General features: G+C 49.9%; 421 protein-coding genes, 4 tRNA genes, 2 other RNA genes, 9 pseudogenes and 2 other annotated features (2 of these 438 running past the window's edge). Of the genes and pseudogenes, 191 read left to right on the forward strand and 245 right to left on the reverse strand.

The window, feature by feature from the left end; translation table 11 throughout:
- Together B3Z23_RS07720 and B3Z23_RS07725 are read left to right on the forward strand one after the other, a co-directional pair.
- Positions 1-193, forward strand: partial view of a fumarylacetoacetate hydrolase family protein gene (locus tag B3Z23_RS07720; RefSeq protein ID WP_294906390.1) — the 3' portion only. It extends 467 nt beyond the left edge of the window; the window shows 193 of its 660 coding nt (coding positions 468-660); its start codon lies beyond the left edge, outside the window; its stop codon occupies positions 191-193.
- A 66-nt stretch (positions 194-259) separates the two neighbouring features.
- Positions 260-709: a YcgN family cysteine cluster protein gene (locus B3Z23_RS07725; RefSeq protein ID WP_294907667.1), complete on the forward strand. Its 450-nt coding sequence runs from the start codon at positions 260-262 to the stop codon at positions 707-709.
- Positions 710-739: 30 nt separating this feature from the next.
- On the opposite strand, the gene dsbB is transcribed toward B3Z23_RS07725, so the two are convergent.
- The gene (dsbB, locus tag B3Z23_RS07730) at positions 740-1,258 is read right to left on the reverse strand and encodes a disulfide bond formation protein DsbB (RefSeq protein WP_294906393.1); all 519 of its coding nucleotides are present in this window, start codon (positions 1,256-1,258) and stop codon (positions 740-742) included.
- A gap of 262 nt (positions 1,259-1,520) precedes the next feature.
- On the opposite strand from dsbB, the gene fadR reads away from it, so the two are divergent.
- Positions 1,521-2,219, forward strand: coding sequence for a fatty acid metabolism transcriptional regulator FadR (fadR, locus tag B3Z23_RS07735; protein ID WP_294906396.1), 699 nt, complete (start codon positions 1,521-1,523; stop codon positions 2,217-2,219).
- Between the two features lie 36 nt (positions 2,220-2,255).
- Here fadR and B3Z23_RS07740 read toward each other — a convergent pair whose 3' ends face one another.
- The gene (locus tag B3Z23_RS07740) at positions 2,256-3,788 is read right to left on the reverse strand and encodes a SpoVR family protein (protein WP_294906399.1); all 1,533 of its coding nucleotides are present in this window, start codon (positions 3,786-3,788) and stop codon (positions 2,256-2,258) included.
- Between the two features lie 484 nt (positions 3,789-4,272).
- Here B3Z23_RS07740 and B3Z23_RS07745 point away from each other — a divergent pair, with 484 nt between their 5' ends.
- Positions 4,273-5,571: a D-amino acid dehydrogenase gene (locus B3Z23_RS07745; protein ID WP_294906402.1), complete on the forward strand. Its 1,299-nt coding sequence runs from the start codon at positions 4,273-4,275 to the stop codon at positions 5,569-5,571.
- A gap of 18 nt (positions 5,572-5,589) precedes the next feature.
- Positions 5,590-6,669, forward strand: a complete 1,080-nt coding sequence (gene dadX / locus B3Z23_RS07750; protein WP_294906405.1) for a catabolic alanine racemase DadX — start codon at positions 5,590-5,592, stop codon at positions 6,667-6,669.
- A 48-nt stretch (positions 6,670-6,717) separates the two neighbouring features.
- Here dadX and B3Z23_RS07755 read toward each other — a convergent pair whose 3' ends face one another.
- From B3Z23_RS07755 to B3Z23_RS07775, 5 genes are all read right to left on the reverse strand, one after another.
- On the reverse strand, positions 6,718-7,908 hold the full coding sequence (locus tag B3Z23_RS07755; protein ID WP_294906408.1) for a multidrug effflux MFS transporter: 1,191 nt from the start codon (positions 7,906-7,908) through the stop codon (positions 6,718-6,720).
- A gap of 120 nt (positions 7,909-8,028) precedes the next feature.
- Complete coding sequence (locus tag B3Z23_RS07760; RefSeq protein ID WP_414716471.1) at positions 8,029-9,744, reverse strand: potassium/proton antiporter; 1,716 nt, start codon at positions 9,742-9,744, stop codon at positions 8,029-8,031.
- A gap of 261 nt (positions 9,745-10,005) precedes the next feature.
- Positions 10,006-10,104, reverse strand: a complete 99-nt coding sequence (locus tag B3Z23_RS07765; protein ID WP_156994551.1) for a YoaK family small membrane protein — start codon at positions 10,102-10,104, stop codon at positions 10,006-10,008.
- A 451-nt stretch (positions 10,105-10,555) separates the two neighbouring features.
- Positions 10,556-11,830 (reverse strand): YeaH/YhbH family protein, encoded by a 1,275-nt coding sequence (locus B3Z23_RS07770; protein WP_294906417.1) that lies wholly within the window; start codon positions 11,828-11,830, stop codon positions 10,556-10,558.
- A gap of 88 nt (positions 11,831-11,918) precedes the next feature.
- The gene (locus B3Z23_RS07775) at positions 11,919-13,853 is read right to left on the reverse strand and encodes a PrkA family serine protein kinase (RefSeq protein ID WP_038020827.1); all 1,935 of its coding nucleotides are present in this window, start codon (positions 13,851-13,853) and stop codon (positions 11,919-11,921) included.
- Positions 13,854-14,256: 403 nt separating this feature from the next.
- Between B3Z23_RS07775 and B3Z23_RS07780 the strand changes: the two genes are divergently transcribed.
- A complete protein-coding gene (locus B3Z23_RS07780; RefSeq protein ID WP_294906422.1) occupies positions 14,257-15,006 on the forward strand; it encodes a MipA/OmpV family protein in 750 nt (249 codons plus the stop codon).
- Between the two features lie 81 nt (positions 15,007-15,087).
- Here B3Z23_RS07780 and B3Z23_RS07785 read toward each other — a convergent pair whose 3' ends face one another.
- Entirely contained in the window at positions 15,088-15,963 is an 876-nt protein-coding gene (locus B3Z23_RS07785; RefSeq protein ID WP_294906424.1) for a D-hexose-6-phosphate mutarotase, read from the reverse strand.
- An 86-nt stretch (positions 15,964-16,049) separates the two neighbouring features.
- Positions 16,050-17,048, reverse strand: coding sequence for a glyceraldehyde-3-phosphate dehydrogenase (gene gapA / locus B3Z23_RS07790; protein ID WP_038020825.1), 999 nt, complete (start codon positions 17,046-17,048; stop codon positions 16,050-16,052).
- A gap of 319 nt (positions 17,049-17,367) precedes the next feature.
- On the opposite strand from gapA, the gene msrB reads away from it, so the two are divergent.
- Positions 17,368-17,781: a peptide-methionine (R)-S-oxide reductase MsrB gene (msrB, locus tag B3Z23_RS07795; protein WP_294906429.1), complete on the forward strand. Its 414-nt coding sequence runs from the start codon at positions 17,368-17,370 to the stop codon at positions 17,779-17,781.
- Between the two features lie 3 nt (positions 17,782-17,784).
- Positions 17,785-18,066 (forward strand): YeaC family protein, encoded by a 282-nt coding sequence (locus tag B3Z23_RS07800; protein ID WP_294906432.1) that lies wholly within the window; start codon positions 17,785-17,787, stop codon positions 18,064-18,066.
- Between the two features lie 49 nt (positions 18,067-18,115).
- Here B3Z23_RS07800 and ansA read toward each other — a convergent pair whose 3' ends face one another.
- A complete protein-coding gene (gene ansA, locus B3Z23_RS07805) occupies positions 18,116-19,129 on the reverse strand; it encodes an asparaginase (RefSeq protein WP_294906435.1) in 1,014 nt (337 codons plus the stop codon).
- Between the two features lie 100 nt (positions 19,130-19,229).
- The gene (gene sppA, locus B3Z23_RS07810; RefSeq protein ID WP_294906438.1) at positions 19,230-21,095 is read right to left on the reverse strand and encodes a signal peptide peptidase SppA; all 1,866 of its coding nucleotides are present in this window, start codon (positions 21,093-21,095) and stop codon (positions 19,230-19,232) included.
- Between the two features lie 171 nt (positions 21,096-21,266).
- Between sppA and B3Z23_RS07815 the strand changes: the two genes are divergently transcribed.
- The 3 genes from B3Z23_RS07815 to B3Z23_RS07825 all read left to right on the forward strand — a co-directional run bounded on the left by B3Z23_RS07815 (position 21,267) and on the right by B3Z23_RS07825 (position 24,169).
- Entirely contained in the window at positions 21,267-21,815 is a 549-nt protein-coding gene (locus B3Z23_RS07815; RefSeq protein WP_294906440.1) for an NAD(P)H nitroreductase, read from the forward strand.
- Positions 21,816-21,962: 147 nt separating this feature from the next.
- Positions 21,963-23,876, forward strand: a complete 1,914-nt coding sequence (locus tag B3Z23_RS07820; RefSeq protein WP_294906443.1) for a DNA topoisomerase III — start codon at positions 21,963-21,965, stop codon at positions 23,874-23,876.
- A gap of 2 nt (positions 23,877-23,878) precedes the next feature.
- Positions 23,879-24,169 carry a DUF1496 domain-containing protein gene (locus tag B3Z23_RS07825; protein WP_294906445.1) on the forward strand — a complete coding sequence of 97 codons (291 nt, stop codon included), beginning with the start codon at positions 23,879-23,881 and terminating at the stop codon, positions 24,167-24,169.
- 26 nt (positions 24,170-24,195) lie between these two features.
- Here the strand turns inward: B3Z23_RS07825 and xthA are convergent, their stop codons facing one another.
- The 6 genes from xthA to B3Z23_RS07855 all read right to left on the reverse strand — a co-directional run bounded on the left by xthA (position 24,196) and on the right by B3Z23_RS07855 (position 27,131).
- Positions 24,196-25,002, reverse strand: a complete 807-nt coding sequence (gene xthA, locus B3Z23_RS07830; protein ID WP_294906447.1) for an exodeoxyribonuclease III — start codon at positions 25,000-25,002, stop codon at positions 24,196-24,198.
- Positions 25,003-25,205: 203 nt separating this feature from the next.
- Positions 25,206-25,331, reverse strand: a non-coding RNA gene (locus tag B3Z23_RS07835) — RtT sRNA.
- Positions 25,332-25,371: 40 nt separating this feature from the next.
- Positions 25,372-25,497: non-coding RNA, RtT sRNA (locus B3Z23_RS07840), on the reverse strand.
- A 40-nt stretch (positions 25,498-25,537) separates the two neighbouring features.
- Positions 25,538-25,622: transfer RNA gene (locus tag B3Z23_RS07845), tRNA-Tyr, on the reverse strand.
- A gap of 144 nt (positions 25,623-25,766) precedes the next feature.
- Positions 25,767-26,615 carry a formyltetrahydrofolate deformylase gene (gene purU / locus B3Z23_RS07850; protein WP_294907669.1) on the reverse strand — a complete coding sequence of 283 codons (849 nt, stop codon included), beginning with the start codon at positions 26,613-26,615 and terminating at the stop codon, positions 25,767-25,769.
- A 54-nt stretch (positions 26,616-26,669) separates the two neighbouring features.
- Positions 26,670-27,131: a YchJ family protein gene (locus B3Z23_RS07855; RefSeq protein WP_294906450.1), complete on the reverse strand. Its 462-nt coding sequence runs from the start codon at positions 27,129-27,131 to the stop codon at positions 26,670-26,672.
- Between the two features lie 225 nt (positions 27,132-27,356).
- On the opposite strand from B3Z23_RS07855, the gene rssB reads away from it, so the two are divergent.
- From rssB to B3Z23_RS07870, 3 genes are all read left to right on the forward strand, one after another.
- Complete coding sequence (rssB, locus tag B3Z23_RS07860; protein WP_294906453.1) at positions 27,357-28,382, forward strand: two-component system response regulator RssB; 1,026 nt, start codon at positions 27,357-27,359, stop codon at positions 28,380-28,382.
- Between the two features lie 173 nt (positions 28,383-28,555).
- Entirely contained in the window at positions 28,556-29,455 is a 900-nt protein-coding gene (gene galU, locus B3Z23_RS07865) for a UTP--glucose-1-phosphate uridylyltransferase GalU (protein ID WP_294906456.1), read from the forward strand.
- Between the two features lie 238 nt (positions 29,456-29,693).
- Positions 29,694-30,701: an NAD-dependent epimerase gene (locus B3Z23_RS07870; protein WP_294906459.1), complete on the forward strand. Its 1,008-nt coding sequence runs from the start codon at positions 29,694-29,696 to the stop codon at positions 30,699-30,701.
- Positions 30,702-30,791: 90 nt separating this feature from the next.
- Here the strand turns inward: B3Z23_RS07870 and hns are convergent, their stop codons facing one another.
- Positions 30,792-31,199, reverse strand: coding sequence for a histone-like nucleoid-structuring protein H-NS (gene hns, locus B3Z23_RS07875; protein ID WP_294906462.1), 408 nt, complete (start codon positions 31,197-31,199; stop codon positions 30,792-30,794).
- Positions 31,200-31,474: 275 nt separating this feature from the next.
- Here hns and B3Z23_RS07880 point away from each other — a divergent pair, with 275 nt between their 5' ends.
- On the forward strand, positions 31,475-32,092 hold the full coding sequence (locus B3Z23_RS07880) for a thymidine kinase (RefSeq protein ID WP_294906465.1): 618 nt from the start codon (positions 31,475-31,477) through the stop codon (positions 32,090-32,092).
- 51 nt (positions 32,093-32,143) lie between these two features.
- On the opposite strand, the gene adhE is transcribed toward B3Z23_RS07880, so the two are convergent.
- The 3 genes from adhE to cls all read right to left on the reverse strand — a co-directional run bounded on the left by adhE (position 32,144) and on the right by cls (position 37,104).
- Complete coding sequence (adhE, locus tag B3Z23_RS07885; RefSeq protein WP_294906468.1) at positions 32,144-34,819, reverse strand: bifunctional acetaldehyde-CoA/alcohol dehydrogenase; 2,676 nt, start codon at positions 34,817-34,819, stop codon at positions 32,144-32,146.
- Between the two features lie 461 nt (positions 34,820-35,280).
- Entirely contained in the window at positions 35,281-35,604 is a 324-nt protein-coding gene (locus B3Z23_RS07890; protein ID WP_038020805.1) for an HI1450 family dsDNA-mimic protein, read from the reverse strand.
- A gap of 39 nt (positions 35,605-35,643) precedes the next feature.
- Positions 35,644-37,104 (reverse strand): cardiolipin synthase, encoded by a 1,461-nt coding sequence (gene cls, locus B3Z23_RS07895; RefSeq protein WP_294906471.1) that lies wholly within the window; start codon positions 37,102-37,104, stop codon positions 35,644-35,646.
- A 138-nt stretch (positions 37,105-37,242) separates the two neighbouring features.
- On the opposite strand from cls, the gene B3Z23_RS07900 reads away from it, so the two are divergent.
- Positions 37,243-37,440, forward strand: a complete 198-nt coding sequence (locus tag B3Z23_RS07900; RefSeq protein WP_294906473.1) for a YciY family protein — start codon at positions 37,243-37,245, stop codon at positions 37,438-37,440.
- A gap of 726 nt (positions 37,441-38,166) precedes the next feature.
- On the opposite strand, the gene B3Z23_RS07905 is transcribed toward B3Z23_RS07900, so the two are convergent.
- Positions 38,167-38,463 carry a YciI family protein gene (locus B3Z23_RS07905; protein ID WP_294906476.1) on the reverse strand — a complete coding sequence of 99 codons (297 nt, stop codon included), beginning with the start codon at positions 38,461-38,463 and terminating at the stop codon, positions 38,167-38,169.
- A 155-nt stretch (positions 38,464-38,618) separates the two neighbouring features.
- Here B3Z23_RS07905 and B3Z23_RS07910 point away from each other — a divergent pair, with 155 nt between their 5' ends.
- The gene (locus B3Z23_RS07910) at positions 38,619-39,413 is read left to right on the forward strand and encodes an energy transducer TonB (protein WP_294906479.1); all 795 of its coding nucleotides are present in this window, start codon (positions 38,619-38,621) and stop codon (positions 39,411-39,413) included.
- A gap of 12 nt (positions 39,414-39,425) precedes the next feature.
- On the opposite strand, the pseudogene B3Z23_RS07915 reads toward B3Z23_RS07910, so the two are convergent.
- The 4 genes and pseudogenes from B3Z23_RS07915 to B3Z23_RS07930 form a co-directional block, all read right to left on the reverse strand.
- Positions 39,426-40,682 (reverse strand): annotated as a pseudogene (locus B3Z23_RS07915) (IS3 family transposase).
- A 107-nt stretch (positions 40,683-40,789) separates the two neighbouring features.
- Positions 40,790-41,209 carry an acyl-CoA thioester hydrolase YciA gene (gene yciA, locus B3Z23_RS07920; RefSeq protein WP_294906482.1) on the reverse strand — a complete coding sequence of 140 codons (420 nt, stop codon included), beginning with the start codon at positions 41,207-41,209 and terminating at the stop codon, positions 40,790-40,792.
- A gap of 49 nt (positions 41,210-41,258) precedes the next feature.
- Positions 41,259-41,795, reverse strand: coding sequence for a septation protein A (locus tag B3Z23_RS07925; protein WP_294906485.1), 537 nt, complete (start codon positions 41,793-41,795; stop codon positions 41,259-41,261).
- A 52-nt stretch (positions 41,796-41,847) separates the two neighbouring features.
- Positions 41,848-42,582 carry a YciC family protein gene (locus B3Z23_RS07930; protein WP_294906487.1) on the reverse strand — a complete coding sequence of 245 codons (735 nt, stop codon included), beginning with the start codon at positions 42,580-42,582 and terminating at the stop codon, positions 41,848-41,850.
- A 381-nt stretch (positions 42,583-42,963) separates the two neighbouring features.
- Between B3Z23_RS07930 and ompW the strand changes: the two genes are divergently transcribed.
- Positions 42,964-43,596, forward strand: coding sequence for an outer membrane protein OmpW (ompW, locus tag B3Z23_RS07935; protein WP_294906490.1), 633 nt, complete (start codon positions 42,964-42,966; stop codon positions 43,594-43,596).
- Positions 43,597-43,658: 62 nt separating this feature from the next.
- Here ompW and B3Z23_RS07940 read toward each other — a convergent pair whose 3' ends face one another.
- The 6 genes and pseudogenes from B3Z23_RS07940 to B3Z23_RS07965 form a co-directional block, all read right to left on the reverse strand.
- A complete protein-coding gene (locus B3Z23_RS07940) occupies positions 43,659-43,973 on the reverse strand; it encodes a BON domain-containing protein (RefSeq protein ID WP_294906493.1) in 315 nt (104 codons plus the stop codon).
- A gap of 130 nt (positions 43,974-44,103) precedes the next feature.
- Complete coding sequence (gene trpA / locus B3Z23_RS07945) at positions 44,104-44,907, reverse strand: tryptophan synthase subunit alpha (protein ID WP_294906497.1); 804 nt, start codon at positions 44,905-44,907, stop codon at positions 44,104-44,106.
- Positions 44,907-46,097 (reverse strand): tryptophan synthase subunit beta, encoded by a 1,191-nt coding sequence (gene trpB / locus B3Z23_RS07950; RefSeq protein WP_294906500.1) that lies wholly within the window; start codon positions 46,095-46,097, stop codon positions 44,907-44,909. The genes trpA and trpB overlap by 1 nt, the downstream gene beginning before the upstream one ends.
- Before the next feature lie 38 nt (positions 46,098-46,135).
- Positions 46,136-47,497, reverse strand: a complete 1,362-nt coding sequence (gene trpCF, locus B3Z23_RS07955) for a bifunctional indole-3-glycerol-phosphate synthase TrpC/phosphoribosylanthranilate isomerase TrpF (RefSeq protein WP_294906503.1) — start codon at positions 47,495-47,497, stop codon at positions 46,136-46,138.
- 2 nt (positions 47,498-47,499) lie between these two features.
- A pseudogene (gene trpD / locus B3Z23_RS07960) lies at positions 47,500-49,090 on the reverse strand (bifunctional anthranilate synthase glutamate amidotransferase component TrpG/anthranilate phosphoribosyltransferase TrpD).
- On the reverse strand, positions 49,090-50,652 hold the full coding sequence (locus B3Z23_RS07965; RefSeq protein ID WP_294906506.1) for an anthranilate synthase component 1: 1,563 nt from the start codon (positions 50,650-50,652) through the stop codon (positions 49,090-49,092). Before B3Z23_RS07965 ends, trpD begins: the two are co-directional and overlap by 1 nt.
- Positions 50,653-50,675: 23 nt before the next feature.
- Positions 50,676-50,780 (reverse strand) — a sequence feature (Trp leader region).
- A gap of 146 nt (positions 50,781-50,926) precedes the next feature.
- Between B3Z23_RS07965 and rnm the strand changes: the two genes are divergently transcribed.
- From rnm to rluB, 3 genes are all read left to right on the forward strand, one after another.
- Positions 50,927-51,826 carry an RNase RNM gene (rnm, locus tag B3Z23_RS07970; RefSeq protein ID WP_414716472.1) on the forward strand — a complete coding sequence of 300 codons (900 nt, stop codon included), beginning with the start codon at positions 50,927-50,929 and terminating at the stop codon, positions 51,824-51,826.
- Positions 51,823-52,443: an L-threonylcarbamoyladenylate synthase gene (locus tag B3Z23_RS07975; protein ID WP_294906509.1), complete on the forward strand. Its 621-nt coding sequence runs from the start codon at positions 51,823-51,825 to the stop codon at positions 52,441-52,443. Before rnm ends, B3Z23_RS07975 begins: the two co-directional genes overlap by 4 nt.
- Positions 52,444-52,607: 164 nt before the next feature.
- Positions 52,608-53,531: a 23S rRNA pseudouridine(2605) synthase RluB gene (gene rluB / locus B3Z23_RS07980; protein WP_294906512.1), complete on the forward strand. Its 924-nt coding sequence runs from the start codon at positions 52,608-52,610 to the stop codon at positions 53,529-53,531.
- Between the two features lie 55 nt (positions 53,532-53,586).
- Here the strand turns inward: rluB and B3Z23_RS07985 are convergent, their stop codons facing one another.
- Entirely contained in the window at positions 53,587-54,348 is a 762-nt protein-coding gene (locus B3Z23_RS07985; protein ID WP_294906515.1) for a YciK family oxidoreductase, read from the reverse strand.
- A 171-nt stretch (positions 54,349-54,519) separates the two neighbouring features.
- Between B3Z23_RS07985 and sohB the strand changes: the two genes are divergently transcribed.
- Complete coding sequence (sohB, locus tag B3Z23_RS07990) at positions 54,520-55,566, forward strand: protease SohB (RefSeq protein WP_294906518.1); 1,047 nt, start codon at positions 54,520-54,522, stop codon at positions 55,564-55,566.
- 51 nt (positions 55,567-55,617) lie between these two features.
- On the opposite strand, the gene B3Z23_RS07995 is transcribed toward sohB, so the two are convergent.
- Positions 55,618-55,869, reverse strand: coding sequence for a DUF2498 family protein (locus B3Z23_RS07995; RefSeq protein ID WP_294906522.1), 252 nt, complete (start codon positions 55,867-55,869; stop codon positions 55,618-55,620).
- 361 nt (positions 55,870-56,230) lie between these two features.
- On the opposite strand from B3Z23_RS07995, the gene topA reads away from it, so the two are divergent.
- The 3 genes from topA to acnA all read left to right on the forward strand — a co-directional run bounded on the left by topA (position 56,231) and on the right by acnA (position 63,095).
- A complete protein-coding gene (topA, locus tag B3Z23_RS08000; protein ID WP_294906525.1) occupies positions 56,231-58,837 on the forward strand; it encodes a type I DNA topoisomerase in 2,607 nt (868 codons plus the stop codon).
- A 201-nt stretch (positions 58,838-59,038) separates the two neighbouring features.
- Entirely contained in the window at positions 59,039-60,013 is a 975-nt protein-coding gene (gene cysB, locus B3Z23_RS08005; RefSeq protein WP_038020935.1) for an HTH-type transcriptional regulator CysB, read from the forward strand.
- A 424-nt stretch (positions 60,014-60,437) separates the two neighbouring features.
- Positions 60,438-63,095, forward strand: coding sequence for an aconitate hydratase AcnA (acnA, locus tag B3Z23_RS08010; protein ID WP_294906530.1), 2,658 nt, complete (start codon positions 60,438-60,440; stop codon positions 63,093-63,095).
- 42 nt (positions 63,096-63,137) lie between these two features.
- Here the strand turns inward: acnA and ribA are convergent, their stop codons facing one another.
- Positions 63,138-63,737, reverse strand: coding sequence for a GTP cyclohydrolase II (gene ribA / locus B3Z23_RS08015; RefSeq protein ID WP_294906532.1), 600 nt, complete (start codon positions 63,735-63,737; stop codon positions 63,138-63,140).
- Positions 63,738-63,947: 210 nt separating this feature from the next.
- Between ribA and B3Z23_RS08020 the strand changes: the two genes are divergently transcribed.
- The 5 genes from B3Z23_RS08020 to yciH all read left to right on the forward strand — a co-directional run bounded on the left by B3Z23_RS08020 (position 63,948) and on the right by yciH (position 67,532).
- On the forward strand, positions 63,948-64,670 hold the full coding sequence (locus tag B3Z23_RS08020; protein WP_294906535.1) for a phosphatase PAP2 family protein: 723 nt from the start codon (positions 63,948-63,950) through the stop codon (positions 64,668-64,670).
- A gap of 152 nt (positions 64,671-64,822) precedes the next feature.
- Positions 64,823-65,134: a LapA family protein gene (locus tag B3Z23_RS08025; RefSeq protein WP_294906538.1), complete on the forward strand. Its 312-nt coding sequence runs from the start codon at positions 64,823-64,825 to the stop codon at positions 65,132-65,134.
- Between the two features lie 6 nt (positions 65,135-65,140).
- Positions 65,141-66,310 (forward strand): lipopolysaccharide assembly protein LapB, encoded by a 1,170-nt coding sequence (gene lapB, locus B3Z23_RS08030; protein ID WP_294906541.1) that lies wholly within the window; start codon positions 65,141-65,143, stop codon positions 66,308-66,310.
- A gap of 179 nt (positions 66,311-66,489) precedes the next feature.
- Positions 66,490-67,212 carry an orotidine-5'-phosphate decarboxylase gene (gene pyrF / locus B3Z23_RS08035; RefSeq protein ID WP_294906544.1) on the forward strand — a complete coding sequence of 241 codons (723 nt, stop codon included), beginning with the start codon at positions 66,490-66,492 and terminating at the stop codon, positions 67,210-67,212.
- Complete coding sequence (yciH, locus tag B3Z23_RS08040) at positions 67,212-67,532, forward strand: stress response translation initiation inhibitor YciH (protein WP_414716473.1); 321 nt, start codon at positions 67,212-67,214, stop codon at positions 67,530-67,532. The genes pyrF and yciH overlap by 1 nt, the downstream gene beginning before the upstream one ends.
- Before the next feature lie 49 nt (positions 67,533-67,581).
- Here the strand turns inward: yciH and osmB are convergent, their stop codons facing one another.
- The 3 genes from osmB to B3Z23_RS08055 form a co-directional block, all read right to left on the reverse strand.
- Entirely contained in the window at positions 67,582-67,797 is a 216-nt protein-coding gene (gene osmB / locus B3Z23_RS08045) for an osmotically-inducible lipoprotein OsmB (protein WP_038020765.1), read from the reverse strand.
- 338 nt (positions 67,798-68,135) lie between these two features.
- Complete coding sequence (locus tag B3Z23_RS08050; protein WP_294906551.1) at positions 68,136-70,070, reverse strand: exoribonuclease II; 1,935 nt, start codon at positions 70,068-70,070, stop codon at positions 68,136-68,138.
- Positions 70,071-70,194: 124 nt separating this feature from the next.
- Positions 70,195-72,504, reverse strand: a complete 2,310-nt coding sequence (locus B3Z23_RS08055) for an FdhF/YdeP family oxidoreductase (protein ID WP_294906554.1) — start codon at positions 72,502-72,504, stop codon at positions 70,195-70,197.
- A 245-nt stretch (positions 72,505-72,749) separates the two neighbouring features.
- On the opposite strand from B3Z23_RS08055, the gene B3Z23_RS08060 reads away from it, so the two are divergent.
- Complete coding sequence (locus tag B3Z23_RS08060) at positions 72,750-73,658, forward strand: LysR family transcriptional regulator (RefSeq protein ID WP_294907675.1); 909 nt, start codon at positions 72,750-72,752, stop codon at positions 73,656-73,658.
- Here the strand turns inward: B3Z23_RS08060 and B3Z23_RS08065 are convergent.
- The 8 genes from B3Z23_RS08065 to pspF form a co-directional block, all read right to left on the reverse strand.
- Positions 73,655-74,710, reverse strand: a complete 1,056-nt coding sequence (locus tag B3Z23_RS08065) for a hypothetical protein (protein ID WP_294906557.1) — start codon at positions 74,708-74,710, stop codon at positions 73,655-73,657. The genes B3Z23_RS08060 and B3Z23_RS08065 overlap by 4 nt on opposite strands.
- A 212-nt stretch (positions 74,711-74,922) precedes the next feature.
- On the reverse strand, positions 74,923-75,711 hold the full coding sequence (gene fabI, locus B3Z23_RS08070) for an enoyl-ACP reductase FabI (protein ID WP_038020759.1): 789 nt from the start codon (positions 75,709-75,711) through the stop codon (positions 74,923-74,925).
- A gap of 141 nt (positions 75,712-75,852) precedes the next feature.
- Positions 75,853-76,662: a putrescine export ABC transporter ATP-binding protein SapF gene (gene sapF / locus B3Z23_RS08075; RefSeq protein WP_294907678.1), complete on the reverse strand. Its 810-nt coding sequence runs from the start codon at positions 76,660-76,662 to the stop codon at positions 75,853-75,855.
- Positions 76,662-77,657 (reverse strand): putrescine export ABC transporter ATP-binding protein SapD, encoded by a 996-nt coding sequence (sapD, locus tag B3Z23_RS08080; protein WP_294906560.1) that lies wholly within the window; start codon positions 77,655-77,657, stop codon positions 76,662-76,664. The genes sapF and sapD overlap by 1 nt, the downstream gene beginning before the upstream one ends.
- Complete coding sequence (gene sapC / locus B3Z23_RS08085; RefSeq protein ID WP_294906563.1) at positions 77,657-78,547, reverse strand: putrescine export ABC transporter permease SapC; 891 nt, start codon at positions 78,545-78,547, stop codon at positions 77,657-77,659. Before sapC ends, sapD begins: the two co-directional genes overlap by 1 nt.
- Positions 78,548-78,741: 194 nt before the next feature.
- Positions 78,742-79,707 (reverse strand): putrescine export ABC transporter permease SapB, encoded by a 966-nt coding sequence (gene sapB / locus B3Z23_RS08090; RefSeq protein ID WP_294906566.1) that lies wholly within the window; start codon positions 79,705-79,707, stop codon positions 78,742-78,744.
- Positions 79,704-81,350, reverse strand: coding sequence for an ABC transporter substrate-binding protein SapA (sapA, locus tag B3Z23_RS08095; RefSeq protein ID WP_294906568.1), 1,647 nt, complete (start codon positions 81,348-81,350; stop codon positions 79,704-79,706). Before sapA ends, sapB begins: the two co-directional genes overlap by 4 nt.
- A gap of 147 nt (positions 81,351-81,497) precedes the next feature.
- The gene (pspF, locus tag B3Z23_RS08100) at positions 81,498-82,508 is read right to left on the reverse strand and encodes a phage shock protein operon transcriptional activator (RefSeq protein WP_294906571.1); all 1,011 of its coding nucleotides are present in this window, start codon (positions 82,506-82,508) and stop codon (positions 81,498-81,500) included.
- A gap of 177 nt (positions 82,509-82,685) precedes the next feature.
- Here pspF and pspA point away from each other — a divergent pair, with 177 nt between their 5' ends.
- The 7 genes from pspA to tyrR all read left to right on the forward strand — a co-directional run bounded on the left by pspA (position 82,686) and on the right by tyrR (position 88,469).
- A complete protein-coding gene (gene pspA / locus B3Z23_RS08105) occupies positions 82,686-83,357 on the forward strand; it encodes a phage shock protein PspA (RefSeq protein ID WP_294906574.1) in 672 nt (223 codons plus the stop codon).
- A gap of 48 nt (positions 83,358-83,405) precedes the next feature.
- A complete protein-coding gene (gene pspB / locus B3Z23_RS08110) occupies positions 83,406-83,639 on the forward strand; it encodes an envelope stress response membrane protein PspB (protein WP_294906577.1) in 234 nt (77 codons plus the stop codon).
- Complete coding sequence (gene pspC / locus B3Z23_RS08115) at positions 83,636-83,998, forward strand: envelope stress response membrane protein PspC (RefSeq protein ID WP_294906580.1); 363 nt, start codon at positions 83,636-83,638, stop codon at positions 83,996-83,998. The genes pspB and pspC overlap by 4 nt, the downstream gene beginning before the upstream one ends.
- A 33-nt stretch (positions 83,999-84,031) precedes the next feature.
- Positions 84,032-84,280, forward strand: a complete 249-nt coding sequence (locus B3Z23_RS08120; protein ID WP_294906583.1) for a phage shock protein PspD — start codon at positions 84,032-84,034, stop codon at positions 84,278-84,280.
- Positions 84,261-85,658 (forward strand): YcjX family protein, encoded by a 1,398-nt coding sequence (locus tag B3Z23_RS08125; protein ID WP_294906586.1) that lies wholly within the window; start codon positions 84,261-84,263, stop codon positions 85,656-85,658. Before B3Z23_RS08120 ends, B3Z23_RS08125 begins: the two co-directional genes overlap by 20 nt.
- Complete coding sequence (locus B3Z23_RS08130) at positions 85,655-86,737, forward strand: YcjF family protein (RefSeq protein ID WP_294906589.1); 1,083 nt, start codon at positions 85,655-85,657, stop codon at positions 86,735-86,737. The genes B3Z23_RS08125 and B3Z23_RS08130 overlap by 4 nt, the downstream gene beginning before the upstream one ends.
- A gap of 151 nt (positions 86,738-86,888) precedes the next feature.
- Positions 86,889-88,469, forward strand: a complete 1,581-nt coding sequence (gene tyrR, locus B3Z23_RS08135) for a transcriptional regulator TyrR (protein ID WP_294906592.1) — start codon at positions 86,889-86,891, stop codon at positions 88,467-88,469.
- Between the two features lie 46 nt (positions 88,470-88,515).
- Here tyrR and tpx read toward each other — a convergent pair whose 3' ends face one another.
- Complete coding sequence (tpx, locus tag B3Z23_RS08140) at positions 88,516-89,019, reverse strand: thiol peroxidase (protein ID WP_294906595.1); 504 nt, start codon at positions 89,017-89,019, stop codon at positions 88,516-88,518.
- Between the two features lie 296 nt (positions 89,020-89,315).
- Between tpx and B3Z23_RS08145 the strand changes: the two genes are divergently transcribed.
- From B3Z23_RS08145 to B3Z23_RS08180, 8 genes are all read left to right on the forward strand, one after another.
- Positions 89,316-90,917, forward strand: a complete 1,602-nt coding sequence (locus B3Z23_RS08145) for a peptide ABC transporter substrate-binding protein (RefSeq protein ID WP_294906597.1) — start codon at positions 89,316-89,318, stop codon at positions 90,915-90,917.
- 162 nt (positions 90,918-91,079) lie between these two features.
- Positions 91,080-92,063 carry a zinc transporter ZntB gene (gene zntB, locus B3Z23_RS08150; protein WP_294906602.1) on the forward strand — a complete coding sequence of 328 codons (984 nt, stop codon included), beginning with the start codon at positions 91,080-91,082 and terminating at the stop codon, positions 92,061-92,063.
- A gap of 388 nt (positions 92,064-92,451) precedes the next feature.
- Complete coding sequence (gene ttcA / locus B3Z23_RS08155; RefSeq protein WP_294906604.1) at positions 92,452-93,345, forward strand: tRNA 2-thiocytidine(32) synthetase TtcA; 894 nt, start codon at positions 92,452-92,454, stop codon at positions 93,343-93,345.
- A gap of 485 nt (positions 93,346-93,830) precedes the next feature.
- On the forward strand, positions 93,831-94,826 hold the full coding sequence (locus B3Z23_RS08160) for a LacI family DNA-binding transcriptional regulator (RefSeq protein ID WP_294906608.1): 996 nt from the start codon (positions 93,831-93,833) through the stop codon (positions 94,824-94,826).
- Between the two features lie 15 nt (positions 94,827-94,841).
- Positions 94,842-95,765, forward strand: coding sequence for a ribokinase (locus B3Z23_RS08165; RefSeq protein ID WP_294906610.1), 924 nt, complete (start codon positions 94,842-94,844; stop codon positions 95,763-95,765).
- Between the two features lie 120 nt (positions 95,766-95,885).
- Positions 95,886-97,232: a PTS transporter subunit IIC gene (locus B3Z23_RS08170; RefSeq protein ID WP_294907680.1), complete on the forward strand. Its 1,347-nt coding sequence runs from the start codon at positions 95,886-95,888 to the stop codon at positions 97,230-97,232.
- A gap of 9 nt (positions 97,233-97,241) precedes the next feature.
- A complete protein-coding gene (gene rpe / locus B3Z23_RS08175; RefSeq protein WP_294906613.1) occupies positions 97,242-97,907 on the forward strand; it encodes a ribulose-phosphate 3-epimerase in 666 nt (221 codons plus the stop codon).
- A 225-nt stretch (positions 97,908-98,132) separates the two neighbouring features.
- A complete protein-coding gene (locus B3Z23_RS08180; RefSeq protein ID WP_294906617.1) occupies positions 98,133-98,405 on the forward strand; it encodes a DUF333 domain-containing protein in 273 nt (90 codons plus the stop codon).
- A gap of 39 nt (positions 98,406-98,444) precedes the next feature.
- On the opposite strand, the gene B3Z23_RS08185 is transcribed toward B3Z23_RS08180, so the two are convergent.
- Positions 98,445-99,443, reverse strand: coding sequence for a 2-hydroxyacid dehydrogenase (locus B3Z23_RS08185; protein ID WP_294906620.1), 999 nt, complete (start codon positions 99,441-99,443; stop codon positions 98,445-98,447).
- 1,226 nt (positions 99,444-100,669) lie between these two features.
- Here B3Z23_RS08185 and B3Z23_RS08190 point away from each other — a divergent pair.
- The 4 genes and pseudogenes from B3Z23_RS08190 to B3Z23_RS08205 form a co-directional block, all read left to right on the forward strand.
- Positions 100,670-101,914 carry a hypothetical protein gene (locus B3Z23_RS08190; RefSeq protein ID WP_294906623.1) on the forward strand — a complete coding sequence of 415 codons (1,245 nt, stop codon included), beginning with the start codon at positions 100,670-100,672 and terminating at the stop codon, positions 101,912-101,914.
- Positions 101,915-102,629: 715 nt separating this feature from the next.
- On the forward strand, positions 102,630-107,240 hold the full coding sequence (locus B3Z23_RS08195) for an RHS repeat domain-containing protein (protein ID WP_294906626.1): 4,611 nt from the start codon (positions 102,630-102,632) through the stop codon (positions 107,238-107,240).
- Positions 107,241-107,678: 438 nt separating this feature from the next.
- Positions 107,679-110,297: a YdbH family protein gene (locus B3Z23_RS08200; protein WP_294906630.1), complete on the forward strand. Its 2,619-nt coding sequence runs from the start codon at positions 107,679-107,681 to the stop codon at positions 110,295-110,297.
- Positions 110,298-110,311: 14 nt separating this feature from the next.
- A pseudogene (locus B3Z23_RS08205) lies at positions 110,312-110,464 on the forward strand (YnbE family lipoprotein); the annotation flags it as partial.
- Between the two features lie 103 nt (positions 110,465-110,567).
- On the opposite strand, the gene B3Z23_RS08210 reads toward B3Z23_RS08205, so the two are convergent.
- Positions 110,568-111,167 carry an FMN-dependent NADH-azoreductase gene (locus B3Z23_RS08210; protein WP_294906633.1) on the reverse strand — a complete coding sequence of 200 codons (600 nt, stop codon included), beginning with the start codon at positions 111,165-111,167 and terminating at the stop codon, positions 110,568-110,570.
- Positions 111,168-111,433: 266 nt separating this feature from the next.
- Here B3Z23_RS08210 and hrpA point away from each other — a divergent pair, with 266 nt between their 5' ends.
- Complete coding sequence (gene hrpA / locus B3Z23_RS08215; protein ID WP_294906636.1) at positions 111,434-115,336, forward strand: ATP-dependent RNA helicase HrpA; 3,903 nt, start codon at positions 111,434-111,436, stop codon at positions 115,334-115,336.
- A 43-nt stretch (positions 115,337-115,379) separates the two neighbouring features.
- Here hrpA and B3Z23_RS08220 read toward each other — a convergent pair whose 3' ends face one another.
- From B3Z23_RS08220 to rstA, 6 genes are all read right to left on the reverse strand, one after another.
- Positions 115,380-116,189, reverse strand: a complete 810-nt coding sequence (locus tag B3Z23_RS08220) for a trypsin-like serine peptidase (RefSeq protein WP_294906639.1) — start codon at positions 116,187-116,189, stop codon at positions 115,380-115,382.
- Positions 116,190-116,299: 110 nt separating this feature from the next.
- Positions 116,300-116,431, reverse strand: a complete 132-nt coding sequence (locus tag B3Z23_RS08225; protein ID WP_294906642.1) for a hypothetical protein — start codon at positions 116,429-116,431, stop codon at positions 116,300-116,302.
- Positions 116,432-116,470: 39 nt separating this feature from the next.
- A complete protein-coding gene (gene asr, locus B3Z23_RS08230) occupies positions 116,471-116,902 on the reverse strand; it encodes an acid resistance repetitive basic protein Asr (RefSeq protein ID WP_294906645.1) in 432 nt (143 codons plus the stop codon).
- 181 nt (positions 116,903-117,083) lie between these two features.
- The gene (locus B3Z23_RS08235) at positions 117,084-118,568 is read right to left on the reverse strand and encodes a carboxypeptidase M32 (RefSeq protein ID WP_294906648.1); all 1,485 of its coding nucleotides are present in this window, start codon (positions 118,566-118,568) and stop codon (positions 117,084-117,086) included.
- Position 118,569: 1 nt separating this feature from the next.
- Positions 118,570-119,889, reverse strand: a complete 1,320-nt coding sequence (gene rstB / locus B3Z23_RS08240; protein ID WP_294906651.1) for a two-component system sensor histidine kinase RstB — start codon at positions 119,887-119,889, stop codon at positions 118,570-118,572.
- Positions 119,886-120,617 (reverse strand): two-component system response regulator RstA, encoded by a 732-nt coding sequence (gene rstA, locus B3Z23_RS08245; protein WP_294906654.1) that lies wholly within the window; start codon positions 120,615-120,617, stop codon positions 119,886-119,888. The genes rstB and rstA overlap by 4 nt, the downstream gene beginning before the upstream one ends.
- Positions 120,618-120,785: 168 nt before the next feature.
- Between rstA and B3Z23_RS08250 the strand changes: the two genes are divergently transcribed.
- Complete coding sequence (locus B3Z23_RS08250) at positions 120,786-121,193, forward strand: hypothetical protein (protein ID WP_294906657.1); 408 nt, start codon at positions 120,786-120,788, stop codon at positions 121,191-121,193.
- A 23-nt stretch (positions 121,194-121,216) separates the two neighbouring features.
- Here the strand turns inward: B3Z23_RS08250 and B3Z23_RS08255 are convergent, their stop codons facing one another.
- The 4 genes from B3Z23_RS08255 to B3Z23_RS08270 form a co-directional block, all read right to left on the reverse strand.
- The gene (locus B3Z23_RS08255; protein ID WP_294906660.1) at positions 121,217-122,611 is read right to left on the reverse strand and encodes a basic amino acid/polyamine antiporter; all 1,395 of its coding nucleotides are present in this window, start codon (positions 122,609-122,611) and stop codon (positions 121,217-121,219) included.
- Between the two features lie 217 nt (positions 122,612-122,828).
- Positions 122,829-123,782: a DUF1471 family protein YdgH gene (ydgH, locus tag B3Z23_RS08260; protein WP_294906663.1), complete on the reverse strand. Its 954-nt coding sequence runs from the start codon at positions 123,780-123,782 to the stop codon at positions 122,829-122,831.
- Positions 123,783-124,061: 279 nt separating this feature from the next.
- Positions 124,062-125,018: a universal stress protein UspE gene (gene uspE, locus B3Z23_RS08265; RefSeq protein WP_294906666.1), complete on the reverse strand. Its 957-nt coding sequence runs from the start codon at positions 125,016-125,018 to the stop codon at positions 124,062-124,064.
- 125 nt (positions 125,019-125,143) lie between these two features.
- Positions 125,144-125,899 carry an FNR family transcription factor gene (locus tag B3Z23_RS08270; RefSeq protein WP_038020718.1) on the reverse strand — a complete coding sequence of 252 codons (756 nt, stop codon included), beginning with the start codon at positions 125,897-125,899 and terminating at the stop codon, positions 125,144-125,146.
- 510 nt (positions 125,900-126,409) lie between these two features.
- Here B3Z23_RS08270 and B3Z23_RS08275 point away from each other — a divergent pair.
- The 3 genes from B3Z23_RS08275 to B3Z23_RS08285 all read left to right on the forward strand — a co-directional run bounded on the left by B3Z23_RS08275 (position 126,410) and on the right by B3Z23_RS08285 (position 128,287).
- Positions 126,410-126,799, forward strand: a complete 390-nt coding sequence (locus tag B3Z23_RS08275) for a Smr/MutS family protein (protein ID WP_294907683.1) — start codon at positions 126,410-126,412, stop codon at positions 126,797-126,799.
- A 163-nt stretch (positions 126,800-126,962) separates the two neighbouring features.
- Complete coding sequence (locus tag B3Z23_RS08280; protein WP_294906671.1) at positions 126,963-127,862, forward strand: LysR substrate-binding domain-containing protein; 900 nt, start codon at positions 126,963-126,965, stop codon at positions 127,860-127,862.
- Between the two features lie 86 nt (positions 127,863-127,948).
- Positions 127,949-128,287 carry a YegP family protein gene (locus tag B3Z23_RS08285; RefSeq protein ID WP_294906673.1) on the forward strand — a complete coding sequence of 113 codons (339 nt, stop codon included), beginning with the start codon at positions 127,949-127,951 and terminating at the stop codon, positions 128,285-128,287.
- Between the two features lie 37 nt (positions 128,288-128,324).
- Here B3Z23_RS08285 and B3Z23_RS08290 read toward each other — a convergent pair whose 3' ends face one another.
- The 3 genes from B3Z23_RS08290 to B3Z23_RS08300 all read right to left on the reverse strand — a co-directional run bounded on the left by B3Z23_RS08290 (position 128,325) and on the right by B3Z23_RS08300 (position 131,662).
- A complete protein-coding gene (locus tag B3Z23_RS08290; protein WP_294906676.1) occupies positions 128,325-129,545 on the reverse strand; it encodes a sugar transporter in 1,221 nt (406 codons plus the stop codon).
- Positions 129,546-129,659: 114 nt separating this feature from the next.
- Positions 129,660-130,217, reverse strand: coding sequence for a cytochrome b561 (cybB, locus tag B3Z23_RS08295; protein WP_294906679.1), 558 nt, complete (start codon positions 130,215-130,217; stop codon positions 129,660-129,662).
- A gap of 182 nt (positions 130,218-130,399) precedes the next feature.
- Positions 130,400-131,662 (reverse strand): MFS transporter, encoded by a 1,263-nt coding sequence (locus B3Z23_RS08300; RefSeq protein WP_294906682.1) that lies wholly within the window; start codon positions 131,660-131,662, stop codon positions 130,400-130,402.
- 92 nt (positions 131,663-131,754) lie between these two features.
- Here B3Z23_RS08300 and B3Z23_RS08305 point away from each other — a divergent pair, with 92 nt between their 5' ends.
- The 3 genes from B3Z23_RS08305 to bioD all read left to right on the forward strand — a co-directional run bounded on the left by B3Z23_RS08305 (position 131,755) and on the right by bioD (position 134,766).
- Positions 131,755-132,645 (forward strand): LysR family transcriptional regulator, encoded by an 891-nt coding sequence (locus B3Z23_RS08305; protein ID WP_294906685.1) that lies wholly within the window; start codon positions 131,755-131,757, stop codon positions 132,643-132,645.
- A gap of 117 nt (positions 132,646-132,762) precedes the next feature.
- The gene (gene mlc, locus B3Z23_RS08310; protein ID WP_294906688.1) at positions 132,763-133,986 is read left to right on the forward strand and encodes a sugar metabolism global transcriptional regulator Mlc; all 1,224 of its coding nucleotides are present in this window, start codon (positions 132,763-132,765) and stop codon (positions 133,984-133,986) included.
- A gap of 99 nt (positions 133,987-134,085) precedes the next feature.
- The gene (bioD, locus tag B3Z23_RS08315) at positions 134,086-134,766 is read left to right on the forward strand and encodes a dethiobiotin synthase (protein WP_294906690.1); all 681 of its coding nucleotides are present in this window, start codon (positions 134,086-134,088) and stop codon (positions 134,764-134,766) included.
- 51 nt (positions 134,767-134,817) lie between these two features.
- On the opposite strand, the gene B3Z23_RS08320 is transcribed toward bioD, so the two are convergent.
- The 3 genes from B3Z23_RS08320 to ydfG form a co-directional block, all read right to left on the reverse strand.
- Positions 134,818-135,078 carry a DUF1161 domain-containing protein gene (locus B3Z23_RS08320; RefSeq protein WP_294906693.1) on the reverse strand — a complete coding sequence of 87 codons (261 nt, stop codon included), beginning with the start codon at positions 135,076-135,078 and terminating at the stop codon, positions 134,818-134,820.
- Between the two features lie 44 nt (positions 135,079-135,122).
- Positions 135,123-135,467, reverse strand: coding sequence for a DUF1283 family protein (locus B3Z23_RS08325; protein ID WP_038020705.1), 345 nt, complete (start codon positions 135,465-135,467; stop codon positions 135,123-135,125).
- 135 nt (positions 135,468-135,602) lie between these two features.
- Positions 135,603-136,349, reverse strand: coding sequence for a bifunctional NADP-dependent 3-hydroxy acid dehydrogenase/3-hydroxypropionate dehydrogenase YdfG (ydfG, locus tag B3Z23_RS08330; protein WP_294906698.1), 747 nt, complete (start codon positions 136,347-136,349; stop codon positions 135,603-135,605).
- Between the two features lie 509 nt (positions 136,350-136,858).
- Between ydfG and guaD the strand changes: the two genes are divergently transcribed.
- Positions 136,859-138,181, forward strand: a complete 1,323-nt coding sequence (gene guaD / locus B3Z23_RS08335; protein ID WP_294906701.1) for a guanine deaminase — start codon at positions 136,859-136,861, stop codon at positions 138,179-138,181.
- Between the two features lie 90 nt (positions 138,182-138,271).
- Here guaD and hpxO read toward each other — a convergent pair whose 3' ends face one another.
- Positions 138,272-139,429 carry an FAD-dependent urate hydroxylase HpxO gene (hpxO, locus tag B3Z23_RS08340; RefSeq protein ID WP_294906704.1) on the reverse strand — a complete coding sequence of 386 codons (1,158 nt, stop codon included), beginning with the start codon at positions 139,427-139,429 and terminating at the stop codon, positions 138,272-138,274.
- A gap of 451 nt (positions 139,430-139,880) precedes the next feature.
- Between hpxO and B3Z23_RS08345 the strand changes: the two genes are divergently transcribed.
- Positions 139,881-140,213, forward strand: coding sequence for a hypothetical protein (locus tag B3Z23_RS08345; protein ID WP_294906706.1), 333 nt, complete (start codon positions 139,881-139,883; stop codon positions 140,211-140,213).
- A 337-nt stretch (positions 140,214-140,550) separates the two neighbouring features.
- Here B3Z23_RS08345 and B3Z23_RS08350 read toward each other — a convergent pair whose 3' ends face one another.
- From B3Z23_RS08350 to B3Z23_RS18690, 9 genes and pseudogenes are all read right to left on the reverse strand, one after another.
- Positions 140,551-141,768, reverse strand: coding sequence for a lactonase family protein (locus B3Z23_RS08350; RefSeq protein ID WP_294906708.1), 1,218 nt, complete (start codon positions 141,766-141,768; stop codon positions 140,551-140,553).
- 408 nt (positions 141,769-142,176) lie between these two features.
- A complete protein-coding gene (locus B3Z23_RS08355; RefSeq protein WP_294906711.1) occupies positions 142,177-142,470 on the reverse strand; it encodes a hypothetical protein in 294 nt (97 codons plus the stop codon).
- Between the two features lie 764 nt (positions 142,471-143,234).
- Complete coding sequence (locus B3Z23_RS08360) at positions 143,235-143,726, reverse strand: M48 family metallopeptidase (protein WP_294906714.1); 492 nt, start codon at positions 143,724-143,726, stop codon at positions 143,235-143,237.
- Between the two features lie 439 nt (positions 143,727-144,165).
- A complete protein-coding gene (locus tag B3Z23_RS08365) occupies positions 144,166-144,432 on the reverse strand; it encodes a DksA/TraR family C4-type zinc finger protein (RefSeq protein WP_294906716.1) in 267 nt (88 codons plus the stop codon).
- An 843-nt stretch (positions 144,433-145,275) separates the two neighbouring features.
- Positions 145,276-145,551 (reverse strand): annotated as a pseudogene (locus tag B3Z23_RS18680) (hypothetical protein); the annotation flags it as partial.
- 252 nt (positions 145,552-145,803) lie between these two features.
- Positions 145,804-146,097, reverse strand: coding sequence for a DUF1493 family protein (locus B3Z23_RS08370; protein ID WP_294906719.1), 294 nt, complete (start codon positions 146,095-146,097; stop codon positions 145,804-145,806).
- Positions 146,091-146,231: pseudogene (locus B3Z23_RS18685) on the reverse strand (STM2901 family protein); the annotation flags it as partial. The gene B3Z23_RS08370 and the pseudogene B3Z23_RS18685, both read right to left, overlap by 7 nt.
- Positions 146,232-146,458: 227 nt before the next feature.
- A complete protein-coding gene (locus B3Z23_RS08375; protein WP_294906723.1) occupies positions 146,459-146,761 on the reverse strand; it encodes a DUF1493 family protein in 303 nt (100 codons plus the stop codon).
- Positions 146,755-146,862 (reverse strand): annotated as a pseudogene (locus tag B3Z23_RS18690) (STM2901 family protein); the annotation flags it as partial. The gene B3Z23_RS08375 and the pseudogene B3Z23_RS18690, both read right to left, overlap by 7 nt.
- 515 nt (positions 146,863-147,377) lie before the next feature.
- Here B3Z23_RS18690 and B3Z23_RS08380 point away from each other — a divergent pair.
- The 3 genes from B3Z23_RS08380 (at position 147,378) to B3Z23_RS08390 (ending at position 150,315) form a co-directional block, all read left to right on the forward strand.
- Positions 147,378-147,587 carry a CsbD family protein gene (locus tag B3Z23_RS08380; protein ID WP_294906726.1) on the forward strand — a complete coding sequence of 70 codons (210 nt, stop codon included), beginning with the start codon at positions 147,378-147,380 and terminating at the stop codon, positions 147,585-147,587.
- Between the two features lie 457 nt (positions 147,588-148,044).
- A complete protein-coding gene (locus B3Z23_RS08385; RefSeq protein ID WP_294906729.1) occupies positions 148,045-148,821 on the forward strand; it encodes an SDR family NAD(P)-dependent oxidoreductase in 777 nt (258 codons plus the stop codon).
- A 36-nt stretch (positions 148,822-148,857) separates the two neighbouring features.
- Positions 148,858-150,315, forward strand: coding sequence for an amino acid permease (locus B3Z23_RS08390; protein ID WP_294906732.1), 1,458 nt, complete (start codon positions 148,858-148,860; stop codon positions 150,313-150,315).
- A gap of 130 nt (positions 150,316-150,445) precedes the next feature.
- Here the strand turns inward: B3Z23_RS08390 and B3Z23_RS08395 are convergent, their stop codons facing one another.
- The gene (locus tag B3Z23_RS08395) at positions 150,446-151,549 is read right to left on the reverse strand and encodes a mandelate racemase/muconate lactonizing enzyme family protein (protein ID WP_294906735.1); all 1,104 of its coding nucleotides are present in this window, start codon (positions 151,547-151,549) and stop codon (positions 150,446-150,448) included.
- A 378-nt stretch (positions 151,550-151,927) separates the two neighbouring features.
- On the opposite strand from B3Z23_RS08395, the gene B3Z23_RS08400 reads away from it, so the two are divergent.
- The 5 genes from B3Z23_RS08400 (at position 151,928) to B3Z23_RS08420 (ending at position 159,833) form a co-directional block, all read left to right on the forward strand.
- Positions 151,928-153,040, forward strand: a complete 1,113-nt coding sequence (locus B3Z23_RS08400; RefSeq protein WP_414716474.1) for an ABC transporter substrate-binding protein — start codon at positions 151,928-151,930, stop codon at positions 153,038-153,040.
- A gap of 292 nt (positions 153,041-153,332) precedes the next feature.
- The gene (locus B3Z23_RS08405) at positions 153,333-154,481 is read left to right on the forward strand and encodes an efflux RND transporter periplasmic adaptor subunit (RefSeq protein WP_294906738.1); all 1,149 of its coding nucleotides are present in this window, start codon (positions 153,333-153,335) and stop codon (positions 154,479-154,481) included.
- 2 nt (positions 154,482-154,483) lie between these two features.
- Positions 154,484-157,642, forward strand: a complete 3,159-nt coding sequence (locus B3Z23_RS08410; RefSeq protein ID WP_294906741.1) for an efflux RND transporter permease subunit — start codon at positions 154,484-154,486, stop codon at positions 157,640-157,642.
- Position 157,643: 1 nt separating this feature from the next.
- Complete coding sequence (locus tag B3Z23_RS08415) at positions 157,644-159,071, forward strand: efflux transporter outer membrane subunit (protein WP_294906744.1); 1,428 nt, start codon at positions 157,644-157,646, stop codon at positions 159,069-159,071.
- A 159-nt stretch (positions 159,072-159,230) separates the two neighbouring features.
- Entirely contained in the window at positions 159,231-159,833 is a 603-nt protein-coding gene (locus B3Z23_RS08420) for a TetR/AcrR family transcriptional regulator (protein WP_294906747.1), read from the forward strand.
- On the opposite strand, the gene B3Z23_RS08425 is transcribed toward B3Z23_RS08420, so the two are convergent.
- Positions 159,787-160,377, reverse strand: coding sequence for a TetR/AcrR family transcriptional regulator (locus tag B3Z23_RS08425; protein WP_294906750.1), 591 nt, complete (start codon positions 160,375-160,377; stop codon positions 159,787-159,789). The two genes, B3Z23_RS08420 and B3Z23_RS08425, sit on opposite strands and share 47 nt — an antisense overlap.
- A 203-nt stretch (positions 160,378-160,580) precedes the next feature.
- Complete coding sequence (locus tag B3Z23_RS08430) at positions 160,581-160,889, reverse strand: hypothetical protein (protein WP_294906753.1); 309 nt, start codon at positions 160,887-160,889, stop codon at positions 160,581-160,583.
- A gap of 442 nt (positions 160,890-161,331) precedes the next feature.
- On the opposite strand from B3Z23_RS08430, the gene B3Z23_RS08435 reads away from it, so the two are divergent.
- Complete coding sequence (locus B3Z23_RS08435) at positions 161,332-162,819, forward strand: PhoPQ-activated pathogenicity-related family protein (protein WP_294906756.1); 1,488 nt, start codon at positions 161,332-161,334, stop codon at positions 162,817-162,819.
- Positions 162,820-162,972: 153 nt separating this feature from the next.
- Here B3Z23_RS08435 and B3Z23_RS08440 read toward each other — a convergent pair whose 3' ends face one another.
- The 3 genes from B3Z23_RS08440 to hutC all read right to left on the reverse strand — a co-directional run bounded on the left by B3Z23_RS08440 (position 162,973) and on the right by hutC (position 167,172).
- Entirely contained in the window at positions 162,973-164,439 is a 1,467-nt protein-coding gene (locus tag B3Z23_RS08440) for a pyridoxal phosphate-dependent decarboxylase family protein (RefSeq protein ID WP_294906759.1), read from the reverse strand.
- Positions 164,440-164,452: 13 nt separating this feature from the next.
- The gene (locus B3Z23_RS08445) at positions 164,453-165,838 is read right to left on the reverse strand and encodes a diaminobutyrate--2-oxoglutarate transaminase (RefSeq protein WP_294906762.1); all 1,386 of its coding nucleotides are present in this window, start codon (positions 165,836-165,838) and stop codon (positions 164,453-164,455) included.
- Positions 165,839-166,413: 575 nt separating this feature from the next.
- Positions 166,414-167,172: a histidine utilization repressor gene (gene hutC / locus B3Z23_RS08450; protein ID WP_294906765.1), complete on the reverse strand. Its 759-nt coding sequence runs from the start codon at positions 167,170-167,172 to the stop codon at positions 166,414-166,416.
- Positions 167,173-167,598: 426 nt separating this feature from the next.
- On the opposite strand from hutC, the gene B3Z23_RS08455 reads away from it, so the two are divergent.
- Complete coding sequence (locus tag B3Z23_RS08455; RefSeq protein WP_294906768.1) at positions 167,599-168,756, forward strand: alpha-hydroxy acid oxidase; 1,158 nt, start codon at positions 167,599-167,601, stop codon at positions 168,754-168,756.
- Here the strand turns inward: B3Z23_RS08455 and B3Z23_RS08460 are convergent.
- The 7 genes from B3Z23_RS08460 to B3Z23_RS08490 form a co-directional block, all read right to left on the reverse strand.
- On the reverse strand, positions 168,738-169,499 hold the full coding sequence (locus B3Z23_RS08460) for an SDR family NAD(P)-dependent oxidoreductase (RefSeq protein ID WP_294906770.1): 762 nt from the start codon (positions 169,497-169,499) through the stop codon (positions 168,738-168,740). The genes B3Z23_RS08455 and B3Z23_RS08460 overlap by 19 nt on opposite strands.
- Positions 169,486-170,793: a hypothetical protein gene (locus tag B3Z23_RS08465; RefSeq protein WP_294906773.1), complete on the reverse strand. Its 1,308-nt coding sequence runs from the start codon at positions 170,791-170,793 to the stop codon at positions 169,486-169,488. The genes B3Z23_RS08460 and B3Z23_RS08465 overlap by 14 nt, the downstream gene beginning before the upstream one ends.
- Entirely contained in the window at positions 170,786-172,114 is a 1,329-nt protein-coding gene (gene hisD, locus B3Z23_RS08470) for a histidinol dehydrogenase (RefSeq protein WP_294906775.1), read from the reverse strand. Before hisD ends, B3Z23_RS08465 begins: the two co-directional genes overlap by 8 nt.
- A 15-nt stretch (positions 172,115-172,129) precedes the next feature.
- Positions 172,130-172,891 (reverse strand): ABC transporter ATP-binding protein, encoded by a 762-nt coding sequence (locus B3Z23_RS08475; protein ID WP_294906778.1) that lies wholly within the window; start codon positions 172,889-172,891, stop codon positions 172,130-172,132.
- A complete protein-coding gene (locus B3Z23_RS08480) occupies positions 172,891-173,733 on the reverse strand; it encodes an ABC transporter permease (RefSeq protein ID WP_294906781.1) in 843 nt (280 codons plus the stop codon). Before B3Z23_RS08480 ends, B3Z23_RS08475 begins: the two co-directional genes overlap by 1 nt.
- Before the next feature lie 60 nt (positions 173,734-173,793).
- Complete coding sequence (locus tag B3Z23_RS08485) at positions 173,794-174,717, reverse strand: ABC transporter substrate-binding protein (RefSeq protein WP_294906784.1); 924 nt, start codon at positions 174,715-174,717, stop codon at positions 173,794-173,796.
- A gap of 341 nt (positions 174,718-175,058) precedes the next feature.
- Positions 175,059-175,763, reverse strand: a complete 705-nt coding sequence (locus tag B3Z23_RS08490; protein WP_294906786.1) for an alpha/beta fold hydrolase — start codon at positions 175,761-175,763, stop codon at positions 175,059-175,061.
- A gap of 141 nt (positions 175,764-175,904) precedes the next feature.
- Here B3Z23_RS08490 and B3Z23_RS08495 point away from each other — a divergent pair, with 141 nt between their 5' ends.
- Together B3Z23_RS08495 and B3Z23_RS08500 are read left to right on the forward strand one after the other, a co-directional pair.
- Positions 175,905-176,822 (forward strand): aliphatic sulfonate ABC transporter substrate-binding protein, encoded by a 918-nt coding sequence (locus tag B3Z23_RS08495; RefSeq protein WP_294906790.1) that lies wholly within the window; start codon positions 175,905-175,907, stop codon positions 176,820-176,822.
- On the forward strand, positions 176,819-178,141 hold the full coding sequence (locus B3Z23_RS08500; protein WP_294906793.1) for an NtaA/DmoA family FMN-dependent monooxygenase: 1,323 nt from the start codon (positions 176,819-176,821) through the stop codon (positions 178,139-178,141). Before B3Z23_RS08495 ends, B3Z23_RS08500 begins: the two co-directional genes overlap by 4 nt.
- A gap of 89 nt (positions 178,142-178,230) precedes the next feature.
- On the opposite strand, the gene B3Z23_RS08505 is transcribed toward B3Z23_RS08500, so the two are convergent.
- From B3Z23_RS08505 to B3Z23_RS08515, 3 genes are all read right to left on the reverse strand, one after another.
- Positions 178,231-178,728 carry a GNAT family N-acetyltransferase gene (locus tag B3Z23_RS08505; RefSeq protein ID WP_294907687.1) on the reverse strand — a complete coding sequence of 166 codons (498 nt, stop codon included), beginning with the start codon at positions 178,726-178,728 and terminating at the stop codon, positions 178,231-178,233.
- A gap of 7 nt (positions 178,729-178,735) precedes the next feature.
- A complete protein-coding gene (locus B3Z23_RS08510; protein ID WP_294906796.1) occupies positions 178,736-179,026 on the reverse strand; it encodes a DUF1778 domain-containing protein in 291 nt (96 codons plus the stop codon).
- A 329-nt stretch (positions 179,027-179,355) separates the two neighbouring features.
- Positions 179,356-180,612, reverse strand: coding sequence for an alpha/beta fold hydrolase (locus tag B3Z23_RS08515; RefSeq protein WP_294906798.1), 1,257 nt, complete (start codon positions 180,610-180,612; stop codon positions 179,356-179,358).
- 117 nt (positions 180,613-180,729) lie between these two features.
- On the opposite strand from B3Z23_RS08515, the gene B3Z23_RS08520 reads away from it, so the two are divergent.
- Positions 180,730-181,635, forward strand: coding sequence for a LysR family transcriptional regulator (locus B3Z23_RS08520; protein WP_294906801.1), 906 nt, complete (start codon positions 180,730-180,732; stop codon positions 181,633-181,635).
- Positions 181,636-181,692: 57 nt separating this feature from the next.
- On the opposite strand, the gene B3Z23_RS08525 is transcribed toward B3Z23_RS08520, so the two are convergent.
- From B3Z23_RS08525 to B3Z23_RS08540, 4 genes are all read right to left on the reverse strand, one after another.
- Entirely contained in the window at positions 181,693-182,472 is a 780-nt protein-coding gene (locus B3Z23_RS08525; RefSeq protein WP_294906804.1) for a hydroxypyruvate isomerase family protein, read from the reverse strand.
- A 413-nt stretch (positions 182,473-182,885) separates the two neighbouring features.
- Entirely contained in the window at positions 182,886-184,004 is a 1,119-nt protein-coding gene (locus B3Z23_RS08530; protein ID WP_294906807.1) for a thiolase family protein, read from the reverse strand.
- Positions 184,001-185,158, reverse strand: coding sequence for an AMP-binding protein (locus B3Z23_RS08535; RefSeq protein WP_294906811.1), 1,158 nt, complete (start codon positions 185,156-185,158; stop codon positions 184,001-184,003). Before B3Z23_RS08535 ends, B3Z23_RS08530 begins: the two co-directional genes overlap by 4 nt.
- Positions 185,155-185,856, reverse strand: a complete 702-nt coding sequence (locus tag B3Z23_RS08540) for a nitroreductase (protein ID WP_294906813.1) — start codon at positions 185,854-185,856, stop codon at positions 185,155-185,157. Before B3Z23_RS08540 ends, B3Z23_RS08535 begins: the two co-directional genes overlap by 4 nt.
- A gap of 121 nt (positions 185,857-185,977) precedes the next feature.
- Between B3Z23_RS08540 and B3Z23_RS08545 the strand changes: the two genes are divergently transcribed.
- The 4 genes from B3Z23_RS08545 to B3Z23_RS08560 all read left to right on the forward strand — a co-directional run bounded on the left by B3Z23_RS08545 (position 185,978) and on the right by B3Z23_RS08560 (position 190,923).
- Positions 185,978-186,865 carry an EamA family transporter gene (locus B3Z23_RS08545; RefSeq protein ID WP_294906816.1) on the forward strand — a complete coding sequence of 296 codons (888 nt, stop codon included), beginning with the start codon at positions 185,978-185,980 and terminating at the stop codon, positions 186,863-186,865.
- Positions 186,866-187,185: 320 nt separating this feature from the next.
- The gene (locus B3Z23_RS08550; protein WP_294906819.1) at positions 187,186-187,935 is read left to right on the forward strand and encodes a gluconate 2-dehydrogenase subunit 3 family protein; all 750 of its coding nucleotides are present in this window, start codon (positions 187,186-187,188) and stop codon (positions 187,933-187,935) included.
- A gap of 4 nt (positions 187,936-187,939) precedes the next feature.
- Positions 187,940-189,700 carry a GMC family oxidoreductase gene (locus B3Z23_RS08555; protein WP_294906822.1) on the forward strand — a complete coding sequence of 587 codons (1,761 nt, stop codon included), beginning with the start codon at positions 187,940-187,942 and terminating at the stop codon, positions 189,698-189,700.
- Positions 189,697-190,923, forward strand: coding sequence for a cytochrome c (locus tag B3Z23_RS08560; RefSeq protein ID WP_349677214.1), 1,227 nt, complete (start codon positions 189,697-189,699; stop codon positions 190,921-190,923). Before B3Z23_RS08555 ends, B3Z23_RS08560 begins: the two co-directional genes overlap by 4 nt.
- Before the next feature lie 64 nt (positions 190,924-190,987).
- Here B3Z23_RS08560 and B3Z23_RS08565 read toward each other — a convergent pair whose 3' ends face one another.
- The 3 genes from B3Z23_RS08565 to B3Z23_RS08575 all read right to left on the reverse strand — a co-directional run bounded on the left by B3Z23_RS08565 (position 190,988) and on the right by B3Z23_RS08575 (position 194,841).
- A complete protein-coding gene (locus B3Z23_RS08565; RefSeq protein WP_038020657.1) occupies positions 190,988-192,619 on the reverse strand; it encodes a GMC family oxidoreductase in 1,632 nt (543 codons plus the stop codon).
- A 41-nt stretch (positions 192,620-192,660) separates the two neighbouring features.
- Positions 192,661-194,046: a c-type cytochrome gene (locus B3Z23_RS08570; protein ID WP_414716478.1), complete on the reverse strand. Its 1,386-nt coding sequence runs from the start codon at positions 194,044-194,046 to the stop codon at positions 192,661-192,663.
- Between the two features lie 207 nt (positions 194,047-194,253).
- Positions 194,254-194,841 (reverse strand): sugar dehydrogenase complex small subunit, encoded by a 588-nt coding sequence (locus B3Z23_RS08575; RefSeq protein WP_294906830.1) that lies wholly within the window; start codon positions 194,839-194,841, stop codon positions 194,254-194,256.
- Between the two features lie 567 nt (positions 194,842-195,408).
- Between B3Z23_RS08575 and B3Z23_RS08580 the strand changes: the two genes are divergently transcribed.
- On the forward strand, positions 195,409-195,891 hold the full coding sequence (locus B3Z23_RS08580; RefSeq protein ID WP_294907692.1) for a DUF4865 family protein: 483 nt from the start codon (positions 195,409-195,411) through the stop codon (positions 195,889-195,891).
- 376 nt (positions 195,892-196,267) lie between these two features.
- Here the strand turns inward: B3Z23_RS08580 and B3Z23_RS08585 are convergent, their stop codons facing one another.
- On the reverse strand, positions 196,268-197,290 hold the full coding sequence (locus tag B3Z23_RS08585) for an LLM class flavin-dependent oxidoreductase (protein WP_294906833.1): 1,023 nt from the start codon (positions 197,288-197,290) through the stop codon (positions 196,268-196,270).
- Positions 197,291-197,838: 548 nt separating this feature from the next.
- Here B3Z23_RS08585 and B3Z23_RS08590 point away from each other — a divergent pair.
- On the forward strand, positions 197,839-198,282 hold the full coding sequence (locus B3Z23_RS08590; RefSeq protein WP_294906836.1) for an L-alanine exporter AlaE: 444 nt from the start codon (positions 197,839-197,841) through the stop codon (positions 198,280-198,282).
- 228 nt (positions 198,283-198,510) lie between these two features.
- Here the strand turns inward: B3Z23_RS08590 and B3Z23_RS08595 are convergent, their stop codons facing one another.
- The gene (locus tag B3Z23_RS08595) at positions 198,511-198,702 is read right to left on the reverse strand and encodes a nitroreductase family protein (protein ID WP_294906838.1); all 192 of its coding nucleotides are present in this window, start codon (positions 198,700-198,702) and stop codon (positions 198,511-198,513) included.
- Between the two features lie 111 nt (positions 198,703-198,813).
- Here B3Z23_RS08595 and B3Z23_RS08600 point away from each other — a divergent pair, with 111 nt between their 5' ends.
- Positions 198,814-198,924, forward strand: coding sequence for a MerR family DNA-binding transcriptional regulator (locus tag B3Z23_RS08600; protein ID WP_294906841.1), 111 nt, complete (start codon positions 198,814-198,816; stop codon positions 198,922-198,924).
- Positions 198,925-199,013: 89 nt separating this feature from the next.
- Positions 199,014-199,184, forward strand: a complete 171-nt coding sequence (locus tag B3Z23_RS08605) for a hypothetical protein (RefSeq protein ID WP_294906844.1) — start codon at positions 199,014-199,016, stop codon at positions 199,182-199,184.
- A 100-nt stretch (positions 199,185-199,284) separates the two neighbouring features.
- On the opposite strand, the gene B3Z23_RS08610 is transcribed toward B3Z23_RS08605, so the two are convergent.
- The 4 genes from B3Z23_RS08610 to B3Z23_RS08625 form a co-directional block, all read right to left on the reverse strand.
- Positions 199,285-200,115: a fumarylacetoacetate hydrolase family protein gene (locus B3Z23_RS08610; RefSeq protein WP_294906847.1), complete on the reverse strand. Its 831-nt coding sequence runs from the start codon at positions 200,113-200,115 to the stop codon at positions 199,285-199,287.
- Positions 200,116-200,438: 323 nt separating this feature from the next.
- Positions 200,439-201,224 (reverse strand): type I methionyl aminopeptidase, encoded by a 786-nt coding sequence (gene map, locus B3Z23_RS08615; RefSeq protein WP_294906849.1) that lies wholly within the window; start codon positions 201,222-201,224, stop codon positions 200,439-200,441.
- Complete coding sequence (locus tag B3Z23_RS08620; protein WP_294906852.1) at positions 201,224-201,475, reverse strand: ParD-like family protein; 252 nt, start codon at positions 201,473-201,475, stop codon at positions 201,224-201,226. Before B3Z23_RS08620 ends, map begins: the two co-directional genes overlap by 1 nt.
- Before the next feature lie 284 nt (positions 201,476-201,759).
- On the reverse strand, positions 201,760-202,677 hold the full coding sequence (locus tag B3Z23_RS08625; protein WP_294906855.1) for a LysR family transcriptional regulator: 918 nt from the start codon (positions 202,675-202,677) through the stop codon (positions 201,760-201,762).
- Positions 202,678-202,860: 183 nt separating this feature from the next.
- On the opposite strand from B3Z23_RS08625, the gene B3Z23_RS08630 reads away from it, so the two are divergent.
- The gene (locus tag B3Z23_RS08630; protein ID WP_294906858.1) at positions 202,861-204,270 is read left to right on the forward strand and encodes an MFS transporter; all 1,410 of its coding nucleotides are present in this window, start codon (positions 202,861-202,863) and stop codon (positions 204,268-204,270) included.
- Positions 204,271-204,306: 36 nt separating this feature from the next.
- On the opposite strand, the gene B3Z23_RS08635 is transcribed toward B3Z23_RS08630, so the two are convergent.
- Positions 204,307-205,053, reverse strand: coding sequence for a glutamine amidotransferase (locus tag B3Z23_RS08635; RefSeq protein ID WP_294906861.1), 747 nt, complete (start codon positions 205,051-205,053; stop codon positions 204,307-204,309).
- Between the two features lie 24 nt (positions 205,054-205,077).
- Complete coding sequence (locus tag B3Z23_RS08640; RefSeq protein ID WP_294906864.1) at positions 205,078-205,242, reverse strand: hypothetical protein; 165 nt, start codon at positions 205,240-205,242, stop codon at positions 205,078-205,080.
- An 87-nt stretch (positions 205,243-205,329) separates the two neighbouring features.
- Here B3Z23_RS08640 and B3Z23_RS08645 point away from each other — a divergent pair, with 87 nt between their 5' ends.
- Complete coding sequence (locus B3Z23_RS08645) at positions 205,330-205,965, forward strand: carbonic anhydrase (protein WP_038020636.1); 636 nt, start codon at positions 205,330-205,332, stop codon at positions 205,963-205,965.
- Positions 205,966-206,057: 92 nt separating this feature from the next.
- Here B3Z23_RS08645 and B3Z23_RS08650 read toward each other — a convergent pair whose 3' ends face one another.
- Both B3Z23_RS08650 and B3Z23_RS08655 read right to left on the reverse strand, forming a co-directional pair.
- Complete coding sequence (locus B3Z23_RS08650) at positions 206,058-206,216, reverse strand: hypothetical protein (protein WP_294906868.1); 159 nt, start codon at positions 206,214-206,216, stop codon at positions 206,058-206,060.
- Between the two features lie 377 nt (positions 206,217-206,593).
- Entirely contained in the window at positions 206,594-206,827 is a 234-nt protein-coding gene (locus B3Z23_RS08655) for a hypothetical protein (protein ID WP_294906870.1), read from the reverse strand.
- Positions 206,828-206,966: 139 nt separating this feature from the next.
- On the opposite strand from B3Z23_RS08655, the gene B3Z23_RS08660 reads away from it, so the two are divergent.
- Positions 206,967-207,557, forward strand: coding sequence for a malonic semialdehyde reductase (locus B3Z23_RS08660; protein WP_294906873.1), 591 nt, complete (start codon positions 206,967-206,969; stop codon positions 207,555-207,557).
- Positions 207,558-207,672: 115 nt separating this feature from the next.
- Here B3Z23_RS08660 and B3Z23_RS08665 read toward each other — a convergent pair whose 3' ends face one another.
- Both B3Z23_RS08665 and rutR read right to left on the reverse strand, forming a co-directional pair.
- Complete coding sequence (locus B3Z23_RS08665) at positions 207,673-207,846, reverse strand: hypothetical protein (RefSeq protein WP_294906875.1); 174 nt, start codon at positions 207,844-207,846, stop codon at positions 207,673-207,675.
- 104 nt (positions 207,847-207,950) lie between these two features.
- On the reverse strand, positions 207,951-208,586 hold the full coding sequence (gene rutR, locus B3Z23_RS08670; protein ID WP_294906878.1) for an HTH-type transcriptional regulator RutR: 636 nt from the start codon (positions 208,584-208,586) through the stop codon (positions 207,951-207,953).
- 318 nt (positions 208,587-208,904) lie between these two features.
- Between rutR and rutA the strand changes: the two genes are divergently transcribed.
- The 6 genes from rutA to rutG are packed head-to-tail and all read left to right on the forward strand — an operon-like array spanning position 208,905 to position 213,897.
- The gene (gene rutA / locus B3Z23_RS08675; RefSeq protein ID WP_294906881.1) at positions 208,905-209,996 is read left to right on the forward strand and encodes a pyrimidine utilization protein A; all 1,092 of its coding nucleotides are present in this window, start codon (positions 208,905-208,907) and stop codon (positions 209,994-209,996) included.
- Complete coding sequence (rutB, locus tag B3Z23_RS08680; RefSeq protein WP_294906884.1) at positions 209,996-210,733, forward strand: pyrimidine utilization protein B; 738 nt, start codon at positions 209,996-209,998, stop codon at positions 210,731-210,733. Before rutA ends, rutB begins: the two co-directional genes overlap by 1 nt.
- Positions 210,734-210,780: 47 nt before the next feature.
- Positions 210,781-211,173, forward strand: a complete 393-nt coding sequence (rutC, locus tag B3Z23_RS08685) for a pyrimidine utilization protein C (RefSeq protein WP_294906887.1) — start codon at positions 210,781-210,783, stop codon at positions 211,171-211,173.
- 2 nt (positions 211,174-211,175) lie between these two features.
- Positions 211,176-211,958, forward strand: coding sequence for a pyrimidine utilization protein D (gene rutD, locus B3Z23_RS08690; protein WP_294906890.1), 783 nt, complete (start codon positions 211,176-211,178; stop codon positions 211,956-211,958).
- Positions 211,959-211,986: 28 nt separating this feature from the next.
- Positions 211,987-212,508 carry an NADH-dependent FMN reductase RutF gene (rutF, locus tag B3Z23_RS08695; RefSeq protein ID WP_038020629.1) on the forward strand — a complete coding sequence of 174 codons (522 nt, stop codon included), beginning with the start codon at positions 211,987-211,989 and terminating at the stop codon, positions 212,506-212,508.
- A gap of 57 nt (positions 212,509-212,565) precedes the next feature.
- Positions 212,566-213,897, forward strand: a complete 1,332-nt coding sequence (gene rutG / locus B3Z23_RS08700; protein ID WP_294906896.1) for a pyrimidine utilization transport protein G — start codon at positions 212,566-212,568, stop codon at positions 213,895-213,897.
- A gap of 345 nt (positions 213,898-214,242) precedes the next feature.
- Here rutG and B3Z23_RS08705 read toward each other — a convergent pair whose 3' ends face one another.
- The 6 genes and pseudogenes from B3Z23_RS08705 to ulaA all read right to left on the reverse strand — a co-directional run bounded on the left by B3Z23_RS08705 (position 214,243) and on the right by ulaA (position 218,650).
- Positions 214,243-214,929 (reverse strand): L-ribulose-5-phosphate 4-epimerase, encoded by a 687-nt coding sequence (locus B3Z23_RS08705; protein ID WP_294906899.1) that lies wholly within the window; start codon positions 214,927-214,929, stop codon positions 214,243-214,245.
- A gap of 1 nt (position 214,930) precedes the next feature.
- Positions 214,931-215,782 (reverse strand): L-ribulose-5-phosphate 3-epimerase, encoded by an 852-nt coding sequence (locus tag B3Z23_RS08710; RefSeq protein ID WP_294906902.1) that lies wholly within the window; start codon positions 215,780-215,782, stop codon positions 214,931-214,933.
- A gap of 9 nt (positions 215,783-215,791) precedes the next feature.
- Positions 215,792-216,442, reverse strand: coding sequence for a 3-keto-L-gulonate-6-phosphate decarboxylase UlaD (locus tag B3Z23_RS08715; protein ID WP_294907694.1), 651 nt, complete (start codon positions 216,440-216,442; stop codon positions 215,792-215,794).
- Positions 216,443-216,463: 21 nt separating this feature from the next.
- Positions 216,464-216,922, reverse strand: a pseudogene (gene ulaC, locus B3Z23_RS08720) (PTS ascorbate transporter subunit IIA); the annotation flags it as partial.
- A 9-nt stretch (positions 216,923-216,931) separates the two neighbouring features.
- Positions 216,932-217,237 carry a PTS ascorbate transporter subunit IIB gene (ulaB, locus tag B3Z23_RS08725; RefSeq protein WP_294906905.1) on the reverse strand — a complete coding sequence of 102 codons (306 nt, stop codon included), beginning with the start codon at positions 217,235-217,237 and terminating at the stop codon, positions 216,932-216,934.
- Positions 217,238-217,249: 12 nt separating this feature from the next.
- The gene (gene ulaA, locus B3Z23_RS08730) at positions 217,250-218,650 is read right to left on the reverse strand and encodes a PTS ascorbate transporter subunit IIC (RefSeq protein WP_294907697.1); all 1,401 of its coding nucleotides are present in this window, start codon (positions 218,648-218,650) and stop codon (positions 217,250-217,252) included.
- A 353-nt stretch (positions 218,651-219,003) separates the two neighbouring features.
- Here ulaA and ulaG point away from each other — a divergent pair, with 353 nt between their 5' ends.
- From ulaG to B3Z23_RS08745, 3 genes are all read left to right on the forward strand, one after another.
- Positions 219,004-220,068 carry an L-ascorbate 6-phosphate lactonase gene (ulaG, locus tag B3Z23_RS08735; protein WP_294906908.1) on the forward strand — a complete coding sequence of 355 codons (1,065 nt, stop codon included), beginning with the start codon at positions 219,004-219,006 and terminating at the stop codon, positions 220,066-220,068.
- Between the two features lie 64 nt (positions 220,069-220,132).
- Complete coding sequence (gene ulaR / locus B3Z23_RS08740; protein WP_294906911.1) at positions 220,133-220,888, forward strand: HTH-type transcriptional regulator UlaR; 756 nt, start codon at positions 220,133-220,135, stop codon at positions 220,886-220,888.
- Positions 220,889-221,103: 215 nt separating this feature from the next.
- Positions 221,104-221,601 carry an RES family NAD+ phosphorylase gene (locus B3Z23_RS08745; RefSeq protein ID WP_294906914.1) on the forward strand — a complete coding sequence of 166 codons (498 nt, stop codon included), beginning with the start codon at positions 221,104-221,106 and terminating at the stop codon, positions 221,599-221,601.
- 70 nt (positions 221,602-221,671) lie between these two features.
- Here B3Z23_RS08745 and B3Z23_RS08750 read toward each other — a convergent pair whose 3' ends face one another.
- From B3Z23_RS08750 to B3Z23_RS08770, 5 genes are all read right to left on the reverse strand, one after another.
- Positions 221,672-222,274, reverse strand: a complete 603-nt coding sequence (locus B3Z23_RS08750) for an alpha/beta hydrolase (RefSeq protein WP_294906917.1) — start codon at positions 222,272-222,274, stop codon at positions 221,672-221,674.
- Between the two features lie 9 nt (positions 222,275-222,283).
- Positions 222,284-223,225: a glutathione S-transferase family protein gene (locus tag B3Z23_RS08755; protein WP_294906920.1), complete on the reverse strand. Its 942-nt coding sequence runs from the start codon at positions 223,223-223,225 to the stop codon at positions 222,284-222,286.
- A gap of 13 nt (positions 223,226-223,238) precedes the next feature.
- On the reverse strand, positions 223,239-223,643 hold the full coding sequence (locus B3Z23_RS08760; RefSeq protein ID WP_038020617.1) for a DoxX family protein: 405 nt from the start codon (positions 223,641-223,643) through the stop codon (positions 223,239-223,241).
- Between the two features lie 103 nt (positions 223,644-223,746).
- Positions 223,747-224,658: a LysR family transcriptional regulator gene (locus tag B3Z23_RS08765; protein WP_294906924.1), complete on the reverse strand. Its 912-nt coding sequence runs from the start codon at positions 224,656-224,658 to the stop codon at positions 223,747-223,749.
- A gap of 128 nt (positions 224,659-224,786) precedes the next feature.
- Positions 224,787-225,788: a zinc-binding alcohol dehydrogenase family protein gene (locus tag B3Z23_RS08770; RefSeq protein WP_294906927.1), complete on the reverse strand. Its 1,002-nt coding sequence runs from the start codon at positions 225,786-225,788 to the stop codon at positions 224,787-224,789.
- 187 nt (positions 225,789-225,975) lie between these two features.
- Here B3Z23_RS08770 and B3Z23_RS08775 point away from each other — a divergent pair, with 187 nt between their 5' ends.
- From B3Z23_RS08775 to B3Z23_RS08790, 4 genes are all read left to right on the forward strand, one after another.
- Positions 225,976-226,893 carry a LysR family transcriptional regulator gene (locus B3Z23_RS08775; RefSeq protein ID WP_294906930.1) on the forward strand — a complete coding sequence of 306 codons (918 nt, stop codon included), beginning with the start codon at positions 225,976-225,978 and terminating at the stop codon, positions 226,891-226,893.
- Positions 226,894-226,952: 59 nt separating this feature from the next.
- The gene (locus tag B3Z23_RS08780) at positions 226,953-227,567 is read left to right on the forward strand and encodes a TetR/AcrR family transcriptional regulator (protein ID WP_294906932.1); all 615 of its coding nucleotides are present in this window, start codon (positions 226,953-226,955) and stop codon (positions 227,565-227,567) included.
- A gap of 228 nt (positions 227,568-227,795) precedes the next feature.
- Positions 227,796-228,830 (forward strand): NADP-dependent oxidoreductase, encoded by a 1,035-nt coding sequence (locus B3Z23_RS08785; RefSeq protein ID WP_294906935.1) that lies wholly within the window; start codon positions 227,796-227,798, stop codon positions 228,828-228,830.
- A gap of 115 nt (positions 228,831-228,945) precedes the next feature.
- Positions 228,946-229,236, forward strand: a complete 291-nt coding sequence (locus B3Z23_RS08790) for a DUF1330 domain-containing protein (RefSeq protein WP_294906938.1) — start codon at positions 228,946-228,948, stop codon at positions 229,234-229,236.
- A 61-nt stretch (positions 229,237-229,297) separates the two neighbouring features.
- Here B3Z23_RS08790 and B3Z23_RS08795 read toward each other — a convergent pair whose 3' ends face one another.
- Together B3Z23_RS08795 and B3Z23_RS08800 are read right to left on the reverse strand one after the other, a co-directional pair.
- Entirely contained in the window at positions 229,298-230,227 is a 930-nt protein-coding gene (locus B3Z23_RS08795) for a 2-hydroxyacid dehydrogenase (protein ID WP_294906941.1), read from the reverse strand.
- Positions 230,227-231,072 carry a GNAT family N-acetyltransferase gene (locus B3Z23_RS08800; RefSeq protein WP_294906944.1) on the reverse strand — a complete coding sequence of 282 codons (846 nt, stop codon included), beginning with the start codon at positions 231,070-231,072 and terminating at the stop codon, positions 230,227-230,229. Before B3Z23_RS08800 ends, B3Z23_RS08795 begins: the two co-directional genes overlap by 1 nt.
- 298 nt (positions 231,073-231,370) lie before the next feature.
- On the opposite strand from B3Z23_RS08800, the gene B3Z23_RS08805 reads away from it, so the two are divergent.
- Positions 231,371-232,147, forward strand: coding sequence for a transporter substrate-binding domain-containing protein (locus B3Z23_RS08805; protein ID WP_294906947.1), 777 nt, complete (start codon positions 231,371-231,373; stop codon positions 232,145-232,147).
- Between the two features lie 65 nt (positions 232,148-232,212).
- Here B3Z23_RS08805 and B3Z23_RS08810 read toward each other — a convergent pair whose 3' ends face one another.
- Positions 232,213-233,388 carry a M20 aminoacylase family protein gene (locus tag B3Z23_RS08810; RefSeq protein ID WP_294906950.1) on the reverse strand — a complete coding sequence of 392 codons (1,176 nt, stop codon included), beginning with the start codon at positions 233,386-233,388 and terminating at the stop codon, positions 232,213-232,215.
- A 646-nt stretch (positions 233,389-234,034) separates the two neighbouring features.
- Between B3Z23_RS08810 and B3Z23_RS08815 the strand changes: the two genes are divergently transcribed.
- The 3 genes from B3Z23_RS08815 to B3Z23_RS08825 are packed head-to-tail and all read left to right on the forward strand — an operon-like array spanning position 234,035 to position 237,562.
- Positions 234,035-234,538, forward strand: coding sequence for a sugar dehydrogenase complex small subunit (locus B3Z23_RS08815; protein WP_294906953.1), 504 nt, complete (start codon positions 234,035-234,037; stop codon positions 234,536-234,538).
- Between the two features lie 52 nt (positions 234,539-234,590).
- Complete coding sequence (locus B3Z23_RS08820; RefSeq protein ID WP_294906956.1) at positions 234,591-236,195, forward strand: GMC family oxidoreductase; 1,605 nt, start codon at positions 234,591-234,593, stop codon at positions 236,193-236,195.
- Between the two features lie 11 nt (positions 236,196-236,206).
- Positions 236,207-237,562 (forward strand): cytochrome c, encoded by a 1,356-nt coding sequence (locus B3Z23_RS08825; RefSeq protein ID WP_294906960.1) that lies wholly within the window; start codon positions 236,207-236,209, stop codon positions 237,560-237,562.
- Between the two features lie 59 nt (positions 237,563-237,621).
- Here B3Z23_RS08825 and B3Z23_RS08830 read toward each other — a convergent pair whose 3' ends face one another.
- Together B3Z23_RS08830 and B3Z23_RS08835 are read right to left on the reverse strand one after the other, a co-directional pair.
- Entirely contained in the window at positions 237,622-239,274 is a 1,653-nt protein-coding gene (locus B3Z23_RS08830) for a multidrug ABC transporter permease/ATP-binding protein (RefSeq protein ID WP_294906962.1), read from the reverse strand.
- A gap of 63 nt (positions 239,275-239,337) precedes the next feature.
- Positions 239,338-241,533: a TonB-dependent receptor gene (locus tag B3Z23_RS08835; RefSeq protein WP_294906965.1), complete on the reverse strand. Its 2,196-nt coding sequence runs from the start codon at positions 241,531-241,533 to the stop codon at positions 239,338-239,340.
- Between the two features lie 168 nt (positions 241,534-241,701).
- On the opposite strand from B3Z23_RS08835, the gene fhuF reads away from it, so the two are divergent.
- Genes fhuF through B3Z23_RS08855 form a run of 4 tightly spaced genes read left to right on the forward strand, consistent with a single transcriptional unit; the run spans position 241,702 to position 246,063 of the window.
- Positions 241,702-242,373 carry a siderophore-iron reductase FhuF gene (gene fhuF, locus B3Z23_RS08840; protein ID WP_294906968.1) on the forward strand — a complete coding sequence of 224 codons (672 nt, stop codon included), beginning with the start codon at positions 241,702-241,704 and terminating at the stop codon, positions 242,371-242,373.
- A 16-nt stretch (positions 242,374-242,389) separates the two neighbouring features.
- The gene (locus tag B3Z23_RS08845) at positions 242,390-243,190 is read left to right on the forward strand and encodes an ATP-binding cassette domain-containing protein (protein WP_294906971.1); all 801 of its coding nucleotides are present in this window, start codon (positions 242,390-242,392) and stop codon (positions 243,188-243,190) included.
- Positions 243,180-244,109, forward strand: a complete 930-nt coding sequence (fhuD, locus tag B3Z23_RS08850) for a Fe(3+)-hydroxamate ABC transporter substrate-binding protein FhuD (protein ID WP_294906974.1) — start codon at positions 243,180-243,182, stop codon at positions 244,107-244,109. The genes B3Z23_RS08845 and fhuD overlap by 11 nt, the downstream gene beginning before the upstream one ends.
- Complete coding sequence (locus tag B3Z23_RS08855) at positions 244,102-246,063, forward strand: iron ABC transporter permease (RefSeq protein WP_294906977.1); 1,962 nt, start codon at positions 244,102-244,104, stop codon at positions 246,061-246,063. The genes fhuD and B3Z23_RS08855 overlap by 8 nt, the downstream gene beginning before the upstream one ends.
- Before the next feature lie 45 nt (positions 246,064-246,108).
- Here the strand turns inward: B3Z23_RS08855 and B3Z23_RS08860 are convergent, their stop codons facing one another.
- Positions 246,109-247,464 (reverse strand): carbohydrate porin, encoded by a 1,356-nt coding sequence (locus B3Z23_RS08860; protein WP_414716475.1) that lies wholly within the window; start codon positions 247,462-247,464, stop codon positions 246,109-246,111.
- A gap of 622 nt (positions 247,465-248,086) precedes the next feature.
- Between B3Z23_RS08860 and B3Z23_RS08865 the strand changes: the two genes are divergently transcribed.
- Positions 248,087-249,301: an MFS transporter gene (locus B3Z23_RS08865; protein ID WP_294906980.1), complete on the forward strand. Its 1,215-nt coding sequence runs from the start codon at positions 248,087-248,089 to the stop codon at positions 249,299-249,301.
- Positions 249,302-249,394: 93 nt separating this feature from the next.
- Here the strand turns inward: B3Z23_RS08865 and B3Z23_RS08870 are convergent, their stop codons facing one another.
- A complete protein-coding gene (locus tag B3Z23_RS08870) occupies positions 249,395-250,312 on the reverse strand; it encodes a bestrophin family protein (RefSeq protein ID WP_294906983.1) in 918 nt (305 codons plus the stop codon).
- A gap of 372 nt (positions 250,313-250,684) precedes the next feature.
- On the opposite strand from B3Z23_RS08870, the gene mqo reads away from it, so the two are divergent.
- On the forward strand, positions 250,685-252,331 hold the full coding sequence (gene mqo / locus B3Z23_RS08875; protein ID WP_294906986.1) for a malate dehydrogenase (quinone): 1,647 nt from the start codon (positions 250,685-250,687) through the stop codon (positions 252,329-252,331).
- Positions 252,332-252,492: 161 nt separating this feature from the next.
- Here the strand turns inward: mqo and B3Z23_RS08880 are convergent, their stop codons facing one another.
- From B3Z23_RS08880 to B3Z23_RS08890, 3 genes are all read right to left on the reverse strand, one after another.
- Positions 252,493-253,329, reverse strand: coding sequence for an aldo/keto reductase (locus B3Z23_RS08880; protein ID WP_294906989.1), 837 nt, complete (start codon positions 253,327-253,329; stop codon positions 252,493-252,495).
- Positions 253,330-253,470: 141 nt separating this feature from the next.
- Complete coding sequence (locus B3Z23_RS08885) at positions 253,471-254,094, reverse strand: flavin reductase family protein (RefSeq protein WP_294906992.1); 624 nt, start codon at positions 254,092-254,094, stop codon at positions 253,471-253,473.
- A gap of 96 nt (positions 254,095-254,190) precedes the next feature.
- Positions 254,191-255,423 (reverse strand): MFS transporter, encoded by a 1,233-nt coding sequence (locus B3Z23_RS08890; protein WP_294906995.1) that lies wholly within the window; start codon positions 255,421-255,423, stop codon positions 254,191-254,193.
- A gap of 234 nt (positions 255,424-255,657) precedes the next feature.
- On the opposite strand from B3Z23_RS08890, the gene B3Z23_RS08895 reads away from it, so the two are divergent.
- Positions 255,658-257,133 (forward strand): catalase, encoded by a 1,476-nt coding sequence (locus B3Z23_RS08895; protein ID WP_294906998.1) that lies wholly within the window; start codon positions 255,658-255,660, stop codon positions 257,131-257,133.
- Between the two features lie 22 nt (positions 257,134-257,155).
- Here B3Z23_RS08895 and B3Z23_RS08900 read toward each other — a convergent pair whose 3' ends face one another.
- A complete protein-coding gene (locus tag B3Z23_RS08900) occupies positions 257,156-257,653 on the reverse strand; it encodes a very short patch repair endonuclease (RefSeq protein ID WP_294907001.1) in 498 nt (165 codons plus the stop codon).
- Between the two features lie 310 nt (positions 257,654-257,963).
- Between B3Z23_RS08900 and pmrA the strand changes: the two genes are divergently transcribed.
- Together pmrA and pmrB are read left to right on the forward strand one after the other, a co-directional pair.
- The gene (gene pmrA / locus B3Z23_RS08905) at positions 257,964-258,620 is read left to right on the forward strand and encodes a two-component system response regulator PmrA (RefSeq protein ID WP_294907004.1); all 657 of its coding nucleotides are present in this window, start codon (positions 257,964-257,966) and stop codon (positions 258,618-258,620) included.
- 29 nt (positions 258,621-258,649) lie between these two features.
- Positions 258,650-259,753 (forward strand): two-component system sensor histidine kinase PmrB, encoded by a 1,104-nt coding sequence (pmrB, locus tag B3Z23_RS08910; RefSeq protein WP_294907006.1) that lies wholly within the window; start codon positions 258,650-258,652, stop codon positions 259,751-259,753.
- 189 nt (positions 259,754-259,942) lie between these two features.
- Here the strand turns inward: pmrB and phoC are convergent, their stop codons facing one another.
- The 9 genes from phoC to yddG form a co-directional block, all read right to left on the reverse strand.
- The gene (gene phoC / locus B3Z23_RS08915; RefSeq protein WP_294907008.1) at positions 259,943-260,689 is read right to left on the reverse strand and encodes an acid phosphatase PhoC; all 747 of its coding nucleotides are present in this window, start codon (positions 260,687-260,689) and stop codon (positions 259,943-259,945) included.
- Positions 260,690-260,834: 145 nt separating this feature from the next.
- The gene (locus B3Z23_RS08920; protein ID WP_294907011.1) at positions 260,835-261,749 is read right to left on the reverse strand and encodes a metallophosphoesterase; all 915 of its coding nucleotides are present in this window, start codon (positions 261,747-261,749) and stop codon (positions 260,835-260,837) included.
- Positions 261,750-261,761: 12 nt separating this feature from the next.
- A complete protein-coding gene (locus tag B3Z23_RS08925) occupies positions 261,762-262,604 on the reverse strand; it encodes a carbohydrate ABC transporter permease (protein WP_294907014.1) in 843 nt (280 codons plus the stop codon).
- Positions 262,592-263,515, reverse strand: a complete 924-nt coding sequence (locus B3Z23_RS08930; RefSeq protein ID WP_294907016.1) for a carbohydrate ABC transporter permease — start codon at positions 263,513-263,515, stop codon at positions 262,592-262,594. The genes B3Z23_RS08925 and B3Z23_RS08930 overlap by 13 nt, the downstream gene beginning before the upstream one ends.
- Positions 263,512-264,780: an ABC transporter substrate-binding protein gene (locus tag B3Z23_RS08935; protein ID WP_294907019.1), complete on the reverse strand. Its 1,269-nt coding sequence runs from the start codon at positions 264,778-264,780 to the stop codon at positions 263,512-263,514. The genes B3Z23_RS08930 and B3Z23_RS08935 overlap by 4 nt, the downstream gene beginning before the upstream one ends.
- A 42-nt stretch (positions 264,781-264,822) precedes the next feature.
- Positions 264,823-265,911: an ABC transporter ATP-binding protein gene (locus B3Z23_RS08940; protein ID WP_294907022.1), complete on the reverse strand. Its 1,089-nt coding sequence runs from the start codon at positions 265,909-265,911 to the stop codon at positions 264,823-264,825.
- A gap of 212 nt (positions 265,912-266,123) precedes the next feature.
- The gene (locus B3Z23_RS08945; RefSeq protein ID WP_294907026.1) at positions 266,124-267,023 is read right to left on the reverse strand and encodes a Kdo hydroxylase family protein; all 900 of its coding nucleotides are present in this window, start codon (positions 267,021-267,023) and stop codon (positions 266,124-266,126) included.
- Between the two features lie 198 nt (positions 267,024-267,221).
- A complete protein-coding gene (locus B3Z23_RS08950; protein ID WP_294907030.1) occupies positions 267,222-267,860 on the reverse strand; it encodes a glutathione S-transferase family protein in 639 nt (212 codons plus the stop codon).
- Between the two features lie 32 nt (positions 267,861-267,892).
- Positions 267,893-268,810, reverse strand: coding sequence for an aromatic amino acid DMT transporter YddG (yddG, locus tag B3Z23_RS08955; protein ID WP_294907033.1), 918 nt, complete (start codon positions 268,808-268,810; stop codon positions 267,893-267,895).
- Between the two features lie 346 nt (positions 268,811-269,156).
- Here yddG and B3Z23_RS08960 point away from each other — a divergent pair, with 346 nt between their 5' ends.
- Entirely contained in the window at positions 269,157-269,774 is a 618-nt protein-coding gene (locus tag B3Z23_RS08960) for a trimeric intracellular cation channel family protein (protein WP_038020585.1), read from the forward strand.
- Between the two features lie 331 nt (positions 269,775-270,105).
- On the opposite strand, the gene B3Z23_RS08965 is transcribed toward B3Z23_RS08960, so the two are convergent.
- A complete protein-coding gene (locus B3Z23_RS08965; protein WP_294907038.1) occupies positions 270,106-270,969 on the reverse strand; it encodes an SDR family NAD(P)-dependent oxidoreductase in 864 nt (287 codons plus the stop codon).
- 28 nt (positions 270,970-270,997) lie between these two features.
- Positions 270,998-271,534 carry a TetR/AcrR family transcriptional regulator gene (locus B3Z23_RS08970; RefSeq protein WP_294907041.1) on the reverse strand — a complete coding sequence of 179 codons (537 nt, stop codon included), beginning with the start codon at positions 271,532-271,534 and terminating at the stop codon, positions 270,998-271,000.
- A gap of 667 nt (positions 271,535-272,201) precedes the next feature.
- Here B3Z23_RS08970 and nfsB point away from each other — a divergent pair.
- Together nfsB and dld are read left to right on the forward strand one after the other, a co-directional pair.
- Positions 272,202-272,846, forward strand: a complete 645-nt coding sequence (gene nfsB / locus B3Z23_RS08975) for an oxygen-insensitive NAD(P)H nitroreductase (protein ID WP_294907044.1) — start codon at positions 272,202-272,204, stop codon at positions 272,844-272,846.
- A 327-nt stretch (positions 272,847-273,173) separates the two neighbouring features.
- Positions 273,174-274,871: a D-lactate dehydrogenase gene (gene dld, locus B3Z23_RS08980; RefSeq protein ID WP_294907047.1), complete on the forward strand. Its 1,698-nt coding sequence runs from the start codon at positions 273,174-273,176 to the stop codon at positions 274,869-274,871.
- A 27-nt stretch (positions 274,872-274,898) separates the two neighbouring features.
- Here the strand turns inward: dld and pqqF are convergent, their stop codons facing one another.
- From pqqF to B3Z23_RS09020, 8 genes are all read right to left on the reverse strand, one after another.
- Positions 274,899-277,250: a pyrroloquinoline quinone biosynthesis protein PqqF gene (gene pqqF / locus B3Z23_RS08985; RefSeq protein WP_294907050.1), complete on the reverse strand. Its 2,352-nt coding sequence runs from the start codon at positions 277,248-277,250 to the stop codon at positions 274,899-274,901.
- Between the two features lie 3 nt (positions 277,251-277,253).
- Complete coding sequence (gene pqqE / locus B3Z23_RS08990) at positions 277,254-278,393, reverse strand: pyrroloquinoline quinone biosynthesis protein PqqE (RefSeq protein ID WP_294907053.1); 1,140 nt, start codon at positions 278,391-278,393, stop codon at positions 277,254-277,256.
- Positions 278,380-278,658 carry a pyrroloquinoline quinone biosynthesis peptide chaperone PqqD gene (pqqD, locus tag B3Z23_RS08995; protein ID WP_294907056.1) on the reverse strand — a complete coding sequence of 93 codons (279 nt, stop codon included), beginning with the start codon at positions 278,656-278,658 and terminating at the stop codon, positions 278,380-278,382. The genes pqqE and pqqD overlap by 14 nt, the downstream gene beginning before the upstream one ends.
- A gap of 2 nt (positions 278,659-278,660) precedes the next feature.
- Complete coding sequence (gene pqqC / locus B3Z23_RS09000) at positions 278,661-279,416, reverse strand: pyrroloquinoline-quinone synthase PqqC (protein WP_294907058.1); 756 nt, start codon at positions 279,414-279,416, stop codon at positions 278,661-278,663.
- Between the two features lie 3 nt (positions 279,417-279,419).
- Positions 279,420-280,337, reverse strand: a complete 918-nt coding sequence (gene pqqB / locus B3Z23_RS09005; protein WP_294907061.1) for a pyrroloquinoline quinone biosynthesis protein PqqB — start codon at positions 280,335-280,337, stop codon at positions 279,420-279,422.
- 64 nt (positions 280,338-280,401) lie between these two features.
- Positions 280,402-280,473 carry a pyrroloquinoline quinone precursor peptide PqqA gene (gene pqqA, locus B3Z23_RS09010; protein ID WP_072055929.1) on the reverse strand — a complete coding sequence of 24 codons (72 nt, stop codon included), beginning with the start codon at positions 280,471-280,473 and terminating at the stop codon, positions 280,402-280,404.
- 153 nt (positions 280,474-280,626) lie between these two features.
- Positions 280,627-281,640, reverse strand: a complete 1,014-nt coding sequence (locus tag B3Z23_RS09015) for a dipeptidase (RefSeq protein ID WP_294907064.1) — start codon at positions 281,638-281,640, stop codon at positions 280,627-280,629.
- Between the two features lie 64 nt (positions 281,641-281,704).
- On the reverse strand, positions 281,705-282,577 hold the full coding sequence (locus B3Z23_RS09020) for an NAD(P)-dependent oxidoreductase (protein ID WP_294907067.1): 873 nt from the start codon (positions 282,575-282,577) through the stop codon (positions 281,705-281,707).
- 329 nt (positions 282,578-282,906) lie between these two features.
- Between B3Z23_RS09020 and pqqU the strand changes: the two genes are divergently transcribed.
- Positions 282,907-285,066, forward strand: a complete 2,160-nt coding sequence (pqqU, locus tag B3Z23_RS09025) for a TonB-dependent receptor PqqU (protein WP_294907070.1) — start codon at positions 282,907-282,909, stop codon at positions 285,064-285,066.
- Positions 285,067-285,106: 40 nt separating this feature from the next.
- Here the strand turns inward: pqqU and B3Z23_RS09030 are convergent, their stop codons facing one another.
- The 3 genes from B3Z23_RS09030 to B3Z23_RS09040 form a co-directional block, all read right to left on the reverse strand.
- A complete protein-coding gene (locus B3Z23_RS09030) occupies positions 285,107-286,162 on the reverse strand; it encodes an AbrB family transcriptional regulator (RefSeq protein ID WP_294907073.1) in 1,056 nt (351 codons plus the stop codon).
- 5 nt (positions 286,163-286,167) lie between these two features.
- Positions 286,168-286,719, reverse strand: coding sequence for an isochorismatase family protein (locus B3Z23_RS09035; RefSeq protein WP_294907076.1), 552 nt, complete (start codon positions 286,717-286,719; stop codon positions 286,168-286,170).
- A gap of 113 nt (positions 286,720-286,832) precedes the next feature.
- On the reverse strand, positions 286,833-287,387 hold the full coding sequence (locus tag B3Z23_RS09040) for a helix-turn-helix domain-containing protein (protein WP_294907079.1): 555 nt from the start codon (positions 287,385-287,387) through the stop codon (positions 286,833-286,835).
- Between the two features lie 93 nt (positions 287,388-287,480).
- Here B3Z23_RS09040 and B3Z23_RS09045 point away from each other — a divergent pair, with 93 nt between their 5' ends.
- The 4 genes from B3Z23_RS09045 (at position 287,481) to B3Z23_RS09060 (ending at position 294,245) form a co-directional block, all read left to right on the forward strand.
- Positions 287,481-288,656: a benzoate/H(+) symporter BenE family transporter gene (locus B3Z23_RS09045; RefSeq protein ID WP_294907082.1), complete on the forward strand. Its 1,176-nt coding sequence runs from the start codon at positions 287,481-287,483 to the stop codon at positions 288,654-288,656.
- A 213-nt stretch (positions 288,657-288,869) separates the two neighbouring features.
- Positions 288,870-289,787, forward strand: a complete 918-nt coding sequence (locus B3Z23_RS09050; RefSeq protein WP_294907085.1) for a DMT family transporter — start codon at positions 288,870-288,872, stop codon at positions 289,785-289,787.
- Positions 289,788-290,022: 235 nt separating this feature from the next.
- Positions 290,023-291,255: an SrfA family protein gene (locus B3Z23_RS09055; RefSeq protein WP_294907088.1), complete on the forward strand. Its 1,233-nt coding sequence runs from the start codon at positions 290,023-290,025 to the stop codon at positions 291,253-291,255.
- Positions 291,255-294,245, forward strand: a complete 2,991-nt coding sequence (locus tag B3Z23_RS09060) for a virulence factor SrfB (RefSeq protein ID WP_294907703.1) — start codon at positions 291,255-291,257, stop codon at positions 294,243-294,245. Before B3Z23_RS09055 ends, B3Z23_RS09060 begins: the two co-directional genes overlap by 1 nt.
- On the opposite strand, the gene B3Z23_RS09065 is transcribed toward B3Z23_RS09060, so the two are convergent.
- The 5 genes from B3Z23_RS09065 to B3Z23_RS09085 form a co-directional block, all read right to left on the reverse strand.
- Positions 294,151-294,498: a barstar family protein gene (locus tag B3Z23_RS09065; protein WP_294907091.1), complete on the reverse strand. Its 348-nt coding sequence runs from the start codon at positions 294,496-294,498 to the stop codon at positions 294,151-294,153. The two genes, B3Z23_RS09060 and B3Z23_RS09065, sit on opposite strands and share 95 nt — an antisense overlap.
- Position 294,499: 1 nt before the next feature.
- Positions 294,500-294,994, reverse strand: a complete 495-nt coding sequence (locus tag B3Z23_RS09070) for a ribonuclease domain-containing protein (protein ID WP_294907094.1) — start codon at positions 294,992-294,994, stop codon at positions 294,500-294,502.
- 199 nt (positions 294,995-295,193) lie between these two features.
- Positions 295,194-295,541 (reverse strand): helix-turn-helix domain-containing protein, encoded by a 348-nt coding sequence (locus B3Z23_RS09075; protein ID WP_038020568.1) that lies wholly within the window; start codon positions 295,539-295,541, stop codon positions 295,194-295,196.
- A gap of 219 nt (positions 295,542-295,760) precedes the next feature.
- Positions 295,761-296,264, reverse strand: a complete 504-nt coding sequence (locus B3Z23_RS09080) for an RrF2 family transcriptional regulator (RefSeq protein ID WP_294907098.1) — start codon at positions 296,262-296,264, stop codon at positions 295,761-295,763.
- A 214-nt stretch (positions 296,265-296,478) separates the two neighbouring features.
- Complete coding sequence (locus B3Z23_RS09085; protein ID WP_294907101.1) at positions 296,479-297,417, reverse strand: ROK family protein; 939 nt, start codon at positions 297,415-297,417, stop codon at positions 296,479-296,481.
- A gap of 220 nt (positions 297,418-297,637) precedes the next feature.
- Between B3Z23_RS09085 and tus the strand changes: the two genes are divergently transcribed.
- Positions 297,638-298,555: a DNA replication terminus site-binding protein gene (gene tus / locus B3Z23_RS09090; RefSeq protein ID WP_294907103.1), complete on the forward strand. Its 918-nt coding sequence runs from the start codon at positions 297,638-297,640 to the stop codon at positions 298,553-298,555.
- A 28-nt stretch (positions 298,556-298,583) separates the two neighbouring features.
- On the opposite strand, the gene fumC is transcribed toward tus, so the two are convergent.
- Positions 298,584-299,981, reverse strand: coding sequence for a class II fumarate hydratase (gene fumC, locus B3Z23_RS09095; RefSeq protein WP_294907106.1), 1,398 nt, complete (start codon positions 299,979-299,981; stop codon positions 298,584-298,586).
- A gap of 428 nt (positions 299,982-300,409) precedes the next feature.
- Between fumC and B3Z23_RS09100 the strand changes: the two genes are divergently transcribed.
- The gene (locus B3Z23_RS09100; RefSeq protein ID WP_294907108.1) at positions 300,410-301,903 is read left to right on the forward strand and encodes a YdgA family protein; all 1,494 of its coding nucleotides are present in this window, start codon (positions 300,410-300,412) and stop codon (positions 301,901-301,903) included.
- A 234-nt stretch (positions 301,904-302,137) separates the two neighbouring features.
- Here B3Z23_RS09100 and B3Z23_RS09105 read toward each other — a convergent pair whose 3' ends face one another.
- Positions 302,138-302,386 (reverse strand): hypothetical protein, encoded by a 249-nt coding sequence (locus tag B3Z23_RS09105; protein WP_038020565.1) that lies wholly within the window; start codon positions 302,384-302,386, stop codon positions 302,138-302,140.
- A 230-nt stretch (positions 302,387-302,616) separates the two neighbouring features.
- Here B3Z23_RS09105 and add point away from each other — a divergent pair, with 230 nt between their 5' ends.
- The 9 genes from add to dtpA all read left to right on the forward strand — a co-directional run bounded on the left by add (position 302,617) and on the right by dtpA (position 312,128).
- The gene (gene add, locus B3Z23_RS09110; protein WP_294907113.1) at positions 302,617-303,615 is read left to right on the forward strand and encodes an adenosine deaminase; all 999 of its coding nucleotides are present in this window, start codon (positions 302,617-302,619) and stop codon (positions 303,613-303,615) included.
- 186 nt (positions 303,616-303,801) lie between these two features.
- A complete protein-coding gene (gene rsxA / locus B3Z23_RS09115; protein WP_038020563.1) occupies positions 303,802-304,383 on the forward strand; it encodes an electron transport complex subunit RsxA in 582 nt (193 codons plus the stop codon).
- On the forward strand, positions 304,383-304,961 hold the full coding sequence (gene rsxB / locus B3Z23_RS09120; RefSeq protein WP_038020562.1) for an electron transport complex subunit RsxB: 579 nt from the start codon (positions 304,383-304,385) through the stop codon (positions 304,959-304,961). The genes rsxA and rsxB overlap by 1 nt, the downstream gene beginning before the upstream one ends.
- The gene (gene rsxC / locus B3Z23_RS09125) at positions 304,954-307,044 is read left to right on the forward strand and encodes an electron transport complex subunit RsxC (RefSeq protein WP_294907118.1); all 2,091 of its coding nucleotides are present in this window, start codon (positions 304,954-304,956) and stop codon (positions 307,042-307,044) included. The genes rsxB and rsxC overlap by 8 nt, the downstream gene beginning before the upstream one ends.
- Positions 307,045-308,103 carry an electron transport complex subunit RsxD gene (rsxD, locus tag B3Z23_RS09130; protein WP_294907121.1) on the forward strand — a complete coding sequence of 353 codons (1,059 nt, stop codon included), beginning with the start codon at positions 307,045-307,047 and terminating at the stop codon, positions 308,101-308,103.
- Between the two features lie 3 nt (positions 308,104-308,106).
- The gene (gene rsxG / locus B3Z23_RS09135) at positions 308,107-308,736 is read left to right on the forward strand and encodes an electron transport complex subunit RsxG (RefSeq protein WP_038020560.1); all 630 of its coding nucleotides are present in this window, start codon (positions 308,107-308,109) and stop codon (positions 308,734-308,736) included.
- A complete protein-coding gene (locus tag B3Z23_RS09140; RefSeq protein WP_294907125.1) occupies positions 308,733-309,470 on the forward strand; it encodes an electron transport complex subunit E in 738 nt (245 codons plus the stop codon). Before rsxG ends, B3Z23_RS09140 begins: the two co-directional genes overlap by 4 nt.
- Positions 309,467-310,099, forward strand: a complete 633-nt coding sequence (gene nth, locus B3Z23_RS09145) for an endonuclease III (RefSeq protein WP_038020558.1) — start codon at positions 309,467-309,469, stop codon at positions 310,097-310,099. Before B3Z23_RS09140 ends, nth begins: the two co-directional genes overlap by 4 nt.
- 565 nt (positions 310,100-310,664) lie before the next feature.
- Positions 310,665-312,128: a dipeptide/tripeptide permease DtpA gene (gene dtpA / locus B3Z23_RS09150; RefSeq protein ID WP_294907130.1), complete on the forward strand. Its 1,464-nt coding sequence runs from the start codon at positions 310,665-310,667 to the stop codon at positions 312,126-312,128.
- Between the two features lie 69 nt (positions 312,129-312,197).
- Here dtpA and B3Z23_RS09155 read toward each other — a convergent pair whose 3' ends face one another.
- Entirely contained in the window at positions 312,198-313,100 is a 903-nt protein-coding gene (locus B3Z23_RS09155; RefSeq protein ID WP_294907133.1) for a LysR family transcriptional regulator, read from the reverse strand.
- Between the two features lie 116 nt (positions 313,101-313,216).
- Here B3Z23_RS09155 and B3Z23_RS09160 point away from each other — a divergent pair, with 116 nt between their 5' ends.
- Positions 313,217-313,975: an SDR family NAD(P)-dependent oxidoreductase gene (locus B3Z23_RS09160; RefSeq protein ID WP_294907136.1), complete on the forward strand. Its 759-nt coding sequence runs from the start codon at positions 313,217-313,219 to the stop codon at positions 313,973-313,975.
- Positions 313,976-314,096: 121 nt separating this feature from the next.
- Here the strand turns inward: B3Z23_RS09160 and pdxY are convergent, their stop codons facing one another.
- The 4 genes from pdxY to anmK all read right to left on the reverse strand — a co-directional run bounded on the left by pdxY (position 314,097) and on the right by anmK (position 318,303).
- Positions 314,097-314,960, reverse strand: coding sequence for a pyridoxal kinase PdxY (gene pdxY, locus B3Z23_RS09165; protein WP_294907138.1), 864 nt, complete (start codon positions 314,958-314,960; stop codon positions 314,097-314,099).
- A gap of 69 nt (positions 314,961-315,029) precedes the next feature.
- Entirely contained in the window at positions 315,030-316,304 is a 1,275-nt protein-coding gene (tyrS, locus tag B3Z23_RS09170; RefSeq protein ID WP_294907141.1) for a tyrosine--tRNA ligase, read from the reverse strand.
- Positions 316,305-316,436: 132 nt separating this feature from the next.
- Positions 316,437-317,096, reverse strand: coding sequence for a pyridoxamine 5'-phosphate oxidase (gene pdxH / locus B3Z23_RS09175; RefSeq protein ID WP_294907146.1), 660 nt, complete (start codon positions 317,094-317,096; stop codon positions 316,437-316,439).
- A gap of 85 nt (positions 317,097-317,181) precedes the next feature.
- A complete protein-coding gene (gene anmK / locus B3Z23_RS09180) occupies positions 317,182-318,303 on the reverse strand; it encodes an anhydro-N-acetylmuramic acid kinase (protein WP_294907149.1) in 1,122 nt (373 codons plus the stop codon).
- A 254-nt stretch (positions 318,304-318,557) separates the two neighbouring features.
- On the opposite strand from anmK, the gene B3Z23_RS09185 reads away from it, so the two are divergent.
- Positions 318,558-319,025 (forward strand): glycine zipper 2TM domain-containing protein, encoded by a 468-nt coding sequence (locus B3Z23_RS09185; protein ID WP_294907153.1) that lies wholly within the window; start codon positions 318,558-318,560, stop codon positions 319,023-319,025.
- A gap of 98 nt (positions 319,026-319,123) precedes the next feature.
- Here B3Z23_RS09185 and slyA read toward each other — a convergent pair whose 3' ends face one another.
- Complete coding sequence (gene slyA / locus B3Z23_RS09190; protein WP_294907156.1) at positions 319,124-319,561, reverse strand: transcriptional regulator SlyA; 438 nt, start codon at positions 319,559-319,561, stop codon at positions 319,124-319,126.
- Between the two features lie 143 nt (positions 319,562-319,704).
- Here slyA and B3Z23_RS09195 point away from each other — a divergent pair, with 143 nt between their 5' ends.
- The 3 genes from B3Z23_RS09195 to B3Z23_RS09205 are packed head-to-tail and all read left to right on the forward strand — an operon-like array spanning position 319,705 to position 322,810.
- On the forward strand, positions 319,705-319,941 hold the full coding sequence (locus B3Z23_RS09195; protein WP_294907159.1) for a DUF1656 domain-containing protein: 237 nt from the start codon (positions 319,705-319,707) through the stop codon (positions 319,939-319,941).
- Positions 319,942-319,947: 6 nt separating this feature from the next.
- Positions 319,948-320,802, forward strand: a complete 855-nt coding sequence (locus B3Z23_RS09200; RefSeq protein WP_294907162.1) for an HlyD family secretion protein — start codon at positions 319,948-319,950, stop codon at positions 320,800-320,802.
- 7 nt (positions 320,803-320,809) lie between these two features.
- Entirely contained in the window at positions 320,810-322,810 is a 2,001-nt protein-coding gene (locus B3Z23_RS09205; protein ID WP_294907165.1) for an FUSC family protein, read from the forward strand.
- A 17-nt stretch (positions 322,811-322,827) separates the two neighbouring features.
- Here B3Z23_RS09205 and B3Z23_RS09210 read toward each other — a convergent pair whose 3' ends face one another.
- Positions 322,828-323,067: a DUF1289 domain-containing protein gene (locus tag B3Z23_RS09210; RefSeq protein ID WP_294907168.1), complete on the reverse strand. Its 240-nt coding sequence runs from the start codon at positions 323,065-323,067 to the stop codon at positions 322,828-322,830.
- 296 nt (positions 323,068-323,363) lie between these two features.
- On the opposite strand from B3Z23_RS09210, the gene B3Z23_RS09215 reads away from it, so the two are divergent.
- The 3 genes from B3Z23_RS09215 to rnt all read left to right on the forward strand — a co-directional run bounded on the left by B3Z23_RS09215 (position 323,364) and on the right by rnt (position 325,765).
- Positions 323,364-324,470, forward strand: a complete 1,107-nt coding sequence (locus tag B3Z23_RS09215) for an alkene reductase (protein ID WP_294907171.1) — start codon at positions 323,364-323,366, stop codon at positions 324,468-324,470.
- A gap of 96 nt (positions 324,471-324,566) precedes the next feature.
- Positions 324,567-324,974, forward strand: coding sequence for a lactoylglutathione lyase (gene gloA, locus B3Z23_RS09220; RefSeq protein WP_294907173.1), 408 nt, complete (start codon positions 324,567-324,569; stop codon positions 324,972-324,974).
- A gap of 116 nt (positions 324,975-325,090) precedes the next feature.
- On the forward strand, positions 325,091-325,765 hold the full coding sequence (gene rnt / locus B3Z23_RS09225) for a ribonuclease T (protein WP_294907177.1): 675 nt from the start codon (positions 325,091-325,093) through the stop codon (positions 325,763-325,765).
- Positions 325,766-325,821: 56 nt separating this feature from the next.
- Here the strand turns inward: rnt and B3Z23_RS09230 are convergent, their stop codons facing one another.
- Positions 325,822-326,154, reverse strand: coding sequence for a Grx4 family monothiol glutaredoxin (locus B3Z23_RS09230; RefSeq protein WP_025901934.1), 333 nt, complete (start codon positions 326,152-326,154; stop codon positions 325,822-325,824).
- Positions 326,155-326,515: 361 nt separating this feature from the next.
- Here B3Z23_RS09230 and B3Z23_RS09235 point away from each other — a divergent pair, with 361 nt between their 5' ends.
- Entirely contained in the window at positions 326,516-327,316 is an 801-nt protein-coding gene (locus B3Z23_RS09235) for a C40 family peptidase (RefSeq protein ID WP_294907182.1), read from the forward strand.
- A gap of 265 nt (positions 327,317-327,581) precedes the next feature.
- Here B3Z23_RS09235 and B3Z23_RS09240 read toward each other — a convergent pair whose 3' ends face one another.
- Positions 327,582-327,671: a YnhF family membrane protein gene (locus B3Z23_RS09240; protein ID WP_156994535.1), complete on the reverse strand. Its 90-nt coding sequence runs from the start codon at positions 327,669-327,671 to the stop codon at positions 327,582-327,584.
- A gap of 274 nt (positions 327,672-327,945) precedes the next feature.
- Between B3Z23_RS09240 and purR the strand changes: the two genes are divergently transcribed.
- A complete protein-coding gene (gene purR, locus B3Z23_RS09245) occupies positions 327,946-328,971 on the forward strand; it encodes an HTH-type transcriptional repressor PurR (protein ID WP_294907186.1) in 1,026 nt (341 codons plus the stop codon).
- Positions 328,972-328,980: 9 nt separating this feature from the next.
- On the opposite strand, the gene punR is transcribed toward purR, so the two are convergent.
- Entirely contained in the window at positions 328,981-329,883 is a 903-nt protein-coding gene (punR, locus tag B3Z23_RS09250; RefSeq protein WP_294907188.1) for a DNA-binding transcriptional activator PunR, read from the reverse strand.
- A 103-nt stretch (positions 329,884-329,986) separates the two neighbouring features.
- On the opposite strand from punR, the gene punC reads away from it, so the two are divergent.
- Together punC and cfa are read left to right on the forward strand one after the other, a co-directional pair.
- Positions 329,987-331,156 carry a purine nucleoside transporter PunC gene (gene punC / locus B3Z23_RS09255; protein ID WP_294907191.1) on the forward strand — a complete coding sequence of 390 codons (1,170 nt, stop codon included), beginning with the start codon at positions 329,987-329,989 and terminating at the stop codon, positions 331,154-331,156.
- Between the two features lie 305 nt (positions 331,157-331,461).
- Complete coding sequence (gene cfa, locus B3Z23_RS09260; RefSeq protein WP_294907194.1) at positions 331,462-332,610, forward strand: cyclopropane fatty acyl phospholipid synthase; 1,149 nt, start codon at positions 331,462-331,464, stop codon at positions 332,608-332,610.
- A 110-nt stretch (positions 332,611-332,720) separates the two neighbouring features.
- On the opposite strand, the gene B3Z23_RS09265 is transcribed toward cfa, so the two are convergent.
- Positions 332,721-333,356, reverse strand: a complete 636-nt coding sequence (locus tag B3Z23_RS09265) for a riboflavin synthase subunit alpha (RefSeq protein ID WP_294907197.1) — start codon at positions 333,354-333,356, stop codon at positions 332,721-332,723.
- A gap of 187 nt (positions 333,357-333,543) precedes the next feature.
- Here B3Z23_RS09265 and B3Z23_RS09270 point away from each other — a divergent pair, with 187 nt between their 5' ends.
- The 12 genes from B3Z23_RS09270 to B3Z23_RS09325 all read left to right on the forward strand — a co-directional run bounded on the left by B3Z23_RS09270 (position 333,544) and on the right by B3Z23_RS09325 (position 345,081).
- A complete protein-coding gene (locus B3Z23_RS09270; RefSeq protein ID WP_294907199.1) occupies positions 333,544-334,917 on the forward strand; it encodes an MATE family efflux transporter in 1,374 nt (457 codons plus the stop codon).
- Positions 334,918-335,076: 159 nt separating this feature from the next.
- Positions 335,077-335,153, forward strand: a tRNA-Val gene (locus B3Z23_RS09275).
- 2 nt (positions 335,154-335,155) lie between these two features.
- Positions 335,156-335,232, forward strand: a tRNA-Val gene (locus B3Z23_RS09280).
- A 9-nt stretch (positions 335,233-335,241) separates the two neighbouring features.
- A tRNA-Val gene (locus tag B3Z23_RS09285) sits at positions 335,242-335,318 on the forward strand.
- Positions 335,319-335,461: 143 nt separating this feature from the next.
- Positions 335,462-336,418 (forward strand): trehalose operon repressor TreR, encoded by a 957-nt coding sequence (gene treR / locus B3Z23_RS09290; protein ID WP_294907202.1) that lies wholly within the window; start codon positions 335,462-335,464, stop codon positions 336,416-336,418.
- Between the two features lie 145 nt (positions 336,419-336,563).
- The gene (gene treB, locus B3Z23_RS09295) at positions 336,564-338,006 is read left to right on the forward strand and encodes a PTS trehalose transporter subunit IIBC (protein WP_294907205.1); all 1,443 of its coding nucleotides are present in this window, start codon (positions 336,564-336,566) and stop codon (positions 338,004-338,006) included.
- A gap of 30 nt (positions 338,007-338,036) precedes the next feature.
- On the forward strand, positions 338,037-339,710 hold the full coding sequence (locus B3Z23_RS09300) for an alpha,alpha-phosphotrehalase (protein ID WP_294907207.1): 1,674 nt from the start codon (positions 338,037-338,039) through the stop codon (positions 339,708-339,710).
- A 483-nt stretch (positions 339,711-340,193) separates the two neighbouring features.
- The gene (pykF, locus tag B3Z23_RS09305; RefSeq protein ID WP_294907210.1) at positions 340,194-341,606 is read left to right on the forward strand and encodes a pyruvate kinase PykF; all 1,413 of its coding nucleotides are present in this window, start codon (positions 340,194-340,196) and stop codon (positions 341,604-341,606) included.
- Between the two features lie 291 nt (positions 341,607-341,897).
- The gene (locus tag B3Z23_RS09310) at positions 341,898-342,134 is read left to right on the forward strand and encodes a major outer membrane lipoprotein (RefSeq protein ID WP_025901922.1); all 237 of its coding nucleotides are present in this window, start codon (positions 341,898-341,900) and stop codon (positions 342,132-342,134) included.
- Positions 342,135-342,490: 356 nt separating this feature from the next.
- Positions 342,491-343,579 (forward strand): LLM class flavin-dependent oxidoreductase, encoded by a 1,089-nt coding sequence (locus tag B3Z23_RS09315; RefSeq protein WP_038020534.1) that lies wholly within the window; start codon positions 342,491-342,493, stop codon positions 343,577-343,579.
- Complete coding sequence (locus tag B3Z23_RS09320) at positions 343,579-344,523, forward strand: ABC transporter substrate-binding protein (protein ID WP_294907217.1); 945 nt, start codon at positions 343,579-343,581, stop codon at positions 344,521-344,523. Before B3Z23_RS09315 ends, B3Z23_RS09320 begins: the two co-directional genes overlap by 1 nt.
- 153 nt (positions 344,524-344,676) lie before the next feature.
- Positions 344,677-345,081 (forward strand): hypothetical protein, encoded by a 405-nt coding sequence (locus B3Z23_RS09325; RefSeq protein WP_157665914.1) that lies wholly within the window; start codon positions 344,677-344,679, stop codon positions 345,079-345,081.
- A gap of 41 nt (positions 345,082-345,122) precedes the next feature.
- On the opposite strand, the gene ydiJ is transcribed toward B3Z23_RS09325, so the two are convergent.
- The gene (gene ydiJ, locus B3Z23_RS09330; protein WP_294907705.1) at positions 345,123-348,179 is read right to left on the reverse strand and encodes a D-2-hydroxyglutarate dehydrogenase YdiJ; all 3,057 of its coding nucleotides are present in this window, start codon (positions 348,177-348,179) and stop codon (positions 345,123-345,125) included.
- Between the two features lie 187 nt (positions 348,180-348,366).
- Between ydiJ and ydiK the strand changes: the two genes are divergently transcribed.
- Together ydiK and B3Z23_RS09340 are read left to right on the forward strand one after the other, a co-directional pair.
- Positions 348,367-349,518 (forward strand): AI-2E family transporter YdiK, encoded by a 1,152-nt coding sequence (gene ydiK / locus B3Z23_RS09335; protein ID WP_294907222.1) that lies wholly within the window; start codon positions 348,367-348,369, stop codon positions 349,516-349,518.
- Positions 349,519-349,868: 350 nt separating this feature from the next.
- Complete coding sequence (locus tag B3Z23_RS09340; protein WP_294907225.1) at positions 349,869-350,915, forward strand: 3-deoxy-7-phosphoheptulonate synthase; 1,047 nt, start codon at positions 349,869-349,871, stop codon at positions 350,913-350,915.
- A 17-nt stretch (positions 350,916-350,932) separates the two neighbouring features.
- Here the strand turns inward: B3Z23_RS09340 and B3Z23_RS09345 are convergent, their stop codons facing one another.
- The 13 genes from B3Z23_RS09345 to B3Z23_RS09405 all read right to left on the reverse strand — a co-directional run bounded on the left by B3Z23_RS09345 (position 350,933) and on the right by B3Z23_RS09405 (position 363,012).
- On the reverse strand, positions 350,933-352,372 hold the full coding sequence (locus tag B3Z23_RS09345; RefSeq protein ID WP_294907227.1) for a protein adenylyltransferase SelO: 1,440 nt from the start codon (positions 352,370-352,372) through the stop codon (positions 350,933-350,935).
- Positions 352,373-352,519: 147 nt separating this feature from the next.
- Positions 352,520-352,981, reverse strand: a complete 462-nt coding sequence (locus B3Z23_RS09350; protein ID WP_294907230.1) for a C40 family peptidase — start codon at positions 352,979-352,981, stop codon at positions 352,520-352,522.
- Between the two features lie 262 nt (positions 352,982-353,243).
- Positions 353,244-353,543, reverse strand: coding sequence for an integration host factor subunit alpha (gene ihfA, locus B3Z23_RS09355; protein WP_038020529.1), 300 nt, complete (start codon positions 353,541-353,543; stop codon positions 353,244-353,246).
- A 4-nt stretch (positions 353,544-353,547) separates the two neighbouring features.
- On the reverse strand, positions 353,548-355,935 hold the full coding sequence (pheT, locus tag B3Z23_RS09360) for a phenylalanine--tRNA ligase subunit beta (RefSeq protein WP_294907235.1): 2,388 nt from the start codon (positions 355,933-355,935) through the stop codon (positions 353,548-353,550).
- A gap of 14 nt (positions 355,936-355,949) precedes the next feature.
- Positions 355,950-356,933: a phenylalanine--tRNA ligase subunit alpha gene (gene pheS / locus B3Z23_RS09365; RefSeq protein WP_294907238.1), complete on the reverse strand. Its 984-nt coding sequence runs from the start codon at positions 356,931-356,933 to the stop codon at positions 355,950-355,952.
- Positions 356,934-357,006: 73 nt separating this feature from the next.
- Positions 357,007-357,132, reverse strand: a sequence feature (Phe leader region).
- Positions 357,083-357,127 carry a pheST operon leader peptide PheM gene (pheM, locus tag B3Z23_RS09370; RefSeq protein WP_156994596.1) on the reverse strand — a complete coding sequence of 15 codons (45 nt, stop codon included), beginning with the start codon at positions 357,125-357,127 and terminating at the stop codon, positions 357,083-357,085. (Overlaps the previous feature by 45 nt.)
- Before the next feature lie 118 nt (positions 357,133-357,250).
- Positions 357,251-357,607, reverse strand: a complete 357-nt coding sequence (gene rplT / locus B3Z23_RS09375; protein WP_038020526.1) for a 50S ribosomal protein L20 — start codon at positions 357,605-357,607, stop codon at positions 357,251-357,253.
- A 42-nt stretch (positions 357,608-357,649) separates the two neighbouring features.
- Entirely contained in the window at positions 357,650-357,847 is a 198-nt protein-coding gene (rpmI, locus tag B3Z23_RS09380) for a 50S ribosomal protein L35 (protein ID WP_011146889.1), read from the reverse strand.
- A gap of 101 nt (positions 357,848-357,948) precedes the next feature.
- Positions 357,949-358,488 (reverse strand): translation initiation factor IF-3, encoded by a 540-nt coding sequence (gene infC, locus B3Z23_RS09385; RefSeq protein WP_294907708.1) that lies wholly within the window; start codon positions 358,486-358,488, stop codon positions 357,949-357,951.
- Positions 358,489-358,491: 3 nt separating this feature from the next.
- On the reverse strand, positions 358,492-360,420 hold the full coding sequence (gene thrS / locus B3Z23_RS09390) for a threonine--tRNA ligase (RefSeq protein WP_294907250.1): 1,929 nt from the start codon (positions 360,418-360,420) through the stop codon (positions 358,492-358,494).
- Positions 360,421-361,009: 589 nt separating this feature from the next.
- A complete protein-coding gene (locus tag B3Z23_RS09395; RefSeq protein ID WP_294907253.1) occupies positions 361,010-361,516 on the reverse strand; it encodes a hypothetical protein in 507 nt (168 codons plus the stop codon).
- 273 nt (positions 361,517-361,789) lie between these two features.
- Positions 361,790-361,978 carry a hypothetical protein gene (locus B3Z23_RS09400; RefSeq protein WP_294907256.1) on the reverse strand — a complete coding sequence of 63 codons (189 nt, stop codon included), beginning with the start codon at positions 361,976-361,978 and terminating at the stop codon, positions 361,790-361,792.
- A 347-nt stretch (positions 361,979-362,325) separates the two neighbouring features.
- On the reverse strand, positions 362,326-363,012 hold the full coding sequence (locus B3Z23_RS09405; RefSeq protein ID WP_294907259.1) for a GntR family transcriptional regulator: 687 nt from the start codon (positions 363,010-363,012) through the stop codon (positions 362,326-362,328).
- A 506-nt stretch (positions 363,013-363,518) separates the two neighbouring features.
- On the opposite strand from B3Z23_RS09405, the gene B3Z23_RS09410 reads away from it, so the two are divergent.
- On the forward strand, positions 363,519-363,758 hold the full coding sequence (locus B3Z23_RS09410) for a hypothetical protein (protein ID WP_294907262.1): 240 nt from the start codon (positions 363,519-363,521) through the stop codon (positions 363,756-363,758).
- Positions 363,759-364,057: 299 nt separating this feature from the next.
- On the opposite strand, the gene B3Z23_RS09415 is transcribed toward B3Z23_RS09410, so the two are convergent.
- Positions 364,058-364,819, reverse strand: a complete 762-nt coding sequence (locus B3Z23_RS09415; RefSeq protein ID WP_294907264.1) for a DUF481 domain-containing protein — start codon at positions 364,817-364,819, stop codon at positions 364,058-364,060.
- A gap of 441 nt (positions 364,820-365,260) precedes the next feature.
- Between B3Z23_RS09415 and B3Z23_RS09420 the strand changes: the two genes are divergently transcribed.
- Positions 365,261-366,130 carry a fructosamine kinase family protein gene (locus B3Z23_RS09420; RefSeq protein ID WP_294907266.1) on the forward strand — a complete coding sequence of 290 codons (870 nt, stop codon included), beginning with the start codon at positions 365,261-365,263 and terminating at the stop codon, positions 366,128-366,130.
- Between the two features lie 3 nt (positions 366,131-366,133).
- Here the strand turns inward: B3Z23_RS09420 and B3Z23_RS09425 are convergent, their stop codons facing one another.
- Positions 366,134-366,676, reverse strand: coding sequence for a YniB family protein (locus tag B3Z23_RS09425; protein WP_294907269.1), 543 nt, complete (start codon positions 366,674-366,676; stop codon positions 366,134-366,136).
- A 164-nt stretch (positions 366,677-366,840) separates the two neighbouring features.
- Here B3Z23_RS09425 and hxpB point away from each other — a divergent pair, with 164 nt between their 5' ends.
- From hxpB to B3Z23_RS09440, 3 genes are all read left to right on the forward strand, one after another.
- A complete protein-coding gene (hxpB, locus tag B3Z23_RS09430) occupies positions 366,841-367,521 on the forward strand; it encodes a hexitol phosphatase HxpB (protein WP_294907272.1) in 681 nt (226 codons plus the stop codon).
- Positions 367,522-367,664: 143 nt separating this feature from the next.
- Complete coding sequence (locus tag B3Z23_RS09435) at positions 367,665-368,249, forward strand: metal-dependent hydrolase (RefSeq protein ID WP_294907274.1); 585 nt, start codon at positions 367,665-367,667, stop codon at positions 368,247-368,249.
- 226 nt (positions 368,250-368,475) lie between these two features.
- Entirely contained in the window at positions 368,476-368,850 is a 375-nt protein-coding gene (locus B3Z23_RS09440) for a DUF6515 family protein (RefSeq protein ID WP_294907277.1), read from the forward strand.
- A gap of 55 nt (positions 368,851-368,905) precedes the next feature.
- On the opposite strand, the gene osmE is transcribed toward B3Z23_RS09440, so the two are convergent.
- On the reverse strand, positions 368,906-369,244 hold the full coding sequence (gene osmE, locus B3Z23_RS09445) for an osmotically-inducible lipoprotein OsmE (protein ID WP_294907280.1): 339 nt from the start codon (positions 369,242-369,244) through the stop codon (positions 368,906-368,908).
- Between the two features lie 249 nt (positions 369,245-369,493).
- On the opposite strand from osmE, the gene B3Z23_RS09450 reads away from it, so the two are divergent.
- Positions 369,494-370,690: a multidrug effflux MFS transporter gene (locus tag B3Z23_RS09450; protein ID WP_294907283.1), complete on the forward strand. Its 1,197-nt coding sequence runs from the start codon at positions 369,494-369,496 to the stop codon at positions 370,688-370,690.
- Positions 370,691-370,793: 103 nt separating this feature from the next.
- Positions 370,794-371,624, forward strand: a complete 831-nt coding sequence (gene nadE / locus B3Z23_RS09455) for an ammonia-dependent NAD(+) synthetase (protein ID WP_294907286.1) — start codon at positions 370,794-370,796, stop codon at positions 371,622-371,624.
- A 113-nt stretch (positions 371,625-371,737) separates the two neighbouring features.
- Here the strand turns inward: nadE and spy are convergent, their stop codons facing one another.
- The 8 genes from spy to B3Z23_RS09495 all read right to left on the reverse strand — a co-directional run bounded on the left by spy (position 371,738) and on the right by B3Z23_RS09495 (position 381,226).
- Positions 371,738-372,226 (reverse strand): ATP-independent periplasmic protein-refolding chaperone Spy, encoded by a 489-nt coding sequence (spy, locus tag B3Z23_RS09460; protein ID WP_294907289.1) that lies wholly within the window; start codon positions 372,224-372,226, stop codon positions 371,738-371,740.
- 258 nt (positions 372,227-372,484) lie between these two features.
- Positions 372,485-373,471, reverse strand: coding sequence for a succinylglutamate desuccinylase (astE, locus tag B3Z23_RS09465; protein WP_294907711.1), 987 nt, complete (start codon positions 373,469-373,471; stop codon positions 372,485-372,487).
- 27 nt (positions 373,472-373,498) lie between these two features.
- Positions 373,499-374,827 (reverse strand): N-succinylarginine dihydrolase, encoded by a 1,329-nt coding sequence (gene astB / locus B3Z23_RS09470; RefSeq protein ID WP_294907713.1) that lies wholly within the window; start codon positions 374,825-374,827, stop codon positions 373,499-373,501.
- Between the two features lie 23 nt (positions 374,828-374,850).
- The gene (astD, locus tag B3Z23_RS09475) at positions 374,851-376,311 is read right to left on the reverse strand and encodes a succinylglutamate-semialdehyde dehydrogenase (protein ID WP_294907292.1); all 1,461 of its coding nucleotides are present in this window, start codon (positions 376,309-376,311) and stop codon (positions 374,851-374,853) included.
- A complete protein-coding gene (gene astA, locus B3Z23_RS09480; protein WP_294907715.1) occupies positions 376,295-377,338 on the reverse strand; it encodes an arginine N-succinyltransferase in 1,044 nt (347 codons plus the stop codon). Before astA ends, astD begins: the two co-directional genes overlap by 17 nt.
- A complete protein-coding gene (locus B3Z23_RS09485; protein ID WP_294907295.1) occupies positions 377,338-378,555 on the reverse strand; it encodes an aspartate aminotransferase family protein in 1,218 nt (405 codons plus the stop codon). Before B3Z23_RS09485 ends, astA begins: the two co-directional genes overlap by 1 nt.
- 398 nt (positions 378,556-378,953) lie before the next feature.
- Positions 378,954-380,381, reverse strand: coding sequence for a YchO/YchP family invasin (locus B3Z23_RS09490; RefSeq protein ID WP_294907298.1), 1,428 nt, complete (start codon positions 380,379-380,381; stop codon positions 378,954-378,956).
- A 176-nt stretch (positions 380,382-380,557) separates the two neighbouring features.
- Positions 380,558-381,226, reverse strand: a complete 669-nt coding sequence (locus tag B3Z23_RS09495; protein WP_294907301.1) for a gamma-glutamylcyclotransferase — start codon at positions 381,224-381,226, stop codon at positions 380,558-380,560.
- A 484-nt stretch (positions 381,227-381,710) separates the two neighbouring features.
- Between B3Z23_RS09495 and chaA the strand changes: the two genes are divergently transcribed.
- The gene (gene chaA / locus B3Z23_RS09500; RefSeq protein ID WP_294907304.1) at positions 381,711-382,802 is read left to right on the forward strand and encodes a sodium-potassium/proton antiporter ChaA; all 1,092 of its coding nucleotides are present in this window, start codon (positions 381,711-381,713) and stop codon (positions 382,800-382,802) included.
- Positions 382,803-383,348: 546 nt separating this feature from the next.
- Here the strand turns inward: chaA and kdsA are convergent.
- From kdsA to hemA, 6 genes are read right to left on the reverse strand one after another with little or no spacing between them, the layout of a single operon-like run.
- Positions 383,349-384,203, reverse strand: a complete 855-nt coding sequence (gene kdsA / locus B3Z23_RS09505) for a 3-deoxy-8-phosphooctulonate synthase (protein WP_294907307.1) — start codon at positions 384,201-384,203, stop codon at positions 383,349-383,351.
- Between the two features lie 35 nt (positions 384,204-384,238).
- Complete coding sequence (gene sirB1 / locus B3Z23_RS09510; protein WP_294907310.1) at positions 384,239-385,048, reverse strand: invasion regulator SirB1; 810 nt, start codon at positions 385,046-385,048, stop codon at positions 384,239-384,241.
- A complete protein-coding gene (locus B3Z23_RS09515) occupies positions 385,045-385,443 on the reverse strand; it encodes a SirB2 family protein (protein ID WP_294907313.1) in 399 nt (132 codons plus the stop codon). The genes sirB1 and B3Z23_RS09515 overlap by 4 nt, the downstream gene beginning before the upstream one ends.
- Positions 385,444-386,292 (reverse strand): peptide chain release factor N(5)-glutamine methyltransferase, encoded by an 849-nt coding sequence (prmC, locus tag B3Z23_RS09520; protein ID WP_294907315.1) that lies wholly within the window; start codon positions 386,290-386,292, stop codon positions 385,444-385,446. It lies immediately after the preceding gene.
- Entirely contained in the window at positions 386,292-387,374 is a 1,083-nt protein-coding gene (gene prfA / locus B3Z23_RS09525) for a peptide chain release factor 1 (protein ID WP_294907318.1), read from the reverse strand. Before prfA ends, prmC begins: the two co-directional genes overlap by 1 nt.
- A gap of 42 nt (positions 387,375-387,416) precedes the next feature.
- Positions 387,417-388,673 (reverse strand): glutamyl-tRNA reductase, encoded by a 1,257-nt coding sequence (hemA, locus tag B3Z23_RS09530; protein WP_294907321.1) that lies wholly within the window; start codon positions 388,671-388,673, stop codon positions 387,417-387,419.
- Between the two features lie 211 nt (positions 388,674-388,884).
- Between hemA and lolB the strand changes: the two genes are divergently transcribed.
- The 4 genes from lolB to B3Z23_RS09550 all read left to right on the forward strand — a co-directional run bounded on the left by lolB (position 388,885) and on the right by B3Z23_RS09550 (position 392,822).
- The gene (gene lolB, locus B3Z23_RS09535; RefSeq protein WP_294907325.1) at positions 388,885-389,511 is read left to right on the forward strand and encodes a lipoprotein insertase outer membrane protein LolB; all 627 of its coding nucleotides are present in this window, start codon (positions 388,885-388,887) and stop codon (positions 389,509-389,511) included.
- On the forward strand, positions 389,508-390,377 hold the full coding sequence (gene ispE / locus B3Z23_RS09540; protein WP_294907328.1) for a 4-(cytidine 5'-diphospho)-2-C-methyl-D-erythritol kinase: 870 nt from the start codon (positions 389,508-389,510) through the stop codon (positions 390,375-390,377). Before lolB ends, ispE begins: the two co-directional genes overlap by 4 nt.
- A gap of 111 nt (positions 390,378-390,488) precedes the next feature.
- Positions 390,489-391,436 (forward strand): ribose-phosphate diphosphokinase, encoded by a 948-nt coding sequence (gene prs, locus B3Z23_RS09545; protein ID WP_025901877.1) that lies wholly within the window; start codon positions 390,489-390,491, stop codon positions 391,434-391,436.
- A gap of 234 nt (positions 391,437-391,670) precedes the next feature.
- Complete coding sequence (locus tag B3Z23_RS09550; RefSeq protein WP_294907334.1) at positions 391,671-392,822, forward strand: GGDEF domain-containing protein; 1,152 nt, start codon at positions 391,671-391,673, stop codon at positions 392,820-392,822.
- Here B3Z23_RS09550 and B3Z23_RS09555 read toward each other — a convergent pair.
- A complete protein-coding gene (locus B3Z23_RS09555; RefSeq protein WP_414716476.1) occupies positions 392,802-393,071 on the reverse strand; it encodes a DUF2583 family protein in 270 nt (89 codons plus the stop codon). The genes B3Z23_RS09550 and B3Z23_RS09555 overlap by 21 nt on opposite strands.
- A gap of 187 nt (positions 393,072-393,258) precedes the next feature.
- Here B3Z23_RS09555 and pth point away from each other — a divergent pair, with 187 nt between their 5' ends.
- The 6 genes and pseudogenes from pth to B3Z23_RS09585 all read left to right on the forward strand — a co-directional run bounded on the left by pth (position 393,259) and on the right by B3Z23_RS09585 (position 402,750).
- Positions 393,259-393,846: an aminoacyl-tRNA hydrolase gene (pth, locus tag B3Z23_RS09560; protein ID WP_294907338.1), complete on the forward strand. Its 588-nt coding sequence runs from the start codon at positions 393,259-393,261 to the stop codon at positions 393,844-393,846.
- A 115-nt stretch (positions 393,847-393,961) separates the two neighbouring features.
- Positions 393,962-395,053: a redox-regulated ATPase YchF gene (gene ychF, locus B3Z23_RS09565; RefSeq protein WP_038020494.1), complete on the forward strand. Its 1,092-nt coding sequence runs from the start codon at positions 393,962-393,964 to the stop codon at positions 395,051-395,053.
- Between the two features lie 207 nt (positions 395,054-395,260).
- Positions 395,261-396,390 (forward strand): annotated as a pseudogene (locus tag B3Z23_RS09570) (tyrosine-type recombinase/integrase).
- 711 nt (positions 396,391-397,101) lie between these two features.
- Positions 397,102-398,787: a dynamin family protein gene (locus B3Z23_RS09575; protein WP_294907344.1), complete on the forward strand. Its 1,686-nt coding sequence runs from the start codon at positions 397,102-397,104 to the stop codon at positions 398,785-398,787.
- Positions 398,788-398,800: 13 nt separating this feature from the next.
- A complete protein-coding gene (locus B3Z23_RS09580) occupies positions 398,801-401,035 on the forward strand; it encodes a dynamin family protein (RefSeq protein WP_294907347.1) in 2,235 nt (744 codons plus the stop codon).
- Positions 401,032-402,750: a hypothetical protein gene (locus tag B3Z23_RS09585; protein WP_294907350.1), complete on the forward strand. Its 1,719-nt coding sequence runs from the start codon at positions 401,032-401,034 to the stop codon at positions 402,748-402,750. The genes B3Z23_RS09580 and B3Z23_RS09585 overlap by 4 nt, the downstream gene beginning before the upstream one ends.
- Before the next feature lie 116 nt (positions 402,751-402,866).
- Here B3Z23_RS09585 and tnpA read toward each other — a convergent pair.
- From tnpA to B3Z23_RS09610, 5 genes and pseudogenes are all read right to left on the reverse strand, one after another.
- Positions 402,867-403,162, reverse strand: a pseudogene (gene tnpA / locus B3Z23_RS09590) (IS200/IS605 family transposase); the annotation flags it as partial.
- A gap of 337 nt (positions 403,163-403,499) precedes the next feature.
- On the reverse strand, positions 403,500-403,910 hold the full coding sequence (locus B3Z23_RS09595; protein ID WP_294907353.1) for a GNAT family N-acetyltransferase: 411 nt from the start codon (positions 403,908-403,910) through the stop codon (positions 403,500-403,502).
- A 132-nt stretch (positions 403,911-404,042) separates the two neighbouring features.
- Positions 404,043-404,609, reverse strand: a complete 567-nt coding sequence (locus tag B3Z23_RS09600) for a phosphoglycerate mutase family protein (RefSeq protein WP_294907356.1) — start codon at positions 404,607-404,609, stop codon at positions 404,043-404,045.
- 143 nt (positions 404,610-404,752) lie between these two features.
- Positions 404,753-405,547 (reverse strand): PhzF family phenazine biosynthesis protein, encoded by a 795-nt coding sequence (locus tag B3Z23_RS09605; protein WP_294907359.1) that lies wholly within the window; start codon positions 405,545-405,547, stop codon positions 404,753-404,755.
- 68 nt (positions 405,548-405,615) lie between these two features.
- Positions 405,616-407,049, reverse strand: coding sequence for a PLP-dependent aminotransferase family protein (locus B3Z23_RS09610; protein ID WP_294907362.1), 1,434 nt, complete (start codon positions 407,047-407,049; stop codon positions 405,616-405,618).
- Between the two features lie 97 nt (positions 407,050-407,146).
- On the opposite strand from B3Z23_RS09610, the gene B3Z23_RS09615 reads away from it, so the two are divergent.
- Positions 407,147-407,917 (forward strand): arylamine N-acetyltransferase family protein, encoded by a 771-nt coding sequence (locus B3Z23_RS09615; protein WP_294907365.1) that lies wholly within the window; start codon positions 407,147-407,149, stop codon positions 407,915-407,917.
- A gap of 241 nt (positions 407,918-408,158) precedes the next feature.
- A complete protein-coding gene (locus tag B3Z23_RS09620; RefSeq protein WP_294907368.1) occupies positions 408,159-408,887 on the forward strand; it encodes a MerR family transcriptional regulator in 729 nt (242 codons plus the stop codon).
- A gap of 59 nt (positions 408,888-408,946) precedes the next feature.
- On the opposite strand, the gene B3Z23_RS09625 is transcribed toward B3Z23_RS09620, so the two are convergent.
- On the reverse strand, positions 408,947-409,561 hold the full coding sequence (locus B3Z23_RS09625) for a TetR/AcrR family transcriptional regulator (protein WP_294907371.1): 615 nt from the start codon (positions 409,559-409,561) through the stop codon (positions 408,947-408,949).
- A gap of 166 nt (positions 409,562-409,727) precedes the next feature.
- Between B3Z23_RS09625 and B3Z23_RS09630 the strand changes: the two genes are divergently transcribed.
- Both B3Z23_RS09630 and B3Z23_RS09635 read left to right on the forward strand, forming a co-directional pair.
- Positions 409,728-411,218: an MFS transporter gene (locus B3Z23_RS09630; RefSeq protein WP_294907374.1), complete on the forward strand. Its 1,491-nt coding sequence runs from the start codon at positions 409,728-409,730 to the stop codon at positions 411,216-411,218.
- Between the two features lie 259 nt (positions 411,219-411,477).
- Positions 411,478-412,653: an MFS transporter gene (locus B3Z23_RS09635; RefSeq protein ID WP_294907376.1), complete on the forward strand. Its 1,176-nt coding sequence runs from the start codon at positions 411,478-411,480 to the stop codon at positions 412,651-412,653.
- A 62-nt stretch (positions 412,654-412,715) separates the two neighbouring features.
- On the opposite strand, the gene B3Z23_RS09640 is transcribed toward B3Z23_RS09635, so the two are convergent.
- From B3Z23_RS09640 to B3Z23_RS09700, 13 genes are all read right to left on the reverse strand, one after another.
- A complete protein-coding gene (locus B3Z23_RS09640; protein WP_294907379.1) occupies positions 412,716-412,934 on the reverse strand; it encodes a tautomerase family protein in 219 nt (72 codons plus the stop codon).
- The gene (locus B3Z23_RS09645) at positions 412,915-413,463 is read right to left on the reverse strand and encodes a YbhB/YbcL family Raf kinase inhibitor-like protein (protein ID WP_294907381.1); all 549 of its coding nucleotides are present in this window, start codon (positions 413,461-413,463) and stop codon (positions 412,915-412,917) included. The genes B3Z23_RS09640 and B3Z23_RS09645 overlap by 20 nt, the downstream gene beginning before the upstream one ends.
- Before the next feature lie 238 nt (positions 413,464-413,701).
- A complete protein-coding gene (locus B3Z23_RS09650) occupies positions 413,702-414,136 on the reverse strand; it encodes a cupin domain-containing protein (RefSeq protein ID WP_294907385.1) in 435 nt (144 codons plus the stop codon).
- 44 nt (positions 414,137-414,180) lie between these two features.
- Complete coding sequence (locus B3Z23_RS09655; RefSeq protein ID WP_294907389.1) at positions 414,181-414,369, reverse strand: aldo/keto reductase; 189 nt, start codon at positions 414,367-414,369, stop codon at positions 414,181-414,183.
- Between the two features lie 7 nt (positions 414,370-414,376).
- Complete coding sequence (locus B3Z23_RS09660) at positions 414,377-414,628, reverse strand: aldo/keto reductase (protein WP_294907391.1); 252 nt, start codon at positions 414,626-414,628, stop codon at positions 414,377-414,379.
- Positions 414,609-415,871, reverse strand: coding sequence for an NTP/NDP exchange transporter (locus tag B3Z23_RS09665; RefSeq protein WP_294907394.1), 1,263 nt, complete (start codon positions 415,869-415,871; stop codon positions 414,609-414,611). The genes B3Z23_RS09660 and B3Z23_RS09665 overlap by 20 nt, the downstream gene beginning before the upstream one ends.
- Before the next feature lie 514 nt (positions 415,872-416,385).
- Entirely contained in the window at positions 416,386-417,465 is a 1,080-nt protein-coding gene (gene lptG, locus B3Z23_RS09670; RefSeq protein ID WP_294907397.1) for an LPS export ABC transporter permease LptG, read from the reverse strand.
- The gene (gene lptF / locus B3Z23_RS09675) at positions 417,465-418,532 is read right to left on the reverse strand and encodes an LPS export ABC transporter permease LptF (protein ID WP_294907400.1); all 1,068 of its coding nucleotides are present in this window, start codon (positions 418,530-418,532) and stop codon (positions 417,465-417,467) included. The genes lptG and lptF overlap by 1 nt, the downstream gene beginning before the upstream one ends.
- 75 nt (positions 418,533-418,607) lie before the next feature.
- Positions 418,608-419,171 (reverse strand): YtfJ family protein, encoded by a 564-nt coding sequence (locus B3Z23_RS09680; RefSeq protein ID WP_294907403.1) that lies wholly within the window; start codon positions 419,169-419,171, stop codon positions 418,608-418,610.
- 25 nt (positions 419,172-419,196) lie between these two features.
- Positions 419,197-420,027, reverse strand: coding sequence for a hypothetical protein (locus B3Z23_RS09685; protein WP_294907406.1), 831 nt, complete (start codon positions 420,025-420,027; stop codon positions 419,197-419,199).
- Between the two features lies 1 nt (position 420,028).
- The gene (locus B3Z23_RS09690) at positions 420,029-421,363 is read right to left on the reverse strand and encodes a lipopolysaccharide biosynthesis protein (RefSeq protein ID WP_294907409.1); all 1,335 of its coding nucleotides are present in this window, start codon (positions 421,361-421,363) and stop codon (positions 420,029-420,031) included.
- A gap of 126 nt (positions 421,364-421,489) precedes the next feature.
- The gene (locus tag B3Z23_RS09695; protein WP_294907411.1) at positions 421,490-422,185 is read right to left on the reverse strand and encodes a hypothetical protein; all 696 of its coding nucleotides are present in this window, start codon (positions 422,183-422,185) and stop codon (positions 421,490-421,492) included.
- Positions 422,186-422,244: 59 nt separating this feature from the next.
- Complete coding sequence (locus B3Z23_RS09700; protein WP_294907414.1) at positions 422,245-422,970, reverse strand: hypothetical protein; 726 nt, start codon at positions 422,968-422,970, stop codon at positions 422,245-422,247.
- A gap of 274 nt (positions 422,971-423,244) precedes the next feature.
- Between B3Z23_RS09700 and B3Z23_RS09705 the strand changes: the two genes are divergently transcribed.
- Complete coding sequence (locus B3Z23_RS09705; protein ID WP_294907417.1) at positions 423,245-423,976, forward strand: thymidylate kinase; 732 nt, start codon at positions 423,245-423,247, stop codon at positions 423,974-423,976.
- Positions 423,977-424,029: 53 nt separating this feature from the next.
- Here B3Z23_RS09705 and spt read toward each other — a convergent pair whose 3' ends face one another.
- Genes spt through B3Z23_RS09725 form a run of 4 tightly spaced genes read right to left on the reverse strand, consistent with a single transcriptional unit; the run spans position 424,030 to position 428,127 of the window.
- On the reverse strand, positions 424,030-425,202 hold the full coding sequence (spt, locus tag B3Z23_RS09710) for a serine palmitoyltransferase (protein ID WP_294907420.1): 1,173 nt from the start codon (positions 425,200-425,202) through the stop codon (positions 424,030-424,032).
- The gene (locus B3Z23_RS09715) at positions 425,189-425,449 is read right to left on the reverse strand and encodes an acyl carrier protein (RefSeq protein WP_038020331.1); all 261 of its coding nucleotides are present in this window, start codon (positions 425,447-425,449) and stop codon (positions 425,189-425,191) included. The genes spt and B3Z23_RS09715 overlap by 14 nt, the downstream gene beginning before the upstream one ends.
- Before the next feature lie 30 nt (positions 425,450-425,479).
- Positions 425,480-426,394, reverse strand: coding sequence for an NAD-dependent epimerase/dehydratase family protein (locus B3Z23_RS09720; RefSeq protein ID WP_294907424.1), 915 nt, complete (start codon positions 426,392-426,394; stop codon positions 425,480-425,482).
- Positions 426,391-428,127 carry a fatty acyl-AMP ligase gene (locus tag B3Z23_RS09725; protein WP_294907428.1) on the reverse strand — a complete coding sequence of 579 codons (1,737 nt, stop codon included), beginning with the start codon at positions 428,125-428,127 and terminating at the stop codon, positions 426,391-426,393. The genes B3Z23_RS09720 and B3Z23_RS09725 overlap by 4 nt, the downstream gene beginning before the upstream one ends.
- A gap of 643 nt (positions 428,128-428,770) precedes the next feature.
- Between B3Z23_RS09725 and B3Z23_RS09730 the strand changes: the two genes are divergently transcribed.
- Together B3Z23_RS09730 and B3Z23_RS09735 are read left to right on the forward strand one after the other, a co-directional pair.
- Complete coding sequence (locus B3Z23_RS09730) at positions 428,771-429,895, forward strand: N-acetyltransferase (protein WP_294907431.1); 1,125 nt, start codon at positions 428,771-428,773, stop codon at positions 429,893-429,895.
- Positions 429,896-430,090: 195 nt separating this feature from the next.
- Entirely contained in the window at positions 430,091-430,456 is a 366-nt protein-coding gene (locus tag B3Z23_RS09735; protein WP_294907434.1) for a diacylglycerol kinase, read from the forward strand.
- A 113-nt stretch (positions 430,457-430,569) separates the two neighbouring features.
- On the opposite strand, the gene B3Z23_RS09740 is transcribed toward B3Z23_RS09735, so the two are convergent.
- Positions 430,570-430,953, reverse strand: a complete 384-nt coding sequence (locus tag B3Z23_RS09740) for an EthD domain-containing protein (RefSeq protein ID WP_294907437.1) — start codon at positions 430,951-430,953, stop codon at positions 430,570-430,572.
- Positions 430,954-431,025: 72 nt separating this feature from the next.
- Between B3Z23_RS09740 and B3Z23_RS09745 the strand changes: the two genes are divergently transcribed.
- A complete protein-coding gene (locus B3Z23_RS09745) occupies positions 431,026-431,397 on the forward strand; it encodes a MerR family transcriptional regulator (RefSeq protein ID WP_294907440.1) in 372 nt (123 codons plus the stop codon).
- A gap of 179 nt (positions 431,398-431,576) precedes the next feature.
- Here the strand turns inward: B3Z23_RS09745 and B3Z23_RS09750 are convergent, their stop codons facing one another.
- The 7 genes from B3Z23_RS09750 to B3Z23_RS09780 form a co-directional block, all read right to left on the reverse strand.
- Positions 431,577-432,809: a Zn-dependent hydrolase gene (locus tag B3Z23_RS09750; RefSeq protein WP_294907443.1), complete on the reverse strand. Its 1,233-nt coding sequence runs from the start codon at positions 432,807-432,809 to the stop codon at positions 431,577-431,579.
- Positions 432,806-433,297, reverse strand: a complete 492-nt coding sequence (locus B3Z23_RS09755; protein ID WP_294907445.1) for an L-2-amino-thiazoline-4-carboxylic acid hydrolase — start codon at positions 433,295-433,297, stop codon at positions 432,806-432,808. The genes B3Z23_RS09750 and B3Z23_RS09755 overlap by 4 nt, the downstream gene beginning before the upstream one ends.
- Before the next feature lie 22 nt (positions 433,298-433,319).
- Positions 433,320-434,477 (reverse strand): branched-chain amino acid ABC transporter substrate-binding protein, encoded by a 1,158-nt coding sequence (locus tag B3Z23_RS09760; protein ID WP_294907448.1) that lies wholly within the window; start codon positions 434,475-434,477, stop codon positions 433,320-433,322.
- On the reverse strand, positions 434,464-435,219 hold the full coding sequence (locus B3Z23_RS09765; protein WP_294907451.1) for an ABC transporter ATP-binding protein: 756 nt from the start codon (positions 435,217-435,219) through the stop codon (positions 434,464-434,466). Before B3Z23_RS09765 ends, B3Z23_RS09760 begins: the two co-directional genes overlap by 14 nt.
- Positions 435,212-435,979 carry an ABC transporter ATP-binding protein gene (locus B3Z23_RS09770; protein WP_294907455.1) on the reverse strand — a complete coding sequence of 256 codons (768 nt, stop codon included), beginning with the start codon at positions 435,977-435,979 and terminating at the stop codon, positions 435,212-435,214. Before B3Z23_RS09770 ends, B3Z23_RS09765 begins: the two co-directional genes overlap by 8 nt.
- On the reverse strand, positions 435,976-437,007 hold the full coding sequence (locus B3Z23_RS09775; RefSeq protein WP_414716479.1) for a branched-chain amino acid ABC transporter permease: 1,032 nt from the start codon (positions 437,005-437,007) through the stop codon (positions 435,976-435,978). The genes B3Z23_RS09770 and B3Z23_RS09775 overlap by 4 nt, the downstream gene beginning before the upstream one ends.
- Before the next feature lie 69 nt (positions 437,008-437,076).
- Positions 437,077-438,027: a branched-chain amino acid ABC transporter permease gene (locus tag B3Z23_RS09780; protein ID WP_294907462.1), complete on the reverse strand. Its 951-nt coding sequence runs from the start codon at positions 438,025-438,027 to the stop codon at positions 437,077-437,079.
- A 167-nt stretch (positions 438,028-438,194) separates the two neighbouring features.
- Between B3Z23_RS09780 and B3Z23_RS09785 the strand changes: the two genes are divergently transcribed.
- On the forward strand, positions 438,195-439,127 hold the full coding sequence (locus B3Z23_RS09785) for a LysR substrate-binding domain-containing protein (RefSeq protein WP_294907465.1): 933 nt from the start codon (positions 438,195-438,197) through the stop codon (positions 439,125-439,127).
- A gap of 80 nt (positions 439,128-439,207) precedes the next feature.
- On the opposite strand, the gene B3Z23_RS09790 is transcribed toward B3Z23_RS09785, so the two are convergent.
- Complete coding sequence (locus tag B3Z23_RS09790) at positions 439,208-440,110, reverse strand: LysR family transcriptional regulator (protein ID WP_294907468.1); 903 nt, start codon at positions 440,108-440,110, stop codon at positions 439,208-439,210.
- Positions 440,111-440,167: 57 nt separating this feature from the next.
- Positions 440,168-441,613: an MFS transporter gene (locus tag B3Z23_RS09795; RefSeq protein ID WP_294907471.1), complete on the reverse strand. Its 1,446-nt coding sequence runs from the start codon at positions 441,611-441,613 to the stop codon at positions 440,168-440,170.
- Positions 441,614-441,720: 107 nt separating this feature from the next.
- Here B3Z23_RS09795 and B3Z23_RS09800 point away from each other — a divergent pair, with 107 nt between their 5' ends.
- Entirely contained in the window at positions 441,721-442,608 is an 888-nt protein-coding gene (locus B3Z23_RS09800) for a helix-turn-helix transcriptional regulator (RefSeq protein WP_294907474.1), read from the forward strand.
- Between the two features lie 110 nt (positions 442,609-442,718).
- Here the strand turns inward: B3Z23_RS09800 and B3Z23_RS09805 are convergent, their stop codons facing one another.
- Genes B3Z23_RS09805 through cbpA form a run of 3 tightly spaced genes read right to left on the reverse strand, consistent with a single transcriptional unit; the run spans position 442,719 to position 444,922 of the window.
- Positions 442,719-443,618 carry a hypothetical protein gene (locus B3Z23_RS09805; protein ID WP_294907477.1) on the reverse strand — a complete coding sequence of 300 codons (900 nt, stop codon included), beginning with the start codon at positions 443,616-443,618 and terminating at the stop codon, positions 442,719-442,721.
- A gap of 60 nt (positions 443,619-443,678) precedes the next feature.
- Positions 443,679-443,990, reverse strand: a complete 312-nt coding sequence (gene cbpM / locus B3Z23_RS09810) for a chaperone modulator CbpM (protein ID WP_294907479.1) — start codon at positions 443,988-443,990, stop codon at positions 443,679-443,681.
- The gene (cbpA, locus tag B3Z23_RS09815; protein ID WP_294907482.1) at positions 443,990-444,922 is read right to left on the reverse strand and encodes a curved DNA-binding protein; all 933 of its coding nucleotides are present in this window, start codon (positions 444,920-444,922) and stop codon (positions 443,990-443,992) included. Before cbpA ends, cbpM begins: the two co-directional genes overlap by 1 nt.
- A gap of 584 nt (positions 444,923-445,506) precedes the next feature.
- Here cbpA and B3Z23_RS09820 point away from each other — a divergent pair.
- The 3 genes from B3Z23_RS09820 (at position 445,507) to gss (ending at position 450,307) form a co-directional block, all read left to right on the forward strand.
- A complete protein-coding gene (locus tag B3Z23_RS09820; protein WP_294907485.1) occupies positions 445,507-446,442 on the forward strand; it encodes an AEC family transporter in 936 nt (311 codons plus the stop codon).
- A gap of 48 nt (positions 446,443-446,490) precedes the next feature.
- Complete coding sequence (locus B3Z23_RS09825) at positions 446,491-448,155, forward strand: acetolactate synthase large subunit (protein ID WP_294907488.1); 1,665 nt, start codon at positions 446,491-446,493, stop codon at positions 448,153-448,155.
- 274 nt (positions 448,156-448,429) lie between these two features.
- On the forward strand, positions 448,430-450,307 hold the full coding sequence (gss, locus tag B3Z23_RS09830; RefSeq protein ID WP_294907490.1) for a bifunctional glutathionylspermidine amidase/synthase: 1,878 nt from the start codon (positions 448,430-448,432) through the stop codon (positions 450,305-450,307).
- Positions 450,308-450,355: 48 nt separating this feature from the next.
- Here gss and B3Z23_RS09835 read toward each other — a convergent pair whose 3' ends face one another.
- Positions 450,356-451,231 (reverse strand): LysR family transcriptional regulator, encoded by an 876-nt coding sequence (locus B3Z23_RS09835; protein ID WP_294907493.1) that lies wholly within the window; start codon positions 451,229-451,231, stop codon positions 450,356-450,358.
- A gap of 105 nt (positions 451,232-451,336) precedes the next feature.
- Between B3Z23_RS09835 and budA the strand changes: the two genes are divergently transcribed.
- The 3 genes from budA (at position 451,337) to B3Z23_RS09850 (ending at position 454,186) form a co-directional block, all read left to right on the forward strand.
- Complete coding sequence (budA, locus tag B3Z23_RS09840) at positions 451,337-452,119, forward strand: acetolactate decarboxylase (RefSeq protein ID WP_294907496.1); 783 nt, start codon at positions 451,337-451,339, stop codon at positions 452,117-452,119.
- Positions 452,120-452,151: 32 nt separating this feature from the next.
- Complete coding sequence (gene alsS / locus B3Z23_RS09845; protein WP_294907499.1) at positions 452,152-453,828, forward strand: acetolactate synthase AlsS; 1,677 nt, start codon at positions 452,152-452,154, stop codon at positions 453,826-453,828.
- A 187-nt stretch (positions 453,829-454,015) separates the two neighbouring features.
- Positions 454,016-454,186, forward strand: a complete 171-nt coding sequence (locus B3Z23_RS09850) for a hypothetical protein (protein WP_294907502.1) — start codon at positions 454,016-454,018, stop codon at positions 454,184-454,186.
- A gap of 2 nt (positions 454,187-454,188) precedes the next feature.
- On the opposite strand, the gene B3Z23_RS09855 is transcribed toward B3Z23_RS09850, so the two are convergent.
- Complete coding sequence (locus B3Z23_RS09855) at positions 454,189-455,970, reverse strand: SgrR family transcriptional regulator (protein ID WP_294907505.1); 1,782 nt, start codon at positions 455,968-455,970, stop codon at positions 454,189-454,191.
- A gap of 154 nt (positions 455,971-456,124) precedes the next feature.
- On the opposite strand from B3Z23_RS09855, the gene B3Z23_RS09860 reads away from it, so the two are divergent.
- Positions 456,125-456,943, forward strand: coding sequence for a shikimate 5-dehydrogenase (locus tag B3Z23_RS09860; RefSeq protein WP_294907508.1), 819 nt, complete (start codon positions 456,125-456,127; stop codon positions 456,941-456,943).
- 78 nt (positions 456,944-457,021) lie between these two features.
- Positions 457,022-458,401: a fructose-specific PTS transporter subunit EIIC gene (locus B3Z23_RS09865; RefSeq protein ID WP_294907511.1), complete on the forward strand. Its 1,380-nt coding sequence runs from the start codon at positions 457,022-457,024 to the stop codon at positions 458,399-458,401.
- 37 nt (positions 458,402-458,438) lie between these two features.
- Here B3Z23_RS09865 and eco read toward each other — a convergent pair whose 3' ends face one another.
- The 3 genes from eco to B3Z23_RS09880 all read right to left on the reverse strand — a co-directional run.
- Positions 458,439-458,930, reverse strand: a complete 492-nt coding sequence (gene eco / locus B3Z23_RS09870; RefSeq protein WP_294907512.1) for a serine protease inhibitor ecotin — start codon at positions 458,928-458,930, stop codon at positions 458,439-458,441.
- A 63-nt stretch (positions 458,931-458,993) separates the two neighbouring features.
- Entirely contained in the window at positions 458,994-461,303 is a 2,310-nt protein-coding gene (feoB, locus tag B3Z23_RS09875; RefSeq protein ID WP_294907514.1) for a Fe(2+) transporter permease subunit FeoB, read from the reverse strand.
- A protein-coding gene (locus B3Z23_RS09880) for a FeoA domain-containing protein (protein ID WP_294907517.1) crosses the window boundary here: on the reverse strand, positions 461,300-461,373 show its final stretch. Its footprint extends 175 nt past the window's final position; 74 of the gene's 249 nt are visible here — the last part of the coding sequence; its start codon lies off the right edge, out of view; its stop codon occupies positions 461,300-461,302. The genes feoB and B3Z23_RS09880 overlap by 4 nt, the downstream gene beginning before the upstream one ends.

The following is a 461,373-nucleotide window of genomic DNA, read 5'->3' on the forward strand; positions in this document are numbered from 1 at the left end:
GCGTCAGTCAGGAAATACCAGCGATATGATGTACAAGATTGTGCCCCTGATTGCTTATATGTCACGCTTCTTTACCCTGCGTCCCGGTGACATTATTCTGACCGGCACCCCCGAAGGTGTGGGTCCGTTAGCGACCGGTGATTCGTTAAAAGTGTCATTTGCTGACCACGGTGTGAGTACAAGAGTGTCGTAATACTTGCATATCCGGTGATGACTCTTTATAACGGGCGGCTGATTTATATAAAGAGACAAAATTATGATAACCAATCCTCCTTTCTGGAAAACCAAAAGTCTTGATCAAATGACAGATGAGGAGTGGGAATCTGTCTGTGATGGTTGCGGGCAGTGTTGTCTGAACAAATTGCAGGACGCGGAGACAGATGAAATTTACTTCACCAATGTGGCCTGCAATTTACTTAATATAAAAAGTTGTCGTTGTAAGCATTATGAAACGCGCTTTGAGTACGAACCGGATTGTATCAAACTCACACGAGCGAACCTGCCGACTTTCTCCTGGTTACCAAAGACCTGTGGTTACCGGCTACTGGCCGAAGGAAAGTCACTACCTGAGTGGCATCCGTTGCTGACGGGGTCAGCCAGGGAAATGCACGCTAAACGCATTTCAGTCAGATACATTGCGGTGCGTGAAAGTGAAGTTCGGAACTGGGAAGATCATATTATCGAAAGACCGGATCAGAATGGCTGCTAAGCAGCCATGGTTCTGGTTATGGCTGGCCGTTTATTTTCTGCGGCTGAATACACTCAACTGGGCAATCAGCACTAACACGGCAACCAGCAGGTAGACGACAAAAACCCCTAACAGCCATTCCGGCATACTCAGGTTAAACAGTGTCCAGCTACGGTCAAGACAGTTACCGCTGGCAACGAACATTCCCGGTACCCATTTGTCGAGGGGTAACCAGGACGGGAATCTTGCCATAAAGTCACAGGTGGCAAATAGTGGGGGATGAACCTGTAACATGGTATGTTCCCAGGATAAACGGACACCTTCACATGCACCAATCAACCAGATGATAATTCCGATAAAGCGGAATGGCGTCGCGGGAGCAAGAGCGCCTACCAGGCCGGCCAGCAGCACACCTAACAGGGCGCAACGCTCATAAATACACATTACACAAGGCTTCAACCCCATAACATGCTGAAACCAAAGAGCGGTAAGTTCTAACGCAAAGGCCGTTAGCGCAAGGAGTAACCATGCTGCGCGGCCTTTAGAACAACGGTTTAACATTCGTAACATGCTGTTTTCCTTGTCCAAATCAGATATCCTGCAGTGTAAACCAAAACGGCAGATAATCCACCAATATCCCATATCAACCCGTGTTGAAAATGTCACCCTTTGTTGCGCTGGTGGAAGTTTGAGAATTGTACGGGAAAACGGCATCGGATATAGAAATTTATTGATGTTGATCGTGTTTTAATACTCAGTGATGCTATATGGCTGATAATGGTTTTGTTATGATGAATCAATAAACGGACAGTTGGTAAAGAGATAATTTGCTATGGTCATTAAGGCGCAAAGCCCGGCAGGGTTCGCTGAAGAATTTATTATTGAAAGTATCTGGAATAGCCGTTTTCCGCCGGGATCTATTCTGCCTGCCGAGCGTGAGCTGTCTGAGCTGATTGGTGTCACCCGCACCACACTGCGCGAAGTTCTGCAACGGTTAGCCCGCGATGGCTGGCTAACGATTCAGCACGGTAAACCCACGCGGGTGAATGACTTCTGGGAAACTTCGGGTCTGAACATTCTCGAAACACTCGCCAGACTCGATCACGAAAGCGTTCCGCAGCTGATTGATAATCTGCTGTCAGTACGCACTAATATTGCGACCATCTTTATCAGCCGTGCACTGCGTCACTATCCTGAACAGTCGCGGGCAGTTCTGACTGATGCTCGTGAAGCTGAACTCCGCGGTGATGACTACTCGGATATTGATTACCGGGTTTTCCGTGGCCTGGCGTTTGCTTCCGGTAACCCGATCTACGGTCTTATTATCAATGGGCTTAAAGGTCTCTATACCCGGGTGGGTAAGCAGTACTTTGCCAATCCTCAGGCTAAGGAGAGGGCGCACGAATTTTACACCACACTGTATAAGCTGTGTGATCCAAAAACAGCCAACGATAAAATTACTGAACTGGTGCGGGATTACGGTCGTGACAGTGGTAAAATCTGGCACAGCATGCAAAAGCCCGCTGCTTAACCCGGGAAACTCCGGCCGTCTCCGGCCGGACAGAGACTATATTTGTTGGCGGGGAGGACAGCGTTCAAGAATATCGACACTGCCGTCATCATTTAACTGCTCCAGTTTTACATCAAATCCCCATAACCGGTGCACATGCTTCATCACTTCGGTGCGGCTATCAGCCAGTGAAGCGCGGTTTTGCGGTATATAACGTAGTGTCAGAGAACGATCGCCTCGTAAATCCACATCCCATACCTGAATGTTTGGTTCAATATTACTCAGGTTGTACTGAGCAGAGAGTTGCTGTCGTATCGTACGGTATCCTTCATCATCATGAATGGCCGATATTTCCAGGAAATTTTTCCGATCATCGTCAGCCACCGAGAACAGATGGAAATCACGGATCACTTTAGGTGACAGAAACTGGCTGATAAAACTTTCATCTTTAAATTCCCGCATCGCAAAATGTAAAGTTTCCAGCCAGTCGCTGCCTGCAATATCCGGGAACCAGACTCTGTCTTCCTCTGTCGGGAACTGACAGATTCGTTTAATGTCCTGAAACATCGCAAATCCCAGGGCATAAGGGTTAATTCCACTATACCACTGGCTGTTGTACGGTGGCTGGGCAACGACATTGGTGTGACTGTGCAGAAATTCCATCATAAACCGCTCAGTCACTTTTCCCTCATCATATAAATGATTGAGGATAGTGTAATGCCAGAAGGTGGCCCATCCCTCATTCATCACCTGAGTCTGTTTCTGGGGATAGAAATACTGGCTGATTTTGCGCACGATACGGAGAATCTCGCGTTGCCACGGCTCCAGCAATGGTGCGTTTTTCTCCATGAAATAAAGCAGGTTTTCCTGTGGCTCCGTTGGATAACGGGGCCGTTCGATCGCAGTTTCTTCTTTTTCTCTTCGTGGCAAAGTTCTCCACAAGGTATTTACCTGACTTTGCAGATAAGCCTCGCGGCTTTCTTGTCGTGTTTTTTCTTCCTGCAGAGATATTTTTTGAGGTCTTTTATAACGGTCTACCCCATAGTTCATCAGCGCATGACAGGAGTCCAGCAACCGTTCTACTGCTTCAATACCGTATTTCTCCTCACAATCAGAAATATAATTACGGGCAAATAGCAGATAATCAACGATAGAGCCCGCATCGGTCCAGCTACGGAACAGGTAGTTATTTTTAAAGAAGGAGTTATGACCATAGCAGGCATGGGCCATGACCAGCGCCTGCATGGTCATGGTATTTTCTTCCATCAGATAAGCTATACACGGATTGGAATTGATAACAATTTCATAAGCCAGCCCTTGTTGACCTTGCTTATAGAGCTGTTCGGTTTCAATAAATTTTTTACCGAATGACCAGTGGGCATAGTTGATAGGCATGCCAATGCTGGAATATGCATCCATCATTTGTTCTGACGTAATTACTTCTATCTGATGCGGATAGGTATCCAGCCGGTATGACTTAGCAACACGGTCAATTTCGGCCAGGTAAGTTTCAAGCAGTCCAAAGGTCCAGTCCGGACCATCGCTCAGACGTTCGGGTCGAAGCGAAGGGGCATCAAAAACAGTTGTCATAGCGCACCTCGTCTATCTACAGTGGTCTGTCTACAGTAAGTTATCGCCTGGTATCAGACTCATCATCCTGATGAGGAAAATTGTTTCGGGTGACTTTTTAAGGATAGCTGATTCTTTTAGGTTGCAATGACAGGCTAGCGCGAAAACGGATACAAAAGAAGGCTCAGATTACTGCCGTGCGAGTTTTTTGTGCCAAATACCATTAACTGACTCAAAAAACAGAACAATATACTGTATATAAGTAGATTGTATGGCAACATTTAAAAATTCTGACATGCATTAATAAAATCACATTCCGCATAATTAACTGCCGAGTTTTAATTTAAAACCAATTTAACTACTGAATATTCACCATGATGCTAATTTTTGTTATCAAAACAGCAAAAACAAGGTGAAATAGACTAAACGGTGGGGTTCTGGTCTGGATAGTTAATATCACCAGACTTTGGATCATAATTTAGGTTTTTATGCTGAAGGTGCTGCGATGAAAGTACTTATTCTTGGAAGTGGAGTTGTCGGTGTTGCCAGTGCCTGGTATCTGGCACAGGCGGGTCACGAGGTGACCGTCATTGATCGCACCAGTGGTCCTGCGGAGGAGACCAGTGCGGGTAATGCCGGGCAGATTTCTCCCGGTTATGCTTCACCATGGGCCGCGCCGGGCATTCCATTGAAAGCCGTAAAATGGATGTTCCAGCGCCACTCGCCGCTCTCAATTCGTCCTGATGGATCTGCTTTCCAGTTGCAGTGGATGTGGGAAATGCTAAAGAACTGTACTCTGCCGCATTATCACGAAAATAAGAGCCGCATGGTACGTATTGCAGAGTACAGCCGTGACTGCCTTAAGGAGTTACGTGCGACAACGGGAATAGAATACGAAGGGCGGCAGGGTGGAACTTTACAGCTGTTTCGCACTGAACAGCAGTACGCGAATGCGGCGAAAGATATTGAAGTGCTCAGAGAAGCCGGTGTCCCTTACCGACTGGTCGAATCTGCGGAATTACCTTCTATTGAACCCGCTTTATCGGCAACCCGACACAAACTTACCGGTGGTCTGCAACTGCCTAATGATGAGACAGGGGACTGTAAATTATTTACTCAGCGACTGGCTGCGATGGCAGAGCAGGCTGGGGTGACTTTTCGCTATAACGTGACGATCGACAGGCTGTTACGTGAAGGGAACAGCATCACTGGCATTCGTTGCGGCAGTGAAACGCTTACCGCAGACCGTTATATCGTCGCCTGTGGTTCATACTCTACGGCATTGTTAAAAGATATTGTGTCTGTTCCTGTCTATCCCTTGAAAGGCTATTCACTGACGATACCCATCAAAAATTATGATGCAGCCCCTGTTTCTACCGTCCTTGACGAAACTTATAAAATCGCCGTGACCCGGTTTGATGACCGTATCCGGGTCGGGGGAATGGCGGAGATTGTTGGATTTAACACCAAACTATTGCCTGCGCGCAGGGAAACGCTGGAGATGGTGGTCAGTGATCTTTATCCTGAAGGTGGCCAGATTGAACAGGCAACATTCTGGACAGGTTTACGACCGATGACACCGGATGGTACTCCGATCGTCGGACGCACTCCGTTAGCTAATCTGTATCTGAATACAGGCCATGGCACACTGGGCTGGACCATGGCCTGTGGGTCCGGAAAATTAATCGCTGATATTATTTCCGGGAAAACACCGGATATCGCAGTCGATGACTTATCGGTCATGCGCTACCTGCCGGGTTTTGATGTCAGTTCATCGCACCCCAAAGTCAGTATTGCCCGTTAAGGATACCAGGAGAATTGTATGTCACGACCGATTATCGCAACTGTAAGTCATCAGGCCCTGAAGCATAACCTCTCTGTCGTCAAACAGACGGCATCAGGAGCTAAGGTCTGGTCCGTTGTGAAATCTAATGCTTACGGGCATGGTATCGCCCGCTGTTTACCTGCATTATCTGCCACGGATGGTTTCGCATTACTGAATTATGAAGAAGCCATTTTGCTACGTGAACATGGCTGGGAGAAGCCGGTTTTACTACTGGAAGGCTTTTTCAAACCAGCCGACCTTTCTTTACTGGATAGGTACCGGCTGAGCACCAGTATTCACAGTGAATGGCAGATTGAGGCGTTGGCTAGTGCGCAACTGTCTGCACCGCTAAATATTTTTGTCAAAGTAAACACCGGGATGAACCGTCTGGGTTTCCGACCCGAACAGGTCGCTGCTGTCTGGAAACGACTGGCTGCATTGCCGAATGTGGGTGAAATGACATTAATGACCCATTTCGCCCGCGCAGAAGACAGCGATGGTGTCGATGAACCATTGGTAAAAATTGATCAAATTATCGCCGACTTATCTGAGGTTCCGCCACGATGCCTGGCGAATTCCGCTGCCACACTTTGGCACCCGCAAACTCATCATCAATGGGTCCGGCCGGGTATCATTCTGTACGGTGCATCACCTTCAGGACGCTCGCAGGATATCGCAAACACTGGTCTGAAACCGGCCATGCGCCTGAACAGCGAAATTATAGGGATTCAACAGCTACAGCCCGGGGAAGGAGTGGGGTATGGATACCGGTACCACTCAACGACATCGCAGCGTATTGGGGTGGTGGCCTGTGGCTATGCTGATGGGTATCCCCGGCATGCGCCTACCGGAACACCCGTGGCAGTTGATGGAGTGGTAACGCAGACACTCGGGGCTGTTTCAATGGATATGATTATGGTTGATCTGACACCCTGTCCGCAGGCAACTATCGGTTCGTCTGTGGAATTATGGGGGGAACAAGTACCGATAGATGACGTAGCACAGTCTTCCGGTACTGTCGGATATGAACTCATGTGTGCGGTAGCACCGCGCGTCCCATTCCGTATTGAGCTTTAAGCTCGGCGATTATAGTCACCCCAATAGAATTTTGGGGTGACTATTGAGTTACAGAGCTTTAAGGGTGCCCTTGACACGATGGCTGCACCGCCACGCTATTATTGCCAGTAGGGCGCCAGTAAGCATCATCAGAGTTAACGCGATTCGTGGATCCACAGGCAATGTCAGTATCGCCAGGCTTCCTCCGGCCCCTCCGGCCATCTGAATAAATCCCTGCAACGCAGAGGCCATACCAGCCTGCTGTTGATAAGGTTCCAGTGCATAGCTGGTTGCCGGGCCGATGATGAAAGCCAGTCCGGAGACTGCGACGGCGACCGGCAACATATAACACACCCAGAAATGTTGCAGGTCTGTGCTGAACCAAAGGATTTCGCCCGTCATCATGGCTGCAGCAACCAGCATCAGCAGGGCACCGGACAGCAGACAGAAAGGTCTGCCGGCTTTACGTATGACATAACTGACCAGTTGACTGACCAGCATAATCCACAACCCGTTAGCCCCAAATACCAGCGCGAAGGTAAAAGGGGACAAGCCACCTTGTTCCATCAGTACCCCGGGAGCCAGCGACACATAAGTGAGTACCATTCCCAAAGCCCCGGCATTTGCCAGGGAGAAACAGACAAAGCGCAGGCTGGTGAGTATGGTCAGGTACTGTTTTAATGGGAAATATGGGACCTTCAGTGTGTTCTCAGGACGGGTTTCAGGTAACCGAAAAATGATCAGTAATCCGATGATCAGACCGTACAACGCCAGAAAGCCAAAGGGGGCCCGCCAGCCAAACAGTCCGGCTAAAGTACCGCCGAGTAACGGCGCCAGTGCCGGTACGATATTTAACGCGCCGTTAAGAAAGCCGAAAGTTTTAGCCGCCTCATCACCGCTCAGGCGGTCACGCACACCGCTGAAAGCCACTACCGCCGTACAACACACCGCACAGCCCTGCACAATTCTTGCTGTCAAAAACCAGGGCCAGCTGACAGCGAAAACGGCAGCCAGGCTGCCGGCCACATATAGAACCAGTCCCGCGATAGCCACGGGCTTACGGCCGAGATTATCGACCAAAGGCCCGGTCACCAGTTGTCCCAACCCCATGACCAGCAGGAACAGTGGGATGGTTGACTGAATATTGTCTACCGGGGTGGAAAGTCCGACAGCAATCTGTGGCAATGTCGGCAGATACAGGTCAATACCCAGAGGTGCCAGCAGAACCAGCGAAAGTAGTAACAGAGTGTATTTATTCATGAAAAAAGCAGAGGTTCCGCAAAAAAAGGGGGACAAAATTACCGTTGTTATCCTGGCCGGTAGTCGAATGATAAAGTTTAACCTGCAGACCCGGAGTATGGCGGGTCGGCAGGAACAGGTTCAGGACTGGCCATCTGTCATCCTGACACCCACTTTTACGATGTTATTATCTTCTTTTTCTGCAATGGTCCAGATAACATTCAGCCATTCCAGTTGGTCACCTACGACCGGGGTACCCCCCAGTTGTTGAATGATCATTTTCGCCAGTGGCTGATGTGCCTGAATATCCTGGTCGAGATCCAGGCCATAGACCTGAGCAATATCATACAAATCAGTGCTGGCATCCAAAATAAAATCACCAAAAAAACGTTGTTCCAGCGCGACAGGGGGACTATCACTGAATATTTTCCCCAGTGCCGGTAAGTCTTTCTCCCGGCCAATGATGCACAAAATATCACCCTCTTTGAGCCTGGTAGAACCTGACGGGTGCATCAACTCGTTATCGCGGAACAGGGCAGCAATCCGGGTTTCAGCTGGCATTTCCAGTTCCCGTAACGCGGCACCAATACACCATTTATCGTCACTTAACTGATAGACAAACTCTTCCCACGGACTGCGTGGATCAATATCCAGACCAATACGCTGAATAGGCTCAGCCGCCGGAGGGACGATTACTCTGGCCAGTTTAGCCGCCCGGGTCAGTGAGGTGCCCTGCAGCATTAAAGAAACCAGCACTACAAAAAAGGCAATGTTGAAGTAGAGTTTAGCGTTATCCAGTCCGGCCATCATCGGGAAAACAGCCAGGATAATAGGGACTGCACCGCGCAGTCCGACCCAACTGATAAAAAAACGCTCACGAAGGGTGAAATTTCTAAACGGAAGCAATCCGGTAAATACTGATAAAGGTCTGGCGACAAAGATTAGCCACAACGAGAGCAGCATGGCCGGTACTGCGATTTGCCACAGATCACTGGGTACAACCAGCAGACCCAGCACGATAAACATGCCTATCTGACTTAACCAGGCCATCCCGTCAAAGGTTTGCAGAATGCCGTGCCGGTTACGCACCGGAGAATTCCCCAGCCAGCAACCACAGAGATAGACGGCCAGAATACCGCTGCCTTCCATCAGTGTAGTAAACGAAAATACCAGAATCCCGCCGCTGACGGCTAACAGTGGATATAATCCTGATGACAGCGTAATACGGTTAATTAGTTGTTGAATAGCAAAACCGCCGCCAATACCGAACACAATACCTAGCCCAAATTCCTGAACCAGATGGACCACAAACATCATATCCAGTTCGGTTTTACCTTTACTGATCATATCGATCAGTGTGATGGTCAGGAAAACAGCCATGGGGTCATTACTGCCGGATTCTATTTCAAGTGTTGAGCTGACCCTTTCATTTAAACCTTTCCCGCCCAGCAGTGAAAATACCGCCGCCGCATCGGTGGATCCAATTATTGCCCCAATCAGAAATCCCTGCATCAGATCGAGGTTAAATAGCCAGGCTGCTATCATACCCGTGAGGCCTGCCGTAATTAGCACACCGACAGTTGCCAGAGACAATGAGGGCCAGAGAGCCACTTTGAGTGATCCGGCTTTGGTGCGCATTCCACCATCCAGCAGGATAACCGCCAACGCCAGATTGGAAATTAAATAAGCGGCAGGGTAATTATCAAAGGCTATGCCGCCGATACCATCTTCCCCCGCCAGCATGCCGAGCGCGAGGAAGATCACCAGGATAGGAATACCCAGCCGGGACGAAAAGGCACTAAGGATAATACTTGATGCTACCAGCACTGAGCCAATAACAAAAAGACTATAAATCATGCTGGTTTCCAAATGACAGCTCCCTGAAGATAGATGATTTACTGAAAAGAGGAGGGAGTGGAGAGTGGTATTGCAGAACTCAGCCGCAAAATACACTGCCACCCTTAAATTTAAACTGAACTACGACGCAAGCCGCCGCACAAAGGCTAAAACACGTCTGATCAATAGCGAATTTGTACCGTAAACCAGAGATGAGTCGACTATTACATTACGCGATATTAAACAGAAGAAGGGAAAATGGTTATGCTGTCAGAGACAGAATTACTGACCTGGCATCCAGGCACCGCTGGCAATAAACCAGCCCAACAGTACTACCCCTGCGACAATAATAGCGACAGGAAACAGATAACCAATCTTCATGTTAAAGACCTTCTTAATGATATCTGGCCGAACCGGTGGGTCAGGTATTCCAGGGTAACCAGTGATGAGTCAGCAGAAACATCGTCAGTTCAAGAATAATGACCAGACTCAGGATAACGCCCAGTTTATGATTACAAATCCATGCAGTCATCGTTGTTAACTCCACAGTGACCCGGATGCTGATTATTATACCTTTTGCCGCGATTAAGTTGAATCTCAGCCAACAGTTTTTTTACATTCATTCGAGGGCTGGTGACTGGAGCTAAGGCTATCCGGGTCAGGGCGGTGTTCAGCCAGAAGGAGAATCACACAGGCAAGTTTTCTGTGCCGTGTTGAAATTGGTTATCACATCGGGGCCGGCATTACGAAATAAGTGAAGAGTCACAATGAAGCCGTCTGAGCAGACAGACTAAAATAACAGCCGGTTGTCTGCCGGCTGTTGCGGACAAGGTTAATTATCTGCGTTCTGTCGCTGGAACAGCTCACGGAAGACCGGATAGATATCTTCGGGTTCGCGGATATGTTGTATTGCAAAATTACCAAACTGATTCTGCAATTGTTCATATTCACGCCATAAGGTTTGATGGGCGCGTCGGGTTATTTCAATGTAACTGTAGTAACGGACCACGGGCAGTATCTGGCTGGCCAGAATCTGATGACACAACGGTGAGTCATCTGCCCAGTTATCACCATCGGATGCCTGCGCAGCATAAATATTCCACTGTAAAGGGTCATAGCGCTCTTTGATAACCTCATCCATTAGCTTAAGCGCACTCGATACAATGGTTCCTCCGGTTTCCTGTGAGTAAAAGAATTCCTGCTCATCCACTTCTTTGGCCTGGGTATGGTGACGAATATAGACCACATCCACGTTTTTATAGCTACGGCTAAGGAACAAATAGAGCAGGATATAAAAACGTTTAGCCATATCCTTGGTGGGCTGATCCATAGAACCAGAGACATCCATCAGACAGAACATAACAGCCTGGCTGGAGGGCTCCGGACGTTTTTCAAAGTTTTTATACCTCAGGTCGAAGGTATCGATAAAGGGAACCCTGGCAATGCTTGCCTTCAGTTCTGTAATTTCTGTTGATAAGCGTTCCTCCTCGAGTAACTGGATCGGCTCGCGGGATTGAATCGATTCCAAAGCCTGCTCCAGTTCACGCAACTGACGACGTTTCCCTGCCGTCATGGCAGTACGCCGTGCCAGTGAATTTTGCAGCGACCGTACCACACTGATATTGGAAGGTACGCCGTTAGCGGTATAACCAGCACGGTGAACTTTGAATTCTGTCACCTGGTTATGGTTATTTTTCTGCAAATTGGGTAAAGCCAGGTCTTCGAATAACAGATCCAGATATTCATCTTTTGAAATATTAAAACTAAACTCGTCCTGACCTTCTCCCTGCTGGCTGGCTTCTCCCTGACCACTGCCGCCTCCGCCACCCCCCGGGTTACGTTCAATGCGGTCACGGGTGACGAAGTGATCGTTACCCGGATGAACCCTGACCCGTTCGCCTCCGCCGCCCTGATGGAACATTGGTTCACGTATGTCATCGACAGGGATGGATACGGACTCTCCACTGCCGGTATCTGTCACTGAACGTTTGTTGATGGCTTCAGAGATCGACTTCTTAATCTGTGATTTGTAACGGCGTAAAAAGCGCTGCCGGTTAACAGCACTCTTATTTTTACCGTTCAGACGCCGATCGATAAAATAGGACATAGCACACTCCCGGACATCACTGTGATACGAACCGGCTCGTGCCGGTCCGGCGCCGGAAAGCGGGATGCTCTCCGGCGCAACTGACGGTTTATGAGGATTTACGTACGCGTAAATACCATTCACAAAGCAGTCTTACCTGTTTACGGGTATATCCTTTCTCCATCATCCGGTCGACAAAATCGTCGTGTTTTTTCTGTTCATCGGTTGAGGTTTTGGTATTGAACGAGATTACCGGTAGCAACTCTTCAGTGTTAGAGAACATTTTTTTCTCAATCACTGTCCGCAGTTTCTCGTAACTGGTCCAGTTCGGATTCCGGCCGCCATTCTGTGCCCGTGCACGCAACACGAAATTGACGATTTCATTACGGAAATCTTTAGGGTTGCTTATGCCGGCAGGTTTCTCAATTTTCTCCAGCTCAGCATTCAGCGACTCCCGGTCGAATAACTGACCGGTATCAGGATCACGATATTCCTGGTCCTGAATCCAGAAGTCTGCATAAGTCACATAACGGTCGAAAATGTTCTGACCATACTCGGAGTAGGATTCCAGATAGGCGGTCTGAATTTCCTTACCAATAAATTCGGCATACTTAGGAATCAGATAACCTTTCAGGAACTCCAGATATTTATCCGCCTGTTCCTGAGGGAACTGTTCACGTTCAATTTGTTGTTCCAGCACATAGAACAGGTGCACCGGGTTTGCCGCAACTTCGGTATGATCAAAGTTAAACACCCGGGACAAAATTTTGAACGCAAAACGGGTAGACAAGCCATTCATGCCTTCATCAACCCCGGCATAATCATGATATTCCTGCCAGGATTTCGCTTTTGGATCAGTATCCTTGAGGCTCTCACCGTCATAGACCCGCATTTTGGAATAAATGCTGGAGTTTTCCGGCGATTTCAGGCGTGACAAAATGATGAAGCGAGCCAGTGTTTCAAGTGTTCCAGGTGCACAGGGCACGCTGGTCAGCTCACTGTTATTTAACAGTTTCTCATAAATACGGATCTCCTCAGATACCCGCAGGCAGTAAGGCACCTTGACGATATACACACGGTCGAGAAATGCTTCATTATTTTTGTTGTTACGGAACTGCACCCATTCTGATTCGTTTGAGTGCGCCAGAATCATGCCGTTAAACGGCAGGGCGGAGATACCTTCAGTGCCGTTATAGTTACCTTCCTGTGTCGCGGTCAGCAACGGGTGAAGAACTTTGATGGGTGCCTTAAACATCTCGACAAATTCCATCACCCCCTGGTTTGCACGGCACAAGGCACCCGAATAGCTGTAAGCATCAGGATCGTTCTGGGCAAAGTGTTCCAGTTTGCGGATATCCACTTTACCGACCAGGGCGGATATATCCTGGTTATTTTCATCGCCAGGTTCAGTCTTGGCGATAGCCAGTTGTTCCAGAATCGATGGCCAGACTTTCACTACTTTAAAACGAGTGATATCGCCTCCGAATTCATGCAGCCGTTTGGCTGCCCATGGCGACATAATGGTACCCAGGTAGCGGCGGGGGATGGCATACTCTTTTTCAAGAATCGCGGCATCCTCCTGAGGATTGAACAGACATAACGGGTGGTCGTTGACCGGGCTACGTTCACCATTAGCCGTCAGGACATAAATAGGGACCCGCTGAATCAGGGCTTTAAGCCGTTCGGCCAGTGAAGATTTACCTCCACCCACCGGACCCAGCAGATAAAGAATCTGTTTCTTCTCTTCCAGTCCCTGGGCGGCATGTTTCAGATAAGAGACAATTTGTTCGATAGCGTCTTCCATGCCGTAGAACTCTTCAAACGCAGGGTACCGGGAGACCACACGGTTCGAAAAAATACGTGACAGTCGGGGATCCTGGGCTGTGTCTACCATTACCGGCTTGCCGATGGCGGTCAGCAGCCGTTCGGCAGCATTCGCATAGGCACTACGATCCTGTTTACAGATTGAAAGAAATTCCTGCAATGTGAACTCTTCGTCTTTGGCCGCTTCATAGCGCTGGCGATAGTGATCGAATATATTCATAACGATGCCCGTCCTTTCAGTTTTAGCACAGGTAAAGGAGCATGCCTCTGCAGGATCTGCTCCTGGAAATACGGCTCTGCTATCAGTACAGCAACCCTTATGCCAGGATATGATTTTATAAAAAGATAATGCCCGGAAAGGGGTGAAAAGTGGTTTTTAAATGAGCCGTATAATTTAACTGTAGTAACTATCTGACAGTTTTGCTGATGTTATTTGAATTATTTCGCGATATATCAATAACAAACTGTGCTATCAGGCTGGCACACTGAGCTCAAAGGGGTAAAAGAGGACAAAATGGGTGTTATCACCGGATATTTATGATCAATCTGTGCGCTGATCATTTTCGTCAGGGCATTGTAAGGATAGACTGCGTCAGTCAGAATAATTACAGGATTGTTACATTTTGAAAAGATCACTTTATTGCCTCAGCGCCCTCATATCAGCGTGCTTCTCAGGCCAGGTTCTGGCTGAAAATACTCCACTCACTGTCGGAGCTTCTGTTTTGTATATGCAGTCGCCTTACCACGGAGGACAGAACCGGTATTACCCGTTTCCTTTGGTGAACTATGAAGGGGATCACTTCTTTATCTCTGGTTGGCAGGCCGGCTACTATCTGTGGAAAGATAATAGTGATCAGTTGTCTCTGATTATCACCAGTTCAGGCCAGGAATATCGCCCTAAAAAGAATGATTTCAGTGGTATGCGGCGACTGGATAAACGCCATCTTACCATGATGGCAGGGGGAATGTGGCGGCATACTGCAGACTGGGGGGTAGTTAAAACCTCGCTGGTGGGTGATGTGCTGGGTGAAAGTAATGGCATGATCTGGACTACCGACTGGCACTATCCACTCACCCTGGGCGGCTTTACTGTGAATCCGGGGGTTGGACTGAGCTGGAATAGTGCACGTGAAACTGGCTATTACTACGGAGTTTCACAGGATGAATCTTCCCGCTCGGGTATTGCAGCCTATCATTCCGGTGACAGCTGGAATCCGTACGCCGAAGTAAGCGCGGTGTATCCATTGTCCAGCCGTTGGCAACTGGGAGTCGGAGGCCGTTACCAGTGGTTTGACAGCGCAGTGAAAGACAGCCCGATGGTTTCTAAATCCGGACAGGTGATGGTCTGGAGTGGGGTCAGTTATACATTCTGACAAGTTGCACTAAAAAGGGGTCTTAACCGCCCCTTTTTAGTCACAGGTGTTCAGTTTTGGTGCAACACCAGATAACTGGATTCAGAGGTGTTTCGAGACCCGCAGAGTTACACCTAACCGACCCGGGAGATCAGTTTTACTGACCAGAGGGGTGGTAATACGAGCCGTTTCGACACAGACCATCGTTTTATACCCGTCATTAGCCATATCCGACATGCTACATGAGAGTTCAGGGCCCGGATTCCAGGTGACAACGTCACTTTTATGGTGGTGATAAACCTCAAGCTGCCGCTTACCGTGGCGGTCAGTAATGACATTACAGTCATCTGCGGCAGTAAAAATCCGATCGACCCGGTCAGGATAAGTCTGTTCTGTGGTCTGCTGACCGGCGGCATTATCGGTTACTTTATCAATAAAGGGTTGTCCCAGCCCACTGACAGAAACCCCGGTAATATCATCAACCTGGAAGTAGCTGTGCAGGGCGGCGGTCGATTCAAATTCCCCGTGAGCTTCCAGTTCGATTTCACAATGGCTACTCAGCCTGAAACGGGCAATTAATGAAAATTCATGCGGCCACAATTTCAGGGTCTGAGGGGTATGCTTTAGTCCAAAGGTTAAAATGACACCTTGCTCGTTTTCATCGTGTGCCAGCAATGTCCATGGAAGAGTGCGGGCAAACCCATGCGCAGGTTGTCCGGCAGGACCAAACCAGGGCCAGCATACAGGAACGCCGCCGCGCAGCGCTTTTCCTTCCCGGAAAGCGGTTTCACTGCTCAGCCAGATGACTGGTTTCTCATCAGCGGGTTGCCAGGAGATAAGATGTGCCCCCTGCAGGGCAATCACAGCATGAACTTTGGGATGATTAATCACTATCAGCGGTAGCTGATCTTTCTGACGCTGAGAAATATAAGGGGTGATCTGACGGATTACCGGCAGTTTGTATAATGAGTCCTGCATCTTCTCACCTCAAAAATGGTTACCCTGACATTGAAAAGGGCGACCGAAGTCGCCCGTGGCTGTATCTGTAATCACAAATATCAGAATTATTTAGCGGCAACCAGCGCAATCAGATCCAGAACTTTATGTGAGTAGCCAGTTTCGTTGTCATACCAGGAAACCAGTTTCACAAATTTGTCGTTCAGAGCGATACCTGCTTTCGCATCAAAGACAGAAGTCAGTGACTCACCGTTAAAATCGGTGGAAACAACGTCGTCTTCGGTATAGCCAAGAACGCCTTTCATTGGACCCTGAGCCGCGGCTTTAATTGCATCTTTAATCTGCTCATAAGTGGCAGATTTTTCCAGGCGAACAGTCAGGTCAACCACAGAAACGTTAGGAGTAGGTACACGCAGTGACATACCTGTCAGTTTACCGTTCAGTTCTGGCAGAACTTTGCCGACAGCTTTAGCGGCACCAGTAGATGAAGGGATGATGTTCTGAGAAGCGCCACGACCACCACGCCAGTCTTTATGAGACGGACCATCAACGGTTTTCTGAGTGGCGGTGGTTGCGTGAACTGTAGTCATCAGACCTTCAACGATACCGAAGTTATCATTGATGACTTTAGCCAGTGGTGCCAGGCAGTTGGTGGTACAGGAAGCGTTAGAAACGATATCCTGGCCGGCATATTTGTCGAAGTTAGCACCACGAACAAACATTGGGGTATCATCTTTAGAAGGACCGGTCAGGACCACTTTTTTGGCACCAGCAGCGATATGCTTACGTGCTGTTTCGTCTGTCAGGAAGATCCCGGTCGCTTCTGCAACGACATCCACACCTACTTCGTCCCACTTCAGGTTCGCCGGGTCTCTTTCGCTGGTAACACGGATTTTTTTACCGTTAACAATCAGTGCACCGTCTTTTACTTCAACAGTACCGTCAAACCGGCCATGAGTGGAGTCATATTTCAGCATGTAAGCCATGTAATCCGCGTCGAGCAAGTCGTTGATTGCAACGATCTCGATATCTGAACGCTGTTGCGCAGCGCGAAAAACAACACGACCGATACGGCCAAAACCGTTAATACCTACTTTGATAGTCATATATTCCACCAGCTATTGGTTATTGAATAAAAGGTTGGCTGTAAAATTACAAAAACCGCTTTCGGCGTCAAGCTTAATCGTGTCAATTGTTGTGGCAGATCAATCCCCGAACCTGCTTTCACCTGTCGGAGAATGATAATTATGCTTAATCAAATGTGTAGCTGTTGCAGCCACCCAAACTGGAAAAAGTAGATTGCAGTCACAGTTTCAAATAACACTTATCGTATTTCTGCTGTCAGCACGAAATGCCAGCCCCGTTTTGTTGCCTGTTTGTTATAATACGCCTTATTTAGCTTTGTTAACAGTCAATGGATACAGCATGTCGTCAGAGAATAAAAACGGAAATTCTGCGGGATTTACCCTTACTGAAATGCAACAGTATGTGACTCAACAACGTGGAACTGAACCGCCATTTAGCGGGGCTCTGCTGCATAATAAACAGGCAGGGGTTTACCATTGTCTGGTATGTAATGCTCCGCTGTTTTATTCTGACAGTAAATATGACTCAGGATGTGGCTGGCCAAGCTTCTATGAGCCGGTGTCGGACAGTGCGATACACTATATTGAAGATAATTCTCATGGTATGCATCGCACGGAGATTCGTTGTGGCAACTGTGATTCTCACCTTGGGCATGTCTTCCCTGATGGTCCGCAACCGACCGGAGAGCGTTACTGTGTGAATTCTGCATCACTAAATTTTACCGATCCTCAGGGCAAAGTGATTCCGGGATAACCGATGAATAATACTCTTCAGACTTTACTGGCCGGTATGACTCCGGAAGTGTATCAGCGTCTTGCCACGGCAAGCGAAACAGGGAAATGGCCGGATGGTGTGGCGTTAACGCCTGAACAACGGGAGCATACCTTACAGTTGGTAATGCTGTGGCAGGCACAGCATAATGATGATCCGGACCATATGACCATCAGTAAAGACGGTGATATGGTGATTAAAACCAAACAACAGCTCAGGCAGGAGTTTGGTATTGATGATGACACAGTCCGGCTGAATCTTAACTGAGTGCACCACAAAAATGGCCGGCACGGTGGCCGGCTAACTCAGTTACTTCTTAATCTGGAGTTAATTCACCGCGTAAATTCTGCTGCATTAATGCCCGAATCTCTTGCGCGTTATAACCGGCAGTCAGCAGGTAGTGTAGTTTGGTTAACGTCGCTTCAACGGTCAGGTCATAACCACTGATCACTCCGGCATTTTCCAGCGCGTTTCCTGTAGCATAGCCTCCCATATTCACCTTGCCCGAAATGCATTGTGTCAGATTAACTACCACGATACCGCGTTGTGAAGCTTGTTGGAGTTCATTCAGAAACTCCGGATTTTGCGGTGCGTTACCGACACCGTATGAACGGAGAATCAGAGCTTTCACTGGCTGACGCAGGAAGTTACGTACCACTTCGGCCGAAATCCCCGGATAGAGCGTCACCACACCGACAGGCTGTGGTTCAATCTTATGCACTTTCAACGGACCCATTGCGGCAGGGGCCGGCGGTGTGTTTAGCCGACGAATATGGATGCCGGCTTCCAGTAACGGTGTGAGGTTAGGTGAGGCAAAGGCATTAAACCCATCAGCATGAGCTTTAGTGGTCCTGTTACCCCGGTACAGAGTGTTATTAAAGAATAACGACACTTCATTGACAGGATAGTTAGCCGCTACGAATAGTGCATTCAATAAGTTTTGTTGACCATCAGATCGTAGTTCAGCCAGGGGAATCTGTGACCCTGTCACAATAACTGGCTTACCGAGGTTTTCCAGCATGAACGACAAGGCTGAGGCGGTAAATGCCATGGTATCGGTGCCGTGCAGAATAACGAAGCCATCATAACGTTCATAATTTTGCCGGATATCATCAGCAATGACCTGCCAGTCCCCGGGCGTCATATCTGAAGAGTCCATTAATGGCTGATATTCATGGATAGTAAAATCCGGCATTTCAGAACGGTGGAATTCGGGCATGTTCAACACCTGCTGCTGCAGGTGCCCGGACACCGGCACATAGCCATGAGCTGAGCGTTGCATACCAATGGTTCCGCCTGTATAGGCGACATAAATATTTTTTTTCTGCATGGGCATCTGGTTCGGTAGTTTTAATCAGGAGACTGAATGGCGGCAGTATAAAAGCAATTGCAGGGAAAAGCAGCCTGAACAAGGTTCAGGCTGCATATTTTTAATTTAATACACCACAGTTCATGCAGTAAGCATAACGGTTCTGAGGATCGGCAGTGTTGCCTGTCAGGCCCGGTTGCTTCTGGATATCGCTCATCACTTCGACCAGTGGGGCCGGCAGCAAGGCTTTAACGCTCACCGGTAACACCGCACTGACTGAAGCGCTCATCTGGTCCAGCACCTGGTCAAAGAAAGATGGCTGTTCCTGATACCAGTCGAGAACTGGCGTCGTGACATGTGCCAGCTCTGCGGCTTTACTGACTGCATCGTCAAAGTCACCTAACTCATCCACCAGACCATTAGCTTTTGCATCAGTTCCGGTCCAGACATGTCCCTGCGCAATCTGGTCTATCTGTTGCGGAGTTTTATGTCTGGATTCGGCAACCAGATTCAGGAAGTTGCGGTAACCATTTTCGATGCTGATTTGCATCATTTGTTGCACCTGGTCAGGCAAGGCTTTGGTTGTTGAGACATCTGCAAGCGGCGATGTCGAAACACCATCGGTATGCACACCAATGGTGCTCAGTGAGTTTTCGATAGTGTTAATTACCCCGAAAATCCCGATAGAGCCAGTCAGTGTGGTTGGGCTGGCGATGATGTAACTGCCAGGCGTGGAAATCCAGTAGCCGCCGGAGGCTGCAAGGCCGCCCATCGATACCACGACTGGCTTGCCGGCAGTTTTGGCGGCCATGAGTTCCTCACGAATTGCCTCAGAAGCCGTAACACTTCCCCCCGGGCTATTTACCCGCAGGATAATCGCTTTAATATCTTTGTTCAGGCGTGCGGCACGAATCTGCGACACCGTGGTATCACTGCCGACATTTCCAGCGCTGGCCTCTCCATCGGTGATTGCTCCGTTAGCGACAATCACTGCGATATTACCTTGCTGGCCCGCATGGGGATCTTTAACCGGGTAATTATAGATACTGACATTCCGGTAATCTTTGGCCTGAGGGTCCCAGCCAAATTTCTTGATCAGGGTCTGGTCAACTGCTGCACGAGTCTGTAAACCATCGACCAGTTTGGTGTTCAGCGCATAGGTAGCAGTATTACCGTCGTCAGCCTTCAGGGCTGCAATCAGGTTATCAGCTCCCGGGAAAACCTGCTGCGGAGTAATATTGCGATTGGCGGCCACGGTAGACAGGTAACTATCCCATAACTGGTTAATCCAACGATTGTCAGCATCTTTCGCCGCAGGCGACATATCATCACGCAGGAAAGGCTCAACCGCAGATTTATAAGTCCCGACACGGAACACATGAGAAGAAACTTTCAGCGTATCGAGCAGGGTTTTAAAATACAGGCTATTAGTCGCCATCCCGTGAATATCTACCGCGCCTTGTGGCGATAAATAGATGGTATTGGCAAAACTGGCCAGATAGTACTGAGCCTGGCTAAAATTATCACCATAGGCATAGACAGGTTTACCTTTATCCCGAAATTCCTGCAATGCCTTGCCGATGTAACGTAATGAAGGTTGGTCACCTCCGGCAAAATTGCTCAGGTCAAGCACGATACCGGTAATTTTGTTGTCATCTTTCGCCTGGCGAATAGCATCAACAATATCGAATACAGAGTTTTGTTGCAGAGTTTCACTCCGGCTGCCAATGATTTCACGGCCAATTTTACTAAGACGGTTATTGGCGGAAGGCTGATCAACAATGGTCCCATCCAGATCAATTTTTAACGCGCCGCCTGTCAGGGTCTTCGCTGAGCCGGAGGAACCACCGCTGACCTGCAACCAGATACCTACACCGACCACAATCAGTAATAGAAGGAACAGGTTGAGAATGAATTCCCTGATAAAATTCAAGACCCGCCAGACAACTGAGAACAGCCTGACGATGAATCGCCCCAATGTGCGCATAATTTCTCCATTAATTTATCTGCAGGCTAATCTTTTGCCTGAGTTCTGATCATTCAGGCATCATCCTAAAGAGCACTGCTCTAAATGTCAGCAGGAAATCTCCGGCAGACTGTTACAAATGTCGTTGTTATGCCAGACTGAGCACTATTCATCGCGATATCAGGGGGATTTATGGACGCACTGGAATTGTTACTGCAACGCCGCTCTGCGGGAAGACTCACTGAACCTGCTCCACAGGGTGACGTATTGAAACATATTCTGCAGGCTGGGTTACGGGCTCCGGATCACGGTGCACTTAAGCCATGGCATTTTGTTATTGTTGAACAGGAAGGCCGCGAGCGTTTTAGTCAGTTGCTTTCTTCGGCTGCAATAAAAGAGGGCCAGGATGACAAAGCTATTGAAAAAGCCAGAAGTGCCCCTTTCAGGGCTCCGTTAATTATTACTGTCATTGCCCGCTGTGAAGAACATCCGAAGGTGCCAGAGTGGGAGCAGGTGGTGTCTGCCGGTTGTGCGGTGATGGCTATGCAGATGGCAGCGCAGGCTCAGGGTTATAATGGTATCTGGCGTAGTGGAGCCTGGACTGAAAGCGAGAGTGTGCGTGAAGCATTTGGTTGCAGGAGCCAGGACAAAATTGTTGGTTTTCTGTATCTGGGAACGCCACAATTAAAAGCACCGCCCGTAGCAGCAGAGGATACTGCTGCTTTTGTCAGTTATTTCTGACAGATAAACCTCGCGGAATCTGGCACTATTCCGGCAGTTTCGCTGCTGTGTCACCGGCACCCGGTCACCCCTGGTCCGGTGAACACTCAACTCCGGACCTGACAGATATGATGTACAGCCACCCGACTGAAAGGAATATCGCGGTTAATGCGTTTGTTTATTGCCGAAAAGCCTAGTCTCGCCCGGGCTATTGCTGATGTGTTACCTAAACCGCACCGACGCGGTCAGGGATTTATTGCCTGTGGAAATAATCAGGTGGTGACCTGGTGTGTTGGCCATCTGCTGGAGCAGGCGCAGCCTGAAAATTATGATCCGCGCTTTGCCCGCTGGTCACTTGCCGATTTACCGATAGTTCCGGAGAAATGGCTACTTAAGCCGCGCCCGGAAGTGGCTAAACAATTACGGGTGATAGAAGAACTCCTTCAGCAAGCGACGCAGGTGGTTCATGCGGGTGACCCGGACCGCGAAGGTCAGTTGCTTGTTGATGAAGTGCTGGATTACCTGAAGCTGAGTGGTGATAAAAAAGCAACGGTACAACGTTGTCTGATCAACGATCTTAATCCTCAGGCAGTAGAACGTGCCATAGAAAAATTACGCGAAAACCGTGATTTTATCCCGTTATGTGTTTCTGCTCTGGCCAGAGCCAGGGCTGACTGGCTCTATGGTATTAATATGACACGGGCTTATACCCTGTTTGGCCGCAATGCGGGGTACAACGGGGTATTGTCGGTTGGCAGAGTGCAGACACCGGTGCTTGGGCTGGTGGTGCGGCGTGATGAAGAGATTGCTAATTTCGTCGCCAAAGATTTTTTTGAAGTCAGGGCTCATATTCTGGCCGATAATGAGCAGCGCTTTACCGCATTATGGGTACCCAGTGATGCCTGTGAATCCTGGCAGGATGAAGAAGGCCGGTTGCTTAACCGCTCACTGGCAGACCATGTCTGTAAACGTATCGCGGGTCAACCAGCACTGGTCACCGGTTATCAGGATAAGCGCGAATCAGAGATTGCTCCGTTACCATTCTCTCTTTCCAGTCTGCAGATTGAAGCGGCACGACGCTTTGGACTGAGCGCGCAGAATGTACTGGATGTCTGCCAGAAACTCTATGAAACGCATAAACTTATCACTTATCCGCGTTCTGATTGTCGTTATTTACCTGAGGAGCACTTTGCCGGGCGTCATGCTGTCATGGAGGCAATTGGCACTCATTTACCTCAGCAGAGGTTACCTGAAGAACTTAATCCGGATTTACGTAACCGCTGTTGGGATAATAAAAAAGTGGATGCCCATCACGCGATTATTCCAACTGCACGTCGCAGTAATACCCGTCTGACGGAAAATGAACAGAATATTTATGGGCTGATTGCCCGCCAGTATCTGATGCAATTTTGTCCTGAAGCTATATACCGAAAATGTGTCATTGAACTGGAAATCGCCGGGGGAAAATTTGTCGCTAAAGCCCGTTTTCTTTCCGTTTCTGGCTGGCGGGTACTGTTGGGCGCTAAAGAACGAGATGAGGAAAATGACGGGACACCATTGCCTGAAGTAAAAAAAGGCCAGCAATTACTGAGTGAGAAGGGTGAAGTGGTGGAAAAGAAAACTCAGCCACCTCGCTACTTTACTGATGCTACGTTATTGTCGGCCATGACTGGTATTGCACGTTTTGTTCAGGATAAAGCGCTAAAGAAAGTACTGAGAGAGACCGATGGTTTAGGGACAGAGGCGACCCGGGCCGGAATCATCGAGCTTCTGTTCAAACGTGGCTTTCTTGAGAAGAAAGGACGTTATATTCATTCGACGGCTGTCGGAAAAGCGTTGATTCATGCGCTTCCTCAGCCTGCAGCGAGTCCGGATATGACTGCGCACTGGGAATCGATGCTCACCAGTATCAGTGAGAAAAACTTTCGTTACCAGGATTTTATGCATCCGCTGGTGGAGACATTGCACACTCTGATAGGTGAAGCAAGACGAGCACCACCAGTTCAAATTTTAAGGCAGCTGCCTGCAGCTCCACGCAAAGGGGCGGCTAAAAGGAAGAAAAAACCTGTCACGGAGGAATAACTATGCGTTTTCTACTGCTGATAACCGCCGGTTTCTGTTCTTTTTCAGCATTTTGTTCGCTGCATACCGGAAGTGGAGGCGCGGTCCGACTGGATGTCGATCCCGGTCAGGTTTTGACGGCGAGGAATTATAGCCGTACCGGCTGGCAGGATAGTAACCGCCTGTGTTGGTATAATAATCAGCGTTACTCTGAAGGAGCAGTGATTAACGCCGGTCCTGTGATAATGCAGTGTGGCCGCGACCGGAATATTACCGGAACGATGCCTTTGATCTGGAAACCGCTGAACCGTTAAGGCTCAGCGATATTACGGCAAATTGTTCAGAGTTTGAACTCAGCCCAGACAGGAGCATGGTCAGAAGGTTTTTCCATGCTGCGGATATCATAGTCAATTCCGGTAGCGATACATCTGGAGGCCAGAGGCTGGCTGGCCAGCAGTAGGTCGATTCGTAATCCGCGGTTATCGTCGAAACCTTTTGAACGGTAGTCAAACCAGGAGAAGCGATCTTCCACCAGTGGATTGGCCGCGCGCCATGTATCCGTGAGGCCCCAGCCTAACAGCTTATCCATCCATTCACGTTCTTCCGGAAGGAATGAGCATTTTCCGGTTCTTAACCAACGTTTACGGTTGTCTTCACCAATTCCAATGTCGCTATCAGTACAACTGATATTCATATCCCCCATAATCAACACCGGATTATCAGGGTTGAGTTGAGTTTCCAGATGATTTTGTAAATCCTGATAAAATTTATCTTTAGCCGGGAATTTCACCGGATGGTCACGGCTTTCACCCTGTGGGAAATATCCGTTAATTACTGTTATGTTACCGATGGGAGAAGGAATATCAGCCATGATAATCCGCCGTTGGGCATCTTCATCATCAGTCAGGAAACCGCGTTGTACGTTAACCGGTTCGGCTTTCGTCAGTAACGCAACACCGTAATGGCCTTTCTGACCATGGAAGAAAACGTGGTAACCAAGTTTCTGAACTTCTTCCAGAGGAAACATATCATCGTGGACTTTAGTTTCCTGTAATCCGATAACATCCGGCTGAAGGTTTTCGACCAGTGCAGCTAGCTGGTGTGGGCGAGCTCTGAGTCCATTGATATTGAAAGAAACAAATTTCATATTTTTACCAGTGTCATAGAAGTTAACCGCGATGGTAGCGATTTTTTTTATGAATGTCACCGCAGGCAAGGGCAGGGATATCGATTGGGCAATTCAGGAAAAAGAGTATTCCCGACCGGGGAGTATGTGGAAAATCTATAACAGATGAGGACGGGTGACCTGTACACTTATCTGAAATATCTGGCTGAGGTGCCATATTAAGAGGGTGGTGGGAGAAGGATGACTCGCCGTAACTGGCTCGCCCTGCGGGCCGTGCTGAAGCTCGTTGCCTCACGTTGTTCGGCTCAAACCTTGTCGAAGGTTCTCGTCCTTCTCTGTGAAGAGTCTGTAAGTTTATCTGGAATATCTGGCTGAAGTGCCACATTAAGATGGTGGTGGGAGAAGGATGACTCGCCGTAACCGGCTCGCCCTGCGGGCCGTGCTGAAGCACGTTGCCTCACGTTGTTCGGCTCAAACCTTATCGAAGGTTCTCGTCCTTCTCCATGGAGAATCTGCAAGCTTATCGGGAATGTCTGGCTGAAGTGCCATGTTAAGATGGTGGTGGGAGAAGGATTCGAACCTTCGAAGTCTGTGACGGCAGATTTACAGTCTGCTCCCTTTGGCCGCTCGGGAATCCCACCTTATTGTGATGCTCTGTAACCTGTCAGAGCGGGGTGCATATTAACAGAACTTCTGAGTGTGTAAACAGGCAAAACGGATATTTTTCATCGTTTGCCTGTTTTTTACACGGTAAATTAATGACATGCGTATTTTGCAGTCAGTTTTTACAGAATAATGGTTCGGTTTCCATAAACAAATACCCGTTGTGCCAGCACTTTATCCAGAGCGCGGCTAAGGGCATTCTTCTCTACATCTCGTCCTGCACGCATCATATCGTCAGCAGTGAAACTGTGATCAACATGAATAACGTCCTGCATAATGATTGGACCTTCATCCAGGTTATCATTTACATAGTGTGCAGTCGCACCAATGATCTTCACTCCGCGCTCGTAGGCCTGATGGTAGGGGCGGGCGCCGATAAAGGCAGGCAGAAAAGAGTGATGAATATTAATGATCTGGTTGGGAAACCGTTTGACAAATTCGGGGGTGAGAACACGCATGTATTTTGCAAGGACAACGTAGTCAGGCTGATAACGTTCAATCTCATCAGCCATACGCATATCGTGGTCTTCGCGGGTCAGTCCCTCATGGCTGAGCAGCACAAATGGGATATCAAACCTTTCTACCAGCGAACGCAGGGTTTCATGATTACCAATTACTGCGGCAATTTCCATATCCAGACCGCCAAAGGTACTTTTCATCAATAGATCGCCAAGACAATGAGCTTCTTTGGTCACCATTATGACGACACGGCGGCGTCCCGCAGGTTGCAGTTCACGTACCGATCCGCCAGGTAGTGCACTGTCTAAATCTGCCAGCAACGTCGTATCGTTAAAAATGCCTTCCAGCTCGGTACGCATAAAAAAACGGCCGGTACGATGGTCGACGAATTCATTATTCTGGACAATATTCAGTTCGTGCTTGTAACAAATATTGGTAATTTTAGCGATGAGTCCTTTAGCATCAGGACAGATGGTTCGTAAAACTTTTCTCTGTAACGTCTGGGCTTGCATTGTACGCATTATCCTGTCGAATCTAATTTCTGTCGTGCAAATGTGGCTAAATTGCTACTGACCACAACATTTTTTATATTTCCTGCCAGAACCGCAAGGGCAGGTATCGTTTCTGCCCGCCTGCAGATGAACGCCATCAATATAATACCAGTGTTGTTCTTCTCTGATAAAGCGGGACCGTTCGTAAATCGCAGAAGTTTGATTTTTTTCGCAATATCGGGCAAAAAAAGTAACAAATGCCTCCTGACTATTATTATTATAGTCGTGTGAGATAACGTTCAGTCCCAGCCAGTCTGTCCCGGACAGATGAGTGGAAATAAGCGCTTCAAGTTCGGGACTTCGCTGTGATTTATGCCAGGTTTCGACCAGCCACAAGACATCTCCGCGCTGATAAGCAGTGTAGCGGGAACGCATCAGTGATTCAGCGTCCGGTGCAATATGAGTTCCGCTGATATACTGGCCACAACAGTCGTTATAGCTCTGCTGGCTTCCGCAAGGACAGGGTTCGCTGGGCACTGTGTCTCCGTTAAATTCTAAAAATGGGTAACGCTTTTTTGCGGCCTGAATCGGTTAATTCAGGCTGACATGTGAAAGGCCGAGGATGAACTATACTATACAAAAGCCGCAGATTCTCTTACTGACAAAAGTTCATAAGGACAGGATTCAGTGCTTAAGACTGTTGGGTATCTATTCCTGCAGAGACGAACTTGATAACTCTGAGAAGAAGAACAGGTATTTTTAATGAGTAACCCATTGTCCGGTAAAAATATTTTAGTCGTTGAAGATGAAGTCGTCTTCTCTTCGTTGATTTGTGGTTTTGTTGAGAGTTTAGGCGGTAACACTTTGCCAGCCAGAGACGGTAAAGCTGCGCTTAATCTGATAGACCACTACCCGGTGGATCTGGTCATTTGCGATCTCAACATGCCAGTGATGCGAGGCGATGAATTTGTTCAGCAACTTCGTATCCGTGGCAATGCCCTCCCGGTCGTCATTATTACTGCCAGTGAAGATGTATCAGAAATTGCTGGCATGTTACGGCTGGGGGTACAGGATGTATTACTGAAACCACTTGACGACATGGAGCGGGTTAGGGATGTTATTCTGGAATGCCTCTATCCTTCTATGTTTGCCTCCAAGGTTAAAGAAGATGAACAACTCTTCGATAGTTGGGATGATCTTATACAGCAACCCGATAAAGCTGTCAGGCTGATTAAACAGCTACAGCCACCCATTCGCCAGTCTTTAGCGAACACACAGGTGAATTACCGTCAACTGACCTGCACAGGGGACCCCGGCTTAGTATTTGACATAGCTGCGCTTTCGGATTATCAGCTTGGTTTCTATATCCTTGATGTCACCCGCTCAGGTGATAATGGTATTATGGCGGCGCTATTGTTGCGGGTTATGTTTAATGAATTATTGCAGAAACAAATCGCTGATAACCATCAGCAGTTACCTGAGCTCAATACTGTGCTTCATGATATCAACAGATTACTTCAGGATGCAGGAATGACAGGGCAGTTTCCTCTACTGGTAGGTTATTATAACCAGGCCCAGCACCAGCTGTTACTTGTTCCGGCAGGTTTACACACTGTCATTTCAATTGATGGTATCAGGCTTGAATTGGATACGGGTATCCCGCTGGGAACTTTTGAACATATACATGCCACACAGCACAGTTTTTCTCTGAAAGCATGCGATTGTAGTATCAGCGGATCCGGAGGAAACCTGAAACTAATGCTCGGTGCAAATGATCAGTTTTCATAAACAATAATTATGTAAGTTTCTTACCTGGCAGAGTAAATTACGGGTTAGTATAATTCCTAAATTACCTGTGATTACGCTTTCAGGCGCAATCCGGGGGCGATCAACTGATATACTGTGGCTGTTAAAAACAAAAAATCCTATGGGCAATACTTGCCCACCAGTGAGGTAATTTGATGTCTGCTTATAAATCAAAAGTAAAAAAAGCGGTAATTCCGGTCGCGGGATTAGGAACCCGTATGTTGCCGGCAACCAAGGCCATTCCAAAAGAGATGCTGCCTCTGGTTGATAAGCCGTTGATCCAGTATGTGGTGAACGAATGTATTGCTGCCGGTATTCATGAAATTATTCTGGTCACACACTCTTCTAAAAACTCTATTGAAAACCACTTCGATACCAGCTTCGAATTAGAAGCTATGCTGGAAAAACGAGTTAAACGTCAGTTACTTGATGAAATTCAAAGCATCTGTCCTCCACACGTTACCATTATGCAGGTGCGTCAGGGCGTTGCAAAAGGGCTGGGACATGCAGTGATGTGTGCACATCCACTGGTAGGAGATGAACCTTTTGCGGTTATCCTGCCAGATGTGATCATCGATGAATATGAATCGAATCTGCAACAGGAGAATCTGGCAGAGATGATACACCGGTTTGATGAAACCGGTCGCAGCCAGATCATGGTTGAGCCGGTAGCTGATGTCACCGCCTACGGTGTGGTTGACTGTCAGGGAATCGAGCTGCAACCCGGCCAGAGTGCACCAATGGTCGGTGTGGTTGAAAAGCCAAAAGCCACTGAAGCACCTTCTAACCTTGCGGTTGTGGGTCGCTACGTACTTTCTGAGCATATCTGGCCGCTGCTGGCTAAAACGCCTCCGGGAGCCGGTGGCGAAGTACAGTTAACTGATTCCATTGCGATGTTGATGGAAAAAGAGACTGTAGAAGCGTATCACCTCAAGGGCCTCAGCCATGACTGTGGCAACAAGCTGGGTTACATGCAGGCATTTGTCGAATACGGTGTGCGCCACCCGGTGTTGGGCGAAGATTTTAAAAACTGGTTAAATAAAACGGTAAGCTGATATGCCGCCAGGTGCTCAGATCGCAGAGCCCCCCTGTAGTTAAATGACATCAGTTTAAGGTATTCAGGGTCATGCCATTGTGTATGACCTTTTTTTTAGTGGCAAAGACCTGAGTGGTATAAATGACAGATAGCTAAAATAATCGGTGATAATTGCGCCCTGACACCTGTATCATTCTGACAGAAGTAATGACGGGATTGATAACAGCCATATATATGTAAGCTGAAAAGAGGCAAAAATGAACTATCTGGTGACAGGCGCAGCAGGGTTTATTGGTTTTACTGTCTGCCGGCGTTTGCTGGAAGCAGGGTACCATGTTGTAGGCATCGATAATCTGAATGATTATTATGATGTCCGGCTAAAACAGGACCGGGCAGAATTACTCAAGGCTTTCCCCTGCTTTACTTTTGAGCAGGTTGATATAGTCGACAAAGCCGGGATGGAGTCATTATTCAGCCGTTATTCTTTTCAGCGAGTCATTCATCTGGCTGCGCAGGCTGGTGTTCGCTATTCACTGGAAAATCCGCATGCTTATGTGGATTCAAATGTTGTCGGGCATCTCAATGTCCTGGAAGGCTGTCGACTTTATAAAATTGAGCATCTGCTCTACGCCAGCTCAAGTTCAGTCTATGGTTTAAACCGTAAACTGCCATTTTCCACTGAAGACAGCGTGGATCATCCGGTCTCTTTATATGCAGCAACCAAAAAGGCTAATGAACTGATGAGCCATAGTTATTCTCATCTATATCAGCTACCCGTGACCGGCTTACGCTTTTTTACGGTGTATGGCCCCTGGGGGCGTCCTGACATGGCGTTGTTTACATTTACCCGCGCCATGCTGGCAGGTAAAGCTATTGATGTTTATAACTATGGGAAAATGCAACGTGATTTCACATATATTGATGATATCGTTGAAGCAATTTTTCATCTACAAGATAAAATTCCACAATCCGACCCATACTGGACGGTAGAAAACGGTTCTGCAGCGAAAAGTTCTGCACCCTACAGTATCTATAATATTGGTAACAGTCAGCCGGTTGCTCTGATGGATTACATCACTGCACTGGAAGAGGCATTAGGAATTACGGCCAAAAAGAATATGTTACCGTTGCAGGCTGGGGATGTTTTGGATACCAGCGCAGACACTGCCGGGTTATATAACCTGATCAATTTTAAGCCTCATACTTCGGTACGAGAAGGGGTCAGGAAGTTTGTTAGCTGGTACAGAGACTATTATAAGGTATGAAAAAAAAGGAGGGTATTCACCCTCCTGTAATGTTACCGGCTAACCGGTTTCAGTAAGAACTTACCGGAGAATGAAAACTAACCTGTCAGTTTAAAGAGCAAAGTCTTCCAGGTTTTTGCCGTCTGATTCAATGGCTTTTCTGATGACTGCCGGAGTACGCCCCTGACCAGTCCAGGTACGAATTTCTCCGGCCTCATCAGTATACTGATATTTGGCTGGGCGTGCGGCACGACGTGCTTTAACCGCAGGTTTAGCAGCAGCAACGGCCTGTAGGAGTTCATTAGGGTCAATACCGTCAGCAATCAGCATTTCACGATATTGTTCCAGTTTAAGTAAACGCTCTGAATTTTGTGCAGCAGCCTGAGATTCTTCTTCACGACGTTCATTAACGATAACTTCAAACTTCTCAAGCATCTCTTCCAGAGTTTCAATAGTATATTCTCTGGCCTGCGCACGAAGTGTACGAATATTATTCAACGATTTAATCGCATCGCTCATTGTCCGGATCTCACAATTAATTGGTTATTATGCAGAAGATTATAATCATAGTCTGAGGTAAAATTTACTGCAACTAATAACTATGGCATTATTGACAAATTAATTTAGCTGTTACTTTAGAACAAAACAGATAACTGCTGTCAAAATAACAGGCAAGTGTTAAATATTCGCAATGGAAATGCCTAAAATACAGATATATCTGACAATGCTCATTTTGTATGCATTGGATATGTCGGGATGACACTTATTACTTTGTACTTCAGAGAGCAATTGATATGGCACAGCTTTACTTTTATTACTCTGCAATGAATGCAGGGAAATCCACTTCATTACTGCAATCATCGTATAACTATCATGAACGCGGAATGAAAACGGTCATTTATACTGCCGAAATCGATAACCGGTTTGGAAAAGGTAAAGTCAGCTCCAGAATAGGATTATCTTCTGACGCCAGACTTTACAACCCACAAACGGATATTGGGGATGATATTCACAGGATACACGAAGACACCCGCCTGCATTGTGTTTTGGTTGATGAGAGCCAGTTTCTTACCCGCCAGCAGGTGAAAGCGCTCACATGGGTGACCGATTTTCTTGATATTCCTGTCCTGTGTTATGGATTACGTACGGATTTTCGTGGCGAGTTATTCGAAGGCAGCCAGTATCTTCTTTCCTGGGCAGACAAACTGGTGGAACTAAAAACCATTTGTCACTGTGGCAGAAAGGCCAGTATGGTACTGCGTCTTGATGCACAGGGAGTCCCGTTCAGACAAGGGGAACAGGTCGTTATTGGCGGAAATGAAAGTTATATCTCAGTGTGCCGCAAACACTACTGGCAAGCGATTGAAGAAAATGATCTCAGTGCGATACATGGCGCGGGGTATAATACTTAAGGCATTCAGGCTTAGGTAAACCCGCCAGAGATATGGCGGGTTTTGTAAGGATTATTTCACTTTCTTTTTAGCCCGGGGTGCGGCCGCAGGTTTTTCAGTTTCTGAAGGTTGTGAATCTCCTTCGTTAAATTCGCGCCCATAGAAACTGTCCAGCATGATCTGTTTTAATTCTGCAATTAAAGGATAACGCGGGTTAGCTCCGGTACACTGATCATCGAAGGCATCTTCAGCCAGCTTGTCAATTTTGGCCAGAAAATCACTTTCCTGAACGCCTGCTTCCCGAATAGATTTTGGAATCCCCAGATCAGTTTTAAGTTCATCCAGCCATCTCAACAGGGCTTTAATTTTAGCTGCAGTACGGTCCCCGGGCAGTCCTAAGCCGAGATGGTCTGCAATTTCAGCATACCTGCGCCGTGCCTGCGGGCGATCATACTGACTAAAAGCTGTCTGTTTGGTAGGGTTATCATTGGCGTTATAGCGAATAACATTCGAAATCAGCAGGGCATTGGCCAGACCATGTGGGATATGGAATTCAGAGCCAAGCTTATGTGCCATTGAATGACAAACCCCAAGGAAAGCATTGGCAAAAGCGATACCAGCAATTGTGGCTGCATTATGCACCCGCTCACGGGCGATTGGGTTTTTCGCGCCTTCATGGTAACTGGCAGGCAGGTTTTCTTTCAGTAATTTCAGAGCCTGCAGGGCCTGACCATCAGAATACTCATTAGCCAGTACAGAAACATAGGCTTCAAGTGCATGAGTGACTGCGTCCAGACCACCAAAAGCACACAGTGATTTTGGCATATCCATTACGAGGTTTGCATCGACAATCGCCATGTCCGGGGTCAGAGCATAATCTGCCAGTGGGTATTTTAGTCCGGTGGTATCATCTGTAACCACCGCAAAAGGTGTCACCTCAGATCCGGTACCAGATGTGGTAGTAATGGCTACGAGGCTGGCTTTGACACCCATTTTCGGGAACTTATAAATACGTTTGCGGATATCCATAAAACGCAGCGCCAGTTCTTCGAAGTGTGTCTCCGGATGTTCATACATCACCCACATAATTTTTGCTGCATCCATCGGAGAGCCACCACCTAAGGCGATAATGACATCCGGTTTAAAACTATGCATCTGAGCAGCACCCTTGCGCACGATACTCAGAGTTGGATCGGCTTCGACTTCAAAAAATATTTCAGTCTCCACGCCATGGGCTTTTAATACCCGGGTCACCTGGTCTGCGTAGCCGTTGTTAAACAGGAAACGGTCGGTGACAATAAATGCCCGTTTAGCGCCATCACCGGCAATCTCCTCCAGTGCAATCGGCAGTGAACCACGACGAAAATAGATGGATTTAGGAAGTTTATGCCACAACATATTTTCAGCCCGTTTAGCGACGGTTTTTTTATTGATCAGGTGTTTAGGCCCGACGTTTTCAGAAATTGAGTTCCCTCCCCACGAGCCACAGCCCAACGTCAGGGAAGGGGCCAGTTTGAAGTTATATAAATCGCCGATCCCCCCTTGTGACGCGGGGGTGTTAATCAGTATCCTGGCGGTTTTCATTTTTTCGCCAAACAATTTGACCCGTTCAGGTTGATTATCCTGATCGGTATACAGGCAGGAGGTATGGCCGATACCGCCCATTTCTACCAGTTTTTCTGCTTTCAGAAGTGCATCATTAAAGTCCTTTGCATGATACATGGCGAGAGTGGGCGACAATTTTTCATGAGCAAAGGGTTCTGACTCATCAATAACACTGACTTCACCAATCAATATTTTGGTATCTGCTGGCACGTTGATACCTGCCATTTCGGCAATTTTTGTTGCAGGCTGACCTACAATTGCCGCATTGAGTCCACCATTTTTCAGAATGATGTTCTGTACAGCCTTGAGTTCACTGCCCTGAAGCAGGTAGCCACCATGACTGGAAAAACGCTCACGTACGGCGTCGTAAACAGAATCATCGACAATCACTGATTGTTCAGATGCGCAAATGACCCCATTATCGAATGTTTTAGACATCAGGATAGAGGCAACCGCGCGTTTAATATCAGCGGTATCGTCGATAACCACCGGAGTGTTACCTGCACCTACTCCGATAGCTGGTTTTCCTGAACTGTAAGCCGCTTTCACCATTCCCGGGCCACCCGTAGCAAGTATCAGATTAATATCCGGGTGATGCATGAGTTGGTTGGATAACTCGACAGAAGGTTCATCTATCCATCCAATCAGGTCTTTAGGCGCACCGGCAGCAATGGCTGCTTGCAGAACGATATCTGCGGCTTTGTTAGTCGCATTTTTTGCCCGCGGGTGAGGGGAGAAGATAATACCGTTGCGGGTTTTCAAACTAATAAGCGCTTTGAAGATGGCAGTAGAGGTTGGGTTAGTGGTTGGGACAATACCGCAAATCAGACCGATGGGTTCAGCAATGGTGATGGTCCCAAAAGTGTCATCCGTTTCCAAGATACCGCAGGTTTTTTCGTCTTTGTAAGCGTTGTAGATGTATTCGGAGGCAAAATGATTTTTGATGACTTTATCTTCAATAATCCCCATTCCCGATTCCTCAACCGCCATTTTAGCCAACGGTATGCGGGCATCTGCGGCAGCCAGTGCGGCGGCCCGGAAGATTTTATCTACCTGCTCCTGAGTAAAATCTGCATACTGTTGTTGCGCATGTTTCACCCGGGCTACCAGCGCATTCAGTTCAACAACGTTTGTTACAGTCATGCTTATCTCCTGAAGGAAAATTAAACTTTTTTAGTAAACATACGTGTCAGATTTCTGCTGCTAACCGCCATTGCACGGTGCTTACTAAAAGAATCTCATATCAGCATGAAGTTATGAAGTCTGGTTGATAATAGATTACCGGGATGTTGCAAAGCGGGCACTGATGCAGATCAAATTATGCGCAAGCTGATACCATTCAGCTTTAGGGGAAGAGTGGTCCTATTTCATTATTGCTAAATAATGTTTATCTATGTGTTAATTTTCAGGAAAGATACAGACACAGAACAAGCAGATTGTTAAATCTGATTTATCGGGTTGAAAAATAGGAAGAGTCTAACAGTAACTCGTCGGAAGAGAACATTGATAAGCTCTCAGACTCTGGTATTGTTGAGTCTGATAGCAGTAAGGCGCAGCGGGACAGAGCAGGCAAAGAACTGGGGTGCCCAGGTGGGCACCCCTGTCTATTCACGCCACAGGATATGACAGAGTTTATGGTCCTTTTCACGACACAGCAGGACCCGCGCAAAGACATCGGTAATAGGTTCACCATCGGCTTCCCCTAAACCAATAACCACCTCGGCAAAAAAGTCGGGATTTAAATCGAAGTCGACATGTTCACTCCAGTCTTCTGACGGGTCGAATAATTCCGCACCACCACGCTCTTCGAACTGTAAATTAAACAGAATAATATCTGCCGGGTCGAGATTGTCTCCTGCCAGTTCGAGAAAAATGTCGTACGCCTGCTCCAGCGTTTCATCTTCAGTAAGACGATTATTAAGATCCATCATGAGCCTGTACTTTTGATAGTGTGTATGCGGCCTTTTTTACAGCAAAGGACTGAAGAAGTAAAACAGTCGTTCTACTATTCGGCGCCAATACGGCCGTTTTGCCCACTCTTTAGCGTCAAGCAATTCTGAGCGCTGAATATAGTCCTGTTGAACCAGTGAGACATCATTTCCAAAATCGATATCATCAATGACCAGTGTGACTTCAAAATTGAGCCACAGGCTTCTCATATCCAGGTTAACGGTACCCACCAGACTAAGTTCACCGTCGACCAGTACGCTTTTGGTATGCAGTAAACCGTCGGAGAACTGATAAATCTTAACCCCGGCGTCCAGAAGCTCGTTAAAGAAAGCGCGACTGGCCCAGCCAACCAACAGTGAATCATTTTTCTTTGGCACTATCAGACTGACATTAACCCCACGAAGTGCTGCAGTACAGATGGCGTGTAACAGGTCATCGCTGGGAACAAAGTAAGGTGTGGTCATCACCAGCTCTTCACGCGCTGAATAAATAGCTGTTAGCAGAGCCTGATGGATCATATCGTCGGGGAAGCCCGGGCCTGAAGCAATCACCTGAATAATATGCCCGCTGGCTTCTTCAAATGGCATCACAGCCTGATCAGGCTGCGGTGGCATGATGCGCTTACCGGTTTCAATCTCCCAGTCGCAGCAAAAGACAATTCCCAGAGTAATGGCGACAGGACCTTCCATTCGGGCCATCAGGTCAACCCACTGTCCCACGCCGGCATCTTGTTTGAAGAACCGCGGGTCAACCAGGTTCATACTTCCGGTGTAAGCAACCCGGTTATCAATCAGCACGATTTTACGATGCTGACGGAGATCCATTCGGCGCAGGAACACCCTGAACAGATTGACCTGTAAAGATTCAACCACCTCAATGCCGGCATCACGGAATTTCTTTGGCCACCCACTGCGGAAAAATGTCCTGCTACCGGCAGAGTCCAGCATTAGCCGGCAAAAAACTCCGCGCCTGGCGGCTTCAATAAAGGCCTGTGCCACTTCATCAGCCAGGCCGCCAGGCTGCCAGATATAAAACACCATCTCAATATTGTGCTGAGCGTTATTGACATCCCGAATCAGGGCATGCATGACGTCATCGGAACTGGTCAGTAATTCCAGTTGATTCCCTTTAACTCCGGGAATGCCGTGGCGGTGCTCACATAACCGGAAGATGGCGCTGGCAACATTGCTGGTACTGGTCGCGAAAATGTGTGAAGAGTTTTTTAATTCCACCATCCAGCGAGCGGTAGCAGGCCACATCGTTCTGGCGCGCTCCGCACGCCGTTTACCCAGATATAATTCACCAAAACTCAGGTAAGCAATAATTCCCACTAAGGGCAATATGTAGATGATAAGCAACCACACCATAGAAGAAGAAACAGTCCGGCGTTTCATCAGGATTCTGAGAGTGACGCTGGCGATTAATAGCCAGTAGCCAAACAATATCAACCCGTTAACCAGTGAATAAAAAATCGTCATTAAGTGGAAGTCCGGTTCACGCTTTCGTGATCTGAGTGTACGTTGAGTTGCGATATTGTAAAACCTTTTCTGAAACCGGCGTTGGATCCCGATATGAAGCGCGTATACTGGTTAGGTAATACTCAGGGGGAGAGAGTGATGAGAAGAAGCAGAAATGAAGTTGGACGCTGGAGAATGGCACGTCAGAGCAACCGGCGCAAAATCCGCTGGCTTGAAGCGCAATCCAGACGGTATACCCATATCAGGCTGATTAGGCATCAGTTGGCAAAACAACAGCGCAGATCATTATTATTTAAATTATCTGAAAGTAGTTGCCAGGCAAAACATTATTTCTGAAATCAAATCTCCGCTGCTGATACCTCAGTAGCGGAAATCTCAATGTTTTGCAAAAACTGCTCAGTACAGGGCCATAGAATCCGGCAATCCACATGACATACGCCAGCCAGATAATGACACCAGCACCCGGGAAGAATTTTGCGTTCATAATTCGGTCTCCGGAAGGCTTTTTTAATGTTAAACAGATTACGTAATTCAGTAAAAAATCCCGTAGACAGTGATATTAACCAGGAACAAACGTAGTTGTGAGTCACGAGAACTGATTGCCCGGGCGACGACTAGTGACTGAGTATTCCCTGGCCGACACAGGGAGGAACTGCAGTAACCATCAACAGTATCCAGGGAATGTTTTCAATCTTCCGCCAGCAGGGTAAAACAACCGCCAGATGTACCGGCATGTCGACAGCCTGAGAAGTATGGAATAAGGGAGATTTACAGAAAAAGGGCAGTGCCGGTGTACTCATGAGAGTACAGGCAGTGTACAAATAAAGGTTGAAAGGGCTAAATATCAGAATATTTACTTTGGCAAAGCGGTCATTGTCTCCTGTACGGCCGATGATTCACGATTGAATCCATTGCTGAAATCTCCGCATGAGGATTACATCCCCGGTATCGCAATATTAAAGCCCGAACAAAAAATATTTTGTACCTGATTGCATACCTTTCCTATTCATTGCCCGGGGGTTATTCATTCAACCAGTTATGTCTGAATAAATCTGTTTATTCTCAGAACACCCGTTTGAAGGGTTTTACAATGACGTTCTGATACACACCCGCAGCCACGTAAGGGTCATCATTGGCCCATGATTGTGCGACTTCAAGAGAAGGAAACTCTGCGATCACAGTAGAACCAGTAAATCCGGCGACACCTGGATCATTACTGTCGACTGCCGGCAGGGGGCCTGCAACGATCAGACGACCTTCATCCTGCAACAGTTGCAGGCGAGCCAGGTGAGCAGGGCGAACAGACAGACGTTTTTCGAGTGATTCCGGAAAATCTTCAGCGTAAATGACATATAACACGGTGATTCTCTCTTACGGCAAAAAGTTGAGAGCTCAAACTTATGCTAAGCGTGACATCAGTGCAAATAAAATGGCATAACTGAGTCAGGAATACGTATTGAAACTGATTGCTATTTGCATTTACAATGAGCTATCACTGAACTAACCAGACAGCTATGAGCACTTTGACTGAAGAATTTCCTAAACGTTTATCAATATCCATGCTGGTATCAGTCGCTTTACATGGTGCGGTAGTTGCCGGATTGTTGTATGCGTCATTTAATCAGGTCCTGAATGTGCCTACGCCTCAGGCTGCTATTAATGTTTCGATGGTCGCGCCGGAAGTTCAGACTCAGGCTGCAGTGAGTCAGCCACAGCCAGTGACTCAGCCTGTCACACCGCCACCGCAGGAGGTTCAGCCTCAGCCTGCTCCTGAGCCGGAACCTGCGCCGACGCCTGAGCTGGATAAACCGGTACCGATAGAAAAGCCTGAGCCCAAACCAAAACCTAAGCCTGAGGTTAAGAAACACCGCGAGGTGAAGAAAAAAGCGGTTAAGCCAAAACCTGTGGTGAAACATGAAGAAAAACCTACTGAGAACAGAGAAACGCTGACGGCTCAGCAGAAGGTCAATCCGGCAGACCAGACGAAAGCCCAGACGGCACCAGAAAAGTCTAAAACGGATCAGCAGAGCATTTCCCAGGGTAAACCACAGGCTGTCAGTATTACCAGTCCAAGCTATCCGGCACGAGCACTAGCCTTTCACCTTGAAGGACGGGTAAAGGTTCAGTTTGATGTGGATGCCAACGGTAATGTAGAGAATGCCCGGATCATCGAAGCCCAGCCCAAAAATATGTTCGATCGTGAGGTTAAGCAGGCAATGCGGCGCTGGCGTTATCAAAGCGGTAAGCCAGGTACGGGTCTGACAATGACGATTCTGTTTAAAATTGATGGCAGTTCATCCGTCGAATAACCGGCTGATTGACTAGTCCTGATATAGGTTGACAGTTTTCTGTCTGTAAAACGCCTGATGAACCTCATCAGGCGTTTTATATTTTAAGGGACTGATGTGGCCTCTCATGGTTATAGATAGCCACAGATTCTTCTACCATAGTCCGGGCCTGCGACAGGTCTGCCGGTCGACTCAGCAAAAATTCATTCTTAAGTATACCGTTTATCCGCTCAGCCGGCGCATTCTGATAGCAGTCATAACCGTCTGTCATTGAACAGGCTATCCCGTATCTCTTATGTACTGACTGATAAAGAGCTGAGCAGTATTGCAGACCCCGGTCGGAGTGATGTACCAGATGACCTGTTGTTTTTCTTTCTCTCAGAGCCTTTCTGAACGCTTTTACAACATTTTCAGTCTGCAGGTTTTCCCCCACATGGTAACCCATGATCTTTCTGGAACAGGCATCCGTAATCAGGCTCAGGTAGACCATTCCACTACGCAGCGGAAGATAAGTGATATCAGCTACCCACACCTGCTCCGGTTCAAGGGCTCTGACCTGGCCGGGACCCGGTTTCAACAGATTAGGGTGACGGTAGAAGTGATGACGGCTGTTGGTGGTTTTGTGATATGCCCGTTTCACAGGAACCAGAAGCCTGTGTTCACTCAGCAGGTCAAACAGACGGTCCCGACCGATACTCAGTGTTTTATCCGTCTGACTGTTCAGCAGATAGTGCAGTTTACGCGTGCCAATTCGTGGCTGACGGCACCGGATTCTGGCAACAAAATCAAGAATATGAACATTTCTGCTCTGTCTTTTTTGGCTTCTGGCATTGTCCTGGTACCATGACTGCCTGCTGTGCCTCAGAAACTGGCATGCACGTGTCACTGTTATTTTTGAGTCCTGGTTTTGCGTGAGGACCTGCCGGGCTGCTTTTTTACGATGCTCACTCCGTAATCATTTTTCAGCACATTGATAACTGATTCAAAAAACTCAGCTTTCTGATTCGCCAGCTTAAGCTGTTCTTCGAGTTCCATGATTCTTTGTTCGGGGGTCAGCGGTATATTTGTCAGGGCCACAGGCGTTTTCCTCTTAACCAGGTCAGGAAGTCCGGGACTCCAGTCAAGCCGGCCATACTTTCGCAGCCAGACAAGGACAGTGGAGCGCCCCTGGATACCATATCGCTGTTGAGCCTGTTTATAAGTCATTTGGCCTTTTTCGACCTGCTCAACAACAGCAATTTTAAAGGATAGAGGATAATCTCGTTGGGTGCGTTTGAACTCTGTCATTATCACGTTCTCCGGAATTAAATCAGAAACGTGTCAACGCTATTCAGGACGGGTCAGATGAGTAAAAAAAAGCGCAGTGATGCGCTTTTTTACTCCGACAACTCATCGAATCAGGGGTAAGTTTTATTTGCGACCTGTTCACTCAGCGCTCTTGATTTGCCGTGCTCATCGACCGCTACATAAATAAACACCGCTTCAGTAGTACAGTAACTCTGACCTATAGGCTCAGAAGATACTTTTTTTATCCAGACTTCAACATTGATGGTAATCGAACTGTTACCGGTACGGATACAGCGCGCATGGCAACTGACCACATCGCCTATCGCAACCGGTTTCAGAAATGTCATTCCATCAACACGAACAGTGACGACACGACCATTAGCGATTTCTTTTGCCAGTATTGCTCCACCCATGTCCATCTGGGACATTAACCAGCCACCAAAAATATCACCATTGGCGTTGGTATCTGCCGGCATAGCCAGTGTACGCAACACCATTTCACCTTGCGGTTGTCTCAGACTTTGAGTCATTTTTATTCTCTGTAATTTTCCCGGGGCCTGCGGGCAGGCCGTGATGGGATTATTTTTCTTCACGTGGCAGATGACGCCAGATATATAAACCACTGGCAGCGGTAAACAGCAGGGTCAATGCTGTCAGACCGAACACTTTAAAGTTAACCCATAATGATTCAGGCAACCAAAAAGCGACATAAATATTTACTAATCCGCAAATAAAGAAGAAAACTGCCCAGGCAGCGTTTAGTTTACGCCATACCGGGGCAGGTAATTCGAGCTCTTTGCCCAGCATTGACTGAATCAGTGGTTGTTCCATCCACCACTGACTAAACAGCAACGCTGCAGCAAATAAAGTATAGATAACGGTCACTTTCCATTTAATAAATTCATCATTGTGGAAAATAAGTGTCAGTGAGCCAAAGATAGTGACCAGCAGGAAAGTGATGATGGTCATTTTTTCCAGCTTACGATACAGCACCCAGCTGACAACTAATGCGATGGCTGTAGCAGCGATAAGCGCTCCGGAGGCGACAAAGATGTCATATAACTTATAAAACACGAAGAAGACGACAAGCGGCAGAAAGTCCAGTAATTGTTTCATAACAGGTCCGAATAATACGGCTTACCGAAATAAGCCGAAAAAATAGCGATGATTAACGAATCAGCATATACAGGCGGAACAGGTAGATGACCAGTACCGCTGACAGCAAATTACCCAGAGTAGTAGCAATCACTGCTGCTGCAGTAGCTGGCAGCAGTGTCTGTGAAGCAAAAATGAACATCAGCAACACTTTTCCTGCCAGCCAGCACACCACCGCAGGGGCCAGTGATTTAATATTTTTCCAGGCCATAGGGACACTGAGTTTCATCGTCCCGATAATTCCGCCACGTTTCTGGCTGAGTAACACGGGCGCCAGTGCAAACAGGATGGTCAGTAAAATACCCGGAACCATCAGGACCATAAAACCGATCTGAACAATTAACGTTACCAGAAAGGTCTGGATCAATAAGGCAGGCAAAAATCCCACTGAGGCACCAATGGCACTGAGAGCACTCATTTTCCTACCCGCAGACACCGATGGAATTAAGACCAACATCCCCCCAAGCAGTAAGGTATTACCTATCAGGGCAGACAGCGTTCCGACAGCAGAGGTATGCAACAAAATCTTCTGTTGATCCGGGGTCATATTTTGCAGAACGGTAATCAGTGACCCGGCATTGTCATCCCCTTGCATCAGCGCCGCAACCTGATCTGCGTCCGGAGAAAAAACGGTTCCCAGTATCACGGTAACCAGTGCGCTGGCCAGTGCGATCAGGGTAATCGCTGGCAGTTGGTGACGCAAAAAATTTGCAGTATCACGGTATAACGAGCTGGCCGTGAGAGACATGTACACTCCTTTGGGAAACAAATGAATTAACCGGAAGATTGTACATGTTAACCCAGCTGACGGGCACCCTGACTTACATAACTTTCCGTTTATATCGCTGGTCGCTGTTTCTTTAATCACTGCTGACGTGTTGTTTGCAAAATTCCGTAAGGGCACACGCCCGGGCATAACGCGCTAAGACAATTTTTTTAGTCAAAAAGCGCGATTGTACTGCGATGAAAATTGATCTAAATCAAGGCTTTGTTTTTTAACTATTTTTTATAAGGCGAAAGACATGATTTTCTGTCTGATTCGCGTTAAACATAGCAACAACCAATGACAATTTAACGATTGTCCACATTGAAAACTATAAAATGAAGACGTTTCAGGAGAAGAGTGGCTATGAAAATCGGAAAAATTGGGTTACTGATTGCAGCACTGCTGCCTACGGTAGCTTCTGCGCATCAGGCTGGTGATTTCTTTATCAGGGCAGGGAGCGCAACTGTACGTCCGACCGGTGGTTCAGATAATGTGTTGGGCCTGGGAGAGTTTAATGTCAGTAACAATACTCAACTGGGATTAACCTTCACTTATATGGCTACTGACCATATTGGTGTGGAATTACTGGCAGCGACACCGTTCCGTCATAAAGTAGGGCTTGGCCCAACGGGCACTCTGGCGACCGTGCATCAGTTGCCTCCCACATTAATGGCGCAGTATTACTTCCTGGACAATACCTCGAAATTCCAGCCTTATGCTGGTATCGGGCTTAATTACACCACTTTCTTTAATAATAAATTCAATGATACTGGTCGTGCAGCAGGCCTGAGCGATCTGCATGTGAAGGATTCGGTAGGTGTGGCCGGACAACTGGGTATGGATTATCAGATTAATCAGCACTGGATGCTGAATGCTTCAGTCTGGTATATGGATATTAATACTAAAGTTAAATTTAAAGCAGGCGATGACCAGCAAAGTATTAAAACGAATATCAACCCCTGGGTGTTCTTCTTTGGTGTCGGCTATAACTTCTGATATCACATGATATGCAATCATAAAAAAGGCCGGTTACCCGGCCATTTTTATAAACAGATTAACTACTTGATCTGGATGTTATTAACCACAGAAGTGACACCCTGAACTTTGCGGGTAACTTCTACTGCGCGACTGGCTGCCTGTGGCGTTGCCACAAAACCGCTCAACTGTACGCGTCCTTTAAATGTTTCAACATTAATTTCGGTCGATTTTAGTTCTTTAGTACCCAACAATTGTGCTTTTACTTTAGTAGTAATCACCGTGTCATCGATGTAACCGCCGGTTCCTTCTTTTTTCGGGCCCGGAGCACAACCAGCTAATGACAGTGCCACTACAGATGCCAGCACAGCACTGGCTAAAACTTTAATGAACTTCATTTAATGTCTCCCTGTTTTTTAAACATCATACCCCGGTGAGTTCCGGTACATTTGTAGTTTAACCATAAATCAGGATTCTACCAGTGTGATGATAAAAAGGCCTTCATGGTGAAAAGGAAGGCCTGAGTAATCATCGGGTAGCCGCTTTCAGTGAGGCAGCAAAATCAGTCAGTTTCTGCAGCATTACCGCAGGTTGTTGCAAATTTTGTTCAATAATTTTTACTACTGCAGAACCTGAAATTGCTCCTGCTGCACCGGCTACGATAGAGTCTTTGACCTGTGATGGCTCAGAAATACCAAATCCCTGAACCGGGGGGGCCGCATGATATTCATGCAGTTTACTGATGATATGATGCAGCGGCCGTGCAGCTTTATTTTCGGTCCCGGTAACACCTGCACGGGAGAGCAGATAAGTATATCCGCGTCCATGGGAGGCGATCTCACGTAACAAATCATCGCTGGCATTGGGTGGGCAGACAAAAATAGGCGCAATATTATGCCGAATCGCTGACTGCCGGAATGGCAGGGATTCTTCCATCGGGACATCCGCGACCAACACCGAGTCTACTCCGGCCTTCTGACAACGGGAATAGAAGCTGTCAATTCCCGGACTGAACACCAGATTGGCATAAATCAGCAGCCCGATAGGGAGTTCAGGGTATTTGCCACGAACCTGAGCGATGATTTCAAAGCTTTTTTCGGTATTCATTCCGGCACTGAAAGCCCGCAGGTTTGCCGCCTGAATGGTCGGGCCGTCAGCCAGTGGGTCGGAGAATGGAAAACCGAGCTCCAGAGCATCGGCTCCGCCTTCGACCAGCGCATCGATAATCTGTAAAGATAATTCAAAAGAAGGATCACCCAGCGTGACGAACGGGACAAACGCGCCTTCTTTACGTTCTGCCAGGCGGTTAAATAGTAATGAGTAACGTTCCATCAGATTTCTCCACGCTGCTTCAAAATATCGTGCACAGTAAAAATATCTTTGTCTCCACGTCCTGACAGACTGACAACTAACAGCTGCTCTTTATCAGGATTCTGACGAGCCATTTTAAGGGCATGAGCCAGTGCATGAGAGGATTCGAGTGCCGGAATGATCCCTTCATGACGAGACAGGTCCTTAAATGCTTCCAGCGCTTCATCGTCAGTTACCGACACGTATTCGGCGCGTCCGGTACTGTTGAGGTGAGCATGTTGTGGTCCCACTGACGGGAAATCCAGTCCGGCAGAAATAGAATAAGACTCTTCGATCTGCCCGTCTTCTGTCTGCATCATCGGTGACTTCATACCAAAATAGATGCCCACTTTGCCGTGTTTGAGTGGCGCACCATGTTCTCCTGTTTCAATTCCATGACCGGCAGGTTCAACACCGATTAACCCGACGGAGGTTTCATCAATAAAGTCAGCAAACATACCGATGGCGTTAGAACCGCCTCCCACACAAGCAATGACTGCATCTGGTAACCGGCCTTCATGTTCCAGAATCTGGGCACGGGTTTCTTCACCAATCATTCGCTGGAATTCACGAACAATCGTCGGGAAAGGGTGAGGACCAGCAGCGGTACCCAGCATATAGTGTGCCGTTTCGTAGCTGCCAGACCAGTCGCGAAGTGCTTCGTTACAGGCATCTTTTAGCGTTGCTGAACCACTGTGCACAGGAATAACCTCTGCGCCCATCAGACGCATACGGAAAACGTTGGGAGACTGACGTTCGACGTCTTTAGCACCCATATAAATCCGACATTTCATACCAAGCAGTGCGCAGGCAATTGCTGAAGCGACACCGTGTTGGCCGGCACCGGTTTCTGCGATAATTTCATTTTTGCCCATCCGTTTAGCCAGCAGTGCCTGGCCCAGGACCTGATTGGTTTTATGAGCACCACCGTGTAACAGATCTTCACGTTTCAGATACAGGCGGGTACGGGTTCCTGTGGTCAGATTACGGCATAATGTCAGTGCGGTAGGACGGCCGGCATAATCTTTCAATAGTTGAGTAAATTCGGCCTGAAATTCCGGGTCACGCTGGGCGCTGACAAAAGCTTCTTCCAGTTGAGTAAGGGCAGGCATCAGAATTTGCGGCACATACATGCCACCAAATTCGCCAAAATAGGGGTTCAGTAAAGTCATAACTCAGTTTCCTGTATCGTCAGATTGACGCGTCCTGATTAATACGCTCGTAATTGTTGGAAAACATCTGCCAGTTTATGTGGGTCTTTAATCCCAGGGGCGCTTTCAACTCCAGAGTTGAAGTCCAGCCCAATACAACCGACCAGCGCTGCTTCGGCACAATTTTCAGGTGAGAGACCTCCTGCCAGCATGACATTATGCAGATCCTGACCTTTCAGCAGTGACCAGTCGAATCGATGTCCGCTGCCACCCTGACCATTGTCGAAAAGATACCGGTCAACGTCGGGAATATCACGTGCTGGCAGATGGTCACTGATACTTAACGCTTTCCAGATAGCGATGCTATCAGGTAATTGCTGGCGTAGTTTGGCGATCCACTCTGCGGATTCATCGCCATGTAACTGTACAGCACTCAGGGAGAGGCGATCAGCGATACGGACCACTTCGTCCTGAGAGGCATTACGGAATACCCCGACAAATTTAAGCGGAGCCGCGGTGATCAATTTCTCCGCTTGTTCAATGCTTACCTGGCGTGGAGAGCCTTCGACAAAAATCAGCCCGCCATAGACGGCACCAGCCTGCCAGGCAGCACTAACATCTTCGCTACGGGTCAGGCCACATACCTTATTATCTCCAATAAGCACCCGGCGAACTGCAGCGGCGAGATTGTCTTCAGACATCAGCGAAGAACCTATCAGAAATCCATCCGCATCACTCCGGAGCTCGCAGATCTGGCTATAATCATAGATGCCCGATTCACTGATAATAATGGTATCGGCAGGCAGTTGCGGGGCAAGCTCTCGGGTCTTATCAAGGTGAACCGACAGATCGCGTAAATCACGATTATTGATTCCGGCAACCCGTGGTTTCAGTACCAGTGCACGTTCCAGTTCTTCCTGATTACTGATTTCGGTCAGTATGCCCATGTTTAATGAATGAGCGACTTCGGCCAGCGCCAGATATTGCTGATCATCCAGTACCGACAACATTAGTAAAATGGCATCAGCCTGATAATAGCGGGCAAGATAGATCTGATACGGGTCAATAATGAAATCTTTACACAATACCGGCTGCGTGATAGCGGCACTGACCAGTGGCAGAAACTCAAAATTACCCTGAAAATACTTTTCATCTGTCAGCACGGACACCGCTGATGCATAATCACGGTACACAGCAGCAATGGCTGCCGGGTTAAAATCCTGGCGGATTAATCCTTTGGAAGGAGATGCTTTTTTACATTCCAGGATAAACGCACTTTTGTTACGTTGTAACGCCTGGTAGAAATCACGTGTGGATGGCACAACCCGAGACTGAAAATTGGCCAAAGGTTGTTGCGTTTTACGAGCTTCAAGCCAGATGGCTTTGTCTGCGACGATCTTCTCTAAAACTGTACCCTTCATGATTATCCTCTTGCTGCCAGTGCAGTCACTAATTCGTAAGCCCGGCCACTGCGAATGACAGCGATTGCCCGTTCTGCGTTTTCACGCAAATCTTCATTGCCGAACAATTTCATCAGCATAGCGACATTAGCCGCAATTGCCTGCTCATGGGCTGGCTGACCATTACCCTGTAGCAACTGACGTAAAATATCACGATTTTCCTCAGGCGTACCGCCTGCCAGCGACTCTTTGTCATGAAAATCAAGCCCGAAGTCTGGAGGGCTGATTTCGTAGCGGGTGATTTCACCCTCCCGTAATTCGGCCACTATTGTCGGCGCGTGAATGGCGATTTCATCCATTCCACCGCCATGAACAACGGCTGCGCGTTGGTATCCAAGCACTTTAAGCGTTTCAGCGACCGGCTGGATTAACCCGGGGCTATATACACCAATTAACGCTAATGGCGGGCGTGCCGGGTTAATCAATGGACCAAGAACGTTGAATAATGTCCTGGTCTGTAACTGTTTACGCACCGGCATCGCATAACGAAATCCACTGTGGTATTGCGGAGCGAACAGGAAACAGACATTCTGCTCATCCAGGGCCTGGCGGGCAGATTCAGGTGTCATATCCAGATTAATACCAAAAGCGGCCAACAGGTCAGATGACCCCGACTTGCTGGAAACGCTACGGTTGCCGTGTTTCGCCACTTTAAGTCCACAGGCGGCTGCGACAAAGGCACTGGCAGTAGAGATATTAATACTGTTACTGCCGTCCCCTCCGGTTCCGACAATATCCGCAAACCTGTAGTCAGGGCGGGGAAATTCACGGGCATTGGCCAATAATGCGGTGGCAGCACCCGCTATTTCCGCTGGCGTTTCACCGCGAACTTTCATGGCAATTAATGCGGCTCCCAGTGACACCGGGTCCATTTCACCGGTCACAATGGCCGAGAAAAGTTGTTCGCTTTCTGTCTGGTTGATGATTTTTCCCTGGTATAACTGTTCCAGTATCTGCTGCATTTCTTCGTCCTTATTTATCAAGTGCCCAGGCCAAAGTTTGTTCAAGTAATTTTGCTCCCTGTGTGGTCAGAATCGACTCCGGATGAAACTGGAAGCCACAGACTTTATCCTCATCATCACGGATGGCCATCACCATACCGTTAAAGGTGGCATTCACCGTGATATCTGCGGGGATATTGCTGCCGACAAGGGAGTGGTAGCGGGCAACCGGCAGCGGGTTAGGCAAACCACTGAACATCGCCTGACCATCATGGCTGATGGCGGACGCTTTACCGTGTAAAATTTCTCCCGCCTGACCGACAATACCACCATAGCTTTCTACAATGGCCTGGTGGCCCAGACAGATACCGATAATTGGGACCTTGCCTCGCATAGCTTTAAGTAATCCGGGCATAGATCCGGCGTCTGCCGGTGCGCCAGGGCCAGGTGAGAGCATTAAAACCGGATTCTCCATATTACTCAGGCGTTCAGTCAGCGTTTCAACCGGCAGATTGTTGCGGTACACCACCACATGATGTCCAAAGGAACGTAACTGATCGACCAGGTTATAGGTAAAAGAATCAAAGTTATCCAGCAGTAGAATATCGGCCATCAGAAAATCTCCTTGCAGTGATGGGCTGTAGCGATGGCTCGTAACACGGCACGTGCCTTATTGCGGCTTTCATCGGCTTCTGCCTGAGGTATGGAATCGAGAACCACGCCACCGCCAGCTTGCACAGTGGCAATTCCGTCTTCAACATAAGCCGAACGGATAACAATACAGGTATCGAAATCACCTGTGCCGGTAAAATATCCAACCGCACCACCATAGGATCCGCGTCGTGTACCCTCAGATTCTGCAATGAGTTGCATCGCCCTGACTTTTGGGGCTCCGCTCAGCGTTCCCATATTCATCACCGCCCGGTAGGCGTGAAGTACGTCAAGGTCTTCGCGCAATGTTCCAATGACCCGCGAAACCAGATGCATCACAAAGGTATAGCGGTCAACTTTTGTCAGGTCAGCGACATGACGGGTACCAGGTACGCAAATACGGGCCAGATCATTACGGGCTAAATCAACCAGCATCAGGTGCTCAGCCAGTTCTTTATGGTCAGTGCGCATTTCAAGCTCAATACGACTGTCGAGATCACGGTCAAGATCTCCGGCAGCATTACGGCCACGAGGACGGGTCCCCGCAATCGGGTAAATCTCTATCTGACGTGATGAGGCGGAGTATTTCAGTGAACTTTCCGGCGATGCCCCGAACAGCGTGAAATCGTTGTCCTGCATGTAAAACATATAAGGACTTGGGTTGCTGGTTTTTAGCGTATCGTAGGCTGCCAGTGGTGACGGGCAGGGTAACGAGAAGCGCCGGGAGGGAACGACCTGAAAAATTTCACCAATACGAATGGCATGTTGTAAACGGCTGACGACCTCACAATAGACTTCATCACTTTGATTACAACTCAGCTCCATTTGCCCGACTTTCTGAGCGACCAGTGCCGGTGCTGGCTGCTGCATTTGTTGATGCAGTTGATGAATACGCTGTTGCAGTCGTTGGAATTCACTGGCAGACGGAGTAAATACACTTGCCTGTAATCGGGCTGTCTGTGACTGGTGGTCGATAACCAACAGTGTTTCAGCCAGATAAAAACAGTAATCAGGACAACGCTGATGATTATCGAGTTCCGGTAATGTTTCGAATCCGGCCACCAGGTCGTAAGCAAACAAGCCACCCAACATCACGGCTTCACGTTGATCACCACTGTGGTTAATTAATGTCGGGATTAATCGCAGAGCATCAAGCACCGAAACGGACTTCAGGCGGGAATCTTCATCCTGTAGGGGATCAATGACGGGAAAAAACAACTCACGTCCGTCTGGTCTGGCCTGAATTTCCACACTGTCTGGTAACGCAGCATCCAGCAATGGCAACAGGCTGGCGCCGTTTTCCGATAAAGCCTGAACTGAGACCTGGCGCCCTATGGCGCTGATACGCAACGCGCTGTCGGTAATCAACAGACTCTGGAGATTGTTTTTACTGTCGACATCTGCAGATTCCAGCAGCAGAGTGGCCGGACGTGCCCCGCAAAGCTGGTTGAAAACCGCTGCCGGATCATGCCGGTATGGGGCATCACCGGTAATAAGTTTTAATTTTGGTTTTGCTGTAGCCATGGTTATTTCTCTGAATTTTTTTCAAAAAAAAGCCCGCGATTCGCGGGCCCTGAAATCTGCACTGTGGTTATACTTACGGTGCACGACAACATCGCCCTTTAAGGGAGAGTCATGCGCCACCAACGGAAAGAATGAGTATAAACCAACATGAGAAGTATCCTTATCTGAACTTGTGTACTAGTTAACTGGTTCGTGAGTGGGTTGTCAATACATCTTTTTCACTTATTGCAAAAATGCCACAATACGTCAGAGCACACTAGCTATTGGAGTTAAATTGACCGAGCGAACGGCATTTCAGCTTTACGATTTACACAGCCACACACGGGCATCTGACGGGGTATTAAGTCCAGAAGAGCTTGTTATACGTGCACATGAACGCGGTGTTAATGTACTGGCGATTACCGATCATGACACCACCGCCGCGATTATTCCTGCACAACAGGCGATTACCAGACACCAGTTACCCCTGACACTGATAACTGGCGTAGAAGTATCTACGTTGTGGGAGAATCATGAAATTCACATTGTCGGGCTCGGCATGGATATCAGTCATCCTGCCATCTGTAGTCTGCTGCAAAACCAGCACCAGAAACGCCAGGCACGTGCAGCAGAAATCGCCCGCCGTCTGGAAAAAGCCGGTGTCCCGGGGGCGCTGGAAGGGGCCACAGTTCTGGCGGGGGCAGGGCAAATCACCCGCGGGCATTTTGCGCGCTATCTGGTGGAATGCGGTAAGGCAGCAACAATGGCCCAGGTGTTTAAACTATATCTGGCTAGGGGCAAAACCGGATATGTTCCGGCACAATGGTGTACAATAGAACAAGCCATTGAAGCCATACACCAGTCAGGGGGCAGAGCTGTAGTTGCTCACCCCGGTCGTTATGACCTGTCAGCAAAATGGTTAAAAAGATTACTTAAGTTTTTTGCAGAAGCTGGTGGTGATGCGATGGAGGTGGCGCAATGTCAGCAGCCTCCCGATGAACGTCAGCAACTGGCAAAATATTCTCAGGAATATGGACTGGCGGCTTCTCAGGGCTCGGACTTTCACCAGCCCTGTGCCTGGATAGAACTGGGCCGTAAGCTCTGGTTACCGGCAGATGCCGAAGCTGTCTGGTTACGTTTTCCTGAAATTCAAAGTGTGGCACCGGTAATTCCTGGTGCAGGGAGTGAAGTATGAGTCAGTTTTTTTATATCCATCCGGAAAATCCGCAACCCCGGCTGATCAGTCAGGCGGTCGATTATCTGAATAAAGGCGGAGTAATTGTATACCCGACGGATTCAGGATATGCCCTTGGCTGCCGTCTGGAAGACAAATCTGCGCTGGAAAGAATCTGTCGCCTGCGTCAGTTGAATGATCATCATAATTTTACCCTGATGTGCCGTGATTTATCAGAGCTGTCGACCTATGCTCAGGTGGATAACAGTGCTTTCCGGCTGATTAAAAATAACACCCCGGGCAGCTACACTTTTTTACTTAAAGCGACCAAAGAGGTGCCACGCCGCTTAATGAACGAAAAGCGCAAGACTATTGGTTTGCGTGTAACGTCTCATCCGGTGGCTCAGGCATTGCTTGAAGCTTTGAATGAACCGATGATGTCAACCACTCTGATGTTGCCCGGTAATGATTTTGCCGAATCCGACCCGGAAGAAATCCAGATGAGTATAGGTAAGCAAGTCGATCTTATCCTCAATGGGGGGACTATCGGTCAGCAACCGACAACTGTCGTCGACTTAACCGGGGATGCCCCGGAAGTCCTGCGCGAAGGTGCCGGCGACCCGGGACCTTTCCAGTAAACCTGACTGTGGTGGCAGACTCGCCGCGGTTGCTGGTAAAATAAAACAGTTACATTATGACTGTCATCCTGTATAATGGCAGTCAGTATTTACCTAAGTATTTGATTTTTATATTAAATGCACATTAAACCTGAGGCCTGGGAAGGCGACAGTGAGGCTGCTCCATGAGCGAAAAGTTACAAAAAGTTTTAGCGCGGGCCGGACATGGTTCCCGCCGTGAAATCGAAGCCATTATCTCTGCCGGACGGGTCAGCGTGGACGGGAAAATCGCCACTCTGGGTGACCGCGTAGAAACCGGAAGTTCTCTTAAAATCCGAATCGATGGTCATCTGGTGCGTGTCGCCGAGACGGCCAGTGAAGTCTGCCGTGTCCTGGCCTACTATAAGCCCGAAGGTGAGTTATGTACCCGTAATGATCCTGAAGGTCGTCCAACAGTTTTCGACCGCTTACCCCGTCTTAATGGTGCCCGCTGGATTGCAGTAGGGCGGCTCGATGTCAATACTTGTGGTTTAATGTTATTTACCACAGATGGTGAGCTGGCTAACCGCCTGATGCATCCAAGCCGGGAAGTAGAGCGCGAATATGCGGTAAGGGTGTTCGGGCAGATTGATGATGAGAAAATTCGTCAGCTAAGTCTGGGTGTTCAACTGGAGGATGGCCCGGCAGCGTTTAAAACGTTGAAGTTTGGCGGCGGTGAAGGCCTTAATCAGTGGTATAATGTCACGCTGACCGAAGGGCGGAACCGTGAGGTCCGTCGTTTATGGGAAGCTGTCGGAGTACAGGTCAGCAGGCTGATTCGTGTTCGTTACGGTGATATTGTACTGCCAAAAGGCTTACCCCGTGGCGGTTATATGGAGATGGACCTGACATCGGTTAACTACCTGCGTCAGCTGGTTGAAATGCCGGAAGAGACAGTGACTAAACTGGCAGTAGAGAAAGATCGTCGTCGTACTAAGGCTAATCAGATTCGTCGCGCGGTGAAAAAACACAGTCAGCTGAGCAGTAAAACGCCGGCTAACCGTCGTCCGTCATCAGGCCGAAATACTGCGGCCCGACCGGCGTCTAAAAGAAATAACGGTAACGGCTGAATCATAATTTCAGGTGTAATCAGAAAACCCCGGAAATCCGGGGTTTTTTATCGAACTAACTGGCTGGACCGGCTTTGCGTCCTGGCTGTGCATCAAAACTAATTCCTGTCTGACCGATACTGGCATCACTCATTACATGCAGGTAGACCGGCATAATATCGGCAGGTGTTTTCAGGAGACTGGCGTTTTCCTGTGGGAAAGCGCTGGCGCGCATGGTCGTGCGTGTGCCTCCCGGATTTATACAATTCACCCGCAATCCACTGTCTTTATATTCGTTGGCGAGCACCTGCATCATGCCTTCAGTCGCGAATTTGGATACTGAGTAGGTACCCCAGCCAGCACGCCCCTGACGACCGACGCTGGAGCTGGTGAATACCAGCGATGCCTGACTGGCATTAAGCAACAGTGGCAGCAAAGCCCGGGTGAGGAAGAAACTGGCATCAAGGTTTATTTTAAGTACCTGATGCCATTCCTCTGTGCTGATTTCTGCCATCGGCTGGAGGGTGCCGAGTATCCCGGCATTATGCAGTAATCCTTCGAGCGTGGGTGTGATACTGGCAACCTCACGGGCAAATTGCTGGTAATCTTCTGCAGTCGCTGTGGCAAGGTCCAGAACCAGTACACTGGCAGGTTGCTGTTGCAGGGAATCGATAGTCTGGCGTACCAGTTGCAGTTTTTGTGGATTACGCCCAGTGAGTATGACTCTGGCACCCTGTCTTGCATAGGTAATTGCAGCTTCACGGCCAATTCCATCTGAAGCTCCGGTGACTAAAATTGTGCGATTTTTCAGCAGGCTACTGCCCGGGATGTTGTTCACAGACGGTCCTTTGTTTTATTAGATTTCATACAGTTATGTCGTAAATTATCATATGATAGAATGTGATGACAGGCTGTTAATCTTCCGGTTTAGCAGGATGTGGTTGGGCGTTATCTCTTATTTTGGCCGGGAGTTCAGGCATTTCAACGGATTATGACTAAGGTGGACTGAGTGAGTTTTATTGCAGAATACGGGCTGTTTTTAGCCAAAATTGTCACGGTCGTTGTGGCGATTATTGCGTTGGTACTGGTGATTGTCGGTGTATCTTCTCGCAAAAAAGGTAGCCAGGGGCAATTAAATCTGGGACATCCCGGGGAAGACTATAAGGCACTTAAGCAGACGTTGTCTGTGGAGAAATTACCTGAATACGCACGAAAATCCTGGCTGAAAGAGCAGAAAAAGCAGCAAAAGGCCAACGCTAAGGCTGAAAAAACTCAGGCTAAGCAGGGTAATATCAGTCAGCCAGCTAAGACGCTATTTTTGCTGGATTTTAAAGGGAGTATGGATGCGGGTGAGGTTGCGTCGTTACGCAAGGAGATTTCAGCCGTGCTTTCTGTGGCCGTGCCGGGTGATGAGGTTCTGCTGAAACTGGAAAGTCCTGGTGGAGTAGTACACGGCTATGGTCTGGCGGCATCACAGTTACAGCGGTTGCGTGACCACGGAATTCCGTTAACAGCAGCAGTAGATAAAGTGGCCGCCAGCGGAGGTTACATGATGGCCTGTGTAGCCTCACATATCGTTGCTGCACCCTTTGCAATTATTGGTTCGATTGGTGTGGTTGCTCAGGTGCCCAACTTTAACCGATTACTGAAACGCAACGATATTGATATCGAGCTTCATACAGCGGGTCAGTATAAACGAACGCTGACTCTGCTTGGTGAGAATACCGATGCAGGCAGGGAAAAATTCCGTGAAGATTTGAACGAAACACATCAATTATTTAAATCATTTGTGCATCAGATGCGACCGTCACTGGATATTGATGCTGTCGCGACAGGTGAACACTGGTATGGAAGGCAGGCTCTTGAAAACGGTCTCATCGATGAAATAGCGACCAGTGATGACGTTATCATTAAGAAAATGGATGAATTTAATTTGCTGTCAGTCAGTTACAGTAAAAAGAAAAGTATTATTGAACGTTTTACCCAAAGTGGTGCCAGTGTCGCCGAACGCCTGCTACTCAAATGGTGGCAAAAGGGTGAAAAGCCGCTGTTATAAGTCACAACGAATAGCTATTCAGACAATTATCAACCCCGGCTTCTGCCGGGGTTATTCTTTCAGACAGTATTGTGACGACAGTTCAATGGTCAGGGACTTGAACATATTGAAGGCGAGCGTGCTCTGTCGGGTAGGCATTCCGTGATTGTCAGCAAACCACGGGCCACTGAAAATCAACAAGGCTCCTTGCTGGCGAACTGCTGAGATTTCCATACCAGGAAAGTAATCCTGGTGCTGTTTGAGTTTGTGATTCGCCAGAGTAATCAGTGAGGTAGCATCAAGCGCTTCAGGAGAGGTCGTCATTTTCTGCTCCGGTGGGTGAATGCCATTACAATAATAAGGGTTATTGTAAAAGAGTATCACCGCAGACACAAAATTATTGGTGCGATTAGTGGCGTGAAATCCACAAGGATGCTAATAAAGTTGCGTAACAGATTTTATCAGGTACAGTGTGGACGATTTCAGTATCAGGGAGTTCAGACCGAAAACAGGTCAGATGCCTGAGTAAAATATTATTTTAATCATGCTGTTATTATTCGGGCAATGTTCAGTGAACGATGATCTGGCGTGATAAGCAGGAGTTGGCGGCAGCTACGGTTGTTGCAAATCAGGGGGAGTGAACCTCTCCCGTTCTTCAGGACGTTTTTATTAGGTAAAGTTATCTATGGGTAAAGCACTCGTTATTGTTGAGTCACCTGCAAAGGCTAAAACTATTAATAAATACCTTGGCAGTGGCTACGTTGTTAAATCAAGTGTGGGTCATATCCGTGATCTGCCGACCAGTGGTTCTCTGGCGAAGAAAACAGCTGAGACCGGTAAGGCGAAAGCAACGAAAACAACGAAAACCGGTAAGAAAGACGAGAAAAGCGCACTGGTCAACCGTATGGGCGTCGATCCCTGGCATGGCTGGAAAGCTAACTACCAGATTTTACCGGGTAAAGAAAAAGTCGTTTCTGAGCTTCAGGCTCTTGCTGCTGATGCTGACCACATTTATCTCGCAACGGATTTGGACAGAGAAGGAGAAGCGATTGCCTGGCACCTGCGTGAAGTGATTGGTGGGGATGATAAACGCTTCAGCCGCGTGGTGTTTAACGAAATTACTAAAAATGCTATTCGTCAGGCATTCGAACAGCCTGGTGAACTGAATATTGATCGCGTCAATGCCCAGCAGGCACGGCGTTTTATGGACCGTGTTGTGGGTTATATGGTCTCGCCACTGTTATGGAAAAAAATCGCCCGTGGTTTATCTGCCGGACGTGTTCAGTCAGTGGCAGTCCGGCTGGTGGTAGAGCGTGAACGCGAAATTAAGGCCTTTGTTCCTGAAGAGTATTGGGAGGTTGATGTCCGCCTGAATACTCCCAAGGGGGATGAACTCAAGATGCGGGTGACTCACCAGGGTGAGACTGCATTTCGTCCGGAAAACAAAGCCGACACGCAGTCTGCTGTCGCGCTGCTGGAAAAAGCCAGCTATCAGGTGACTGAACGTGAAGACAGGCCAACCAGCAGTAAACCGGGTGCGCCGTTTATCACTTCCACTCTGCAGCAGGCCGCGAGTACGCGGCTCGGCTTCGGGGTGAAAAAAACCATGATGATGGCTCAGCGTCTGTATGAGGCAGGGCATATCACTTATATGCGTACAGACTCTACTAACCTGAGTCAGGACGCGATTGAAATGGCCCGTGGCTACATCGAAGGACACTTTGGTGATAATTATTTACCAAAAACCGCTACCGTGTATGCCAACAAAGATAACTCGCAGGAGGCGCATGAAGCCATTCGTCCTTCTGATGTGAATGTGGAAGCCGATCAGTTAAAAGATATGGAAGCTGACGCGCAGAAGCTTTATCAGCTGATCTGGCGCCAGTTTGTTGCCTGTCAGATGGTCTCGGCCAAATATGACTCCACCACGCTGACGGTCCAGGCGGGCGAGTATCGTCTGAAAGCCAAAGGTCGTACTTTACGCTTCGATGGCTGGACCCGGGTGATGCCGGCACTGCGTAAAAATGATGATGATTTAACGCTGCCTGCGGTTGATGTTGGTGAATTACCGTCATTGTTGGATGTTGTACCTGCGCAGCATTTTACCAAACCGCCGGCCCGTTTCAGTGAAGCATCTCTGGTGCGTGAGCTGGAAAAGCGGGGAATCGGTCGTCCTTCGACTTACGCCTCTATCATTTCGACGATCCAGGATCGTGGCTATGTCAGGACCGAAAGCCGCCGCTTTTATGCTGAGAAAATGGGTGAAATTGTCACTGACCGGTTGGAAGATAATTTTCGCGAATTAATGAATTACGATTTTACTGCCCGCATGGAAGATAATCTTGACCAGGTTGCCAATAATCAGGCCGAATGGCGTGCAGTGCTGGATCATTTTTTCACTGATTTTAGTCAGCAACTGGAACAGGCAGACAAAGACCCACAGGATGGTGGTATGCAGCCTAACCAGATGGTGGTGACCTCTATCGAGTGTCCGACCTGTCAGCGCCATATGGGAATTCGTACCGCTACCACCGGGGTGTTCCTCGGCTGCTCAGGTTATGCATTACCACCGAAAGAGCGCTGTAAACAAACAATCAATCTGATTCCTGAGAATGAAGTCCTTAATGTTCTGGAAGGCGATGATGCAGAAACCAATGCGTTACGTGCACGTCCTCGCTGTCGCAAATGTGGTACTGCGATGGACAGTTATCTGATTGATGAGAAGCGTAAGCTGCATGTTTGCGGTAATAACCCCTCCTGTGATGGTTATGAAATTGAAGAGGGTGAGTTCCGCATTAAGGGTTATGACGGCCCGATTGTGGAATGTGAAAAATGCGGCAGTGAAATGCACCTGAAAATGGGGCGTTTTGGTAAATATATGGCCTGTACCAATGAGGCGTGTAAAAATACCCGAAAAATTCTTCGGAATGGTGATGTAGCACCTCCGAAAGAAGATCCGGTACCGTTACCTGAACTTGCCTGTGAAAAATCGGATGCTTATTTCGTGTTGCGTGACGGTGCAGCCGGCATATTCCTGGCTGCTAACACCTTCCCGAAATCCCGCGAAACCCGCGCACCGCTGGTGGAAGAATTAAAACGCTTCAGTGATCGTTTGCCGGAAAAATTCAGCTACCTGACAGAAGCGCCAGTGACGGATCCGGAAGGTAACAAGGCTATGGTTCGCTTTAGTCGAAAAACCAAACAGCAATATATCTCTTCGGAAAAAGACGGTAAGGCAACAGGCTGGTCAATGTTCTATATTGACGGGAAATGGCAGGAAGCTAAAAAATAATTTTTTCTGTGAAAAAGGCCAGCTTTTGCTGGCTTTTTTACTTTTAACTTATATAGCTATTTGTTCTGTTGATAATATTTTAATGCTATAGTGGTTATAGAAAAAATGAATGTGCTGTCTGTTAAGGATTCGACAATTTTTACCAGATAACTCTTTGCAGGTATGCAGGCACTGAGTGCCCCTTGTTCTGAATGGTGGGCTATGAAATTACAGCAATTGCGCTATATCGTCGAAGTTGTAAACCATAATCTTAATGTTTCCTCGACGGCCGAAGGGTTATATACCTCCCAGCCGGGTATCAGTAAACAAGTCCGAATGCTGGAAGACGAGCTGGGTGTTCAGATCTTCTCCCGTAGTGGAAAGCACCTGACTCAGGTCACCCCGGCAGGCGATGAAATTATCCGAATTGCCCGCGAAGTCCTGTCTAAAGTTGATGCTATAAAATCAGTGGCTGGTGAGCATACCTGGCCTGACCAGGGTTCACTGTATGTCGCAACCACGCACACACAGGCCCGTTATGCACTTCCTCCGGTAATCAAAGGTTTTATTCAACGTTACCCTCGTGTTTCACTGCATATGCATCAGGGTTCACCGATGCAGATAGCCGAAGCTGTCTCCAAAGGGAATGCCGATTTTGCGATAGCCACCGAAGCGCTGCATCTGTATGACGATCTGGTCATGTTACCGTGTTACCACTGGAATCGCGCGATTGTCGTTCCTCCCGGACATCCACTTAGCGAAAAGTCTCATGTGACGATTCATGACTTAGCTGAGTATCCGCTGGTGACTTATACCTTTGGTTTTACCGGGCGTTCAGAGCTGGATTCGGCGTTTAATCACGCCGGACTAACCCCAAAGATAGTGTTCACCGCAACCGATGCAGATGTGATCAAAACCTATGTCCGTCTGGGTTTAGGCATTGGAGTGATTGCCAGTATGGCGATTGATCCGGTTTCAGACCCTGATCTGGTGAAAATTGAGGCATCAGATATTTTTACTTACAGCACCACTAAAATCGGATTCCGTAGCAGTAGCTTCCTTCGGACCTATATGTATGACTTCATTCAGCGTTTCGCGCCGCATCTTACCAGAGACGTGGTGGATACTGCGATTGCGTTGCGGTCTAATGAAGATATTGAAGCGATGTTCAAGGATATCCGCCTGCCGGTTAAATAAAATATTGCAAACCGCATCATTTCTTCTGCGGGGCATACGGTTTTCTCTTATGCTATCCATGCCTGTCAAGGATGACTCGCAAAGTAGTAACGCCCGGATTAGTTTCGGCTCGGGGCGTTATTCTTGTCTAACAGGGAGGTACTATGTTCTTTTCAGCTTTCATCCATTCAGTTCAGCGTTTTTTTCATCCTGATGAAATCATTTCCCTACATCTGTATCGACGCCGGATTTGGCTGACGGCTTTAATCGTCTGCACTCTGTTCTGGTTGTTCGCCGGGCTCATCATTATCCGGCTGTTTACCTGTTAGTTAACTGTTTAAAGTTTGTTATTTAGTGTTATCAGGAAAACAACTCCTTTTATTTGGTCTATTTTTAAATAAACCCTGTTAATTTGCGGGGTCTTTGCCACTGCAAAGGAGGAGCTATGTCGTTATCATTACGTGAGCGCAGCCAGAAGGTACTGGCGGTTAATGGCAGAAATTACAGCTATTACAGCCTTCCCGAACTGGAATCACTGACCCGTCCCTGTACTGCACTCCCGAAATCACTCAAAATATTACTGGAGAACCTCCTGCGCTGGCAGGACGATCAAACTGTCACGCAACAGGATATCCTTGCGGTTATTGACTGGCTGAAAGAGGCTAAAGCCGACCGGGAAATAGCCTACCGCCCGGCGCGCGTGCTGATGCAGGATTTTACCGGCGTACCTGCAGTCGTTGATCTTGCTGCCATGCGTGAAGCCGTTGCCAGGCTGGGCGGAGATGTCAGTAAAGTAAATCCACTTTCACCGGTCGATCTGGTGATTGATCACTCAGTTACCGTAGATTATGCCGGCCAGCAGAATGCCTTTGTGCAAAATGTTGGCCTGGAAATGCAGCGAAATCATGAGCGTTATATCTTTTTGCGCTGGGGGCAACAGGCTTTCCGTCAGTTCCGTGTTGTGCCACCCGGTACCGGTATCTGTCATCAGGTTAATCTTGAATACCTGGGACAGGCTGTCTGGCAACAGGAAACAGAAAACGGCACGCTGATTTATCCAGATACTTTGGTCGGCACTGATTCGCATACCACCATGATCAACGGACTCGGAGTGCTGGGCTGGGGCGTGGGGGGGATTGAAGCTGAGGCGGCAATGCTTGGTCAGCCTGTATCTATGTTGATCCCCGAAGTTGTTGGGTTCAGGCTAAGTGGAAAATTAGGCCCCGGTATTACAGCCACAGATCTGGTATTAACGGTGACCCAGATGCTCAGAAAACATGGGGTGGTCGGTAAGTTCGTCGAATTTTATGGTGACGGGCTGGCAGATCTGCCACTGGCAGACAGAGCGACCATCGCTAATATGGCTCCGGAGTATGGTGCCACTTGTGGTTTTTTCCCGATAGATCAGGTAACTCTGGACTATATGGCCCTCACCGGTCGTAGTGATGAACAGATTGCGCTGACTGAAGCTTATGCCAAAGCCCAGGGATTGTGGCGTGAAGCGGGTGATGAGCCGGTATTCACCAGTAGTCTGTCCCTGGATATGTCAGAAGTAGTCAGTAGTCTGGCCGGGCCGAAACGCCCTCAGGACAGGGTGGCGCTGAATAAAGTTCCGGAAGCTTTTGAGCTGGCGGCCCAAACCGGTCACACTGCGGCTGGCACGACATCTGAAGAGCCCGGGCTTCCCGTTGATGGCTCTGTGGTCATTGCAGCGATTACCTCCTGCACAAATACCTCAAATCCCGCCGTCATGATGACCGCTGGTTTACTGGCTAAAAAAGCTGTGGCTCGTGGGTTGAAACGTCAGCCGTGGGTAAAAGCTTCCCTGGCTCCGGGATCCAAAGTGGTGACAGATTATCTGGCCTCCGCAGGATTAACAGAATCTCTGAATCAGCTGGGATTCAACCTGGTGGGATACGGCTGTACAACCTGTATCGGTAATTCCGGGCCTTTATCTGACGAGGTTGAAAATGCAATTAAAACTGCCGACCTGACTGTCGGGGCAGTATTATCCGGAAACCGTAACTTTGAAGGGCGTATCCATCCGTTGGTCAAAACTAACTGGCTGGCCTCTCCGCCGTTGGTGGTTGCCTATGCGCTTGCCGGTAATCTGAACATCAATCTGGAAGAGTCACCGCTCGGTACAGGGAGTGATGGTCATCCTGTCTGGCTGAAAGATATCTGGCCGACGCCCGGGGAGACAGACCAGGCGGTCCAGAAAGTCAATAGTAGTATGTTTCATAAAGAGTATGCTGAGGTGTTTCAGGGAAGCGAAGAATGGCAGAAAATTTCGGTCAGTAACAGTGCGCTATACTCCTGGGATGCTACCTCTACGTATATTCGTAAGGCCCCGTTCTTTGATCTAATGGACAGTTCGGTACCGGAAGTGGCGGACATACAGTCAGCCCGGGTTTTGGCCATGCTGGGTGATTCCGTGACGACAGACCATATTTCCCCTGCCGGGAACATTAAAGCCGATAGTCCTGCTGGCCGCTATCTGGCAGAGCAGGGGGTTGCCCCGGAGGATTATAACTCTTATGGATCCCGACGAGGTAATCATGAAGTTATGATGCGAGGGACCTTTGCTAATATTCGTATACGCAATGAAATAGTCCCCGGCACCGAAGGTGGCTACACACGTTATTTTCCTCAGCAACAGCAGCTTTCAATCTATGATGCGGCGATGAAGTATCAGCAGGACGGTACGCCGCTGGCAATTATTGCCGGTAAAGAGTACGGTTCGGGCTCCAGTCGCGACTGGGCAGCGAAAGGACCAAGATTACAGGGAGTAAGGGTGGTGATTGCTGAGTCATTTGAGCGAATCCACCGCTCAAATCTTATTGGGATGGGGATTCTGCCGCTGGAATTCCCTGCGGGGGTTAGCCGTAAAACACTGCAACTGACCGGTGAGGAAATTATCGATATTCAGGGATTAGCGGGAATTACCCCGGGAGCAAGTGTCCCGGTGACTCTGACGGCAACCAATGGGCAAGTGCAGCAGGTGAATATGAATTGCCGGATAGATACTGCCACTGAGTTGTTGTATTACCGAAATGGCGGGATACTGCACTATGTCATCAGGAAGTTATTGCAGGAAGAATAACGGGGAGTTGATGTCGCCCCTGCGACAGGGGCGGCGCAATGACTAATCGTCGTTATGGTGAAGCAGGTGGCCCATCTTCAGCGCTTTGGTGTCCAGATAACCGGTGTTTTTAGGATTACGGCCAACCTCAAGCGGAACCCGTTCGGCAATATTTATACCAGCTTCGGTCAGGACTCTTACTTTTTTCGGATTGTTGGTCAGTAACCGTACTGCTGTGACTTCGAGCAGTTTAAACATATCAGCACACAGGGTGAAATCGCGTTCATCAGCCGCAAAACCTAACTTCAGGTTAGCCTCGACGGTGTCATATCCCTGGTCCTGAAGCGAGTAAGCACGTATTTTGTTCAGCAAACCGATATTACGACCTTCCTGACGATGATAGAGCAGAACCCCGCGCCCTTCGGTGGCAATGGCATTCAGTGCTGACTCCAACTGAAAACCACAATCACATCTCAGACTGAACAAGGCATCGCCCGTCAGGCATTCTGAATGAACCCTCGCCAGTACTGGCTCAGGGCCTGAAATATCACCAAAGACCAGTGCAACATGATCCTTGCCGGTACTGATTTCTTCAAAACCCACCATCTGGAAATCACCCCATGGTGTGGGCAGTGTGGCTTGAGCCACCCGCTTAAGTTTCATGCAAACTCCACTGTCTAAAACGTATTATTATCAGTACTCTGAATTCAGAGTTGAAGCGATTATTGTGCCACAATCATCAGTAGTCTGCGTCATACTCTGCGACACAGAAAAAAGATAAAGCACAATCCGACTAGTGGCGCAGATTAACGTATTTCTCAAAACTCAGAAAATGATAATTATCGATTTAGCTACGGAGAAAAAGTATATACGATGTTAAAACTGGTTAAACTTATCTGTAGCGGAATGCTAATTTTACTGCTTCTGCCGCTGTCATTCTGGCTGTCTGGCTGGCACTGGCTTCCCGCTCAGGCTGAAGACTGGCAGTTGATATTGTTTGCTTTTACTGAAACAGTAACTCGTCCGGCCGGGGTTGTGACCACGCTACTGTTCGGAGGTTGGTTGTTGTGGAAATTACGCCATGAGCAACGCACTTTCCGGCAACGGTTAGTGGTAATGCTGAGCGTCATTATTGTGGTGTGGGGAGGGCAGGGAATCAATTCGTTGATCAAATTGCAGGTCAGAGAGGCGAGACCCTACGTGGTCTGGTTACAGTCTGAAACGGCACAGCCCACAGAGAATTTTTACCAGATACCGGCAGTGGATCGAAGTGCGCGGATTCATCAGTTTACCCGGGATAATCCGCTGTTGCCTGGTTGGTTAACCAAACACTGGGCTGCGGAAACAGGTTACTCTTTTCCGTCAGGGCATAGCATGTTTGCAGCCTGTTGGGCGCTGCTTATGCTGTTCTGGTTATGGCCGCGGGGCCATGTTATCAGCGTTGTGGTGACGTTTATCTGGGCAATGCTGGTCATCTGGAGCCGGATGGCTCTGGGTATGCACTGGCCTCAGGATGCCAGTATGGCTGTCATTAATGCCGGATGGCTGGTGATACTTGTTGGTCTTGCAATAAATTCTCGTTATATCACCCGATAAAGCATGGAATGATGCGCTGAAACGTAAAGCTATATTGTAAATATGTTCTGCATCCCCATAATAGAAAGATGCAGGTTTACCGGAAATGTCACTCGTCAGCTACAGGAGCCTTTCGTCGGGAGCTTACGGGAAATACGATAACAGGATGCATTGTGAAATATTTAGTCATTTTTTTAGTAGTTTTGGTCATTTTTATTATCTCAATCACTCTTGGGGCGAAAAATGATCAAGTTGTGACCTTTAATTACCTGCTGGCTCAAGGCGATTTCCGCGTGTCTACGTTGCTTGCGAGCTTATTTGGCGCAGGATTTATTCTTGGCTGGGTTATATGTGGTTTATTCTGGTTACGGGTTCGCCTGTCTCTGTCACGTGCCCAGAGAAAAATTAAGCGTCTTGAAACGCAGTTTAATACTCCGACTGCTGCTGCCACCACGACCAACAGTAAAGTTGTGGTGAAGGAATAACCCTGTATGCTCGAACTGCTGTTTCTGTTATTGCCGGTTGCTGCAGCCTACGGGTGGTATATGGGCCGTCGAAGCGCGCAACAGGATAAACAACAGGAAGCGAATCGCCTGTCACGTGATTATGTCGCTGGTGTTAACTTTCTACTTTCAAATCAGCAGGACAAAGCAGTCGATCTGTTTCTTGATATGCTGAAAGAGGACAGTGGTGCCATTGAAGCTCACCTGACCCTGGGTAACCTGTTTCGATCCCGTGGTGAGGTGGACCGCGCAATCCGAATTCACCAGTCACTTATGGAAAGTGCGTCACTGGATTATGACCAGCGACTACTCGCGATTCAGCAACTGGGTAAAGATTACCTTGCCGCCGGACTGTACGACAGAGCTGAAGATATGTTCAGCCAACTGACGGATGAAACAGATTTCCGTGAAGGAGCTCTTCAGCAGTTATTACTGATTTACCAGCAAACCAGTGACTGGGCACAGGCGATTGAAACAGCGGAACGTCTGGTTAAGCTGGGTAAAAAGAAGCAGACCGCCGAAATTGCTCATTTTTACTGTGAGCTGGCTCTGCAGGCCATGAGTAGTGATGACCTTGACAGAGCGATGAGTTTGTTGCGTAAAGGCGAGTCAGCAGATAAACAGTGCGCCCGGGTATCGATTATGATGGGCCGTATCTACATTGAACAAGGTGAAGAGCAGAAGGCAGTACAGTCGCTACAGCGGGTTTTACAACAAGACCCTGAACTGGTCAGTGAAGTTTTATCATTACTGGAAGGTTGTTATCAACGGCTCAATTCTCCACAATTGTGGCTGGAGTTTTTGCAACAGTGTGTCGCACAGGAAACGGGGAATGCCGCAGAGCTTTACCTGGCTGATATCATTGATAACAACGAAGGTTCTGAGGCTGCTCAGCTATTCCTGATGAAGCAACTGGAGCAACATCCAACGACCCGGGGCTTTCACCGGCTAATAAATTACTACCTACAGGATGCTGAAGACGGCAGGGCTAAACAGAGCCTGGTGGTTCTGCGTGATATGGTGGGTGAACAGATTCGTATCAAACCGCGTTACCGGTGTCATAAATGCGGTTTTACCGCCCATGCCATTTACTGGCATTGCCCTTCCTGCCGAAGCTGGGCAACAGTTAAACCGATTCGCGGCCTCGATGGACAGTAAAATGACAGAACCTGAGGGTTCTGTTTTTTTAACACTCCGATTAGTTACAACATACTAATAGCGATCATTTAAAGGAAACATCGGCAAAGTGCAAAACAGGTGACATCGCAGGCCAGGCAGGTAGAATAAGCGCCGTTTGCCTATATCTTTCACCTGCCTGATTTAAAAGGAACTCTGCAATGACTGATTTATCGCCATCTTCTGTTACTTCACCGGTAGTAGTCGCTCTTGATTTTGACGATATTCATCGGGCGTTGTCGTTGGTTGACCAGATTGATCCGACCAGTTGTCGGCTTAAGGTCGGTAAAGAGATGTTCACCCGATTCGGGCCAGAATGGGTTAAGACCTTGCACGACCGTGGTTTTGAGGTGTTCCTGGATCTCAAATTTCATGATATTCCGAATACTGTGGCACATGCAGTTGCTGCTGCCGCAGATTTGGGCGTGTGGATGGTGAATGTGCATGCCAGCGGGGGGGCACGAATGATGAATGCTGCCCGTGAGGCTCTGCTGCCGATGGGAAAAAATTCACCGTTGCTGATTGCTGTTACGGTTCTCACCAGCATGGAAGCCAGTGATTTACAGGGACTGGGTATTGATCGGACACCGGCTGAGCAGGCCCTGTTACTGGCTAATCTGACCCGTGATTGCGGTCTGGATGGTGTGGTGTGTTCCGCCCGGGAAGCTGTTACTTTCAAACAGCAACTTGGTTCTGACTTTAGGCTGGTGACCCCGGGGATCCGTCCGGCCGGTACTGATGCACAAGACCAGCGCCGGATTATGACTCCTCCTCAGGCTAAAGCGGCAGGTGTTGATTATATGGTGATTGGCCGGCCGGTGACGCAGGCTACTGATCCTGCCGTTGCACTATCGTCAATCTTACATTCACTGCAGGTATCATGATGACTAAAGACCATCTGGTGTATTCCACAGAAACTGGCCGCATTACCCCGCAACAACAGCCTGTAGAACGTCCTAAAGGCGATGGTATTGTGCGTATTTCCCGTCAGACCTCCGGGAGAAAGGGAAAAGGCGTATGCATTATCAGTGGCCTGGACCTTGAAGATAGTGAGCTGTCTAAACTCGCCGCAGAACTAAAAAAGAAATGCGGTTGTGGCGGGGCAGTGAAAGAAGGTGATATTGAAATTCAGGGAGACAAGCGCGATCTACTGAAGACATTGCTGGAAGCAAAAGGTTTCAAGGTCAAACTCGCGGGTGGTTAGGTGAGGAATAGCCGGAAAAGGTTCATCCACACTTTTCCGGCCAGATCTATTAATGGACCTGATGACCGACAACACCACCGACCGCCGCACCGCCCACAGTTCCTAAGGTGCTGCCACCGGTCAGGATATTCCCTCCGATAGCACCAACTCCGGCACCTAATGCGGTATTTCTGTCACGCTTTGACCAGTTTGAACAGCCAGACAGGCTGCATAAAATGAGTGTTGCAATCAGGGCAGAGGTAATGCTTTTTTTTGTGATTATCACAGTCAACTCCTTAATTATTCACCGTGTTTCCGGCAGACAAGACGACTGAATTATATTGATATCCACCTGAACCCAGGTGCCATATGATTAAACCCGGATATGTCGCGGCAGCAACCCGTGGCGATATCCGACCCTATTTTATGCATTACCTGACCAGGGGAAATGGTGAATATTCCTAATCAGAGTTCAGCATTTTCTTAGTTTAGGCTGATTTTTAAAATTTGCAGCGGTGTATGCGGGTTTTGAGGTTCGCTGAGACCCGGGCTTAACGTCCATGCCGGAATCGCGACCAGGGAGAAATCAGCGCGCACCGGTAACCCGGTACGCGTCTGGTGATGTCAGGTGACAGGACGTGCAACAACATTACGGTTTTCCATCCGGACTTCCGCAATTGTGACTTCGATAATATCGGTGACCCGATAGCGTTCTTCACCTTTAATCTGTACGGTACCACTTTCCTGCGAACAGACTAATTCGTCACGGACACTATGGATAAATGGCGCTGGAATAAAGGCGACTGCACCGTTATCCGTTAACCGTACACGCATGCCGCCACGTGAGACATCGATAATCTCTGCGGTGAATTTTTGATCACTACCCGCGTAAGGCGCGAGGTAACGGGCATACAGCCAGTCACCGACGTCACGTTCTGCCATACGGTTCAGGCGGCGCCTTTCTCCCATGATAGCCGTCAGTTCTGTGGCAGGTGACTGAGGTTGCTGCCCGATAATAATGGCTTTCAGCAGACGATGATTCACCATATCGCCATATTTCCGGATAGGTGACGTCCAGGTGGCGTATGCATCAAGACCTAAACCAAAGTGAGGTCCGGGTTGGGTACTAATTTCGGCAAATGACTGGAAACGGCGAATTCTGCTATCCAGATATTGTGTAGGCTGGCTATCAAGCTCACGACGCATCACCCTGAAGCCTTCGAGGGTGGCAATTTCTTTCGGATCCACGGTGATCCCATGCCCCGCAAGGACACCGGCAACCTGTTCAGCATTCGCCTCATCTAAGCCTGCATGTACATTATAAATACCGAAGCCCAGCGAATCACTCAGTACTTTAGCGGCACAGATGTTTGCAGTAATCATCGCTTCCTCGATCATCCGGTTAGCAATCCTGCGTGGTTCTGCGATAATTTCCAGCACTTCACCTTTTTCACCCAACAGGAAACGATAATCGGGACGATCTTTAAACACCAGCGCATGGGCCTGACGCCATTCACTGCGGGCGAGGCAGAAACGGTGCAACAGGGTGATCTGTTGTGCGATGGTTTCGCTGGCCGGTTGCCATTCTCCGGTGTTTTCCAGCCAGTCAGAGACATCGTCGTAAGCCAGTTTAGCTTTAGATTCAATCCAGGCGGCAAAGAAACGTACGTCATTTTCCGGGGTACCGTCTGCTCCTATTGTGATGTGGCAGGCCAGTACCGGACGGCGTACACCCGGTCGTAGCGAACAGACATCATCAGATAACTGGCGTGGTAACATCGGAATATTGAAGCCAGGCAGATAATTGGTAAAGGCGCGGAGTGATGCCAGTTTATCCAGTTCACTGCCTTCTGCAACGTAGGCAGTAGGATCAGCAATTGCCACCGTCAGCCGCAGTTTGCCGCCAGGCAATTCCTCAGTAAATAGCGCGTCATCCATATCTTCCGTACTGGCGCTGTCAATGGTGATAAACTCCAGGGCGGACAGGTCTTCACGCTCCAGTTTTTCATCCATCATCTCTCCGAAGGCAATTTCCGGAGCAGACCGTTCCAGGTTATGCCGTGACAGTGTCACCCACCACGGAGCCAGATGATCATCTGCATAGGTAATGAACTCAGTGAGCTCTGCATAGAAACTACGATCACCTTTCAGCGGGTGGCGGCGCATCTCAGCCACTGCCCAGTCACCCGCCTGGAAATTATGTTCTACATTTCGGGCAGGGCGGCACTGAATGGCGTCTTTGAGCAGTGGGTGGTCAGGGATAATAGATAACCGGTCATCTTTTTTCTGAATTCGTCCGACAAACCGCGTGAGAAAAGGCTCAACCAGTGTTTCCGGTTCGGCGCTCTCTTTACCATTATTCGTCTGGATGACAGCGATGATACGATCGCCGTGCATCACTTTTTTCATTTGAGGAGGCGGGATAAAGTAACTTTTTTGGGCATCGACTTCCAGAAAGCCGAACCCTTTATCGGTACCTTTTACCACACCCTCAGCACGTGGAGTCTGGGCATGAAGCGTTTGTTTTAGCTGCGACAGCAGCGGATTATCCTGGAACATAGTTTTTAAGTTTCGTGGCCTAACAGCGGCAGACAGTTTTACGCGAATCATGGCGCCCGGGCAAGAGCCAAACGGCGAAAGATAAAAAAAGCCGGAGTCATCTCCGGCTTTTTCACTCAATAACTCAGGCAATTCTGAGAGATGGCTGTTCTGTGGTCAGTGACAGTTTCACCGGCACCGATTTCGAGGTTGGAGTACCACTGTCATCACCAAAGCTGGAGAGCGGTACCAGTGGGTTGGTTTCAGGGTAATAAGCGGCCAGATTTCCCCGGGGGATATTATAAGGCACCAAAACAAAACCCTGTACCTGGCGGGTTATGCCATCGTTCCACAGGGTTTCTATATCAACCTGCTGGCCTTCACTCAGTCCCCGGGCACTCATGTCTTCAGGATTAATGAACACCACCTTTCTCTGTCCATAAACCCCACGGTAACGATCGTCCAGGCCATAAATCGTCGTGTTGTACTGGTCATGTGAGCGTAATGTCTGCAACACAAATGGCGCACTTTCTCCCGCCAGTTGTGGAAACAGAGATACCGGCAACGCTGACGCATTAAATTCAGCTTTACGTGACGGGGTATTAAACTCCAGTCTTGCTGCCGCATTACCCAGATAGAAACCACCGGGTTGATCGCATTTTTGATTAAAATCGCTGAAGCCCGGGATGGTGGCCGCAATATGATTACGAATAATACCGTAATCATCGGCCATCTCCAGCCAGTTGAGTTTTTCTGAACCCAACACGGCGTTTGCAATTCCGGCAACTATTGCAGTTTCTGAGCGTTGGGTCTCTGCCAGCGGAATGCCCACCCCTTCAGAAGCATGAACCATGCTGAAAGAGTCTTCTACGGTAATAAACTGTGAACCAGTGGCGCGGATATCGCGTTCAGTACGGCCCAGTGTCGGCAGTATCAGACTATTTTGGAAACCTGGCACCAGATGGGTCCGGTTTAGTTTCGTGCTGATATGCACAGTCAGTGCGCATCGTTGTATAGCTTCTTCAGTGCGAGGTGAATCCGGAGCTGCCGCCGCCAGATTTCCCCCGAGGGTCACCAGTACTCTTATTTCATCACGTAGCATGGCCTCAATCGCTTCTACTGTGTTGTGGCCTGCTTCACGTGGTGGCTGGAAATCAAAATGGCTGGCCAATGCATTCAGGAACGGGGCATTGGGTTTTTCATCAATCCCCATAGTCCGGTTACCCTGAACGTTGCTGTGACCACGGACAGGGCATAATCCGGCGCCTTTTTTTCCTAACTGACCAAACAGCAGTTGTAGGTTAACAATTTCACGCACCGTATCCACTGAGTGTTTGTGTTGAGTGATCCCCATTGCCCAGGTACAAATAACCCGTTCAGCGCTCTGATAGATTGCCGCTGCCTGGCGAATCTCTTCTTCCGACAACCCGGACTGAAAGGTTATCTGCTCCCAGGAAGTTGCATCTACTGCGGCCAGGTAATCATCCACGCCGACAGTATGTGACTGGATAAACACGTCATCAAAAATCCCTGGCTGGCCTTCAGCAATATTGTCCCGGTGTTGTGCGAGTAGAGTTTTCACCATACCGCGGACTGCAGCCATATCACCCCCCAGTTTGGGCTGGTAGTAAGACGAGCTGATTTTCCCTGCCATCGGGGTGACGACTTCCAGTGGTTTTTGTGGATCAGCGAATCGTTCCAGACCACGCTCCCGAAGCGTATTGAAAGTCACGATCTTCGCTCCGTGATCTGCCGCATGGCGCAGGCTATGTAACATTCGCGGGTGGTTCGTTCCCGGATTCTGGCCAAAGACAAAAATGGCATCTGCGTGGTCAAAGTCATCCAGCCGGATGGTCCCTTTACCCACACCAATGCTACGTTTAAGGCCTGTACCACTGGCTTCGTGGCACATATTTGAACAGTCGGGAAAGTTATTGGTGCCGAGCATTCTGCCGAACAATTGATATAGCCATGAAGCTTCATTACTGGCACGGCCAGAAGTATAGAGTTCGATTTGATCCGGATTATTCATCTCTCCGATATGCTGCGCGATCAGGGTAAAAGCATCCTCCCAACTGATGGGCTCATAGTGGTCGGTTTCGGCATTGTATGAAAGCGGATGGGTCAGACGACCCTGATATTCCAGAAAATAATCACTTTCCAGATAGAGACGGCTGACCGAATGGGCTGCAAAAAAATCGTTATCGACTACCCGACGAGTCGCTTCCCAGGTGACCGCTTTAGCTCCATTTTCACAAAAGCTGAACGTGCTTTTGTTATCGTCGCCCCAGGCACATCCCGGGCAGTCAAAGCCACGGGCCTTATTCATGCGCAGCAGGTTGCGCATATTTTTCAGAACTGCCTTACTCTCAAAAACATAGCGGGTAGTAGCTTCCAGCGATCCCCAGCCACCGGCTGCAGCGCGATAAGGTTTAATCTGGCGTTTGAATTTCATATTAAGCTACTCATGTGATCTGATTGTTATTGTGGTGTGTTAATTATATAAACGAAATTGTGCTTTCGTGTTTGTGTAATGTCTAATTGATTACAATAAACGAGCAATAGATGATCCTTATCGCGGGCTTAACACTTGCGTATGAGATGAAACCGCGTGATCCTGATAACAGGTACACCGATACCACTCTGCCTGATGCCTGGCAGGGAATAATAAGTCGTATTGAGCAGAGGGGAGCGAAGGCAATGGATTTAAAACAACTGGTGTATTTGTGCAATCTGGAGCGCGAAAAACACTTCGGACGTGCCGCTGAAGCCAGTTTTGTCAGCCAGCCGACATTGTCTCTGCGCCTGAAAAATCTGGAAAAAGAGTTAGGTGTTTCGCTGATCAACCGGAGTAATAACTTTTCTGGTTTCACACCGGAAGGCGAAAGAGTGCTGAGTTGGGCTCGTGAAATTGTTTCTGTGTATCAGGGCCTTAAGCTCGAAGTGGATGCCATGAAACATGGTATGCAGGGAACACTTCGCATCGGGGTTGTGCCGCAGTGTAGTATCTCTTTGTCCGGAGTATTGCAGGCCGTTTCACGTCGTTATCCGGAGATAAACTATCGGATTGATGTGATGAGTGCAGATCAGTTACTGGAAGCCATTAACAGCCATACGGTTGACGTAGCATTTGGTTTCTTTGAAATGAGCACTCTACGTGAACTTCAGTTCCAGGATGCCCTGTTTCCCGATCAGGGCGTCGTAGCACTTTACTGCGGTAATGCCTTTGAGTTGCCAGACAATAAATCACCTGTTTCTCTGGAGAAGATTGCTCAATTTCCGTTATGTCTGGCCGCACAAACACGTTATTTCCGCCGTTATCTGGATAATAGTTTTCGACAGGCTGGCGTGCCTTTTCGGGTAATTATAGAAACCTCATCTGTATTGCAATTGCTGGAGTCGGCACACCAGGGTATCGGTATTATGCTGGCTCCTCATGGGAACGTCTTACCATCCATGCTTGGCGAATTGTCGCAGGTGATGGTGGACATCCCGAAGATGTCCAGACAGGGTGCCATGGTGATTGCCGGCAGCAGCAGGGCTACCCCGTTAACTCAGCATTTTTTTGATGAAGCCAGACTGTTGTTGCCATCATTAAATAGTTTTTAACTGAGAGGGGTCAGTGCCCGGTCCCAGCCTGAGGATGCCACAACAAACAGCAGTTGAAGTATTGCTTCTGATTTCCAGCCATTGCGGTTAAGTCGTTCAGTCTCTGTAAAACAGTCCCGCGCCGGCATCTGTAACAGTTGACGGATCAGATGACTGACAGATCCGGAAATGCTGTGATCACTGACTGTATTGGCGGGTAAGTCTACGGCTAACTCAAGTTCGCGGGATTGAGCTTCAGAAAGACTGCCAGGGCTGATACTGCGCAGGCAGAGCCAGGCCTGAGCAGGGGCCGGTGCATGAGCAATCACCAGCGGTACAAAATCAGGGTGACTTAACGTTTGTACTTCCCTGAGTATCTCCAGAGCAGGTTCGCGCAGCAGATTAAATTCTACGGGCGGCAACTTCTGTGGTGCAACTGTGTCTGACAGCAGGTCAGGAAATACCGGAGCACTGGTGAACATAAAAAAGGCCGGAAGCTTGATTCCTGACAGCGCCATTATCCCTGTCATCATTCGTGACTGCCAGCTGATAAAACCACAAATGTGGTGCAGTGTCAGGATATCTGAGGCGGTCAGGCCAACATTCTGTAACCGTGAAATTGCAGGAGCACAGGCAGTCTCCGGGAAGCATGCCAGCTGGCGCGCGTACTGAGTAATTTCGGTCAGGCGGTTATTATTTTCTTTAGTCCCGGAGGGGCCGGCAAGCGGTCTAAGATGATTGGCATAAAAATCACACAACATACTGATATCGCTTAACTGAGCCACCGTTAGTGCAACATTGAGGCGGTCATAAAGTGTCAGCGAACAATTATTTTCCGGACAGGGACTTTCCGGAAACAACCGGCTGTAGATAGCCGCACTCTGGCGGGTGACAGGTAAGAGTAATTGTCTGAGGGATACTGAAACAGCAGAGTGCTGTAACAGTCCGGCAAACAAATCGTCCGGGTGGCGAAGGGTGTTTCTGCCTGTTCCTGCAGGCAGATACAACTGACAAGGCCCGGAGTGTGATTCGCTCATCAGGGTGTAGCTGCTTTGACGCTGGCGTAATTCCATAGTGATTCCTTCTGATGTCAGGCAGATGAATTCGGGAAAAGGGTCACCTGCAAACGGCCATAAGCCTATAGTGTCTTAGGTAGAGTGGCGGCAGAAGGAATGTTAGAGACTAACTAATAACAAGCTGATATATGAATGAATTTGCGTGGGTTACGAGGCAGAGAGGCCGGGGAAAAGTCGCGGCAGGCGGATTCACCTCCTGCCGCAGAAACTTATTTCAGTTCCAGTTCGTTCATTGCTGCAATGCTGAAGCCGCCATCAACGTGGACAACTTCACCAGTGATACCCCCCGCAAGATCTGAACACAGGAACGCGGCAGAATTACCCACATCTTCGATAGTGACAGTACGGCGGATTGGCGTCACAGATTCGCAGTGTGAAAGCATTTTACGGAAATCTTTAATTCCTGAAGCTGCCAGGGTACGGATTGGACCGGCAGACACAGCATTAACACGCACCCCTTCAGGACCCATTGCGTTAGCCATATAACGGACATTGGCTTCCAGAGACGCTTTTGCCAGACCCATCACGTTATAGTTAGGGATAGCTCGCTCTGCACCCAGATAAGAGAGGGTTAATAATGCTGAATTTGGGTTCAGCATGGCGCGACACTCTTTTGCCATAGCAACAAAGCTATAGGCGCTGATGTCATGGGCAATTTTGAAGCCTTCGCGGGTAACAGCGTTCACATAGTCGCCATCCAGCTGGTCGCCTGGTGCAAAACCAATAGAGTGAACAAAACCGTCGAATTTTGGCCATACTTTAGCCAGGTCAGTGAACAGCGCTTTAATGCTGTCATCTTCAGCCACATCACATGGCAGAACGATATCTGAACCGAGATCTTTGGCAAACTCTTCAACGCGTGCTTTTAATTTTTCGTTTTGGTAAGTGAATGCCAGTTCAGCACCCTGCTTATGCATCGCCTGGGCAATACCCCATGCAATAGACAGTTTACTGGCAACGCCAGTGACCAGAATGCGCTTACCGGAAAGAAAACCCATAGCTGTAATCCTTAATATGGTTATTGTTGTCGGCGGAGGCTGGTTGCTTTTTATCCAGTCCGCAATGTTCAATCCGGGGATTCTAACACGACAATGGGTTATCAGGTAAAGTCACGTACGCTCAGGGCAAAATTCTGTGATTTATCGTTCATTTCGTCGCCAGGCTTCTGCGGTCAACGCCTCACCAAAGTGGCTGGTAATCAGTCGTTTAGTCAGATCATGCAGGGGGGAAGCCAGCACATCGGCGGTGCCGCCACGTTCAACGACTTCTCCCTGATGCATCACCATCACCAAATCACTGATATGTTTCATCATCCCGATATGCTGTGTCACGTAGATATAGGACAACCCGTCACGCTCCTGCAATTCCAGCATCAGATTCACCAGTTGTGAACGCATGGTCATATCGAGCGAAGCCAGCGCTTCATCAGCGACAATCACTTTGGGTTCCAATATCAGTGCTCGCGCCAACGCCAGACGTTGTTTCTGCCCCGGAGCCAGCATATGCGGATAATAACCGGCGTGATCGCGAAGCAGGCCGACCTTGCGCAACGTTTCGATAATCCGTTGTTCACGCGCTTCCGGCGCCAGTTCACTATTTAACCGTAATGGCAGATCAAGAATCTGGCTGACCCGCTGGCGTGGATTGAGGGAAGTACCCGGATCCTGGAAGATCATTCGTATCACCTGACTACGATAGCCGTAATCTCCAAATTCCAGCGCATGATTATTGATGATGATTTCTCCGGAAGTCGGGGCGATCATTCCACTCAGCATTTTTGCCAGTGTCGATTTTCCGGAACCATTTTCACCAATAATCGCCAGCGTTTGTTTTTCCCGTAAGGTGAAACTGACGTTTTTAACCGCATCCACCAGCTGTGGCCGGAATAAACCTGTCTTATAGCGGTAGGTTTTAGATAAATCACGGACTTCGAGTAAGGTTTCCATAATTACTGCGGCTCTTTATTCAGCGGGAAGTGGCAGGCATAAAGATGGGTCTTATTGCCTGTCAGACGTGGTGCGACAACACATTCGCGCTGTGCATAGGGACAGCGGGGGCCGAGGCGGCAACCTACCGGCAGATGTTCCAGCGACGGTATGGCACCCGACAGTGTATTGAGTCGGCTTTTATGGGGTAACGCTCGGCCAAAATCAGGCATTGAACGAATCAACGCCTGAGTATAAGGGTGATTTGGTGCATTTATCAGCTCTTCACTCTGGGCTGTTTCAACTGTCTGACCACAATACATCACGTTTATCCGGTTGGCCCACTGGCTCATGGTGCGCAGATCATGGCTGATCAACAGGATAGTCGTGTTATTGTTCTGGTTCAGCCGACTCAGCAGCCTGAAAATCTGGGCCTGGGTGGTGGGTTCCATGGCGTTAGTGGGTTCATCGGCAATCAGCAAGGTCGGCTTATTCGCCAGAGCTATCGCTATCATGACTTTCTGGCATTCGCCTTCTGTCAGTTCATAAGGAAAGCTTCGCATAATATCTTTGTGATCTTTAATACCGACCCGGTGTAACAACTCTATAGCCCGTTTTTTTCGCCAGAACCATAAACGGCGATACCAGTGTCCTTTCAGTGTCCATCCCGGAATAGCCTGTATCAACTGACGGCCAATACTTTCAGAAGGATCAAGGCACGACTGTGGTTCCTGAAATATCATCGAAATATTGCGGCCAATAATCTTACGACGCTCGCGTGGGGAAAGACGTAACAGATCGATATCATTGAAGCGCATCCGGTCAGCCGTCACCCGCCAGTTATCTGAGGTAACGCCACAGATGGCTTTCGCAATCAGGCTCTTTCCGGAGCCTGACTCGCCGACCAGTCCACGAATTTCACCTTCGCTCAGGATCAAATTGACCCGGTCTACGGCTTTCACCGGACCATCTGCGGTAGAGAATTCAATAGTGAGGTTACGTATATCCAGTAATGGCATTATTTCACCCCGGCCTCAATTGCACGACGTATTCCGTCGCCTAACAGATTAATAATCAGTACGCTTAACATCAGCAGGACACCCGGCAGCATAACAGTCCAGGGTGCGACGTAAATTAATTCCAATGAGTCTCCCAGCATTGCTCCCCATTCGGGAGAAGGTAACTGAGCTCCGAGCCCCAGGAATCCCAGAGCCGCAATATCCAGGATAGCCATCGACAACCCACGGGTGAACTCACTGATCAAAAGAGGTAATACATTCGGTAAGATTGTATCCTTCAGAAGAGTCACCTGACTGGCACCGTCCAGCCTGGCAGCGACGACATACTCTTTTTCCATTTGATCATGTATGGCGATATAGATAGCCCTGACCAGTCGTGGCATTAAGGCCAGCCAGACAGCAATCAACGCATGGAACAAACTCGGACCTGCAAAAGCAACGACAATGATGGCCAGCAACAAAGAAGGGATGGAAAGCAGTGTATCCAGAATATGGTTCATTACGGCTGAACGAAAACCATGAGTCACTCCGGCAAGGATACCTATGACCAAAGCACACACTGCAGATAACAGAGTGACAAGGATGGCCGATCCTACTGTGGGTGCGGCACCACTTAACAGACGACTCAGCAGGTCTCTGCCTAAATCATCCGTACCCAAAAAAAATGACACATCACCATAACGGGACCAGGAGGGCGGCAATAGCTGATATCCCATAAATTGCTGATCCACACCATAAGGTGCCAGCAGCCCGCCAAACAGGCAAAGCAGCAGCAGGGCTGCAAAACTGTACAGACCCACCATGGCCGCAGTATCGTGATAAAACTTTCTCCAGGATTGACGAAAGGTACCGGGCAATCGCTTTTCCTGATAGATATTATCAGCGGGCATAAATCACCGTTATACATCTGTTATTTATCATGTTTATCGCTTTTTATTGTGACTCCGGATATCCCGGCGTTATTGCACACTGGCTGAATACCAGCCCCTGCAACTACTGATTATAACGTTGTTTGGCCTGGTCCTGTGGACGGGGATGCCGTCACGGATTCTTCTGTTAATCTGCCAGCTCATATCAGTGGTGATTAGCGAAGTGCATACCATTCTTTGTGCTTCAGTGGATTTAGGGCAGCACCGATGATGTCAGACAGAACATTGACAATCACGACCATACTGCCAATCACCATCACACCCGCAGAAATGGCGGTGTAATCCTGCTGGCGAACTGCCCCTATAAGCCAGTGGCCGATACCGGGCCAGTTAAACACCACCTCGGTTATCATGGTCAGAGTTAACATGGTTGAAAACTGTAGCCCAAGATGAGGGATGACCGGAGGCAGGGCGTTATGCAAAACATGACGACGGATAACCGTAAACCTTGACAGGCCGCGGGTGATGGCCGCTTTGATATAGCTTTTATCAATCACATCCAGGGTACTGTTGCGGATTAACCGGATCACCTCAGTCATCGGGGCTACTGCCAGGGTAATCACCGGTAACAACAGATGCTGAAAAATACTGATCAGCATCTGATGGCGCCAGACCGAATGGGAAAGCAGGGTATCAATCAGCACAAACCCCGTGACATGAGGCAATGGATAGAGAAGATTCAGGCGGCCGGAAACGGGCAGCCAGCCGAGAGTGAGTGAAAAGAATAGTGTCAGCAGTAATGCCAGCCAGAACACGGGTAATGAAAAGCCAATCAGTGCTAACGCACTGATAAGTTTATCCTGCCATTTTTTGCGCATTACTGCCGCGATGATACCCAGTGGAATTCCCAACAGTAATGCCATGGCAAATGCCAGCACACACAGTTCCAGGGTGGCCGGAACGACTTCGGTCAGTTGTTGAAAAATAGGCTGTCCGTTGACATTCGACACACCAAAATCAAGCTGCAACATCCCTTTAAACCAGAACCACCAGGCATCAGATAGTGAAGCCCCTTCCAGTGGGGCGTGCGGGGTAAAATAACTCAGGCTGAAAGCCACCAGTGACAGCATGAACAGTGTAACCAGCAGCAGAACCAGACGGCGTAGAATAAAAATGATCATGGTGCGTTCTCTTCGGAATCATCACGATATACCCCGGCGAACGAAGTATTACCAAACGGACTTAACACCAGTCCTTTAATATCATAGCGATAGGCCTGCAATCTCAGAGACGAGGCCAGAGGTAACACCGGCAACTGGGCAGCCAGCATTTGCTGGGCCTGGTCATAGCTGTCAATCCGGTCAGCCAGTTGCTGAGAAATTAAGGCTGTATGTAGTATCTGGTCGAATTGTGGATTACACCAGTGTGCATAGTTAGTGGCAGAACCGATGGCCGCGCAACTTAGCAGCGGTCGGAAAAAACTGTCCGGGTCATTACTGTCGGTTGACCAGCCCGATAGCGTCATATCATGATTTAGCGCCATCAGTTGAGCCTCCTGGAATCGGCCCTCGACCGGAATAATATCCACGGTAACACCAATCCGTGCAAGGTCGGCCTGAATCAGTTCGGCCATTTTGAGCGGGCTGGGGTTCCAGGGCTGAGACTCAGTTGGCACCATGAGCCTGAGATGCAGATCCTGAATTTTCAGTTGCTCCAACTGTTCACGGGCTTTGGCAGGATCATAATCTGAAATACTGGCCTTATTATCATAAGCCCAGGAGGCTCGGGGCAGAATAGAGGCTGCTGTCTCGGCAGTCCCGTAATAAATAGACGACATCAGACGTTCGTTATTAATCGCCAGAGAGAGAGCTTTACGAACTTCCGGGTTATCCAGTGGAGGTTTTCGGGTATTAAATGCCAGATAGGCAATATTCATCCCGGGACGTAACGTCATCCGAAGCCTCGGGTCGTCACGCAAAATAGGTAGCTGACTGGCAGCGGGGTATGCTAGTACATCGCATTCCCCGGTCAGCAGTTTGGATAAACGCCCGGTTCCGCCAGCGCCGATATCAATCACAACCTGCTGCATCCGGGGGATGCCTTTCCAGTAATGAGGATTTCTGTTGAGACGGATGAACAGACCCGCACGGTAGACGCTGAGTTGATAAGGTCCTGTGCCTACCGGCAGACGATCCATCATTTCCTGATGGCCGCTCGCCGTCAGTTGATCTGCATACTCTTTAGACAGCACCGGTGCATAATGGGTGGCAATGTGCCACAGGAACGAGGCATCGGGATTGGCCAGCCGGAATTCGACCCTGTAGTTGTCCAGTTTTTTGATACTCACGACACTGTCAGCAAATTGCAGACTGTCAAAATAAGGGTAATTGCCGCCGCCGACTTCATGCCATGGACTATTCCGATCGAACATTCGCGAAAAGCTAAACACCACATCATCAGCATTCATGGTTCTGTGCGGGGTAAACCAGGAGGTGGTCTGGAAACTCACACCATGACGCAGGTGGAAAATGTAGGTGGCACCGTTATCTTTAACTTCCCAGTTGTCTGCCAGTTCCGGTATCAGCCGGTAGGTATAGGGGTCCACAGCCAGCAGGCGATCGTATAACTGTGCAGCTAAGGTATCTACCGTCAGGCCACCACTGGCAAGCTGCGGATTAAAGGTATTCAGCACACCGTTGACACAATAGACAAAGCCACTTTGCCGGATATCGTGGTTAACTGCGGCGAAAGCTGAACTGATACACAGAGTCAGTCCCAGGCACAGTGCAGATAACATTTTCGACGCAGATAATATTTTCGACATATTACTCAGGATGTTTTGTAGTTTACAGGCAGTGTATCTCAAACCCTGCGATGACCCCAAATTTGCTGAAACAACCCTGAAGTTTTTTCTGTAAGATGACAAAAAACTGTACAGATCAGGGGAGGCCGCCGCCACAACAGGCGTCAGTCACCGTTCGGTGGGGATCTGATGTTTTTTAATTAATGCTCTGAGCTGGTGATAGGTCAGCCCTAAAGCTTCGGCAGCTTTACGCTGATGGTAGTGGTGTTGTTGCAAACTTTTTTCGGTGATCAAATATTCCTGATGATTCTGCCATTCACGCAGGTCCAGTGGCAGTGCAGGCAAAACAGAACTGCCTTCAATACTGCTTTCCGGAACAGTGGTTGCAGGAGCATCAGGGGTAAAATCCGGACGGAAAGGATTAAAAATAATCTTGTCGAGCATCTCATCGCTATTGTTGTGCCGATAAACTGAACGTTCAATCACGTTTTTTAGCTCCCTGACATTGCCCGGCCAGTGCCATGCCAACAGTTGACGGCGTGCTTTCTCACTAAAGCCCGGGAACAGTGGTAATTCCAGCTCGCGACACATGTGGATGGCAAAATGTTCGCCCATCACCAGAATATCTGACTGGCGTTCACGTAACGGAGGAATATTCACCACATCGAACGCCAGACGGTCGAGTAAGTCGGCGCGAAACTTCCCCCGGGCCGCCAGACCAGGCAGATCCTCATTAGTCGCGCATACCAGGCGAACATTTACCTGCAGAGACTGGTTACCACCGACGCGTTCCAGTTGACCATACTCAATCACTCTCAGGAGTTTTTCCTGAACAATCATCGGTGCAGTCGCCAGTTCATCCAGGAACAAGGTGCCGCCGTCTGCCCGCTCAAACCGGCCCAGGTGGCGTTTTTGTGCGCCGGTAAATGCTCCGGCTTCGTGGCCAAATAACTCTGAATCCAGCAGGTTATCATTCAGAGCCGCACAATTCAGCGAGATAAATGGTCCCTGCCAGCGTGAAGAGAGATAATGCAGTCGGCTGGCAATCAACTCTTTACCCGTGCCTCGTTCACCGATCACCAGTACCGGCTTATCGAGTGGCGCCAGTGCCGAAACCTGCTCGAGCATCTCAAGAAAATTGTTTGATTCACCTAACAGGTTATCCTGACGTTCATTCATGATGAAATTAACCACTTAGTAATGAATATCACCATTCTACGCGAACAATTCTGTAGGGCAATGATATTAATTCTCTGAAAAACAATAAGATAAAAAACTGGCATGCTGATTGCTATTACCTGTGAGAGTGATTTTTTTATCCCGGCCAATATGCCGGCTGATTTCAGGAGATATAACATGGGTATTTTTTCTCGTTTTACTGACATCGTGAATGCCAACATTAATTCACTGCTGGAGCGGGCTGAAGATCCACAGAAACTGGTACGCCTGATGATTCAGGAAATGGAAGATACACTGGTCGAGGTCCGTACCACATCGGCCCGTGCGCTGGCGGAAAAAAAACAACTGACTCGTCGGGCAGAACAGTCAGCGGCTCAGGCGCTGGAGTGGCAGGAAAAAGCTGAACTGGCTATCCGTAAAGATAAAGAAGACCTTGCACGCGCGGCATTACTGGAAAAACAGAAACTGGATGGTTTAACCGCTTCATTGCATCAGGAAATTGCCCAGACTGACGATACTCTGGATCGTATGAAAGGGGAAATTACCGAACTGGAAAACAAACTGACAGAAACCCGCGCACGTCAGCAGGCGCTGACACTACGCCACCAGGCAGCCTCTGCGTCACGTGATGTTCGTCGTCAGTTGGATAATGGAAAAATCGACCAGGCGATGGCCCGTTTTGAGTCTTTTGAACGTCGTATTGACCATATGGAAGCGGAAGCAGAAAGCCAGCGTTTTGGTAAGCCTCAGACGCTTGACCAGCAGTTTGCCAGCCTGAAAGCCGACGATGATATTAGTCAGCAACTGGCCGCATTGAAAGAAAAAATGCAGCGTAATGACGGGCAGTAAGGTCTGTCATCCCTTCAGGCTGAACCGCGACTCAGGTAAGGAGAGTTCATGAGCGCAATGATACTTTTTATGATCCCGCTGACTATATTTGTACTGTTTGTGGTACCAATCTGGCTGTGGCTGCACTACAGCAACAAAAACAGTAACGGCAGCCAATTGTCGCCCCAGGAAATGCAGCGCCTGCAGCAACTGACAGTGGATGCACGGCGGATGCAGGAGCGAATCCGGTCCCTGGAAGCGATACTGGATGCAGAAAATTCACAGTGGAGGCAACAGCAATGAACCAGCAGCCTGTAACTTCCCGCCGGTTATGGCGTGATCCGCAGAACGGTAAACTGATGGGCGTATGCGCGGGGATGGCAGAATATCTCAATGTGCCCGTCAATCTGATCCGTATAATGGTGGTGATTTCGCTGTTTATCGGACTGTTTTTTATTACGGTGGTGGTTTATTTCGCTCTTGGTTTTTTTCTCGACAAAAAACCACTTACCGCAGAAAACGCAGAGGATAGTCCGACCGCCACAGAACTGCTGAATCAGCTGGAACAGCAGATGCAGCAGGGCGAGCAACAGGTCAGAGAGATTGAACGCTATGTCACCTCAGAAACTTTTTCGGTACGTAGCCGGTTCAGGCAGTTATAGGTAGCCATGGGTCATTCCCGTCGGAGGCGAGTTATGAAATATCAGCAGTCGCAGGGCAGATGGCAACGCCTGATGCCAGCGTTACTTTCGGTGGTCAAATTTATCATTCTTACAGTGATCAGCCGGACTCCGGCGGGGATTAGCGCCAGAGTACTGAACCGGGTTGCCCGGAAACCATTACGTCTCGCGCTGGCACTGGTGCTTGAACCGGCGTTGTCTGCAATAATGAAGAAATTGTCGTCGCGTCTGTTCAGGGAGAAACATGAAGAAGCTGCAAAATGAGATAGTTTCGCTGGTGAACCGCGGGGCGGATAAACATCTGCGGCTGGCGGTGACCGGGCTCAGCCGCAGTGGCAAAACAGCGTTTATCACCTCACTGGTTAATCAGTTACTTAATATCCATAATGGCGCCCGGTTGCCGTTGTTTTCAGTCGTCAGAGAAGAGCGGTTGCTGGGTGTTAAACGTATTCCGCAACGGGATATGGGGATTGCACGATTCAATTATGACAGCGGGCTGGCGCAGTTGTATCAGCAACCTCCGGAATGGCCCACACCAACCCGCGGCATCAGCGAAATGCGTCTGGCACTGAAGTTTCGTTCTCAGGACTCATTGCTGCGCTACTTTAAAGATACTTCGACTCTCTATCTGGAAATTATTGATTATCCGGGCGAATGGCTGCTGGATTTACCCATGCTGGGCCAGGATTACCTGAGCTGGTCGCAGCAAATGCTTGGCCTGTTGCAAGGCGAACGTGGAGTACGTGCTGCCCACTGGCGCAAACTGGCCGCAGGACTGGAGCCGGGAACTGTTGCTGATGAGCAGCAACTGGCCGACATTTCCGCCGCATGGACCGCTTATCTGCATGACTGCAAGGAGAGCGGTATGCATTTTATTCAGCCGGGCCGTTGCGTGATGCCTGGTGATATGGCCGGAGCCCCTGCATTACAATTTTTTCCGTGGCCATTCGTTGATGAAGCCTCCCTTGCCGGACTTAACAAAACGGATAAACACTCTGCCTTTGGCATGTTACAGGCCCGTTATGACTATTATTGCCAGCATGTCGTCAGACGATTCTATAAAGACTACTTTGTGAAATTCGACCGGCAAATTGTGCTCGTCGATTGTCTGCAACCACTGAACAGTGGGCCGCAATCATTTAATGATATGCGACTGGCATTAACTCAACTGATGCAAAGTTTCCATTACGGACAGCGAACACTGCTACGACGACTGTTTTCGCCGGTGATTGATAAATTATTATTTGCGGCCAGTAAAGCGGATCATATCACTCATGATCAGCATGTAAATCTGGTGTCTCTTTTACAGCAAATGGTTCAGGATGCCTGGCAGAATGCCGCCTTCGAAGGAATCAAAATAGACTGTCTGGGGCTGTCGGCCATTAAGGCAACAGAATCAGGCAACATCAGCCATCAGCAACAAGTGATACCTGCTTTACGGGGGCACCGGTTAGCGGATGGTCAGCCACTGACTTTTTATCCCGGAGAGGTTCCCTCCAGATTGCCTGCTCCGGGATTCTGGCAGACCCAGGGATTTCGTTTTGAAGCGTTTCGTCCGGCAGAGATGGACATCGATGCGCCGTTGCCGCATATCCGTATGGACAGTGCGCTGGAATTTTTACTGGGAGATAAATTACGATGAGCGAACCGGCACCTATCAAACCGCGCGTTGATTTTAATGACTCCACCGGGAAAAGCGCCGAAGCACTGCGGGCGGCTCAACATTTTGATAATGATGATTCTTTCACTGCCTTAGCTCCACTTACCGATTTACCCCCGGACGGGGGAGCAGACGAAGAACCTGTAGTGGCAGCCTTACGCCCACGCCGGACGCTGTGGCAAAAAATACTGCTGGTGGCGGTAGTTATATTTCTGGTCAGCGTCGCTGGTCAGACCGTCAACTGGCTGATCAGTGCCTGGCAAACCCGCCAGTGGGCTGAACTGGGTGCCGCTACGGCATTCGGTCTGGTCGTCGTTGCCGGACTCGGAAGCCTGGCGGTTGAGTGGCGACGGTTATTTGTGTTGCGTCACAGGGCTCAGGAGCGTGATGAGGCTCAGGAATTACTCAGTAGCCATGGTAATGGCAAGGCCAGAGCATTCTGTGAAAGGTTGGCAACGCGGGCGGGAATAGATGCCTCACATCCGGCATATCGGCGCTGGCAGGCGGAGTTGCAGGACTCCCATAATGATCGGGAAGTGATGGTGTTGTATGCCGCCAGAGTCCAGCCTGTGGCCGATAAACAGGCCAGGGCGAAAATCAGCCGTTATGCTGCCGAATCGACATTAATGATTGCCGTCAGTCCACTGGCAATGGTAGATATGGCGTTCATTGCCTGGCGTAATATCAGGATGATTAATCAGATTGCCCGTATATATGGAATTGAGTTGGGTTATTTCAGCCGTTTACGCCTGTTCCGTGGGGTGCTGTTTAATATTGCTTTTGCCGGAGCCAGCGAGTTAGTGCGTGAAGTTGGGCTGGACTGGATGTCTCAGGATATTATGGCCAGATTATCGGCCCGGGCTGCTCAGGGGATCGGAGCTGGGCTGCTTACCGCCCGGCTGGGTATTAAAGCGATGGAGCAATGTCGTCCGTTACCCTGGCTGAATGACGATAAACCCCGGCTGGCGGATTTTCGCAGTGAGCTACTGATACAGTTGCGTGAATCGATGAAAAAGAAAACCGCCACAGCTTCAAAAGCGGATAAACCTGTCGATTATTAACTGAGATATCACGTCAATTAAATGATACATTTCCGGCCAAGGCTGGCCGGAGGAACTGCATTGCTGTCAACTTTTCATGACAGGGTATCTTCTGCTGTGCTGGCTACCGGGTTATTATGACAAAATAATGTCATTGCCGGGAAAAAGACTGATGCGCCTCGAAATAGTATGTAAAGACAGGTTAGGGCTGGTACGCGAACTGCTCGATCTGCTGGTCACCAGAAAAATTGATTTGTACGGCATTGAGATCCTCGCGCTGGAGCGTCTGTATCTGCGATTTAGCCCAATTCCTTTCGATGAATTTAGTTCCCTTATGGCTGAAATACGCCGCACCCCCGGGGTAACGGATGTCAGGACAGTCACTGATATGCCTTCAGAGCGAGAAAACCGTGTACTTAATTCATTACTGGTGGCAATGCCGGAACCGGTACTTTCTGTCGATCTGAAAGGGCGCATTGAACTGGCAAACCCTGCTGCGTTAAGTCTGTTTGGCCAGGATGAGAAAAAAATCCGCCTCCATAATATCAGCCAGTTAATTGAGGACTTTCGATTCCCTCAGGCAAGTGAGGGTGACGTTGTCACGTCCTTGGCGCAGTGTGTGGTGATTCACGGGCGTGATTTCCTGATGGAACTGATACCGATCTATTTGCCGGATAATCAGGAGCGACAGGTTTCGCCGGTAGGTGCCATGATCATGCTGAAATCAACTGCCCGGATGGGATATCAGTTACAAAATCTCAATAGCTCTGACGATTCTGGTTTTGCGCATATCGTCGCCGTTAGTCCGGCCATGCGTCAACTGGTGAATCAGGCAAAAAAACTGGCGATGCATGATGCTCCACTGCTTATTATTGGTGAAACCGGTACCGGCAAAGACGTACTTGCCAGGGCCTGCCATATGCGGAGTAAGCGCAGTGCTAAGCCCTTCCTGGCTCTGAATTGTGCTTCACTGCCTGATGATGTGGCCGAAAGTGAATTGTTTGGTCATGCTGCGGGAGCTTACCCTAATGCATTAGAAAATAAGAAAGGATTTTTTGAACAGGCCAGCGGCGGGTCGGTTCTGTTGGATGAAATTGGTGAAATGTCTCCCAGAATGCAAACCAAACTGCTGCGGTTTCTCAATGACGGCACATTCCGTCGGGTCGGTGAAGAACACGAGGTTCATGTTGACGTGCGGGTGATTTGCGCCACACAGAAAAATTTGCAGGAACTGGTGACCCGCGGGGAGTTTCGTGAAGATTTGTTCTACCGACTGAATGTGCTGACACTGAATCTGCCTGCCTTACGGGAACATCCTCAGGATATCCTGCCGTTGACGGAAATGTTCGTTGCCCGTTTTTCCGATGAACAGGGTATTCGCTGTCCGGCAATTTCACCACAACTACCGGCCTTTCTGGGACGATATAATTGGCCGGGAAATGTCAGACAGTTAAAAAATATTCTGTACCGGGCAATGACCCAACTGGAAGGTGAAGAGCTGCAACCTAAAGATATTATGCTACCCGAACAGTACATTGCTGACCTGACCCGGGATGATAATCTTGAAGGCTCACTGGATGATATTACCAGCCGTTATGAACGTGCGGTACTGACCCGTTTATATGACCACTATCCGAGTACCCGGAAACTGGCGAAACGCCTTGGGGTGTCTCATACCGCGATTGCAAATAAGCTGCGGGAGTATGGGCTGAATAATAAGAAGGGAGCAACAGCAGAGGAAGAGCCATCCTGAACGACACCGTGACAGGTCCGGGGAATTTACCCGGACCTTAATCCGGTTACTTCAGTACTGCCAGTGCAGCATCGTAGTCAGGTTCGTGAGCAATTTCTGAAACCAGTTCAGCATGCAGTACGGTATTGTTTTCATCCAGTACCAGCACAGCACGCGCAGTCAGTGCTTTCAGCGGGCCTTGTTCAATTTCGACGCCATAATCCTGTTTGAAATTGCTGCCGCGCAGTGTTGACAGGGTAATCACATTGTCGAGGCCATCGGCACCACAAAAACGGCTTTGCGCAAACGGCAGGTCAGCAGAGATACATAACACCACCGTATCGGCCAGCTGTGAGGCCAGCTGGTTAAATTTGCGTACTGATGTTGCACAGGTACTGGTATCAATACTTGGGAAAATATTCAGGACCTTCCGTTTCCCGGCATAATCGCCAAGAGAAACTTCACTCAGATCTTTTGCCAGTAAGGTGAAGTCAGGGGCAGTTTTCCCGGTAGCCGGAAACTGGCCGGCGACTGCAACAGGCTGACCTTTAAAGTTAACTGTCTGAGACATTTGCTGTTCCTTTTAATCATAAGTAATTTACTGTTACGCTGTGAATTCTGATAACAGTGCAAGTGACCGATTAATTTATCCCATATTTTGCTCTGTTTTACGAGTCAGGCTCACAGAAAACCGGACAAAAGACAGTTCCCGGTCACCTCAGCTATCGTAAAACCACAGGCACAGAGATACACAGGAAATTTCTAATTCCCGGCCAATATCCGCTATATGGAACGCGGCGGTAGGTAAATGAGCGGGAGCAGACATTATCGTCAACGCTGTCTTCAGTCAGACGGAACAGGGAGGGTATGATGGTTAAATCGATAAGGTCGGTTTTACTGACAATGGCAGTGATCTTGTCAGGCCCGGTAAAAGCGGTAGATATTCCTGCGGGCGCGATGTTGTCCGACCGTCAGGTGATGGTACGACAGGTAACCTCTTTGCCATCGACATTTGATCCGCGGAAACAAACTCAACCGGAAGAGGCTCCGTGGTTGCAGGATTTGTTCGAAGGACTAACCAGGGTGGACTCCCGGGGAAATATCCTTCCCGGGGTTGCTGTCAGTTGGGGAAGTAACGATAACCGGAACTGGATATTCACGCTGAGAAAAAATGCCCGCTGGTCAGACGGCACCCCCGTCACCGCAGCTGATTTTGTTTACGGCTGGCAACGGTTGGCCGATGCGGACACCGCTTCCCGCTATAAAACTTATCTGCAGCAGAGCGGGGTAAAAAATGCACAGCAAGTGATTCGTGGTGAATTGCCACCCCGGGCATTGGGGATCACAGCTATAGATAATACTCATCTGAAAATCACCCTGGCACGGCCGCTGGCCTATTTTCCTGTAATGACCGCCCACCCGGCCTTTTATCCACAAAAACACCGTAACCAGATCGGTCATTGGCGGGACAACGAACAAACTCAACTATTTAATGGTGCCTGGATGTTGTCCGACTACAGCCAGCCACACTCCATCGACCTCACTCCTAACCCTTATTATTACAACGCCGCAGGGACAGTGCTCACCAAAGTGACCTATATTGAAATAAAGAGTGCTCCGGAACTATTCCGGCGTTACGCACTGGGAAATGTTCACATTTCTGCGCCACTGAAACTGCAGCAACCAGTGCAGGAACCCTTCAAACATCAGATAGTGAGTTTGCCGCGTCTGGCCAACTGGCTATTGGTATTTAATCAGGTTAATGGTCCGACGACGGATGTGCGGGTGAGAAAAGCGTTATCCTGGAGTATTGACAGGAAAGCGATTGTCGCCAGTGTTCTGCAAAACAGGGCGATAGCTGCCTGGCAAATGACGCCTGCGTCGACCGGAAATTTCACACCGCAATTATTATCTGCTGAACAGCATACGGTACAGGAAAGGATAACCCAGGCCAAATCACTAGTGCTGTCGGCGGGATATGGGCCTTCACGGCCGCTAAGCCTGACTTTCAGCTACCTTGATGCCGGCGATGAGCCGCAGGTTGTCCGTGCCATTGCTGCCATGTGGCAAAAGCAGCTTCATGCACACATCATTCTGAAACCACTTTCGCCAGGTCCGCAATCTGAGCCAGTCTCTGATGTTTCAGGCGCAACATTGCTGGCTGAGTTTAATCATCCTGCAGCATTTCTTAATCCACTGACTACCGGACACCCACAAAATATCAGTAAATTCAGTAATAAACAGTACGACTCTCTGATCCACAGAGCGGAACAGGAGTCCTCCGATCAATTCAGAAACCAGGACTATAATCAGGCAGAGCATCTCATTGCCGAACAGGTGCCAGTGGCACCGGTATTTCAGTATGCCACGCAGCGGCTGGTTGCTCCCGGGCTTCAGAGGTATCAGGAGAAAAACCCACAAGGGCTTTACTACAACCGTGAGTTATGGCCAGGGCAGCCGGTAGAGTAAAGTGTGGTGGCATTTTAAAATATCATGTTGATTTAAATGATTATTACCTTAATTCTGTACTAACCACTGAAATGCGCTTTTACGTTTTAAACATCTTAATTGTTAAGCAATCCACTACAATACAGTTTTATGAAATTGGTCAGAATGAAGTAAGGGGAAATTGTGAGCATTATTGACGGTAAGGAACTGCATATCCCGGATGCGATTATTTCCTGTCAGTTGGATGGACAGGGAGGCATGTTGCCTATCAGTGACAATGAGATGGTGAATTGCGAACGTCCGTGTTGGCTGCACTTAAATTATGTTCAGCAGGAAAGTGCGGAATGGTTGCAGGCTACCCCATTGATCCCGGATTCTGTCCGCGATGCCCTGGCGGGAGAAAGTATGCGCCCAAGGGTCAGTAAGCTGGCCGATGGCTTTATGATCACTCTGCGCAGTATTAATTTTAATCATGATTCAAGACCAGATGAACTGGTAGCAGTCAGAATCTTTATTAATGACCGGCTGATTGTCTCCACCAGGCAACGTAAGGTTGCCGCAGTCGAGGATGTCTGGTCAAATCTTAAAAACAGTGTAGGACCGGATAATGCCGGTGACTGGCTGGTTGAGTTTTGCGACTCTCTGACTGATCATATCAGTGAATTTATTGAAGATTTGCACGATAAAATTATCGATATGGAAGATGGGCTGCTGACAGGAAAGACCCCACAGCAAGGTCAGATGGCGCTATTGCGTAAGCAACTTATTGTTATGCGGCGGTATATGGCGCCACAACGGGATGTGCTGGCGCGAATCGCCAGTGAAAAATTCCAGTGGATGGATGATGCTCAGCGCCGGCTGATGCAGGATATCTCTGAAAGGTTGGGAAGAGGGCTGGAAGATTTGGATGCCAGTGTTGCCCGCACCGCAGTGCTTAATGATGAAATTGACTCACAACGTGCCGAAGCAATGAACCGTCGGACCTATATTATGTCATTACTGGCAATGGTCTTTCTACCAGCCACATTTCTGACCGGATTGTTTGGGGTAAACCTTGGAGGCATTCCCGGGGGACAGTGGCATTACGGATTTTCGGTATTCTGTGGAGTTCTGGTGGTAATCGCTGTGGGTATCACCTGGTGGCTGAAAGATCGTAAATGGCTGTAACGAATGATGTGGAAATAACCGGAAAAAATATGATCTTAATCAACTCATCACCGTGCCAGATAGCAGATACTTCTTTCCGCAGGTGAATGCAACGTCAAGCGATGGGCGTTGTGCTCCACATTGTCTTACTTTTGAATTACTGCATAGCACATTTAATTCTTATGACCCCGGCGTTTCTGACGCCGGTTTTTTTTCGCTGAATATACCGACACTCCTTATGCGTTCGGCCCTGACGGTCGTTTACAATTATCTTCTGCACAAATTCTTTCTGTCACTGCTTCTGATAAGTAGATTTCCCCGTTGAGGAAAAATCCGTATAATCCGCTGCTATGCAGGCATCTAACCAGGAAATAAACAGCCGGTTTCTCCGGCGATGTGAACAGAAGCTATGATTCAGACAGATACCAGAAAAGAAACGCTCGAATTCAATAAACTTCAGAAACGTCTTCGTCGCAATGTGGGTAGCGCGATTACTGATTATCAGATGATAGAAGACAATGATGTAGTGATGGCCTGCATGAGCGGCGGCAAAGATTCATTTGCAATGTTAGATATTCTGCTGAGTCTGCAGAAGGTTGCCCCGATCAAATTCGAGGTGATTGCCGTCAACCTCGATCAGAAACAACCGGGCTTTCCTGAACACATTTTACCGGACTACTTTGAACGGCTCGATATTCCATATTATATTGTCGATAAAGATACCTACTCGGTGGTTAAAGAGAAAATCCCTGAAGGTAAAACGACTTGCGGACTGTGTTCAAGACTGCGTCGCGGCACCCTGTACTCGTTTGCTGAAAAAATTGGCGCAACCAAAATTGCGCTGGGTCACCATATGGATGATATTGTCGAGACGCTGTTTCTGAACATGTTTCACGGTGCACGGATGAAAGCCATGCCGCCCAAATTACGTTCAGACGATGGCCGAAATGTGGTTATCCGGCCATTAACTTATTGCCGTGAAAAAGATCTGATCAGTTTTGCTGAGCAGAAAGATTTCCCGATTATTCCGTGTAATCTTTGCGGATCTCAGGAAAACCTGCAACGTCAGTCGATTAAATCGATGCTGACTGAGTGGGATAAAAAAGAACCTGGCCGTGTGGAAAGCGTGTTTAAGTCATTGCAAAATGTCAGTCCAAGCCAGTTAGCTGACCGTGAACTGTTCGACTTTGAAAATCTGCCGCTTGACCGGCAGGGCGAGCGTGAAGCTTACGCATTTACTGAAGCGACAGTTTCTTCTACTAATATTGATGAGTCGCTGTATATTAACATTACCAATATCTGATTCTGCTCCCGTCCTGATGCAGGCAATACCGCGATTGTCTGCATCATTATATCATCATACTTCATTCTGAATTATAGGAGGTGGAGCAACGTTTTCTCAGCCATCAGAAGGAAATAATTAGCAGACTTTACAATGAGTCACAAGCGTTCACACATCTGCTTTCCCTATCCGTTTGTAATATTAAATATCATTAATAATTAACGCCTGTTTTATTCCCATTAATACCAACTCTCTAATTTCATTAACTCTTCTTAATGTTTATTGTACCAGAGAATAATCACCCGCTAATAAACGGAATGGTTGCTGTTTATATCCTTTGATGTGACACAACTCATAAAAAAATAATATAAATCCAGGGGGTGTTTAAATATATATGATTTCATATCAGTGAGTTACATTCTATACTGCTCCGGATCATTGAAATGAGTCGTTTGACTTTAATTTAATTCAGGAGGTATTGTTTCGTAACCGGTTACGGAGAAAAAATGATTACCATTAAAGATATCGCGAAGAAAGCAGGCGTTTCAGTAGCTACCGTGTCGAGAGCAATGAACAACAAAAGTGACATCAGTAAAGATATGCGTAAATATATCCTGAAAATAATAGATGATATGGATTATGTCCCTAACTCCATGGCAAAAAACCTGTCTCATCGCCGTGCTGACTTAATCGCAGTGATGCTACCTACGCTAAACAATCCATTCTTTTCTGAATTACTGTCCGAAGCAGAAAGCGAAGCCAACAAAAATGGCTATAACACGATGTTTTTTAACAGCAGTGATGACAGATATAAAGTGAAATATTATCTCAACACGATGAAAAGCCACTTTGTTTGCGGTGCAATAATAAATTCATTGTCTGTCACGGGGAATGATCTCGAAAAGCTTGAGCGACAGGGTATAAAAACGATAACAATCGATCGCTCTGTTTCAGAACCCGGTTTTTCTTCGATAACTGTAGACCACTGCTCAGGAGGCCGGATTGCGGCACAGCATCTGCTTGACAACGGCTGCCATAATCTTGTGATGTTATCAGGGGCAGCTGGTGATGATATCGCAAACCAACGTATGGCTGGTTTCAGAGCTGTTATAACAGACAACACAGCCCGAAAAGATATTACAGTGATTCACAGCGATCTGACTGCCAGCGGAGGATATCGTGACTTTATTGAGTTCATAAAAACAGGCGTTCAGTTTGATGGACTCTTTTGTTCAAATGATGCTATGGCATTTGGGGCCATGCGGGCATGTGCTGATTCCGGAATCCGAATTCCCGAAGATGTACAGGTCATCGGATACGATAATTCGTTAATGGATGAAATATTTATTCCCCGTCTGACTTCAGTTGACCAGAAGATAAGCATGATCGGTCAGTTATCCATAAATACAATCATTCAGTTAATACATCATCAGACACAGGTGAAATGTTTAAGTATTATTCCGGAAATAGTCATCAGGGAATCTACTATAAAGAAAACGTGAAACTAAGGAGCGGATATGTACGATATCATTGTTATCGGAAGTATAAATATGGACGTAATTGTTACCTGCCATGAGTTTCCACACAGTGGTGATAACTCATTCTGTAAATCTATTCAAATGACTGCCGGAGGAAAAGGTAATAATCAGGCCGTCAGTGCTGCCCGGTTTGGTCGAAAAGTCTGTTTTATCGGCTGTATTGGTAATGATGATACCGGACGGCAGTTACGACAAAATCTGAAGAAAAGAAAAATTGACGATACCTACATGATAATCAAACAAGGGGCTGAAACCGGATCCTGTGTTGGGCTTCTTGAACCTGATGGTGACAATACTCTGCTGGTCAATACCGGAGCGAATTTTGCCTTTGGAGCTGAGGAGGTGAGCGACACGCTGGGTAAAGTTCAGGGAAAAATCCTGCTTATCCAGATGGAAACAAGTAAAGAGTCAGTGCTGGCAGCGATGCGTACCGGACGTGAAAAAGGGATGTTTATTATCCTTGATCCTGCACCTGTCGGGGGAATAGATACAGAGTGTTTTCCTTACGCAGACCTGATTGTTCCGAACAGCAGTGAGACAAAGCATATCACAGGCATTACTGTTAATGATGAATGCTCGGCGCTGAAGGCCGCGAAGATGATACATGCTATGGGGGTTAAAAGCGTGATAATCAAAATGGGAGGGGACGGATGTCTTTTATATCAGGGTGATATGTCGGTGTTTATTCCGGCACTCAGTGTTAAAGCTGTTGATACGCTGGGAGCCGGTGACTGTTTTGCCGGTGCATTGGCAAGTTACCTGATTGATGATACGAATAATATTGAGGGTGCCCTTCGTTTTGCTCAGATTGTTGCGGGGATTAAAGTTTCCCGGACCGGTGGTCATGATGCTATACCCGCAATGGAAGAGGTCAGCGCTGTATCAGAAAGAATGTCTGTCTGATATTTACCTCATATTGATAAATCCGGATTATCTATTCTTTGAACAGGAAGGAATGCCTGTATGTTTGCACAATTAAATGGTTATTTCTCAGCATTTATTTCGCTGGGTGCACCCGCAATGATGTTTTTCATCATAACGCTGCTCTCCTTGTTTTTCAGGGTTAAGATATCTAAAGCATTAGAAGGCGGTATTTTGATGGCAGTAGCACTCACGGGGATGGGTGCGGTTATTACCTTACTGACAGGTGCTTTCGCACCCGCATTAAATAAATTTGTTGAATCAACAGGTGTATCATTATCTGTAACAGATTTAGGCTGGGCGCCGTTGGCGGTAATTACCTGGGGGTCAATGTACACCCTGTATTTTGCAGCCCTGTGCATTGCCATTAATGTTATTATGTTATCCTTTAGAAAAGTAAAAACGCTCAATGTGGATTTATTTAATATATGGAATCTCTCAGTGATCGGCCTTCTCACCCTGTTTTATTCTGAAGATAATATTGTGTTAACCAGTTGCATCGTCGGAGGGATTTATATCCTGATGCTGTTAAATTCCGATGTGATGCAACCGCAAATAAAAAAACTGCTCAGATATGATGATAAAAGTATTACCACCACTGCGCATCCATCGCTGCTCATTTGCCCGCCAGTCCTGCTGATTAATGAACTTATCACCCGGTTATTTCCGTCGATTGATAAGTTTGATTTTGATGCGGAAAAACTTAATGAAAAAATTGGTTTCTGGGGATCCAAATTTGCTATCGGTGTCTATCTGGGTTTTTTTGTCGGAGTCCTGGGTAAGTTGCCGATGAGTGAATTGTTTATACTGGCATTCACTGCCGGGGTTTCACTTGAACTTTTCAGTGCTGTCGGCAGTTGGTTTGGTCCGGCGATAAAACCCTTATCTGACGGAATCGCCAGCATGATGGCGAATAAATTCCAGGGCCGTCAGATCTATGTAGCTATTGACTGGCCAATCCTCGCCTCCAGAGCAGAGTTATGGGCCGTAGCTAATATTCTCGCTCCTGTATTACTGGTCATTGCCATAATTCTTCCCGGCAATATTGTGTTGCCGTTGGGCGGAATTCTGTTAACCGTGCTGGCCCCTGCATTACTGATTATCACCCAGGGAAAGGTGATCAGAATGACTCTCATAGGGACTGTGCTTATTCCGTTATTTTTATGGGCAGCGACCTTAATCGCAGAGTTTGTCACGAAGACATCTATCGCGATGAATAGTTTTCCGAAAGGTTTATCAGATACGCAGATGTTTTCTTCTGTCGACTCTGACCCGATTGAAAAAATGCTTTCGTTACTGATTGCTAAGGCCAGCGTCTCTCTTAATTCACAGATGTTACTGATGTCTGGTGTTGCTGTTGTGATTTATATCGCTATGTTTATCTGGTACTTCAGAAAAATGCAGATGATTAACGCAACACGCTTCGTTATGAATTCAAATAAAATCTGAGGTGAATCAATGAAACTACTGGGTGCATCACTTATGTGTGCAGACTTACTACACCTGGGGCAGCAAATTAAAGAATTAGAAACAGCAAATATTGATTTTTATCACATTGATATTATGGATGGGCAATTTGTCGATAATTTTGCCCTGAGCATTGATTTTATAAAGCTGATTAAGCCACTGACAACGAGGCCAATAGATGTCCATCTGATGGTTGAAAACCCGGAGCGTTACATACAACCGCTGGCAGAGGCGGGGGCCGATATTATAAGCATTCATGCTGAAGCCGTCACTCATTTGCATGCCGCATTAACTAAAATCCGCAGCTATGGAATTAAAGCGGGTGTTGCCCTGAACCCCTCTACCCGGGTGGAAAAACTGGGGCATGTCATTGATCTTATCGATGTACTCCTGATTATGACAGTAAACCCGGGATTTGCCGGTCAAAAGTTCATTGAAAGGATGCATGAAAAAGTCGTTTTCTCAGCAAACTGGCTTAAAGAGCAGGACAGTCAGGCAATTATCGAAGTGGATGGCAATATCGGTCATCACACTCTTGGTTTGTGTCATACTGAAGGTGCCTCGATGTTCGTGCTGGGCACCAGTGCTCTGTTTCATCAGAGAGGTACATTGATTGAGAATTTGCAGGAAACCCGGCAAATTATTTCGGCCCGCTAAGTTATCCGGAAGAGGATACTCTGTGTATCCTCTCGTTTATTAACCGCCGGCGTAATGGTGAGAATGGCCGCCATATAAACCGTTTTTTATTTTTCCTGTCATTCGGTTTACGGGAGGTAATTATTTCTTTGCGGTAAATCGTAAAAACATGTAACAGCTCTCGACCTGTGGCCCTTGCTGACATATTCTGTGTTGCGAACTGACAAAATCCCCGGAGCCCGATCGATGAAAATAGCCACGATATTGCTGGTCACTGCCACTGTGTTCCTTTCTGCCTGCAGTAGTAATAACGATAATAATGAACCGCCACAGCAGGCAACGGCGGCGCATATTCAGCCAGTGGTGATGTCCTCTTTAGCCGAAAGCAACTGTGCGGGGGCAGGGGGTATTCTGGCATATTCCCGTCAACTGGATGGTAGCCGAATTGGTATGTGTCAGTTGGCAAACGGCAAACGTTGCAGCGAAAACGCATTGATCAGTGGTAACTGCGCCCGTTAAACGAGCGCAGTACCCGGCATTTAGCAGGCTATTGGGGAGTTAAGTGTCGGCCGACACCTGATTATTACAAACTTGCCCTTGTGCTAATTGCCGGAGATTGTTCAGAGTGACCTGAGCGATCGCGCTCAGGGCCTCAGTGGTCAGAAAAGCCTGATGCCCTGTAAATAATACGTTATGACAGGATGAAAGTCTGCGGAATATATCGTCCTGAATAACATCGTTGGATTTGTCCTCAAAAAACAGATCCCGTTCTTTTTCATAAACATCCATCCCCAGTGCACCGATTTTTTGTTGTTTCAGCGCTTCAATAGCGGCCTGAGAATCAATCAGACCACCGCGACTGGTGTTAATAATCATCACACCGTCTTTCATGCGGGAAAATGCCGCAGCATCCAGCAGATGGTGATTGGCAGAATTTAACGGGCAATGCAGGGAGATAATATCTGACTGCTCCAAGAGTGTCGGAATATCAGTATATTCCACCTGTAAATCCAGTGCCTGTTGTGACGGGTATGGATCACTGGCCAGCAATCGCATACCAAACCCCTTCAGGATTCTCAGGGTTGCCAGCCCAATTTTGCCGGTACCGATAATTCCAGCCGTCTTTCCATGCATCGTGAATCCGGTCAAACCTTCCAGAGAAAAGTTGGCATCACGCGTTCTCTGATATGCGCGATGTATCCGCCGGTTCAGCGTCATCATTAACCCGACGGCATGTTCCGCAACGGCTTCAGGGGAATACGCCGGCACCCTGACCACGCTGATCCCTGCAGCGGCAGCAGCCTGTAAATCAACATTATCAAAGCCGGCACAGCGTAGGGCGATGTAACGGACACCGACGCCGGCCAGTTCAAGGATAACCTGCGCATTACAGTCATCATTAACAAAAATACAGATTGCATCGAAACCTGCGGCATTTTTCGCAGTATGCCTGTTGAGTCTGAAATCATAGAAGGTCAATGAGCAACCAAATTGCTGATTAACGAGTTCCAGAGAATGATGATCATAATTCTTAGTGCTGTAGACGGCGATTTTCATTGCTTAACTCCGTGTTAACTTTGCAGGGAATGGCCCGTGATAATGTCGTTTCGTTACATTATTACCTAAAATAGAAATTTCACACCACTTATGTCGACAGGGATAATCTGTGCGGTTATTTTATGGATGCCGCGGCTGGCCGGAACCCGTCTTTTTACTGAGGGGAATATTCATTATGTGCACTGTATGCTGGTTCTGTCCTATATATCTCTGCGGACAGCTGGATGAGAAATCATCATATCCTCTGATGATGACAAGATAACTATATCGCCTAATAGTAATATTTTAAACGTATCAGTAGTTACTCAGGTACTGCACAAGGGGCTTGACGTTGATGCTATGATTTCAAAAGCGTTACTGCCTAAAGCGTAACTTCCTTACTGAGGGAACCAGTAAACCGCACGTTTCCATAGAACGGCATTTAATAATCACGTATTCGGGGACTTCTGACACGTGATTGTTGAATGGTTTTCCCTCTGGTCATTTCAGAAAATTATTCAGCGGGGTTTTGGCGATGGAGGCTTGCGCCTCGTGGGACGACACTGATGGCCATCTGAATGTGTACCGGCGAATCCCGGACAGGGCTCAGACATTTTTCTTTTCTATAGATTGATGGTATTCATCCAACATGATGAGTAAATAACGTTTATCCTTAGTGGGGTAAGAGGATTTATAAGATGAATGAGTTTTCGTGCTGAGTCTGGAAAAATGCCATGGGTTTTATCAAAGGAATAAAATATCTCTAATGTAACCGGCCATGAGCCTTAAAAGCCCTAAAAGATCTACTTATGTTATTTTTAACACGTTGGTTTGTTTTTATTCTTTACCTACAATGCTTTCCTTTTTTTACGTGATGCTATAAACTTTCCAGTTGCGAAAATCTTAACATTTTTAAGATTTTTACAAATAACTTCCTGGTATAATTTAAGGCTAAACTATTATCTGCAATGTGTTTTTTTCACGAAAACCAGAAAGTAAAAACAACATAAAATATTATTTTTTATGAGATGGTAGCGTATTCTTTTGCGAACCAATGGTTTCCCGCTCATGATTTATAATAATCGCCAGGGTTTTCGGTAAAATATAATTTTTGTTACACTTCTACATCTTTTTGTTTTTTCAGAATTTCATATAAACATAAGATACGTGAAACTAAAAAAAACGGGGGTTCACATATACGATAACGGATGTCAGATATTTCGTGACATCACAATGGAGTAATTAAAATGGCTGATTCATTAAATGATGCGACCAGTATTGAACTTAAAGTTTCTGCTGCGTCAGGTTCACTTACCCCTTCTATTTATGCCAACGGAAAAAACCAGCTGGCCATCGAGGTCATTGCTAATGCTTATAAAACGGTGGCTGGCGAAGATATCGCTATGGAAATATCAGAACGTGAATGGCAAAATGCTTTATCACTTTGCCATGCTGAAAGCGATAAAAAACTGGCTATTAATGGAAGCAGTGGTTGGTGTTATACCATAAATAAAAATGAATTTTGCAGGGAGATTGTCAATAAGTCTGCAAACAAAACATCGTCAAACAATAATCCTGGCGTTAGTTCTGATGCTGATGCAGTACAATCAGTAACGTTATTAATATTTTATCTATACACGACAGATGTTAACGTTAAACGTATTGCTGTGCGATGCGATACCGATAATGGACAACACTATACCACCGCAGATAATGCCCTGGGAGTGGAAAAATCGAGTGTTAAGGTTAATGCAATTTCCAGATTAAACTATAACTCATCCCAATACCTGAAGGTTTATCCCGAAGAATGGGTAACAAACGGCATCGATTATCATTATTATAACCAAATATGGGGGCTGAATTCCTTTAGTCATTACACATGTACTGTCCAGCACAAAAGAATAAAAATAATATTGAGTAATGGATATGAAATTAAATATAAAAAAGTGCTGAGCTCGGGTATCCCGGCTAGTTATCCGGTTAAAGCATGGTATGTAAATAATGAAGCCCCATATGCACTGGTGCTGGCGCACAGTTCACCTAACGATAGTGATGGGAACGGTTGCTATTTGAATAGCTGGTATATAGAGCCTGAAGATGGAAAGAAAATTGGGCACCCACCAGAATTGAACCCTAATTACACATGTATGGCAATGTATCAGGTTGGCTGGCCGTCTTTGTATTTTAGCGGCTCGGAGAGCGGGCGCTATGATGCATCCACCTGGGCATACTGGCCAAACTTCACCCGGAGCAACACTTCAGATAAAATACCAAACCATGCGGCCTCTGCATATGATAATGAAGTTACAGTTTATGCTTACCAGCTTCATATACCCAACAGCTCATCAATATATTGGGGTCTCTATTGTAAACCCTCCGGGTCACAATTAAAAAATACGGCCACCGTATCCATTACAGATAATTATGGGAACTCAGGTCAGTTTATTGTGAGCTTTAATTCCGATGTTAATGCTACTGTGACTCTTTCCTGATAGTCACGGACTATAAGAATACGCTAACCATCAGGAAGTAAGGTTACCCCTGATGGTTAGGTGTTGTGTTATCCCGTATTATCCCGGCAAGGATAAATTTCTCCCCGGGTATTATATATTATTATACACACACTTCAGTTTTCTCCTGAGCCTTTCTATGTCTGCGTGTTGCTCAGGAGGGAGTTTACTGTTTCTTTGTACTGGCTTAGCCACGGTAACAACGGCTGAACACATATATGGACAATACTACTCTCAAATAACTGAAGCACTTATCTTGCCGGTGAAGTGAACGATCATGAAGTAATGCTATAGGATATCTAATATGACTGTATCTAATTCTGATTTTTATTCACAATCATCAAACTTCATTAGCTCCGTCAGCGGTGGAGTTGATCCCCGGACCGGATTGTTTAACGTAACCTTTCCGCTGGTCAATCTTCACTCCGGTTCACTGGCCGGACCGATATTGTCCCTGTCACTTATATATAGCCCACTTTCGGATGTCAATCACGGATTTGGTTCCGGTTTCAGTCTTAATTTGTCCTCCTGCGACACGAATACCGGCAAACTACAACTCTCCTCAGGTGAAGAATATCGCGTTAATATTCAAACTCTGTCAGTCAAACAAAAAAAGCTTAAAAACTTCGTTTTAAATAAAACGGACAACACACATTGTCAGATTATTCATAAGTCCGGGCTGACCGAGGTTCTGTCCTTGTATAAGGATGTTTACGTTACCTCGCAAATCATTGCACCTGACGGGCGCACGCTGACGTTTACATGGGATTCGACGTACACCCCTGCACGCCTGTCCCGGGTCACAGATAGTGATGGTTCCGTACTGTTCTCGGTTACTTATCCTGATGGCTCACTAGCCACTACAAAATTCTCACTGTTGCCAGACGACATTGAGGCGGGCTACAGCATGATTTTCAGGTTCACGGATGAACATCTCATCAGCGTGACCAGCATGTCGGTTGAGCCGGCTTTAGTCTGGACGTTTGACTACAATGACGTGGGGCCACTGGACAGTTACCGGGCCCTCACTGGTCTGACTTTTCCAACCGGTAAGAAAGAAAAAGTAACCTATTACTCTGACTCCGGGATGGCCTTTCCGGAAAATGCTGGTTTACCCGAATTACCCTGTGTTCACCAGCACACTGTGATGCCAGGCAACGGACAGCCACAGATAGTCACTTCCTGGAGTTGGACACAGAATAATTACCTTGGCAAAAATGCGGGTCTGAATCAGTGGCAACCTGATACCGATCAGATGTTGAATATTCTGCTTATTGACTATCTTTACGGCTCCACGGCTAAGGTAGTGGATACTGACGGCATTACCGTGCCAGGTACGATAACCCGTCGCTATAATAGTTACCATTTACAGGTATCCGAAACCAGACTCCGGCAAGGTAAAATCTATTCAACAACGACGGAGTACCATGCCCGACCTGGGGTGATGTTTGAGGAGCAACCCGCACAATATGCCCTTCCGGCAAAACAGATCGAGTCCTGGAGCGATGAAAGTGGTGCCGCGTGCCGCACACGGGTCACACTCACGCAGTTTGATGAGTCGGGGAACCCGCTGCACCAGGAGACACCTGAGGGTACCGTCACAGAGTATGAATACTATCCGGCGGAGGGTGATGGTAACGCCTGTCCGGCAGATCCCTATGGTTTTGTCCGTTGGCAGAAGAGTAAAACAGTCACGCCGCCTCAGATTAAAGGAGATGAACCAGCCTCTGTTACAGTCACGACCTGGAAAAAGTTGAGCAAGTCAGATGGCAATGGTTACACACTGGTGTCTGATACAGAAGTGCTTAACATAGGCAGTGTACGGGAGGTGGTGGCACGGGACTATTATAACGACATCACTGACACGCTGACCTATGCACGAGAAAAATCGCAGAACACGACTCTTACCCCCGATATCACCCGTGCCGATTCATTTTCCCGCCAGCGGGACTTTACCTATCAGAGCACTGTGCAGGGTCTCATTCAGACCGAAACATTTACCGGCCATGACAAGATAACATTATCCCGGTCAATTCTCAGTCATAGATACACGGGCCTGGTTCTGTCAGAGACTGATGCACAAAATGTTACAGTAACCAATACTTACGACAAAATCGGTCGCCCGCTGACCCGGACGGTGGCTTCGGGTACACCTTATGAAAACGTCCACAGTTGGGCCTATGCCTTTGAAAAGAATGCCCCCGTCACTAAGGTGACCGATGAGAACGGTAATCAGCTAAAAATCTACCACGATGGGATGGGGCGAGAGATTAGCCTTCAGATCCTTGACAGAGATGGTACGCAGCAGTGGTTTGAGGTGGCGTCCCGAACTTACACGCCGCTGGGAGATGTGGGCAGCAGTATCAGCCATGACTGGCTCCCTGTCTCTTCAGAACAATTCAGTGTCGACGCGACAGCCTCATACGATGGATGGGGGAGCATCAGCCAGAGGGCCTTTTCCGATGGCACACAAGATCTGCAACAAACCGATCTGGTTGCACTTATCAATAGTACTTATTCTCAGGGTAGTGCAGGTAACGATTATCTGAGTTCAGGGAAAAACACCACAACATATGATGTGCAAAGTATGATGCCTCTGATGGAGGAGCGCACTGATACAAGCGGACAGTCTGTAGGTGCTCGCCACTATTCGTGGGATGGCCTCGGTCGGTTGCGGCTGGTAACGGATGAACGGAATAATGACACGGAGCGAACTTACGACGAATATGGCAGGGTACTGACGCTAACCCTGCCGGACGGGAGTATAGTTACGCGGTGCTATGCTCCTCACCTGACCAATGACAGTGTGGCCAGAATCAGCGTGAACGGACCGGATGCGTATGGGCAGACGCGGACCTGGCTGCTAGGGACACAGACCTTCGACAGTCTGGGCCGCCTGACAGAGCAAGTCTGCGGAGGGCGCACCACAACGTATACTTATGAGGGAGCCTCTCCGGTTCCTTCTCTGGTGACGCTGCCGTCAGATAATATACTGGAGTATAAGTATATTCCTGAACTCGGAAATGTGGTAAGCAGCCTGACAGTGAACGGTATCACGCAGACCTTCAGTTATGATCCCGTAACCGGCGACCAGTTAACAGCGAAGGAAGGCAGTACGGAAAACCATCAGTTGTGGAGCCCCTCCGGAAACCTGGCAGGCGAAACGTTCAGCCGGGACGGCGAAATGCGCCAGGCGGGATATATGTACAGCCTGGCAGGGGAACTGACAGGGTATACGGATATTTGTGCGGGGCAGACGACCAGTGACCGGGATAAGTATGGCAGGGTGATCACTCTCACTGACGACGCGCTGACCGTCGGCCTGAAATACGATGAACTGAGCCGCCTGTCGGTACAGACCGTAACGGACAACGCCACTCACGTCTCACTGACAACCGGACTGCATTATGATGATTTTAACCGTGAGGTTAGCCGTACTATCACTGACAGCAGTGGCGTCGCGCTGACGCTGAACCAGGCCTGGTTACCAAATGACCTGATCTCCTCACGAACCACACAACAGGAGGGTAGCGTAGTTAAAGATGAACGGTATGACTATGATGTTCGTAACCGCCTGACAGAGTATACAGTAACCGGTAACACTCTTCCGGAGGATGCGTATGGCCATAAGATGACAGCGCAAACCTATCAGTATGATGCACTGAATAACCTGACCTTAGTCACCACCACACTGGCGGACGGCCGTATTAATACTGCTACGTATCACTATGAAAACAGTAATGACCCGACACAACTGACTTCAGTAAATCATACCCATGCGGATTACCCTCAGACTATTACGCTTAAATATGATGCCGATGGGCGCATGACGCAGGATGAAGCAGGACGTTTACTGAATTATGATGCCATTGGCAGGCTGGTCAGTGTCAGCGGGGACAATATTAGAGGTGGCAGCTACAGTTATGATGCCCTGAACCGGCTGGTCAGCCAGAACGTCACTGACGGAGATACCCGGCAATTGTACTACCAGGCTAATGAGCTGGTTAACGAGGTTCTTGTAGAGAAAAAACAGACAATGCGGCTGATTAAAAATGGCCATAGCTGTCTGGGGGTGAGCGACGGCAGCACATTAACGCTAACCGCAGGTGACCAGAATAACAGTCTGCTGTGGTCACATGACGGCAATGGGCAGAAAGCACAACAGCACAGCTGGTCGCCTTACGGCAATGGTGATGCGACAGAACTGCTGCCAGGATTTAACGGTGAGCGCGCTGACCCGGTGAGCGGGAGTTATCATCTTGGGAACGGTTACCGGGCCTACAATCCGGTGTTAATGCGCTTTAACTGCCCGGACAGCCTGAGCCCGTTCGGGGTCGGGGGAATAAATCCGTATGCATACTGTTCAGGCGATCCGGTGAACTATACAGACCCGTCAGGACACATCAGTTGGCAGGGTATTTTTGGGATCATAACGGGTACGCTGGGTTTGGCATTCTCGGTTTTTACAGCGGGAGCCTCGATAGCGGCTGCAGGCGGAGTGATGGCGGCAATGGGAGCTGCCTCAGCGACTTCTCTTGTTGTCGGCGGTCTGAGCGTGGTCGCAGACGTGACGGGGATAGCCAGTGGTGTAGCGGAAGAGAGTAATCCGCAAGTGTCATCTATTTTGGGTTGGGTATCAATGGCTAACGGGCTGGCAGGGCTGGGTACAGGTGTCATGCAGGGCGTCAGATCAGCTGCCAGCCGACTTAAATTTGCGTCGGGGAACAGACAGTCCTGGAATATTACTGTGCTTGACGAGACCTTCAAACCCTACAGTGACTCTGTATATTCTCTTGGTTACACCGATAACTGGCGTGGACTGTCAGAAGAAGGGCTTATCTTACACGGGAGCAAAGAGCCTGCTTTTTCTATCGGAGGGAAAGCTGAATACAATTTTGATATCATGGAATATTTATCCGATGGGCCGTTATATTACGTCAGTGAAGCTAAGATTATTAATCCTGCTGAGCTCAATGGAATACTTAAGCAGTCATACGGCATAGACCTCAGCACAGGTAAAACGCCACTGCATTTAAACAGTTGTTATGCTAAGAGGGGGGCGGCTCAGATACTGGCCGATAATATCGGTCGCCCTGTGATAGGGTACTCAAAACACAGGACCTCTAACGTTAGTCTGGGTATTAATGCAGCAGAGGATGCCAGTTTTGAAGTGCATGCTCTTTACCGAAAGCATGATATCAGACGTCTGTTGACAGGGCGCCGGTCACATAAACCCTCGCCACGTATTTATTATCCGCAGAACTCGGCGCTGGCCTCACGAACCGGTGAACGGTGGAAAATCTCTTAGGGTGAATTCAGTAAAATCCTGTCATTAACTTCCATGTCGTCTGCTGTCATTACAGCAGACGCTGCACTTTAAAAACCGGCGGTGGTAACATATTTACCCGGCAGCAAACATGATGCCGGTATTGCTATAGATAAGTCCCCCGTTAATCCGGGGGCTGAAGCCTGATCGTACAAGAGCCCATTTTTCACGTTCTACGTGATGTCAGACTTTGTTGTCTAAAGGGATGTGTTTTTAAAAATTAATTTTCCTGTAATCCATATTTATTTTATAAATACAGTAACGTTTTTCGGGCAATGTGCACAGAGTCTCGCAATAGCATAAAACTTCTGCTATTACGACCTGTAGACCTGTAGACCTGTAGACCTGTAGTCGTCAGAAACAAACGCCACAGATTAACTATCCCCAAAAACCCAGATCCGGAGACAGGATGCACTATTTATGACAGGAAAAAGGCCAAAGTTCCTGATCATTTTGTTAAGCCTGCTGGTTGTTGTCATAACAGCAGTACTCTCAGTAAACCGTTGGGTGCCGCGGCTGGCAGGATTATGGTTACCGGAAGGAAGTCATTTGCAACTGAGAGGGCGGTTACATGTTACTGACCGAGCTCTGGTATTACCGGATATCACTCTGGCCAGCGCAGATTGTCAAGTTGCCTCTGTTACGGCGTTATCTCTGGGCTACCAACAGCAAATATGGCGGTTAACGGCTGCAGACGTTAGCATCGACTCTGCATGTCTGAGCCGGTTACCGTCAACATCTTCTGCTTCGGCAACCCCGGCGAAAACCATCGCTGACTGGCAGAATCTATTGCCGGATGCCCGTGTCTATGTAAAAAACCTCAAGGTGCTGCCCTGGCCAGATTATTCAGGTGAAATCACACTGATGAACAGGCACGGACGTCAGTCTCTGAACTTTACCGGCAGAACAGTACAACTTGAGGCTGAGCTTGATAAGCAACAGTTGCAGATTAAAAAAATACAATTGACTCAGATGGGATTACCCGGGACGGTGATGATCGACGGGAATATCAGCCTTTCACCGCTGATAACCGGGTGGCCTGAAACCGGGACAATCAACGGACAATTCGTTCTGGCTCAAACACCCTTAAATCTGACACTCCGCTGGCAGCAGCAAAGTGGTAAAATCTTACTGACCACGCCTCAGCAACCACGGTATCTATTATCACTCCCCTGGACTGTCACACCACAAGCCATAGAAATTAGTCAGGGAGAGTGGTTTTGGCCGTTTGGCCGCCAGCCTTTGCAGGGTGGTATTTCTCTCAAAGCAAGCAACTGGATGGCAGGGCCGGATCAAACAAAATTCAGCGGTCGTCTTAATATATTAACTGCAGGTCGCGGTGGTAAAGGGAACGCAGTACTTAACCTTGGTCCGGGGAAGCTTAGCCTGCAACAAAGCGATTTACCATTGCGCCTTACCGGGAATGCAAACAGTGCAGATTTACAGTTTTTTGCCAGTCTGCCCGCTCGGTTGACCGGTTCATTGCTGGTGCCTGAAGTGCATTTCCTGAGCGGTGCATTACTCCGGGCTCGTGGAAAAATTCTCGATACATTACAGGTCGATGAAGCACGCTGGCCACTGGCGGGCGTCCGTATGGCTCCACAGGGTGTTAGCGGGCCACTCCAGGTCATACTTAAACTACATGAACCTGCCTATGGGCGTTATCGTTTGCAATTATCTGGTAAGGCTGAACAGTTCTGGCCGGATAACGGACGCTGGATATGGCGTTACTGGGGAAATGGGTATCTGAGGCCACTCCATGCACAATGGGATATCAGTGGACAAGGGCAATGGGAAAACAAGCTCATTACCGTGCAGACTCTGTCAACCGGGCTGGACCGGATTAAATATGCGGATATTACTTCAGAATCTCCCCGGCTGGTACTTAGCCAGCCTCTCCAGTGGTCACGGGACGTCTTGGCGCCGACATTTGACGGAAAGTTTTTGCTAACCACCGGAATCTCACGCTTTGGCTATGGTGGCTCACTGGCGGCAGGACAGTTACCAGTGACTGTCCATGGTCTGAGTCCGGATAATTTTCAGTACCAGGCACAACTCACTGCCGGGGAGGTCGGTCCGCTGATTTCCCGGGGCCGATGGGATGGTCAACGATTACGTGGTCAAATCTGGTGGCCTTCTCAGCCATTGCGGGTATTCCAGTCACTGGCTAAGCCGACCCTGAAAATGAAACTGTCCGGCGGGTCGCTCCGTGGCCAGGCCGCATTCTCTGTTTCCGGGGATCAGGGTTTTCAGGCAGGCGGTCACTGGGTGATAAGTCAGGGGAGTTTGTGGACCCCTGACAACCAGATCAGTGGTGTCGATTTCTCACTGCCATTTCGTTATCACCGGCAGCGCTGGCAGTTTGGTTATCATCAGCCAGTTCATCTGACTATTGGCAGTGTAACTAATCAGATAGCCATCAGCCACATTACTGCCAGTTTGCAAGGTCATTATCCCTGGAGCGAGTCACAACCACTGACACTTAGCGATGTCAGCATGTCGTTGCTGGACGGGAAGATGAGTCTGAGTAACCTGCGGTTGCCACAACACCAGCCGGCGGTACTAAAAGCAGAAAATATCAGCCTCAGCCCGTTGATTACCGCGTTACATCCAAAACAAATCGCCATGTCCGGGCGTGTTGACGGGGAATTACCCCTGCTGGTTGATGACCCGAAGTATTTGATTCGTCAGGGCTGGATAAAAAATAGCGGACCACTGACGTTACGGGTAGATAAAGATCTGATTGATTCGATCACCAGTAATAATATGGCTGCCGGAGTCGCGGTTGACTGGTTACGGTATATGGAAATCAGTCGCGCAGAGGCAACACTGCAGCTTACCAGCCAGGGTGAACTGACCATGAAGTCGAGTGTGCAGGGCACCAGCCGTTTCAGTAATAAAGACCAGCGGGTGAATCTGAATTACACTCATCAGGAAAATGTATTCATGCTGTGGCGCAGCCTGAGTTTTGCTGACAACCTGCAATCGCAATTGTCACAACACCTTAAATTACCTGCACAAAAGGAACTTAATCAGTGAAAACCGTATACCTGATGGTCTGCCTGGGGCCGGCTTTCATCCTGAGTGGATGTATTCCGCGCATTGAAGTGGCCGCGCCGAAAGAACCTATCACTATTGATATGAACGTAAAAATAGAACATCAAATCACGGTAAAAGCAGATAAGGACGTGCAGACATTGCTGGATGATGATAAGGCTAAGACAAATCAACAACAGGGCGGACAACAGGCAAAAACTCGTACCAGCGCGCCCGAATAACGTCCGGGCACTTGGGCCCGGACAGCAGACATCAGGCTGCCAGAATTGACTCGATTGCGCTCTTAGCATCAGTAGTCGCTTTGGCCGCCACTTCCGGACCATAGCCATAACCTTCTGCAAACACGAAATTTACGTCCGTCATTCCCAGGAAGCCCAGGAACACTTTCAGGTAAGGGGTCAGCAGATCAGCCGGAGTATCTTTGTGAACACCACCGCGGCTGGAGATCACCACGACACGTTTGCCTTTAATCAGCCCTTCAGGGCCTGACTCGGTGTAACGGAAAGTAATGCCAGCGCGAGCAACCAGATCAAAATAGTTTTTTAGCTGGGTAGGGATGTTGAAGTTATACATTGGGGCGGTAATAACGATAACATCGTGAGCCTGCAATTCGTTGATCAGTTCATCGGATAATGCTGCAATATCTTTCTGACGTTGTGACAATGGCGCATCGGAAGGACGCAGACCGCCGACCAGCTCACCATCCAGAACAGGAATTGGTTGATCCGCCAAATCACGCACAGTGACAGTGTCACCTTTTGCTGTTGCCTGTTCAGCATAAAAATCGGCCAGCTGACCTGACTGAGAATAACCGGCAAGAATACTTGATTTAAGGATCAGAACTTTACTCATTTGATATTTTCCTGTCTGTAAGGCGGAACCACTCTCCGCTGAATGACAGACACTCTACGGGGCTTACGGCCCGGAGAAAAGCAGAAAATTTCGCGACCTATATTCGAAAAATCTGAACAACATCTTCCGGGCCTTCGATGTTCAGAGATAACGGCTAAACAGTGATTATGTTACAATCAGTAGTCATCACAGACTGCCGGGTAGAGCTTTCACTATTGCAGATCACCCGGTCATTTTGTTATATAAAATCAAGGTAACAGATTATTATGTCTTCTCAGGGTTTTTCACCATTATCCTCTCTTCGTCAGCGACTTGAACCGTTGATTCTGCGTGATCGTCAACAGCTAAAACGCAGACTCGCGGGTGCCGAAAAGGTGAAAAACCTGCGGGACCGTGCAGAAATAGCCAGTAAGATTGAACAGGACATTGCTGATGCCGAAACTCGTCTGTCATTGCGTATAGCTTCTGCCCCGCAACAGATAGAATTTCCGGACAATTTACCCGTCAGCCAGAAGCAGCAGGAAATTGCTGCCGCCATCCGCGATCATCAGGTGGTGATTATTGCCGGCGAGACCGGCTCTGGGAAAACCACACAAATCCCTAAAATATGCCTGGCTCTGGGACGTGGAAATCGCGGGCTCATTGGCCACACTCAACCAAGGCGTCTGGCAGCCAGAACGGTGGCGACACGTATCGCAGAAGAGATGAAATGCCCTCTGGGCGATTACGTGGGCTATAAGGTCAGGTTTAACGATCAGGTCAGCGACAACACTCGTGTCAAACTGATGACTGATGGTATTCTGCTGGCCGAAATCCAGCAGGACCGGTTGTTACTGCAATATGACACGTTGATTATCGATGAAGCGCATGAGCGCAGTCTGAATATTGATTTCCTGCTTGGCTATCTGCGTGAGTTGTTGCCGCGCCGGCCAGACCTGAAAGTGATTATTACTTCTGCGACTATCGATCCGCAGCGTTTTTCCCGTCATTTTAATAACGCACCTGTTATCGAAGTTTCAGGCCGGACCTATCCGGTTGAAGTCAGATATCGTCCGGTTTCTGAAGATTCCAGCGACGGTGACCGTGATCAGTTACAGGCTATCTTCGACGCTGTGGATGAACTGATGCGGGAAGCCCCCGGCGATATCCTCATTTTTATGAGTGGAGAGCGGGAAATTCGCGATACGGCGGATGCGCTTAATCGTCGGGAATTGCGGCATACTGAAATCCTGCCATTGTATGCCCGATTGTCAAACAGCGAGCAAAATCGTGTATTTCAGCCACACGCGGGGCGGAGAATTGTACTGGCGACGAACGTGGCAGAAACCTCACTGACCGTGCCAGGAATCAAGTACGTCATTGATCCGGGAACCGCCAGAATCAGTCGTTATAGCTACCGGACCAAAGTGCAGCGACTCCCCATAGAGCCGGTTTCTCAGGCTTCGGCGAATCAGCGTAAAGGACGGTGTGGCCGGGTTTCAGAAGGAATTTGTATTCGTCTCTACTCTGAACAGGATTTTGACAACCGACCAGAATTTACCGACCCGGAAATCCTTCGTACTAATCTGGCGTCAGTTATTCTACAAATGACGGCGCTGGGACTGGGAGAAATCGCCGCTTTTCCTTTCGTTGAAGCGCCGGATAAACGTCATATTCAGGATGGTGTACGTCTGCTCGAAGAACTGGGCGGGATTCTGCCGGCAGTCGATGGACATTACAAACTAACGCCCATGGGCCGGCAACTGGCACAACTGCCGGTGGATCCGCGCCTGGCGAGAATGGTACTCGCGGCACAGCAATTTGGTTGTGTGCGTGAAATGATGATCATCACTGCTGCGCTGTCAATTCAGGATCCCCGGGAGCGCCCGGCCGATCGTCAACAAGCTTCCGACGAGAAACATCGGCGCTTCGCGGATAAAGAGTCTGACTTCCAGGCCTGGGTAAATCTTTGGAACTATTTGCAGGAACAACAGCAACAGCTGTCCGGCAATCAGTTCCGTCGACAGTGTAAACTGGATTTTCTCAACTATCTGCGGGTTCGTGAGTGGCAGGATATCTATACCCAGTTACGTCAGGTCGTCAAAGAATTACGTTTGCCGATTAACAGTGAGCCAGCTCCTTATCGTGAAGTACATAGTGCATTGTTATGTGGTTTACTGTCGCATATTGGACAGAAAGATTTAGAAAAGCAGGAGTTTACCGGAGCTCGCAATGCGCGTTTTTCGATATTTCCAGGTTCGGGGCTGTTTAAAAAGCCGCCGAAATGGGTCGTGGTAGCCGAGCTGGTGGAAACCAGCAGGTTATGGGGTCGGATTGCGGCACGTATAGACCCGGAGTGGATCGAGCCGCTGGCTAAGCATCTGGTGAAATATCACTATAGCGAACCCCACTGGGAAAAAAGCCAGGGGGGCGTGATGGCGATTGAAAAAGTCACTCTCTATGGCTTGCCGTTAATTAGCGGCAGGAAAGTGAATTACAGCAAGATAGATCCCCCTTTATCGCGGGAACTTTTTATTCGACATGCGCTGGTGGAAGGCGACTGGCACAGCCGTCATGCTTTCCTGAAAAATAATCGTAAACTCCTGAATGAAATTGAGGATCTTGAGCATAAATCCCGCCGCAGGGATATTTTGGTCGATGACGACACGTTATTTGCTTTTTATGACCAGCGTATTGGTCATGAGGTAGTTTCAGCCCGGCATTTTGATCAATGGTGGAAACAGGTCAGTCAGCAACAACCGGAGCTGCTTAGTTTCGATAAACAGATGCTGATCAAAGACGGGGCGTCACAGGTCAGTCAGCTCGATTATCCGAACTTCTGGCACCAGGGTAATCTGAAGCTGCGTCTAAGTTATCAGTTTGAACCGGGTGCAGGGGCTGATGGTGTCACGGTACATATTCCGTTGCCATTACTTAATCAGGTTGATGACAGCGGATTTGAATGGCAAATCCCGGGTGTCCGACGAGAACTGATTATTGCGCTGATTAAGTCACTCCCTAAACCGTTACGACGGAATTTTGTCCCAGCGCCTAATTATGCAGAAGCTTTTTTACAACGGGTGAGCGATACCGACCAGCCGTTGGCCGATCGTCTTGAGCGTGAATTTCGGCGGATGACCGGGGTGACAGTCAGCCGTGAAGACTGGCAGTGGGATGCGATACCCGATCATCTGAAAATTACCTTCCGGATAGCGGATGAAAATAACCGGACGCTGGCCGAAGGAAAAAATCTGACAGCACTGAAGGAATCTCTTAAGGATAAAGTGCAGGCCACCTTGTCAGATGTCGCGGATGACGGTGTGGAACAGCAGGGATTGCATGTCTGGAGCTTTGGCGACTTACCGCAGAGTTATCAGCAAAAGCGGGGGAATTACCAGTTGCAGGCCTGGCCGGCACTGGTGGATGAAAAAGACAGTGTTGCTATTCGCCTGTTTGACAGCCCTGCGGAGCAGAGCAAGCATATGTGGCGCGGTCAGCGACGCCTGTTATGGCTCAATATTCCTTCGCCGGTAAAATATTTACATGAGAAATTACCGAATAAAGCCAAGCTGGGGCTCTATTTTAACCCTTACGGTAAAGTCACCGAACTGATTGATGACTGTATCTCCTGCGGGATAGATAAGCTGATGGCTGAGCATGGCGGTCCGGCCTGGACTGAACAAGACTTTAGCCGACTGAAAGAAATTATTCGTGCTGAGTTGAATGATACCGTGGTGGCGATTGCCATACAGACCGAACAAATTCTCACCACAGTCTTCCGGATTAATAAACGTCTGAAAGGTAAGGTAGATATGAGCCAGGCGCTGGCGTTATCGGATATTAAAGCACAGATGGCGGGGCTAATTTATCGTGGCTTTGTGACAGGCAATGGCTGGCAGCATCTGAGCGATACCCTGCGTTATTTACAGGCGATAGAGCGGAGGTTGGATAAGCTGCCGGTGGATCCACACAGTGACCGCAGCAGAATGCTGAAATTACAGGCAGTGGAGCAACAGTGGCAGCAATGGCGCAGTAAGCTGCCTCCGCAACAGCAGGATGATGAAGATGTCATTGCGATTCGCTGGATGCTGGAAGAGTTGCGGGTGAGTCTGTTTGCTCAGCAACTGGGAACACCGTATCCGGTATCTGAAAAAAGGATATTACAGGCGATGGAGCAAAAGACGTCGTAAACAAGAAGGGGGGCGCAGTAGCTTTGGCTACTGCGCTGGCGGGTTACTCACGTGCTAATTGTTGTAACCTGTTATAGAAAGATGTCACAGCAATGGCTCGATTATCAGCACGATAACGATCCTGAGCTCCCGGAGCCGAACTTTGTACCGCGATAATCTGCCAGCCATTATCGGCTTTCAGCATCAGCGGGGACCCGCTATCTCCCGGGAGGGTATCACAGCGATGAGATAACACCGATTTCTGTGCCCATCCGGTGATCGGACAATCCTGGTGTGCGTACAGATTATCCAGATGATCTGCCGGGTATCCCGCCTGAGTGACCAGATTATCTTTAGCTTTCAGTTCGGCAATCAGTTCGGCACGACTCCCTGAAAATACCGGCACCGGCTGAATCGCTGAAGGGGGATTATGAATAATCACCACCGCATAATCGTAAGGCGCAGCCGAAGGGGGGACTAACCAGCCATCTCCGTCTGCTTTGAGTTTACCCATCAGTAAGGGTTCGACCCTGGCATCAATATCATGGATTTCATAGCGCCAGCCTTTAGCCGTGGCCATAAAACGAATGGCGACCGGAGGATCAAATTTTCCCGGAGGGGTAAGCAGGCAATGTCCTGCTGTCAGGGCGATGTGTGGGGAAATAAGTGTTGCGGTACATAAATTACCGCTGTCAGTCTCCAGCTGGCCGATAGCATCCCAGGGCGCATTGTCGATGTCAGTAATGGCCTTACGATGATCTTTACCAAAAAACAGGGTTTTAATTTCGTCAGGAGTCGGTGTGTCATCGTCATCTGCATGAACCTGCACACTAAAACAGAACAAACTTAGAAAAAATACAGTAAGCAGGCGCATAATTCTCTCAACTGCGGGAAGTATGTAGGTTAATCTTCAGATTATTGAACGATTACTATAGTCCGTAAGGTGATAAAAAGGGAGAGATATTGCGTATTTACGGCCTGAAGTTAAATAAAAAAGCTGGCAGCAACCACACCACACATTATTACCACGACCAGAATGATTTCGAAACGATAGCGACGCACCATTTTAGTAACTCCGGGAAAGAAACACCCGGCATAACCGGGTGTTTTAATCACTATGACGCGGAATCAGGAGTGTTCCTGGCGGTCAGGCACTTATTTTTTTACTGATTTTTTAGCAGCTTTGTGGTGCTTTTTAGCAGCCTGAGCTTTTTGTGCAGGTGCTTTCTTAGCTACTGCTTTTTTGTGGTGCTTTTTAGCAGCCTGAGCTTTCTGAGCAGGTGCTTTTTTAGCTACTGCTTTCTTGTGGTGTTTTTTAGCAGCCTGAGCTTTCTGTGCAGCCGCTTTTTTCTTAGCTACTTTCTTGTGGTGTTTTTTAGCAGCCTGGGCTTTCTGTGCAGCTGCTTTTTTCTTGGTCGCTTTTTTATGATGGCTTTTCTTATGATGCTTGGTAGCAGTGTGCTTAACCGGTGCAGCAGTTGTTGCTGCAGCAGCAGTTGGTGCCGGAGCAGCAGTAGTTTCTGCAGCGAAAGCAACAGATGACAGACCCATAGCAGCGGCAACTACCAGTGCAAATAATTTTTTCATTGCAAATTCCTCGAATTCATTTCATTTAATAGCCCACTGCGGGGCCGGTGAAATGAATATATGAGAATATTTTCGGGACGTCCGTTGTGGAATGGTATCGCTGTGTAACCGATTGTACAAAGCGTAAATACCCGGATTTTTCTGAGTCCGCCCAGCCAAAAAAAGCTGGCCGGACAGCAGGTTAAGCCAGGTAACGTTGTTCCAGGTGACGACGGAAAAACTGGCTGTTTAATGGTTCTCCGGTGGCGTTTATCAGCAACTGTTCGACCGATATCAGACTGCCATATTGCCAGATATTTTCTTTTAGCCAGTTAAACAGTGGGGTCAGTTCGCCGCGTGAAATTTCATCGGTCACAGCAGGGTGTTGTTGGTGGAAAGCCGCGAACAGCTGGGCTGCGTACATAGCGCCCAAAGTGTAAGTCGGGAAGTAGCCAAATGCCCCGTCTGTCCAGTGAATATCCTGCATACACCCGTGCTGGTAATTACCCCGGGTATCAAGCCCCAGATAGTTATGCATCTTTTCGTCCCATAAGGACGGGATATCGTTAACCTCAATATCGCCTTCGATCAATGCTCGTTCTATTTCATAGCGTAACATCACATGTGCAGGGTAACTGACTTCATCAGCCTCCACACGAATCAGTCCCGGTTTTACCTGCTGAGCCAGACGGATAAAATTATCCATTTCCAGGGCCGGCTGCGCACCAAAAGCCTCCACGACCCTGGGCTGGATAAGTTGTAAAAATTGCGCACTGCGTGCCAGTTGCATTTCCAGCATCAGGCTTTGAGATTCATGGACGGCAGTGGAGCGGGCCAGTCCTGCTGGCAGACCGGTCAGACTGGCAGGCAGATTCTGCTCGTAGCGTGCGTGTCCGGTTTCATGAATGACACCCATGAGAGCGCTCATAAACAGTGTGTCATGGTAGCGGGTGGTGATTCGTACATCCTGCGGCACGCCACCACAGAATGGATGGGCACTGACATCCAGCCTGCCGTGGTCAAAATCGAAGCCAAGTAATGCCATGGCTTCAAGACCCAGTTTCTTTTGCGCCGCAACAGGGAACGTGCCGGTCGCTGGCTGGGGCAGGTGATGTGATTGTTTCTCTACAACCTGTTCCAGCAGGGATGGCAGCCACTGTTTAAGATCAGCAAAAATGGTGTCCAGTTGGGCGCTGGTCATTCCAGGTTCATACAGATCCAGTAATGCATCATAACGCGATGTGCCGTTGGCGTTAGCCCGGATATCCGCTTCCTGGCGGGTTAATTCAACCACCTCACGCAAATTGGCTGAGAAACCCGGCCAGTCATTAGCCGGACGCTGTTTCCGCCATGCGTGCTCACAACGTGAACCTGCAATGGCTTTAGCTTCTACCAGTGAAGCAGGTAATACCGACGACTGTTGCCACTGCCGGCTCATTTCATTCAGGTTAGCCCTCTCGGTATCGGTTAACGATTGTTGCTCCGCGGCTTTCAGCCATTCGCCGACTTGTTTGTCGGTTAACAATTCATGGCGCAGTAAACTGAGTTCAGCTAACGCTTCTCCGCGAGCTGCGCTGCCACCAGGCGGCATCATGGTTTGCATATCCCAGCCAGCAATTGCCGATAAATGCTCAAAGCGGGAAAGACGGCGGAATCGCTGACATAGCTGTTGGTAAGCGTTATTCATTTTAATCCCTCCGGGGACTGACTGAAGAAAGATAAGCTGAATCTGGCGGTGTAATTGGCCAGCAGAATCGTACACTGGCACCACCTAACGGGCTACTGTCGATAGATACCGTACCGCGAAATGCCTGTGCAATGGAGTGAACAATAGCTAAACCCAGGCCGCATCCGCCAGTGGCCCGGTCACGGCTTGGATCAAGCCTGACGAAAGGCTCAAGCACATGTTCACGCTCTTCCGGGGGAATCCCGGGGCCATCATCTTCAACCTGCAATAATCCGGTATTACCATCAAACCACAAACTGATGCGCATCCGTTGTGATGAATAACGTAATCCGTTATTCACCAGATTATCCAGCACCCGTTCCATCAGACGTAAATCAGTGAAGCCACGGTTTTCCTGCTGGGGAATATCCAGTTCGATCTGGTGATCAGGGTGCAAAGATCGGGCATCTTCAACCCGTTCAGCCAACCAGTGCGCCAGGTCAAATTGCTGTAATTTCATATCCACCTTGGGACGGTCAAGGCGGGCATAAGTGAGCAATTCCTCGATTAATCCTTCCAACTGACTGATATCACGGTTTAGGGCTGCCGCCTCACTTTCGCTCAGGTTATCACTCATCTCCAGCCGGTAACGAAGCCGAACCAGCGGGGTACGTAATTCATGGGCGATACCATCGATCAGCTGTTTTTTACTGGCAACCAGGACCTTAATATTCTCTGCCATCTGGTTAAATGCGATTCCCAACCGGTAGAGACTGGAAGTGTTATCAAAATTAGTTCGTGAGTCCAGATTTCCCTGGCCGAAACGTTGTGCGGCGCGTTCCAGTCTCTGCATCTCTTTCCAGTGAGGTCGCATCCAGATAAAGACCGGTAATGCCAGAGACATACCGATAAAGGCCAGTAAGGCAATATCCAGTAATCGCATCTGATGAAGATAAAACAGGTAAGGGATGGGGCCGACAGACAAGACATAATGGCTGCGTGGAATGTGTTGCAGGAAAGTGTACTGATCATCCAGCGCGACGATTTCACCGGCTCGCAGGCGGCGCATTTCATCCGGAGGCAGATCGAAGCGGGTCATAGGTTCAATATGTAACTTGAATGACAGATTCAAATCCAGATTATCGATAGTCTTGTTCCAGTCCCGCGGTGGGATCTCCCGCAGTTCACTGCGCATCAGATAGAGTGAGCTGGCCATCAGGTCATTCATAGACTGGCGGCCAGCACGTTCCGCCGTCATTTTATAGACCAGGCCAACCAGCAGTGTCATTACCAGGAAACAGGCAAACAGTAACAGATAGAACTGGATAAACAGTTTCTTCATTCGGAGTGGGTATCCCAGGCCTGTGGCGCAAACAGATAGCCTTTGTTACGGATGGTTTTAATCCGGAAAGGTTCTGTCGCATTATCATGAAGTTTCTTACGTAACCGGGAGATAGCCACATCAATACTGCGATCCAACCCGTCATAACTCACACCACGCAATGTTTTGAGTAGCGCATCGCGGTTGAGTATCTGACCAGCATGACTGGCCAGTTCCCAGAGCAGGTCAAAATCAGCGGTAGATAATGGGATTTGTTCATCAGCCAGCGTTACTTCCCGGTTAAGCATATCAATGGTCAGCGTTCCAAAGCGAATCAGCCGTGCGGGCGCAGAACCAGACGGCTGTTGATCCTCACTGGTATTGTTTTGCATAGCCTGACGCAAATGAAGCCGTAAACGGGCTAACAGTACCGCCGGTGGCGTTGTTTTTAAAATATAGTCATTGGCCCCCATTTCCAATGCCAGAATATGGTTCATATCACTGTCAAGGGAAGTCAACAGGACAATAGGTCCGGACCAACGGGATCGTAAGTCACGGCAGAGCGTCATCCCGTCTTTGCCGGGAAGCATAATATCCAGCATCACCAGATCAGGATTTTCTTCTACAATACGCTGCTCAGCACGATCTCCGCGGGTTTCTACCACCACGTCAAAATCATGTTTTCCGAGGTAAGCGGCGATCAATTCGCCAACTTCAGGTTCATCTTCTACGTAAACAATTTTATTCATAATTAACAATAATTATTAATATTTAACAACGAAATCACCTGGCCCTTTAACAACGGCTACGTTATCACGAAAAAGGCATCTGTTGCTGGTATATCCCCTACTAAATATGTCATTATAATTCCCGGAAATATGAGTTTCCCAGGGATCATACCAACAGGGGGAGTTTGAGTGTCGGATGATAAACTGACTTCAGGCGCGGACAACCAGCGCATTTGCTTCAATTACAGTGATTATCTTTCAGCTTCCTGTAAGAAGCACTGGAGTTTTGTCGATGCGATCTATGGTGTGCTGCCTATTTTCGGGATGGTAACACGCAAATCTGCGCGTAAGAGCAATGCAGAGACCGAGGCCGAACTATTCAAAGCAATGGCCTTGCAGATAATTTCTACGCAGGTCAGTGACGAAATTAATATTGCGCGCTTGATTTCTTTAGCCGAGCAACAAAAAATCGTGAGCTTTGAAATTCAGTTGCCATACCCTCTCTCCGAACTTCAGCTGGCCGGTATTCATGCCGAATACCGGAAGCCACTGACTCTCAGACAGTACGATGACTGTCTGAACATCGTACTTCCTTAAGCTTCCGGGTATTACTGCTGACCTCAGGTCAGCATCAGCCTGCTCCCCGTAGTAATCGCCGCCAGCAAAATAATCACGATCATCACTGATTCTTTTCGTGTCAGTGGCAACGGTTGTGGGGCTGTGGAGCGAGCAACCATAAACAGCAACAGTCCCGGTGCATACAACATCAGCGACATTATCAGATTTTCAGGTCCGGATGCGTATAACAGCCATAGCCCGTACAAGGACGCGCCAGCACCAGTCATCATCTCTTTTGAGAATTTTTGGTTAGCCGTTTTCATTAAAAACAAGCCCACCAGCAAATAAGGAACCAACACCATCTCAGAGGCAATGCTCAACAAATTGTCATAGCCGGCATGGGTGATGCCGATAATAAGCAGGCATAACTGGACACTGCCGTTGGTCAGCCACAGCGATGCCGCAGGAGCATCGTGACGGTTATGCCGACTGATAATCCGCGGAAATGCATCGGTTTTTGCGGCAAGGAAAGGGATTTCTGCGGCCATGATTGTCCAGCTCAGATAGGCTCCGGAGACCGACAATATCAGCCCCCCGACAATCACTACCGTTCCCCAGGGACCAATGATACCTGCCAGTAATCCCGCCATCGAAGGGTTATGCATGCCTGCCAGTTGTTCACGGGGCACAATACCTAACGATAAAAGCGTGACCAGCAGATAGACTACCAAGGCTGCCAGTACTGCGGTTAAGGTTGCCCGACCCACGTCACGGCGCTGCCGTGCTCTGGCGGAAATCACAATTGCGCCCTCTACACCGATAAATACCCACAAGGTAATTAGCATGGTTTGTTTGATTTGATACCAGAGCGGGTGGCCCAGAGTCAGGCCACGAAAATCATGACTGAAATTCGCGAACCGAAAGGCCAACAGAGCCACAACCATAAACAAACCTAATGGCAGCAGTTTACCGAGGGTTGCCAGAATATTAATAGTGGCAGCAGTTTGTACGCCACGCAGTACCAGGAAATGGACCAGCCATAGCAGTAACGAGGCACCGGCAATGGCAGGCCAGGTGTTTCCGGAACCAAACAAAATATGGCCCGGGGAATCGGTAAAAAAACTTAACGCTGAAAAAACAATCACCAGATAGGAAACGTTGGCAATGACCGCGCACAGCCAATATCCCCAGGCAGAGCAAAAACCTGTGACTTCTCCGAAACCTTCACGGGCATAGGTAAAAATTCCGCCATCGAGGTCAGGGCGCAAACGCGATAACAGCAGCATCGCGACTGCCAGGAAGAGTATTCCAACACCTGTAATTAGCCAGCCCGCTAACAATGCAGCAGGACCGGCAACAGCAGCCATATTCTGTGGCAGGCTGAATACTCCCGCACCGAGCATCGAACTGAGTACCAGAGCTGTCAGTGCCGGTAGGCCTAATTTCTTTTCAGACATGTCGTTCCTGAGTATTACGTCAGCGAGTTAGCGCTGACTGGTACGTAAAACCAGCAGAAATTGCTGAGATAATAAATTCAGATGGGATTATCCACCAGAACAGCAGGGCGGAGATTCTACGGAGAGGCAGGCAGGAACGCAACGCGTAAAATGCAGAGGCAGGGCTTACAATGAAGATCACGGATAACAGAATATTATCCGTGACCATCGCCGTGATTTATTTAAACAGTTCAGCCGTCACTGTCAGGTTACCACCACTCTGGTTTTGCCACTGACGGGTAATGTGGTAATACTTAGCACCTTTCGCTGCCGCCAGCCGTCCGATGGCTTCAGACATTTCGGTGGGTGTTCCGAAGTGATCGGTGATTGTCACGGTTCCAAACGGAGTCATCTGAGCTGCTGTGATATCACTCAGTTCCTGCACAGATTTTTCGCCAGGCAGCTGAACGGTATAGCGTTGACCCGTAGTATTTTGTGTTTCAAAGAAACGACCGACACTTCTGTCCGGGGCATCAGAGGAAGCCACGCCCGGAATTTCTACTTTAGCGGCTGCGGCGCCGCCGGCAGCCAGTGCTGCTTTACCGGCTTCTGAATCAGCAGGGATAGCGTCCGGACTCTGAACACGGCGTTCTTTCGCATCTGCTTTATAAACGTAAGCAGTGATAAACTGGTTGCCACCATTATTGGTATCAATCTGACGAACGATGAAGAAGGAGGCTGCACCTTTATTTTTCGCTGCCCGGGAAATAGCATCGACCACATCCGGCTGGCTTGGGAAATAACCGCTCACAGTGACGGTATCAAAGGGTTCTAACCGGTAAGCCACATTCTTTGGTAATTCATTCACACCATTGTAACTGCTGTAATGCACTTTTTTGACTGCTGCAGGTGCATCACTACGATACAGGTCGGCTGTTACGCGTGAGTTACCACTATTGCCGGTAGCATCGTTGACACCCTGAATATAAAAAGAGGCTGCCCCCAGTGCATCTGCACGTTTTGACACAGCGTCACTGACATCAATGAGGGAATTAAAACGTCCAGTGATATTAATACGTTTAAAAGGCTGTAACTCTGCTGCCTTTTGTGGTGACAGCTCCTGGGCTGCAAATGCATTAACAGCAGTAACAGAAAAAAGAGCTGCTGCCAAAAGGGTGTACTTTAGCTTCATAAAAATTATCCTTCGCCTTGCTCAAAAGAGTACGAAACCGTCCCGGACGTTGATGTGTAACCTGTTTGGCTTCGATTATTACATGTAATAATTGTGCTGTCTCAGTCAATTTATGCATTTATCCTGCTACAGATAAAAAAGAAGATTCAGAAGATTGCGGAAATATGATGACATTGTGATGAAGCCGGGGGGCGCTTACTGTGGCGGAATAAAAGAGAGGCCGAATGATAAGCTGGAGACTGCTGCGGCCATTCCGGCTGCAGCAGGGCAGAGTAAAAATCAGGCCGGAGGCGTTTCTTCTTCGTTGTCCAGTTCCGGAGCCACGAAGTCATCCGGTTTAAACACCAGCAGATCACAACGCAAATGATCAATAACCTGTTCCGCGGTATTTCCCAGAAAAGCGGCTGACAATCCGGTTCGGCCAACCGTGCCCAGTACCACAACCCCCGCATCCAGACTGCTAGCCAGCGAGGGGATCACTTCTTCAGGTTCACCTTTATCGACATGAGTAAATTCATCTGCAATAGAGAATTTTTGACGCAGGGCTTTCATAGCAATCAGATGCTGGCCACGGATAGCGTCATTGTAAGTTTGCGGGTCAAAGTCAGGAAGTTCGATAGCAATATTCACCGGAGTCAGCGGATAGGCTCCTACCAGATGAACTTCGGTATGATTAACCATATCGGCCAGTAGCTGGCTCTCTCTGACCAGTTTCTGGTTAAGGGCATCATGCTGCGGTTCTTCGCTGGCAAGATTCACCGCCACCAGTGCTTTACCTCCCTCTGGCCATGGCTGATCTTTGACCATCCAGACAGGGCTCGGACATTTACGTAATATATGCCAGTCGGTCGGAGTGAAAATCACTGACTCGAGTCGATCATACTGGTGAGCCATTTTCAGAACCAGATCATGCTTAAACTGCAAAACCTCCTGAATAATGGCTTCATGTGGCCGGTTATGCCAGACCACCTTAATTTCAATATCGACGCCGGACTCAATATAGGCTTTTGCCTGTTGACGGATCCATTCAGTGCGTTGATTGATCACACCCTGACGCATACTGGTCCGTTCGTCAGGAGACAGCAGGGTAGTCATCTCATACGAAAAGTCATAAATAGCGAGGAAGGCTTTTATCTTGCCGCCGATGCGTTGATTCAGATAAACCGCACGCCGCAGTGCTGGCTGGTCATCCTGTTCTGAGTCAATAGCTACCAGGACATTTTGATATCTGGACATTAATGACATCTCCTTGCAAAAGACTTAATTGACTTAAAGATAGCCTAAGTTTTGTTGCGGGAGAAGAGAAGATATTAAAAGCAGAGCAGCACGACGACTGCCGCACTGCTCTGCTTATCTGAGGGTCAGGAGTGGCAGGGAACTGTCTGTCCGGCCAACTCGGTGAGCATCGGATGATTTTCGATGGTGATATATTTTCCTTTCACGGCCAGCATGCCGCTTTTCTGGAAACGTCCCAGCAGACGACTGATGGTTTCAACGGTCAGCCCCAGATAGTTCCCGATATCACCCCGGGTCATGGTCAGACGGAATTCACGCTGTGAGAAACCACGCTGAGCGAAGCGGCGGGAAAGGTTCCAGATAAACGCAGCGAGACGCTCTTCTGCACTCTTTTTCGAGAGTAACAGAATCATGTCCTGATCACTTTTAATTTCCCCGCTCATCAACCGCATCATCTGCTGACGAAGTGCCGGCATTTTACCCGACAGGTCATCCAGCGTTTCAAAGGGGATTTCACAGACCATCGACGTTTCAAGTGCCTGAGCAAAGCTGGGGTGGTGGCTACTGATAATGGCATCAAATCCGACTAAATCACCGGCCAGATGGAATCCGGTAATTTGCTCATCGCCCTGTTCGGTAATGGTATAGCTTTTTAACGTACCGGAACGAATAGCATACAGGGATTTCAGCTCATCGCCGGCCTTGAACAAAGACTGGCCTTTCTGGATAGGTTTCTTACGTTCAATAATATTATCCAGCTGATCCAGTTCATGCTCGTTGAGTGTGAAAGGGATACATAACTGATTAATACTGCAATCCTGGCAGTGAATGGCACAACCGCCTGATTGAACGCGACGAATAATCCTTTTTTCTGGAATCATAATTCAGTTCCGGTAGTTATTAACTTGTACGAATTTTAACATTTTTCGCGAAGAAAAACAGGCTTACATTACACTGTTTATAAAATTTTTTTAGAATTTCAAATAATTTTGTAAACACTCTGTAAATTCATATTCTTAGCTGCTGAAGAGTATAAACTAATTTGTTACCACAAGATAAATGTGGTTATACAAATGATGACGATTGTTGCATGTCTGCTCACAGTATCCTGGTGGAAGCGCGGGTAATTCACCGATAAAGAGCGGTTCAGTGCTGAAAATCGGCGGAAGAAACGCTATTCTTAACCGGGCGTATCGTGTGACTTACCTTACAGGAGTGGTTATGACAAATCCTGATGATCACGCATTATTTAGCCAGGCGGTTAATGATGTAAATCCAATAAAAACAATCAGAAAATTCATTTTCCCCGTTCCCGAAACAAGGCAGATCCGCATCGTGAAGTGGTTAATACCAACTTCTTACTCGCCGACAGGATTACCCCTTTGTCACTGATGACTTCGCCATCCTTCAGAGCTGAAGGTTTGCAAACCGGTGTTATTGAAAAGTTGCGCCGTGGCTGCTATCCACTGGACGGCAGTCTTTTTCTGATCCGTCAGAGCGTCGGGCAGGCCCGGCAGTCAGTTTACGAGTTTATGACTGAAATTATCCGTCGGGGAGGCAGAAACGTACTAATCATTCATGGTAAATCTCGTGAGGAGACCAGCCACAGTAATATCATCCGCAGTTATCTGACCCACTGGTTACTTCAGTTTCCACAGGTTCAGGCATTCTGTGTCGCTCATCCGCGCCATGGGGGAACGGGTGCAATGTATGTCTCTCTGCGGAAACCGGAAGAGTTACGGCAACAAAATCGTGAGTTTCATGGCGGCCGGAGCAGATAAGGCCATCGAACAGTTTACTTCAGCCATGGCTGTGTTTCATCAGTCAGGCTGAACGGTTTTTTGTTAATAAACCCCAGTGACCGCTTCCGGCCAGCCACAGAGGTGACAGATGACCATTATCACGTGACTAAACCTACTTAATTTCCGGTGAAACAGGAGTTACATGCGTAAAAAAATCCCCGGCACTGCGTCTCTGCTGGCATTTGAGGCGGCCGCCAGACACGGCAATTTTGCACGGGCAGCCGCCGAACTCTCCCTGACCGAGGGGGCGATTAGCCGACAGATTGCGCGTCTGGAATCGTTACTGGAGTGCAGGTTGTTCGAGCGTACAGGAAACCGGGTCAGCCTGAACTCTGTCGGAGCCCGTTATGCGCTATCTGTCCGTGAAACCCTGCAACGTTTCGAGAAAGACAGCCAGTCAGTGAGTGGTAGTTTAGCCAGTCAGCGCCATCTGGAACTGGCGGTTTCGCCTACCTTTGCCAGTCGCTGGCTGATTCCCCGGCTAAAATATTTCAGACAACAATATCCCGACATCACCCTGAATATGACATCCAGGATCGACCCGTTTATCCTCAGTGGCAGCGGACTGGATGCGGCGATTCATTTCGACCACCCGGCCTGGGCTGGTATGCAGGTCCGGCATTTATTCCGTGAAAGACTGATCGCGGTTTGTCATCCGCAGCTGATGAACGGAGAAGACCCCGGGCTATTACTGAATAAACTCCCGCGGATTCATCGTCGCCAGAATCCTGAAGCCTGGGCACGTTTTTCAGCGGTAGCGGGTATCCCGCTGGACTATCCGGCGCAAGGTACTTTTGTGGATTTGCATGAAATGGCGATTGCTATGGCACTGGCCGGAGACGGGGTATCGCTGGTACCGGAGGTTTATGTTGAAAAGGAGCTTGCCAGAGGACAGTTGGTCTCACCCTGGAGCCAGTCGGCCTTACTCAGTAAAACATTCTGTCTGGTAATGCCTGTGGTTCGCGGGCAGGGTAATTCAGCGTTGCATGATTTTTCCGGCTGGCTAATTTCTCAGACCCGTGAGGTGGTGCTTCCAGAATGACCGGTGTTTTTTTGAACGGATAACATTGCATTATCTACCATTCGGGAAAACACTTATCGTGACACATCAACTTCGGAGATTCAGAGATGAGTGGAAAGTATGAAGTTTTTCTGGGTAAAGATCAGCAATACTACTTCCGGCTGAAAGCGGCTAACGGAGAAGTGATTCTGAGCAGCGAAGGCTATGTTAATAAAAGCGGCTGTCTGAATGGCATTGCCTCGGTCCAAAAAAATAGCCCCGAAGAGCATAATTATGAACGCCTGACAGCCAAAAATGATGCGCCTTATTTTACACTCAAAGCGGCAAATCATCAGGTGATTGGTCGGAGTGAGATTTACAGCTCTGTCGCTGCGCGTGATAAAGGTATTGAGTCGGTAAAAAAGAATGGCGCCAGTGTCACGATTAACGAATTACCGGCGCATTAGAGCTAACGACGTAATCCCCGGCGTGCCGGGGATTATTTTACAGGTTTGAACGTAACTGCGGATATTTCTTCAGACTGTACAGACACCATGCGAGACTAATCAACGCAAATGCAGACCCTACATAGCCCACCAGACTCATTCCAAGATGGCTGATGACCTGATTACCAATTAACGCGCCGGCACCAATACCGATATTATAAATCCCAGACATCAAAGACATTGACACATCCGTGGCATCCGGTGCCAGAGACAATACCCGAACCTGCATTGACAGGTTAATCAGCATCATGGCAATACCCCATACAATACACACAGTCATAACCGCCGGCGCATGAGTTGAGGTGACTAAGAACAGCCCCATACACAGGGTGATTGCCGCTATTGCTACGGACAGCAGTGCCGAAGGGAAGCGTTTTCCCAGAAAACTAAACAACAGGCTGCCAAAGATACCCGCAGCACCGAACAGCAGTAACAGCAGGGTAGTAAAATTGGCCCCCTGTTGTGCAAGCTGCTGCATAAAGGGTTCAATATAGCTGTAAGCAGTGTAGTGAGCGGTGACAACCAGTGTCACCAGCAGATACATGCTCATCAGAGCCGGGCGGCGAATCAGCATTGGCAGGCTTTTCAGCGACCCCGTGTGTTCACTCGGCAATTTGGGCAGTAGTCTGGCCAGCATGACCATTAACACCAGCGAAGATGCCGCAATGATCCCAAAGGTCGTACGCCAACCCATGGTCTGCCCAATAATCCGACCAAGCGGCACACCGAGCACCATAGCCAGCGCAGTGCCTGTAGCAATCATACTCAGGGCCTGGGTTTTTTTACCCGGAGGTGCGATTCGGATAGCCAGCGAGGCGTTTATTGACCAGAACACAGCATGGGTTACCGCAATCCCAATACGGGAAACCAGTAACGCATTGAAATCCCAGGCCACAGCAGAGAGTACATGGCTGGCAATAAAGATAGTGAACAGAATTACCAGCAAAATACGCCGCTCAATATTACGGGTGAGCAGCATTAATGGCAGCGATAAAAGGGCAACACACCAGGCATAAATTGTCAGCATAATCCCCACATCGGCAGTTTGCATACCGAAACTGGTTCCAATATCGGACAACAAACCGACGGGGACAAACTCCGTGGTATTAAAGATAAAGGCAGCGACAGCCATTAACAGAACCCGTAACCACGCTGTTTTGCGGGATACGGGAGTTGAATGTAAAGAGCTCTCAGCGACGGAGGGAGATTCGGCGGTCATAAGATAATGGATTTTCCTCAGCAAAAAGTGATCTGGCTCACATTGTGGTGCTATTGTGACGAAATTAACGCCAGGATTAAACCCTTAATTCATCATATCTCCGGCAAAAATGAGTTACTGACGCGGAGAATGACGTCGCGCAGGCACCATTCTTAACAGCGTGTCATCCCGGAACAGAAAATGGTGCGCGAGAGCGGCCAATGCATGAACACCGATCAGCCAGTAGCCAGCGTTAGCCAGTGTTTCATGCCAGTGGATGATCTGCCGGCTAAGAGTATAGTCCGGATGATCAGAGACCGGCATAGCAACACCAAACACTAACCATTGCTGTCCACGGACATAGCGGGAACAAACCCCCAACACCGGCAAAATCAGAAATAACAGATACAGGAGTTTGTGGGCCAGAGATGAAAGTAGCTGCTGCCAACGTTTTAGTGGCGGGGTGACCGGTGGTGCAGGGTAACGATAGCGGAGTAGCAGCCGGGCACACATCACCGCAAATACCAGTACACCGCAACTAAAATGAGTCATTATAATCGCTTTACCTTGCCACGAACCGCGGATTGCAAACCCTCGTAACTCAATAGTGCTGTAAACAATGATCAGTAATAGCAGAGTCAGCCAGTGCAGACGAATTTGCCAGAGTTGATATTTGTTCGGGAAAGCCGGCATAACGCGTTCTCCGTTTGCACTAAAGCAGCGCCAGTATGAATGTTATTGGCATGTTACAGTGAACGGGGCTGGGAAAGGTACAATCAGTAGAATAATTTTAATCAAAATTATTACGCGGTAAGGTTCCTGACAGGAACAGTTCTGCTGACGGTAGCCCGAAATTCACCGGCAGCAGAACATCATCAGTGGGCTGGCTGTACTCTGTGCATCAGTTTATAACCCACACACAGTGCCAGAATCAGCAGCACAGAAATAAATCCGCTGACACCCGCCCAGCCGAAATGACGCCAGAAGATCCCCCCGGAAGTTCCTGCAACGCTTGACCCCAGGTAGTAACTGAACAGATACATTGAAGATGCCTGTCCTTTAGCCCGCTTAGCACGAACTCCTATCCAACTGCTGGCAATAGAGTGAGCCGCGAAAAATCCCCCGGTAAACATCAACAAACCAGGCAGAATCATCCACACCGAAGAAAACAGAGTAATCAGTACGCCAGCCAACATCAGACCCGTCGAAAATAAGAATACCGGTCCTCGTCCAAACCTGACACTCATCGCGCCTGCTTTAGGAGAACTCCATGACCCGGCCAGATAGACCACTGAAATTAATCCGACGGTCGCCTGGCTCATAGAATAGGGCGCATTTAATAACCGGTAACCGATGTAATTAAACAAAGTGACAAACGCCCCCATCACCAGAAAGCCGATAAGAAACAGTAACGGTAAACCTTTATCACGGAAATGGAGTCTGAAGTTAATCAGCAATACTTTCGGCCGTAAGCGCACGGCTCTGAAATGCCTGGAATCAGGTAATATTTTCCAGAACATAAATGCTGCAGCCAGAGCACAACAACCAATACTGAGAATCGCTATCCGCCAGTTAAAAAAATCGGTCATTACACCGGTTAGCAGACGGCCGCTCATCCCACCGATAGAGTTTCCGCTGATATAGAGCCCCATGGTAAAAGCCAGCACGCCAGGGTGAATTTCTTCACTGAGATAGGTCATCGCCACTGCAGCCACCCCGCTGAGAGACAGACCAATCAGTGCCCGCATGATAAGTATGCCTGTCCAACTGGTCATCAGCCCTGACGCCAGAGTACAGCAGGCTGCTAACAGGAGTGCACTCACCATCATCGGTTTACGCCCAATCGCATCGGAAATGGTTCCGGTGATTAACAGGCCCAGAGCCATAAAAGCCGTTGAAACAGAGAGTGATACTGAGCTAAGTGCGGGAGAAATATCAAACTGATGGGAAAGCACCGGCAATATTGGCTGAACGCAATAGAGTTGGGCAAAAGTGGCAAGGCCGGCGGAAAAAAGTGCTACGGTAACCTGGATAAAAGACGAAGTGCCGCGGGTGATATAAGGGGATTTACCGCTGCGTTGGGCAGGACTCTCTTCTTCCGCAGACGGAAGCGTAGTCGCCCGGGTCGTGCTGTTCATGAACATTCCTCAGTGATTGATATCCTTTCACTCTAGGAAAAGCTAAATAAGTTGTCTAATATATTAATAATCTCAAATAATATTCTATAAATATGAATCTTGAACTGAGGCACTTACGTTACTTCATCGCCGTGGCAGAAGAGCTGCATTTCGGTCGGGCGGCCAGCCGGCTAAATATTTCACAACCACCGCTGAGTCAGCAAATACGCCAACTGGAAGAGAGCGTTGATGCACGATTATTTGCCCGTAATAATCGGAAAGTTGAACTGACATCGGCGGGTAAACAATTTCTGAATGATGCGCGTGCCATTCTGGCTCAGGTGAAACAGGCCAGCGAACGAGCCTCCCGGTTACATTATGGCGACAGCGGTGAGTTAAGGCTCGGCTTTACCTCATCAGCCCCTCTGATTAAGCGTATTTCCGAAGTGGTTTATCAATACCGGCTGGCCTATCCGGATGTACATCTTCATATGCAGGAGATGAACAGCCGTCAGCTACTGGTACCATTACAGGAAGGCAGACTGGATCTGGCAATCATGCGTAATACTGAACTCCCGGATGATATGCAGTATTGCCTGCTACAAAAGGAAGCCATGTATGCGGTAGTTCATTGTGACCACCCGCTGGCTGGCCTGCGTAAAATCTCAGTGACCGATTTGCGCGATGAACCTTTTGTATTCTTTGATCATCAGGGCGGCACAGCACTTTACGGAGAAATTCTCGGCTTATTGCTGCGTTACCAGATTACCCCAAATATCACTCTGGAAGTCGAAGATGCAATGGCCATACTTGGCCTGGTGGCAACCGGGCTTGGGGTTTCTATACTTCCGGCGTCATTTCGCCGGGCCAGGCTCAATGAAATTGTCTGGCTGGAATTGTCGGAACCGGATGCCCGTTCTGAGGTTTGGTTAGTTTGGTCAGCACAGCGGCAAATTTCAGCGCCTCTACGACATATGCTGGAACTCATGTCCTCTGTAAACTGACTGTCTCAATTCTTCTGTGAACCCAGTCACATTTACACTGCTCCCTGACGTATACGTTAGCAGAAAACCTCATACTCTTTTTATTTCGATCAGCGAATAAAAGCAGAGGGGCGGTGAGTGTTTGAAGAAAGCCAGCCTGGACATATTGATCATATTAAGCAGATTAATGCGGGCGTCGTATATCGCCTGATTGATCAGCACGGACCGGTATCACGAATTGAACTTTCGAAACTGTCCCAACTCGCTCCGGCAAGTATTACTAAGATTGTCCGTGAAATGATGGAAGCGCATCTGGTCCGTGAATGTGAAATGTCTGAACCGGGTAACCGGGGGCGTCCCGCGACAGGGCTGGAGCTGGACTGTGAAGGCTGGCATTTTCTGTCTATTCGCCTTCAAAACCGCAGTCTGTTAATGACTCTGCGTGATCTGAATGGCAAAACGGTGACCGGAGGGGTCTACGATTTCCCTGATGATCCTTCCACTCCTCTGACAGTGGTTATGATCAATGCAGTTGAACATTTTTTTAGCCGTCATTATTCCGTGCTTGAAAGACTGACCGCTATCACTATTACGCTTCCCGGGCTGATTAATGCCCGCAGTGGTGTGGTGCACCGGTTACCCGATTACCAGGAAGAAGAGATTCCTCTGGCACAGAGTCTGAGCCGCCATACCGGGCTGAAGGTCTACATCCAGCATGACATCTCTGCCAGAATGCTGGCGGAGCATTACTTCGGTGCCGTCCGGGGTGTCCGGGATGCTATCCTGCTGGTGCTGGACAAACAGGTTGGGGCCGCAGTGATCACTTCCGGGCAACTCCTGCATAAAAACAGTTCTGCGCTGGTAGAGATTGGTCATACACAAGTCGATATCCGTGGCTGGTCATGTTATTGCGGAAATCAGGGGTGTCTGGAAACAGTGGTGGGCACTGAAAGTTTGCTGCAACAGGCAGAGGAACGGTTGCTCTCGATGCCTGACAGCCTGTTAAACCAGCACTGCGAGGAAAGGGATATTCGCTGGCTTTGCCATGCAGCCCTGGACGGTGATCCTCTGGCCTGTGACATTATAACTAAGGCAGGGCAGCATGTTGGCCACAGTCTGGCAGTTATGGTCAACATCTTCAATCCACAATATATTCTTATCGGTTCTCCCCTGAATAGTGCAGCAGAAATTCTGTATCCGGCGATTACTGCCGCGATTAGGAGTAAAGCCTTGCCTGCTTACAGTCGACAGGTGAACCTGCGGCCTGCCGAATTCAACACTCCCGGCACCTTGCCGGGTACGGCACTGATCAAGGATGCCTTGTACAGTGGCGAATTATTGCTCAGGCTTTTGCAGGGATAGCTAGCCTAAACTTGCGTTAGCGCAATTCATGATGTTGTTCAGTAACCTAGAATACGTTCTGTATTTTTGAAAACGTACTGGTGAATCCTGGGAGCATACGTGAAAAGAGTGTTTATTACAGGCACGGATACCGCCGTGGGTAAAACCGTTGTATCACTGGCATTATTACAGGTGGCGACACAGCAAGGGATAAAATGTGTCGGTTACAAACCGGTCGCGAAAAATGCCAGAAGGACGGACGAAGGGATGCGTAACAATGATGCACTGTTGCTGCAACGGGCGTCTTCACTGGATTTGCCATACCAGAGTATTAACCCATTTGCGCTGGAAGGCGATGAAATCAGCACCAGTCCGGGCTGCCGTGTCGACTACAGTGTGCTAAGCCGGGGTCTGGCGGATATCAGCCGGCAGGCTGATCAGGTGATAATCGAAGGTACCGGTGGCTGGCATTGTCTGATGAATAATGAACAACCACTTTCTGACTGGGTGATAAGTCAGAATCTACCGGTGGTACTGGTGGTAGGCATCAAACTGGGTTGTATCAACCATGCTTTGTTGACGGCGGAATCGATAATTAGCGATGGATTATCATTATCTGGCTGGGTGGCTAACCGCATTAACCCGGGGCTGGCCGAATATGCCAGTATTATTGATGTATTAAAGAAACATCTTGGGGCACCACTGCTCGGAGAAATACCCTATCTGCCCAGGGCTGAGCAACGTGATTTAACTAAATATCTTGATTTGTCGCGACTTCACGAGCCGACGTATCATATTTAAAGGCAGGTCAGGGGTCAGCAGGAACACCGGCGATGTTCCTGCTGGCTGCTGTCAGGATGACGGCGTACCAGCGTCATCGGCCAGACGCTTGTAGACAATCTTCTGTGTATCATTCTGGCAATGCCCCACGACCTGACCATCCTGTTGATCGGCCTGATCACTCGGCACAATATCCAGGCTGAACCCAGATTCAGGAACTCCATTCGCAATAATCTTTTTACTGATATCCGCTTTCACTGATTCACAGGAAGCCTGTGCCAGCAACGGGAAAGCCATCAACAACGCAGTGGTTAACAGAACTGACTTTTTCATACTTAGCTCCTTTATGCTGATAAAAACTGCCCCCCAAAAAAGGATCAGGGAGTGACAGGACGCCCGGTACGACGATCAAGACATCGCAGGGTATTCGGTTCCCAGTAGGCGTTAAGATTCTCGCTTTGTTCACATTTATCACGGGTATCAAAAGCTTTATCTGCTTTATTAAATTCTTTTTCTGCCCGCTGGTTTATCTTATGGCGCAGTGCCTGTGTATCGTCCCACTGCTGTTGGCTTTGACGAGCTTCCTCTTTCGTCATCGCATTATTGCCGTTATCGATAACAATATGCTGTGTTGCCGCCAGGCTTTCCGTGACAGTGGCCAAAAACCCACCCCCCAGGACAGCACTGAGAATAACAGGCAACATTTTTGAGGTTATTTTCATATTGGTTTCCTTTTATCGTTTATCGGAAAGCTCATCATTGCTGTTCCGGCCGGCAAAAGTATAACACTTTTACCGGCGATACTATGATCAGGCATTTTACAATGGTTAAACACTGCACTGATTCACGGTCAGAGGTTACTGTTTTGCAACCTTCAGCCCACCATAGGTCTGACAGACGGGCATCATTTCCAGAGTATTAATATTTACATGGTCGGGCAGGGCAGAAACCCAGTACACCGCTTCAGTGACATCTTCCGGTGTCAGCGCCTTGGTACCATCATAGACAGCGCTGGCTTTACTGTCATCGCCTTTGAAGCGCACATTTGAAAACTCGGTACCGCCGACCAGGCCAGGTTCGATATTGGTCACACGAACCGCAGTGCCATGTAAATCAGTACGCAGGTTCAGGCTGAACTGACGCACAAAAGCTTTAGTCGCACCATAGACATTTCCTCCCTGGTACGGCCAGCTACCTGCCGTAGAGCCAATATTAATAATATGGCCTTTATTACGGGAGACCATGCCAGGTAATACCGCATGGGTAACCAGTACCACTCCTTTAGCATTGGTATCAATCATTGTTTCCCAGTCGTCCGGGTTGGCCTTCTGTGCAGGTTCCATGCCCAGTGCCAGACCTGCATTATTGACCAGAATGTCTATTGCCTGCCATTCTGCAGGTAGCTGGCTGATAGCTTGTTCGATGGCCTCACGGTCCCTGACGTCCAGCTGTAGTGCTAACACCTTGTCGCCATATTTATCTTTTAGTTTTTCCAAACGTTCCGTCCGGCGACCAGTCGCGATGACTTTATGGCCTGCGTCGATAAAACGGGCCGTAATCGTTTCTCCAAATCCTGCTGTTGCACCTGTGACAAGAATAATCATATCCACACCTATTGTTCAGTTACTCGTTAGCAGATTAAAACATAGCATTGATAGACCAACTATTCCTCTTAATCGTTATCTACTGGCGGTAGACGGATGTGGATGAATGCCCCATAAAGGTGCAGAAAAAAAAGCAATGGTGCGTAACTGGTAGGTTTTTTAGTTATTAAGGTAATGATTTTTAGCGATTACTGTAATTATTATTCACAAAATAACCACAACAACCTGGTACAAGGAGGCGCAATCGATTGCAACTGAATGAGATTGAGAAAAATTGATTTTCCGAAGAAGAAAATCATATCTTTATGAATCATAATGAATTTTAACAACAGTGCTGGCTGGCACAGTGATTGCAGTATTGACGACTGTAGTGAATATATTGGTGATAACAGATGAGGGGAAATCCGCTACTGTCAGGAGACACTCATCAGCATTTTCGCCGGTTAAACCGGCATTCATCGGGTTTTACCCATGCCACAGAGGTTACAGTGGAGTTAAAGAGGGAACATATGTCTCAACCAGGCTTACAGGCGATACGCAGTGCATTCGTAGATTTTGCAGATATAGCGGGCGAAAACAAGTCTATATCTGAACAGTTTCGTTATCTGCCAGACGGATTACTTGTGACTGACAACGGTAAAATATGTTCACTGACTGCCTGGAGTGATACCACTCAGATCCCTGTAAATGCGACATTCACCGATTTACAGGGCAAGCTTCTTATGCCCGGCTTTATTGATACTCATATTCATTATCCACAGACTGAAATGATTGCTGCTTATGGGGAACAACTGCTGGAATGGTTGCAGCAATACACTTTCCCCGTAGAGAGCCAGTATGGTGACCCGGAGCACGCTGAGGCGATGGCTGCATTCTTTATCCGCCAGCTGTTCAGCCATGGAACCACCACTGCTCTGGTATTTGCTTCCGTTCATCCCCAGTCTGTGGATGCGCTGTTCGTAGAGGCGGAGAAATATGCGATGCGGCTGATTGCAGGGAAAGTCATGATGGATCGTCATGCGCCGGAAAATTTACTGGAAACCCCCGAACAAAGTGCCGCACAAACACAGACCTTAATAGAACGCTGGCATGGTAAAGGCCGGCTGGGATATGCCATTACCCCTCGCTTTGCGCCTACCTCATCACCGGAATTATTAAGAAAGGCCGGAGAATTACGTAACAAATATCCGGGGATATGGATGCAAACCCATCTGAGTGAAAATCTCCGCGAGACGGAATGGGTCAGTGAACTTTTCCCGGAGCAGAGTAGTTATCTGGGGGTCTATCATCATCACCAACTGACAGGTAAGCGTTGTGTGTTTGCGCACTGTATTCATCTGCAGGACTCAGAGTGGGATTGCCTGCAGGAAACGGAATCATCCATCTCGTTCTGTCCTACCTCTAATCTGTTTCTGGGTAGTGGTCTGTTCAATCTTAAACGAGCCCGGCAACAGAGAATACCGGTAGGGATGGGGACAGATGTTGGTGCCGGGACCAGCTTTAGTCTGCTACGTACCCTGGGTGATGCCTATAAAGTTCAACAACTGCAAAATTACAAGTTTAATGCCTGTGAAGCCTTTTATCATGCCACCCTGGGAGGGGCGCATGCACTGGATTTGCACCAGCAGATTGGTAATTTCGGACAGGGTAAAGAAGCTGATTTTATCGTGATTGATTTACAGGCAACGCCTTTACAGGCAATGCGGAGCAGTAACAGTAAGGACATTTATGAACAGCTGTTTGTCCTGATGACACTCGGTGATGATCGCAACATTGTTCAGACATGGGTAAACGGTCAGTGTGTATGGCGGCAAGAAACGACAGAAAACTGACATTGGAGTCATCAAAAGAGTAATTGTGGACCGGCAGGAATAGGGGGACAGGGTCCTGCCGGAACGACCGGTATCACCGGCCGAAATTCATTAGCCCAGAGGGCCGCCTTCAATAGTTTCGCACATTCCGCCAAGCACCCGTTCACCGGTCTCTTCACGAAGTTCACTGTACCACCCGGCAGTCGCCTGTGGATCTTTACCATGAGTAATATCACATCGCTTACGCGCCTTCAGGATCAGATCTTTTACCCTGAGATTACGGCGGTTCTGGTAACGCAGCAGACTGTCTTCAATTCCCAGTGAGTGTGAAGCGAGAACCGACGCCAGAACAATCGCATCCTCCATAGCAGCACATCCTCCCTGACCGATATCCGGGGTCGTGCTGTGGGCGGCATCACCTAATAAAGCCACACGTCCTTTAACAAACTCCATAAAGGGTTCAATGTCGTGGATTTCCACACGGTTGGTGGTCTGCGGATCAATAAGCTTAATCAGTTTCTGAACAGGCTGAGCCCAGCCCCTGAAATAGCCACTCAGGTCATCTTTAAGTGTTTCACGGTCTTCAGCAAGACCTTTTTCCAGTGGCACATCAAAAAAGAAATAGAAGCGGTTTCCACTGACCGGCATCAGGGAGACTCGTTTACCCTCGCCGACAAAAGTAGTCCATTGATCGGCCGGAGCTATAGATTCATCGACAGTCACCAATCCATTCCAGTTAACGTAACCCGCATAGCGGCGTTCCGTCGGCTGTCCACGCACATATTCCCTGACTACCGAATGGGTGCCGTCAGCAGCGATCAGAAAATCGCCACGGGCCTCGCTGCCGTCATCAAACCATACCTGTACCCCATGACTATCCTGATCAACGCGGGTGACACGTTTACCAAAATTAACCCTCTCTGCGCCGTAACTGTTAATGAGCATTTGTTGTAACTCTGCTCTGGCAACGGGATAGGGGTACTCACCCACACGCTCAACCAATGGCGACAGACTGAATCTGGTCAGTTGGTTACCACTGGCATAATCGTTATATGCCATCCAGGCCATATTACCGCCAAGCGCCTTAAGTTCATCCCTCAACCCGAGGGCGTTCAGACATTTAACACCGTTTGGCCAGATGGAAATTGCGGCTCCAACAGGTTTCATCTGTTTTACTGCTTCAAAAACTTCGGTTTCATAACCGCAACGACTTAACGCCAGTGCCGAACTCATCCCGCCGATACCCGCGCCAATAATTATTGCTTTCATCTGAATCTCCTTTTTTAAGGCTAAGCAGGTTCTGCAACTTTTGTACCAGTTGGTGTTCGTGGCGGGATTTGTTTTATAATTGATAATTATCAATTAGTTATGATGATAACATTCTCTGTTTCCTCCGGGATGGCATGCACTTAAGTTGTGCATTCGGAATAACAGAGCGCTTTTATTGCACTTAAATGATCCTTCATGAATCAACTGTTTCATAAAATAGAGAACTTTTTAGATTCTCTGAACAGTGGCTGGTGGGATCGAAGCCTCAAATACGACATCTTAGGGGGTTGGGGGCCAATCGTGTAAAAACCACGCTGGTAAGATATCATGCTGTTTTATCTATCAAAAAATCACCATCTGATGGATGGAGTGATCCCTATTTTCCCGAAAGTTTTGTGTATACTTTGCTCCAGAGAAGTATCTACATTGTAAGGATGGAAGGTGAGATGCTATGAAAGTGAGTGAAGCAGCATTACTGAAGTCTGGTTTTAGCCATGCTGATCTACAAAAAATCAAAAACAATGTAGATAGTTATGGAGGAAGTTTGGGTGAATCCATTCATGATCTTGCTAATCGTTTTAGAATTGTGATGTGGGTATTTTTCGGCTGTATGGTGGTATTTATCTGGGTAATTCTTTCAGGTAACCAACTTTACATTATTTCTACGGGTATAGGCTTGTTAATTACAATGCTCATCGTAATTTTCGTGCAACCGCCAGTCCTGTCTTACAAGTCCTGGCGATACTGTAGAATGTACCGGGCTAACGATGCTCCTGGTCAGTAGATAATAAATCAAAGATCACTTTAGCTTTAACGCCATAGCCTACTATTTTCATAGTTAGTTTTGGCCTGCTCATAGTATCTACTTTTTCTGAATCGGAGCAGAGTAAAAAGAACTCAACTGTGAAATCTTTGCCATAGCGATTACCCATTGATGATTAAGGGATTGGGATATTGCTACAGCCGAAGGTTATTTAGGGTAGGGAAGAGTAGTATTTGCTGGCTAACGAGTTTTCCTTGCTTCGGGGCAAAACTCACAACGGCCTTTTCACCTTGCAATTTTAACGACATTAAGCCAGCGAGTAACAATAAAATAAAACCCGCCCGAAAGCGGGTTAATATTAATTAACGAACTTGATATCTGTCGGGGTGCCTATCTGTAAAGTCACGGCTGTGGGCGTTAAATCACCATTTTCGGTGTTTCTTCTCAATTCAACCACATTATTTGAGAAAACGTTAGCGACAATCATGTACTGTCCGGTTTTATCAAAAGCAAAAGCTCTGGGTTCAATACCCCCTGAGGAAAAACGCCTGGTCAGCGTTAATTTTCCGGTAACCGGATCAGCTTTAAACACTACGATTTGATTAACTTTGCGACGGTTACCTACATACAGGAATTTATGGTCCGGGCTGAAAAGAATTCCGGCTCCTCCCTTATCGTCAGGATTTTTGCTTTCTGTCAGGTCGACGACCTGAATTTCGGAAAGTTTATCGTGCTCTATACGATAAACATGCACTTTGGCCGACATTTCAGTACTAATGTAGGCGAATTTCCCGTCAGAAGAAAAGGTCATATGGCGGGGACCTTCTCCGGGTTTAAAATGTAAATCGAAATCCGGTTCTGGCGTCAGAGGTTGTGATTTTTCCGCATGATAGCTGAAGGCATGCACGGTATCTGCTCCAAGGTCGGCAACGAATAACATTTTTCCGTCAGGGGTCATATTCACCGAATGAGCATGACCAGCGTCCTGACGATCTTTAACTACATGCGACCCATCAATAAAGGGAATATGCTGAACTGCATCTTCTATTGCACCATCAGTCCGCAGAGGAAACAGGGTAATTCCCGCATGGCCGGGAGCTACAGAGTAATTAGCAGCGATTAAATATTTATCATCTAATGTGATTGTGGCGTGAGTTGGCTGTGAACCAAGACTGTCTGACTGATTAATGGTGCTTAGCTTACCTTGTTTTCCCACTCTTAATGCAGTAACAGAGCCTGCATCATTTTCATTGGTGGTGTAGGCAAATTTATTGTTGTGGCTAAATACAATCCATGAAGGGCTAGCCAGTTTTAACATATCCAAAGGGAGTAAAGAACCATCACTATTCAGACGGACACGGTAGATCCCCTGGCTCGGATAAATGGCTTTCTGAACCATATCGCCAGTTGCCTGCCCGGTCCATGAACCCACCAGAAAAGTCTGAGTCGGTAAATGTTGAGCTGGCTGAGCCAGCGGAGAACTGTTTTCGGCATAACTGATGCCGGTACTCAACAGCAGTGGGATTAAAGAAAGTTTTAGTCTGTTTGTAATCCGGTTATTTCTTGGGCTTTTCATTATTTATTAACATGAGTGATTTGAGTTAACAACTTATACATCATTAACCTGATACCTGGTAGTAATTTAACAACCACTAATTAACATAAAGTGTCAGTGTTTATTTTATCACCAATGATGAAGGATCTGTTTGGGGACGAACAACCAGGAGTTACAGAGTAATGCGTTATTTTCCAGGAAAAGGCATGCCGCACCTGTGGTCATATTATCAATATCCAATATTTCACAACGATAAAAAACAGATAAAGATCAGAGTAGATATTCATGATATCTCCTGTTCAGACAAGAGAATTGAATACTTAAAAATACCCTCGGCCGAGCGAAATCATAAAAATATGGCAGCAAAAAACATCCACAATCTACTGAGAATAATGCGACTAAACAAAGGGAATGGTGGGTTTATTGTCATTAGCGATAGGCTATCTCAAGAACCCCCAGGGAATGCTCCCGGTTGATCCATTTAACTTTACTGGTGCCTAATCCCATAGGAAGATAGCCGCTTCCTGAGGATAAAGATATTTTACTGATAACTTTATTTTTACCTTGTTGACAACTAAATCTCACAGAGTTTGAACTAATACTGTGCATGCAGGGTGGCTGATACAAATAACCGGTAAATATAATTCTACCGGTGTATGAAAAAGCAACTGATGGCAAAAAAAATAATATGAATACAAGTCCCATACCACTAAGTGATTTCATTTATGACTCCCTGAATCGTGTGTTACCCAATATTATTTCGGTTCACAAACAATATAATGAATCTTATTAAAAATCACATTGATCGTACGTATGAAAAACATCGACAGGTTAAAGAGCCAATTTAATATTACAGAAATAATAAATATCTCACCACATGGTGTCTTTTTAAAAAAGAAACCGCGAGCTAATGCGATTAAACAACTATTATGATATAAAACAGTACTGCGCCGGCATATTATGCCCGACAGATTATAATTCATGGGTGTATGCTTCGACTTATGGGTTTAAGTTAGCTCTGTTTATGTTTTTTGGCAATCACTGATTTAGAAATTTTTCATTTTTTTTTGCATTACACGCAAAATGCACTAATGACGGACACGAGAAGATACTACCTGATATTCAGGGGTAGTCATAATACCATGAAATTTATAGATTTATTTTTATCATCGCAGGGTCGTAACAAGCAAGTGTAATCATTACGATAAGCCGATATCAGAGAAGTAACTGAAGATTTTCTAAATCATAAGTTATGAATAATCCAGCATGACTGGACATTTCAGTCCCCGTCCATAATGCAGCTGGTGCGGCAAATAGCGTTACCTGCACGCGTCTAATGATTAACTATCAGTACTGGCGGTTTTTCCGCGGATGAGCCGTCCAGGGTTTAGCGTTTAACCCGCGGAATAATGATGAGCAGACATCAGAGCCATGTTTGAGGGGAGTGATAATAAGGTTTTCAGATGTCATCTTACTATTGATATTTGCTACTGTTGATCACGCCAGTTAAGCCACAGTCTGAGATCGAATTCCAGCTGGTGGTAGTCTGGCTCCATATGACAACAGAGCTGGTAAAAGGCTTTGTTATGCTCTTTTTCTTTCAGATGAGCCAGTTCGTGTACCACAATCATCCTGAGAAACTCTTCAGGTCCCTCGCGGAACAATGTTGCAATCCTGATCTCATTATTGGATTTTAGTTTGCTACCCTGTACCCGTGATACAAAGGTGTTAGTGCCCAGCGTGCCACTGACAGGATTTTGTTTGTTGTCATAGTAAACCTTAGATAAGGCGGGGGCATTTTTCAGGTATCGTTGCTTATATTCGGCAACGAATTGATACAGCGATTTATCACTCTGTATATCGTGGCGGGATGCATACTTTTTTTCGAGCCACCGGCCAAGCTTACCCTGATCAGCGAGGCTCTGAACCTGACTGATAATGGAAGCAGGATAACCGTGCAGATATTGCAGTTGTGTCATAAAAATCAAATTAAAAATTGATAAAAAACTAATATAGCATTATCAGACCCGGCCTGACAGTAGCATTGCCTTGCCACCAGTCTTTCTGACATTTCTCCAATAGCAGATTTTGAAGTGGTAAAGAACATAGTGCTGAACTGCTGATTGACCCTGAACGGATAGTATTGATGGGCGATAGTGGCGGTGGAGGGATAGTGGCCTCTGCAACAAGCCAGTGGATGGAGAGGCCTTTTTCTGCCCCCGATAATGCAACAGCATTTTCCTGACCTGGGGGGTTCTCACTGGTCCTGAGTCCTGCCAGCCCCATAAAATTTAGACAGGGTAGTCAGAGCACTGGTCAACAGGATATCGCCCTAAATTTTGGCAGTGATGAGGCCTGAGAGTTAAATGTCATAATGTGACACTGTCACGGTACGTGAATGCCTCTTACAGGCTTATACTATCTCAACTGGCTGTCTTTACTACCACGCCGGTTGTATCCGCTGTTGAATTCGTCCTTTTTATCCAATTTCTCCTGACAATTTACACAATACCTGACACCAGAAAGTGCATTTCGCCTGGCTTCCGGAATGCGGTCCCCGCACTCTTCACAAAATTCAACGCTTTCGCCGTGGCCAAGATGCTCACGGGCTCTGGCAACGGCATCTTCTACGGTAGCATCGATTTGTTTATTTACAGCCCCGTCATCAGACCATCCACCTGCCATTTTTTCGTCCTTACTTATTAGCCATGAAATAAGTATAGAAGAAAAGTATGCACTTCCTGAACCTGAGTTTGTCACCCTGTTACAACAGGTCTTAAATCAGGGATGGCATCCGGCGTCGCTACGTAAAATCTGAGTCATCTCCGGAGGGATAGTCACCGTTTTTTTGCATAGCGACACGACTTACACATGCTGTAAATGGCCATTTGGTGAGAACTTCACTCCTGTAATTTTAATTCATTGATTTAAAATGTTTTTATAGCTGATTATTGTCAGTCTTCGCCTGAAGGTTCAGTAGGTTTTCACAGGCTTAAGCCACAGATGCCACTGGTTAGTGATCAATCAATACGGTTGAGGCTCTGAATGACCTCGATTGGCAGGACTAAATCGCCACTGGCAAGATTTTTTCAGATGTTCAGGAGACGATATTCCCGGAATGCGTAATATGTTCGGGGATCGTTGCAGCAGCCAGGCCAGTGCGGACCTGTAAAGGGTGTCGCGTTCAAAGTCTCTGGATGCCATTCAGTTCCTTTGACTGCAAGGACGAAAAAATACTCAGCGGGAAGAAGGGCACATAAGCGATGCCATCAGCAAAGAGCAGGTTGATCATTACATCATCCTGTTAGCTTTTCATACTAAAAGTTACTGGAAGAGAAAGATATCTCACCAAATATATGATATTGAAAAAGAAAAAGATTTCCCTGACCGGTTCCCAGGCAATACCGATAGTATTGGAATTGAAACTGTTGGACTGGCTGTTCCTGTAAAAGGTAAGGCAGAACCTGTTTATGAAACAGTTAATGATAAACAAAATGATTCTCTTAGAGGGTTAATTGCTGAACTTAAAGAGCCGATGGTTAAAGTTGATGCACATGAATGCCCATTTTCCAGATGTTGAGAAAAGGCAGTCAATTCTTGAATCGCGACCAATGGATTATGTTCAGAGGAATTAAAACTGAAGCAAAAAGTCACGCCGTGTTTCTGGTACCAGAATTCATAGAAATACTTGATAGCTTGAAGTGATGCAGCTTGGGTAGCTGCAGTTCGCAGAGCCAGATGGTCAACGAGGTATTGTAGTGTGTAGTGGGTACAAAAGCGCAAGCTGGTATAACCGGCAAACATACCGTGTTGCAAGAAGAAGATGAAGTGTGGGGTAAGTGTATGATTGATTATGGCCAGCAGATTGTTATGAACTAAAGCTATAGCGAACTTAATTTAACATAATATACATTATGCGCACCGGTGTTGTAGAGGCAAAGTTGTAATCTGGATTTGAAAGTCCTTAACGGACATTTCAACTTTGCTCACAGGCGGACATCTGAACTTAGCCTTGACAAATGTAGCGGAGAGCCAAAATCAGCCCTCCGGTGTGTGTTAGTCATACAACCAGCGGCCAGCTTTAGCTGATTCGATAATCATGTTGATGGTTAACGGTTTTTCGTCTTTACGGTGTTTCGAGAAATAAGACTGGAAGCTTAAGTCTTCAAAGTTAAGATTGAATGTCTCAAATATTTCCAGCAACAGCTCCGCTGCTTCCATGGGATCCATATTCATCGAATGATTCAATGATGTTTCGCCGGTTAAAGGTTTTACCCTCAAGGCTGACCATGTAATGCCATTCCATGGCTCAATAAGCTCATAAATTCGCTTTTCAGTAGCATCTACCATATTTTGTCACTTCCCCTGGCAATACGGTTGTAATCTCTTACCGTTCTGTAAGAGATTTGTGAAACATCTGACGCCAGAATAACCCAGCCTATTACAGGAACAGCTCTCCCAGCGAAAGTGCCAATTCTGTTTGAGCACCTAATACCCAGAGTTGTTATAACATTTTGTTTGCTGCTCGCCTGTCAGGTTACTATGAACAAAGCAAAAGCTGGTTAGTGACCGTCCTGTACTGTTAAAGGAAACCACTAACGGGCTTATGGCTGCCAATATGGAAGCAATGAGCTGCCTTGCTGACAGGCGGACATTTGAACTTAGCTTTGATAATTGTGACGGAGAGCCAAAATCAGCCCTCCGGTGTGTGTCAGTCATACAACCAGCGGCCAGCGATGGCAGATTCAATGAGCATATTGATGGTTAGAGGTTTTGCATCTTTGCGGTTTTTCACAGGAAAATAGATACTGAAATTGAGATCGATATGCCTGAGCTTGAACTCAGTAAAAATCTCATCAAGCAAATCCTGAGCTTCTTCTTCGTCCATGTTCATTGTATGGTTCAGCGAGGTGTCACGATTTAAATGAGGCATTTTAAATGTCAGCCACGAACGGCCATTCCAGGGCTGGACTAATTCGTAAACTCGCTTTTCGACAGCATCTACATCTACCATATTTTATCGTTTCCTCTTGCTATACGGTTGTAATCCCTGACAGTACGATAAGCGATCTCCGAAATATCAGCAGCCAGAATAACCCAGCCTAATACAGGTATCAATACGTGTTATAAAGTTCCTCGACTGTATCCATACTGTCATCTCCTGATTAAAAATAGCTTTACGTCCTTTTTTATCACCTAATACCCAGAGTTGTTATAACACTTTATTTTAGTCATCAATAGGTACGTTTACGGTACCATCAAAGAGATTTATATCTTACCAGTGGTATGAGACAACATCTGCAATGATTTTCTCTGAAGCGAAAATAATACTGTAATTTTCTGAGTTAACTACAGTATTGTATCCGTTAGCAGGTTAATCATAGGAATAAAACACGCGCCATAGTTATCGTTACCCCTCCCCTTTAAATTTAAAGTTTCTTTTACTCCCTGATATATCAGGCGAAGCTATAAAAATCTGTTGAAGTTGCTTAGCCAGCCCTAACTGCAGGAAAAATCTTAAACTGAAAAACCAGGCAGGTAAATTTTCCGGGGTAATCCATACTTATAAATATATAGCTCTACATACGGACTGCCCTGTGGCACCCGTGAGTTAACCAAGGAGAAACGATATGAACGAAGATCGCATCAGTGGAAACTGGAAGCAGTTTAAAGGCAAGGTGAAGGAACAATGGGGTAAACTCACCGATGACGACATGGACGTGGCAGAAGGGAAACGTGACCAACTAGTCGGCCGTATCCAGGAGCGCTACGGTTACGGCAAGGAGCAGGCGGAAAAAGAGTTGAAGGACTGGGAAGACACGAATAAATTTAAGTGGTAATCAGCCTGAACTCAGGGCTAAACCGGCGCCCCGCCGGTTTAGTCTGGAATATCACAATGATACACGTCATATCTGCTTAACGGCCATGACACCCACCATCCTCTGCAGCGAAAATCCTGGTTAACTCATTAAAATATTGAATCATAGTCAGGGGTGAATATCGACAGGATATTTAAGTAGTATATTTTACCCGTAAAAAAACTCTCATCCCCTTAGATACTCGACCCTTTACCAAAGTTCGCCTTAGGAGATTAGGTCATATTTCACAGTATATTTTATTATTTGAGTTAGTATGTTTCTTATATCTCACTGGGGTTTTTATTTAAAATATTATGTAAGGTTAATTTTTTATTATATAGGAGTTTTGTATAGATTGTCATTTCCGGTTTTGGTTGGTTTTTTTCAATGGTAGGTTGGTCCTAAGATTTTTTCCTGGTTATTATTTTAGAGGTTGTCAATGTCAACAGGTAACAAACTTAAAGACCAAACTGTTTTGATTACTGGCGGTGCCGGTGGCATCGGACGTGCTGCGTCACTATTGTTTGCTGAACAAGGCGCGATTCTGGCGATTATAGATTACGATAAAAATTCTGGTATAGAACTCGTTGAAACTATAAATAAAAAAGGTGGGAAATCAGCTTTCTTTCACGCAGATGTCAGTGACGCGGTACTGCTTACCGAAGCGATATCTCAGGCTAAACAGTGGCTGGGAAGAATAGATAATCTGTTTAATCATGCAGGAACCATTATCGTAAAACCCTTACATGAAACCACGCTGGATGAATATGACCGCCTGATGGCAATAAATACCCGATCCGCATTTGTCACCTGTAAGACTGTTATTCCGGAGATGGTTGCTGCAGGGAAAGGAAATATCGTTATTACTTCTTCAATAAACGGAGAGAAAGGTTTTAGTTTAGAGAGTGTTTATTGCATGACGAAAGGAGCTGTATTGCAACTTGCTCGTTCTGTCAGTGCCGAGTATCGGCAATATGGTATTCGCTGCAATGCGATATGTCCGGGATTTGTTGAAACGGCTCATGGGTTGAGAGAGATAGGAAGTCTCGATATTCAAGGGCAAACGTGGGAAGCAGATGGGCTGGCTTCCACTCAGGTACGGATATGTAAAGCAGAAGAAGCGGCTGCCGCGGCACTATTTCTGCTGTCATCCGATGCCAGTTTTATTAACGGTACGGCCCTTTATGTCGATAATGGCTGGTCCTCTAAAGGATAAGTCGCCTTATTAAGTTCATTTTTCGGAACCAATCTCATGACAAATAAAAAAGAATCAAGCGATCAGGCTGAAGATGCGCGTTTATTATCCCTTGGTTATCGACCTGAGTTTAAACGGGTATTAGGCTTATTTGCCGACTTCTCTCTGGGTTACTCTTATATGAGTCCAATGGCAGGAGTATTTGCACTGTTTTCCACGGCACTGATTGCTGTTGGCCCCCCTTTCTTCTGGACAATGCTGGCAGTACTGGCCGGACAGGTATTTGTTTGTCTGGTGTTTGCCGAGGCCTCTTCCGCATTTCCAATTGCCGGGGGCATCTATCAATGGGCAAGGCGATTAGGCGGTGAACGCTGGGGTTTTCTTACTGCGTGGATTTATCTGTTTGCTCTTATAGGTACCGGGGCAGGTATTTCTGCCGGTGGAGCCCCCTTCCTGGCAGTACTTTTGGGAGTTAATCCAACGCCAGAATTTAATGCCATGTGTGGTATCTGCATCGCAGTGATTGCAATCGCCGCCAATTTCTCCGGGACTAAAATCCTGGCAAAAATGACGGAAATAGGTGTATGGACCGGTCTTATCGGCCTGGCAATTTGCGGTGGCTATATGCTTATCGCTGGTCGTATCCAACCATTCTCAATCTTAACTGAGAGTTTTGGTCAGGGTGAGCATCACTATACCTCCGCATTATTCTATGCCAGCCTGATTGGTGTCTGGATCTTCTATGGATTTGAGGCTTGTGGTGACCTGGCGGAAGAAGTCTCTGGCGCGTCCAAAGCAGTACCCCGGGCAATGCTGTTAACTATATTTTGTGGCGGAGGGACGGCTTTATTAATGGTTTTGGGACTGTTACTGGCAGTACCGGATATGGCAGCCGCAGTCAAAGGCACTATCAGCGACCCTGCCGGCGCTGCGGTTTTACAGGTTATGGGGCCGACAGGCAGTAAAATCACCATGATTTGCCTGCTGGCGGTAGTCGTCAGCGCAGTAAGTTCTGTGATCGCTTCAGCCAGCCGTCTGCTGTTTTCTCTGGGACGAGATAAGATGATTGTTGGTGCAGGTGCGCTTGGCAAACTCAGTGAAACTAAACGCCTGCCGGTAGCGGCACTTTGGGTCACAGCAGTGATCACCCTGGCCATCCTCAGCGTTGGATTTTTCTCAGCCAATGCCGCCACCCAGATTATCAGCTTTACCACGACCGGAGTATATATTGCCTTTCAGATGGTGGTTATTGCATCATTGATTTCCGGAGCGAAAGGCTGGAGAGCAAACGGTGATTTCAGGTTGGGCCGTATGGGGATACCGGTTAAAATCATAGCGATGATGTTTGGTATCGCATCTATTATCAATCTGATGTGGCCGCGGTCTCCTGAAGCAGGCTGGCTGGCAAACTGGAACATTTTAATCTCAGTCTCCGTCATCTTCCTGACTGGTGTTATTCAGATGCTGATGCTGAAAAACACCCGGTTTAATGCCGTACCGGATAAACAGTTCTGATATCAAAATTAGGCAACACAGGCCGGATAATGATTGCCGGCCTGTGCCATTATCAGTGGCTGGCGTCAAAGTTAATTAGCAATACGATCATCAAATTATCGCCGCTTATCCCTGAGCATTCGCGGAGATGCTAGCGAATAATCATCAACGGCTTACCCAGCAGGCTGACGTCGACTTCAATTCCCAATCCTGGTCCCTGAGGCGCAGCACCAAATCCATTCTGTGAACGTGGGCTATAACCGGCTAAATGCCCGTCGGTCCAGTCATTGAAAAAAGGTGTCATCAGTAATGAAGCCGGGCGGGTCGTGGCAGCAATATGACTGGTCGCTGCGGTAATAATATCCCCTCCCCACATGTCTTCTACTGAGACAGCCATATTGAGATCCTGCAAAAGATCACGAGCCCGGACAACATTAGTCAGCCCACCCAGCTTGCCAAATTTCAGATTGACTGATACCGCATTGGCTTCATATTTGGCACGAAAAACTTCATCGGCACTAATAATTGACTCATCAAGCACTAAAGGTAAATCTGAACCACGATGGGCCAGAATACAGTCAGCGGTTGTCCGACACGGCTGTTCAATATAGACCGGTAATCCGGCCATGCCCTGCACTGCCAGTTTGGCACTGGCCAGCGACCAGCCCCCGTTCGAGTCAGCCACAATCACCGTTTTTTCATCGCCGGCTTCTACCGAAGTACGGGTACGGGCGACATCTTCCAGAGGATTATTACCGACTTTCAGCTGAAACCGGTTAACACCGGTTTTACGACGTTCGGTGATATATTCGGCCATCGACTCCGGACTACCCAGAGGTACTGCTTCATACACAGGAAAACGTTCATTGATAACACCACCCAGCAGGCTGCTGATCGGTTTACCGACAGATTTCCCCAAAATATCCCAGCAGGCAATATCTATCGGGCTTTTAGCAAATTCCTGTCCCATCAGTGTGGCATTCATCGTCTGGTTAATCGCGAGAATATTGCGTGGATCCTTGCCAAGAATAGCCTGCCCTAAATCCCTGAGCGCTGTGCGAATACCTTCAGGGAACACCGGCAGGTAGGTTTTGCCGAGAGTTGTGATTTCGCCCCACCCGTCTATCCCTTCGCTGGTTCTTATTCTAATCACTGTCCCATCTTCAGTGCTGGCAACCCTGTCACCGGACATGATATAGGTCCCATGGGCATAACCGACCTGATAGCTGTATACCTCAATTTCTGTAATTTTCATTGTGTGCCTGCGCGAATTTGTGATCATAACGAGGTGGATGGCTGGCGTGTGAGTGAAGTCAGTATCCCAGGATAGGATATGTCTCTCCTTAGCCATATCGTATACCATATATTATTAATCCGGGCGTTTCAAAGATTTATCGGTAAGACGTTATACCAGCAGCTAAAGGCCAGAGACCGCACCTGGTTGTGTGTCCTGGAATTTAGTAACAGATGAACAAAAGAATTACAGGCCATCAGATAGTCAGGATATTGGCCAGAAGAAACAGAGTGTCTCCGGTTTCCTTGCGATAGAAAAACAGAGCCTGTCAGGTCTTATCTCTGTTGTTTTCATCCATATTATTACTGATACTGTTGCCCCGTTATTCCGGAACCCATTATGTTTACATCCGTTTTAAGAAAAAAACTGTTCGCCACCACGGTGTTATTGATGGTGCCATTTATCGCGCAGAGCAAGGTAGTCACCGATAGTCTGCAGCGTCAGGTGACTATCCCCGATAATCCGCAACGAATTGTGCTGGGTGAAAGCCGTATGCTCTATACCCTGGCACTGGTTGAGGAAGGAAATCCGGCTAAACGGGTGGTTGGCTGGCCACCTGACTTGCGTAAATTTGACCATCAGACCTGGCAGCGCTATGTGCAGGCCTGGCCGGTAATCGCAGATATTCCCCTGATAGGTAATTCTAATTTTTCACAGCTTAACAGTGAAAAGATCATTTCACTCAAACCTGATCTGGTCATTCTGCCCGTGTATGCACGAATGCCCCCGGACAGTTCATCGTTGTTAACACAGCTGGCTGCGGCACATATCCCTGTGATTTTTCTCGACTTCCGTGTTAAACCCTTGGCTAATACAGTCAGCAGCCTGCGAACCCTGGGAGAGGCACTGGATGACCAGCCAAAAGCAGAACGTTTTATTAAGTTTTATCAGCAGCATATGCAGTTGATTCATGACCGTCTGGCAGGCTGGCACGGCCATAAACCCCGGGTGTTTTTGCAAATGCATCTGGATCGTAACAGAGACTGTTGTACCACTGTGGCACAGGGTAACCTGGCGGATATGATGGCCTTTGCGGGGGGCGACAATATCGCCGCCGGCCATTTCCCGTCGGTCTTTGGAAAAATCAGCCCGGAAACTTTGCTGGTGGAAAAACCAGACATCTATATAGCGACAGGCTCGTCCGGACCGGATCATCCGGATCAGCTACAACTGGGGCCCGATGTGACGCCCGGACAGGCAAAAGCTTCCTTTCTCGCGGCGCTGAGTAAAAATACCACCCTCGCCTTGCTGCCGGCAGTTAAGAACCATCAGGCCCTGGCATTGTGGCAGAACTTCTATATGAGCCCCTGGCATTTGCTGGCCGTTGAACAGTTTGCCGTCACCTTTCATCCGTCATTGTTTCAGGATGTTTCTCCCTCCCACACCTTGCAGGAGATGAATCAGCAATTTTTAGCGCTACCCGAAAACGGTACCTACTGGACAACCAACTGATCATTATTACCATCACGTTTTCCCTGGTGGCGGCAGATCCCCCTCTGCCGCCTGCAAAAAAACCAATTAAAACCTATAGTTATCATTTAATTATTTTATTTCATAGCCAATCCCTGCACTGATGGCATAGTGTTTATTAGTCGGTCTGCAGGTACTTTCGGTACGATGGGTCACTCTGTTCTTTGCACTATTCGCTGATTTCTATGGGTTCTTTTTCATTTTCCTGACATACAGAGATGTGTTGATTTGTTAATCTGCACGGTGGGAATGAACGTTCACTACAGGATTAAACATGAAGTCAATTCAGCGCAGTGTTATTGCAGGGCTGGTATTATTGTGTGCCGGTTGCGACCAGAGTAGTACTACTCAGAAAACCGCTACGGTTACAGAAGTCGGCGTAACTACTTTGCACACGCAACCTGTGGATATTAACAGTGATGTTACCGGCCGGGTGACCGGCACCATGGTATCAGCTGTTATCCCTCAGGTTGGAGGGATAATCCAAAAACGGCTGTTTACTGAAGGTGATGATGTTAAAGCCGGTCAGGTGCTTTACCAGATTGACCCGGCAACCTATCAGGCTACTTATGATCAGGCCGTGGCCGAATTAAAATATGCACAGGCCGTAGTCAAAAGTAGCAAATTAAAAGCGCAACGCTATGCCGCACTGGTGAAAGAAAACGGTGTTTCGAAACAGGATGCTGATGACGCTGAGGCCACTTACCTGCAAAATGTGGCTTCCGTTGAGCAGTACCGGGCAGCGGTAGAAAGTGCCCGTATTAATCTGAACTATACCCGGGTTACCGCACCTATCAGCGGCCGGATTGGTATCTCTTCGGTGACACCGGGAGCTCTGGTGACTGCCAGCCAGTCTACTGCGTTGGCCACCATCCGTACCCTTGACCCGGTTTATGTCGACCTGACCCAGTCCAGCATGCAACTGCTGAAATTACGTCAACAGAAAAGCTCTCTTAAGCAGGAAACAGATACGGTTCCGGTCACCCTGAAGCTGGAAGATGGATCCACTTATAATCAGACCGGAAAGCTGGAACTGACCGAGATTGCGGTCGATGAATCCACCGGTAGTGTCACCATGCGGGCTATTTTCCCAAACCCTCAGCATATCCTGTTACCCGGTATGTATGTGCGAGCCAGTGTGACGAATGGCGTGAAAACAGACGCCATTCTGGCGCCACAGCAGGGTATCACCCGCGATGCCAAAGGTGATGCCACCGCGCTGGTCGTAGATTCAGACAATAAAGTCGAGAACCGTACTGTCTCAACCACTCAGGTCATTGGCAATAAGTGGCTGATTAACAGTGGACTTAAGAACGGGGATCGGCTGATCGTTCAGGGAACGGCAAAGGTTCAGGCAGGAATGACCGTAAAACCGGTTGAAGTGAATCCTGATGCCACCACAGCGACAAGCGGAGACAACTGATTATGCTGGCTCAGTTTTTTATTCGTCGCCCTGTTTTTGCGTGGGTCATCGCAGTCTGTATTATGATGTTCGGGGTACTGAGTATCAGCAAGCTGCCGATTGCCCAGTATCCGGATGTTGCTCCCCCGCAGATCAGAATTCAGGCAACTTACACCGGTGCCTCCGCTGCAACATTAGAAAGCAGTGTGACCCAGGTTATTGAACAACAGTTGACCGGGCTGGATGGATTGCTCTATTTCAGCTCCACCAGTACAGCCTCAACCGGGCAGGTTGAAATTCAGGTCACTTTCCAGCAGGGAACAGACCCGGATATCGCCCAGGTTCAGGTACAGAACAAAGTTCAACAAGCGGAAAGTCGCCTGCCTACTGCAGTAACTGACCAGGGGGTAACCGTTGAAAAAGCCCAGAGTGACTTCCTGTTAGTTCTGGCTCTGTACGATAAAACCGATAAAAGCACCTCTTCTGACATTTCGGATTATCTGGTCAGTAATATGGAAGATACACTGGCGCGTGTGCCTGGTGTGGGTACGGTACAGGTATTTGGTGGTGAATATGCCATGCGGATTTGGCTCGACCCGGTCAAACTGGCTTCATATTCTCTGATGCCCTCTGATGTGGCGACTGCGCTGGAAGCTCAGAATACTCAGGTCTCTTCCGGGCAGTTGGGTTCACTCCCTGCCAGTAAAGAACAACAATTAGTGGCTACCGTTCAGTCACGTTCCCGGTTACAAACACCTGACCAGTTCCGCAACATTGTACTTAAAAGTAAAACTGACGGGTCTCTGGTTCATCTGAGTGATGTGGCTCGCGTCGAAATGGGCGATGAAGATTACAGCGCTAATGTACTGGCTAACGGCCATCCGGCCTCAGGAATGGCGGTTCAGCTTGCGTCCGGAGCCAATGCCCTGACCACCGCAGAGAAAGTTAAAGCGGCCGTTGAAACCTTCCGCAGTAGCATGCCGGCCGGATATGAAGTCGCTTATCCGATGGACAGTACCGATTTCGTCAAAATCTCCATCGAAGAAGTGGTAAAGACCCTGGTTGAAGCGATTATTCTGGTAATTATCGTGATGTTTGTATTCCTGCAGAACATCCGCACCACCTTAATCCCTGCTATCGCGGTACCGGTCGTTCTGCTCGGGACGTTTGGCGTATTAGCCGTATTTGGTTATTCCATCAATACCCTGACGATGTTCGGGGTAGTGCTGGCCATCGGGCTGTTAGTGGATGACGCCATCGTGGTAGTCGAAAACGTTGAACGTGTGATGCGCGAAGAAGGACTGTCACCCCGGAAAGCTACCCAAAAATCGATGAAAGAAATCACTGGCGCATTGATAGGGATCGCGATGGTACTGTCGGCGGTATTCCTGCCAATGACCTTCTTCAGTGGTTCTACCGGAGTTATTTACCGCCAGTTCTCCATAACCATCGTCTCTTCAATGGTGTTGTCGGTCGTGGTGGCTCTGACCCTGACCCCGGCGCTGTGTGCCACTATTCTTAAACCTCATAACCATGAAAGCAGCTCGAAAGGCTTTTTTGGCTGGTTTAACCGGAGTTACGATAAAGTTCAGGCGCGCTATCAGAATGGTGTTGGTCGTGTCATTGCAGGTAAATGGCGTTATATGCTGGTCTATGGCGTACTGGTGATTGGATGTGCCGTCTTATATAACCGTCTGCCAACCAGCTTCCTGCCGACCGAAGATCAGGGTTATATTATGGTGCAGTACCAGCTGGCACCGGGAGCCACGGATAACCGTACCTCTGAAGTTCGTCGCCAGGTGCAGCAGTACTTCGCCACCAAAGAAAAAAATAATGTTAACGTCAGCATGCTGGTCAATGGTTTCAGCTTCGCAGGCAGTGGTCAGAATGCCGGTATCGGATTTATCGCTCTTAAAAACTGGAGCGACCGCCCGGGTGCTGCGAATACCGCAAATGCCATTGCGGCCAGGGCTATGGCAAACCTCTCTTCTATTCGTGATGCACAGATTTTCGTTCTGACACCGCCGTCTGTATCGGGCCTTGGTCAGTCTGACGGCTTTACTTTCGAACTCCAGGGACGTGGAGCAACCAACCGTGATCAGTTACTGGCCTGGCGTAATCAGCTGATTGCTGAAGCCAATAAAGATCCTGCAATGAGCGCGGTACGTGCTAACACCCTGCCCGACTTACCTCAGTTACAGGTTGATATAGATGACCAGAAAGCACAGGCACTGGGACTGACGATTAGTGATATCAATACCACGCTGGGAGATGCTATCGGTGGCGCTTATGTCAATGACTTCGTTGACCGAGGCCGTGTAAAGAAAGTCTATATGCAGGGCGATGAACAGTACCGGAGCAAACCTGAAGATATCGACAGCTGGTACGTTCGGGGTGAAGATAGTTCCGGCAATTCCACTATGGTGCCATTCTCAGCCTTCTCCAGTTCTCGCTGGACCTATGGTCCGGATGTTCTGTCTCGCTATAACGGCCTCTCCTCTTATGAAATTGACGGGTCTGCGGCTGCAGGTCAAAGTTCCGGAGAAGCAATGAATGCCATGGAAAAACTTGCGGCGAAACTGCCTTCCGGCGCGACTTTCTCATGGAGCGGACTGTCTTATCAGGAGAAACTTTCCGGTGGTCAGGCGATGTCATTGTATGCCATTTCACTGATTGTGGTGTTTCTGTGTCTGGCAGCACTGTATGAAAGCTGGGCTATTCCCTTCTCAGTCATGTTGGTTGTCCCGTTGGGAGTACTTGGCTCGTTACTGTCGGTAACCCTTCGTGGTCTGGAAAATGACGTTTACTTCCAGGTTGCGTTACTGACTATCATCGGACTGTCTGCCAAAAACGCCATTCTGATCGTCGAGTTTGCCGAAGAGAATTATCAGAAAGGCGAAGGACTGGTAAAAGCCGCTGTTCATGCCGCTGTGATGCGTCTGCGACCGATCATTATGACATCGCTGGCATTCACCGCCGGGGTATTCCCACTGGCGATTTCTTCCGGAGCTGGCGCTAACAGCCGTATCGAAATTGGTACCGGCATCATTGGCGGAACCATTACGGCAACATTACTGGCCATCTTTTTTGTGCCACTGTTTTTTGTTTTAGTGCGCCGCCGTTTTCCGGGCCTTCCGCATGATGACGAACCACAAGCCGCTGTTGATAAGGCAGGAGAATGACATGTCAGCAAAAGCCTTAATGCTATTTTTACCCTGCTTTCTGGTTGGGTGTGTTTCTCTGGATCCACACTATGATCGCCCTGCCGGAGCAGTCAGCAACAAAATGCCGGCCGGTGATGCGTATAAAACACTGCAGGATACCAGTACCAATAACTACCGCTCCCTGGCCTGGCGAGATTATATTCTGAATGATCAGTTGCGCCAGGTGGTTGCCATGTCTCTTAACAGCAGCCGTGACTTACGGGAAGCGGTCGCGAGTGTAAAAGCAGCTCATGCACAGTACGGTGAAGAACGTTCTTATCTGTTCCCGACAGTGACTGCCGGCCTAAGCGGCACAAGGTCACGGGCGTTAACCGGTGAAGGCAACCAGACTGCCCTCAGCAACAGCTATAGTGCTGAAGGAAGCATTAGTTCCTTTGAACTGGATCTGTTTGGTAAAAACCAGAGCCTGACCCGTGAGCAGTATGAGACGTATTTAAGTACCCTGGAAGGCGCCCGTAGTACACGACTGACGGTGTTATATAACACCGTCTACTACTGGCTGGTGCTGGCAGCCGATCGTAGTAATCTTGAGATTGCCAGACAAACTGCCGAAAGTGCCCGTCAGTCATGGGAGGTGACGAAAAAACAGCTGGAGCACGGTACCGCATCAATGGTGGATGTTTCTGCCGCAGAAACCACCTACCAGTCTGCAGCAGCCGATGTGGCCAGTTACACCACAGAGGTGGCTCAGGACAAAAATGCCCTGGATCTGGTGGTGGGGCAAAGTGTCCCGGAAACACTGTTGCCTAAGGATATTGAGTCGATAGGTCAGGCATTGCGGGAAGTACCTGGTGGTATTACCTCTGCGGTACTGGAGAATCGTCCGGATGTTCTGGAAGCAGAACATAACCTTAGATCCGCAAACGCCAGTATCGGCGCGGCCAGGGCGAACTTCTTCCCTTCCATCTCGCTGACAGCCAGTGGAGGTGTGGGTAGTTCTGAACTGAGTTCATTGTTTAAAAATGGCGCGGGGATCTGGTCATTTGCTCCCTCGATATCACTGCCCATTTTCAGTGGCGGGTATAATGTCTCTTACCTGAAATACACCAAGGCTGAAAAAGAGTTGTACGTAGCCACCTATGAGAAAACCATTCAGACTGCATTTTCAGAAGTGGCTGATGCTCTGGCCCGTCGCGGAACCATTGATGAACAGTTAGATCGTCAGCGGAAAAATGTGTCTGCCTCGCAGACCTATTTTCACCTTGCCGATTTACGTTATCGTAACGGGATTGATACTTACCTGGACGCGTTAACCGCACAGCGTACGCTGTATACGGCACGAACCAGTCTGGTCACCACTCAGGAAGCCTATTACGTTAACCTGATGACTTTATATAAAGTGATGGGTGGTGGTTCTGATCTTAAAGAATCTCAAATTAAGCAGTAAATGAAAGACAGCGGGATGAATAAATCTCATCCCGCTGTGACTTTTTCTCACAAAAAGAATAAGACATTCACCAGAAAATTAAGTATACCTGACGGGTAGTGTTTAACCCGGCAGATAAAAAGCATTAACATCGGAGTTCAACATAATGCAGGTAATCCCTTGAATAAACCTGATGACCAGTTAATCAAACGCCGCAGGGAACAGATAATCTTTTCCGCCAGTCAGTGTTTCAGCCGTACGGGGTTTCATGGTACCAGCATGGCAGATATTATTCAGCAGTCCGGACTCAGTGCCGGACAGATATACCGTCATTACTCCGGAAAATCGCTTATTATTAATGAATGTGTTCGCTATATCACTGAACGTTGGTGTGCGTTTTTATTAAAAAAACTTCCGGAAGAAACCAGAACAGATAACATAATTGATATTAACTCAGCATTCTGGAATGAATGGCCGGAGGAGCAACGCCGGTTATTAATTGAAACTTATTCAGAAGTTTCGCGTAACAGCAATATACGGCAGGTTGTGAACAGCGCAGAACAAAAACTAATATCCGACCTGGATGAAAAACTTTCAGTCATTTTCCCCGAAAGTTCACCACCATCACGCCGTCAGAAAATACTGTTGTTGTTGCTGCTAACGGATGGCGTTATCTGCCGGAGATTTGCAGATGACTCACTGAATAAAAAAGAAATGATCAGAATAAATAGCATATTTAGCCATCATATGAATAGCCATTTTCATGACAAGGTGTCTGATTAACTTCCCTGGCAATAGCATTGAAGAGATGCATGAACTCACCCGGAATACTGCTCTGCTTCATACAACGGCGGATGATTATTCCGTCGATGATCAATGACATCATATGAAGCCGGGTATTAATGATACTGGCGTCGACCCCGGGATAACGGCCCTGGGATTGTGCAATGAAATTTTGTTTAAGGTCAGTCCATGCTTCATCCATAATATGCTTTATCCGTTCATTTCTGGTTGACTCAGCCGACACCTCAATTAAAAGAATAATACTTTGTTCGACTTGTGGCGGCAGAAGATCATCTGCGGAAGAGATTTCCGGGAAAGCATGGGATATCTTTTCGAAGTCAGCATTTAATAACTGTTTCATTCGCTTTACGACATTCAGCACCAGCGCTTCAATGATGGCATCTTTATTTTTAAAATATTTATAAATCAGGCCGACACTGACATTAGCACTGGCAGCAACATTTTGAACCGAGGTCTGATGGAATCCTTTTTCACGCATGCAACGTTCCGCCGCTTGCAGAATTTTTTGTTCACTGTTCATCATTAACCTCATTCCAGGCGCGAGAATATAATTTCAATACCCACGGGTATAACATAAAAAACAGATAATAACCGGTTAGCAGTCGAAATAATACCTGGTCATAAATAAAATAAATCACTGTAAAATAAACAAAACAAGAAGTACCTTGCTTTAACGCAATCATTCAAAACTAAGGCCATGCAGCCATCTGCTGTCTGGCTCATTCTTTAGCGACGACGCCCTTTGGCCACTGAGGCAGACCAGTTAAAATCCGACACTTCGCTGGCTGACAAAGATTCCGGTTTTTTTCTGCGCACTGGTTTTTTGGCCTTATCTGCCAAAGCTTTTTGTTTGATGAGTTTCAGGCTCATCACTTGCTGCCTGGCATCGATCGTGAATTCTTTTTCCTTCTTACTATCTGGTTCTTTAGCGGTTCGCTGCCGGTATTTTTCGAGCAAAGAGTGATAAATCACGTCGATTTCCTCACGTTCCTGCGTAGTAAACTGGTCGATCGATATCATTTTTTTCTCGTTCATTACCTGCCCTACTCGCTGTCAGTTAATCCGGTGATGGTCAGCATAACATACAGCGACAAAAGAGTGACCAGAGTTATTCATCCACCCGGAGACTCTCCGGGCGGTTATACCGATCTCAGCGTCTGGCCAAAGCATGTGTTATCCAGCCAGTTCCCGGCGCCTTAATCGCAGGTTGCACCCTTAATTATACATTAATGTATGTTGTAACTAGATTGAATAGGGTGAAGTTATAAGACAGGACAACTGACTTTTTTGAGCAGGATCTGAGTAAAAAAAACTCAGGTGTGACATGGTTGCCCGCGCTATTACCCTACTGACAACTATCAATTGGCGGGACGGCAGGCTCAGCCTCACTGACAATATATTGGGCACAAACCGAATGTCAGACTCTCCGGCATAACTGATATGAATGTTTTATTCACTCATTAAAAGGAACTACCTGATGAAAACCAGAAGCTTATATCTGGCCTTGCTCTTTATTTCACCGGCATGTCTGGCGTTGTCTGCTGATGAAAACAATAACAATACCAGTCTGACACACGTCATTTCAGATTACCGGATTTCACTTGCATCACTCCCGTTGGATTACTCACAACTGGAAAAAGAACAGCGACCTGGCGTTCTCATACAGAGATATAAGCTGAATTCACAGGAGTGGTCTCCACAAGGCGTCGTTTCTCCGCAGCGCTGGCAGAATGGGGTGGATATCTATATCCCTGATTCCGCCAGAAAGAAAAATGCACTCGTGGTCATCAATGATGGTAGCAACAATAATGGTTCAGGGAGTCCTGTCATGCCGGACAACTTCAGTGAGGAAGAGCTTTCCCGAATTGCGGTAGCCACACGCACCATTGTGATATCTGTCAGTAACGTCCCTAATCAGGTGCTCACTTATCAGGGAGTCACGACACCTCTGGCTGAAGACGATAGCGTGGCGTATTCCTGGAAACTGTTTATGGGAGATGTTCAGAAATATCAGAATGCATCCCTGCACATCCCTATGGCGGCATCGGCATCACAAGCTTTCAGGCTGGCGAAGAACGAACTGACCTCCTATGGCATCACTAAATTTATGGTCACGGGCGCCTCCAAACGGGGCTGGGCCGCATGGCTGACAGCACTGTCAGACCCGGACGTTGATGCCGTGATTCCTTTTGTGATCGATCTGCTGGGGACTAAAAAGGCTCTTGAGCACATGTATCTGTCATATGGGAAAAACTGGCCTGTCGCCTTTTATCCGTATTATAAACAGGGCGTTGACCAGCAGATTGGTACGGATGAATTTGCAAGTCTGATGACTCTGGAAGACCCGCTCACTTATCTGAATACTGACCTGGAAGACCGACTGAATATTGATAAATATATTATTAATGCCAGCGGTGATGATTTCTATGTCCCTGACAACACTCAATTTTATTACGACCAGTTACCCGGTATAAAATCTTTGAGGGTTGTGCCCAACTCTACGCATAATGGAATTCTGTCCGTGACAGAGCAGTCACTTATCACCTTTGTTAATCGTTTTCAGGAAAAGCAAAAGATTCCTGAAATGACAGAAACAGTCCAGAACAGCGGGGATGGAAAAAAAACGCTGGCGGTCAGTTTCACGGAGCGACCGGCAAGCGTTTTGCAATGGACAGCCACCAACCCGGCTGCGAGAGATTTTCGTTATGCCTGCAATGTTAAATACAACTCAGTTCCCGTCAGGCTGACTGGCGGAGATGATACCGTCAATATTCCGCTGGTCACCCCCGACAGTGGATGGCAGGCGACTTTTATTGAAGCCACCTTCAGTGACGGATATGTCGCCACAACACAGGTGTATATTACGCCTGACGAAAAATATCCGGAAACTGCCCCACCTTCTGCTGGTGCGGCCTGTCAAACTCTTCCGGGACGGGGACTGACTCCGATACCCGTGACACAGTAATGACGCAATGACAGCCCTGATGTGGAAACCTGGTGGTATTAACTGCCAGGTATGTCGGATACCAATGTCGTATTTTGTATCATTGGTACACCTGCCCAGCCTGCAGCCAAAAAAAACCGGCAACGTCTGTCACCGGCTTGATTTACTCAGTGATTACTGATTTAGCAGTTGTGTTGCAGATTGCTGCACGCTATCCAGTAACTTCTTCACATCATCCAGCGTCACAATCGGGTTCAGCAACGTCATTTTCAGGCAGGTAATCCCGTCTGCTTCTGTTACCCCAACGTTAGCACTTCCTGATGCCAGCAATGTGTCACCAATCCGTTGATTCAGTAAGCCCAGAGCTGCGTCATCCACCTGTGTGGCAGGTACAAAACGGAACAATACACTGGCCAGTTGTGGCTTCATCACCAGTTGCAGAGACGGCTCAGTGCTGATGTATTCAGCAACCTGCTGTGCCAGAGTCACACCGCCATCGATAATTTCCGCATATTTCGTCTGCCCCAGCGCTTCCAGTCCCATCCAGAGTTTCAGTGCATCGAAACGACGGGTAGTCTGCAATGATTTAGAGACCAGGTTAGGCACGCCCTGCTCTTCATCAAAATCTGAGTTCAGATAGGCCGCCTGATAACGCATCAACTCATAGTGACGGGCATCTTTCAGCAGGAAAGCACCACAGCTGATAGTCTGGAAAAATTGCTTATGGAAATCCAGAGTGACTGAATCAGCCGCTTCCAGACCTTTCAGATAGTGACGATACTGTTCAGAGAGCAGTAATGCCCCACCCCATGCCGCATCTACATGAACCCAGATACCTTCACGGGCCGCCAGCGCCGTGATTTCAGGTAAAGGATCGATGGATCCGGCATCGGTGGTTCCGGCGGTCGCGACAATCGCCAGCACCTGCTCACCACGGCTTTTAGCTTCAGCCAGTTTCTCCTGCAGGTCATGAATATCCATGCGGGAAAAAGCATCGGTTTTTATCTGAGTAACCGAACGATAGCCCAGTCCCATCAGAGCCATATTTTTTTGCACCGAAAAATGGGCATGTTCTGAACAAAATACTTTGATTTTACTCAGGTCGCCGGGCAGCCCCTCCTGCTGAACAGAGTGCCCCTGGCGGGCAAAGTGAGCATCACGGGCCAGCATTAAGCCCATCAGATTACTCTGTGTCCCACCGCTGGTGAATACACCGGCATCTCCCGCCGGGTATCCCACACGCTCGCGCAGCCACTCAATCAGTTTGACTTCAATAATGGTGGCAGACGGGCTTTGATCCCAGGAGTCCATACTCTGGTTGGTTGCATTGATTAACACTTCGGCCGCCTGGCTAATCACCAGGCTGGGACAATGCAGATGCGCCACACATTGTGGGTTATGTACCGACAGACTGTCATGCAGAAATAAATCCACGGCACGCGCAATAGCAGACTCATTACCCAGCCCCTGAGGGGTGAACTGCAACTGAATGCGCTCGCGCAGTTCGGCTACGGTTTTCCCCTGATACATCTCTGGTTGTTGCAACCACTGTGCGACGGCCTTTGAACTTTGCTCAATGGCCGCCTGGTAGGCGGCAACACTTTCAGCCGATCCGCTAAGGATCGGGTTTAACTCTGACATACAGCGGCTCCGCTTAAGCAGGCTGAACACCGGCACTTAACAGCGCCTGCTCAAATTTATCCAGGAAAATGGCCAGCTCATCATTAGTGATCAGCAGTGATGGAAGAAGACGCAACACAGCGCCATGGCGGCCACCACGCTCCAGGATCAGTCCCTGTTCAAAGCATTTCTTCTGCAGTAATGCAGAAAGTTCGCCATCTGCAGGATAACTTCCCAGATGATCGGCGGCTTCATGCGGCTTAACGATTTCAATACCAATCATCAGGCCGGGTCCACGAACCTGACCAATCACCGGATAACGCTGCTGTAAAGATTTCAGTTTACCGGTCAGCCATTCGCCCTGCGCGGCAACTTTGTCGGCAATCTTCTCTTCTTTCAGGATCTTCAGCGTCGTCAGACCGGTCGCCATCGCCATCTGGTTTCCACGGAAAGTCCCGGTATGATGGCCCGGGGACCAGACATCGATCTCTTTTTTAATCCCAAGAACTGCCAGTGGCAGACTGCCACCGACGGCTTTGGACATCACAATAATGTCAGGTTCGATCCCGGCGTGTTCGAAAGCGAACAATTTACCGGTACGGGCAAATCCGGCCTGCACTTCATCCACAATCAGCACAATACCGTGTTCACGGGTCACTTTACGGATACGTTGCAGCCACTCTACCGGAGCAGGATTAACACCGCCCTCACCCTGAACGGCTTCAAGGATGACAGCCGCAGGTTTACGCACACCACTTTCAACATCGTTGATCAGGTTTTCGAAATAGTAGCTGAGCGCTTTAACACCGGCTTCACCACCAATGCCCAGCGGACAGCGGTACAGGCTTGGGTAAGGCATAAACTGAACTTCCGGCATCAGGCCATCAACCGCTTCTTTCGGTGACAGGTTACCAGTCACTGATAAGGCACCGTGAGTCATGCCGTGGTAACCGCCGGAGAAGCTGATCACACCGCTACGACCGGTGGCTTTTTTAGCCAGTTTAAGTGCCGCTTCTACGGCATCTGCACCGGAAGGTCCGGTGAACTGCAGGCAATAGTCTTTACCTTCGCCTGGTAACAGCGAAAGCAGATAGGCTGAAAACTCATCTTTTAACGGAGTCGTCAGATCGAGGGTATGTAACGGTAAGCCACTGGTAATGACACTTTGGATGGCCTGAAGCACTTCCGGATGATTATGGCCCAGAGCCAGCGTTCCGGCTCCGGCCAGACAGTCCAGGTACTGTTTATTATCTGCATCAGTAATCCACACACCCTGCGCCCTGGTAATGGCTAAAGGTAACTTACGTGGATAGCTTCTGACATTTGATTCGAAACCGGCTTGTCTGGACAGAAGGCTTTCATTGCTTTGCGGTAATGAATTAGCGCTCAAAGTATTAATACGGACTTTATCCGTCATCATATCTCTCCTACAACCCGGACCGCGTATTGGCCGGATTGGATAATAGGTTAAAAAAGTATGTGTATAAAACGCGGCTAATATAGTTTTTTTTACCCCCGGGCTCAATAGTTAATTTTCGTAGATAATCAAAACATATTTATATAAATCAATGACAAAAGCTTTAGTGGTCTAATATGAATATTTTGTTGCTTTGTAACTAATCGTGTTCAGGAGTGATTCAGTTGTACATTCCGTGCGAAACGGCATACAAAAACAGCGAAATACCCCGGGGTTTAAGTCGGTTAAATCCTCACTGATAAACTTTCCCCCCTTACCTGGCATGCGGGATACTACCATTCGCTAAACAATCGGTACTAATGACTGAACAGCCAGGATAAACAATTATTTTAGGCAGTTAGCTGAGGATGACCGGTGTTAAAGAAACTTACCGTAACTGTTACGATCAATAACTCATCATCCCTGGTCCCGACCGTTAAATTTACCCGGGAATATATAGCGTGTCGCGGGACTGAGAAATTTCGAATAAGTCACCACGGCAGACTAACTCCAGGTCTGACGACGAATCAGTCCAGTCATCACTGGCCCCGGCCGTTGAATTTACCCAGTAATTTATAGCGTGTCCCGGGATAGAGAAATTTCGAATAAGTCACCACCGTAGACTGACTCCAGGTCTGACGACGAATCAGTAAACAAGGTTCCCTGTCATCGATTTCCAGCAATTGCTGCTGTTCACTATCTGCCATGACTGCCTCAACGATATGTTCTCCCGCCGACAGCGGTGCCACATTCATCAGATAGGTGTAGGGCGTTTGCGTCTGGTAATCATGGTTGAGGTAGTCTGGTGCGCCCTGTGGATTCACCAGCCGGTCTTCCAGTTGCACTGGTACACCATTCTCATAATGGATAATCCGTGAGCTAAACACGTTTTGCCCTGCCCGAAGTCCCAGCAAAGCTGCCTGTTCAGCACTGGCCCTCACCTCCGCAAGCCAGATGGTCCGGCTGGTATGCTGATGGCCGCGCATTTTGATCTCATCGGCAATATTGTGCACTTCCAGCATCTCGGTATAGCCTTTGCTTTCGGCAACAAAGGTTCCGACCCCTTGCATTCTTATCAAAAAACCTTCGCTGGTCAGTTCACGCAGCGCACGATTGATGGTCATTCTGCTGACCCCCAGACTACTGACCAGCTCATTTTCGGACGGTATTTTAAGGTTAGGTTTCCAGATACCCTCAGCGATCTGACTGATAATAGCCTGTTTTACCCGCTGATAAATCGGTGCCGGCAGATCACTCATCGCATCAGTCAGCTGTGTAATAGCATTTTTCCCGGTCATAGTATTTTTTCCTGTATCGCGTTTTTATTGCTATTTCCTGTCTGCGGAAGTCAGGCCAATAATCTTTCCGGTATGTCAGCTTGTCCTGCCCCGCTTTGCCGCACACTGCACTGTCGTGGAGCGGCTTTCAGCCAAAGTGCCCCGCCCCTGAGATAAGTGTTGCCACACACTAGCAGGCCACACCTGAATCATCATGGCGCATCTCTTGCATAGCAGTGAGCTGGTTGTCTACACATGTTCAGACAATACCGGCCAATGAGTAACGCTGCGGATGTTTATGCAAAACGGATACCGATAGCGGAGGTATTCAGGGAATTCATTACGCATCTGCTGGTTATCAGCCACACATCACCACTTAATATCCTGACTCCTGACCCCCGTCGTCTTTCAGGAACACCCAACAGACAGAGGCTGAATATAATTACTATGATTCTTAATACTGACGATCTGCGTAACGAAGCAAAACGCGTACTGCCAGGATTTGTTTTTGATTACGTTGATGGCGGGGCCGGGGATGAGAAAACCCTGCAAATTAACCGTCGCACCTTTGACCAATGGCTGTTTGCACCGTCGGTGTTACGTGATGCCAGCCAGAGGGACCTTTCTGTCACTCTCGGCCGTAGTCGCTTATCAGCTCCATTGCTGGTTGCCCCCACGGGTTATAACGGGATGCTGCGCCATAATGCCGACCTGATGCTGGCTCAGGCTGCTGCACAGGCGGGTATCGGCTATATACAAAGTACCGTGTCCACGGCCCCGATAGAGTCCGTCGCGGAAGCTTCGTCAGGCGATCGTTGGTTTCAGTTATATGTTCTGAAAGACCGTCAGGTGACCCGGGATCTGATAGAACGTGCTACTCACGCCGGCTGCTCCGCACTGGTAGTCTCCGTGGATGCGGTTCATTTTGGCAACCGTGAAAGGGATAAACGCTATTACCGGCGGCCAATGAAGCTGTCGTACCGCGCTATGGCAGGGGTCGCCCTGAAACCCCGCTGGTTCTGTACAACGCTGCTCCCTGCCGGGATGCCCGGATTTGGTAATCTGCTGCCTTATCTGCCCCCGCAATACCGTAAAGGCGCTGGAGGAGCAGGATATTTTGCCAGTCAGATGGATACCAAGCTGGACTGGGAAACCCTGAAATGGATACGCTCACTGTGGCAGGGCGATTTATACATTAAAGGATTAATGACCCCGCAGGATGCCCTGCTGGCAAAAAGCATCGGTGCCAGCGGTATAGTTATTTCAAACCACGGCGGCCGCCAGCTCGATGGCACACTCAGCCCACTGACCGTGCTTCCTGAAATCCGACGCCAGACAGGTCCGGATTTCACCCTGCTTATCGACAGCGGCTTTCGCCGGGGTACCGATATCGTCAAGGCACTGGCGCTGGGCGCTGATGCGGTGTTACTCGGGCGGCCATTACTCTATGCACTTGCTGTTGGCGGCCGGGCGCAACTTGACCGGACCCTTAACGCACTGATTGACGAGACTTCCCTGACACTCGCGCAACTCGGCTGTACAACGCTGCGTGAACTGGGTCCTGAATTACTCTATACCCCTACGGGTCAGAGTGCCGCCAGATAACCGCCATCGACATAAAGTATCTGGCCTGTGATATAGCGTGCCGCCGCTGAACTTAAAAACACGGCGGCCCCCTGTAAATCATCAGTTTCACCAAATCGCTGCAACGGGATTTTCTGTTGCATGGTTTCACGCCACTGGCGGTCACGGTAGAACACTTCAGTGAGTTCAGTTTCGAAATAGCCGGGTCCAATGCCATTAACACGAATCCCTCGTCCGGCCCACTCGGTACTCAGTGCACGGGTCAATCCTGCCAGCCCGGATTTGGAACTGCCGTAGGCTGCTGCGCCGGCGACACCCACCTGGCTGGTCAGTGAACAGATATTGATAATGCTGCCACCACGCCCCGCTGCCAGCATCGACTTAGCAACAGCCTGAGCACAAAAAAAGGCGCCTTTCAGGTTGGTTCCGACTATAGTGTCCCACAGCTGTTCCGTGGCATTTTCAGAGGCACAAATCTGTTCTGTACCTGCATTATTTATCAAAATATCAATCGCCCCGGCAGCAGCAATCGCAGTTTCGATAGCCGGAGTATCCGTCACATCCAGTACGATGCCATCAGCGCGATATCCCTGACCGCGTAGCAGGTCTACGGCCTGATCGACACTCTCCTGGTGCCGGCCGCTAATCACTACCGTAGCACCTGCCTCTGCCAGGCCCGTGGCAATCGCCAGGCCAATACCTCGCGTCGCACCGGTAATCAATGCACGCTGACCATACAGCGAGAAAGGGTTAACGCTGTTCATGGTGAATCACCGTGTTGAGGTTGTTGAGCCATTCACTGAAATCATCCTCGCCTTCACTGCCCAACATGACAGCCACTGATAAACCGATCGCAGAGCTGACCGGATTGTGTTGTGCCGCCGCTCCGGCACGTAAATCCATCACCAGGGTAGGACAACAAAATAAAGCCAGCCGGATAATCCGTTGCCAGTCCTCCGGCAGCCAACCCTTAGCTTTAAGCGCCGCCAACAGCGGTTTCCAGTACAAATCGCCTTTGCTGGCCAGAAACGCTTCGCGCAAAGGGGTGAGTTGCCAGTTGTGAGTCACGTTAATCTGATTGTTCTGCAAAGAAACCGTGACAGTGTAACGTCTTGCCGCATCCTGTGGTTCGTACAGCCAGCATGGGTGGGCGAAAATATTATGAAACGTCGCTTTAATCTCAGCCAGCAGTGACGGAATCGCACTCCCGGCAAAGGCCGGATCAAAACTGACCAGACGGGGTGGATCCTCCTCCTCGTACCAGACATTGGCGTTATGAGCATCCCCATGAGCAACCACCACTCCCTGCCCGTTTAGGTAATCCGGATTCAGCCGCCGGCCGGATTCGAGAAACAGTGATTCCAGGCTATGGGGATATAACACGCCGTTAATACACCACTGCATATCTTTCAGTTGCTGCCACTCAATCTGCTGGTCACCCAACTGAAAAGTTTTGCCGGTGTAAAATTCCGCGACCCTGCCCCCCAGCCCCGGCGTGACTCCGTCAGAGATCAGCCGGTGATAAAATAACTGATGAATGGCTTCACCGCTGATTTCTTCTGCTGTGGCCTGTCGCAATGTCGGCAGAGTTTGCCTGAACAGATGTTCATCCGCTTCACGCTGTGCCAGCACTATCGGTGGTATCGCCTGCCAGTCATGCCGGGTTTCAATGTCGCGGCAGACATCGGCCAGTCGCCGGTCGTTGCGCAGGCTATACAACAGAATCTGACGGCCAGGCTCACCACAGGTAAACACCGGTACATCGACCGCAAACCCATGCTCCCTTAATAATTCCGCACGGTAATATTCCTCAACCGTGCTCTCCTCACCTTCTTCATGGTGATACTTAAAAAAGAAGGTCTGCTGATCGTCCAGAGTGACCCGACCGTTCAGCGAATTAAGGCTGTACTGATCACGGTTTATCGTCAGCGATAGCGCCTCACGACCGGTTACTTCGCTGATCAGTTGTTTCAGCTTTTCTGCGGCCACCTGCCACTCCCCTTGTCGGGTCAATAACCGGGCTTCGGCAGCCAGCGGCGGTCGTTGCTGCTCACTCATTATGACTGCCCTTCAGTAATCCCCGACGGATATCAGATACCGCCAGTGCATGTCCCGGGAATCCCTCATATTCAGCAAAACGTTTGGCATTCGGGGCCAGAGTCTGATAACCCGTCGGGGTCACCCAGGCCACAGATATCCGCTTCATATAATCAAACACCGACAGAGGCCCTGCCGTTTTCGCCGCGCCATTGGTCGGCAGTACCGCATTCGGGCCCAACATAAAGTTACCCAGGGTGATTGGCGTATGCGGGCCAAGTAAAATCTCACCGGCATTGCGGATACGCATCATCACTTCCATCGGTTCACTGGCCAGAATTTCCAGATGTTCCGGAGCGTAGTTATTGACAAACGCTATCGCCGTGGCGAAATCTTTAGTTAAAACCACTCCGCCGTGAGTACCGCCCAGCACTGCCTGCGAGAAACCAGCGCGCTTCTCGCCAATGGTCTGCCAGTAACCCGGCAGTGCTTCGATCGCTTCACGGGCAACCCTTGGACTGGACGTCACCAGATAAGCGGAAGAGTCCGGACCGTGTTCCGATTCAATCAGCAGATCCAGTGCTGCCAGCGCTCCGTTTACCGAATCATCGGCCAGGATAATACTTTCGCTCGGGCCAGCAGGAACGCCGGGATCGATAAGCCCTGACAACTGGCGTTTAGCTGCCACCACCCACGGGCTGCCGGGGCCCACAATTTTCAGGCATTTAGGTACGGTGTCTGTACCGTAAGCTACCGCCGCAACCCCCTGGGCACCGCCGCATTTGTAGATATCTTTAATCCCCACCAGCCGTGCGGCCACCAGCGTAGCATCATCAACCCGCCCATCCGGCCCCGGAGGGGTAATCACTACCGGCAGTGGAACCCCGGCGACTACCGCCGGAACGGCTGTCATGATCAGCACACTGGGAAACGAACCCTTACCCCGCGGAACATAACAGGCAACGGAATCGATCGGTACATGGCGGTCACCGGCAAATGCGCCGGGTAACATCTCTTTAAACCACATCTCTTCGGGTTTTTGCGCTTCATGAAAAGCGCGAACATTAGCCACCGACAGCCGCAGAGTTTCGACAACCTCAGGGTCCATGCGGGCGAATGCCTGTTCAAATTCTTCTTCGGTGGCTTTCAGAGAAAAACGTTCCGGGACCACACCATCAAATTCACGGCCATAGCGGATTAAAGCTTCATCCCCTTCGGTCCGAACCGCTTCGATAATCGGCTTAACCTTTTCGGTAAAAAACGACAAATCAGATTCAGTCCGGCGAAACAGGTGCGCCGGTAATTCATCGGCCAGTGAAAGATCGTGAAAAGAAACAGTCATAACCCATCCTTAATTTTAATAAACGGTAGAGTGCTGATGGATACGTTGCAGGACTTCGTGCTGCAGATCGGTAAATTCAGGGGTGCGGTTAATCCCTTCATGGCGAGGCCGCCGAAGCCCTACGTCAAAAGTGGTATCAATATGGCCCTGGCCCATAACCACTATCCGGTCAGACAGCCAGACCGCCTCTTCAATATCATGAGTGACAAACATCACGGTCAGGCGGTGCTTCTCCCAGATTTCGATCAGTAACTGCTGCATCTGATGACGGGTCATCGCATCCAGCGCACCGAAGGGTTCATCCATCAGCAGGATTTTCGGCCGGTAAGACAGCGCTCTGGCGATGGCAACGCGCTGTTTCATCCCGCCGGAAAGCTCACCCGGCCAACGGTCAGCGGCAGCGCCGAGTTTCACCAGTTCCAGATGCTGCTGAGCAATCTCACGACAGTCACGGGCCGGGGTACCGGCGGCTTTCAGGGCAAATTCGATATTGCCCCGGGCGGTCAGCCAGGGAAGTAGCGTATATGACTGGAAAACCACCCCGCGATCGAGCCCCGGTCCGGTAATCGATTGTCCGTCAACCCGCACGTCGCCGCTGTCAAACTCTTCCAGTCCTGCAGCAATCGATAACAAGGTACTTTTTCCGCAGCCGGAGGCGCCTACCACAGAGACAAACTCATTATCATTCAGCGTCAGATTGATTTCGTTCAGTACCCGACGACGGGTTTTACCCACAGGAAAGCTCTTTTCAAGCTGATGAAGTTCGAGGGTGGCCATTAAGAACGCCTCCGGTTGTAGCGAAACAGAATTCGCTCGGCACCACGCATCAACTGATCGGTAATCAGTCCCAGAATGCCAAGCAACAGGATGTAGCCGATAATGGTATCGGTCTGGAAATAACGCTGAGAGACCACAATCCGGTAACCCAGTCCTGAAGTGGAAGCCACCAGCTCAGCCAGTACCAGCCATGTCCATGCCCAGCCAAGACTGATACGTAACGCATCCCAGATAGCCGGGAGTGCAGAAGGAATCACTATCCGCAACAGGATCTTATGGTCTGGCATACCCAGTGTTCTGCCCAGACCGACAAAATCTCCCGGAACGCGTTTCACCGCATCCATCATCATCAGTACCTGCTGGAAAAAGGTACCAATCCAAATCACCAGAAATTTCTGGCTGTCGTCGGTCCCGGTCCAGAGGATGGTTAACGGGACAAAGGCCACCACCGGCATATAACGTATAAAATCGACCAGTGGCTCGAAAATCGCCTTAAATAATCCATAACAGCCTGCCAGTACCCCGATAACAATCGCCATTACCGAAGAAATAGCAAAGGCGATAATAATCCGGTACAGACTGCTGCCAATATCACTCAGTAAGGTACCATTCAGGGCCAGGGCAACCATTCTGTCCCAGACCCGGTCGATACCCGGCAGGAAAATCGGCTTAACATAACCCCCGGAAGTCGCCAGCCACCAGGCCAGCAACAGGAAAACGAACACTGCCACCGAAATTGATAAAAACTGTGTCCGGGAGGGTGTTTTTCCGATAGTCAGCAAATTGCCGCGTTTTTTACGCACTGGCTGACGCCGCGGTAACTGCGGTTTAGGGGTGTTCATAAAGACTCCACACAAAGGCAAAACTCTGCCGGTTTCCGACAGAGTTACAGACAAGAAGAACTAGGGTGCATCGACAAAGCTGGCATCGATACTTTGTGCCGGGGTCACCGGAGCACTGACAATACCGGCTTCGGTCGCCGCTTTCAGGATGTGCGGGAAGGTTGTGGTAGTGAAATCATGTGACAGTATTTTTTTATTATCCGCCAGTGAATAGTAATGGATTCCATCAAACGCCGTTTTCAGATCATCCGGAGAGGCGCCTACGGCTTTAGAAATCACCGCACGTCCTTCAGTGGTATGGGCATTATAGTAATCAAGCGCCTCTCCCCACGACTTTATCAGCGCCTTAATCTCTTGCGGATGAGCCTTAATATAGTCATCACGCACCACCAGCACGTCACTGATAAGCCCCGGATCCGATGCTCCACTATAGATCACTTTCAGGTCAGGGTTACCTTTGCGGGCCACCGTCAGATAAGGTTCATAGGTGACGGCGACCGGGACGCGTCCGGCAATAATAGAATCCCCGGCGGAAGCGGCTGGCATCGGCACCGGTTTAATATCTGAATATTTCAGGCCGGCGGCAGTCAGTGCGCTGCGTAACAGAATATCGCTGGTACTACCTTCTTCATAGGCCACCTGCTTACCTTTCAGGTCTTTGATTCCTGCCACACCTTTACCTGCCAGCATGGCATCTGCGGTATTGCTCTGATCGAGCATCATCACGATTTTTACCGGCAGTCCGGCAGAAATCATCCCCATTGCGGTATGGGTGGCAATATTGGCTACATCAATCTGCCCGCTGGCCAGGGCTGCGTTAATATCTTTATCTTCAGTAAAATTAATGATGTTGACCTTTTTCAGGCCTTGTTTCTCAAATATGTTCTGACCGGCAGCCACATACCACTGCCCGTAACCGAGCCAGGGTTCGATACCCATTTTAACTTCAGTGGTATCCGCTGCCTGCGCTGCCGTGGCCGACATCCCCATTGCCCCAGCCCAACACAGCACAGCCACTGTTTTTGTTAAATTACGCACTGAAAACATAAAGGTACCTTTCCATCAGAGTCAGCAGAAGACCGGGGTTATCCGGCCATGTATAGACAATCCCATGCAAGCAGAATGCCAAATCTTCACAGCCTGCCTGCGTAGGTAACCGGCCTGTATCAGGCAGAATCTGAGCGCAACAAATGCTCCTGTAAAGTGCATTGCACTATCAGGATCGGGCATCGGAGCCAGGTTAATCGTTCGGGAAGGAGGAGAATGGCAGAGTTGCCAGCAGTAAAGAGGCAACATCACGCAGCTGTTGCCAGAACCCGGGTTATTTACAGACGGTGTTTCTCCAGCCAGTGGTCGGTAATATCCGCCAGTTTTGCCGGTTGTTCCAGGGGGATCATATGCCCGCTATGTTCCACCCCCACCGATTCAGCCTGAGGAAACCTTTCAGCCAGCTCCGAAGCCTCCTCCGGCAGTCTCAGGTTATCCTGTCGGGCGCTAATCACCAGCACCGGACAACTAATATCGGCCTGTGGAACATCGGTCCGGTCAAGTAATGACTGCGTCCGGAAAACCTGTGCTCCCTGCGTTCTGCCCATAGCCCTGATGCGTTGTACCAGTTGCGGATCACTGGCATGATCCGGGTGCAGCGAAGTTCGAATCGCCGATGGACTTAATCCCTGAAAACTGCCACTCAGTGTCGCGGCAACAGCCTCCTGTTTCCTCTGTTTCTGTTGCGGTGTATCGTCACGCAGTGATGTCGCTATCAGTATCATTCCAGCCACCCGCTCCCCGTATTGCGCGGCCACAGTCCTGGCGACATACCCTCCCATCGAAAAACCGACAATCACAAAGCGTTCAGGCAATCGGTCTGCATATCCGACAGCAATATCCTGTAGTGTTTCTCCTGGCGACAGTGGAAGACGCAGATAACTGCGCCCCGTAGCGACGTTTTTCAGGTAATCATCCCACAGGGTTTCATCCAGCATAAAGCCGGGCAACAGCACGACAGGTAAAGGTTGAATAAAAGTCATTGTTCTCACTTCAGTCTTCAGTTTCAGTTTCAGTCATACGATACAGGGGTTTTGTCATCTGGCGGGAAAGCTTGTCAGATATCGTTATTTCGCCGCCGTGATGCCGCTGGTTAAGCTGTGAATTTAGCGAGAAAAGAGTCAATGAAATTATTAATCTGTGCGTTGTTGTTTTGCAGCGTAACGGTACAGGCGGCCCAACTGACCATTGGTGATCAGAAAGGCAACGCCAGGGCAGTGATGGAAGCTGCCGGTGAACTCAGTCATTTAGCTTATACCGTCAGGTGGGTGGAATTTCCGAATGCAGCCCCGCTGCTGGAATCTCTGAACTCCGGCCACCTTGATGCTGGTATGGTCGGTGACGGCCCGTTGGCTTTTGCCGTTGCTGCCGGAGCTTCCATTAAGGCTGTTCAGGCATCTCAATACCTGGGCAACGGAATAATCGTTAAACAGCATAGTCCGTTACATAATATCCATCAGCTACAGGGTAAAACGGTTGCTACGGTGAAAGGCTCTGCGGGGCAAAATCTGGTGCTTGCAGCACTGGCCAACGCTGGTATGCCAGCGGACAGTGTCCGCTTTGTCTTCCTTTCCCCGGCAGATGCCTCCCCGGCTTTGGATAATGGTTCGGTAGATGCCGTTGCCAGCTGGGAACCTTATGTGTCATTCGGTTTGTACCAGTCGGGTGACCGTCTGCTGGTAGACGGAAAGAATTTCCCCGTGTCCAATTACCTGGTGGCTACCGATAAGGCTATTGCCGGTAAACATGCTGAGTTACTGGATTTTAGCCAGCGGCTTTCACGGGCCAGAATATGGGGGTTACAACACCCTGAAGCCTATTCACTGACCATCAGCCGGATTCTGGGTATCCCGAAAAACGTGGCATTAAGTAAGGTCAAACGTGAGGATAACTCTCCGGTCAGCGATCTCAGTCTGTTGCTCACTCGTCAGCAGGCAGCAATCGATACCTTTACCCAAAGTGGACTGATTAAACCAGGCCTGAAGGCCGGGAGTTTACTTAGCCGTGAATTTTTCTCAGCACCTAAGGAGCCACAGCCATGATGAATCTTGCGTTATATCTCGATGCGGGCATTCATCAGGGCGGATGGCGTTATCCTCAGGCAGCCAGGGATAACGGCAGTCGCTGGCCGTTACTGCGTAGTATTGCGTTACGTGCAGAAGCGGCAAAGCTGGATATGGTGTTTATTGCCGATAAGCTGGCTATTGATGATATCTACGGTGGTGATCTGTCAGCTACTGTCAGAAGCCGTCCTCAGGGTTGGTCAGAACCGCTGACCTTGTTGGCGGCTCTGGCGGCAGTCACCACACACATCGGTCTGGGAGGCACAGTCTCTTCCTCCTACTCGCTCCCCTATACCGTGGCGCGACAGCTGGCAAATATCGACCATATCAGTGAAGGCCGTGCGGCCTGGAATGTAGTGACTTCGGTCAGTGATGCCGAGGCACGTAATTACGGACGTTCACAACACTATTCTCACAGCGAACGTTATCGCCGCGCCGCCGAATTTATCCCGTTGGTACGAGAACTGTGGGATAGCTTTGCCGGTGATGCCGTCGTCAACGACCAGCAAAATGCGCTGTTTGCACGCCCGGAGCGCTTCCGTTATCTGGATCATCACAGTGAGTGGTTTAGTGTTCGTGGACCTTTAAATATTCCACGGCCGCCACAGGGCTACCCGGTCACCCTTCAGGCCGGCGTCTCTGAGGAATTTATCGATCTAGCCGCACGCTATGCCGAAGTGATGTTTGTCGTGCAGCCAGATCAGCAACGCGCTGCCGCCTTCTGTCAGCGGATTAAGCAGAAAGTGGCGTTGGCCGGGAGACAGCCACAACATGCACGCATCTTACCCGGCATTGTCCCAGTGATTGCTGAAACACGCGCGGCGGCAGAGGAGAAAAAACGTCACCTTGATTCGCTGATTACGGTGGATTCTGCGTTAAGCTTTATGTCTGCCAGCATGAATCATGATTTAGGACGGTATCCGGTAGATGAGCCGGTGCCGGATATTCGTGAAGTTATCACCGGCAGCAAAGGTCGGTTTAATTTTGTGATTAGTCAGGCAATTGAACAGCAACTGACCTTAGGGCAGATGGCGTTGCGTTATGCAGAAAGCCTGTCATTTCCTTCTCCGGCCGGCACCGCCGATGATATCGCAGCAATGATGACCGAATGGTACAGGGGCGGAGCCTGTGACGGATTTGTGATACTGCCTGCCTATCTGGAAACTGACGGTAACCTGTTTCTGGATGAGGTGGTCCCCAGACTGCAACGAGCAGGCGTTTTCCGTAATGAATATCCGGGTAAAACCTTACGAGATACACTGGGACTGAGCGTGCCAGAAAATCCCTTTTTCCCGTGATATAAAACAATGCTGACCGGCCCCCTGAAGACTTAGGCAGTCAGAGCCCCCCCTGTGCGCCGGGTTAACTATAAGACAGGTTTCTGTCATTAAGGATAGAGGAGTTTTATCGACGAGGTTGAGATAAACAATGAATGTTCATTAGGCGATTGAAGTTCGGTAAAGCCCAGCTGGCGGTAAAATTTTCTGGCCCCCTCATTCAGGGCATCAACAAACATACCGTGTATCCCGACAGCATCAGAAGCTTTTGACACGACTTTCATTGCATGCGCCACAAGTATTGCACCATAGCCATTGCCCTGAAGCGAAGTGTCTATCGCAAGTCTGCCCAGAGTTATCGCCGGAGCATTAGAGTAAGGGATTTTCTTTTGCTGGCTTTTAGAAGGCAAAGACTCTCTCTCAAAACTACTACCTGAAAGCGTATAGTACCCGACAATCTTTGGCTTTGGGTCGTCGGTGATAAGGACATACCCGCGAAGAATGTTTCGTTGATGCTGTCTTAACAGGTGTTGTCTGATAAAGATATCGAGGCTTTGTTCGCCGCAGCTGAAGGCATTCAGGTCGTATTCAAAAGCCTCATTGATCATCTCTATTTTATAATTTACTGTCACCTTGCTGCTCCATAGATGCGAGGCGTTCAGAAGCTCGTTTCAGACGCTCATTAGGTGCTGTTGGGTGAGAAATGGCTTCCATGACCAGATTCCATGATTCTTCGCTCAGAATCAGTCTGCGATGTCTTTCCATAACCAGTTCGGCTCTTTCTGCGGCGCTTTCAACCATAAACTGAGTGATACTTTGGTTATTCATTGCCGCAGCTTCCTCGATCATACTTCTGGTCTCGGTGTTTAATCTTAAATCGATTCTTTCTTTTTTTACGGCGGTCATAAGCACTCCGGATGTTTACGCTGTTGAGGTTTGGCTGACATGACTTGCTATGCACATTTGTCATAGCATCACAACCCGCCCCAATAATGTACGGATAAACTCCGTACATGAATTGTAATGCGTTACAGCGTTGCTATCAATAACCGGTTTAAGCTGGCGCACTTTATGTCTCCGGGGTTAAGAGCGCCAGGGTAAGAGCGTTTTGGTTATAAACCTCTTATTTTGGTTATAAACCACTTAATAAGGCAGGGGATTTTCAACAATAAAATTTTCCATTTCTGATAAATACCACAGCCTCTGCTGGCCGTTTGAAAAGCCCCATTAACTGACTACCTGCTTTCAGGCTGAACGGGGATGCCTTCCAAAAACTGCCGGATAAGGCTCGTCACCTGTGCTGCGGATTCCAGCATCGGATGATGTCCGGTCTCAGGCAACAGTGCCAGCTCACCTGATTCCAGCAAATGAGCGATCTCCATACTGAGTTCAGGCGGTGTCGCAGGGTCATCCTCACCACAGATAACCAATACCGGCATGGTGATATCTGGTAACAGTGAACGTATATCTCCCCGGCTAAACACCGCCTCGGTGAGTGCCAGCGCCATAGCCTGTGGATCCTGGTGTAACATCCGTTGTCGCTCATCTGCTGCCTGTTGAGGAAACTGTTCCAGCCAGCGGGGACTGTTGAGCACCTGCTGTATCCGGTCAAACAGCTGACTGCGTTGCTGTTGTGTCCCGTTTTGCAGAATTTCGCGGCGTAACTGCCAGTCTGTCATTTTGAATTCAGGCTCTTCCCGGGCACTGGTACCTATCAGAACCATCCGTTCCACCAGTTCCGGAAAACGTGCCGCCAGCCGGATTCCCACCATTCCTCCCTGACTCTGACCAATAAAGGTGACAGGTCGGTGTAACACTTCCTGGATCATCAGCGCCAAATCTTCGGTCATAGTATCGAGCGTCCAGCCGGAAGGAGAATGGCTACTCTGTCCGTGGCCCGGCATATCCATCACTATGCAGCGGTAGCTCTGGCTCAGAGCTTGATACTGCGCGCGGAAAGCCTGGCCGTCCAGAAACAACCCGTGCGCAAACAACAGTATCGGCCCTTCCCCGATATCCAGATAACGGTAAACCGTACCGTTTAACCGAATCTGCTGATGGACCGGTTGTTGCTGCACAGTAAATGCCTGTTGCAGTAGCAGTGAATCTTCATAAATCTGATAACGGCAAATCTGATGGTCTCTGAGCGTAAAACGGATCACCATATCGCTTCCAACAGTCTGGCCGGTGGATAAAATAGTATGGCGGAAACGACCGATGGCCAGCACGTTTTCCTGATCACCATAATAATGGCTGATCACAAATTCCCTGGCGTGGAAGTTCTGTGGGAAACTCTTCAGCCAGGCGACAATCTTCTCCCTGCCCTGTAATAATCCGACAGTGCTCACCCCGGGGTCGCCATCCACATGCCACACAACATCATCGCTCAGCAATCCTGTCAGCCTGCTGATGTCCCCTGCGGCAAAAGCACTGAACCAGTTCTCAGCCACCTGCCGGCTGTCGGTAAATTTCCCGGTAATTGTTGCCTGCATACATAACTCCTTTCGTTATCGAATCTGCCATAAGTGGATGACGAAAAGTATATGTTTGCTATTTACGGAGAAAAACCACTACTATCGGCAAACCATTTTCCATAAAAGGAAAACTGTATGCCGGCTTTAGCTCCAGACTGGGATGACATCCGCTTTTTTATTAATGTGGCCCGCAGCCAGAGCCTGACCAAAAGCTCTGCCCAACTTCATGTCAGTCAATCAACGGTGTCCAGGCGAATCCAGTCGCTTGAACAGCGTTTACAGGTCAGTCTGTTTACCCGCCATCAGTCCGGCTATTACCTGACTGAGTCCGGCCGTGAACTGTTGCAGTATGCGGAGCAGACCGAAGAGAGTATTCTGCGGCTGGAGAATCATCTGACCGGCACTGACCGGCGCCCCGAAGGTAATGTCCGGCTGGCTACCACCGATTTACTGTCAAGCCAGCTGATTATTCCGGCATTACCCGAATTCAAACGCCAGTTTCCCCGAATCAGGCTGGAGATAATCACCGGGATTGCTGAGGTATCGATGTCCCGCCATGATGCTGATTTGGCATTACGGATGGTACGACCACAACAAAACACCCTGAAAGTACGACGTGCCGGAGAAATCTGCTGGTCGCTACTGGGTCATCAGGATTATCTGCATCGTCATCCGTCAGAAACACAGTGGCAATTTGTCTGCTGGGACAGCGCCTGGCAGCATCTGCCATCGGCCCGCTGGGTCAGTGAACATTTTCCACAAGCAGAATCTGCTCTGGTCACCACCAGCCTGAACCACCAGTTAGCCGCCGTAAATGCCGGACTGGGCGTGGCGGTACTCCCGGATTTTGTCACCCGCCACTACCCACAACTGCAGGCTGCTGGCGACAGACAGCAGATTTATCGTGAGACATTATGGATGGTGAGTTACGGCGAATTGCTGGAATCCGCACGGGTGCGGGCAGTAGCTGATTTTCTGCTGGAAGTGATGGCTTCAGACCCGCCGCAAGCCACCACCGGTAAACCGGGCTTTCCGCACTGACGTAAGCGCCCGGCGACCTCAGACTTCAGGTCAGCAGAACGGAATGAACTTTGGCGGTCAGCGTGCCAGTAATCCCATCTCCCTGAGACGGGAAAAACTCTGTCGTGTATCGCCCTGCGGATGATATTCCATACTGGCCCAGCCCTGATAGTTGAGCTGTTCCAGCAGTGAAAAGAGTTTTTCAAAATCCACATCTCCGGTGCCTGGCTGATGCCGGCCGGGCACATCGGCAATCTGGATATGATCAATCCTGTCGATAAACGCCGGTAGCACTTTAAACGGGTCTTCACCGGCGCGCAGAGAATGATAGAGATCATACTGAACCCACAGATTGTCAGTATTCAGGCTATCCAGAAAACGCACCGTCTGCTCGGTACCTGACAATAGTGCCGCGGGAACGTCATTATGATTTATCGGTTCCACCACCATGCGGATCCCTGCCGCTTTCAGGCTTTCTGCGGCATGTTCAAAGTTCTGTTTCAGGGTACTCCAGGATTCAGGGGTATCTTCTGCCGGGCCGGAAGGACAATTGATCCTTGGGGGGGTTAACTGACGTCCATAATCTGTCGCCAGACTGACCCCCTGCTGATATTCAGCGATCCGGCCCGCCTGCCCGGCGAAGCCACGATCACCGGCATCCCAGTCGCCCAGTGGCATATTAAATAACACCAGTTGCTGACCCTGCTTTTCCAGCGCCTGTCGGATTTTTTCAGCCGGCCAGGGATAGGGGAAAAAGAACTCCACCGCCTGAAAACCATCTTCGGCGGCTACAGCAAAGCGGTCAAAAAAATCATATTCGTTATACAGCATGGTCAGGTTTGCTGCGATGCGGATCATCTGGGCTTCCTTCTGTTTGCCGGTCACCGTCTCAGAACACTCAGCCGGGACCGCACCATTGATCGCTCATCTGAGAGGCAGTTTTTTCCGTTCCCGTGGTATCGACAGAGCATCATCCGCACAGGCATCCCGCTAAACCACCAAACCCAGATGAACATAAGTTTATCTGTTGCTCATATGAACGATAACGGTTGGAGGCACTATCGGTAAAACTCTGCGCACCTATTATGTGATTCCGCGCATAACTTTTAATTAACAACCACAAAGCAATCGCCCTGAACTAAAAAACCTTGGTCTGATCACAGAAAGTTGAATTTATCAGGGGGCCAGTGAAAAAGGCATCGAACCGATTAATGATTACGCCAACGCCTGACCCGGCCGAAGCTGCGTGGGGTAACCGGCAACAATACCGGCTAACCCACCGTTGTCAGCGGGGTAAGCAGCATAGCTGACCCCAGCCCCCCGGCGGCTGCAATAGCACATAAACCACCCTGTCCGTCACGCCGGCGAAGTTCATGAAACATTCTGCACACCAGAATGGCTCCTGAGGCACCTATCGGATGTCCCCGGGCCAGCGCCCCGCCCCCGACATTGACGTTATCCATCGATAAACCGGTGTGCGTAATACACACCATCGCCTGAGCCGCATAGGCTTCCATCATTTCAGTCAGACAATGTTGCGGCTGAAACTGTGGATAACGTTCAAACAACCGGCGAATAGCTTCCACCGGGGCATAGCCCGGTAACCGGGGATCTGCCCCCAGCGTCTGATAACCGGTGACCGACAACCCATACTGAGACCCCAGACTGGCAGCTGTACTGTCAGACACTACCAGACAAAATGCCGCCCCGTCGGCTTCCACCGCGGTGGAGGCCAGGCTGACCGTACCGGATAATGCAGGAGTGCGTTGTGCCAGACGCAGGCTGAGAGCACGGGGGTAGACATCACCCGTCACCCCGGCCAGTGGCACAATCTCTTTGGTTAAGCATTCTGCTGCAGCTAACGCTTTACGATGGCTGTTGACCGCATAGTCATCCTGATCAGGCCGGGTCAACTGATAACGTTGGGCCAGTTCAGAGGCAGCCACGGTCATATCCGGATCCTGGTCAGGATCCGGCGCGAACGGCGGCCGGGTATAGAATTCTGCGGGGCGCTGGTCGGCATAAGTTTTGGCCCGTAATGGGCGGCGTGAGTAACTCTCTGCGCCACCGGCAATCACAATATCTGCAGCCCCGCTGTCAACCAGTGCTGCCGCCAGCGCTATCGCGTCCAGCCCGCCGGCACACTGAGTATCAATGCTTAGCCCTGAAATCTGGTCCAGACCAGCAGCCAACGCAGCGACCCGTGCAGGATTTCCCCCGGCCCCCAGTGAATTAGCCATAATCAACTGCGATACGTCGTCCGGGGCAATCCCGGTCTGCTGCAACAGAGCCCGGATCACCGGTTCTGCCAGTTGATGGGGCATTAATTCGTTGAATGCCCCGCCGCGCGGAACCACTGCAGTTCGTAATGACGCGATAATGACGCTCATGGATTCAGCAGAGCCGTTAAACGTTGCAGGTCAGCTTTACCGCCATTCAGTAACGGAAACTCTGTCAGAAAATGAAAATGACGTGGCACCATCGCACTGCCAAGTTGTCGGGTGATATCACTGCGTAACTGCTTTTCCAGTTGCGGATCACTTGCTCCCTGGATAAAGGCGTGCAGCAGATGGCCACGTTGTGCATCCGGGCAGGCAATCACCGCGACAGCGCCCTGTTCCAGCCTCTGGCTGATTAGGGTTTCGACCGCTTCAGGAAACACATTCTGATCGGCAATAGTCACCATCCGGCTGCGGCGACCGGCCAGCCACAGATAGCCCTGTTCATCCAGTCTGCCCAGTTCACCGACCGTCATAAAGTCACCGTCACAGCGGGTTTCACTGCTGCCGCCCAAAGAATAACCACGAAACAGATACGGGCTGCTGACCCACACTTCACCAATACCCTGGTGGGCATAGCGGATTTCAATCGTCACCCCGGGATAAGCTTTGCCTACCGACCCTTCCGGTGTCTGCTGATCCGCCAGAGTAATGAAGCTGGTTTCAGAGGCTCCATAAAATTCATGTATTGCCGCCTCCGGGAAGCATTCTGTTGCCCGCTGGCGGGTTTTACTGTCCAGCTTTCCCCCGCCACACAGAATCAAACGGATCTTCGGCAGGACATCACCACTGCTGGTCAGCAGACGTAGCTGTGTCGGGGTAATATAGAGCACCGTGACTCCGGCTTCAGCCAGTAATCTGACCTGATTACGCGGCCGCATACCCGCCATCACCTCGACGGTGATTCCCAACCCCAGCGATTCACACACCCCGTACAGTGACAATGAGTGATTTAGCCCGCCAAACACAGCACTGCGATCCACCGGACTCAGATTAAAAAGTTGCCGGTTGATCTCAAAGGTACGTTGCCAGGAAAGGCGGTGACGACGAATGACTTTGGGCAATCCGCTGCTGCCACAGGTGGTACATTCAATATGTTGTTCGCCGTCACCTGCTTCAATCCAGGGGGCCTGGCTGATGGCACGGAAGGTGGTTCCCCGCTGCCAGGCTGCCAGCAAACGACGCAGAGCATCAGGTTGTTCCCCCTGACTCGCTGCCAACGGCTGACCATGGAAACTAATATTGTTCGGTGAATTAGCTGTCATTCTGCCTCCTGAGCGGAAAATCCATGCAGGGTACTAAATTCTTCTAATTCTGCCCGTCCGGTACGAAACTGATTCACCGGTGCTTCAGGATCTGCCCTACCCAGTGCAATCCCGCATACCACCAGTTGATCATCAGGCAACTGTAGCCACTGATGAATATGTCGACCGTAATTCGCCAGTGCGCCAATACCGCAACAGCCATAGCCGAGATGACCAGCAGTCAGGAACAAATTCATCAACGCCATACCAAGATCCATATAACAACCGGCCCCCATATCACGCTGAATAGTGACCACAATACCTACCGGTGCCTCAAAAAAGCGATAATTGGCGTCAAACTGACGACGACGTCCGGCAATATCGCGTTTTTCGATGCCAAGCGCCTGATAAAGCGCGTAACCCGCATCACGCTGTCTTTGTTTCAGTATTGCGGACATCGGTTGCGGAAAGTAGCTGTAGAGCTCTTCTTCTACCGGCGTTGTCTGTGCAATATGGGAGAGTTGCTGAGTCAGTGATGCCAGCGGCTGGCCGGTGTAGACATGAAACGCGCCAGGTTGTAGATTGGCACCGCTGGGGGCACTACGTGCCGCGTTCAGCATTATCTGCACATCAGACAGCTTCACAGGATCGGGTAAAAATGCACGGCAGGAAGAGCGGTTAGCCAGAAACGTCGGCAGTGAATTATCTGAGTTTTGCATCAAAGGACAGCCTGAACCAGGAACATAACAATATTCAGCAAAGAATACCGGACACTTGCACAGGAGTGAAGAGTCTCATTATAATCGTAAACTAAATTCATGATTATAGGTTTACAAGTCTGTGTGGTATCTTGCGATCGTTACCTTCCTCTGGGGATCTTCTTTCAGTCTGACCGGGCATTTCCTGGCGGGCCAGGTCGACAGTTATTTTGCCGTGTTTATCCGGACCCTGGCAGGCACCCTGATTTTCCTGCCATTTATGGTATGGCGCAATCTCCCGACACGACTGGTGGCAGGTCTGTGGATTGCAGGAGCACTCCAGTTTGGGGTGACCTATGCTCTGTCATACCAGAGTTATACCATGCTGACGGTACCAGAGATGTTACTGTTTACCACCCAGACCCCGCTGTATATCAGCCTGATAAATAATGCGCTGGAACGACGTTTTAACCCGTGGACACTGCTGGCGGCAATGTTTGCTGTTTCCGGAGGGATTGTCATCCACTATCACCCACTGACCGGTCATTTCTGGAAAGGATTCTGGTTATTACAGCTGGCTAATCTGACCTTTGCTGCCGGTCAGGTGTTGTGTCGTCGCCTGCTGCTGAAATATCAGCCGGAAGTCGCCCTGCCAAGGCTTTTTGGTCATTTTTTCCTCGGTGCCATCTGTATTACCGGACCGCTTTATTATTTCTTTGGTCAGCAAGGCCATCTGCCACACACCACCGTACAATGGTCAGTACTGATCTACCTGAGTGTGGTCGCTACCGCGTTGGGTAGCTACTGGCTGGCAAAAGGTAGTACCCTGGTATCGGTAGCCACTTTGTCGGTGTTTAATGAACTGCATGTGCCGGTTGGTCTGGTGATTAATATGCTGCTGTGGGGCAACGATGTGCCGCTGCTGCGACTGGTGGCCGGTTGTTGTTTGATAGCGATTGCCATTGGCATTAATTACCGCCATCCAACACGGCCACGCCCCAATCCTCCGGCGGTGCCCCAGCCGGACTGACCTGACAAGGCACAGCAGCAATTGCTGTGCCTGCTTTGTTCTGCATCCTTTTCCAGCAGCCTGAATTTCCCCGGGATTTCCCGACCCCCCTCTGTTTGCCTGTGTTAATCGCGGCCTGGCCTTTGATTTTATTACCGGTCCCCGGGATCTCATTGCCACGGCCTTCAACGGAATACAGGGTTATTTCGTCTATTTCGCACAAATAAATTACACAATTATATAAATATAAATTAACATTTACTTAAGATGGTTTACAAGCCACGTGCTATTTCGTTCCGGGATATTTCCGGATTTGTGCAATGTCGACACAGGAGTATCAAATGTCTGAGCCTTCATCGAAAGGGATTAGCCGGCGACGGCTGCTCTCTGGTTCTGCTGCCGGCCTGACCGTAGCCGCCGTCGGCGGTGCCAATGCCACGACGATCACCGGTATACCCCGCTGGATGCTGTTTGATCATAACAGCCCCATTACTCCTGCTACTCCGGGCCTTAAATTCCTCACTCAGGAAGAAGCCACCGAAGTGGATGCCATTGTCAGCCAACTGATCCCTGCCGATGAACTGTCGGTTAGTGGCAAAGATGCCGGCTGTACGGTATTTATTGACCGGCAACTGGCAGGCAGCTACGGCGATGCCAGCCGTAACTATATGCGTGGTCCTTTTCAGCAAGGAACTCCGGCTCAGGGCGATCAGTCTCCATTAGTGCCACGGGAACGTTACCGTCTCGGACTGGCCGGACTCACAGAATATTGTCAGAAAAAATACCAGAAATCGTTTAGCCAACTGGATAGCGCCACCCGGGATGAAGTGCTGACGGGTCTGGAACAGGGAAAAATCAATCTCACCGGCATTAGCGGCAAGATGTTTTTCGATCAGGTGCTGACCAACACCATGGAAGGTTTCTTTTCCGATCCGGTGTATGGCGGAAACCGCAATATGGTGAGCTGGAAAATGATTGGTTTCCCTGGCGCCCGTTATGACTACCGCGACTATCTGACCAAAACCGATCAGAAACTGGATTTAGTCCCGATTTCCATCATGGGCAGCGCCGCCTGGAACGCGAAGGTATAAGACAATGACAAAAAAATTACCTGCCACCGATGTGGTAATTGTTGGCCTCGGCTGGGCCGGTTCGATTTTAGCCAAAGAACTCTGTGATCAGGGCCTGAATGTCATCGGCCTGGAACGTGGCCCATGGCGGGATACCGCCAGAGATTTTAACGTCGCTACCGCGCCGGATGAACTGCGCTACAACGCCCGCGAAGAGCTGATGTTACGACCTGCACAAAACACCTGTACTATGCGTAATAATCCTTCTGAAACTGCACTACCGATGCGTTTCTGGGGATCATTCCACCCGGGCAACGGTACCGGCGGCGCCGGTAACCACTGGGCGGGCCTCACCTTCCGCTATCAGCCTGCTGATTTCCGTCTGGCCAGCCATCTGCGCGAACGCTATGGCAAAGAGGTCGATCCGGCGTTGACCCTGCAGGACTGGGGGCTTACCTGGGAAGAGATGGAACCCTTTTATGACGACTTTGAACAGGTGGCCGGTATTTCCGGTAAAGCCGGGAATATCCAGGGTAAGATTATAGAGGGAGGAAATCCCTTCGAAGGGCCACGCTCCCGTGATTATCCTAACCCGCCCAATATTCAAACTATCGCGCAGACTTTATTTGCCAAAACAGCCACTGAGATGGGCTATAAACCCTTTAATGTCCCTTCTGCCCTGGCCTCTCAGAGCTATACCAACCAGTATGGTGTGACCATGGGACCTTGTACCTACTGTGGCTTCTGTACTAACTATGGCTGTGCAAACTATTCGAAAGCGAGTGCTATCGTCAATGTGTTGCCGGCGGTGGTTAACATGCCAAATTTTGAAGCACGCACCAACTGTGAAGTGCTGGAGGTTCTGAAAGACAGTAGCGGTAAAAAAGCCACCGGGGTGGTGTATATCGACAGTAACGACGAACGTTATGAACAGCCAGCGTCGATTGTGATTGTGGCTGCCTTTACCTTTGAAAATGTGCGACTGATGCTGCTTTCAAATGTGGGTGTGCCTTACGATCCGGTCACCGGTAAAGGGACCACCGGCCGTAACTACTGCTACCAGACGGCGAATAACGTCCGTTTGTTCTTCAAAGATCAGATCTTCAACCCGTTTATCGGTGGCGGTGCCATCGGGATGGGTATCGACGAATTCAACAACGATAACTTCGATCACTCAGGGTTAGGCTTTGTCGGCGGCGGTTCGACCCGTGTGACGCCGATTGGTGCCGCACCTATTGCTTCACGTCCGGTTCCGCCGGGTACACCACGCTGGGGATCGGCATGGAAGAAAGCGACCGCGGAGCACTATCTTACCAATATGAGCATTGGCTGTGAGGCGAGCAGTTACCCGCAACGCACTAACTACCTGTCCCTCGACCCGAACTATACCGACCCACATGGCCGTCCGTTGTTGCGCATCACCTTCGACTTCCCGGACAACGATATGCGCATGGCGCAATACGTCACCAATAAGGTCGGTGAAATTGCCTTACGTATGAACCCGGTACAGATCCAGAAGCAACCGCGTACCGCTCCCTGGGCCAATAATGACTACCAGTCATCTCATGTGGTCGGTGGCTTTGTCATGGGAGCTGACCCCTCCACCAGTGCTGTCAATAAATTCTGTCAGGTCTGGGATATCCCCAACCTGTTTGTGGTAGGAGCTTCAGCGGTTCCTAACAACCCCGGGTATAACCCGACCGGGACAGTCGGCGCCCTTGCCTTCCGTACCGCTCACTATATCCGTACCCAGTACCTGAAACAGCCCGGGGAGATGATGGTATGATGAAAAAATTAATGCTGACTGCCGGCAGTTTACTGTTACTGACTGCGGGCTACGCCCAGGCTGAGAGTGGTGCTGATTCCTGGGATCTGGTGAGTAAAGGCCGTTATATTGCCCAACTGGGTGACTGTACCGCCTGTCATACAGAACCAGGGCATCCTTTATTCTCCGGCGGGGTCGCAATTGATACCCCCTTTGGTAAACTGCTAGGTGCCAATATTACCCCTGACCCGGAGACCGGCATTGGTAAATGGACCTTCGAAGATTTCCAGAATGCAATGCGTAAGGGGCACAGCCGCGACGGGCATTTACTCTATGGGGCGATGCCGTTCACAGCCTATACCAAAGTCACTACCGATGATAACCGCGCACTGTGGGCCTATCTGCAGACGGTTGAGCCTGTGAGCCGGGTGGTTAATACTAATCAGCTGCCATTCCCGTTCAATATCCGTACCTCGCTGCATGTCTGGAATATGCTGAATTTCACCGAAGGTGAATACCAGCCGGATCCGAAGCAATCGGCCGAATGGAACCGTGGCGCCTATCTGGTTCAGGGACTGGGGCATTGCAGCACCTGCCACACCCCTAAAAATATGCTGGGTGGCGATAAAGACAGTCTGTTCCTGCAAGGTGGCTCACTGGGTGTCTGGTTCGCGCCAGATATTACCGGTAATACTCATAGTGGTATTGGTCAGTGGACCCAACAGGAAATTGTCGAATACCTGAAAACCGGTGCCAACAAATACGATATAGCCTCCGGGCCAATGGCTGAAGCCGTAGAACATTCGACCCAGTACTGGAAAGATGATGATCTTAATGCCGCGGCGGTGTATCTGAAATCGCTGAAAAATGACATCACTAAACCCCAACCGCTGGCTGCGGATAATGGCCAGATGGTAAATGGTAAAGCGATTTATGCCGATCGTTGCAGTGCCTGTCATGTGTCACAGGGCCAGGGTGTTTCGCATCTGTTCCCGCAACTGGCGAATGCGCCACTGGTCAATGCCGCTGATCCCGCTTCACTGATTCATGTGGTACTGGCGGGCAGCCGTGCCGGGGGCACCGCTGCGGCGCCAACCGCTCCGGCCATGCCGGCATTTGGCTGGAACCTGACAGATCAGAATGTCGCCGACGTGCTGACCTATATCCGCAATAGTTGGGGGAATGCAGCGCCGTCTGTGACCGCCAGCGATGTGAAAAATATGCGCAGCACTTTAGAAAAGTAATTAGCCAGCCTATTTCCTACCTCCCCAAAGGCCCCGAAATGGGGCCTTTGTTATAGGTATTGTCTTAACCGTGTTGCAGGTCGCGTTTGATACTGTCAGTGGCCCGCAATGATAAGGCCACCATACTCAGGGTTGAGTTAACGGTTCCTGCCGCAGCCATCACGCCACCAGAGGCGATATACAGGTTCTGGTGATCATGGGTACGCATCCATTTATCCACCACCGAATCTTTCGGATCATGTCCGCCGATAGTCCCGCCCATAATATGGTTGTTTGGGTTGAAGTACGGAGTCATCTCGATTTCTGTCGCACCAAACAGTTTGGCGATGGTCATCAGATGCTCACGGGAAGAGACCGCCGCTTTACGTACATAATCCCCCACGTCATAAGTGACATGAGGATACGGAATGCCCAGCTTATCCTTGTGTACCGTGCTGAGGGTCAGGCGGTTGTCCGGATTTGCCAGCACATCATGGTTCACATAGATATCCATTCCGCAGGCGGCGCGACGACGAATCTCCTCATCGAGCTTTTTACCCACCAGCCCCATTTGCAGCGCTTTCACACCGGCTTTATGGTTCTGTGAAGTATTGTTCATCCCAATCTGGATTGCCGCATGTTCACGACGAAAATCACCGTCACGGTAGTTAGTAATGGAACTCATCTGTACTGAACCACCACCGGTCCAGATAGGTTCTGCCGACTGGAAACTCATCAGAATTCCCGGATGATCCATCATATTGCGCCCCACCATGCCTGAACTGTTTGCGATACCGTTCGGGTTACGGTCATTAGCCGCCAACAGCAACAATTTAGGAGTTTCGATTCCGTTACCTGCCAGCACAAAGGTCCGTGCCGTTACGCGGTGAGAATTTTTGTCCGGATCGTAGTAGTACAACGCCGTGATGTTGTTGTTTTCATCGGTATCAAACTTATACACAACCGCATTCGGCAGAACCTTAGCGCCCGCTTTTTCGGCTTTGATAATACTGTGAATACCATTGAACATCGCGCCGATCGGACAGATAGGCATACAGTTATTGTTACCACAGCATTGAGGACGTCCGTCATACGGTCGGCTGTTACGCCCCTGGGGTACGGGAGTATTCTCATAACCGGCGGTTGCCACCACTTCAGTGAACCTGCGGTCAGCAGGACCATAAGGCATTGGCTCCATCGGGAACGGTTTTTTGCGCGGTGCAACGTACTTTAGTGACGTATCGTTAGGACCATTAACGCCAATCAACACCTCTGCACGATAGTAATAATCTTCCAGTTCATCGTAATTCACTACCCAGTCACGGCCTACGCCATAGGTGGTGTGTAGCTGCATATCTGCTGGCAGGAAACGCCAGCATGAAGCGGCCCAGTGCCAGGTGGTACCTCCGACGCCTTTGACCATACCCTGACGAAATGCCGATGCATCCGGGCCAGAAACTTCCGGATAATTGTTATACGGATAAAGTTGCGGGTGAACAGCCCAGGGTTCCGCCGGATATGGCGTCGCGTAATCAGATTCAGATTTATTCACCGGCGGCAGATTTCGCCAGTTCTCTACCACTTCGCCCCTTTCCCAACGAGGGCCTGCATCCAGCACCAGTACGGATAACCCGGCTTCTGCCAGTTCTTTTGCAACCGTCCCACCACAAATGCCGCCACCAACGACTACCACATCTGCGCTATATTGTTCAGACATAACCACCTCTAAAGACTACAAATTCAAAAAAACCGGCAATTTCAGCGACGTTTGCGCGAAATGCGGACAATAATCAGCACAATAATCAGTAACAGGATCACTCCACCCACTGCCGATCCTGCGGCAGCGTATTTGGCGAGGAACGGCTGCGTACCACCTTCACGCAACGTTTTCACCTGATCAGCCGTCACCGATAACTGTGGATTGCCGAATTGTCTGAAGATGTAATTACTGAGTTTTGCAACCTGTTCGTCATTCAGTGACTGTACATCTGAGCCCGGACCAAAGGCCGGCATCAGCACCTGTTTACCATTCACTTCACGTTGCACACCAAACAGAATGGCGGAGACCAGATTATTTGGGGTATTCCCGCCGGTGGCCGTATTGTGGAACAGCGATGGATAGAAGTTATCCGCGGTACCTGCTCCTGAAGACTGATGGCAGCTGGCACAGGTTGTGTCATAAAGCGCTTTACCGGTCATGTCGTCCGGTAATGCAGACCCCAGGGGCTGAGTACCACGAACTTCTGAATCTGAGCTACTACCTGCCGCACTGCCAAAATCACCGGTGGCTTTTGCCTGGTCTGGCTCACTGACGGGTGGCAGGCTTTGCAGGTAAGTCACAATGGCGCCGATATCGTCATCACTCAGGTATTGCAGACTGTTGGTAATGGCTTCCGCCATCGGTCCGGCAGCCTGAGCTTTACCAGCTACGTGACCAGTTTTCAGATAGGTAATAAGCTGATCACGCTGCCAGCTACCCAGCCCGCTCAGACGGTCAGAAGTCAGGTTCGGGGCAAACCAACTTCCCAGGGCCGCCCCGCTGTACTGCGCAGACCCGGTTTCGCTGCCCATTAGCGTATTACGTGGGGTGTGACACTCCCCGCAGTGTTCCAGATTAGCCACCAGGTACTTGCCGCGGTTCCACTCAGGGCTTTGTGACGGATCATTTTGGTACGGTTTCTGTTTCAGGAATAGCAGGTTCCAGCCCCACATGGCTTCACGGATATTAAACGGAAAGCTAAGTTGGGTTGGGCGATTGGCCTGTTCCACCGGTTTAACCCCGTGGGTGAAGTAATAATACAGCGCATGAATATCCTGATCGGTTAGCCCTGAATAGGAGGTATAGGGCATGGCCGGATAGAGATGGCTTCCATCACCGCGGATACCATGACGAACCGCCTGTTCAAACTGCGCCTCGCTGTAAGAACCAATACCATACTGTCGCGAAGGAGTAATGTTGGTGGAATAAATGACCCCCATCGGGGAGTGGATAGCATAACCGCCGGCAAAGGTCTTTTTGGTATCAGGATCGGTATGACAGGCAGCACAGTCAGCAGCAATGGCCAGATAATGCCCCTGTTTCAGCAGTGCATCACCACTGTTATCCACTGAGGGCTGGCCGACCGGCACCTGTTCTGCGGCCATCACCGGCACTGCACTTAATGCACTCAGCCCAAGACAAAGGCTCAGAAGCTTTCGGCGGAAACCAGCCGTTTTACCTGAGAATTGCTTTTGTTGTTGTTTCACATTAACTCCTGAAAAATTCTGCTACCCCACATTGTTACCGGTAACAATAGCAGACAAAAAATGCCATAGAATAAGTTAAATAATATTTAACCCGATGTTTTCCTTTTAAAAATTCAGAAGTCGGTCGACCGGCGGCGGATCTGCAGTCCAGTAATCCGGTCCGTTATGCGCATAGGTGGGAATGACCATGCCATCGCGTGGTACCTGATACATCAGCGCATTCTGGTAGGCATAAACTTTGGCATGGTGACTGTCATCAATTACCCCGAGGTACCAGCCTTTAATCACCGACATCATCAGGTCATGTAACGGTTGTCCTGCCAGCTGGGTGTCCAGGGCTTCTACATCTGCCGGTTGTTTATCGGCAATCCACTGATTAAGCGCCGCCAGTTGCGTAGTGAACTGTGGATCTTTCTCGCTGAATGCCACATAAAGACGCTGGCCGAGGGTCATGTCCAGGTTCTGGTGTCCGGTAAGAAGACGGGAGGTTTTCATAAACTGATTCAGAGTCTGAGTATCTGGCCCGGCAGCAGTAGTTGCCGCACTGGCACCATTACTGAGTGTGCTGCCTGCAATCGCCGAGCCGATAGCAAAGGAAGCCACCAGCCCTCCCGTCTGTCCGAATAGCTTCCGGCGACGCAACCCCTCTTCACTCAGCTCAGGCTGTGTTTGATGTGTATTTGGGTTATTCATAAATATCCTTGATGCGTTATGTTATTGTCTGTCCGCGACGACAGTGCTCACGCAACTTTATACTAACGTCCAACGACATCGGAAATCTCAAAAAGTAACTAAAAATTTACAAATGCATAGAGATAGTTACACTTTATGGTTAAATAAAGTGGAGGGTTGTGAAAATAAGGTTACTAATAACAGTCTGCAGACCTAAGTAGTTACGTGACAGTGATCGTTAATACAAAAATAAACGGCCCAAAACAAGGCCGTTTATGTGATAACTCATTTTCACAGCGGCCGAATTCAGATCACTGTGATGTACTTGCGAACGACCGAAATATTCACTGTCGTGATGATACAGACTGGCTAATCACTTTTTGCAACTCGTCCGCTAATAAAGATCAGATAACGAATTCACAATCAGTGTACTGAGGAGATCACAGGCCGCCTGATTTTCCTGTGTATTCACACTTCTCCGTAGGCTTATTCCCAATTTTCCGGGTGACGGCAGATGCGGATGGCCGAACTTTAATGATTCAGGCATTCCCGGACGACTGCGGAGGGTAATTCCCGGGCCTGACTGAACTGCCGCGCGAATCCCTTGCAGGCTTACTATTCAAAAGCTGGTTGTACAGCCGACGTGACCAGTCGTTGCAGCCCGGGGGCCGCAACTGTTACGCCCCGCTTTATGTCTGGGAAAACAGCGAGGCAATGAATGCATTTCTGACCGGCCCGCTGTTCGCCGCCGCAGTCAACAGTTTTGGCTGGCCCGATATCCGCTACTGGCTTTCCCTGCGAGTCCCGCAGATCTCCCTGCTCAGTTCAGCAAAATATCTGTCGGTGACGACCCGTCCCCTCGCCCCCAACAGCGACCTCTCGCAACTGCCGCTAAGCGGGCAGCTTGCCGGATGGGATATCAGTCGTCGTGAATTATTGAATGTGGCTTTTACGGATACTCCTCAGCCACAGGCAGAAAACTACTGTATTGGTTATATTTCACAAGGCACACCCGGCGGCGGTCAGATTTCAGGCAAAGACTGTTCACAAGGTAACCATGACGTGAAATAAATGCCAGAATGTGGGAAAAACACCAGGGGCTGTATAAATATACAGTTCCTGGTGTTCCTGATCTGTGATTGGGTACTGGCAGGATGACTCGGGTTCCTACTCTGGAAGGGATACGCAAAACGTATGACGGTTTTGGCTGTGTTGGATTCGGGGTTTGCGCCATAAAGGAGGAGGCATGAGAGTGATATTTGATCATTTAACGCCTTAACATTCCACATGACCGACCGGTATATGCTTGTCAGTAGTGGTCAACACGTCAGTTTTTCAGGCTATATCAGTATTGATTTATCATGCCATCCCTTTCTGTTGCAGGCATAAATTAATTCCGCAACACTGCGCATGAACGCAATGTCGCGGTAAATAACTCCGGGGAGAATTAACGCCAGCCCAGGGCCGGTGCGACATGTTTAAGAATGGAGTCCATCACATGTACACAATAATCAACGCCCAACTGGTTAGGTATAGTGAGTAGTAAAGTATCCGCCAGAGCAATAGCTTCATCTGCTTTTAACTGTTCAATCAGTTTATCCGGTTCTGCGGCATAACTGCGCCCAAAAATCGCACGGGTGTTTTCGTCCAGATAGCCAATCTGATCGCCGCCCTGAGACATACCACCGAAGTAGGCTTTATCCTGCTGGTTGGTCAGTGCAAATATACTCCGGCTCACCGACACTCTCGGAGTATGGCTATGACCGGCCTGTTTCCAGGCATCCTGGTAGATACGGATTTGCTGAGCCTGTTGCACATGGAAGGGTTCGCCGGTTTCGTCGTCTTTCAGCGTTGAGCTTTGCAGGTTCATGCCCTGCTCCGCGGCCCAGCGCGCCGTAGCATTCGAACCTGACCCCCACCAGATACGGCTTCTCAGTCCTTCAGAAAAGGGTTCCGTGCGCAGTAACCCCGGGGGATTCGGAAACATCGGCTGGGGGTTGGGTTTGGCGAATCCCTCTCCGCGAAGTGCATCGAGGAATACCTCCGTATGACGGCGGCCCATATCAGCATCAGATTCACCTTCCTGTGGACGGTAACCAAAGTAGCTCCAGCCATCAATCACCTGCTCACCTGAACCACGACTGATACCCAGCTGTAACCGGCCACCACTGATCAAATCCGCCGCCGAAGCCTCCTCGGCCATATAGAGTGGATTTTCATACCGCATATCAATCACCCCGGTACCAATTTCAATTTTCCGGGTACGGGCACCGGCCGCCGCCAGCAACGGGAAAGGTGCGCTCAGCTGGCGGGCAAAATGGTGAACGCGAAAGTATGCACCATCCACACCGATTTCTTCGGCGGCAACCGCCAGATCGATGGACTGGGTCAGTGCATCTGCGGCACTGGCAGTCGCGGAATGGGACGAAGGGGTCCAGTGACCAAAAGATAAAAATCCTATTTTTTTCATAGCATAAGCGCCTGATAGTAGATTTGCGTTATATGAAATGGCATCAGAATAGTCAGCATGCAGGAACCCGCAGTATATACCTGAATAACCCTGAAGTGGATTTGCACCGCACATTAATGTTACAGCTGCCCACTGCTGAGTGGTCGCCGGCATACTCCACCCTCTGCCTCCTTCAGTCAGCCAGTCGACGATTATTTTATTAATTAGCGATAACACCAGAGAATCATGCTTAAGGGCTACCAGAGCGACATTCTTTTAAAACCATCAACTTACTTATTCCCCCATTCTTATACCCAGCGAAGTTTTTTCTTTATGGTTATGATATATATACCATTTTTAAGTATCGACAACGAAAATAGCGCATCGATCAAAAAATAACCACCCATAGAGAATATTATCGACAAAAAGCCATTAAATAAAAATTTTTAGCTAGTTGCCTGTTTTGAGGCAGGGATATATTCTACACGCGTTTTAATACACCCGATGATATTGCTGCTCACCGGCGATTTACTCAACATATCAGACTTTATAACCCGAGGATTACAGCCATGTTCTCTGCGCAATCCCGCCTGCGTCACGCGGTTGCAGATACTTTTGCGATGGTGGTTTACTGCACCATCGTTAATATGATGATCGAGATATTTTTATCAGGCATGACATTTGAGCAGTCACTGTCATCGCGGCTGGTGGGTATTCCGGTTAATATTTTGATTGCGGTGCCTTATGGCGTGTACCGTGATTTTCTGATGCGCAAGGCGCAACGTCTTAACCCGGCAGGATGGGTAAAAAGCGTGGCGGATATTGTAAGTTATGTGACGTTTCAGTCACCGGTGTATGTTTCTATTCTGCTGTTTGTCGGTGCTGACTGGCATCAGATTACAGCGGCAGTCAGTTCCAACATTCTGGTCTCAATGGTGATGGGCGCTGCCTATGGTTATTTTCTCGATTTTTGCCGGCGATTGTTTCGCGTCAGCAATGCCTTACCAATCTAAAGCCTTAACCGGTGCCGGCAGCAACCACAGTGACTGTCGGCACGTCGTTAGCCCATCCTCCACAGGACGACGGACTTTCTGAAGGTTAACCAGCCAGTCCCACTCCTTTGCCCTGTAACCCAGAGGCAATATAACCACGCTACGCAGATGTTGTTCTGGCAAACCAAGGATAAGATCAATCGCCTGAGGATCAAATCCTTCAATCAGTTATCTGTGATTGTACCCAACTCACCTGCCAGTTTTTTTTCTCAGTTCCGGGTTTGTGATCACCAGGAGTTCAAAGGGCTGGAGTCCGCTACTGGTTGCTGTCAGCCTTATTGCTTCAAGGATGCGGTCAAGTTTGTCATCCTCCACACTGCGATCCGGATCGTATTTTTTCGTTGCATAACGCCATTTCAGAGCTTCAATTAACTGACTCATTAAAATATCCTCATTATCAGATACAGTATTTATTACACTTGAACTTCAACCCTATTACTCTGTTCCGGGCGAATTATAAAGTTTAAAGGTAAGTTGAAGGTCAGGCAGATAATGAAAATAGGTGAAGTGGTCAGACTGACAGGAATACCTGCATCAGCAATCCGTTATGATGAAACACAGGGGATTATTCAGGCTATCGGAGTTATACCCCGGGCGAAGTAGCAAAACTGCTGCTGATTAGGGATGATAGACGTCTGGTATTTACCCTGGAAACTATCCGCAGCCTGTTTCTTAACGATGGAAGTTGCTCCATGTCACTGACTATGGAACAAATAAGACTGCGTCTGCTGGAACTGGAACGTATCGGGTCAAGCCTCAAAGCACAACAGACTGAGTTGATCAATTTACAAAAAGTGTTGGAAGACGGACTGAACAAAGGGGAAGTTCCACCGTTCGAAGCCTGCTACAGAATGAGTCCCTGAGAGAAACTATATTCTAAGCTCTGGTCTGTCACGGAAAAGTATCGGGATAAACTGGCTGTCAGAAGCAAAATGCCTGTGACGGCCAGCTGTCATCTGTCACTCAGGCAATCATATGAGATAGTTTGCCAATCTGACTAATTTCTACAGAAATGTTATCGCCTGGGAACATAAATAACTGAGGAGTGCGTGATTTACCGACACCTCCGGGAGATCCGGTGATAATCACATCTCCGGGCGCCAGCGGAGTAAAACAGGTGACATAAGCAATAATATTGGCCACGGTATGGATCATGTTAGCCGTTGAATCCTGCTGTACCTGCTGACCGTTCAGAAAAGTACGGATATCCAGTTGTTGTGGATCAGGAATCTCATCACTGGTGGTCATCGACGGTCCAAACCCGCCGGTCTGGGGCCAGTTTTTCCCGGCCGTAAACCAGGTAAATTGCATATCACGTACCGTCGCATCCATAAAGCAACTGTATCCGGCCACGTACTGCAACGCCTCTTCAGCCGGAACCTGATGAGCCGGCTTACCAATAATCACCGCCAGTTCACCTTCGTAGTCGAACTGTTCACTACTGGCCGGTTTTTGTAAAGGTGTCTGATGTGCAGACAGAGTATCAGCAAACCGGATAAACAAGGTCGGGGCCGGATTGGTTTCACCGAACTCTTTGCGCTTCTCGGAATAATTCATTCCGACACACAGAATTTTTCCCGGAGATTCGATCACCGGCAAAAATGAAATCTCATCCAGTGAGTAATCGGCCGGATAGTCAGAGAGTACTTTCAGTTCATCGACGGCCTGAGCCATAAGTACCGCTTTCAGGTCTGCATAGTCGGTATATCTAGCGGCGTCTGTGACACCGTTGTCTCTGAGAATCCCAAAACTGTGGTGACCCGTGGCTTTAATTTTAAAACTACATAACTGCATATTAAATAACTATTCTTATCTTCGTAAGGTGAGGGATATTATTACGGTTTAACAACCACCGATCCAGCAGGAAAATGCTGTTCAGTAAACATATTAACATTAAGCTTGCGACAAATATCACAATTTTCTTCAACCCAATGAAATATATGGATTTTACCCCTAAGCATTTGCAAGGCAATTTTATGCAAAAAACTGCGATAGTTTAGGGAAAATCCTGATTTATGCTGGCAAACTGACCGAAAATGTCGCGAAATTTGTCCAAAAGATTGATGATGCGTGAAAAACGGGAAATAAGATGGCCCGGCGCGAGCCGGGCTGGTCAGTCACAGTTCCGCGTATTCGCCGGTTCCTTCCGGCCAGGGGGTCAACAGATCATACCCTTCTGAAGTCACCGCTATCGTATGTTCCCACTGAGCAGACAACGAACGGTCTTTAGTCACGACCGTCCAGCCATCAGACAACACACTGGTCGCCGCTTTACCGGCATTAATCATCGGTTCAATGGTGAAAATCATCCCCTCTTCCAGCACGGTCCCTGTGCCCGGAGTGCCATAATGTAACACCTGAGGTTCGGTATGATAGATCTCGCCCACCCCGTGACCGCAATACTCTCTTACGACCGAGAAACCGGCTTTTTCGGCGACAGACTGAATCGCTGCACCAATATCACCCAGCGTGGCGCCAGGCCGGACAGCCCGGATACCGGCAACCATCGAATCGTAAGTCGTCTCTACCAGTCGCTTAGCACGAATTGATGGCTCACCAACGTAATACATGCGACTGGTATCGCCATACCAGCCATCTTTAATCACTGCCACATCAATATTCACGATATCGCCCTTTTTCAGGACTTTTGGTGCCGGTATCCCATGACATACGACATGATTCACGGAGGTACAGACCGTTTTGGTATAACCGTGATAGCCAATATTGGCCGGAATCAGCCCCTGAACATTGACGATGTAATCATGGCAACGTTTGTCCAGCTCTTCTGTTGTGACGCCGGGCACCACAAACGGAGTGATCATTTCAAGAACTTTGGCGGCCGCATGGCCTGCTGCGCGGGCCAGTTCTATTTCGTCCTGAGTATGTAGTTTTATCTCTGACATTAAGCACTCTCTGTAGTCGTTGACAATGGCGAGGGTTGTCCGATCAGCATACCGATCGCAGCCTCGCCATTTTCTAATTCGATACGCACTAATTCGCGGGTCAGCTGTGGGTAGGTTAACTGAGGGTACATTTCTGACAGCATTCCAATTTTCATCCAATGCTCTGCCTGAGCATTTATTGAACGACTCATTGCGTTACTGGCAATCCGCAGATTGCTATGCATTAACTCATTGATTTTAACAATACCCATAATCAGCCTATATAAAACGTATATGTTTTATATAATGCCATGTCTGTGCAATGATGCCAAATCCCTGCGCACAGATTTCTAAACTTAACTTTATAAATAAGATGCTTACGAACTGGTAAATATTGAGGCGAGAAATTCAGGTAATACAAAACGCAGAGGACTGGCAAACGGGTAAGAGACGCAAAGGATTGCTAAAACGATGTCGCTGAATTGTGGTAGCCAGGCAGCAAACGGATAAATGCTCAACTGCTGTGATTATTGATACCCATTGTCCGTGATTCGATTTACTGCTGGCAAACCGTTAATAACTGCTGGCGTAACCAGCGGTGAGCAGGATCATTTTCTGACCTTGGATGCCACATCTGTGAAACCGTAATGGTCTCCGTCGCCACCGGCAATTCGAACTTATGCAAAGCAGAGATTCCGCCTGTGTCAGCCATACCTGGCTGGTTTTTCAAAAATGACGCCGGTACCAGCGCAATCAGTTCGGATTCTCTGACCACGGCCAATGCAGCAGCAAAGCCAGGCACTACTGCGACGACATTGCGGGTTAATCCCAGTTCAGCCAGTGCATTATCCACCGGGCCCTGATATTTTCCTTGACGGGAGGACGCGATATGTTGCCAGCGGACATAATCCTGTAACGTCACCTCCGGCAGTAAAGCCAGCGGATGGCGGCTGCTGACCACTCCGACAAACCGGTCACGAAACAACGCCTGCAGCCGGATTTCGGGACCTGAGTCCCCCACCACACCAATTTCGATATCCACCAGACCTTCCCGCAGATAACGGGCAGTTTTGTCCGGCTTTGGCGCAAAGCGTAGCCGCACCCCGGGGGCTTGTGCCGCGACTTCAGCAATCAGCATGGCCCCGAAGGCATTAATAAATCCATCGTTAGCCCGCAGGACGAACGTCCGTTCAAGGGTGGCCAGGTTAACCCCGGAAACATCAGGACGCAATAAATCCCTGGCAGCTAAAACGGTATCGCGGGTACGCTCGCGGATCGCCCCGGCATAAGGTGTCAGCACCATCTCCCGGCCGGCCCGCACCAGTAAAGGGTCACCCGTGACCTTTCGCAACCGGCTTAACGTTCGGCTCATCGCGGAAGCACTCAACCCCAGACGCCTGGCAGCCGCGGCGACAGAACGGGTAGCCAGCAGGACATCCAGTGCTGTTAACAGATTTAAGTCGGCTTCTTTCATAGCGGTCATTCCTGATGATTCTGTGAGCAGGCGTTTGGTGCAAGTTATAACTGCAAATGCTGCGCCTTCCGCCTTATATCATGACAGAGTATATTTCTGTCTCAGGCAAATCAACGACCTGCCGACGGACAACTGTGACAGGCCTCAGCAAAATAGTTTCTGATGATTGCGGAGAAGCAAAGGATGTTATTTTCAGATCTCCCGGGAGATGAAGGTTTACCCGGCCGCCAGCGCCGTCTGGCAATGATTGCGGTAATGATGACCACCGCAATGTCAGTGTTTGATGGTTCAATGGTGAACATCGCACTACCGCAAATAGCCAAAGCGATGCAGGTGCCAGCCGCAGAAATTGTCTGGGTATCTAACGGCTATCTACTGGCAGCCGCCATGACGCTGGCGATTTTTGCCGCTCTGGCAACACGGATGGGATTCAGAAATTTGTTTGCCACCGGCCAGGTCATTTTCACCCTGGCCTCGCTGGGCTGTGCACTGTCATCTGATCCCAACACACTGATCATTATGCGTATTATCCAGGGTATTGGCGGTGCCGCCACCCTGAGTATCGGTCCGGCCATTTTGCGTTCAGTATTTCCTAACCGGCTACTGGGACGCATCCTGGGTATGAATGCGCTGCTGGTGGCTTCCAGCACCGCCATCGCGCCAATGCTGGGTGGCTCATTGCTGTCGGCCATGAGCTGGCAGTGGTTATTCGCCATTAATCTGCCGCCGGGAATTATCGCCGTGCTGTTAACTGTCCGGGTATTGCCAGGCCGGATACAAAAAGTCACCGAACGCTTTGATATCGCGGGAGCCGTGTTATCAGCCATTATTCCCGGGGCGTTGATTATGGCCGCGGATAGCTTTGCCAACACTCATGGTCAGGGGTTCACGGCGCATACATTACTGATGGCGGCAGGCTATGCCTTACTGGCACTGATGGCAGGTATCGCTTTTGTCTGGTGTGAGCGCCGGGCCAGTAAACCGCTACTGCCACTCTCTATTTTCGCCTCATCCCGTTTTTCACTGGCAGCAATGACCTCGATGGCTTCCTTCGTCAGCCAGGGGATCACCTTTATTGCCCTGCCATTCCTGTTCCAGAACGTGTATGGCTACAGTGCTTTTGTCTCAGCATTGCTGTTTACCCCCTGGCCGGTTGGCATAATTCTGGCAGCGCCACATTCAGGACGGCTTTCAGATCGTTTTCCGCCGGCGATTATTTCGACGATCGGGTTGGCAATTTTCGTGGTCGGTCTGATTCTGTTGGCGTTATTACCGGAAAACGCAGCCGCCTGGGATATCTGTTTACGTAGCCTGGTATGTGGTATCGGTTTTGGTTGCTTCCAGAGTCCGAATAACCGCGAAATGTTGTCAAACGTGGCCCGCGAGAACAGCAGCTATGCTTCCGGCATTCTTGCTATCATGCGGATGTTTGGTCAGTGTATGGGGACAGCGATTGTCGGTGTGATTCTGGCCTTATTTGGCCAGAAAAACCTGCTGAATGAGTATCACGGTGTGCAAACAGGCCTGTGGCTGGCGGTCGTTTCCAGCGTACTGGCGATTATCCTGAGTATCAGCCGGTTACGTAAAAAGTAGCCGGTAAACCCGCCGGTCATAGCCGGCGGGGGGAGATTACGCGCTTAGTGCGATCGGCGCATTATTTTTCAGATGCAGAGCAATAAACCGGGTCAGCAAGCTACTGGCATCGGGTGTCTGTGTCACTCCGGCTATCAGCGACTGACTATCGCGCCCTTCGTTATTTAATTCAGTGCTGCGTCGTTCAATCATGGCTTTGGCGGCTGCCACAGAAAACTCCGGATGAAACTGCGTTGAAACCGCATTCGGTCCGTAACGCACAATCTGATGACTATCCACCACCGAGCTGGCCAGTGCGATGGCCCCATCAGGAATACGGCTTACCGTCTGCATATGGGTCAGGTGCGCGGGGAAATGCTCCGGCAGTTGCCCCACCAGCGGGTCCTGGCGGGCTGCCTCTTTCAGGGATACCTGCAGGCAGCCTGTTTCTCGAATACAATCCAGATAGCGGACTTCACCGCCCAGTGCATAAGACATCAGTTGGTGTCCGTAACATACCCCAAACAGCGGCATATTTATCGCCATCGCCTGGCGAATCCATTCCGCGGTCAGTTCACTCCAGGGCAGTTTTTCTGTCACCATCGCCCAGGAACCGGTGATCACTGCCAGACGGGAAGGATCCGGTACCGGTAATGGCTGGCCTTCAAAAACTCTGACCACTTCAATTTCCTGTAGTGGAATTCCCATTGTCTGGCTGAACCAGTCTGGCAGGTCTCCGTATTTCTGGCGTATATCCTCTGGCGGGGTTCCGGTTTGAATGATAATGATCGACGTCTGACTCATAATTTATATTCCCGCTAATACGGCTTACAGGCCGGATGAAGTAGTGAAAAGATAGTCATAGCGGAAATTTAACAATGAAACAAGATGTCGCTTAATACCGTTTTTCGCGTTAGAAACACTGCTGCCGGATAACCGGTCACAAGTGACAACGTCACCCATCATCCTGCCGGCGAGTTTTATTGTCGTCACCGGGGCCGCCGCTTTTGGTTGCCGGGACTTTCCCCCTTCGGATATTCGTTCTATGATTAACCCGATTTTTTATTATTTGGGCGAGTTATGAAAACGATTATTCAAGGATTTCTGAATTTTCAGAAAGAAGTTTTTCCTGAGCGAAAAGAGTTATTCCGTAGCCTGGCAGGCAGTCAGAATCCTAAGGCCTTGTTTATTTCCTGTTCAGACAGCCGTCTGGTCCCTGAGCTGGTGACACAGCAAGAACCTGGCCAGTTATTTGTCATCCGTAACGCGGGCAACATCGTACCTTCTTTCGGTCCGGAACCTGGCGGTGTCTCTGCTACCATTGAGTATGCTGTGGTCGCTCTGGGCGTGAAAGATATTATCATTTGCGGTCACTCCAATTGCGGAGCAATGGGAGCTATTGCTAAATGCCAGTGTATGGATACCATGCCTGCGGTGGCTCACTGGCTACGTTATGCCGATGCAGCAAAAGCCGTCGTTGAGAAAAACAGCTACGCGGATGAAGACCAGAAAGTCAGTGCCATGGTGCGTGAAAACGTGATTGCACAGCTGAATAATATCAAAACTCACCCGTCGGTTGCCGTTGCCTTACGTAACAATGCCATCCATCTGCATGGCTGGGTTTATGACATCGAAAGCGGAGAGGTTCAGGCGCTGGATAAAGGTGGCAACAAATTTGTTCCTCTGGCGGCCAACCCGGACGTTTGTTTCGAGTAACAGACGCCTGCCAGTCCTCTGAGACCCGGTGACCTGCGGGGCTTCCCGCAGGTCCTAAACCCTGCCTGCACCGGCCCCCCCCTCTTTTTCTGCTATTCAGCCATAGGGGTTTCAGACAGTACCAACAACAGCACCTGCACAGTGTTCAGCTGTGATTCTTTACCGTTCCGGCAATAACACCCCGCGATGGCACCGAGGCTCTGACGGCCAAGATTGAACAATGTTTTACGCCGGGCTGAATACTCATTCACGACGGAAGAGCCTGTCACATGGATTTACCGCTGAAAGAGACTACCTGTGGAGTAAATCTGCGGGATAACGTTTTTATTTTTTACACTCTGGTTAAGGAAAATTATGCACGTTATTGCTGAGAAATTCGGTAAAACTTACCCCTCTGCTGAGGGCGGCATGTTTGGGTATCACGCCATTAGCCGCTTCTGCGGCCCGGTCCGACAGCCCTTCCTTTCCCGGCTATCCGCTAAACAGCAGGCTTACTCTGGCAGATACTGACAGTGCGATGAACAGCAACAGTGATACCCTGCTCACTGATGAAAGCCCGGGTCATTAAAACGGGGTAGTGTTTGTTAAACCCCGCCTGTCCCGCAGCCCCTTTAAGCTGCCACACGTGTTAATGAGTGATGGCTGGGTGGTACAGGTTATGGGCTCTGATGATTTCACTACTGCCACGCAATGCCAGAGTACCTTGCAAAAAGAGTATAGTCAGTTGATAAGCAGTTTCGGGCCGGTAACGATACTGGAACCACAGCTTAAACAGCGGAAAAACAGTGCTGCGGGTTATCAGCTGGTTATCCAGTGCCTGGGCGGGGGTTTGCCGGGCACCTTTTCTCTCTGAAGACAACATATCATCAGCCTGCCACGGGTTAACCCCGGGGGCACTCCGGCTGACAGTATGATACTTCGTATTGCGTAAAATAAGACTTTCACAACGGTGCCGGTTTAAGGTACAACGACATGACAGTTAAGGGAATCTGGAGAACATTATGACTATTCCGGTTGAGCAGTCTGCACTCGATTCATTATTCAATCAGGCTCGTACCCACAGTTACTGGCTGGATAAACCGGTCACCGAAAGTACTCTGCAAACTCTGTATGAGCTGACCCGGCTTGGCCCGACCTCGGCTAACTGTTCGCCGGGCCGGTTTGTGTTTGTGACCAGCGATGCCGGCAAACAGAAACTTAAACCGGCACTCTCTTCAGGCAATATCGATAAAACGATGTCTGCTCCGGTGACGGTGATTGTTGCCTCAGATATGACTTTTTATGAAAAGCTACCGGGATTGTTCCCCTATGCCGATGCCCGAAGCTGGTTCACCAGCAGTGAATCGCTGGCTCAGGAAACAGCATTTCGCAACAGCAGCCTGCAGGCAGGTTATCTGGTGGTAGCCGCACGAGCTCTGGGACTGGATGTTGGCCCGATGTCAGGGTTCGATGCGGATAAAATCAATGCAGAGTTTTTTCACGGTACTGACTGGCGGGTCAATTTACTGATCAACCTGGGTTATGGCGACAGTGAGAAACTTCATGGGCGTCTGCCACGGCTTGATTTTGATGATGCCTGCCGGTTTGCCTGATTAACCACACTGACTGTGGCATTGCCGCAGTCAGTGGCGTGGATGATAACGGTGAATAGTGCTAAAGCACAGCTCATTCCAGTAGGTTACCCGCAATAAACGGTGTTGTTTACTTTTATTCATCCTGCAACCACTGAGGATCAAGATAACCGGGACCCAGGCCGTATAATCCAAGGATTGGAATCATAGACTCGAGTAGCAGATGGCTGTCTTTTGCCCGTTCTGCCGCCGGGCTGCGCTCCGGGAGTCCGGTAAACCTGATGATTTTTTTCCAGATATGCATTGCCATAATATGTCCCCACTGAAGTGTCGATAACTACAGTTCAGCCTAAATAGTGACTGAAGGGAAATATCAATTCCGGTACTGCATTTTACAAAAACGGCAATGGCGCTTCAGCGCGGTCGAAGACCTTCCGTAATAACACTCTGAATATTATTCAGCGTCTGGGTAAAGAATTCTTCATCCTGCAAGCTTTTTCCGGTAATCGCCTGTACCTGAATCGCAAAGTCTGCGTAATGCTGGGTCACTGACCACAGCATAAATATCAGCTGACAGGGATCGGTTTCTGCCAGTTGCCCGCGGCTAATCCATAAACGAATCAGTTCGGCCTTTTCATTCACCAGCTCACGCAATCCACCTTCCAGTTCCTGCTGTAACACTGGTGCACCCTGCAGAATTTCCAGACAAAACAGACGTGATGCCTGGGGATGATCCCGGGATACTTCCAGTTTCAGGCGGATATAATGGTTAATGGCCTCCAGAGGTTGCTGCTCGGCCTGCAATGCCCTGAGCGGAGCCAGCCAGACAGCGAGTATTTCCTGCAATACGGCCAGATAGAGCTGCTCTTTGGAAGGGAAATAATATAACAGATTAGTTTTAGAGACATCCGCCAGTGCAGCCACCTGCTCCACCCGGGTGCCGTGCAGACCAAACTGCGAAAAGAGTGACAATGCCGCGTTCACAATCGCCGAACGCTTAGCCGCAACCGCCCGGGAGCGACGTCCCGGTTTTTTCTCACTGACTTTCACTGACTAACCTCATCTCTGTCCTTTTGCAGCATCATAACAGACTGCCCTGAATGCACCACTGCACAGAATTGCCCTTTTTCTGCGCAATCGCCGTCAGGTGCTGCACTTATTTTTACCAAATGGTCTGTTTTGGACCATTTATTCCGGTTTGTGATGACGGGAATCTTATTAATTTGTTGTTTTTAAAGTGATATCAAAATGTGGCACAGCCTTTGCTTAATTTAACAGGTACACACGACTCAGCGACGACCCATGGAGATGCAGGATGCACCGCCGCCGACAGGTGAAACTTTAATCATTCATCAGACGAGGTTTGACATGAAAATAGGCGTCTTTATCCCGATTGGTAATAACGGCTGGCTGATTTCTGAAAATGCTCCGCAATATATGCCGAGTTTTGAACTGAACAAAACCATCGTTCAACGGGCCGAGCATTATCATTTCGATTTCGCACTCTCAATGATCAAATTACGCGGTTTTGGCGGTAAAACTGAATTCTGGGACCACAACCTGGAGTCATTTACGCTGATGGCCGGTCTGGCTGCGGTGACCTCACGCATCGAGATTTATGCCACGGCAGCCACCCTGACTCTGCCACCGGCCATTGTCGCGCGAATGGCCAGCACCGTTGACAGCATCTCTGGTGGACGTTTCGGCGTCAATCTGGTCACCGGCTGGCAAAAACCGGAATACGACCAGATGGGTCTCTGGCCTGGCGAAGAGTATTTCTCCCGTCGTTATGACTATCTGACCGAATATGTCACCGTCCTGCGTGATTTATGGGGCACCGGAAAATCCGATTTTAAAGGCGATTTCCTGACCATGAATGATTGCCGGCTCAGTCCTCAGCCGCAGAAACCTATGAAGGTGATCTGTGCCGGACAAAGTGATGCCGGGATGGCCTTCTCTGCACAATATGCCGATTACAACTTCTGCTTCGGTAAGGGAGTCAATACTCCGACCGCCTTTGCTCCCACCGCTGAACGGATGAAAAAAGCGGCAGAAAAAGCCGGTCGCGATGTCGGTTCCTATGTGCTGTTTATGATTATCGCCGACGAAACCGATGAAGCGGCACGCGCTAAGTGGGAACACTACAAAGCCGGTGCAGACCAGGAGGCTCTCGCCTGGCTGACCACCCAGAGCCAGCAGGATACCCGCTCAGGAAGCGATACCAACGTGCGGCAAATGGCCGACCCGACCTCCGCGGTAAACATCAATATGGGCACCCTGGTGGGTTCTTATGCCACAGTGGCAAAAATGCTGGATGAGGTGGCGACCGTAGAGGGTGCAGAAGGTATTTTGCTGACCTTTGATGATTTTGTTCAGGGTATTGAGAATTTTGGACAGCGTATCCAGCCGCTAATGACCAGCCGGAGCGCCGTAACTGAAGCAATGAAAGAGGTGGCCTGATGAGTACTGTAATCTGTTCGACTGCCAGTCAGTTAAATAATGTGGTTGTCACTGCGAAACCTGAATCCATCGCATTTCCGCCGCAGCAAACGGCATTGATCGTTGTAGATATGCAGAATGCCTACGCCACTATCGGGGGCTATCTGGATCTGGCGGGCTTCGATGTCTCAGCCACCAAACCAGTGATTGCCAATATTAAAAAAGCTGTCGATGCTGCCCGTGCGGCCGGTATTCAGATTATCTGGTTTCAGAATGGCTGGGATGACCAGTACGTAGAGGCCGGAGACGCAGGTTCACCCAATTTTCATAAGTCGAATGCGCTAAAAACTATGCGTAAAAACCCTGATCTGCAGGGCAAGCTATTATCCAAAGGCGGCTGGGACTATCAGTTGGTTGATGAACTGGTCCCGCATCCGGAAGACATCATTATTCCGAAAATCAGGTACAGCGGCTTCTATAACACCCCACTGGACAGCATGCTGCGCAGCCGGGGGATTCGTCATCTGATTTTTACCGGCATCGCTACGAATGTCTGTGTGGAATCTACACTGCGTGACGGCTTTTTCCTTGAATATTTTGGCATTGTACTGGAAGACGCCACCTATCAGGCCGGACCTCCTTCTGCCCATGAGGCAGCACTGTTTAATATTGAGACTTTTTTCGGCTGGGTCTCCGATGTCAGCAGTTTTTGTAGCGCCATTGCGCCGGTTTCTGAACAGGAACGTCCGGCAGCCTGAGTACCGGATTTTCATCACCTGCCACTGAGAATAAAAGGAAAATGAGTATGCCAAAATCTGTGATTATCCCTGCCGGAACCAGTACACCTATCGCCCCGTTCGTTCCCGGAACACTGGCGGATGGGGTTGTCTACGTGTCTGGGACATTACCCTTTGATGAAAACAATAATGTGGTGCATGTGGGGGATGCCGCAGCACAAACCCGCCATGTGCTGACCATGATTAAAAATGTGATTGAAACTGCCGGCGGAACCATGGATGACGTCACATTCAATTCTATTTTTATTACTGACTGGCAAAACTATGCCGCAGTAAACCAGGTGTATGCCGAATTTTTCCCCGGAGAAAAACCGGCCCGTTTCTGTATTCAGTGTGGCCTGGTGAAACCAGACGCGTTAGTTGAGATTGCCACTGTCGCCCATGTCGGTAAGCAGGCTTGATTATGCAGATACAGATTTCCGGTGTTGATTCCGCTGATGCTCCGGTGGTGGTGTTATCCGCCGGACTGGGCGGCGCTGCGGCCTTCTGGAAACCCCAGATGGCTGCACTGAGACAAAAATACAAGGTCGTCACTTATGACCAGCGCGGAACCGGCAATAATCCGGACCAGCTCCCCGAAAATTACTCAATGCAACAGATGGCAGATGAGCTGGCCGCGGCACTCGATGGCCGGGGGATTGACCGCTATTGCGTGGCGGGTCATGCGCTGGGTGGGCTGATTGGCCTGCAACTGGCTGCCAGCTATCCGCAACGGGTGACCGGTGTGGTGGTGATTAATGGCTGGCTGTCACTGAATGCTCATACCCGTCGCTGTTTCCGCGTCCGCCAGGAACTGTTGCTGAATGTGGGTGTGGAGGCTTTTGTCCGCGCTCAGCCACTGTTTCTCTACCCGGCTGACTGGATGGCTGATAATCAACAGCGCATGGAAGCTGAGGATATCAGTCATGCAGAACATTTCCAGGGCACGGATAACCTGTTGCGCCGGCTGAATGCGTTAATGGCCTGCGATTTTACCCGGGTTGCACCGACTCTTAACCTGCCGGTGCTGGTTATCTATAGCCAGGACGATTTACTGGTGCCCTGGACCTGTTCGGTAGCACTGGCAGATGCGCTGCCACAGTCCAGCGTGGCGGCAATGGCCCGCGGAGGTCATGCGATGAGTGTCACTTACCCGGATGAATTCAACCAGTTGTTGTTACCCTGGCTTGAACAACACGCTGCCTGAAAGGCAGGAATTTAAATAAGGACTGCAGATGAATGTTTCTGAATTGGCCCCGCTAACGGACGGGGTGGATAAACAGCAGTTCCGTAATGCCATGTCGCGCCTCGGAGCAGCCGTCAATATTATTACCACCGACGGACCCGCCGGCCAGGCCGGATTTACGGCATCTGCGGTGTGCAGTGTGACGGATACACCGCCGACACTGCTGGTTTGTCTGAATCGTTCAGCGTCCGTGTGGCCGGTTTTCCAGGCCAATGGCCGGTTATGTGTTAATACATTGTCCGGCGATCATCAGACATTATCAGGATTATTTGGCGGTAAAACCCCAATGCCCGATCGCTTTGCGGCAGCTCAATGGTCTGAACTGACCACCGGCTGCCCTGTGCTGACAGGGGCTGTCGCCTCTTTTGATTGTGAAATTACCCAAAGTGTCAGTGTGGGCACCCACGATATTTTATTTTGTCAGGTACGGGCTCTGGTCTGTGACCACACACCGCATGGTCTGATGTGGTTTGACCGGCGTTATCATTCTCTGACCCGGCAGGAAGCCTGATTACGAAGCCAGTCACTGGCATTCATTGCTTTTCCACTTTACCGGAGTACAAAGTTTATGAGCTGGTTTCCTGTATGGCGTAAAAAAACAACCCTCAGCGGAGACGGTGTCATCGCTCCTGATGAAACTCTGCCCTTTGGCCCGACCCTGGTGATGGGGTTACAGCATGCGGTGGCTATGTTTGGCGCCACAGTGTTAATGCCGTTGCTGATGGGACTGGATCCTAATCTCAGCATTCTGATGTCAGGGATAGGCACCCTGCTGTTCTTTCTGATAACAGGAGGTCGTGTTCCCAGTTACCTGGGTTCCAGTGCTTCATTTGTCGGCGTAGTAATTGCAGTGACGGGGTTTACCGGGCAAGGTATGAATCCTCATCTTGGGCTGGCGCTCGGCGGTATTATCGCCTGCGGGGCTGTATACGCAGTGATTGGGCTGGTGGTCATGAAATCCGGTGCCCGCTGGATTGAAAAACTGATGCCCCCGGTCGTCACAGGTGCGGTCGTTATGGCGATAGGTCTCAACCTGGCACCTATCGCCATTCACAGTGTATCAGGCTCAATGTTTGACAGTTGGATGGCGGTCATTACCGTGGTTTGCATCGGAATCGTGGCTGTGTTTACCCGCGGTATGATCCAAAAACTGTTACTGCTGGTCGGGCTGTGTCTGGCATGGGTTGTCTATGCTGTGCTGACCAATGGCCTGGGACTGGGCAAACCTGTGGACTTTTCACCACTGGTGGCAGCGCCATGGTTTGGGCTGCCTGCGACCACCGCGCCGGTGTTTGACTGGCAGGCGATAGTGATGATAGCGCCAGTGGCGATTATTCTGGTGGCAGAAAACCTTGGGCATATGAAAGCGGTGGCAGGCATGACCGGACGTAATCTTGACCCGTATGTGGGCCGCGCATTCTTTGCTGACGGACTGGCTACCATGTTGTCGGGCAGTGTTGGCGGCAGTGGCGTAACGACATATGCAGAGAATATCGGCGTGATGGCGGTCACCAAGGTCTATTCAACCCTGGCATTTGTCGCAGCCTCAGTCATCGCCCTGTTACTTGGTTTTTCACCAAAGTTTGGGGCGCTGATCCATACCATCCCGGGCCCGGTGATTGGGGGTGCCTCCATAGTCGTGTTTGGCCTGATTGCTGTCGCAGGTGCGAGAATATGGGTCCAGAATAATGTTGACCTGAACCGCAACGGTAATCTGATCATGGTGGCGGTCACTCTGGTTCTGGGGGCCGGTGATTTTGCGCTAAAAATCGGCAGTTTCACTCTCGGTGGCATTGGCACCGCGACCTTTGGCGCGATTTTACTCAATGCCTTCCTTAGCCGCAGAAATTCACCGGCAGCAGACAATCCTGCAACACTGGTGACTCCTTCCGGTAAGTAACCGACCCTGATATTGGCTGGCTACCTCAGGTAGCCAGCACTATTCCGTGCATACTGCATCACAGTCATTCCGGCGGTTAATCATCAATCACCGGGAAAACGAACTGCCCGGGCCCGGGAGACAACACTCTGGCCGGAAAAGCACTCAATCTGCAATGTTATCTGGCAGGTTGACAAGAGTCAGTGACTGACGATTTGCCGAAATCATCGTTAATCCCCCCCACAGCCGGAGCTGCCCTGCGTGACCTGCTCACTATTGCATGGCTTCCAACGGAAGATTCCTGAAATCTGTCATCTGGAAACTGACATTTGAATAGTAAACATCGACCGGGTATCTCCACTCTGGTTATTTCTGCCCGTAATAAGCATCCGGCCCATGTTTGCGCATAAAATGTTTTTTCATCAGATAAGAGTCGATGTCCCGAAGCCCGGGCTTAATCGCACAGGCAATCCAGGCGATGCGGGCAACCTCTTCAAGAACGACCGCATTATGCACGGCATCGTGAGCATCTTTCCCCCAGGCAAACGGGCCATGCTGACAAACCACGACCCCCGGGGTATGCAGGGGATTTCGCTCTCCCACCGTTTCGATAATCACCGTCCCGGTATTCAGTTCGTACTCCCCCTCAACTTCCTGTTGTGTCAATGCCCTGGTACAGGGAATATCACCGAGAAAATAGTCAGCATGCGTGGTACCCAGCGCCGGAATTGACAATCCTGCCTGTGCCCAGGCGGTGGCATGTGTCGAATGGGTATGGACAATCCCCCCCAGAGAGGGAAAACGCCGATATAATTCCAGATGGGTGGCAGTATCTGAGGAAGGCCGCCATTTACCCTCAACGATATTCCCGTCAGTATCCATCACCACCATATCGTCGACCGTCATCGCATCATAAGCAATACCACTCGGCTTAATCGCTATCAGCCCCTGACGGCGATCAATCGCACTTACGTTTCCCCATGTGAAAGTAACCAGTCCATAGCGTGGAAGATCCTTATTAGCCTCAAAAACCTGCCGTTTCAGTGTTAACACCTTAAGCCTCCAGCAATCCTGCTTTCACCATTTGTTCACGAACCCAGGTCCGGGCTTTTACCACTTCAGCCTCCGGGTCATCCGCGGTTTCGCTCCACATCTCAATCAGATACGGACCCGAATAGCCTGTCTGTTTCAGGGTACGGAAGCAGCGATCGAAATCCACAACGCCACTGCCGAAAGGGACATTTTTGAACTCACCGGGACGGGTATCTTTAACGTGCACCGCGACGATATGTCCTTTTCCGGCCTCCAGTTCCAGTTGTACGTCGTTATCCCATGCCGACAGATTGCCCAAATCAGGATAGATCTGGAACCATGGATTATTCAGGTAATGGGTATACCCCAACGCCTTACTGATGGAGTTCATTAACGGATAGTCCATAATCTCCATTGCCAGCGTGACCTGAGCACGACTTGCCATAACGATGCTCTGCTTCAGCCCCTCACGAAAACGGCGGCGGGTCTCATCATTAGCCTGCTGGTAATAAACATCATAGCCGGCAAGCTGGATGACGCGGATACCGACATCCTGTGCGAAACCGATCGCCTTTCGCATGATCTCCAGCGCTTTTTCACGTACCGCATCATCTTCACTCCCCAGCGGAAACCGGCGGTGTGCACTGAGACACATTGAAGGGACCCGCACCCCGGTTTCTGCAATGGCATTCACCAGTTGCAGGCGCTGTTGCCGGCTCCAGCTAAGTCGGGCAAGACGTGTCTCAGACTCATCCACTGACATTTCAACAAAATCAAAGCCCAGCTGTTTCGCCAGTTGCAGGCGCTTAAACCAGCACTCCCCCGCAGGGAGTGCTTTTTCATAGATACCCAGTGGAACCTGTTGTGACAACATAGCTGCTCCTTAGCCCCAGATATCAGCGATTGAGCGCCTGAACTGGCGGGCTGCCTCCACCGGCGATGCCGCATCGCGAATACTCCGGCCCGCGATAAACACATGGATCGGTATATCTTTAAACAGAGGCAGGTCTTCAAGTGCCAGTCCCCCGGTGACTGTGACTTTAAAACCCATGTTGTTCAGACGCTTAATCGCCCGGATATCCTGTTCTCCCCAGGACACTCCTGCCGCCTGTGCATCCCGACTACGGTGATACACCACCTGCTGAATCCCCGCAGCATGCCATGCCTGAGCCTGTTCCCACGTCCAGTGCCCCGTCAGTTCAATCTGAACGTCTCCTCCGAACTCTTTTGCCACTTCCAGCGCTCCGCCGGCGGTGTTTATGTCTGCACAACAGATCACGGTGATCCAGTCGGCATGGGCTTCAAAGCACATCCGGGCGAGGATTTTTCCTGCATCCGCTATTTTGGCGTCGGCCAGTACAATTTTATGCGGATAGAGTGCCTTCAGGTCTCGTACTGCCCGTACACCTTCGCCAACACAAAGAATGGTACCGACTTCAATAATATCCACCTCTTCAGCAATCAGCCGGGTGGTTTCATAAGCGTCTGACAGCGTGTGATTATCCAGTGCGACCTGCAACATAGGTAATGGCATATTCAATTCCTTATGGGTTTCTGCCTGCGTGGCATCATCTATTAAATCAATGACATCCTGTTCTGTGCGACAGGCGCGTAAGCGGTCAAAGTTGGCTTCATCCTCAAATAAGCTGACAATCTGCATAATGCCTACTTCCTGGTGAGTCGTAGCATCCACTGCGGCCATCGTGATAAGAATGTCGACCGGATCATTGTCTTCGTGATTAAAGATGAGCGGTGTTTTTAAGGTAACCAGCGAAAACCCCGTCTTCCTGACGCCCTCTTCCGGACGTCCATGGGGCATCGCCAGCCCGGGCGCAATAACAAAATAAGGCCCGTGCTGCACAACCCCGTCGAGGATTGACTGGTAATACCGGGGTTCAACGACATCAGCCTTTACCAGCAAATCAACCCCCAGTTTTACCGCTTCCTGCCAGTCGCTGGCTTCGGCCTGTAAAAGAATGGAATTATTTTCTGTCAGGGAATCACGTAATCTCATCTCCTGTCCTCACATGACATCTTGCGGAAAATGCGTTTTGATGACTTCCAGCAATTTGGGGCCAAAATCCGCTGGCGATAACATATTGCGGACCCCCACGACATATTTATTGCCTGTCACCGTGATTTCACCGGCGATATGGGTAGAGGCGATAATGATATCCGCGCCGTTAAGTTCACTTTTGTATTCACCCACTGCACAGCTGCTCACTGTATGGTCAATATTTGACTGGGTCAGAAACTGGTCAACTTTCATTTTCATAATCATAGAGCTACCTTGCCCATTACCACACACAGCCAGGATACGTACGGTCATATTGGATACTCCCTAGTGAGCAGAAATATCTGCTTTTGATTTTTCCTCGGCTTCTTCAGCCCGCAGTTCACGTCCTGCGAAGAACATGTAAGCCAGAGCAATCAGGATGATGACAGTCATAAATGCCAGTCCCAGGCTGAAGAAACCCTGCATCATTGGCGGTGCCAGAATTGACCAGTCCGCCATTCCCATCCAGGCGCTCATGTCCGTCAACTTAATCGCCCATACACACCCGAAGATTTCAACCATCCCCATGACCAGACAAATCTTGATAGCAGCCCGCCAGCCGCCAAAATGATTGGCAAAGACACCGATGGTTGCATTAGAGAAAAACATAGGAATGAAACCCGGGATAATCAGGACAGAGGAGCCGCAGACCACCAAAATGCCTACCGCAATTAACTGGCCGATGGTACCCCACATAAATCCCCAGACCACCGCGTTGGGCGCAAAGCTGTATATCGCCGCACAGTCAATCGCCAGCACGGCCCCCGGGATCAGTCGTTGAGAAATCCCATTAAAGGCTTCAGACAGTTCGGCAACAAACATTCGCACCCCCTGGGTGATGATGAAAATTGCCACCGCGAAGGAGAATCCGGTCTGAAGGATATAGACGGTCCAGTGAGTCTTCCCGGCCATCGCCTGCACCACATCAATCCCAAATGAGAGCAGAATGACCCCGAAGAAAACGGTCATGACAATGGCCGTCGACACGATATTGTCATGGAAAATATTCAGCCAGCCGGGCAACTTAAGCTCTTCAACACTCTCTTGTTTTTTACCGAGAAAGGGCGCGACTTTGCAGGCAATCCAGGAAGCAAACTGTTGTTGATGCCCGATGGAAAAACCACAGCCGTCGGTGACTTCCTGTGTCGGCCGGTACATCATGTTGGAGGTGATACCCCAGTAAAGCGATACCAGCACCGCAGTGCAGATGATAGTGGTCCACATGGGGTAGCCGAAGATATAGAACGACACCGCTATCAGTCCGGCTTGCTGGAACATGATATGCCCCGTCAGCATGATAGTCCGGATGCCGGTCAGACGGCGCAGCAACACATAGATAATATTCAGCGCCAACGCCAGCAGAACAGCATAGCCGACCCAACTGTAGGCATCGCCCATTCGCTCAATCGCAGCCATCATTGACGCGTAAGTGTCAGAGATAGCTCCGCTAATCCCATAGACTTCCGACATTCTGGCGACAACCGGCTTAAAAGTGCTGGTCAGAATTCCTGAACCTGCCTGCAGCAACATAAAACCAATGATGGTTTTAATCGTGCCTTTAATAATTACGCTCACACTTTTACGCAGCAGGATATAGCCCAGGCAGGTCACAATACCCAGCAACAACGGCGCGTTAGTCATTACCTGATTAAAAAATATGGTAAAGGCGTTATAGAGGATCTCCATAATTCGCTCCAAAAATGAGAACACGAGGAGCAATCCCTGAATGATTGCCATCGCAACCATACCAATCAAAGTGAATCAAAAAAGATCTGATATGATTATTTGTGACAGGACCCACAAATTATTTCCACAGATGTTGTATGGTTATAATGCTTCAATTGAGTCTTTAACAAAAATACATAAAATACAATTACATAAAACAAATTTATTCGTTTGTCGCCAGGGGTTAACCCGGTTAAAAGTAACCAGTAAAGCCGTTTACCTATGCTTCACCGAGGCTAAACAGCAATAACCAGACTAAATTAACAATTACTAATGATCATAAATGATTTAATATGATCACAAGGAGATATTTGATGAGTAAAGTGAAGACCATAACCCGCGAGTCATGGATCCTGAACACCTTCCCGGAATGGGGTTGCTGGCTGAACGAAGAGATTGAGCAGGAACGGGTCGCTCCGGGAACTTTTGCTATGTGGTGGCTGGGATGCACCGGCATCTGGCTGAAATCGGAAGGAGGAGCCAATATTTGCATCGACTTCTGGTGCGGTACCGGAAAGCAGAGCCACGGGAATTTACTGATGAAGCAAGGGCATCAGATGCAACGTATGGCGGGGGTGAAAAAACTCCAGCCCAACCTGCGCACCACCCCTTTTGTCCTGGATCCGTTTGCTATCCGCCAGATTGACGCAGTACTTGCCACCCATGACCATAACGACCATATCGATGTCAACGTCGCTGCCGCAGTGATGCAAAATTGTGCCAGTGATGTGCCGTTTATCGGTCCTCAAACCTGTGTCAATATGTGGGTAGACTGGGGGGTGCCCAGAGAGCGCTGTATCGTGATGAAGCCAGGTGAGGTGGTGAAAATTAAAGATGTCGAAATACACGCTCTCGACGCCTTTGACCGTACTGCATTAATTACTTTACCGGTGGAACAAACAGCCGCAGGTACGCTACCGGAGGGTATGGATGAGCGTGCAGTGAACTATTTGTTTAAAACACCAGGTGGAAACCTTTATCACAGTGGTGATTCTCATTATTCAAATTACTACGCCAGGCACGGCAACGAATATCAGATTGATGTTGCACTGGGTTCTTACGGGGAAAACCCGCGTGGCGTGACAGATAAAATGACCAGCTCCGATATGCTGCGTATGGCAGAATCGTTGAACACCAAAGTCGTGATCCCTTTCCATCATGATATCTGGTCAAACTTCCAGGCCGATCCGCAGGAGATTCGGGTGCTCTGGGAGATGAAAAAAGACCGACTTCACTATGGCTTCAAACCCTTTATCTGGCAGGTCGGCGGAAAATTCATCTGGCCTTTGGATAAAGACAATCTGGAATATCATTATCCTCGTGGTTTTGATGATTGTTTTACTCTCGAACCCGATTTACCCTTTAAGTCTTTTCTTTAACACACAAGGGGCCGGATAATCCGGCCCCGGCCATGATGGCCGATAACAGTGAGCCGGTGCCAGAATGACGGAAACACAGAGACATTATCTTTTACTGGATCTACTGCGTGAACACAATGTTCTCAGTGTCAGCCAGATTACAGAATTGCTGGGGACTTCACCGGCTACCGCCCGGCGGGATATCGCACGGCTGGATAAAGAAGGGAAAGTGCGGAAAATCCGTAATGGTGCTGAAGCGGTCATTCCGGAACGTGAGCGCTGGGCTCCACTTAACCCACATCAGGCCTCTAACCATGACGAGAAAGTCCGGATTGCCAGAGCCGCGGCGACCTTTATTCGTCCCGAGGAGAGTGTAGTGATTAACTGCGGTTCCACCGCTTTCTTACTCGGCCAGGAGATCTGCAATAAACCCGTACAAATCATCACTAATTATCTGCCGTTAGCTAACTATCTGATTGAACACGATCATGAAAATGTGGTGATTATTGGCGGGCAATATAATAAAAAACAGTCCATCATTCTGCCTTCTCAGGAAAGCAGCAATTCGCTTTATGCCGGTCACTGGATGTTTACCAGCGGTAAAGGCCTGACCGCCGATGGGCTTTACAAAACGGACATGTTGACGGCTGTTTCCGAGCAACGAATGCTAGGGATGGTGGGAAAGCTGGCAGTGCTGGTGGACAGCAGTAAACTGGGTCAGCGGGCCGGTATGCTGTTTAGCAAAGCTGAAAATATTGACCTGGTCATAACCGGACAACAGGCTGATGAGGAAATTGTGAAACAACTCCGGGCACAGGGTATCGAAGTCGTGCTGGTATAACACCGGATCGCGAGGCTAAAGTGTTTGCTGAAGGTACAGCAACGTCATCAGCGACGACGGTCAACCGGACAGTCTCATCTCACCCTGACCAGCGAACAGGTCATTAAATAGCCCCTGTCTCCCCGGGATCCCGGGACAACATTCATTAACGTTGAATCAGAGCCGTGCCCTGACCACAGCCATTTCCCTGTCACCGACAATGATCCCGGAGTGATATGACGAATCATGATTTTTTAACCCGGATTGATGGCCTGTTTTATCGCGCGACAGACCCTGCCTTCCGGGAATATGCCCTGTCCGGGTCAGTCACCGCAGGTCGCTATTCGGCTGTCAGCCAGCCAACACTTTACCTGAGTTCATCACCTGAAGGTGTAGAGGCCGCCATGTTGGCACACCGTACTCAACGGGCGCCGGCTTCTGAAATCCTCTGCATCCGGGTGTCTGCAAACAATATTTTCGATTTGCGTGATACGCACGCTTTGCAATACGCCGGAATCGATATCAATGATGCGATTGCTCCGTGGCAGGAAATTGTCGCTGCCGGCGAGACTCCCCGTTCATGGCGGGTACGGCGGCGGTTGGAAGCGTTAGGGGCTGCCGGACTGATTGACCCTTCCCGCAAAGCGCCCGGACTGTGGCACCTGGTATTATTCCAGTGGAATCAGGGAGCGGGAGTCAGCGCAGAACTGATTGATGGAACCGGAAATCCCTGACCGTTCTGCAGAACATGGCCGATCAGGGAGCCTGATATTGTGGTCGATTATCTTAACTCAGACAGCCTGATTACAAAGAGAATCGCTGCTGAATAAAGTTCGCGGCCAGGGTGACGCCCTCCGCAGAGATGGTGTGTGGAACCCCGGGCTCAAATACCGCAGTCACCTCGACCCCAAGCCCTTCCAGTACCTGCTGCGCGTGCTGACTCTCAGTCCAGGGGATTACCGGATCTGACTGGCCATGAATCAGCAGAGCTGCCACACCCGCTGCCGGGTGAAAAGGCTCAGGCGAGGCTAAACGCCCGGAAAAGGCCACGACCCCGGCCAGCGGTAATGCATTACGTACCAGTGCATCCAGAGACATAATGCTGCCCTGTGAAAATCCTACCAGAATCAACTGGTCCCCGGCAGTCACCTGGTTTTCTCGCAGAATCTTTTGCAGAGTGGCATCAAAAGATTCCCGCGCCTCAGCGATACGTGAAGCACGATTCTCTTCTGTTACACCGTTCACGCTAAACCACTGATAGCCGGATCCCATATCACAACGATGCGGTGCATCCGGCGAAACAAAAGTCACGTCAGGCATAGTAGCTTCCCAGAAATCACCCAATCCCCGGAGATCCGCACCATTACTGCCGACACCGTGTAACAGTATCACTATTTTTTTACTCATCTTTGCCTCTCACAGCCCCAGATCCACAAGTGATGGACCTTCAGGGACAATACCGTTTGGATTCAGTGATTTAATAGAATAATAGCCCTGTTTTATATGATCAATATTGACCGTCTCACGAATACCCGGAATATCCAGAATCCGTCGGGTATAGCGGCTGAGCGCCGGATAGTCACTGAGATGCTGCAGGTTACATTTAAACAACCCGTAGTAAGCCGCATCGAAACGGATCAGAGTGACAAACAATCGGATATCTGCCTCGGTTAACTGCCCGCCCACCAGATACTCACGCCCGTCACTCATCCGTTGTTCCAGACTGCTCAGCATAGCAAATACATCACTGAAGGCTTCCTGATAACTCAGTTGTGTGGTGGCAAATCCGGCCCGGTAGACGCCGTTGTTGAGTTTGGGGTAAATCTGTTCATTCAGCGCATCAATTTCGGCCTGCAAGGAGCCCGGATAGAGATCGATGTCGTGGCGAGCCAGGCTGCCAAAGCCCTGATTCATTATTCGCACGATATCGGCCGATTCATTATTCACGATGGTGCCGGTTTTTTTGTCCCACAATACTGGTACCGTCGCCCGTCCGGTGTACTGTGGGTCGGCCATGGTGTAAATCTGGTGGATCCACTGGCAATGATTCACATTATCGGCCACAGCACCGGGGTAATCACCAAAATGCCAGCCCTGATCCAATAGCCAGGGTTCCACTACGGATACCGTGATCACCTCTTCCAGCCCTTTGAGCTTACGCGCCATTAACGTACGGGAAGCCCAGGGGCAGATGTAAGCAACATATAAATGGTATCGCCCTGCTTCTGCCGCAAAACCGGTTTCCCCCCCGGGGGTAATCTGATGACGGAATCCCGAAGTCTGGCGGACGAATCCGCCTTTTTTATCCACTGCCTGCACCGGATGCCAGTCAGCGCTCCATTGACCATTTACCAGCATGTCCCCTCCTGAATCAGTGACTAAAGGTTGGTTTTAACGCGTATTTTCCGTCACCGGTTAACGCCAGGACCAGCAGACCGATAATCCAGAAACCCGGGAACTCCCAGCCACCATTAGGATCGGTAAAGAAAAAGCCGGCATGGCCGTGTACGGTAATAATAGTGCCTAACAGTAACGGAATTAAGGCAACAGCCGCAATACGCGCATAAACTCCCAGAATAAGCGCCAGTGCACCGACAAATTCAACCACCATCACCAGGTAGGCCAGGCCGCCGGGCAATCCCAACGATTCAAAAAATTTCGCCGTCCCGGCCGGGGTGAATACGAATAATTTCAGCCCGAGATGAGCCAGGAACAGAATGCCGAGTGCAATACGTAACAACAGAGCAGCATAGGGAGTAGTACGGGTATCGTTCATGATTATTTCCTCAGTAAAGTGTTGTTGAGGAAAAGACTACCCGAATTACACAGTCAGGATTAGTCGTCCTGAGAGCGCATATTAGTTTCCATTTTGGAAATAATTACCAGCCCTGCTCCCAGACGGGCTGGCCGGCGAAAGCACTGGCCAGATAATCAATCATCGCCCTGGATTTATGCGCAAGATATCGGGCCGGTGGATAGAGTGCAAATAACCCCAACGGGGCCGGCGCATACTGCTCCAGCAGGGGCACTACCTGGTGATTTTTCAGCGCATCGCCAGCAATAAAGGTCGGTAAACGGCCTATCCCCAGCCCCGCTGTCACCGCCTGCAGACACACTTCGGCATTTGAAAATTTAAGCCGGCCATGGATAGCCTGCTCCTGCAGTTGCTTTTCCGGACCGACAAATGGCCAGCGATAAGGGTCACGAAAATTGGTATCCACTATGCAGTCATGCTCTGCCAGTTCTGTCCAGTGTTGCGGAGTGCCCCTGCGGGCCAGATATTCCGGTGAAGCCACCAGCAGTATTCGGATATCACACAGCTTTCTCGCCATCAGGCTACTGTCTGCCAGCGCACCAATGCGCAGCGCAAGATCAAAACCTTCATCAATGATATTCACCAGCCGGTCTGCATAGCTAACATCCAGCTCAATGTCCGGAAAGCGTTGCGCAAAATCAATCAGATGGGGGGTCAGTTGAGTGGTACCAAAGGTGACCGGCGCCGAAATGCGCAACCGACCGGCAGGAGAATCTGAAGTATTCCGGATAGCATCATTCAGAGCATCGTACTCACCGATCAGTGTACGTATCCTTTCGTAGTAGGCTACACCGACCTCGGTAACCGTCAGAGAGCGGGTACTGCGGCGAAATAACTGCACGCCAAGAATTTGTTCCAGCCTGGAAATTAATTTGGAAGCCTGACCGTGGCTGGTATGCAGACGCCGGGCGGCGGCGGTAAAACTGCCCGACTCCACCACCGCAATAAACATCCGATCGCAATCCAGTCTTTCCATCCGCTGTTCTCCGGTACAATTTTTCATGGCTTCGGTTCAGAGGAGCCAGTCCGGCGCAGGCGAACTTGCCGCGCCGGAATCATCATACAGAAAAATAGTGGCGGAAAAAGCCGGTGACGGATAACCGGTTAAAAACCTTCCAGGACAATTTTACCGCGGGCACGGCCACTTTCGATCAGTTGATGTGCCTTACGTAAATTGTCGGCACTGATTTTCCCGTAATGTTCTCCGAGCGTCGTTTTCAGCGTTCCGTCGTCCACCAGCCGGGCGACTTCATTCAGAATCTCATGCTGCCGCTGAATATCCGGGGTAGTGTAAAGTGAACGGGTAAACATCAGTTCCCAGTGCAGCGAGACTGCCTTACGTTTCAGTGGTAACGCGTCGAGTGTTTCCGGATCATCAATAAGCCCGATACGGCCCTGCGGGGCAACAATATCTGCCAGTTGCGGATAGTGCAGATCGGTATGAGTCAGGCTGGCGATATAATCAACCGATTCGATGCCCGCGTCCAGCAGCTGCTGTTTCATCGGTTGACGATGATCAATCACATGATGTGCGCCCAGTGATTTAACCCATTCAGACGTTTCTTCCCGCGAAGCCGTGCCAATCACCGTCAGTCCGGTCAGGCTGGCCGCCAGTTGCGTCATAATCGAACCTACACCACCACCGGCTCCGACAATCAGTAACGATTTCCCCTGTCCATCACCCACCTGCAGGCGGTCAAACAGCAACTCCCAGGCCGTCAGAGAGGTCAGCGGTAAGGCTGCCGCTTCAGCGTTATTCAGGCTAGCGGGCTTACGACCCGTAATACGTTCATCGACCAAATGATATTCGGCATAGGTTCCCGGGCGAATCAGTGATCCGGCGTAAAAAACTTCATCACCCGGCGCGAATAGCGTGACACTGTCACCTACCGCTTCGACCACGCCGCTGGCGTCCCAGCCCAGGATCCGGGGTTGCTCAGGATCCCCGCCATTTCGCACTTTGGTATCTACCGGATTTACGGAAATCGCGTTGATTTTCACCAGCAGGTCATGACCGGTAGGTTGTGGTTTAGTGGTTTCTGTTTCATACAGTGACTGTGGATCGGTCAGGGGTAAACCGGCTTTCTGGTAAACAATGGCTTTCATAAATTTCTCCGGATATTGTTAACATCGGGTTAGCACTTTTGGCTGCTGGCCCCATTCTGTTCATCCCGGGGCTAAAGAAACAGCCGTTTTACCGGGTAACACTTTCTCTTTTATTGTGAAAATAGCGATGCATTCCCGCGTAAAATATTGTAATTAACGCACTGACGAGAAAGATTACGGAGCTGAAATGGTACGTCTTGAAGATATCTGGTTATTTACCCGGGTGGCGGCACTGGGCAGTTTTTCTAATGCGGCGCGTGAAGCCGGCCTGCTGCCAGGCCAGGTCAGTGCAGCTATCGCCAGACTGGAACAACGTCTGGATACACGTCTGTTTGCCCGCTCTACCCGTAATCTGAGGCTGACAGCGGAAGGCGAAAAGTATCTGCCGTTTGCCAGCGAAATGTTATCGGTGATGCAGGCTGGCCAGCAAAGCCTGAAAAAAGGCACAGATGAGCTGCAGGGGACACTGCGCATTGCCCTGCCTTCCGATTGCGGTCGTAACTTGCTGTTACCCTGGATTAGCGATTTCTGTCAGCAGCATCAGGGGTTAACACTGCAATTATCGGTGTCAGATCAGGTCAGTGATGTTTTCCGTGATCCGATTGATGTTGCCATACGCTATGGCGTACCTGATAACCGCAGTTATGTTGCCAGAGTGTTGGCTGACCGCAACCGACGGGTTCTTGCGGCATCGCCGGAATATCTGAAAAAACATGGCTATCCACAGTCGCTGGATGACCTGCTTCATCATCAGTGCCTGGTCTACAGCCTGAACGGTCATGTCTATGATAAATGGCAGTTCCCACAACAGGATAAGCTTCGCCAGTTACATCTGACCAGCCGCTGGCAGTGTGATGATGCAGATATTGTTCGCCGCTGGGCGGTGGATGGACGTGGTATCATTTACAAATCCTGGCTGGATGTCAGCAGCGATGTGCAGTCAGGACGGCTGGAGATTGTACTGCCGGAGATTGCAGGAGAAGCCGCCCCGCTATATCTGATATGTCCTCATCGACAGCAGCTTTCACCCGCTGTTCGCCAGTTATATCGTGGTCTGAGTGACTATCTGCAAAAAATTATCCGCCAACTGCCGGCTGTCGAATAATTTTCACGCCACCGCAAATACGACTTGATTAGGATCCGAGCGGTTCCTAATATATCCGGATGAAAACTCCTTCTGCTACTCAACGTACTGTCGGACGTCCCCGTGAATTCGATTATGACCAGGTCATGGACGCGGCTATCCGCCAGTTCACTCTTACGGGATACCACGGTTCGTCTATTAGCCTGCTGAGTCAGGCGACCGGGCTGACCGCCGGCAGCCTGTATAAAGCGTTTAATGATAAGCGTGGCCTGTTTCTGGCGGCGTTAACCCGTTATGTGGATATCAATAATCAGCGCCTGGAATCCTCACTCTCTGCGGCCGGTGATGGCATGCAACATATCCGGATTTTACTCGACCACTATCTGGCGAACAGCAACGGTGAAACCGGCAGGCTCGGTTGCCTGGTAGTGACCAGCGCCAGCGAACTGGCCTCAGGAGATCCGGAAATTGCCGCACAAATAGCCCGGTTGATGAAACGCTACCATCAGCGTTTTGTGCGCTATCTGCAACAAGGCATTGAGGACGGTTCGGTCAGAGCCGACCTTGACCCACAGGCTACTGCCTCACTACTGCTGGCGGTTTCTCAGGGGCTGCGGGTGCTGGGTAAATCCGGATTTTCTCTGCAACAGGCCGATGACATTCGTCAGTCAATACTGAAACTCACCCTGCCCTGAAATACGGCTGAGTACCGCCTTATTGATCGGTGATAAATGACCGCCTCCAGGCAGGCTGAGGCAGAGAATAATATTTTACCCTGACATCACGGCATGGTGTTAAGCCGACGCTTGCCGGAAAACTGAGCCCGCTAGCCATTTAGTGCGAATATCTGCGTAATCTCTTACCCCCGGCCAGCTTTTTGCTTACCATCGGGACGAAGGGTCTCACTCAAAGCAGGAGTAATCATGCCACAGACAACCTCGACCAACCGCCGCTGGGTTCTGGCTTCCCGCCCTGACGGCCGCCCGTCTGCAGAAAATTTTCGTCTGGAAACCCGCGACATCCCTCAGCCCGAAGAGGGACAACTGTTACTGAGAACCGTGTATTTGTCCCTTGACCCCTACATGCGGGGCAGGATGAGCGACGCCCCTTCTTATGCCGCCCCTGTTGAAATTGATGGAGTGATGGTCGGCGGCACCATCAGTCGTGTGGTCAGCTCCCGGCATTCTGACTTTAAGCAAGGTGAATGGATCCTGGCCTATACCGGCTGGCAGGATTATGCAGTGGTGGATGCTGCGTCAGTGATTAGTCTCGGCGACAGCCCTGACCACCCTTCGCTGTCATTGGGTGTGGCGGGTATGCCTGGTTTTACCGCCTGGATGGGACTGACTGATATCGGTCAGCCCCGACCCGGAGAAACCCTGGTCGTCGCTGCTGCCACCGGGCCGGTGGGCAGTACGGTTGGCCAGATAGCTAAAATGAAAGGGTGCCGGGTCATCGGTATTGCCGGCAGCGATGAAAAATGCCGGGATGCCACAGAAAATGCCGGTTTCGACCTCTGCCTCAATCATCGTGCCCCGGACCTTGCCGAACAACTGAGCAAAGCCTGTCCGCAAGGTATTGATATTTACTTTGAAAATGTCGGCGGGGCCGTATTCGATGCGGTAGTACCGCTACTCAACCCTAAAGCCCGGATTCCGGTCTGTGGTCTTGCCGCGCGTTATAACGATACTGATACACCGGAAGGCCCGGACAGGCTGCCGGCATTTATCGGTACCCTGTTGAAAAAACGTATCCGCGTCCAGGGATTTATTATTTTTGATGACTATGCCTCACATTTCCCGGCGTTTCGCAACATGATGGCCGACTGGTTACGTCAGAATAAAATCTATTATCGTGAAGATATTGTTGAAGGTCTGGAACAGGCACCTCAGGCATTTGGCGGAATGTTACAGGGTCACAATCATGGCAAGCTGGTGGTCCGTGTCGCCGCTGATTAACGGACGTAAAGGCATTTAGTCTGCCTCACCGGCCGCCTTGTAATGAAAACCAAACCCGGATGGCGGGTTGAGCGATAACCTGAAAATTTTATCTGTTTACCAAAAGGACAATACTATGACTGCTTATGTGATCTTTATCCGCGATGAAACCGTGGATCAGGATGAAATGCAGATTTACAGCGAAAAAGCTTCTGCGGCACACGGTGACCATCCGATGACACCTCTGGCTTTTTACGGCCCGGCGGAAGCCCTGGAAGGTCCGGGGACTGAAGGAGTGGTATTACTGAAATTCCCGGATATGGACGCGGCTAAAGCGTGGTATTTCAGCCCTGCTTACCAGCAAGCGAAGCAGCATCGTCTGAAAGGCGCGAAGTATCGCGTGGTACTGACCGAGGGTATCGCGTAATCCCGGGCCGTTGCCATCATCCGCTGGCAGCGACCTGAGTACGGTTGTACGTGGGGGTGATTTAGTAGCCGCGAAGCGGATCAATCACCCCACTCATCTCCTCTCCACGTTCGTGGCGGCGAATATTTTCCAGTAATACTTTTACCGAAGACTCCGGGCGGGTTTCACTGGCCATATGGGGCGTCAGCCAGATAGCGGGATGCGACCAGAATGGATGGCCTTTGGGCAGGGGTTCCGGGTCGGTCACGTCGACGATGGCATGGCTTAACTGCCCACTCTCCAGTGCCCGCAACAGATCATCATGATTCAGTTGCTGCCCTCGTCCGGCATGGACCAGCGATGCCCCTGCCGGCAACTGCTCAAACAAAGAACGGCATAAGATTCCACGGGTTAATCCGGTCAGGGGTAACAGGCAAACCAGAATATCGGTATCGGCCAAAAACTCCGCCAGTTGATCATCACCCTGCCAGCAACGAACCCCCGGCACTGTTTTTTCCGTCCGGCTCCAGCCGGCGCAACTGAATCCCAAAGACACTAACTGGCGGGCTGCTGCCTGGCCCAGCGTTCCCAGCCCCAATATCCCGACCCGGCAATGCTCTGCCTGAGGGGCCGGATGTTTCTGCCACAGTTGTTGTTGCTGCTGTTGCAGGTAGCGAGGCATACCACGCTGTAAGGCGAGAACCGAAAAAGTAATATAACCCACCATATCCTGTTTCAGTCCGGGCTCAATCATTCTCACCACGGCAACTCCTTCCGGCAACAATGAATAATTGAACTGGTCAGCTCCGGCTCCGACTGAAAAAATCACCTGCAAATCAGGGAACAACTCCTGAAGATTCGGCGGAATTTCCCAGCACACCAGATACTTTACTACCTGCGGATCTCCGGCCTCTGGCCAGATGAAAAATGGCTGTTCCGGCGCATGTTCTGCCAGCCATGTTTTCCAGATGTGCCCACGTTCTGCGTTCGAATGATAATAAACAATACTCATTAGCCCATCGCTTGTGTCATAAACCCAAAGTCCAGCATACCGCCATGCGTTTTTTCCGGCGGCACACCACGAATCATCAGTAACGGGGTATCCACTATCGCCAGCCCGCAAGCGGTCAGCCACTCAGAAAATGAGCTGTCTCCATACGTGTCAATACGCAAAAACTCACCCGCCAGCGAGGCGGCACAATGGCTGAACAACTGCCTGGCAACCCGTTCATTACGGGCGATTAAAGGGCCTGCCTGGTAGCCATGACCAAATTGACGCAGACAGACAAATCCCTCGATCTGCCCTTGTTGTTCCAGCGCCCACAATCCCTCTGTAGTCAATAACTGCTGATACAATGCCGGGCGGTAAAGCCCGTGGGCCTGCTGGTCAAATTCGATAATCTGTGCCAGTTCACCTGCCTGCAGGCGACGAATCTGCTCACTTTCACCCAACACTGGCGGTGCAAATACCGGCAACCGCGCGCACTGGTGCTGGTGCACGGTGCCGTGCGCTGTGAAACCAAACTTCTGATACAGTCCCTGACCGGCTTCGGTGGCATGCAGCCGAACACTGGTCCCGGAGACCTGCTCCAGCAATGCACCGATCATTGCTTTACCCATCCCCGTCCCCTGGTGTGCAGGGTCGACAATGACCAATCCCAGGGTACTGCGCTGCTCTCCCCAACGCCAGACCAGAGCACATCCGACAATCTGTTGTTGTACAACAGCAACCACGCCTTCTCCCAGAGAAAATGCCTGTTGCCAGTCTTCCGGCCGGTGTGGCCAGTGCATCATTTGGGTAAGCCGGTATCCGGCCGGCAAATCCTCCGGCTGCATAGGGCGCAACACAAAACTCATTCGGACTCCTGAACCTTTATCATTAACACAGCCAGCACATAAGCTGAGCTTCAGCATAAGCGCTTAACCGTGCGCGGTAAATAAGCTGACTGACCGGCTGACGGGATAAAACCGGCGCTGTCGGCCATAAGATGTAAACATCTATTAATGATTGTTCACAATATACGATTGTTTTACTATCGAAACTCCGGTGGGCGTGGACAGACACTCGCCGGCGATGTGTGATTTCGTGATCCGCTTCCCGGGAGGCGGAATATCACGGTTCAGGGTATTCATAACTCAGTAAGGTAATAATTCAGTGAAAAAAATCGTATCTGCCGTTTTTCTGGCCGGCTTGTTTTGTGCCAGTACTTCTGCCAGCGCCCGGGAAGTATTACGTTTTGCCGTCGATCCTACGTTTCCTCCTTTCGAATTTAAAGGCGCCGACGGTTCGCTACAGGGATTTGATATTGATATTGGTAATGCGATTTGTCAGCAGGCACAGGTCAAATGTGAATGGACCGAGCTGGGTTTCGATGCGTTGATCCCTGCACTGAAGGCCAAAAAATTTGATGCCATCCTCTCTTCAATGTCCCGCACCGAAAAACGCGAACAACAAATTGCCTTCTCGGACATGATTTATCACACCCCGAATGCGCTGGTGGTGCCAGACGGCAGTAAAATCACCGATGATGTTACCACCATGAAGGGTAAAACCATCGGAGTCGCTCAGGGTACGACCCAGGAAGCCTGGGCTAAAGCTAAATGGGCTCCGGCCGGTGTTCAGGTAATCTCTTATGCCAACCAGGACCAGGTCTATCCTGACTTAGTGGCGGGTCGTCTGGACGGCACGCTGACCGATGCAGTCACCGCCGATAATGGCTTCCTGAAAACTCCGCAAGGCAAAGGTTTTTTTATCAGCGCGAAGCCTGAAGATAAAACCTTCTTTGGTCAGGGATCGGGGATTGGTCTGCGTAAGGGCGATACCGCGCGTCTGACATTAATCAACAATGCGATTGCTGCGATTCATAACAGCGGTGAATACGATCGTATTGAAAAGAAATACTTTACTTTCAGTGTGTATCCTAAGATGTAACCTCTCTCCCCGGCCATCCGGCCGGGGATTTTCCACAGACTGCGGCACAGCCACACTTTTAGCGGTTAACGGCAATGTTGCTGAACCAGTTTCACAAAAAACGAGGCACCTGACGAGATAATCTGGTCGTTAAAGTCATAACCCGGATTATGCAGTGAACATCCCTGTTTCCCCTCTCCGTCATTGCCTAACAAAAAGTAAGTTCCAGGCCGTTTTTCCAGCATGAATGAAAAGTCTTCGCTGCCGGTGGACGGAATAATATTGTCTTCCACCGCATCGCGTCCAAAAACATCGATAGCCAGGGCTTTAGCCTCTGCCGTATGTTTATCGCTGTTGGTCAGTACAGGATAAGACTCATAAACCTGCAAAATGGCGCTGGCACCATAGCTTTGTGCAGTCAATTCACTGATTTCATGAATCCGGCGGATCAGTAATTCGCGAATTTCCGGTTTCATGGCTCTGACAGTCAGCTCCATCTCCGCGCTTTGCGGAATGACGTTCGACGCAAATCCGGCATGAAATGTTCCAACGGTCACAATCGCAGTTTCGCCAGGGGTGACATTGCGGGAAACGATGGTTTGCAGTGACATCACCAAAGCCGAAGCCACCAGGATAGGGTCTACCGTGGCCTCCGGATGAGCCCCATGCCCTCCTTTACCCTGCACCGTAATTTTCACTGTGTCCGCAGAGGCCATAAAATGTCCGGCATAAAAACCAAATTTACCGGCAGGTAATCCGGGTCGGTTATGCAGTGCATAGACTGCATCACAGGGAAATCGCTCAAATAATCCGTCCTTAATCATCAGGTCTGCGCCGCCAATCGCCTCTTCCGCCGGCTGAAAAATCAGATGCACAGTTCCGTCAAACTGACATTCATCTTCCGCCAGATATCGGGCCGCAGCCAGTAAAATGGTGGTATGACCATCATGGCCGCAGGCATGCATCTTACCCGGACGGGTGCTGGCATAGCTCAGGCCCGTGGTTTCATGGACAGGCAGTGCGTCCATATCCGCCCGCAGGCCAATAGATTTGTCAGAAGTCCCTTTTTTAAGTGAGCCTACCAGCCCGGTTTTACCCAGCTCACGGGTGACCTGATAGCCCCACTCAGTCAGTTTTTCTGCGACAAACTGGCTGGTTTCATATTCTTCGAGGCTCAGTTCCGGGTGTGCATGCAAATGACGGCGAATAGCAATCATCTCAGGTTCATGACGTTTAACGCCCGGAATAACAAAGTCTGACATAGTGCTCTCTCTTGTTCTGTTTATTGTGTTTGCATTTACACTCTCAGAATATCAGGCATTCTCCAAAAAATAAGCAAAATTTATCCCTTCATTTTTTATTCCCCGACGCTTTTGAATCTTATTGTGCTGAATAAAATATAGCGTTTCACCTGGGGTAAAATATATCTTCTGAAATAAACTCCGGGAAATTACCAGCAGTTACCTTTCCTGTCGTTGGCTGTGATATTTTCGCACCCGATTGCACAAAATTTTTGCACCCGGTAGCGAAAAAAAATGCACCCGGTAGCAACTGCTTTTGAATTATTTTGTTACATTACAGTCTGTGGGGTTTTGGGGGTTGTTTTAACATTTACTGAACAATCACAGAAGTCTGTTCACGCTCCTCCAACAACCTGATTTATCGATCCATTTTCAAAAACCACAAGATATCAGTAAGTGTAAACGCTTCCACAAAACCAGCTCACTGCAGTCCTTTGTCAGTTATGTTTAGCATGCCTGTTAAAATCTGTGTGTTTCGGCGTTACACAAATGATTATACTAACGACCGTTATTAGTTAACTGATAAAAACTGTTAACTTTAAACATGCAACGTGTCTTTATTTACACTCTTTTTTGTGAGCAAATTAAATAACATCAGGAAGCCTGAATGATTGATATGTTAAATATGATATCGCGCAGGCGCATATTGCAGGGGATGGGGGCGCTGGCCGCGACCACATTACTTCCGTCTGGTATTTTGCCAGCCTTCGCGGATACGCCTGCAAACAGCGACTTTAACGATATTTCCAGGTTATTAACCGGCCGCACTACTTTGTCGCCTGAATTTAGTACTGCGCTTTTTTCTGCCTTCACGAAAATTGATAACCGCTTCCCACAGAAACTGGCACGACTGAAGCAGTGGATCACGGCTAATTCTGTCCCGACAGCCTCCCTGCAAAAGCGTTTGTCTGCCGACAGTTCTGTCGCTGATCTTGCGCCCTTACCTGCCCTGATTCTGACCGGATGGTATCTGGGTATTGCCGGCAGCGGCGATAAGGCGATTTGTGTCGCCTACGTTGATGCTCTGGCAAATCAGGAGGTTGCAGCGGTGTTGAACCCGCCTACTTACGCCTATGGCGCCTATGGCAGCTGGGCAACAAAACCGTTTTAACCCCGGTAGTCAGTCAGCGTGTACAAATTAATAAACTGTGAGAAGTGAAGAAATGTCTGAGACTATTTCTACTGACATCGTCGTGATCGGTTCCGGCGTTGTAGGTTCGTTAGCTGCCAGAAAACTGGCATTGGCAGGACGAAAAGTTCTGATGTTGGAAGCTGGCCCGCGTATCCAGCGTGACCAGATTGTCAGCAATTTTCGCCACTCGGCGCGCAAAGACGATTTTATCGCCCCATACCCGAACTCAAAAATCGCCCCCTTCCCTGACTATAAACCGGAAGATAATGGCTATTTAGATCAAACCGGTCCTAAAGATTATAAACCCGAATATCTGCGGGTGGTGGGTGGCACCAGTTGGCACTGGGCTGCCCAGGCCTGGCGTCTGGTGCCCAATGATTTTCGTCTTAAATCACAGTACGGCGTGGGCCGTGACTGGCCGATCAGTTATGAAGATCTGGAACCCTATTACTATGAAGCCGAAATTCTGTGGGGGGTCTCCGGTCCCGCAGAGATGGCGAAATACTCGCCACGTAAGCATCCTTATCCGATGGAAGGCGTCAAAATGTCTTACCTGGAACAACGGGTAACGGCACGTCTGGCACCAAAGTATGAAGTCCTGACCAATACTACTGGCCGTAACTCAGTCCCTTATGACGGACGCCCACAGTGTTGTGGCAATAACAACTGTATGCCTATCTGCCCAATCGATGCGCAGTACCATGGTGGTATCGCTGCTGCTGCTGCGGAAATGGCCGGGGTAAAACTGATCCCTCAGGCAGTAGTCTATAAACTCGAACACAATAGTCACGGTAAAATCACAGCGCTGCATTACTATGACTGGAATAAAGAGTCTCATCGCGTCGAAGCTGAAGTCTTCGTGATGGCCGCGAATGCTATCGAAATCCCCCGTATTCTGATGCTGTCTGCCGATGATAAAAACCCACACGGGTTGTGCAACAACTACGATCAACTGGGCCGTAATCTGATGGATCACCCGTCGAATTCCGCGACTTTCTATGTTGACGAACCTCTGTGGCCAGGCCGTGGGCCAATGAGCCCTTCGTCTATCCAGCAGTTACGTGATGGTGCCTTCCGTTCAGAGTCAGCCGCATTCCGTATTGATATCTCTAACTCTTCACGGGTTGCCGGAGTCACTGCCGGAGCCATTAAAGAAGGCCTGACCGGTGCCGATCTGGACAGCGCTATTCTGTACCGTGCGTCACATGAACTGAGTATCAAAAACGTTCTGGAACAGTTACCGGACCCGAAAAACCGCACCATGCTGAGTACACGTAAAAAAGATGCTCTCGGACTGCCAGTTCCCGCATTCTCCTACTCTTACGATGACTACATCGAGAAAGGGATGCAGCACTCACTGGAAGTCTATGCCGATATTGCCAGGATGCTGGGTGCAACCAATGTCCGTTATTCGACCCCGGGCGTCTACAGCAACAACCAACACATTACCGGAACACTGGCAATGGGTACCGATGAGAAAACCTCAGTGACCGATCACGTGGGTAAAGCCTGGGAATACGACAACCTGTATATGGTGTCTACCGGGGTGATGCCAACGGTCGCCACGGCTAACTCCACGCTGACCGCCTGCGCCCTGGGTTTACGTACCGCTGATGCCATTCTTGGCAAAATCTGAGGAGAGCCACCATGAAAAAATTGCTTTCCCTGTGTATCGCCGGTGCCCTGACCGGGTTCATGCTGAATAGTGCAGCTCAGGCAGAAGACGGCAACGCTCAGAGCCTGATCGAGAAAGGTCAGTATCTGTCTGTGGCCGGTGACTGCGCCGCCTGTCATACCACCAGCGGCGGTAAACCTTTCGCCGGTGGCCTGGCGATAGCCACACCGATTGGCAAAATCTTTTCGACCAATATCACGCCGTCAAAAACCTCAGGTATTGGCGATTACTCACTGCAGGATTTTGAAAAAGCAGTGCGTCAGGGGGTAAGAAAAGACGGTGCCAATCTCTATCCGGCCATGCCTTACACCTCGTATGCCAAAATATCTGACCAGGATATGCAGGCTCTGTATGCTTATTTCATGCATGGTGTCGCGCCAGTGGATGAGAAAGGCCCGCAGACTGCCCTGCCATTCCCGTTCAATATTCGTCTGTCGATGGCGGGCTGGAACCTGATTTTTGCCGGTGACAAACCCTTCACACCAGACAGCAGTCAGTCTGCAGAATGGAACCGGGGGGCCTACCTGGTGCAGGGGCTGGCTCACTGTTCGACCTGCCATACCCCGCGTAATGCTCTGATGGCCGAAAAATCGGGTCAGGCGCTGGCCGGTGCCTCACTGGGGACCTGGTTTGCACCGAATATTACGCCGGATAGCCATGCAGGTATCGGTAAATGGTCAGCCAGTGATTTAGCGACCTATCTGTCAACCGGTCGTTCACCGAACGGTTCCCAGGCAGGCGGTCCAATGCTGGAGGCCATTGATAAGAGCTTCAGTAAGCTGTCACCGTCAGATATTAACGCCATCGTGACTTATGTCCGCTCGGTGAAGCCTCAGTCTGCAAACGCAGCCCCAGGCCAGCTGCCGGCCAGCGCACCGGTGGTAAACGATTTTGCGTTGATGGATGGCAGTGCTTCTGATGGCGCTAAGCTGTATGAAGCTCACTGTTCAACCTGTCATCAGGCCTCAGGCCAGGGCAGTCATGGCTTACCGGCACTGTATGGTAATGCCGCGTTACACCGCCCGGTGGCAGATAATGCCGTCATGGCGATCCTGGACGGTCTGACACCGACCCAGGGTCAGGCGATGCCGTCATTTAAAAATGTGATGAACGATCAGCAGGTCGCGACACTGACCAATTATTTGTTCAAAACCTTTGGAGATGCCGGTGTCCAGACAACCGCAGACCGCGTTAAAGTTCTGCGGGAAGGTGGCGCACCCTCTCCGTTACTGGCGATTGCTAAAGGCGGGATGATAGCGGCCGTGATCGTAGTCTTGCTGCTGATAGTGGGCGGAGTGATGATGAGGTCCAGGCGTAAACGTGGTTAACTACCGCTGATTTAACCTGCTAAAACAGGCGCCCGGTTCTCCCCGGACGCCTGTTTTTTTTATCCCTGCTCTGCCTGTCGACTCCCCAGTCGGGCAATCACATCCCTGGAGACATGGTGCCGCTGCTCAGCGGTTAATTCAGTCAACTGCCCCTGATGCATTTCCAGAATCCGGTCAGCAACATCAAAGTAATCATCATCATGGCTGATAATGATTAATGTTTTCCCCTGAGCCCGGAACCAGGGCAGTAATTCCCGGTAAAAATAGCGCCGGAACTGCGGGTCCTGTTCTGCAGCCCATTCATCGAGAAACAGAATGTCGCGTTTCTCTGCTAACGCCAGCAGCAAAGCTACGCGTTTTTTCTGTCCCTGAGAGAGTTCCAGGGTACTCAACTGATGGTTTTCAACGCTGATTTTGCCCTGCATACCCATTTTTTCCAGCCACTGATCAGTCAGCGCCTGATCCCCTTCCTGAGGGTTCACAAACAAGGTTTTAAACAGATAAGGCTGAGTAAATACCACCGAAAACAGGGATTTGAGCCGGGCATTATCGAGGGGTTCGCCGTCCAGCCAGACCCGCGCCTGTGGATCATGATACAACCCGGCCAGCATCTGACTGACCGTTGATTTACCGGAGCCGTTAGCCCCGATAATAAACACGATTTCACCGCGTTGCAGGGTAACATTCACCGGGCCCACCTGAAATCCGGTTTTCGGGTAGTGCCAGCTCAGATTCTCCCAGTGCAGGGTTTTCCAGCCCACAGGGACCGGAGCAGCATCCGGTTGCTGTTCTGACGGCTGCGGCGGGAATATTTCATTAATTTTTTTAAACGCCAGCTCACCGGTGAGTAAGGTTGGCCAGGCCCCGATGGCCTGTAATAACGGTGAACGCATAAATAATACGGTGAGAGAAAACGAGGTAGCGATAGTTTCTGAAATCCACCCCAGCGCCTGAGAGGCCAAAAAAATCAGGCCAATCAGACCCAGCATCATGATATTCGACCAGTTAATCGCCGACAGATGAAAACTGTCAGCACGGATAATATGTTGCCGGTATCCCAGGGCCGCCTGCTGATAGTCGTTGTCATAGAAATGCCGGGCACGAGCCGGATTGAGCCCCAGTTCCTTTTTGCCGTGGATCACTACCTGAAACACATCCTGTAAATCACTCTCATACTCACGAACCTTCCGGATATGCTCATAGACCTTAGACACCATCCGGTAGCCCAGGTAGAAAGTTAAGCCCATCCAGATAACCACGATTGCCAGTACCGGTAATGACAGATAGCCAAGATACACAATGGCCACCCCGCCGAGCACGACGCCCTGAATCAGTTCCGGCAGCCGGACAAACGCTAACGTGATATTACGAATATCGGGTCCCAGCAACGACAACAACTCACCATTGCCCTGCTGTTCCAGTTTATCCAGCGGAGTGGCCATCATCTGTAAAATCATCCGGCTGCGTTTTTGCCAGATAAAATGGTGACCAAGTGCCGTTAGTGTCCATTGCGCCGCCAGAGTGATCAATAGTAGCAGAATCAGCAGCCCTGCCAGCCTGGCCAGCCCGCCATACAGCGAGCTTTCATGGGAAAGCGTCTGATTGATGTAGGAAATGGTGAAGATACCAAGACAGGCACTGATCAGATTCAGCACAATGATGCCACTGATCGCCATGAAATGTTGTTTAAGAATCGATTTAAGTAGCGACATAATTCACAGTAAAAAAATCCCGCCAGGTATCCCGGCGGGTTAACAGGAATATCAACAAGCGATTTAGAAATCGACACTCATTGACAACTTCAGGGTACGTGGATCGCCCTGGGTCAGATAGCCATTGCTCTGACCAATGGTTTCCCAGTACTTTTTATTGGTAACATTTTCAAGCCCGGCACGCCAGGTCAGACGAGTATTCTGCAGTGACATGGCATATTGGACACCAAGATCTAAGCGCGTCCAGGAAGGCAACTTCATGGTATTTTGCACATTATAATACTGGTGACTGGTATGGATCAGCGTCCCGGAAATCGTCACTCCCTGCAGACCCGGCAGATCCCATTCTGAGCCGAGGACCCACTGGTTACGTGGTACACCTACAGCATCGTTACCGTCGGAGCCGTCACTGGTATTATGCATAATGGGTCTCAACCAGGTGCTGCCCGCATTCACTCGCCAGCCAAGGATGGGTTCACCAAATACATTGACTTCAATCCCCTGGTTTCGTTGTTCGCCGGTTAACCGATAGTATTCATCACTATCAAGGCGCCCCACCATTTTACGCATGTCAAATAAGGCCAGGTTTCCGCCAAATCGTTCGCGTTGCACTTTAAGTCCAACTTCATTTTGTCGTGTACGGCCAATCCCCGGAACCTGTCCTGCATTCGAGGCATTACTAGGCGCAGCAGATGACGCCTGCAACCCCTCTATATGGTTAGCATATAAGGATAACCAGTCCTGAGCCTTCCACACCACCCCATAGACTGGAGACCAGCGATGCGCATCGAATGCACCCGTGGTATCTTCTTCTCCGGTATATTTATAGTTACGGACCCGAATTTTCTGATAACGAGTGCCTACGGTAAACAGAAGTTTATCGTCTAACACGCCTAACGTATCAGAGAAAGAAGCGCCGTTATTGGTGGTACGATTGCGTACCGATGGTGCCTGCATATGGCCGCCAAAATAGATCATATCACCGGCATAGACATCCGAGGGGTGATAAATATTCGGTCCGGTAAAACCACCTGACATCTCATAGGCGCTGGCTACTCTGTTATAAATCCCGGAATAACCGACATTAATCTGATGGCTTACCGGACCTGTGTCGAATTTACCCCGTACGCCAGCCATCCCGGTTATCGTATCCGCGGTATAGTGAGTATCCAGACGGTTCATGGTGGAATCGCCCTGCAAATCAGAAACCACCGGGGAAGCACTGGCCGACCATTCATTGGTATGGTTAGCCCCGACGGCGCTGTAAAAAACCCAGTCATCATTAAGATGATAGTCATTTTTCATCATCGCATAGCGGGTAGTAAGATCGGCATAGTTCCAGGGTTGACCGTAATTGGTACGTGGGTCGGGCACCGCTGGAATTTCTGTCATTCCACTGGCTAAGCGAATACCCTGTCGGCCGTTATGGATGGTGCTTTTAACGTAGCCCAGGTCCAGGGAGCTTTGCAGTTTATCGCCGTGATAATCCAGCCCCAGAAAGGCGCCGGTGGTACGATCTTTTTCGTTATGAACCTCAGTTTCACCTTCACGGTGAACCACGTTAAACCGCACTCCAAACTGGTCGTTATCGCCAAACCGCTGGCCGATGTCGGCACTAATACCGGGTTGTTTGCGTGAGGTATAGTCCACCGATACCCGACGGGTCGGCACGCTGGTGGCGTGTTTGGATTCGATGTTGATATTCCCGCCTACCCCTGTTCCTCCCGCGGGGACTCCGTTAAGAAAGGCGCTGGACCCTTTTATCACTTCCACGCGTTCCACATCTTCCAGTGGCAGGATCTGGCGAGGCAGAACGCCATACAGGCCATTCAGTGAGATATCATCGCCGTATAAGTCAAAGCCACGGATACGGAATCCTTGCGAAAAGTTGCCATAACCCCGCACGTTCTGGATGGAGGAGTCATTCTTCACCACATCCTGGAGCGTTCTGGCCTGCTGGTTGTCAATCAGTTTCGAGGTATAGCTGATCACATTAAACGGCACATCCAGCGCTTTCTGCTCGCCTAATACCCCAAGCCTTGCACCATTCGCAATACCGCCATCAAGGAAGGCAGGTACCGGGTCTTGTCCGTTATTGGTGGTATCCGCATTCGGTTTGGCCCGCACTACCAGCGTATTGTCGGTGGAACTGGTACTGGCGTTATCCGCCGCCAGGGCATAAGCACTGAAGGGTAACAATGCCATCAGAATTGCCTGATTGAGTCTGGTAGGTGTAAAGCTACTGCCACGTTTTTTCATTTGTTTGCCTGGTTTAAAATCGTTAATCAATCGCAAGAACAATGCTTTCTGCAGGTAAATTTACTAACAGAGCGGGTGAAAAATGGTACAAAACGTAAGATAATAATGTAAGTATTTATCATTTGCATTATTATTCCTCGGATTTTAATGTGCATAACGGAAAAAGCCATGTCACAAATGCTGACCACAGCCGAACCGGTATTTACCGGGGTGCCTGCCAGTATCGTTTGCCAGCCGGAAACCTTTAGCAGTCTGCTGCCAGCCCACTGGCAGACGCTCTCTGCCGCCGGAAAAACCGCCTGGATATCGTTGTGGTCACAGTGGTATTTTGCCGGCACCCTGTTGGGCTGGGCCGATCAGTTATGCAGTGAACATCAGTCCTGCCCACTCTGGGAATTCAGAGGACAACTGCAAATAAATGACCGTGGCTGTCCGGAACACTGGCTGAACCGGGGCAATCCCAGTGGGTCGCTGAGCGAAAGCCAGAAACGGCAACAACTGGATCTCCTGATTCACCGTTTTATTGCGCCCGTCTGCCAAACCCTCGCGGTTTTTGCCGCCAATAACCTCACCGTGTTCTGGAGCAATGCGGCGGTCAGGCTATGGCAAGGAATGCAACGTGCGATTGAAAAACAGGCTGACGTGCGGGTGCTGCAGGAGATGTTCTCTGCCCCGCGTCTGGAAGATGATCAGGTTAACCGGTTATATTTGCCGCTACGCAGGGTGATGAAGGAAGATGGCAGCGAACAGATGCAGCGCCGTCATTGCTGCCTGATCTTCCGCCTGGACGAATTTGAGAAATGCCCTTCCTGTCCGTTGCAAAAATGCAGCAAAAATTAATCCCATGAGATATCACGTGAATAACCAGCAAACTGCTGCTGCAGCAGCAACCTTTAGCCTGAGGCAGGCGCAGGTGAGTATTGATAACCGACAGTTGCTCAAACCATTGTCCATTGAGTTTACCCCGCACAGAATAACCGGATTAATCGGTCATAACGGTTCCGGAAAATCCACACTGATTAAGCTTCTGAGCCGGCAAAACCCGGGGTTTTCCGGTAGCGTTCAATGGAACGGCAAACCCCTTGCTGAGTGGGGTTCCAGAGAATTTGCCCGCCAGGTGGCTTACCTGCCGCAAACCCTGCCCGTTGCCGAAGGAATGACAGTCACAGAACTGGTGGCGCTGGGCCGTTACGCCTGGCATGGTGCGCTCGGTAAAATGAGTGACCATGACCGGCAATCTGTTGACCAGGCGATTGCCAGTGTTGATCTGAGTTGGGCCGCCGATCATCTGGTCGAGAACCTCTCTGGCGGGGAACGTCAGAGGGCATGGATTGCGATGTGCGTGGTTCAGGGCAGCCATTGCTTATTACTGGATGAACCGACCTCTGCTCTGGATATCGCCCATCAAAAAGAGGTGTTGTCGGTGATTCAACAACTGTGCCGCCAACGGCAGTTAACCGTGATTATGGTACTGCATGATATTAATATGGCGGCGCGGTTTTGTGACGAGTTCGTGGCCCTGAAACAGGGTGAAAAGATCTTCCATGGTAGTGCGGCTGAACTGATGACCGAACAACGGCTGGAACAGATTTATAGTGTGCCAATGGGTGTGATTCATCATCCGGACAGCGGAGATCTGTTAAGTTATGTCCGATAGTCTTAATCACTCTCTGTTGTCAGGTGAATACAGCCGCCGGGAGATCATTGCCAAATCCGCCCTGTTGCTGGCCGCATTGGGTCTGCCCGAATTCACCCTTGCAGGTCAGTCAGGTGAACAGCGCCTGCCACGCGCAGTGGCTCTGGAGTGGTCTGCCGTGGAAACGCTGTATGCGCTGGGTCTGACTCCTGTCGCGGTCAGCGATATCACCGGTTACAACAACTGGGTTTCCAAACCGTCCATTCCGCCGGGGGTCGCTGAACTGGGTCTGCGTACCGAGCCTAACCTTGAGCTACTGGCCAGCCTGGCACCGGATTTACTGATCCTTCCTGAACACTCACCACTGTCTGTGCCACGCTTAGAACAGATTGCGCCGGTATGGCAATACTCCTTTACCGTGCCGGGGAAATCACTGCTGAGTGTTGCTACCCACAATATCCAGCAACTGGCGTCCCGGCTGGGTCGTGACACCGAGGCCCGGCAATATTTGTCAGATTATGCACAACAGCAGGCTGCATACCGTCAGCAACTGCAACCTTTCGCCGGTAAAAAAATACTGATGTTTACTCTGATGTCTTCACGTCAGGCCCTGGTGTTAACTCCGGACAGTCTGTTTGGTGAAGTGTTGCAACAACTGGGTCTGCACTGTGCCTGGCAGGGGGCCACCAGTATCTGGGGCAGCGTGATTATCGGGATAGAACAGTTACTGACATGCGATGCTGATTATGTTCTGCAGTTCTCACATAATGATCAGCCATTGCTGGATAGCTTGTCCGGGTCACCTCTCTGGCAACAAATGCCGTTTAATCAGAATCACCGACGCTGGCTGGTTGAGCCGGTATGGCTGTATGGCAGCCTCTACTCAGCACAGCGCTTTGCCGGAATACTGACACAGGTATCCAGGGAGTGGCATGCGTAAATCTACGGTAGTCCCGATTATTGTGTTGCTGATTGTCATGATTAGCCTGTTACTGGGAATGAACACCCTGCACTACTTTTTCCCGGGCCACGGACAGTCTCTGACACCGGCTGAGGCGCATAACCTGTCTCTGCAAAGTATGCTGTTGTTCCACTACAGCTTTCTGCCTCGCGTTGCCGTCGCGTTGCTGGCCGGAGCCGCCCTCGGCCTGGCCGGCTGGCTATGTCAGTTGCTGTTAAAAAACCCACTGGCAGAACCTGCCACACTGGGCATTGCGTCCGGGGCGCAGTTAGGCCTGACCCTCGCCACACTGTCGGGCAGCAGTGTTATGCTGAGCCAGGGGCTATCCCTGACGGGAGCGATGGTCAGTGCTTTAATTATATTTGTGTTGAGCAGCCAACGGCGCCTGTCACCGCTAACCTTGCTGCTGACAGGGTTGATTATTGGCTTGTTCTGCTCCGCTCTGCAGAATGGCATTGCCTTGTTCCGGCATGAACAATTGCAGAACCTGTTTATCTGGAGCAGCGGAAATCTGTCCCAGAATGACTGGTCAGTTGCACAGCTAATGGCGCCTGTATTGCTGCTAATTGTGCTGCTGACCCTGCTGTTTTCCAGATCGCTTAATCTGTTGCGATTGTCCGATACCATGGTCAACAGCCTGGGGGGGCGCAGCCAGCGTATCCGGCTGGGGGGGTTATTGCTGGTCACTCTTGCCTCAGGCTGGACGGTCAGTCAGGTGGGCATTATTGGTTTTATCGGGCTGTTTGCCCCGCAAATTTGTCGGCTGCTGCCACACCAACGTTTTATCAGCCATATGCTGCTGGTGATGCTGTTTGGGGCAATGGTCCTGCTGGCCTGCGATCAGCTGTCGGTACTCAGCCAGTACGCGGGTTATCAGTTTACCGCAGGTAATATTACAGCTATCGGTGGTATTCCACTGATGTTGTTTATTATTGCTAAAGCCCGGTTTATTTCCGCTCCGGACTTACGGCCCGCGCTTCGCCATACCGTCATGATGACAGGGAAAAAGTATGCTCTGACCGGGCTGTTATTACTACTCACGACCTTGCTGGCTGTTGGCATAACCCGCAATGCTGATGGCCTCCTACTCAACTGGCATGATCCTTTGGCATTCCGCTGGCCACGCGCTGTCGTCGCCGGTAGTTGTGGTGCCTTGCTGGCGATCGGCGGCGTTATTTTGCAGCGTCTCACCGCCAACCCGCTGGCCAGCCCCGAAGTTCTGGGAGTCAATAGTGGTGCGGCCTGTGGGGTAGTATTAATGCTGATTTTTTTCCCTGCAACCGGCAGTATGGGTATTTTCCCGGCAGCGTTGGCAGGGGCTTTGCTGAGCCTCATTATCATCATCTTTTTTGCGTTCGGAGGTTACTCGTCATCTTCGCGTATTCTGTTGGCCGGAACGGCTCTGAGCGCACTGGCGGCCGCAGTTATTAGCCTGTTACTGGCCAGTGGCGCGCCCAATGCCAGCCAGATTATCAGCTGGCTGTCCGGTTCTGCGTGGGGAGCAACTCCGCTGATGGCAATGAGCGGGCTGTTGATCACCATTATCGCCCTGCCACTTTCCCTGCTATTTAGTCGTTGGCTGACGCTGCTGCCTCTGGGAAGCCAGGTAGCGTCTTCCCTCGGGCTGGCATTGCGCCCGGTCACCGGCGTGCTGTTGGTATTCTGTGCAATATTGAGCGCCTGTGCCACTCTGTTGTTGGGGCCGATGAGCTTTATTGGTTTACTGGCTCCTCAGGTGACACGCCAGATGGGGATCAGGCATGTGACGGTGGCATTACCCGTCACCGCCTTGACTGGCGCGGTACTGATGATGACGGCAGATACGCTGGGAAGGATGATTATCTGGCCATTTCAGATTCCGGCGGGGGTGATGGCGGTGCTGTTGGGAACACCGGTATTTGTCTGGTTGTTGTGTCGGAAAAAAGTGTCGTAATAAGTAGCTGAGGGTAAACCGCCCGTTATAACGGGCGGTAACTGTTCAGAAGGTTACCACGGTTTTCAAACCTGCAACCCAGCCATCCTGAGTATTACGATCTCCGCCCGGATTATGCCAGTACTGAAGGTCCGGTTGCAGTTCCAGCCAGGATGTCGCGCGAATCCGGTAATAGATCTCGGCATTCACCGAATGGCTCAGGTCGGCAATTGGCTGTCCGGACATTCCGCCCTGTGGTGCGGCAAACTGCAACTGTTCACTGGCATAACGGCTCATTTTAATGTAGCTCGCCCCTATCCCGAACCAGTCTTCCGGACGGGCGTCAAACATCCCCCGATAGCGCATTGATACCGCGGTACTCAGTTGTACACGGTTACTACGGTGATCCGAGAGGCTGCCACTCCAGGAGAGACTCATGCCGCGCTGTGCATCGTCCTGATGTCGCGTGACCTGCTGATTGGCTGAAGCCCAGATAAATCCCGTGGAGGAATAGCGACGGTAACCTGCAGGATCGGTGCTGCCATCCGGTTGTGTTTTTCCGCGTGATAAATGTTGCTGACTGGCATTAGTCAGCAGCACACCGACATTATAGACACCTGGCAACTGGTTAAGCGTAGTTTTCAGTTCAGCTTCCAATGGAAACAGTGCGCCACGGCTGCCACGCGCAGACCAGCTCCAGGCATGGTTACGCTCAGCGACCCGGGGATTCTGCTCCATGATCCCGCCTTTGAGTGTTAGTTCCGGGCTGACCCGCCACGCCAACGTGGTTCCCCAACTGTGCACATTCCAGTTGTTCCATAACATCGCATTTGCTGACTTTCCGCCACACTGCGTCAGCATCTGAAAATCACAGGGAATGGACTGGTCAAAGGTCTGAACCTTATTCATCATCCCTACCCGCCAGTACAGCTGCTGGTCGAAAAAGCTTCGTGAGAATGTCAGCCAGCCTAGGCGGGTGATTGATTGCCCTCCCCAGCTCTCCTGCGCCAGATCATTGATGGGTAAGCCGGGGTTTTGTAATCGATCCACCGTCAGATTACTGTTATGGTTACGGTTAACAATATTTCCTTCAATCACTGCATCGGGAATGCCGGTGAGTTGTTGCAGATCCTGTGAAAAGGTCAGTGCAAACTGGTCAATATAGGCCACTTTGCGATCGTGGTTATATCCTCCGCCAATATTGGTCGCTGCCTGGCTAAGATAGCCAAGGTTAAAAGTAAACCCGGCGTCTTTTAAGTCGGGGCGCAGTCCCAGCATATCGCCCATCAGCCCCTGCTGAGGTGCTTCAAACCCCAGCACTGTACCATCCCATTCTTCAGCATGCCCCGTAGCAGTAAACATGCATAACATAATCGCGGCTGATAATGGCCGGAGGTATCCTTGCTTATTTGTGATATTCATAATCTCATCCTGAAATTAACAGAGTCCTTAACTCCGCGAGTGCGGAATATATAAATCAGCAACCGCTCATTAATGGTTTTATTGATCAGAACTTCGCCAGCCCTTTCACCGGATGGGCAGCGGCAAATATCTTTATCGAAAACCCCTCGACAATAAAACTCATCTGTTTCACTGATATCCTGCTGATTCTCCGGAATAACTTTCCGGAAACTTCCTTGTCACTTTACCATCCGACCGGCCGCTGAAAACCTGATTTTGAAGGCGTAAATTATTATTGTGACGAGGGTCATATCCCTTCGGGATATAAATCAGAGTATTTCAGGATAATCACCCTCCGGGATTTTAATTCTGTGTTGTTGAGCGGTAGCAGAATGTTTAACCACAACAGTTATTTGGCAGGTCTGGTTATAACATCTCCGCGTAATAACACTGATGATTGTCAGAGGAAATGAGGTTATTCAGGAAAAGGGATAACCGTTGCCGTACAGGTAATGGCTAAAAAATGCTAATTTCTTGCTCTGTCTCTTAATTTCAATGGCTTAGTTGGGCTTCTCTCTGCCAATTATTGCAGCGCTGGCGTATACTTTCGCCTCCGACAGCTGAACAGACGCCTTTGTTGCTTATGATTTCCTGGAAAAAGAACCTGTTTTCCCTCTGGCTGGGATGTTTTATTACAGGCCTGGGTACCAGCCAGATTTTACCTTTCCTTCCGCTCTATATTTCTCAGTTAGGAAGTTATGATACTGCCAGTCTGACACTCTGGTCGGGGATGACGTTTAGTATTACCTTCCTGGTCTCTGCCATTGTGTCGCCCATGTGGGGCCGCCTGGCAGACAGTAAAGGTCGTAAACTGATGCTGATTCGGGCCGCTGTCGGAATGGCGATTGCGATCTTTTTCCAGGGAATGGTGACTCATGCCTGGCAGTTGCTGGTATTACGTGGGCTGATGGGGCTGGCTTCAGGGTATATTCCTAATGCCATGGCGCTGATTGCCACTCAGGTCCCTAAAGGAAAAAGTGGCTGGGCGCTAAGTATTTTGTCTACCGCGCAAATCAGTGGATTTCTGGGGGGCCCCTTGCTGGGGGGGTATCTGGCGGACCACGTCGGATTACGGCCGGTTTTTCACGTGACAACCTCGTTACTGGTGCTGGCAACCCTGGTCACCATCGCTTTTATTAAAGAAGAGCCGCGCGTCGTTCCTAAGAATACACAACGCAGTAAACCGGTCTCGGTCTGGAAAACCGTCCCTTCCGCAAGGGTTATCCTGTGTCTGTTATTCTGTACCCTGGTGGTTCAGTTATGTAACGGCTCGGTCAACCCGATCCTCTATTTATATGTTCATCAACTTTCCCCGGACAGTAATAATATTGCCTTTATCAGTGGTTTTATTGCCGCACTACCCGGGATGTCTGCCCTGATATCCGCCCCCGTCTGGGGCAGAATGAGTGACAGAATAGGACCGAAGCGCATTATTTCGGTCGCCTTTGTGATGTTTATTATTTTACTGACGCTAATGTCACTGGTTAACAGTGTTCCGCAGTTTTCGATACTGCGTTTTTTACTGGGATTTGCTGACGGGGCCATGTTCCCGGCGATTCAGTCGCTACTGCTGACTTACTCCTCCAGGGAAGTGTCCGGGCGGGTTTTTGGTTACAACCAGTCGTTTATGAATCTGGGGAATGTCACTGGTCCCCTTCTGGGGTCGGTCACCTCCGCAGCCCTGGGGATGCGCTGGGTGTTCCTGGCGTCGGCGGTGGTCATCCTGATTAACCTGATTTATCTGAGCATCACATTCCGTTCTGCTCAGCAGGCCGGTAAATTGATTTCATCGGAGTAAGTGGCATCCTTGTACTGGCGGCCTGCGGGCCGCCATTGACTGACTCTCGCAGGCCGAATTGCCCGCCCTGCAGTCTCCGTTAATTTCGTACCCTCAGGTCAGATTAAATTTACTGTCTGGCAACCACAGTTCTGGCAACGGTGACTGGTCATTCATCTCCAGCATATGTCGTTCAATGACAATACACATCGCGTCCAGTGGCAACTGGTTAGATTCAGTACCAAACGGATGCTCAAGCTCTTCTGCTAACGCTTCCAGCGACAGGAAGGTATAAGAAATAAATGCCGAAACCAGGATAGTCAGATAGTGTAATTCGGTAATCAGCGCAAACGGCAGCAGAGAACAAAACAAGTACACTGTCCGGTGCAGGATCAGGGTGTAAGCAAAAGGTATGGGGGTATTGGCTAACCGTTCGCAGCCACCCAGAATAATTTCTAACTGACGAAAAGCCTGATCTACTTCGCTAAAAACAATATCTGAGATAGCGCCCCGGCGACGTAAGTCGCCAAGAAACATCCCGATCACCAGCAATATGCGGTTAGCGCGAAACGGACTGGTCATCACCTGCTGGCGATATTCTTCCGGAAGTAAGCGCAGTAAATCCTCATCGGAACCGCTTTTTCTTAACTGATGTTTTAAGGCATAGGCAAATGCGGTGAGTAATCTGGCAAAGGTCATCAATTCCGGGGAATTTTTTGGCAGTACAGAGTGCAACTGGCGAAGTAAAATTCGGTTATGAATCAGTAAGGTCCCCCACAACAGCCGGGCCTCCAGGAAGCGTGAATAGCTGGCGTTATTCCGGAAGCCAAGAAACACCGCAATAGAGACCCCGAGCAGGCTAAAAGGCGCGGTCGTCAGCCTGACATTCAGGGTTTCGTACCAGGGCAGGCTGAGCAGTGCTATCACTGACATCATAATATTCAGTGTCAGTTGAAAAGAAATTTTCGGCAGGACTGAACCATGCCAGTCAAACAGGCGAAGAAACCAGTGCTGAGGTTTACGGATAATCATGATGATTTTGTGTCAGGTATCTAATCTTAAGGATTATACAATAAATCTGATGTGATGAGGCGCAAACAGTTCATCTTAAAGGCTAAAATTTCCCTGACCCCTGCTTAATTTCACTTTCACATGAGGGAGATTGTCATGAAAATCCCATCAGGATGTTTGTAACATTTGGTCATTAATCCCGCGACCGGACCTCGATATCAATATTCCCCCTATAGAATTAAAACCCATTAAAAACCTTAAAATCAATAACATGAAAATAAATCGCTCGATTGATATACATATATGAATTAAAATAAATAGATAAATTAATTCACATATAGACACAATTCCCGTTACACTTCCGGCCAGTTTTTCACAATGACCAGGCGTAATATGACTTTTTCAAAAAAAATAGCTTTCAGCCTCTCCCTGCTTACCCTGACCACTGTTAGCCAGAATGTCAGCGCGGCCAGCGAAAAAACCGATGTGTTACTGATTGGTGGCGGAATTATGAGTGCCTCTCTGGGCACATGGCTGAATGAACTCCAGCCAGACTGGAAACAGATCATGGTGGAAAGGCTGGACGGTGTGGCCGAAGAGTCATCAAATGGCTGGAACAACGCCGGTACGGGCCACTCTGCGAATATGGAGCTTAACTATACGCCGCAGCGTGCCGATGGTTCGATTGATATCAGTAAAGCCCTGGAGATCAATGAATCATTTATGATCTCACGCCAGTTCTGGTCTTCACTGGTCAGACAAGGAACACTGAACAACCCCCACTCTTTTATCAATTCTGCCCCCCACATGAGTTTTGTCTGGGGTGATGCGAATGTGGAATACCTGACCAAACGCTATCAGGCACTGCAAACCAGCACCCTGTTCCAGGGCATGAAATTTTCGACTGATCAGAATCAGATTAAACAGTGGGCCCCGCTGGTAATTGAAGGCCGCTCTCCGTCGCAAAAAGTCGCGGCTACCTGGACACCACTGGGTACGGATGTAAATTATGGTGAAATTACCCGTCAGCTGGTCTCCTCGCTGAAAACCCGGCCGGGATTCCGTCTTGAACTGTCCACCGAAGTGACTGCATTCAGCCGTAATCCGGATAACAGCTGGCATGTGACGGTGAATGATTTGAAAAATCACACCAGTCATGAAATCGATGCCCGTTATGTATTTATCGGGGCCGGCGGTGCGGCGCTGAAGCTGTTACAGGAAACCGGTATTCCGGAAGCAGAAAACTATGGAGGTTTCCCGGTGGGGGGGTCTTTCCTGGTCACGGAAAACCCCGAGGTTACCGAACGCCATGCCGTGAAAGTCTATGGACAGGCGTCGGTCGGCGCGCCACCGATGTCAGTTCCGCATATTGATATTCGTCACCTTGACGGAAAGAAAGTGGTGCTGTTTGGTCCCTTCGCGACCTTCTCGACCAAGTACCTGAAAAATGGCTCATTGTTTGATCTGCTGAGTGCCACCACCACCCATAACCTCCTGCCGATGGCCCATGTGGGTATCGATAATTTTGACCTGGTGAAATATCTGATAGGTCAGGTGATGCTGTCTGATGAAGACAGGTTTGCGGCATTAAAAGAGTATTATCCGCAAGCCAGACAAGCGGACTGGCATCTGTGGCAGGCCGGACAGCGCGTACAGATCGTCAAAAAAGATCCGCAGAAAGGTGGCGTGTTGAAACTGGGGACCGAAGTGGTGACCGACCAGCAAAAAACCATCGCGGCATTACTGGGAGCCTCACCGGGTGCCTCGACCGCTGCGCCGATCACACTAAATGTTATCGAAAAACTGTTCAGTGAGCAGGTTAAAACACCACAATGGCAGCAAAAAATTCGCAGTCTGGTGCCAACCTATGGACAGAAATTAAACGGTAATGTTCAGCTTACGCAGCAGGTGTGGGATGAAACTGCCCAGGCCCTGCAACTCACCAAACCCCCGGTCATTGTGATGCCGGCAGCACAAGCTACCGCGCCAGAGAGCACTCCTGCTCGTCAGTCCACGCCTCAGCAGGATTTAGCGCTGTAAAAACACAGACGGGTTAAGTACTACACACAGCCTCCCCGACGACCCGGGGAGGCTGTGCACTTAGCGTAATCCCATGACCGGTTTACCGATAATCTCGTTCGGTCAGTGTCAGTATCCTAACGACTGCATTTGTGCTCACCGCCACCAATAAGCGGATCAGGTTAGCGGATCTCTAATGGCTGTTCACGTGCTGGCGGCGCAAAATGTTTGTCTATCTCCAACAGGTCCTCATCACTGAGTTCGAGAGTCAGAGCTTCCAGGTTCGCGGCGATATGATTTTCGGAACCGGATTCAGGAATAGCCAGTACATTACCATCGCGGATAGCCCAGCTCAGCACAATAGCCGAAGAGCCACACTGGTACTTTTTCGCCAGTTGTCTGATTAATGGATGATTGAGTAATCCGCCTTCATGACCACCGAGGGGCGAATACGCCATCACTGCCACCCCGTGCTCTGCACACCAGGGTAATAAAGAAAACTCGGTGCCACGAGCCTGAGGATTGTAAAAAATCTGGTTAACGCAGCACTCTTGTCCCCCCGGCGTCTGCCAGAGTTGTTTCATTGCCCGGGTATCAAAATTAGAAACACCCCATGCCTTGATTTTTCCCTGTTGTTGCAGTTGCTGAAATCCATCCACAATTTCCTCCAGTGGATATTCAGAAGCCCAGTGCAACAGGTAGAGATCGAGATAATCAGTCTGTAATCGTTGTAAACTCTGCTCGCAGGCCGCCTTCATTCCTGAGACCGAAGCATTCCAGGGGTAGACTTTAGAAACCAGCCATGCCTTTTCACGCTGGTTTTTTAACGCCTTACCGATCAGGATCTCTGAATCGCCATCACCATACATTTCTGCGGTGTCAATCACCTTCAGTCCGTGCGACAGACCGTAGTTGAGCGCCGCGACCTCCTCCGCTTCCGGATATCGTCCCTGTCCCAAACGCCAGCTTCCCATACCGATGGCTGGCAGGGTCTGACCGTCAATTTTCAGGCTCTTCATCGTTTACTCCCGGGCTGATCGTGGGATCAGCGATTGAGTGAATGTCTGAATGTTCATGTATAGTGCCTGACCGGATAAATTTCCAGTGACAGCTCCTCCTCCCCCTTTTTACTGTATCTGCAACAGAGCAATGGCCGGGGTTTATAACGTTGGACGGAACAGATCAAAGCGCTGTTCATCGCTGATCCCGTAATAGGCCGATGGCCCGCCGGCACGAAGGATTGGCTGTGCGCGACTGGTCTGGTAAATGCCTTCGTCAAGCAGTTGTCTGTCGATATGCACCTGCACGACTTCCCCGAGTACCAGCCAGGTTTGCAGTGCATTGCCGCCCGCGTCCTGCAACCGCACACACTGAGTTAACCGGCATTCAAAATGCACCGGACTTTCCGCGACCCGCAATGCAGACACCTGTTGGGAAGGCAGTGTGTTCAGCCCCGCAAAGCGAAACTCATCCTTATCTGCAGGCAAGGGGGCAGAACTGGCATTCATCGCTTCAGCCAGTGGCCGGGTGGCCAGATTCCAGACAAATTCACCGGTCTTATCAATATTGGCGACACTGTCTTTCCAGCCGGTGCTTGAGAAGCCAATCAACGGAGGCGTGTAATTAAAGCAGTTAAAAAAGCTGTACGGTGCCAGATTATGATTACCCTGCCCGTCATGTGAGCTGATCCAGCCAATCGGCCGGGGGCCGATAATGGCATTCAGTGGGTCGTGCGGAAGTCCGTGGCCATGACGGGGCTGGTAGGTATAACGATCGGTGGACATCGATTACTCCTAATTGAGTTATCCGGGAACAGTGAAAAATAATGTGCAGAGTGCAGTGAGACCCGTCTCTCCGCACTGTGAACCGCCAATGCTATGTTACCGGGTTTCTGCCAGCTTCTGGCGACGGCGTAGTTGCGGAAACATCACCATCCATAATCCCACGACCACAATGGTACCTATACCGCCCAGTACTGATGCCGGGACCGCACCAATGGCACTGGCCATGACTCCGGTCTCAAACTCGCCAAGCTGATTGGAGGTATTGATAAACACAGAGTTCACTGCATTGACCCTGCCCCGCATTTCATCCGGGGTATCCAGTTGCACCATCGCACCACGAATCACCATGCTGACCATGTCAAAGCCCCCCAATGCTACCAGCGCCAACAGTGATAACACCACATTATGAGATAAGGCGAAAACCAGGGTCGCCAGACCAAATCCAGCGACACAGCCAAACATAATCATCCCGGTGTGCTTCTGAAAACTGGTACGGCTTATCCAGATACCGGTGATCAATGCCCCCACAGACGGCGCGGCGCGTAAGGCTCCCAGGCCCCAGGCTCCGGTATGCAGCACATCATGAGCAAAAATGGGAAGTAATGCCGTAACGCCACCTAATAACACCGCAAACAAATCTAAAGAAATCACACCCAGCACATCTTTGCGTTTGAATATGAAATCCAGCCCGGCAAACAGATTTTTAAACGTCATCGGCAGGGCTTTCACGGCCTCGCGTTCATAACGCAGGTTCCGGATAAACAGTAATGAAATGACATAGGCCACTGCCGCAGTACCGTAAGCTGCCAGCGGCGAGATAACATACAGTATTCCCCCGGCCATTGGGCCTGCAATGACCATCGCTTCACGAAAGACCTGGGTGGTGGCCATTCCCTTTGGCAATAACCCCGCAGGTAACAGCGCAGGCAACAATGACGTCATCGACGGGCTTTCGAAAGCACGGGCCAGAGAGAACAGAAACACCAGGGTCAGCAGTAACGTGGTGCTGTCGGCAGCAAAAAACGGCAGCAAAGCCAGACCCACGACCGATAACAACTCCACCGTCTGACCACCGATGATAAGCGTCTTACGGTTGTACTGATCGGCCAGATGGCCGGCGGGGAGTGCCAGTAATACCGACGGTACAAACTGCATCAATCCAATCATCCCCAGCATAAAAGCACTGTGGGTCATGGCATAGAGCTGCCAACTGACGGCCAGAGAGATAATCTGAAAACTGAGTGTCGAACAGGTTTGCGCCACTAAATAACAACGGAAGCCATGATGATGAAAAATACGTGACGAAGGCTCTCCGGAGGAAGAGTCCATAGCAAAACTCCAGATTAATATGCAGGATTATTATTAGCAGGCAAGAATAACGCATCCATTCATATAAACTAAATAACAGAGCTGCATAATTTATTCTGTCACCGCACAAATTGGCGAAAACTCAGCTACCGGGATCTTATTACCGTGTTTTTTTCACAATTTCCTGACTAACCGGGCATTTCAGCTATGCTTAGACGGTGTCTGATAACCCTGGAATAATTATGGAGAAGCAGCATGAGCAATGATAATAAACCTAAAATAACAACTACCGACGCCGGGATCCCTGTAGCCAGTGATGAACACTCTTTATCGGTCGGTCCGGACGGTCCGTTGGTATTGCATGACCATTATCTGATTGAACAGATGGCAAACTTTAACCGGGAACGGATTCCGGAACGCCAGCCTCACGCCAAAGGCAGCGGCGCATTTGGTACCTTTCAGGTCACCGAAGATGTCAGCCAATATACCCGTGCTGCTCTGTTCCAGCCAGGTGTCAAGACCGACGTAGTGATGCGTTTTTCTACCGTGGCCGGTGAACGTGGCAGCCCCGATACCTGGCGAGACCCACGCGGGTTTGCGATTAAATTTTATACCACTGAAGGTAATTACGATTTAGTGGGAAACAATACTCCGGTTTTCTTTATCCGCGACCCAATGAAGTTTCAGCATTTCATCCGCTCGCAGAAACGTCGTGCTGATAATAACCTGCGTGATAATGAAATGCAGTGGGACTTCTGGACGTTATCTCCGGAGTCGTCACATCAGGTGACCTGGCTGATGGGTGACCGTGGTATCCCTAAAAGCTGGCGTCATATGAATGGTTATTCCAGCCATACCTATATGTGGGTGAATGCGGCCGGCGAGAAATTCTGGGTGAAATATCACTTCAAAACCCACCAGGGCGTAGAGTGTCTCAGTCAACAGCAAGCCGATCAGTTGGCCGGGGCGGATGGCGATTTCCATGTCCGTGATCTGTTCAATGCCATCAAAAAAGGCGATTACCCGCAGTGGACGCTATATATGCAAATCATGCCATTTGATGAGGCTGAAAATTACCGGTTTAATCCTTTCGACCTGACCAAAGTCTGGCCACATACCGATTATCCGCTGATTAAAGTGGGTACTCTGAGTCTGGACCGTAACCCGACTGATAACCATGCACAGATTGAACAGGCGGCGTTTGAACCGAATAATCTGGTGCCAGGCATCGGCCTGAGTCCGGATAAAATGCTGCTCGGTCGGGTATTTGCCTATGCGGACGCTCATCGTGCCAGACTGGGCGTAAACTATAAGCAAATCCCGGTCAATGCTCCACAATCACCGGTACACAGCTACAGCAAAGATGGAGCGATGCGGATGACTCCGGTGAGCGATCCGGTCTATGCTCCTAACTCAAAAGGTGGGCCAAAGGCGGATGGTCAGAACTACCCAACCGACTCGTCCTGGCATACCAGTGGTGATCTGGTACATCAGCCTTATTCACTGCATGCGGAAGATGATGATGTGGGCCAGGCCAATGCTCTGATTAATCAGGTCATGGATGATGCGGCCCGTCAGCGTCTGGTCGACAATGTCAGTGGACATCTGCTCAATGGCGTCGAAGAACCGGTGCTTTCACGGGCATTTGACTACTGGCGTAATATTGACAGCGCAACAGGTGACAAGATTGCCGCGAAGGTAACGGCAGCACGGGCCTCTGGTAAAAAATAGACCGTCACCCTCCGGCCGACCGTCAGTCTCCGGCCGGGGGAATCGTCTCGTTATCCAGTAAGCGAATACCCTGTTCACCGATTTCTGCCGATGACTCTGAGACACAAACCCACTCTTCAACCCGCTCACTGAGTTGCGTTTCGCTTAGCCGGTTTTTCCCCTTCATGGCACATTCCCAGATAATCAGTACCGTCCATCCCTGCTGGTGTAATTTCGCCAGGTTCTGCTGATCACGCACCACGTTGCGACCAATTTTATCCCGCCAGAATTCGCTGTGGGTAGCCGGCAGTTTATATAAACCACAGTGGTGACGATGCCAGAAACAACCATGGGTAAATATGATTTTTTTTCTGTCTGGTAATACAAAATCCGGACGACCCGGCAGTTCCCGGACCTGCTGAGTTACCGCAATCTCCAGCGAGTTTAGCAACTGCAACAGTTGCTTTTCTATGCGGGTCCCCTGCGGACGTATAGCACGCATATTTTTGCTACGGGTGGCGGAATCGTGAACATCGGCCATGATGATCCTCCGGGTCTGCAGTCTGCCAGCGCGGCTGTAAAAGAGAGCAGCGCTGTATATAAAATAGCTTAAAAACTTAAGCCTCTTAATCTGCCTGTTGTGCACAGCAAGGTATATCAATGGGTTAGCGCTTAAAAATCACCTCAATGATTAAGTCGCTTAAGGTTTTCCTAACCTTAAACGTTCACAATATAGCGAAAATAGCCCTGTCAGGTATGATGAAAGTGAATATGCAGGATACCACGTTGTCAAAAGATCTGACGTGTTTCACCCCCTCAGATGATTTATTACAGCCGTGGCGGAGCAGTTAATGAAAATACTGATTGTCGAAGATGATACTTTGTTGTCGCAAGGCCTGATCATTGCGATGCAGGACGAAGGATACATCTGTGACGGCGTGACGAATGCACGCGATGCTGAACAGAGTCTGAAAGTGTCTCAGTACAGTCTGATGATACTCGATCTTGGGCTGCCGGATGAAGATGGCATTCATCTGCTCCTGAGACTGCGCCGCCAGAAGGTTAGCCTGCCGGTACTTATTCTTACGGCCAGGGACACCCTCAGTGACCGGATTATCGGACTGGACAGCGGCGCTGACGACTATCTGATCAAACCTTTTGCACTGGAAGAGCTAAATGCCCGTATCCGTGCGTTGATCCGTCGGCATAATAACCAAAGTATTAACCTGCTGACGGTAGACGATCTTTCGCTGGATACCACTCATCGCCAGGTGTTTCGCGGGGAGGAATTACTGGAACTGACGCCCAAAGAGTACGCTTTGTTGGCCAGACTGATGATGAAAGCGGGCAGCCCGGTACACCGTGAAATCCTGTATAACGATATCTATAACTGGGGTAATGAACCTTCCACAAACACGCTGGAAGTACACATTCATAATCTGCGCGATAAAATCGGCAAAAAACGTATTCGTACCGTACGCGGCTTCGGCTATGCGTTACTTAAATAAGCGCAAAATCTAGTGAGGCTTAGGCAATCTTGAAAAAAAAACCTAAACCAACCACCTTACGTCGTCGGCTACTGATATCCCTTGGTGCCATTTTATTGTTTTGCCAGGCCATCTGTGTCCTGTGGTTGTGGCATGAAAGTAAAGAGCAGATTGATCTTCTGGTGACAAGCGTACTGCAACATCGGAATGAACAATCGCATGTCGAGAAGGAGATTCATGATGCGGTTGCCAGTCTGGCCCTCCCCAGCCTGATTATGATTTCTGTGGCCTTACTGCTGTGCTGGCAGGCAGTAAAGCGTATTACCCGGCCACTTACCGAACTGCGATTTCAGCTGGAAAAACGGACTGAATTTAACCTGCAACCGATTGAATATCAGAGCGCCATTCTGGAAGTGGATGCCGTTATTCATTCGATAAATGATATGGTCGAACGGATGACCGCTACCCTGGCGCGTGAGAGGTTATTTACTGCCGATGTGGCCCATGAGCTCAGGACCCCGCTGGCCGGATTGCGTTTACATCTGGAACTGATCGCCAAACAGCAACATATTGATATGTCTGCTCTGATTCTGCGCCTCGACCAGATGACCAGTAGTGTTTCGCAACTTCTGCAACTGGCACGTATCGGCCAGTCGTTCGACGCGGGGAATTATCAGCAGGTTCCTTTGGTCAGTGCTGTCACTGAGCCACTGCGTGACAGCTTGCTGACCATGATTAAGTTACGCCACCAACACCTGATACTGCCCGAACAGCCTGCGGATTATGAGGTTAAAGGCGACCCGACTCTGATTCAGCTGGTGGTTCGTAACCTGGTGGAAAATGCCCACCGGTACAGTCCGGAACATACGACTCTGCAGGTCAGTGTTCAACGAGTGACCGTGGAAAATGGCAGCCCGCAGATTGAACTGGCAGTGGAAGATGAAGGCCCGGGCATTGATGAGAGCAAAGCCGGCGAACTCAGTAAGGCGTTCAGCCGGATGGACAGCCGATATGGCGGCATTGGACTGGGGTTAAGCATTGTCTCCCGTATCTGCCAGTTGCATGGCGCCAGTTTTTATCTGGCTAACCGCACCGATAAACAGGGATGTCGGGCAACAGTCAGGTTTAACGGCCCGGCGAGTCGGACAGACTAATAACTGCTGAACCAGACCACCAGAAACATCGCCGCCACACACAGACTAAACAATGTGGCACTTAATTCAGAAAATGAAACAGCAATGGCTTTGTTCATTATACTCTCCTGTCTTGTTTGTCAGGAGAGTATCGCCACTAAAAATTAAGAAAATATTAAGGGGACATAAAACTTCTGTTGGCTATCCGAATTAGCGTCCCGAAAATTCCGCTTTGGCTTTTGCCAGTTGCTGCATAAAAGCGGGGGATGTGTGTAATGTGGCAACAATCGCCGAAGCCACTACCCGTGCAGCATCCACATCACTCTGCCAGTGATAACCACAAATGACCCGGCTTTGGCCCAGTTCATAGCCACGTTTCAGAATCTCATTCTGCCGCTGTGGATTAATTTCTGCCAACACCAGTGCAGTTGCCCAGCCGATGGAAGTATGCCCGGAAGGATAAGATCCGTTAGTGGACAGTTCCCCCTGCTGACGGGTATTACAGGTGGCCACCTGGTAGAAAGCAAAAGGCCGGATCCGCATATAATATTGTTTAGCTGAACGCGTCGCCAGGTCACCGGCATCTTCGATCATATTGGTCAGTAGTTTGTGCAGTTGAGGGGTATCTTTTGCCGTGATATTGCGGCCAAATGCCGCCGAAAATGCAGTAGCAATGCCACCACTGTCCAGATTGGCATCCTCTGCAGCCTGACGTCCGCGTGGCGTATTTCGCAGTAAACGACCCTGCTCATACATGGCCTGATCGTTTAAAAAAGCAATACTGCCGATAGCTGGCGGAGGTGGCAACAGAGCCAGACTATCAATAGACTGGCTGTTGGTAAGGTAATAGAGATTGGGTTTAGTGGTGGCATCATCCCCTGCGGGGGTGGCTGCCACTGCTGCGGTAGCGCTGAAAAGCAAAGCGGAAATTAGTAACGCCGTGGTTTTTTTGATCATATTAAGTCCTTTTATTGATACATTCCCGAAGAAAGATAACGTTACCATGTCACATTTGCCCGGTTCTCATGTACCGATCACAGTTCATTACAACGGCTTTACCCCGCTAAAGAATGGCATTTATCTGCAAAATTAACTGGAAAAATCAAATTTTGTCACCCTCGGGAGTGATCAGTATCTGGTGATCGGTCAGTGTCATCCCCTGCCCGCTAAAATCTGCCACCATAAATGGCACAGTGCTGGCACCATCCAGTAAGCCTCGCAACGTGACAAACTGTGTCTTATGGCGGGTGTCAAGGCTTCCCCGGTGGTCGTGTCCATGAAAACTGGCAACCACCCGGTGGCGGGTTAGCAGGTCCGCGATTTGCTCGCCGTTCCACAGGCGATGGATACCGGCAGGCGCCAAAGGGAAATGGCCTAACACAATCACCTGTTGCTGCTGACGATGCGCTTCTGTTAACTGCTGTTCAATCCACAGATACTGCTGCTGACCAATCCCCCCATTCCAGGTTTGCGCCTGCGGTTCACGAGCAATAGTGAGAGCCGCATAGAACTGCTCTGCCTGGCGGCGTTCTTCGGGTTGTGCCGAAGTGGCATAAAAACTGATATCGTTACCATCCAGCGCCAGCAACCGATAATGGTCGGTCTGCAAGGCAAAATAATGCTTAGGTAGCGGCAAGGCTGGAGAATACTGCTCCAGTTGACGACTGATCACTGCCGCATCATGATTACCGGTGATAAACAAATGAGGATGTTTCAGCTGATCATAGAGCGGTAGTATCTGTTGATAATCCTGCCATTCTCGATCGACAATATCCCCCAGAGTTACGACCAGATCGAGATCCATCGCATTCAACTGGCTGAACAGTGCCGGGAGTTTTTTCAGCGCCGAGGGGTAATACAAGCCTTTGCCATAATCGGGGCTGATATCAGCAAACTGTGGATCGGCCAACAGAGCAACTCTTAACCGCTTCGGTTGTTTTTCTGTGACCTCTGGTAACTGATAGACTGGCGCGATATCTGCCAGCGCCTGGCGTTGGGCGGCACTTAACTCACACATGCAATACTCCGGTTAGCGGATCCCTGCCCGCATAAATGACTGAACAAACTGACGCTGAAACAGCAGAAACATCACCAGTAACGGTGCCGAAGTCATCAAAGTCCCGGCACTAATCAGCGCCCACTGAACCCCCTGTTCCGGCGCTGAAAACAGCTGTAACCCCACCGTCAGCGGTCTGACGTTAACAGAATCGGTGATCACCAGTGGCCAGAGAAAATCGTTCCAGTGGAAGCTGACAGACACCAGGATAAATGCGACATACACCGGAAAGGCCAACGGAACATATACCCGCCAAAGGATCATCATCCGGCTGGCCCCCTCAATAATGGCAGCCTCTTCCAGCACCAGCGGGATACTTTTGAACGTTTGACGCAGTAAAAAGATAGCGAAAGCTGAGGCAAAATACGGTAAAGCAATCCCGGTGAGGGTATCCCTGAGCCCCAGCGCGCTGATGGTTTTGTAGTTATTCAGAATCAGTACATCGGGGCTTATCATCAGTTGCAGCAGGATCAATGCAAAAATAAAGCCCCCGCCTTTTAACCGGAACCGCACCAGCGCATAGGCGGCCAGGGTCGCCAGCACCAGCTGTGCTGAGACAATCAGCAATACCTGTAAAGTGGTATTAATAAAGTACTGTGCAAAGGGTGCACTGTGCCAGGCGGTAACAAAGTTTTGAAATGTCAGTGGCGACAACAGACGGAAACTGGCCTGATCGCTGACCGGATGAAAGGCGACCCACACCGCAATGAGGAGTGGCAGCGCCCAGAACAATGCACCGGCCCCGATAAGTAAATTCACCAGCAGGGTCAGTCCGGAGCGGCGGGAAGCACGTCCGGAAACAGCTATTGATACCATGCGCGCTTGTCCATAAAACGAAATTTGAGGATGGCGACCGTTCCAAGCAGCATCAGCAGCACCATGGTCATGGCGGCCGCAGAGGCGGTATCCCAGAAGCTGAATGCCGTCTGATAGATATAAAACAACAGCAGACTGGTACTGTTATCCGGGCCACCATTGGTCATGGCTATCACCTGATCAACGATACGAAACGCATTCATCGTGGCATTGATCAGAATAAACAGGGTGGTGGGCATCAGCAGTGGCCACTGAACCCGCCGAAAAAAATATCCCCTGCCGGCACCTTCCACCCTGGCGACTTCTGCCAGCCGAGGGTCGATCTGCTGTAAACCAGCCAGGTAAAAAATCATAAAAAAACCTGCTTCCCGCCACACCGTAACAGCCATCAGGCAGTACAAAGCGCTATCCGGATCCCCGAGCCAGTTATGTGCCGGTAAACCAAACCAGGCCATTAGCTGGTTTAACAAACCCGTTTGCGGCGAGTAGAAAAACAGCCACAGATTGGCAATCGCCACCATTGGCAGTAGCGCGGGCATAAAAAATACCGTTCTGACCCAACCGTCACCTTTCATGCCGCGATTGACCGCCATCGCCATCAGCAATGCCAGTATCACCGAAGCCGGGATGGTAATCAGAGCGTATTTCAGATTGTTAATGAGTGACTGGCGGAACACATCATCACTAAACACCGACAGATAGTTGGCTACCCCGACAAACTTGCCGGGGGTTGTGCCGTGCGGAGCGCTTCTCAGGCTGTCCCACAACGTTGCCAGTGCGGGATAGTGGGTAAATGCCAGCAGAAACACCAGTGCCGGCATTAACAGCAGATAGCCATAGAGTTGGGTTCTTAAGGCCAATGATGACCGCAGTGTCCCGACAGAGCTGAGCGCGGAGGTTAACTGTGTCATTGGTAGCGCTTCAGTATCCGGTCAGCCTGCTGCTGGGCCGACTCCAGCGCCTGCGGGGCCGTTTTACTGCCGGTCACCACCGCTTCTGTGGCATGATTTAACAGCTGCTGAACCTGGACACTGTTATAGGTTGATAACTCGGGTTGTGAGTATTTCAGCTGATCACGGGCCACCAGCGCCTGAGGGAACTGTTTAACATATTCCTTCATCTGCGTGGTTTCCCAGGCCCCCGGAGAGGTCGCCACATAACCGGTAGCAATGCTCCAGCGGGCAGCCTGTTCAGGTGCCGAAACCCAGCGCATAAAACTCAAAGCCGCCTGCTGTTGTGCCGGAGTGGCTCCTTTAAACAGATAGAGGTTACCGCCGCCGGTCGGGCTGCCTCGCTGGGTTTTTTCCGGCAGCATTGCTACACCAAACGGAAATTTTGCGGTACTACGTACGGTGCCGAGGTTACCGGTGGTGGTGACCATCATGGCGGTTTTACCCTCGAGGAAATCCTGCGGCGTCGTTCCCCAGTTAATGGCACCTGGCGGAGAAATACCATATTGACTCGCCAGATCATGCATCCAGCTAAGTGCCTGAGCAGTTTGAGGAGTATTGAAAGTGACCGCCGTCCCTTTATTATTATCGAGCGTAGCGCCATTGGTGGCGGCAATCGCCTGTAATATCCAATAACCATTTGGCGTGGAGGGAAGTTCGATTCCCCACTGGCTAACCGTATCGCCCTGCTTTACTACCAGCTTGCGGCCAAATTCTTCGACCTGCTGCCAGGTTTGCGGGGGGGTATCCGGGTTCAGACCGGCACGTTTAAAGGCATCTTTGTTCCAGTACAGCACTACGGTAGAACGCTGGAAAGGGATACTCCAGACCTTACCGTCGATATGACGGATAAATGCCGGATAGAACCCGTTAATCCATTTTTTGCCTTCGGCATCATTCGCCAGATCAGACACGGGGATTATCGCGCCAGCATCTTTCAACGAATAGACCTCAATATCGCCTATCACTGCCAGCTGTGGCGGGTTACCTCCACGAAAAGCCGTCAGGGCTTTAGTGACTGTGGTCGCATAATCTCCGGTGTAGACCGGTTTAATCACAATATCCGGATGAGTCTTTTCAAAATCTGACACCAGCCCGTCAACCGTGGCGGTGATTTTTCCGCCGACAGCTATCGGGTAATACATTTGCAGGGTGACCGGTTCAGCCGCACAGGCACAACCTGCAGCCAGTAGTGCCGCCATCAGCGACAGACGTAATGGAGCCATAGTTTCCTCAAAGTGTCAGAGAATGAAAAAAGTTAAATTAAGTTAAGAAAACGCATGCAGAGCCATGCCCTGATCGGTGGTGGTCGCAGGCCCTGCAATCCTCAGACCGGTACGACGATCGAACCGGTATTCTGCCTGTGCCTGCCAGTCCAGCCCTGCCAGAGTGCCTGGCGTGAAATGACGAAGTCCGTTCATTTTCACGGTCAGAATCGCCTGACTGCCCTCCGGCTGACACTGGATTCGGGTATCAGCGCCCATGAACTCATGGCTGATAATGGTCACCTTCAGCCGACCCTCGGCGGGTGCCGTCAGTGTCATTGCCTCGGCCCGAAGACCCAGGGTGACAAATTCAGCCTCTGCTGACACGGGTGGAAAACAGCGCTGTGGGTGTACCAGCGACAAAGGAAACAGGTTCATCGGCGGAGCTCCGATGAATCCGGCAACAAACTCAGACGCCGGTTGCAGGTAAAGATCTGCGGGTGTTCCCAGTTGTTCGGTACGCCCCTGATTCATCAGCAGGATACGGTCAGCCATACTCATCGCTTCGGTCTGGTCATGGGTGACGTACAACATGGTCAGACCGAGTTTTTGTTGTAACTGACGGATTTCACGGCGCATTGTCTGGCGTAAACGTGCATCCAGGTTCGACAATGGCTCATCCATCAGGCAAAGTTTTGGACGGGCAATAATGGCTCTGCCAAGGGCTACCCGCTGTTGCTGGCCCCCGGAGAGCTCACCCGGCCGGCGGTCCAGATAATTTCCTAATTCCAGTAATTCAACCACTTCACTCAGCCGTTGCTGAAAGCTCTGTCTATCTTCACGCCGCGCCCGCAGTCCGAAAAGCAGGTTCTCACGTATGCTCAGATGTGGGAACAGTGCGTACGACTGGAATACCATGGCGAGTTTACGTTGTGAGGGAGGTAAGTGACCGACTTCCTGCTGTTGAAGATAAATCTGACCGTGGTCAGACGTTTCCAGTCCCGCGAGAGTACGGAGCAAGGTCGTTTTACCACAGCCCGACGGGCCGAGGATTGCCAGAAATTCGCCTTCAGCCACCTGGAAGCTCATATCATTGAGGATGACCCTGTCTCCCCGGGTGGTCTGTAACTGATGTAATACCAGGTAAGTCATAAAGATTTCCGACTAAAAAGATACGCAGCCAGGCTACGCGTATCTGATGTCAGACAAGTGAATATAAGATGTCAGTTTTATGACGGGTAAGACGTGGATAGTTTACAGAATAATACCTGCGACCGCAGGTCATTGGCGGTCGCAGAATTCCAGAGGAATAACACACTTCAGGAGTCACATGCCACCGACGGATGACCGGTGTGACTCACTACTCAGATTAATGACCGGCCCAACATCGCTTCAAGGGTGCGTAAGGGAGAATACTGTGGGCTGACCATATCTTTAGCGGGTAACAAAAAGGTTTGTTCCAGCATAAACTGCCCTGACATTGCCGCATGAGGTGTCTGGTCAGAAAAACAGATCCAACTGCTGCCCGGCGGAAACTGCACTTCAATCTGAGCACCTGACTTCTGATAGTCCTGATCTGCCTTCATCGCATCATGCAGGCCCAGCATAATATGATCATACCGGGTCCGGTAACTCTTCGTAATGCCCAGTTTTTGCTGAACCCAACAGCTCAGTGCGTGGTAGCGTCCAACCTGTGGCAGAAATTGTTTCGCCAGCGACGGGAACGGCTCACCGACACGCCAGATACGGGATTCACCGTGAGGGTTAATGTTGGTAAAGATTCGTAATATCCGCTCCCCCTGAATAGGGCGTGAAGGGAAAGCATCGACATGCAGACGGCTGTCATCTTTTCGCCATGAACTGCCTTTTTTCCAGACCGCGACAGGATGAACCCGCAGGGTGTTTATCGGGGTATGCAGAACCGGCACATAGGCGGGCAGCAAACCGGAGATCAGTCGGTTACAGGCCTGATAATGGCGTTGCAACAACGTGCGCACCACTTTTTCATCGGCTTTATTCGCCACACCGAACAACTGGTCACTTTGGGCCCGGTAGCTGATATTTTTACGGCCAGGTTCAACCGTTTCTTCCTTTAATAGCAACTGTTCTTCGTCAGTCAGCGGAAAACCGAGCTGAGGCAGGCTAAGTACCGCTCCTTGTTCCAGCGCTGACAGTGCCTGGCGACTAAAGTTTTCGCCCCCTGGCCAGTCATTCAGAGGCAACGTAAGGATAACATCGTCATAACGCAGCTGATTTTTCAGCATTGTTGACTCCTTGTTTAATAATCTTATGAAGCAAAGAGTAATAGAGTTTAATTGATAATGGAAAGCCAAAAATGCGAGTTAATCGCATTTGGGTAAAATACAGACAACCGCATTGTCGCGAGTGGCTTCAGTCAGAGGCGGGTAATACAATACAGCAGGATTCGATAAAGGGCCGTCAGAATGACGGCCGGGTGAAGATCAGACGCGTAATTCTTCGTAGCTGACCATCACATGCTCACGGTAAGCCGGCCGTTCGGTGAGTCGTTGATAGTAGTCGGCCAGTGCCGGCAGTTCCGGACGCTGAAAATCCAGGTCAAAATAGCGATACAATGTATGCCCGAACTGAATATCTGCCAGAGTCAGATGTTGCCCCGCCAGACAGGGCTGGTGACTCAACTGTTGCTCCGCAATCTTCAGAAAATGCACCAGTTTCTGCACACTGGCAGTCAACGCCTGGATATTGCGTTGTTCCGCAGGTGTACGCACCAGCACCCAAAAAACAGGAGCGGTAAAATTCAGGGCAATATTAATTTTTGACCACTCCGCCCACTGGTCGACAACGCATCGCTGACGAGCCTGAGTCGGCCAGAAGTTTTCATCGCCATAGAGCGCGGCCAGATAGCGCAGAATTGCCCCGGTTTCCCACAGTGGCTCCCCGCCATTCACCTTAATGACCGGCACTGTGCCGTTAGGGTTCATGGCAAGAAATTCCTGAGTATCATTCCCCCCAAAACGGTGTCCGATATCGTAACGTTTGTAGTGCTGTCCTAATTCTGCCACAGCCCACATAACTGCCTGTACATTGGACGAGGTTTTACGTCCCCAGATTTCTATCATTACAGCCTCCGGTTAACCAGAAATTCGGATAGTTACTGCGGTTGTCTCGCAGCGGCTGAGCGTTTCTTGCCTGCGGTTCGGGTGGCCAGCCAGCACACCAGTGAACCCAGGCAAACCATCGCGGTCCCCTGCCAGAAAGAGAGTGTCAGTGCGGAATGCAACATCACTGAGGCCAGTAGTGAGGAAAGTACCGGGATAAAATAAGACACGGTGGCCAGCAGGCTGGCATTGCCGTGCAAAATTCCAATATTCCATGCTCCGTAACCCAGCCCCATGGCTAACGCTGCCAGCACCAGACTGACTGTGGATGGCACAGAAAAACTCACCCCGACATCCGCAGTGAACAGGTATTTCACCCACAGAGTCAGGGCCGTCAGAATAAAGAAAAAGGTAATTCCGTTGTTTCCGCCGGCCAGCCTTTGCGTCACCACACAATATACCGCCCAGATGATTGCCCCGGCGAACGCCAGCCCATAGCTTAACGGGTTAACACTAATATTTTCTGTGATTTGTTGCCACGACGGCGGCTTATCCCCCGAGAGAACCAGCAAAATACCCGCCAGTGAGACCACTATGCCCGGTACCATCATCCAGTGTACCCGCTGCCGGTTAACGATGATACCTAACACCACGGTCATGGCCGGCCACAGATAGTTCACCATCCCCACTTCGATAGCCTGTTGCGCGTTCTGAGAATACCCCAGAGATAACGATAAACAGACCTCATAGCTGACAAACAATGCCGGGCCAATCATCAGATAGGAACGGGAAAATGATTTCAGCTTCGGAAAACCCGCCGTGAACAGCAGTACCAGAGCACTACAGGTATAAATCAGGGCGGCCCCTGCCACGGCACCAAAAGCTTCACTGACATGTTTGATTAAACCAACGTTGGCACTCCATAACAGAATAGCGGCTAAACCAGTCAGGGTTGCTTTAGCGGAATTCATTAAATATTCTCATCATTCAAACGCTCACCATTCTCAGCAAAAGCCAGATTTCATCGGCCTACAGGAGTGAAGGGTAGCGGTAGGTCTGTTAATTTCTCAGGTGCACAAGAGTATCCGCCGCCTTTATCACTGTCACGCTTTTCATGATAGTTTTATTAGCGTTGCGTCGCCGGTGGTGGGGCCGCCAGTATTGTTGCCGGGAGGTGCAGATTCGGACAACGATCTCACAGAAACTGAAAGCATTGCGCTCCCTGGCCGAAACCTTTATTGTGCCTGCGCCGGTGGGCAGGCCGGTGCTGCCGGTAAGCCCGGCCTAATCAACCGTAGCCCTGTTTACTGAGAACTTATGAGCTTACTTTTACATTTCATCGATCTTTTTGGCACCTTCGTGTTTGCACTGAGTGGCGCGACGGTCGGAGTCAGAAACCGCTTTGATCTGTTCGGTGTTTTCGCTCTGTCATTTGTTACCGCCATCGGCGGTGGATGTATTCGCGATCTCTGTCTGGGGGCAACCCCGCCTGCCGGACTGGTTAACATTGAGTATTTTGGCTGTGTGATCCTGGCCATCACCCTGCTCTCATATTTCCAGAAGCTGGTGTTTTCCTTTGAAAAACCGGCCATGTTCTTTGATGCTCTCGGGTTGGGTTTTTTTGCCGCCTTTGGGGCCAATAAAGCCTGGCTATACACCCAAAATGTTGAATTCTCCATACTAATGGGCTGCATCAGCGCCGTGGGGGGCGGTTGTCTGCGTGATGTCCTGGTCGGTAAAACTCCGGTAATTTTTACCAAAGAAATTTATGCCAGTGCTGCCCTGATAGGCGCCGGCATAGAACTGTTGGGTTCCGCAGGCATTATCCCTGAGCAATACAGTATCTGGCTGTCTATTGTGGTCTGTACCCTGATCAGGCTGCTGTCACTAAAGTACAACATCACCCTGAAGACTATTGCGAATAAATATTTTTAGACGTGATATTGGGCTCCGGTAACCCAGGATGAATGCAATATATGCTGTCAGACATTATCCCGCGGAATTCTCATCATGCCGGAAAACAAGTTTGTAGCAGAACAGACTATTATATATTTAGCCACTTAAGCCGGTGGATTTAATGGACTACTTAATACCAGAAACATCTGTATCAACTCCCGGAACCAGAGGGTCTGAGCCCCGGGGTGCTGGGTTCAGGCTAAATTTATTCTTCAGCAGGCTAAATGAGGGTTATGGCCGTTGGCAGAGAGGGGCCCACCCCTTAAATGTTCCCGTATCTCTAAGTTCAAACAGGATGTCAGACAAGCCTTTAACCACTGATAACTGACTGGGCATATTCCCAGATCTTCTGTTCGTTTTCGGCGGAGTAATACCGGGAAGAAGGTTTTTCCTCACCCTTTGGACCATAATATTTACCGCTCAGACCCGAAATCTCCGGCGCTGTCGCAGCATAAATGCTGCTTGCTGCGGCTTTTTCGACAGGGATCATCATGACCCGCCAGAGAAAATAAATAATTTTCCATTTTAATGATTTTGATGCCTCACGGCCAAGACTCGACTGTGTTGACCCTGGATGTACACAGTTGAAACTAATATTCGTGACACCAGACTTTTGCAATTCAGAGCAGAAATGGTTCATCCCCCAGATAATATACAGTTTCGAATTGGCATAGGCTCTGGCCATGCTGTAACCACGGGTGAGTTCAATATCATTCAGGTCAGGTTTTGCCATTTTATGGCTGTCGGACGACACAGTAACAACCCGCGCTGAGGGACTTTTTTTGAGCAGGTCAAGCAATAAACTGGTCAAAAGCAACGGGGAAAATACGTTAATGACCATGGTTTTTTCATGCCCATCTTCCGTTTCCTGCCGGGTATCAGAAAACTGGGCACCGGCGTTATTAATCAGTACATCAAGATGGCTAAAGCTGCGTTTTATCTCTTCTGCAAATGCCCTCACGCTGGCAAATGAGAGAAAGTCAGCCATGAATAAATGCACATCCGTATTACCGGAAAGCATTTTAATTTCCTCCAGTGCTGCTCTGGATTTTTGCGGATCACGTCCATGAATGATCAGGGTATGTCCTTGTCGGGCAAGCATTGTTGCTGTTTCTTTTCCCACGCCATCTGAGGCACCGGTGATGAGAATGGTCTTTTTGGCTGCGTTAAACATAATGGTTATCCGTTATCAGTATTAATAATCAGGAAAAGCGGCGACAAAGCAATTCCACCCGGTCAGTCAGCACTTCCGGTGAAGGGTTGTCTGCCAGCAGACCGTCAAGCGCCAGAATAAAAACGTCTGCAGAAGTCCGGTCATTAAGGATGTGCTCAACACAATTGGTGGCAATGCGGCGGTGTGTGGCTGAAATTTCTTCATCAATGCGGCCGCAGTCTTCGAAGAACTCACCCGACATGGGTGCGCCATACATCACACTCCATGGTTCAACGGCAACCACCATGCTGACTGTCAGAAGACGCTCGTAGGTGTTCCCGAAGCTGTCAGCTGCAGCTTCCGCTTCAGGCAGATGGGCCATCAGCCAGTGGCGAAAGACGGCTTTAAAGATTTCTTCTTTGTTTTTAAACGATTTATATATCAACGTGCGGGATAAATTTGCACGTTTTGCAATATCGTCGATAGAGGTTTTGGCAAATCCAAAATTCAGGAAGCACCACCGGGCTGCCAGGATGATTTCAACCTTTCGGGCTTCCAGCCCTTCTTCCGTCAGTTTCAGAGTCATGTGTTTACCTGTATTCAGATGAAAAATATGCATAACCCTGCAGGTAATAGCGCATTCAGCGGATATTCACGGAAGTGTTAAAGCATGCAATCATGACACTATGACATTTTTAATATTTTCTGTCAAAGCTTAACCGGGGCGACTAAATCGCGTTACTGCTATCAGTAAGATGGCAGGTTGACCAGCACCACGGGCGTGAGTACAAGACTGGTATTCTCCCGTAGATGTCCATGTCAACTTGCGCACGAGGCTGCTCACTGGCTGAACCCGATCAAAATCCCGGATGGGTTTTTAACCTGGCGCTTACTGATAAATTAGCGAAAGTCAGTGCCAGAAAGTTTTGAGAAGCGCCAACTCCGGTCAGGGGTGAATGAATTTTCAGTCCACTGATTCATTTTTTATGAAGAAGCAAAACATCATCGTGTTAAGGAAGCAGGTAATGCAGGTAATAATGCAGTAAGCAAAACTTTGGGGCCTAAACCTTGTAAGCTAATTGAATGCCCGGCATGGTGAAAAATATTGCACAAAAGATCTATCCGGCCTGATTCCACACCTAACCTTTAGTGCTGAAGCTCATAATCAGACTGGTCGTCTGGTATTGAAATTGTTAGTTTACCGCCACTATTTTTATCCCGATGGGATGCTTGAAATTTCAGAGGTTGTCTACATGAGTATTGTTGAGGTTGCCAAACAACGTTTTACTACCAAGGCCTATGACCCAGAGAAAAAACTGACGCCAGAACAGCACCAGCAGTTGCTGGATCTTCTGCGTTTCAGCCCGTCATCACTGAATCTTCAGCCCTGGCACTTTTTCGTGGTCACCAGCGATGAAGGAAAAGCTCAGATTTTACCCGGCATCCGTGAGTTTAATGCAGCCAAGGTACAGAATGCCGCCATGGTGGTGGTGTTTGCGACAGTTAATCAGTTAGATGATCAGCACCTTGCTGCCGTACATGCACAGGAAACTAAAGATGGCCGGTTTAAAGACCAGGCCAGTGCTGACGCTCAGGATAAGGGTCGTCGTCAGTATATTGAGGCCTTTACCGGGGATGATGAGAGCAAACGTCACTGGCTGGAGCATCAGGCGTATATTTCTCTTGGTTTTCTGCTGCTGGGTGCTCCCGCCCTGGGCCTGCATGCGACCCCGATAGAAGGTTTTGATCCTGAAAAAATGGATGAAGTGCTGGGCCTGAAAGAGAAAGGTTTGCATAGTCTGGTGGTCGCTTCAGTCGGATTTAACAGCGAAAAAGACTTCAATGCAACACTGCCGAAATCCCGTTTCAGTGAACAGGATGTGATTACAGAACTGTAAGCATTTTTCCCCTGCCGGACGGCAGGGGAAGCCGGGACTCCGGTACCATTGCCCCGCCCTTCATGTTAACAGATTGTATTTTTCTCTCCCAATCACGACATAATCCACCCCCTTCCTCCTCATGACAGAGATATTCTGTCAGCCTGACAAGTTTTTTTTATCCCGCCCCTTTCTTCCCGGTGAAAAAAGCGCTTTCATATGTTGGTGATCCGTAACGCTATCGCACTGCCTCCGCAGAAACGCTACGGGACGCTGCTTCCGGCAGTATCACCTCAATCCGTCCACAGGCATCAAAGCAAAATGAAGAATAAAAGGCAGAAAGGATAGATGAACAACCGTCAGGAGCTGATCCGCAAGCTGCATGAAATCGCGGGAGATAAACAGGTTTTAGTCAGTGAAGATGACAAAGCATTTTACACCAAAGGATTCCGTATCGGTCAGGGCGAAGCGCTGGCTGTCGCACTCCCCCAGACCCTGTTACAGCTCTGGCAACTACTGGAGGCCTGCGTCGCAGAAGATGTGATTATTCTGATGCAGGCCTCGAATACCGGAGTCACCGGGGGCTCAACCCCGGACGGTAATGACTATGATCGCGATATTGTGATCATTAGTACCCGGTTACTAAAAGGGGTCCAGATTATTGACAACCATCAGCAGGTGATCGCCTTCCCCGGCACCACACTGACTGAACTTGAAGATGCCCTGAAACCGCTGCACCGGGAACCCCACTCCGTGATTGGTTCCTCCTGTATCGGCGCATCAGTGATTGGCGGCTTGTGTAATAACTCCGGCGGCTCGCTGATACGCCGCGGCCCCGCCTTTACCGAAAAGTCACTGTTTGCCCGCATTACCGAAGACGGCAAACTGCAACTGGTCAATCATCTGGGGATTCACCTCGGGGATACGCCCGAAAGTATGATTAATGCCCTGGAAACCCGCGACTATACGACCGGTGATGCCGAAGACTGGCAGGGTAAAATCTGGGCGGATGACTACGCCGAACAGCTGCGCGATACCGAATCAGCTTCTCCTGCACGCTTTAATGGCGACGTACGCTATTTACACGACAGCGCCGGCTGTGCCGGTAAACTGGTGGTCTTTGCTGCGCGGTTACCCACCTTTGAAGCCAGTGAAGCCACCAAAACCTTCTATATCGGCAGTAATGATGAAACCGAACTGGTGGAACTGCGTAAATTTCTGCTGGAAAAGATGGAAGAGCTCCCCCTGCAGGCCGAATATATCCATGCAGGAGCTTTTGACCTGACTTTGCGTTATGCCAAACATATGTTTCTGGCGATACGTAAACTTGGCCCGCAGGCTATTCCCGGACTGATGGCCAATAAAGCACGCTGGGATGTGCGGGTTAAACACGCCCGGGTGCTGCCGCATAATTTCGTCGATAAGCTGATTCAGGGCTTCAATCAGGTTACCCCGTCGTTTGTTGCCCCACGGATTATGGCCTATCGCCAGCGCTTCGTTCATCATCTGATGATTAAAGTAGAAGAACGCCAGTCTGCACAACTGACCGCGCTGTTGGAAGAGTTTTTCAGCCATCGCCCCGGTGAATATTTTCTGTGTGATGAGCGGGAAGCCACAGATGCGTTTCTGGTACGTTTTGCCGTCGGTGGTTGTACTATCTCTTATTGTGACTATCTGGGGTACAACACCAATGAACGGCTGATCGCTTTCGACGTTGCCTTACGCCGAAATGACACACACTGGCGCATTGATCTGCCCCCACACCTGGCAGCCCAGGTGCAGGCCGATTCCTGCTGTGGTCACTTCTTCTGCTTCGTCAATCATCAGGACTATGTCCTGAAAGCAGGCGTTGATGCGAAGAAATTTAAACAGGATGTGATGGATTATCTTGAACAACGTGGCGCCCGCTATCCGGCTGAACACAATGTCGGGCACCTTTACCACGCATCCTGTGAGCATGCTCAGCACTGGCGTGAACTTGATCCTACCAATACCTGTAACCCTGGCATTGGAAAAACCAGCCGAAAAAAATTCTGGGCGGAATGATGGCTGTCAGGGCGTACCCGTGGATTTTTACTGCACAGGGCGCCCGCAACTGAGTTGTATCGCCTCTTCGGTATGCGCAGCCCAGTAGTTGTGCAGTTGTTGCAACCGGACAACCGACGGGGTTTGTTGCTGTTCAGGGCAGGCCGCAGCGCGGATTAGCGGATCAAGCTGTTCCATCGCCCGCAGAATTGACCGGTGATGATGTAATGGCTGAGGTGCATTGACTTGCGGTGCCTCTGCCAGTTGTTCTACCTGTGGAGTCATCCGGCTGAAAAATTGCTGACACCAGAGGGACAGTTGTTGGCAATCGTACCCCGGAGACTGCAGCACACACAGTATCCCCGGAGTATTGATAAACAGCTGATAGTGGCAGGAAACCACGTAACCCACCGAAAGCTCTTCGCGCAGCCAGTGATAGAACGCAGGCTGGTAGAGGGCGGCCAACGCTTTGGCAGCCACAATATCACCTTCAGTCTCGCCGGGTAATGGCATAAAGAACAGCAGGCCATTATCGCCGTGACTTTCTGGCTGGTGCAGACTGCGAACCGGACCGGCGGTGTCGGACGGTATCAGCGTCGGTGCCGGTACGGGGAGCCGTTGCTGTAAAATTTCACTGAGCCTCGAAAACAGCGCCAAATCGCTGCACCGGATAGCACCTGACCAGTCAGGGCATTCTGCTGTAGAGGCCAGCATTGACGGAAATTCCGCCAGCAAACGACGAATCAGGATTTGCTGTGGGTCACTGGATTTTACAGCAAGGTCTGTCGGCCAAAGCTTCGCCAGCCAGAGACATACTGTTTCGGCATCAGTCGCTTGAGCCACCGACACCGTCAACCAGTTCACCCCATGCACGGAAGTAATCGCTGCCTCTCCCCCGCAATGGCGTGCGAGGCTGAACACTGGTTGTAAAATTTGTTCCAAGCGCGCGGCCTGTGCCGCGCTCAGGACCGTGCCCTGCACCGGACGCATCACTATCTCTGCCTGCGATCCCGTTGTCCTGAGATGTCGCCATCCCTGTGGTATCGCGGCGGAATGGCCTGTCGCTGTTTCAGGTGGCGCAAGCATCTGCGGATAAAAGACAAAACCGTTGTCCGGTAAAACGCCGCAATCACCGGACAGGGTCTGGGTTTCTGTCACACAAGGAAAACCACAGGCACTGTGCAGAGCACTGTTCAATCGATCGCAGGTCTGTAATTCATTCGGAGACTGCGCTAATAATGCCAGTGCCAGCGGGAGGACTGGCTTATCTGAGACCGCATGCCCGCTGACTATCCTGCGGATTTGCTCCATCGGACTCAGTAAGCAGAACTGACGTTGTGCCAGTTGCTGATAGTGAGCGACCCGTTCAGAGGATAATTCCGTCAGTTGCCGCAGCCAGAGCTGCCACGCCGCCGTCAGCCGACCCGCCGGGAGAGGAGTCGATGCCGGACGTATCAGATGCACCATCAGCCACAGAGTTCCTGTGGCGGTACTGATGACTTCCAGGGTCATTTCCCGACAAAGCCCCTCCTCAACCCAATAATGACGAAGCGAACCGGGGGCTGCATCTTCAAATAGTGCCTGTAGCAGCGGAACCGCTGCCAGCAGTTCTCCCCCGGGGTCGGCAACCACCATCTCCAGACAATGATGGACATCCCCGGGCAGTTGCAGCAACTGTGCGGGATGTACGGCCCGCGATACCACAGGAAAATCAGCAGCAGCGACATCACCGGGGAGAGATGGCTGAGACGGAAACGTCAGTTCGGGCAGAGATTGCACGAGTTGTTGCAGTTCAGGCAATGTCAGAGGGGCTCGTATCGTCAGCGTCAGCTTATCTGCCCGGTAATGCTGTCGAAAAAAATCACCTAATGCCTGCAACAACGCCGGTAGATCACCAGACAGTGTACGGTGATTACCGACCACAAAGCGGTGGTAAACCGTCGGTGAGCTGACACGGGAATGGAAAAAAGCACCCATCAGGGTACGGGCTTGCTGGCTCAGTAACTGGTACTCTGCCTCGATAACCCGGGACTCACGTTCGGCAGTTTCCGCAGTGAATACCGGTGCATTGACCATATCCAGTAACCGCGCCAGCCCCCCCGGTAAATCCTCGACCCGACAATCGAAATAAAAGAGTGTCTGGCTCAGACCGGTGGTGGCATTGACTCTGCCCTGACGGGCAGAAATCCATGGCATCAGCCGCTCGTCTCCCTGAAATCCCTGACCACTTTGAAATAGCAGGTGTTCCAGTAAATGAGCGAGCCCGGGCCAGCGTTCCGGTTCATGAAAGCTACCCGCCCGGGTACTGAGGCACGCCGAAGCCGCCGACAGGTCCGGTGCGGCAATCAGACGGACCGTCAGTCCCTGACTGAGAACCCGGGTAATGCCATACTCCGTCATCGGTTAACCCTGCGAAGTAAAAATCACTTTGGAGTTTTTCTGATTACGGAAACGCAACTGCGAGACCTTAACTTCACTGCAATCCGCTTCGCGGCGCGCCTGAAGAATTTTGTCATGGTGGGCAGATTTGCTGCATACCGGGTCGGCGTTATCGGCGTTACCGGTCAGCATAAATGCCTGGCAACGACACCCGCCAAAATCCTTCTCTTTCTCATCACAGGAGCGGCAGGGTTCCGGCATCCAGTCGTAACCTCGATAGCGGTTAAAACCAAAGGAGTGATACCAGATATGCTGCAGGCTATTCTCCAGCACCGACGGAAACTCAATCGGCAACTGTCGGGCGCTATGGCAAGGCAACGCCATACCGTCCGGGGTGACATTCATAAAGATAGCCCCCCAGCCGCCCATACAGCCTTTGGGTCGTTCTTCGTAGTAGTCAGGCGTCACGAAAAGCAGATTGGTCAGATTACCCTCTGCCTGCATTTTTTCACGGTAACGCTGAACCACGGCTTCGGCTCTGGCTATCTGTTCACGGGTGGGCAACAGCCCTTCACGGTTAAGTTGCGCCCAACCATAGAACTGGCAGGTGGCTAACTCTACATCATCGGCTTCCAGCTGGATACACAGCTCGATAATCCGGTCCATTTGATCAATGTTGTGACGGTGTAACACAAAATTGAGCACCATTGGATAGCCATGTGCCTTGATAGCCTTGGCCATTTCCAGCTTCTGATGGAAGGCCTTCTCTGAGCCGGCCAGCGCGGCATTCAGGGTCTCATCACTGGCCTGGAAGCTTATCTGAATATGGTCCAGTCCGGCCTCGGCAAACGTATCCAGTTTTTCGCGGGTCAGACCGATACCCGATGTGATCAGATTGGTATAGAAGCCCAGCTCACGGGCGCCGGCAATCAGTTCCGCCAAATCCTTACGCACCAAAGGTTCGCCGCCGGAGAAGCCCAACTGCACACTGCCCATTTCCCTGGCCTGGCGGAACACTGTCAGCCACTGTTCGGTGGTCAGTTCCTGTTTCTGTCTGGCGAAATCCAGCGGGTTAGAACAATACGGACATTGTAACGGACAACGATAAGTCAGTTCTGCCAGCAGCCACAGAGGGGCCTTGATGTCAGATTTACTCAGACTCATACATTATCCATTTCTGTTTGACTGCCGCCTGCAGGAAATCAGTAACATCGTCATCCACCCCACCGGCTTCGGGAAAACGCTGATTCAGTTCAGTAATTATCTGCGAAACCGTTCGCTGACCGTCCACCAGTTCAAGGATCATTGCCGCCGTTTCGTTCAGTTTCGCCATGCCTTCCGGATAGAGAATGACATGACAGTCCTGCGCGGCTTCCCACTGCAGCCGGTATCCGCGCCGAAATTTTACCACCGGAGATTGAGTACTCATCATTACACCAGACGGGTTGTGTGCCAGACCTGCTGATCTGTCACCGTGTGATACGGAGGTCTGTCCAGAGTATAGGCCATAGTCATGGCATCCAGCATGGTCCAGAGAATATCCAGTTTGAACTGCAATATTTCCAGCATCCGGTTTTGCTTCGCCGCAGTATCAAAGTAATCCAGTGCCAGTTCCAGTCCGTGTTCTACATCGCGGCGCGCCTGACTCAGACGACTACGGAAGTAGAAATATCCCTGTTCCTGGATCCACGGATAGTGTTGTGGCCAGCTGTCGAGCCTCGACTGGTGAATTTGTGGGGCGAACAACTCGGTTAAAGAGCTACAGGCGGCCTCTTCCCAGCAGGCGCGACGCGCAAAATTGACATAGGCATCCACCGCGAACCGCACCCCCGGTAATACGTGCTTATCAGACAACAGGTCTTCGCGGGATAATCCCACTGCTTCTCCCAGTTGCAGCCAGGCTTCGATGCCGCCTTCATGTTCGGCATCTCCGTCATGGTCAAGAATACGTTGCACCCATTTACGCCTCGTCGCCGGATCCGGACAGTTAGCCATGATTGCCGCGTCTTTTAACGGGATATTGGTCTGATAATAAAACCGGTTTGCGACCCAGCCACGGATCTGTTGCGGCGTGGCTTCGCCATTATGCATCGCGATATGATAAGGATGATGAATGTGGTAATACGCTCCTTTGTCACGCAACGCTTGTTCAAACTGCTCACGACTCAGGGTTGATGTAATGATCATCGGTTAATCCTGCAGCTGGATAGCCATTCCGTCAAAGCTCACCTCAATTCCCTGTTGTTGCAGGAACTGACGCTGAAGTGAGTCCTCGTCGAGGATCGGATTGGTGTTGTTAATATGAATAAGAATTTTTCGGCTGGCCGGTAACGTAGCCAGCAGGCTCATCAGCCCCTGCTCTTCAGACAGTGCCAGATGCCCCATGGCGCGGCCGGTATTTTTACCCACTCCGGTGCTCAGCAGCTCATCATCCTGCCACACCGTTCCGTCAATCAGCAGACAATCTGCCTTTTTAAGCCAGGGCAAAATCACCTCATCCGGTTCACCCAGCCCCGGGGCATAAAACAGGGTTTTGCCATTGGCACTGTTTTCGACGAATAAAGCCACATTGTGGCCGGGCAATGGTTTATCACGATACGGGGAATACGGCGGTGCATTACTCAGAATAGGCACGGCAGTAAACTGCAGGTTTTGGCATACCGTCGTACGGAAGGGGTGCAGTGGGCTGACCGGATGGTGCTGTAAACCACCATTCCAGTGCTTCAGCATCGGGAACACCGGAAAACCCGTGGTTAAATCCTGATGAACTTCGTCCGTACACCATACCCGGTGTGGGCACCCCTCACGCAGGCTGAGTAAACCTGTGGTATGGTCTATCTGACTGTCAGTCAGAATAATATCGCCAATCGCGGTACCGCGCAGAACATCATGTTTAATCAGTTCCGGGGTAAGATAGATCTGACGTGAAATATCAGGGGACGCGTTACATAGCACCCAGTCTTCACCATTATCACTGATAATTATTGAAGACTGGGTGCGGGCATGGGCGTTCAGGGAACCGTCACGCAGCCCTTTGCAATTGGTGCAATTACAGTTCCACTGCGGGAAACCACCGCCGGCAGCAGAGCCAAGCACTTTGATAAACATAGATTACTCTTTGACTTAACGATAACGGCCGCCAATTGGCGGCCATCGGGGAACCGAAAAAAAATTAACGGTTAGAAATGTACAGAGTCACTTCCATGCCCAGACGCATATCGATAAATTCAGGTTTTTTCCACATAATGTTGACCTCAATGTTGCAAATGAAAAGATGTAAAAACCGCTGAAATGGCTATCTTCGGCAGCATAAGCCGCCAGTGATTTGCGCTTCAGGCAGACAAATGTTGCGCCAATGTCAAACCAAGGTCAATGAAAAGATGGGCGGTTTTACAGATTACTGCATAAAATGATTAAGAATTCGTAACCAGTTGCCGTGACACACTTTTCGGATCACCCTTTCGCTAACCCCTTCATCATAAAGACTTTGTTCTATCAGGGTCATTCCGGTGACATCTTTCAGCGTTGCTGGCACCGCCGTACCATCGAAGTCGGAACCAAAACCGACATGGTCTTCTCCGACAGTGTCAATCAGATAGCACAGATGCCGGGTAATCTCGGTCAAAGGCGTGTTTTCATCTCTTCTGCCATCGGATCGCAGAAAGGCATTACCGAAATTTACCCCAACCAACCCGCCACTTCCTGCGATAACCTTCAGCTGTTCATCGGTCAGATTTCGGGGCTGTGGACAAAGGGCATGGGCATTTGAATGGGTGGCGACCAGCGGCTGCTGACTGTAACGGGCTGTATCATAAAATGCCCGCTGATTCATATGTGAGACATCAGTTAACATGTTCAGGGATTGCAACTGGTGAATGAAACGGATGCCCTCGGGGGTCAGCCCCGGTCCACTGTCCGGAGATCCCGGAAAACTGCCGGTAATCCCCTCACCAAACGCATTGGGAGTATTCCAGAACGGGCCGCAACTCCTTACCCCTGCCTGATGAAAAGCCTGCAATAACTCACCGTCAGTATCCAGAGCATCGGCCCCTTCGATATGAGCAACCATCCCCAGCACATCCTGATTCAGACACTGTTGCAGTTCGACCGCAGTACGGCAAATCTTCGCTCTGCCTGCAGAAAATTTTTCCAGTCTTTCAAGGATAGCCAGTTGTTGCCACATCACCTGCACTTTATCCTGTAATGCGGGTAACCGGTGGGGGAAATGTTGAGCTACGTAGCTTTCGGGGGGAACAAAGATGGCAAATAAGGCAGCCCCTAACCGGCCACGTTTTATGCGCGGAAAATCCAGATGCCCTTCTTCATTGTGACCCAAAAAAAATGCTTCCGGCTGGTCAGGATGTTTCAGCCATAACTGCATTAGCAGATCATTGTGACCATCGATATACATAGATATTCGCTATTATTTTGCTGCTGACCATGACGAAGCCGACACCGGCCTCGTCAGGCGGTGATTATTTACTGCGGTTAGCCAGAAACTGGCTAATTACGGCCAGGTCCTGCTCACCTAAACCATCATCCACTGCCTGTTGCCATAGCTCAGTGATGTTTTTCAGGGCCGGTAATTGCTGAGCATTACCCGCTTCAACCGCCAGTCTGGCATCTTTAAGTGCCCAGATCAGCTGCATCTGCGGAGTAAAATCACCGCTGCTTATCATCTGTAGTTTCACTTTGGCATAGCCAGGGGCCAGCGGCCCGCCTTCCAGTGCCTGCCAGAGATCGTCCGGCGTAAAACCGAATGACTCAGCCAGTAATTCACTCTCGGCCAGACTTTGCATTAAACCAATCAGCCAGCTGTTAACCACCAGTTTCATTTTAGCCCCGGCCCCGGTGTCACCCAACCACAGCGTACCTTTACTGATAGCCGCAAATACCGTTTCTGCGGCCGCGGCACGGCTGCGATCGCCACTGGCAAAGATAGTAATCTGGGCATTTTCCGCCGGCGCTTTTGTGCCTGAGACTGGCGCGTCGAGCAATAACACATCCGGACGGTGTTCAGCCAGGTACTCCTGAATCTGCCGGGTCGCTTCTACCCCAAGGGTCCCCATCTGGCAGAGGGTAGCCTCAGGTGGCAGTGCAGCAGCAGCCTGCTTAACCACAGATAATGTGGTTTCACCATCAGAAAGCATCGTGATCACTACCTCACTGTCACTGACGGCTTCGCTGACGGTTTCCGCCTGAATTAATCCACTGGCGAGCAAATCGTCCCCTTTGCCCGGGCTACGGTTCCAACCGTGAACAGTAAAACCTTTTTTAAGCAGGTTTGCGGCAAATGCGTGCCCCATGGCACCCAGTCCCAGTACGGATACTTTCGGTTGTTGACTCATTTGACCTCCGTTAATGGATAATATTTCCCGATACTGTCCGGAAATGTTTATTACATGTTACCTGCGGGTAATTTGTCCGGCAAATGCATATAATTAGTGTGTATTAATATAACCATTTTTTTATTATTAATAAGGATCTTCCGCCCGGCAGGATAATCATTAACCTTATTTAATACAGTATGATACAAAAAACCTCCCGCTCAACCGTAGACTTTTTATCAGGTAAAAACGATTACACTTTAACAAGCGTAAAAAAAAGAGGTAGCATTCCCCCTCTTCAGGGGGATTTTTTTCCTGCTACGCAACACCTTTTTGCGAGCCTTTCATTAATGAAAATTATTAAATTACCACAGCTTAAAGCCACGCTGATGCTACCGGTCTTATTACCGGCAGGGGTTTTGGCGGCGACCACGACATCCACCACTATCACTCAGCCGAAACAGGCACAATCGCCAACCATGATTGTCACGGCCGCACCTTCCAGCAGCGGGCTGTCTGAACTGGATACTCCGGCGGCTGTCAGTGTCGCCTATGGTGACGAAATGCGTCAGGCCGCACCGCAAGTCAATTTATCAGAAGGACTGGCCGGTATTCCGGGACTGCAAATTCTTAACCGGCAAAATTACGCCCAGGACCTGCAACTGTCGGTGCGTGGCTTCGGCGCTCGTTCGACCTTCGGTGTCCGTGGACTGCGGATTTATGTTGACGGTATTCCTGCGACTATGCCTGACGGTCAGGGACAGACGTCTAATATCGACATCTCCACCATTGACCACGTCGATGTACTGCGCGGGCCATTCTCTGCTCTGTATGGCAACAGCTCCGGTGGGGTGATTAATGTCGTCACTCAGCAAGGGAAAAAGCCAGACACCGTCTCGGTAGGTAGCTGGTATGGGAGTTATGGCAGCTGGCGCAACAGCATGAAAGCCAGTGGTTCGGTCGGCGACGGTACTCATGCGGGAGATGTCGATTATACGGCCTCGGTATCGCGTTTTACCACCCACGGCTACCGCAACCACAGCAGTGCGGAGAAAAACCTGGCAAATGCCCGTCTGGGAGTGCGGATTGACGATGCCAGCACCCTGACCCTGCTATTTAATACCGTGCATATCGATGCTTATGACCCGGGCGGCCTGACTTCTGATATGTGGAAGGCCAATCCGAAACAAGTTGCCTCTAATGTGGATCTGTATAATGCGCGTAAATCGGTCGATCAGACCCAGGCAGGACTGCATTATGTACGTTCGTTTGGTGATAATGATGACCTGAGTGTCATGACTTATGCCGGAATTCGTAGCACCGTACAGTATCAGTCCATTCCGGCAGCCGTCCAGGCCGCTTCGGACCATCATTCCGGTGGAGTGATTGACCTGACCCGCCATTATCAGGGTATTGATACCCGCTGGACGCACCGCGATACCTTGTTCAGCATCCCATTAAGTATTACCGGCGGGCTGGATTATGAAACCATGACGGAGCTGCGCAAAGGTTATAACAACTACACCGGGACATCGACCGACATCCAGGATTACGGGGAAAAAGGCTCTCTGCGGCGTAACGAAAATAATAAGATGTGGAATCTGGACCCGTATCTGCAAACGGCATGGCAGCTTTCGGAACAGTGGTCGCTGGATGCCGGATTGCGTTACAGCAGCGTCAGTTTCTCTTCCCATGACCATTATCTGTCGAACGGTGATGACAGCGGCAGTACCCGATACCACCAATGGCTGCCGGCAGCATCGCTAAAATACGCCATTGATGACAGCTGGAATACTTATCTGTCTGCCGGTAAAGGCTTCGAGACACCGACTATCACTGAGTTGTCCTACCGTCCGAATGGTCAAAAAGGGCTGAATCTGGGGCTGAAACCCTCCACCAACAAAACTATCGAGTGGGGCACCAAAAAACGCATTGGCTACGGTTTACTGACCGCTGCGGTATTCCAGACCGACACCAAAAATGAAATTGTTTCTGCCGGGACAACCGATGGTCGCGCTACCTTTACCAATGCAGGGAAAACCCGACGCCGTGGTATGGAACTGGGCTTCGAGCAACAGTTTGCCGAAAACTGGCAGCTAAAAATGGCCTGGACACTGCTGGATGCCCGTTATCTTAGCAACAGTTGTACTAAAGCTGACTGTACCGGTATGCGGATTCCGGGAATTGCCAAAAACATGGCCTATGCGGGTCTGGAATATGCGCCGGAAGCAGGCTGGTATGCTGGCGCAGATATCCGCTATATGAGCCATATTGAAGCCAATGACCAGAACACGGTCAACGCTCCGGCATATACCATCACCTCACTGAATACCGGCTATAAATGGCTGGTACAGAACTGGACTGTGGATGTTTCCGGAACAGTCGATAATCTGTTTAACAAGAAATATGTAGGTTCAGTGATCGTCGATGAGAGTAACGGTCGGTATTACGAACCAGCCCCCGGCCGTAATTATGGTGTCGGGCTGAATGTGAGTTACGCCTTCCGTTAATACCCTCTTCCCCGGACAGGCTGAACTGTCCGGGGTTCCCCTAAAGCCAGCGAACCACCAGTCGAGACATCGCTGGTCCCATAATCAGTACCACAATAAAACGACCGGTTTGCATCGACATCACAAAAGGCTGATCGACATGGGTTGAGGAGGCAATTATCGCCACCGAATCGGCACCGCCGGGACTGGTCGCCAGGTACGCAGTCAGCGGGTCAATTCCGGCATAATGCACCAGCAGCCACGCAAAACCACAGCATATTGCCAGCAATGTACTGACTGACAATAAAATCCCCGGTAATGCATGTAGCGCATAACGCAGGATATCCGCGGTAAAACGCAGGCCAATACTCCAGCCAATAACAGCATAAGCCAGCGCCAGAAACCATAATGGCAGCTCTATCTGCAAACCCCAGAAATTCTGCAACAGGCAGCCAGCTATCAGGCTAATCAACATGGGTCCCGCAGGAATACGAATGACTCTGGCCAGCAGAGTACAAGCCAGGATAACCCCTATCGTCATCAGAAATGCCGGATAATTAATGGCCGGAAACAGCACCAGTGGTGGGATTTTCTGCCCCGTCCCGATGCTGAAATAATGACTGACCAGGGTTGCCAGCAGGGCCACCATCAACACCCGCAGATATTGCATAAACGCGACCAGCCGGGTATCCGCACCAAAGTCCCCCGCCATTAACGTCATCACTGTTGCCGCCCCGGGGGACGATCCCCATAATGCGGTACTCCCCGGCAACACATTCAGCTTTGCCAGTAGCCAGCCCAATAGTGTACTGGCTGCAATAACACTCACCACACTCAGGATAAACAATGGCCAGTTGTGTTGCATTTCAGTAAAAACACTGGCCGGCATGGCCCGGGCAATCATGGTTCCCACCACAGCCTGAGAGAGTTGCTGCGCAGTTTTTGGCAGCCGAACCGGATGGCGGGTTGCCGAGAAAACGATCGCTGCAAACATCGGTCCCAGCAGCAGTGCGGCAGGTAAATGTAAATGCTCAAGAAAGGCGACCGCCACTCCCGAACAAACGATTAAAAACAGCCAGCGCAGCACACCCGGCGGTTTAGGTTGTGTTTGTTGCATGCCGGTCACGGCAGCAACTGCAGCAGTTGAGCGGTGGTTGCCGATTCCCCGAGTCGTGGGAAAATCCGGGTCAGGCTGTTGTGATGCGCTTCAGCATTCAGATCCAGCATGGCGTCTGTCACCAGGCAGACATTATAACCCAGCTCATAAGCCTGACGGGCGGTAGACTCCACCCCAATACTGGTGGCAATGCCACAGATAACGACCTGTGTCACCCCGGCAGCACGAAGCTGTTCATCCAGAGTTGTATGGGCAAAAGCTCCCCAACTGCGTTTAGTCACCCGCCAGTCGTCAGGCTGTGGCACCACTTCAGCAATCAGATCACTCCAGTCAGAGGGCAGTTCGGCATTGTGTTTGGGCAACTCATTCCGTCCTGGCGCACCTCCCTGTACATTCACCAGTACCACAGGCTTCTGACGTTTACGGAAAGCACTGATCAGTTCTCCCACCTGGTGTATCACCTGCTGTGGTGAGTCCATCAGGGGTAATGCAACAATGCCTTTCTGTAAATCAATCACAATCAGCGCTACATTTTCATCCAGCAGAGTGACGGACATTGATATCTCCTTAGTTAACAAACGGATTCTTAGTCACCGAAGTCAGGCGGTAACATTATCATTCACTGCTTTTGATGCGCCACACCCTGTCGGCCACGCAGCGGCGGCTCAGTTTACTCAACCTCAGGTTCGGACGGACGTGGATAATGTATCAGGCTGTGAAAGCAACAGAGTTCCGTGCCGGGGTTAATATAGCTGTGGGGCTGGTCACCGGCAAACTGGTATGCCTGACCCGGCGACAACCGTTGCTGTGTATTTTCACAAACCAACAATAATGTACCAGAAATTATAATCACCTGTTCAGTCACTCCGCTGACATGGGGCGAAGAGTGACTGGATGCTCCTCCTGGTAAATTCACCGCCAGCAAATCAAACGCCAGTTTCGGATCATAGGGCAACAGTGGCCGGGCCTGCATCTGTTGAGTCTCTGGTGAAGTCAGAGAATTGCCGGACACAGCCGTCCCCGGAATAAACCACGAGAAGGGTAATTTCAACCCGCTGGCAATTTTCCACAGTGTCGCCACCGTCGGGCTTGACTCGCACCGTTCTATCTGACCGAGCATGGTTTTACTCACCCCGGTTTGCACAGCACACTGCGCCAGACTCAGTTGCCGCTGTTGACGAATCTCTTTCAATGCTGTCGCCAGAAATGCTTCGACAGTTTCCATACACACTCCCTGATAAGATGCTGCCTGTGTCACTTGTACGTTATAGCGCACGATGCTATGTTGTGCGCCATTTGTTACGGTGGAGTTTAGCGAATGTCATTTCGTTCCGACATACGGCAGATCACACTGCCCATGGTCATTTCCGGCATGGTGGCCGTTCTGGTCGGATATACCAGTTCTGCCGCCATTATCTTCCAGGCGGCCAGTGCGGCTGGAGCAGACACGCAACTTACCGGTAGCTGGCTGGGAATGCTGGGATTTGGTATGGGTATTACCTCGTTCTGGCTTTCTGTACGCTACCGCATGCCGGTACTGACCGCCTGGTCTACGCCGGGTGCCGCGATGCTGGCCACCAGTCTGTCCGGAGCCACCCTCCCCGAAACCATAGGCATTTTTGTTTTCACCAACCTGCTGATTGTCATCTGTGGTGTCACCGGACTGTTCGCCCGACTGATGCGTTACATTCCGGTATCCATCGCCTCCGCTATGCTGGCCGGAATTCTGTTGCATTTCGGTTTGCAGGCTTTCAGCGGCCTGAGCCAGGATCTGCCACTCTGCCTGACGATGTGTGTCTGCTATCTGCTGGCCAGACGTCTGCAACCACGTTATGCGGTATTTTACACTCTGCTGGCGGGTTTACTGATAGTGGCCTGGCAGGGAAACAGTCAACTGTCTGAAGTTCACTGGACCTGGTCACCCCCGGTCTTTATCACGCCGTCATTTAACCTTTCGCTGTTACTCGGTGTCGGGATCCCCTATTTTCTGGTCAGTATGGCCTCACAAAATGCCCCGGGGATTGCCACCCTCAAGGCTCACGGCTATGACGTCCCGGTGTCAAAGGTGACCACCGCAACCGGCGGTGTTGCCCTGTTATTGTCACCGTTCGGTGGGTTTTCGGTGTGTATCGCAGCCATTACTGCCGCGATTTGTATGGGTGAAGATGTTCACCCACAACCGGAGAAACGTTGGATGGCCGCGGCTATTGCCGGTGTTTTTTATCTGATAACCGGTGTGTTCGGTGCAGCCATTGCCCTGTTATTCAGTGCCCTGCCGCCGGTATTTATTCATACTATTGCCGGTCTGGCATTGCTGACCACTCTTTCGGTCAGCCTGCAACGCAGCCTGGAACATCCTGGCGAACGTGATACCGCTATCGTCACTTTCCTGATCACCGCGTCCGGGCTGACTCTGTTTGGAATTGGTTCTGCATTCTGGGGGATGGTTGGCGGTATTTTTTGTCATTTGCTGCTTAGCCGACGCAAAACCTAATCTCTTGCTCTTCTCCTGCCGACAGGCCACGGCAGGCAGGACTGATGAACGTCTGACTATGCTTTCGTTGACCCGAAAAGAAATATTTGCCCGGGTAACATGAGTAAATCAGTATTCCTGCCTGCGGCAACCTGGTATTATCGCTGACCAGTTTCATTCCGGCAGTCGTGGCACAGTGCCCAAAAATCGTACCCGACAGGTTTCTGTTTAAACATGAACAATCCAGAGCACCGTTCACACGGCATAATTAACATCTCCCGCCAGGAAATCGCCCTGATTATCGTCACGATGGTCTGGGGCGGGACTTTTCTTACCGTACATCTTGCGGTGGAATATGCACCACCATTCTTTTTTGTCGGATTTCGCTTTGTCCTCGCAGGTCTGTTTAGTGCGCTGGCTTTTCGCCGTTATCTGCCAGGACTGACTTTGCGGGAGTTTGTTGCTGGTGTCGCGATAGGTACGGCCATATGCCTGGGCTATGGTTTACAGACCTGGGGTTTACAGACTATCCCGGGCAGTTTGTCCGGATTTATCACCGCACTCTATGTACCTATGGTTCCGCTGCTGCAATGGTTGATATTGAAACGTGCCCCGCACCTGATGAGCTGGCTCGGGGTATTACTGGCCTTTAGCGGCCTGGTATTGTTATCCGGTGCCGGAACTGGCACAGCCAGCCTGAGCCAGGGGGAAATTGCGACCTTATTTAGTGCGCTGGCCATCGCCTGCGAGATTATTCTGATCAGTAAATTTGCCGGTCAGGTAGATATTCGCCGCGTGACAGTCGTACAATTGTTTGCTGCGGGGCTTCTCTCGTTCGCCTCGATGCCGCTGACCGGCGAACAGTTACCCGCCTTCTCCTGGTACTGGTTTATCTGTGGTGTCTCGCTTGCTGCGGCCAGTGCTGTTATTCAGCTCACCATGAACTGGGCTCAAAAGTCAGTATCCCCCACCAAAGCCACGATTATTTATGCCGGTGAGCCGGTCTGGGCCGGTGTATTTGGCCGGATAGCTGGCGATGTATTGCCGGGACTGGCAATCACCGGAGCCGCACTGATCGTCACCGGGGTCATTGTCAGTGAAATTCGCCCAAGGCTACCCCGTCGTAAGCGTCCTGCTGATTCGCCGATGTAACCGGTCTGGCTTATCACAGAAAAACTGTTCCCGGCACTACGACAGTCTTTCCACCGCCGTCTGTAGCTGTAAAACGCTGATGTCAGCCTCCTCTGTAACAGCTCGCTGCCGGCTACTATCCACGGGTTAGCCACCGGTTTTGCCGGTTAATTTGTCGTTATCTGAGGCCTGCTTGTGAGTAACATCTCTTCCCGGTCGCCGGTCTTTCTGCCGGCTTTCGGTTTGGGGCTTTCAGATGATACAAACATTTCTCACCGGGCATACTGGGTCAGGGTTACGGGCTCTGGGAGTTCGTGGGCTGCCGGTGACTGATTACAGTGAGCAGATCCATGCCCTGCTGTGCCTGCGCGGTATGAGCAACATTGCCGATTGTTTTGCGGTTCCTCTGCGTATACACCATCAGCATGATCTTCAGTGGTATAGCCCACTTAGGGGCGAGATAACCGTCTGGACTGAGGCCGACGTGCAACAGAAACACCGGGCCTTACTGGTGCTGGAACAGGCATTTACTGCGATTGAGCAGTTGTCCGAACATTGCCAGGCGAGTCATACCCCCGCCGGCGCCTTTTTTTCCCGGCTACTGGACAAGATGACCAGTTTTCCCGGGGAGGAAGCAATTTACCTGGTCAATAATCAACCGGTAATTACTTTCTGGAGCTACCGACTTAACGATTGCCATCTTTCCGGTCGTCAGCTGACTGAAAAGTCGTTGGCTGCATTATCGTCTCAGCTGCCTGCCGCGGATAATCCTGAGTTTGCTCAGCAGTCATCACCGCTTTTGATGCCGGTACCAGATAACCACCTGCTATTACCCTCTGCTGAACAGGCGCTAAAATCGCCACAGACATCGCTCTGGCTGGCGACTACCCTGATTGTCGGGATAATACTGATCATTACCGCCGGCTATTTTTTGGGGGATTATCTTTATACATCGCAGCAGATCCTCACGAAGGTCAGCACCACGCCTGCCGGGAAAATACAGGTGACAACGTCACATAAATCATTGCCTGATATCCGGTTACCTCTACAGCCTTCGACCCTGCAACCGCCAGCATCTCCCCCGCCGTCGGCGGTGAAATCCTCCCCGGTGGAACATCGTCTGCAACTGTCCGCCAGTTCGGTAAAAATGGGGGATATCAGGGTGATGGATGGCGACTGGCGAGCGATTATCCCGGGCCCGGAGGGAAATTCGCAGCTACTGCTGTTCCGCTTTAAACAAGGACGTGGCGAAGTCCGGTTTGATCTTCCAAAGCAAGGACATTGCAAAGCCGAAAGCCGCAGCGGATTTTTACCCTCAGGGACACTGGCCCTCCGCAGCCGCTACACCGCGTCCTGTCAGGATGGCAGCCGCATCCGTGTGCCTGCCGTTAACTGCACCCGCAGCACCACAGGCACCCAATGTTCAACAACTGCCGATGCCGTTCCTCCCGGTCAAACAGTCATACTCTCTGCCGCAGGAGTTCGGTGATGCATCCTACCCTGAAAAACCAACACTATTCACTGCTGGCTAACAGCGGCATCCAGTTTCTCGACTGGAATATTGCACAGACAACAGACAACCCGATGCGTTACTTTGTGCGCAGTAAAGCCAACGGGCCACTGGTACACGCCATGCCCGATAAACTCCCGGGAGCTTTTCGCCTGCCTTCGGTCGATGAGGGTGATGACGAAATTGTCAGGCCTGAATATCAATATCCGCTTTATGACAGTCTTGCAGTTTATACCGGTCACTGGCTACCCGTGCCTTTCCTGAGGCTGTCACCGGAAGGACTGTGCGACAGCGGTCCTGATAACTGGGCGAGGGTTTTTATCTCTCCACGCACTTCTGGCGATAGTCCCCGGACACTGACACTGGCTTTCGATACCACCACCGGTGGCACTGAGACCCGGCATATACAGCCAGAACACTGTGACTGTGATGATGGCCAACGCTTTGTACCGGGTTGGCAGACTGCTCAAATTGCCTCTTTTCTGGAGCATCGTTGGCTCAATGACTGGATTTCTTTGGCCTTCAGTCGTCAGGCGACAGACGACAGAGCCACTTCTGCTCGTTTCACTTATCAGGCTCACTACCTGAATTTGTTGGAAGTGATTGCCAGTACGTTACCCTGTCACGAAATTACCCTGTTACCAGCTGATGAAACTATTCAACCTGTCAGTGTCAGTCTGTTTCTCGATCTGGGTAACAGCCACAGTTGTGGCATTATCAGTGAACAACATCAGACTGACGATAACCCCCTGCTGCACAGTCGCGAGTTAATGCTCCGTGATTTATCGATGCCGGGCAAAGAAGGCAGTTTACTGTTCAGCAGCAATGTCGCCTTTGCCCCTTGTCCACTGGACATACGTGACTGTTCGGTCGCCAGCGGCCGTTCATCTGCGTTTCTCTGGCCATCGCTGGTGAGAACCGGTGATGAGGCTGAGCGGCTGACACGGGAACTTAACCGCAGTGAAGGAATGCAGGGTGTCAGCAGCCCACGTCGCTACCTGTGGGATGACACTACACCGGCAAGGCGCTGGTATTATCCCGCCAGTAGTGATGATGAACCTGCTCCGGCGGTTATCTCTGCTTTTACCCTGCTGATTAATGACCAGGCCGAAACCCTGCGCGAACTGGCCCGGGAACAGCAATTTCCGGTTTTTCATGCCAGTTATCCGCGCAGCAGCCTGCTGATGTTTATGATTTGCGAGCTGATATGCCAGGCTTTTTGCCAGATGAACAGCCATCACCATCGCCAGTCGATGCCTGAATATTCGGCTCCACGGCAACTTCATTCTGTGGTGATGACTCTTCCTGCGGCCATGAGTGCCGCGGAAAAACAGAAAGTATTGACGCTGACCCGCCAGGCACTGGCATTAATCAGGCAGTCGATGACCTACAGTACCGATGCCTCAGGCCGGCGTACTGTTGCGGATTACTGGCGGCAACTACCGCAGGTTCGTGCCAATGTTGATGAAGCCAGTTGCGGCCAGCTGACCTGGCTTTATCAGCAGCTATACGGGACATCAGTCACCGGCGATCCTTGCACCCACCTGCTGAACCGCTGGCAACGGCCAGAGGGCAGACGTCCGCCCAACGGGCTGCGGATTGCACTGATTGATATCGGCGGTGGCACGACGGATGTGTCGGTCACCGATTATCTGCCGGTGGCCACGGCGACAGCGGTTCCTGTGGTATTGCGACCCGGGCTGCTTTACCGGGCCGGTTATCCGCTGGCAGGAGAGGATTTACTGTATGACATAATTAAAAGTTTCCTGCTGCCGGCCTTAGAGCACCATCTGACACGCCGGGGATTTGAGCGGAGTTCGGCCATTATCCGCCAGTTATTTACTCCGGGAGCCAGTTGTGAGGGAGACACTCCCTGGCGGCAGCAGTTTTCCCGTCAGTTTTTCCGGCCGTTAGCCATCAGCATTCTGGCATTTTCACCGCAGACGGCTACCGGCAGTGATGATCAGGGTGCCCTGCAGAGAACCGCCCTCGACTGGTTACCCGCAATTCCTGAACAACAGGTCATTGACTATTTTTCGTTACGGGTAGCGGAAATCTCAGGATCTGACGCTGAATGTCAGCTGCTGGCAATGCCTCTGTCTGTCTCCCATAAGGATATCGATGCCTTTTTCAGCTCAAATAAGTTCAGAGCGGGGAAATTACTGCAGAATATTTGTGACAACGTCACGCCAATGCAACCGGATGTGCTGCTAATCAGTGGCAAAAGCGCAGCGCTTCCTGCCATCCACCGCTTATTAACTCATCATTCCCCCCTGCCGGACAGCCATATCATTACCCTGGGAGGCATGACGGCCAGCGAAAGTATGCCATTTTGTCGTGATGGCGTACTGGCCGACGGAAAATGCAGCGCAGTCACCGGCGCATTAATTCACCAGTTAATCCGCAGTCAGCGGTTGTATCCACGCTACCTCGTCGCCGGACAGTTACGGCCGGCAAACATTATCTGTGAGCTGGGACTGATAAACGCCGATTTATCGTTACCTGCCTCGCAGGTTGTATTGCAGCTCCCCCCCGTCATCACTGCGGGAGCCAGCTTCCATTTCAGCGTAGTTTTACAACTCAGGTTGTCACTGGGCTATCGCACCAGCCAGGATGACCAGTTACCTGCCAGTCCATTGTTTACCCTGTTTATTGACCCACAACAACGGGTTGAACATGAATGCGATGACGGAGTCACCGTGAATTTGTGCTGGCAGGCCGATAACGACGGTCAGTTCAGCAGTCTGCCCGTCGTGGTACAGGTCACCGACAGCCAGCAACACAAACTACCTACACAACTGGTCGGGATTAGACTGAACACTCTGGCCACTCACGGTCAGCAGTTCCCGGCATACTGGACTGATGACGGGCGTATTACCGCGACTGAGGCCCTGGATCAGAACCCGTCTCCTGCACCGCGAGCCATTGCTGCCATTCCGCCGACGGTTGAGGTTCTCCGTCAAAACTAAGGGAGAGTTGTCCCGGCAGCTCTTCGGCTGCCTGAACTAATACCGGCAAAATTCGTCGGACCATGGCCTGAGGAAAGACCGGTAGATGGTTCAGCTCCAGCAGCGCTGGCAGCGCCATTCCGCCGGTCAGCCAGTCCCACAGGGCATCGAGATTATACCCAAAGCTGGCAGGTCCACTGGTTTGTTCCAGCAGTTGCTGGTAGAACCGGGACTCCTGATGAATTTTCCGGAAATCAAAAACCACAGTCAGCATCTCAGGGGATCCTCTTGAAAGTCCGGTAATGATCGGTGGTCAGAAAAACCAGCCCGTCTGAAGAGTAAAGCAAACGATCTGCATTACGGTGTCCGCACTGATAGTTTACATCAGCCTCAAACCAGCGTCGTCCGCTGGCATCAGGCAGTCGGCCTTCACGATTAGAAAAGTGATCGCCCCCAATCGCTTTGCCTGGCAGTACGTCGCACAGATTGGCACTGGAGGGATTCCACCCTTCTCTGCGAGCCTCTCCTTTGGTCAGATAATAGTCCGGAAGACGGTGATGTTGGTGTATCCATGCGGCAACCTGGTTTGCAGAGGTCAGTGCAGTAATATCTGCAGTGGATTGATTCGTTCCGGAAGAACGTGAGGAAGCAGAAGACGAATAACCGGAAGAATGTCCGGAAGAGTGGTGAGAACCCGTAAGTGAAGGTTTAATTCCAAGCCAGCAGGCAATCAGAGCGATGATTAACGCGCCCCAAAGTTTTTTCGACATAATAAATTCCTTAGATAAGCGAATTTACTATACCTGTTTTTTGGTTTTCTGGCAGTGTGGATCAGTGGCCCGGATGCCATTCCCTGATGGCCCACAAAGAAATACCCGTGTCCGGCGTGGTGCTGATGGCGAAAAGCATCACAAAAGCTGTTTTTCCGGTGGCCATAAGATAAGTTATGGCCATCAGACAATTCGGGTATCAGTGCAGGGTCGGTTGTACCGGGTCACCGGATGAACGACGCCATGTTCCAGGAGCCATACCAAATTCACGCTTAAAACTGCGGTTAAATGACTGTTGTGAGTCAAAACCCATCGCGATGGCCACGCTCAGGATAGGTTCATCCGTGGTGGTCAGTCGGGCCGCTGATTTTTCCAGTTTTTTCTTGCGGATGTACTCACCCAGCGCATATCCGGTATGCTCTTTGAACATACGTTGTAAATGCCATTTAGAATACCCTGCCCGCTCAGCCACCAGATCAAGGTTCAGGCGACTCTCAATATGATTATCAATCCAGCTAATCAAATCATGGAAAAAGGCATTATTCATTGGTCTCTCCATCCGGACTAAAAGAAATAGTATCTGTTGCAGTTGCATTAAATGTTGCGCCAATTTTCGATTAAATGCAAACATTATTGATACATTAAATGCCTTACCCGTTGTAGGGAATTACACTGACGTTAAAATGAACCAGAGAATCAAGGGGAAAAAAGAAGAAATCAGGATGGGTTTGCGCTGGTGCCGTAGCACCAGCATTGGGCATTTATACTATACGTGCCCGCTCTGTTCGGCAGAAATTTCGCCACAGGCCGCATCGGTATCAACGGCAGATGAGGTTTGCTGAGCGGCTCTGTCGGTAATATCGGCCAGCGCATCAGCCACTGAACGGGTTGCTAACACATTCAGGGAAGCCTGTTCGGCCTCTTCGGCCAGGGATTTAAAGTACCAGCACACATTCGCGCTGACAATACAGCAAGGTTTTTTTACGTCCGGACGAGAGTTAAGTAATTTTTTCTCTTCGGTGACGGCCAGGTAGATATCACGTAATGAAATACCCGCCGCCGGGCGACCAAGGTGAATCGATCCGGTACGACCGAGAGTCGTTGCAATAATACCGTCACGGGTCAGTGGTACCATCAGTTTACGGATTAAACTGGGATTAGACTCCAGGCCCTGAGCAAGAATTGCACTGGTAGAGCGTTTTCCCAGTTGCTCTGCCATAGCAACACTGAGAACCATCTGTAGTGCTGTAGGAAAGCGATAATCTAACATTTACGTTCCTCTGAGAGGTAAAATCCGGTAACAAACAACATCTGACCCCGATATCCTAACAAAAAATCCCCGGAGTGAGAAGCCAACCCCATCCCCGACCGCAAGTAAGGTTAAGTCCCCACATCTTTCTCACCGTCTGCCTCCGCCAGGTGGTCTGCTCAGTAGTAACGAGACCTCCACCACTCAGTGACTCAATGGTGCTGCCGGAGAAATTTTACCCTGATGCCCCCGTGTTTCGTCCCAGAATTGCGGCACCCATCAATCCACCCTGCTGATGCCAGGTGGCTGGCACAATCAACGGCGTGTCGCAGCGACGCAGTATTTTTGCCCTGACCTCACCGTCCAGCAACGCTATCAGCTTCGCATCCGAAGCCAACCCACCACCGGCCACAACTTTACCTGGCCCCAGGGTATTCACCACCACAGAAAGCACATCACTGACCAGTTGGCTCCATAACCAGATGACCTGTTGTGACGCGGGATCGTCACTGTGCCACGCATCGATTATCGAACGGCTGTCTTTGGTTTCTGAAAAACAGTGTTTCCAGATTCGCTCCAGGCCGCGGGCTGCCCCCAGAGTATCCAGACAACCTTGCTGTCCGCAGCCACAATTTAACCTTGGCAGATGAATCTGTTGGCCCTGCCAGGTGAATTCAGTCCGCGTGACAGGTCCGTGTCCCCATTCTCCGGTCAGGCCTCCGGTGCCGCGGATAATTTGTTGCTGAAATACCAGTCCGCCACCGACGCCGCTTCCCAGAATAATACCCAACACCAGAGAAGTTCCCTGTCCGCTACCGAGGCAGGCTTCTGCCAACGTGAAACAGTCGGCATCATTAGCAATGACTACCCGCCGCTGAAGCAGCGCGGATAATTCCGCCGTAACCCGATGGCCGTTAAATGCAGGAATATTTCCGGCAAGAATCCGGTCGGTATCATTATCAACCACCCCGGCGGCTGAGATAGCAACCGGTGAATCCTTCTCCAGTAACGGAGCCGCTGCGCTCATCAGCTGTTGTAACGCCCGGCCAAAGGCATCCCAGTCGCTGACCGGCATGGGCTGACTGCCGGTGTGATGTAGTTGATCATCAGCCGTCATCACCGCACTTTTAATAAAAGAACCGCCAATATCAAAGCACATTACTGCTGTATTCATTGTCCAACCCCACTCACTGCCCTGTTTCATTACCGTAACAGTATAAAATCTTTTTCACCGCGGGAACATGCTGATTTGACGAAGGATTACCCCGCCAGATGGTCAATTCACGGCATTAGCCACAGCCGCTCGCAGAAATTATATTGCACCGTTGCCAGGGCTGGCTTTTTGCCATCAGATTATAGTATGTTGTAACTAGTTTTTCTGCCAGGAACTTCGTATGCGCTATACTCTGGTCTCTGAAATGCGTGAATGCATTGATAGAATGGAATGGCTTCTCGGCCAGTTATCACAACAATTGCAGCAATTGCCGCTGCTGTCGGCCAGAGTATTCGCCCTGCCTCCGGTGATGAAGGGTGATGAGCAACAGGCCGTAGAACGGATATCTGTCCGGCAGATTACTGGAGATGCCGCCCTGAAGCTATCCCTCGAACATTTTAGCCGGCTGTTTATGCAGCAGCAGTCAGAAACTGTCAGTACGCGTTCGGCGGTCCGGCTACCAGGAATGCTATGTCTGAAAGCGGATGACGGCAGTTTCCGGCAGGCTGAAGAGTGGGTGCAGGAGATTAATCAGCTTAAAAAGTTGCTGGAAAAACTGATTACCCGTGACTCCGGGCTTTCCTCTGAAGCCCGGTTTCCGTTTGTTCATCAGCATTTCCCCGGGCTGATTACCCTTAATGCCTACCGTTCAGTGACCCTGTTACCGGCACCCGCTTCGGTCCACTTTGGCTGGGCCAACAAACACATTATTAAGAATGTCAGTCGTGACGACATCTGTCGCCAGCTAGAGAAAAGCCTGAGTGCCGGGCGTGCCCGTGCCCCCTGGACCCGCGAACAATGGGCTGAGAAAGTCACACAGGAACTGGAGATGATTTCCGCCCTGCCGGCAGATGCTGTGTTAAAGATAAAACGTCCGGTCAAGGTTCAGCCCGTTGCCCGGATATGGGATACGCAGCAAAAAAAACAGCGCCAGCTCCCCTGCCCGACGCCGTTAATATTTTTCAGCCCGGATAACCAAATTCCGGTCACCGGCGAACTGTCTGATTATGATCAACAGAATATCAATTACCGTTACAAACCCGAGGCCAGAGCCATGAGTCTGATTATCCCCCGGTTATGGTTATGGCAGGCCTTATAAGGAACCTAAACCTGCGGGTAAACGGAAATTACTGTTTCATACTGCCGACCATATCCTCTGGCCGTACCCACTGGTCGAACTGGTCTGCGGTCAGATAGCCCAGTTTTAATGCAGCATCTTTCAGCGTTAATCCCTGTTTATGGGCAGTTTTGGCAATTTCGGCGGCTTTATCATAACCGATATGGGTGTTCAGTGCTGTCACCAGCATCAATGACTCATTGAGTAGCTGGCTGATCCGTTGACGATTTGGCTCAATGCCGACCGCACAATGGTGGTTAAAGCTGTCCATACCGTCAGACAGCAACCTTACCGATTGCAGGAAGTTATCGATAATCATCGGCCGGTAGACATTCAGCTCGAAATTACCGGAAGCCCCGCCGATATTCACTGCAACATCATTGCCGATCACCTGGCAACAGACCATGGTCAGGGCTTCACATTGAGTCGGGTTAACTTTACCTGGCATGATCGAACTGCCTGGCTCATTTTCAGGAATCGACAGTTCTCCAATCCCACAACGAGGACCAGAAGCCAGCCAGCGGACGTCATTGGCAATTTTCATCAGTGATGCGGCCAGGCCTTTCAGTGAGCCATGTGCATGAACCAGTGCATCACATCCAGACAGGGCTTCAAATTTATTCGGTGCCGTAACAAAAGGTTGCCCGGTGTACTCTGCCAGTTCAGCAGCAACCCGTACTGCATATTCCGGATGAGTATTCAGGCCAGTACCTACCGCCGTTCCCCCCAACGCCAGCTCGGCCAGGTGAGGAATGCTCTGCTCCAGATGGCGAAGGTTATGCTGCAACATGGCGACCCAGCCGGAGATTTCCTGGCCCAGAGTCAGCGGCGTAGCATCCTGCAAATGAGTACGACCAATTTTAACAATATCGTTAAACGCACGGGATTTTTCGCTCAGTACACTGCTGAGTGAATGAAGTTGTGGAATCAGGTGTTCACGCAGAGCAATCACGGCGGCGACATGCATAGCTGTAGGGAAAACATCGTTGGAACTCTGGCTCTTATTAACATCATCATTAGGATGTACCAGACGCTGCATGCCACGCTCTCCGCCAAGAATTTCACTCGCACGGTTCGCCAGTACTTCGTTCATATTCATATTAGTCTGAGTACCTGAGCCGGTTTGCCAGATAGCCAGCGGAAATTCGGTGGCATGTTTTCCATCCAGCACTTCGTCTGCGGCCTGGATAATGGCCTGGCTACGCTGTTCCGGCAACAGCCCCAGTTGCTGATTTACCACTGCGGCCGCTCGTTTGGTAATGGCTAATGCCTCTATCAGTGCCACCGGCATTTTTTCTGTCGAAATTCGAAAATGCTCCAGTGAGCGTTGAGTCTGAGCCCCCCACAGTTTATCGGCCGGAACTTCAATCGGCCCCATAGAATCCTTTTCGATACGATGAACTGCCATTTCACTCTCTCCTGACGATTGTCGTGATAAACAGACCGGTACCTGTCACCTGCATAGGTCAGCAACCGGCGCTTTGAAATGATACAATATTTTAACATTATGCTCCGACCCTAACTGGAATGCATTCTCATTTAGCATCATTTACCGTTTTTAATTCTGACTGACTATGTGAGTTACCCTTTCTGTCAGCCTGCACAGTGTTTTCTGCGTGAATAATGGCAAATACCTGACATCTTCTGTTCGGTTTATTGACAAAACAGTGTTATCTTTTGGGTGTTTAACGTTTTTTCCGTGAATACTGAACCGTCTGTAGCAACGGCAGGCGGCACAGACGAAATGACCGGCAAATGTTACCTCTGCCTTCGCCGGTACTTGCGGCCCGAACAATGCCGGCGGTTACTGATAAGAGATACAAGGACAACTCAAAGATGAAAAAAGCCAATGTTGCCCTGGGTGTAGTTATTGCACTGGGTGTAGTCTGGACCGGCGCGTCATGGTTCACCGGTAAACAAGTCGAATCGAATATTGATCAGATGATTGATCAGGCAAATCAGATGATTGCCAAAAATTATCCCGGCAGCCACCTGCAACTCACTAAACAAAATTACCAGCGCCATATCTTCAGTTCAGACTTACAACTGGTGTTACAGGGTTCTTCAGACGCCAATGCTGACAGCCTGTTGCCCCCGGGTAAATCTGTCATCCTGAATGAAACTATCGATCATGGTCCTTTTCCGCTGTCACAACTGAAACGATTTAATCTGCTGCCAGCCGCGGCCTCTGTGCACTCTGAACTGGTGAATAATGATACGTTAAAAGGTCTGTTTGACCTTTCCGGAGGACAGTCACCGGTCACCGCAGATACCCGGCTGGGTTACAGTAAGTCCACCGATACCCGGCTGAATATTCTGCCGCTCCATTATGCGGATGATACCGGCAAAGTGACCAGCCAGCCGTCGGTGATTGATATCGCGGCCGATGGTGAACAGAACCACATCACTTTCAATGCGGTGATTGGTAATCTGCTGCTGAATTTTACCAATGACCATAAACTTCCTGTCGAAATGGCTCTGAACGGGCTGAATTTCTCCGGTGATACTCACCTGACTGCCGAAGGATTACGGCTGGGTAGTCAGAAGATGACACTGACGTCACTGGATACCAAAGTCAACGCGCAACCTGCCGTGTCACTGAAAGGGGCGACTATCGATACTACATTTGATGACAAACAAGGTAAAACCGACGGTAAACTCAGCTATAACGTGGATGATCTGCAACTGAAACAGCAATCCCTTGGCAGCGCGGCGTTATCTGTCACATTAAGTAATTTTGACACCCTGTCAGTAAAACAGTTTTATGACAATTACAACCAGGTGGTAAAACAGAACCTCTCTGAGGTGGCATCTGGTAGCCAGCAGGATCCGCAGCAGATGCAACAGTCTGTTAATGCAGCTATATTGCAGAACCTGCCACTGTTACTTAAGGGTGCTCCGGTGATCTCTGTCGATTCACTCACCCTGAAGAACAGCAAAGGCGAGAGCCGTTTTTCTCTGAAAGCAGATTTCAATGATCCGACAACCGTGACCACGGCGCCGCAGTCGTTGGGTCAGGTGGCTGACAGTTATATGAAAGATTTGAATGCGACTCTGTCAATCAATATGCCGATGGCGCAGCAACTGGTATCGGTTATCGCTCAGACTCAGGGTTACACCGCAGAGGATGCGCAAAAATCTGCTGAGCAGCAGATCAAAGGTCTGGCGGCGATGGGGCAGATGTTCCGTCTGACTAAAGTTAACGGTCAGGATATCGTCAGTGAAGTGCATTACGCACAGGGGGATGTGTCGGTAAACGGCGATAAAATCCCACTCGATCAGTTTATTCAGCAATATATTCCGCTGTTACAGGGTGAAGGAGCTCAGTAATCACCTGTTATTGTCGTTCCGGGGGCGCTGCTTTGCAGCGCCCTTTTAATTTGGATGACTGCAAAAAAAAACGAACCCCTGAAGGTTCGCTTATTCCGGCAACTGAGTCCTGCGGATTCTGGCAATACAGTGTAAAAGTTTATTGTTAATCTTCAGTATTGCGGTTTAGCTCTGAATCCGCACAACCGACGCAGATACCCGGGAATGCTACTGTCAACGACAATCCAGGCAGAATTACAAACTGTCGGTTAAGCGGTCAACCACAATCCGGCCATGCTGATCACGCTGAGTGACCCGATAATTTGCTGAGTATGAACGACGACAATTCAGTTTGTCAGAAAGATCTACCGTACCTTTATGCTGACCATCTCTTCCGACAATAATCCACTGATTCACTTCTTCCTGACCACGATTTTTGTGCTGTACGCGGTGAGCATGCTTAAGCTGGTCACCTTCTTCAATTTTCAGATAATCTGTTAACATTTTGCTGACTCCCGTTTGACTTCGTCTATCATATTGCGAAACATTTATCCATTCAATCGAATTTGTTAATCGAAAAAACCTTAATTTTTTAAAGGTTATAAAAAATAAAAAATCAGTTTATTCATCCACCTGGCCATTTTTTATCACCTTATGACAGGTAAAATACTGGTGTTTTACCCCAGGATATTTTTATACTGTTACGCACTTTTTTTAGAATTAATGAGTGCGCGATGATCAATACCACTTTCCCCCTTACTGACCTCCACCGGCACCTGGACGGTAATATCCGTGCGCAGACCATTCTTGAACTGGGCAGAGAATTTAATGTAGCCCTGCCGGCCAGTGATCTTTCTTCTCTGCTGCCACATGTACAGGTCATGACGACTGAGCCAGACCTGGTCAGCTTTCTGCAGAAACTGGACTGGGGAGTCAAAGTTCTGGGGTCGCTGGACGCCTGTCGGCGTGTCGCACTGGAAAATGTTGCTGATCTTGCGGCAGCCGGTATTCACTATGCTGAATTGAGATTCTCCCCGGGATATATGGCCATGACACATCAGTTACCTGTTGCCGGAGTTGTGGAAGCCGTGATTGAAGGGGTTCGCCAGGGATGCGGTAAGTACGACGTGAAAGTGAATCTGATTGGTATTATGAGCCGGACTTTTGGTGAGTCTGCCTGCCTGCAGGAGCTGGACGCACTACTGGCACACCGTGATAAGATCACCGCGGTCGATCTGGCCGGTGATGAACTGGGTTTCCCTGGCAGCCAGTTCCTGAGTCATTTCAATAAAGCCCGGGATGCCGGTTTTCGGGTCACCGTCCATGCCGGCGAAGCAGCCGGACCGGAAAGTATCTGGCAGGCTATTCGTGAACTGGGCGCTGAACGTATTGGACATGGTGTTAAAGCTATCGAAGATCCGGCACTGATGGATTATATGGCGGAATACGGGATTGGGATTGAATCCTGCCTGACATCAAATATTCAGACCAGTACCGTGTCATCGTTACAAGCACATCCGCTGAAACGATTTCTGCAACATGGCGTGATGGCCTGTCTGAATACCGATGACCCCGCGGTTCAGGGCATAGAGTTACCTCATGAATACCTGGTTGCCGCCCCTGCCGCCGGACTGACTGCCGATGAAATTCATCAGGCGCAGGAAAACGGTTTGTACATGGCGTTTCTCAGCCAGGCCGAAAAACAGGCCTTACGCCAGAAAGTCAGCGGTTAACCGGAATGACCGGCCGCAGTCACAGTTGACTGTGCTGACTGACTGGCCGGTTTTCAGCCATCCTGGTCGTTTTCCGACCATCAAATTTAATTCTGAGTGCGAAACCCCGCGACAAAAAAACCGGCACGGTTGTTATGCAGGGTCTAATCCCTGATAATACTGCCTTTCAACCCCCATGGCATGACAATGACTGACTATCTATTACTCTTTGTTGGCACAGTTTTAGTAAATAACTTTGTGCTGGTAAAGTTTCTAGGCCTCTGCCCTTTCATGGGTGTTTCCAAAAAGCTGGAAACCGCTATCGGGATGGGTCTGGCAACCACATTTGTAATCACACTAGCTTCCATCTGTGCGTGGCTGGTGAATCACCTTATTCTGGTTCCGCTGGATCTTGTCTATCTGAGAACCATGGCGTATATCCTGGTGATCGCCGTGACGGTTCAGTTTACCGAGATGGTCGTACGCAAAACCAGCCCGTCGCTGTATCGGTTGCTCGGTATCTTCCTGCCACTGATTACCACTAACTGCGCGGTGCTGGGTGTGCCACTACTCAGTGTTAACCTGAAACAGACCTTTCTGCAGGCTGCACTGTTTGGATTCAGCGCCTCGCTCGGGTTCTCTCTGGTCATGGTACTGTTTGCCGGTATCCGCGAACGTCTGGTGTTGGCGAATGTCCCGGCCCCGTTTAAAGGTTCATCCATTGCATTGGTGACTGCAGGCCTGATGGCGCTGGCATTTATGGGCTTTACGGGGCTGGTGAAATTCTGATGACCGCTATCTGGATTGCTATTGTTTCACTAAGTATTCTCGGCCTGGTGTTTGGCGCTCTGCTGGGCTACGCTTCACGCCGTTTTAAAGTTGAAGAAGACCCGATTGTTGAACAAATAGATGAATTACTGCCCCAAAGCCAGTGTGGGCAATGTGGTTACCCGGGCTGCCGTCCTTATGCGGATGCGGTGGGTAATCATGGTGAAATGATCAATAAGTGTGCACCAGGCGGTGAGCAGACCATGCTGAAACTGGCAGCACTGCTGAATGTGGAACCGCAGCCTATTGACGGCGATGAAGAAGCTAAAGCCCCTGAACGCAAGGTTGCCTGGATAGACGAAGCGAACTGTATTGGCTGTACCAAGTGTATTCAGGCCTGTCCGGTAGATGCAATTGTCGGTTCCACCCGGGCGATGCACACGGTGCTGACGGATTTGTGCACAGGCTGTGATTTATGTGTCGCCCCCTGCCCGACGGACTGCATAGAAATGCGCCCCGTGGCAACCACCACCGCTAACTGGAAATGGGATTTAAACACCATTCCTGTCCGTGTTATTCCGGTAGAACATCATGCTTAATCTGTTTTCTCGTTTTCGTAGCGAAAAGATTTGGGACTTCAAAGGGGGCATTCACCCGCCGGAGATGAAAACCCAGTCTAACGGTACCCCGCTGGCAGAACTGCCATTACCGGCACAGTTTATTATTCCGTTGAAGCAACACTTAGGCCAGGAAGGCGAAGTCCTGGTTCAGCCGGGCGATAAAGTGCTGCGTGGTCAGCCGTTGACGTTTGGCCGGGGCCGGATGTTACCGGTCCATGCTCCGACCTCCGGAACAGTGACGGCTATTGCTCCACATATTACCGCTCACCCCTCCGGGCTATCTGAAGCCTGTATTTTTATTCGCCCTGATGGTGAAGATCGATGGATTGAACGTCAGCCAGTAGCAGACTATCAGCAGCATGACCGTCGTGACATTATCCGACTGATCCACGACGCGGGAGTCGCCGGACTGGGTGGCGCCGGGTTCCCGACAGCCACCAAACTGAATGGCGGATTACAGGGGATTAAGACCCTGATTATTAATGCTGCTGAATGCGAACCCTACATTACCGCCGATGACCGGCTGATGCAGGATTATGCCGACGAAATTCTCACCGGATGCCGGATACTCGGCTGGTTGCTTCGTGCAGACCAGGTATTGATTGGTATCGAGGATAACAAACCAGAAGCTATCCGCAGCCTGAAACAGTCGCTGGGAAAAGACACTGACCTGATAGTCCGCGTGATCCCCACCAAGTACCCTTCCGGAGGTGCTAAACAGCTGACCCGGATTCTTACCGGTCTGGAAGTCCCACACGGTGGGCGATCTGCAGATATTGGTGTACTGATGCAGAACGTAGGTACGGCGTTTGCCGTAAAACGGGCGGTCATTGACGGAGAACCCCTGACTGAGCGAGTCGTCACCCTGACCGGTGAAGCCATGGCCCGTCCCCGTAACGTGTGGGGACGCATCGGTACCCCGGTCAGTCATCTGCTTCAACAAGGTGGATTTTCAGCCACTGAGCAGCAACTGGTGATTATGGGAGGGCCACTGATGGGCTTTACCCTGCCATCTCTTGATGTTCCGATGGTGAAAATCACTAACTGTCTGCTGGCACCTTCCGCCTCAGAAATGGGCAATAACGAATCAGAGCAGTCCTGTATCCGGTGCAGTGCCTGTGCCGATGCTTGCCCAGCCGGGTTGTTGCCACAACAACTGTATTGGTTTTGCCAGGGGGGCGATCATGATAAAGCCCGCGCTTATCACCTGAATGACTGCATTGAATGCGGTGCCTGTGCCTATGTCTGCCCCAGTAACATTCCGCTGGTACAGTATTACCGTCAGGAAAAGGCGGAGTTGCAGCAAATTGATCTTGAAGCACAGCGTACCGCTGAAGCTAAAGCTCGTTTTGAAGCCCGCCAGCAGCGTCTGGAACGCGAAAAACAGGCGCGTGAAGCTAAACATGCAGCAGCTAAACGTCGGGTCTCTGCCAGTGAATCGAATGAAATTAGTGCAGCCATAGCCCGGGTAAAAGCCAAATCTGCTGATGCGGGTGAGGCAGTCGAAGTCAAAGCAGGTGCAGTCCCCGACAACAGTGCGGTTATTGCCCAGCGGGAAGCCAGAAAAGCTCAGGCCAGAGCACGCCAGGCGGAGAAAGCCGCTCAGACCGACCCGGTGAGTGAACCGGTACCGGCTGCCGTTGATAGCGAACAGGATCCGCGTAAAGCGGCGGTGGCTGCGGCTATTGCCCGGGCCAAAGCCAAAAAAGCCGCTCAGACCGACCCGGTGAGTGAACCGGTACCGGCTACTGTTGATAACGAACAGGATCCGCGTAAAGCGGCGGTGGCAGCGGCCATTGCCCGGGCTAAAGCCAAAAAAGCCGCCCAGAGTGAATCAGCCAACCAACCGGCTTACCCGGTGACTGAACCCGTTGAAAAACAAGCTCCGGTTATCAGTGAATCAGAGGTCGACCCACGTAAAGCCGCTATCGCTGCGGCTATTGCACGGGCCAAAGCCAAAAAAGCAGGCCAGAATGTCAGCACAATAGTCACTCCGGCAACTCATTCAGAAAAACGACACCCCGCGACGCCTGTGTTGCAGAATACGACATCTGAGGAATAAATGGCTTTTCGTATAGCAAGTTCTCCTTATACCCATAACCGGCGCAGTACCAACCGGATTATGACCCTGGTATTATTGGCAGCCATTCCTGGTCTGGCAGCACAATGGTATTTCTTTGGTTACGGTAACCTGATTCAGGTTGCCCTTGCCGCTCTGACCGCCTGGATAGCGGAAGGCTTAGTATTGCGTCTGCGACGCCAACCGGTGTTACCGGTGCTGGCAGATAATTCCGCCCTACTGACCGCCCTGCTGCTTGGCGTCAGCCTGCCCCCGCTGGCTCCCTGGTGGCTTATTGTACTGGGTACCGCGTTTGCCATTATTATCGCCAAACAACTGTATGGCGGGCTGGGCCAGAACCCCTTTAACCCAGCCATGGTGGGTTATGTCGTATTACTGATTTCGTTTCCTGTTCAGATGACCAGCTGGTTGCCACCCGAGGCCTTGCAATCCGTAAAGCCGGGTTTAGGCGATAGTCTGAGTATGATATTTACGGCCCATACCAGTGGCGGCCTGTCGATGCAGGCCCTGCAAATTGGCGTGGATGGAATCAGCCAGGCAACTCCTTTGGATGGATTTAAAACCGGTCTGCGCGCCGGCCATAGTGCGGCACAGTTACTGGAACAGCCTATTTTTCATGGCATTATCGCCGGGCAAGGCTGGCAGTGGGTCAATGTCGGCTTCCTGGCGGGTGGTCTGTTTATGCTGGCGACCCGGACTATCCGCTGGCAGATCCCGGTGAGTTATCTGGTTGCGCTGGCGTTCTGCGCCTGTCTTGGCTGGTGGTTGTCCCCTGGTAGCCTCGCATCTCCGATGATGCATCTGTTCTCCGGGGGTACCATGCTTGGCGCGTTCTTCATCGCTACCGACCCTATTTCGGCCTCTACCACCGATAAAGGCCGACTAATCTATGGGGCATTAATTGGTCTGCTGACCTGGCTTATCCGGAGTTTCGGTGGTTATCCGGATGGTGTCGCCTTCGCAGTATTGCTGGCAAATATTTGTGTCCCGTTAATTGATTACTACACTCAACCGCGGGTGTATGGCCATCGTAAGGAATAACCGATGCTCGATGCTATCCGAAAAAACGGAGTCACTCTGGCCGTCTTTGCCGCAGTCACCACCGGGATGACCGCTGTGATTAATATGGCGACCAAACCCACGGTTGAACATCAGATGGCGCTGGAACAAAAAGCACTCTTCGACCAGGTCCTTCCGCCGTCGATGTATAATAATAAGCTGCAACAGGAATGTTATGTGGTGCGGGACAAGGCCCTGGGGAATATGGACCCCCACCACCTGTATCTGGCCCGTAAAGATGGAAAACCGGTCGCTGTCGCTCTGGAAACCACCGCGCCGGACGGCTATTCCGGTGCGATTCAAATGCTGGTTGGCGCTGATTTCCACGGCAAAGTGCTCGGTGTACGGGTTGTCGAACAGCACGAAACGCCGGGGCTGGGCGATAAAATTGAATTGCGCATCTCGGACTGGATCACCCATTTTTCCGGGGTGGTGTTACATGGCGCTGATGACAAACACTTTGCGGTTAAAAAAGACGGTGGCGATTTCGACCAGTTTACCGGTGCGACTATAACCCCCCGTGCGGTAGTGAATGCCACAAAACGCACGACCCTGTATATCGAAACACTGCCATCGCAGCTGTCATCGCTGCCTGATTGTGGAGAAACTCAATGAGTGAAGCTAAAAAACTATTGATTGGCGGCTTGTGGAAAAATAACTCCGCACTGGTCCAGTTACTGGGATTATGCCCGCTATTAGCCGTTACGTCGACTGCGACCAATGCGCTGGGGTTGGGGCTGGCAACCACCCTGGTACTGACCATTACTAACAGTGCTATTTCGTTATCCCGACGCTGGATGCCTACGGAAATCCGAATTCCAATTTATGTGATGATCATTGCCTCGGTGGTCAGCTGCGTTCAGATGTTGATTAGTGCCTATGCTCACAGCCTGTATCAGTCACTCGGGATCTTTATCCCGTTGATTGTGACTAACTGTATTGTGGTGGGCCGTGCAGAAGCCGTTGCCTCCAAATCTAATCTGGCGCTCTCTGCACTGGATGGCTTCTCTATCGGGATGGGGGCGACCTGTGCCATGGTAACGCTGGGATCTATCCGCGAAATTATCGGTAATGGCACCATTTTTAACGGTGCCGATCAGTTGCTTGGCCCCTGGGCCAAAGTATTACGGATTCAGGTGTTCCACTTTGATTCTCCAATGTTACTGGCCATGTTGCCACCGGGTGCCTTTATCGGCCTCGGTATGCTGCTGGCTCTGAAATATCTTATTGATCAACGCACCCGGCAACACGCGGAGCGCAAGGCCGCTGCCGCAGCCAATGCTGCCTCTGCCTTGCCACAGAGTGCTTCGGCCGCTTCTGCGCCTCTGCCAGCCGGAAAAGTGTCGTGAATAAAGAGAAACGTTATCAGATTCTAAGCCGGTTACGGGCGAATAACCCGCACCCGACCACTGAACTCAACTTCTCTTCTCCGTTTGAACTACTGATAGCCGTTCTGTTGTCAGCTCAGGCAACAGATGTCAGTGTCAACAAAGCGACAGTGGGTCTGTTTTCGAAAGCACCGACACCAGAAAAAATGCTCGAGCTTGGTGAAGAGGGTGTTCGTGAATGTATAAAAACCATCGGCCTGTTTAACAGCAAGGCTGCGAATGTCATCAGGACCTGCCAGATCCTTGTCAGCAAGCATTTAAGTCAGGTTCCGGAAAATCGTGAAGCTTTAGAAGCGTTGCCTGGTGTTGGCAGAAAAACGGCTAATGTGGTCCTGAATACTGCTTTTGGCTGGCCAACCATTGCAGTGGATACTCATATTTTTCGGGTATCAAACCGGACTGGTTTCGCCCCCGGCAAAAATGTTGACCTGGTTGAGCAAAAATTACTCAAGGTTGTTCCTGCAGAATTCAAAGTTGACTGTCACCACTGGTTAATTTTACACGGACGTTACACCTGCATTGCCCGCAAGCCCCGCTGCGGTTCCTGTCTGATAGAAGATTTGTGCGAATACCGCGAAAAAACTGATTAATCCCACCAAAAAACTGATTTTATTTCTGCCTTTTAGCACAGATGCATAATCCGGCGCATCTGTGTTTATTTCAAAGTTAAATCATAGAGTTGCACAGCCACTTAATTTTAGTCGTAAACTATCAGAGATTTTTATGGCTATTTTTTCAGCGGCGGGTTGACCTTATATGCTACGAACAAACATTCCTTATATCCTGCCAACTATCGGTTTAATAACCTTTAAAACCAGATAAACAACAGTAACATAGTGTCAACGACTAAATTAATTGCATTGCATAGCAATTTAATTCAAATACCCTGTGATTGCATTCACTGCCAACATTCATTATTCTTTAAAACAGGCAGTGAGATTTTTTCGATATATAATCATACACATCACATCATTAACAAATTTAAAATCTGCATAATGCATCCCGCCACCTATTTTATGGTGTCAATGTTATTTTGTTTTTGTTGTCTGCTTTTGTCGTCCCGCAGCCTGAAAAAAATGACGATCATGCGCAACCAGACGCATGGCACACACTTAATTCCTGCCGTAAAACAGGGTAAAAAGCACAGAGGTACAAGTGTCTACTGCAAACAATCCGGAAAACCAGCCCAGCCTGAATGCCTTCAGGCAGCCGAAAGCCTTCTATCTGATCTTCACCATCGAACTCTGGGAGCGTTTCGGTTATTACGGTTTACAGGCTATTATGGCCGTCTACCTGGTCAGACAACTGGGTATGTCAGAAGCTGAGTCTGTCACCCTGTTCTCTTCATTTAGCGCCATGGTCTATGGTCTTATCTCCATTGGTGGCTGGCTCGGCGATAAAGTTCTGGGGACTAAGCGGGTGATTACCCTCGGTACCATTGTTCTGGCGCTGGGCTATGCGATGATTGCTTACTCAGGTCACAATGTCAGCATGGTCTATATTGGCATGGCAACCATTGCCGTCGGCAGCGGTCTGTTTAAAGCCAACCCTTCCTCGCTGTTATCAACCTGCTACAAGAAAGATGATCCGCGTCTGGATGGTGCTTTCACCATGTTCTATATGTCGATTAACATCGGCTCACTATTCTCTATGATGCTCACTCCCTGGCTTGCCAGCAAATACGGATGGAGTGTTGCTTTTTCACTGTCGGTTGTCGGACTGGTCTTTACCCTTATCAATTTCCTGAGTTTGCAATCCGTGGTTAAGCAACAGGGATCTGCGGCTGACTTCCGTCCTTTGCATTTAGGTAAACTGCTGGCCACCCTGGTCGGTATTGTGGTACTGGTCGCTGTTGCCACCTGGTTACTGCACCATCAGCACATTGCCCGTATCGCGTTAGGGGTAATCGCTATTGCGATTGTGCTGCTGTTCGCCAAAGAAACCTTCGCGTTGCAGGGTGCAGCACGCCGCAAAATGATCGTTGCCTTTATCCTGATGCTTGAAGCCGTGGTGTTTTTTGTTCTGTATATGCAGATGCCAACCTCGCTGAATTTCTTTGCTATCCGTAACGTTGAGCATCAAATTTTTGGCATTACTTTTGAACCCGAGCAATTCCAGGCCCTGAATCCTTTCTGGATTATGGTTGCCAGCCCGTTACTGGCCATGCTGTATAACAAAATGGGTGACCGGCTGCCCATGCCATTTAAATTTTCTATCGGCATGCTGCTGTGTTCAGCAGCGTTTTTGGTGCTGCCACTGGGTGCAATGTATGCTAACCAGCAAGGTATTGTTTCCATCAACTGGCTGATTTTAAGCTATGCGTTGCAAAGTGTCGGTGAGCTGATGATCTCCGGGCTGGGTCTGGCGATGGTAGCCCAACTGGTCCCTCAACGACTGATGGGTTTTATCATGGGCTCCTGGTTTCTGACTACCGCAGGTGCCGCAGTGATTGCCGGAAAAATTGCTGCGCTGATGGCAGTCCCGGATAATGTGACTGACCCGCTGATGTCGTTGCATGTCTATGGGCATGTATTTAAACAAATTGGGATCAGCACGCTGGTGATTGCCGTTATTATGCTACTTTCAGCGCCACTACTGAACAAAATGACCCGCGATTAATTCGCAGACATGATAAAAATCCCCGCCAGTTCACTGACGGGGATTTTTTTGTGCGGTGACCGACAGGATTCATGGCCGGAGATAGTCAGCCACGGTCCTGGCCAACCAGTCCATAAACACCCTGACCCTGCGCGGCACATTGCGCCTGTCAGGATAAAGCAAAGAGACCGGCATCGGCCTTGCCGGCAGCCCGGGCAAAATCTCCTGTAATTGCCCGCTCAGTATCAGTGGCCTGACGCCACTGGCGGGCACCTGAATAATCCCTAACCCTGCCAGGCAGGCGGTACGGTAAGTCTCCGTACTGTTGACTGTGACAGCACCTCCTACCGGATAATAGTGACTCTGTTTACCATCAAAATATTCGAATCCCTGTGAGGGCTGACCCAGATGCTGACTATAATGCACCATCGCGTGCTGAGACAGATCTTCTGAATGTTCCGGGACTCCAAAACGCGCCAGATAATCAGGGCTTGCACAGTTAATCATCTGATGCACCCCAAGCGGCCTCACTATCATCCCGGAGTCTTTAAGTTCTCCGGCTCTGATTACGCAGTCGAATCCTTCACCGACAATATCGACCTGGCGATCACTGCTGCTGAGTTCGATCTCTACCCCGGGGTATTGCTGCAGGAATTCCGGCAGTCTCGGCAGGATAAACCCGGTCGCCATCGCCACTGACATATCGACCCGCAGTTTGCCGCTGAGTGTTGCCGGCTCCATTTGAAACAGACTGTCCATATCATCAAGCATCGACAATAGCTCAATACAGCGTTCGTAACAGACCAGTCCGTCGTAGGTCAGTTGAACCTGACGCGTGGTTCGATGCAACAAACGAGTGCCCATCTGGTTTTCAAGAGCCTGTAACTGCCGTGAGACACTGGCTTTAGGCAACCCCAGGCTTTCGGCAGCCCGGGTGAAACTCCCCATCTCTGCGACCCGGACAAATACCTGCATTGCCTGAATTTTATCCACGCCCTCTCCTGATTGTTGTCATAAACGAAACACTGATATCCGTTATAGCCGGTTTATTGTTTTATTATTAACTAATATCCTCATTGACGTCTTGTTATTTCATCAGTGGAGTTACTATGAGCCAGAAAATTGCATTAATTACCGGTGGAAATCGTGGTCTGGGTAAAAATGGAGCCTTAAAACTCGCCGCCCGTGGCATAGATATCATTTTTACCTGGCGCAGCCATCCTGAAGAAGCTCAGGCAGTGGTGAAAGAAATTGAAGCTCTGGGGGCCCGTGCAGCCGCATTACAACTCGATATCGGGGACAGTTCGCAGTTTGAAGTTTTTACCCAGCAGGTCGCAACATTACTGAAACAGCAGTGGCACCGTGACAGTTTTGATTATTTAGTAAACAATGCCGGGCATGGGCATTACAAACTGTTCAGTGAGACAACAGAACAGGAGTTCGATGCACTGGTGAACGTACACTTTAAAGGTCCCTATTTTCTGACCCAGCGATTACTGCCACTGATTAGCGATGGCGGCAGGATTCTGAATATCTCCAGCGGGCTCACCCGAATGACCTATCCGGGTTCTTCCACTTATGCGGCCATGAAAGGTGCAATGGAGGTACTGACCCGCTACCAGGCAAAAGAACTGGGTGAGCGCCGTATTCGGGTTAATATTCTGGCTCCGGGTGCTATAGAGACTGATTTTGGTGGCGGACGGGTTCGCGATACCCGTGAAATTAACGATACCATTGCTTCACTGACCGCATTAGGCCGGGTGGGTTTACCGGATGATATCGGCGATGCCATCAGTGCCATCCTGAGTGATGAAACCGGGTGGATCACCGCACAACGTATTGAAGCCTCCGGCGGCCAGGCGTTATAAGCAGCTGGTTCAGCTGAGTGTCCCGGAGCTGTTTCAAACGCTGTCACATGGTCCGGAAATCGAAGAGTCATTTTTGCCGGATAACCACCCTGAGGGCAGGCTATCCGGCAATTGAAAAGAGTTAACTGAGGCGTTCTGCGGCAAAATGATGTTCAGGATGAGCGATCTGATCCTGAGCCGCTACCAGTTGCAACTCATATTCACCCATCTGATGGGTTTTAATCATCACTTCATAAACAGCCGCAGTGACATGCTCAAGAGCATCCTGCAGTGATTTTCCGTACAGCAGGTCCACCAGCAATAACCCACTGGTTAAATCACCGACACCCACCGGCTGACGGACGCCAAAATCGACCAACGGACGGCTGATATGCCAGGCTTCTTCGGCAGTCACCAGCAACATTTCAAATTGATCGCTCCGTCTGCCTGCACGCGACAGATGCTTCACCAGAACAATCCGCGGGCCACTGGCTATCAGTTGACGACTGGCATCGACACACTCATCAATATTACTAAGCTGACGCTCACTGAGCATTTCCAGTTCCAGCAGATTAGGCGCAATGATATCGCTGGCAGGCAGTGCCGACTTGCAATGGAATTCCGCTACTCCCGGCGCCACAATACAGCCCTTCTCCGGATGTCCCATCACCGGGTCGCAAAAATACCAGGCCTGTGGGTTGGCTTCTTTTACCTGTCGAACGATCTCAAGGATTTTTTCTCCCTGTTCCGCAGACCCCAGATAGCCACTCAGCACCGCATCACAGGTTTTTAGCCGATCAATTTCTGCAATCCCTTTAACGATATCGGTCAGGTGTTCTGCCGGCATTACAGTACCGGTCCAGTGTCCGTACTGGGTATGGTTAGAAAACTGGACGGTATTAAGTGGCCAGACATTGGCCCCCATTCGCCGCATCGGAAATTCAGCGGCGGCATTACCTGCATGTCCGTAAACGACATGAGATTGTATTGCGAGAATATTTTTCATTATTGAGCGACATCTTTGCTGTTATCTGAACCAAAAAAAAGGCCGGAGACCGGCCTTTTCATCTGTTGTTTATTGCCAGTTAATCAGGCAGTAATGCTTTTTACCACGACGCAACACGGTATAACGGCCAAACAGCTTATCCGCATCACTGAACTGATATTCAGCATTCGATTGTTTTTCACCGTTAATCGAAACCGCATTCGAAGAGATTAAAGTACGTGCCTGACCACGGGAAGGTACCAGTTCTGCCGCCACCAGGGCTTGTTGCAGATCATCCCCTTGTGAAAGAGTGACGGTCGGCATACCATCCTGCGCCAGTTGAGCGAAGTCTTCCCCGGTCAGCGAACTCAGTGCGCCAGAGAACAGGCTCTCTGTAATACGTCTTGCTGCCGCCAGACCTTGTTCACCATGCACCAGTTTTGTGACCTGTTCAGCCAACACATACTGCGCACGAGGGGCTTTACCACTTTGCTGGTCTTCTTCCTGCAGTGCATTGATTTCATCAATACTCATAAAGGTGAAAAACTTCAGGAAGCGATAAACATCAGCGTCTGCCGTATTAATCCAGAACTGATAAAATTTATACGGGCTGGTTTTTTTCGCATCCAGCCAGACAGCTCCACCTTCGGTTTTACCGAATTTGGTACCATCCGACTTGGTAATTAACGGCACAGTCAGGCCGAACACCTGGTTCTGATGCAAACGGCGGGTCAGGTCGATACCTGAGGTAATATTTCCCCATTGGTCAGAGCCACCAATCTGCAGACAAACATCGTGTAATTTGTTCAGACAGGCAAAATCATAACCCTGTAACAGGTTATAAGAGAATTCGGTAAACGAGATCCCCTGATCATCACGGTTCAGACGTTGTTTGACCGCTTCTTTATTAATCATCTGATTAACTGAGAAATGCTTACCAATATCCCGCAGGAAGGTCAGCACATTCATGCTGCCAAACCAGTCATAGTTGTTCGCCGCTATAGCACTGTTATCACCGCAGTCAAAGTCCAGGAACGGAGATACCTGATGACGAATTTTTTCTACCCATTCACCGACCGTTTCTGACGTGTTCAGCTTACGCTCACTGGCTTTGAAGCTCGGGTCCCCAATCAACCCTGTAGCCCCACCCACCAGTGCGACCGGTTTATGGCCAGCATCCTGAAAACGTTTCAGGCAAAGTAACGGTACCAGATGGCCCAGATGGAGGCTGTCTGCGGTAGGATCAAAGCCGCAATACAGTGCAACAGGACCTTTGGCCAGTCGCTCTGATAACGCCTCTTCATCCGTTACCTGGGCGATCAGGCCCCTTTCCTGCAATTGTTGTATCAGGTTACTGCTGGTCATTAACGACTCCAAATTGAACAGACTGCACCTTCGCTGGTACACAGCTTTTCGCCAACGGCGAAAAAAATAAGGTGCATAGAATAAAACGCACGAGCCAACTGTTCCAGTAGAGAAACAGGTTATTTCACAAAATCAGGGTGCCAGGCGATCGATTTTCCAGCAGTCATCCTGTAACTGGTAGATAAAACGATCATGCAGACGGCGGGCTCCACCCTGCCAGAATTCCATAGTATGAAATCTGACCCGGTAACCTCCCCAGAAATCCGGTAACGGAACTTCACCGCGCATAAATTTCTGACTAATTTCCAGGAATTTCCCTTCAAGAATGCCACGTGCTGAAATCCGGCTCGACTGTTTCGAGACCCAGGCTCCAATCTGGCTGTCACGGGGACGGCTGTGAAAATATTTAATCACTTCCCCTGGACTGAGTTTTTCGGCCTCTCCCAGCACCATCACCTGCCGTTCCAGCATATGCCACGGGAAATGCAATGAGATTTTGGGATTGTTGGCCAGGTGCTGCGCCTTGCGACTGCCAAGATTGGTGTAAAAGATCATACTGTTATCGTCGTATTGCTTCAGCAATACAATTCGCTGATACGGCTGTCCCAGCTCATCGACCGTTGCAACGCACATCGCGGTCGGATCAGGCAATCTGGCTTCACACGCCTGATTCAGCCATTGACCGAACAACGCCATAGGATGTTCCGGTAAATCCTTACGCCGTAGTCCACCCCGGGTATATTCCCGACGCAGATCGGCTATATTTTGTAAAACGTCATTCTCATTCGCCATTTTTTCAGACTCATTAACCCGACAAACCATACTTCTGATAACCGTCGCCGCCCTGTGATTCAGGTCATTGCGGCTACGGGCCTGACTACTTACTGGCTGCCAGATTCGCAGGGAATACGGCTCCCAGCGTAGTAAAATCTCGTGCTCCGGTCACAGCGGGTAAGTTACCAGGTAATCCTGACAAGGTCCGGAATGCCAGCCAGGCAAACGCCAGTGCTTCCATATCGTCACTGCTGATACCCGCATCGTCAGTTTTACCCACTTCAGTACCCGGTAACAGAGCCGAAATGCGTTGCATTAATTCAACGTTATGATTGCCGCCGCCACAGACCAGCAAGCGATCACAGTTACCATTCAGTTGAATCTGCTGCACAATGCTGACCGCCGTGAGTTCCAGCAATGTTGCCTGAATATCCCGGGCTGCCAGACCCGGAAACTGCATCAGCTGTTTTTCTATCCAGGAGAGATTAAAATATTCCCGGCCGGTACTTTTCGGTGTTGGCAAAGCAAACCAGGGATCATCCAACATCTGCTTCAACAATACAGGAATCACCTGCCCGCTTTTCGCCCAGCGCCCGTCTCTGTCGAACCGTTGTTGCCGGTTGCGCCATACCCAGGCATCCATCAGAATATTTCCCGGTCCGGTATCAAAACCACGAATTGTCTGACCAGGAAACAGCAGTGACAGATTAGCAATTCCACCAATATTCAGGACTATCCGTCGCTCCCCGGGATGCATCAGTATCGCCCGGTGAAACGCCGGAACCAGCGGCGCTCCCTGGCCCCCCAGTGCCATATCACGGCGACGGAAATCGCCGACCACAGTGACCCCTGTGCGGGCAGCAATCTGGTTATTATCGCCAAGTTGCATACTGAAGGGAGCATCACTGTCCGGCTCATGCCATACCGTTTGTCCATGGCAGCCAATTCCGACAATATCCCGGGCTGTCAGTGACTCCCTGCGCATCAAAGTTTCTATCGCTTCACTGAATAAGCATCCCAGCCGTGAATCAAGACGACCAAGTTGTGACAACGTCACTGGCTGTCCCTGACACACATCCAGTATTTGCTGTCTTATGTCGAGTGGCATCGGATGACAATAGCTGGCTTGCTGCGCCACGATGTGTTCATCTATAGCCGCCAGTACCACATCCACCCCGTCAAGGCTGGTGCCTGACATCACTCCGATATAGCGTCCCGACTTCATGTTGACCTCAATTTTGCGGCTTCGCAGACTGTCAGTAGTCTGACTCAGTGGCTAATACTATGAACAGGATAACAATTGATCATCAATTAATTGAATACATTTTATGGCTGATTGAATTATCGTTTATCCCTGCAGTCCCACAATCGCATTTAGGTTATTGCAATAATCGCCTCGATATGCACAATTTGCTTTATAATAGGATAATAACGTTGTCAAGAGTGCGCACATCGCGCCGATTTTGAAAGGAGTTTCTGATGATTAAACGTTTAACTGCTGTCGCTGCAATCGCGCTGGCTTTGACTGGATGTGTTAATAACAATGACCTGTCGGGCGATACATACAGCGCCAGCGAAGCCAAACAAATCCAGAGCGTTTCTTACGGGACCCTGGTCTCTGTCCGCCCGGTAAAAATCCAGGGCGATGATGAGAATAGTGCCATTGGCGCTATCGGTGGTGCCGTACTCGGTGGTTTTCTCGGGAATACTGTTGGTGGTGGCGCGGGACGTAGCCTGGCCACTGCCGGTGGTGCAGTCCTGGGTGGCCTGGCCGGTCAACAGGTTCAGAGTGGCATGAACACCTCACAGGGTGTTGAGCTGGAAATCCGTAAAGATGATGGCAACACTATTATGGTCGTTCAGAAACAAGCCGCAACCCGTTATTCTGTCGGTATGCGTGTGGCCATCGCCAGCAATGGCAGCCAGGTGACTGTTTCTCCACGCTGATCATCCGTTAGTAAAAAAACCCGTCCTGAGACGGGTTTTTTCTTTTTTAAGCTCTGCTGTGTCAATTAAGTCTTAAAGTGTGCAAGTAAAACCACCCACTAACTCTCTTTTCCTTGCAGTTCGACAATGTTTTTTTCCAACCGGCCGATAAGCTTTATCAGTGTGCTGATCTCTTCTGATGACAAACCACTGAGGATATCTTCACGACTACGGTCAATAACACCCTCGAGTTCGGAAATAACCGGTGCCGCCGCATCTGTCAGCATAATTCGTTTCGCACGACGATCGTCTGCGCACGGTAACCTGCTGATAAGGCCCTTATGTTCCAGTTGGTCGAGTGTTCTGACCAGAGAAGGCTGTTCGATACCTATTGCCTTAGCCAACTGAATTTGTGACTGTTCCGGAGGTAACTGATGAATATTATGCAATGTCACCCAAAGCGTTTGGGTCAGACCAAGGGGCTTCAGTCTGTTATCAATGACTGCCCGCCACATCCGCACCAACCTGGCAAGATCGGTGCCTAATGAAGATTCCATATAACCTCCTTATAATTAGCTTGCTAAGCATAATTGTCGATCTTACACTATTTTGCGGTTTTCAGGCAGTAAATACAAATGCCTGATGCAGAAATCATTTTCTTAATTGTTACTGCGGTTATTACTGACAAGGAATGCCGGACATGGATTTAAGTAACCATCCCCCGATATCATCACTCACCGAGCTGGTGTTCGGCGATTCATTATTCTTCCCGCCAATCTTTAAATCCGTATTGCTGGGCTTCTTTCTGTGGCTGGTGATCCACCCGCTGCTCCGTGCACGGATGTACTCAGGTACCTTCTGGCATCCGACTCTGATGGACTTGTCACTGTTTATTCTGTGTGTAGTTGCCTCATTTGGCCTGCTTAGCCTGAGATAATGAATAATGAAAGTAAATCTCCTGAAGTATTTCACCACTCTGTTTGTCTTTGCCATTGCTCTGTTCGCAGGTTGGTGGATGTGGAACTATTACATGCAGTCGCCCTGGACCCGGGATGGAAAAATCAGGGCAGAAATCGTCGATATTACCCCGGAAGTCTCAGGCCGGGTCGTCGCGGTTAACATCAGCGATAATCAGTTTGTGCGTAAAGGTGACCTGCTGGTAGCTCTGGACACCACACCTCTGCAAATTGCCCAAGATAATGCTGAGGCGTTACTGGTGAAAGCTCAGGCAGACTTATTAAAGGCACAGCATGAACTACAGCGCAGGGCAAAACTGCCACGTAACGTGATTTCTGCTGAAGATATGGATATCGCCAGCCAGACGGCGGCGGCGGCAGTCGCCAGCGTTAAAGCGGCTCAGGCAACGCTGAATAAAAGCCGCTGGGATCTGCAACATGCCAATATCTATGCCCCTACGGACGGTTGGATCACTAACCTTTCACTACGGGCAGGGAACTATGCGACTGAAGGTGCCCCTTTATTCGCATTGCTCGACAGTCATTCTTACTACGTAATGGGATATTTTGAAGAGACTAAATTACGCAATATTCATGTGGGAGCGCCGGCCAACATTGTACTTTACAGTAACGGCAAAACCCTGACCGGCAAAGTGCTGAGTATCGGGCGCGCTATCTATGATCAGAATGTGGAAGCAAACGGCCTGGTACCGGAGATTAAACCGACCGTACCCTGGGTAAGGTTGGCACAACGAGTGCCGGTCAGAATCCGACTGGACGATGTCCCAGCGGGGATTCCACTGGTCGCGGGCACCACCTGTACCATCGTTATCCGTCAGTGAGGCAAACGTGAATCTCAACTGGCTGGAATGGCAGCAATTACCCTGGATAAAAGCAGACAACCTGCAGTGGCGTTATGCATTACGTAACAGCCTGGCGATGTGCCTCGCCCTCAGTTTCGCCTATTTTTTTGAACTGGATCAACCCTACTGGGCGATGACTTCGGCTGCTGTTGTCAGTTTCCCCACCATTGGCGGTGCTATCAGTAAAAGTCTCGGCAGAATCTGTGGCAGTCTGATTGGCGCGACTGCCGCATTGATTATTGCAGGACATACACTGAATGATCCCTGGTTGTTCGTGTTTACCATCGCTGGCTGGCTGGCTTTCTGTACCTGGATTTCCAGCCACTATCAGAATAACGTCGCCTACGCATTCTGTTTATCCGGCTACACCGCCACTATTATCGCGTTCAGTACCGTCAATGTTACCGATGTCAATCAGGTCTGGGATATTGCACAGGCTCGCGTTTGCGAAGTTATCACCGGAATTCTGTGCGCCGGACTGATGATGATGATCCTGCCCAGTACCTCAGATGGCGATAAGCTGATGGTGTCATTACGCCAGTTACATCATGAATTGCACAAACATGCAGCCTCTCTGTTGACCCGGGACAGTGCCGCTAACGCCAGTGCCTCCCATGAGCGGGTTATCTCACAGATTCTGACCATGAATCTGCTGAGAGTTCAGGCATTCTGGAGCCATTACCGGTTCCGCCGGCAAAATAATGTGCTGAATTATATTCTGCACCAGCAGTTAAGACTCACCAGCGTGTTATCCGGATTACGAAGGATGCTGCTGAACTGGCCAGAGGCTCCTGACAGCCTGTATCAGGGTATTGAACAGTTACTCGAAGAACTGGTTCGGCCAGACAGCGATAAGTACCGGATGGCAGTAATTCTCCGGCAGATGATGGTATCGGGTGATAACGATTTTCGTCAGCAGGCATTTTGCGATCGGTTACGTTATTTTTGCTGGCTCTATCTGAATGTCAGCCGCTGGATTCATCTGTTGGAAACAGCAGATGCTGACACCCGTTTCCAGCCGCCACGGGTACCCTCTCTCGCCAGGGAAAATGACAGCACGGAGGCGGGATGGAGTGCCCTGAGAACCTTTACAGCGATTGTCATTGGCGGGACGTTCTGGATTAACAGTCACTGGGAAGACGGCGCCGCCGCCTTGACACTAACGTCCATAGCCTGCGTTCTCTACTCATCCTCACCTACCCCGGCAGGAACCGTGCTCGGGTTGATCAAAACCCTGCTGGTACTGGTTTTCTTTAGTCTGGCCCTTAAATTTGGCCTGATGATTCAGATTAGTGCGCTATGGCAGTTCATGCTGTTTCTGTTCCCTTTACTGATTACCTGCCAGTTACTGAAATTACAACAACCCGCGAATGCTGGTTTCTGGGGTCAGGCGGTAGTTTTTCTGGGTTCGTTTATTTCGGTCACCAATCCACCAGAATGGGATTACAGCGAATTTCTGAATGATAATCTGGCTAAGGTATGCGGGGTGCTGTTGGCCTGGCTGGCTTTTCAGGTGTTGCGCCCCAGTTCAGATGACCGTAAAGCCCGCAGAAACATCCGTGCATTGAGGCATGTTTTTCTCGATCAGTTACGACTTCGCCCTTCACTGAAAGAAAGCGTATTTGAATCGAGGGTCTATCACCTGGTAAGCCAGTTAAAAAGTAGTAACAATCAGCAGACACGCCTATGGCTGTTGCGCTGGGGAGTGGTACTTCTCAACTGTTCGCATATTATCTGGCAATTACGAAGCTGGCGATCTGATTCTCCTACCCTTTCAATGGTCAGAGATCAATGTTTTCATTCCCTGCATGATGTGATGAGCTTGCATGGGGTACGGCATAATGCTCTGAACACCACACTCGATCAGCTGGAACAGATGATTAAACTGTTGCTAAGTGTCGGTGATGCCGATGCCATGCAACTGGCAGGGATTTTGTGGCGTTTACAATGCTCTCTGGCACAACTCAGAACTGCCGTACCAGAATAAGGCTCCGGCCATGATGTTCAGAACAGTGAAGGCTGTTGGGGCTCTTCACTTTCCGGCGCTTTCTGTACCCGTTGCATCCTGAGTCGTCGCTGGTGACAAATGCGTATGACATCCCGTTTTTGTCCGTCAGTCAGTGACATCCAGTTAAATCGTTCTTCACGGCTCCGCATACAGCCCAGGCAATACCCCCGGCTGTCTGTACGGCAAATACCCCGGCAAGGATTCGGAACAGGAAAAAACTCCAGTTGCTCGGCCATAATCCCCTCAGTACGCAGTGCAGGTCGGCCAGTCGGTACAGGATTTTACTCCGGTACTGACCCGGTTTAATGAGTAAACTTTAGCCTCTGGCTGTGCAACTGGCAATCCCTCTGACTGATTGCCCGTTTGTGCGTTGAGTCCGTTGCTGCATTGTCATCTGTAAGACAGCTCATTACTCTGCATGGCAGGAGTGTTTCGTTACATTCTGACTTTACCCCCTGTAATGGTCAGGTAAAAACCCTGACATAACACTTTTCATCCGGCTTATTCCGGTCACCTTTCCCAGGAGAATATCATGACTGACAGCACGCTTTTTACTCCGTTAACCGTCGGCGTTATTACTGTTCCTAACCGTATTTTTATGGCTCCCCTGACCCGTCTGCGCAGTATTGAGCCGGGAGATATTCCCACTGAGCTGATGGAGACCTATTACCGTCAGCGGGCCAGTGCCGGGCTGATAATCACAGAAGCCACTCAGATTTCTTTTCAGGCAAAAGGCTATGCCGGTGCCCCGGGACTGCATACTCCGCAGCAAATCGCCGGCTGGAAAACAATAACTTCTGATGTCCATGCTGCCGGTGGCCATATTGCAGTTCAGTTATGGCATACCGGACGTATTTCTCATCAATCGTTACAGCCAGAAGGGCTGGCACCGCTGGCACCCTCTTCGCTACCGTCTCAGACCCGGACTTCCCTGAAAGATATCGAAGGTCAGGTCTACCGTGAAGAAACCACACTGCCTCGTGAAATGACTCTCAGTGATATTCGCCAGGTCGTTGCCGATTTTCGTCAGGCCGCAATCAATGCTGCGGAAGCAGGCATGGATTTGGCAGAAATTCATGGAGCCCATGGCTACCTGATCCATCAGTTCCTGTCTTCACAGTCTAACCAACGTACCGACGAGTACGGTGGCAGTCTGGAAAATCGTGCCCGTCTGGTACTGGAAGTTGTTGACGCCATGGGAGAAGCCTGGGCGAAGAACCGTATCGCCATCCGGCTCTCGCCAGTGGGTGAGTTTCAGGCGTTGGGTAATGGTGCTAATGAAGAGGCTGAAGCGCTATGGCTTATCAGTGAACTGGCAAAACGTAAGATTGCCTACCTGCACTTATCTGAGCCGGACTGGGCCGGTGGAGCGCCTTACAGCGATGAATTCCGCCGTAAAGTACGCGAGGTGTTCCCGGGGGTCATTATCGGTGCAGGCGCCTACACCAAACAGAAAGCTGAAGATTTAATTAACCGTCAGTTGATCGATGCTGTTGCTTTTGGCCGTGATTATATTGCTAACCCGGATTTGGTTGAACGTTTACAGAAAAATGCCCCGCTGAACCCTCAGCACCCTGAGACATTTTATGGCGGTGCTGCTCAGGGATACACCGATTACCCTTTCCTGAACGATAACTAAGCACACCCACAGCGATTTCCCTGTTACACTAGTGGCCGGTTAACTTTCCGGTCATTGGTGTTTTATTGATGACTGGCCTGAATAAAAGAGGATGATATGCGTCTGCTTCATACCATGCTACGTGTTGGTGACCTGCAACGATCAGTGGATTTTTATACCCGTATTTTCGGCATGCGGTTGTTACGTCAAAGTGAGAACACTGAATACAAATACACTTTAGCCTTTGTAGGTTACGCAGAAGAAACTGAAGGCACAGTGCTCGAACTAACCTATAACTGGGGCGTTGACAGTTATGACCTGGGAAATGCCTACGGACATATCGCCATTGAAGTTGATAATGCCGCAGAAGCCTGCGAACGAATTCGAAAAGACGGGGGTAAAGTTTCCCGCGAAGCCGGTCCGGTCAAAGGTGGCACTACCGTAATTGCGTTTGTAGAAGATCCGGATGGTTACAAAATCGAGTTAATTGAAAAAAAACATACCGGTCAGGGACTCGGCAACTAACAGGCGATGTCTGCCTGAATCAGGCAGACTTTTTCTGCGGAAGTAATATTCACCCGATTATGTCCCGGTAGTAATAGTCAGACTACCGACTGCTCTTTTCGTCCAATGAGATACTGATGTCCGAAACTTCTTCGCTCAATGCACTGAATCAACGTTTTCGGGGCTTTTACCCTGTCGTGATTGATGTCGAAACCGCAGGTTTTAATGCCGACACTGATGCACTACTGGAAATTGCTGCGGTCACCCTGAAAATGGATGACGATGGCTGGCTGCAGCCGGACCAGACCCTGCATTTTAATGTAACGCCGTTTGAAGGTGCACTGTTACACCCTGAAGCACTGGCTTTTACCGGTATCGATCCTAATGATCCTGAGCGCAATGCAGTCAGTGAACATGAAGCGTTACACGCTATTTTCAAGATGGTACGCAAAGGCATGAAAGACAGTGACTGTGCCAGAGCGGTTATCGTGGCTCACAATGCCCATTTTGATCAAAGCTTCGTGATGGCAGCCGCGCAGCGCAGCCATCTGAAACGCAACCCTTTCCACCCGTTTGCCACTTTTGATACCGCGGCTCTCAGCGGGCTGGTTCTTGGCCAGACAGTACTTGCCAAAGCCTGTAAAACGGCAGGAATGACTTTTGACAGTCATCTGGCGCATTCCGCGCTGTATGATACCCAACAAACGGCAACCTTGTTCTGTGAACTGGTTAACCGCTGGAAAAGACTGGGAGGCTGGCCGTTACCCACCGGTGAGGATGATGAGACAGAGGCTTCTGTCGCGTCTGACTGACGCACAAAAAAATGCCCGCGTAAATAAGCGGGCATCAGAATCACCGTCGGTAACAGTTATTCTGCCGCAGGGTATTTCTCTGCGGTTTCTTTAATCAGCTGCTGAAGTTCGCCACGCTGATACATTTCAATAATAATGTCACAGCCGCCCACCAGCTCTCCGTCTACCCATAACTGTGGAAAAGTTGGCCAGTTTGCATATTTCGGTAACTCGGCACGAATATCCGGATTCTGCAGGATATCGACATAGGCAAAACGCTGGCCGCAGGCTGAAAGTGCCTGAACCGCCTGAGCGGAGAAACCACAGCTTGGTAATTTAGGGGAACCTTTCATATACAGCAGAATAGGGTTTTCAGAAATCTGAGTCTGAATTTTTTCGAGAGTGCTCATAGTACTTCCTTCGGGACAAAACGACATGTTTTGTTATTGTAGCGATATCAACCCGCCAGTGAAAACGACATTTTTCATCTACTACATAAAAGTTCACTTATATGGCATTTCGCGTTAAACCGTTAACAACTGCAGGATGAAAAATTCAGTCGCATGAAGTTTCATCAAAGATATGTGGCTTAATTACCTGTTTATGCTCAATTTTACGTCAAAAAACTTCTCGTAACAGATTCCGGAAAAAAGACCTTAACATTTAATAAAATTCTGGATTAGAATGAATTTGGGGCTGACTGAAAGGTCAGATGTTATTTTTTAATTTTGTCCGTCTTTTTCAGGACATTTAACCTGTAACCTGACAACTATGCGTCTACTGATCACGCTTTTTATTCTGGCTGTAGCACAGCTTTTTTTCAATGTCGCAGAGGCATCGCCTCGAACCGCGGTAAATGCCACATTTCACAAAACCACCCGTAAAGCTGTCACCGAAGAGGATGCACGCCGCAAGCGAAGACCGATTAAGACGACCAGTAGTCGACATAAAACCCGTCAGCCCCTGATCCATCGGGTGAAACACTTCACCAGTCAGCGTAAAGTTAAACATAGTCGTACAACGAAAGAATCTCTTCATCTGGCAAAGAATCGCAGACATGAAACTAAAAAGTATGGCCGTCATCGCCCCGCAGCTATAAAAACGACGCGTCATCCATCCGCCACACTGGCCGCTATCCGGATGAGTAAACAGCATCGTTTGCGTTATCAGAAAGCCCGTGCGACCGCGATGGTTAAACTGATGGATCAACTCGGGAAGCCTTATCAGTGGGGAGGAACCTCTCCGCATACCGGATTTGACTGCAGTGGTCTGGTTTATTATGCCTATAAAGACCTGGTGAATTTCAAAATTCCCCGCACTGCGAATGAAATGTACCATCTGCGCGACGCAGCACCGGTAAAACGTGATGAGTTGGAAAAAGGTGACCTGGTGTTCTTCCGTATCCATCGTCACGGCGCAGCTGACCATGTTGGTGTCTACCTGGGTGATGGTAAATTTATTCAGTCACCTCGCACCGGTAAAGATATCCAGATTACTGCGTTAAGTAATGAATACTGGCAGCGTCACTATATTGGCGCACGTCGCATGATGACACCGAGCACCGTCCGTTAATTTTTCTTTCCCGCCCCGGAAAACAAACTGCACCTTAAACGCCGAGAGTAAGGTGCAGTTTTTTATACTGAGAGCAAGCTGCCTGACCCATCCCCCCTTTTCCCCAACGTTGCTTGCAGAATTGAGTCGCTGGTAACCTCTACCGCAGCAAAGTCACCGGCATTTCCCGACAACAAAAAAAACCGGCACCAGACTGACCCGGTGACCGGTCCTGACAACTTAACCACACAGGCTGGTCGTCGATGGCTGAACCTGTGCGCGACGATTAATGCAATATGGCCGTAAAACTGAAGGCCATAATCATCAGCAACGCTACGACAGTAGTTGTCAGTGCAAGCTTAAGATCAGTATCCATCAGAACTCCTTTAGGCACACTAAAAGTAGGGAGATAGTTATAATCCCACACTGGTGCGCAAAAATCTCGTTTTATTGTGGCAGCCTTGCTAGAATTGCCGGTCTTTGTTGCGCAAATTCCTCAGCTGCTGTTTTTTTACCGGTTGTCTTCCCCGGACTCTCCCCTGACCTCTGAGTTCCCATTAAGACTGGTCAGTAGAATGCTGAACTGACGCAAACGATTAACATATTAAAAATCAATATATTATTTTTTTAAAACCAGGAGTACTCACTGAATGGCAACTATTAAAGACGTGGCAAAGCGTGCAGGGGTTTCGACCACCACTGTGTCCCATGTCATTAATCAGACCCGTTTTGTTGCGGAAAACACACGGAAAGCGGTCTGGGAAGCGATAAACGAGTTGCACTACTCCCCCAGTGCTGTCGCCAGAAGCCTTAAAGTCAATAATACCAAGACGCTGGGCTTACTTTCGACAACACTCGAAGCCCCATATTTTGCCGAAATTATTGAAGCTATTGAAAAAAAATGCTTTGACCACGGCTATACCCTGATTTTGGGTAACGCCCACAACGATCTACAGAAGCAGCGGGCTTACCTGTCAATGATGGCGCGCAAACGCGTAGACGGGCTTCTGGTCATGTGTGCCGAATATCCGCAAGAGCTGCTGGATATGCTGGAAGAAAACCGCAATATTCCGATGGTGGTGATGGACTGGGGGGTGTCACGCGGAGACTTTACAGACACGGTGCTGGATAACGCGTTTCATGGCGGATACCTGGCAGGGCGTTACCTGATTGAGCGGGGTCATCGTGATATTGGTTGTATCCCGGGACAAATGGAAAGAAATACCGGAGGTGGCCGGCTGGCAGGTTTTCTGAAAGCTCTGGAAGAGGCGGGGATCACTCACCGTGAAGAATGGAGCGTCCAGGGGGATTTTGAACCCGAGTCTGGTTACAAGGCGATGCAGAAAATACTTGCGCAACCTCAGCTCCCGACTGCGGTATTCTGCGGCGGGGATATTATGGCCATGGGAGCCATTTGCGCTGCAGATGAACAGGGACTGCGGGTGCCCCAGGACATCTCCATTATTGGCTACGATAATGTGCGCAACTCTCGTTACTTCACGCCGGCACTCACAACCGTTCACCAGCCAAAAAGTGAATTAGGCGAAAAAGCGCTTGAGATGCTACTCGACCGCATAGTGAACAAACGCGAAGAACCTCAAACCATTGAAATCCATCCGACACTGATAGAACGTCGTTCGGTAAGCGACGGTCCGTTCCACGACTACCGGCGCTAACCACCTCAGTCACTCCCTGAGCCATTCCTGGTTCAGGGTGGCAGTATCTCCCAGGTACTCCAGGATCCAGCGTAAAGCCGGCGAAGTACGTTGTTCTGACCAACTCACGCAACATGGACTTTCCGGAAACGGAACGGGTAGTTTCAGTTCTTTCGCTTCTCCGCTCTCTAATAGCGGCCGTGCAAGGTGGCCGGGGACCATAGCCACACACAATCCTGCCCTTACGCAATCCAGACCAGTCTGCCAGTCCGGTACGGTCATCCGACGTTGGTTATCCAGAGTCCAGGTCATCCTTCGCGGTAATTCCCTTGAGGTATCCTCCATAACCAGTGATGGCCATGCACGAAGCTGCTCCTCGCCCGACTGAGATTCTCTTGCCAGGGGATGTCCGGCACTGACGATACAACGCCAGTTAAGACGTCCCATATCCTGGAACGCATAACGCCCGGCTACCGGGACCGCCTGAGTCGCCCCAATCGCCATATCAACGCGGCCTGCGGCTAATGCATCCCAGACCCCGTTAAACACCTCTTCATAGATATGCAATTCAACATCCGGGAAGTGTCGGTAAAAGTCGATGGTCAGTTGCTGCATTCTGGAACGTTTAACGATACAGTCCATCGCAATACTGAGTTCACCACGCCAGCCGTTTGCCAGTTGCTGGCACTGACGCCGGGTTTCCTGCATTTTTTTGATAATCCCCCGACCTTCGCGAACAAAATGTTCACCTGCGGCCGTCAGTATCACATCACGGTGCTGTCGCTCAAACAATGAGACTGCCAGCCACTCCTCCTGTTGTCGCACGGTATAACTGATGGCTGAGGGTACCCGGTGTAACTCTCTGGCTGCCGCACTAAAGCTACCATTCCTCGCCACTGCATCCACGACTTCGAGCGCATATTCTGACCACATAGCAACCTTTCAATATTTTTCACAGTTGGTTGCAAATAATAACGGTTCACAACCCTCCACGCACCCTTTTAAACTCTGGCGCAAATTTCCACGAGGAGGATCGATGCGTCATCCGGTAATCTTTTTAGTCTATCTGTCATTACTCAGTATGCTGGGTTTTCTGGCTACAGATATGTATCTGCCTGCTTTTGAGGCCATGAAACAGGATCTGAATACCGATTCAGGTGTGATTAGTGCCAGCCTGAGCCTGTTCCTTGCAGGGTTTGCCTGCGCTCAGTTATTCTGGGGCCCGCTGTCGGATAAAGTTGGCCGGAAACCCGTTCTGGTGACTGGTCTGGCAATATTTGCATTGAGCTGTCTGGCAATGCTGTGGGTATCCTCGCCACATGCGCTATTGGCGCTGAGATTTATCCAGGCCACCGGTGTCTGTGCTGCCGCCGTCAGTTGGCAATCCCTGGTACTGGATCACTATCCGGCATCCCGCAGTCAGAAGATTTTTGCCACTATAATGCCCATGGTCGCATTGTCGCCGGCGCTTGCTCCGTTACTTGGATCATGGTTGCTGGCACATTTTCACTGGCATTCAATATTTTTGGTATTAACTGTGCTGACCTGCGTGTTGATAATGGCTACCCTGCGCTTACCGACCAGGCCAACGGCAGTTTCCGGAGCAAAGGACTCTGTAACCCCGGGTTTTTTGAAGTTACTCTCGGTACGCCAATACAGTGGCAATGTGCTGATCTATTCAGCCTGCTCTGCCAGTTTCTTTGCCTGGCTAACCGGTTCACCCTTTATTCTATCCGGGCTGGGGCTGACTACCGGTGATATCGGGCTAAGCTATATCCCACAAACCCTGACGTTCCTTGCGGGTGGCTTTGGTTGTCGTGCTCTGCTTAACCGGTTCAGTGGTCGTCAACTGTTACCCTGGTTGCTGGCGCTTTATACAGTGAGTATCGCTGGTGTTGTCGCTGTGAGTTTCTTTAGCCAACCTCAGCTGTTCAGCCTGTTACTTCCCTTCTGCGGCATGGCAATGGCTAACGGGGCTATTTATCCTGTCGTCGTTTCTGCGGCGCTTCAGGTATTCCCCGACGCAAGCGGTAAGGCTGCTGCCCTACAGAACGCGTTGCAGCTGGGGTTATGCTTCGTGTTCAGTTTGCTGGTGTCTTATCATCTTTCACAGCCCTTACTGACAACCGCCACAGCAATGGGCGTCACCGTTTTTCTGGCCGGAGCCGGCTTTTGTCTTCAGTATCGTAAACCTCCCTGCCCTTAATTTCTCCCGCCGCTCGCACGGCGGGTTAATCCTGCTTTCACAATTAGCGCCCTAATCATCAGTCATTGAACATTCAGATTGCCGGGCATATAATCACTCTGGTGACAAATTTTCTATTATAAGTCACCGTGTATGCTGACTAATTTTGTTTGTGCTTTGTCTGCGCAACCGCATTTTTCGATATTTACTAGCACCTCTGTTTTGTCTTTACTTATAAATGCACGTTTTTTGTGAGTTTACTCACGAACCCACGAAAGTTGTCTATTCTTTCTTCAGGTTCAAATAGAACAGGTGATAAGAAGCGTATGAGTTCATCATGTGTAGCAGAAGTTAGCCTTAAGGAAGATCATTGGTACCGTATTGCCAGTGAAATGCTGTCGATGGCCGATATTGCTATCAATGGTGATCGCCCTTGGGATATTCAGGTAAAAAACCCTGATTTTTTTAAACGAGTTTTGCAGGAAGGCTCTCTGGGTTTAGGTGAGAGTTATATGGACGGCTGGTGGGAATGTGAACGGCTTGACCAGTTTTTTTATCGGGTATTGAAACATAAACTTGATAAACAATTGCCGCATCACTTTAAAGATACCCTTCGAATTGCTACAGCCCGTCTTAAGAATCTGCAATCTAAAAAACGCGCCTGGATAGTCGGTAAAGAACATTACGATCTGGGAAATGATCTGTTCAGCCTGATGCTCGATCCTTATATGCAGTATTCCTGTGGTTACTGGAAAGAGGCAACCACTCTGGAAGCCGCTCAGGAAGCGAAACTGGATATGATCTGCCGTAAGCTGCAACTTGAGCCAGGTATGACCCTGCTGGATATCGGTTGCGGCTGGGGTGGTTTATCCGAGTTCGCGGCGCGTCACTATGGTGTCAGTGTCCATGGTGTGACCATCTCTGCGGAACAGCAGAAAATGGCTCAGGAGCGGTGTAAAGGGCTGGATGTCACCATCCTGCTGCAGGATTACCGTGATCTGAATCTGAGCTTTGACCGGATTGTTTCTGTCGGGATGTTTGAACACGTAGGTCCGAAAAATTACGCGACCTATTTTGATGTTGTTAACCGCAATCTAAAACCGGACGGTATATTTTTACTTCACACCATTGGTTCTAATCATACAGATTTAAATGTTGACCCATGGATTGATAAATATATTTTCCCAAATGGTTGTTTGCCATCTGTCGCTCATATTGCGCAAACCAGCGAACCCCATTTTGTGATGGAAGACTGGCATAACATTGGTGTCGATTATGACAGGACACTGATGGCATGGTATGAGCGTTTCCTCGCCAGCTGGCCACAGCTGGAACATAACTATAATGAACGCTTTAAACGTATGTTTACCTACTATCTGAATGCCTGCGCCGGTGCGTTCCGCGCCCGTGACATTCAGCTTTGGCAGGTGGTGTTTACCCGCGGGGTAGATGGCGGTTTACGGGTCGCCCGTTAACCGTAACTGGATGGTGTAATACTGCATATAACCCGGAGCTTTTGCCTGCAAGACTCCGGGTTTGTTTATTAACGAATATTTATCAACTGGTTGCGATAAGGGGATTGAACTCAGACTGATTCTGCACCCTTCGCCATATCCCGCGCTGCCAGCACCCGCTCCACCGTGTCCACGATGGCCTGAGTCTGAGGATCAATTTCGATATTCACACGACCACCAATTTTTTTCTCGCCCAGTAATGTCCGTTCCAGGGTTTCAGGAATCAGATGAACGCAGAACTTATTCCCGACCACATCACCGACAGTCAGACTGCAACCATCAATTCCGACAAAACCTTTATGTAAAATATATTTAATTAATGAACTGTCCTGCAAACGGAACCAGACTTCACGATTATTTTCTGACTGAATTATTTTTGCTATTTCCGCCGTCGTCATAATGTGGCCTGACATCAGGTGCCCACCAATTTCATCAGAAAATCTGGCCGCCCTTTCAATATTGACCCGGCAACCCGGAGTAATATCATTCAGATTAGTGACACGCAGCGTTTCTTTTATCAGATCAAAGCTGACCAGATCATCACGAATCGAGGTCACGGTCAGACAACATCCGTTATGGGCCACGGAGGCACCAATCTCAAGTCCCTCCAGCCACTCCGCGGGAAACCTTAGTGTATGGGTGCGAAACAGTGGTTTTTCTTCAACAGCCACCACTTCTGCCGTCCCCTGCACAATACCTGTAAACATAATTAAACTCCCTCTGCATTTAGTCGCAGATTACCATAACCACTGGCGACTGTTTATCGATTAATGTGTCTTGATAATCATCAAAATAGTTTGTTTTGCCGGGTTGCTAACTTTTTTTACCTCGTTACACTAGGCGCAGATAAGGATTTATCTCCTCCCATGTTCCCTTTCTTAAACAGGTGTATTCGTGCAGAAGTATTTTACTGAGGCGCGTCAGCTTCTCGGGCTTGCTATTCCGGTTATACTGGCTCAGGTTGCTCAGACCGCTATGGGGTTTGTTGACACCATTATGGCCGGTTCCGTCAGTGCCACCGATATGGCCGCCGTCGCTATTGGTACCTCTATCTGGCTGCCTGTGATCCTGTTTGGACAAGGATTATTACTGGCCCTGACTCCGACGGTCGCCCAGCTTAATGGCTCCGGACGCAGGGACAAAATTATCTATCAGGTCCACCAGGCGTTATGGCTGGGGATTTTTTTGTCGGTGTTTACCATCATCCTCCTGTGGAATGCCGGGATATTCATTCGTTATATGCCAGACATCAATCCAGAACTGGCGGATAAAGCGGAACGCTACCTGCATGCTTTAATGTGGGGCGCTCCGGGCTATCTGCTGTTCCAGACCCTGCGTAATCAGTGTGAGGGTTTGTCAAAAACCAAGCCGGGGATGGTGCTGGGGTTTATCGGACTGTTATGTAATATTCCGCTTAACTATGTTTTTATCTATGGCCATCTGGGTATGCCAGCACTCGGCGGCGTGGGCTGTGGTGTTGCCACCGCCACAGTTTACTGGGTGATGTTCCTGATTATGCGTTTCTGGGTTAACCGGATGCCGGTTATGCGGGATATTCACCACGTCACCCAGCGCTCTGCCCCTGATTTTCAGATCCTCAAACGCTTAGTGGGTCTGGGTTTACCGGTAGCACTGGCACTTTTTTTTGAAGTCACGCTGTTTGCAGTGGTCGCGTTACTGGTCTCACCACTGGGAATTGTAGATGTCGCAGGTCACCAGATAGCGCTTAATTTCAGCTCAATGATGTTTGTACTGCCAATGTCTATGGGTGTTGCCGCCACCATCCGTGTCGGATACCGTTTAGGTCAGGGGGATGCTGCAGCAGCCAAAGTCGCCGCATGGACATCTCAGGGGGTCGGATTATCGCTGGCCAGTATTACCGCCATATGCACGGTGATTTTTCGGCACAAAATCGCCCTGCTGTATAACGACAACCCACAGGTCGTTCTGCTGGCAGCGCATCTGATGCTGCTGGCGGCAATTTACCAGTTTTCTGATAGTGTACAGGTCATTGGCAGTGGTATTTTACGCGGCTATAAAGATACCCGGGCTATCTTTTTTATCACACTGGTTTCCTACTGGGTGCTGGGGCTGCCTTTTGGTTATACGCTGGCGCTCACCAATATTCTGGTCCCGGCGATGGGACCGGCAGGATTTTGGTGCGGTTTTATTATCGGGCTCAGTGCCGCGGCGATAATGATGACCTGGCGAATCCTCCGTGTTCAGCGAATGCCGCAGGGGGTAATTTTACAACGGGCCGCCAGATAGTCGCCCGATGGCGGGTTTCACTTTCCGCCACTGATTAAATTTAGCGCGCTTAGCACAGTTGCTGTCCAGTTAGTCATAAAAAACAATTATTCTCCTTGCCAGTCACTGTTTGTGCCGTTAATATTCGTCCCCGCTGTCAGGCAGTCACTGGCAGCAAAAGCGTTCTTAGCTCAGTTGGTTAGAGCACCACCTTGACATGGTGGGGGTCGGTGGTTCGAGTCCACTAGAACGCACCAGTGCGTCCGTAGCTCAGTTGGTTAGAGCACCACCTTGACATGGTGGGGGTCGGTGGTTCGAGTCCACTCGGACGCACCATTTCGTTACGCGTTCTTAGCTCAGTTGGTTAGAGCACCACCTTGACATGGTGGGGGTCGGTGGTTCGAGTCCACTAGAACGCACCATTCTGCTTTATTCTTAAGTTCTATATCGCCCTTTCCCTTAACAATCTGATGTAAAGTCCCTTTTAACCACAATATCGGTTACTATAAGCCACTGTGTTTCAGGCTACCGCAAGGTCGCATCTGACTGCTTATGGAAAACCTCTATGTCGAAACGTCTGACCATCAAGGATATCGCCCGGCTAAGCGGCACGGGTAAATCGACGGTGTCGCGGGTACTTAACCATCAGGGCGATGTACATCCACAGACCCGGGAACGCATTGAAGCCGTGATCAGGGAACACCAGTTCGTGCCATCACGTTCTGCCCGTTCGATGCGGGTTAACGAAAGCCGGGTGATTGGGGTTATCCTCGCCAGACTGGATTCTGCCGCCGAAAATCAGGCAGTCAGTGCCATGTTGCCTCTGTTGTATCAGAATGGCTATGATGCCATTGTGCTGGAGAGCCGTTTCAGTACCGACAAAGTTTCCGAACATCTGCGGGTATTACAACGGCGTGAGGTTGACGGTGTTATTCTTTTTAGCTTCACTGGTTTAACCGCTGATATGCTCAGTGGCTGGCAGGATAAAATGGTACTGATGGTCCACCCCTGTGAAGGTTTCTCGTCGGTATGCTATGACGATGTGGGTGCAGTCAATCTGCTTGCCAGCCATCTTTATCAGCTGGGACACCGCACTATCAGCTACCTCGGGGTTACTGAAGATGATAAAACTACCGGTGGCGATCGCTACCGGGCCTACCTGAGCGCCTGTAAACGACTGAACCTCTCCCCTCACTTTGCGCTCGGCAGCCTGGATTACCACAGCGGTTATACCCTGGCCTCCAGTGTGTGCTCGTCGGGAACCAGTGCGGTCATTTGTGCCACAGACACTCTGGCACTCGGGGTGTATAAATATCTGCGGCAAAATCCAGACATCCATATCCAGGTTGCGGCTATCGGTAATACACCGTTATTGGGCTTTTTGTTTCCGGACGTAGTGATACTGGAATTTGGTTATGCCACCGCCGGCAAACTGGCTGCCAGACAGCTGATTTCCCACCTGACAAGGACGGTTCGGAGACAAAACTTTCTGCTGAAAGGTAAACTTATCTCTGATTCCTGAAGCTAAAATGCTGCGAATTTGTGATCAACATTCAGTTCCGGGAACGTTCCCGACACCTTTGGCAACAATTTGAATTATGCTTTTTCATGGCGAGGCCAGTCGGCCTGAAAATGTTTTCGTCAGGGACAACCATTAAGGATTTGCCATGAGCAAAGTGAAGCAGCAGGATATTGATAATCTTATTGAATTCCTGGGTGGCCGTGACAATATTGTCAGCGCCACCCACTGTATAACCCGTCTGAGATTAGTACTGAACGATCCCTCAAAGGCCAGTAGCCCTAACCTTGAATCACTGCCAATGGTCAAAGGCTGTTTTACCAATGCCGGACAGTTCCAGGTGGTGATTGGCCCTGAAGTGGATGATTATTATAAGGCGATGATGTCCACCCTGGGCCTGCAGGGAGCGGATCGTAATCAGCAACGTGAGGCAGCACGTAAAAATATGTCCTTAGGCGAACGCGCTTTATCGCATATCGCCGATATTTTCTTTCCGCTGCTCCCTGCCCTGATAAGCGGAGGTCTGATCCTTGGCTTCCGTAATGTCATTGGCGATATTCCGTTCGGTGACGGTAAAACTCTGGCGCAGTCCTCTCAGGTATGGCAGACCATCTATGACCTGTTATGGCTGCCAGGGGAAGCTATCTTTATGTTTTTACCGGTCGCCGTTTGCTGGTCTACCATGGTGAAAATGGGGGGTACTCCGGTACTGGGGATTATTCTCGGGATAACCCTGGTGTCTCCACAACTGATGAACTCTTATCAGTTAGGGCAGCACGCGGCTGAGGTGTGGAACTTTGGCTGGTTTACGGTCGAAAAAGTCGGCTATCAGGCGCAGGTTATTCCTTCGATTCTGGCAGGAATGGCTCTGGCCATTCTCGAACGTCAGTTGAAGCGTATTGTTCCCGCGTCACTCAACCTGGTGATTGTTCCGGTCACTTCATTACTGATAGCAATTCCTCTGGCACATGGCCTGATTGGTCCCTTCGGTCGTTTGCTGGGAGATGGCGTCGCTCATGCCGTGCAACTGGCAATGACCGGCAGTTTTGCCCCTATCGGCTCTGCACTGTTCGGTTTCCTGTATGCACCGCTGGTCATTACTGGTATCCACCAGACCACCCTGGCGATCGACATGCAGATGATTCAGAGTATGGGGGGTACACCAGTATGGCCTTTAATTGCGTTATCGAATATCGCCCAGGCCTCTGCTGTACTGGCGATGATCATTATCCGCCGTTCCCCTAAAGAGCGTTCTGTCTCGGTTCCGGCGGCCATTGCCGCTTACCTCGGAGTGACTGAGCCGGCCATGTATGGGGTAAATCTTAAATTCCGCTATCCGATGCTGTGCGCAATGATTGGTTCCGCGTTGGCCGCCCTATTCTGTGGCCTGAATCATGTGCTGGCCAATGGGATCGGAGTCGGTGGCTTGCCTGGCATCCTCTCTATTCAGCCTAAATTCTGGAGCGTCTATGCCATCGCGATGGTGATTGCGATCGCAGTACCACTGATCCTGACTCTGGTTATGGCCCGGATTCATTCCCGTAGAGAAATTAAAGCACAGGCGTCTGTTGCTACGCCGGTGACTGACTGATCATTTTGAAATAACAAGGCAGGTGCAGTCATGGAAAAACCATGGACACAGGACAAAGTCGTTTATCAGATTTACCCAAAGAGCTTCCAGGATACCACCGGCAATGGCATCGGTGACATTCCCGGCATTATCAGCCATCTGGATTATTTGCAGTTTCTTGGGGTTGATATTCTCTGGCTGACACCGGTCTACCCTTCACCCCAGGTCGACAATGGCTACGATGTTGCCGATTATTGTGCGATAGATCCGGTCTACGGAACCATGGACGATTTCGAACGCCTGGTCAGTGAAGCCCGGCTGCGTGGTATGTCAGTGATGATGGATATGGTGTTTAACCATACTTCGACCCGGCACCCCTGGTTTATTCAGGCATGTGACCCTGACAGTCCTTTCCACCCCTATTATATCTGGCGGGATTCCCCGCCGGACCAACCACCGACTAACTGGTTATCTAAGTTTGGTGGTCCGGCATGGCAATGGCAACCGGAATGCGGTCAGCATTATTTACACCTGTTTAGTCGTGAGCAGGCTGATCTCAATTGGGAACATCCTCCGGTCAGAAAGGCGCTGAAAGAAGTCTGTCGTTTCTGGGCAGCCAAAGGGGTGGACGCCCTGCGGCTGGATGTGGTGAATTTGATTTCCAAGCCACAGCAGTTCATAGATGATCCTGACGGGGATGGACGAAAATATTACACCGACGGTCCCCGGGTACATGAGTTTCTGCGGGAAATGAACCGGGATGTTTTTACACCGCTGAACCTGATTACCGTCGGAGAAATGTCTTCTACCACCCTCGAGCACTGTCAGCAGTATGCATCTCTGGATAACAGTGAACTGTCGATGGCGTTTAACTTTCATCACCTGAAAGTCGATTATCTGAATGGTGAGAAATGGACGCTGGCGAAACCCGATTTTGTGGCATTGAAAAAGCTGTTTGCGGACTGGCAACAGGGAATGCACCAGCGCGCAAATGGAGCCTTATTCTGGGGAAATCATGATCAACCCCGGGTTGTTTCACGTTTTGGCAATGACTCCTTAGAGTACCGTGAGATTTCGGCCAAAATGCTGGCCCTCGTGCTGTACGGCATGCAAGGCACTCCTTATCTTTATCAGGGGGAAGAAATTGGCATGACCAATGCCGGATTTACGGATATTCACCAGTACCGGGATGTAGAAAGTCTGAATATGTTCGATCTTCTGCTGAGTGGCGGTAAATCACTGCAGGAAACACTGGCCATTCTGGCATCCAAATCCCGCGATAACAGCCGGACACCAATGCAATGGGATAACAGCCACCATGCCGGCTTTACCAGGGGGACTCCATGGATTAGCTGTGTGGCCAACAGTACTGAAATTAACGTCGCGGACGCGCTGGCTGATCCGGAATCCATTATTTATACCTACCGTGAACTGATTCGTCTGCGTAAGCAACTTCCGGTTCTTCAGTTTGGTAATTATCAGGACCTCAGCCCTGCCTCCTCTGAACTCTGGAGTTACTCTCGTCAGTGGCAAGGTGATCAGTTGCTGGTCGTTGCTAACCTCACTGACCACATTATTGACTGGCTGCCTCCTGTCACTCCGGGTGATGGTGAATACCAGCTGATTGTCACCAATACTGACAAGACGCCTGCATCCCCGGAACTCTGTCAACTTAGCCCTTATCAGGCAACATGGTGGTTATTTACCCCGAAGAAAAACCATTAAACGCCCTCTGGCACTGCCGGCAGCCCGTTAAACTCACGGGTTGTCGGCGCTACTCTGCCCCGGAGAGAAGTCAGAAAATAGTCGTCTGCCCCCCCTTATTCTGGCTCCTGACCCCGGGCCGGCAACACCAGGGTTAATCTGACTCTCTGTTGCGCAATATCATTCTTTGTCCCTTCAGTCAGCCTTCTCTCCGATTTCTGTTTGGTTTCCGCTCACTTAGTGACTATAATAATCCCGTTGTCCACTTGAACGGTGTCCGCGAATAACGTGATAAGAGTATTAACGGCTGAAGTTTGCGCAACATCTTTTTCTGATCTTCCTGTGTGTAATGCAGTCTCTTACGCATTACCCTCCTTTTATCTCTCTTATTTTCGTATTCGCCCCTGTGAGTTTGTGCTGTCCAGGACCCAATTTCGTGCCGCTGGCGAGCCTCGCCGGCGGTCTTTAGTATTCTCATCCATTACAACTTATAGATAACCCGTCATGAAAAAAACCAAAATCGTCTGTACCATCGGTCCAAAAACTGAATCTGAAGAGATGCTGACCCGCCTGCTGGATGCGGGTATGAATGTGATGCGTCTGAATTTTTCCCATGGTGATTACGCTGAACACGGACAGCGTATTGCTAACCTGCGCGCGGTTGTGGGTAAAACCCAACACAGTGCCGCTATTCTGCTGGATACCAAAGGCCCTGAAATCCGCACTATGAAACTGGAAGGCGGAAATGATGTGTCGTTACAGGCTGGTCAGACTTTCACTTTTACTACCGATCAGACTGTGATTGGTAATAATCAACAGGTCGCGGTCACCTATCCTGGTTTTGCTGCTGATCTGGTTGTTGGAAATACTGTTCTGGTCGATGACGGTTTGCTGGGCATGGAAGTGATCTCCGTCACCGAACAAACTGTGGTCTGTAAAGTACTGAACAATGGTGATCTGGGGGAAAATAAAGGGGTTAACCTGCCCGGCGTTTCTATCCAGTTACCGGCACTGGCCGAAAAAGATAAACGTGACCTTATTTTTGGTTGTGAGCAGGGCGTTGATTTTGTTGCTGCCTCGTTTATTCGTAAACGTTCCGATGTGCTGGATATTCGCGAACACCTGAAACAACATGGCGGCGAAAATATCCAGATCATCTCTAAAATCGAAAATCAGGAAGGTCTGAATAACTTCGATGAAATTCTCGAAGCATCAGATGGGATTATGGTCGCCAGGGGTGACCTTGGGGTAGAAATTCCGGTCGAAGAAGTTATCTTCGCTCAGAAAATGATGATCAAAAAATGTAATAAAGCGCGCAAAGTGGTTATCACTGCCACTCAGATGCTGGATTCAATGATTAAGAACCCGCGTCCGACCCGTGCTGAAGCCGGTGACGTGGCCAACGCCATTCTCGATGGCACAGATGCCGTAATGTTGTCAGGGGAGAGTGCCAAGGGTAAATATCCTCTTGAAGCCGTTACTATTATGGCCACGATTTGTGACCGGACCGATCGTGTGATGGGCAGTCGCATCGATACCCTGCACGACAGTCACAAGTTGCGCATTACCGAAGCAGTCTGCCGTGGTGCCGTCGAAACAGCTGAAAAACTGGAGTCATCGCTGATTATTGTCGCCACTCAAGGCGGAAAATCGGCGAAATCTATCCGGAAATATTTCCCTGCGGCGACGATTCTGGCACTGACGACTAATGAAACCACTGCCCGTCAGTTGTTAGTGACTAAGGGTGTTGAAACCCACGTGGTGAAAGAAATTGCCTCTACTGATGACTTTTACCGTATTGGCAAAGAAATTGCGCTGAGTTCTGGATTTGCTCAGGAAGGTGATGTTGTCGTCATGGTTTCTGGTGCGTTGGTACCCAGCGGAACCACTAACACTGCTTCAGTTCACCGGATTTAAACTATTTGCATTAAAAGGCGTCCTGCAGGACGCCTTTTTTATTCCTTTTTATTTTAAATCAGAGCTAAAAAAAATAAAAATCTACTAAAAATTTGGTTTTGAATTAAGGTAAATCCGATTAAAACTCAATGTTTTTACTAAAAAATTTATCATAAATGTTTAATCGCTGTTTCTTTGACCGAATAGGCAAAATTAAGCATGTTCTCATAAAAAATATATTCTCAACTCAAAAAGCTTTGTGTAATACTTATTGGGCTACATGGAGATTAACTCAATCTAGAGGGTAAAATAATGAATCGTACTAAACTGGTACTGGGCGCGGTAATTCTGGGTTCAACTCTGCTGGCTGGTTGTTCTAGCAACGCTAAAATCGACCAACTGTCAAGCGATGTTCAGACTCTGAACACCAAAGTTGACCAGCTGAGCAACGACGTGAACGCAGTGCGTTCTGACGTTCAGGCTGCTAAAGATGACGCAGCTCGCGCTAACCAGCGTCTGGATAACCAGGCTCACGCATACCGTAAGTAAGCGTCCTGGTAATGAAAATGGCGCCCCCGGGGCGCCATTTTTTTTCGAACTAATCTGTATTACCGCTCTCCCTTCCCTGACTCTCTGTCGGACCTCTCTCTTTCACCTATTTCTGCTGACGGCTTAACATCGATTTCGCAGTGCGAATTTTTGCTCCCGGAGGAACCGCGACTCAAGGATATTTCCGCCTGTTTTAAGGGCAATCCCGTTGGCTATCCGTAAGACTTAAAATCACATTTACGCATATATATTATATTTTAAATGAATTTAATGAATATTAATGACTGCGTTATAGTTTGACTTACTAAGTCCTTAGCCACAGGAATACCTGTCAGAAGAAGATACGTGGAGTGAGTATGAGTGTGGAAATCATTGGCATGGTAACAGCCACGCCATCTACAGAAGTAGATCAACCCATAGACGGTGCGGTAAACCCGGAGTATGTCAGTCGGTTCGCTAAAGCCCATGAAGCCGCGGGATTCGACAAAGTTCTGGTCGGCTATTTTTCAAATGGCGCAGAAGGTGCGGTGGTCAGTTCATTTGTGGCGGCGGCCACTGAGAAACTAGGCATTTTACTGGCCTATCGTCCGGGGGTGATTGCCCCTCCATTAGCTGCCCGTCAGCTAGCAACATTGGACCATTTCAGCCGTGGGCGCTTATCTCTGAATGTGATAACCGGAGGTAGCGATACTGACCAGCAACGTGACGGCGACTTTTTGAACCATGACCAGCGTTATCAAAGGACACGCGAGTACCTTGATATCCTGAAACGAATCTGGACCTCGACGGCTCCTGTCGATTATCACGGTGAATTTTACCGTTTTATCGGCGCACTGACGGACGTTAAACCCTTGCAGCAACCACATATCCCGGTCTATTTCAGTGGGGCCTCTGCCGCTGCCATAGAGGTCGCGGCAGATTATGCTGATACCTATATGTTGTGGGGAGAGCCGGTGGCAGATTTCGCTGCGCATACACGGAAGGTGCGCCTGGCGGCCAGAGCCAGAGGACGTGACCCTCATTTCTCTGTCTCTTTCCGGCCGATCGTCGCAGATACCGAGCAACAGGCCTGGACCCGTGCTTATGAAATTCTCGAACGAATACGAGAAACTCGTCAGCGGCTGGGCCTCCCTGTCAGCGACCATGCACCGGCAAATGCCGGTTCGCAACGATTACTGGCCGCTGCACAGCGCGGAGATGTTCTGGACGAGCGCTTGTGGATGGGGATAGCTCAGCTGACTGGTGCTCAGTGGAACTCTACCGCTTTGGTTGGTACGCCAGAACAGGTAGCAAAAGCTCTGGGTAAATATTATCAGCAAGGCGCCTCCGCCTTTTTACTGCGCGGTTTTGACCCTTTGGAAGACACTATCCGTTACGGTAACGGACTGATTCCTGCATTACGTGAACACCTTTCCGACCTTCCCCCTATTTCGGAGCAGCACTAATGAAACTGAATGTTATATGGCGCAGCCTGTTGTTAGCATCTCTTGCGGCAGTTGCCGCTCAGGCCAGCGCACAGACCACCCTGAATATTGGTGACCAGAATTACTACAATGTAGAAGCCTCTGTTGAAGCGTCCGGCGTACTGAAGGGAGCACCCTATACCGTATCATGGAAACACTTCCAGTCGGCAGCCCCGCTGGCAGAAGCGCTGGATGCCGGGGCGCTGGATATCGGATTTCTGGGTGATTCAGGGTTTACTTTTCTGGCCGCCAAAAATGCCCCGGTACGGTTAATCGGTGTTTCACGTCAGAATCCGGACACCATTGCGCTACTGGTGGCTAAAAATTCACCGGCAAAAAGTATTCGTGACCTCAAAGGAAAAAAAGTGGCGTACTGGCCAGGTGCCTGGAGCCAGCAATTGATCCTGCGGGCACTGGCGCAGGCCGGGTTGCCGGATGACTATGTCAAATTCGTTAAGCTGATGCCGCTGGATGCTTCTTCGGCACTGATTAACGGCAGTATCGATGCTTTTCCGGTCTGGGAACCTTATGTCTCTCAGCAGATTGTATTTTCCGGGGCAAAAACGCTGATTACTGCCCGTGGGCTCATGCCGGGAATTTCTGCGATTGCGGCCAGCAATCAGGCTATCGATAATCACCGGGCGGAAATCAGCGACTTCCTGAAACGGCTGGTTCTGGCCCGTCAATGGGTAGCAACCCACAAAACTGAATACGCGGCTATCTGGGCGAAAAAGGCAAACCTGGATCCCACAGTGTCACTGCACTGGATCAGCAATGCCAATATGACCGTCGGGCCTGTTGACCCTCAGGCCACGCGCGATTTCCAGCAAACCGCCGATTTTTTACATCAGACCGGGACCTTGCCGTCAGCCTTTGATATTCAAAAGGTCACTGACCCTTCCTTTGCGGCAGCATTTACCCAATAGCCTGCCGGCGGTCGGACGGATTAATCACCTGAGCCGCAGCCTGCCACTCAGGAACAGAACGCCCCGGATAAAATGGTTATCCGTGCATTTTATACTTGCAATAGACCCGATAAAGACATGATAATGATTATCATTATTGTTGAAGGGTTTGTTATGATGATCTCATTTTCCGGTTGGATAAATCAGCACCTTGAAGAATATCATCAGACACTCAGAAATATGTGCAGGGAGTTTCACACCAGTAAAGCCGAATTAAAAGCCGCAGACAGTTCACTGGCGGTATTACGCGGGTTTAACGATCTCTGCCTGAGTATGGCTGATAAATGTCAGATGCAAGGTGATGATGCGCGTTATACCTCAATACTGCTGGATCTCCACCAGCAATTAATTCATGAAATGGCCGATGAGCAACGTGAAACACTGTTTCGTTTACAGGCATTGCAACTGGCACGCTATTCACTTAGCAGGCTGAGCCATCTGCTGATGCAGGAAGGGGAATGGGAACAGGTGTGTAGTTTGCAGGAACAGTTCTTTTGTTACTCCGAACAACTGCCATGAGATTTGACAGAGGGACACAGAGGTCCCTCTGAGGTGGCAGTTTATCGCACGATTTCTAACAATGCCTGCAACGGATGACGAACAGCCGCGCCTTCGATCCTCTTTACCTGGCTACGGCAGGAATAGCCGGTGGCCAGACAGCGATTCCGTGCGCGTTTCTCCATATGTGGCTGCCAGGAAAGCTGATAAATCCCCAGCGAGTTCTCCAGGTTTTTAGTTTCATGGCCATAGGTGCCGGCCATACCACAACAACCGGCATTCACGGTTTCCAGCGCGGCACCAAAGCGACTAAAAATTGTTTTCCAGCGAGAGGCCGCCATCGGTAATGCGGTATTTTCGGTACAGTGCGGAAACAGATACCAGACGTCGCCGTTTGGCTGCTGTTCCGCCCTGTCAGCAGTTACCTGCTCAAGCCATTCATGGGCCAGCAACACGTTAAAATTACCGCGTTTATCGCCTAACACCTGTTGGTACTCATCGCGATAACACAGCACCAGTGCCGGATCAGTCCCGACCATTGGAATTCCCAGTGCCGCCACCTGATTAAGGAAATCAGCGCTTTTCTGTGCAGTTTTAGCGAAACGCTGCAGGAACCCTTTAACGTGCTGTGCTTTACCATTTGGAGTAAAAGGCAGCAGCACCGGCTTAAAGCCTAACCGGCTGATCAGACTAATCAGATCATTCACCAGACTAGCTTCGTAGTAACTGGTAAACGGATCCTGTACCACCAGCACATATTCCTGGCGCTGCGCGTCAGTCATCTTGCGTAGATCCTCAGGTGTTGTCTGTAACGCCTGATGGCCTGCCAGTTGCTGTTTCAGGGTTGGCGAGGATAATGCCGGTAAATCCACCATCCCGATGTGTTTTTTGCTGAGAGCCTGCATCTGTGGATGAGTCAGGAAGAAATTAAACAGACGCGGGGCTTTCGCCATCAACGGCGTATAGCTCTCTACCGCCGCAACCAGATGATCGCTGACCGGGCGCAGATAACGGCTGTGATACAACTGCAGGAACCGGGATCGGAAGGACGGCACATCGATTTTAATCGGGCACTGGGTCGAACAGGCTTTACATCCCAGGCAACCGGACATCGCTTCTTTCACTTCATGGGAGAAATCATAGCTGCCTTTGGCAGCCTGGCGGGTATTTTTCAGCTTACTGATAAAGCCCCGCAGACTCAGTACATTTTGTGGCAGAGTCTGCTCCAGCTGTTGAGGGTTAATTCCCTGGTCAGCCAACAACCGCAACCATTCCCGCGTCAGAGTCGCGCGTCCTTTAGGGGAATGAAGACGGTTTCGGGTGATTTTCATCGACGGGCACATCGGACTGTTCACGTCAAAGTTAAAACATAACCCGTTGCCATTACACTCCATCGCCCCGCGCCACTCGTCACGCACTGTTACAGGAATCTGCCGGTCAAAGCTTCCACGGGTTGGACTCTCTATCGGCTTCAGCTGTTCATTGCTGCCCAACGGCGTACAGATCTTACCGGGATTTAACCTGTTTTGCGGATCAAAGGCCCGTTTGATGCGCCGGACTTCATGAAACAGTTCAGGGCCGAAGAAATCTGCCGTGTAAGCGCCGCGGTAACCTTTACCGTGTTCTCCCCATAACAAACCTCCATAGCTCGCCGTCAGGGAAACCACCTGGTCGGAAATGCGTTTCATCAACAGTTCCTGCTGAGGATCACACATATCCAGTGCCGGACGTACATGCAGTACCCCCGCATCCACATGGCCGAACATTCCATAACTCAGTCCATGACCGTCCAGCAGCGCCCGGAAATCGGTAATATAGTCCGCCAGATGCTCCGGGGGCACAGCGGTATCTTCCACAAACGGGATTGGTTTGGCATGCCCTTTGGCATTCCCCAACAGACCCACGGCTTTTTTACGCATCGCATAGATACGCTCCACTTCATCCAGCCGCGTACATAACTGATAGCCAATAATCCCTGACTGCTTTTCAGCCATCAGTTGGTCAAGACGTTCACACAAGTCGCTGACCTGACGGCTGGCGAGTTCAACATCGTTACCGGCAAACTCTACCAGGTTCAGGCCGAGCATCTCTTCGCCGGGTACGTCAGTAATCAGTTCACTCACTGAATGCCAGACAATATCTTCGCGGGCAAGGTTCAGAACCTTCGAATCTACGGTTTCAACCGACAATGCTTTTGCCTGAACCAGGAAAGGAGCATTGCGCAGTGCAGAATCGAAGCTGTCATATTTGATATTTACCAACTGACGGACTTTTGGAATCGGCGTGATATTCAGCCGGGCTTCGGTAATAAAGGCCAGCGTCCCTTCCGAGCCACAGAGTATTCTGGTTAGGTCGAAGGTTTGCAGATCATCACTCAGTACATGCCTCAGGTCATAACCGGTCAGAAACCGGTTAAGCTTAGGAAATTTATCAATAATCAGCTGGCGGTTATCACGGCAGGCACTGAGTACTTCGTGGTAGATATGACCTTCACGGGTCTTTTCTGCGGCAATATTTTCCGCCAGGCTCACCGGCATTGCCCGGGTATCTATCAGCTCCCCACCTTCGAGAACCGCTCTCAGGCCCAGTACATGATCCGAGGTCTTACCATACACTAGTGATCCCTGCCCGGAAGCATCAGTATTAATCATGCCGCCTATGGTGGCACGATTACTGGTGGATAATTCCGGTGAAAAGAAAAAACCGTAAGGCTTTAGCCACTGGTTCAGTTGATCTTTGACCACCCCGGCCTCAACCTTAACCCAGCCTTCTTCGGTATTAATTTCGAGAATATGATTCATATGTCGGGATAAATCGACGATCACCCCCTGGTTCAGGGACTGACCATTAGTGCCGGTACCTCCCCCACGGGCAGTAAAGGTCAGCCCGGCAAACTCCGCCTGGTCAGCAATCCTGCTAACCAGCGTGACATCAGCCACCGAACGCGGAAAAACAATCGCATCAGGAAGACACTGATAAATACTGTTGTCGACAGACATGCTCAAACGTGCGCCGTAATCGGTCGCAATATCACCAGTAAAGCCCTGCTTTGTGAGTGTCTCAATAAATGACAGCACCTGAGGGCTCAGCCCCGGTGCCTGGCTTATTTGTGGGATCATGTATTTAAAACCAGGATGTTGTGTTGTTGTAATAGTTTCAGTCATTGGTTTTACCATATTTTTGCCACAGTCGCTTTTGTTACTGTGTGAAAAAGTTTAGTGACTGCCTCTGTTGTAATGGAGCGAAATACCGCATCATTAGCATGATCCCCGGCGTCGGGTGAATTAATTGAGGTAAAAAGTTGTTATGAGAGCATTGCCGCAGGACAGGGACTTACCGCAAAAGTTATTTACACTGTTGTTTTTTATTCTGATGATTGCTGCCAGCTTTTGGGTAGTTGAACCATTTATACTGGGCTTTGCGTGGGCAGGAATGGTAGTAATAGCCACCTGGGGATTAATGCTGCGCATCCAGAAATACCTGTGGGGCCGACGGTCTCTGGCGGTTCTGGTTATGACACTAATCATCTTACTGGTCTTTATTCTGCCCATTGCACTATTAATAAGCAGCGTTATCGACAACATTGGCCCGGTGATTTCATGGGCAACGTCAGGACATATCGAAATCCCCAAACTGGAGTGGCTGAACCATATTCCTCTGATTGGCGATAAGCTGTCAGAATATTATCAAAAAATGATCGCCGGTGGCGGCGGTGCCATGATGGCTAAAATCCAGCCGTATGTGGGACAAACCACCAGCTTCTTTGTTGCTCAGGCGGGTCATTTCGGTCGGGTTGTGGTCCATCTGGCCATGATGCTGTTATTCAGTGCTCTGCTTTACTGGCGCGGTGAAAGGGTCGGACAAGGCATCCGTCACTTTGCTTACCGTCTGGCAGGCCGGCGTGGTGATGCCGTGGTACTGCTGGCCAGCCAGGCCATCCGTGCTGTGGCACTGGGTGTGGTCGTCACCGCCCTGCTGCAGGGCGTGGTCGGGGGTGTTGGTCTTGCCATCTCCGGAATCCCTTACGCCACCATACTTACCGTCGTGATGATCTTCTGTTGTCTGATCCAGATTGGTCCGTTGCTGGTGTTGGTTCCGGCCATTATCTGGCTTTACTGGAGTGGCGATACGACCTGGGGCACGGTGTTGCTGGTCTGGAGCTGTGTCGTCGGTACCATGGACAGTTTCATCCGGCCGATGCTGATTCGCCTCGGTGCTGATTTACCCATGCTGATTATTCTGTCCGGAGTTATCGGTGGGTTAATCTCTTTCGGCATGATTGGCTTATTTATCGGTCCTGTGGTTCTGGCGGTATCTTACCGGCTGGTATCGGTCTGGATGCATGAAGCTCCTGAGCCACACGATGATCCTCATACGGTGGTGGAAGAACTGATAGAAGATGCCCGTAAAACCGCCGAAGAGGCACGTAACGCCCGTTCACCGTCTGTTTCAGAATAAGCCTTGTCTCTGCCCCTGATCTCCTTCAGGGGCTTGATTATCCCCGTATTGCGTTCCCCCCACTGGTAATGGGATGATTCCTACAGACCGATAATATAAATAACCATATGATAATAATTAACATTTTCACTCCGGTATCCGATTGTGCCGGGTGCTCAAATTGCTGTGTGTAGTCTTTGCCCTCCTCCGGATGGGCATTTTTTTTATCTTCCACTGCGTTTTCTCCCTCCTTCAGTCAATAACCCGTAGCTTTTTGCTTCTTTCAGTTGAAATCATCCACTGTTCGGTTATCTTTTGTCCCATATCTTCCCGGCATTCTGCCGATGAGAAGCACAAATTTTGAGACTGAAATGAATAAAACTGATGAATTACGCACTGCGCCGGTTGCGCAGTTAATCACTCCTGCGGAACTGACTCGCCGCTTTCCATTACCTCCGGTCATCGCCGATAATATTCTGGCCACCCGCCAGCGGATTAGCCGGATCTTACAGGGCAATGACCACCGGTTACTGGTGGTCATTGGCCCTTGTTCACTGCATCATCCACAGGCGGCTACTGATTATGCGGAACGTCTGATGGCCTTGCGTCAGCGTTACAGTGACCAGCTGGAAATCGTGATGCGTGCCTACTTTGAAAAACCGCGTACGGTGACCGGCTGGAAAGGACTGATTAACGATCCTGGCCTCGACGGCAGCTATGATATCAATCAGGGACTGGCCATCGCACGGAAGCTGTTAGTGGATATCAATACCCTTGGCATGCCGACCGCAACCGAGTTCCTTGATATGGTAAACGGCCAGTTTATTGCAGACCTTATCAGTTGGGGCGCAATTGGCGCACGAACGACGGAAAGCCAGATCCATCGTGAAATGGCCTCGGCACTCTCCTGCCCTGTGGGTTTTAAAAATGGGACTGATGGCAATGTAAAGATTGCTATTGATGCTATCCGGGCCGCCCGCGCCAGCCATATGTTTCTTTCGCCGGATAAACAGGGGCAGATGACCATTTACCAGACCAGTGGTAATCCTGACGGACATATTATCCTGCGTGGTGGTAAACAACCTAACTACACCAGTGAGCATATCGCTGCAACCCGCAAGTCACTGGAAGAATTTCAGTTGCCTCCCCGGATAGTGGTTGATTTCAGTCACGGTAACTGCCTTAAACAACACCGCCGTCAGTTGCTGGTCGCTGAAGATATAGCACAACAGTTACGCAACGGAGAAACAGCCATCGCCGGGGTAATGATTGAAAGCTTTATTGAAGAAGGTCAGCAAAGTGTGGTGCAAGGTAAACCACTGGTCTATGGTCAGTCGATCACCGACCCTTGTATCGGCTGGTCAGATACCGAAGCCGTACTAGCGCTGCTGGCAGATGCAGTGACTGCCAGCAGATAGTGCCAAATGCCTGGAAGTCAGCTGGAACAGCTGACTTCCAGCGTTTTCCCCCACTCAGGAGGCCGGTTAAACAGTTCCTGCTGCTGCTCCGGTAACTGATACGGATTTTGCAGCGCCTGATGCAATTCCGCCAGCGCGGTATTTTCTCCCCGTTCTGTTTCCTCTATCACTTGCTGCGCCAGATAATTGCGCAAAATGACGGCCGGATTGACCTGCAACATCGTTTCACGACGATGCTGATCGCTAACCTGATCGCTCGCCAGACGGTGACGGTATTTAGCAAACCAGTGATCAAACGCTGGACGGTTAATAAACTCATCACGCAGCGGTGAAAGTGACTGATGTTGCTCTGTTTCTGACAGCAGGCGGAAAGTACGGGTGTAGTCACTGTGCTCGTTAGCCATCAGCGCCAGCAACTCACTAAGCAGGTCATTATCCTGTGACTGTTGGCTAAACAACCCCAGTTTTCCACGCATCAGGGTACCCCATGTCGACATCAGTACCCCTTCATAGCCTGCCAATGCTTGTTTAAGCTGCTCAATGCTCATCAGTGGGGACAAGGCATGGGCCAGTCGGTTGAGATTCCATAGCGCGACCATAGGCTGATTTTCGAAGCTGTAACGCCCCTGGTAATCGCTATGATTGCAGACAAACTCCGGATTATAGTCATCCATAAAACCGTATGGACCATAATCCAGCGTCAGTCCCAGCAATGACATATTGTCGGTATTCATCACTCCGTGAGCAAAACCAACCGCCTGCCAGTGGGCAATCATCACTGCAGTTCGTTTTACCACATCAGTGAACCATAACAGGTAACGATCAGCATCATTCACCAGTGACGGCCAGTGATGGCGGATGGCATAGTCAGCCAGTGCTATGACATTTTCCGGTTGGTTACGATAGAAAAAATGTTCGAAATGACCAAACCGCAGATGGCTTTCGGCAATCCTGACCAGCATAGCTCCACGTTCGGTCTGTTCCCGATAGACCGGCTCGTCACTGATTGCCAGGCTAAGCGCCCGACTGGTTGGTATCCCCAGCCCCAGCATCGCTTCTGAAGCCAAAAATTCCCTGACCGTTGAGCGTATCACTGCCCGCCCGTCACCGCTCCGGGAATAAGGCGTCAGTCCGGCCCCTTTCAGGTGCCAGTCATACTTTTGACCGTTAGCCAGCTGTTGTTCGCCCAGTAACAACCCACGTCCGTCACCTAATTGCCCGGCCCAAACACCGAACTGATGACCACTGTAAACCTGGGCCAACGGTGACATGCCTTCAGCCAGACCTGCCCCGTAAAATAGCGGATGACCATTACCGGCAAACAATTGTGGATCAAGTTGCAGAGTCTGAGCCAGTGGCTGGTTATGATACAGCAGGCGACCTTGCTGCAGCGGTGTCGGGGTGACTGCACTGTAGAAATCAGGCAGCTCATTGAACCAGGTATTATTAAACCGCATAGTAACTCCGCAGGTCGTCCGGTGAAAAATCAGCATCTGAAGTGCTGTCGGGCGGTCATTTTACCCTGTCAGTGAACAGTATAACAGCAGCCACACTGAGTCCCGCACTCAGCGCTACTTATCCTGGTAAAGTCCTTTACCTGACGACTAAATCCGTCTTGCCTGCCAGAAAACCTTACGCCAGTAAACATTATTCAGTGAAGAACGTATCACTCCCCGGCTGGTCGAGGCATGAATAAACAAGTTGTTGCGATCGTAAATACCCACATGCAGCCCGTCTTCTCCCCAGCCGGTTTTGAAAAATACCAAATCACCGGGCTGCAGGTCTTTCTTACTGATTCGGGTGCCAATCCGGCTTTGCTGGCTGGTGGTGCGGGGAAGTTGGATATCAAAGCGGTTACGGAAGGTCAGTAATACAAACCCCGAACAATCGATGCCCCGGCGGCTAAGCCCGCCAAGACGGTAAGGTGTGCCGTGCCATTCACTCAACTGCGCATTCAGTTGCGCCCTCACACGGACAGGATCAGACAGCCTGGCATCGGGAGAAGGTGCATGGCTACTACAACCTGCCAGTATTAATACCATTATAGCAACAGCAATACGTATCATACCCGGGGCTCCGAATAAGCAATCCAGCGAACACAGGGCTCGTATTCCGGCGTAGTTTGGCCAGCCACGGCGCCTGTCAGTTAACAATCTCCCACTGGGATAGCACTTCGGACCAGTTGGGATAGAAAGTGAAACAAACATCCGGAATTATCCGCGTTATCTGCCGGTAATAGCAATGGTGTGTCACCAATACCGACACACCGCCTTAGCCTGAAAAAAAAGGCCGCAATAGCGGCCTTTTCACATTGCCTCGTAAAAGAAATTAACCTTTCTTCGGAGCGGCGTTTTCTACACGACTTTTCAATTTTTGCCCCGGACGGAAAGTCACAACACGACGGGCCGTAATCGGGATATCTTCCCCGGTTTTCGGATTTCTTCCCGGACGTTGGTTCTTATCACGTAAGTCAAAATTGCCAAAGCCTGACAGTTTAACCTGCTCACCATTCTCTAATGCCCTGCGGACTTCTTCAAAAAACAGTTCAACAAGATCCTTTGCGTCACGCTTGCTCAGACCAAGTTTTTCAAACAGGTACTCTGACATTTCAGCTTTTGTAAGCGCCATAAGTTCAATCCCTCAAGGTTGCCTGGAATCGCTCTTTTAATGCCGCAACACAGTTAGCAACAGTCGCGGCGATTTCGTCTTCTTCGAGTGTCCGGCTGGTATCCTGCAAAATCAGGCTGATTGCAAGGCTCTTATAACCCTCACTCACACCCTTACCGCGGTACACGTCAAACAAGTTTACGCCAACTATCTGATTTACGCCAACTTTCCTGCACTCTGCAATTATATCAGCTGCAGGCACGTTTTCGGCCACCACAACAGCGATATCACGACGGTTTGCCGGGAAGCGCGAAATCTCCTTCGCGACAGGCAGGACGCGGTCTGCAAGGCGATCCCATTCCAGTTCAAACACTACTGTCCGGCCATTCAGAGAGAGCTTACGCTCCAGCTCAGGATGTACGACCCCGATAAAACCAATGTATTGATCCTGCAAATAAATAGCAGCACTTTGCCCGGGATGCAGTGCCGGATGTGCTTCCGCCCGGAATTCAGTCTGTGCCAGTTTACCGGTCAGTTCCAGAACTGACTCCAGATCCCCTTTCAGATCGAAGAAATCAACGGTCGCCCGTTCCTGATCCCAGTGTTCTTCATTTCGTGGCCCGGTAATGACACCCGCCAGCATTGTCTGCTGATGAATACCAAGATCTGCACTATTGTCAGGCACAAAACGTAGTCCGCTTTCAAACAACCGGACACGGTTTTGCTGACGGTTTTGGTTGTAGACAACCGCGCCCAGCAGCCCCGTCAGCAGTGACAGACGCATCGCTGACATTTCACTGGAAATCGGGTTAGGGAGGATAAGAGCTTCCTGTCCCGGATGAACCAGGCCCTGCAGTTTCGGATCGACAAAACTATAAGTAATGGCTTCCTGATAACCTTTGTCTACCAGCATCGCTTTAGCACGTTTCAGTGGCAAACTGGCTTCACGATGAGCTGGCATCACCAGATCCGCTTTAACAGGGACATCCGGAATATTGTTGTAACCATAAACGCGGGCAACTTCTTCGACCAGGTCTTCTTCGATTTCCATATCAAAACGCCAGGCAGGTGCCACTGCGGTCCACTGATCCTGTCCGACAGTGACATCACAACCCAGACGTTGCAGGATATCTGTGACCTGGTTATCAGCAATATGATGACCAATAAGACGGTCCAGTTTATCACGACGCAGGGTGATGGTTGCCGGCACCGGTAACGCATCCTGATGAGTACGATCAATCACCGGACCAGCCTCACCACCACAGATGTCTAACAGTAAACGGGTCGCTCTTTCAATCGCAGTATGTTGCAGTGTCGGATCGACACCACGCTCATAACGGTGGGAAGCATCCGTGTGAAGTCCCTGACGACGGGCACGACCAGTGATAGCCAGTGGATTAAACCAGGCGCTTTCCAGCAGCACATTTTGTGTCTGCTCATTAACCCCTGAGTCTGCCCCACCAAAAATTCCCGCCATCGCCAGGGCTTTTTGTTGGTCTGCAATCACCAGAGTGTCACTGCTCAGTGTGGCTTCACTATCATCCAGCAGGGTCAGCTTTTCACCTTCCGTCGCCTGACGTACCACGATGCCACCCTGCAAACGGTCGAGATCGAAGGCATGCATTGGCTGACCAAGTTCCAGCAAGACATAGTTGGTGATGTCGACGACTGCATCGATAGAACGGATACCACAGCGACGTAATTTTTCAGTCATCCATAACGGCGTGGCCGCTGCAACGTTAATCCCGGTAATCACCCGCCCCAGATAACGCGGGCAGGCATCTGTCGCCTGAATATCAATCGGGAAGCTACGGTCAGTTGTCGCTGCCACCGGTTCAATCACCGGCGGGTTCAACGGTAAACCATTCAGTACCGCCACATCGCGGGCAATTCCGATGATACCTAAGCAGTCGGCACGGTTCGGAGTCACACTGATTTCAATGGTGCTGTCATCCAGTTTCAGGTACTCACGGAAATTGGTCCCCGGAGTGGCATCCGCTGGCAGCTCCATAATACCGTCAGATTCAACATTGATCCCCAGTTCAGAATAAGAACACAACATCCCTTCTGAGGGCTCACCCCGTAATTTTGCCGCTTTGATTTTGAAATCGCCAGGCAGTACCGCACCCACCATCGCTACAGCGACTTTCAGTCCCTGACGGCAGTTTGGTGCACCACAGACGATATCCAGCAGACGATCGCCGCCAACATTAATCTTAGTCACACGTAATTTATCTGCATTAGGGTGCTGGCCACATTCGACCACTTCCCCCACCACTACGCCATGGAAATCCCCGGCTACCGGAGCCACACCATCGACTTCCAGACCCGCCATGGTAATCTGACCAGAGAGTTGCTCACTGCTCAGGGCCGGATTTACCCATTCACGTAACCAAAGTTCACTGAATTTCATTGGATAACCTGCCCTTATTTAAACTGTTTGAGAAAACGCAGATCGTTTTCGAAGAATGCACGTAAATCAGAAACGCCATAACGCAGCATGGTCAGACGTTCCATACCCATACCGAAAGCAAATCCGGAATAAACTTCAGGATCGATACCTACATTACGTAATACATTCGGGTGGACCATCCCGCAGCCTAACACTTCCAGCCACTTGCCGTTTTTACCCATAACATCCACTTCCGCCGAAGGCTCAGTAAACGGGAAATAAGAAGGACGAAAACGGATCTGCAAATCTTCTTCGAAGAAGTTGTTCAGGAAATCGTGCAGCGTGCCTTTCAGATTGGTAAAGCTGATGTTTTTGTCAACCAACAGACCTTCCATCTGGTGGAACATCGGGGTATGCGTCTGGTCGTAATCGTTACGATAAACACGGCCAGGCACGATAATACGAATTGGCGGTGCGCTTTTTTCCATAGTGCGGATTTGCATACCGGAAGTCTGGGTACGCAGCAACCGCTGTGCGTCAAACCAGAAAGTATCGTGGTCAGCACGGGCCGGGTGATGAGCCGGAATGTTCAACGCATCGAAATTGTAATAGGCATCTTCGATTTCAGGACCGGTGACGGTGGTAAAGCCCAGTTCTCCGAAAAAGCTTTCGATACGATCAATCGTGCGGGTGACCGGATGCAGTCCGCCATTCTCAATCCGACGGCCAGGCAGAGAAACATCAATCGTCTCTGCAGACAGTCGTGCATTCAGCGCTTCAGATTCCAGGGTCTGTTTACGGCTGTTTAACAGTTCCTGAACCTGCTGTTTAGCTTCATTGATCACGGCACCGGCCGCTGGACGGTCTTCAGCAGGTAACTCACGGAGTGTCGTCATCTGCAGAGTCAGGTGGCCTTTTTTTCCCAGGTATTCGACGCGTACGGCATCCAGGGTGGCGATATCCGTCGCCTCGTCTATAGCGGCCCTGGCACGGGCAACTAAATCTGCGAGTTGGGACATGTTTTCCTCTTCTTCTCAGTTAGTCTGGTGTTCTGTTCTTGTATGGACCGGAGCCCGTATAGTGGTCGCCAGAAACAACAAAGCCTCCACCAGGGAGGCTTTCAGCGCGATTTTTCGTTTCTTTTCTGCTGCGCAAAAGCCCCCGGGAATCAGGTGCTAAAGTAAAAAAAGAAACGGAAAATAGCAGGGTTCATTCTTGCATTACCTTTGTGTTATCAGAATTAATCACCGGAACGCTATAATAACAGATTGAAGTCAAATAGTTAGCATTTATCAGAGATAATAAAAAAGGGAGCAAGCTCCCTTTTTTATCTGACTTATGCCAGAACTGATTTCGCTTTTTCAACTAAAGCAGCGAAGGCTACTTTGTCGAATACTGCGATGTCAGCCAGAATCTTACGGTCGATTTCAATTGAGGCTTTTTTCAGGCCATTGATGAAACGGCTGTAAGACAGACCATTCTGACGGGCTGCAGCGTTGATACGTGCAATCCACAGCTGGCGGAACTGACGCTTACGTTGACGACGGTCGCGGTATGCGTACTGACCAGCTTTGATAACGGCCTGGAAGGCAACACGATAAACACGTGAACGTGCACCGTAGTAACCTTTAGCTTGTTTTAAGATTTTTTTGTGACGTGCGCGGGCAATGACACCACGTTTTACACGAGCCATAATAGCTCTCCTGTTTTATATTCTGTGAAAAAAAAAGTTAACTTATGCGTACGGCAGGCAGGCAACAACCAGACCCAGATCGCCTTTAGAAACCATGCCTTTCGGGCGCAGGTGACGTTTACGCTTAGTAGACTTTTTAGTCAGAATATGACGCAGGTTAGCGCGTTTACGCTTGAAGCCGCCTGAAGCGGTCTTCTTGAAGCGTTTAGCCGCTCCACGTACAGTTTTAATCTTTGGCATTTTATAAAATATCCACTTCGCATTGTTAATAAAATGAATCAGCAGGCGCATCCTTCCGTCCCGCCGTTACCGGACAGACAGAAGGATGACTTGAAAGCCTACTACTTCTTCTTAGGTGCGAGCACCATGATCATCTGACGGCCTTCAATCCTTGTTGGAAAGGATTCTACAACTGCCAGTTCAGCCAGATCTTCTTTCACGCGGTTAAGCACTTCCATACCGATCTGTTGGTGCGCCATCTCACGTCCACGGAAACGCAGAGTGATTTTGGCTTTATCGCCCTCTTCGAGAAAACGAACCAGGTTGCGTAGTTTGACCTGATAGTCGCCTTCATCTGTACCAGGCCGGAATTTGATTTCCTTAACCTGGACAATTTTTTGCTTCTTCTTCTGTTCCTTAGAAGATTTGCTTTTTTCATAGAGGAATTTGCCGTAATCCATAATTCGGCAAACCGGCGGCTCGGCGTTAGGGCTGATTTCAACTAAATCCACGCCTGCTTCTTCAGATTTTTCTAAAGCTTCACGCAGACTGACAATGCCTAACTGCTCACCGTCAACACCCGTCAGACGTACCTCAGTGGCACGGATTTCGCCGTTAATACGATTCGGACGCGTTGGTTGTACTCGTTTTCCGCCTTTAATACCTTACTCCTCCAATTGATGAAGATGTCTGCTGCGTATTTCTTGCTGCAGCTTATCTATAAATACATCGACGTCCATAGAACCTAAGTCAACGCCACGGCGGGTACGCACAGCAACTTTGCCAGCTTCCACTTCTTTTTCACCGCAGACCAACATATAGGGGACACGACGTAATGTGTGTTCGCGAATTTTAAAGCCTATCTTCTCGTTTCTCAAGTCTGCTTTTACACGAATGCCCGCTTTTTGTAATTTTTGGGTTAATTCGTTGACATATTCTGCCTGACTGTCGGTGATATTCATCAATACCACCTGCAATGGTGCCAGCCAGCTTGGGAAAAAGCCCGCGTACTCCTCGGTCAGAATACCAATAAAACGTTCCATCGAACCCAGAATCGCACGGTGAATCATTACCGGGGTCTGGCGATCGTTGTTTTCGCCCACATAAGTGGCATCGAGACGTGACGGCAGAGAAAAATCGAGCTGTACTGTACCACATTGCCACGCACGATCCAGACAATCATATAAAGTAAATTCAATTTTCGGGCCATAAAATGCCCCTTCGCCTGGCTGATATTCAAATTCGATGTTATTTAAATTCAGTGCTTCAGCCAGATTTTGTTCTGCGCGATCCCACAGTTCTTCGCTACCAATGCGTTTTTCCGGACGGGTGGATAGTTTAACGACGATTTTTTCGAAGCCAAAAGTACCATACATATCATAAATCATCCGGATACAGCTGTTCACTTCATCCAGAATCTGCTCTTCCGTACAGAAAATATGCGCATCATCCTGAGTAAAGCCACGCACACGCATCAGTCCGTGCAAGGCACCTGACGGTTCATTACGGTGACAGCTACCAAATTCAGCCATTCGCAGTGGCAGATCACGGTAAGATTTAAGACCCTGATTAAAGATCTGCACATGCCCCGGACAGTTCATCGGCTTGATGCAGTATTCACGGTTTTCTGAGGATGTCGTGAACATTGCCTCTTTATAGTTTTCCCAGTGACCTGTTTTTTCCCACAGAACGCGGTCCATCATAAACGGACCTTTAACTTCCTGATACTGGTACTCTTTTAGTTTGGTACGGACAAAAACTTCCAGCTCCCGGAATATGGTCCAGCCATCATTATGCCAGAACACCATACCTGGTGCTTCTTCCTGCATATGGTAAAGATCAAGCTGTTTACCAATTTTACGGTGGTCGCGTTTTGCCGCTTCTTCCAGACGCTTCAGATAGGCTGCCAACTGCTTTTTATCTGCCCAGGCAGTGCCGTAAATACGCTGCAGCATTTTATTGTCGCTGTCACCGCGCCAGTAAGCACCCGCAGTTTTCTGTAGTTTAAAATGGTGGCAGAAACGCATATTCGGCACGTGCGGTCCACGACACATGTCGATATATTCTTCATGATGATACAGGCCAGGCCGGTCATCATGGCTGATATTTTCATCCAGGATGGCAATTTTGTAGTCTTCACCGCGCGATTCAAAAGTATCACGCGCTTCCTGCCAGCTGACTTTCTTTTTGATCACATCGTAATTGGTTTCTGCCAGCTGATGCATCCGCTTTTCCAGCTGTTCCAGATCTTCCTGGGTCAGGGTATGATCCATATCGACGTCATAATAGAAACCGTGGTCAATCACCGGACCGATAGCCATTTTGGTATCCGGCCAAAGCTGCTTAATGGCATGACCTAACAGGTGCGCGCAGGAGTGGCGAATAATTTCAATACCCGCTTCATCTTTGGCGGTAATAATGGCAACAGTCGCATCGTCGGTAATCGGGTCGACGGCGTCCACCAGTTCACCATTCACCCGCCCCGCGATACAGGCTTTCGCCAGACCGGGACCAATATCCTGCGCAATATCCATGACACTGACCGCATGGTCATAAGAACGCTGACTTCCATCAGGAAGAGTAATCACTGGCATTTCATATCCTTAATTGCAGTGGTAACCCACACCAAAGGCTACATACAAAGATTGATTTTAATTTAAATTCAACTACTTAAGCTTTGTCTCATTGGAGGTTTTTACGATGAGGTACACCATTTGGTACACAGGCATAATCCCCGGCCCTCACAGCAAAGCAACGGAGCTAATGTTACATGTTAATGGCGGGGACGAAAAGGGAGAGATTCGGTTTGGAATGATTTATGAACTCAGACATAACTCTTTGGAAGTCAAAAACTCTTCGTCGAAAACCTTGTACCTCCTGACAGGAGCAGCAGCCTTAACCCACTATCACTTTTCCGCTCATTGACCACCAGCCCGGGGTCACAGGAGTCGGTCTTGGTCGGTTACAGAGTTTTACTGCTCAATGTTTCACAGGAAAGAGACTGTTCCCATGATAATATGACTCGCAGAGAATACCGGAAATCCGGATATTTAAGCTTACATCTGTCATTATTTTCAAATACAGGTGAATTTCAAATAGAACTTTTAATCCTGTAGAATAAAAACCACCAAAAGAATAAATAATTCATTTATTCAAGACACGCGCAGTAAACAGATAAAAACACTACTTACTGAACAAAACTGGCTGATGGATAAAATCAGAACTGATAATTCTGTCCTGGCTCAGTTGAATGACAAACTGGCGAATGACTAACGATATTTTTGACAGATATTCGTCGCCCCTGCTCGCAGGGAACTCAAAAAACACACAATCTTCTGTCCCTAAACAGACAAAAAAATCGTCCGACTCTTTGAATATTTCCACCTTAACACCCAAAAAAACTGGCTTATCAGGTATCGTTTTAACCGTAGTGATGATGTTAAAATTTAGATGCCGATCGGCGCCAACCGGCAAACCGTAGAGGTTTACCGCCTCGTGGCTGTGAGAGCTGAAATCGCTAATGAAGGCTGAGTCAGTCACAATGCCGGAAGGAGATTTTAATGAGTTTTCATATGAAAAAAAAATTTCATTCCCGAGAGCAACGAGTTCTAAAATATGGCTAATTCTTTCAGAATGACTTTTTCGTTTCTCCTGCAACATTGACGCGATAATTCTATATAAATTAGCCATCGCGATATCCATTTATTAGTAAATTTTATTCATCATAACTGTCACAGGGGTCAATTGATAGTTAATTATGACAAATATTGTTACCCGCCCGATAAAATCCTTCCTCAGGAAAAATTAATTTTTTGTATGCTGTTAAAGTTACAGGTTTTTTAAACAATATACCGCCGATATACTAAAAAAACCTGGTTTGCCAGGTCACTCCGATTTATATGACGTATTTTTGAAAAAAAGCCTCGCAAATACAGCGAGGTCTTTTCTCCGGTAGACAACCGGTCAACGCTTAGCCACAAGTTCAGGAACTTTTTCACTGATGTGGTCATCAGCTCGTTCTGAGGTATCCATTATCCGGTAGTGAGCCATCGCCCCCTTTTCATTCTTTAGTGGCAGAGGATGAACACCCTCTGCAAATCCGCTGAATGAAACCACCAGAAATAACCAGCAAAATGCCATTCTGTTTCGCACAGTACCTCCATTCTCTTCAGTGACAGGAGTGGCTATGGTAAAGGGCATAACGTAATGATATGTCTGATGTATCTAAAGTTGGCGCGGAGTGTGTTTCTGCTGGCTGGAATTGTGCCAAAAAGCGATAAAGTCGTGCAAAAATGAAACTGACACTCTGGCTTACCACACTGATTTATACGAATGCCGCAGGCTGGTATCTGGTTGACACTCACGGGACAAGAGGCAGAACTTAATATAACCCCTCACAGATCAGCAGTATACAGCAACAATAAAAAAGAGCAGGAGAGATGAGATGACAAGACAGACACTGACCTGTAGTAATAACCACAGGCCTGTATCAGATATGACTAAATATCATCGTCAAAACCGGTAAATCCCGGCAGATGGGCGTAGAGATCGCGGCAAACACCAATAATATGTTGTTTCATGAGTTCGACGGCTTTTTCTGAATCCCTGTTTTTACAAGCGTCCAGAATGGCCCGGTGCTCGATATCTGCATTTGTCAAACCTTCAGCCACCGCCAGTTGCAGACGCATATAACGCTCAATTTTATCATGAATCGAACGTAACATATCCATCATAAAGGGCCGGTTGGCTGCCGCGTAAAACGCCGCATGGATATCCCAGTTCAGCTCAGCCCAGCGGCTGGCGTCCTGTTCCGCGATAAAGCGATCGCAGGCTTCACTGATGCGGGTGATATGACCGGCGTTCATTTGTGTGACTGCCAGCTGCATCAGCTTGGATTCCAGTAACACCCTGACTTCAAACATCTGTGCCAGTTCGGGTTCAGTAATGGTAGCCACTACCGCACCGCGGTTACGATAGAAAATGACCAGCCCTTCCGCTTCCAACAGTTTTAACGCCTCGCGAACCGGAATTTTGCTGACATTAAATAATCCGGCAATAACATCCTGGCGGATAGGTTCATTTTCACTCATCTCTCCGGAGATGATAGCTTCCCGTAGATATTTAGCAATAATGACTGACGCGGAAGGCGTTGAACCAATATCAGGAATATCTGCTTTCAATTTCAACTCTGTTTGCCTCTGAATCTGACGTAAAATATTGTCCGCAGACCAGATCTTAATCAATCCGGTCAAACTTCCCTGTGTCGAGCCTGGTGAGTGGGTGACGCAGTAGAGCATCCCTCCCGCTCATCAAAAACAGCCTACCAGCCTATCAGCGCTGATTACCAGACAGTGTGATAGCTAAAGTAAAACTCTTCAGGCTGCTGCAACCTTTAACAAGCGGTTGTTCTCCCGCTATCGTATACGTTATCCAGACTAGTGGATGACCACTCAAATAACAACCTTTGGATGAACAGAAGCTTAACACAACCCGCGATCATTCACTTAGCCAGAGTGATGAGCAGCTTAACCCAAAGAGCGATTTGGAAAAATTACAGTTTCACAACACACTTTTCTGCAGGTTACAAAGTTTCCGTTCTGAAACAATTAATCTATGAAATTAATAAAAACCTGCATAGTAATCCATGAAGCAGGTGCTACTCTTTGAGCAGTTATTGCAGGAGAGTTTTATCATGAAGAAGTATGTAATTACACTAGCCCTGGCAGGATCATTAGCCATTTCACAAGCTGCTATGGCTGCAGGTTGTCTTAAAGGTGCTGTTGTCGGTGGAGTTGCTGGCCACATGGCACATCACCATGCCGTTCTCGGTGCGGTATCAGGTTGTGTTATCGGACATCATATGGCGAAAAAAGCGGCTGCCGAAAAAGCAGCTCAGCAAAAACAGCTGCAGCAACAACAGACTAACGGATAACTATCACTCCTCTTCAGGCTGATATATACCGACCAAACTGTTCAGTCACGGAGGCAGGAAATAATTCCTGTCTCCGTATTCTGTTAGTCCGGTCTAACCACTCCCGCTCCCGCTCTCACTTCGGCATATGTTCTCTGGCGTGCTCACTGCTGCTGCACGGTTTTCTGCCGGTTCAATCATTTAACAGCCCAAAAACAGCACCCATAAGCTGAGCCTGGCGAAATTGAATTCGCTGGCGCAAGGGTGCCTGTTTCCTGTCTGCCATCACACTGCTTAGCAGCGCGTTAGTCAGGCCGTTATTACATATTATAACTCAGCATAACGGTAGTTTTGGTATCAGTGTGATCCGGGGCGCTGGCTGGCGGCGCATTATTCCAGGTGACGTCATAAGCGACTTTCAGAGAGAAATCAGTGTTGATTGCCACCTGGATTCCGGTCTCGGAGTTCAGCGTAGTATCATCACCTAAAGTACTCAGCGCAGAGACACCCTGGATAAATTTGGTGGTATCAGTCAGTTGGTATTGATAACTCATCGCTCCATAAGCTAAGGCTTTGGTCGAATGCCCTCCCCCCTGGTACTCGTCATAGCGCACGCCAGGACCGAATTCAACACGCAGTGAATGCACGGGACCGTTAAGAATCTGGCGACCATAACCGGTAGCCAGTGTGTCGCGGCTTCTGTATCCGTTAAAACGGTCACTTAACCAACTAGCCTGACCAAACAGGTAATCACTGCTGTTCAGGTTATAACGTGTACGTCCACCGATAGTATAAGTCTCGGATGAACGTTCATCATTTGAAGAGGTGTTAGAGGCATTGCCCCACAGACTGTATGCCATATCAGACTTATACCAGGTCATATTGGTCTGTGCAGTCAGTGATGAACTGGTAGTGTTTCCAGTCTGAGCCAGGTAACCTGCTGCCGCGGTACCGACAAACGATTTCTTCGCAGTTGAAGGATCATCCATGGACGTAAAAACGGAGTTATCTGCAAAAGCCTGATGCCCCATAACTCCGGCAGTCAGCAGTAACGCTGTAGAAATTCTATTGAAAACTTTCATTAATAATGACCTGTACCGACGACGTTGTTAAAAGCTAAGCCCGAATACTTCCAAACAGCATTAAATGCTTAAGCCTGAGTTTCGTAAAAAACCATTAGTTGACATGGATTGTCAAAAAAAAGTGCCAGGCATTAGCGTTATTCAGATCAATCCGAACAACGCTGCGTATCATATGCCCGAAAAAAAAAATGGGAAGTAAAATTACATTAAACAGGCATCGGAATGCTTCTTAATATGTCATTGGTAAAGACTGTGTAAATTTAAGGGGTAATGCTTATCTTTTCGTCGGCATGAATGGGTCTGAGTCATATCCGCCCGATGACTGTAGTGTAAAAAAATTCACCTCCTCAAGGAGTATCGCAAATCAGGATTCTACGTCTGGCGTTCACGCCTTCACACGGGTTATAATTCAGACACACAGCGAAAATTGAGGACAACACCATGTGGTCAGCCATTACTCGACTGTTAGAGGAACAACAACAGGATTTTTCAGGGATATCCCACTATCACCAATGTCACGGTGGGGAAGTTAACCAGTCCTGGCAACTGGTGTGCGGTGATAAACACTACTTCGTGAAATCCAATCACCAGGCCATGTTGACCGGCTTTATCGAAGAAGCTGACCAGCTAGAACTGTTGCAAAGAACAGGTTGCGTCAGGGTACCCAAAGTGTATGGTACCGGTACGTCCCGTCATCAAAGTTTCCTGATCCTTGAATATTTGCCTCCCGCGCCCTTGTCGACCAACTCAGCCGTGAAGTTGGGGCAGCAGCTTTCACAACTTCACCAGTGGAGCGATCAGCCTAAATTTGGTCTGGATTTTGACAATTCAGTGACGTTGTCACCTCAGCCAAATAACTGGCAGCACCGTTGGTCATCCTTCTTTTCTGAACAACGTATTGGCTGGCAGTTGCAGATAGCGGCAGAGAAAGGTCTTCATTTTGGTAATACTGATAAAATTGTTGCCTGTATCGAACGCTGCCTGGAAAACCACTACCCCGAGCCTTCATTACTCCACGGTGACTTGTGGCCGGGACACTGTGCCGAAGCCCATGGCAGCCCGTGGCTGTTTAATCCAGCCTGCTACTGGGGAGACAGAGAGTGTGATTTAGCGTTATGGCAACCTGATAATTTGCTGACCGCAGTGTTGATTGACAGTTATCAGGCAGAGACGCCCTTACCTGCCGGCTATCAACAGCGACAACCGGCCTATCGCCTTTACTACCTGTTGAACCGGGCCAGTGCTTTTGGTGGACCCTGGAAGGAAGCCGCGCAACAGACTATCAATGTTCTGTTGCGCAGTAATGGATAATACTCAGACGTAAAGCAGCCCTGTAATGCGCAGAATAAAATAGCCGATCACAATAATAATGACAGGCAGCACATACAGCGGGAAGTATTGACGGAAAATTGAGTGATTATGGGCCTGGAACCGATCAGTCAATTGCTGGCGGGTCAGGCCTCCTGTCTCTTTCGCCTGTTCAATGATTAACTGGTCTTCGATATTCTCTTTCAGAAAACGCGATTGCCGCCACATCCGGGCCCCGGATGCCTGCAATGCCAGACCAATAAAGATCACCGCATAAATTATCCAGAACATCACATTCGCCCTGGTATGGAACTCAGGGGTCGGGGAGTTATTCCAGAACATATCCAGGAAATGAGTATTAAATTTAATCATATCAATCATGACATGCAGGAAATCGGATAATACGGCATCGATACCTGGCTGTTTGTCACTGTGGATAAACAGAAAATTAAGCACTGATACCACGGTGGATATCACAGCCGGAATAAAGAGTACCCAGCCAGCAATTTTTTTGGCTATCGCTATCCGGCCAGTCTGTTGGTAGTTCATGCTCTCTCCTGAAGCGGGTTTCGTGGTACAAGTCTACCTGTGCCTTGACTATTTTTCCTGTTTTATCCTGTTACAATAGCTGTCTCAGACAAACTTTCCTCAATCCGGACACCTTTTACACCGTGTCACGGCCTCACGCGCTGATTTAATCTTATGGAGGATATATGGCTTATCAACGCCCGGTGAAAGCAGCAATATTTGATATGGACGGACTGCTGATTGATACCGAGCCGTTCTGGCAACAAGCTGAGTTAGAGGTTTTTTCTGCCGCCGGGGTGGATGTCAGCCTGCGCGACAGTTTTCCCGAAACCACCGGACTACGTATTGATCAGGTCGTCAGCATGTGGTTCGAAGCCTGTCAGGTGACTCATATTTCAGAACAACGGGTCGCTGAGCAAATTTTTGTCCGGGTGGCAGAGCTTATTCAACAGCATCAGCCACTGATGCCAGGAGTACGTGAAGCACTAACGCTTTGTCAGTCGCTGGGACTGAAAATTGGACTCGCGTCTGCTTCTCCCTTAGCTCTGATTGAAATGGTCCTGGACTTGTTCTCCATCCGTCATTTCTTCAGTGCAGTGGTGTCTGCTGAAAAGTTGCCCTACAGTAAACCTCATCCGCAGGTTTACCTGAATGCTGCCGGTGAGCTGAACGTTAATCCACTGCATTGCGTCGCACTTGAGGACTCCCTGAACGGAATGGTCGCCGCCAAAGCTGCCAGAATGCGGGTTCTGGTAGTTCCGGCCGCCACAGAAACTACATTACCAGTCTGGAGTCTGGCAAACGCCCGTCTTGATTCCTTACATGATTTGACTCCCGGGTTACTCGGCGTCCCGAAGCCTTCATAACTTTTTGCGGGAAGAATACTCTTCCCGCCCGCTATTTTCCCCGCTGTTCTGCGATAATAATTGTTACAGCGTCACATATACTTTCACTGTATAAATACCTATACTGTATGCATTGACAGTTTACAGGTTGTTGCAGGTATCTCATGACGGCCGAAGGCCACATTCTTTTTGCGTTTGCCAGCGCGGTAATCGCCAAACGTAGCGCGCTGACTCCGGTGATCGCCGGGGCTGACTGGTGGCATCTGATTCCGGCGACATTGCTGACCTGTCTGCTGCCGGATATCGACCATCCCGGCTCTTTGCTAGGACAGCGGCTACGCTGGATCTCGAAACCGATGGCCAGAGCGTTCGGACATCGCGGATTTACCCATAGCCTTATAGCTATTGTTGGCGGAGTCTGGTTACTGCGGATTAAATTCCCCGGGGTGTTGTGGCTCCCGGCCGATGTCATGCAAGGTATGGTTTTGGGTTATCTCAGCCATATTGTGGCCGATATGCTGACACCGGCAGGCGTCCCCCTGCTCTGGCCTTGTCGCTGGCGCTTCTGCCTGCCACTACTCCACTCTCAAAAAAATAACCAACTGGAGCGGATATTCTGTATTTCACTGGTCATGTGCGCAGTGTGTTTACCTGGTCAGTTGACTAAACAGTTTATCAACACGACCGGCCGGCAACTGTATACAACTGCGGTGTCATGGCAAAAGCAGATTAGTCTGTCATTACAGTAACCGGCAGATTACCCTGCCCCTCTTACCGTTATTGATGGTTATGCAGTACAGCGCGGGCATCCACCACTGCGACTCAGACCGTTATTCGAAGGTCAGGAATGACAGGGCGTGACAGGCCGTAAAGAAAGCGTTAAGTAGTGTAATGGGAGGAAAATTCAGCCCCCCGGCACTTGAGTTTTTACATGGCAACGCTATAACTTCACCATGCTTTAGTTGGAGATGAAACATGAAAAAAGTTATCGCACCTTTGCTGGCGTTAAGCCTGGTTCTGCCAGGTGTTGCCATGGCACATCCGGGCTTCGGTGGCGGCGGACCTGGCTGGGGTCATGGCGGCCCGGGTTGGGGTGGTCGCGGTAGTTTCCTTCCTGACCTCGCGACCGGGGTTCTGATTGGCGGCCTGACCTATTACCTGCTGAACGGTCAGTACTATCAGCGTCAGGGGAACGAATATGTGGTAGTTAATCCGCCACCACAGAGTGTACCACAAAGTACTCAGGTACTGGATTACGGCGGAAAACGTTATTACGTGCAGGCTGGCCATTACTACCAACGCGATATTAATGGTGAGTATATCGAAGTCCCGAGACCTGCCGGGCTGTAATATGAATAAGGCCAGCAATGCTGGCCTTTTAATTACGCGCATTTGTTACAGATAATCAGCTCTGAGGGGACTGTGGATCCGTATCATATTCGGCACAGCTCTGGAAACCGTAATTCATTACGTTTCCGGTATCATTGAAGCTGACGAAATAGGTCAGAGGCTTGCCGTTATTCTCACCAATAATGTAGGTATCGCAGGTACCACGGGCATGGATCATAGTGATCGATGACGCCGGACGGCCGCCTATCTGACGAACTTGTTCACGGGTCATGCCTTTTTTGACATTTTTTACGACAGGCTGGGTGACGTAACTTTCTGCCTGATGGTAGGTAGTACAGCCAGAAAGCACCGCCAGTGCCAGACCTGCAGCCAGAAATCCGGTGATTTTACGCATTATTTACCTCACTGTAATCGTAATACACAAGAAATATCCTCTGTGATATTCAGTGGATAAATTTAAGTGTAGACGCTAATGATGAAAAAACAAATGGTTAGAATGGACGGATGATTTATAAACCGATATCCTCACATCCGGTGAAATCCAACCTGCAGCGTTGCGGTGCAACAAAAAGACTAAATATATTAATTTTCAAACTTATAAGTTTCGCCCGTGACTATTAGTTAGTTTACATTCAGAGGAAAAATGTCCAAAGCTCCCCCCCATCGTATCGCATTTGCTATAACCCTCGGCCTGATGGCCGGTCTGGGCCCGTTGTGCATAGATTTGTATCTTCCGGCGTTACCGCAACTCTCGGGATCATTGCATATCACTACCGCTGTCGCTCAGTTGAGTCTCACCGCCGGGCTGCTCGGCCTCGGGCTGGGACAGTTACTGTTCGGTCCCATGAGTGATAAATATGGCCGTACCGGCCCGCTGGCCCTGTCACTGCTGGTGCTGTTTCTGGCTTCCGTAGGATGCTCACTGGCACAAAATATTGACCAGTTACTGGTGGCCAGGCTATTCCAGGGACTGGGGGGAGCTGGCGGAGCTGTGTTATCGCGCGCGATTGCCCGTGATATGTACCAAGGCCATGAACTCACCCGTTTCTTTGCACTGCTGATGCTGGTGAATGGTGTTGCCCCAATCGCGGCACCTGTGATTGGTGGCTCGTTGATGAGCATCATGAGCTGGCGCGGCATCTTCCTGGTACTGGCGGGTATTTCGGTATTGCTGTTCATTCTTTCCCGGTTACGGATTCACGAATCTCTGAGCCACGAGCGCCGCAGCCAGGGGTCCATACTCTCTGCCTGGGGTGCACTCGGCCAGGTCATTACCCATCGGTCATTTATGGGTTTCTGTCTGACCCAGGGCTTTATGATGGCAGGAATGTTTGCCTATATCGGGTCGTCGCCCTTTGTTTTGCAACAGCTCTACGGTATGTCTCCTCAGACCTTCAGCCTGTGTTTTGCACTTAATGGTCTTGGACTGATTATTGCATCACAAACCAGTGCCCGGCTTAGCCGCCATTTCGGCGAGTATTCTGTTCTGAAAGGAGGTCTGACACTGGCCTTTGTTGCCTCTCTGTGCCTGTTTATTGCCGGACTGAGCCATGCGCCTTTACCGGTGGTGCTGCTGGCGCTGTTCTTTAGTATCGCCAGTAATGCGGTTATCTCCACCACCGCGTCTTCGCTGGCCATGCAAAGCCAGGGAAAACGGGCCGGCAGCGCATCCGCCGTGATTGGGGTAACAATGTTTACCTTAGGATCGCTGAGTGTCCCGGTCACCGGGATCGGCGGCACATCGGTGTTTAGTATGTCAGCGACTATATTTGGCTGCTTTATGCTGGCAATACTGATGTTTATCTTTGTGGCCAGACGACCTGTTCCGCAGACAAAATAATCGTCCTTGCTGCGCTGAGCGATCTGGCGGAGTAAACTTATCTGATACATTGATATTGTGACACAGCGGTCTGACTGACCGCTTTTGAGCTGAGGAAACTTGTATGGCATTACAACAGGAAATTATCCGGGCACTGGGTGTCAAGCCGGTGATTGATGTTCAACAGGAGATCCGCACCAGTGTGGATTTTCTGAAAGCCTACCTGAAAACCTATCCCAGACTAAAAAGTCTGGTGTTAGGGATAAGTGGCGGACAGGACTCAACGCTCACTGGTAAACTTTGTCAGACCGCAATTTCAGAATTGCGTGCAGAGACAGGTAACAACGACTACTGTTTTATTGCCGTACGCCTGCCCTACGGTGATCAGGCGGATGAACAGGATTGTCAGGATGCTCTGGCGTTTATTCAGCCCGATCGGACTCTGACTGTGAATATTCGTCAGGCAGTCCTGGCCAGCGAAGCGGCGCTGAAAGATGCCGGAATTGTGTTGTCTGATTTTGTTCGCGGCAATGATAAAGCCCGCGAACGAATGAAAACACAATACAGCATTGCCGGAATGACCGCAGGAGTGGTGGTGGGTACCGACCACGCAGCAGAGGCTGTCACCGGTTTCTTTACCAAATACGGAGATGGCGGCACCGATATCAATCCAATTTTCCGACTGAATAAAGGTCAGGGTAAACAATTGCTCAAAGCCCTTGGCTGCCCGGAGCATCTGTATCTGAAACATCCAACTGCAGACCTGGAAGACGGGCGTCCGGGTTTACAGGATGAAGTTGCACTGGGTGTCACTTATCAGCAAATTGACGATTATCTGGAAGGCAAGAATATCGATCCGGCTGCCGCGAAAACTATTGAAGGCTGGTATCTGAAGACTGAACATAAGCGTCAGCCTCCGATCACAGTGTTTGATGACTTCTGGAAAAGAGCCTGACCGCTCTATCCGCTGACGAGAGACAGGCGGGCAAAACCGCCGGTGTGGCTGACGGACATTAGCACTCGTCAGCCGCGACGGCGGTCTCAATACATTTAACGCCAGATCACGATTCAGTCGGCGTTACGAGGCTGATGATGCCCGCCCTTTCCGGGTTTTTCTGTCAGATGCTTCTCAAAATTCGCGTTGTACTGCTTTTTCTGATCGGCAGTCAGTACGTTATACAGTTTGTTTTCCGTTTCCAGTCTCTGCAACGCACGGTCTTTGGCATTGGCGGTCATCTGAGCCGCTTCTGCTTCGGCTTTGCTACGGTCGAAGCTGTCTGAAGCAATAATTGCATGAGCTGCACGGCGCTGCTCAACCGTCGGATGCTGCATCTGATCGCGGCTGGCTTTCAGAATCTCGTGAATCTGTTGTTTCTGAGCTTCAGTCAGCTTCAGACCTTTAAACATCATTGGCCCGTGGCCTCTTTCGTTATGCGGATTCTTATGTTGCTCTGAGGCTGCCGGTGGTGGCGTTAAATTGTCGGCTTCAGCATGGACAACCGAGGCAGCGCCGAAAGCCAGAGATGAAGCCAGAATCAGTGAAGTGAGTTTACGCATAGATTTTATCCTTACTGTTTTTCATTATCTGACGACACTGTCGCCGTTGAGATAAAGTCTACCCGCAACAACGTCAATTACTCAGTAACTGCGTAAATCACTGAAAACGAGAAAGCTAAAATCAAAGCGATCATGGAGAAATCATGAATGAAGTGACACTGAGGTGATAAGAGCCGTTACCTGTCGTCAGATAATGAACCTATTGTGGAGACAGCGACGTTCCGGCCTGAAAGCAGGAACGCCGAAAGACGACTGTGACTACTGTTCGACCAGCATCAGCCCTGCCCGCAAGCCATGAGCCACCCGCGGATTAGGGAAAAGTACCCTTTCTCCTGCTGGGTTTTCCACCCGGTATTGCTGCTCACTATCTTCCGCCAGCAAAGTTCCGGCAGGAAACTCAGTGAAGTTCAGAGTACTGTCAGCCATATGCAGCCGGAATTCATCACTTAACCGCGTAATTTGTTGCGTAACGCGGAAGTGTTTAGCCGGTACCGCCGGTGCGTCTGGCAGTATCGTATCACCACAGATCAGTGCCTGCAGCGCCTGCTGTGTCTGTGTGAAGTCAGATAAGGTATTACGACCAAAAGGGAGTGCCTTACCGAGTTCCAGCGTGCAACTCTCCATCTGCAATGCATTACAGCTGAAATGGGTAAATGTACCGCCCGGTGAGCGGTGGAAAACCAGCGCTTCAGATCCTGCCCGGTTCAGCCAGTCCAGAAATGCTTCACCCCATGGACGGGGGCTCACCGGCAACAACCCAAATTTCTCAAACAGCGAACCACGAATAGCAGTATGTAAATCGAGATGCCAGCGGCGACCACCCTCTGCCTCTGTTGCGCCAGCCATAAACCCTTGTACGGCCTGCTCTAATTCACTGGCACGCCGCGATTCGTAACAGGGGGCTATCGTCTTCCAGCCACAGGAAAACAGCCGGTTAAGATCATAGTGGGTAAAGCGGCTACCGGCCCGCAGTGCCGCAGGATTACCATAAATCACCAGTAGTCTGCTGGTCAGAGGCCGTTTTCCGGCCAGTAACTGGCTGACAATCGGGTTAAGAATTTCTACCGGGGCAGTTTCGTTACCGTGAATCCCTGCCGATACCACCAGTGAGTTAGCTGCAACAGGGCCGGATGGCGTCAGTTCCAGAATACCCTCGCCGGTTGCACGCCAGCTGAGAAACTCATTTTTACCCTCTGACAAATCCGAAGATTCCCCGGATAACACATGTTGCAGATAATCATTCATCATTTGGCTGTTTCCATTCCTGTAGACTTAGCGCTGAAACTCATAGACACTGCCAAGGTTTAACAGTTTCGTTAACTCATCCAGTGCATGGTTATTTTCGCTCAGTAGCTGAGGATCCGCCAGATCTTCTACGGTCAACCGGTCACGATAATATTTTTCGGCCCACTGGTTAAGTTTCGCAAACAATTGATCATTCATCAGTACCCCGGGATTAACGGCCTGTAGCTCCTGCGGAGTGAGTGCCACCCTTAAGCGCAGGCAAGCAGGGCCTCCCCCGTTACGCATACTTTCACGCAGATCAAACACCTGCAGGTCTGCTACCGGATTATCTTCAGCCAACACCTGTTGCAGATAGTGCCACACTTCAGGATGTTGTTCTGCTTCCTGTGGAAGAATCAACGTCATAGAGCCATCGCTGCGGCTCAGTAGCTGGCTGTTAAACAGGTAGGTATTCACAGCATCACTGACGGATACCCGATGTTCCGGAACGACCACAGGGATAAAATCTGGTAACCGCTCACGAATTTTTGCAAACAACTGCTGCTGGTCAACAAAAGCCAGTTCGTGACAAAACAGAACCTGGCGGTGACTGACCGCTATCACATCATTATGAAACACCCCCTGGTCTATCACTGCCGGGGTCTGTTGTACAAACAGCGTTCTGTCAGGATCCAGTTGATGCAGACGGGCGACCGCCTCGCTGGCCTGTAATGTCTGCCTGGCCGGATAACGTACCGGTCCCTGATCGGGTAAACGTTCATCCCTGCCATAGACAAATAACTCCAGCGCTGAAGATCCATCCGAGGCACACAACCGGTTATGATTCGCCGCACCTTCATCACCAAAACAGGCAATCTGTGGCAAGGCTTCATGAACAGTAAAATGCTGAGGATCTGTGAAGATCGACCGCAGCAGCCGGGTCGTTCCGGCAGCTTCGCTCATGCGGTGCAACTTGTTGTTCAGGTTGGCGACCGTGAAATGTACCTTACCATCCGCCGTATCGGTTGAAGGGCTGACAGTGGAGGAATTCGCCACCCACATCGACGACGCCGAACAGGCAGCAGACAGCAAATCCGGCGCCTGTTGCAATGCTTTGTGTAATACCTGCTGATCATTGCCGGAAAAACCCAACTGCCGCAATAATCCGACATTGGGCCTGGAAAGTGGCGGGATCACTCCCTGAACAAAACCCTGGTCTGCCAGCGCTTTCATTTTTGCCAGCCCCTGTTTCACCGCTTTAAGCGGGTTCGAGGGCTGAAACTGATTACGTGACGAAGCTTCATTACCAAAAGAGAGCCCGGCGTAATGGTGAGTCAGGCCAACCAGACCATCAAAATTCGCTTCTGCTTTCTGAATATCCATGTTGATACAGCTCTCTGTTAATCTGACGTAGAAAAATCCAGGCCGGGAGAAAGTTGTTCCGGCAGAACCAGTTGCTCGCTTTCCATCGAGGCCATAGGCCAGGCACAATAGTCGGCTGCATACCAGGCGCCCGGACGGTGGTTTCCGGAGGCACCCACGCCGCCAAACGGTGCGTTACTGGCCGCCCCGGTCAGGGGTTTATTCCAGTTTACGATTCCTGCATGAGCTTCATTCAGTAGTTGATCGAATTTCTGACGATCACGTGAGATCAACCCGCAAGACAAGCCGTAACGGGTCTGATTTGCCACATCAATCGCCTGATCAAAATCGTCATAACGAATCACGTTCAGCAATGGACCAAACACTTCCTCGTCAGGCTGAGGTGGCAGATCGGTAATATCGATAATACCGGGAGTAAGCAGCGCGGATGTCTTGTCCGGCCAGCGCATTTCCAGTAGCACTTTCGCCCCCTCCGCGGTTAAATTGTTCCAGTGCTGCCAGATAAGCTCAGCAGCATGTGGAGAAATCACTCCTCCCATAAATGGCGCCGGACTGGCATCCCATGGCGCAGGGATAATTTTCCCCGCCACTTCGGCCAGCCGTTGCAGAAACCTGTCACCGGCTTCACCCCGCCTGACCAGTAAACGGCGGGCACAGGTACAGCGCTGCCCCGCACTAATAAAGGCTGACTGGATAGTCAGATTTACGGCCGCATCCGTTTGCTCTGGCTCGTCCACAATTAATGCATTGTTTCCACCCATTTCCAGCGCCAGCATCACTTCCGGACGACCGGCAAACTGGCGATGAATGTGGTAACCCGTCGCCGCGCTGCCGGTAAACAACACTCCGGCCAGTGACGAGTCAGCCAGCAACGCCTGGCCCGTTTCCTTCCCTCCCTGTAACAGGTTAATGACCCCGGCCGGCAGACCGGCCTTTAACCACAGTTCTGTGGTCAACTGTGCGGTCGCCGGAGTCAGTTCGCTGGGTTTAAATACCACGGTATTACCGGCCAGCAATGCAGGCACAATATGCCCGTTAGGCAAGTGCCCGGGAAAGTTATAGGGTCCAAAGACAGCCATAACACCATGTGGCCGGTGGCGCAGGCTGTTACTCCCCTGTTGTGAAGTGCCGGTGCGCTGATGCCATGACTGTTCAGAAATAGCGATCTTATTGATCATAGAAGTCACTTCAGTGAGTGATTCCCACAGTGGCTTACCCGTTTCCCGACTGATCACTTCAGCCAGCGTTGTCTTGTTTTCTGTCAGTTGCCGGCCAAACTCCGCCACCAGTGCCAGACGGTCGGAAAAACTGCGGCGTGACCAGTCACGGAAGGCCCGTGCAGCCGCCTGACAGGCGGCAGTGACATCCTGCAGGGTTGCAGTGCTGCCTTGCCAGACAGTCTGCCCGCTTACCGGATCATGCTTACTCAGGAGCGGTCCCTGTCCTTCCCGCCACTGGCCATTAATCATTAGAGTCATTGCTGTTTTCCTTTGCACTGAGACTGACAATACGCAGCGTTTCTCCGGCGTCTGTCTTTAAATATTCGGCCTGTGCCGCGGTGAGTGATACGGATTCTGCCCTCGGGTCAGCGGGTATTAGCATTGCCCTGAAATTGTGATAATCCTGATTCGCGACCAGGCACAGCGGTCCGTCAGCATTGGATTTTTCGAGGGTGACGGCTGTCAGCCGGCTTTCACGGATCGAACGAATCTCATTCAGGTCGCATTCAAGTGTCGGACCGCCATCAAAAATATCGACATAATTGCGGTAGCGAAAACCTTCCGCTTCCAGCATCGAACGGGCTGGTGCGGTATGAGGATGTACCTGTCCGATAACTTCGCGGGCTTCTGGTGTCAGGTAATGAACATACAGCGGATGTTTAGGCATTAACTCGGCAATAAACGCCTTATGACCCGTTCCGCTCAGAAAATCGGCCCGGCTGAATTCCATAGAAAAAAAATGCCGCCCGACACTGTCCCAGAACGGAGAGCGTTCCTGTTCATCACTGACTCCGCGCATTTCCGCCACCACCCGTGGTGAGAAACAGTGTGGGAAATTCGCCATAAACAATAGTCGTGATTTCGACAGTAACTGACCGTTTTTATTTTCCCGGCGGGCAGGATCCAGGAACAACGTGCATAATTCGCTGGCACCCGTATGATCGTTACTCAGTGACAGTGTCGCCAGGTGGTTATATACCTCCAGCTGGCGGGAAGCATGCACCTGCGAGCCAACCCGATAATTGTACCAGGGTTCTTCCAGCCCGACCGCAACCTCGATGGCGCAGATACCGTCGATTTCACGGCTTTCGGGCTGTTCCAGTACAAAGACATAACCCTGGTGAGCAGGCGGACACTCGCCACGCCAGGTTTTTAATGAACGCTCGATCCGCTCAGACAAAGTTCGTTCATCCTGCGGTAAAGATGTCAGGCCGCCACCGGTTTTCCCGGCAAGCGCCATCAGCCCCGGCAGGTCATCGTGGTTCACCGGACGAATCACCGACATCATCCGGCCTCCTGAATAAATGCCCGCAGAGCACGTTCTAATCTGTTCAGACCTTCATCAATATCGGCAAATGGAATGTTTAATGCCGGTGCAAACCGTAACACACTGGCTCCGGCAATCAGGAGCATCACTCCTTCACGGGCCGCGGCCTGGCTTATCGCTTTGGCTTTCCCCTGAAAAGCTTCTGCTAACTGGCAACCCAGTAACAACCCATCTCCACGAATATCAGAAAAAACATCCAGCTGATCAGTAATTTTTAGCAAACGTTGGCGGAAATAATCATGACGCTGGCTGACACCCTCCAGCACTTCTGGTGTATTAATCAACGACAGAGCCCTGTCTGCCACCGCTCCGGCCAGCGGATTGCCTCCATAGGTGGTTCCGTGAGTACCCACAGTCATCACTTTCGCACAATGTTCCGCCGCCAGCATGGCGCCGATGGGAAAGCCACCGCCCAGTGCTTTAGCTGTGGTCATGACATCCGGAACTACCCCATATTTCATATAGGCGTACAGGGCTCCGGTGCGTCCGACGCCGGTCTGAACCTCATCGAAAATCAGTAATGCGCCGTGCTTATCACATAATTCCCGCAGGCCCTGCAGGAAGCTTTGACTGGCCGGAATCACCCCGCCTTCACCCTGAATGGGTTCAACGATCACTGCACAGGTGTCATCATTAATTGCCGCAGCCGCAGAACTGAGATCATTAAATACGGCGTGGCTGATTTGTGGTGGCAGTGGTGCAAAATCAGCGGAATAGGAGGGTTGCCCTCCTGCCGTTACCGTAAACAGTGTGCGGCCATGAAAAGCATTATTAAACGCCACAATCCCGTGTTTTCCCGGATTACCCTGGTCATGGGCATATTTTCGGGCCAGTTTCAATGCGGCTTCATTAGCTTCTGCCCCCGAGTTACAGAAAAAAACCCGGTCAGCGAAAGTGGCATCAATCAGCTGTTTTGCCAGCCGTAGCACAGGCTCGTTGGTATATCCGTTACCGGTATGCCAGACCCTGGCAGCCTGTTCCGTCAGTGCCTGCTGCAACTGAGGATGACAATGGCCTAGTGCATTCACTGCAATGCCACCCGCAAAATCAACGTACTCTTTTTCCTGCTGATCCCATAACCGTGACCCTGCGGCTCTGACCGGAATAAAATCTGCCGGTGCATAGACCGGCAGGATCCACTGGTCGAAGTTCTGGCGGGTAATCGGTGCTTGCATAACAACCTCGGTTTTTTGTGTGTTGTGTTGTGATGTGAATATTATTTTTAAAATAGCTATGCACAGCAGTGCTGGCAGCCACTGTAGATTGCAGTCTACGTGCCAGCCAAGCGAAAAATTGCATAGAAAAATCCATGGCAAAATAAATCAATAACTTACCACATTGTTATATTCACCAATATTGCATAATTAATGCATAAAGCTCAGAGGGGTGCTGGTGCGGGGTAACATAAAAAAGAACAATTATGCAGAAACTGAAATATATTTTATTTTTGTGATAATAAGCCATCCTGAATCAGTCTCTGACAGGAGACAGCACCATAAAGGCGCCCCGTGCACTTTAAAGGTGCGATACACGCACCACGACAGGGCATATAGAGGGTTATTGGAAAGTGAACCTAGGGAGCCATAAGATTAAACTGAGGAGTATCAGAAACTTCAGGCAGAATGAATGGCTGATCTATCTTCAGGGTAATCCAGTTTGAGGTCGCCTGGTGCTGACTGTTTTCTATGGTCACCGCCAGGTGATATTCGTTGGATGCCTGTGGATCATTATTCCACTGCGGCAGAATTATACTCCACCCCTGTAAATCGGTCGGATCTGCCGGGGAGGTCAGACTCAGTTCACGGGTATCCCCCTGCCAGTGAACACTGCGGATATCTTTCGACGGGCTGACCTGTAATTTTAGCATCAGCGTTTCCCCGCCGGTCAGTTGCCACGGCGGCGTTGCCAGGAAAACACTGAGCTGAGTTTTAGTGCGTTTGGCCAGCACAGGAGTGCTGCTGCGGGTCACCGCATCATAACGGCTGCCACGTAATGAGTGCGCCGATGCAACCTCATCCGGCGACAGTTGTTTGGCCAGTGACTCGCCAAAATGATAGTTGACATTGAGTCCAAACAGGTCCTGGCTTTCACCCCCGGTACCGGTTTTATGGCTGGCAGAGAATGTAACCAGAGGGATCGGGGTGTAGGAAACCCCCAGTGAGAGCGCTGAAGGATTGTGATAATAATTGCCGGAGTTGAACGCATCAATATTATCACCCAGATATTGTTCCCAGCTCACCGTGACTCCCAACTGACGATAAAAGGGCAGATACCCCTGACTGGTGATGTCATAACCACGGGCCATCCGTGTCATGGTCGTGCTGTTGCTGTTTCTCCAGCCCGAAACCGGCAGATAATAGTTGGCAGAAAAACGCAAATAATCGCCCCAGGCTTCGGTACCAAAGGAAGCTCGGTCCAGATGCTGTTCAAACAGATGGTCAAGAAAAGAATTATAGCCAAACATCCAGTCACCGGCATTCCAGCGTTGTCCCAGGCCGAAGCTGCCGGTGGTACCGGGAGCACTGCGACTGAGCCCCACCTGGCTGAATAACAGATAGCGCTTATTATCCTCCAACGGGCTCAGTAACCGCGCTGAACTACCGTCGAAGTTACCATCCACATCCACATCAAGATTGACGTTGGCTCTGCCATAAGGTGACAGCAGGCTCTGACTTTCCTGATTAAGTTTATCGGATAACCGGTCACGAAAATGGTTGAACGCCCATAAACCGGCGCTATGCCCCAGGCTGGTATCAGTATCGGTATCGTTTTGTTCTGCGATGGATTTCGCCATTTCTGCCAACTGCTGAGAGAAATTACTCTGGCTGGCGGCACTGCCAAGATCAGGTAAATCGCTGTCTGAAGCGACAGACTCCCCTTCATCAGTAAACGGAGTTTGCGAAATGGTGTCACCGATTTCTGCCTGTGCTGCAGGTAACCACCAGCAAACAGAAATCATCAATGCAGAACACCAGCGATGGCGGGATCGGTTTAAGGGCATAAGATCAGTTTAACCGTTTCAGTACAATTTCTAAGACGTCAGGAACCTGTAGTTAAAGGAAACAAGGGACAGAGTATAGCACATCCGAAACTAAATCTCAGACAGGGTAACATTAGCAGAAGCATTCACTAAATGTGTCTCAGAAAATGGGATAAATTACAGCTGACTTCAACACATTACTCCGCAGATGATTGCTGCAATTGTCTGACCTGACTTGCCAGTGTCAGCAGTTTTTCATCCTGTTCACCCAGCGCAGCCAGGCTTTTGACCAGTTCGAACAAATACTGAGCATTAGACCCCAGAGGCCCCTGAGCCGCAGCAATCAGAGGAGCGACTACTGTCGGGCATTCATCAGCTTCAAATAACGGATGTAGCGTATTCATGGTGAATACCAGTGCAATGATCTGTTGCCCGCAGTCCAGAGTCACCTGTTGCCAGCGAGGGCAATAACAACCGGTGAGCATTTCTCTTTTCCACAGCAACTCAAGCTCTACAGCTTTATTAGCTTCTCTCAGACGAAAGACCAGCCCGCGGGTTTTACCACCCGCCTGCAATGCCAGCATCCTGCCTGGCCGACACTCAGTGCCGCGCCCCGCCACCAGCCGAATACAAAATGTCCTGTGCCAGCCCTCCAGCATTGCTGGCTGAACATCGCTATAGTCGAGCGCAGGGTTCCACATCAGTGAGCCATAGCCAAACACCCAAACCGGTAAGCCGGCAGGTAATAATGCCAGAAACTCTGCCAGACTGGCCTTACGTTGTTCCGGAGTTAATAACAGCTCATGATCGATTCGGCCAAACGATGACTGGCAGTCCGCATTAATTAAAAAATCCCGTGTCAGCACACCGCCCTCCTCAACCGCGAAGTAATACTGATGGTGAACACTGCTATCATTACAGCAAACGGATAATTATGTGAAGAACTTCACAATCCCCAAAATTGGTAATCTTGCACTACGCCTTGCGGTGAACAGCGAAAACAGATGCCGGATAACCCTCAGAAAAACAATGAACTGTAACGCTAAAAATCGCAAATAGGTTAAAACAATAGAAATCAGGATTTCAGCGTTAAAATTACACGGTAAATAGCGATAATGTCATAACAACTTAAGGATAAACACCAGAAACAAAACATAAAAGTCAAAATAAAACAGAGTGATAGAGGATTAAATAGTTAATTACCAGCATCACAATCATGTGGTAAAAGAAAGTAAATATATGTATCAAAAATATAATTTAATGATACAGTGTCAACCGTAATGTGTATCTCTATCCTGAGGCAGAAATATCCGCAAACAGTCCACTATAAATAACGCGTGAGGAAACAGAATGCCAGCGCATGAAAAAACCCGTCATACGGAATACTCGCTCATTTTCCCGATCGTCGCTCTGATTGTCTTATGGTTTTTTAGCCATCAGACCTCAATGCCCGTGGTTATCGCCATTAATATTCTGACGCTGGTTGCCATTCTGTGTAGTGCATTCAGTGTGGTTCGTCACGCTGATGTGCTGGCTCACCGATTAGGCGAACCTTTCGGATCGCTTATCCTTACGCTGTCAGTCGTCATTCTCGAAGTCAGCCTGATTTCAGCGTTGATGGCCACCGGTAACGCCACCCCGGGGCTTATGCGTGACACCCTGTATTCGATCATTATGATTGTGACCGGCGGTCTGGTCGGTTTTGCCTTGCTGTTAGGAGGACGAAAATTCGCGACTCAGTACGTCAATCTGGCCGGAGTAAAACAGTATCTGATTGCTATTTTCCCGCTGGCGATTCTGGTGCTGGTTTTCCCAGATGCGTTGCCCGGCGGTAACTTTAGCACCGGTCAGGCGCTGTTAATCGCCGCTGTCTCTGCGGCCATGTACGGGGTATTTTTGCTGATACAAACCAAAACGCATCAGAGCCTGTTTATCTATGAGCATGAAGATGAAAGCGATGATGGCGACCCACATCATGGAAAACCCTCGGTTCACAGTAGCGGCTGGCATGCCATCTGGCTGATTATTCACCTGGTGGCGGTTATCAGTGTCACAAAAATGAATGCCCCGGTCCTGGAGCAGTTGCTGGGAGACCTGAATGCACCAGAGCAGTTCACCGGCTTCCTGATCGCCCTGTTAATCTTATCCCCGGAAGGATTAGGTGCAATAAAGGCGGTGCTGGCCAACCAGGTACAGCGTGCGATGAATCTGTTCTTTGGTTCAGTACTGGCGACAATTTCATTAACCGTGCCGGTAGTCACACTGATTGCGGTCTTTACCGGACAGCCACTTATTTTCGGGCTGGAAGCGCCTCAGATGGTGATCATGGGCAGCGTGTTATTACTGTGCCAAATCTCCTTCTCAACCGGTCGTACCAATGTACTCAATGGCGCGGCACACCTGGCTCTGTTTGTCGGCTATCTGATTACTATCATGCTGTAAACCTGAATTCAGCCCGGCATCCTGCCGGGCTGAATAAAGCTCCCCACCCGCTTTTCCGCTGCACAACAGATTCTGCGTATTTGCCACCTGACTCAGTTAATACTCTTCTGCCCTGTGGTATCGCCATTTCTGTACAGGGGCAACCTGGCCGCATCGGTTATTCATTCCGCTAATGTGAATGTGCAGAATAACGTTATCTTCGGTAATGAACATTCATTTGATAACTGACAAACCACCGGTTATGGCACGGTAAAATGACCGTAACCGCAGGACAGCACTATCCCTGTCCCGAAAACGACAGAATTTAACTGCATTTTAATCAGGATGTCTGATAAAAATTAATTCTGATCGCCCCTGAGATTTAAGGTCAGCGTTATGCATAAGAACCCGTGAATATCGGAAACTTTCCGTGGATGGCTGAACAGACATTCAGCAATTATCCTGCTTATCAGCTCATATTTAGTGACAGAGGGAGTTGGGGCAGTACAGAAACTCAGGCGAACTACAGCAACAGGCTGTCGCTGTAGTTCGCCTGAACAAGCCGGATTAGCGGCTGGTATCCAGCGCCGGGAAAGATTTCACCAGTTCATCAATCGCTTTCATCTGTACCAGGAAAGGTTCCAGTTTATCCAGCGGCAGTGCGGACGGGCCATCACACTTAGCGTGGTCCGGATCCGGGTGTGCTTCAATAAACAAACCGGCAATACCAACGGCCATCCCGGCACGCGCCAGCTCAGATACCTGAGCACGGCGTCCGCCGGAGGCCGCACCAAACGGGTCACGGGTCTGTAATGCATGGGTGACATCGAAAATAACCGGCGAATTGTTAGTCACTTTCTTCATCACGTTAAAGCCCAGCATATCCACGACCAGATTGTCGTAACCAAAGTTACTGCCACGGTCGCAGAGGATCACTTTGTCATTACCGCCTTCGGCGAACTTATCGACGATGTTCCCCATTTGTCCCGGACTGACGAACTGTGGTTTTTTAACGTTAATCACGGCACCGGTCTTTGCCATGGCTTCGACCAGATCTGTCTGGCGGGCAAGAAACGCCGGCAACTGGATGACATCCACCACTTCGGAGACTGGCTGAGCTTGTGCTGCTTCGTGTACATCAGTAATAATCTTTACGCCGAAAGTACTTTTCAGCTCAGCAAAAATCTTCATCCCTTCTTCCAGGCCCGGCCCACGATAAGAATGGATAGAAGAACGGTTTGCTTTATCGAAAGACGCTTTAAACACGTAGGGGATGCCGAGCTTATCGGTGACGTTGACATAGTGTTCGCAGATACGCATGGCGAGTTCGCGGGATTCGAGAACATTCATCCCCCCGAACAACACAAATGGCAGATCATTTGCTACCCGGATGTCTCCAATAGAGACTACTTTCTCTGTCATACCGTGGTTCCTTAAGTTACTGATATCAGCGCGGCTCAGTGCAGCGTGATTTGTTTATTTTCAATGGCGTGGATCTGTACCTTAATCATTTCACTGACAGGATCTTCAGGACACTGTTCAATAAAATAATTTAAATCACTCAGTGCGATATGCTCACATTCGAGCTGTGCATAAATCAGTCCACGGTCACGTATTTCGTAAGGGTCTTCCGGGTCGAGTTGCAGTAACACTTCACTGACGTTTAACGCCAGTTCAAGCTGCTGCTCATCCATCAGAGAGGCTTTCAGGGTATCGAGCATTTTGCGGATGACCACTGAAATTTCCGATTCATCCAGATCTTCATCGTACAGAGTGGAGGTCGGCCCCATACTGCCTTTGACCCAGACATCCAGGGTATGTTCATCCAGGGTGTCGCCATTAAATGGATTGATTAACCACATCTCACCGTCCACCCAGTCTGCACGGACAATCAGCTGGGTCGGAAAAATCACCGGTAACAACGGCAACGATAACTCTCCGGCAATATAGAGCAACAGCGCCCCCAGCGAAACCGCCGTACCCTGACGGGTTTTTAGCACATTATCCAGCCACAGCACATCAGATAAGCGGTAAACCCCGCTGGCGCCGCCAAAGCCCCACTCACCGTAAAACAGCTCCATCAGTTGTTCGAGCTGTTTTTCTGCGTCGCTTTCCTGTGCCAGGTGAACACGTGCCTCGTCCACCATCTGCACTAACTGCCGCCGTACACTGTCTGACGGAAAATCAGCACGTATCTGCTGCATCACTCTGATCATCGCTTCACACAGCGAGCAGTCGGTAAAATCAAAATTGGTTGCGGAACTCATAACATCCCCAGTAGCGGCACTCTGTTTATCGCCAGCCAGAGAATAATCCCCAGCATTAACAGAGCGGCGCAAAATGCAATTCCGCGGGTAAACTGCGAAAAATCACGACGGCCAAAGGCGATAAATCCTAAGCCGATATACAGAACTACCGCAAATATTTTTTCGGTCAGCCAGAGACCGTCTTCCGTAAACGGGAAGTAGTGGGTGATAAAAATCAGCATTATTCCGCTTAGCAGCAGCAGCGTATCATTAATATGTGGGGTGATTTTCACCCAGCGACGCTGCAACATCACAGAATTCACGGTTTTCCAGTAAAAGCGGCTGACAAACAAAATCACCGTCAGACAAACGGTAATCAGATGTAGTGTCAGTATTGGTGTAAAAAGAGAGCTCATTTATCCTGCCATCGGTTCGGAAATAAACTGGCCATAACTGACCCGTGGATTTCCTGCGTAATCATTACGGGTCGCGACCTGCAGGTAACCACTGCGGTGCAGTAACAGGCGTACGGCTTCCCCTTGTTGCCAGCCATGCTCCAGAGCCAGCCAGCCAGCCGGGTGCAGCCAGTGACGGCTTTGTTCAATAATATGTCGTAGATCTGCCAGACCACCTTCTTCAGCCACCAACGCACTCAGGGGTTCAAAACGGACATCCCCTTGTTGCAGATGGTGGTCAGCAGCATCGATATAGGGAGGATTGCTGACGATCAACTGATAGCGTCTGGCGGGCAGTTGGCTGAACCAGTGACTCTGCCTGAAATGACAATTGTTTAATGCAAGCTGTGCCGCATTTTCCTGTGCCAGCATCACTGCAGCCGCCACCCGGTCTACTCCGGTTATCCCGCAATCCGAACGTTCTGAACCGATCGCCAGAGCAACCGCACCACTTCCGGTACCCAGATCCAAGACTTCACAGGGTGTTTCCGGCAATAATTCCAGAGCCACTTCCACCAACATTTCGGTATCCGGACGCGGGATCAGGGTGCTGTTGTTCACTTTTAGTGGCAGTGACCAGAATTCACGTTCACCTAATAAATGAGCGACCGGTTCACCCTGCTGACGTCGCTTCAGCAACTCATCCAGCCGCTGCTGCTGGGCTGCCGTCAGAGTGGTATCATCAAACGCAATCAACCAGCTACGGGACTTTTCCAGTACATAACCGAGCAGGATTTCACCGTCCCGTTTCGGACTTTCACTGTGTTGTAACACCACACGGCTGTGTGCCAGCCAGTCCCTGATACGCATTAATCCTGGCCTGCCAGGGCCGCTAACTGATCTGCCTGATACTCCTGAACAATAGGTTCAATCAGGCTATCGAGTTTGCCTTCCATCGTTTCATCCAGACGGTAGATTGTCAGGTTAATCCGGTGATCGGTCACCCTGCCCTGTGGGAAGTTATAGGTACGAATACGGTCAGAACGGTCACCACTGCCCAGCAGGTTACGCCGGGCTGAGGCTTCGGCTTCGTGGCGACGCGCCATTTCTGCGGCATGAATACGTGCCCCTAACACTGACAATGCCTTAGCTTTGTTTTTATGCTGTGAGCGTTCGTCCTGGCACTCCACCACAATACCGGTCGGCAGGTGGGTAATCCGTATCGCGGAATCGGTGGTGTTAACGTGCTGACCACCCGCACCTGATGAACGGAAGGTATCGATTTTCAGGTCTGACGGATTAATTTCCGGCAGTTCTGCTTCCGGAATTTCTGGCATAATCGCCACCGTACAGGCTGAAGTGTGAATACGCCCCTGTGACTCGGTTTCCGGGACGCGCTGCACACGGTGGCCGCCGGATTCAAATTTCAGCCGTCCATAAGCACCGTCACCGGCAATTTTGGCAATCACCTCCTTATAACCACCATGTTCACCTTCGTTGGCGCTGATAATTTCTACCCGCCAGCGGTTGGTTTCGGCATAACGGCTGTACATCCGGAACAGATCTCCGGCAAACAGCGCGGCTTCATCGCCGCCGGTGCCTGCGCGAACTTCAACGAAACACGGACGTTCATCATCCGGGTCTTTCGGCAGCAACAGCACCTGTAATTCCTGTTCCAGCGTCTCACTGCGGCTTTTGGCTTCCTGCAGTTCGTCGTGCGCCATATCGCGCATTTCCGGGTCATCGAGCATCAGTGTTGCGGTTTCAATATCTTCCTGAACCTGCTGCCATTGGCGAAAGCAATTGGTCACGTCGGTTAACTGAGCATACTCGCGAGACAGAGCCCGAAAACGCTCCTGATCGGCAATAACCCCGGCATCCCCCAATAACGCTTCTACTTCTTCATGGCGTTCCTGCAGCGCTTCGAGTTTGGCAACAATTGATGTCTTCATGTATTTGAGGTTTATCCAGTCACAGAAAAGGGCGACCCGGCATTATTCAATGCCAAGGCCGTCACGTAAAATTTGCAGACGTTCATCGTCCCCGTCACGGGCAGCCTGCTGAAGAGATTTCGTCGGGGCGTGAATCAAACGGTTGGTAAGTTTGTGCGCCAGATCCTGCAGGACTTTTTTAGCATCCTGTCCTTGTTCCAGCGCCAGCATTGCCCGTGATTCCAGTTCTTCACGGATCTGATCGGCATGGGTACGATAATCGCGGATGGTGGTCACTGCTGACTGCGCACGCAGCCACGACATAAACTCACCACTTTCATGAACCACAATGCTTTCGGCTTCGACTGCCGCAGCTTCCCGCTGGGCCATATTCTGCTGAATAATCGCCTGTAAGTCATCCACGGTATATAAATAGGCATTCGCCAGCTTGCCGGCTTCCGGTTCCACATCGCGCGGTACCGCGATATCCACCAACAACATCGGCTGGTTACGCCGGGCTTTTAGCGCACTTTCCACCATCCCTTTACCGATAATCGGCAACGGGCTGGCGGTGGAAGAAATAATAATATCGGCATCCTGCAACCGTGAAGTAATGTCGCCAATTTCGATGACTTCAGCCTCTACTTCTTCTGCCAGACGCTGGGCACGCTCACGGGTGCGGTTAGCAATAATCAGTTTTTTTACCTGATGCTCGCGCAGATGGCGGGCCACCAGTTCAATCGTTTCCCCTGCCCCAACCAGCAATACCGTAACTTTGGACAGTGATTCGAAAATCTGCCGCGCCAGTGTACAGGCAGCAAACGCCACCGACACTGCACTGGCACCGATATCGGTTTCGGTACGTACCCGCTTGGCGACCGAGAAGGTTTTCTGGAACATCCTTTCCAGTTCACTGTTCAGTACATGCCCGCGCTGAGATTCAGCGAATGCTTTTTTAACCTGGCCGAGGATTTGCGGCTCACCCAACACCAGCGAATCGAGGCCACTGGCCACGCGCATCAAATGGCTGACTGCGGCATTATTTTCATGCCAGTACAGGCTCTGCCTGACATCTTCCTCTTTCAGCTGATGATAACTGCACAGCCAGCGCACTAACTGTTCCTGTATATCATCATTTTCATCCACACTCAGGTATAACTCAGTGCGATTGCAGGTTGAGAGTACCACGCCACTTTGTACTTTTGGCTGTGATAACAGGCTGTCCAGCGCTTTATCAAGTGTGTCCGGCCCAAAAGATACCCGTTCGCGCAATGCGACAGGTGCCGTTTTGTGATTGATTCCGAGTGCTAGAAGCGTCATGGCAATTGTGGTTGGGTTGTCCCAATAATGTCAGGGTTATAGGACTATTCTACAAGATGAGTCAGATCAAGAAAAGCCATACAAAAGCTATGACTGTAATAAGATTAACCTGATGCCACACAATAATCCCTGAATAGCATTGACGGTTAAATGCCGGGACGGTAGCGTTTACCCTATCTGCAGTAAAATCCGGGTCTGAGGAGATGACTACGTGAGATTAACCAATACCCGCCGGCTGGTTCGGCTGTTACCTTTTGCCAGTCTGCTGTTAACCGCCTGTGTGACTAACGCGCCACAGGGTCCCGGGAAAAGTCCGGATTCCGCACAATGGAAGCAACATGTCAGTGAAGTCAAACAGGTCACCGCATTTCAGACCCGTGGTGCATTTGCCTATCTGTCTGAACGGCAAAAAGTCTATGCCCGTTATAACTGGCAACAAACCGCCGGCGATCGTTACCGGTTACTGTTGACCAATCCACTGGGCAGTACCGAAATGCAGCTGGATACCCAGGGAGAGACCGTGCAACTGGTGGATAACACCGGTAAACGCTATTTCAGCCATGACGCGACTAAAATGATTTCTGAGCTGACCGGAATGAAAATTCCGCTGGAAAACCTGCGTCAGTGGATGCTGGGTCTGCCGGGTTCTGCCAGCAGCTATACCCTGAATGACAACTACCAGCTGCGCACCGCCACCTATACTCAGGACGGCCAGACCTGGAAGGTGACCATTAATGCCTATCGTCAGGATGTAAAACCGGCTCTGCCTGCAGATTTGGAAGTTACCACCGGTGATTTAACCATTAAACTGCGTATGGATAGCTGGAAACTGCCATGATAACAACCTGGCCCAGCCCGGCAAAACTGAATCTGTTCCTTTATATCACCGGGCAGCGCAGCGATGGCTATCACAACCTGCAAACGCTGTTTCAGTTTCTGGATTACGGCGATAGCCTGCAAATTGAAATTTCTGCTGATGGTCGGCTGGTCATGGCACAACCGGTCGCTGCTGTCGCCGATGAGGATAATTTAATTATCCGCGCGGCACGGCTGCTAAAAAATGCAGCACTTAAGGAGCACCGGGTCACAGAAAGTGCCGGTGCTGTATTTTCGGTGCAGAAAAAAATTCCGATGGGCGGTGGCCTGGGAGGGGGGTCATCGAATGCGGCCACGGTACTGGTGGCACTCAATCAGCTATGGCAATGCGGATACTCTGCGGAATTCCTGGCAAAACTGGGGCTGCAACTCGGCGCCGATGTCCCGGTGTTTGTCCACGGATTTGCCGCTTTTGCCGAAGGGGTTGGTGAACAACTCCACCCTGCCACTCCTCCCGAGAAATGGTATCTGGTGGCCCATCCCGGGGTCAGTATCCCTACCCCACTGGTATTTAGTGATCCGAAGCTGACCCGTAACAGCCCGCACCGGACATTAAACCAGCTAATGAATAGCAACTGGCAGAATGATTGTGAGCCAGTCGTAAGAAAACGTTTTCGTAAGGTTGATGAATTGCTGGTCTGGCTGTTAGAATACGCGCCATCACGCCTGACCGGGACCGGCGCCTGTGTGTTTGCTGAGTTTGATTCCGAGGAAGCTGCCCGGCGGGTTCTTGAACTCGCTCCTGAGTGGATAACCGCTTTTGTTGCACGTGGAGTGAATACTTCACCGCTACAAACAATGTTATCTGAGAGATCAGCGTGTGCGTGACAGTATCAACCTGTTCCAGATACTGCGCGTATCGCATTTATACACCTGTGTGAACCTGCTCTGCGACACCACGCAGAGGGTTCTCTGGACGTAAAGCCTGAGGTTTTTCTCGTGCCCGATATGAAGCTTTTTGCTGGTAACGCCACCCCGGAACTAGCGCAACGCATAGCCAACCGTCTTTACACTAACCTCGGGGACGCCGCTGTCGGCCGTTTCAGTGATGGTGAAGTCAGTGTTCAGATTAATGAAAACGTACGTGGTGGTGATATTTTTATCATTCAGTCCACCTGTGCGCCAACTAACGATAACCTGATGGAACTGGTGGTCATGGTTGACGCGTTGCGTCGTGCCTCTGCCGGTCGTATTACCGCAGTTATCCCCTATTTTGGTTATGCCCGCCAGGATCGTCGCGTTCGTTCTGCGCGTGTCCCGATTACCGCAAAAGTCGTTGCCGACTTCCTGTCCAGCGTAGGTGTTGACCGTGTTTTGACGGTCGACCTGCATGCCGAACAGATTCAGGGCTTCTTTGACGTACCGGTAGACAACGTATTCGGCAGTCCGATTCTGCTGGAAGATATGTTGCAACTGAATCTGGAAAATCCGATTGTGGTTTCTCCGGATATCGGCGGTGTAGTGCGTGCCCGTGCGGTAGCTAAGCTGCTGAACGATGCGGATATGGCCATTATCGATAAACGTCGCCCACGGGCTAACGTTTCTCAGGTCATGCACATTATTGGTGATGTTGCCGGCCGTGACTGTGTTCTGGTCGATGACATGATCGATACCGGTGGTACGCTGTGCAAAGCGGCTGAAGCACTGAAAGATCGTGGTGCCAAACGTGTATTTGCGTATGCCACTCACCCTATCTTCTCCGGTAATGCGCTGGAAAACCTGCGTAACTCAGTGATTGATGAAGTCGTGGTGTGTGACACGATTCCGTTATCTCCTGAAATTAAAGCACTACCCAATGTCCGTACTCTGACATTATCTGGCATGCTGGCTGAGGCGATTCGTCGTATCAGCAATGAAGAATCTATTTCAGCGATGTTTGAGCACTAATTATTGCTTAAGTGTTGATAATTAAAAGACCGGGCTTTATGCCCGGTCTTTTTGATTAAAATGATTGTGTTACTTGTCTGTTAATAATAACAAATCCCTGCCGCTATAATTATTGCCCTGTTTTTTGTGATTTCTTGCCGGGAAAATAAATTAACCTGTCTGCCGGTTATTAAATCAGACCATTGACTTATATGGGTGCATTGCTTAATTTAGCGCCTTATTCGGGGAATGCATATGTTACTCGATATTTACACACTGTTTATTTGCGAATTATATATTCTGGGTTTCCTGACCATCATTTATGTTTTTGCCTGGCTGGGTGGTAAACGTCAGCGTGAACTCGGCTATATGGCATTAATTCTGGCTATGACCATGAGTGCGGTTTTTCTCAGCAGCCTGCGTAGCAAAGGGTATCATTTTCTACCGGTCGTGGTCTCTAACACGTTGCTGTTACTCAGCTACGGGTTGATGGTTAATATCATGCGATCACTCGGAGAACGTCCTGTTGGCTATCTGTGGCTGAGTAGTTGCCTGCTGTGGCCGTTATTCTGCCTCTATCCTGCTTTTTATCATAATCTGCCGTCACGTATCGTTACCATTACACTGTTATGTGGACTGTATAGCGCTGCATTCTTTTATGAGCTATGCAGGCTAAGGCAGATAATCAAAACAACATTCTGGCCAGCGATTGTGCTGGTTTCTATTCATTTGTTATTTCAGTTTGCCCGGCTACTGTTCGATCAGTTTGTCCCGGACAGCCGTAACGGAGCTATTGGCGGCAGCCACTTTTCTTTATATGTCATTCTTGAGTCTATTTTATTTATTATCGGATTATCCTTTACCCTGCTTGCCATGGTGAATGAACGCAGTCAGATGAAGCTGGACCGGATGTCACAGATCGATCCGTTGACTAACACCTTAAACCGACGGGGACTTTATCTGGTGGCTGCCGATATTATCAGGCGTAGCCAGCAACGCCCCTGTACCGCGATTATTTTCGATCTTGATCATTTTAAATCGATTAATGATACCCACGGTCACTTTAAAGGGGATGAAATACTGTTGGATTTTTGCCGACGGGTGAGTGAAAAAATCCCCCCGCATCTCTGTTTTGCACGACTCGGAGGTGAGGAGTTTGCGGCTATCGGGTTACTGAACCAGCAACAGGCGGGTGAATTATGTGAACAAATCCGACAGGCGGCCGAACAGTCGCTCAGCAGCCCGATTCCCTATACGGTAAGTATTGGGTTTACCACCGGATCAATTAACGATACCCGTAAGCCGGCGCTAAACAGTTTGCTGGAAACCGCTGACTTTGCCCTGTATCAGGCGAAAACCAGCGGCCGTAACCGGGTCTGTTTTCAGTTATTTATGGCGGGTATGTAATTTGCAGCCGTTATAGCGCAATAAAAAATAGCGGTCACAGACTTTTTCCCGGCCGCCTAACTGCGCTCCCGTCAGCCATAACAACGCCCCAAGGAAGATGGCAAATATCGCCAGTCCCACTGCCAGATCCGGCAAGTGAAATGACGGCAACTGATTAAGCACTGCCACAACTATCCCGGCCAGAATGACCACCAGACCGGCTCCCATGAGTGTATTTCCGTACATCAGACACTGTTTATGTTTCATCATGTCTCTCCCCGCATAGCGAACAGTTGAACAATTAAATAAAATTTTAATTAACAACTTTACACTTCACTGCTACACAGATCACAAACCGGGAACTTAATAAACATTTCATGCGATCTTCACAGGCCTTTGTGCTTCTGCCTGCCACACAGTAAAATAAGCGTTTTCGAATCACGGCAGGAAAGAAATAGTGAGCAGTATTAAACTGATTGTGGGACTGGCAAACCCTGGCGCGGAATATGCCGCAACACGGCATAATGCCGGTGCCTGGTACCTGGACCTGCTGGCAGAACGGCATAATCAGTCGTTAAAGGAAGAGCCAAAATTTTATGGCTACACCGCGCGGCTAAATCTGGCCGGTAATGATGTCCGCCTGCTGGTACCCACCACTTTTATGAACCTGAGTGGTAAAGCCGTGGCAGCGATGGCCACTTTTTATCGTATCGCTCCTGAAGAGATTCTGGTGGCTCACGATGAACTGGATATGCTACCAGGCGTCGCAAAATTTAAGCTGGGTGGCGGTCACGGTGGCCACAACGGGCTGAAAGATATCATCAGTAAACTGGGCAACAACCCTAACTTCCACCGACTGCGCATCGGGATTGGTCACCCTGGCGATCGTAATAAAGTCACCGGTTTTGTACTGGGTAAACCCCCTCAGAGTGAACAGAAACTGATTGACGAGGCAATTGATGAAGCAGCACGCTGCACCGAGGTGTGGCTGAAAGATGATCTTCTGAAAGCGATGAATCGCCTGCACGCATTTAAAGCCGGGTGAACCCTGCCGGAAATCCGCGCCTTCATGGCCGGTTGTGTGTATAATGCGGCGAAATTTTACAGATCCGACGGCTGCCTGCTGTGCAGCCGCCAATACGTTATAAGGTAACTGAAGCATGGGATTTAAATGCGGTATCGTGGGCTTGCCTAATGTTGGTAAATCCACCCTGTTTAACGCGCTGACTAAAGCAGGTATCGAGGCGGCTAACTTTCCGTTTTGTACCATTGAACCTAATACCGGCGTGGTTCCCATGCCTGACCCGCGTCTGGATAAGCTGGCAGAAATCGTAAAACCGCAGCGCACCATCGCCACCACGATGGAATTTGTCGATATTGCCGGTCTGGTAAAAGGCGCTTCCAAAGGGGAAGGTCTGGGAAACCAGTTCCTGACCAACATCCGTGAAACCGAAGCTATCGGCCATGTGGTACGTTGTTTCGAAGATGACAATATCATTCACGTTGCCGGTAAAGTCAGCCCTGCCGACGATATCGAAGTGATTAACACCGAACTGGCGCTGTCCGACCTGGACACCTGCGAGCGTGCTATTCACCGTTTACAGAAGAAAGCCAAAGGCGGCGATAAAGACGCTAAAGCTGAGCTGGAAGTGCTTGAAAAATGTCTGCCACAGCTGGAAAACGCCGGTATGCTGCGCGCTCTGGGTCTGGATGAAGACGAAAAAGCGCTGATTCGTTACCTGAGCTTCCTGACCCTGAAACCGACCATGTACATTGCCAACGTTACCGAAGATGGCTTCGAGAACAACCCGTTCCTCGACCAGGTGCGTGCGATTGCCGATCAGGAAGGCTCTGTCGTGGTTCCGGTCTGTGCCGCAGTTGAATCTGATATCGCTGAACTGGACGATGCTGACCGTGAAGAATTTATGGCCGAACTGGGGCTGGAAGAACCTGGCCTGAACCGCGTTATCCGTGCCGGTTATGCTCTGCTCAACCTGCAAACCTACTTCACCGCCGGTGTTAAAGAAGTCCGTGCCTGGACCATCCCTGTCGGCGCTACCGCCCCACAGGCCGCCGGTAAAATCCACACCGACTTCGAAAAAGGCTTTATCCGCGCCCAGACCATCGCCTTTGATGACTTTGTGGCCTGCAAAGGTGAGCAAGGTGCCAAAGAAGCCGGTAAAATGCGCGCCGAAGGAAAAGACTATATCGTCAAAGACGGCGATGTTATGAACTTCCTGTTTAACGTCTAAATAAAATTTGTGCTCTCATGAGGTTTCACTGAGTCTCATAAGAATCGCAAAAAGCTATAAAATCCACGCAATTGCGTGGATTTTTCATTTCACAGGCTCTCAACTCATCTCGTAACAACGCTGTCAAAAATGAATACATGGATAAGTGCAATATTCTTCCACCTTCATTTTAAGTGAGTACAATAAAGGTATAAACAAGACCACGTTATCATCACCGATACACAATGCCGCACTGCCAGTGCCGAAAGAAAAACTCTATCCACTTAATGATTTCAACGGTCCCTACCTCGAAATGAAACCCAATTGCAAAAAGGCATGGCGCTATCGGTTTAAACTCAACGGTAAATCCGACATGTTTATGCTGGGTGAGTACCCAACGGTCAAACTTGCCGAAAGCGCGTAAACAAGTCGCGGATGGAGTTAGCCCGACACAGGCTGGTCAATTAGATAAGATCCGCATGGTCAATGACGCTTCTAACACCTTTGAGCTGATCGCTAAAGAGTGGTTACAGATGAAAGACTAGGCCGAAATCACCAAAACGCGCCGACTGGATATGCTGAACGAGTGGTATTTCCCGCAATCGGTAAGCTCCCTGTCAGAGATATCACCCCACACCACATTCTTAATATTCTTCAGGAAACCGCTAAACGCGGCACTCCGACTGTCGCCGCCGAAGCCCGACGAACCATTTCATCGGTTTTCTAGTTGGCAGTAGAACGCTTAGAGCTGATAGCGATCCTGTCTGGCCTGTACGCAAGGCGCTTCCGGCGAATAAGACACAGCACAAACAGGCATTAAACCCACAGCAAATCGGGAAGCTATTAAGCTGTTTTGACAACAGTCGTGGCTCATACCAGGTTAACTATTGCATGTGGCTCATGTGGTGGACGCTGGCGCGTCCTGCAGAAGCCACCGAAGGTGAATGGACAGAATTCGATCTTGATAACGCCCTGTGGACTATTCCGGCAGCGCGGATGAATGCCCGCAGAGAACACGTTATTCCCCTCCCAGGCCGTCAACATGCTCAAAACCCTACGAGGATTAACCGGGCATCTGCAGCATCATTTTCCGGGCAGGGATAATCCGCCAGGGCCAATGACATCGCACTCGCGGCGCCAACTACTTAAAAGCCTCGGATGGAGTGACATTTATAGTCCCCATGCTACCCGAACTACAGGAAGTCCCCCGTTTAAACGAAATGGGCTATCGACCTGATGCTATTGAAGCTCAACTTGCTCATGCTGACACCAACAATGTTCGTCGCACATACAATCATGCGACTTATCTTGATGAGCGTAAAGTGATGATGCAGAAATGGGCTGATAAGCTTGATTGATGGGTAAGCAGCACTGACAACAGTATTGATGTTTTATAAACGCTGCTGCATGGGTGTTTAATGATTGATTAATATGAATATTTATTAATTTATAATTTAAACCTACAATTCTACCTACAGTATATGTAAGCAGTGAAAACCAGATGCATATAGCTTTCAGATTTTTTGTACATCGCGCATAGCTCAATTCTTACAAGCCCTGCAGGCATTTTGCCCACTTCAAACCCTTCAAAAAAGGTTTCTGTGTACAGCATTTAAGCCTAACAAATATCTGCTAAGAGCAATATCCATAAATTCCTGCAGAAATTAATATACCGCAGAGTGTAAAATGGTACGCCGGTCATGATTACTATCGGAATGGCGAAGCCATGAGGCTCGCCTTACAGGAGCACTACGTATTCCGCCGAAACAGTGAAATAAGGAGCTAGAATGTCCGTAAGACCAGCGCCACAAAGATTTGAGTGCCCTGAATGCAGATTGCATAAAGTCACTGCGCCTTGCAGTGATGTACTCATTCGAGGCATCAATTTTTTTGATACATGTCCACACTGTAAAAATGAGAACCTGATAGTGAAACCTTTAAGTTTTACTCAAGAGTGGATTCACCGCCTGCTGCCTGGACACTGATTGCCGTTGCCCAGATTATTACCTTGATTATTTGACAAAATAAACCCATTTCCAGATGAATTAACTGTAAGGTACAAGCCAGTAATGCTAAAGAATCAACAGCAATTTGCAGAATATTTGCAAAAGCTCGGCACGCTTCTGCAAGAGTCACAGATTTCCTGGGATCGCAATTTACTTGCTCAGGTTGAAAATACCCAACTTCTTCTCCCAGTTATTGGCGCGTTTAGTGCAGGGAAAAGCTCACTTCTCAATATGTTTATGGGTGCGCCGGTGTTACCTGTGGGTATTGCCCCAGAGACAGAACTGGCAACAGAGCTACATTTTGCCAAAGAGTCGTGGTTGCAGGCTATCCGTCACGACGGCAGCGAAGATCGTCTGGCACCCGAAGATCTCCCGCATGTGAATAAAAAATCCGCTGAGTATTCCCATTTACGCCTTTATATCAATAGCCCGGCGCTGGAGGCCATTACGCCCCTAATCCTAGTGGATATGCCCGGCTATGGCTCCTCATTAGAAAGCCATAACAAAGCGCTGTCTTATTATCTGCCGCGCGGGGTGCATTTTATTGTAGTGACAAGCGTGGAAGATGGAACCGTCACCCAGTCTATGCTGCGTAATCTCGATAATATTAAGACCTACGAAAGTGATTTCTCGTTTATTCTCAGCAAGACCAATTTGCGCGCGCCGGAACAGGTACAGGAAATAACGACGTATATCGATGAACAGCTCCAGCTTTACTTCGGGGCAGAAAAACAGATTATTGAATTGGGTAACCAGTCTGCGAACGCACTGAGCGACTTGCTGGGAGCGGTTGATCCTGAGCGTCTCTTTCATAATCTGTTTATTGACCGTCTGAAGGATCAAAATTTCGATTTGATCAATCAGATTAATTTCGCCAGCAATATCATTAAAAACAGCGAAAGCAGTAATGCCGATGCCCTGCTCTCCCTTGAAGGTGCATTAGCGGAGTTGATTGCACAGCGCGATAAAACAGAGCGCGAAATGAATTATCGCTTCTCCGCCCCGCTCGTCACACGTTGTATTAACGCCATCGAACATGATCTCACTAATCAGGTTGACCGACTTGCTCATATCTCTACGACGCAAAATGCCTCTCCCACACTGGAGCGTGAGATATCCGATATCATTCGTGGCAATTTAACCGAAAGAATAAAACGTGAAATGGATCAAATCTCGTCTGAGTTGATCGATGAACTGTCGCTGAGCCTGGCGAAAAATAACGCCATGATGGTCACACTGGACCCAAACTGGGTGACAAATATTGCTGTAAAAACAGAAGGAAAACTAAAAGCAGTCAGCAGTTTCCTGGAAAACATGAGCAGCAATTTTGCCGCGAAAGAAAATGCAGGAAAATATTACCGCCTGCTCTCCACCGTTCTGGCCGTAACGACAAATGTACTTAACCCGGTACTGGAACTAGTTATTGTCTTTTTACCCGATATTCTTCGACTGTTCTCTGCGTCCGGTGCCCAGGAGCGCGCACGCGCTAATCTGTTAAACACAGTCTTCCCTGGCATAAAAAGTGAGATGAGAAAGGCGCTACCCATCATTGTAGACGAGCAGTTAACCATTCTGTTGAACAACGTCAGCAACGAATTTGAGGGCCAGATTAACCAGCAAAAAACACTGATTGCAGGGTATCAACACGAACAGGCCCAGCAGCAGGACTTGATTAACCAGCGACTAGAAACTCTCCAGACGCTGTTGGTCGAAATAAAAGCGTTAGCAACAACCTATTTATACCGTTAAACAGGGCAAGAATATGGACTATTACTCACTGATAGCTAAAACACGCAGCCTCGAAGCCCTGTATCCTGATATACATGACCTTTTCGAGCAGGAAATTCAGCAGCTAAAGAATAAGCACCTTCTTGATACCGCCACGTCACTGGAAGCTGCGTATACGAATCTGAATAAGGAAGGTCGCCAGCTGAACATTGGTGTCGTTGGACGCGTCAAGGCTGGAAAATCATCGCTATTGAACGCCCTGTTTTTCGACGGGGAAAATATTCTGCCAAAAGCGGCAACCCCCATGACAGCAGCACTGACAACGCTATCCTGGGGCGAAACATTTCACGCAACCATTGAGTTCTTTACCCCGGAAGATATTAAGCAGATTGAACTCAATGCGAACACCTACCGCTATGAGCTGAAAAGAATAAAAGATCGGAAATACGAAGACTATGCTGCAAGGGCGACGACATCGCAACCACTTGATGAAGAGAAAATAGCCAGTCTCATTCACAAACATGCTCTTGCTGAGATCCAGAATACCCTGCCAGACTTGTGCGCTGCCTTTGATCAATCTGAACGCATGCAGCAGTCAGGACTGAACCATAGTGATCTACAACATGTTGGGGCTATTGAGCCAGAAAGCCGAGAAGCCCTCTCCACAGAATTGCTCAATTATGTCGGCACAAGCGGAAAATATATGCCTTTTACCAAAGTAGTGCATATTGCCATGCCGCTTGATTCGCTTAAGGATATTCGCGTTATCGATACACCGGGGATGAACGATCCCGTCCAATCCCGTGAAGCGCGTACGGTTGACCTGCTAAAAACCTGTGACGTGATCTTTATTGTCAGTCCCACCGGCCAGTTTTTAAATGAAAACGATCTGGAACTGATGGGGAGAATTACGGCTAAGGAGGGCGTTCAGGAGCTGGTGCTGCTGGCAAGCCAGGTCGACACGCAACTTTACGGCAGTGAAAAACGCCCACGAATCAGCGACGCACTCGATAATATTAAAAAACTACTCGCTCTGCGGGCATCCAACACTCTGAGCAGCCTCAAGCGCAGCTACCCTGAAATCGGCACCGTCTTTAATGCTATTATTCGCTCGCCCGAGCAGCATTTGATGCATTGCTCAGGGGTCGCGCATGGGCTTTCACAACGGCTTGAGGATCCCGCCTGCTGGGATGCTAATGAAAAAACCACCTGGGATAATCTTACGCATGATTACGCTGATTTTTTCAGCTCCGATAATAATGAATTAACACGTAACAGTCTGGCAGCGCTGGCGAACACCGACAATATACTAAAAAGACTTGATGCGGTACGGCGGAAAAAAGATGAAATTATCGCGCAGAAAATGCAGGCATTATTGATACGTAAAGAACAGACGTTTAACGCGTTTGTGGCAGAACTGCAAAACCAAATTCAACAGCGTATTACGCTCATCAACAGCACTGACCTTGACGCGCTAACAAAACAGCGTAAACAATTACAGTTAAAACGTAACGTGCTGGATAAAAAACTCAATGTCACTTACAGAGATTGTTTAGAACAGTATTATCACGGGGTCACCACCGGATTAAATAACGAGGCAGATAAACTCTTTAAGCAAGCCAATAATTCAATCGACGAGCAAACATCCAGCGAAACTACCCAGGAGACCCGTGATAAATCTGGCGCAGGAAACTGGCTGGCTCGTAAGCTGTACGGCGGTGGTACGGAAACGATCACCCGCACCAGCAAAGTGGTGTTTACCGCTCAGATTTATGCTGCGCTGCAAGGCGTGACGTATGATTTTGCCAAAAAATTAATGCATTCATACCAAAAACAAACCTATGATTTAGATAAAAAAATCAGTGCGGAAATCGCGCCGCTTGTTGATAAAACACTGGAAGGTGAATGTGACCCTAATATGATCGCAGACACAGTGCTTACTGTTCTCTCAAAACTCGAACCGGCCTCTTTCTCCCCTGAAATTGCGATACCTCCAGAATTACAACCGCGAGGGAAATTAAAAGGCATACCTGCCGAAGAGTATATTGATTTTGCCAATAATTTTTCGGCCAGATTTCGTGTCGAGGTTTACGTAAGTATTGATCGTTTTTTTGAGAAGGCGAAAAAGTCAATGTCGATACCAATATCTGATGCTTTCGTCAGTGAACTGGATTTAAAAATTCTGCAAATCACCAACCAGGTAGAAAACGGTACGCAGACCATTGAGCGCCTCAGGCGTTTCTCCGCACAATTGCAGGAGAAAGCATGATGACAGAATCTCTTCAGATCAATCAGACGATCTATACCGACCTTCAGACCCTCAGCCATTTTTGGTGCTTTAAGCGCAAACCGCTGGCGTCGGCCATTTCGCAGATGCTGAGTGATTTTGAAGCGCAGGTGAATGAGCAGATATCAGACCTGACACTGGGCCATCAGGAAAGGCTGACATTACTGGAAACGGAGCACAGCGAGAAGATTTCCGACCTGACGCAACGTCATCAGCTGGCACAGGACGCACAAAAGCACTTTTTAACCGCCAAAATAGATGACCTTGAGGCGCAGCGCATTGAGCAGGTCAGCCGCGATATGCAGTTAACAGAGCAGGTTGCTTCGCTGAACGCAAGCGTTATCGAAGTGGAAGCAATGCTTTCAAAAAACCGCGCCAATATTCAGGTTTTGCAAGAGTTAAAACACGAACTGGACACCACTCATCAGCAGCTACAGCAGGATTATACCCAGCTCCATCAGGATAACCTGACGCTGAACGAACGCTTCACATTGGTGCAATCCATTCTGGCGGCAAGCCCCGCCAAAAATCCTGGCCTTGATACGTTCCGCAACCTGCTCAACAACAATTACGCCGAATTTGCCGCAGAAGAGTCATCGCTTGCCAATGAAGCGGGAGCCTTGCTGGCGCTGCAAAAAATCGCCAGCGAACTCGAACAGGCCAATACCTTCCCACCGGCGTCTGGCAAAACCCTCATCGGGGTGGCTGGGGGGTTCAGCAGCGGGAAATCGGAGTTTATAAACAGCTTTATTAAAGACAGCAGCATCAGGCTGGCGACCGGAATGAACCCCGTAACGGTGATCCCAAGCTTTGTGGTTTGCGCCCCGTACTCACGGATTTGTGGCTATGCCCACAATGGTGGCAGCGTGCCCCTGAGTAATAAGATTTACAAAACGCTCTCACACGATTACGTCGCTACTTTTGGCTTTGATCTTCGCAGTATTATGCCAACTATCAGCCTACAAACGCCGATGGATGAAGCTCTGTTCGAGAATATCTGCCTTATCGATACTCCTGGGTATAACCCCGGCTCCGGCAGTCTGGTCGAAGCTTCCGACAGGGACACCAGCGTAAAATTTCTTGAACCCTGCTCTGCAATGATCTGGGTGATTGGTCTGGATCCTGCGGGAACAATCTCACAGACAGACATCGAGTTTATTCGCCAGTTACCTTTCCGGGGCGAAGATCTGTATCTCATTCTGAATAAAGCAGACGTGAAATCCCAGGATGATACTGAAGCCATTATGGAAACAGTAGCCGATGAACTGACTTTGGCTGATATCAGTTGCTCCGGAATAACAGCATACTCATCAACGCGAAAACGGCGTTATGCGACGTCTGGCCTGACTTTTGATGATTTCTTACTGTCCAAAAATAAACGGCATAACATTACAACGGGCTATACAGACAAGATTACCAGCGTCTTTAAACTGTATGACAAGGCGCTGAAAGATGATCTTGATCGTGTTCAGCAACTGCGCGTGAGGATTAAAGACCTACAGTTGAGAACCCTTAAAGAGTCCGGGGCTAGTGGATTAAAAGAAATAAACCATGTCACCGACTTCTTAAGCCAGCAACTCGGTAATGAAAAGCTATTGGAAAAACTTATCGCACAGTCGAAACAGCTAAATGTGGCATTCTCTGCGGCTGCAAGACAGGTTATTTCTGTTATTCAGCAAGGTGAAGCTGTGCAATAAACGGTGTGAAATAAATATCCTCCGGCATAGCCGGAGGTTTTTCAAATGCGCCTGTAAGGCTCTCTTACCAGCAGCGCCCTAACAGGCGCGTCGCAATCTGACATTTGCATTTTGGATTACTTACGGCCCGTAAACGGGCTTCCCGGATATGGGATCGACAACTGTTCTCCCATTTTATCCGCTTCAAGCTGGTGCTTAATATATTCCTGTATCTTTGTCGTGTTCTTGCCTACCGTGTCTACATAGTATCCCCGGCACCAGAACTCCCTGTTTCTATACTTAAATTTCAAATCCCCGAACTGTTCATACAGCATCAGACTGCTTTTGCCCTTCAGATACCCCTAAAGCCCGATACACTCATATTCGGCGGGATCTCCAAAAGCATATGAATATGATCAGCACAACATTCAGCTTACAGAATGTTCACACTTTTGATCTCCTCCCAATATCCCTGCCAGGCTAAATCAGAGGATCTGACCTTTTTGATGAATCACAAAAAGCCATAAAATCCAATCAGTTGCGTGGATTTTTCATTTCACAGGGCCTCTACTCATCTGATAGCCCTCTTACAGCACGGTGATGTTTTGGTCTGCCCGTTGTATATACCACTTATCAGAACTGATTCTGTTAAAGTGGAATGAATTCACCGGTGGCGAACGGTACAATCTAACCAGTACCCTATTAATCGCTATCAAAACAGCAAGCATCCAACGGATGCTATCTGCGGCCAGTCATTTCAATATCGCTCTTTACTGAAGCTTATTAGTCATCCGAATAAACCTAACCCCCTTGCGGACAAAAGGGTTGCCTTCGGTGATAAAACCGGCGCGCAGATAGAAAGGAACCGCAGTCAGACGGGCATCAAGAAACACGCTTCGCACACCCTCCTGTTGCAGCTTACTTAAAACCGCTTTCAGGAGTAGCGTTCCTATCCCCTGCCCCTGTAGTTGTTGTCGGGTGGCAAACTTTCTGATCTGCACCCGGTCTTTACCATCACAGAAAACAGACAGGCAGCTAATCACAGTACCGTCCCTGACAATACCAAAATGGCGGGCAACTTCATCTCCCGGAACCCGGCTTTCATCCGGGGGTAAATCCGGCCACAGAACCTCATGCCGCAGTTCGATGCAGTCTTCAATCGACAGCTCTGTCAGTTTCATTATTTTTCCTTTCAGCGGACCGTTATGACCGAGATATTATGCGGTCACGATATCGCTGGAAATCCCTGCTGTAAGTTTTAAACATTAAAACGCCAGCTTAACCAGAACAGCAGATCAACTAAACGCTGTAGGTTAATCTCCCCGGGGAGACTCAAAGACGGCGGCCCCCCAATACCCTTTGCCTCCCCGGGAGCTCTCTGTCCAGCCTTGTGATATCAGTTCCCTGGCAATCAGCCGGTTGATAATACCGTGCCCTGCCAGCAGCACAGACTGGTTGTGTTCTGTAGATGTATCTATCAGCAATTGCGCAGCCTGCTTTGCGCGTGCTTTCGCCATGGATAAAGATTCCGAATTCGGGGACAAACCACACAACCAGAGTACGCGAAAGATAACTGCCCAGTGGGAGGGTGACAGCTTTAGCAGTGGAACAGACAATACCGGTAGTTCAGCCTCCCTGAACAACTCACAGGTCATTTCAGGTAGCCGTTTTAGCTTACTGGCAGAGGAAACTGCTCTCGGTAACGGACTACTTAACGTCTTCAATGGCCTGTTTACCAGTTCCAGGCAGGATTCTGGTGGCTTATCATCACCAGTATCGGAAAGGTCATACTGTTTTATCCATTCAGCCATTGCTGAGGAAGAGATCTTTTTCGCACTGGTAAATGCCGGTTTTCCGTGACGCATCAAAATAATCTTCAAACGTGGTCTGGTCCTTTTATCATGATAAGCAGCCAGTTCATGGGTTGGGCAGTTATGCTGAATACCGTTGTAATACTGCTGAACCGGACGGTTAGCCTGTCAGCCGGGCTCACTCTCTTACGGATAAGATCCGCCTCTCCCCCTCAGTCCAGCCACACCTTCCCCACCAGATAGGTTTTTGCCTGACCGCCGATCAGTACCCGGTCGCCGTTAAGCTGGCAACGGAGTTCGCCGCCGCGCTCAGATTTCTGGTAAGCCCGCAGTTGTGTTTTACCCAGCCGGTCGGCCCAGTACGGAATTAACATGCTGTGAGCGGAACCGGTGACGGGGTCTTCCGGTACGCCTTCACCCGGGCAGAAGAAACGGCTGACAAAGTCATACCCGCCGTCTCCCGGTGCTGTCACACAGACCATTTTATCCAGTGACAGCATGGCAAATGTATCAGGGCGAATCGCTTCCACCTGCTGCTGATTTTCCAGCACCACCAGATAGTCCCGTGCGGCCCGGACTTCCCGGTAACCGGTGATACCTAAGCACTCTGTCAGCAATGCAGGCGGTTGCTGCACCGGCCCGCTTAACCAGACCGGGAAATCCAGTATCAGCCATTCACCTTCACGAGATACGGACAGCGGACCAACAAACCGGGTGGTGAAGTTAATGGTGTCGTGAGGGTAATTCAGATGTTCGAAAATCACATGCGCCGCCGCCAGGGTGGCATGTCCGCACAGGTTGATTTCACTCTGGGTGGTGAACCAACGCAGCTCAAAGCCATCGTCATTTACAACAAAAAAGGCTGTCTCTGACTGGTTGTGCTGCTTTGCCATTTTCTGCATCAGCTCATCGGGCAACCACTGTTCAAGCGGACAAACCGCAGCCGGATTACCGCCAAAAGTCGCGGAGGTAAATGCATCGACCATATAAAAATCAATTTGCTGCATAGGGTGATCCTCTGTTTAGTTCCTGCAGATGACTTTATTAACAGTGTACAGTGTCGCTTCCCGGTTTTTTACTGCCCTGCCGCCAGTTGGCAGCATATCTCACCAATCGTCGCCACCGCCTGTAGCAGTTGTGGTGTCGGTTCGTTGGCACAATTTAGCCGCAGATAATGATGTAATTCCCCTCCGGGCGAAAACAACGGGCCAGGGCTGACACCGATCCCCTGTATTAATGCCTGGCGGTGGACCTCGGGAGCACTGACCTGAGATGGCAGTTCGACCCACAGCAGGAAGCCAGCGGCCGGGATATTTATCTGTGTCCCCGCCGGGAAACTGGTGTTGACCTGACGGATGACTGCCTGAATCCCATCGTGTATCCGTTGCTTAAGGCGCTTCAGATGCCGGTCATAGTCACCACTGCCAAGGATGTCACTGGTGGCGGCTTCCAGCAACGGTATTCCGGCCCAGTCACCCGCCATCCGTGCCTGTAATACCCGGTCATGATAACGGCCGGCCACTATCCAGCCGATACGCCAGCCCGGAGCAAGTGTTTTTGACAGCGAGCTACAGTAAATCACATTACCACGATGGTCGAATGCCTTGCAGGCCGGTGGTCGTTGTCCTTCTCCTGCCAGATCCCCATAGACATCATCTTCTATCAGCGGTATTCCTGCATTTTCGGTTACCGCCACCAGTTGCTGCTTACGGGGCTGCGGCATGCTGGCCCCCAGCGGGTTTTGTACGCAGGGTGACGCCAGCACCGCTGCAGGACGGTGACGCTGAATCGCCTCAGCCAAAGCTTCCGGCAACATACCCTCTGCCGGGTCAGTCGTAATTTGCAACGCCTGTAACCCCAAATCTTCCAGTAACAACAACGTACCGAAATAGGCAGGTTGCTCAACAGCCACCACATCTCCAGGCTGACACACGGCTCTGAGTGCCAGCCGCAGGGCCTGGGTCGCCCCGGCGGTAATAATCACCTCATCCGCGCTAAAGCTGGCTCCCCACCGAGCCGCTCGTAACGCTATCTTATTACGCAGATCGGCACGGCCCGGTGGCAGGCTATAGCTCTGGCCATGGGCCTCCAGTCTTCGTGCGGCGGACTGCAATGCCCGTTGCAGCGTGTCGGTCGGCAGCCAGGTTGGATCAGGAAGTGCTGCCCCCAGTGGCACCAGCCGCGTTTCAGTACTGCTGAACAGCGAACGTGCCACCGCCGAAAGTGTCACCGGGACAGGGCCGTCAGCATAGCTTGGCTGAGGGGGGGGAGTTTTGTGGTTCTGCTGGCTGACAAAATAGCCGGAACGTGGTCTGGCCTCTATCAACCCGTCTGCTTCCAGACAACGCAGCGCTTCCAGCGCCGTCGGCAGGCTGACCTGTTCACGCTCAGCCAGCTTACGGGCTGAAATCATCCGGTCACCGGGCTGTAAAACACCTGAAACCAGTGTCTGACGCAACATTTCAGCTATCCGTCGGTACTGCGGGGGCATAGGAGTTACAACTGACATAAACAATCTGTACAGGGTAATTTTCAATAAATCTGACTATACAGCCAATCTGCATAGCCATCTATAGTGACGGACATCAACCAGACACGGAGGCATTATGCACAGCGATAACTTTGATCTTTCGGCCTATTTTCGTCGTATTCACTACACCGGCCCGGCGGCGGCCGACACTGCGACACTACATGCACTGATGCGTCATCAGCTGTTTGCCATCCCGTTTGAAAATCTGGATGTGCAGGCCGGTAAAGTGGTATCACTGATCCCTGAAGAGATCACCGATAAACTGCTGTATCAGCATCGTGGTGGCTATTGTTATGAGCTGAACGGGCTATTCGCCATGGCATTACAGGCATCCGGTATTCGTTACCAGTTTGTCGCCGCCCGGCCGATGTTTTACCCCGCCCGCCGTCCGAAAACCCATATGGCGCTGGTCGCGGAAACTGAAGGCCGTCAGTGGCTCTGTGATCTCGGATTTGGCAGTTATGGTATTCGTGCCCCGCTGGCGCTGGATATGACTGACTGCGAGATTCCCCAGGATTTTGATACCTTTCGGCTGACAAAGAATGAAGAAGGCGTGTATCTGTTGCAGGCAAAGACCGAAGGCATGTGGGCCAACCAGTACAGCTTCGACCTGTCGCCGACCGAATGGGTTGATTTTCTGCCGGCGAATTACCTGAACTCTACCCACCCGGAAACCATTTTTGTGCAGAAGCGGTTGATCATGCTGCATAACGCCTCACAACGGCTGATATTACTGGGTAATACGTTAAAGACCATTACTGCCGAGGGTTCCGTAAAACAGCAGATTGACGAAAAGGATATCGTTGAAGTGATGAAAAAACGCTTTGCATTAGCGACCGGCGGATAATCCTGTCAGGCCGTGAATTGATCTCACCCGCTCTGTGTTTTGCCCTGATAACAGACAGAGCGGGCGCGACACTCTGATAAAATGTTCATGGCCTGCTCATTCCCCGCCAGCCTTGACTGGCAGATTACCCTGTCAGAATGCGCTTAGCTTAAGCCAGCCCCGGGCATCACCTTCTGCTGAATTTCCCCCGTCGGGCTTAGCCGTAGTATATTAGCGTCACTTTCAATTTCAGGCGTGTGGCATGGCTTATCCGATTGGTGAATTTTCTAAACGTTGTGGCATTAATGTAACCACCTTGCGTGCCTGGCAGCGGCGTTACGGGCTGTTAAACCCGCAGCGTACCGAAGGAGGTCATCGTCTGTACAACGATGCAGATATTGAACTGGCGCTGAAAATCCTCGACTGGATAAAAAAGGGAGTACCGGTCAGCCAGGTGAGGCCGTTGCTCAGCCGGCCTGAGCAGGATGTTACCAATAACTGGTTACAGTTACAGGAGCACATGCTGGAACTGTTGAAAGCAGGTAAAACAGAAGCATTACGCCAGCAGATTTACACCGCAGGGCGTGACTATCCGCGTTCAGAACTGGTCACCGAATTACTGCGTCCACTGCGCGGTAAATTTACCGCCAGGGTACCGGCCATGATGACGCTGCGTGAAATTCTTGACGGTATAATTATCACTTATACTGCCTTCTGCCTGGACAAAGACCGTAAAAGCCGCGGCGACAATTATCTGATCAGCGGCTGGCAACTGGCTGACCCCGGCGAAGTATGGCTGGAAGCACTTAAACGCAGCGGGGGTGATTACCGGTTTGACGTACTGCCACAGGTCCCGGACACTCTGGCTCCGGAAGTGGTCGCCGGACGACGCTGGCTGTTGGTCAGCCACGGCACACTCACTCAGAGCATGATCCGGCAGGCAGCGCAGTGGCAACAACAGGGCATAGTGCTGGAGATTATTACCTTATAAGCCAGTCGTCCAGAACAGTAGTTGGCCTGCAGGCGATAACTTCCGGTCAACTATATGGCTTACTCCGGCTGGCAACTGAGCAGATGCATAAACTGACGTGTTAAAGCTTCAGCCAGTTGTTCCGCCTGTAACGGGTCGCTCACCACAATATTATCCACCGCGCCATGCATCCCGTGATACATCAGTATGGCGGTCAGGTACAGATCGTCAGATTTCCAGCTACCCGCCTCCTGCCCTGCGCTAAGAATTGCCAGAATCTGACTGAGCACCGCATCGCGGTCCCGGTTGCCACGGGTATGATAATGATGGTCGTGATACAGCGTATCGTGCAGATCCATTCCCTGAAGATAGGCGGCAACTCCGGCATGGCACCAGGCCCTCAGCCGTCCAATACTGTCTCCGACTGCACAGCTCTCCACGGCCTGCTGGATGGTTGCCATAAATTGTCGGGTAAAACGTTCACGTAACGCATCCAGCATTTCGTTCTTCGAGGCAAAATAGTGATAAAAGGTGCCTTTGGCGACGCCTGCATCACGTACGATGTCACTGACTGTGGTGGCTTCAAACCCTTTACTCATAAATAAATGTTGTGCCGCATCCATCAGCTCATCCAGCCGGACCTCTGCGGGCTTAGTTCTGGGCTGTGGGTGTTCAGGTAATGCGGTGTTTTTCATGTCATCTTCCCGGGACCAGGCATTTCGTGGTCATCGTAACGGATGTTGCGGATCTTGACCAGTCGGCCTGGTTTCACTTAGCGGCTAATAATCCATTGACCGACGGTCAGTCACAAACTATATTGACAATCATTATCATTTAATTCGGATAATCAGGTCACTCCTTATGCAACAGTTTCAGCGTCCGGCGCTGGTGATTGCCGTTTGCCTGGGCACTTTCATGGCATCACTGGATATCAGCATTGTCAATGTCGCCCTCGACACAATGCAGTCCTCTTTAAACACTAATATGGCGGGATTGCAGTGGGTAGTCGATGCTTACGCGCTGTGCCTCTCCGGGTTAATCCTTTCCTCTGGCCCGCTGGGGGACCGTTACGGGCGTAAACGGATCTGGATGGCCGGTATTGCATTGTTTACCTTAGGGTCAGCGGTCTGTGCCTTGTCTGGTTCATTACCGGTTCTGCTGACAGGCCGTGTGATACAGGGCATTGCCGGAGCCGCTATTATTCCCGGAGCTCTGACATTGCTGGCTCATGCGTTTCCTGAACAGAAGGCCCGGTTAAGGGTGATTGGGCTTTGGTCTTCCGTCAGTGCTGTTTCACTGGCTCTGGGACCGTTACTCGGCGGCTGGCTGGTCAACAGCGCGGGATGGCCATCTGTCTTCGTGATCAACCTTCCGCTGGGGGTAATTGCTCTGTTGCTGGGCGCCTATGGCTTACAGGACAGCTCACATCCGGAGCATGCCGCACTTGACCCGCTGGGACAGTTACTGAGTATCCTGGGCCTGGGAAGTCTGACCTACGGACTGATTGCTGCTGGCGAGTATGGCGGGTTAAGCATTGCGGCCTGCGGTTCATTATTGTTGTCTGCACTGGCGTTTGTCGCCCTGATTTGGACAGAGCATCGGGTTGCCCGTCCTCTGCTGCCACTCAGCCTGTTCCGCAATATACATTTCTCGGGTTATACCCTGGCTTCGGCGGTTCTCGGATTTTCTTCCTACAGCAGCATTTTTTTAATTTCTCTGTTTCTTCAACAGGCTCAGGGACAAACTCCGTATGAGACCGGCTGGAAAATGGCCCCTGAATTTATTGCAATGGCGGTAACTTCATCACTGTTTGGCCGAATTTCTGCCAGATTTCGCAGTGAATCGCTGGCGATCAGCGGCTTTATCCTGATTGGCGCAGGTTTATTACTGTTGTCACTGTTGCAGGCTGACAGTCATTACAGCAGCATGGCCCTGTGGCTGATGATCCTGGGGGCCGGCATGGGGGTGGCTATTCCCGCCGTCAGTGGGCTGATAATGCGTTGTGCCGATGCCCCCCTGGCCGGGATGGCTTCCGCAACGATGAATGCGGTACGCCAGGCAGGAATGACACTGGGTATCGCATTACTCGGCAGCTTGATGAGTTTGTATGCCCGGCATCAGCTCACTGGTCAGCATATTCATCAACAGCCTCTGAACGTCATCCCGGTTAATCGTCAGGTGATAACTGACCCCGATGGACTGCTGACTCTGACACGGCACGCCTATGCCAGTGGATTTTCGCTGGCGGTATTGTGTGCGGGCCTGGTTAGCCTGCTGATGGCGGCTGGTTTGGCACTGCTCTGTTCCCGACGCTTCCGCTCTGCAAATCCTCCAGGGGTTTCCGCCGGATAATGTGTTTCAGCTCTGATTGTGCGCTGCTGCGCTTCGGACCGGCGGCGCATCGCTGGCAGTGATATTTGCCGAATTGTTGCATCTTCTTGCAATTAATCAGTTCAGTGAATAGTATCCTCCGGCTATGCTTTTTATTTCCGTAACGGTCAGTCCGTTACGCGTAAGCGTTAACGTTACCCAACGCACGACTTCCGCAAAGATCTTTTGACGGAAGATTTTTGCGTTCCTGAAATGCCTTCCGGGCACAGTGAGTAATGTTATGTCATCTGAAAATACCCTGAATCCGCCAGCGTCTGCCGGCAGCCATCACCTGTTACCTATTTCTGTCTCTCTGTTTCTCTCGTATCTCTGCGTCGGTCTGCCGTTACCGGTGATCCCATTGTATGTCCACCATCAACTTGGACTCAGCAATACCATGGTGGGTATTGCCGTGGGTATTCAGTTTCTGGCCACCGTGCTGACCCGGGCTTACGCCGGTCGTCTGGCCGACAGCCGAGGAGGGAAACGTTCTAATTTGCAGGGTATCTGTGCCTGTATACTGGCAGGTACCACTTACATTGCCGCCGATCTGCTGCCGGTAGATAACCTGACTAAATTCGGGATTCTGATTGCCGGACGTCTGGTGCTTGGCTTCGGTGAGAGCCAGTTAATCACCGGTCACCTGACCTGGGGACTGGGGCTGGTCAGCAAGCAACAGTCCGGGAAAGTGATGTCGCTGGCGGGGATGGCAATATACGGTGCGCTGGCGGCCGGTGCTCCACTGGGGATGGTGATTAATCAGCACTGGGGTTTCCTGGCTCTCGGTGCATCCGTTATTATTCTGCCTCTGCTGGGATTACTGAATAATCTGCGTATTCCTGGTGTCGCACCGCATCACGGTAAGCCGGTCTCCATGTGGCAGATGCTGGGTCATATCTGGCCATTAGGCGTTGCACTGTTTCTCCAGGGTGTGGGGTTTGCGGTGATCGGTACTTTCATTTCGCTGCTATTCACATCGCAGGGCTGGCCACATGCCGGGCTGGCGCTCACCTGTTTTGGTGGGACATTTGTCTGTATGAGAATTTTCTTTGGTCACCTGCCGGATAAGGTGGGCGGATTACCGGTGGCACTGGTTTCGTTTGTCATTGAAACGCTGGGTCTGTTGTTAATCTTTTTTGCCTCACAACCGGCACTAGCGCTGGCAGGTACCGCACTGACCGGTTTCGGTTGTTCTTTGATCTTCCCGGCATTAGGAGTGGAAGTGGTCAAACGTGTCGAACCGCAGGTCAGAGGGACCGCCATGGGAACTTTCGCAGCATTTCAGGATGTCTCATACGCAGCAACCGGTCCGTTGACCGGGGTACTGGCGACTCAGTTGGGTTACTCTTCGGTGTTTGCGGTGGGGGCGGCCTGTTGTGTGGTCGGACTGGGGCTGATACTCAGGCTGAAGCGCTAAGACGCCGTACAGGCGGCAGCACTCAGTGGCTGCCGCACTTTACTCTGTAGAATCAGAGTAATTTACAGCTTGTCGAAACGTTTGCCGCCACGGGTTTTATGCTGCTTTGGTACTTCATTCAGAGAAACGACTATATATTCATCTTTCACACCAAGGGTATTTTTGACGACTTCAAAAATACCCTGCATCAGTTGATCTTTCTGTTCTTCGCTGCGACCGGCGGCAAGATTAACTACGACTTCAGGCATACTCTGTTCCTCTTTATTGGTTAGGTAATTCATAACGGGCAACAATTCCTGCGGCAGCCAGCGTATGACCTTTCAACTGTTTCGCCAGTTCTGCTTTATCCATTCCTTCTGACAACGCATGAGTATCCAGATCGGTGGCTATCAGGGTGAAGTTATAATTATGGACATCCGCATTGGCCGGCGGACAAGGTCCGGCATAACCGGTACCACCACGCACATTAATACCGGAAGTATACAGCGACTTTTTCGCCAGTTCACCGCTGGCAAACTGATGCCGGGTCGCATCGATGCCATAACCGATGAAATGCATCACACCCAGCCCGTTTGCCCCCTGCGGATCTTCGATTAACAGTACAAAACTTTTTGTCCCGGCCGGAGCATGACTCCAGCTGAGTTGTGGAGAGGTATTATTGCCGGGGCATTTACCACCACCGCCCATCGATAACGGTGCTACCCCACCGTTACTGAAACTGTCTGAGGAAAGGCTGAAAGGTGCGGCAAGCGCTGCCGAAGAGAGTGCCAGTAAACCAGTAAGTAACAGAGATTGTGTTATTCGCTTCATGCAGGTTCTCCTGAGGTTTTCGGAGTATTAGTTTCTGACTCCGGTCGCGGCTCGCTGACAACAGCGCCGCAAAATATCCCGTAAGGGTAAGGCAAATAAAGCTTAGCACCCCTCTGTCAGCAGTGAGTTGCCATTATGGCGTACTGATCATAATCAGAAAAATTACCTGGCCTGACTTTCATACCTCCTGTCGTACAGCCACCAATGGTGCATGGTCAGGCATCGGCATTCCGGCCATTCACCGGAGCGCCGTAGAAGAAATGGCACTGCAGCACACATCCCGGCACTGACCTTCGGGGTAAGCAGCCAGCACCTGAAAATCGCTACTGCTGCTGACGAGTTGCTGGCCGGTACCCGCGGACAAAATCAGTATGTCTCCCGTTGTTAAACTCCGGAGTTTCCCCTGTGCCCCACCAACACGCATCACTCCTTCTCCCTGCATCACAGTCAGAAGCTGATGGATGGTACTGTGAAAATGCTGAAATGAGAAAGATGCCGCCTGCCATTGTGCCAGCCAGCCGTGCTGTCGGAGCAGATGACTTACAGCGGTGGCATCCGTCACTGCAGCCTCAGGTATACTGACGTGGGTAACCGGTAACTGCGGGTTGTTGGGTACCCAGCCACCCGCGGCAAAATACCATTGCCCGGTGGCTGTCTGGCCGACGGAAGGCATTAACGGTTTTCCGGCAGCTCCGGGCGCCAGCGGTGACAGCACCCTCAGTACTGCATATCCCCGGTATCAAAATTAGAGACTCCCCAGGCTTTAATTTTGCCCTGAGATTTCAGTTTTTCAAATCCACTGACCACTTCGTGAAGGTTATTCCCTCCACGCCAGTGCATCAGATAACGATCCAGCACATCAGCCTGTAGCCTTTTCATGCTGTCATCACAGCTCTGCTGCATCATGCGGGAATTAGCATGTGAAGGGTGAATTTTTTGACACCAGAAACACCTGCTGGCAAATGCCTTTAAGTGCTTTACCTATCAGAGTCTCTGATCGTCCATCGCCGTACATTTCAGCCGTGTCTATTACCTGCAAACCCAGTGATACCCCGGTACTCAGCGCGTCTGTCTCTTCTGCTTCACTGTGTCTGCCCTGGCCGAGATGCCAGCTACCCATGCTGATGGGTGCGACTGATTGCTGGTTAATGACGACCTTGTTCATAGCTTGCCTCCCTGAGTTGTGGGGGCTGATTATCTGTTATAAGGCGTTGCCTGCGTCCCAGCCACAAGCTGTTCACCCACCAGATGAGTGACAGAGGTACGGCAACCCAGGCCAGCATCGCAGCCGGTAAACCGAGCGCACCCATCGCCGTCCAGCTCCATGCTCCAGCCTGATCCCCTGCCCGGTAGACAGCCGTATCGATAAAGCTTTTGGCTTTGTACTTATCTTCACGTTGCAGCACGGTGAACAGCACTTCACGCGCCGGACGGGCCAGTGCGAAATTGCCGGCCCGTCGCAAAACGGTAAAGGCAATAACCGCCCACAAGGTCGGCCACAGTGACAACGCCATAAACCCGGCGATCGTTAATACCGGCAGAAAACAGAGTACCAAAGCGGTGCCATAACGATTAAGCAACCGGCTGCTGATAAACAGCTGAGTAAGTAAGGTCAGGATGTTTACCGCCAGATCGGTGGCCGCAAAAAAGGTGGTCCGGGCATCTTCACTACTGAACGCATGCTGCACCAGCTCAGCCTGCCGGAAGTAAAGCAGGGTTGAGGTAGTGGAAAATAACAACATGTACAGGCATATATTCCTAAGATAAGGTGAACGCAGGGTATGAGTGATACCGGCGAACACAGAACCTCCAACCGGAGGCACCTCTTCACTGTGACCTTGTTGTTCAACCTGCGAGGTGGCAGACAGCCCGCCGCCATGCCGTATCAACCGGTGAACACAAAACACCGCTACTTCCAGTAGCACCGCAGAGACAATTAACAAGCCGGTGGTGTTCATGACCCGCGCCAGCAGAGTGGTCACAAATGATCCTCCGATGGCTCCGACCGTCGCCCCGGCAGCCATTAACGCAAATAACCGCCTTGCCCGTTCGGTGCTAAACAGGTCAGACACCAGAACCCAAAATACCGAGACGGCATACAGATTAAATACTGAGACCCAGACAAAGAAAACCCGTCCTACCCAGACTCGTTCTCCCTGCGGTAACAGCATCATCAGGCCGGCAAAAATCAGCAAATTAATCACGAAAAACCGGTAGATCACTGGCAATAATCGCTGACGGGGAAAGGTACGGGACAGCGCTGAAAACGGCAAATTGAGCACCAGCATACAAATCAGAGTCGCGGTAAACAGCCACTGCAGATTATGTACTCCACCCTCAACCCCGAGGGCATCCCTGACCGGACGCAGGATATAATAAGAACACAACAGACAGAAGATATAGGCCATGCACCAGAGTAAGGGGCGCCACTCTTCGGGTCGGACGTTTAGAAAACTGAGAATTGCAGAATGTCGACCAGGCGCTTGTCTGAATGGGTTACTACTCACCATAACGATTCAGCTCACTGTTCAGAAAACCGTTGCCACTGACAGTCATGCATCCGGCTTTACGCCGCTACAGAATGCCGGTAACGCGAAAGAACTTCATAGTAAAACTAGGCATGATCCCTGGCAGTGTCAATTCACCGTCCGCGCTTCCCCCCGGCTGAGTACCGGTGCGAACTATCGCCCATGCAGTGTAGTCACCGTTCAAAGTTCCCATTACGGCTACCGGGCTCTGCACGAGCTTTTTGTGTAAGAAATTACAAAAAGAAGCGCATTCCGGACAGAGATCTTCATAAAGTCGCTGAAGCGCCAGACGATACACACGAGGCAGAAACAGGGTACTGGTATGAGGTAAATAGTCAGCAGGATATTCTGCACCACACCTTGTGTCGCGCGATGCAGAAAACCTGACTACGGCTTACTGTTGCCGGTCGAAACGGCTAACCAGCCATAATGCCAGTAGCAGTATTAGCAGTGGCGGGCCCAGTGCTGTCAGAGCGGCATTAAAAGCGAGTAACAGCCCGAGGTTAAGGATTATCTGATAAGCGATATAGGTTAGCAGACCCACAATCACCCCGAGAGCCAGCCTGGCCCCGGCCCCGGTGGAACGAGGGGCGCTAAAGGTAAAGGGGACGGCCAGCAGAATCATCGCAATAATTAACAGAGGCTGCCCCGCCTTTTTCCACAAGGCTATCCGGAACTCATTATCTGGTTGGCCGGTATTCCGTAAATAGCTGATATAGTGGCGCAACTGGCTTACAGAAAAGCTATCAGTTGGCTGTGTCAGATCTTTCAGACGGACATCGGTAAAAATGGATTTCCACTTTAGCTGATCCAGATGATTCACGGTTTCTGCCCCGTTATTCCACTGCTTTTCGGTGACATTACGTAAAGTCCAGACTCCCTGGCTGCCGATGGCCGCTGTCCTGGCATAGAGGTAAGAACGCAGTGTCAGGTCGGGGTTGTAATCAAAAATCTCGATATCCACCGGTTGATTGTGGGAGTCCAGATATCTGACAGTAATAAACTCATTATTGTTTCTGGCCCACAGATTGTTGCCTGAATCACCCCCTTCTCCGCCCTGTGCCTGCGCGGTGCTTTTAATTTCCTGAGCCCGTTGCTGTAGAGGCGAGGCTACCCACTGGTCGAAAGCGCCGGACAAAAGTGCTGCACACAAGCCTGCCCCGAGAATGACTACAGCAATATGGCGAACCGAAACTCCGGCACCACGGATGGCCGTCAGCTCAAGGGTTTTAGAAAGCTGACCCAGTCCGACAATCCCCCCCAGCAAGGCAATAAACGGGCCTAAATCGATCAGGCTTCGCGGAATGGTCATCACCACCACCAACAGTGCCTGGGTCCAGTGGTAGCCTGTCGGCGTGACATCTTCCAGTTCATTAATCAGATTGAAGGTAGTGAACAGCGGGATTAGTAATCCTGCTGCGGCGGAAAACCCTGCCAGCAAATTTCGGATCAGATAACGGGTAATAATGCTCATCAGGCTTTTTTCCGAAGTAGCGAAAAGTCTCTGATGATAAAGCCCAGCAAACCAAGGGCCATCAATACCGTCACCAGCCAGCCCCCCGGGATTGCCGGCAGAGAACCATTAGCAACCAAAGTACGGCAAACATTACCGCCATAGAATATGGCAATGAACAGTAAGGTCAGTGGCAACAGTGTCGCATACCGCCCCTGACGAGGTCGGGTACGGCTTAACGGGATAGCCAGCAGCACCATCAGTAGGGTATTAATGCCACGACTCTCACGCCACTGCAGTTCTGCGGTATTTTCCGGCGTGGGGTTGTGGATTAACTGACTGATCGGTGCCGATTTACGCATGATATCGGTGGTATCTGCAGCCGGTTTCAAAGCGATGTTCAGGTTACTATAATTCTGCATATTGTCATCTTTGCCCTGTCTGTCCAGACTGTAGGCAGTCCCCCCTTTTAGCAACACTGAGGGCGTTTCAGGCGAAGGGTTGGTCACGACCACCGAGTGCGAACGGTAGAGATTGGTCTTATTATCTGATCGGGAATAGATCAATGCATCATCCAGCTGATGGGCAGAAGAATCAATGCGCTTAGCCAGTACCATCCGCCCGCTGCCATTAACGTTAAACTTATTCGCCTGCAGGTGAGTGACATCCAGAGCGGACAGTGACTGTTGCTGTAAGCGGTAGATATTGGCATACGCCCAGGGCCTGCCATAGAGCGACAATAGTGCCACCAGCACGGCCAATGGGACAGCCAAAAACAGCACAGCTTTATACAGCTTCAGCGGGCTGGCCCCTGCGGCAAAGATAGCGGTAATTTCAGAATCGGTATACAACTGCCCCAACGCAACCGCAGTAGCAACATACAATCCCACCGGCAGCAGCATTTCAAGGGCAATCAATACTTTGTAGCAAACCACATCGAATACAACCTGCAACGCCAGTGTACCGTTTGCCGCATCAGTCAGGTAGCGCTGTGCGGAATAGCTGGCAAACATAAAGATCAGGAAGCCGACAATAATCATCACCAGCCGGTTAATCCCCAGCATCACATAACGTTCAATCAGCGACATTGCATTCTACCGTCAACCACATTGATGCCGGGGAGGATTGCCCGCCGTAAATAGTCCGGAGATCTGTACATAACATTACTCTTTAGTGGTCAGTGTGTTGACCAGACCGATGACCCGGGTGACTTCGGCAGGTGTCAGAGCGCCGTCTTTTGCCCACTGAACCCGGCCGGCATTATCCAGCACGATAATCGTTGAACTGTGGGGCTGCAATTGCCAGCGGCTAAGACCAACACCATTGCTGTCAACAATGAACTGAGCCCAGGGATATTCTCTGAGGTTCTTTTCAATTTTATTACGGACAAAATAGCCCGTCCCCGGGATAGCATCATCGGTATTGACGATAGTCGTCGCCTGGAATTTCTGCCGGGGGAAAGCAGCATTTTTTACTGCCGTAATCAGTGCACTATTCATATCTTTGGCCGACGTACGCCCGGCGATATACTGAATTATGCGTACCTTCCCAGCCAGTTGAGTGCTGTCCCATCGCTGGTAACGGACTTCGTTATTTACCAGAGACAGCTCACCGCGATCGCTGATAGACAGCGACGGGACCGGCTGACCATTGACAAAATTATGAGCAAAAGCCATCGACGGCAGCAACACTGTAACTAACACTATCAGTGACCGGTAAAGGTTCATTTTATCTCTCCCATGGGGTGAGTCGCTACGCAGGAAATATTGCCAGCAGCTGTTCCAGACGGTGACGAATATCACTGTCCAGTGGCGCAGGACGGTCATAAGATCTCCCCCCCGCCAGCTTGTCGGCAACCATCACATCATGCCGGTCTCCCATTAGCCCGTTAATCGCTGCCATAAAACGCGAAATTTTACGCGCTTCGCGATTATCAGGCTCCAGTGACCGCAGAGTGTCATAGAAGGATACCTGTTGACTGACAACTTTGCGCACATCATGAAACTGTTTACCTGTGAGTTGTGAATTGGCCAACAGTTCCCGGAGTTTCTTTATCTGGTTACGGCGATAATCCACAAAACCTTGTTCAGAATCCAGATCAATATGATGCAGCGAGAAGCGCACTTTGGACCAGACGGGTTTACTCAGAAATAGCCGTAAAATATTGCCGTAAAAACGCAGCTTTTGCTGATTGCCGTTGCGGAACGCATCCTGAAAATGACCCAGCAATACCGTAGTCATATTAAACAAGGCACCAGACTGATGTTTTTTGCTGTAAAGTCGTTGGGCAAATCGTAAATGCTTATAGCGTGCGCGGATATATTTATAGCGCATTTTAACCGCCACCGGTTTATTACTGTCCTGCAGAAAATCATCAACCAGGCCCAGTAATTCTTCACGGGTAAACCCGTCTTCCCAGAACTGCAGACAAAGCGCATAATTCTTTTGCATGGTCTGTTGCGGACAAAACAGGTCAATATGTTCCGGCAGTGCATATTCGGCATCCACCACATCATCTTCATCCACCGCACTAAATAATAATTCCGTCGCGTCGGTAGAAAATTTTTGCCAGTTGTTACTCATATTAATGACTCTCCGGGGCCATAGTAAAACGCAGTCCGCTACGCCGCCGGTAAGCACGTAGTGTCGGAATAAATGTCAGCAACACATCCAGACATTGTCCGGCAAAATAGGCATAAGCGGCCCCCTGTACGCCAAACAGATAGGAAATGCTGATAAGCAGGCTCAGGTAGCAAACACAACCCAGCATCTGCACTATCAGGAAGGCCCTTTGCTTTCCTGCCATAAACAGCAGTGATTCCTGTGGGAAGCCCATCATGGCAACAATGGTAGCCCCCAACATGATTTTAATTAAATCATAAGCTTCCAGATATTCATGCCCAAAGACCACCGAAATCAGGGGTTTACCGACCGCAAATACCAGTAACGCCACAGCGATCCCTATTCCACCTGCGATTAACGCCGAGCGTAAACCGAGTACCCAGGGTTTGGTGGTTCGCGGGTCAAGACGCATGATTTCCGGGTAAAAACTTTTTTCCAGTAACTGAGCAGGAGTCCCTGTCGCATCAAAAAAGGTCATCGCAATTTTAAATAAACCCGCTGCTGCAGGACCCAGCACTATCCCTACCAGCACAGTACTGCAGGAGTTTCTGGCCGCCCAGATAGTATGCGCAATATTGGTGGTCCAGACAAAATCCCAGGCTCCCTGCAAACGGCGACCGCTGCTGAATAATGCAGGTTTGAGTGCATTATGAATATCACGACGTTTTAATTCCTGTCCGGCAAACCACCAGAACAGGGTTCCACCGACCAGATTAGATAAATACCAGGTGATAATAAAACCGGCAAAACCGAGGTGACAAAAATAAGAGATCAGGCTGCCTATCGCCTGTAAAAATGGTCTGACCGCCTGCTGAATGGCAATTAAATCGAATCGGTCAAATGCCCGTAAAATACCGGTCGGTGTAGACGAAGTCATCGACGGAATTAACGTACAATACAGAATAGCCAGCCAGAAACTTTCCCGATCCAACCCCAGTGAGTGCGCAAGAAATGGCAGAACAGCCATCCCCCCTAATATCGCAATTACACTACTGGCTATATCCAGGCCGAATGAAAATGAGATCACTTCACGGAAGCGTGGAATATTTTTCGCTTCCAGTGCCGGGGTACCGAATTGCACCACAAACTGCCAGGTCTGAAATTTTATCAAATCACTGACAGCCTTGGCATAGGCCTGTATCACGACCAGAACACCGAACAACTGCGGTGTCATCCCCTTACCTGCGCAGGAGAGGGCCAGCAGGCCAAGCAGTGCACTTGCCACACTGCCCGATCCTAAATAGGCGGCATTTCGCAACATTGAGCGGAATGCACCGTCTGAAAACCAATGCTTCATTTCTGTTACCTGTCATCATCACAGCGGGTGCCCGGAACCCTGCATACCCGGGCGCGGAACAGTGCTGTACGCGGTTTTACATTAACTCAGTTTACCGCTCCCGCCTGCAGAATTTCTGCATTATTGTTACCGGCTGCCCCGCGCCTCAATGGCCTGCAGTGCCTGGCTTAACACCTGATCATAGGCTGCACGGGCATCCAGTTCGGCAATTTTAGCCCCGTTATACTCAATGCGTACCATCTGAGAAATCTTATCTTTAAGTTCCTCATAGCTATGGTCCGGCTTACGTGACAATGCGGTGTCTACATCAATGTCGAGCCGGAGTATCAGCTCCGGCCGTATCCTGGCCATTTCGCGGTAGAGCTCACGCTCCTTTTCTGCCAGCCGGGTCTTCAGCCAACCAGTCACCCGCTCAACGCCAATGCCCGGTCCGTCATAATAAAATCCTGATATCTCGGCCTGAGGATATCGATCACTTATCACCAGTACTCCACTTTGTGCCAGCCGTACCGCTTTACGCAAATTCGACGCACGCCACAAAGAAAAACCATACATAATTACCGCGGCCCAAAGTGCCGGCCCCTGGTTACTCATGCGCTGAGTTTTATCGGATTTGGCGGCCAGTCGACGTTCCAGCCATACTCCGATAACCGGAAGTTTCTTGATTTTATCGCCATCTTCACCGGAAATAAGCCCAAGATAGCGGCGTTCCGTGGGTTGCTGCTGTTGTAACCTTTTTACAATATCATTTGTCAGGGTTGATTTACCGGTGCCGTCACTTCCGACTACCGCAATCAGTCCCTTTATATAATCTACCGACAAACTATACTCCGTCTGTGATTGTTCTGTGTTAACAGGCCGCAGGCGCTCAGGTCCGGGAATTACCGGGCAGACTCTGACAATACCTGATCGATCGCTTGTAAAGACTGGGTGAGTATCTGAGCGGCAGGGTCCCTGCCATCCAAATCCAGAATCCGTGCGCCGTTAAAATTAAGCTGTGGAATAACGGCTATTTTTTGCCGTAAGGCAGACAACTCGTGATCGGGTTTCCTTGCATAGGCTGTTTGCTCATCAACATCCAGCCGTATCAGTAACAGTGGCGGATAAGAGGCCATCCAGCGATAAAGTTGTTTTTCCTTACGGCGTAACCCGCTTACCCAACGATTTCCGCCACTGGTCTTTGCCAGTTGGGCACCATCGAAACGGAAACCGGCCACTTCGGCCTGCGGGTATCGGTCAGTAATCAGCAACTTACCCTGACGACCTTTCGTCAGCATTTTTCTGAACTTATAGCTACGCCAGCAGGAGAGCAAAAAAATAACCAATGCTGTGGCATTACCCGGTGGCTGCGACGGACGTTCATGGACCTTGTCGGATTTAGCCACCAGGAAACGCCCCAGCGCACCACCAATCAGCGGCAGCTCACTGATCCACTTACCAATAAACCCGGAGGACTGGCCAAGGTAAAGTAATTCTGTAGGTTCCTGCGAAGAAAAGTGACTAACCAGACTGGCAGCAAGTGTTGATTTTCCGGACCCGTCGCAGCCAGTAATCGCGATAACGCGCCCTGCCGTATGTGTTTTTCCGGCGTTTCTCTGTTCTGACACCACAAGACATCCAATAGCAAAAAATCTATTTTATTCTAATTATTTACAGGTTCAAGAAATTTATCCGGCCCGGGACAAATAATGGCGGGACGGACAACAAATGTAATATGGCCCGTCTTTTTTTTGTGTTTTTCTTAATATTTTGTGCGCCGCCAGATGAATATTTATTGCATTTCAGTTTCGACAGATAAATATCAAATCCTCAGCAGTTGCTGGCGACATTTTACCGGCAAAATGATATATTAGGGCTCTTGTGTTATAAGAGCTTATGATCATGAATTCCAGACTCCCACCGCTTATTGCGGTCATTGGCAGTGATGGCTCAGGAAAGTCCACTGTCTGTGAACAACTTATTACCGATATGAACAATTATGGCCCTGCCATCAGGGTTCACTTAGGAAAGCAGGCGGGTAATGTTGGCCGTGCTGTGGCTCAGTGGCCGGTGATCGGCCGGTTTCTGGACAAAGCCATTACACGCAATACTAAAAAAGTAAAAACCGGCAAATCGAAGGTTAAGTTTTTACCTTCTCTGGTGATTATGGCATTTGTGCTGCGTCGGGTATTACGTTTTCGTCGCATGATGAAATATCGTCGTGAGGGGTTAATTGTTTTGACGGACCGTTTTCCGCAGGCACAAATTCCCGGCGCTTATGATGGCCCGGTGTTCCCGGTAAATATAAAAGCTAATCCGTTTATCCGTTGGATGGCAGGTCGCGAACTTAAAGCATTTAAATGGATGGCAGCACAGAAACCTGATTTAGTGATTAAACTGAATGTGGATCTGGATGTCGCTTGCCAGCGTAAACCCGATCATTCAAAAGAACAGCTGGAAAAGAAAATCGCCACCACCCCATTGCTGACCTTCGAAGGGGCGAGAATTATTAATATTGATGCTAACCAGCCGATCGCTGACGTTATTTCTCATGCTGAATCAGCCATTCATCAGTTTATGGATACTCACGGTTATCATATTCAGGCCACGCAGAATATGGCTCAGAATACCTGAACTGGCTTCCTATAATCAGAAAAAAGCTCCCGGATGACCGGGAGCTTTTTTTATTAAGATTTCAGTTCCGCAAACGCCTGAATAATCTTATCAATCTCTTCATCGCTGTGCGCTGAATTAACACTGCAACGTAACAATGTAACTCCTGCCGGGGCTGCCGGTGGTAATACCAGGTTGACATAAACCCCTTTGTTAATCAGGGCGCGCCATAATTCCAGACCCGCTTCTTTGGAACCAATAATGACCGGAACCACCGGACTGATTCTTGACCCTAATTCGTAACCGGTTTTCGCCAGACCCTGGTACAGTCGGTGAGCATTTTTCCACAATTTTTCCCTTAATTCCGGCTGGCGGCTAATCTTACGCAAAGAGGCACGCACCGAAGCAATACTGGCCGGGGAAGGAGAAGCGGTGAAAATATACGGACGACTGCTGTAACGTAATACATCCATCGCTTTGCTGCCAACAGCAAAACCACCAATGGATGCCAGACTTTTACTAAAGGTGCCCAGGATAATATCAACATCATCCTCAACGCCTAAATCTTCTGCCAGCCCCCGGCCTTTGTTACCCATGACACCGAAGGAATGAGCTTCGTCGACCAGCAGATAACCCCCCAGGCGTTTTTTGATTTCGACAATCTCAACCAGCGGAGCCACATCACCCAGCATACTGTAGATGCCTTCGACTATAATCAGCGCATCTTTAGCGCGATCACCCAGACGTAACATACGTTTTTCGAGGTCCGCAGCATCATTGTGCCGGAAGCGGATAATCTCAGCCCCCCCCAGCGTACAAGCATCATAGATGCTGGCATGGCTGTCAGCGTCAATTAAGACCACAGAACCAGGACCTGCCAGGGTACTGATCACCGCCAGGTTTGCCGTGTAACCGGTTGAAAAAACGATGGCTGTTGGACGATCGAAGAACTCAGCCAGTTCTTTTTCCAGTGCCAGATGCGAGCCGTAACTGCCGTTCGCCATCCGTGAACCCGTGGTGCCGGTGCCCTGATGCGCCAGCGCCGCCTGACCATCAGCAATCGCCTGGGGGTCAAAGGTCATTCCCAGATAGTTATTAGTACCAGCCAGAATAATTTTATGATCACCAATCCGCCCTTCTGTCGCTGAATAGATTTCATCGATACAGGTGCCGAAAGGATTAAGCCCGGAAGTACTGAATTGTTCACGTTCGTTCATCAAACGGGAAAATTTATCATAAAGACCCATTTGATTTCTCCAGATAAGGTTGCAGGGCATTCAACAGCTGCTCGGGGGTTCTGACATCCAGCAGAATATTAATCGGGATAGAAATATCCAGTTTATCTTCCAACATCATCAGCAAATCCAATACTCTGATGGATTCAAGGCCCAGATCATTGACAAGATCGCTATCTGGTTTAATTTCTAATCCGCCTTCAACAATACCTTGCAGACAAGTCAGAATATAATTCATCACAGCGTCGCGATTTAGCATAAGAGCTTTGTACAACCTCTACTCAGTTAATTAAAATAGACCTTCACGCAGCGCGCGTTCCAGACTCACCTCAGGAACCCATCCAACAGCATTGGTTAACTGTTGATTACTGGCTGTCCAGTCCGGGTGGGTTAACTCCCGGATTTTACTCTGTGTCAGCATCGGCTCCGTTTTTACCAGCCGGTTCCACATCATACTTAAAGCGGCAATCAGTTTCAGTAAGGCCAGTGGAACAGGGATTAGCCTGACCGGCCTCTGGCGAACTGCTGCCCCAATCTGCTGCATCCGAGACCAGCTGTAGCCCCCTGCAACACCATCACAGAGCTCATAAATACCGCCTTGTGGGTTGTCCGACAGCAACCACTGCCTGACAGCAGCAGCCATATCAGTGACATGGATAAAGGTCAGAGTAGCATCCCGGCGCCCCAGTTGCGGGAGAACGCCGCGCAACAAGCCATCCAGCAGAGGTTTTAGCTCTTTATCCCCCGGACCATAAACGGCAGTCGGCCGGAAAATGCCCAGAGTCATATCGCCACTCATTGTCTGAAGTTGCTGTTCAGCAACATATTTTGAGTTTGCATACCAGGACAATTCAGGATGGCGCGCAGCCAGAGAGGAGATAAACAGAAATTTTTTACAACTGCCGGCCGCCTGTGCGGCCTGCATGACCGACACACTGCCGGTCACATTACATTCAGTAAAAACCGCTTCATTACTGCCTCTGACCTGACCGGCACAATGTACCACAGCATCAACATCGCTCACCAGTTCCGCCAGTGACTGCGGGTTTTCCAGCGAACCGCGGACCCAGACGAGGTTATCATCAGGATTTTGTCGTGCCGATCTGGTCAGAGCCCGAACACGGCATCCACGCGCCAGCAGATCTTTAGTGATCTGCCTGCCGATGAAGCCGGTTGCCCCGGTAATGGCAACCGTTAATGTCATTGAACAAAACCAGGCATCTGTACAGGAGCGTAAATAGCCGAAGTCATCCAACGCTTTTTAGCTTCTGCACGGGCCGGTTTTCCTGATGAAGTTCGGGGAATACTGTGTGGTGGCAGTAACTCAATATCCACGGCGATCCCGAATTCACTCTGAATGCTGGCAGATAACGAGTGGACCAACTGTCCACGGCGTTCTTCTGAACTGACCCGGCACTGGATTTGCAGAATAATACGTGCCGATTCACCATGCTCTTCTGTCACGAACGCAATGGCATCGCCGGCATGGATTTCAGGCTCAGACTCAGCCACATATTCAATATCCTGAGGCCAGATGTTACGGCCACGGATAATGATTAAGTCTTTTTTACGTCCGGTGACGTAGAGATAACCTTCGGACTGGTAACCCAGATCCCCGGTATCCATCCAGCCAGTCGTCTGGATCTGTTTCTGGGTGACCGGGTCACGGAAATAACCACTCATCAGGCTTGGTCCGGAAATACAGATATGACCGACCTGCTGCTCAGGTAACGCTTCACCGGTTTCGCTGCGAATTTCGATACGATGGCCCGGCAGCGGTTTCCCGCAATTTACAAATGAAGAAATCGCACGGGATTTACTGGTGGGTGTTACAGCACGACCTTCGTATTCAAGAATGTCACGGTCAACTTCATTAACCTGCGCACCCTTGTTTTCGTCAGAGAAACTTACCGCCAGGGTATTTTCTGCCAGTCCGTAGCAAGGCATAAAGGCATTACGGTTAAAACCAATCGCCGAAAAATGCTCACTGAACTGGTTTAGCAATTCGACAGGAATTGGTTCAGCACCAACACCTGCAACCCGCAGACAGGAGAGATCCAGACCAGCCGTCTCTTTTTCACTGCTGCGACGCAATGATAAATCATAACCAAAAGGGGGGGCGACAGTAACAGTGCCACGGTTTTTATCGATAAGTTTCAGCCACTGCAGCGGACGCATCGCGAAATCCTGAGTGCGCAGATAATCTACCGAAAGCTGAGTCGCTACCGGAGTGAGCAGAAAACCAACCAGTCCCATATCATGATAAAACGGTAACCATGAGACACAACGATCACCGGCACGTAATTTAATACCGTCGTGACTGATCACCTGTAAATTCGCCATGACCGAGCGTTGGGTGATAATCACGCCACGCGGAAAACGGGTACTGCCAGAGGTATATTGCAGATAAGCAATATCATCCGGCGCAGGTTTCTGCAGTTCAATATCGGCTTCAGGCAATGCGTGGAAGTCGTCATTGCTAAGAATATGCGTTGGAGGAGCATCTTCCGTGGCTGAAGTAATTAACGGTACCCATTCTTCACTACTGATGATGGCTGCAGGTGCACAACTGTTGATAAGCCCCTGCAGTTTCGTAATGTAAGATGCCCGCTGACCAATCCCCATCGGGATCGCCAAAGGAACCGCGACCAATCCCGCATACTGACAAGCAAAGAAGGATTCAACGAATCCGACGCTGGTTTCAGCTATCAGGGCAACGCGATCACCTTTTTTCAGTCCCAGAGAGAGCAACCGTTTTGCTCCTGTCACCGCATGGTCTCTGAGTTTCCGGTATTCCAGCACATCGGTCAGCTGATTACGCCGGTCATAAAAATTCATCCCGGTATCCCCCAGGGATGCGTAATCTAACGCCTCAACCAGCGAGGGGAAATCTGCGTAACGCATGGGAAGAGAATGGGTAGAGCTTGTTTCTGACATAGACAAATTAGCCATAAATTCAATTCACCAACCGTGAATCACACCATTGATGAAAAAGTTGATATTCTATTTTTTAAGACGCTCTTTGAATAATCCTTTATTCGGCCCTGTCCATCGCCCGGGTAGGCCACCTGCCGGGGCTCGGTGATTCATCGTCTCAGGGCTGAAACGTGTAAACCACCATTGACATTCGTCATAAGATCATCACCATGTAAAAATAATTTATTACAGGTTCATGACTCAACTTAAACACATCGTAAACAGTAACCGGAACTTCTGTAAAAGTGAACTACTGATTTAAGGTGATTAAGTTAAAAGCATTAAGTGGTAAAAGAAAGTTCCCTTTGCGCAACAGAAATATTCTTATACGAAAAGTCAATTGCATTAAATATTAGTTACGTCTTACTTTTAATAAAAGCATCAATTGCTTAACGTTTGATCATATGCTCTGGCATTACTTTGCAGCCCGGGAAAGTTACTCCAGTTCCCCGTCAGTAAGTACCGTCTGTTGCTCGTTGATAAAGCCCTGTGACATTCTCTGCGTACCGGGATGACGCCCCCATCATTATTTGCACGCTACACAGGAATGCTATTTTGTAAAAATGTATTTCTTTAAGCCGATGCTTAACAATAAAGGTTTTTTATGATTCAGATTGAAAAAGTACAGGGTAAACAAGGCTTTAAAGAATTCATTGCCTTCCCATCTTCACTTTACGCTAATGATCCTAACTGGATTGACCCGTTATTCCTTGAGCGTGAAGAGCACCTGTCTAAAAAGAACCCTGCCTCAGAGCACGTTGAATGGCAAGCCTGGATTGCCAGAAAAGACGGAAAGATTGCCGGACGGATTACTGCCCAGATTGATACGCTGCACCGCGAACTTTATGGTCAGGATACCGGCCACTTTGGCATGATTGATGCGATTGACGATAAAGAAGTGTTCGATGCTTTATTTGCCACCGCCGAAGAGTGGCTGAAATCTAAAGGGGCATTTAAAATTACCGGCCCGTTCAGCCTGAATATTAATCAGGAAAGTGGTTTACTGATTGACGGTTTTGATACCCCGCCTTCAGCGTTGATGATTCATGGTAAACCTTATTACGCCAAATACCTGGAGCAACAAGGCTATCAGCAAGGAATCGATCTGCTGGCCTACTGGATGAAACGTACTGATCTGCACTTTTCTCAATCATTAACCAAACTGATGGCTCGGGTACGAAAAAAAGTCACGATTCGCCCGCTGAATCGTAAAAAGTTTGCCGAAGAGATGCAGGTATTACGTGAAATCTTCAACTCCGGATGGCAAAACAACTGGGGTTTTGTCCCTTTCACCGAACATGAATTCGCCACCATGGGGGATCAGCTTAAATATCTGGTACCGGACGATATGATCTATATTGCCGAAGCTGAGGGTGTACCTTGTGCATTTATCGTTGGACTGCCCAATATTAACGAGGCCATCAGCGATCTTAAAGGTAGCCTGTTCCCGTTTGGCTGGGCTAAACTGTTGTGGCGTCTGAAAGTCAGTGGGGTCCGGACCGCCCGTGTACCGCTTATGGGGGTACGTCATGATTATCAGTTCAGCAGTATGGGCCCTGTTATGGCGCTGTTGCTGATTGAAGCACTGCGTGACCCCTTTGCCCGCCGCAAGATTGATGCGCTGGAAATGTCATGGATTCTCGAATCTAACACCGGTATGCGCACCATTCTGGAAAAAATCGGGGCCGTACCGTACAAACGCTATCGCCTGTATGAAAAACAACTGTAATTACTGAATATCAGCACACGGCCTCTGCCCGCCGGTATTTGCAGGCCTGAACATTTCCCTGTCACAGGGGGATATCAGGCCTTGTTTTATCCGCCCTGAGGCTGTTTTATATTACTCATTCATCTGCGCCTGATATCCTGCTATGCGTAACCCGTTACCCATACTGTCTGCAGGCTAAATAATAAGAGTGTTCGCATGCCCCTGGAAAAGAAAAAAGGAATAAGCCGTCTGACCTACAGTATTAATAATTCACTGGCGGGTTTTATTGATGCGCTGAAGACCGAAGATGCGTTCCGGCAATTGTTTTTAATTAATATTGTTCTGTTTATCATCATATTTTTTCTGCATGCCAGCCTGCTTGAAAAATTAATGTTAATTGGTTGTAGCTTCTTGTTACTGGTCGTCGAACTACTGAATACCGCCATTGAAACTGTCGTCGACAGAATTTCAGACGAAATTCATCCGTTATCCAAACGAGCGAAAGATATTGGTGGTGCCGCCCAGTTAGTTGCCGTAGTAATGACGGTTATTGTCTGGGCCGGAGTATTGTTCCACCGCTGATTCTTGCTTTGCTACTGGCTGGCGAATTTCCCTTGTGGTGCTGTCGGCCGTCATTCTGATGACGGCACTAATTTAGCGGAACATATTGTTTTTCAGCCGTCGGGTAAGCCCGGTTACTCTGTGACAGGGACAATCAGCCGCTCTTCTCCATACCAGAGTTGTGATGCGGATAAATCGACAAACCTCTTTTCATCCTTGATGAGTACCTGTAAGGCCTTTAGCCCTTCAGTCGTTTTTCGGGCTGCCAGATGAGCCTCCATGCTGTCCCACCATAGTTCAGCGCAACCGTCGAAATTCACCGCATTCGTTCCCCTAATCTTTTCCAACGCCAGTTGTGCGGCTTCATCGCCGAAGGGAACCGTCTGGACGTATTTTCTTATGCCCAACAGTTCAGCGTAACCGGTAACCAACGGCGCATGAATATTCCGCCAGTGATGATCAAATTCCTGCCGGGTTAACTGCGGCAGCCTTTTTAAACACATAATTAATTTCAGCATGATTTCTCTCCTGTATAAGCAACGCGCGTTAGCTTACACTCTGACACTACTGTCAGAGTCAAGGAGCGGGAAATGCAGATAGGTAAGCTGGCTACACTGACCGGAATCAGTATCCGGATGCTGCGCTACTACGAACAACAAGGGTTGCTGCGCCCGGAAAGAACACCGGCAGGGTACCGCCGATATTCCTTCGCTGATGTCAACACGGTGAAACAAATAGATCTGCTGAACCGGGCGGGCCTGACACTCAACACCATTAGCCATCTGACGGATTGCCTGGGTTCAACCCCGGTGCCGGTGCAACTCTGTAGCGCGCTGACTGACAAAATTCGCCAGCAACTGATGCTGGTTGACGAACAAATCGATATGCTGAATCAAAGCAGGCAATTGTTGGTTCGGCTTAGCGAACTAAACAACGTTGAACCGACAGCGGCCAGTCGCTAAACCATGGCTTCCGTTGTCTGTTCGGGTCATCCGGCAGCTCCTGCAGTTGGCCCGAAATTTTCAACTTTCACTCAGTCTGCATAAGTCCGTCAGTTAGCTATTACCACTGGCTCCGTGCTGCAACAAAAAAACAATGCACCAGCGTTGTGCACTCGCTGTTCTGGCAGGCAGTTCTCCTGTTATTGATTCGCCGACCTGAGCACGGTGTGCAGCAATACATTCGCGCCTTTTGTTGCCCATTCAGGGGTTATTGCTTCCGCCTCGTTATGACTGATGCCCTTAACACAAGGGATAAAAATCATAGACGTCGGGGCAACTCTGTTAACAAAGCAGGCATCATGACCTGCACCGGATACCATCGGCCGGGAAGAATAGCCCAGTGCTTCCGCTGCCTGCTCAACCATGGTAATACAACCCGAATCGAAATGTACCGGAGGGTAGTCCGATAGTTTTTCAATTTCTGCAGTCAACCGTCTTTGGCTAAGATTGTTGACCGCCTGCTGTAGTTTCTGTTCCATCAGATTCAGTGTATCCAGTTCAGGATGGCGGAGTTCTACACTACAGAGCACCTGACCGGCCACCACATTAGGTGAATCCGGCACTATTCTTGCTCTTCCCACCGTCGCACGGCCATCCGGAGAGGAACTTATACCAATGTGTTCCACTGCCAGTACCAGTTCAGCAAAACCCGTAACCGCATCCTGGCGGAGCTCCATCGGTGTAGTGCCGGCATGTGCCGAAAATCCTGATATCGTTACCGAGAACCAACGTTGTCCCATTGCCGCGTGAACAATCCCGATATCACATTGTTCAACTTCGAGAACCGGCCCCTGCTCAATATGTAATTCATAACAGGCATGCAGTGGTCTGCTTTTTGCCGGAAGATCCCCGCGCCAGCCACTCCGATCCAGAGCTTCACCAAATGTGATACCAAGGGAATCGGTACGCGAACGGGCATAGTCAGTACTGTAGATGCCACACCAGACTCCGGAGCCCAGCATCGCCGGAGAAAATCTTGCCCCTTCTTCATTGGTCCAGTTTACCAGCAGAATATCCCTTTCTGTTTCAATATGAAGATCGTTCAGAGTTCTTAATATTTCCAGACCGGCAAGCACGCCATAAATTCCGTCATAATTACCGCCTGATGGCTGTGAATCCGCGTGTGAACCGGTAAGTACAGGGGGTAATGATGAATCCCTGCCCCGTCGGAGAATAAACATATTCCCGGCTTCATCAACCTGGCAACTGAATCCCGCCTGATCTGACCAACAACGTAACTGTTCTCTGCCCTGTTGATCTTCATCACTGAGTGTCAGACGACTCACCCCCCCACCAGCCGTCTGCCCAAAGCCGGCAAAAGTATTCAGCGTCTCCCACAGCCGGGCCCCGTTAATTCTGGGTGCCGTTGTCATACCGCCCCCTTGTCCTTCCTCACCTGATAACGAAAATTGCAACAGGCAGCCCCCGACATGATGGTGGTCGTTCGGGTTAATTCGACATCCGGTGCATAACCGACAATGAATTTTTCATCACGTGCACAGGATAACAAGTGGCCTATCTCTCCAAGGCCCATCTCCTGATACATTTCGGCATAGCGACAACGTGTCACATCGTAATAATATTTTTGGTCATCATTCTCAATAACCCTGACTTCCAGCGCGTTATCCTTTTCCCATAAATATTGCAGATTAACAAAACTCCGCAGATCAGCTTCCCCGGCCTCTCCTGCGGCAAATTCAGCACCAGCCTGAACTGCAGCCTGTTCAATGGCTTCTCCGATATACTTTTGAGCCAGCTCAATCCCCAGCTCTCTTTTGAGTATGTCGTAGACCGGTTTAATGATTTCTGCCTCTATTTTTCGACGAGCCAGGATCCCTAACTCTTGTTTATGACATTTCATAACATTGCTCTCCCCTTCGTTCTCAGGATTTCTTTCCGCCAACCACATCCACAGGAACCCACTGATTATTAATATCTTTATAGACAGTGAATGAAGGATTTTTCAGGTTACCCTGTGCATCGAAACTGATTTCGCCGGTAACTCCCTGGTAATCAATATGGTGTAAGACTGGCAGATATTTGTCCGGATCCACCGAGTTGGCTTTTTCCATGGCATCGATCAGTACCCGTGTCGCATCGTATGCAAATGGGGCATGGAGTTCTATCGGATGGTGATACCGGGCACGGTACTGCTGGTCAAAGGCTTTTCCGCCAGGCATTTTATCCAGCGGCAGCCCGGGCTCAAGCGCTACAACCCCATCCCCTTGTTTCTGTGCCAGCGTAAGGAAAGTCTGACTGACAAATCCACCCGCACCCATCAGTGTTGCTTTAATATCCAGCTGTTTAATCCGTCTCGCCAGCAGGGCCGCCTGACTATCCACTCCGCCAAAAAAGATCAGATCAGCATTTTTACTCCGGATAGCAGTCAGTACCGGGCTAAAATCCAGTGTTTTATCGTCAATGTATTCCCGGTCAACAATAGTCACTCCCTGTGCCTTCAGTGATTTAATAAATGCATCCGCCAGTCCCTGGCCGAAGGCAGTCCCGTCATCCAGTACGGCAATCCTTTTTGCCTGCAAATTTTTTACAGCATACAAGGCTGCGTAATTACCACCATCATCGTCGTGTCCCATAACCCGGAAACTGGTATCAAACCCTTGCTCGGTATAAGCATGCCCGGTAGCCACTGGTGCGACCTGAGCTATCCCCGCGTCATGATAAATCCGTGCTGCCGGAATGCTGGTCCCGGTATTCCAGTGACCGACAACACCCGCAACCCCGCTATCTACTAAACGTTGCGCCACAGTAACAGCGACTTTGGGATCGGACTGATCATCCTCTGACAACAACTTAAAAGTCACCGCCTGGCCATCAATGACCGGATGTGTTTTGTTAACATCATCAATGGCTAGCTGAGCGCCATTCTCCAGGTCTTTGCCTATTCGCGCGGAAGGACCGGTCAACGGACCTGCCAGCCCGATTAATACACTCTGATCGGCCATAGCGTTACTGACAACCAGTGACAATACCCCTGCTCCCAGAATCCTGCGCACCAGAACCGCGACATTACCTTGCTTCATAAATTTCCCCTTGTGACTCATTCACAGGCATCTCGCCCAGATATATTTGTTGTACGATTTCACTTTTCAGTAATTCACTGGCTCTGCCCTGCAGGGCAATATTTCCACTGTCCATGACCCAGGCTTGATCAGTCACTTCCAGCGCCAGACGGGCATTTTGCTCAATAAGCAGGACACTGATACCTGAATCACGTAATCCTGCGATGGTCCGAAAAATATCTTTTACCATCAGGGGAGCCAGCCCCATTGATGGCTCATCAAGGATTAACAGTTTCGGCTGACTTAGCATGGCCCGGCTCAATGCCAGAAGCTGTTGCTCACCACCGGATAACCAACCGGCTAGCTGGTTTTTACGTTGTAAAAGCCGTGGATAACGCGAAAATATGGCCTCTGTCTCTTGCCTGACTCTGGCGTGGTCCTTACGCAGCCATGCGCCCATTTGCAGATTTTCAAGTACGGTCATATGGCTGAATATTCCCCGGCCTTCAGGCACCATGACGATACCTTTTTTGAGTAATACCTCTGGCCGGCAATGAATAAGTGACTCTCCGCACCAGCGGATATCACCGGTGAACTTTTGCTGCCCGGTGATCGCACGCACTGTTGAGCTTTTACCGGCGCCGTTAGCGCCAATCAGTGTGCCCTGTTGCCCTGCCTCCAACCGAAAACTCACTCCCCTGACAGCCTTAATGCCCCCATAAGAAACCTCAAGATTTTCTACTTCCAGCAGATTCTCAGGCATGGTCGTCTCCTCCGAGATAAGCGCGGATCACCCCGGCATGCTGGCGTATCGTTTCAGGGGTTCCCGTTGCGATAACTTTTCCATAGTCGAGAACCGACATTCGGTCACACAGGCTCATAATTAATTTCACATCATGTTCAATAATCAGCAGTGTTTTACCATCGCCTCTGATTTTTCTTAATAATGCAGACAACGCGAGTTTCTCAGCTGCATTCATCCCTGCGGCTGGCTCATCCAATGCCAGCAACAGGGGCTCCGTCGCCAGTGCCCGGGCTATTTCCAGCCGCCGCTGATGGCCATAAGCCAGGTCGCAGGCGCGATAATCAGCAAACTGTGCAATACCGGTGTATTCAAGCCAGTATCTTGCCTGGCGAAGCGTTTCCTGCTCTTCCTGTCGGGAACGTCGGTGCCGGATTAATGCGGCCCACACACCATTACGGGTACGGACATGCCGGCCAATCATTACGTTCTCCAGCACCGTCATGTCATTAAACAGACGTAAGTTCTGAAAGGTTCTGGAAATACCCGCCCGGGTTACCTTTTCAATGGCATGGGGTGACCAGGGCTGGCCATTAAGAATAAACTGGCCATTATCTGCTGGTATTAGTCCGGTAATCAGGTTAAAGCAGGTGGTTTTTCCTGCGCCGTTAGGGCCGATAAGTCCGTAAATTTCGCCACGATTGATGGTCAGACTGACATCATCGACAGCATGGATACCGCCAAACTGTTTAGAGAGGTGTGATACAGATAACAACGTCATTTCACGCTCCTTGTGTTGCCGGCTGGCCACAGACCATGAGGCCGGAAAATCATGACCAGTAACAGTGCCAGCCCATAAAACAACTGACGTAACACTTCCGGGTCGATCACTACCGAGCCAAACAGATCTTGCTGCAAAGGAACAGCGACACTGCGTAAGATCTCCGGTAATACCGACAGTAGCACGGCACCCAGAATGACTCCTGGCACATGCCCGATACCTCCCAGCACAACCATGGCCAGCACACTTATCGATTCCTGAAGTGAGAAGGATTCCGGCGATACAAATCCCTGAAATGACGCAAACATCACTCCGGCAACGCCACCAAAGGAAGCTCCCATGGCAAAAGCCAGTAGTTTAAAGTTACGGGTATTTATCCCCATCGCTCGTGCAACGTCTTCGTCTTCACGGATGGCATGCCAGGCACGACCTACTCTCGAAGAACGTAATCTGATACAGATAAAAATGATGCAGATAATCAAGGCTGCCAGCAGGTAGTACCATAGGTAGAGACTTGTCAGACGATGACCTGCCAGGTGGAAAAATCCGGTGAAGCGAACATCACCCACTCCAAAACTATCGATATTACTGATACCCTTGGCGCCGTTGGTAATATTGACTGGCCTGTCCATATTACGCATCAGGATGCGAATAATTTCACCAAATCCCAGAGTGACAATTGCCAGATAATCCCCTCTTAAACGCAGCGTCGGAGCACCCAGCAAAATGCCACAAACTGCGGCAACCGCGGCAGCCAGCGGGATCAGAAGTAGAAATGAGGTATGCATCCCGTGAGGGAACAAAGATATCAGTGCCGGAAACGCCGTCAGCAATTGAGGAGATGCCAGTAATGCAGTCAGATAGGCGCCCACGGCGTAAAACGCAATAAACCCCATATCCAGTAATCCGGTAAAGCCAACAACAATATTCAGCCCCAGTGCCAGCATGATATAAAGCAGGGTGTTATCCAGAACCCTTAGCCAGTAATTACCACCAGGCAGCGCAATCAGCCAGGGTACAATCATCATACCTGACAACAGCGCCACCAAACGTACTGTCTTATGGTCTTTCAGATTAAATAGTTTCATCGTTTCTCCTCAGGCGCGATGAGCAACACGCTCACCCAACAAGCCAGATGGACGAAATACCAGCACAGTAATCAGCACCAGAAAGGAAAAAATATCCTGGTAGTTGCTGCCGATAACACCGTCTGTCAGGTCAGAAAGATATCCGGAACCCAGTGACTCAATCAGTCCAAGCAGTAATCCACCGACCATTGCACCACGAATATTTCCGATCCCTCCAAGCACTGCGGCAGTAAAAGCTTTGATTCCGGGAACAAATCCCATAGAAAAATCTGCACTCCCGAAATTACTCGCCATCATCACTCCGGCCAGAGCAGCAAAGGCTCCGCCAATGGCAAACGTTCGGCGGATAATGGTGTCAGTATTGACCCCCATCAATTGCGCCATGGAGGGATTTTCTGACACGGCGCGCATTCCTCGACCAAGCCGCGTCGTTTCGACTAACAGCCATAGCCCACCCATAGCCATCAGTGCGACTACCAGGGTAACAATGCCGGTTTCAGTGATAATTACGGGTGCCTGAGTGGCGCTACCAACAGTCAGAGCGATCGGGTCCATTGACAGGATCTGCGGGAACATTTTAGGGTCACGATTCCAGATGATCATCGCAAGAGTCTCTAACACTACCGAGATTCCGATACCACTGATTAGTGGAGCCAGCCGGGAAGAGTGACGCAGGCGGCGATATGCAAAGCGCTCAACTGAAATAGCCAGCAGCATGCAGACAGCTATGGCTGACAGCAATGCAATAACCAACATCAGCAAAGGATTCATTGCAGGGAAATGCAGACTCAGAAACTGAAGGACTGAATAGGCGCTCAGGGTGCCCACCATTAAAATATCGCCATGGGCGAAATTGATGATCCTTAGTATTCCGTAGACCATGCTGTAGCCAAGGGCAATCAGTCCATAGATGCTGCCAGATATCAGGCCATTTATTATTTGCTGAAGAAAAGTACTCATTGCTCATTCCGGGGGTGATCGTCATGGGCATAACATCGTTTAATTGAAATTAATTGTGAAATACAGATATATTATTTCTTATTAGAAAATGGAATCCACTTAACTTGTTGTATTTATTGCTTTTTAATAAATGTTATTTACTATGCCGGTAAGAAATAAATAATCATATGAAAAAAACAGAACAACCCTTAGCAGATCATCCTGAGTCCATAACCGCGATACCCCATGACCCACCTCTGCGGGCTGTCAGGGTATTTGAAGCTATTGCCCGGCTGGGAGGAATAAATGTGGCCGCCAGGGAATTACAAATTTCCCCTTCAGCCGTCAGTCATCAGCTAAAAGTTCTGGAAAATTATCTCCGGAAACCTCTGACCGATCGCCAGGGGCGCCGACTCATCTTAAGTAGCGAAGGACGTGAATATTATCGTTCAATCCGATCTGCTTTCTCGGTGCTACGTCATGCCACAGAGTCAATAGCTGAACAAGGCAGACATCGCCAGGTGACTATTAGCCTGATCCCTCTGTTTGGTATGGGTTGGTTTATTCCGCGATTATCAGGTTTTATGGCAAAATATGCCGAGACTGAGATTAACGTGGTCTACGCAAATCATCGCAACTACCTCAGTGATGCTTCAGATATGTCGATACGTTTTGGCAGTGGCCACTGGAAGGGCTATCAGGCAGAGAAACTCATTTCAGGACAAATGGTACCTGTCTGCAGTAAAGAATTTCTACAGCTACACGGTCATATTGACAGCCCGCAACGTCTGGCTCAGATGCCATTGTTACATGACGAAGAGCGTGATACCTGGCCCCAGTGGTTCACACTTCAGGGAGTGAAATTTATCCGGCATGACGGCCCGTTATTTGAGGATGGGTTACTGACTCTGGCTGCAGTGCAAGCTGGAATGGGTTGTGCTTTAATGCGAGAACCCATGATCAGCCATTTACTGGAACAAGGATCCCTGGTAAAAATCTTTGATTCACCCATAGATGACGGTCGTGATTATTATTTGTGTACCCGCGAAGATACTGAACTCAGCCGTGACGCACAGTTATTAGCACAATGGGTCAGAGAGAAAGCGCTACAGACGGCATAAGACCGGTGAAACACCGCTCCCTGCTGGCAGTGTCTATCCGTTTGTCCACAAGGGTCTTAACCGCCACCCTATTCCGAATATTACCCGACCGGAGGTTGCCAGCGCAGTTCCTCTATCAGCAGACTGAATGCTGGCGGATGTTGCCGGCGACTGGGGTAATAGAGATGATAGCCAGGAAACGTCGGGCATCCGCTTTCGAGCACCAGCTTCAGACGACCATCACTCAGTTGCTGTGTGACCATATCTTCCGGGACGAAGGCCAGGCCTAACCCTGAAACGGCAGCATCAATCCGTTCGCTAAGTGAATTAAGGATAAGCTGCCCTTCTGTTTTCACCCGTAGCAATTTACCCTCTGCGACGAACTCCCAGTGATACAACCCGCCAGCGCTGGGCAGACGCATGTTCAGGCAGATATGTTGCTGCAAGTCATGCGGGGTCAGAGGTACGCCATGGATTGCAAAGTAGTCAGGAGCCCCGACCACTACCATGCGAAAATCAGGGCCAATACGTACTGCCACCATATCTTTTTCGATGCTTTCCCCCAACCTGATTCCCGCATCGAAACGACCTTCCACAATATCAACAAAACTGTTATCTGCCACCAGCTCAAGATTAATCTGCGGATACTTTATCAGAAAGGGCTTTATTTTCGGCCACAGTAAAGTACGTAACGCATGATCGCTGACAGATAAGCGCAGGCTTCCGGAGGGCTGCCCGCTGATATGCAGCAACGTATCCAGCTCACGTTCCAGCTCATCCAGCCGGGGTTCCAGACAGGCTATCAGTCTCTCTCCGGCTTCGGTCGGTGCCACACTGCGGGTCGTCCTGGTCAGTAATCGCAGATTAAGCCTGGCTTCCAGTGCTTTCATGGCATGACTCAGGGCAGACTGGGACACTCCCAGCCGTGCTGCGGCTCGGGTAAAGCTGCGCTCCCTGGCCACCACCAGGAACTGTTGTAATTCGTTAAAGTTATCTTTAAGCATCGATGATTTCCTTTGAACCTCCCGCCTGGTGAGCGGGAGGAGAATTCCTTATTCAGGCTAGTCTGCTGGTACAACCACCGCCTCAGGGACATGTTCTGTTTCATGCAACAGTTTGCGGTGATACACCGTAGCGGCTGCCAGCAGAAACATCATTAGCATTTCAGCCACCAGAAAGCCCGACATCGCCTGAGCATAATTACCATGACTGGAATGGTGAAGATGCAGATAAATAGCCCCGGCAGCTGCCGGGCCCAGCCCCAGCATCGCCTGCTGCAGTGTACTCAGGATAGCACTGCCCGCCCCCGCATCACTGGTTTGGATTTCCCGCATCCCGATACGATAGAAGCTGTTCACAATAATCGCCTGACCACAGCCCATCAACAGTGTTCCGGGGGCAATATCGATACCACTCAGGGAATTACCGCACCAGTGTAATGTGGCAATCAGCACCAGAATCGCGACCACCTGAACGGTAATTCCTCCTAACAAGACCGGGACGATAGAGTGACGGCGGATCAGTTTCGGCGCCACTAAGGCGGCCAGGAAATAGGAAATCCCCAGCATAATAAAACTGTTACCCGACTGCATAGGGCCCAGGCCTGAGCCGGCCTGCAGTGTCAGTGCCATACAGAACATGAACCCTGACCAGCAGGTAAAAAACAGTAATGCAATCAACAAGGCAAAACGAACCGTTGGCAGTTTCAGTAACCGCGGGGGTAATAACGGCTGTTGTCCGCGAAGTTGTTGCCTGACTGCTCCCTGGCGCATCAACAGAGCCAGCGGCAGCGTCACCAGCAGTGCCAACTGCATTTGCCAGGGCCAGTGCAGTGAAGGGCCCAGCGCCAGCGGGAATAATAAACAACACAGGATTACCGCAAGAATACTACTGCCCTGCCAGTCGATACGCGATGGCTTTTCATTGCGTGTCTCCGGGATATAACGATGACTGAACAACAATACCAGCAGGCAGATGGGAACATTAATAAAAAAGGCGTTTCTCCAGCCCAGACCGGCAAAATCGGCAGACACCAGCCAGCCTCCCCCCACCTGACCAATGATAAAGGCAATCCCGCCAATGCCACTGTAAAGACTAATGGCCCTGGCATGGGCTGCCCCCTTCAGGGTGACATGCAGTGTCGCCAGTATCTGCGGGAGTATCAGTGCCGCGCCAATTCCCTGCAGGGTCCGTGACAGTAGCAGCAAATGTACATTGCCGGCCAGTCCACAGAACAGTGATGCCAGCCCAAACAGCAGTACTCCGCCGGTCAATACACGGCGTCGTCCGTAGTTATCTCCCAGTTTGCTGCCAACTGCCAGACATACCGCAAATGCCACTCCGTACAATGCAACAATCAGTTCAAGATCTGTCGCTGTGGTGGACAGCGAACGGGTGATTGAATCCAGCGCGACATTCGTAATCGAGGTATCAATCATCGGTAACATTTGTGCGATAAGCAGTAAGGTAAGCCCTGCTCTGCCTGGAGATACAGGTGAAATGCTCATAAGTGCTCCGTTGCTTTATTTATTTTCTGACCGTAGTATTTATGATTATTTAACAGGGTACCAGTGCCTGTTTATACTGGTATTGGCACTACTATGCAGGACTCTCTATGACTCTGATTACCACTCCATCGGATATAAGAACGCCTCCCAAAAGCAGCCGCCAGTTACTCGCCAGTTTTCTGAGAACCCGCAGAGAAAGCCTGGACCCACAGCGGCTGGGCCTGCCACGCAGCGGGCGCCGTCGTACCCCGGGCCTACGGCGTGAAGAGGTGGCGATGCTGGCGGATGTCGGGGTGACCTGGTACACCTGGCTGGAACAGGGACGGGAGATGAGACCCTCTGCTGCCGTGCTGGCCTCGGTCAGCGAGGCATTGCAGTGTACCCCGGCAGAAACCCGACATCTGTTTATTCTGGCAGGCTTACCGGTACCTGAAACACCGGCACAGGGGGGTTGCCAGCAGGCAGGTCCGGCTTCACAACGGCTGTTACGTTCGCTGATGCCAAACCCGGCCGCCATGCAAAAACCTAATTTCGATATCCTGGGCTATAACCGCAGTTTCTGTCAGCTGATGGGGGTACCGCTGGACGATATTGATCCGGAAGATCGAAACTGTCTGTATCTGTTTCTGACCGATCCTCGCTGGCGTAGTCGCTTTAGTGCAGACGATGAGCAGATGCTGTCATTCTTTGTCTCATATTACCGCGCGGGCATGGCGGAACACGGCAGCGACCCGCGCTGGCAGATATTACTTGAACGTTTTTTTTCGGTATCAGCCTGCTTTCAACGTTTATGGTATCAAAACTACGAAATTCGCAGCATTGAAAACCACATCAAACAATTTATGCATCCGGTACTGGGCCCGATTACCTTACAGCAAATGAACTGGTTTTCTGCACCAAGGGACGGCTCTCGCCTGTTGGTCTATCTGCCCACGGATGAAGCAGGTGAAGCCCAGCTTCAGGCTCTGACCGAAGTCCCTGCGGAAGCGCTGTAATTTTCTGCACTCACCGGGAATAATCAGACATGGAAAGTTGAGTCGGCAATATCCCTCAGAAACAGCGGCTCCGGGAGAAAATCATAACAACAGGGAGATAAATTTCCGGATCAGCCATAGGTAATGCCCGTCAGCGGACCCAGTTTGAAGATACACCGTAATGGACCGCCCCGGGTCAGAGAGTATTCCCAGACATTGCCTCCGAGATCAGTCAGCCACATTCTGCCAGTTTTGGGATCACTGACCAGAGCAATTCCCTCTTCCAGTCCGCGTGCCAGAATCTGATGATCAGTGAAACAGCCATCCACCATCCGGGCACTGTTCAGTGAATTTCCGCCCTTCGCAGCATCACCACGGTCGGTCCAGTACATCACTCCTGCCTCAGCATCAAATTCCAGATCAATTGGCTCTGGAAGGTCCGCCATGACCACTTCAATGTCCGGACGTTTATCTGCTTCTGCCCCCTGCGGTAGTGTCAGCCCTGCCCGTAGAATCCTGCCCTGACCGCCCTTAGACGGGCCTTTTTGTGTCCAGTAAATATGGCCACGCTGATGGTCAATCGCGAGCCCGACACAATGGCGGGTATAATCACCGCACTGTGCCGGGAACAGACCCGCCTGCACCAGTACCGTAATTTCACTGCCATCTTCTCTGGCCCGGAATACCCGCATCCCTTCACGGTCACACCAGTAGAGCCAGTGGTTTTCGGCATCATGTACCAGCTGTTTGCCGGTGACAAACAGCCCGTTCCCCACCAGTAATCGCCGGTCTGTTCCTTCGATGGTCATGGATTCCAGACGACCATCAGCCTGGAAAAACTCCAGCGAATCCGGGCTGATTTCGGCCCCCATAAAACTGACATACAATTTATTTGCGGCCCGGTCGAGAGCGATACCGTCCGGATGAGTGTTCAGACCGTCCACCAGAGTACGCAACTCACCGTTATCCGGGTCCAGCTCCAGGATTTTTCCTTCCGGCTGCACCTGCAATACATACAATTTTTTGCTCATTAAAGGTTCCAGTTGGCTATTGTGAGCCAACCCCAAATTGCGGGGTTGAGTAATGCCTTATTACTGCTCAGCCATAAACCGCAGTAAGCGCTGGTTAAGCTGACGATTTTCGCTGTTCAGCCGGTCAATTTCGTTAAGCAATGACAATGCTACCGCGATACCTGGCCAGTCCAGCTCCAGCTCCCGGCGTAACCGCTGCGCGCGCAGGCAGACAGCCAGTGCATCCTCATCAAACAACCACTCCTGAGCCCGGGGTTGCTGGTCAACAGGCTCCAGTACTCCCAGACCGATAATCTCAGTGAGTTCGGTGACCGAAACCCCGGTATGAAGACAGAATTCGGTGACCGTAAAACGGATATTCACAGTTGCCATTATTTTTTCCCCCAACCCTGGCGCGGATCATAGCCGGTTTCGGCCTCCGCCAGTTTTTGCCACAACTCATGGCTGGCCGAATCGCCCGCCGGTGGCACCACTATCCTGATGATGGCGTACAGGTCTCCCTGGTGTATTTTACCCGCCAATCCTTTGCCTTTCACCCGCAGGCGCTGTCCGGCCTGTGTCCCTGCCGGAATTGTCAGTAAAATGCTGTCCTGCAGAGTAGGAAGTTGAACCTTAGTGCCCAGTACAGCTTCCCAGGGGGCAAGAGGCAGCACAACTTCCAGGTCATTTCCCACCACATCGAACAACGGATGCGGAGCAATACGAATCACCAGGTAAAGATCGCCGGCAGAGCCACCCTCGGATCCCGGGACACCCTGACCTTTAAGACGGATACGTTCACCGTCCCCGACACCGGCCGGGATTTTCACATTCAGGGTTTTCGGAATTTCCTGCACGACCTGACCAAACAGGTTATAGACCGGCAAGCTGTAACGAACGGTACGGGTTTCACCCTGTTGGGCTTCTTCCAGGAATACCGCGACCTCGGTCTCTATATCCTGACCCCGCCGCGGCCGGGGCTGATGGTTTTGCTGTCTCTGCTGGCCAAACACCGAATTAAAGAAATCTGAAAAATCGGCATGCTCACCGGCATCACCGGCGCTGTAAGACTCTCCGGAAGACTGGTGCGAATTGAATCGGGGATCATTGCGGTGTTGCCAGAGCGTGTCATATTCTTCGCGGCGCTGCTCATCTTTCAGCACCTCATAAGCTTCGGCAATCTCTTTGAACTGTGCTTCTGCATCTTTTTCGCTACTCACATCCGGATGGTATTTGCGTGCCAGACGGCGATAGGCAGTTTTAATCGCCTTCAGGTCTGCGTCACGTTCAACCCCCAGGATGGCGTAATAATCCTTTAATTCCATAGTATTATCGTCCGGTCAGTGATCAGAAAATACGGGATTTGAAGCAGTATCATTACTATCTACTGTAAATATAGCCCCCGGCAAACCGATTTGCAGCATTGAATTTCTTAGCGGGCAAAGCGTTGTCAGTCACAGAGTGTCTGTTCGAAGGTAAATTTAGCTCTGAATAAATCATAAATATAATTTATTCTGAAAAAATGAAATAGCGTGATTTTCAGCCGGCAAATATCGAGTAACAAAAAATCGGAGGTGGGTCTGACTCAGGGACAATCCCAGCTCATCTGAATCATCACGAGGCTGACTGGTGAAATAAACCTGTCAAACAACCCACCTTGTCACATCACAAAATACCAATTACAAACAGATAGTTAATCACAATATCGTGACAAAAATAATTTATCGGATTCCGGCTCAGTGTCTCAGGAACAACTTACAATAATCTGTAACCAGAAGACATATTATTCCCTTTATCGCTTTTGGCCCCCTTATACCCCTATATACATCATGGTTAATTATGGCTACTGTATATTTCACCTTTAGTCCTGGTCTGCATACCAGTGATTTCACCTGAGATAACAGGAGAAATGGTGATTACGTTAATTATTGCGGCACTGCTACCCATTGTTGTCACATTGTTATTGGGGTTTCTGGCCGGCTGGCACCACGATTTTGATTCCAGTCAGGGGACAATACTTAACCGGATGGTGATGCTGTACGCTCTGCCACTGACACTATTCGCCGGAATGATGGGGCTGTCCCGATCGGTACTACTTTCTCAGGGCACCATCGCGCTGATACTAATGACAGGAATGATCGGCGGTTATCTGCTGGTTTTTGTGCTGGTACACTACCTTTTCCGGCAACCTTCAGGTCTTGCCGCTCTGCTGGCACTGGCGATAGCCGGTCCCGCAGTACCTTTTGTCGGTGTACCAGTGATGGGACATTTGTATGGCACTATCAGCACTCTGCCCATCGCTTTATGCAGTATTATTATGAACCTGTTTCAGGTCCCGGTGACCTTATTAATCCTTTCCGCAGGCGCTCCGGACAGGAAAGGGGCAGGATTTATGCAGCACATTCTGCATACTTTAAAAGAGCCGGTGGTTTGGGCCCCACTACTGGCCTTAATCTTATTACTGCTTAATCTGCATATCCCCGAACAAATCCGCAGTGCATTACAACTGCTTGGTGGTACTACCGGCGGTGTTGCGCTGTTTGCGTCAGGAATTATCCTCTACTCCTACCATGTCGTCATTAATCGTACTGTGGTTCTGGCCGTACTCGCCAAAAATATTCTGCTGCCTCTGGCGATCCTGGCGTTGGCTGTCTGGCTGCATACAGACCGACAGACGCTGCATTTATCTGTGGTCAGTATGGCTATTCCGACAGCGTCGGTGTGCGTCATCCTGGCGGTTCAGTACAACACCGCAGAACAGGAAATAGCCTCGATTCTGTTCTTCAGCACCTTATTTTCCATCATCACTATGGGCGGATTGCTGTACTACCTTGGGGGTAACTAATATCCGCTGCCTGATGTTAACTGAAAACCGTAGTTTGGGAGAAAATGTATGACTCATCAGACGAGAAACGTTGCAGAATTTTTGGTTTCCTGCCTTGAAGCTGAAGGTGTGGAATATGTGTTTGGTATTCCGGGTGAGGAAAATATCAAATTTGTCAGGGCGATTACGGCCTCAGACAAAATACGTTTTATACTGGTCCGCCACGAGCAGGCAGCGTCATTTATGGCCGATATTTATGGCCGTCTGACCGGTAAGGCCGGAGTCTGTACCGCCACGCTCGGGCCTGGTGCAATCAACCTGCTACTTGGTACCGCGGACGCACAGACGGATTCCAGTCCACTGGTCGCCATTTCAGCCCAGGTGGGATTAAACCGTATTTATAAAGAATCTCACCAGATTGTTGATCTGACGGCGATGTTCAGACCGGTGACTCAGTGGGCAGAGACGATTTTCACCCCACAATCCAGTGCAGAAATGGTCCGTAAAGCCTTTCGCATCGCTCAGCAGGAACGGCCCGGAGCAACCTATCTTGCCGTGCCTCAGGATGTGGAAGCGATGCCGGTTCCGGATGATTTACACCCCTTATTGCCGGTCAAATCTCATCTTTCTGCTCCGGACAGTCAGGCCATTAGCGCGGCAGCAGCAATGCTACGTGACAGCCATTTTCCTGTTATCCTTGCCGGTCATGGTGTCGCTCGTCAGAACGCATCAGTGGCGTTAAATCAGTTCGTTGAACAGTTTCAGATCCCAACCGCCACTACATTTATGGGCAAAGGGGTGATCAGTGATCGCAGTACACACTCCCTGGGAGTGATGGGTTTCATGCGCCACGATTATGAAAATTTTGCCTTCGACCAGGCGGATGTCATTCTGGCAGTGGGTTATGAATTGCAGGAATTTGCTCCGGAGAGAATGAATCCCGGAGGAGATAAGCGGATCATTCATATCAACAGCTTTTTGCCGGATACCGACAGCCACTATTCGACAGAAGTCAGCGTTATTGCCGATATATCGATGAGTCTGCAGGCACTGTCTGAAGCCCTCGGCAGTTCACCACTTCATCAGCAACCCGCTGAGACCAAAATTCGTCAGCTACGTCTTGAAGAACTGGAGAATGGTCGCCAGGACAATAGTTTTCCTCTTAAGCCTCAACGTATTGTTGCTGATATGCGCGCCGCCATGGGGGATGATGATATTGTGCTGGCAGATACCGGAGCAATTAAAATGTGGGTATCGCGCTTATATCCTGCCTGGAAACCGCTGACCTGCCTGACCTCTAACGGATTATCGACTATGGCTTTCTCCCTGCCTGGTGCGCTGGCCGCCCGACTGGCCTTTCCTGAGCGTAAGGTATTAGCAGTCATGGGTGACGGTAGTTTTATGATGAATTCTCAGGAGATTGAAACAGCCGTTCGTGAAAAAATCCCACTGGTAGTCCTGATCTGGGTCGACGGCAGTTACGGACTGATTAAGTGGAAAATGGATATCGAAGAAGGTGCACATGATTCTGTGGACTTCGGTAACCCCGACTTTGTGAAATATGCAGAAAGTTTCGGCGCCACGGGACGTCTGATTAGCCATGCTGCAGAGTTGTTACCTACGCTGAATCAGGCACTGGAAGACGATGGCGTCACGGTGATCGCCTGCCCGGTCGATTACAGGGAAAATATGGCGCTGGTGAGTAAACTGGGAGAGCTGACCATAGCATTGTAATTGACCCTTAACAGATGTTCCGGCGGCCCGGGGTAGCAGCTGTCAGCTAAATTCATAACTGGTGACACTGTCACTTTATAGTTCAATACCCACCGGCACCAACATCCCGATAAAATGGTGCTATGATATTGTCACCCGCCTCATCTGCTGAACCCTCTGTTCAGTATCCTGCTCCGGGCCAATGTTGCACGTAGCGGCCAGCAAGCCGCTGCGTGCCACTGTCAGTAACAAGCAGCCTTCGGGCTGTTTTTCTGTATGGCATAAGGCAAAAAGTATGACTGTGGATCTCACTAATCAACATGCACCCTTTGGTACTCTGCTGGGATATGCTCCCGGGGGTGTGGCTATTTATTCGTCCGATTATGATTCGCTGGATAGCGAAGAATACCCCGACGATACCTCGATGCGCAGCTATCTGGGCAGCGAATTTATGGGTTATAAGTGGCAGTGTGTGGAGTTTGCCCGGCGTTTTCTTTATCTCAACTACGGCATGGTATTTACCGATGTCAGAATGGCCTATGAAATCTTTTCTTTGCGCTTTCTTCGCCAGGTTATCAACGACGAAATTCTGCCCCTGCAGGCGTACGCCAACGGCAGCCAGCGCCCACCGGTCTCCGGTGCCTTGTTAATCTGGCAACAGGGGGGAGAATTTGCCGAAACCGGGCATGTCGCCGTGATTACCCGGGTATTTGCTGACCGGGTTCAAATTGTTGAACAAAACGTCATTCACAGCCCGCTACCTGCCGGTCAGCAATGGACGCGCGAACTGGAACTGCGCCGTGAAGGTAATGGTTTTTATCTCCGGGATACTTTCACTGACACCGAAATTCTTGGCTGGATGGTTCAGACCTGCGACAGCAATGACAGCCTGCCCCGCCCGCAAACCGAGGCTGCATTACTCGACATTCACGCATCACAGGCCAGTCAGCAGGGCCAGTTTTCCGGCCCGTGGCTGGATGAAAATGATCCGGTGCAACATGCTTATGTCATCGCAAACCATGGTCACGTGATCAATGCCGATCCGTACCAGTACTTTTCTATTTCCCGCAGTGCTGAGCAGGAACTGATCAGCGCCACCAATGAACTTCATCTGATGTATCTGCATGCTACTGATAAGGTGCTGCGTGATGACGCATTACTCAGGTTATTTGATATTCCTGAAATCCTCTGGCCCCGCCTGCGTTTATCCTGGCAGCGACGTCGACATCATATGATTACCGGTCGGCTGGATTTTTGCCTCGACCATCGGGGGTTAAAAGTTTACGAATACAATGCGGATTCCGCCTCCTGTCATACCGAAGCGGGCGTTATCCTTGGACACTGGGCCCGTCAGGCCGGAGTGACTGAGGGTAAAGATCCCTGCCGTCGACTGGTAGAAAACCTGTCCGCCGCCTGGAAAAATAGTGATGCCTTGCCGTTTGTCCACATCCTGCAGGATAACGATGTCGAGGAAAACTACCATGCTCTGTTGATGCAACAGGCACTGCGTGAAGGGGGATTCGGGAGTAAGATTTTACATGGCCTGAGCGAACTGCACTGGAGTGAAACCGGTCGTCTGATTGATTCTGAAGAGCGCGAAGTTAATTGTGTCTGGAAAACCTGGGCATGGGAAACGGTTCTGGAGCAGTTACGTCAGGAGAGTGAAGCTGACAGCGCCGCTGCCTTGCCGATCCGCACCGGCGAAGCAGACGAGGTACGACTGATGGATGTGCTGTTACGTCCTGAAGTGATGGTGTTCGAACCACTATGGACTGTCATTCCGGGCAATAAGGCAATTCTGCCTGTTCTCTGGTCACTGTTCCCGCATCATCAGTATCTGCTGGATACCGATTTTACCGTAAATGATGAGCTTAAACAGACTGGTTATGCGATTAAACCGGTCGGCGGACGGTGCGGAAATAATATCGGGCTGGTCAGTCACCAGCAGCAGTTACTGGATGAAACTGCCGGTAAATTTGCCCACCAGACCAATATTTACCAGCAATTATGGTGTCTGCCCAATGTCGCCGGACGTTATATTCAGGTCTGTACCTTTACGGTCGGCGGCCATTATGGTGGCGCCTGCCTGCGCTCCGACCCGACTCTGGTGATTAAAAAAGAGAGCGATATTGAACCCTTGAGAATCGTGAAAGACCGCGATTTCAGAGGCTGATGAATCGGGGCTGGCGGTGTGATCCTGCGCCACCAGCCTCTGTCACCACTACAGCAATGCCAGAAAATGCTCCCCTGCCTTACTCAGATTATGTCGTCGCCAGGCCAGTGCGACCTGGGCGGTAAGCGGCGCCCCCTGAATCGGCAGATAACGGACATTTGCCTGATCGATTTTACCCAGCGAAGCCGGTACGACCGTGTACCCAAACCCCGTTGCCACCATGCTGATGGCCGAGGTTGTCTGTGGAGCCTGGGCCACGGTGGGTGGATTAAAGCCGGAACGGGTACAGGCGCTGATCACCGAGTCATAGAGACCCGGGGAAATTTCGCGGGGAAAGATAATCAGTGTTTCGTCCGCCAGTTCTGCCAACGTTGAGAGTTCGGCTTTACCCGCCAGCGGATGGTTGGCCGGTAAAGCGACCACCATCTGTTCGGTATCCATCACCCGGAACTCAAGTTCATGGCTGCGGGCACAGGGTAAGCGGATAAATGCCAGATCGATACTACCTTTCAGCAGTTCATTCACCAGAGCGGCCATATGCAACTCCCCCGGATGCAGGTTAATCATCGGGTAGTGTTCACGGAAACTGTGCAACAGGGAAAATACCTGCGGGTTCAGAGCGGTGGAGGAGGCGAACCCGATGCGTAGTGAGCCACTCAGTCCCCGGCCAACACTGCGGGCTTTTTCAAAGGCCGCATCAGACATTTTCAGTATTTTAATAGCATCTTCATATAGTACCTGCCCTGCCGGGGTCAGTTCCACTGTGCGGGTCTGTCGGCGCAAGAGCGGGCAGCCTAGTTCATGCTCCAGCCGCTGAATCTGCTGGCTTAGCGGGGGTTGCGATATTCCCAGAGCCTCTGCAGCACGGGTAAAATTCCCCGCTTCGGCAACGGCGACAAAATAGCGTAAATGGCGCAATTCCATATCAAAAACGTCTTAAAGTGGACACCCCATCATATTGGTATTGTCGCAGGCTTCCTGTCAACCTGTAGTCCTCAAGGTGATAAACGATATTTACAGGAAACCATCATGGAAACAGCCAGTTGCGGTTGTACATGTCTTAGTGACATTACCCGGGCCGCCCTGAAGCTACAGCATCAGCGTGGTGAAAATGTTATCTACCAGGCGTCATTGATGAGTGCATTACTGAGCGGTGTTTATGAAGGAGAAACGACCATCCGTCAGTTACTGGACCACGGTGATTTTGGTCTGGGCACCTTTAATCATCTCGACGGAGAAATGATCGCCTTTAACAGTAATGTTTTCCAGCTACGCAGTGACGGCACTGCCCGCCCTGCCCGGGCTGAACAGAAAACCCCCTTTGCGGTAATGACTTTCTTCAACCCGACCCACGAATACACCATCACAACACCCCATACCCGACAGCAGATTCATCAGATAATTGATGAGACTATTGCCAGTAAAAACCTGTTTTGCGCTCTGCGCATCGACGGCCATTTCGATAAAGCCGACACCCGTACCGTCCCGAAACAACAGCGCCCGTATAAACCGATGATGCAGGCCGTAGAAGAACAACCCGTGTTCCATTTTGAACATCAGGACGGTGTACTGGTGGGCTTTCTGACCCCTGACTATATGCAGGGCATCAATGTGGCTGGCTATCACGAGCATTTTATTAACCAGCAACGCAGTAGCGGCGGGCATTTACTTGACTATGTCATCGGTGAAGGGCGTCTCACATTTGGAACTATCGAAAAGCTGGTGATCGATTTCCCTGCCGACAACGATTTCCGTCATGCCGACCTTAATCCCGATGACCTGAGTGCTGCTATTCAGTCAGTCGAAGGTTAATCCAGCCACACTGGCACAGTAAGGAGCCTATTTTGCAGAACTCAAATAAAACAACAGAGTGGAAATGTGGCGCAGATTTAGTGGTCGCCCAGTTAGAGCAGCAACAGGTTAACTATGTGTTTGGGATTCCGGGTGCGAAAATCGACCGGGTGTTTGACTCACTGGAAGACTCCCCCATTATCACGGTGCCTGTCCGGCTGGAAGCCAATGCCGGATTTATGGCCGGGGCGATTGGTCGTCTGACCGGTAAAGCCGGAGTCGCGCTGGTCACCTCCGGTCCGGGCTGTTCCAATCTGATCACCAGCGCAGCCACGGCGAACTCAGAAGGCGACCCGTTTGTGGCTATCGGTGGTGCTGTCAGCCGGATGGACCACCTGAAGCAGGTGCACCAGACGATGGATACCGTCTCCATGTTCCGGCCGGTCACTAAATACGCGGCAGAGGTCACATCGTCATCGGCGATTGCTGAAGTGTTAGCCAATGGTTTCCGTGCCGCTGAGTTTGGCCGTCCCGGGGCCGCCTTTATCAGCCTGCCGATGGATATTATCAATGAACCTGCCAGCGGACAGGTGCTGCCGGCACGGTTACCCACCGCCGGCAGTGCACCGCGTAAAGCTATTGCTGAGGTAGCTGAGCTGATACGTCATGCCAAAGATCCCGTGCTGTTACTGGGACTGATGGCCAGTCAGCCGAAAAATGCAGATGCCGTCCGCCGCTTGCTGAATAACAGTGAAATTCCCGTGACCAGCACTTATCAGGCAGCCGGGGTGATTGATCAGAACCATTTTTCACGTTTTGCCGGCCGTGTCGGTCTGTTTAATAATCAGGCCGGTGATCAGTTACTGCGTAATGCAGATTTGATCATTACCGTCGGCTATAGCCCGGTAGAATATGAACCGGCTAAATGGAATGCTGGTACAGCAAAACTTGTCCATATTGATGTTCTGCCCGCCGAAAGTGACAGCCATTATACACCGGATAGCGAACTGGTCGGTGATATCGCGGAAACTCTGGATTTACTGACCGAACAGGTAAACCAGCGTTATGTGCTGAGCAGTGGCGCTACCAGAATTTTGCAGGAGCGCCAACAGCAGCGTGAACTGCTGGCACAAAAAGGTCACAGCCTGCAGCAGTTCGCTATTCACCCATTACGGCTGGTCCGGGCTATGCAGGATATTGTGAATAATGATGTAACACTGTGCGTAGATATGGGAAGCTTTCATATCTGGATTGCCCGTTATCTGTACAGTTTCCGTGCCCGCCAGTTGTTAATTTCTAACGGTCAACAAACCATGGGTGTTGCCCTGCCCTGGGCCATTGGCGCAGCGCTGGTCGATCCTGGTCGCAAGGTTGTCTCAGTTTCCGGTGACGGTGGTTTTATGCAGTCGAGTATGGAACTGGAAACGGCCGTCAGGCTGGGAGGCAACATTCTGCATATTATCTGGGTGGATAACTGCTACAACATGGTGGCGATTCAGGAAGATAAGAAATATGCACGGACCTCAGGAGTTGATTTCGGGCCTATCGACTTCAAGGCTTATGCCGAGGCTTTTGGTGCCAAAGGATTTGCGGTGACCTCCTCTGATACTCTGGAGAGCACCTTGCGTGCCGCGATGGATGTGCAGGGACCCGCCGTGGTGGCCATTCCTGTAGATTACAGTGCCAATTCCTTGCTGATGAGCCAACTGGATATTGCTCAAATGTTTTAAGCCGGACATGTCAGCGGGAAGGCCAGTGCTTACCCGCTGTTTTCCCTTCTAAAGCTTATTTTTAGGATTACTCTGAAACGGGTTGTTACCCGGGTTAGCCAATCAAAACACATTACTGGACGAAAAATCCTCTGCTTCAGCTACACTGAACTATGCAGTTTAATCATAACGTTACCGGAGGTTTCAGATGATAGCCGGATTTGTCGCTTTGATGCTTGCTCACTCCCGGGTGATGCCGGTTTCTGTCGCATTGTACTCTACTGAGTCCCGTTGCCAGGCTGCGATCAGCCATCGACAGAAGAAATATCCCAAAAATCTGCTGTTTTGCGGAGAAGTCATGCGCACCAGCTATCTGTAATGCTACTGCTCCGGCGGAGCCATCCAGGCCCGGGTAAAGTCAAACCATCCAAGGTTGTTCAGGTGGATCCCCTGAGCCTGGCCGGGGCTTTTCAGGCGCATCCAGTGATGAAATAGCGGCTGTAACCAGCCATCACGCAGCACTTCACGAGAGAGTTGTTTGCCACTCAGTGACTGGTCACGCCAGCCCTGTTGCCAGGCAGTGAACTGCTGCATGTCGCCACCGGAGATTGAGTGTTTCAGTAACGGCATACCGAGCAGCCACGTGCCGACATTCCAGCTTTCCGGCACCGCAAAATTCACCGTTCCAAGCCACAGATCGGCTTCAGCTTCACCACGCGCCCACTGTTCATAATCCAGTTCAAGCAGTCGCAGCGTAATATTTTGCTGTTGCAATATATACTGCATTTCGCAGGCCAGCATAGTGAATTCCGGATGTTGCCGGTGAAATGCCAGCGTCACAATAGCTTCACTGGCTGGCTGACTAAGTCGTGGCGGGGGTTGTGCCGGACCTTCATCCATCGTGTGTAACCAGTCCGGCAGAAGACTGCCGGCGGGAACCCAGAACGGGCGGATCGGCGCGATAAAACGCTGGATCAATGCATACGGATTTAGCTGCTCACGGATCCAGCGCCGGTGAGTCATGTGCTGCCAGTAAGGGGAACGGCTGTCACACAGCAGAAAGTACCCCCCTTTCTCCAAAAACATCTCCCCTGAAACGTCTGCAGGGGTTCCACTCAGTCCAGCGGCCATACCTGAGGTATATTCAATATCGCTCAGACTGGAACTGAGCCAGGCAGCGGGTGTAGTCGCAGGCGAAGTTGCAGGCAGTCCGTCTGCAGGCGCTTCGCCGATGTTGCCGGATAACGGCCAGACAATAACCTCAATTTCGTCCAGTAATCCACGATACCCGAAATAATCATCAAAGGCCTGCATCTTTAAATGCCATTGGTCATTTTCTGCGACCAGATAAGGACCGGTCCCTACCGGTTGTGAGGCAAAATCCCGCCGATCCGCATAATCAGACGGCAGGATTAATGCAGCAATATCGCTCAGTAACAGAGGCAACTGAAGGTCCGGCTGACTGAGTTCAATCCTGACCGTCAGATTTCCCTGGGCGGTGACCCGCCTGATATGGGAAAAGAGTGGCAATGCGGCGCTGCGGGTTAACGATACCACCACATCCTGGCTGTTCAGCTCTTTTCCGTCATGAAACCGTACAGCAGGACGTAAATGGAACGACCAGTGGAGTTCATCCTGCTGTGACCAAAAATGTGCCAGGTCTGGCTGCGCACTTCCGGTATGCGGATCCACCCGTGTCAGACCACTGAAAATTTGTTTAACCAGATGCGCTTCAGAACGGCGTAACGGAGTCCCCGGGAAAAGATTGGGCATGGTCCGGTAATAAGGGATACGCAGAGACTGGTGATCCTGGCGGACGTTGTAACCGAGCTTTTTCCTGAGCAAGGAAGCGACCAGCGGTTGTTCATGATCCAACAACTGCACAGCACTGCCGATGTCGCCGCCATCCAGCAACTGTTCCGCTTTTGACAGTAGCAACTGCTGTTCGCTGCTGCGCAGAGTCAGTAGTGAATGGTGTCCCCGCCCGGCGGAGGGCTGCCATTCCAGCCACCCTGCGTCCTGCATCCGTAGCAATAAGCCCCGCATATGGCGTTTACTACAACACAGTTGGTCTGCAAGGCTGCCGAGCGTCAGGGTCGCCTGACGGGACGGAAATAATTTCAGCAAACGGCGGTAATGTTGTTCAAGTCGTGTTTCAGACATAAAAGCGGAACTCCTCTGGCAAAAAGTCAGCCGTTTTTAACTTCCTCTTTTTAGTTCATTATGCAACTCACAGCAAGCTTTAAACGAGTTGAATCGCGATTGCCGTTATACCACCACCCGCTGTTGCGATCACCGACCGCACAAGGAGTCCATCATGACCCGTCATCTGAATAAAGACACCACTATTTGTATGTCACTGGCCGCACGTCCCAGTAACTTTGGTACCCGTTTCCACAATTTCCTCTACGACGCACTGGATCTGGATTATCTGTATAAAGCATTTACCACTAAAGATCTGCCGGCAGCGATCGGCGGGGTCCGCGCATTAGGGATTCGTGGCTGCGCAATTTCGATGCCATTTAAAGAACAGTGCATCCCGTTGGTGGACGAACTGGATATCTCCGCATCATCGATTCACTCGGTAAATACCATCGTTAATACCGACGGGTATCTGAAAGCCTATAACACTGATTACATGGCGATTGCTGCCCTTCTGAAGCAGTACCAGGTCGACAACCAGTTAGGCTTTGTATTACTTGGCAGTGGTGGTATGGCTAAAGCAATCGCCTGTGCTCTGAAGGACGCCGGATTCCGCAACGGGCGAATTATCAGCCGCAATACAGAGAGTGCAGAGCAACTGGCAGAGTTCTGTGGTTTTCAGACCGCCACAGAACCAGAGTCTCTGCAACCACAATTGTTGATTAATGCCACACCGGTCGGGATGGCGGGCGGTAGCGAAGAGCATGCCCTGGCCTTTAGTGAAGACAAGATTCGTGCAGCAGAGATCATTTTTGATGTGGTCGCTCTGCCGGAAACCACCCCGCTGATTAACTGTGCCCGCGAACTGAATAAAACGGTGATCACCGGCTCAGAAGTATTTGCTATTCAGGCGGTAGAACAATTCGCATTGTACACCGGCATCCGCCCGTCGGATGAATTGTTTCAGCAGGCAGCCGCGTACTCCAGACAATGAACTGACGAGCTCTGTTCCCTGCAACCTACAGGCACCTGTTTTATCAATAACAATTAACGTAATGAAAAGGTGTATCCTATGAACCAACGCATCGTAGCTGTCACCGCATGCCCTACCGGTGTCGCACATACCTTTATGGCCGCAGAAGCTCTGAAAACTGCGGCGGATAAACTCGGTTTTCCCATCCATGTCGAAACACGGGGCTCCGTGGGGGCACGTAATACGCTAAGTGACGAGGATATCCGGCAGGCAGATGTTGTGATTATTGCTGCCGATATTGAGCTGGACCTCGCCCGGTTTAACGGGAAACGGCTGTACCGGACCAGTACCAGCATGGCACTGAAAAAACCGGAACAGACGCTGACCGATGCCTGTAACTCCGCCACTGTCTACGGCAGTAAAGTCGCCGCCGGTTCATCCGCCACGAAGACCGAATTACCCTCAGTTTATAAACATTTAATGACCGGCGTGTCGCATATGTTACCGCTGGTGGTGGCCGGAGGCTTGTGTATTGCTCTGTCTTTCGTGTTTGGTATCCAGGCTTTCAAAGAGCCAGGAACCCTGGCCGCTGCGTTAATGGAAATTGGCGGTAAAGCCGCTTTTGCCCTGATGGTGCCAGTTTTAGCCGGTTATATCTCTTATTCGATTGCAGACCGCCCGGGTCTGGCGCCGGGATTGATCGGCGGTATGCTGGCTGCATCAGGGGGCGCAGGATTTTTAGGCGGAATAGTGGCAGGTTTCCTTGCCGGGTATACCGCACGCTGGCTGGCACAGAAAATTAGTCTGCCCTCATCAATGGAAGCCCTGAAGCCGGTGCTGGTGATCCCGTTGCTGGCAACACTGGTCACCGGCCTGGTCATGATCTTCGTAGTTGGCGGCCCGGTGGCGCGGGTCATGGATGGTCTGACACATTTCCTTTCCAGTATGACCACCGCCAACGCGGTACTGCTTGGCGTGTTGCTGGGTGCCATGCAGTGCTTTGACCTGGGCGGGCCGGTCAATAAAGCAGCTTACACCTTTGGGGTCGGTTTACTGGCATCACAGTCTTACGGTCCAATGGCGGCAATTATGGCGGCAGGAATGGTGCCAGCTCTGGGGATGGGTATTGCCTGCTGGCTGGCAAAATCTAAATTCAGTAGCCAGGAACTGCAGGCAGGTAAAGCATCATTTGTGTTGGGGTTGTGTTTTATTTCGGAAGGAGCCATACCCTTCGCGGCACGTGACCCGATGCGGGTAATTCCTTCTACCATGACCGGTGGAGCACTGGCAGGCGGATTATCCATGTATTTTGGCTGTACCCTGATGGCACCTCATGGCGGTCTGTTTGTACTGGCAATTCCACATGCTGTCGGTCACGTTGGAATGTACCTGCTGGCGATTATTATCGGCAGCCTGGTCACCGGCGGAATGTACGCCATTCTGAAACCCGGACTGGCGCTCAGTCCGGCGAAATCCTGAGTCCGGAGGCACCGGAGTCGTTCCGGTGCCATCTGGTTTAGCGAACCTGTGACGGAACAATCTGCGGATTTGCCTGCCAGACCCGATATCCGACCTCAATATCTTTCGGAGCATACACCACCAGCGGCAATTTACTGTTATAGCGGATTAACTGCTGTGACGCGGCCGGCAGTGTCACCAGGGTGTTTTTTTTCTGGCTGTCGGTACAGGCCATACGGGTTGAAATTACTTCCGGCTGTACGGTGACAGTATAGTAGCTGTAACCCCAGCCTTTTGCGGTTTCCTCAGTAAGCCTGCCCGCCAACCGGTAACGATTACAGTCTGTCTCCATATTACGCCCAATCACCAGTTCTACCCGATGCTGAGGCTCATTATTGAGTGGTGGCAATATCATCACATATCGTTGCATTCCTTCCGATGCCGGCGGATAAGGTTTTAGCTGCGCATCGGTTATCTCTGGCGCCGCCAGTGACACAGTGCTGGCCATAGTGGCAGACAGCAGAATTAAAGTGGCAGATACTTTGTTCATCAATATTCCCGGGCTAAGTGGTAACAAAAAACTGCCGAACATGACGGCAGATACGGAAAATAATCAGTGACAGGTCGACCCAGATTCACATCCACGACAATGACTGGCCGGCATCTGAGTTTTCAGCAAAGATGGCCGACAACGTGATAACCCCCCAATTAGCAACAGGTTGTACAACAGCACCGTGCCAATAATCAGTGTCGCCTTTATCGGCTGTTGGCTAAAACTACAAAGTTGCCAGCCGAGTGTCGCCACCGACCAGGCGATACTAAGCCCCCATAACACCGAGAACCACATCCAGCGCCGCTGACTTTCGCGGCTGATGGCGCCCATAACCGATGCGCAGGGTACATACAGCAAGACAAACAGCAGATAACAAAATGCGCCACTACTGCCGGCAAATTTTTGCTGCATCAGTACGGCAGCCCCACTGTCTGCCTCCGCATCTCCCTGACTGGCCAGCAACGGATTAGCCAGAGTTCCGGCACTCAACGTCGATGACAGGCTATCCAGAGTTTCCTGCCAGCCGTCACGCAGTTCAGCAAGAGGATCAAATTGCTGCGGGTTAAAATCTTTCTGTTCAGAAGTATAGAGCGTATTCAGGGTACCAATCACAACCTCTTTCGCCATCGCACCGCTAATCAGCCCGACAGTCGCCTGCCAGTTATCGGGCTTGACCCCCATCGGCCCCAGTAATGGCGTCAGAAAACGACCCACCGTCTGTAATGCAGGGGGCTTGCCTGGCCCTGCCAGCTCGCCATGCAGGGTGAAATTATTCAGACCGCTCAACAACAGACTAAACAGCACGATAACTCTGCCCGCCCGCCAGACAAATTGCCGTAACCGTTGCCAGCTTTGCTGTAACAGGCCTTTAAAGTGAGGCAAATGATAGAGTGGAAGTTCCATGATAAAGGGCCGGGATTCGCCCCTCAGCAAGGTATATTTCAGCAATAATCCAGTCAGTAACGCCACCACTATGCCTGTCAGATACAATAAAAATACTGCCAGCGCGCCCTGCTGTTTAAAAAACAGTGAGGAAAACACCGCAAAAATGGCCAGTCTGGCACCACATGACATAAAGGGTGCCATAAGCATAGTCATCAGCCTTTCCCGCGGAGAATCCAGGGTGCGCGTGCCAGTCACCGCCGGGACATTGCAGCCAAATCCGGTAATCAGAGGGACAAAGGCTTTCCCCGGCAGGCCCAGCCACTGCATCAGCCTGTCCATTACAAAGGCGGCCCGGGCCATATAGCCACTGTCTTCCATAAAGGTCATCAGAAAATACATAATGCCTATTTGCGGTACCAGTGGCAGAACTGTATTAATCCCGCCCCCCAGTCCATAGGCTATAAACTCAGTCAGTGGTTCCGGGAATGGCATAAACTGCCCGAGCCATAATATTCCGTGGATAAAGAGTGTTACCGTTCCCTGATCGATCACAGGCTGTAATGCCCCACCCACATTAATTGCCAGGAAGAACATCAGATACATCATCAACAGAAACAGAGGCATCCCCAGGATGCGATCCATGGCTATCCGGTCAAGAATTTGCGTCAGACGATGCGGTTTGGCCTGCTGTTGTGCTATCACCTGTTCGGCGATCCTCTGCCCTGCCTGCTGACGCATCGTCGCCAGTTGCAATGCCACGGCTTCACTCTTCGACGGGGCGGGAAATCCCTGTTCCCCTACAAGATCGTTCAGGCAGTGACGGGCGACGATATCCCCTTCCAGAATTTGCATCGCCAGCCAGTCACGCAGCGGTGGCTGAAACTCCGGCTTAATTTCTGCGGCCAGCTGAGCTACCCACTCCTGAATCTCATCAGGCACCGGCAATAGATCTGCAGGTAAGGGTTGCACCGCTCCGCGTTGCAGATGGTCAATTGCAGACTTAAGCTGCGCCGTCCCCTGACTGCGGGTAGAAATCATGGGGATCACCGGGCAGCCGAGTAACTGTGACAGTAACCGTGTATCCGGTATTATGGAACGTTGCCCGGCAACATCCATCATATTTAGCACTATGATGCAGGGAATACCGGTAGCCCGTAGCTGTAATGTCAGCCAAAGATCCCGCTGCAAAGAGCTGGCATCTGTCACATTGATCAGCACATCCGCCTGCTGGCCGGCAATAAACTGTGTGGTGATTTGTTCATCCACCGCAGCTTCTGTCGCACTCATAGTCAGCGAGTAAAGGCCGGGTAAATCCACCAAATGGACCAGTGCATTTGCCGTGACAAAAAAGCCCTCTTTACGTTCTACCGTGACCCCTGCCCAGTTGCCAACACGCTGGCTGGAACCGGTCAGTTGATTAAACAGGGTAGTTTTACCGGTATTTGGATTACCCACCAGCCCGATAGTCAAGGGTTCCCGGATCATGGTTTACCGCCCCCGGAATCCCCGGCACAGGGTTCCAGCATCAGTAAGCGTAAATCACTTTGCCGCAGCA

Source organism: Tatumella sp. UBA2305, assembly GCF_002345795.1.
GTDB lineage: Bacteria > Pseudomonadota > Gammaproteobacteria > Enterobacterales > Enterobacteriaceae > Tatumella > Tatumella morbirosei.

Coding starts and splice junctions, on each gene's coding strand:
- B3Z23_RS08125 (WP_294906586.1), top strand. CDS start 84,261: ATGAAGAAGCTGCAAAATGAGATAGTTTCGCTGGTGAACCGCGGGGCG.
- B3Z23_RS08525 (WP_294906804.1), bottom strand. CDS start 182,472: ATGATCCGCATCGCAGCAAACCTGACCATGCTGTATAACGAATATGAT.
- B3Z23_RS09435 (WP_294907274.1), top strand. CDS start 367,665: ATGACGGCCGAAGGCCACATTCTTTTTGCGTTTGCCAGCGCGGTAATC.
- slyA (WP_294907156.1), bottom strand. CDS start 319,561: ATGGAATCTTCATTAGGCACCGATCTTGCCAGGTTGGTGCGGATGTGG.
- B3Z23_RS08935 (WP_294907019.1), bottom strand. CDS start 264,780: ATGGCTCCATTACGTCTGTCGCTGATGGCGGCACTACTGGCTGCAGGT.
- B3Z23_RS08165 (WP_294906610.1), top strand. CDS start 94,842: ATGTACGATATCATTGTTATCGGAAGTATAAATATGGACGTAATTGTT.
- rstB (WP_294906651.1), bottom strand. CDS start 119,889: ATGAAGAAACTGTTTATCCAGTTCTATCTGTTACTGTTTGCCTGTTTC.
- ompW (WP_294906490.1), top strand. CDS start 42,964: ATGAAAATCGGAAAAATTGGGTTACTGATTGCAGCACTGCTGCCTACG.
- cls (WP_294906471.1), bottom strand. CDS start 37,104: ATGACGATTTTTTATTCACTGGTTAACGGGTTGATATTGTTTGGCTAC.
- B3Z23_RS07925 (WP_294906485.1), bottom strand. CDS start 41,795: ATGAAACAATTACTGGACTTTCTGCCGCTTGTCGTCTTCTTCGTGTTT.
- B3Z23_RS09040 (WP_294907079.1), bottom strand. CDS start 287,387: ATGGAAACTGTCGAAGCATTTCTGGCGACAGCATTGAAAGAGATTCGT.
- B3Z23_RS09215 (WP_294907171.1), top strand. CDS start 323,364: ATGACTGACAGCACGCTTTTTACTCCGTTAACCGTCGGCGTTATTACT.
- uspE (WP_294906666.1), bottom strand. CDS start 125,018: ATGTCCAGATATCAAAATGTCCTGGTAGCTATTGACTCAGAACAGGAT.
- B3Z23_RS08325 (WP_038020705.1), bottom strand. CDS start 135,467: ATGAAAATAACCTCAAAAATGTTGCCTGTTATTCTCAGTGCTGTCCTG.
- B3Z23_RS09595 (WP_294907353.1), bottom strand. CDS start 403,910: ATGAAACTGACAGAGCTGTCGATTGAAGACTGCATCGAACTGCGGCAT.
- B3Z23_RS08900 (WP_294907001.1), bottom strand. CDS start 257,653: ATGGCCGATGTTCACGATTCCGCCACCCGTAGCAAAAATATGCGTGCT.
- B3Z23_RS08060 (WP_294907675.1), top strand. CDS start 72,750: ATGGATTTAAAACAACTGGTGTATTTGTGCAATCTGGAGCGCGAAAAA.
- B3Z23_RS08210 (WP_294906633.1), bottom strand. CDS start 111,167: ATGAGTAAAGTTCTGATCCTTAAATCAAGTATTCTTGCCGGTTATTCT.
- B3Z23_RS08485 (WP_294906784.1), bottom strand. CDS start 174,717: ATGTCGGCCACGGCAGCGCAGGCAGCGGATACCACTGAAGTTAAAATG.
- rsxA (WP_038020563.1), top strand. CDS start 303,802: ATGACTGACTATCTATTACTCTTTGTTGGCACAGTTTTAGTAAATAAC.
- B3Z23_RS08305 (WP_294906685.1), top strand. CDS start 131,755: ATGAATCTTGAACTGAGGCACTTACGTTACTTCATCGCCGTGGCAGAA.
- B3Z23_RS08435 (WP_294906756.1), top strand. CDS start 161,332: ATGAAAACCAGAAGCTTATATCTGGCCTTGCTCTTTATTTCACCGGCA.
- pspA (WP_294906574.1), top strand. CDS start 82,686: ATGGGTATTTTTTCTCGTTTTACTGACATCGTGAATGCCAACATTAAT.
- B3Z23_RS08660 (WP_294906873.1), top strand. CDS start 206,967: ATGACTATTCCGGTTGAGCAGTCTGCACTCGATTCATTATTCAATCAG.
- B3Z23_RS09080 (WP_294907098.1), bottom strand. CDS start 296,264: ATGTTAGATTATCGCTTTCCTACAGCACTACAGATGGTTCTCAGTGTT.
- rsxG (WP_038020560.1), top strand. CDS start 308,107: ATGCTCGATGCTATCCGAAAAAACGGAGTCACTCTGGCCGTCTTTGCC.
- asr (WP_294906645.1), bottom strand. CDS start 116,902: ATGAAAAAATTATTTGCACTGGTAGTTGCCGCTGCTATGGGTCTGTCA.
- sppA (WP_294906438.1), bottom strand. CDS start 21,095: ATGCGCACATTGGGGCGATTCATCGTCAGGCTGTTCTCAGTTGTCTGG.
- B3Z23_RS09490 (WP_294907298.1), bottom strand. CDS start 380,381: ATGCCCTTAAACCGATCCCGCCATCGCTGGTGTTCTGCATTGATGATT.
- B3Z23_RS09685 (WP_294907406.1), bottom strand. CDS start 420,027: ATGAGTAACAACTGGCAAAAATTTTCTACCGACGCGACGGAATTATTA.
- B3Z23_RS08460 (WP_294906770.1), bottom strand. CDS start 169,499: ATGAACAGCGTTAACCCTTTCTCGCTGTATGGTCAGCGTGCATTGATT.
- budA (WP_294907496.1), top strand. CDS start 451,337: ATGGAAACAGCCAGTTGCGGTTGTACATGTCTTAGTGACATTACCCGG.
- B3Z23_RS09185 (WP_294907153.1), top strand. CDS start 318,558: ATGATTAAACGTTTAACTGCTGTCGCTGCAATCGCGCTGGCTTTGACT.
- ansA (WP_294906435.1), bottom strand. CDS start 19,129: ATGCAGAAAAAAAATATTTATGTCGCCTATACAGGCGGAACCATTGGT.
- B3Z23_RS09760 (WP_294907448.1), bottom strand. CDS start 434,477: ATGAAGCAAGGTAATGTCGCGGTTCTGGTGCGCAGGATTCTGGGAGCA.
- B3Z23_RS09665 (WP_294907394.1), bottom strand. CDS start 415,871: ATGGCCTATATCTTCTGTCTGTTGTGTTCTTATTATATCCTGCGTCCG.
- B3Z23_RS08765 (WP_294906924.1), bottom strand. CDS start 224,658: ATGGAAAGACTGGATTGCGATCGGATGTTTATTGCGGTGGTGGAGTCG.
- mqo (WP_294906986.1), top strand. CDS start 250,685: ATGACTTTTTCAAAAAAAATAGCTTTCAGCCTCTCCCTGCTTACCCTG.
- B3Z23_RS07870 (WP_294906459.1), top strand. CDS start 29,694: ATGAACTATCTGGTGACAGGCGCAGCAGGGTTTATTGGTTTTACTGTC.
- B3Z23_RS07940 (WP_294906493.1), bottom strand. CDS start 43,973: ATGAAGTTCATTAAAGTTTTAGCCAGTGCTGTGCTGGCATCTGTAGTG.
- B3Z23_RS08220 (WP_294906639.1), bottom strand. CDS start 116,189: ATGCGCCTGCTTACTGTATTTTTTCTAAGTTTGTTCTGTTTTAGTGTG.
- B3Z23_RS09075 (WP_038020568.1), bottom strand. CDS start 295,541: ATGAATAATGCCTTTTTCCATGATTTGATTAGCTGGATTGATAATCAT.
- B3Z23_RS09835 (WP_294907493.1), bottom strand. CDS start 451,231: ATGGAATTGCGCCATTTACGCTATTTTGTCGCCGTTGCCGAAGCGGGG.
- B3Z23_RS08475 (WP_294906778.1), bottom strand. CDS start 172,891: ATGGCCACCCTCGAACTTCATCAGCTTGAAAAGAGCTTTCCTGTGGGT.
- fabI (WP_038020759.1), bottom strand. CDS start 75,711: ATGGGTTTTCTTTCCGGTAAGCGCATTCTGGTCACTGGCGTTGCCAGT.
- B3Z23_RS08940 (WP_294907022.1), bottom strand. CDS start 265,911: ATGACTTACCTGGTATTACATCAGTTACAGACCACCCGGGGAGACAGG.
- ulaR (WP_294906911.1), top strand. CDS start 220,133: ATGACGGAAACACAGAGACATTATCTTTTACTGGATCTACTGCGTGAA.
- B3Z23_RS07900 (WP_294906473.1), top strand. CDS start 37,243: ATGAGAAGAAGCAGAAATGAAGTTGGACGCTGGAGAATGGCACGTCAG.
- astA (WP_294907715.1), bottom strand. CDS start 377,338: ATGTCGGTGATTCGTCCGGTGAACCACGATGACCTGCCGGGGCTGATG.
- B3Z23_RS09415 (WP_294907264.1), bottom strand. CDS start 364,819: ATGAAAGTTTTCAATAGAATTTCTACAGCGTTACTGCTGACTGCCGGA.
- trpB (WP_294906500.1), bottom strand. CDS start 46,097: ATGACTTTACTGAACCCCTATTTTGGCGAATTTGGTGGCATGTATGTG.
- B3Z23_RS08375 (WP_294906723.1), bottom strand. CDS start 146,761: ATGGTAGATGTAGATGCTGTCGAAAAGCGAGTTTACGAATTAGTCCAG.
- B3Z23_RS09015 (WP_294907064.1), bottom strand. CDS start 281,640: ATGTATATCGATGGTCACAATGATCTGCTAATGCAGTTATGGCTGAAA.
- B3Z23_RS08745 (WP_294906914.1), top strand. CDS start 221,104: ATGACGAATCATGATTTTTTAACCCGGATTGATGGCCTGTTTTATCGC.
- pqqF (WP_294907050.1), bottom strand. CDS start 277,250: ATGACGGAGTATGGCATTACCCGGGTTCTCAGTCAGGGACTGACGGTC.
- B3Z23_RS09860 (WP_294907508.1), top strand. CDS start 456,125: ATGACCCGTCATCTGAATAAAGACACCACTATTTGTATGTCACTGGCC.
- B3Z23_RS08200 (WP_294906630.1), top strand. CDS start 107,679: ATGACAGGAAAAAGGCCAAAGTTCCTGATCATTTTGTTAAGCCTGCTG.
- osmE (WP_294907280.1), bottom strand. CDS start 369,244: ATGCGTAAAATCACCGGATTTCTGGCTGCAGGTCTGGCACTGGCGGTG.
- B3Z23_RS09070 (WP_294907094.1), bottom strand. CDS start 294,994: ATGTCGAAAAAACTTTGGGGCGCGTTAATCATCGCTCTGATTGCCTGC.
- nfsB (WP_294907044.1), top strand. CDS start 272,202: ATGAGTATTGTTGAGGTTGCCAAACAACGTTTTACTACCAAGGCCTAT.
- fadR (WP_294906396.1), top strand. CDS start 1,521: ATGGTCATTAAGGCGCAAAGCCCGGCAGGGTTCGCTGAAGAATTTATT.
- B3Z23_RS08235 (WP_294906648.1), bottom strand. CDS start 118,568: ATGAATAACGCTTACCAACAGCTATGTCAGCGATTCCGCCGTCTTTCC.
- B3Z23_RS08585 (WP_294906833.1), bottom strand. CDS start 197,290: ATGAAAAAAATAGGATTTTTATCTTTTGGTCACTGGACCCCTTCGTCC.
- B3Z23_RS09800 (WP_294907474.1), top strand. CDS start 441,721: ATGACTCTGATTACCACTCCATCGGATATAAGAACGCCTCCCAAAAGC.
- pheT (WP_294907235.1), bottom strand. CDS start 355,935: ATGAAATTCAGTGAACTTTGGTTACGTGAATGGGTAAATCCGGCCCTG.
- cbpA (WP_294907482.1), bottom strand. CDS start 444,922: ATGGAATTAAAGGATTATTACGCCATCCTGGGGGTTGAACGTGACGCA.
- B3Z23_RS09315 (WP_038020534.1), top strand. CDS start 342,491: ATGAGTGTGGAAATCATTGGCATGGTAACAGCCACGCCATCTACAGAA.
- B3Z23_RS09730 (WP_294907431.1), top strand. CDS start 428,771: ATGATTCAGATTGAAAAAGTACAGGGTAAACAAGGCTTTAAAGAATTC.
- rsxD (WP_294907121.1), top strand. CDS start 307,045: ATGGCTTTTCGTATAGCAAGTTCTCCTTATACCCATAACCGGCGCAGT.
- B3Z23_RS07825 (WP_294906445.1), top strand. CDS start 23,879: ATGCGTTTTCTACTGCTGATAACCGCCGGTTTCTGTTCTTTTTCAGCA.
- B3Z23_RS09785 (WP_294907465.1), top strand. CDS start 438,195: ATGAAAAAAACAGAACAACCCTTAGCAGATCATCCTGAGTCCATAACC.
- B3Z23_RS08275 (WP_294907683.1), top strand. CDS start 126,410: ATGACTTCGCCATCCTTCAGAGCTGAAGGTTTGCAAACCGGTGTTATT.
- B3Z23_RS07995 (WP_294906522.1), bottom strand. CDS start 55,869: ATGACGACCTCTCCTGAAGCGCTTGATGCTACCTCACTGATTACTCTG.
- B3Z23_RS07770 (WP_294906417.1), bottom strand. CDS start 11,830: ATGTCCTATTTTATCGATCGGCGTCTGAACGGTAAAAATAAGAGTGCT.
- trpCF (WP_294906503.1), bottom strand. CDS start 47,497: ATGAAGGGTACAGTTTTAGAGAAGATCGTCGCAGACAAAGCCATCTGG.
- ydiK (WP_294907222.1), top strand. CDS start 348,367: ATGAGAGCATTGCCGCAGGACAGGGACTTACCGCAAAAGTTATTTACA.
- hemA (WP_294907321.1), bottom strand. CDS start 388,673: ATGACGCTTCTAGCACTCGGAATCAATCACAAAACGGCACCTGTCGCA.
- B3Z23_RS08965 (WP_294907038.1), bottom strand. CDS start 270,969: ATGTTTAACGCAGCCAAAAAGACCATTCTCATCACCGGTGCCTCAGAT.
- B3Z23_RS09235 (WP_294907182.1), top strand. CDS start 326,516: ATGCGTCTACTGATCACGCTTTTTATTCTGGCTGTAGCACAGCTTTTT.
- B3Z23_RS09485 (WP_294907295.1), bottom strand. CDS start 378,555: ATGCAAGCACCGATTACCCGCCAGAACTTCGACCAGTGGATCCTGCCG.
- ychF (WP_038020494.1), top strand. CDS start 393,962: ATGGGATTTAAATGCGGTATCGTGGGCTTGCCTAATGTTGGTAAATCC.
- B3Z23_RS09770 (WP_294907455.1), bottom strand. CDS start 435,979: ATGACGTTGTTATCTGTATCACACCTCTCTAAACAGTTTGGCGGTATC.
- B3Z23_RS08535 (WP_294906811.1), bottom strand. CDS start 185,158: ATGACAGCTAATTCACCGAACAATATTAGTTTCCATGGTCAGCCGTTG.
- B3Z23_RS07890 (WP_038020805.1), bottom strand. CDS start 35,604: ATGGATCTTAATAATCGTCTTACTGAAGATGAAACGCTGGAGCAGGCG.
- B3Z23_RS09690 (WP_294907409.1), bottom strand. CDS start 421,363: ATGAAGCATTGGTTTTCAGACGGTGCATTCCGCTCAATGTTGCGAAAT.
- rutD (WP_294906890.1), top strand. CDS start 211,176: ATGCAGATACAGATTTCCGGTGTTGATTCCGCTGATGCTCCGGTGGTG.
- cbpM (WP_294907479.1), bottom strand. CDS start 443,990: ATGGCAACTGTGAATATCCGTTTTACGGTCACCGAATTCTGTCTTCAT.
- B3Z23_RS08400 (WP_414716474.1), top strand. CDS start 151,928: ATGTTTACATCCGTTTTAAGAAAAAAACTGTTCGCCACCACGGTGTTA.
- B3Z23_RS08350 (WP_294906708.1), bottom strand. CDS start 141,768: ATGAAAAGCCCAAGAAATAACCGGATTACAAACAGACTAAAACTTTCT.
- B3Z23_RS08390 (WP_294906732.1), top strand. CDS start 148,858: ATGACAAATAAAAAAGAATCAAGCGATCAGGCTGAAGATGCGCGTTTA.
- B3Z23_RS08595 (WP_294906838.1), bottom strand. CDS start 198,702: ATGAGTCAGTTAATTGAAGCTCTGAAATGGCGTTATGCAACGAAAAAA.
- ulaG (WP_294906908.1), top strand. CDS start 219,004: ATGAGTAAAGTGAAGACCATAACCCGCGAGTCATGGATCCTGAACACC.
- B3Z23_RS08945 (WP_294907026.1), bottom strand. CDS start 267,023: ATGCTGAAAAATCAGCTGCGTTATGACGATGTTATCCTTACGTTGCCT.
- B3Z23_RS09745 (WP_294907440.1), top strand. CDS start 431,026: ATGCAGATAGGTAAGCTGGCTACACTGACCGGAATCAGTATCCGGATG.
- lapB (WP_294906541.1), top strand. CDS start 65,141: ATGCTCGAACTGCTGTTTCTGTTATTGCCGGTTGCTGCAGCCTACGGG.
- B3Z23_RS08490 (WP_294906786.1), bottom strand. CDS start 175,763: ATGACTTTTATTCAACCTTTACCTGTCGTGCTGTTGCCCGGCTTTATG.
- B3Z23_RS09395 (WP_294907253.1), bottom strand. CDS start 361,516: ATGGCTAATTTATATAGAATTATCGCGTCAATGTTGCAGGAGAAACGA.
- thrS (WP_294907250.1), bottom strand. CDS start 360,420: ATGCCAGTGATTACTCTTCCTGATGGAAGTCAGCGTTCTTATGACCAT.
- B3Z23_RS08575 (WP_294906830.1), bottom strand. CDS start 194,841: ATGAATAACCCAAATACACATCAAACACAGCCTGAGCTGAGTGAAGAG.
- B3Z23_RS09320 (WP_294907217.1), top strand. CDS start 343,579: ATGAAACTGAATGTTATATGGCGCAGCCTGTTGTTAGCATCTCTTGCG.
- B3Z23_RS08870 (WP_294906983.1), bottom strand. CDS start 250,312: ATGATTATCCGTAAACCTCAGCACTGGTTTCTTCGCCTGTTTGACTGG.
- sirB1 (WP_294907310.1), bottom strand. CDS start 385,048: ATGAGTTCCGCAACCAATTTTGATTTTACCGACTGCTCGCTGTGTGAA.
- B3Z23_RS08785 (WP_294906935.1), top strand. CDS start 227,796: ATGCCACAGACAACCTCGACCAACCGCCGCTGGGTTCTGGCTTCCCGC.
- trpA (WP_294906497.1), bottom strand. CDS start 44,907: ATGGAACGTTACTCATTACTATTTAACCGCCTGGCAGAACGTAAAGAA.
- B3Z23_RS09580 (WP_294907347.1), top strand. CDS start 398,801: ATGGACTATTACTCACTGATAGCTAAAACACGCAGCCTCGAAGCCCTG.
- B3Z23_RS09160 (WP_294907136.1), top strand. CDS start 313,217: ATGAGCCAGAAAATTGCATTAATTACCGGTGGAAATCGTGGTCTGGGT.
- rpe (WP_294906613.1), top strand. CDS start 97,242: ATGAAACTACTGGGTGCATCACTTATGTGTGCAGACTTACTACACCTG.
- B3Z23_RS08280 (WP_294906671.1), top strand. CDS start 126,963: ATGCGTAAAAAAATCCCCGGCACTGCGTCTCTGCTGGCATTTGAGGCG.
- B3Z23_RS09555 (WP_414716476.1), bottom strand. CDS start 393,071: ATGATGAAACATAAACAGTGTCTGATGTACGGAAATACACTCATGGGA.
- B3Z23_RS08405 (WP_294906738.1), top strand. CDS start 153,333: ATGAAGTCAATTCAGCGCAGTGTTATTGCAGGGCTGGTATTATTGTGT.
- cybB (WP_294906679.1), bottom strand. CDS start 130,217: ATGCCGGCTTTCCCGAACAAATATCAACTCTGGCAAATTCGTCTGCAC.
- punC (WP_294907191.1), top strand. CDS start 329,987: ATGCGTCATCCGGTAATCTTTTTAGTCTATCTGTCATTACTCAGTATG.
- B3Z23_RS09230 (WP_025901934.1), bottom strand. CDS start 326,154: ATGAGCACTCTCGAAAAAATTCAGACTCAGATTTCTGAAAACCCTATT.
- B3Z23_RS08255 (WP_294906660.1), bottom strand. CDS start 122,611: ATGTCTGAAAAGAAATTAGGCCTACCGGCACTGACAGCTCTGGTACTC.
- B3Z23_RS09795 (WP_294907471.1), bottom strand. CDS start 441,613: ATGAGCATTTCACCTGTATCTCCAGGCAGAGCAGGGCTTACCTTACTG.
- B3Z23_RS08620 (WP_294906852.1), bottom strand. CDS start 201,475: ATGGGTATTGTTAAAATCAATGAGTTAATGCATAGCAATCTGCGGATT.
- B3Z23_RS09045 (WP_294907082.1), top strand. CDS start 287,481: ATGTCATTTCGTTCCGACATACGGCAGATCACACTGCCCATGGTCATT.
- B3Z23_RS08835 (WP_294906965.1), bottom strand. CDS start 241,533: ATGAAAAAACGTGGCAGTAGCTTTACACCTACCAGACTCAATCAGGCA.
- tyrR (WP_294906592.1), top strand. CDS start 86,889: ATGCGCCTCGAAATAGTATGTAAAGACAGGTTAGGGCTGGTACGCGAA.
- rstA (WP_294906654.1), bottom strand. CDS start 120,617: ATGAATAAAATTGTTTACGTAGAAGATGAACCTGAAGTTGGCGAATTG.
- B3Z23_RS08540 (WP_294906813.1), bottom strand. CDS start 185,856: ATGCAAAACTCAGATAATTCACTGCCGACGTTTCTGGCTAACCGCTCT.
- B3Z23_RS08320 (WP_294906693.1), bottom strand. CDS start 135,078: ATGAAAAAGTCAGTTCTGTTAACCACTGCGTTGTTGATGGCTTTCCCG.
- ulaB (WP_294906905.1), bottom strand. CDS start 217,237: ATGACCGTACGTATCCTGGCTGTGTGTGGTAATGGGCAAGGTAGCTCT.
- B3Z23_RS09200 (WP_294907162.1), top strand. CDS start 319,948: ATGAAAGTAAATCTCCTGAAGTATTTCACCACTCTGTTTGTCTTTGCC.
- B3Z23_RS08570 (WP_414716478.1), bottom strand. CDS start 194,046: ATGGCCGCAGAACAGGTGCCGGTCGGCCAGCCCTCAGTGGATAACAGT.
- B3Z23_RS08270 (WP_038020718.1), bottom strand. CDS start 125,899: ATGATTCCAGAAAAAAGGATTATTCGTCGCGTTCAATCAGGCGGTTGT.
- B3Z23_RS09805 (WP_294907477.1), bottom strand. CDS start 443,618: ATGAGCAAAAAATTGTATGTATTGCAGGTGCAGCCGGAAGGAAAAATC.
- adhE (WP_294906468.1), bottom strand. CDS start 34,819: ATGACTGTAACAAACGTTGTTGAACTGAATGCGCTGGTAGCCCGGGTG.
- pspB (WP_294906577.1), top strand. CDS start 83,406: ATGAGCGCAATGATACTTTTTATGATCCCGCTGACTATATTTGTACTG.
- B3Z23_RS08710 (WP_294906902.1), bottom strand. CDS start 215,782: ATGTTGTCACAACAGGTTCCACTGGGTATCTATGAAAAAGCACTCCCT.
- B3Z23_RS09515 (WP_294907313.1), bottom strand. CDS start 385,443: ATGAGCTCTCTTTTTACACCAATACTGACACTACATCTGATTACCGTT.
- cfa (WP_294907194.1), top strand. CDS start 331,462: ATGAGTTCATCATGTGTAGCAGAAGTTAGCCTTAAGGAAGATCATTGG.
- B3Z23_RS09420 (WP_294907266.1), top strand. CDS start 365,261: ATGTGGTCAGCCATTACTCGACTGTTAGAGGAACAACAACAGGATTTT.
- eco (WP_294907512.1), bottom strand. CDS start 458,930: ATGAACAAAGTATCTGCCACTTTAATTCTGCTGTCTGCCACTATGGCC.
- tus (WP_294907103.1), top strand. CDS start 297,638: ATGCGCTATACTCTGGTCTCTGAAATGCGTGAATGCATTGATAGAATG.
- add (WP_294907113.1), top strand. CDS start 302,617: ATGATCAATACCACTTTCCCCCTTACTGACCTCCACCGGCACCTGGAC.
- B3Z23_RS08590 (WP_294906836.1), top strand. CDS start 197,839: ATGTTCTCTGCGCAATCCCGCCTGCGTCACGCGGTTGCAGATACTTTT.
- B3Z23_RS08925 (WP_294907014.1), bottom strand. CDS start 262,604: ATGGTATCAATAGCTGTTTCCGGACGTGCTTCCCGCCGCTCCGGACTG.
- B3Z23_RS08565 (WP_038020657.1), bottom strand. CDS start 192,619: ATGTCTGAACAATATAGCGCAGATGTGGTAGTCGTTGGTGGCGGCATT.
- B3Z23_RS09060 (WP_294907703.1), top strand. CDS start 291,255: ATGCATCCTACCCTGAAAAACCAACACTATTCACTGCTGGCTAACAGC.
- rutC (WP_294906887.1), top strand. CDS start 210,781: ATGCCAAAATCTGTGATTATCCCTGCCGGAACCAGTACACCTATCGCC.
- prfA (WP_294907318.1), bottom strand. CDS start 387,374: ATGAAGACATCAATTGTTGCCAAACTCGAAGCGCTGCAGGAACGCCAT.
- B3Z23_RS09625 (WP_294907371.1), bottom strand. CDS start 409,561: ATGAAAAACACCGCATTACCTGAACACCCACAGCCCAGAACTAAGCCC.
- B3Z23_RS09450 (WP_294907283.1), top strand. CDS start 369,494: ATGTCCAAAGCTCCCCCCCATCGTATCGCATTTGCTATAACCCTCGGC.
- B3Z23_RS08430 (WP_294906753.1), bottom strand. CDS start 160,889: ATGAACGAGAAAAAAATGATATCGATCGACCAGTTTACTACGCAGGAA.
- B3Z23_RS09020 (WP_294907067.1), bottom strand. CDS start 282,577: ATGAGTCAACAACCGAAAGTATCCGTACTGGGACTGGGTGCCATGGGG.
- B3Z23_RS08495 (WP_294906790.1), top strand. CDS start 175,905: ATGAAATTATTAATCTGTGCGTTGTTGTTTTGCAGCGTAACGGTACAG.
- B3Z23_RS08440 (WP_294906759.1), bottom strand. CDS start 164,439: ATGTCAGAGTTAAACCCGATCCTTAGCGGATCGGCTGAAAGTGTTGCC.
- rutF (WP_038020629.1), top strand. CDS start 211,987: ATGAATGTTTCTGAATTGGCCCCGCTAACGGACGGGGTGGATAAACAG.
- pqqU (WP_294907070.1), top strand. CDS start 282,907: ATGAAAATTATTAAATTACCACAGCTTAAAGCCACGCTGATGCTACCG.
- xthA (WP_294906447.1), bottom strand. CDS start 25,002: ATGAAATTTGTTTCTTTCAATATCAATGGACTCAGAGCTCGCCCACAC.
- B3Z23_RS09655 (WP_294907389.1), bottom strand. CDS start 414,369: ATGATGCAGCAGAGCTGTGATGACAGCATGAAAAGGCTACAGGCTGAT.
- rnt (WP_294907177.1), top strand. CDS start 325,091: ATGTCCGAAACTTCTTCGCTCAATGCACTGAATCAACGTTTTCGGGGC.
- B3Z23_RS09310 (WP_025901922.1), top strand. CDS start 341,898: ATGAATCGTACTAAACTGGTACTGGGCGCGGTAATTCTGGGTTCAACT.
- B3Z23_RS08830 (WP_294906962.1), bottom strand. CDS start 239,274: ATGTCGCTACTTAAATCGATTCTTAAACAACATTTCATGGCGATCAGT.
- B3Z23_RS09720 (WP_294907424.1), bottom strand. CDS start 426,394: ATGACATTAACGGTTGCCATTACCGGGGCAACCGGCTTCATCGGCAGG.
- B3Z23_RS09440 (WP_294907277.1), top strand. CDS start 368,476: ATGAAAAAAGTTATCGCACCTTTGCTGGCGTTAAGCCTGGTTCTGCCA.
- B3Z23_RS09550 (WP_294907334.1), top strand. CDS start 391,671: ATGTTACTCGATATTTACACACTGTTTATTTGCGAATTATATATTCTG.
- B3Z23_RS08855 (WP_294906977.1), top strand. CDS start 244,102: ATGCGTAAATCTACGGTAGTCCCGATTATTGTGTTGCTGATTGTCATG.
- B3Z23_RS07820 (WP_294906443.1), top strand. CDS start 21,963: ATGCGTTTGTTTATTGCCGAAAAGCCTAGTCTCGCCCGGGCTATTGCT.
- B3Z23_RS07965 (WP_294906506.1), bottom strand. CDS start 50,652: ATGGCTACAGCAAAACCAAAATTAAAACTTATTACCGGTGATGCCCCA.
- sapD (WP_294906560.1), bottom strand. CDS start 77,657: ATGCCATTACTGGATATACGTAACCTCACTATTGAATTCTCTACCGCA.
- B3Z23_RS09660 (WP_294907391.1), bottom strand. CDS start 414,628: ATGAACAAGGTCGTCATTAACCAGCAATCAGTCGCACCCATCAGCATG.
- spt (WP_294907420.1), bottom strand. CDS start 425,202: ATGGGTCTTTATGATAAATTTTCCCGTTTGATGAACGAACGTGAACAA.
- astE (WP_294907711.1), bottom strand. CDS start 373,471: ATGAATGATTATCTGCAACATGTGTTATCCGGGGAATCTTCGGATTTG.
- B3Z23_RS08970 (WP_294907041.1), bottom strand. CDS start 271,534: ATGACTCTGAAACTGACGGAAGAAGGGCTGGAAGCCCGAAAGGTTGAA.
- B3Z23_RS08790 (WP_294906938.1), top strand. CDS start 228,946: ATGACTGCTTATGTGATCTTTATCCGCGATGAAACCGTGGATCAGGAT.
- rplT (WP_038020526.1), bottom strand. CDS start 357,607: ATGGCTCGTGTAAAACGTGGTGTCATTGCCCGCGCACGTCACAAAAAA.
- B3Z23_RS09575 (WP_294907344.1), top strand. CDS start 397,102: ATGCTAAAGAATCAACAGCAATTTGCAGAATATTTGCAAAAGCTCGGC.
- B3Z23_RS09725 (WP_294907428.1), bottom strand. CDS start 428,127: ATGTCAGAAACAAGCTCTACCCATTCTCTTCCCATGCGTTACGCAGAT.
- yddG (WP_294907033.1), bottom strand. CDS start 268,810: ATGAATTCCGCTAAAGCAACCCTGACTGGTTTAGCCGCTATTCTGTTA.
- pdxY (WP_294907138.1), bottom strand. CDS start 314,960: ATGAAAAATATTCTCGCAATACAATCTCATGTCGTTTACGGACATGCA.
- B3Z23_RS08930 (WP_294907016.1), bottom strand. CDS start 263,515: ATGACACAGTTAACCTCCGCGCTCAGCTCTGTCGGGACACTGCGGTCA.
- pqqD (WP_294907056.1), bottom strand. CDS start 278,658: ATGAGTACTCAATCTCCGGTGGTAAAATTTCGGCGCGGATACCGGCTG.
- B3Z23_RS08920 (WP_294907011.1), bottom strand. CDS start 261,749: ATGTGTGAGTTAAGTGCCGCCCAACGCCAGGCGCTGGCAGATATCGCG.
- cysB (WP_038020935.1), top strand. CDS start 59,039: ATGAAATTACAGCAATTGCGCTATATCGTCGAAGTTGTAAACCATAAT.
- purU (WP_294907669.1), bottom strand. CDS start 26,615: ATGCAAGCCCAGACGTTACAGAGAAAAGTTTTACGAACCATCTGTCCT.
- B3Z23_RS08885 (WP_294906992.1), bottom strand. CDS start 254,094: ATGTCCACCGATCGTTATACCTACCAGCCCCGTCATGGCCACGGACTT.
- hns (WP_294906462.1), bottom strand. CDS start 31,199: ATGAGCGATGCGATTAAATCGTTGAATAATATTCGTACACTTCGTGCG.
- B3Z23_RS08960 (WP_038020585.1), top strand. CDS start 269,157: ATGAGCTTACTTTTACATTTCATCGATCTTTTTGGCACCTTCGTGTTT.
- B3Z23_RS08185 (WP_294906620.1), bottom strand. CDS start 99,443: ATGAAAATCGCCGTCTACAGCACTAAGAATTATGATCATCATTCTCTG.
- map (WP_294906849.1), bottom strand. CDS start 201,224: ATGTCAGAGATAAAACTACATACTCAGGACGAAATAGAACTGGCCCGC.
- B3Z23_RS09030 (WP_294907073.1), bottom strand. CDS start 286,162: ATGCAACAAACACAACCTAAACCGCCGGGTGTGCTGCGCTGGCTGTTT.
- B3Z23_RS08300 (WP_294906682.1), bottom strand. CDS start 131,662: ATGAACAGCACGACCCGGGCGACTACGCTTCCGTCTGCGGAAGAAGAG.
- B3Z23_RS09345 (WP_294907227.1), bottom strand. CDS start 352,372: ATGCGGTTTAATAATACCTGGTTCAATGAGCTGCCTGATTTCTACAGT.
- gss (WP_294907490.1), top strand. CDS start 448,430: ATGACTGTGGATCTCACTAATCAACATGCACCCTTTGGTACTCTGCTG.
- topA (WP_294906525.1), top strand. CDS start 56,231: ATGGGTAAAGCACTCGTTATTGTTGAGTCACCTGCAAAGGCTAAAACT.
- dld (WP_294907047.1), top strand. CDS start 273,174: ATGAACAACCGTCAGGAGCTGATCCGCAAGCTGCATGAAATCGCGGGA.
- B3Z23_RS09735 (WP_294907434.1), top strand. CDS start 430,091: ATGCCCCTGGAAAAGAAAAAAGGAATAAGCCGTCTGACCTACAGTATT.
- pspF (WP_294906571.1), bottom strand. CDS start 82,508: ATGAATGAACGTCAGGATAACCTGTTAGGTGAATCAAACAATTTTCTT.
- ydiJ (WP_294907705.1), bottom strand. CDS start 348,179: ATGATCCCACAAATAAGCCAGGCACCGGGGCTGAGCCCTCAGGTGCTG.
- B3Z23_RS08050 (WP_294906551.1), bottom strand. CDS start 70,070: ATGTTCCAGGATAATCCGCTGCTGTCGCAGCTAAAACAAACGCTTCAT.
- B3Z23_RS09340 (WP_294907225.1), top strand. CDS start 349,869: ATGAATAAAACTGATGAATTACGCACTGCGCCGGTTGCGCAGTTAATC.
- B3Z23_RS08290 (WP_294906676.1), bottom strand. CDS start 129,545: ATGACCGCCGAATCTCCCTCCGTCGCTGAGAGCTCTTTACATTCAACT.
- fhuF (WP_294906968.1), top strand. CDS start 241,702: ATGTCACAAATGCTGACCACAGCCGAACCGGTATTTACCGGGGTGCCT.
- B3Z23_RS07815 (WP_294906440.1), top strand. CDS start 21,267: ATGGACGCACTGGAATTGTTACTGCAACGCCGCTCTGCGGGAAGACTC.
- yciA (WP_294906482.1), bottom strand. CDS start 41,209: ATGACTCAAAGTCTGAGACAACCGCAAGGTGAAATGGTGTTGCGTACA.
- B3Z23_RS08355 (WP_294906711.1), bottom strand. CDS start 142,470: ATGAAATCACTTAGTGGTATGGGACTTGTATTCATATTATTTTTTTTG.
- ydgH (WP_294906663.1), bottom strand. CDS start 123,782: ATGAAGCTAAAGTACACCCTTTTGGCAGCAGCTCTTTTTTCTGTTACT.
- B3Z23_RS07765 (WP_156994551.1), bottom strand. CDS start 10,104: ATGAAGATTGGTTATCTGTTTCCTGTCGCTATTATTGTCGCAGGGGTA.
- B3Z23_RS09350 (WP_294907230.1), bottom strand. CDS start 352,981: ATGATACGTATTGCTGTTGCTATAATGGTATTAATACTGGCAGGTTGT.
- B3Z23_RS08020 (WP_294906535.1), top strand. CDS start 63,948: ATGTTAAAACTGGTTAAACTTATCTGTAGCGGAATGCTAATTTTACTG.
- B3Z23_RS08630 (WP_294906858.1), top strand. CDS start 202,861: ATGTTATTTTCAGATCTCCCGGGAGATGAAGGTTTACCCGGCCGCCAG.
- spy (WP_294907289.1), bottom strand. CDS start 372,226: ATGCGTAAACTCACTTCACTGATTCTGGCTTCATCTCTGGCTTTCGGC.
- fhuD (WP_294906974.1), top strand. CDS start 243,180: ATGTCCGATAGTCTTAATCACTCTCTGTTGTCAGGTGAATACAGCCGC.
- B3Z23_RS08865 (WP_294906980.1), top strand. CDS start 248,087: ATGATTTCCTGGAAAAAGAACCTGTTTTCCCTCTGGCTGGGATGTTTT.
- B3Z23_RS09140 (WP_294907125.1), top strand. CDS start 308,733: ATGAGTGAAGCTAAAAAACTATTGATTGGCGGCTTGTGGAAAAATAAC.
- B3Z23_RS08130 (WP_294906589.1), top strand. CDS start 85,655: ATGAGCGAACCGGCACCTATCAAACCGCGCGTTGATTTTAATGACTCC.
- B3Z23_RS08520 (WP_294906801.1), top strand. CDS start 180,730: ATGCCGGCTTTAGCTCCAGACTGGGATGACATCCGCTTTTTTATTAAT.
- B3Z23_RS08380 (WP_294906726.1), top strand. CDS start 147,378: ATGAACGAAGATCGCATCAGTGGAAACTGGAAGCAGTTTAAAGGCAAG.
- B3Z23_RS08635 (WP_294906861.1), bottom strand. CDS start 205,053: ATGAGTCAGACGTCGATCATTATCATTCAAACCGGAACCCCGCCAGAG.
- B3Z23_RS09645 (WP_294907381.1), bottom strand. CDS start 413,463: ATGAAGCGAATAACACAATCTCTGTTACTTACTGGTTTACTGGCACTC.
- rutA (WP_294906881.1), top strand. CDS start 208,905: ATGAAAATAGGCGTCTTTATCCCGATTGGTAATAACGGCTGGCTGATT.
- B3Z23_RS09065 (WP_294907091.1), bottom strand. CDS start 294,498: ATGCTGACTGTGGTTTTTGATTTCCGGAAAATTCATCAGGAGTCCCGG.
- B3Z23_RS08480 (WP_294906781.1), bottom strand. CDS start 173,733: ATGAACACCCCTAAACCGCAGTTACCGCGGCGTCAGCCAGTGCGTAAA.
- yciH (WP_414716473.1), top strand. CDS start 67,212: ATGACTAAAGACCATCTGGTGTATTCCACAGAAACTGGCCGCATTACC.
- B3Z23_RS09620 (WP_294907368.1), top strand. CDS start 408,159: ATGGCTTATCCGATTGGTGAATTTTCTAAACGTTGTGGCATTAATGTA.
- B3Z23_RS07760 (WP_414716471.1), bottom strand. CDS start 9,744: ATGATTTATAGTCTTTTTGTTATTGGCTCAGTGCTGGTAGCATCAAGT.
- B3Z23_RS07880 (WP_294906465.1), top strand. CDS start 31,475: ATGGCACAGCTTTACTTTTATTACTCTGCAATGAATGCAGGGAAATCC.
- hisD (WP_294906775.1), bottom strand. CDS start 172,114: ATGACTGTTTCTTTTCACGATCTTTCACTGGCCGATGAATTACCGGCG.
- nadE (WP_294907286.1), top strand. CDS start 370,794: ATGGCATTACAACAGGAAATTATCCGGGCACTGGGTGTCAAGCCGGTG.
- ribA (WP_294906532.1), bottom strand. CDS start 63,737: ATGAAACTTAAGCGGGTGGCTCAAGCCACACTGCCCACACCATGGGGT.
- B3Z23_RS08715 (WP_294907694.1), bottom strand. CDS start 216,442: ATGCCATTACCTATGTTGCAGGTCGCACTGGATAATCACACGCTGTCA.
- B3Z23_RS08370 (WP_294906719.1), bottom strand. CDS start 146,097: ATGGTAGATGCTACTGAAAAGCGAATTTATGAGCTTATTGAGCCATGG.
- pyrF (WP_294906544.1), top strand. CDS start 66,490: ATGACTGATTTATCGCCATCTTCTGTTACTTCACCGGTAGTAGTCGCT.
- B3Z23_RS08760 (WP_038020617.1), bottom strand. CDS start 223,643: ATGAACGATACCCGTACTACTCCCTATGCTGCTCTGTTGTTACGTATT.
- B3Z23_RS09680 (WP_294907403.1), bottom strand. CDS start 419,171: ATGAACCTTTACCGGTCACTGATAGTGTTAGTTACAGTGTTGCTGCCG.
- B3Z23_RS07740 (WP_294906399.1), bottom strand. CDS start 3,788: ATGACAACTGTTTTTGATGCCCCTTCGCTTCGACCCGAACGTCTGAGC.
- gapA (WP_038020825.1), bottom strand. CDS start 17,048: ATGACTATCAAAGTAGGTATTAACGGTTTTGGCCGTATCGGTCGTGTT.
- B3Z23_RS09195 (WP_294907159.1), top strand. CDS start 319,705: ATGGATTTAAGTAACCATCCCCCGATATCATCACTCACCGAGCTGGTG.
- B3Z23_RS09705 (WP_294907417.1), top strand. CDS start 423,245: ATGAATTCCAGACTCCCACCGCTTATTGCGGTCATTGGCAGTGATGGC.
- B3Z23_RS09240 (WP_156994535.1), bottom strand. CDS start 327,671: ATGGATACTGATCTTAAGCTTGCACTGACAACTACTGTCGTAGCGTTG.
- B3Z23_RS09715 (WP_038020331.1), bottom strand. CDS start 425,449: ATGCTAAATCGCGACGCTGTGATGAATTATATTCTGACTTGTCTGCAA.
- B3Z23_RS09105 (WP_038020565.1), bottom strand. CDS start 302,386: ATGTTAACAGATTATCTGAAAATTGAAGAAGGTGACCAGCTTAAGCAT.
- B3Z23_RS09635 (WP_294907376.1), top strand. CDS start 411,478: ATGTCATCTGAAAATACCCTGAATCCGCCAGCGTCTGCCGGCAGCCAT.
- B3Z23_RS08880 (WP_294906989.1), bottom strand. CDS start 253,329: ATGAAGAGCCTGAAAATTGACGGTCAGACCCTGCCAGCCATCGGTATG.
- B3Z23_RS08425 (WP_294906750.1), bottom strand. CDS start 160,377: ATGATGAACAGTGAACAAAAAATTCTGCAAGCGGCGGAACGTTGCATG.
- B3Z23_RS07775 (WP_038020827.1), bottom strand. CDS start 13,853: ATGAATATATTCGATCACTATCGCCAGCGCTATGAAGCGGCCAAAGAC.
- pdxH (WP_294907146.1), bottom strand. CDS start 317,096: ATGGCGAATGAGAATGACGTTTTACAAAATATAGCCGATCTGCGTCGG.
- B3Z23_RS09055 (WP_294907088.1), top strand. CDS start 290,023: ATGATACAAACATTTCTCACCGGGCATACTGGGTCAGGGTTACGGGCT.
- rsxB (WP_038020562.1), top strand. CDS start 304,383: ATGACCGCTATCTGGATTGCTATTGTTTCACTAAGTATTCTCGGCCTG.
- B3Z23_RS09615 (WP_294907365.1), top strand. CDS start 407,147: ATGCACAGCGATAACTTTGATCTTTCGGCCTATTTTCGTCGTATTCAC.
- ulaA (WP_294907697.1), bottom strand. CDS start 218,650: ATGGAGATCCTCTATAACGCCTTTACCATATTTTTTAATCAGGTAATG.
- B3Z23_RS07910 (WP_294906479.1), top strand. CDS start 38,619: ATGAGCACTTTGACTGAAGAATTTCCTAAACGTTTATCAATATCCATG.
- B3Z23_RS09210 (WP_294907168.1), bottom strand. CDS start 323,067: ATGGCCGAGCAACTGGAGTTTTTTCCTGTTCCGAATCCTTGCCGGGGT.
- B3Z23_RS09610 (WP_294907362.1), bottom strand. CDS start 407,049: ATGTCAGTTGTAACTCCTATGCCCCCGCAGTACCGACGGATAGCTGAA.
- B3Z23_RS09865 (WP_294907511.1), top strand. CDS start 457,022: ATGAACCAACGCATCGTAGCTGTCACCGCATGCCCTACCGGTGTCGCA.
- anmK (WP_294907149.1), bottom strand. CDS start 318,303: ATGAAGTCGGGACGCTATATCGGAGTGATGTCAGGCACCAGCCTTGAC.
- B3Z23_RS09790 (WP_294907468.1), bottom strand. CDS start 440,110: ATGCTTAAAGATAACTTTAACGAATTACAACAGTTCCTGGTGGTGGCC.
- B3Z23_RS09750 (WP_294907443.1), bottom strand. CDS start 432,809: ATGACAACGGCACCCAGAATTAACGGGGCCCGGCTGTGGGAGACGCTG.
- dadX (WP_294906405.1), top strand. CDS start 5,590: ATGTCACGACCGATTATCGCAACTGTAAGTCATCAGGCCCTGAAGCAT.
- B3Z23_RS09085 (WP_294907101.1), bottom strand. CDS start 297,417: ATGAATACAGCAGTAATGTGCTTTGATATTGGCGGTTCTTTTATTAAA.
- B3Z23_RS08625 (WP_294906855.1), bottom strand. CDS start 202,677: ATGAAAGAAGCCGACTTAAATCTGTTAACAGCACTGGATGTCCTGCTG.
- sapC (WP_294906563.1), bottom strand. CDS start 78,547: ATGCCCGCTGATAATATCTATCAGGAAAAGCGATTGCCCGGTACCTTT.
- B3Z23_RS09850 (WP_294907502.1), top strand. CDS start 454,016: ATGATAGCCGGATTTGTCGCTTTGATGCTTGCTCACTCCCGGGTGATG.
- astD (WP_294907292.1), bottom strand. CDS start 376,311: ATGACTCTAATGATTAATGGCCAGTGGCGGGAAGGACAGGGACCGCTC.
- B3Z23_RS09630 (WP_294907374.1), top strand. CDS start 409,728: ATGCAACAGTTTCAGCGTCCGGCGCTGGTGATTGCCGTTTGCCTGGGC.
- B3Z23_RS08755 (WP_294906920.1), bottom strand. CDS start 223,225: ATGCTGGTAAATGGTCAATGGAGCGCTGACTGGCATCCGGTGCAGGCA.
- B3Z23_RS08065 (WP_294906557.1), bottom strand. CDS start 74,710: ATGGAATTACGCCAGCGTCAAAGCAGCTACACCCTGATGAGCGAATCA.
- B3Z23_RS09765 (WP_294907451.1), bottom strand. CDS start 435,219: ATGCCTGAGAATCTGCTGGAAGTAGAAAATCTTGAGGTTTCTTATGGG.
- sapA (WP_294906568.1), bottom strand. CDS start 81,350: ATGTCGAAAATATTATCTGCGTCGAAAATGTTATCTGCACTGTGCCTG.
- B3Z23_RS08555 (WP_294906822.1), top strand. CDS start 187,940: ATGACAAAAAAATTACCTGCCACCGATGTGGTAATTGTTGGCCTCGGC.
- hxpB (WP_294907272.1), top strand. CDS start 366,841: ATGGCTTATCAACGCCCGGTGAAAGCAGCAATATTTGATATGGACGGA.
- gloA (WP_294907173.1), top strand. CDS start 324,567: ATGCGTCTGCTTCATACCATGCTACGTGTTGGTGACCTGCAACGATCA.
- treB (WP_294907205.1), top strand. CDS start 336,564: ATGAGCAAAGTGAAGCAGCAGGATATTGATAATCTTATTGAATTCCTG.
- hrpA (WP_294906636.1), top strand. CDS start 111,434: ATGTCTTCTCAGGGTTTTTCACCATTATCCTCTCTTCGTCAGCGACTT.
- B3Z23_RS08820 (WP_294906956.1), top strand. CDS start 234,591: ATGTCTGAGACTATTTCTACTGACATCGTCGTGATCGGTTCCGGCGTT.
- lptF (WP_294907400.1), bottom strand. CDS start 418,532: ATGTCGCTGATTGAACGTTATGTGATGCTGGGGATTAACCGGCTGGTG.
- B3Z23_RS08895 (WP_294906998.1), top strand. CDS start 255,658: ATGAGCAATGATAATAAACCTAAAATAACAACTACCGACGCCGGGATC.
- chaA (WP_294907304.1), top strand. CDS start 381,711: ATGCCAGCGCATGAAAAAACCCGTCATACGGAATACTCGCTCATTTTC.
- B3Z23_RS08655 (WP_294906870.1), bottom strand. CDS start 206,827: ATGTTGTCTTCAGAGAGAAAAGGTGCCCGGCAAACCCCCGCCCAGGCA.
- ispE (WP_294907328.1), top strand. CDS start 389,508: ATGATAACAACCTGGCCCAGCCCGGCAAAACTGAATCTGTTCCTTTAT.
- B3Z23_RS08530 (WP_294906807.1), bottom strand. CDS start 184,004: ATGAGCGTCATTATCGCGTCATTACGAACTGCAGTGGTTCCGCGCGGC.
- B3Z23_RS09825 (WP_294907488.1), top strand. CDS start 446,491: ATGACTCATCAGACGAGAAACGTTGCAGAATTTTTGGTTTCCTGCCTT.
- B3Z23_RS08505 (WP_294907687.1), bottom strand. CDS start 178,728: ATGATCAATGAGGCTTTTGAATACGACCTGAATGCCTTCAGCTGCGGC.
- pqqB (WP_294907061.1), bottom strand. CDS start 280,337: ATGTTTATCAAAGTGCTTGGCTCTGCTGCCGGCGGTGGTTTCCCGCAG.
- pqqC (WP_294907058.1), bottom strand. CDS start 279,416: ATGATCATTACATCAACCCTGAGTCGTGAGCAGTTTGAACAAGCGTTG.
- tpx (WP_294906595.1), bottom strand. CDS start 89,019: ATGTCTCAGACAGTTAACTTTAAAGGTCAGCCTGTTGCAGTCGCCGGC.
- B3Z23_RS08170 (WP_294907680.1), top strand. CDS start 95,886: ATGTTTTTCATCATAACGCTGCTCTCCTTGTTTTTCAGGGTTAAGATA.
- kdsA (WP_294907307.1), bottom strand. CDS start 384,203: ATGACAGAGAAAGTAGTCTCTATTGGAGACATCCGGGTAGCAAATGAT.
- B3Z23_RS08385 (WP_294906729.1), top strand. CDS start 148,045: ATGTCAACAGGTAACAAACTTAAAGACCAAACTGTTTTGATTACTGGC.
- prmC (WP_294907315.1), bottom strand. CDS start 386,292: ATGCGTATCAGGGACTGGCTGGCACACAGCCGTGTGGTGTTACAACAC.
- B3Z23_RS08465 (WP_294906773.1), bottom strand. CDS start 170,793: ATGAGTGAGCAGCAACGACCGCCGCTGGCTGCCGAAGCCCGGTTATTG.
- B3Z23_RS09050 (WP_294907085.1), top strand. CDS start 288,870: ATGAACAATCCAGAGCACCGTTCACACGGCATAATTAACATCTCCCGC.
- guaD (WP_294906701.1), top strand. CDS start 136,859: ATGTCTCAACCAGGCTTACAGGCGATACGCAGTGCATTCGTAGATTTT.
- acnA (WP_294906530.1), top strand. CDS start 60,438: ATGTCGTTATCATTACGTGAGCGCAGCCAGAAGGTACTGGCGGTTAAT.
- B3Z23_RS09425 (WP_294907269.1), bottom strand. CDS start 366,676: ATGAACTACCAACAGACTGGCCGGATAGCGATAGCCAAAAAAATTGCT.
- pheS (WP_294907238.1), bottom strand. CDS start 356,933: ATGTCCCAACTCGCAGATTTAGTTGCCCGTGCCAGGGCCGCTATAGAC.
- B3Z23_RS08285 (WP_294906673.1), top strand. CDS start 127,949: ATGAGTGGAAAGTATGAAGTTTTTCTGGGTAAAGATCAGCAATACTAC.
- B3Z23_RS09265 (WP_294907197.1), bottom strand. CDS start 333,356: ATGTTTACAGGTATTGTGCAGGGGACGGCAGAAGTGGTGGCTGTTGAA.
- B3Z23_RS08750 (WP_294906917.1), bottom strand. CDS start 222,274: ATGAGTAAAAAAATAGTGATACTGTTACACGGTGTCGGCAGTAATGGT.
- B3Z23_RS08180 (WP_294906617.1), top strand. CDS start 98,133: ATGAAAATAGCCACGATATTGCTGGTCACTGCCACTGTGTTCCTTTCT.
- pykF (WP_294907210.1), top strand. CDS start 340,194: ATGAAAAAAACCAAAATCGTCTGTACCATCGGTCCAAAAACTGAATCT.
- B3Z23_RS09325 (WP_157665914.1), top strand. CDS start 344,677: ATGATGATCTCATTTTCCGGTTGGATAAATCAGCACCTTGAAGAATAT.
- B3Z23_RS09605 (WP_294907359.1), bottom strand. CDS start 405,547: ATGCAGCAAATTGATTTTTATATGGTCGATGCATTTACCTCCGCGACT.
- B3Z23_RS09640 (WP_294907379.1), bottom strand. CDS start 412,934: ATGAATTACCTAACCAATAAAGAGGAACAGAGTATGCCTGAAGTCGTA.
- B3Z23_RS08950 (WP_294907030.1), bottom strand. CDS start 267,860: ATGATAGAAATCTGGGGACGTAAAACCTCGTCCAATGTACAGGCAGTT.
- treR (WP_294907202.1), top strand. CDS start 335,462: ATGTCGAAACGTCTGACCATCAAGGATATCGCCCGGCTAAGCGGCACG.
- B3Z23_RS08810 (WP_294906950.1), bottom strand. CDS start 233,388: ATGTCAGACTTTGTTATTCCGGGCGTTAAACGTCATGAACCTGAGATG.
- ttcA (WP_294906604.1), top strand. CDS start 92,452: ATGATTCAGACAGATACCAGAAAAGAAACGCTCGAATTCAATAAACTT.
- B3Z23_RS08815 (WP_294906953.1), top strand. CDS start 234,035: ATGATTGATATGTTAAATATGATATCGCGCAGGCGCATATTGCAGGGG.
- B3Z23_RS08610 (WP_294906847.1), bottom strand. CDS start 200,115: ATGCAGTTATGTAGTTTTAAAATTAAAGCCACGGGTCACCACAGTTTT.
- B3Z23_RS09820 (WP_294907485.1), top strand. CDS start 445,507: ATGGTGATTACGTTAATTATTGCGGCACTGCTACCCATTGTTGTCACA.
- pqqE (WP_294907053.1), bottom strand. CDS start 278,393: ATGAGTCTGAGTAAATCTGACATCAAGGCCCCTCTGTGGCTGCTGGCA.
- B3Z23_RS08800 (WP_294906944.1), bottom strand. CDS start 231,072: ATGAGTTTTGTGTTGCGCCCTATGCAGCCGGAGGATTTGCCGGCCGGA.
- B3Z23_RS08055 (WP_294906554.1), bottom strand. CDS start 72,504: ATGAAATTCAAACGCCAGATTAAACCTTATCGCGCTGCAGCCGGTGGC.
- B3Z23_RS07930 (WP_294906487.1), bottom strand. CDS start 42,582: ATGTCTCTCACGGCCAGCTCGTTATACCGTGATACTGCAAATTTTTTG.
- rluB (WP_294906512.1), top strand. CDS start 52,608: ATGAGCGAAAAGTTACAAAAAGTTTTAGCGCGGGCCGGACATGGTTCC.
- B3Z23_RS08560 (WP_349677214.1), top strand. CDS start 189,697: ATGATGAAAAAATTAATGCTGACTGCCGGCAGTTTACTGTTACTGACT.
- B3Z23_RS08145 (WP_294906597.1), top strand. CDS start 89,316: ATGATGGTTAAATCGATAAGGTCGGTTTTACTGACAATGGCAGTGATC.
- B3Z23_RS08860 (WP_414716475.1), bottom strand. CDS start 247,464: ATGAATATCACAAATAAGCAAGGATACCTCCGGCCATTATCAGCCGCG.
- B3Z23_RS08190 (WP_294906623.1), top strand. CDS start 100,670: ATGGCTGATTCATTAAATGATGCGACCAGTATTGAACTTAAAGTTTCT.
- B3Z23_RS08515 (WP_294906798.1), bottom strand. CDS start 180,612: ATGCAGGCAACAATTACCGGGAAATTTACCGACAGCCGGCAGGTGGCT.
- B3Z23_RS08600 (WP_294906841.1), top strand. CDS start 198,814: ATGAAAATAGGTGAAGTGGTCAGACTGACAGGAATACCTGCATCAGCA.
- rutB (WP_294906884.1), top strand. CDS start 209,996: ATGAGTACTGTAATCTGTTCGACTGCCAGTCAGTTAAATAATGTGGTT.
- dsbB (WP_294906393.1), bottom strand. CDS start 1,258: ATGTTACGAATGTTAAACCGTTGTTCTAAAGGCCGCGCAGCATGGTTA.
- B3Z23_RS08795 (WP_294906941.1), bottom strand. CDS start 230,227: ATGAGTATTGTTTATTATCATTCGAACGCAGAACGTGGGCACATCTGG.
- B3Z23_RS07745 (WP_294906402.1), top strand. CDS start 4,273: ATGAAAGTACTTATTCTTGGAAGTGGAGTTGTCGGTGTTGCCAGTGCC.
- B3Z23_RS08605 (WP_294906844.1), top strand. CDS start 199,014: ATGTCACTGACTATGGAACAAATAAGACTGCGTCTGCTGGAACTGGAA.
- B3Z23_RS08890 (WP_294906995.1), bottom strand. CDS start 255,423: ATGGACTCTTCCTCCGGAGAGCCTTCGTCACGTATTTTTCATCATCAT.
- B3Z23_RS09035 (WP_294907076.1), bottom strand. CDS start 286,719: ATGTCCGTCACTCTGCTGGATGAAAATGTAGCGCTGATTGTGATTGAT.
- rssB (WP_294906453.1), top strand. CDS start 27,357: ATGAGTAACCCATTGTCCGGTAAAAATATTTTAGTCGTTGAAGATGAA.
- galU (WP_294906456.1), top strand. CDS start 28,556: ATGTCTGCTTATAAATCAAAAGTAAAAAAAGCGGTAATTCCGGTCGCG.
- B3Z23_RS08395 (WP_294906735.1), bottom strand. CDS start 151,549: ATGAAAATTACAGAAATTGAGGTATACAGCTATCAGGTCGGTTATGCC.
- ydfG (WP_294906698.1), bottom strand. CDS start 136,349: ATGATTATTCTTGTCACAGGTGCAACAGCAGGATTTGGAGAAACGATT.
- B3Z23_RS08365 (WP_294906716.1), bottom strand. CDS start 144,432: ATGGCAGGTGGATGGTCTGATGACGGGGCTGTAAATAAACAAATCGAT.
- B3Z23_RS08775 (WP_294906930.1), top strand. CDS start 225,976: ATGGTACGTCTTGAAGATATCTGGTTATTTACCCGGGTGGCGGCACTG.
- B3Z23_RS08410 (WP_294906741.1), top strand. CDS start 154,484: ATGCTGGCTCAGTTTTTTATTCGTCGCCCTGTTTTTGCGTGGGTCATC.
- tyrS (WP_294907141.1), bottom strand. CDS start 316,304: ATGACCAGCAGTAACCTGATACAACAATTGCAGGAAAGGGGCCTGATC.
- B3Z23_RS08550 (WP_294906819.1), top strand. CDS start 187,186: ATGTCTGAGCCTTCATCGAAAGGGATTAGCCGGCGACGGCTGCTCTCT.
- ihfA (WP_038020529.1), bottom strand. CDS start 353,543: ATGGCGCTTACAAAAGCTGAAATGTCAGAGTACCTGTTTGAAAAACTT.
- B3Z23_RS08445 (WP_294906762.1), bottom strand. CDS start 165,838: ATGATGACGGATAAAGTCCGTATTAATACTTTGAGCGCTAATTCATTA.
- B3Z23_RS08455 (WP_294906768.1), top strand. CDS start 167,599: ATGATTCTTAATACTGACGATCTGCGTAACGAAGCAAAACGCGTACTG.
- pmrA (WP_294907004.1), top strand. CDS start 257,964: ATGAAAATACTGATTGTCGAAGATGATACTTTGTTGTCGCAAGGCCTG.
- sapB (WP_294906566.1), bottom strand. CDS start 79,707: ATGATCATTTTTATTCTACGCCGTCTGGTTCTGCTGCTGGTTACACTG.
- B3Z23_RS09740 (WP_294907437.1), bottom strand. CDS start 430,953: ATGCTGAAATTAATTATGTGTTTAAAAAGGCTGCCGCAGTTAACCCGG.
- B3Z23_RS08345 (WP_294906706.1), top strand. CDS start 139,881: ATGAAAGTGAGTGAAGCAGCATTACTGAAGTCTGGTTTTAGCCATGCT.
- B3Z23_RS09755 (WP_294907445.1), bottom strand. CDS start 433,297: ATGAAATGTCATAAACAAGAGTTAGGGATCCTGGCTCGTCGAAAAATA.
- hpxO (WP_294906704.1), bottom strand. CDS start 139,429: ATGAAAGCAATAATTATTGGCGCGGGTATCGGCGGGATGAGTTCGGCA.
- rutG (WP_294906896.1), top strand. CDS start 212,566: ATGAGCTGGTTTCCTGTATGGCGTAAAAAAACAACCCTCAGCGGAGAC.
- B3Z23_RS08780 (WP_294906932.1), top strand. CDS start 226,953: ATGAAAACTCCTTCTGCTACTCAACGTACTGTCGGACGTCCCCGTGAA.
- rpmI (WP_011146889.1), bottom strand. CDS start 357,847: ATGCCAAAGATTAAAACTGTACGTGGAGCGGCTAAACGCTTCAAGAAG.
- B3Z23_RS08500 (WP_294906793.1), top strand. CDS start 176,819: ATGATGAATCTTGCGTTATATCTCGATGCGGGCATTCATCAGGGCGGA.
- B3Z23_RS08120 (WP_294906583.1), top strand. CDS start 84,032: ATGAAATATCAGCAGTCGCAGGGCAGATGGCAACGCCTGATGCCAGCG.
- rsxC (WP_294907118.1), top strand. CDS start 304,954: ATGCTTAATCTGTTTTCTCGTTTTCGTAGCGAAAAGATTTGGGACTTC.
- B3Z23_RS09585 (WP_294907350.1), top strand. CDS start 401,032: ATGATGACAGAATCTCTTCAGATCAATCAGACGATCTATACCGACCTT.
- B3Z23_RS09410 (WP_294907262.1), top strand. CDS start 363,519: ATGAAGAAGTATGTAATTACACTAGCCCTGGCAGGATCATTAGCCATT.
- B3Z23_RS07975 (WP_294906509.1), top strand. CDS start 51,823: ATGAGTCAGTTTTTTTATATCCATCCGGAAAATCCGCAACCCCGGCTG.
- fumC (WP_294907106.1), bottom strand. CDS start 299,981: ATGGCAGTTCATCGTATCGAAAAGGATTCTATGGGGCCGATTGAAGTT.
- B3Z23_RS08510 (WP_294906796.1), bottom strand. CDS start 179,026: ATGACCGCCGTAAAAAAAGAAAGAATCGATTTAAGATTAAACACCGAG.
- B3Z23_RS08770 (WP_294906927.1), bottom strand. CDS start 225,788: ATGAAAGCCATTGTTTACCAGAAAGCCGGTTTACCCCTGACCGATCCA.
- B3Z23_RS07755 (WP_294906408.1), bottom strand. CDS start 7,908: ATGAATAAATACACTCTGTTACTACTTTCGCTGGTTCTGCTGGCACCT.
- B3Z23_RS09780 (WP_294907462.1), bottom strand. CDS start 438,027: ATGAGTACTTTTCTTCAGCAAATAATAAATGGCCTGATATCTGGCAGC.
- punR (WP_294907188.1), bottom strand. CDS start 329,883: ATGTGGTCAGAATATGCGCTCGAAGTCGTGGATGCAGTGGCGAGGAAT.
- B3Z23_RS07785 (WP_294906424.1), bottom strand. CDS start 15,963: ATGCAGGACTCATTATACAAACTGCCGGTAATCCGTCAGATCACCCCT.
- B3Z23_RS08665 (WP_294906875.1), bottom strand. CDS start 207,846: ATGGCAATGCATATCTGGAAAAAAATCATCAGGTTTACCGGACTCCCG.
- B3Z23_RS09300 (WP_294907207.1), top strand. CDS start 338,037: ATGGAAAAACCATGGACACAGGACAAAGTCGTTTATCAGATTTACCCA.
- B3Z23_RS09855 (WP_294907505.1), bottom strand. CDS start 455,970: ATGTCTGAAACACGACTTGAACAACATTACCGCCGTTTGCTGAAATTA.
- B3Z23_RS07800 (WP_294906432.1), top strand. CDS start 17,785: ATGAATAATACTCTTCAGACTTTACTGGCCGGTATGACTCCGGAAGTG.
- B3Z23_RS08825 (WP_294906960.1), top strand. CDS start 236,207: ATGAAAAAATTGCTTTCCCTGTGTATCGCCGGTGCCCTGACCGGGTTC.
- purR (WP_294907186.1), top strand. CDS start 327,946: ATGGCAACTATTAAAGACGTGGCAAAGCGTGCAGGGGTTTCGACCACC.
- pspC (WP_294906580.1), top strand. CDS start 83,636: ATGAACCAGCAGCCTGTAACTTCCCGCCGGTTATGGCGTGATCCGCAG.
- B3Z23_RS08360 (WP_294906714.1), bottom strand. CDS start 143,726: ATGACACAACTGCAATATCTGCACGGTTATCCTGCTTCCATTATCAGT.
- phoC (WP_294907008.1), bottom strand. CDS start 260,689: ATGATCAAAAAAACCACGGCGTTACTAATTTCCGCTTTGCTTTTCAGC.
- B3Z23_RS08415 (WP_294906744.1), top strand. CDS start 157,644: ATGTCAGCAAAAGCCTTAATGCTATTTTTACCCTGCTTTCTGGTTGGG.
- B3Z23_RS08160 (WP_294906608.1), top strand. CDS start 93,831: ATGATTACCATTAAAGATATCGCGAAGAAAGCAGGCGTTTCAGTAGCT.
- B3Z23_RS09650 (WP_294907385.1), bottom strand. CDS start 414,136: ATGCCTTCCGTCGGCCAGACAGCCACCGGGCAATGGTATTTTGCCGCG.
- feoB (WP_294907514.1), bottom strand. CDS start 461,303: ATGATCCGGGAACCCTTGACTATCGGGCTGGTGGGTAATCCAAATACC.
- hutC (WP_294906765.1), bottom strand. CDS start 167,172: ATGACCGGGAAAAATGCTATTACACAGCTGACTGATGCGATGAGTGAT.
- lptG (WP_294907397.1), bottom strand. CDS start 417,465: ATGAGCATTATTACCCGTTATCTGATCCGAAATTTGCTGGCAGGGTTT.
- B3Z23_RS09100 (WP_294907108.1), top strand. CDS start 300,410: ATGAAAAAAGCCAATGTTGCCCTGGGTGTAGTTATTGCACTGGGTGTA.
- msrB (WP_294906429.1), top strand. CDS start 17,368: ATGTCGTCAGAGAATAAAAACGGAAATTCTGCGGGATTTACCCTTACT.
- B3Z23_RS09775 (WP_414716479.1), bottom strand. CDS start 437,007: ATGATGATTGTACCCTGGCTGATTGCGCTGCCTGGTGGTAATTACTGG.
- B3Z23_RS08645 (WP_038020636.1), top strand. CDS start 205,330: ATGAAAACGATTATTCAAGGATTTCTGAATTTTCAGAAAGAAGTTTTT.